Source organism: Nonomuraea sp. NPDC051298, from assembly GCF_055586305.1.
Window position 1 is genome coordinate 1 of sequence record NZ_JBVJIM010000009.1, and the last position, 362,268, is coordinate 362,268.

331 protein-coding genes, 4 tRNA genes and 1 pseudogene are annotated in these 362,268 nt (G+C 70.7%); 157 read left to right on the forward strand and 179 right to left on the reverse strand.

All coding sequences use genetic code 11. The annotated features are described in order from the left end of the window. Positions 1-393 precede the first annotated feature (393 nt). Both ACZ6S0_RS25070 and ACZ6S0_RS25075 read left to right on the forward strand, forming a co-directional pair. A complete protein-coding gene (locus tag ACZ6S0_RS25070; RefSeq protein ID WP_465921755.1) occupies positions 394-798 on the forward strand; it encodes a hypothetical protein in 405 nt (134 codons plus the stop codon). A gap of 217 nt (positions 799-1,015) precedes the next feature. Continuing rightward, positions 1,016-1,204: a hypothetical protein gene (locus ACZ6S0_RS25075; RefSeq protein ID WP_465921756.1), complete on the forward strand. Its 189-nt coding sequence runs from the start codon at positions 1,016-1,018 to the stop codon at positions 1,202-1,204. Here ACZ6S0_RS25075 and ACZ6S0_RS25080 read toward each other — a convergent pair. From ACZ6S0_RS25080 to ACZ6S0_RS25120, 9 genes are all read right to left on the reverse strand, one after another. Next, positions 1,171-1,854, reverse strand: coding sequence for a response regulator (locus tag ACZ6S0_RS25080; RefSeq protein ID WP_465921757.1), 684 nt, complete (start codon positions 1,852-1,854; stop codon positions 1,171-1,173). The genes ACZ6S0_RS25075 and ACZ6S0_RS25080 overlap by 34 nt on opposite strands. Continuing rightward, entirely contained in the window at positions 1,851-4,346 is a 2,496-nt protein-coding gene (locus ACZ6S0_RS25085) for a DUF4118 domain-containing protein (RefSeq protein WP_465921758.1), read from the reverse strand. The genes ACZ6S0_RS25080 and ACZ6S0_RS25085 overlap by 4 nt, the downstream gene beginning before the upstream one ends. A gap of 9 nt (positions 4,347-4,355) precedes the next feature. After that, on the reverse strand, positions 4,356-4,823 hold the full coding sequence (locus ACZ6S0_RS25090; protein ID WP_465921759.1) for a group II truncated hemoglobin: 468 nt from the start codon (positions 4,821-4,823) through the stop codon (positions 4,356-4,358). Positions 4,824-4,934: 111 nt separating this feature from the next. Beyond that, positions 4,935-5,011, reverse strand: a tRNA-Met gene (locus ACZ6S0_RS25095). Positions 5,012-5,122: 111 nt separating this feature from the next. After that, a tRNA-Met gene (locus ACZ6S0_RS25100) sits at positions 5,123-5,199 on the reverse strand. 53 nt (positions 5,200-5,252) lie between these two features. After that, a complete protein-coding gene (locus ACZ6S0_RS25105) occupies positions 5,253-8,237 on the reverse strand; it encodes a UPF0182 family membrane protein (RefSeq protein WP_465921760.1) in 2,985 nt (994 codons plus the stop codon). Between the two features lie 129 nt (positions 8,238-8,366). Next, positions 8,367-9,413 carry a YlbL family protein gene (locus tag ACZ6S0_RS25110; protein ID WP_465921761.1) on the reverse strand — a complete coding sequence of 349 codons (1,047 nt, stop codon included), beginning with the start codon at positions 9,411-9,413 and terminating at the stop codon, positions 8,367-8,369. Between the two features lie 10 nt (positions 9,414-9,423). Next, positions 9,424-9,849, reverse strand: a complete 426-nt coding sequence (locus ACZ6S0_RS25115) for a molybdenum cofactor biosynthesis protein MoaE (RefSeq protein WP_465921762.1) — start codon at positions 9,847-9,849, stop codon at positions 9,424-9,426. Between the two features lie 16 nt (positions 9,850-9,865). Then, positions 9,866-10,939 carry an NAD-dependent epimerase/dehydratase family protein gene (locus tag ACZ6S0_RS25120; protein WP_465922049.1) on the reverse strand — a complete coding sequence of 358 codons (1,074 nt, stop codon included), beginning with the start codon at positions 10,937-10,939 and terminating at the stop codon, positions 9,866-9,868. Between the two features lie 130 nt (positions 10,940-11,069). Here ACZ6S0_RS25120 and ACZ6S0_RS25125 point away from each other — a divergent pair, with 130 nt between their 5' ends. The 3 genes from ACZ6S0_RS25125 to ACZ6S0_RS25135 are packed head-to-tail and all read left to right on the forward strand — an operon-like array spanning position 11,070 to position 13,869. Next, entirely contained in the window at positions 11,070-12,290 is a 1,221-nt protein-coding gene (locus ACZ6S0_RS25125; RefSeq protein ID WP_465922050.1) for a zinc-dependent metalloprotease, read from the forward strand. Next, positions 12,287-12,847, forward strand: a complete 561-nt coding sequence (locus tag ACZ6S0_RS25130; protein WP_465921763.1) for an NUDIX hydrolase — start codon at positions 12,287-12,289, stop codon at positions 12,845-12,847. Before ACZ6S0_RS25125 ends, ACZ6S0_RS25130 begins: the two co-directional genes overlap by 4 nt. A 35-nt stretch (positions 12,848-12,882) precedes the next feature. Further along, complete coding sequence (locus ACZ6S0_RS25135; RefSeq protein ID WP_465921764.1) at positions 12,883-13,869, forward strand: endonuclease/exonuclease/phosphatase family protein; 987 nt, start codon at positions 12,883-12,885, stop codon at positions 13,867-13,869. On the opposite strand, the gene ACZ6S0_RS25140 is transcribed toward ACZ6S0_RS25135, so the two are convergent. The 3 genes from ACZ6S0_RS25140 to ACZ6S0_RS25150 all read right to left on the reverse strand — a co-directional run bounded on the left by ACZ6S0_RS25140 (position 13,856) and on the right by ACZ6S0_RS25150 (position 15,802). Continuing rightward, positions 13,856-14,440 carry a DUF2064 domain-containing protein gene (locus ACZ6S0_RS25140; protein ID WP_465921765.1) on the reverse strand — a complete coding sequence of 195 codons (585 nt, stop codon included), beginning with the start codon at positions 14,438-14,440 and terminating at the stop codon, positions 13,856-13,858. The two genes, ACZ6S0_RS25135 and ACZ6S0_RS25140, sit on opposite strands and share 14 nt — an antisense overlap. Further along, positions 14,437-14,952 (reverse strand): M48 metallopeptidase family protein, encoded by a 516-nt coding sequence (locus ACZ6S0_RS25145; protein ID WP_344883689.1) that lies wholly within the window; start codon positions 14,950-14,952, stop codon positions 14,437-14,439. The genes ACZ6S0_RS25140 and ACZ6S0_RS25145 overlap by 4 nt, the downstream gene beginning before the upstream one ends. A 67-nt stretch (positions 14,953-15,019) precedes the next feature. Continuing rightward, positions 15,020-15,802, reverse strand: a complete 783-nt coding sequence (locus ACZ6S0_RS25150) for an enoyl-CoA hydratase/isomerase family protein (protein ID WP_465921766.1) — start codon at positions 15,800-15,802, stop codon at positions 15,020-15,022. A gap of 657 nt (positions 15,803-16,459) precedes the next feature. Here ACZ6S0_RS25150 and ACZ6S0_RS25155 point away from each other — a divergent pair. Further along, complete coding sequence (locus tag ACZ6S0_RS25155; protein ID WP_465921767.1) at positions 16,460-18,397, forward strand: ThiF family adenylyltransferase; 1,938 nt, start codon at positions 16,460-16,462, stop codon at positions 18,395-18,397. Between the two features lie 62 nt (positions 18,398-18,459). Next, positions 18,460-19,806 carry an ABC1 kinase family protein gene (locus ACZ6S0_RS25160; RefSeq protein ID WP_465921768.1) on the forward strand — a complete coding sequence of 449 codons (1,347 nt, stop codon included), beginning with the start codon at positions 18,460-18,462 and terminating at the stop codon, positions 19,804-19,806. A gap of 2,017 nt (positions 19,807-21,823) precedes the next feature. Here ACZ6S0_RS25160 and ACZ6S0_RS25165 read toward each other — a convergent pair. Continuing rightward, a complete protein-coding gene (locus tag ACZ6S0_RS25165) occupies positions 21,824-22,453 on the reverse strand; it encodes a TetR/AcrR family transcriptional regulator (RefSeq protein WP_465921769.1) in 630 nt (209 codons plus the stop codon). Positions 22,454-22,529: 76 nt separating this feature from the next. Between ACZ6S0_RS25165 and ACZ6S0_RS25170 the strand changes: the two genes are divergently transcribed. Next, positions 22,530-23,150, forward strand: a complete 621-nt coding sequence (locus tag ACZ6S0_RS25170) for a hypothetical protein (protein ID WP_465921770.1) — start codon at positions 22,530-22,532, stop codon at positions 23,148-23,150. Positions 23,151-23,648: 498 nt separating this feature from the next. Here ACZ6S0_RS25170 and ACZ6S0_RS25175 read toward each other — a convergent pair whose 3' ends face one another. From ACZ6S0_RS25175 to ACZ6S0_RS25195, 5 genes are all read right to left on the reverse strand, one after another. Further along, positions 23,649-23,813: a hypothetical protein gene (locus ACZ6S0_RS25175; RefSeq protein ID WP_465921771.1), complete on the reverse strand. Its 165-nt coding sequence runs from the start codon at positions 23,811-23,813 to the stop codon at positions 23,649-23,651. 64 nt (positions 23,814-23,877) lie between these two features. Further along, positions 23,878-24,147, reverse strand: coding sequence for a WhiB family transcriptional regulator (locus ACZ6S0_RS25180; RefSeq protein WP_344883713.1), 270 nt, complete (start codon positions 24,145-24,147; stop codon positions 23,878-23,880). Positions 24,148-24,275: 128 nt separating this feature from the next. Beyond that, positions 24,276-24,542 carry a hypothetical protein gene (locus ACZ6S0_RS25185; RefSeq protein WP_465921772.1) on the reverse strand — a complete coding sequence of 89 codons (267 nt, stop codon included), beginning with the start codon at positions 24,540-24,542 and terminating at the stop codon, positions 24,276-24,278. Between the two features lie 114 nt (positions 24,543-24,656). Next, complete coding sequence (gene tesB, locus ACZ6S0_RS25190) at positions 24,657-25,526, reverse strand: acyl-CoA thioesterase II (RefSeq protein WP_465921773.1); 870 nt, start codon at positions 25,524-25,526, stop codon at positions 24,657-24,659. Between the two features lie 150 nt (positions 25,527-25,676). After that, positions 25,677-27,725, reverse strand: a complete 2,049-nt coding sequence (locus ACZ6S0_RS25195) for an ATP-dependent DNA helicase UvrD2 (protein ID WP_465921774.1) — start codon at positions 27,723-27,725, stop codon at positions 25,677-25,679. Positions 27,726-27,888: 163 nt separating this feature from the next. Here ACZ6S0_RS25195 and ACZ6S0_RS25200 point away from each other — a divergent pair, with 163 nt between their 5' ends. Together ACZ6S0_RS25200 and ACZ6S0_RS25205 are read left to right on the forward strand one after the other, a co-directional pair. Beyond that, on the forward strand, positions 27,889-28,773 hold the full coding sequence (locus ACZ6S0_RS25200) for an alpha/beta hydrolase (RefSeq protein ID WP_465921775.1): 885 nt from the start codon (positions 27,889-27,891) through the stop codon (positions 28,771-28,773). Between the two features lie 84 nt (positions 28,774-28,857). Further along, the gene (locus ACZ6S0_RS25205) at positions 28,858-29,106 is read left to right on the forward strand and encodes a mycoredoxin (RefSeq protein ID WP_344883729.1); all 249 of its coding nucleotides are present in this window, start codon (positions 28,858-28,860) and stop codon (positions 29,104-29,106) included. 2 nt (positions 29,107-29,108) lie between these two features. On the opposite strand, the gene nudC is transcribed toward ACZ6S0_RS25205, so the two are convergent. Continuing rightward, positions 29,109-30,083: an NAD(+) diphosphatase gene (nudC, locus tag ACZ6S0_RS25210; RefSeq protein ID WP_465921776.1), complete on the reverse strand. Its 975-nt coding sequence runs from the start codon at positions 30,081-30,083 to the stop codon at positions 29,109-29,111. Positions 30,084-30,227: 144 nt separating this feature from the next. Here nudC and ACZ6S0_RS25215 point away from each other — a divergent pair, with 144 nt between their 5' ends. Genes ACZ6S0_RS25215 through ACZ6S0_RS25230 form a run of 4 tightly spaced genes read left to right on the forward strand, consistent with a single transcriptional unit; the run spans position 30,228 to position 35,487 of the window. Then, complete coding sequence (locus tag ACZ6S0_RS25215) at positions 30,228-31,364, forward strand: siderophore biosynthesis protein (RefSeq protein WP_465921777.1); 1,137 nt, start codon at positions 30,228-30,230, stop codon at positions 31,362-31,364. Continuing rightward, complete coding sequence (locus ACZ6S0_RS25220; RefSeq protein ID WP_465921778.1) at positions 31,361-32,842, forward strand: IucA/IucC family protein; 1,482 nt, start codon at positions 31,361-31,363, stop codon at positions 32,840-32,842. Before ACZ6S0_RS25215 ends, ACZ6S0_RS25220 begins: the two co-directional genes overlap by 4 nt. Beyond that, on the forward strand, positions 32,843-34,375 hold the full coding sequence (locus ACZ6S0_RS25225) for an IucA/IucC family protein (RefSeq protein ID WP_465921779.1): 1,533 nt from the start codon (positions 32,843-32,845) through the stop codon (positions 34,373-34,375). Beyond that, a complete protein-coding gene (locus ACZ6S0_RS25230) occupies positions 34,372-35,487 on the forward strand; it encodes a type III PLP-dependent enzyme domain-containing protein (RefSeq protein ID WP_465921780.1) in 1,116 nt (371 codons plus the stop codon). Before ACZ6S0_RS25225 ends, ACZ6S0_RS25230 begins: the two co-directional genes overlap by 4 nt. Here the strand turns inward: ACZ6S0_RS25230 and ACZ6S0_RS25235 are convergent. After that, the gene (locus ACZ6S0_RS25235) at positions 35,447-38,728 is read right to left on the reverse strand and encodes an ATP-dependent helicase (protein ID WP_465921781.1); all 3,282 of its coding nucleotides are present in this window, start codon (positions 38,726-38,728) and stop codon (positions 35,447-35,449) included. The two genes, ACZ6S0_RS25230 and ACZ6S0_RS25235, sit on opposite strands and share 41 nt — an antisense overlap. Then, a complete protein-coding gene (locus tag ACZ6S0_RS25240; protein ID WP_465921782.1) occupies positions 38,722-41,964 on the reverse strand; it encodes an ATP-dependent helicase in 3,243 nt (1,080 codons plus the stop codon). The genes ACZ6S0_RS25235 and ACZ6S0_RS25240 overlap by 7 nt, the downstream gene beginning before the upstream one ends. A gap of 331 nt (positions 41,965-42,295) precedes the next feature. On the opposite strand from ACZ6S0_RS25240, the gene ACZ6S0_RS25245 reads away from it, so the two are divergent. Next, positions 42,296-42,907 (forward strand): NUDIX hydrolase, encoded by a 612-nt coding sequence (locus ACZ6S0_RS25245; RefSeq protein ID WP_465921783.1) that lies wholly within the window; start codon positions 42,296-42,298, stop codon positions 42,905-42,907. A gap of 25 nt (positions 42,908-42,932) precedes the next feature. Here the strand turns inward: ACZ6S0_RS25245 and ACZ6S0_RS25250 are convergent, their stop codons facing one another. The 9 genes from ACZ6S0_RS25250 to ACZ6S0_RS25290 all read right to left on the reverse strand — a co-directional run bounded on the left by ACZ6S0_RS25250 (position 42,933) and on the right by ACZ6S0_RS25290 (position 52,835). Then, positions 42,933-45,680, reverse strand: a complete 2,748-nt coding sequence (locus tag ACZ6S0_RS25250) for a CDP-glycerol glycerophosphotransferase family protein (RefSeq protein ID WP_465921784.1) — start codon at positions 45,678-45,680, stop codon at positions 42,933-42,935. A 207-nt stretch (positions 45,681-45,887) separates the two neighbouring features. Continuing rightward, entirely contained in the window at positions 45,888-46,202 is a 315-nt protein-coding gene (locus ACZ6S0_RS25255) for an MGMT family protein (protein ID WP_465921785.1), read from the reverse strand. Then, complete coding sequence (locus tag ACZ6S0_RS25260) at positions 46,190-46,549, reverse strand: hypothetical protein (RefSeq protein ID WP_465921786.1); 360 nt, start codon at positions 46,547-46,549, stop codon at positions 46,190-46,192. Before ACZ6S0_RS25260 ends, ACZ6S0_RS25255 begins: the two co-directional genes overlap by 13 nt. A gap of 57 nt (positions 46,550-46,606) precedes the next feature. Beyond that, positions 46,607-47,761, reverse strand: a complete 1,155-nt coding sequence (locus ACZ6S0_RS25265; protein WP_465921787.1) for a S8 family serine peptidase — start codon at positions 47,759-47,761, stop codon at positions 46,607-46,609. Further along, positions 47,755-48,657 carry a hypothetical protein gene (locus ACZ6S0_RS25270; RefSeq protein WP_465921788.1) on the reverse strand — a complete coding sequence of 301 codons (903 nt, stop codon included), beginning with the start codon at positions 48,655-48,657 and terminating at the stop codon, positions 47,755-47,757. Before ACZ6S0_RS25270 ends, ACZ6S0_RS25265 begins: the two co-directional genes overlap by 7 nt. A 54-nt stretch (positions 48,658-48,711) precedes the next feature. Then, a complete protein-coding gene (locus tag ACZ6S0_RS25275; protein ID WP_465921789.1) occupies positions 48,712-49,920 on the reverse strand; it encodes a S8 family serine peptidase in 1,209 nt (402 codons plus the stop codon). Positions 49,921-49,940: 20 nt separating this feature from the next. After that, positions 49,941-50,660 (reverse strand): hypothetical protein, encoded by a 720-nt coding sequence (locus ACZ6S0_RS25280; protein WP_465921790.1) that lies wholly within the window; start codon positions 50,658-50,660, stop codon positions 49,941-49,943. A gap of 46 nt (positions 50,661-50,706) precedes the next feature. After that, complete coding sequence (gene moeZ, locus ACZ6S0_RS25285; protein WP_465921791.1) at positions 50,707-51,888, reverse strand: adenylyltransferase/sulfurtransferase MoeZ; 1,182 nt, start codon at positions 51,886-51,888, stop codon at positions 50,707-50,709. A 44-nt stretch (positions 51,889-51,932) separates the two neighbouring features. Then, positions 51,933-52,835 carry an alpha/beta fold hydrolase gene (locus ACZ6S0_RS25290; RefSeq protein WP_465921792.1) on the reverse strand — a complete coding sequence of 301 codons (903 nt, stop codon included), beginning with the start codon at positions 52,833-52,835 and terminating at the stop codon, positions 51,933-51,935. A gap of 1,125 nt (positions 52,836-53,960) precedes the next feature. On the opposite strand from ACZ6S0_RS25290, the gene ACZ6S0_RS25295 reads away from it, so the two are divergent. Together ACZ6S0_RS25295 and ACZ6S0_RS25300 are read left to right on the forward strand one after the other, a co-directional pair. After that, complete coding sequence (locus tag ACZ6S0_RS25295; RefSeq protein ID WP_465921793.1) at positions 53,961-54,401, forward strand: hypothetical protein; 441 nt, start codon at positions 53,961-53,963, stop codon at positions 54,399-54,401. Positions 54,402-54,769: 368 nt separating this feature from the next. Then, complete coding sequence (locus ACZ6S0_RS25300) at positions 54,770-55,108, forward strand: hypothetical protein (RefSeq protein WP_465921794.1); 339 nt, start codon at positions 54,770-54,772, stop codon at positions 55,106-55,108. Between the two features lie 822 nt (positions 55,109-55,930). Here ACZ6S0_RS25300 and ACZ6S0_RS25305 read toward each other — a convergent pair. The 3 genes from ACZ6S0_RS25305 to ku form a co-directional block, all read right to left on the reverse strand. After that, positions 55,931-56,257, reverse strand: a complete 327-nt coding sequence (locus ACZ6S0_RS25305; RefSeq protein ID WP_465921795.1) for a hypothetical protein — start codon at positions 56,255-56,257, stop codon at positions 55,931-55,933. 277 nt (positions 56,258-56,534) lie between these two features. Further along, a complete protein-coding gene (locus ACZ6S0_RS25310) occupies positions 56,535-56,894 on the reverse strand; it encodes a hypothetical protein (protein WP_465921796.1) in 360 nt (119 codons plus the stop codon). Between the two features lie 584 nt (positions 56,895-57,478). Further along, a complete protein-coding gene (gene ku, locus ACZ6S0_RS25315; RefSeq protein ID WP_465921797.1) occupies positions 57,479-58,402 on the reverse strand; it encodes a non-homologous end joining protein Ku in 924 nt (307 codons plus the stop codon). 59 nt (positions 58,403-58,461) lie between these two features. Here ku and ligD (ACZ6S0_RS25320) point away from each other — a divergent pair, with 59 nt between their 5' ends. From ligD (ACZ6S0_RS25320) to ACZ6S0_RS25340, 5 genes are all read left to right on the forward strand, one after another. Next, positions 58,462-59,364 carry a non-homologous end-joining DNA ligase gene (gene ligD / locus ACZ6S0_RS25320; RefSeq protein ID WP_465921798.1) on the forward strand — a complete coding sequence of 301 codons (903 nt, stop codon included), beginning with the start codon at positions 58,462-58,464 and terminating at the stop codon, positions 59,362-59,364. Next, positions 59,361-60,233: a non-homologous end-joining DNA ligase gene (gene ligD / locus ACZ6S0_RS25325; RefSeq protein WP_465921799.1), complete on the forward strand. Its 873-nt coding sequence runs from the start codon at positions 59,361-59,363 to the stop codon at positions 60,231-60,233. The genes ligD (ACZ6S0_RS25320) and ligD (ACZ6S0_RS25325) overlap by 4 nt, the downstream gene beginning before the upstream one ends. A 42-nt stretch (positions 60,234-60,275) precedes the next feature. Further along, positions 60,276-60,482: a hypothetical protein gene (locus ACZ6S0_RS25330; protein WP_465921800.1), complete on the forward strand. Its 207-nt coding sequence runs from the start codon at positions 60,276-60,278 to the stop codon at positions 60,480-60,482. 132 nt (positions 60,483-60,614) lie between these two features. Beyond that, positions 60,615-61,235 carry a TetR/AcrR family transcriptional regulator gene (locus ACZ6S0_RS25335; protein ID WP_465921801.1) on the forward strand — a complete coding sequence of 207 codons (621 nt, stop codon included), beginning with the start codon at positions 60,615-60,617 and terminating at the stop codon, positions 61,233-61,235. An 89-nt stretch (positions 61,236-61,324) separates the two neighbouring features. After that, the gene (locus tag ACZ6S0_RS25340; RefSeq protein WP_465921802.1) at positions 61,325-61,558 is read left to right on the forward strand and encodes a DUF3107 domain-containing protein; all 234 of its coding nucleotides are present in this window, start codon (positions 61,325-61,327) and stop codon (positions 61,556-61,558) included. A gap of 582 nt (positions 61,559-62,140) precedes the next feature. Here the strand turns inward: ACZ6S0_RS25340 and ACZ6S0_RS25345 are convergent. Next, complete coding sequence (locus ACZ6S0_RS25345) at positions 62,141-62,785, reverse strand: ferritin-like fold-containing protein (RefSeq protein ID WP_344883814.1); 645 nt, start codon at positions 62,783-62,785, stop codon at positions 62,141-62,143. A 351-nt stretch (positions 62,786-63,136) separates the two neighbouring features. On the opposite strand from ACZ6S0_RS25345, the gene ACZ6S0_RS25350 reads away from it, so the two are divergent. From ACZ6S0_RS25350 to ACZ6S0_RS25360, 3 genes are all read left to right on the forward strand, one after another. Further along, on the forward strand, positions 63,137-65,014 hold the full coding sequence (locus ACZ6S0_RS25350) for a DEAD/DEAH box helicase (RefSeq protein ID WP_465921803.1): 1,878 nt from the start codon (positions 63,137-63,139) through the stop codon (positions 65,012-65,014). A 477-nt stretch (positions 65,015-65,491) separates the two neighbouring features. Further along, the gene (locus ACZ6S0_RS25355) at positions 65,492-66,382 is read left to right on the forward strand and encodes an alpha/beta fold hydrolase (RefSeq protein ID WP_465921804.1); all 891 of its coding nucleotides are present in this window, start codon (positions 65,492-65,494) and stop codon (positions 66,380-66,382) included. A 13-nt stretch (positions 66,383-66,395) separates the two neighbouring features. Next, positions 66,396-67,304, forward strand: coding sequence for an oxygenase MpaB family protein (locus tag ACZ6S0_RS25360; RefSeq protein WP_465921805.1), 909 nt, complete (start codon positions 66,396-66,398; stop codon positions 67,302-67,304). Here ACZ6S0_RS25360 and ACZ6S0_RS25365 read toward each other — a convergent pair. The 4 genes from ACZ6S0_RS25365 to ACZ6S0_RS25380 form a co-directional block, all read right to left on the reverse strand. Beyond that, positions 67,258-68,475, reverse strand: coding sequence for an MFS transporter (locus tag ACZ6S0_RS25365; RefSeq protein WP_465921806.1), 1,218 nt, complete (start codon positions 68,473-68,475; stop codon positions 67,258-67,260). The two genes, ACZ6S0_RS25360 and ACZ6S0_RS25365, sit on opposite strands and share 47 nt — an antisense overlap. 11 nt (positions 68,476-68,486) lie before the next feature. After that, positions 68,487-69,434 (reverse strand): RecB family exonuclease, encoded by a 948-nt coding sequence (locus ACZ6S0_RS25370; protein ID WP_465921807.1) that lies wholly within the window; start codon positions 69,432-69,434, stop codon positions 68,487-68,489. 94 nt (positions 69,435-69,528) lie between these two features. After that, on the reverse strand, positions 69,529-70,248 hold the full coding sequence (locus ACZ6S0_RS25375) for an MBL fold metallo-hydrolase (RefSeq protein ID WP_465921808.1): 720 nt from the start codon (positions 70,246-70,248) through the stop codon (positions 69,529-69,531). A 52-nt stretch (positions 70,249-70,300) separates the two neighbouring features. Continuing rightward, positions 70,301-70,927 carry a DUF6758 family protein gene (locus ACZ6S0_RS25380; protein ID WP_344883835.1) on the reverse strand — a complete coding sequence of 209 codons (627 nt, stop codon included), beginning with the start codon at positions 70,925-70,927 and terminating at the stop codon, positions 70,301-70,303. A gap of 89 nt (positions 70,928-71,016) precedes the next feature. Here ACZ6S0_RS25380 and ACZ6S0_RS25385 point away from each other — a divergent pair, with 89 nt between their 5' ends. Then, entirely contained in the window at positions 71,017-71,400 is a 384-nt protein-coding gene (locus ACZ6S0_RS25385; protein ID WP_465921809.1) for an NUDIX hydrolase, read from the forward strand. Between the two features lie 50 nt (positions 71,401-71,450). Here the strand turns inward: ACZ6S0_RS25385 and ACZ6S0_RS25390 are convergent, their stop codons facing one another. Together ACZ6S0_RS25390 and ACZ6S0_RS25395 are read right to left on the reverse strand one after the other, a co-directional pair. Next, positions 71,451-74,483, reverse strand: a complete 3,033-nt coding sequence (locus ACZ6S0_RS25390) for a WD40/YVTN/BNR-like repeat-containing protein (protein ID WP_465921810.1) — start codon at positions 74,481-74,483, stop codon at positions 71,451-71,453. 186 nt (positions 74,484-74,669) lie between these two features. Next, entirely contained in the window at positions 74,670-75,656 is a 987-nt protein-coding gene (locus ACZ6S0_RS25395; RefSeq protein ID WP_465921811.1) for a lysostaphin resistance A-like protein, read from the reverse strand. Between the two features lie 109 nt (positions 75,657-75,765). On the opposite strand from ACZ6S0_RS25395, the gene ACZ6S0_RS25400 reads away from it, so the two are divergent. Beyond that, positions 75,766-76,458 (forward strand): hypothetical protein, encoded by a 693-nt coding sequence (locus tag ACZ6S0_RS25400; protein ID WP_465921812.1) that lies wholly within the window; start codon positions 75,766-75,768, stop codon positions 76,456-76,458. Beyond that, positions 76,455-77,000, forward strand: coding sequence for a DUF6529 family protein (locus ACZ6S0_RS25405; RefSeq protein WP_465921813.1), 546 nt, complete (start codon positions 76,455-76,457; stop codon positions 76,998-77,000). Before ACZ6S0_RS25400 ends, ACZ6S0_RS25405 begins: the two co-directional genes overlap by 4 nt. A 13-nt stretch (positions 77,001-77,013) precedes the next feature. On the opposite strand, the gene ACZ6S0_RS25410 is transcribed toward ACZ6S0_RS25405, so the two are convergent. Next, positions 77,014-77,946 (reverse strand): HpcH/HpaI aldolase/citrate lyase family protein, encoded by a 933-nt coding sequence (locus ACZ6S0_RS25410; RefSeq protein ID WP_465921814.1) that lies wholly within the window; start codon positions 77,944-77,946, stop codon positions 77,014-77,016. Between the two features lie 92 nt (positions 77,947-78,038). Between ACZ6S0_RS25410 and ACZ6S0_RS25415 the strand changes: the two genes are divergently transcribed. Beyond that, positions 78,039-78,431: a hypothetical protein gene (locus tag ACZ6S0_RS25415; RefSeq protein WP_465921815.1), complete on the forward strand. Its 393-nt coding sequence runs from the start codon at positions 78,039-78,041 to the stop codon at positions 78,429-78,431. Here ACZ6S0_RS25415 and ACZ6S0_RS25420 read toward each other — a convergent pair. Further along, positions 78,415-79,452, reverse strand: coding sequence for an EamA family transporter (locus ACZ6S0_RS25420; protein WP_465921816.1), 1,038 nt, complete (start codon positions 79,450-79,452; stop codon positions 78,415-78,417). The two genes, ACZ6S0_RS25415 and ACZ6S0_RS25420, sit on opposite strands and share 17 nt — an antisense overlap. Before the next feature lie 97 nt (positions 79,453-79,549). Here ACZ6S0_RS25420 and ACZ6S0_RS25425 point away from each other — a divergent pair, with 97 nt between their 5' ends. Next, positions 79,550-80,761 carry a magnesium transporter MgtE N-terminal domain-containing protein gene (locus ACZ6S0_RS25425; RefSeq protein ID WP_465921817.1) on the forward strand — a complete coding sequence of 404 codons (1,212 nt, stop codon included), beginning with the start codon at positions 79,550-79,552 and terminating at the stop codon, positions 80,759-80,761. Then, positions 80,751-81,230 (forward strand): DUF1003 domain-containing protein, encoded by a 480-nt coding sequence (locus ACZ6S0_RS25430; RefSeq protein ID WP_465921818.1) that lies wholly within the window; start codon positions 80,751-80,753, stop codon positions 81,228-81,230. Before ACZ6S0_RS25425 ends, ACZ6S0_RS25430 begins: the two co-directional genes overlap by 11 nt. A 28-nt stretch (positions 81,231-81,258) precedes the next feature. Here ACZ6S0_RS25430 and ACZ6S0_RS25435 read toward each other — a convergent pair whose 3' ends face one another. Beyond that, positions 81,259-81,729, reverse strand: coding sequence for a MarR family winged helix-turn-helix transcriptional regulator (locus ACZ6S0_RS25435; protein WP_465921819.1), 471 nt, complete (start codon positions 81,727-81,729; stop codon positions 81,259-81,261). Between the two features lie 161 nt (positions 81,730-81,890). On the opposite strand from ACZ6S0_RS25435, the gene ACZ6S0_RS25440 reads away from it, so the two are divergent. Beyond that, positions 81,891-83,027 carry an Mrp/NBP35 family ATP-binding protein gene (locus ACZ6S0_RS25440; protein WP_465921820.1) on the forward strand — a complete coding sequence of 379 codons (1,137 nt, stop codon included), beginning with the start codon at positions 81,891-81,893 and terminating at the stop codon, positions 83,025-83,027. A gap of 72 nt (positions 83,028-83,099) precedes the next feature. Here the strand turns inward: ACZ6S0_RS25440 and ACZ6S0_RS25445 are convergent, their stop codons facing one another. The 4 genes from ACZ6S0_RS25445 to sigE form a co-directional block, all read right to left on the reverse strand. Next, positions 83,100-83,465 (reverse strand): sec-independent translocase, encoded by a 366-nt coding sequence (locus tag ACZ6S0_RS25445; protein WP_465921821.1) that lies wholly within the window; start codon positions 83,463-83,465, stop codon positions 83,100-83,102. Between the two features lie 629 nt (positions 83,466-84,094). After that, positions 84,095-86,017 (reverse strand): S1C family serine protease, encoded by a 1,923-nt coding sequence (locus ACZ6S0_RS25450; protein ID WP_465921822.1) that lies wholly within the window; start codon positions 86,015-86,017, stop codon positions 84,095-84,097. 163 nt (positions 86,018-86,180) lie between these two features. Further along, on the reverse strand, positions 86,181-86,699 hold the full coding sequence (locus ACZ6S0_RS25455; RefSeq protein ID WP_465921823.1) for an anti-sigma factor family protein: 519 nt from the start codon (positions 86,697-86,699) through the stop codon (positions 86,181-86,183). 1 nt (position 86,700) lies between these two features. Further along, a complete protein-coding gene (gene sigE / locus ACZ6S0_RS25460; protein ID WP_148440425.1) occupies positions 86,701-87,333 on the reverse strand; it encodes an RNA polymerase sigma factor SigE in 633 nt (210 codons plus the stop codon). 173 nt (positions 87,334-87,506) lie between these two features. On the opposite strand from sigE, the gene ACZ6S0_RS25465 reads away from it, so the two are divergent. After that, complete coding sequence (locus tag ACZ6S0_RS25465) at positions 87,507-88,145, forward strand: O-methyltransferase (RefSeq protein WP_465921824.1); 639 nt, start codon at positions 87,507-87,509, stop codon at positions 88,143-88,145. On the opposite strand, the gene ACZ6S0_RS25470 is transcribed toward ACZ6S0_RS25465, so the two are convergent. Next, a complete protein-coding gene (locus ACZ6S0_RS25470; RefSeq protein WP_465921825.1) occupies positions 88,135-89,538 on the reverse strand; it encodes a leucyl aminopeptidase in 1,404 nt (467 codons plus the stop codon). The two genes, ACZ6S0_RS25465 and ACZ6S0_RS25470, sit on opposite strands and share 11 nt — an antisense overlap. Positions 89,539-89,617: 79 nt before the next feature. Further along, positions 89,618-89,785 carry a DUF3117 domain-containing protein gene (locus ACZ6S0_RS25475; RefSeq protein WP_020545024.1) on the reverse strand — a complete coding sequence of 56 codons (168 nt, stop codon included), beginning with the start codon at positions 89,783-89,785 and terminating at the stop codon, positions 89,618-89,620. 159 nt (positions 89,786-89,944) lie between these two features. On the opposite strand from ACZ6S0_RS25475, the gene ACZ6S0_RS25480 reads away from it, so the two are divergent. Genes ACZ6S0_RS25480 through ACZ6S0_RS25490 form a run of 3 tightly spaced genes read left to right on the forward strand, consistent with a single transcriptional unit; the run spans position 89,945 to position 93,810 of the window. Continuing rightward, positions 89,945-90,742 (forward strand): PaaX family transcriptional regulator, encoded by a 798-nt coding sequence (locus tag ACZ6S0_RS25480; protein ID WP_465921826.1) that lies wholly within the window; start codon positions 89,945-89,947, stop codon positions 90,740-90,742. Next, positions 90,739-91,515, forward strand: a complete 777-nt coding sequence (locus ACZ6S0_RS25485; RefSeq protein ID WP_465921827.1) for an enoyl-CoA hydratase-related protein — start codon at positions 90,739-90,741, stop codon at positions 91,513-91,515. Before ACZ6S0_RS25480 ends, ACZ6S0_RS25485 begins: the two co-directional genes overlap by 4 nt. A 36-nt stretch (positions 91,516-91,551) precedes the next feature. Continuing rightward, positions 91,552-93,810, forward strand: a complete 2,259-nt coding sequence (locus tag ACZ6S0_RS25490; protein WP_465921828.1) for a polysaccharide lyase 8 family protein — start codon at positions 91,552-91,554, stop codon at positions 93,808-93,810. Here the strand turns inward: ACZ6S0_RS25490 and ACZ6S0_RS25495 are convergent. The 5 genes from ACZ6S0_RS25495 to dapE all read right to left on the reverse strand — a co-directional run bounded on the left by ACZ6S0_RS25495 (position 93,770) and on the right by dapE (position 97,887). Further along, positions 93,770-94,276 (reverse strand): DNA-3-methyladenine glycosylase I, encoded by a 507-nt coding sequence (locus tag ACZ6S0_RS25495; protein WP_465922051.1) that lies wholly within the window; start codon positions 94,274-94,276, stop codon positions 93,770-93,772. The genes ACZ6S0_RS25490 and ACZ6S0_RS25495 overlap by 41 nt on opposite strands. Positions 94,277-94,347: 71 nt before the next feature. Beyond that, entirely contained in the window at positions 94,348-95,091 is a 744-nt protein-coding gene (locus ACZ6S0_RS25500; protein WP_465921829.1) for a hypothetical protein, read from the reverse strand. Between the two features lie 93 nt (positions 95,092-95,184). Continuing rightward, positions 95,185-95,769, reverse strand: coding sequence for an LOG family protein (locus ACZ6S0_RS25505; protein ID WP_465921830.1), 585 nt, complete (start codon positions 95,767-95,769; stop codon positions 95,185-95,187). An 11-nt stretch (positions 95,770-95,780) separates the two neighbouring features. Next, the gene (locus tag ACZ6S0_RS25510; RefSeq protein WP_465921831.1) at positions 95,781-96,581 is read right to left on the reverse strand and encodes an LOG family protein; all 801 of its coding nucleotides are present in this window, start codon (positions 96,579-96,581) and stop codon (positions 95,781-95,783) included. A 250-nt stretch (positions 96,582-96,831) separates the two neighbouring features. Further along, positions 96,832-97,887: a succinyl-diaminopimelate desuccinylase gene (gene dapE, locus ACZ6S0_RS25515; RefSeq protein WP_465921832.1), complete on the reverse strand. Its 1,056-nt coding sequence runs from the start codon at positions 97,885-97,887 to the stop codon at positions 96,832-96,834. A 110-nt stretch (positions 97,888-97,997) separates the two neighbouring features. On the opposite strand from dapE, the gene ACZ6S0_RS25520 reads away from it, so the two are divergent. Further along, the gene (locus ACZ6S0_RS25520) at positions 97,998-98,816 is read left to right on the forward strand and encodes a hypothetical protein (RefSeq protein WP_465921833.1); all 819 of its coding nucleotides are present in this window, start codon (positions 97,998-98,000) and stop codon (positions 98,814-98,816) included. 73 nt (positions 98,817-98,889) lie between these two features. On the opposite strand, the gene ACZ6S0_RS25525 is transcribed toward ACZ6S0_RS25520, so the two are convergent. From ACZ6S0_RS25525 to fdxA, 3 genes are all read right to left on the reverse strand, one after another. After that, complete coding sequence (locus tag ACZ6S0_RS25525) at positions 98,890-99,546, reverse strand: DUF4178 domain-containing protein (RefSeq protein ID WP_465921834.1); 657 nt, start codon at positions 99,544-99,546, stop codon at positions 98,890-98,892. Positions 99,547-99,639: 93 nt separating this feature from the next. Beyond that, positions 99,640-100,710: a succinyldiaminopimelate transaminase gene (dapC, locus tag ACZ6S0_RS25530; protein WP_465921835.1), complete on the reverse strand. Its 1,071-nt coding sequence runs from the start codon at positions 100,708-100,710 to the stop codon at positions 99,640-99,642. A gap of 108 nt (positions 100,711-100,818) precedes the next feature. Further along, a complete protein-coding gene (fdxA, locus tag ACZ6S0_RS25535) occupies positions 100,819-101,145 on the reverse strand; it encodes a ferredoxin (RefSeq protein WP_106240826.1) in 327 nt (108 codons plus the stop codon). Between the two features lie 105 nt (positions 101,146-101,250). Here fdxA and ACZ6S0_RS25540 point away from each other — a divergent pair, with 105 nt between their 5' ends. From ACZ6S0_RS25540 to ACZ6S0_RS25575, 8 genes are all read left to right on the forward strand, one after another. Further along, positions 101,251-101,481 (forward strand): putative acetyltransferase, encoded by a 231-nt coding sequence (locus tag ACZ6S0_RS25540; RefSeq protein WP_344883922.1) that lies wholly within the window; start codon positions 101,251-101,253, stop codon positions 101,479-101,481. Positions 101,482-101,498: 17 nt separating this feature from the next. After that, a complete protein-coding gene (locus ACZ6S0_RS25545) occupies positions 101,499-102,569 on the forward strand; it encodes an ABC transporter substrate-binding protein (RefSeq protein ID WP_465921836.1) in 1,071 nt (356 codons plus the stop codon). A gap of 102 nt (positions 102,570-102,671) precedes the next feature. Continuing rightward, positions 102,672-103,448, forward strand: coding sequence for a class I SAM-dependent methyltransferase (locus tag ACZ6S0_RS25550; protein WP_465921837.1), 777 nt, complete (start codon positions 102,672-102,674; stop codon positions 103,446-103,448). Between the two features lie 112 nt (positions 103,449-103,560). Continuing rightward, the gene (locus ACZ6S0_RS25555; RefSeq protein WP_465921838.1) at positions 103,561-105,759 is read left to right on the forward strand and encodes a hypothetical protein; all 2,199 of its coding nucleotides are present in this window, start codon (positions 103,561-103,563) and stop codon (positions 105,757-105,759) included. A gap of 6 nt (positions 105,760-105,765) precedes the next feature. Next, positions 105,766-107,622 (forward strand): UvrD-helicase domain-containing protein, encoded by a 1,857-nt coding sequence (locus tag ACZ6S0_RS25560; protein ID WP_465921839.1) that lies wholly within the window; start codon positions 105,766-105,768, stop codon positions 107,620-107,622. A gap of 48 nt (positions 107,623-107,670) precedes the next feature. Beyond that, a complete protein-coding gene (locus ACZ6S0_RS25565; RefSeq protein ID WP_465921840.1) occupies positions 107,671-109,515 on the forward strand; it encodes a sigma factor-like helix-turn-helix DNA-binding protein in 1,845 nt (614 codons plus the stop codon). 20 nt (positions 109,516-109,535) lie between these two features. Then, positions 109,536-110,828, forward strand: a complete 1,293-nt coding sequence (locus ACZ6S0_RS25570; protein WP_465921841.1) for a CysS/YqeB C-terminal domain-containing protein — start codon at positions 109,536-109,538, stop codon at positions 110,826-110,828. 95 nt (positions 110,829-110,923) lie between these two features. Beyond that, positions 110,924-113,410 carry a penicillin acylase family protein gene (locus ACZ6S0_RS25575; RefSeq protein ID WP_465922052.1) on the forward strand — a complete coding sequence of 829 codons (2,487 nt, stop codon included), beginning with the start codon at positions 110,924-110,926 and terminating at the stop codon, positions 113,408-113,410. Positions 113,411-113,488: 78 nt separating this feature from the next. Here the strand turns inward: ACZ6S0_RS25575 and ACZ6S0_RS25580 are convergent, their stop codons facing one another. Beyond that, entirely contained in the window at positions 113,489-113,914 is a 426-nt protein-coding gene (locus ACZ6S0_RS25580) for a hypothetical protein (protein ID WP_465921842.1), read from the reverse strand. 74 nt (positions 113,915-113,988) lie between these two features. Here ACZ6S0_RS25580 and ACZ6S0_RS25585 point away from each other — a divergent pair, with 74 nt between their 5' ends. After that, on the forward strand, positions 113,989-114,996 hold the full coding sequence (locus ACZ6S0_RS25585) for a hypothetical protein (RefSeq protein ID WP_465921843.1): 1,008 nt from the start codon (positions 113,989-113,991) through the stop codon (positions 114,994-114,996). 201 nt (positions 114,997-115,197) lie between these two features. Here ACZ6S0_RS25585 and ACZ6S0_RS25590 read toward each other — a convergent pair whose 3' ends face one another. From ACZ6S0_RS25590 to mshB, 3 genes are read right to left on the reverse strand one after another with little or no spacing between them, the layout of a single operon-like run. Continuing rightward, complete coding sequence (locus tag ACZ6S0_RS25590; protein ID WP_465921844.1) at positions 115,198-115,692, reverse strand: flavin reductase family protein; 495 nt, start codon at positions 115,690-115,692, stop codon at positions 115,198-115,200. 17 nt (positions 115,693-115,709) lie between these two features. After that, a complete protein-coding gene (locus ACZ6S0_RS25595) occupies positions 115,710-116,126 on the reverse strand; it encodes a DUF6113 family protein (RefSeq protein ID WP_465921845.1) in 417 nt (138 codons plus the stop codon). Between the two features lie 11 nt (positions 116,127-116,137). Next, positions 116,138-117,043 carry an N-acetyl-1-D-myo-inositol-2-amino-2-deoxy-alpha-D-glucopyranoside deacetylase gene (mshB, locus tag ACZ6S0_RS25600; RefSeq protein WP_465921846.1) on the reverse strand — a complete coding sequence of 302 codons (906 nt, stop codon included), beginning with the start codon at positions 117,041-117,043 and terminating at the stop codon, positions 116,138-116,140. Positions 117,044-117,075: 32 nt separating this feature from the next. Here mshB and ACZ6S0_RS25605 point away from each other — a divergent pair, with 32 nt between their 5' ends. Together ACZ6S0_RS25605 and ACZ6S0_RS25610 are read left to right on the forward strand one after the other, a co-directional pair. Then, positions 117,076-119,139, forward strand: coding sequence for a S9 family peptidase (locus tag ACZ6S0_RS25605; protein WP_465921847.1), 2,064 nt, complete (start codon positions 117,076-117,078; stop codon positions 119,137-119,139). A gap of 490 nt (positions 119,140-119,629) precedes the next feature. Then, positions 119,630-121,093, forward strand: coding sequence for an alpha/beta fold hydrolase (locus tag ACZ6S0_RS25610; protein ID WP_465921848.1), 1,464 nt, complete (start codon positions 119,630-119,632; stop codon positions 121,091-121,093). Positions 121,094-121,398: 305 nt separating this feature from the next. Here the strand turns inward: ACZ6S0_RS25610 and ACZ6S0_RS25615 are convergent, their stop codons facing one another. Both ACZ6S0_RS25615 and ACZ6S0_RS25620 read right to left on the reverse strand, forming a co-directional pair. After that, entirely contained in the window at positions 121,399-123,168 is a 1,770-nt protein-coding gene (locus ACZ6S0_RS25615; RefSeq protein WP_465921849.1) for an ABC transporter ATP-binding protein, read from the reverse strand. A 238-nt stretch (positions 123,169-123,406) separates the two neighbouring features. Further along, complete coding sequence (locus ACZ6S0_RS25620; protein WP_465921850.1) at positions 123,407-125,095, reverse strand: ABC transporter ATP-binding protein; 1,689 nt, start codon at positions 125,093-125,095, stop codon at positions 123,407-123,409. A gap of 1,221 nt (positions 125,096-126,316) precedes the next feature. Here ACZ6S0_RS25620 and ACZ6S0_RS25625 point away from each other — a divergent pair. The 6 genes from ACZ6S0_RS25625 to ACZ6S0_RS25650 all read left to right on the forward strand — a co-directional run bounded on the left by ACZ6S0_RS25625 (position 126,317) and on the right by ACZ6S0_RS25650 (position 134,209). Continuing rightward, entirely contained in the window at positions 126,317-129,820 is a 3,504-nt protein-coding gene (locus ACZ6S0_RS25625; RefSeq protein ID WP_465921851.1) for a nitrate reductase subunit alpha, read from the forward strand. Beyond that, entirely contained in the window at positions 129,820-131,421 is a 1,602-nt protein-coding gene (gene narH / locus ACZ6S0_RS25630; RefSeq protein WP_465921852.1) for a nitrate reductase subunit beta, read from the forward strand. Before ACZ6S0_RS25625 ends, narH begins: the two co-directional genes overlap by 1 nt. Continuing rightward, complete coding sequence (gene narJ / locus ACZ6S0_RS25635; protein ID WP_465921853.1) at positions 131,418-131,972, forward strand: nitrate reductase molybdenum cofactor assembly chaperone; 555 nt, start codon at positions 131,418-131,420, stop codon at positions 131,970-131,972. Before narH ends, narJ begins: the two co-directional genes overlap by 4 nt. Continuing rightward, positions 131,969-132,700 carry a respiratory nitrate reductase subunit gamma gene (gene narI, locus ACZ6S0_RS25640; RefSeq protein WP_465921854.1) on the forward strand — a complete coding sequence of 244 codons (732 nt, stop codon included), beginning with the start codon at positions 131,969-131,971 and terminating at the stop codon, positions 132,698-132,700. Before narJ ends, narI begins: the two co-directional genes overlap by 4 nt. Next, positions 132,697-133,317, forward strand: coding sequence for a phosphotransferase (locus ACZ6S0_RS25645; RefSeq protein WP_465921855.1), 621 nt, complete (start codon positions 132,697-132,699; stop codon positions 133,315-133,317). The genes narI and ACZ6S0_RS25645 overlap by 4 nt, the downstream gene beginning before the upstream one ends. Positions 133,318-133,378: 61 nt before the next feature. Further along, complete coding sequence (locus ACZ6S0_RS25650; protein WP_465921856.1) at positions 133,379-134,209, forward strand: SDR family oxidoreductase; 831 nt, start codon at positions 133,379-133,381, stop codon at positions 134,207-134,209. Between the two features lie 75 nt (positions 134,210-134,284). Here ACZ6S0_RS25650 and ACZ6S0_RS25655 read toward each other — a convergent pair whose 3' ends face one another. Genes ACZ6S0_RS25655 through ACZ6S0_RS25665 form a run of 3 tightly spaced genes read right to left on the reverse strand, consistent with a single transcriptional unit; the run spans position 134,285 to position 137,492 of the window. Further along, complete coding sequence (locus tag ACZ6S0_RS25655) at positions 134,285-134,839, reverse strand: DUF305 domain-containing protein (protein WP_465921857.1); 555 nt, start codon at positions 134,837-134,839, stop codon at positions 134,285-134,287. Between the two features lie 58 nt (positions 134,840-134,897). Then, complete coding sequence (locus ACZ6S0_RS25660; RefSeq protein ID WP_465921858.1) at positions 134,898-135,740, reverse strand: DUF1996 domain-containing protein; 843 nt, start codon at positions 135,738-135,740, stop codon at positions 134,898-134,900. Between the two features lie 24 nt (positions 135,741-135,764). Beyond that, on the reverse strand, positions 135,765-137,492 hold the full coding sequence (locus ACZ6S0_RS25665) for a discoidin domain-containing protein (protein WP_465921859.1): 1,728 nt from the start codon (positions 137,490-137,492) through the stop codon (positions 135,765-135,767). 310 nt (positions 137,493-137,802) lie between these two features. Between ACZ6S0_RS25665 and ACZ6S0_RS25670 the strand changes: the two genes are divergently transcribed. Further along, positions 137,803-138,810 carry a LacI family DNA-binding transcriptional regulator gene (locus ACZ6S0_RS25670; RefSeq protein ID WP_465921860.1) on the forward strand — a complete coding sequence of 336 codons (1,008 nt, stop codon included), beginning with the start codon at positions 137,803-137,805 and terminating at the stop codon, positions 138,808-138,810. Positions 138,811-138,833: 23 nt separating this feature from the next. Here ACZ6S0_RS25670 and ACZ6S0_RS25675 read toward each other — a convergent pair whose 3' ends face one another. Next, a complete protein-coding gene (locus ACZ6S0_RS25675; RefSeq protein WP_465922053.1) occupies positions 138,834-139,358 on the reverse strand; it encodes an NUDIX domain-containing protein in 525 nt (174 codons plus the stop codon). A gap of 40 nt (positions 139,359-139,398) precedes the next feature. Beyond that, positions 139,399-140,745, reverse strand: coding sequence for a transcriptional regulator (locus ACZ6S0_RS25680; RefSeq protein ID WP_465921861.1), 1,347 nt, complete (start codon positions 140,743-140,745; stop codon positions 139,399-139,401). Between the two features lie 331 nt (positions 140,746-141,076). Here ACZ6S0_RS25680 and ACZ6S0_RS25685 point away from each other — a divergent pair, with 331 nt between their 5' ends. Continuing rightward, on the forward strand, positions 141,077-141,280 hold the full coding sequence (locus ACZ6S0_RS25685; protein ID WP_465921862.1) for a hypothetical protein: 204 nt from the start codon (positions 141,077-141,079) through the stop codon (positions 141,278-141,280). A gap of 188 nt (positions 141,281-141,468) precedes the next feature. Further along, complete coding sequence (locus tag ACZ6S0_RS25690) at positions 141,469-142,623, forward strand: RtcB family protein (protein WP_465921863.1); 1,155 nt, start codon at positions 141,469-141,471, stop codon at positions 142,621-142,623. A gap of 60 nt (positions 142,624-142,683) precedes the next feature. Here ACZ6S0_RS25690 and ACZ6S0_RS25695 read toward each other — a convergent pair whose 3' ends face one another. Together ACZ6S0_RS25695 and ACZ6S0_RS25700 are read right to left on the reverse strand one after the other, a co-directional pair. Next, a complete protein-coding gene (locus ACZ6S0_RS25695; RefSeq protein ID WP_465921864.1) occupies positions 142,684-143,469 on the reverse strand; it encodes an SDR family NAD(P)-dependent oxidoreductase in 786 nt (261 codons plus the stop codon). 31 nt (positions 143,470-143,500) lie between these two features. Then, positions 143,501-144,907, reverse strand: a complete 1,407-nt coding sequence (locus tag ACZ6S0_RS25700) for a DHA2 family efflux MFS transporter permease subunit (RefSeq protein WP_465921865.1) — start codon at positions 144,905-144,907, stop codon at positions 143,501-143,503. A 79-nt stretch (positions 144,908-144,986) separates the two neighbouring features. Here ACZ6S0_RS25700 and ACZ6S0_RS25705 point away from each other — a divergent pair, with 79 nt between their 5' ends. From ACZ6S0_RS25705 to ACZ6S0_RS25715, 3 genes are all read left to right on the forward strand, one after another. After that, positions 144,987-145,616, forward strand: coding sequence for a TetR/AcrR family transcriptional regulator (locus tag ACZ6S0_RS25705; RefSeq protein ID WP_465921866.1), 630 nt, complete (start codon positions 144,987-144,989; stop codon positions 145,614-145,616). A 71-nt stretch (positions 145,617-145,687) separates the two neighbouring features. Beyond that, the gene (locus ACZ6S0_RS25710; protein ID WP_465921867.1) at positions 145,688-145,975 is read left to right on the forward strand and encodes a hypothetical protein; all 288 of its coding nucleotides are present in this window, start codon (positions 145,688-145,690) and stop codon (positions 145,973-145,975) included. A gap of 13 nt (positions 145,976-145,988) precedes the next feature. Next, positions 145,989-146,396, forward strand: a complete 408-nt coding sequence (locus tag ACZ6S0_RS25715; protein ID WP_465921868.1) for a hypothetical protein — start codon at positions 145,989-145,991, stop codon at positions 146,394-146,396. A gap of 28 nt (positions 146,397-146,424) precedes the next feature. Here the strand turns inward: ACZ6S0_RS25715 and ACZ6S0_RS25720 are convergent, their stop codons facing one another. The 4 genes from ACZ6S0_RS25720 to ACZ6S0_RS25735 form a co-directional block, all read right to left on the reverse strand. Further along, the gene (locus ACZ6S0_RS25720) at positions 146,425-147,894 is read right to left on the reverse strand and encodes an AAA family ATPase (protein WP_465921869.1); all 1,470 of its coding nucleotides are present in this window, start codon (positions 147,892-147,894) and stop codon (positions 146,425-146,427) included. A 128-nt stretch (positions 147,895-148,022) separates the two neighbouring features. Beyond that, entirely contained in the window at positions 148,023-148,763 is a 741-nt protein-coding gene (locus ACZ6S0_RS25725) for a succinate dehydrogenase/fumarate reductase iron-sulfur subunit (RefSeq protein ID WP_344884021.1), read from the reverse strand. Then, positions 148,760-150,682, reverse strand: coding sequence for a fumarate reductase/succinate dehydrogenase flavoprotein subunit (locus ACZ6S0_RS25730; RefSeq protein WP_465921870.1), 1,923 nt, complete (start codon positions 150,680-150,682; stop codon positions 148,760-148,762). The genes ACZ6S0_RS25725 and ACZ6S0_RS25730 overlap by 4 nt, the downstream gene beginning before the upstream one ends. Continuing rightward, a complete protein-coding gene (locus tag ACZ6S0_RS25735) occupies positions 150,679-151,434 on the reverse strand; it encodes a succinate dehydrogenase cytochrome b subunit (RefSeq protein ID WP_465921871.1) in 756 nt (251 codons plus the stop codon). The genes ACZ6S0_RS25730 and ACZ6S0_RS25735 overlap by 4 nt, the downstream gene beginning before the upstream one ends. Before the next feature lie 133 nt (positions 151,435-151,567). Between ACZ6S0_RS25735 and ACZ6S0_RS25740 the strand changes: the two genes are divergently transcribed. The 7 genes from ACZ6S0_RS25740 to ACZ6S0_RS25770 all read left to right on the forward strand — a co-directional run bounded on the left by ACZ6S0_RS25740 (position 151,568) and on the right by ACZ6S0_RS25770 (position 158,904). Then, positions 151,568-152,497, forward strand: coding sequence for a LysR family transcriptional regulator (locus ACZ6S0_RS25740; protein WP_344884028.1), 930 nt, complete (start codon positions 151,568-151,570; stop codon positions 152,495-152,497). 30 nt (positions 152,498-152,527) lie between these two features. Then, on the forward strand, positions 152,528-153,661 hold the full coding sequence (locus ACZ6S0_RS25745) for a PP2C family protein-serine/threonine phosphatase (protein ID WP_465921872.1): 1,134 nt from the start codon (positions 152,528-152,530) through the stop codon (positions 153,659-153,661). Further along, entirely contained in the window at positions 153,658-154,800 is a 1,143-nt protein-coding gene (locus tag ACZ6S0_RS25750) for a sensor histidine kinase (RefSeq protein ID WP_465921873.1), read from the forward strand. The genes ACZ6S0_RS25745 and ACZ6S0_RS25750 overlap by 4 nt, the downstream gene beginning before the upstream one ends. After that, positions 154,797-155,237: a response regulator gene (locus tag ACZ6S0_RS25755; protein ID WP_465921874.1), complete on the forward strand. Its 441-nt coding sequence runs from the start codon at positions 154,797-154,799 to the stop codon at positions 155,235-155,237. Before ACZ6S0_RS25750 ends, ACZ6S0_RS25755 begins: the two co-directional genes overlap by 4 nt. Before the next feature lie 257 nt (positions 155,238-155,494). Then, positions 155,495-156,229, forward strand: a complete 735-nt coding sequence (locus ACZ6S0_RS25760) for a hypothetical protein (RefSeq protein ID WP_465922054.1) — start codon at positions 155,495-155,497, stop codon at positions 156,227-156,229. A gap of 12 nt (positions 156,230-156,241) precedes the next feature. After that, the gene (locus tag ACZ6S0_RS25765; RefSeq protein WP_465921875.1) at positions 156,242-158,146 is read left to right on the forward strand and encodes a fumarate reductase/succinate dehydrogenase flavoprotein subunit; all 1,905 of its coding nucleotides are present in this window, start codon (positions 156,242-156,244) and stop codon (positions 158,144-158,146) included. After that, positions 158,143-158,904: a succinate dehydrogenase/fumarate reductase iron-sulfur subunit gene (locus tag ACZ6S0_RS25770; protein ID WP_465921876.1), complete on the forward strand. Its 762-nt coding sequence runs from the start codon at positions 158,143-158,145 to the stop codon at positions 158,902-158,904. Before ACZ6S0_RS25765 ends, ACZ6S0_RS25770 begins: the two co-directional genes overlap by 4 nt. Positions 158,905-158,960: 56 nt before the next feature. Here ACZ6S0_RS25770 and ACZ6S0_RS25775 read toward each other — a convergent pair whose 3' ends face one another. The 11 genes from ACZ6S0_RS25775 to ACZ6S0_RS25825 form a co-directional block, all read right to left on the reverse strand. Continuing rightward, positions 158,961-160,283, reverse strand: coding sequence for a hypothetical protein (locus ACZ6S0_RS25775; RefSeq protein WP_465921877.1), 1,323 nt, complete (start codon positions 160,281-160,283; stop codon positions 158,961-158,963). Positions 160,284-160,438: 155 nt separating this feature from the next. Continuing rightward, positions 160,439-161,932: a hypothetical protein gene (locus ACZ6S0_RS25780; RefSeq protein WP_465921878.1), complete on the reverse strand. Its 1,494-nt coding sequence runs from the start codon at positions 161,930-161,932 to the stop codon at positions 160,439-160,441. Between the two features lie 186 nt (positions 161,933-162,118). Beyond that, positions 162,119-162,514 (reverse strand): (deoxy)nucleoside triphosphate pyrophosphohydrolase, encoded by a 396-nt coding sequence (locus ACZ6S0_RS25785; RefSeq protein WP_465921879.1) that lies wholly within the window; start codon positions 162,512-162,514, stop codon positions 162,119-162,121. 22 nt (positions 162,515-162,536) lie between these two features. Beyond that, positions 162,537-163,628 (reverse strand): C40 family peptidase, encoded by a 1,092-nt coding sequence (locus tag ACZ6S0_RS25790; protein ID WP_465921880.1) that lies wholly within the window; start codon positions 163,626-163,628, stop codon positions 162,537-162,539. Beyond that, positions 163,625-164,251: a hypothetical protein gene (locus ACZ6S0_RS25795; RefSeq protein WP_465921881.1), complete on the reverse strand. Its 627-nt coding sequence runs from the start codon at positions 164,249-164,251 to the stop codon at positions 163,625-163,627. Before ACZ6S0_RS25795 ends, ACZ6S0_RS25790 begins: the two co-directional genes overlap by 4 nt. Positions 164,252-164,254: 3 nt before the next feature. Next, the gene (locus ACZ6S0_RS25800; RefSeq protein ID WP_465921882.1) at positions 164,255-166,618 is read right to left on the reverse strand and encodes a type IV secretion system protein; all 2,364 of its coding nucleotides are present in this window, start codon (positions 166,616-166,618) and stop codon (positions 164,255-164,257) included. Next, positions 166,615-169,089: an ATP-binding protein gene (locus tag ACZ6S0_RS25805; protein ID WP_465921883.1), complete on the reverse strand. Its 2,475-nt coding sequence runs from the start codon at positions 169,087-169,089 to the stop codon at positions 166,615-166,617. Before ACZ6S0_RS25805 ends, ACZ6S0_RS25800 begins: the two co-directional genes overlap by 4 nt. 47 nt (positions 169,090-169,136) lie before the next feature. Then, complete coding sequence (locus ACZ6S0_RS25810; protein ID WP_465921884.1) at positions 169,137-172,310, reverse strand: TcpE family conjugal transfer membrane protein; 3,174 nt, start codon at positions 172,308-172,310, stop codon at positions 169,137-169,139. A 55-nt stretch (positions 172,311-172,365) separates the two neighbouring features. After that, the gene (locus ACZ6S0_RS25815; RefSeq protein ID WP_344877274.1) at positions 172,366-172,611 is read right to left on the reverse strand and encodes a hypothetical protein; all 246 of its coding nucleotides are present in this window, start codon (positions 172,609-172,611) and stop codon (positions 172,366-172,368) included. 81 nt (positions 172,612-172,692) lie between these two features. Continuing rightward, positions 172,693-173,442: a conjugal transfer protein gene (locus tag ACZ6S0_RS25820; protein WP_465921885.1), complete on the reverse strand. Its 750-nt coding sequence runs from the start codon at positions 173,440-173,442 to the stop codon at positions 172,693-172,695. Positions 173,443-174,035: 593 nt separating this feature from the next. Further along, the gene (locus ACZ6S0_RS25825; RefSeq protein WP_465921886.1) at positions 174,036-174,335 is read right to left on the reverse strand and encodes a hypothetical protein; all 300 of its coding nucleotides are present in this window, start codon (positions 174,333-174,335) and stop codon (positions 174,036-174,038) included. Positions 174,336-174,530: 195 nt separating this feature from the next. On the opposite strand from ACZ6S0_RS25825, the gene ACZ6S0_RS25830 reads away from it, so the two are divergent. After that, positions 174,531-174,740: a hypothetical protein gene (locus ACZ6S0_RS25830; RefSeq protein ID WP_465921887.1), complete on the forward strand. Its 210-nt coding sequence runs from the start codon at positions 174,531-174,533 to the stop codon at positions 174,738-174,740. Positions 174,741-175,179: 439 nt separating this feature from the next. Here the strand turns inward: ACZ6S0_RS25830 and ACZ6S0_RS25835 are convergent, their stop codons facing one another. Next, complete coding sequence (locus ACZ6S0_RS25835) at positions 175,180-175,521, reverse strand: hypothetical protein (RefSeq protein ID WP_465921888.1); 342 nt, start codon at positions 175,519-175,521, stop codon at positions 175,180-175,182. 99 nt (positions 175,522-175,620) lie between these two features. On the opposite strand from ACZ6S0_RS25835, the gene ACZ6S0_RS25840 reads away from it, so the two are divergent. Further along, positions 175,621-176,727, forward strand: a complete 1,107-nt coding sequence (locus tag ACZ6S0_RS25840) for a hypothetical protein (protein WP_465921889.1) — start codon at positions 175,621-175,623, stop codon at positions 176,725-176,727. Between the two features lie 18 nt (positions 176,728-176,745). Here the strand turns inward: ACZ6S0_RS25840 and ychF are convergent, their stop codons facing one another. Together ychF and ACZ6S0_RS25850 are read right to left on the reverse strand one after the other, a co-directional pair. Further along, complete coding sequence (ychF, locus tag ACZ6S0_RS25845; RefSeq protein WP_465921890.1) at positions 176,746-177,822, reverse strand: redox-regulated ATPase YchF; 1,077 nt, start codon at positions 177,820-177,822, stop codon at positions 176,746-176,748. Positions 177,823-177,904: 82 nt separating this feature from the next. Next, entirely contained in the window at positions 177,905-178,633 is a 729-nt protein-coding gene (locus ACZ6S0_RS25850) for a hypothetical protein (protein WP_465921891.1), read from the reverse strand. A gap of 95 nt (positions 178,634-178,728) precedes the next feature. On the opposite strand from ACZ6S0_RS25850, the gene ACZ6S0_RS25855 reads away from it, so the two are divergent. Beyond that, positions 178,729-179,985 (forward strand): DNA recombination protein RmuC, encoded by a 1,257-nt coding sequence (locus ACZ6S0_RS25855; RefSeq protein WP_465921892.1) that lies wholly within the window; start codon positions 178,729-178,731, stop codon positions 179,983-179,985. Between the two features lie 14 nt (positions 179,986-179,999). Next, positions 180,000-180,509, forward strand: coding sequence for a DUF6542 domain-containing protein (locus ACZ6S0_RS25860; RefSeq protein ID WP_465921893.1), 510 nt, complete (start codon positions 180,000-180,002; stop codon positions 180,507-180,509). A gap of 1 nt (position 180,510) precedes the next feature. On the opposite strand, the gene ACZ6S0_RS25865 is transcribed toward ACZ6S0_RS25860, so the two are convergent. Next, on the reverse strand, positions 180,511-181,476 hold the full coding sequence (locus ACZ6S0_RS25865; protein WP_465921894.1) for a 4-hydroxy-3-methylbut-2-enyl diphosphate reductase: 966 nt from the start codon (positions 181,474-181,476) through the stop codon (positions 180,511-180,513). A 101-nt stretch (positions 181,477-181,577) separates the two neighbouring features. Between ACZ6S0_RS25865 and ACZ6S0_RS25870 the strand changes: the two genes are divergently transcribed. Further along, the gene (locus ACZ6S0_RS25870) at positions 181,578-182,432 is read left to right on the forward strand and encodes a DUF8129 domain-containing protein (protein WP_465921895.1); all 855 of its coding nucleotides are present in this window, start codon (positions 181,578-181,580) and stop codon (positions 182,430-182,432) included. A 27-nt stretch (positions 182,433-182,459) separates the two neighbouring features. Continuing rightward, positions 182,460-183,683 (forward strand): exodeoxyribonuclease VII large subunit, encoded by a 1,224-nt coding sequence (gene xseA, locus ACZ6S0_RS25875; RefSeq protein ID WP_465921896.1) that lies wholly within the window; start codon positions 182,460-182,462, stop codon positions 183,681-183,683. Positions 183,684-183,720: 37 nt separating this feature from the next. On the opposite strand, the gene ACZ6S0_RS25880 is transcribed toward xseA, so the two are convergent. Next, positions 183,721-184,320 (reverse strand): TetR/AcrR family transcriptional regulator, encoded by a 600-nt coding sequence (locus ACZ6S0_RS25880; protein WP_465921897.1) that lies wholly within the window; start codon positions 184,318-184,320, stop codon positions 183,721-183,723. Positions 184,321-184,401: 81 nt separating this feature from the next. On the opposite strand from ACZ6S0_RS25880, the gene ACZ6S0_RS25885 reads away from it, so the two are divergent. Beyond that, a complete protein-coding gene (locus tag ACZ6S0_RS25885) occupies positions 184,402-184,815 on the forward strand; it encodes a nitroreductase family deazaflavin-dependent oxidoreductase (protein WP_465921898.1) in 414 nt (137 codons plus the stop codon). 48 nt (positions 184,816-184,863) lie between these two features. On the opposite strand, the gene ACZ6S0_RS25890 is transcribed toward ACZ6S0_RS25885, so the two are convergent. The 3 genes from ACZ6S0_RS25890 to ACZ6S0_RS25900 are packed head-to-tail and all read right to left on the reverse strand — an operon-like array spanning position 184,864 to position 186,290. Further along, on the reverse strand, positions 184,864-185,100 hold the full coding sequence (locus tag ACZ6S0_RS25890; protein WP_344877242.1) for an exodeoxyribonuclease VII small subunit: 237 nt from the start codon (positions 185,098-185,100) through the stop codon (positions 184,864-184,866). Between the two features lie 42 nt (positions 185,101-185,142). Then, positions 185,143-185,670, reverse strand: coding sequence for a DUF4245 domain-containing protein (locus tag ACZ6S0_RS25895; RefSeq protein WP_465921899.1), 528 nt, complete (start codon positions 185,668-185,670; stop codon positions 185,143-185,145). An 11-nt stretch (positions 185,671-185,681) separates the two neighbouring features. After that, a complete protein-coding gene (locus ACZ6S0_RS25900) occupies positions 185,682-186,290 on the reverse strand; it encodes a TetR/AcrR family transcriptional regulator (protein WP_465921900.1) in 609 nt (202 codons plus the stop codon). A 170-nt stretch (positions 186,291-186,460) separates the two neighbouring features. Between ACZ6S0_RS25900 and glpX the strand changes: the two genes are divergently transcribed. Beyond that, complete coding sequence (gene glpX / locus ACZ6S0_RS25905) at positions 186,461-187,495, forward strand: class II fructose-bisphosphatase (protein ID WP_465921901.1); 1,035 nt, start codon at positions 186,461-186,463, stop codon at positions 187,493-187,495. A gap of 53 nt (positions 187,496-187,548) precedes the next feature. On the opposite strand, the gene ACZ6S0_RS25910 is transcribed toward glpX, so the two are convergent. Beyond that, positions 187,549-188,202 carry a DUF1707 SHOCT-like domain-containing protein gene (locus ACZ6S0_RS25910; protein WP_465921902.1) on the reverse strand — a complete coding sequence of 218 codons (654 nt, stop codon included), beginning with the start codon at positions 188,200-188,202 and terminating at the stop codon, positions 187,549-187,551. A gap of 236 nt (positions 188,203-188,438) precedes the next feature. Between ACZ6S0_RS25910 and ACZ6S0_RS25915 the strand changes: the two genes are divergently transcribed. Together ACZ6S0_RS25915 and ACZ6S0_RS25920 are read left to right on the forward strand one after the other, a co-directional pair. After that, positions 188,439-189,092 (forward strand): DUF998 domain-containing protein, encoded by a 654-nt coding sequence (locus ACZ6S0_RS25915; protein WP_465921903.1) that lies wholly within the window; start codon positions 188,439-188,441, stop codon positions 189,090-189,092. 42 nt (positions 189,093-189,134) lie between these two features. Beyond that, a complete protein-coding gene (locus tag ACZ6S0_RS25920; RefSeq protein ID WP_465921904.1) occupies positions 189,135-190,295 on the forward strand; it encodes an MFS transporter in 1,161 nt (386 codons plus the stop codon). A 46-nt stretch (positions 190,296-190,341) separates the two neighbouring features. Here ACZ6S0_RS25920 and ACZ6S0_RS25925 read toward each other — a convergent pair whose 3' ends face one another. Both ACZ6S0_RS25925 and pdxR read right to left on the reverse strand, forming a co-directional pair. Beyond that, entirely contained in the window at positions 190,342-191,298 is a 957-nt protein-coding gene (locus tag ACZ6S0_RS25925; RefSeq protein ID WP_465921905.1) for a Gfo/Idh/MocA family protein, read from the reverse strand. Between the two features lie 51 nt (positions 191,299-191,349). Next, entirely contained in the window at positions 191,350-192,774 is a 1,425-nt protein-coding gene (gene pdxR / locus ACZ6S0_RS25930) for a MocR-like pyridoxine biosynthesis transcription factor PdxR (protein WP_465921906.1), read from the reverse strand. 68 nt (positions 192,775-192,842) lie between these two features. Here pdxR and ACZ6S0_RS25935 point away from each other — a divergent pair, with 68 nt between their 5' ends. Further along, positions 192,843-193,718 (forward strand): DMT family transporter, encoded by an 876-nt coding sequence (locus ACZ6S0_RS25935; protein WP_465921907.1) that lies wholly within the window; start codon positions 192,843-192,845, stop codon positions 193,716-193,718. 93 nt (positions 193,719-193,811) lie between these two features. Continuing rightward, complete coding sequence (locus tag ACZ6S0_RS25940) at positions 193,812-195,464, forward strand: fumarate hydratase (protein ID WP_465921908.1); 1,653 nt, start codon at positions 193,812-193,814, stop codon at positions 195,462-195,464. Between the two features lie 175 nt (positions 195,465-195,639). Here the strand turns inward: ACZ6S0_RS25940 and ACZ6S0_RS25945 are convergent, their stop codons facing one another. After that, a complete protein-coding gene (locus ACZ6S0_RS25945; protein WP_344877264.1) occupies positions 195,640-195,828 on the reverse strand; it encodes a DUF5999 family protein in 189 nt (62 codons plus the stop codon). Positions 195,829-196,430: 602 nt separating this feature from the next. Here ACZ6S0_RS25945 and ACZ6S0_RS25950 point away from each other — a divergent pair. From ACZ6S0_RS25950 to ACZ6S0_RS25965, 4 genes are all read left to right on the forward strand, one after another. Then, positions 196,431-197,039: a superoxide dismutase gene (locus ACZ6S0_RS25950; RefSeq protein ID WP_465921909.1), complete on the forward strand. Its 609-nt coding sequence runs from the start codon at positions 196,431-196,433 to the stop codon at positions 197,037-197,039. A gap of 70 nt (positions 197,040-197,109) precedes the next feature. Continuing rightward, on the forward strand, positions 197,110-198,219 hold the full coding sequence (locus ACZ6S0_RS25955) for a serine/threonine-protein kinase (RefSeq protein ID WP_465921910.1): 1,110 nt from the start codon (positions 197,110-197,112) through the stop codon (positions 198,217-198,219). 35 nt (positions 198,220-198,254) lie between these two features. Further along, on the forward strand, positions 198,255-200,036 hold the full coding sequence (locus ACZ6S0_RS25960; protein WP_465921911.1) for a serine/threonine-protein kinase: 1,782 nt from the start codon (positions 198,255-198,257) through the stop codon (positions 200,034-200,036). Positions 200,037-200,129: 93 nt separating this feature from the next. Then, a complete protein-coding gene (locus ACZ6S0_RS25965) occupies positions 200,130-201,515 on the forward strand; it encodes a class II fumarate hydratase (RefSeq protein WP_465921912.1) in 1,386 nt (461 codons plus the stop codon). A 36-nt stretch (positions 201,516-201,551) separates the two neighbouring features. On the opposite strand, the gene trpD is transcribed toward ACZ6S0_RS25965, so the two are convergent. Then, the gene (trpD, locus tag ACZ6S0_RS25970) at positions 201,552-202,616 is read right to left on the reverse strand and encodes an anthranilate phosphoribosyltransferase (RefSeq protein ID WP_465921913.1); all 1,065 of its coding nucleotides are present in this window, start codon (positions 202,614-202,616) and stop codon (positions 201,552-201,554) included. A gap of 241 nt (positions 202,617-202,857) precedes the next feature. Here trpD and ACZ6S0_RS25975 point away from each other — a divergent pair, with 241 nt between their 5' ends. Genes ACZ6S0_RS25975 through ACZ6S0_RS25995 form a run of 5 tightly spaced genes read left to right on the forward strand, consistent with a single transcriptional unit; the run spans position 202,858 to position 208,949 of the window. Continuing rightward, on the forward strand, positions 202,858-203,610 hold the full coding sequence (locus ACZ6S0_RS25975; protein ID WP_465921914.1) for a 3-hydroxybutyrate dehydrogenase: 753 nt from the start codon (positions 202,858-202,860) through the stop codon (positions 203,608-203,610). Beyond that, a complete protein-coding gene (locus ACZ6S0_RS25980; RefSeq protein ID WP_465921915.1) occupies positions 203,610-205,487 on the forward strand; it encodes a helix-turn-helix domain-containing protein in 1,878 nt (625 codons plus the stop codon). Before ACZ6S0_RS25975 ends, ACZ6S0_RS25980 begins: the two co-directional genes overlap by 1 nt. 31 nt (positions 205,488-205,518) lie before the next feature. After that, positions 205,519-206,793, forward strand: coding sequence for an MFS transporter (locus ACZ6S0_RS25985; protein WP_465921916.1), 1,275 nt, complete (start codon positions 205,519-205,521; stop codon positions 206,791-206,793). Beyond that, positions 206,790-207,788 (forward strand): alpha/beta fold hydrolase, encoded by a 999-nt coding sequence (locus tag ACZ6S0_RS25990; RefSeq protein ID WP_465921917.1) that lies wholly within the window; start codon positions 206,790-206,792, stop codon positions 207,786-207,788. The genes ACZ6S0_RS25985 and ACZ6S0_RS25990 overlap by 4 nt, the downstream gene beginning before the upstream one ends. Beyond that, positions 207,789-208,949, forward strand: a complete 1,161-nt coding sequence (locus ACZ6S0_RS25995; RefSeq protein ID WP_465921918.1) for an alpha/beta hydrolase family protein — start codon at positions 207,789-207,791, stop codon at positions 208,947-208,949. Here ACZ6S0_RS25995 and ACZ6S0_RS26000 read toward each other — a convergent pair. After that, complete coding sequence (locus ACZ6S0_RS26000) at positions 208,939-210,936, reverse strand: glycosyltransferase family 2 protein (protein ID WP_465921919.1); 1,998 nt, start codon at positions 210,934-210,936, stop codon at positions 208,939-208,941. The genes ACZ6S0_RS25995 and ACZ6S0_RS26000 overlap by 11 nt on opposite strands. Positions 210,937-211,029: 93 nt before the next feature. Continuing rightward, positions 211,030-211,749: an aggregation-promoting factor C-terminal-like domain-containing protein gene (locus tag ACZ6S0_RS26005; protein ID WP_465921920.1), complete on the reverse strand. Its 720-nt coding sequence runs from the start codon at positions 211,747-211,749 to the stop codon at positions 211,030-211,032. A gap of 267 nt (positions 211,750-212,016) precedes the next feature. Here ACZ6S0_RS26005 and ACZ6S0_RS26010 point away from each other — a divergent pair, with 267 nt between their 5' ends. From ACZ6S0_RS26010 to ACZ6S0_RS26020, 3 genes are read left to right on the forward strand one after another with little or no spacing between them, the layout of a single operon-like run. Further along, the gene (locus ACZ6S0_RS26010; RefSeq protein WP_465921921.1) at positions 212,017-212,691 is read left to right on the forward strand and encodes a response regulator; all 675 of its coding nucleotides are present in this window, start codon (positions 212,017-212,019) and stop codon (positions 212,689-212,691) included. Beyond that, on the forward strand, positions 212,688-214,100 hold the full coding sequence (locus tag ACZ6S0_RS26015; protein ID WP_465921922.1) for a sensor histidine kinase: 1,413 nt from the start codon (positions 212,688-212,690) through the stop codon (positions 214,098-214,100). The genes ACZ6S0_RS26010 and ACZ6S0_RS26015 overlap by 4 nt, the downstream gene beginning before the upstream one ends. Further along, complete coding sequence (locus ACZ6S0_RS26020; RefSeq protein ID WP_465921923.1) at positions 214,097-214,615, forward strand: hypothetical protein; 519 nt, start codon at positions 214,097-214,099, stop codon at positions 214,613-214,615. The genes ACZ6S0_RS26015 and ACZ6S0_RS26020 overlap by 4 nt, the downstream gene beginning before the upstream one ends. On the opposite strand, the gene ACZ6S0_RS26025 is transcribed toward ACZ6S0_RS26020, so the two are convergent. The 11 genes from ACZ6S0_RS26025 to ACZ6S0_RS26075 all read right to left on the reverse strand — a co-directional run bounded on the left by ACZ6S0_RS26025 (position 214,605) and on the right by ACZ6S0_RS26075 (position 224,862). After that, on the reverse strand, positions 214,605-215,924 hold the full coding sequence (locus tag ACZ6S0_RS26025) for a PhoH family protein (protein WP_465921924.1): 1,320 nt from the start codon (positions 215,922-215,924) through the stop codon (positions 214,605-214,607). The genes ACZ6S0_RS26020 and ACZ6S0_RS26025 overlap by 11 nt on opposite strands. A gap of 204 nt (positions 215,925-216,128) precedes the next feature. After that, positions 216,129-216,890 carry an isoprenyl transferase gene (locus ACZ6S0_RS26030; RefSeq protein ID WP_465921925.1) on the reverse strand — a complete coding sequence of 254 codons (762 nt, stop codon included), beginning with the start codon at positions 216,888-216,890 and terminating at the stop codon, positions 216,129-216,131. A 56-nt stretch (positions 216,891-216,946) separates the two neighbouring features. Then, positions 216,947-217,423, reverse strand: a complete 477-nt coding sequence (locus tag ACZ6S0_RS26035; RefSeq protein WP_465921926.1) for a hypothetical protein — start codon at positions 217,421-217,423, stop codon at positions 216,947-216,949. A gap of 117 nt (positions 217,424-217,540) precedes the next feature. Further along, positions 217,541-217,960 carry an SCO6045 C-terminal-like domain-containing protein gene (locus ACZ6S0_RS26040; RefSeq protein ID WP_465921927.1) on the reverse strand — a complete coding sequence of 140 codons (420 nt, stop codon included), beginning with the start codon at positions 217,958-217,960 and terminating at the stop codon, positions 217,541-217,543. Then, positions 217,957-218,772, reverse strand: coding sequence for an MbnB/TglH/ChrH family RiPP precursor modification enzyme (locus tag ACZ6S0_RS26045; RefSeq protein WP_465921928.1), 816 nt, complete (start codon positions 218,770-218,772; stop codon positions 217,957-217,959). The genes ACZ6S0_RS26040 and ACZ6S0_RS26045 overlap by 4 nt, the downstream gene beginning before the upstream one ends. Before the next feature lies 1 nt (position 218,773). Beyond that, entirely contained in the window at positions 218,774-219,676 is a 903-nt protein-coding gene (locus ACZ6S0_RS26050; protein WP_465921929.1) for a TIGR04222 domain-containing membrane protein, read from the reverse strand. A 190-nt stretch (positions 219,677-219,866) separates the two neighbouring features. Beyond that, complete coding sequence (locus tag ACZ6S0_RS26055) at positions 219,867-221,660, reverse strand: phosphoenolpyruvate carboxykinase (GTP) (RefSeq protein ID WP_465921930.1); 1,794 nt, start codon at positions 221,658-221,660, stop codon at positions 219,867-219,869. Positions 221,661-221,921: 261 nt separating this feature from the next. Next, positions 221,922-222,446: a hypothetical protein gene (locus ACZ6S0_RS26060; protein WP_344880745.1), complete on the reverse strand. Its 525-nt coding sequence runs from the start codon at positions 222,444-222,446 to the stop codon at positions 221,922-221,924. A gap of 98 nt (positions 222,447-222,544) precedes the next feature. Beyond that, entirely contained in the window at positions 222,545-223,690 is a 1,146-nt protein-coding gene (locus ACZ6S0_RS26065) for a C40 family peptidase (RefSeq protein WP_465921931.1), read from the reverse strand. Positions 223,691-223,833: 143 nt separating this feature from the next. Then, positions 223,834-224,334, reverse strand: coding sequence for a transcription elongation factor GreA (gene greA, locus ACZ6S0_RS26070; RefSeq protein ID WP_043628806.1), 501 nt, complete (start codon positions 224,332-224,334; stop codon positions 223,834-223,836). Between the two features lie 108 nt (positions 224,335-224,442). Beyond that, positions 224,443-224,862 (reverse strand): DUF4307 domain-containing protein, encoded by a 420-nt coding sequence (locus tag ACZ6S0_RS26075; RefSeq protein ID WP_465921932.1) that lies wholly within the window; start codon positions 224,860-224,862, stop codon positions 224,443-224,445. Between the two features lie 133 nt (positions 224,863-224,995). Between ACZ6S0_RS26075 and mca the strand changes: the two genes are divergently transcribed. The 3 genes from mca (at position 224,996) to ACZ6S0_RS26090 (ending at position 226,444) form a co-directional block, all read left to right on the forward strand. After that, positions 224,996-225,883 carry a mycothiol conjugate amidase Mca gene (gene mca / locus ACZ6S0_RS26080; protein WP_465921933.1) on the forward strand — a complete coding sequence of 296 codons (888 nt, stop codon included), beginning with the start codon at positions 224,996-224,998 and terminating at the stop codon, positions 225,881-225,883. An 84-nt stretch (positions 225,884-225,967) separates the two neighbouring features. Then, complete coding sequence (locus ACZ6S0_RS26085) at positions 225,968-226,153, forward strand: hypothetical protein (RefSeq protein WP_465921934.1); 186 nt, start codon at positions 225,968-225,970, stop codon at positions 226,151-226,153. After that, positions 226,154-226,444: a GNAT family N-acetyltransferase gene (locus ACZ6S0_RS26090; RefSeq protein ID WP_465921935.1), complete on the forward strand. Its 291-nt coding sequence runs from the start codon at positions 226,154-226,156 to the stop codon at positions 226,442-226,444. 67 nt (positions 226,445-226,511) lie between these two features. On the opposite strand, the gene ACZ6S0_RS26095 is transcribed toward ACZ6S0_RS26090, so the two are convergent. After that, positions 226,512-227,657, reverse strand: coding sequence for a hypothetical protein (locus ACZ6S0_RS26095; RefSeq protein WP_465922055.1), 1,146 nt, complete (start codon positions 227,655-227,657; stop codon positions 226,512-226,514). Positions 227,658-227,855: 198 nt separating this feature from the next. Here ACZ6S0_RS26095 and ACZ6S0_RS26100 point away from each other — a divergent pair. Further along, positions 227,856-229,893: pseudogene (locus tag ACZ6S0_RS26100) on the forward strand (thioredoxin domain-containing protein). 146 nt (positions 229,894-230,039) lie between these two features. Here ACZ6S0_RS26100 and ACZ6S0_RS26105 read toward each other — a convergent pair. Next, positions 230,040-232,100: a transglycosylase domain-containing protein gene (locus ACZ6S0_RS26105; RefSeq protein ID WP_465921936.1), complete on the reverse strand. Its 2,061-nt coding sequence runs from the start codon at positions 232,098-232,100 to the stop codon at positions 230,040-230,042. 217 nt (positions 232,101-232,317) lie between these two features. After that, positions 232,318-232,797 (reverse strand): Lrp/AsnC family transcriptional regulator, encoded by a 480-nt coding sequence (locus ACZ6S0_RS26110; RefSeq protein ID WP_465921937.1) that lies wholly within the window; start codon positions 232,795-232,797, stop codon positions 232,318-232,320. 103 nt (positions 232,798-232,900) lie between these two features. On the opposite strand from ACZ6S0_RS26110, the gene hppD reads away from it, so the two are divergent. From hppD to ACZ6S0_RS26135, 5 genes are all read left to right on the forward strand, one after another. Further along, a complete protein-coding gene (hppD, locus tag ACZ6S0_RS26115; RefSeq protein ID WP_465921938.1) occupies positions 232,901-234,010 on the forward strand; it encodes a 4-hydroxyphenylpyruvate dioxygenase in 1,110 nt (369 codons plus the stop codon). A gap of 34 nt (positions 234,011-234,044) precedes the next feature. Further along, positions 234,045-234,488 (forward strand): RDD family protein, encoded by a 444-nt coding sequence (locus ACZ6S0_RS26120; RefSeq protein WP_465921939.1) that lies wholly within the window; start codon positions 234,045-234,047, stop codon positions 234,486-234,488. Positions 234,489-234,555: 67 nt separating this feature from the next. Then, positions 234,556-235,944 (forward strand): M1 family metallopeptidase, encoded by a 1,389-nt coding sequence (locus ACZ6S0_RS26125; RefSeq protein ID WP_465921940.1) that lies wholly within the window; start codon positions 234,556-234,558, stop codon positions 235,942-235,944. Positions 235,945-236,037: 93 nt separating this feature from the next. Further along, entirely contained in the window at positions 236,038-236,562 is a 525-nt protein-coding gene (locus ACZ6S0_RS26130; RefSeq protein WP_465922056.1) for an RNA polymerase sigma factor, read from the forward strand. Beyond that, on the forward strand, positions 236,559-237,236 hold the full coding sequence (locus ACZ6S0_RS26135; protein WP_465921941.1) for a hypothetical protein: 678 nt from the start codon (positions 236,559-236,561) through the stop codon (positions 237,234-237,236). The genes ACZ6S0_RS26130 and ACZ6S0_RS26135 overlap by 4 nt, the downstream gene beginning before the upstream one ends. Before the next feature lie 50 nt (positions 237,237-237,286). Here ACZ6S0_RS26135 and ACZ6S0_RS26140 read toward each other — a convergent pair whose 3' ends face one another. Next, entirely contained in the window at positions 237,287-238,462 is a 1,176-nt protein-coding gene (locus tag ACZ6S0_RS26140) for an FIST signal transduction protein (RefSeq protein WP_344880769.1), read from the reverse strand. Between the two features lie 171 nt (positions 238,463-238,633). Between ACZ6S0_RS26140 and ACZ6S0_RS26145 the strand changes: the two genes are divergently transcribed. The 6 genes from ACZ6S0_RS26145 to ACZ6S0_RS26170 all read left to right on the forward strand — a co-directional run bounded on the left by ACZ6S0_RS26145 (position 238,634) and on the right by ACZ6S0_RS26170 (position 244,917). Further along, positions 238,634-240,025 (forward strand): sigma 54-interacting transcriptional regulator, encoded by a 1,392-nt coding sequence (locus ACZ6S0_RS26145; RefSeq protein ID WP_465921942.1) that lies wholly within the window; start codon positions 238,634-238,636, stop codon positions 240,023-240,025. Positions 240,026-240,087: 62 nt separating this feature from the next. Beyond that, positions 240,088-240,852, forward strand: coding sequence for a hypothetical protein (locus ACZ6S0_RS26150; protein ID WP_465921943.1), 765 nt, complete (start codon positions 240,088-240,090; stop codon positions 240,850-240,852). A 101-nt stretch (positions 240,853-240,953) separates the two neighbouring features. Beyond that, positions 240,954-242,912: a vWA domain-containing protein gene (locus ACZ6S0_RS26155; RefSeq protein ID WP_465922057.1), complete on the forward strand. Its 1,959-nt coding sequence runs from the start codon at positions 240,954-240,956 to the stop codon at positions 242,910-242,912. Positions 242,913-242,969: 57 nt separating this feature from the next. Beyond that, positions 242,970-243,476, forward strand: coding sequence for a SigE family RNA polymerase sigma factor (locus ACZ6S0_RS26160; protein WP_465921944.1), 507 nt, complete (start codon positions 242,970-242,972; stop codon positions 243,474-243,476). Continuing rightward, a complete protein-coding gene (locus ACZ6S0_RS26165) occupies positions 243,473-244,336 on the forward strand; it encodes a hypothetical protein (protein WP_465921945.1) in 864 nt (287 codons plus the stop codon). Before ACZ6S0_RS26160 ends, ACZ6S0_RS26165 begins: the two co-directional genes overlap by 4 nt. A gap of 83 nt (positions 244,337-244,419) precedes the next feature. Continuing rightward, positions 244,420-244,917: a GNAT family N-acetyltransferase gene (locus ACZ6S0_RS26170; protein ID WP_465921946.1), complete on the forward strand. Its 498-nt coding sequence runs from the start codon at positions 244,420-244,422 to the stop codon at positions 244,915-244,917. 15 nt (positions 244,918-244,932) lie between these two features. On the opposite strand, the gene ACZ6S0_RS26175 is transcribed toward ACZ6S0_RS26170, so the two are convergent. Continuing rightward, positions 244,933-245,355, reverse strand: coding sequence for a DUF6292 family protein (locus tag ACZ6S0_RS26175; protein ID WP_465921947.1), 423 nt, complete (start codon positions 245,353-245,355; stop codon positions 244,933-244,935). 139 nt (positions 245,356-245,494) lie between these two features. Between ACZ6S0_RS26175 and ACZ6S0_RS26180 the strand changes: the two genes are divergently transcribed. Then, positions 245,495-245,620, forward strand: coding sequence for a hypothetical protein (locus ACZ6S0_RS26180; protein ID WP_344880678.1), 126 nt, complete (start codon positions 245,495-245,497; stop codon positions 245,618-245,620). Between the two features lie 10 nt (positions 245,621-245,630). Further along, positions 245,631-246,062 carry a DUF2269 family protein gene (locus ACZ6S0_RS26185; RefSeq protein WP_344880675.1) on the forward strand — a complete coding sequence of 144 codons (432 nt, stop codon included), beginning with the start codon at positions 245,631-245,633 and terminating at the stop codon, positions 246,060-246,062. 52 nt (positions 246,063-246,114) lie between these two features. On the opposite strand, the gene ACZ6S0_RS26190 is transcribed toward ACZ6S0_RS26185, so the two are convergent. Beyond that, positions 246,115-247,254 carry a cystathionine gamma-synthase gene (locus tag ACZ6S0_RS26190; RefSeq protein WP_465921948.1) on the reverse strand — a complete coding sequence of 380 codons (1,140 nt, stop codon included), beginning with the start codon at positions 247,252-247,254 and terminating at the stop codon, positions 246,115-246,117. A gap of 139 nt (positions 247,255-247,393) precedes the next feature. After that, positions 247,394-247,588 (reverse strand): hypothetical protein, encoded by a 195-nt coding sequence (locus ACZ6S0_RS26195; RefSeq protein ID WP_465921949.1) that lies wholly within the window; start codon positions 247,586-247,588, stop codon positions 247,394-247,396. Positions 247,589-247,726: 138 nt separating this feature from the next. Between ACZ6S0_RS26195 and ACZ6S0_RS26200 the strand changes: the two genes are divergently transcribed. Next, complete coding sequence (locus ACZ6S0_RS26200) at positions 247,727-248,869, forward strand: sensor histidine kinase (RefSeq protein ID WP_465921950.1); 1,143 nt, start codon at positions 247,727-247,729, stop codon at positions 248,867-248,869. A 94-nt stretch (positions 248,870-248,963) separates the two neighbouring features. Here the strand turns inward: ACZ6S0_RS26200 and ACZ6S0_RS26205 are convergent, their stop codons facing one another. After that, positions 248,964-250,334, reverse strand: a complete 1,371-nt coding sequence (locus ACZ6S0_RS26205) for a cystathionine beta-synthase (protein WP_465921951.1) — start codon at positions 250,332-250,334, stop codon at positions 248,964-248,966. Positions 250,335-250,461: 127 nt separating this feature from the next. On the opposite strand from ACZ6S0_RS26205, the gene ACZ6S0_RS26210 reads away from it, so the two are divergent. From ACZ6S0_RS26210 to ACZ6S0_RS26220, 3 genes are all read left to right on the forward strand, one after another. Continuing rightward, the gene (locus ACZ6S0_RS26210) at positions 250,462-251,445 is read left to right on the forward strand and encodes an SGNH/GDSL hydrolase family protein (protein WP_465921952.1); all 984 of its coding nucleotides are present in this window, start codon (positions 250,462-250,464) and stop codon (positions 251,443-251,445) included. Positions 251,446-251,520: 75 nt separating this feature from the next. Beyond that, positions 251,521-252,867, forward strand: a complete 1,347-nt coding sequence (locus ACZ6S0_RS26215) for an outer membrane protein assembly factor BamB family protein (protein ID WP_465921953.1) — start codon at positions 251,521-251,523, stop codon at positions 252,865-252,867. A gap of 72 nt (positions 252,868-252,939) precedes the next feature. After that, positions 252,940-254,157, forward strand: a complete 1,218-nt coding sequence (locus ACZ6S0_RS26220; RefSeq protein ID WP_465921954.1) for an acetyl-CoA C-acetyltransferase — start codon at positions 252,940-252,942, stop codon at positions 254,155-254,157. A 48-nt stretch (positions 254,158-254,205) separates the two neighbouring features. Here ACZ6S0_RS26220 and ACZ6S0_RS26225 read toward each other — a convergent pair whose 3' ends face one another. The 17 genes from ACZ6S0_RS26225 to ACZ6S0_RS26305 all read right to left on the reverse strand — a co-directional run bounded on the left by ACZ6S0_RS26225 (position 254,206) and on the right by ACZ6S0_RS26305 (position 270,631). Next, entirely contained in the window at positions 254,206-254,613 is a 408-nt protein-coding gene (locus tag ACZ6S0_RS26225; RefSeq protein WP_465921955.1) for a PPOX class F420-dependent oxidoreductase, read from the reverse strand. 56 nt (positions 254,614-254,669) lie between these two features. Next, positions 254,670-254,903 carry a DUF4287 domain-containing protein gene (locus tag ACZ6S0_RS26230; RefSeq protein WP_020545182.1) on the reverse strand — a complete coding sequence of 78 codons (234 nt, stop codon included), beginning with the start codon at positions 254,901-254,903 and terminating at the stop codon, positions 254,670-254,672. Positions 254,904-255,071: 168 nt separating this feature from the next. Then, positions 255,072-255,866 carry a Bax inhibitor-1/YccA family protein gene (locus ACZ6S0_RS26235; RefSeq protein ID WP_465921956.1) on the reverse strand — a complete coding sequence of 265 codons (795 nt, stop codon included), beginning with the start codon at positions 255,864-255,866 and terminating at the stop codon, positions 255,072-255,074. A 585-nt stretch (positions 255,867-256,451) separates the two neighbouring features. After that, a tRNA-Leu gene (locus ACZ6S0_RS26240) sits at positions 256,452-256,524 on the reverse strand. Positions 256,525-256,573: 49 nt separating this feature from the next. Next, positions 256,574-257,125: a peptide deformylase gene (locus ACZ6S0_RS26245; protein ID WP_465921957.1), complete on the reverse strand. Its 552-nt coding sequence runs from the start codon at positions 257,123-257,125 to the stop codon at positions 256,574-256,576. Continuing rightward, the gene (locus tag ACZ6S0_RS26250) at positions 257,122-257,634 is read right to left on the reverse strand and encodes a glycine cleavage system transcriptional repressor (RefSeq protein ID WP_344880641.1); all 513 of its coding nucleotides are present in this window, start codon (positions 257,632-257,634) and stop codon (positions 257,122-257,124) included. Before ACZ6S0_RS26250 ends, ACZ6S0_RS26245 begins: the two co-directional genes overlap by 4 nt. Positions 257,635-257,714: 80 nt before the next feature. Beyond that, positions 257,715-259,031: an NAD(P)/FAD-dependent oxidoreductase gene (locus tag ACZ6S0_RS26255; RefSeq protein WP_465921958.1), complete on the reverse strand. Its 1,317-nt coding sequence runs from the start codon at positions 259,029-259,031 to the stop codon at positions 257,715-257,717. A 93-nt stretch (positions 259,032-259,124) separates the two neighbouring features. Then, positions 259,125-259,919: a uracil-DNA glycosylase gene (locus tag ACZ6S0_RS26260; RefSeq protein ID WP_465921959.1), complete on the reverse strand. Its 795-nt coding sequence runs from the start codon at positions 259,917-259,919 to the stop codon at positions 259,125-259,127. 374 nt (positions 259,920-260,293) lie between these two features. Beyond that, complete coding sequence (locus ACZ6S0_RS26265) at positions 260,294-261,475, reverse strand: hypothetical protein (protein ID WP_465921960.1); 1,182 nt, start codon at positions 261,473-261,475, stop codon at positions 260,294-260,296. Between the two features lie 168 nt (positions 261,476-261,643). After that, complete coding sequence (locus ACZ6S0_RS26270; protein WP_465921961.1) at positions 261,644-262,621, reverse strand: Ppx/GppA phosphatase family protein; 978 nt, start codon at positions 262,619-262,621, stop codon at positions 261,644-261,646. Continuing rightward, positions 262,612-263,100: a DUF501 domain-containing protein gene (locus ACZ6S0_RS26275; protein WP_465921962.1), complete on the reverse strand. Its 489-nt coding sequence runs from the start codon at positions 263,098-263,100 to the stop codon at positions 262,612-262,614. Before ACZ6S0_RS26275 ends, ACZ6S0_RS26270 begins: the two co-directional genes overlap by 10 nt. Further along, a complete protein-coding gene (locus ACZ6S0_RS26280) occupies positions 263,090-263,506 on the reverse strand; it encodes an FtsB family cell division protein (protein WP_465921963.1) in 417 nt (138 codons plus the stop codon). The genes ACZ6S0_RS26275 and ACZ6S0_RS26280 overlap by 11 nt, the downstream gene beginning before the upstream one ends. 65 nt (positions 263,507-263,571) lie before the next feature. After that, positions 263,572-264,849 carry a phosphopyruvate hydratase gene (gene eno, locus ACZ6S0_RS26285; protein WP_465921964.1) on the reverse strand — a complete coding sequence of 426 codons (1,278 nt, stop codon included), beginning with the start codon at positions 264,847-264,849 and terminating at the stop codon, positions 263,572-263,574. Positions 264,850-264,972: 123 nt separating this feature from the next. Continuing rightward, positions 264,973-265,923: a nucleoside triphosphate pyrophosphohydrolase gene (locus ACZ6S0_RS26290; protein ID WP_465921965.1), complete on the reverse strand. Its 951-nt coding sequence runs from the start codon at positions 265,921-265,923 to the stop codon at positions 264,973-264,975. 3 nt (positions 265,924-265,926) lie between these two features. Then, the gene (locus ACZ6S0_RS26295; RefSeq protein WP_465921966.1) at positions 265,927-266,529 is read right to left on the reverse strand and encodes a SurA N-terminal domain-containing protein; all 603 of its coding nucleotides are present in this window, start codon (positions 266,527-266,529) and stop codon (positions 265,927-265,929) included. A gap of 30 nt (positions 266,530-266,559) precedes the next feature. Then, positions 266,560-270,048, reverse strand: coding sequence for a transcription-repair coupling factor (mfd, locus tag ACZ6S0_RS26300; protein WP_465921967.1), 3,489 nt, complete (start codon positions 270,046-270,048; stop codon positions 266,560-266,562). Positions 270,049-270,202: 154 nt separating this feature from the next. After that, complete coding sequence (locus ACZ6S0_RS26305) at positions 270,203-270,631, reverse strand: cupin domain-containing protein (protein ID WP_465921968.1); 429 nt, start codon at positions 270,629-270,631, stop codon at positions 270,203-270,205. A gap of 62 nt (positions 270,632-270,693) precedes the next feature. On the opposite strand from ACZ6S0_RS26305, the gene ACZ6S0_RS26310 reads away from it, so the two are divergent. From ACZ6S0_RS26310 to ACZ6S0_RS26320, 3 genes are all read left to right on the forward strand, one after another. After that, the gene (locus ACZ6S0_RS26310; protein WP_465921969.1) at positions 270,694-271,413 is read left to right on the forward strand and encodes a class I SAM-dependent methyltransferase; all 720 of its coding nucleotides are present in this window, start codon (positions 270,694-270,696) and stop codon (positions 271,411-271,413) included. Between the two features lie 147 nt (positions 271,414-271,560). Next, positions 271,561-272,775, forward strand: a complete 1,215-nt coding sequence (gene cysC, locus ACZ6S0_RS26315) for an adenylyl-sulfate kinase (protein WP_465921970.1) — start codon at positions 271,561-271,563, stop codon at positions 272,773-272,775. Beyond that, on the forward strand, positions 272,772-273,653 hold the full coding sequence (locus tag ACZ6S0_RS26320) for a sulfite exporter TauE/SafE family protein (RefSeq protein ID WP_465921971.1): 882 nt from the start codon (positions 272,772-272,774) through the stop codon (positions 273,651-273,653). Before cysC ends, ACZ6S0_RS26320 begins: the two co-directional genes overlap by 4 nt. On the opposite strand, the gene ACZ6S0_RS26325 is transcribed toward ACZ6S0_RS26320, so the two are convergent. Beyond that, on the reverse strand, positions 273,598-274,623 hold the full coding sequence (locus tag ACZ6S0_RS26325; RefSeq protein WP_465921972.1) for a glycoside hydrolase family 26 protein: 1,026 nt from the start codon (positions 274,621-274,623) through the stop codon (positions 273,598-273,600). The genes ACZ6S0_RS26320 and ACZ6S0_RS26325 overlap by 56 nt on opposite strands. Before the next feature lie 368 nt (positions 274,624-274,991). Here ACZ6S0_RS26325 and ACZ6S0_RS26330 point away from each other — a divergent pair, with 368 nt between their 5' ends. From ACZ6S0_RS26330 to ACZ6S0_RS26355, 6 genes are read left to right on the forward strand one after another with little or no spacing between them, the layout of a single operon-like run. Beyond that, positions 274,992-276,284 (forward strand): Wzz/FepE/Etk N-terminal domain-containing protein, encoded by a 1,293-nt coding sequence (locus tag ACZ6S0_RS26330; RefSeq protein ID WP_465921973.1) that lies wholly within the window; start codon positions 274,992-274,994, stop codon positions 276,282-276,284. Then, complete coding sequence (locus ACZ6S0_RS26335; RefSeq protein WP_465921974.1) at positions 276,281-277,567, forward strand: hypothetical protein; 1,287 nt, start codon at positions 276,281-276,283, stop codon at positions 277,565-277,567. The genes ACZ6S0_RS26330 and ACZ6S0_RS26335 overlap by 4 nt, the downstream gene beginning before the upstream one ends. Then, positions 277,564-278,463 carry a hypothetical protein gene (locus tag ACZ6S0_RS26340; protein ID WP_465921975.1) on the forward strand — a complete coding sequence of 300 codons (900 nt, stop codon included), beginning with the start codon at positions 277,564-277,566 and terminating at the stop codon, positions 278,461-278,463. The genes ACZ6S0_RS26335 and ACZ6S0_RS26340 overlap by 4 nt, the downstream gene beginning before the upstream one ends. Further along, positions 278,460-279,314 carry a sulfotransferase gene (locus ACZ6S0_RS26345; protein WP_465921976.1) on the forward strand — a complete coding sequence of 285 codons (855 nt, stop codon included), beginning with the start codon at positions 278,460-278,462 and terminating at the stop codon, positions 279,312-279,314. The genes ACZ6S0_RS26340 and ACZ6S0_RS26345 overlap by 4 nt, the downstream gene beginning before the upstream one ends. Next, a complete protein-coding gene (locus tag ACZ6S0_RS26350; protein WP_465921977.1) occupies positions 279,302-280,558 on the forward strand; it encodes a lipopolysaccharide biosynthesis protein in 1,257 nt (418 codons plus the stop codon). The genes ACZ6S0_RS26345 and ACZ6S0_RS26350 overlap by 13 nt, the downstream gene beginning before the upstream one ends. A 4-nt stretch (positions 280,559-280,562) precedes the next feature. Next, positions 280,563-281,450: a sulfotransferase gene (locus tag ACZ6S0_RS26355; RefSeq protein WP_465921978.1), complete on the forward strand. Its 888-nt coding sequence runs from the start codon at positions 280,563-280,565 to the stop codon at positions 281,448-281,450. Here the strand turns inward: ACZ6S0_RS26355 and ACZ6S0_RS26360 are convergent. The 12 genes from ACZ6S0_RS26360 to ACZ6S0_RS26415 form a co-directional block, all read right to left on the reverse strand. Further along, a complete protein-coding gene (locus ACZ6S0_RS26360) occupies positions 281,404-282,375 on the reverse strand; it encodes a WecB/TagA/CpsF family glycosyltransferase (RefSeq protein ID WP_465921979.1) in 972 nt (323 codons plus the stop codon). The genes ACZ6S0_RS26355 and ACZ6S0_RS26360 overlap by 47 nt on opposite strands. Continuing rightward, positions 282,372-283,256 (reverse strand): glycosyltransferase family 2 protein, encoded by an 885-nt coding sequence (locus ACZ6S0_RS26365; protein ID WP_465921980.1) that lies wholly within the window; start codon positions 283,254-283,256, stop codon positions 282,372-282,374. Before ACZ6S0_RS26365 ends, ACZ6S0_RS26360 begins: the two co-directional genes overlap by 4 nt. Further along, positions 283,253-284,149 (reverse strand): sulfotransferase family protein, encoded by an 897-nt coding sequence (locus ACZ6S0_RS26370; protein WP_465921981.1) that lies wholly within the window; start codon positions 284,147-284,149, stop codon positions 283,253-283,255. The genes ACZ6S0_RS26365 and ACZ6S0_RS26370 overlap by 4 nt, the downstream gene beginning before the upstream one ends. 97 nt (positions 284,150-284,246) lie before the next feature. Beyond that, positions 284,247-285,509 carry a sulfate adenylyltransferase subunit CysN gene (cysN, locus tag ACZ6S0_RS26375; RefSeq protein WP_465921982.1) on the reverse strand — a complete coding sequence of 421 codons (1,263 nt, stop codon included), beginning with the start codon at positions 285,507-285,509 and terminating at the stop codon, positions 284,247-284,249. Between the two features lie 71 nt (positions 285,510-285,580). After that, entirely contained in the window at positions 285,581-286,495 is a 915-nt protein-coding gene (gene cysD, locus ACZ6S0_RS26380; RefSeq protein WP_344880564.1) for a sulfate adenylyltransferase subunit CysD, read from the reverse strand. 20 nt (positions 286,496-286,515) lie between these two features. Next, the gene (locus tag ACZ6S0_RS26385; RefSeq protein ID WP_465921983.1) at positions 286,516-287,313 is read right to left on the reverse strand and encodes a 3'(2'),5'-bisphosphate nucleotidase CysQ; all 798 of its coding nucleotides are present in this window, start codon (positions 287,311-287,313) and stop codon (positions 286,516-286,518) included. Beyond that, on the reverse strand, positions 287,313-288,752 hold the full coding sequence (locus ACZ6S0_RS26390) for a sugar transferase (protein ID WP_465921984.1): 1,440 nt from the start codon (positions 288,750-288,752) through the stop codon (positions 287,313-287,315). The genes ACZ6S0_RS26385 and ACZ6S0_RS26390 overlap by 1 nt, the downstream gene beginning before the upstream one ends. A gap of 110 nt (positions 288,753-288,862) precedes the next feature. Next, positions 288,863-289,447 (reverse strand): aminoacyl-tRNA hydrolase, encoded by a 585-nt coding sequence (gene pth / locus ACZ6S0_RS26395; protein ID WP_465921985.1) that lies wholly within the window; start codon positions 289,445-289,447, stop codon positions 288,863-288,865. Positions 289,448-289,513: 66 nt separating this feature from the next. Further along, positions 289,514-290,134, reverse strand: coding sequence for a 50S ribosomal protein L25/general stress protein Ctc (locus ACZ6S0_RS26400; RefSeq protein WP_465921986.1), 621 nt, complete (start codon positions 290,132-290,134; stop codon positions 289,514-289,516). A gap of 98 nt (positions 290,135-290,232) precedes the next feature. After that, the gene (locus ACZ6S0_RS26405) at positions 290,233-291,210 is read right to left on the reverse strand and encodes a ribose-phosphate diphosphokinase (protein WP_465921987.1); all 978 of its coding nucleotides are present in this window, start codon (positions 291,208-291,210) and stop codon (positions 290,233-290,235) included. Continuing rightward, complete coding sequence (gene glmU, locus ACZ6S0_RS26410) at positions 291,207-292,658, reverse strand: bifunctional UDP-N-acetylglucosamine diphosphorylase/glucosamine-1-phosphate N-acetyltransferase GlmU (RefSeq protein WP_465921988.1); 1,452 nt, start codon at positions 292,656-292,658, stop codon at positions 291,207-291,209. The genes ACZ6S0_RS26405 and glmU overlap by 4 nt, the downstream gene beginning before the upstream one ends. 223 nt (positions 292,659-292,881) lie before the next feature. Then, positions 292,882-292,953: transfer RNA gene (locus ACZ6S0_RS26415), tRNA-Gln, on the reverse strand. 275 nt (positions 292,954-293,228) lie between these two features. Here ACZ6S0_RS26415 and ACZ6S0_RS26420 point away from each other — a divergent pair. The 4 genes from ACZ6S0_RS26420 (at position 293,229) to ACZ6S0_RS26435 (ending at position 298,128) form a co-directional block, all read left to right on the forward strand. Continuing rightward, positions 293,229-294,167, forward strand: coding sequence for an acyl-CoA desaturase (locus tag ACZ6S0_RS26420; protein WP_465921989.1), 939 nt, complete (start codon positions 293,229-293,231; stop codon positions 294,165-294,167). A 43-nt stretch (positions 294,168-294,210) separates the two neighbouring features. After that, complete coding sequence (locus ACZ6S0_RS26425) at positions 294,211-295,113, forward strand: TetR/AcrR family transcriptional regulator (protein WP_465922058.1); 903 nt, start codon at positions 294,211-294,213, stop codon at positions 295,111-295,113. Between the two features lie 119 nt (positions 295,114-295,232). After that, positions 295,233-297,293 carry an RNA degradosome polyphosphate kinase gene (locus ACZ6S0_RS26430; protein ID WP_465921990.1) on the forward strand — a complete coding sequence of 687 codons (2,061 nt, stop codon included), beginning with the start codon at positions 295,233-295,235 and terminating at the stop codon, positions 297,291-297,293. Continuing rightward, positions 297,286-298,128: an NUDIX hydrolase gene (locus ACZ6S0_RS26435; RefSeq protein WP_465921991.1), complete on the forward strand. Its 843-nt coding sequence runs from the start codon at positions 297,286-297,288 to the stop codon at positions 298,126-298,128. The genes ACZ6S0_RS26430 and ACZ6S0_RS26435 overlap by 8 nt, the downstream gene beginning before the upstream one ends. 24 nt (positions 298,129-298,152) lie before the next feature. On the opposite strand, the gene ACZ6S0_RS26440 is transcribed toward ACZ6S0_RS26435, so the two are convergent. The 3 genes from ACZ6S0_RS26440 to ACZ6S0_RS26450 are packed head-to-tail and all read right to left on the reverse strand — an operon-like array spanning position 298,153 to position 300,809. Continuing rightward, positions 298,153-299,631, reverse strand: coding sequence for a CYTH and CHAD domain-containing protein (locus tag ACZ6S0_RS26440; RefSeq protein ID WP_465921992.1), 1,479 nt, complete (start codon positions 299,629-299,631; stop codon positions 298,153-298,155). A 39-nt stretch (positions 299,632-299,670) separates the two neighbouring features. Further along, the gene (locus ACZ6S0_RS26445) at positions 299,671-300,042 is read right to left on the reverse strand and encodes a VOC family protein (RefSeq protein WP_465921993.1); all 372 of its coding nucleotides are present in this window, start codon (positions 300,040-300,042) and stop codon (positions 299,671-299,673) included. Beyond that, positions 300,039-300,809, reverse strand: a complete 771-nt coding sequence (locus ACZ6S0_RS26450; protein WP_465921994.1) for a trans-aconitate 2-methyltransferase — start codon at positions 300,807-300,809, stop codon at positions 300,039-300,041. Before ACZ6S0_RS26450 ends, ACZ6S0_RS26445 begins: the two co-directional genes overlap by 4 nt. Before the next feature lie 57 nt (positions 300,810-300,866). On the opposite strand from ACZ6S0_RS26450, the gene ACZ6S0_RS26455 reads away from it, so the two are divergent. Further along, the gene (locus ACZ6S0_RS26455; protein WP_344880522.1) at positions 300,867-301,373 is read left to right on the forward strand and encodes a MarR family winged helix-turn-helix transcriptional regulator; all 507 of its coding nucleotides are present in this window, start codon (positions 300,867-300,869) and stop codon (positions 301,371-301,373) included. A gap of 465 nt (positions 301,374-301,838) precedes the next feature. Here ACZ6S0_RS26455 and ACZ6S0_RS26460 read toward each other — a convergent pair whose 3' ends face one another. The 4 genes from ACZ6S0_RS26460 to rsmA all read right to left on the reverse strand — a co-directional run bounded on the left by ACZ6S0_RS26460 (position 301,839) and on the right by rsmA (position 307,871). After that, positions 301,839-303,749: an ABC-F family ATP-binding cassette domain-containing protein gene (locus tag ACZ6S0_RS26460; protein ID WP_465921995.1), complete on the reverse strand. Its 1,911-nt coding sequence runs from the start codon at positions 303,747-303,749 to the stop codon at positions 301,839-301,841. Positions 303,750-304,382: 633 nt separating this feature from the next. After that, a complete protein-coding gene (locus tag ACZ6S0_RS26465) occupies positions 304,383-305,285 on the reverse strand; it encodes a 4-(cytidine 5'-diphospho)-2-C-methyl-D-erythritol kinase (protein ID WP_465921996.1) in 903 nt (300 codons plus the stop codon). 702 nt (positions 305,286-305,987) lie between these two features. Next, positions 305,988-306,536 carry an NlpC/P60 family protein gene (locus ACZ6S0_RS26470; protein WP_465921997.1) on the reverse strand — a complete coding sequence of 183 codons (549 nt, stop codon included), beginning with the start codon at positions 306,534-306,536 and terminating at the stop codon, positions 305,988-305,990. Between the two features lie 474 nt (positions 306,537-307,010). After that, positions 307,011-307,871, reverse strand: coding sequence for a 16S rRNA (adenine(1518)-N(6)/adenine(1519)-N(6))-dimethyltransferase RsmA (gene rsmA, locus ACZ6S0_RS26475; protein WP_465921998.1), 861 nt, complete (start codon positions 307,869-307,871; stop codon positions 307,011-307,013). A 70-nt stretch (positions 307,872-307,941) separates the two neighbouring features. Between rsmA and ACZ6S0_RS26480 the strand changes: the two genes are divergently transcribed. Beyond that, a complete protein-coding gene (locus tag ACZ6S0_RS26480; protein WP_465921999.1) occupies positions 307,942-310,116 on the forward strand; it encodes a serine/threonine-protein kinase in 2,175 nt (724 codons plus the stop codon). Beyond that, complete coding sequence (locus ACZ6S0_RS26485; protein WP_465922000.1) at positions 310,113-311,318, forward strand: hypothetical protein; 1,206 nt, start codon at positions 310,113-310,115, stop codon at positions 311,316-311,318. The genes ACZ6S0_RS26480 and ACZ6S0_RS26485 overlap by 4 nt, the downstream gene beginning before the upstream one ends. 30 nt (positions 311,319-311,348) lie before the next feature. Here ACZ6S0_RS26485 and ACZ6S0_RS26490 read toward each other — a convergent pair whose 3' ends face one another. The 4 genes from ACZ6S0_RS26490 to ACZ6S0_RS26505 all read right to left on the reverse strand — a co-directional run bounded on the left by ACZ6S0_RS26490 (position 311,349) and on the right by ACZ6S0_RS26505 (position 316,368). Then, positions 311,349-312,263, reverse strand: a complete 915-nt coding sequence (locus ACZ6S0_RS26490) for a resuscitation-promoting factor (protein WP_465922001.1) — start codon at positions 312,261-312,263, stop codon at positions 311,349-311,351. 82 nt (positions 312,264-312,345) lie between these two features. Then, complete coding sequence (locus ACZ6S0_RS26495; protein WP_465922002.1) at positions 312,346-313,200, reverse strand: TatD family hydrolase; 855 nt, start codon at positions 313,198-313,200, stop codon at positions 312,346-312,348. Positions 313,201-313,282: 82 nt separating this feature from the next. Further along, the gene (gene metG / locus ACZ6S0_RS26500; protein ID WP_465922003.1) at positions 313,283-315,064 is read right to left on the reverse strand and encodes a methionine--tRNA ligase; all 1,782 of its coding nucleotides are present in this window, start codon (positions 315,062-315,064) and stop codon (positions 313,283-313,285) included. An 83-nt stretch (positions 315,065-315,147) separates the two neighbouring features. Then, positions 315,148-316,368, reverse strand: a complete 1,221-nt coding sequence (locus ACZ6S0_RS26505; RefSeq protein WP_465922004.1) for a glycosyltransferase family 2 protein — start codon at positions 316,366-316,368, stop codon at positions 315,148-315,150. 125 nt (positions 316,369-316,493) lie between these two features. Between ACZ6S0_RS26505 and ACZ6S0_RS26510 the strand changes: the two genes are divergently transcribed. After that, the gene (locus ACZ6S0_RS26510) at positions 316,494-318,014 is read left to right on the forward strand and encodes a hypothetical protein (RefSeq protein WP_465922005.1); all 1,521 of its coding nucleotides are present in this window, start codon (positions 316,494-316,496) and stop codon (positions 318,012-318,014) included. On the opposite strand, the gene ACZ6S0_RS26515 is transcribed toward ACZ6S0_RS26510, so the two are convergent. Further along, complete coding sequence (locus ACZ6S0_RS26515) at positions 317,950-319,530, reverse strand: dolichyl-phosphate-mannose--protein mannosyltransferase (protein ID WP_465922006.1); 1,581 nt, start codon at positions 319,528-319,530, stop codon at positions 317,950-317,952. The two genes, ACZ6S0_RS26510 and ACZ6S0_RS26515, sit on opposite strands and share 65 nt — an antisense overlap. A 10-nt stretch (positions 319,531-319,540) precedes the next feature. Next, positions 319,541-320,389, reverse strand: a complete 849-nt coding sequence (gene rsmI / locus ACZ6S0_RS26520) for a 16S rRNA (cytidine(1402)-2'-O)-methyltransferase (protein ID WP_465922007.1) — start codon at positions 320,387-320,389, stop codon at positions 319,541-319,543. Between the two features lie 78 nt (positions 320,390-320,467). Between rsmI and ACZ6S0_RS26525 the strand changes: the two genes are divergently transcribed. Together ACZ6S0_RS26525 and ACZ6S0_RS26530 are read left to right on the forward strand one after the other, a co-directional pair. Then, a complete protein-coding gene (locus ACZ6S0_RS26525) occupies positions 320,468-322,102 on the forward strand; it encodes a dolichyl-phosphate-mannose--protein mannosyltransferase (protein ID WP_465922008.1) in 1,635 nt (544 codons plus the stop codon). 113 nt (positions 322,103-322,215) lie between these two features. Further along, positions 322,216-323,415, forward strand: coding sequence for a hypothetical protein (locus ACZ6S0_RS26530; RefSeq protein WP_465922009.1), 1,200 nt, complete (start codon positions 322,216-322,218; stop codon positions 323,413-323,415). Between the two features lie 18 nt (positions 323,416-323,433). Here the strand turns inward: ACZ6S0_RS26530 and ACZ6S0_RS26535 are convergent, their stop codons facing one another. Then, positions 323,434-323,832, reverse strand: a complete 399-nt coding sequence (locus ACZ6S0_RS26535) for a MerR family transcriptional regulator (RefSeq protein WP_344880476.1) — start codon at positions 323,830-323,832, stop codon at positions 323,434-323,436. Positions 323,833-323,880: 48 nt separating this feature from the next. Here ACZ6S0_RS26535 and ACZ6S0_RS26540 point away from each other — a divergent pair, with 48 nt between their 5' ends. From ACZ6S0_RS26540 to ACZ6S0_RS26550, 3 genes are all read left to right on the forward strand, one after another. After that, positions 323,881-324,675: an MBL fold metallo-hydrolase gene (locus ACZ6S0_RS26540; protein WP_465922010.1), complete on the forward strand. Its 795-nt coding sequence runs from the start codon at positions 323,881-323,883 to the stop codon at positions 324,673-324,675. Positions 324,676-324,718: 43 nt separating this feature from the next. After that, on the forward strand, positions 324,719-325,651 hold the full coding sequence (locus tag ACZ6S0_RS26545) for a DUF5996 family protein (protein WP_465922011.1): 933 nt from the start codon (positions 324,719-324,721) through the stop codon (positions 325,649-325,651). A gap of 290 nt (positions 325,652-325,941) precedes the next feature. Then, positions 325,942-326,736, forward strand: a complete 795-nt coding sequence (locus ACZ6S0_RS26550; protein WP_465922012.1) for an alpha/beta fold hydrolase — start codon at positions 325,942-325,944, stop codon at positions 326,734-326,736. Positions 326,737-326,748: 12 nt separating this feature from the next. Here the strand turns inward: ACZ6S0_RS26550 and ACZ6S0_RS26555 are convergent, their stop codons facing one another. Beyond that, entirely contained in the window at positions 326,749-327,399 is a 651-nt protein-coding gene (locus ACZ6S0_RS26555) for a haloacid dehalogenase type II (RefSeq protein WP_465922013.1), read from the reverse strand. 600 nt (positions 327,400-327,999) lie between these two features. Here ACZ6S0_RS26555 and ACZ6S0_RS26560 point away from each other — a divergent pair. The 4 genes from ACZ6S0_RS26560 (at position 328,000) to ACZ6S0_RS26575 (ending at position 331,459) form a co-directional block, all read left to right on the forward strand. Further along, entirely contained in the window at positions 328,000-329,232 is a 1,233-nt protein-coding gene (locus tag ACZ6S0_RS26560; protein WP_465922014.1) for a Cmx/CmrA family chloramphenicol efflux MFS transporter, read from the forward strand. Positions 329,233-329,237: 5 nt separating this feature from the next. Beyond that, the gene (locus ACZ6S0_RS26565) at positions 329,238-330,032 is read left to right on the forward strand and encodes a maleylpyruvate isomerase family mycothiol-dependent enzyme (RefSeq protein ID WP_465922015.1); all 795 of its coding nucleotides are present in this window, start codon (positions 329,238-329,240) and stop codon (positions 330,030-330,032) included. Between the two features lie 23 nt (positions 330,033-330,055). After that, on the forward strand, positions 330,056-330,322 hold the full coding sequence (locus ACZ6S0_RS26570; protein ID WP_465922016.1) for a hypothetical protein: 267 nt from the start codon (positions 330,056-330,058) through the stop codon (positions 330,320-330,322). Positions 330,323-330,505: 183 nt separating this feature from the next. Then, the gene (locus ACZ6S0_RS26575; RefSeq protein WP_465922017.1) at positions 330,506-331,459 is read left to right on the forward strand and encodes an endo alpha-1,4 polygalactosaminidase; all 954 of its coding nucleotides are present in this window, start codon (positions 330,506-330,508) and stop codon (positions 331,457-331,459) included. A 301-nt stretch (positions 331,460-331,760) separates the two neighbouring features. Here the strand turns inward: ACZ6S0_RS26575 and pip are convergent, their stop codons facing one another. Both pip and ACZ6S0_RS26585 read right to left on the reverse strand, forming a co-directional pair. Beyond that, the gene (pip, locus tag ACZ6S0_RS26580; RefSeq protein ID WP_465922018.1) at positions 331,761-332,723 is read right to left on the reverse strand and encodes a prolyl aminopeptidase; all 963 of its coding nucleotides are present in this window, start codon (positions 332,721-332,723) and stop codon (positions 331,761-331,763) included. Positions 332,724-332,811: 88 nt separating this feature from the next. Beyond that, positions 332,812-333,369 (reverse strand): DUF6624 domain-containing protein, encoded by a 558-nt coding sequence (locus ACZ6S0_RS26585; protein WP_465922019.1) that lies wholly within the window; start codon positions 333,367-333,369, stop codon positions 332,812-332,814. Between the two features lie 122 nt (positions 333,370-333,491). Here ACZ6S0_RS26585 and ACZ6S0_RS26590 point away from each other — a divergent pair, with 122 nt between their 5' ends. The 3 genes from ACZ6S0_RS26590 to ACZ6S0_RS26600 all read left to right on the forward strand — a co-directional run bounded on the left by ACZ6S0_RS26590 (position 333,492) and on the right by ACZ6S0_RS26600 (position 335,420). Further along, entirely contained in the window at positions 333,492-334,265 is a 774-nt protein-coding gene (locus ACZ6S0_RS26590) for a hypothetical protein (protein WP_465922020.1), read from the forward strand. Between the two features lie 56 nt (positions 334,266-334,321). Then, entirely contained in the window at positions 334,322-334,795 is a 474-nt protein-coding gene (locus tag ACZ6S0_RS26595; RefSeq protein ID WP_465922021.1) for a GNAT family N-acetyltransferase, read from the forward strand. A 307-nt stretch (positions 334,796-335,102) separates the two neighbouring features. Next, positions 335,103-335,420 carry a hypothetical protein gene (locus ACZ6S0_RS26600; protein ID WP_465922022.1) on the forward strand — a complete coding sequence of 106 codons (318 nt, stop codon included), beginning with the start codon at positions 335,103-335,105 and terminating at the stop codon, positions 335,418-335,420. Between the two features lie 154 nt (positions 335,421-335,574). On the opposite strand, the gene ACZ6S0_RS26605 is transcribed toward ACZ6S0_RS26600, so the two are convergent. From ACZ6S0_RS26605 to ACZ6S0_RS26615, 3 genes are all read right to left on the reverse strand, one after another. Beyond that, the gene (locus ACZ6S0_RS26605) at positions 335,575-335,988 is read right to left on the reverse strand and encodes a hypothetical protein (RefSeq protein ID WP_465922023.1); all 414 of its coding nucleotides are present in this window, start codon (positions 335,986-335,988) and stop codon (positions 335,575-335,577) included. A 132-nt stretch (positions 335,989-336,120) separates the two neighbouring features. Further along, positions 336,121-336,660, reverse strand: coding sequence for an AAA family ATPase (locus ACZ6S0_RS26610; RefSeq protein WP_465922024.1), 540 nt, complete (start codon positions 336,658-336,660; stop codon positions 336,121-336,123). 124 nt (positions 336,661-336,784) lie between these two features. Further along, positions 336,785-336,946 (reverse strand): hypothetical protein, encoded by a 162-nt coding sequence (locus tag ACZ6S0_RS26615; protein WP_465922025.1) that lies wholly within the window; start codon positions 336,944-336,946, stop codon positions 336,785-336,787. Between ACZ6S0_RS26615 and ACZ6S0_RS26620 the strand changes: the two genes are divergently transcribed. Beyond that, a complete protein-coding gene (locus ACZ6S0_RS26620) occupies positions 336,945-337,301 on the forward strand; it encodes a hypothetical protein (protein WP_465922026.1) in 357 nt (118 codons plus the stop codon). The two genes, ACZ6S0_RS26615 and ACZ6S0_RS26620, sit on opposite strands and share 2 nt — an antisense overlap. Before the next feature lie 120 nt (positions 337,302-337,421). On the opposite strand, the gene ACZ6S0_RS26625 is transcribed toward ACZ6S0_RS26620, so the two are convergent. Continuing rightward, positions 337,422-338,327 (reverse strand): NADP-dependent oxidoreductase, encoded by a 906-nt coding sequence (locus ACZ6S0_RS26625; RefSeq protein ID WP_465922027.1) that lies wholly within the window; start codon positions 338,325-338,327, stop codon positions 337,422-337,424. Between the two features lie 102 nt (positions 338,328-338,429). After that, on the reverse strand, positions 338,430-338,792 hold the full coding sequence (locus ACZ6S0_RS26630; RefSeq protein ID WP_465922028.1) for a hypothetical protein: 363 nt from the start codon (positions 338,790-338,792) through the stop codon (positions 338,430-338,432). Positions 338,793-338,899: 107 nt separating this feature from the next. On the opposite strand from ACZ6S0_RS26630, the gene sigJ reads away from it, so the two are divergent. Continuing rightward, complete coding sequence (sigJ, locus tag ACZ6S0_RS26635) at positions 338,900-339,793, forward strand: RNA polymerase sigma factor SigJ (protein WP_465922029.1); 894 nt, start codon at positions 338,900-338,902, stop codon at positions 339,791-339,793. 234 nt (positions 339,794-340,027) lie between these two features. On the opposite strand, the gene ACZ6S0_RS26640 is transcribed toward sigJ, so the two are convergent. Beyond that, positions 340,028-340,249, reverse strand: a complete 222-nt coding sequence (locus ACZ6S0_RS26640; RefSeq protein ID WP_465922030.1) for a hypothetical protein — start codon at positions 340,247-340,249, stop codon at positions 340,028-340,030. A gap of 144 nt (positions 340,250-340,393) precedes the next feature. Here ACZ6S0_RS26640 and ACZ6S0_RS26645 point away from each other — a divergent pair, with 144 nt between their 5' ends. From ACZ6S0_RS26645 to ACZ6S0_RS26670, 6 genes are all read left to right on the forward strand, one after another. After that, positions 340,394-340,927, forward strand: coding sequence for an RNA polymerase sigma factor (locus ACZ6S0_RS26645; protein WP_465922031.1), 534 nt, complete (start codon positions 340,394-340,396; stop codon positions 340,925-340,927). After that, positions 340,927-341,889, forward strand: a complete 963-nt coding sequence (locus ACZ6S0_RS26650; protein ID WP_465922059.1) for a CU044_5270 family protein — start codon at positions 340,927-340,929, stop codon at positions 341,887-341,889. Before ACZ6S0_RS26645 ends, ACZ6S0_RS26650 begins: the two co-directional genes overlap by 1 nt. Before the next feature lie 338 nt (positions 341,890-342,227). After that, positions 342,228-342,407 (forward strand): hypothetical protein, encoded by a 180-nt coding sequence (locus ACZ6S0_RS26655; protein WP_465922032.1) that lies wholly within the window; start codon positions 342,228-342,230, stop codon positions 342,405-342,407. Further along, on the forward strand, positions 342,400-343,809 hold the full coding sequence (locus tag ACZ6S0_RS26660; protein WP_465922033.1) for an ROK family transcriptional regulator: 1,410 nt from the start codon (positions 342,400-342,402) through the stop codon (positions 343,807-343,809). The genes ACZ6S0_RS26655 and ACZ6S0_RS26660 overlap by 8 nt, the downstream gene beginning before the upstream one ends. 151 nt (positions 343,810-343,960) lie before the next feature. Then, positions 343,961-344,413 carry a hypothetical protein gene (locus tag ACZ6S0_RS26665; protein WP_465922034.1) on the forward strand — a complete coding sequence of 151 codons (453 nt, stop codon included), beginning with the start codon at positions 343,961-343,963 and terminating at the stop codon, positions 344,411-344,413. A 221-nt stretch (positions 344,414-344,634) separates the two neighbouring features. After that, positions 344,635-345,201: a DUF6461 domain-containing protein gene (locus ACZ6S0_RS26670; RefSeq protein WP_465922035.1), complete on the forward strand. Its 567-nt coding sequence runs from the start codon at positions 344,635-344,637 to the stop codon at positions 345,199-345,201. Positions 345,202-345,419: 218 nt separating this feature from the next. Here ACZ6S0_RS26670 and ACZ6S0_RS26675 read toward each other — a convergent pair whose 3' ends face one another. The 5 genes from ACZ6S0_RS26675 to ACZ6S0_RS26695 form a co-directional block, all read right to left on the reverse strand. Continuing rightward, positions 345,420-346,205, reverse strand: a complete 786-nt coding sequence (locus tag ACZ6S0_RS26675; protein ID WP_465922036.1) for a hypothetical protein — start codon at positions 346,203-346,205, stop codon at positions 345,420-345,422. Next, positions 346,202-346,753, reverse strand: a complete 552-nt coding sequence (locus tag ACZ6S0_RS26680) for an RNA polymerase sigma factor (protein WP_465922037.1) — start codon at positions 346,751-346,753, stop codon at positions 346,202-346,204. Before ACZ6S0_RS26680 ends, ACZ6S0_RS26675 begins: the two co-directional genes overlap by 4 nt. 259 nt (positions 346,754-347,012) lie before the next feature. Continuing rightward, positions 347,013-347,510 (reverse strand): 2'-5' RNA ligase family protein, encoded by a 498-nt coding sequence (locus ACZ6S0_RS26685; RefSeq protein ID WP_465922038.1) that lies wholly within the window; start codon positions 347,508-347,510, stop codon positions 347,013-347,015. A 434-nt stretch (positions 347,511-347,944) separates the two neighbouring features. Continuing rightward, positions 347,945-348,463 (reverse strand): hypothetical protein, encoded by a 519-nt coding sequence (locus ACZ6S0_RS26690; protein WP_465922039.1) that lies wholly within the window; start codon positions 348,461-348,463, stop codon positions 347,945-347,947. A gap of 188 nt (positions 348,464-348,651) precedes the next feature. Beyond that, on the reverse strand, positions 348,652-349,281 hold the full coding sequence (locus ACZ6S0_RS26695; RefSeq protein WP_465922040.1) for a hypothetical protein: 630 nt from the start codon (positions 349,279-349,281) through the stop codon (positions 348,652-348,654). A gap of 198 nt (positions 349,282-349,479) precedes the next feature. Here ACZ6S0_RS26695 and ACZ6S0_RS26700 point away from each other — a divergent pair, with 198 nt between their 5' ends. Both ACZ6S0_RS26700 and ACZ6S0_RS26705 read left to right on the forward strand, forming a co-directional pair. Next, complete coding sequence (locus ACZ6S0_RS26700) at positions 349,480-349,680, forward strand: DUF3885 domain-containing protein (RefSeq protein ID WP_465922060.1); 201 nt, start codon at positions 349,480-349,482, stop codon at positions 349,678-349,680. Between the two features lie 527 nt (positions 349,681-350,207). Then, on the forward strand, positions 350,208-351,389 hold the full coding sequence (locus tag ACZ6S0_RS26705) for a hypothetical protein (protein ID WP_465922041.1): 1,182 nt from the start codon (positions 350,208-350,210) through the stop codon (positions 351,387-351,389). A 105-nt stretch (positions 351,390-351,494) separates the two neighbouring features. Here ACZ6S0_RS26705 and ACZ6S0_RS26710 read toward each other — a convergent pair whose 3' ends face one another. Beyond that, entirely contained in the window at positions 351,495-353,855 is a 2,361-nt protein-coding gene (locus tag ACZ6S0_RS26710; RefSeq protein ID WP_465922042.1) for a hypothetical protein, read from the reverse strand. Between the two features lie 163 nt (positions 353,856-354,018). Here ACZ6S0_RS26710 and ACZ6S0_RS26715 point away from each other — a divergent pair, with 163 nt between their 5' ends. From ACZ6S0_RS26715 to ACZ6S0_RS26740, 6 genes are read left to right on the forward strand one after another with little or no spacing between them, the layout of a single operon-like run. Continuing rightward, the gene (locus ACZ6S0_RS26715; protein ID WP_344893853.1) at positions 354,019-355,068 is read left to right on the forward strand and encodes a LacI family DNA-binding transcriptional regulator; all 1,050 of its coding nucleotides are present in this window, start codon (positions 354,019-354,021) and stop codon (positions 355,066-355,068) included. After that, complete coding sequence (locus ACZ6S0_RS26720) at positions 355,065-356,663, forward strand: FAD-dependent oxidoreductase (RefSeq protein ID WP_465922043.1); 1,599 nt, start codon at positions 355,065-355,067, stop codon at positions 356,661-356,663. Before ACZ6S0_RS26715 ends, ACZ6S0_RS26720 begins: the two co-directional genes overlap by 4 nt. Before the next feature lie 47 nt (positions 356,664-356,710). Continuing rightward, on the forward strand, positions 356,711-357,979 hold the full coding sequence (locus ACZ6S0_RS26725; protein WP_465922044.1) for an ABC transporter substrate-binding protein: 1,269 nt from the start codon (positions 356,711-356,713) through the stop codon (positions 357,977-357,979). Continuing rightward, a complete protein-coding gene (locus tag ACZ6S0_RS26730) occupies positions 357,979-358,929 on the forward strand; it encodes a carbohydrate ABC transporter permease (RefSeq protein ID WP_465922045.1) in 951 nt (316 codons plus the stop codon). Before ACZ6S0_RS26725 ends, ACZ6S0_RS26730 begins: the two co-directional genes overlap by 1 nt. Then, positions 358,919-359,779: a carbohydrate ABC transporter permease gene (locus ACZ6S0_RS26735; RefSeq protein ID WP_465922046.1), complete on the forward strand. Its 861-nt coding sequence runs from the start codon at positions 358,919-358,921 to the stop codon at positions 359,777-359,779. Before ACZ6S0_RS26730 ends, ACZ6S0_RS26735 begins: the two co-directional genes overlap by 11 nt. A gap of 7 nt (positions 359,780-359,786) precedes the next feature. Then, positions 359,787-360,779, forward strand: coding sequence for a LacI family DNA-binding transcriptional regulator (locus ACZ6S0_RS26740; RefSeq protein WP_465922047.1), 993 nt, complete (start codon positions 359,787-359,789; stop codon positions 360,777-360,779). Between the two features lie 405 nt (positions 360,780-361,184). Here the strand turns inward: ACZ6S0_RS26740 and ACZ6S0_RS26745 are convergent, their stop codons facing one another. Continuing rightward, positions 361,185-361,838 carry a hypothetical protein gene (locus tag ACZ6S0_RS26745; RefSeq protein WP_465922048.1) on the reverse strand — a complete coding sequence of 218 codons (654 nt, stop codon included), beginning with the start codon at positions 361,836-361,838 and terminating at the stop codon, positions 361,185-361,187. Positions 361,839-362,268: the final 430 nt, after the last annotated feature.

Here is a 362,268-nt window from a genome sequence, read left to right on the forward strand (position 1 = left end):
AGCCGTTCAAGTCTCTGTCAAATTGACCCGACTCGCACAACCTGCAGAAATTAAGCCCGCCCCCTTTCGGAGACAACCCCTCTAACTTACCAGCCCATCCGAATCGATGCGAATCCACCGAAAGGACAACCTTGAAGGTAGTGGGATTTGCCGGGCATCTCGGAGGCTCTGAGAACCCCTTGACCGCCCTGCGCGAAGCAACTCTAGCAGCCCGACGCGCCTACTCAGGCCCACTCAGGTAATCACTGGGTTCTTCCCTCACCACCTGACGCTCAAACCTCTCCCATGAACCCCCATGGCGACACCTCCAGGCAAGCCGACGGCAAGTCAACCGCAATCGCCCCCCGGTACGAAGTAGGTCACGAGCATTCTGCGCTCTCGGAGGTGTCCGCTATGACCCGGTCGGAGTTCGACGACATCCGCGCGTTTCTCGCCGACGAGGCGACCCGTGCTGGTGACCTGCTGCGGATCGCCAGGACTCTGATCGACGACCTCGAGTACGCCCGAATGCGCGAGGCCATGCTGCGTACCCACTATCTGCGCCTGCTGACGGCGGCGCGGGCGACGGTGGCGGCCGAGTCGCTGGGCGCGCCCGACGCGCTGACCTTCGTCAGGCACGAGCTGGCCGAGCGGGGCCAGTTGCCGACGGACGGGGAGGCGGCGCAGCGCATCCTCTCCGACGCGCGTACGGCGGCCACGTTGCTCGCCTGCCTGGAGGACCAGGCCACGGCGCAGACCCGTCGGCGACGCATGCGCCTGCGGCGCTGCGTCGGCACCGGCCGCGCCCTCCCCCGGTAACCCGGCCCGGCAACGCCGGCGACGCCTTGCCAGGGGCCGAACGCGCGGCAGCGCCGCCAGCCCTCCGGAAAACCGAACCAACGACTGACAGGACGACAACTTCGGGCATACCCGCCCTTGGTCAGCCGCCTGTAAGACTCCGCATATGTGGCAGCGGGGGATGAATTGGGCGGCAGTCGTCATGGTTGGGCTATTTGGCCTGATGTGGGTCGGCGTCGTGATTTATGCGGACCAGGGGTCGTCGCTCTGGATGCGCGTCGCGCAAGTGCTCTTCGGGCTCTTGCTGCTGGTCTGGGCCGGGCACAAGACGGTCCTCATGCTGGGACGGCAGGGCACGGCCGGACCGTACGACGCCACACCCGGCCCCCACCCCTACGACGACGGCGGCTCCGGCTGGAAGCGGTAGCCCATCCCCGGCTCGGTCAGCAGGTGCACGGGCTGCGCCGGATCCCGTTCGAGCTTGCGCCGTAGCTGGGCCATGTACTGGCGCAGATAGTGCGTCTCCTTGAGGTACGCGCTCCCCCACACCTCGGTCAGAAGCTGCCGCTGGCTGATGAGCTTGCCGGGGTTGCGCAGCAGGATCTCCAGAAAGTGCCATTCGGTCGGCGTCAGGCGCACCCCGCCCGAGATCGTCTTGTCGGCCAGGTCGATGACGTGGTCGCCCACCCGTACCGTCGCGCTCTCCTCGTCGTGCTGGCCCGTGCGCCGGGTCACCGCGCGCACCCGCGCGAGCAGCTCGTCGATGCTGAACGGTTTGGTGACGTAGTCGTCGGCCCCGGCGTCGAGCGCGTCCACCTTGTCGGTGCTGTCGGCGCGTCCCGAGAGCACGATGATCGGGATCGAGGTCCAGCCGCGCAGGCCCTGGATGACCTCCACCCCGTCGAGGTCGGGCAGCCCGAGGTCGAGGATGACCAGGTCGGGGTGCCACTCGGCGGCCTGGCGCAGCGCCGTGCCGCCGTCGGGGGCGATCGCGACCTCGTACTGTCTGGCCGCCAGGTTGACGCGCAGGGCCCGCAGGATCTGCGGCTCGTCGTCCACCACGAGTACGCGCGTCATGCGGCCCGCCGCAGCGAGATGGTCATGGTCAGTCCTCCTCCGGGTGTGTCCTCAGGCACCAGCGTGCCGCCCATCGCCTCGGTGAGGCCGCGTGAGAGCGCCAGGCCGAGCCCCACGCCCGTGTGGTTGTCACGGTCGCCGAGCCGCTGGAAGGGCAGGAATACCCTTTCATGGGCTTCTGTCGGGATTCCGGGGCCCCGGTCGATGACCCGGATCTCGACGTGGTCGCCGTGCGAACTGGCGCTGACCAGTACGGGTTCGCCGTCGGGGCTGTGGCGCAGGGCGTTGGCCATCAGGTTGACGAGCACCCGTTCCAGCAGCGCAGGATCGGCGGTCAGCTCGGGGAGTTCGGACGGGATGTCGCTCGCGATACGGTCGCCCAGCGGCTCGAGGTCGTCGACCGCGTGCGGCAGGACGTCCTCGATCGCCACCGGTTCGAGCTTCAGGCCGAGCGCGCCGGCCTGCAGGCGGCTCATGTCGAGGAGGTTGGACACGAGCCGGTTCAGCTTGATGAGCGACTCGTCGGCGGTGGCGAGGAGTTCGGCACGGTCGGCGTCCGACCAGGTGACGTCGGTGCTGCTCAGGCTCTCGACCGCCGCCTTGGCCGAGGCGAGCGGCGTACGCAGGTCGTGGCCCACGGCGGCGAGCAGCGCGGTACGCATCCGGTCGGCCTCGGCCAGCGGCTCGGCCCGTTCGGCGGCCTCCCGCAACCGCTGCTGCCGCAGCGCCACCGCCGCCTCCGCCGCGAACGCCTGGAGCACCCGCCGGTCGCTGGCCGCCAGCAGCCGCCCGCGTGCGGCGAGCACGAGCCGGTCGTCGATCACGACGTCGGTGTCGGCCGTCCCCGGGCTGGTGGCCGGAATCCCCCCAGATGTGGACACGACCCGCCAGCGTCCTGGTTCGTCGTCGTCCTTCTCGAGCAGGGTCACGGCCGTCAGCCCGAACGTCTCCCGCATCCTGGCCAGCAACGACGGCAGCGCCGCCGCGCCCCGCAGCACGTGACCGGCCAGCGTGGACAGCACCTCGGCGTCGGCCCGCGAGCGCGCCGCCTCCCTGCTGCGCCTGGCCGCCAGGTCCACGACCGCGCTGACCATGGCCGCCACCAGCACGAAGATGGCCAGCGCGAGCACGTTCTCCGGCTCGGCGATGGTCAGGGTGCGCAGCGGCGGCGTGAAGAACCAGTTGAGCAGCCCGAACCCGAGCACCGCCGCCGTCAGCGCCGGCCACATCCCGCCGGTGAGCGCCACGGCCACCACGAACAGCAGGAAGAGCAGGATCTCGCTGGGCAGCGTCAGGTTCAGCGGCTGGAGCGCGGCCGTGAGCAGCGGCAGGCCGAGCAGCGCGAGCGCCCAGCCGGCCAGCCGCCGCCGCTGGGTCAGCGCGGCCTGCGACCTGACCCGGTGGCCCTGGCCGGTCGCCTCGTGCGGGACCGTGTGCACGTCGATCGCCCCGGACAGCGCCGTCGTGGTCGCGCCCACCCCGCGTGTGAGCAGCCGCTTGCGCCTGGACGCCCCGAGCACGAGCTGGGTCGCGTTCACGCCGCGGGCGAACTCGAGCAGCGCGCGCGGCACGTCGTCGCCGACCACCTGGTGGTACGTGCCGCCCAGGTCCTCGACGAGGGCGCGCTGGCGTACCAGGTTGGCGGGGTCGCCGCCCGAGGTCAGCCCGTCGGCGCTGGTGATGTGCACGGCGAGCAGGTCGGCCCCCCTGCCGCGGGCCGCGATGCGTGCGGCCCTGCGGACGAGCGTCTCGCCCTCGGGGCCTCCGGTGAGCGCGACGACCACACGTTCGCGGGCCTCCCAGGTGCCGGCGATCCCATGGTCCGTACGGTATCGGCCGAGTTGCTCGTCCACCTTGTCCGCGAGCCAGAGCAGGGCCAGCTCCCGCAGGGCGGTCAGGTTGCCGACCCGGAAGTAGTTCGCCATCGCGGCGTCCACGCTCTCGGGCCGGTAGACGTTGCCGTGGGCCAGCCTGCGGCGCAGCGCCTCCGGCGCCATGTCGACCAGCTCGATCTGGTGGGCCCGCCGTACCAGCTCGTCGGGGACGGTCTCGCGCTGCGGCACGCCCGTGATCTCGTGGACGACGTCGTTCAGCGATTCGAGGTGCTGGATGTTGAGGGTGGTGACGACGTCGATCCCGGCGTCGAGGATCTCCTCGACGTCCTGCCAGCGCTTGGGGTTGCGGGAGCCGGGGACGTTGGTGTGGGCGAGTTCGTCGATCAGGGCCAGGACGGGGGCGCGTTCGATGACGGCCGCGGCATCAAGCTCGGTGAAGCTGGTGTCGCGGTACGTCAGGGTCCGGCGGGGCAGGACTTCGAGCCCGTCGAGGAGGTCGGCGGTGCGGGCGCGGCCATGGGTCTCGACGAAGCCCACGACCACGTCCTTGCCGCGTTCGCCGGCCCGCCGCGCCTCGCTGAGCATGGCGTACGTCTTGCCCACCCCGGGCGCCGCGCCCAGGTAGACGCGCAGCCGTCCTCTGGCCCTGCCTCCCATTCCTCCAGGTTAAGGCTGATACGGCGGCGCGACCCCCCAGCCCCAGTGCGGCACCGGAGCCTGCGGCGGTGGCGTCGCACCGGGCTGGGAATTGGCCTTGGCCAGCCTGGTGCCCCACTCGACGTAGCCGGCGAACGCGGCCCTGAACTCGGGGTCGTCGGGCAGCCCCACCTCGTCGGCCGCGTCCATGAGCAGGTTGACCCATCTGCGGCGCTGCGGCTCGGTGATGGCCTTGCCCAGGTGGTGGCGGAGCATGACCGGGTAGCCGCCGCGCTCTTTGGTGTAGCGGTCGGGGCCGCCGAACACCTCGCTCAGCCACATGGCCACGTGTTCGGGGTGGCCGGGGTCCATGTTCGCGAACAGCGGCCCGATCAGGTCGTCCTCGATGACGTGGCGGTAGAACACCTCGGTGAGTCGCTCGAACGCCTCGGTGCCGCCCGCCCATTCGTACAGTGTCGGTGGTTCCTCGTCAGTCACGTAATCATGTAATCAGGTCGCTTGGGTCGCGGACAAGCCCGGTGCTTGTCGGTGCGGGAAAACGAAAAAGTCCCTGACCTCCGGAAAAACCGGAGGTCAGGGACTCTGTTTTGGTAGCGGGGACAGGATTTGAACCTGCGACCTCTGGGTTATGAGCCCAGCGAGCTACCGAACTGCTCCACCCCGCGTCGGTGTGTTGGTACTTACTATACAGGCTGCCGAGGGGTGCTTGGACCAATAATCCCCGGCGTTTACACGCAAAAGCCCGGTCTCCGTTTCCGGATCCCGGGCTGTCGGCGTGGTAGCGGGGGCAGGATTTGAACCTGCGACCTCTGGGTTATGAGCCCAGCGAGCTACCGAACTGCTCCACCCCGCGTCGTCGTGCTTTTAAAGGCTACCGGTGGCGCGGGGTGGGCGCAAACTGAATGGCTAAGACGTGCCCGCCGCCTGTGATCCCGCCGGTGACGCCGTTGGCGGCGCCGACGGGGTTGCCGACGGTGAGCCGCTGGGCGAGGCCGGTGGCGGCGCGGTCGGCGAGGCCGACGGGGACGCCGACGGACCCGCCGTCACCGTCGGAGCGGGCGCCGGCACGTTCGCCCCCTCCAGCGCCTTCAGCGCCTCCTCCAGTCGCTTCTGGGCGTCGCCGTAGGCGTCCCAGTCGGGCGGGCTGGCCTGAAGGGCCTTCTGCGCGTCGGAGTAGGCCTGCTTGGCGTTGCCGATCGCCGTGCTCAGCGCGGAGCTGGTCTGCTCGGTCTCGGACTGGCTCTGCTCCTGCTGGTTCTCCTGCGTCTGTTGCTGTTGCTCGGCGCCGAAGACCTCCTGGAGTGCCTCCTCCAAGGTGCGCGCCACCCCGATCTTGCTCCCGAACGACACGAGGATCCGTTGCAGGATCGGGTACGGCTCCTGCCCGCCGCCCGCGGCCACCTGGATGTACACCGGTTCGATGTAAACCAGGCCGCCCGCGTACGGGAGGGTCAGGAGGTTTCCGTAGCGCACCGACGAGGCGCCCACGCCGAGCAGGTTGAGCTCACCGGCAAAGCGGCTCTGGAAGGCGTTCTGTGCCTGGCCTGGACCCGGGATGGGCGTGCTCGACGGCATGCGCAGGATGCGCATGCGGCCGTAGTTGTCGCCGCCCGAGGAGTCGACCGCCATGAACGCCGCCAGGTTGGGCCCCTGTCGTGGCACGAACGTCGTGGTCAGCGAGAATGTCGACTGCTCGCCCGGCATCGTGGTGGTCAGGTAGTAGGGCGGCTGCTTGATGTTCCTGTTGCCCTGGGTCGGGTCGTTGGGGACGTTCCAGAAGTCCTGGCCGCTGTAGAAGGCGGCGGGGTTGGTGATGTGGTAGCGCGACAGGGTGTAGCGCTGCACCTTGAACAGGTCTTCCGGGTAACGCACGTGCTGGCGCAGCTCGGGGCTCATCTCGGAGGCCGGGCGGATGGTGCCGGGGAAGGCGTTGCTCCAGGTCTTGAGCACCGGGTCGTTGTTGTCCCAGGCGTAGAGGGTGACCGTGCCGTCGTAGGCGTCGACCGTGGCCTTGACCGAGTTGCGGATGTAGTTGATCTTGTCGATCGGCTGCTGGGCGATCACGCGGCGGTCACTGGAGGTGTCGCGCGTCATGTCGCCGAGGCTCTCGCTCTGCGAGTACGGGTAGCTGTTGGACGTCGTGTACCCGTCGACGATCCACTGGATGCGCCCGTTGATGATCGCCGGGTAGGGGTTGCCGTCGAGCGTCAGGTACGGCGCGACCTTCTGGACCCTGTCCCGCGGGTTGCGGACGTAGAGGATCTTGGAGTTGTCGTTGATGTCGCCGGACAGGACGATGTTCGCCTCGCCGTACTTGGCGGCGTAGAGGAGCCTGTTGAAGAACGAGCCGACGGGCACGCCGCCCCGGCCGGTGTAGGTGGTGTTCTTCTGGCCCGTGCCGCCGGTCTCCGGGTAGTCGAGCTCCTGCGGGTTGCTGGGATTGCCGCCCGCGATCACGTATTCGGCGGAGGACGCGTTCTCGCCGTAGTAGACGCGCGATTCCTGGAGCTTGGCGCTGTCGACCAGCGGGCCCGTGACCGGCATGTCCTTCGCGTCGTACGCGGGCAGTCCGCTGGCGTCGACCTGGTTGCCGGGCGCGGCGACGAAGCCGTAGCCGTGGGTGTAGATCAGGGCCCGGTTGATCCAGTTGTTCTGGCCCTCGGGCGGCGCCGTCATCTCGCGCACGCCGACGATGTGGTCGACCAGCTTGCCCGTGCTGTCGGGGTAGCGGTCGACGTCGAGCGGGTCAGCGAAGCTGTAGAAGCCCCTGATGCGCTGCGTCTGCTCGTACGTCGAGGAGACCAGCGCCGGGTCGAGCAGGCGCACGCCGGAGACCGAGGTGTCGCCGTTGGCCTGGACCTTGGCCGGGTCGGCCTGCGCGTTGTAGGTCTCGACCTCGGTCTTGTCGACGTTGTACGCCTCTCGGGTGGCCTCGATGTTGCGCTGGATGTAGGCCGCCTCCTTGCCCTGCTGGTTGGGCTTGACCTGGAACTGCTCGACCAGCGCCGGGTAGACGCCGCCGATCAGGATGGCCGAGAGCACGAGCAGGCCGAACGAGACCCCTGGCAGCATGCCACCGGGGCGCACCACGCCGGCGAAGAAGAGCGCGGCGCAGATCAGCGCGATGATCGCGAGGATGGTCTTGGCCGGCAGCACGGCGTTGACGTCGGTGTAGGAGGCGCCGTGCACGAAGCCCCGGTCGGAGAAGACGAGTCCGTACCGGTCGATCCAGTAGGCCACGGCCTTGAGCAGCACGAAGATCCCCAGCAGCACCGACAGGTGGACGCGGGCCGCCTTGGAGGCGTGCACGCCGGGGGACTGCAGCCGGAACCCTCCGTAGAGGTAGTGCGTGATGGCCGCCAGCACGATCGAGATGATCACGGCGGTGAACAGGAAGTTCAGCACCATCCGGATGAACGGGTAGTCGAACATGAAGAACGAGATGTCCATCGAGAACAACTTGTCCTGCTTGCCGAACGACGCACCGTTGACGAACTGCAGCCACGTCTCCCACTGCCCCGAGAACGAGGAGCCGGAGAAGAGCGCGAGCAACCCCATGCCGACGATGAAGATCAGCTTTCGGTGGGGATCGAGCGCCATCCGGTAGCGGTCGGCGCCGCTGCCCCCGCCGAACATGGCGGGCCCGAACATCGGCCGGGTGCGGAAGGCCAGCAGCATGTTGCCGCCCGCGATGGCGACCATGAGCAGCGCTCCGACCACGAACAGCACGATCTGGGTCAGCACCACACCGGTGAAGACCGACGTGAAGCCCGTCGAGTCGTACCACAAGTAATCGGTAAATATGCCCGAAAACAGGAAGAATAGGGCAACGATCGCCACGAGTGCGATCGCCACAGGCAGAAGCAGTCGCGGACGGCGGGGCAACCGCATCGCCCTGCCGGCTCCTGGGGTCCGGAAGCTCAAGGCCAACCCCTCGTCGTGATGAAGAAACGGTCCGTGTCTGGCAACCTACACCGCGGTGCCAGCCGTACGGCTAACGCGTGACGAGCGCCAGAAGTTTCATCCGGCCTCGCATGCAGGCACCTTTCCCTTCCCGGCGCGCAGCGCGTCGAGCGCCTGCACCGCATCGTGCAACGTGTCGGCCTTGACCAGCCGTAGCCCGTCGGGCACGGCCTTCATGGCCTCTGCGCAGTTGTCGGCGGGCGTCAGGAAGACCGTGGCGCCGGAGTCTTTCGCGCCCACCAGCTTCTGGGCGATGCCACCGATCGGCCCCACCTCGCCGGTCGGGGTGATCGTGCCCGTGCCGGCGATCTTCTTGCCGCCGGTCAGCTCTCCCGGCGTGAGCTTGTCGAGTATGCCGAGCGAGAACATCAGCCCGGCGCTGGGCCCGCCGACGTCGCCCACGTTGATGTCGACGTCGAACGGGAACTTGTACGTGGACTGCATGTTGACGCCCACGAGGGTCTGCTTCTCCGGCCCCGCCACGGTCTGCACGGTCACGTCGAGCTTCTCCTTGCCCCGCGTGACGGTGAAGACGACGTCGTCGCCCGGCTTGTGCGCCTTGACCGTGTCGGCGACCACGGTGACGTCTTCGGCCGGCTTGCCGTCGACGGCGTTGATCTCGTCGCCCTGCCGCAGCTTGCCGTCGGCGGGCTTGCCCTTCTGCGTGGACGCCACGCTCACGCCCATGGTGTAGGGGATCTTCAGCTCGTTGAGTGCGGCGGCGGTGGCGGAGTCTTGGGAGTTGGTCATCTCGACCGTGTTCTCCTCCTCGACCTCCTTGGGCGTGCGGTCGGGAGCGAAGATGCTCTCCTGCGGCACCACCGCCACGGTCGGGTCGAGCCAGCCGCGCAGCGCCGTCAGCAGGTCGATCTTCGCGGCCGGGCCGCCCTGGTAGGCCACCGTGACCAGGCTCAGCGCGCCCGTGGTGGGATAGGTCTCCCTGCCCTTGATCGAGATCACGGGCTTCTTGTCGACCTCGCCGATGGTGTTCTCGGTCGGGCCGGGGCTCAGCACGACGTACGGGACCGGCCGGAACGCGCCCACGACCCCGAGTGCGAGCACGAGGAATCCCGCGAGCAGCAAGGTCAGGGCGCGTCGTGACATGTCCTCGAGCCTATGCGCCCGCGCCGACCCATTCGGTCTCGCCGTCGGCGAACACCTGGTGTTTCCAGATCGGCACCTGCGCCTTGAGGTCGTCGATCAGGCGGCGCGCCGCCGTGAACGCCTCGTCGCGGTGCGGCGCGGCGACCGCGACGATCACCGCGGCGTCGCCCAGCTCCAGGTCACCCACCCGGTGCACGGCGGCCACGGCCGTCACGGGGAAGTCGGCGGCCACCTTCTCGGCCACCTGCCGCAGCTCGGCCTCCGCCGACGGGTGCGCCGAGTAGGACAGTCGGGTCACCGGCTTGCCGTGATCCTGCTCACGCACGGTGCCCACGAAGAACACGGTGCCCCCGGCGGCGTGGTCGCCCACGGCCGCCAGCACCTCGTCGACGGAGAGCGGGGTGTCGCGTATGCCGAGCAAGCGGATGACGTCCACGGAAAAAGCCTAACCTTTACTGGCGCCGCTTCTTACGCACCTGGCGCACGATCGCGGCGGTGCCGATGACGGCCACGGTCGCGCCCGCGGCGGTGAGCGTGGCCTCCTTGACGGGCAGGCGGCGGCCCACCACGGTCGTCCTGTTCTCGCGCAGTTCGAGTAGCTGCTCGAACGCGGCCTCGTTCGTCCACGACGGCTTCCAGCCGGCCTCGCGCAGCGCCGCGCAGTCGACGACCCAGGGGTAGACGACGTAGTGCAGGTCCGTTGCCGGGGCCGGGGTGACGCCGAGCCGGTGCAGGCGCTGGGCCGTGCCGAACGTCAGCCCCGCGGGCAGCTCCAGGCTCCGGATGCCGGACAGCTCTTCGACCTGCTCCTGCTCCAGCCAGCCGTCACTGCCGACCGCCACCACGCCGGTGACGGCGCCGCGCGCCGCCAGCTCCAGCGCCGAGACCAGGTCGTCGATGTGGCAGAACTGCCAGTGCGGGCTGCAGCCCTTGACGGTCAGCAGCCTGGGCGACTCGAAGTGGCGGGTGATCACCGTGTCGACGCCGGGGCCGACGACCGCGGCCGGGCGCAGCACGGTCAGCTCCAGGCCGGGATGGCTGCGCAGGGACCTGCGCAGCAGCGACTCGATCTCCAGGTAGTCGCCCACGACGCCTGTGTCGGGCTCGGCGGCCACGGGAGCGTCCTCGGGCAGCGGGACCTCGTTGTCGGGCGCGGCGCCGTACACCATCGCGCTGGTGACGAGCACCACACGGCGTACGCGGGCCGCGGCACAGGCCGTCAGCACCGTCTGGGCGGCGCGCAGGTTGTACGCCCGCCGCTCCGCCGGGTCGGAGTCGACCGCGTAGTCACCGGCCAGATGGACCAGGACGTCGATGTCGGAGATCCGGTTCGCCAAGAGCGGATCCCGCACGTCGATCTCTCTCCACGTGGCTTCCTGGATGTCGCCGCGCTGCTCGTCGATGGCCACCACTCTGCGGAAATCCGCGGCGGACACGAGCCTCGCGAGCAGTTCGCGGCCGAGGCCGGAGGCCGCGCCCGTGACGGCTACGACGGGTTGGCGCGGGTGTTTCGAGGTAGGCACCAGGTCCTCACTTTGCACTGATCCGCCGTGGGACGACTAACGTGGCGGATGTGGACTCCTCCATCCTGCACGAGGTAGAGCGGTGACTGACCTGCCAGGTCGCGAAAACGACCCTAACGAGAACCCGTTCGCCATGTTCGGCAACCCTGAGCAGATGGCTCAGGCGATGCGCCAGTTCGCCGACATGCTGTCGGCGCCCCAGGGTTCCGGCCCTGTCAACTGGGACATGGCCAAGAACATCGCCCGGCACGCCGTGGTCGCCCAGGGCGACCCGAGTGTCATGGAAGGCGAGCGACGCCAGATCGTCGACGCGCTCAGCCTGGCCGACCTGTGGCTGAACGAGGCGACCACGCTGCCCAGCGGCGTGTCGAACCCGCAGGCGTGGAGCCGGTCCGAGTGGATCGAGAACACGATCCCGATCTGGCGCAAGCTCTGCGAGCCGATCGCCGAACGCATGGTCGAGACCATGGGCGGCGCGCTCGGCGGCTCCGGGTTGCCCCCGGAGGCCCAGCAGATGGCCGGGCCGCTGATGGGCATGCTGAAGCAGATGGGCGGCATGATGGTCGGCCAGCAGATCGGGCAGGCGCTCGGCTCGCTGGCGCGCGAGGTCATCGGCACCACCGACATCGGGCTGCCGTTGTCCGACACGGCCGCGCTGCTGCCCGGCGGCATCGCGTCGTTCAGCGAGGGCCTGGAGATCCCGTCCGACGAGATCAGGCTCTACCTGGCGCTGCGCGAGGCCGCGCACCACCGGTTGTTCCAGCACGTCCCGTGGCTGCGCTCGCACCTGCTCGGCGCGGTCGAGGAATACGCCAGGGGCATAACTCTCGACACCTCGGCGCTCGAAGAGCAGATCCGCGAGCTCGACATCAACAACCCGCAGTCCATCCAGGAGGCGCTGAGCGGCGGAAACCTGCTCAAGCCCGCGGAGACCGAGCGGCAGAAGGCCGCCCTGGCGCGGCTGGAGACGATGCTCGCGCTGGTCGAGGGCTGGGTGGCCACCGTGGTCGACCGGGCCGCGCAGGGCAAGCTGCCCTCGGCCGTGGCGCTGGCGGAGACCGTACGCAGGCGCCGCGCCACCGGGGGGCCCGCCGAGCTGACGTTCGGGACGCTGGTGGGGCTGGAGCTGCGGCCCAGGCGGCTGCGCGAGGCCGCCGCGCTGTGGAGCGCGCTGGAGGGCGAGCGCGGCGTCGAGGGGCGCGACGCGCTGTGGGGGCACCCCGACCTCATGCCGACGGCCGACGACCTCGACCACCCCGACGCGTTCGTCCGCGGTGAGACGGCGTGGGACCTCTCCGCGCTCGAGGACAAGCCCGACGAACAGGGCGAGGACGGCGAGGGCGGCAAAGGTTGAGCCTGCACGGTGACGCGGTGGCGGTGCTGTCCGCCTGGACCGCGCCGACGCGAGCTGAAGAGGCGCTGCGCGTGGAGTTCCTCGAGCACCTGCGCGAGCACGCCGACGCGATGTGGCGTGCCTGCGTGCCAGGGCACCTGACGGCGACGACCGCGGTGTTGTCGCACGACGGTGCCATGGTGCTGCTCACGCTGCATCCGAAGGCCAAGATGTGGCTGCCGATGGGCGGTCACTGCGAGATCTCCGACACGTCACTCGCGACGGCGGCGCTCCGGGAGGCGTGGGAGGAGTCCGGGATCTCCGATCTCGAACTGCTGCCGGGCCCGCTCGCGCTCGACCGGCACGAGGTCTGGTGCCATCCGCCGCGCAGTTGGCACCTCGACGTCGAATACGCGGCCGTGGCGCCTCCCGGGGCCGAGGCCGTGATGAGCGACGAATCGCTCGATCTGCGCTGGTTCCCCGTCGACGACATCCCCGAGCTGTCCGACGAGGCGACACGGCGATTGGCCGCACGTGGACGCGCGGTGCTCAGCTCAGGTTCGCGCGCGCTTGGTTAGAGTCCTCTTGGGTCGTTCCAGGAGGAGGGCTTCGCGTGGAGACTTCTGCCGTCGGCGGCACGATCGTGACACCCGTACGCAAGCGCGCGAAATTCCCGGGCACGGCGCTGACCTGGCTGGCCGTGTCCCCGTTCGCCGCCTGGGCGGTGGCCAGGGTGGCGGGGCTGGAGCGCGGGTCGCTGCCCACGCAGCTCATGACCGGGACCCCGTACGCGGCGGCGGGCTCGCTGGTCTCCCTCCTGATCGCCGCGGTCGCGCGCAAGCGCGCCGCGACGGCCGTCGCGCTCGTCGCCACCACGGCGCTCGGCCTCAGCGTGCTGCCCAGGGCGCTGGGCGCGGGCGACGCAGGGGCCGGCAGGCCGTTCAAGGTCATGACGATCAACATGCTGTTCGGCCGGGCCGACGTCGCGACGATCATGAAGCTGGTCCGCGAGTTCGACCCTGACGTGCTGAGCACCCAGGAGCTGACGCCCGGCGCGGTCGCCGACCTGGACGCGGCCGGGCTCAAGGAACTGATGCCGCACCGCGTGCTCCTGGACCAGTGGAACGCCGGGGGCAGCGGCCTCTACTCCAAGCATCCGGCGCGCCCGCTGCCGGGCCTGATGCCGGACATCGGCCACCAGATGCCCGCGGCGACGATCTCGCCGCCCGGCGGCGCGCCCATCGATGTCATCGACGCGCACCCGTTCCCGCCGCTGGGCGCGTACGTCGACGACTGGAACGCGGCGCTGGCGGCCTTCCCCTCCGCCTCCCCCGACCGCGTCCGCGTCATCGCGGGCGACTTCAACGCCTCGCTCGACCACGCCGCCATGCGCGATCTGCTGGCGCGGGGCTACAAGGACGCGGCCGACCAGGTGGGGGCGGGGCTGATCCCGACGTGGCCGGCGAACAAGCGGGTGCCGCCGCTCATCACGATCGATCACGTCCTGGTGGATCGGCGGATCGGGGTGCGCGAGGTCAGCGTGCACGACGTGCCCGGCACCGACCATCGGGCCGTGCTGGCCCAGCTCAGCGTGCCCTGACCAGCGCTCTGGTGTTGTCCCAGCCTTCGAGGCCGGGGTCGAGGCGGTCGAGGTCTTCCGGGGCGCGCAGGCGGTGCCAGCCGGGGGTGGTGGCCACCCTGCGGGGGCCTGGGGCCTGGGCGCGGAGGTCTTTTACCACGTCGTACGCGTCGAGGTCGGGGGCGGCCCACTCCGGTGCGGGCAGGGCGCAGGCCATGGCCACCGCGCCGCCGTTCTCCGCGGGGCAGACGGCGACCTCGGCCCTGCCCAGCTCCCTGAACAGCTTGCCGACCAGCAGGGGCGGCAGGTCGGGCGCGTCGGCGTTGACCACGGCGGCCTGGTCGGCGTGGAGGCGTTCGAGCGTGGCCTTCAGTGGTTCGCCCTCGGCGATCGTGATCACCTCGGTGCCCGGCCAGACGATGTCGTCCAGGCCGGGAACGCTCGTGATCAGGACCGGGGTGACGAGTTGGAGGCCCGCGACCATCTCGTACGTGTCCTCGGCCATCGCCACGAGGAACTCCCCCGGATCGACGCCGGGCGGGGCGGCCTGGGCCATGCGCCGGCGTACCAGGACAGCGGCGAGGCGCGTCAACACTCCTCCGGCGCGGTGTGGGCGGCGGCGGAGAACCCCTCCAGGAACCCGCGGGCCCGCTCGGCCTTCGGATACTGTTCGACCAGGGCCCAGAACTTGGGTCCGTGACTCGGCACCAGCAGGTGCACGAGCTCGTGGATGATCACGTAGTTGATGACCCACTCGGGCAGGCCCTTGAGCCTGGTGGAGATCCGGATCGTACCGGTCTCGGGGGTGCACGAGCCCCAGCGGTGCTGCTGGTTGTCGACCCAGCGGACGCTGACGGGGTCGGGCTCGCCGTCCAGATATCTCGCCGACAGCTCCTTGGCCCGCTCCAGCAGAGCCTCGTCGGTCGGCCTTCGCCTGCGTTCTTTGGCGGCCAGCCGATCGAGCATCCGGCTCACCCATTCATCCGCGTCTTCGCCGCTCAGCCAGGCGGGCAGGAGCACGATCGTCTTGTCGCCGTCGCGGTAGGCGGACACCGTACGCCGGCGACGAGAACTGCGACGAACCTCGACTGTCTCGGGGGGCACATATGCACGTTAGCCGAGACAGGCGAATTTCCACAGAGGGCAGACGTTGTTTCTGCTGGTCAGATGATTAAGAGCCGGTGAATTTGGGCATACGCCTTTCCCGATGCGCGGCCAAGCCCTCGATCATGTCCGCGGAGACCATGGTCACGGGCTGGGCCAGCGACTCCCACCTCAGTGCGGCCTCCAGGTCTTGATGGTCTTGGTTGAGGGCGACTTTGGTGAGCCTTGTGGCAATGGGAGCGTTCTGGGCGATCTTCCTGGCGACGGCTCCTACTTCCGACATAAGGTCGTTTTTCGGGAAAGATTGATTTACTAGACCTTTATCCGCCGCTTCTGCCCCCGAGACGCTGCGGCCGGTCAGGAGCATCTCCCGTGCCAGCCGCTCCCCCGCCCTGCGCGGGAGCAGGTACGTGGCCGCCATGCCCGGGTGCAGCCCCAGCGACGTGAACGGGGCCAGCAGCTTGGCGTCGTCGGCGGCGTACACGAGGTCGCAGGCCAGCGCCACGCACAGGCCCGCACCCACCGCCGGGCCGTTGACGGCGGCGACCGTGGGGATCTCCAGCTCGGCGATCATGAGCCAGGTGCGGTAGAAGGCGAGCATGCGGTCGCGCAGCCGGGACACAGTCTCGGAGTTGCGCTCGCCCAGCCACGACAGGTCCCCACCGGAGGAGAACGCCGTGCCGGCGCCGGTGACGACGAGGCAGCGGGCCTGACGATCGGCGGCGAGCCCGGACATGACGTCGCGCCACTGGGTGGTCATGGTGTCGGTCATGGCGTTGCGGAGGTCGGGGCGGTTGAGGGTGATGAGGATGACTCCGTCGTCTTTGCGATCAACCAGGAGCTCGTTCATGCGGGGAAGCGTAACGCGGGGGCGCCTCCCCGGCCCTGACACGGACGGCCCCTCTCACACGCGGGCGATCCCTCCCTCGCACGGACGGCCCCTCCCTCGCACGGACGCCCTCGCACGGACGCCCTCGCACGGACGCCCTCGCTGGCATGAGCGGCCCTCTCACGCATGGGCGGCCTAGCTCACGGACGGCCCCTCTCTCGCGGACGGCCCCTCTCGGACATAGACGGCCCTCTCACGAGTGGGCGGCCTCTCTTGGACGGCCTGTCTCGCTTGCGGTCTGTCTCCCCCTTGAGGCGGCTGCTCTCTCGCGCGGGCGGACTGCCGATTCTTCGACCGGAGCCCGGTTCGGGCATCGGGCTTCGACCCTGAGCCCCGATCGGGCATCGGGCTTCCACCGGAGCCCGGGCATTGGACATTGAGCGGAGCCCGGGCGTTGGGCATTGGGCTTTGGCCGGAGCCCGGGCGTCGGGTATTGGTCGGCGCCCGGGCGTCGAGCTGCGGCCGGAACTCGGCTCAGGCATCGGACGGACGCGGGCACCACGACACCACCCTCCGCACCGAGCCGCTGTCCACAGCGGCGGACCCCGCCTCCGGAGTTATCCACAGCCAGCTCCGAATCCGCTCGGGATCTTGCTCCGGCGTGGAACCCTTCCGGCCATGAGGCCACGCGTGAAGCCCGCCCTCCGGCGCACCCTCCGTGACGAGTGCACGCTCCAACTCGGCGTACACCCGCTCAGATCGGTCATGCTGAGTGACCTGACCAAGCCCGTCCTGCGGTGGATCGAGGGCCTCGACGGCACCCGCGACCTGCGGGCCGTGCTGCACGACGCGGCCCGCGCGGGCCTCGACGAGCCCCAGGCCCGCTCCCTGCTCGAACAACTGGCCGCCCGAGGGGCCCTCCACGACGCGTCCGTCGGCCCCGGCCCTCTCCGCGACCTCCCGCTGGCCGAGCGAGACCGGCTCAAGCCAGACCTCGACGCCCTCGACCTCGGCTCCACCGCCCCTGACGGCATGACCGCCCTCTTCTCACACCGGAGGGAGGCCCGTGTGCGGGTGTACGGGGCGGGCCGGGTCGGGGCTCAGATCGTCGCCCTGCTCGCCGCCGCCGGAGTGGGCCATCTCCGGGTCATCGATCCGGACACGGCGCGACCTTCGGACATCACCCCAGGAGGGCTGACGTGGGCGGAGGTGGGCATGCCTCGGGAGACCGGAGCCGTGGCGGCCGCCAGAAGGGCCACCTCCGGCGGCCCGATAGCCGCGCTGGAGGCCGACGAACAGCACGAAGCTCGCGTTGGGAAGGCGACGAGGGGGAAGCGGCAAACCTCGCCCCCGAGCCCTGCGAGCGACGTCACCGACGCGCGAACGGGTGCCCCGGGCGGCCTCCCCACCGGTCCCGCCACCGACCGAGCCCTCGGCGTACCGGCCGCCGAGCGTGCGACTGCCGGGCGTGAGGCCGCCAGGCGCGAGACCGCCAGGCTCGACGCTGCTGGGCGCGACGCTGTCGGGCGTGCGGCTGTCGGACGTGCGGCCGCCGGACGTGAGGCCGCCAGGCGCGAGGCTGCCGGACGCGAGGCTGCCGGACGCGAGGCTGCCGGACGTGCGACTGCCGGACGTGCGACTGCCGGACGTGAGGCCGCCGGGCGTGCGACTGCCGCGCCCCGCTCTGGAAACACCTCTCAGCCACCCAGCTCCCCGATACAACCCACCGCCCAATCACCCACCGCCCCGCCCCGCCCCACCGCCCAACCATCGACCGCCCCGCCACGATCTCCCTCTCTGCGGCAACCTCGGCCACGTCACCCCACACCATCGAAGCCCTCGACACCACAGGAGACCGCCACACCGGACGAGACCGCCACGCCGGCGAAGGCCGCCGGCCAGCAGACGGCCCCTGCGTCGTGGAAGACCTCGCCTCAAAAGATTCCCACGCCGCAGAAGACCGCCACACCACGGAAAACCACCGCACTGCGGAACTCCCCGGCACGCGATTCCCGCGGGGAGCCCGCGACCCCATCGCCCACCCCGACCCGGGCCGTGCCGGGCCCCGGGGCGGGGGCCGCTTCCGGTGGCGGGGCGTACGAGCCCATCGTGAACGCACTCGCGGGCGGCCCTTACCTGGGGGACAAGTCGGATCGGCCGGATCTCGTCATCTTGTCCCCGGTCAACCCGTTGGACAGAGTGCTGGTCAACGAGTTGCTCGCCCTGCGCATCCCCCACCTCCTCGCGTCCGCCTTCGAGGGCCACGGCACGGTCGGCCCGTTGGTCCTGCCCGGCGACACCGCTTGCCTGCACTGCCTCGACCTGACGCGGCGTGACCACGACCCCACCTGGCCGATCGTCACCGCCCGCCTGGGCGGCTACCCGCCCGGCGAGATCGCCTGCGACGTCGCGCTGGCCACGGTCGTCGCGGCGGAGGCCGTCGGTCATACGCTTGCTTTTCTCGACGGCAGAGAGCCCGTTGTGACCAACGGCACATTGGACGTAACGCCTGATTGGCGGTGGAGTAGGAGGGCGTGGGAGGCTCATCCCCAATGTCGTTGTATGCGAAACAATCCTTATTCGCTAAGAATGGGCATGGCACCTGACCGCGACTGACGTGCTCAGTGGACGACCACGAAGGGGGGAAGCGGTATCTCGCCGAGGTTCCGCGCATCAGTGTGAGCGATCTCCCACGCCGTGCTGTCACGCGTTCGGCCAAGCTGGCCACCCTCCCACTCGGTTTCGCCGGTCGCGCCGCGTTGGGGCTCGGCAAGCGGATCGGCGGCAAATCGGCGGAAGTCGTGGCCCAGGAGGTTCAGCAGCGTACCGCGGAGCAGATCTTCAAGGTGCTCGGCGAGCTCAAGGGCGGAGCGATGAAGCTGGGCCAGGCGCTGTCGATCTTCGAGGCGGCCCTGCCGCAGGAGATCGCCGGGCCGTACCGCGCCACGCTGACCAAGCTGCAGGAGGCCGCTCCGCCGCTGCCGGTGTCCACGGTCCACAAGGTCCTGACCGAGCAGCTCGGAGACGACTGGCGGCGGCACTTCCGGTCGTTCGACGACCAACCGGCGGCGGCCGCCTCGATCGGCCAGGTGCACCGAGCCGTGTGGCAGGACGGCCGCGAGGTCGCCGTCAAGATCCAGTACCCGGGGGCGGGCAAGGCACTGCTCGGCGACTTCTCCCAGCTCGCGCGCCTGGGCAAACTGTTCGGTGTCCTGCTGCCCGGTCTCGACATGAAGGCCATGCTGAACGAGTTGCGCGAGCGGATCGAGGAGGAGCTCGACTACCTGCGAGAGGCCGAGGCCCAGCACGCCTTCGCGATCGAGTTCAACGGCGACCCCGACTTCCACGTGCCCGACGTCGTGGCGGCCAACGAGATGGTGCTGGTCACGGAGTGGATGGAGGGCACGCCGCTGTCCCGCATCATCGCGGACGGCACCAAGGAGCAACGCGACCTGGCGGGGCTGCTCTTCGTACGTTTCCTGTTCTGCTCCCCCGCGCGGGTCGGGATGTTGCACGCCGACCCGCACCCAGGCAACTTCCGCATGATGGCCGACGGCAAGCTCGGCATCCTCGACTTCGGCGCGGTCAACCGCCTGCCCGACGGCTACCCCAGCGCCTTCGGCCAGCTCACCCGCATCTTCAACCAGGGCGACATGGACACCGTCATGGCGGGCTTGCGGCAGGAAGGGTTCATCCGCGACGACATCGAGATCGCCCCTGACGCGCTGCGTGCCTTCCTCGCGCCTTACGTGGAGCCGACGGCCGTGGAGGAGTTCACGTTCAGCCGGGAGTGGTTGCAGGCGCAGGCGGCCCGCGTCACGGACCTCCGGCCGACGAACGTGGTCCGGCAACTCAACCTGCCGCCGACGTACGTCCTCATCCATCGGGTTCACGCGGCGGGGATCGGCGTACTCTGCCAGCTCGGCACCACGGCCCGTTTTCGCGACGAGGTGATCCGCTGGGTCCCCGGCTTCGCTGACGACCCCGATCCCGACCCGAACGACGAACCCCTCGCGATCGGCTGACAGCACCGGAGAAACAGCAACCGCCCAGCCCCACGTACCTGTCTCAGCGCCACGCCATCCGGCCGAATCCGGATGAACCTCTGAGCCGCGCTGCCCCACCGGCACAAGCAAATCCTCGGGCCGGGGTCGGCCTACCGGCACAAGAGAATCTTCGGGGCAGGGCCGACCCCGGACAGGGCCGACCAACTGGAAACGGACACCGCACCGGGCATGGCGAACCTACCCGAAACGGACAGCCCACCGGACAGCCCACCGGGCATGGCCAACCCACCCGAAACGGACAACCCGCCGGACAGCCCACCGGACAAAGCTGGCCCACCCGAAACGGACAACCCACTGAACTGGACTGGCCTGCTCGAATTGGATGAGCGCGGGCATGGTGTGTCGCGGGCGCGAGTGAGTTGCTCGGCTTCGGCCAGTTCCCGAGCCGCCGTCCCGCGTACAGCATGCGGAGCGGCCTCTGCCGCCACCGTCGGTACCTCCGCATCGGCCAGCGGGGTGACAAGCCGCCCAGGTTCCGCCTCCGGTATCAAGTACGGGAGAGGACCGCTCGGCATCAGCCGCGCCGCGATCGGCGGGCACGTGGGCGGGCACGTGGGCGGGCACGCGGGCGGGCCTGAACCGGGCGGTGGTCTGCCGATTCGCTGCGAACCGGCCGGGGGCCTTGTGATGGTCGACCGGTAACGCCTTGCCCGATGGCTCGGGTCCCCGCGCGGCCCGACCAGGCCGTCGCCGTTTCCTGACGCCACGCTGTGACCAGCCCAAACTCGTACATCCCCCCGTGGACGCAACCGCCTTCGTCTCGTTGCCCGGCACCCGCCCGTGACGCTCGACAGCGTGGCCGGCCTGTCAGGTGGTCCGCGGTGCTTGGAGCGGGAGCGCATCCTCGGGAGCGACAGGCTCGCGGCCCGTTACACAGAGTGATGACCTCGAGGGCGGGAGGACTGCCCCGGTGATGGCCGGTGGGTGAGTATTGCGTGGTGGGAATGGGGAATGGCGCTTGCACGACAACTACATTGTGTAATCATACGAGTGCAAGTCGTTACTCTCTCGTGGGGGGATGCCGATGCACCGATCCGCGCGCCTACTGGGTGGCGCCGTTGTGGTGTCCGTGGGGCTGGGCCTCGTGGCACCCGCCGCGAACGCGGTCGTCGATCCGGCGCACGTCAGCACTTGCCTCACCAGCCGCGCAGGGGAGCTGACCACCGTGATCGATCCGTCGGCTCCGAGGTTGCCTGTTGAGATTTCGGCCCTTCACTGCGTCACCGGTCCTTGAGCACACCACGCCGTCACGGGCGCGCCAAGCCTCCGCGACGGCGTCGTGATCGTACGCCTTGACGCGTACGTGTCCGGTGATCAGGCCGAGCTGCCCGCCCCGAACCGACCCCGTCAGGTCTCGATCTTCCGCACGAGCCTCATGGGTGTCCGTGATGGGCAGCTCATTGGTCGGCTGGCAGGGTACTCGCTCGCACTTGCCCTGCCAGCCGACCCCCATGGTCTTCCTGGCCTTGTCGGCGTCCTGCCGGGGGAACGGGAGGCGGGTCGATGGGTGTATTTCGTGGTGCTGCTCTGGGATGTCGGGCCAGCACCAGCTCGACGGGCCAGCCCAGCTTGTCGGGCCAGTCCCGGATGGTCAGGCCAGTCCCGGATGGTCAGGCCGGGATGGGGCGGCGGATGGCACGCCGAAGTGATGGTCGTGGGCGGTTCCGGATCAGGGTGGGGACCCATGCGGGTGGGGGGCTGTTGTGCGGGGACATGGGTAGCCTCGCGACGTGATGGCGCTGCGTGGCGATTGGCGGGCCGAGGTGTGCTGCGGTGCGGTGGTGGCCTGGCTGCTGAGGGCAGTGGTGTGTGGATGGTGGGCCTGGCTGCTGAGGGCAGTGGTGTGTGGATGGTGGGCCTGGCTGCTGAGGGCAGTGGTGTGTGGATGGTGGCCTGGCTGCTGAGGGCGTTGGTGTGTGGGTGGGTCCCCCGTTGGTGTGTGGGTGGTCCCCCGCTCTCGGCCCGTTCGCGCGCGCTAGGAGAGTCCTGCCAGGAGGGCTTGGACGCCTTCCGCGAGGACGCGTTCGCCTTCCTCCCGCGAGTTCAGGAACCAGCCCGGCAGCGGGCTACGAAGGGAACAGGTGAGCTCGATGCTGACGAGCCCGTGGATCGTGGTCCACACCAGGTACGCCGCGCGTTTCGGATCCGATGCCCGGATGAGCCCGGCCTGGGCCGCCGCGGATGTGGCCTCGGCCAGGAGGTCGAAGCACAGACGCAAGGCGGCGTCCCGCTCCTCGGGTGAAGGGTCGAAATCCGGGAGCGGACGCTCGAACATCAGCGCATACAGCGCCGGGTCGGTGAGAGCGAACTGCCGGTAGCCGTACGCCACGCCCATGATGCGGGCGTTCGGATCCGTCTGGCCGTCCAGGGATCTGCTCATCGCCTCATGGAGGAGGCGGAAGCCGCGCTCGTAGATCGCCTCCAGCAGTCCGGCGCGGCCACCGAAGCAGGTGTAGATGCCCATCGTGGACGTCGCGGCGGCGTCAGCCACACGGCGGAGGGTCAGATGGAGAGCGCCCTGTCCGCGTAGCACGCGCAAAGCCGCGTCGAGGAGGTCGTGGCGCAGCGCGCCGAGTTCTTTCGTGGTGCTTACGGCTCTCGGCACCTCCTCACCTTATCGGTCGATAACGAGCATCATAACGAGCGTTATGGCCCACTGGATCGAACGAAAGGACTTCCAGATGAGGATGCATCGGGTCGCCGCGGCGGCGGGGTTCGTCTGCGCCCTGTTACTCGTGGTCAACTCCGCCCGCCGTGCCGGGTTCGTGCCGGAGACGGCTCTCACGCATGCCATCGCCCCGTTCGGCGCTTTGACCGGACTACTCGCGATCACCGGCATCTACCTGCTCATCCGCGGCACGACGGGTGCCCTCGGCCTCGTGGGGTACGTGCTGAACTCGGCCGGGCTGGCCGGGGCCTTCGCGATCGAGTACACGCTGCACTTCGTCTTCCCTTACCTCGGCGGCGGCACCGTCAGCGGGTTGCTGGCCGGGGGCACCGGGCGGGCGTTCCTGGTCACGTCGGTCGTGCTGCTGGCGGGGGTGCTGACGTTCAGCGCGGCGGCGATCAGGAGTGGGGTCATGCCTGTGGTGGGTGTGCTGCTCTACGCGGCCGGGATGGTGCCCGGGTCGCTGCGGAACGCGGTGCCGCTGCCGGTCTATCTGGCGGGGCTGGTGGTTGCCGGGATCGGGGTCGCGTGGATGGCGGCGCGACTTTGGTCGGCGGGAGAGGGCGAGGACGCGGGGCAAGGGAACGCCGTCGTGGTGCCGCCTCGGCGGAGCGGTGTCCGGCCCGCGGGTTAGACCAACAGCTTGGATCGACGGCTTAGGTCAACGACTCAAGGTCAACGACTCAAGGTCAACAGCTCAAGGACGACAGCTCAAGGACGACAGCTCAAGGACGACGGCTCAAGGACGACGACTCGACTCGGCCCATCAGCTCGGCCCATCAGCTCGATGAGTTCGTCGGGGGTGGCTCGGCAGGGTGACGGTGGTGGTTGCGTGGGCTGCCGCCAAGACTCTGATGGTTGAGAGGCGACGGTGACGGTGGCCCAAGGAGTGTGCGTTCACGCTCAAAGGCGGGGTGTGGGCGTTCGCCGAGCTGGGGTCGGGGTCAGGCCACGCAAGTAGACCGACGGGACGGGCCGACCGCGTGAGGCTGCGCAGGCCGCGTGAGGCCAACCGCGTGAGAGGCGAGCGTCTGAAGGCGGGGTGGAAAAGGGAGAGCCGGGCGCTGGGTTGCGCCCGGCTCTTTCACGGATCTGGAGGGGAGATCCTGCGCCGGCGGCAGGATCTCCTCGGTCAGATCTGGCGGCTCAAGGCCGTGCGGAGGCGGTCGTTCGCCCGCTTGACCTCGCGCCGCGCCCGCTGCACGCGTTGCATGCGCAGGATGAGGCGCTGCTCGGCCGCCTCCCGGTGGAGGGTTTGTATTCGGTCATTGACCAGGTCATGGATGAGATCCGGCACGGCGCGGCTCCTCGGCGCTAGCGTCTTCATTTGGCGTTTCACTTTCTGTGCGTAGGTGCGGTGTTCAGGCAGCGACCGGGTGCTTGCGGGGACGCCCGCGCGGACGCTTGCGGGGAACGATCGTCCCCCTGAGGACCAGTTCGCCGCCCCAGACGCCCCATGGCTCCTCGCGCTCGAGCGCGCGGGCCAGGCAGGCCTTCTGGATGGGGCAGCCGCCGCAGAGCGCCTTGGCGAACTCGACGTCCTCCGGCGACTCGGCGAACCACAGGTCAGGGTCGGTACGGCAGGGGATTTTGGCTTCGTCGATCAGGTCCATGATCGTCTTCGCCCCCATCTGCTACTCCTTTTGATCGATCTTTGATCTTGGTCGGACACCTCGTAGGTGGTCGGGGATCACGGACAAACAAGAAGGCCGCGGATCCTGTCTGCGGATCCGCGGCCTGGTGAGCTGCTATGTGCCGGTCAGGTTATGACCGGAGCATCTCTCCAGGGCTGCGGACCCCACAGTCCACCCTTGGTGAGCTGGTTGGCCGGCAGTTCGATACGTGCGACATAGGCCGCACCGCCTTGTGGCATGGCAGCGCCGAAGCGGGCGCGCGCGTGGGAGGCGGCGGCCTGGCTACGGGCAGCCCTCTCCTGCCGCAGCTTGGCGGGACCATCAACGAGTCTCACCGAGTCACGGCATGCGGAGGCGAGCCACGGCGTGGCCGACATCTTGATGCTGATCACTGGGACTCACCTCCACTCTCGGGATCGTCGGAACGGATGTGTCCGACTCGCTTGACCATGACCCTAGACCGCGGGGCGGGGAAGGGGCAACTTATTTTCTACCTGCGATTTCACCTATTTCATGAGGCGAATCATGGCCTCTTGAACGACCGAGACGACGAGGTCACCCGACGCGGTGAACATCTCACCCCGAGCGAGCCCTCGGGCCCCCGCCGACCACGGCGATTCCTGAGCATAGAGCAGCCAGTCGTCGGCCCTGAAGGGGCGGTGGAACCACATCGCGTGGTCGAGGGAGGCGCCCATGATGTTCGAGGCGCCCCAGGCCATGCCGTGCGCGAGCAGGATCGTGTCGACCAGCGTGAAGTCCGACGCGTACGCCGCCAGCACCACGTGCAGCAGCGGGTCGTCGGGCAGGTCGGCGTGGTAGCGGAACCACACGTTGGTCTGCGGGCTGCGCAGCTCGGGATTCTGGAACGCCTCCCACGTCAGCGGCGTGGCGTACCTGGCGTCGACGGGCCGGGGGCGCGAGAGCCAGTCGCGCAGTCCGGGATTGTCGCCGACCAGCTCGAACATGCGGTCCTGGAACGTCGGCAACGTCTCGGGGTCGGGCACCACGGGCATCACCGACGCCTGGTGGGCCACGCCCTCCTCGAAGACGTGGAAGGAGGCCGACATGGTGAAGATCGCCTTGCCGTGCTGGACGGCCACGACGCGCCGGGTGGTGAACGAGCGCCCGTCGCGCAGGCGTTCGACGTTGTAGACGATCGGGATGGACGGGTCGCCCGGCCGGATGAAGTAGGCGTGCAGGGAGTGCACGTCGCGGTCCTTCGGGACCGTACGGCCGGCCGCCACCAGGGCCTGCGCCGCGACCTGACCGCCGAAGACGCGCTGGATGCGCTCTTCCGGACTCCTGCCCCGGAAGATGTCGAGCTCGATCTGCTCGAGGTCGAGCAGATCGAGCAGCTCCTTCAGCGCCTCGTTCACGTGTCCGTCCCCCTCGTACTGTCCGGTCCTTGGACAAGTGTGGCGTGCCGCCCGGACACTCCCAAATAGGGGCCCGGTTTGTCGGAAATGATGTCTTGCTCCGGTTTCGCCGGTGTAACGAGCCGGGAGGCGGCAGGGTCAGGACGCGGGTCAGGTGGTGCGGCAGAGGGTGAGGACGGCTTCGCCGTACCGGTCGACCTTGACCTTGCCGACCCCCGCGATCGACAGCAGGTCCTGCTCCGTGACCGGCGCCCGTTCAGCGATCGCCTGGAGCGTCACGTCCGTGAAGATGACGTACGGCGGCACCTTGCCCTCCTTGGCCGTCGCCGTGCGCCAGGACTTCAGCCGTTCGAGCAGCGCCTCGTCGTAGTCGGCGGGGCACGCCGAGCAGCGGCCCAGCTTCTGCTCGGTCGCCGCCACCAGCGTCTTGGCGCACACCCGGCAGCTCATCGGCGCGGCCACCTGCCGACGTTCGCGAGGGGCGGACGCGACCACGCGCGCCGAGGCGGCGGCGCGCCCGGTGAGGCCGTCGAGGAAGCGGGACGGGCGGCGGCCCTTGCGGCCACCGGGCGCGCGGGCCAGGGCCCACGAGATCGACAGATGTTCCCTGGCCCGGGTGAGGCCCACGTAGAGGAGGCGGCGTTCTTCCTCGATCTGCTCGGGGGTCTCGGCGTAGATGATGGGCAGCATGCCGTCGGTGACCCCGACGAGGAACACCGCGTCCCACTCCAGGCCCTTGGCGGCGTGCAGCGAGGCCAGGGTGACGCCCTCCACGGGCGGCGCGTGCTGCTCGGTGGCCCGGCGTTCCAGCTCGGCGACGAACGCGGGCAGGTCGGCTCCCTCCGCCGCCATGTCCTCGGCCAGGTCGGCCAGGGCCTTGAGCGACTCCCACTTCTCCCTGGCCTTGCCCCCGCCGGGCGGCGCGGGGGTCAGGCCGATGCCGCTCAGGATGTGGTGGACCTCGGAGGCCAGCGGCTCCCCCGCCGCGGACCTGGCGGCCCCGCGCAGCAGGACGACGGCCTGGCGTACTTCGGGGCGTTCGAAGAAGCGCTCCGCGCCGCGCAGGATGTAGGGGATCTCGGCCTTGGCCAGCGCCTCCTCGTAGGACTCCGACTGGGAGTTGACGCGGAAGAGCACGGCGATCTCGCGGGCGTGGACGCCCTGGTCGAGCAGCTTCCTGATGGCACGGGCCACGCCGGCGGCCTCCGCGGGCTCGTCGTCGTAGTCGGCGAACACCGGCTTGGGGCCGTCGGGGCGCTGGGAGACCAGCTCCAGGCGGTGCGGGGACCGGCCCTTGGCGATCACGAGGTTGGCCAGGTCGACCACCTGCGGGGTGGAGCGGTAGTCGCGGACGAGCTTGATGACGGCCGCGCCGGGATGCTCGACCGCGAACCCGGTCAGATAGCGCGGGCTGGCGCCGGTGAAGGAGTAGATGGTCTGGTTGGGGTCGCCGACCACGCACAGGTCGTCGCGGCCTCCGAGCCAGGTGTCGAGCAGGAGCTTCTGCAGCGGGTTGACGTCTTGGTACTCGTCGACCACGAAGTAGCGGTACTGCTGGCGGATCTGCCCGGCCACCTCCTGGTGCTCGGTCATCACGGCCGCGGTCAGCTCGAGGATGGTCTCGAAGTCGACCAGGTGGCGCTCGCGCCTGAGCTGCTCGTACGCGTCGTAGAGCCGGGCCACCTCCTCGGCCCCGATCGGCGGGGTGCGGTGGTGCTTGGCCGCGGCGGCCACGTAGTCTTCCGGGCCGATCTGGGTGACCTTGGCCCACTCGACCTCGGCGGCGATGTCGCGCAGCTCGGCGCGGTCGGGGGTCCTGCGGAGCCTGCGGCACGCCTCGGCCAGGACCGGGAGCTTGGACTCGATGACCGACGGGGCCGCACCGCCGATCACGCGCGGCCAGAAGTAGGTGAGCTGGCGCAGCGCGGCGGCGTGGAACGTACGGGCCTGGACGGCGGGGGCGCTGAGCGCGCGCAGCCGCTGGCGCAGCTCGCCCGCCGCGCGGGTGGTGAACGTCACAGCCAGCACGCTCTGCGCGTCGACGGCGCCGCTGCGGACCGCGTACGCGATGCGGTGGGTGATCGCCCTCGTCTTGCCGGTGCCCGCGCCGGCCAGCACGCACACCGGACCGCGCACGGCCTCGGCGACCGCGCGTTGCTCGGGGTCGAGCCCGATCAGTACGTCGTCCGCGTTGCTCACCACTGAATCCTCCCAGGCGCCGGCGGTGAAAGACTTCATTCTGGCAACATGCGCCCCGGCGTATGCTCGTCGTCGGCAAGATGCAAAGAACTGGTCTCTTCCCCCACAATGGGGCCCGACCACGTCCATGGGGGAAAGGAAGGCCGTGCGAACTGCGGTTTCCGTGAGCGTTCTCGCGCTCACCGCGGTGGTGCTCACACCCGTCACGGCGAGCGCGGCCAAGGACCCGGCCCCCGGCCCCACGGTGACCAGCGGGATCGACGTCGACGGGCTCGGCGGGTTGTCGGTGGAGACCGTCAAGTACGGCTCGCACCAGCGCCAGAGCATGGACGTCTGGTGGACGCCCGACGGGCAGCAGCGGCCCGGCGTGTTCGTCATCCACGGCGGCTGGTGGTCCAGCGGCGACAAGAAGTACATGAAGGAGATCACCCGCGGCTACGCCGAGCTGGGTTACACGGTCTTCAACCTCAACTACCGCCTCTCGGGTGACGCGGCCTGGCCCGCGCAGCGCGCCGACGCGCTCGCCGCGATCGCCCGGGCGCGCAAGCACGCCGACCGGTGGGGGTTCGACCCGGGCAACTACGTGCTGGTCGGCTTCTCGGCCGGGGGGCACATCGCGGCGGCCGTGGGCACGTACGGCGACGGCATCAACGGGCTCAAGGGCGTGGTGGGGCTGTCGCCGATCATCTCGCCGCTGCGCGCGTACGCCGACGGCGAGAAGTCGGCCGACCCCGACAAGCGCAAGCTCCGTACGGCCGCCATCAAGCTGGCCGGCGGCTGCGCGCCCAAGGGCAAGTGCTCGAAGGTATGGGCCAGCATGGAGGTGGCCTGGCACGCCAGCCGCAAGGACGCCCCGATGCTGGCCGTCCACTCGGAGAAGGAGTTCGTGCCGCCGGCGCAGAGCCAGCTCCTGCGGCAGATGCTCGGCCAGGTCGGCGTGCCGGTGACGGTGGTCACGAAGCCGGGCAGCAACCACAGCTCCCCGCTCTACCGGGAGCCGGGCGTGACCGAGCGGGTGCAGGCATGGATCGCGGAGCGCACCGGGTGAGAACCTGGAACCCCGGGATTAACCGACCCCTGGGCGTTGTTGCACGGATCGCCTGATTTCCTGACCTTGGAGGGATTTCCCAACATGGCGCTCACGGTCTACAGCACCACGTGGTGCGGCCCCTGCAAGCGGCTCAAGTCACAGCTCGCGCGCGAGGGCATCGTTTTCGACGAGATCGACATCGAGCGTGACCCTTCGGCCGCCGAGTTCGTGATGAGCGTCAACAACGGCAACCAGACGGTGCCGACCGTGGTGATCGACACTCCCCGGGGCCGCGTCGTCCGGACGAACCCCTCCGCCCGTGAGGTCAAGGCCCTGCTCGAAGCGGCCTGACGTCACCAGTCGCCGACCAGCTCGCCGCCGTACCAGGTCTCGATGAGGCGGCGGGCGATCGAGACGGGCGGGGGCAGCCGCAGCTCGCCCGTCTCCAGCGCCTCCGCGAGCCGCTCTCTGGAGTACCAGTGCGCCTCGGCGATCTCGTCGGCGTCGGGGGTGAGCGTGGTGGTCGTGGCCTCGGCGAAGAAGCCGAGCATGAGGCTGCGCGGGAACGGCCAGGGCTGGCTGCCGAGGTAACGCGGGTTGGCGACGGCGATGCCGACCTCTTCCGCCACCTCGCGTACGACGGCCGCCTCCAGCGACTCGCCCGGCTCCACGAACCCCGCCAGGATCGACAGCCGCCCCTCCGGCCACTGCGGCCCGCGGGCCAGCAGGCAGCGGTCGTCGGCGTCGCGGACGAGCATGATGACGGCCGGGTCGACGCGCGGGAAGTGCTGGCTGGCGTCCTGCGGGCAGACGCGGACGTGACCGCCGGCCTGCACCGTGGTGCGGGCCCCGCAGCGCGGGCAGAACTCGTGCGTCGCGTGCCACGCCTCCAGCGCCACGGCGTAGACCAGCAGCCCCGCGTCGCGGTCGCCGAGCAGCCCTCCCACCTGGCGCAGCCCGGCCGGCACCGGGCGGCCCTCCGGGGTGTCGCGCAGCGCCATGGGAACCGTCACGCGGCCGTTGACGTCGCCGCCCCTGGGCACGCCGGGCAGCGGCGCGGCCACCGCGAAGTAGGCGACCCCGTCTTCGACGCCCAGGAGGTAGCGCTGCCCCGGCGGCGCGTCGGCGGGGCCGTAGAGCACCGCCTCCGCCCCGTCGCTCGACCGCCGCACCAGCGTGTGACCGTCGTCGATCAGCAGCACCCTGGTCGCCGGGTCGGCCCACGCCTGCTCCAGCCACCGATCGTCGGCGCGCAGCGCCGAGGATCGGTCGATGGTCCCCCGTGCGAGCAGCAGTGGCCCGATGAGTTGCTCTTCCGCGGTCTGCACTGGCCGTCCCCTCCCGAGTCCCCTGTCATCCTATGACCTCGCAGTTAGCCGCTGATTACGGTAACCAGGCCCCGCGATGATCTCTCTCGGGCTAGGATCAATGAGTTAGGTTAGCCTTACCTGATCCTCGGGGGTGCCTTCGCGTTGCGGCTCTACCTGACCGCGCTCAAACCAACCGACTCCGTGACGGACGGCTTCCTGCCCGCCGCACGGGCGCTCGGTTGCGAGGTGACGATTCTGACCGACCGCCCGGAGCGGCACCCGGACGCGGTCGCGTGCGACGTACGCGACGCGCGCGCCGTGATCGACGCCGTCGAGCAGCTCGGCAGACCGGCGGCGATCTTCACCAACTCCGACCACCTTCAGGCGGAGACCGCGCTGGCCGCGGCGTACTTCGGGCTGCCGGGCAAGGACTGGCGGGCGTGCGCGTCGGCCAAGAACAAGTTCCTGATGCGGCGCAGGCTCCGCGAGGCCGGGATCGAGCGGGTGTTCTCCGTCAGGCTCGCTCCCGGTGACCCGGTGCCGCGGGAGGTGCCGTACCCGGTCGTGCTGAAACCCCGCGAGGGCGTGGCCAGCGAGGACGTCGTGCTGGTCGAGCGCGACCTGGCCGGGGCGGTGGCCGAGGCCAGGACGCGGCGGCCGGGCGCGGCGCTGGTCGTGGAGGAGTACCTGGAAGGGCCACTGCGTACGCTCGAGACGCTCGGGGACGACGCCGGGCTGCGGGTGCTCGGCGGGTTCGAGACGACGCTGGGGGCGTTGCCGCACTTCGTCGAGGAGCGGCTCGACTGGGCGCCGGAGGGGCCGCACGAGCACGTGCTGGCGGCGCTGGGGGCGCTCGGGGTGGGCTTCGGCGCCTGCCACACCGAGTACGTGCTCACCCCGGCAGGTCCGCGGATCGTCGAGGTGAACTACCGGGTGATCGGCGACCACTGCGACTTCCTGCTGGCCGACGTGCTCGGGGTGCCGCTGTTCGAGTGGATCCTGCGGGCGCACCTCGGCCATCGGGTGCCCGCGCCGCCCGAGACCTCCGCGTACGGGAGCGCCGTCAGCCTCGTCGCGGACCGGCCGGGGACGGTCAAGGAGGCGCCGGGGCACGAGTCCGTCCACGACGGCGACGTACGGCTGTGGCACCGTCCCCTGCGAGCCGTGGGGGACGCCATCTCCCTCACCCGTACGAACCGCGACTACCTGGGCGTGGTACGAGCCGTCGGCCCCTCGCGGGAGCGGGTGGACGCGGCCGTCGAGCGGTACCGGGCGACGCGGCCGTGGGTGGTCGAATGAGCGCTCGGGAGGCTTACCTGGCCGCCCGGGTGCTGGACACCCTGCTGCGCGAGAACTACGGAGGGCTGGCCGCCCGCGTCACCAGGACCAGCCGGGGTCCGGGGCTGCTGCTGGCCGACGGGCGCTGGGTGCGGTTGTCGACCGGCGCGCCGTTCCAGGACCTCGCGGTCGCGGCGGACGAGCTGCTGGGCCTGGAGCAGGTGCTGGAGACGCTGGTGGAGGTCTCCCACCCGGCGGACTCCGAGGGGGTGGCGGCCTTCTTCGAGGAGTGCGTGGCCGCGCTGGCGGCGCTGGAGCTGCACGACGGGGTCGCCGGCGAGGTGCTGCGCGGGCGGCCCTCGTACGAGACGCTGGCCGCGTTCGTGGACCATCCGCTCTATCCGACCTCCCGCGCGCGCGTGGGGCTGAGCGAGGGCGAGCTGTTCGCGTACGCGCCGGAGTTCGCGCCCGCCTTCGAGCTGCGGTGGGCGGCCGTGCCGCGCGGGGCGCTCGCCCCGGGCTCCGCCCTCCGCCTCCCCGCCGACGTGACGCCCCTGCCCGGGACCGGTGAGGTGCTGTTCCCCGTGCATCCGCTGACCGTGGACGAGGTGCGGAAGATCGGCGGGGTGCGGATGCTGGACGAGTCCGCGCTCACCGTACGGCCCACGCTGTCGATGCGGACCGTCGAGGTCACCCCCCGCCTGCACCTCAAGCTGCCCCTGCCCATCAGCACCCTGGGCGCCAGGAACCGGCGCTCGATCAAGCCAGGGACGCTGGCCGACGGCGCCAGGGCCGAGCTGCTGCTGCGCGAGCTGGCCGGCCCCGGCGTGGTGCTCGCCGACGAGCAGACGTACGCGCAGACCGGGCACGAGTACCTCGCCTGGATGGCCAGGCGGCTGCCGGAGGGGAAGATCGTGCCGGTCGCCGCGCTGGCCGCGCCCGGCGTGCTCGACGAGCTGGGCAACGTGCTGCCGGACTACCTGCGGCTGCTGCTGCGCTGGAACGTACGCCTGTTCGTCCGCTACGGCGTCGCGCTCGAAGCCCACCAGCAGAACCTCGCCCTGCTGTTCCGCGACGGCCGGATGCGCCTGCTGGTCAAGGACAACGACGGCCTGCTGGCCTCCCCCGCACGGTTACGGGCGGCCGGGATCGCGGTGCCGGACTTCGCCGACGAGCGCCTGCTCAACGACGACCCGCACGCCCTGGCCGACGTCTTCGTCACCATCACGCTGCACCTGGCCGCCGCCGCCGTGACCTTCGGCGCCCTGCCGCCCGCCAGTGCCGCCACGCTGCTGCGCGACACGCTGGCCGCCGCGCTCGACGAGTACGGCGACGACCCCATGGCCAGGCTCCTGCGCGCCAGGACCCTCGACGCGGCCAGGCTCACCGGCAAGTCCATGATCACCGCAGGGACGCTGGTCTCGAAGGAACGCTCCGGCGCACGCGACGTCAACAAGTTCTACGGCACCAGCGGCCCCAACTACCTGAGGAGAGCCTGAATGCACGGACTCGCCATCGACGCGCCCTCCGGCCTGGCCGAGGAGGCGACGTCGGCGGCCCTGCTGCGCTGCTGCGTGCGGGAGGTGGCCGGGCCGCGCGGCCTGGTGTGGCCGGCCCCGCCGTACCTGCTGTTGCGGGTGGCGGGGACGCTGCTGCGGGTCCGTACGCACGGCGGCGCGGCGCTGCGCTTCGACGGCCAGGCCGAACGCCTGACGGCCGGCGCCTGGCAGCCGTTACCGGCCGACGAGCTGGTCGGGCTGGTGGAGGCCGAGCTGCGGGGGCACAACGAGGAGTTCGCGGGGCAGGTGGCCGCCAGCAGGGCGGCCATGGCCGCGATCCTGCGGGCCAGGGCCGAGGCCGTGCCGCCCGCCGATCCCTGGCTGGCCTCCGAACAGGCCCTGGTGTACGGGCACCCGTTCCACCCCAGCCCCAAGGCGCGCGGCGGCGAGGGCTGGCTGCGGTACGCGCCCGAGGCGCACGCCGAGTTCCCCCTCAGGCTGCTCGGCGTGCGGGAGGACGTGCTGGCCGAGGGCGGCGACACGGCGGTGCTCGACGCGCTGGGCCGGGCGCCCGCCGGGTACCGGGTGCTTCCCGCTCATCCGTGGCAGCTCGAACTGCTGCGGCCGGTCCTCGGGGACGAGTTGGTGGATCTGGGGCCAGGGCCGGTCGTCGTGCCGACCTCGTCCGTACGGACCGTGTACGTCCCTGAGGCGGAGGTCTGCCTGAAGTTCTCCCTGGACGTACGGATCACGAACTGCGTACGCAAGAACGCCTGGTACGAGCTGGCCGGCGCCGTGGAGCTGACCCGGCGGCTCGGGCCCGCGTTCGACGCGACCGCGGCCGGCCATCCCGGCACCCGGTGGCTACCCGAGCCCGGCTACCGTTCGGCCGCCCTCGGCACCAGGCTGCACGAAGGGCTCGGGGTGATCGTCAGGCGGAGCCCCTGGACGGTCTGCTCCCCCGGCGTGACCCCGGTCATGTCGGCCGCCCTCGCCCTGGACGCCCCCGCGCTCGACCCCCTCGCGTGGTGGCGGGCGTACGTGACCGTGGTCGCGCTGCCCGTCCTGGAGCTGTACTTCGCGCACGGCGTGGTGCTGGAACCCCACCTGCAGAACGTCCTGGTGGGCCTCGACCCCGCAGGGCACCCCGTGGAGGGCGTCTTCCGCGACCTGGAGGGCGCCAAACTGGTCGAGGGCCGCCACGACCTGGGCGGGCTGCGGCCCGAGGTGGCCCGCGCGCTCACCTACGACGCCGAGCGCGGCTGGGCCCGCGTGGTCTACTGCCTGCTGGTCAACCACCTCACCGAGATCGCCGCCACCGTCGCGGGCCGGGACGACGCGCTGCTGCGCGAGCTGTGGCAGGCGGCGCGCGGCCTGTTCGCCCGGCAGGCCGCCGCCCTGGGCCGGCCGCTGCCCCTGTCGGACCTGCTCGCCGGGGCCCCGCTGCCCGCCAAGGCGAACCTGGGCGTGCGCTGGGCCAGAGCGGCCGACCGCGCCGCCGGTTACGTCCCGATCGCGAACCCGCTCGCATGACCGCCGACCACGCCCCGTCCGGGGAACTCGCTCGTCTGATCGGCCCGCGCGTCCAGGAGGCCGCTGTGCGTCTCGGCGAGGCCCCGGCCTATCTCTATGACCTGCCCGCCCTGGACGAGCACGTGGCGTCCGTACGGCGGGCGCTGGGAGGCACCGAGCTGTACTACGCGGTCAAGGCCAACCCCGACGCCGAGCTGCTGCGGGTGCTGGCGGGCCACGTGGACGGGTTCGAGGTGTCGTCGGCGGGCGAGCACGCGCACGTTACACGCCTGTTCCCGGGCCTGCCGGTGGCCCTGGGCGGGCCCGGCAAGACCGACGCGGAGCTGCGCCTGCCGCACCACCGCCTCCACGTCGAGTCACCGAACGAGCTGCGCCGCCTGCTCGCCACGGGGCTGGAGGCGGACGTGCTGCTCCGGCTCAACCCCGGCCTGCCGGTCGAGGGCGCGGCGCTGACCATGAGCGGGCCGTTCGGCATGGACGAGGACGGGATCGCCGAGTGCCTGCCGCTCTTCCGCGACCGCGTACGGCTGCGCGGCCTGCACGCCCACCTGGCCAGCGGGCTGGCGGCCTGGCCCCTGCTGGAGCTGGCCCGCGGGCTGCTGGAGCACGCGTACGAGGAGGTCAACCTGGGGGGCGGGATGGCGGTGTCGTACACCTCGCCGGGGACCCGGTTCGACTGGGCCGCGTACGGGGCCGGGCTGGCGGCGCTGGCGCGGGGCAGGCGGCTGCGGATCGAGCCGGGGCGGGCGCTGACCGCGTACTGCGGGTACTACGTGACCCGGGTGGTGGACGTGAAGCGGGTGCGCGGCCAGGCGTACGCGGTGGTGCTGGGCGGCACCCACCACCTGCGCACGCCGGTGACCAAGGGGCACGACCAGCCGTTCGCGATCGTGCCCACCGGCGGCGGCGCGGGCCCGCGCGTGGCCGGCGAGCCGATCACGTTCGTCGGGCAGCTCTGCACCCCGAAGGACGTCTTCGCCCGCGACGTCGTGACCTCGGCCGCCGTGGGCGACACCGTGATCTTCGCGCTGGCCGGGGCCTACGCCTGGAACATCTCGCACCACGACTTCCTCATGCACCCGAAGCCGGCGTTCCACTATCTAAGAGCCTGACCCCTTCGACGAGCGCCACCAGGCCGTCGGCGTCGAGCAGGTCGACCGGGCGCACGGTGCGGTTGGCGCGTACGTAGTGGAAGGCCGCCCCCACCCGCTCCAGCGGCACCCCCGCCAGGTGCGACCAGGCCAGCCGGTACGCGGCGAGCTGCACCGACGCCACCCGCGCGGCCTTCCTGCCCCTGGGCGGCTGCCCGGTCTTCCAGTCGACGACCTCGTAGCCGCCGTCGGGCCGCTGGAAGACGGCGTCCATGCGCCCGCGCACCAGCCGGTCGGCGATCATGGTCTCGAACGGCACCTCGAGGTCGACCGGCCGCCGGTCGGCCCACTCGCTCTCCTCGAAACGCTCCTGCAGCTCGGCCAGCCGCACGTCGGCCTCCTCGAGCTCCTCGTCGTAGAGCTCGAGGTCGTCGATGAGCCGCTGCTGGTCCCACCGGGTCTCCAGCCACCTGTGGAACGAGGTGCCCCTGCGGGCCAGCGGCGCGGGCTGGACCGGCACGGGACGGCGGATCCTGCGGGCCAGCTCGCGCGCGTCGGCGGCCAGCGTGACCAGCGACGACACGGTCAGCTTCAGCGGCAGCTCGACCGTGGTGGACGGGCGGCGGCGGTGCAGCTCGCGCTCGCGCAGCAGCAGGTCGGTGTCGCGGTCCCAGGCGCGCAGCCGCTCCTCCTCGTACGCCTTGAGCGGCTCGTCGTCGTCCTCCCCCAGCGTGCCCGCCAGGGCGTCCTCGACCAGCCGGGCGCCGTCGAGCACCGACTCGTAGCGCAGCCCCTCGGGCGTGACCGGCCAGGTGGCCTCGGCGGGCTCGGCGAGCAGCGGGTTGGTGGCGCCCTCGGCCAGGTCGTCGGCCCAGAACGAGACGCGGTCGGCGGTGTCGCGGATCTCCAGCAGGAAGTCGGACGGCTCAAGGGGCTTGGTGGCGCTGCCCCAGCGGTAGCCGGAGGCGATCAGGTGGTAGTGGGCGCGGGTCACGGCCACGTAGGCGAGCCTGCGCTCCTCCAGCAGGTCGCGCTCGCGGCAGTGCTCGTCGAACGCCGCCAGCTCCTCCTTGCTCAGCCCGCCGAGCCGCGGCAGGTCGGCCGCGTCGCCGCGCAACCCGTAGGGGAGCTTGCGCGGGTTTTCCGTCCAGCGGCTGTTCATGACCGGCGTGGCGGGAAAGATGCTGCCGGTCGCGATCGTCCCCTTCGAGCTGACGAGCTGCGACAGGCCGGGCACCACCACGATCGGCCACTCCAGGCCCTTGGAGGCGTGCACGGTCATCAGCTTGACGCTGTTGCTCTCGCCGACCCGGCCCGCCTCCAGCCCGAACTCCTCGCTCTCCGCCGCCTGCAGATAGGCCAGGAACGCCCCCAGCGTCGGGTCCTCCGCGTCGCCGGCGAACCTGGACGCCGCGTCGAGGAACGCGTCGAGGTCGGCCCGCGCCGCGAACGCGCCCGCCGTGGTGCTGCGCGCGGCCACCTCGATGTCGAGCCCGAGCCTGCGCTCGACCTCGGTGATCAGGTCGGGCAGCGGCTGCGCGGTGTGGGCGCGCAGGTGGCGCAGCTCGTGGGCGAGCGCGACCAGCCTGGTGCGGGCCAGCGGCGAGAACGGCTCCAGCCACCCCTCCCTGTCGGGCAGCTCGTCGAGCGCGTCGACCAGGCTGCCGCGCTCTTCGGCCAGGTCGGCCACCACCTGGTCGAGCGGGTCGGACTCGCGGCCGCTGTCGCTCAGCTCGCGGGCCAGCGTGCGGGCGTGCTCGCCCAGCACCCGCAGGTCGGCCGGGCCGATCCGCCAGCGGGGGCCGGCCAGCAGCCGGGCCAGCGCGTCGCCGGCCGTGGGGTCGTACAGGACGCGCAGGGTGGCGACGATGTCGCTCACCTCTGGCACGGTCAGCAGGCCGCCCAGACCCACCACCTCGACCGGGATGTCACGCTCTTCCAGCGCCCTGCGCAACGCGGGGAACTGCGAGCGCTTGCGGGCCAGGATGGCGACGTCCTGGGGCTGGACGGCGAGGGTCTTCTTGCGCTCCTTCTCGCCCCAGGGCAGGCCGTCGGGGGCGACCTCCTGGCCGAGGATCTTCGCGATGCCCTCGGCGATCCACGTGGCCTCGTCGTCGGCGGTCTCGTGGAAGGCGCAGGTGACGCGGCCCCGATCGACGCGGTTGGGGCCGGGCACCAGGACGGGCACCTCGCGGGCCTCCATCCGCAGCGGGATCTGGACGCGGGCGGCGACGTCGAGCACGCGGTCGCCGTTGCGGAAGCTGACGCCGAGCTGCCGCACCGGGGCCTCGTCACCGGTGGCCGTACGGAAGTCCCGGGGGAAGCGGCGCAGGTTTCCTGCCGAGGCGCCGCGCCAGCCGTAGATCGACTGGCAGGGGTCGCCCACGGCGGTGACCGGGTGGCCGCCGCCGTAGAGCGAGCGCAGCAGGACGAGCTGGGCGTGGCTGGTGTCCTGGTATTCGTCGAGCAGGACCACGGAGTAGCGGGACCGCTCGATCTCGCCGACCTCCTTGTGGCCGGCGGCGATCCGGGCGGCCAGCGACATCTGGTCGCCGTAGTCGATGACCTCGCGGGCGCGCTTGAGCCGTTCGTACGCCTCCACCAGCGGCAGGAGCTGCTCCCTGGCCGCCTGCACGGTGAGCGGCCTGCGCTGCGCCAGCGTGGTGCGGCCCGGCAGCAGGTCGTGCCTCCCCCGCAGCCACTCCCCCACCCGGCGCACGTCGGAGGGCCCGCGCAGGTGCTCGGACAGCTCGCCCGCCAGCTCCAGCAGCGCGGCCGTGACCGAGGGCGGGCCCAGCTCGATCTTGTCCATCGGGCCGTCGTACTTCGCCACCACGCGCGAGGCGAGCTGCCACGACACGGCCGGGGTGACCAGGCGCATGGTCGGTTCGAGCCCGTCGCGCAGCGCGTGGTCGGTGACCAGGCGGGCGGCGTAGGCGTGGTAGGTGGACACGGTCGGCTCGTCGTCGAGCGCGCCCGGCTCGACCAGGCCCGCCTCGGCCAGGCCGGTGAGCCGCTCTCGCACCCGGGTGGCCAGCTCGGCGGCGGCCTTGCGGGTGAACGTCAGGCCCAGCACGTTTTCCGGTCTGACCAGGCCGTTGGCGACCAGCCAGACCACCCGTCCCGCCATGGTCTCGCTCTTGCCCGAGCCCGCGCCGGCCATGACGACCGTCGGCTCCAGCGGCGACTCGATGACCACCGCCTGCTCGGGTGTGGGGGGCAGGATGCCGAGCTTGCCGGCGAGTTCGGCCGGGGTCAGCACACCTGGCCCCCGTTGTCGTTGACCGGGCAGCTCACCCTGGCCGCGCAGGTGCGGCAGCCGTCGTTGACCTTGGCCTGGAAGAACGGGCCCGACATGCCGGTGGCCACGGTGTCGACCAGGTCTGCCGCCCAGCCCGGGTCGTGGTCGTCGGCCAGCGGCCGCTGCCCCTGCTCCAGCGCGTCGTTCTTGCCCGCCGCCTTGCCGAGCTGTACCAGCGCCGCGCCGCCCGGCTCGGTCATGCCGTGGCGGGCGAAGGCGCCGAGCAGCGCGGCCAACTGGTAGACGCCGAGCTGCGGGTGGCGGTCGAGGTCGCCCGCCTTGGGCTTGGAGCCGCCCGTCTTGAGGTCGATGATCACCGCGCGGTCGTCGGAGTCGCGCTCGACGCGGTCGACGCGGCCCTTGATCTGCACGCCCTCCGACACCATCGCCGTGAACGCCTCCTCCAGGGCCACCAGCTCGCGTGGATTGTCCTCGTGCCAGCGCAGGAACTTGCCGATCATCTGCTCGGCGACCTGGCGCTGCTTGCGGTTGTACCAGACGCCGCCGAAGTCGAGGGTGTTCCAGATCTGGTCGAGGCGGTCGCCCAGCAGGTCTTCGCTGGGCAGGTCGGTGGCCGCCAGCACGGCCAGCGCGTGGATGATGTTGCCCAGGCCCTGGGCGGTGCTCGTGCCCGCCGCGCCGACCGCCGTCTCCAGCAGCCAGCGCAGGCCGCACTTGGTGAAGCTCTCGACCGCCGACGGCGAGATGCTGACGACGCCGTCGGGCCAGCTCAGGGGGCGGTCGTCGGAGATGGGGGTGAGGGCGTACCAGTCGTTGGGGTGGGCGCCCTGCACGCCGGCGGCGGCCAGGCGGGCGAGCTGCCGCGCCGCACGGTGGCGGAGCCTGCGCGGCTTGGTGGGGTCGGTCACCGCGCTGCGCAGGTCGGCCACCAGCGCGGGCATGTTCAGCCAGCGGGCCCGGTCGTCGACCGTGGCCGGCTCGACCGCGCCCGGCATCAGCTCCGACAGGAACCTGGACGGGCGCTCGTCGGTGTCCTCTCCGCCCACGGCGGTGACCACCAGCCTGCGCCTGGCCCTGGTCGCGGCCACGTAGAACAGCCTGCGCTCCTCGGCCAGCAGCTTGGAGGCCAGCGAGGCGGCGCTGGGCTCGGCGCCCTCGGCCACCTCCACGAGGTCGTCGGCGCCCAGCATGGACCCGCGCAGGCGCAGGTCGGGCCAGACGCCCTCCTGCACACCCGCGACGACCACGACGTCCCACTCGAGGCCCTTGGAGCGGTGGGCGGTCAGCACGCGTACGGCGTCGCCGTCGGGGGCCCGGTCGGCGAGCGTGTCGCCGGGGATCTCCTGGGCGGCCAGGTCGTCGAGGAACACCTCGGGGCCCGCCATCGGCATCCGGTCGACGAACCTGGCCGCGTGGTCGAACAGCGCCACCACGGCGTCGAGGTCGCGGTCGGCCTGGGCGCCCCTGGGGCCGCTCTGCAGGCTCAGCTCGCTCCAGCGCTCGGCCAGGCCGCTGCCCTGCCAGACGGCCCACAGGAGGTCTTCCGCGGTGCCGCCCTGGCGCGCGGCCTCGCGGGCGGTGGCCAGCAGCCTGGCCACCCGCTCGGCGGGCAGCGCGACGTGGGGCTCGACGCGGGTCAGCTCACGGAGGTCTTCGACGGCGGCCACGAGCAGCTCACCGGACGAACGCGCCTTGGCCCGCGCCGCCGTCTCGTGCGCCGTCTCGTGCGCCGTCTCGTCCCCCGGCGACGCCCCCTTGTCGCTTCGCGCCTCCGCCCTCGACGGCGGCTCGTCGGAACTCGGCGCCCCGGCGCGGGACGACGTCTCCTCGGCGTTCAGCGCCTCGTTCTCGGCGATCTTGAGGGCGCGGCGCAGGCGGCGTACGCCGATCATGTCGGTGCCGCCGAGCGGCCCGGTCAGCAGCTCCTCCGCCACCCCCTCGTCGAGCTGCGACCGGTCGAGCGCCACGCGCAACATCGTGAGCAGCGGACGCACGCCGGGCTCCTGCGCGATCGGCACCTCGTCGCCCGCGATCATCGTCGGCACGCCGGCGTTGACCAGCGCCCGCCGCAGCAGCGGCACCTGCCGCCTGGCCGAGCGGACCAGCACCGCCATCCGGTGCCACGGCACCCCGTCGATCAGGTGGGCACGGCGCAGGGTGTCGGCCACGATGGCGGCCTCCTGGCTGGTGCTGTCGGCCAGCAGCACGCGTACGTCGCCGGGGTCGGCGTCGGGCAGCGGCAGCAGGTCTCGGTGGCCGTGGCGCTGGTCGTGCCCGGGGGCGGGGGCGACCGGCAGCTTGGCCGCCACCCGCCTGGACGCCTCCAGCAGGTCGGCCCCGCTCCTGCGGCACACCCGCAGCGCCAGCACCGGCGCCTCACGGCCGTCGAGGGTCGTGAAGCGCTCGGGGAACTTCATGATGGCCTGCACGTCAGCGCCCCTGAACCCGTAGATCGACTGGTCGGGGTCGCCCACCGCGACCAGGTCGCGGCCGTCGCCGGCGAGCTGGGTCAGCAGCAGCTCCTGGGCCGGGTCGGTGTCCTGGTATTCGTCCACGAAGACCGCGTCGTGCGCGGCCCGCTCGCGCTCGCGCACCTCCGGGCTCGCCAGCACCGCGGTGGCGGCCCCGACCAGCTCGGCGTAGTCGTAGGTCTCCTCGGGGGCCAGGTCGAAGCGGTCCTGGTAGCGCTCGGCGAAGCGGCCCGCCGCCGCCCAGTCGGCGCGACCGTGCAACCGGCCCAGGGCGACCAGGCGCTCGCCGTCGAGCCCGCGCTCGTTGGCCCGGGACAGGAAGTCGCGCAGCTCCTCGGCGAAGCCGCGGGTCTTGAGCGGCTCGCGCAGCGAGGCGGGCCAGTCGAGTGCGCCGCTCTCCAGCTCGCCGTGGAGCAGCCGCCGGATCTCCAGGAGCTGCTCGGGGCCGGTGAGCAGGCGCGGCGGGGCCTTGCCCGCCAGCACGCGCTCGCGGCGCAGCAGCGCGTAGGCGTAGGAGTGGAAGGTCAGGGCCAGCGGGGTGCGGGTGGTGCGGCGCAGCCGGGCGGTGACGCGCCGGCGCAGCTCTTCCGCGGCCTTGCGGCTGAAGGTGAGGATGAGCACGCGCTCGGGGTCGACGCCGCGCCGCTCGATCCGGTCGACCACGCTCTCGACGATCGTGGTGGTCTTGCCGGTGCCGGGGCCCGCGAGGACGAGCAGCGGACCGCCCTCGTGCCCGACCACGGCACGCTGGTGCTCATCGAGCACAGGAGGCACAACGGGCCCACCGCTGCCTCGCCGCACCAACCGCCAGGTCTGACCACTCACAGCACTAGATTCCACCAGACCACAGGGGTAGATCGTGCCGACTTGCCCGGTCCCCCATGGCAATCCGCCCACGCTATCGGGGCAAATATCGGATTTCATCGCGACACGCCGGGCGCTCTGTTCGCCCGCAGCGTCATGGAAGCCCGCCACCCGAAGACCCCGTCCGGGACGGAGCCGACCCGCCGCACCGGCGTCGGCGGTTCGTCGGCCTACGGGGAGTGCGACCTTGTAACGTTGGGTCATCAGCTCGCCCTGCGCGGAGGTCGAACGCATGCGCTGGCAGGTCCATTCCGAGAGATCCCTCTACCGTGACCCATGGCTGGACGTACGGGTGGCCGACGTCGAGCTGCCCGACGGGAGGCATCTCGATCACCGGCTCCTCCGTACCGCGCCGGGCGCGGGAGCCGTCGTCACCGACGGTCACGACCGGGTGCTGCTGATCTGGCGGCACCGCTTCATCACCGACAGTTGGGGCTGGGAGATCCCGCTCGGGCAGGTGGAGGAGGGCGAGCAGCCACGGGACGCGGCGGCGCGCGAGGTCGAGGAGGAGACCGGCTGGCGGCCGGGCCCGCTGCGCCCGCTGATGTCGATCCAGCCGAGCAGCGGCATCTCCGACAGCCTGCACCACGTCTACCGGGCCGGCTCGGCCACGCACATCGGGCCGCCGTCGGACCCCTGGGAGGCCGAGCGGGTGGAGTGGGTGCACCTCTCCCGGGTCCGCAAGCTCGTCGACAACGGCGAGATCGTCTGCGCGACGAGCATCTCGGCGCTGCTCTACGTCCTCGTCGAGGACCTTCCCGACGGGGCCGTGCCCAAGGACCAGGACGGCTACGACCCCGCCAGGACGTACGCGCTGCCCGACGACCTCCCCGAGCTGTTCTGAGCCGGACCGCTCACGCGGTCGCGGGTCAGGAGAAGAGGCGGTCCACCACGCGGGCCGTCGCCTTGCCGTCGTCGCGCGGCGCGAACGTGGCCCGGAAGGCGTCGTAACGGTCGGCGTGCCGCGCCGCGACCTCGTCGATCGACCGCAGCGCCTCGATCACCTGCGCCGAGGTCGACAGCAGCGGGCCGGGCGCCTGCTCGGGCAGGTCGAGGTAGAGGCCCCGCTTGCTGGAGTATTTCGCCAGGTCGTAGCCGTAGAGCACGATCGGCTTGCCGGTGCAGGCGAAGTCGAACATGACCGAGGAGTAGTCGGTCACGAGCACGTCGGCCACGAGCAGCAGGTCCGCGATGTCGGGATAGGTGGTGACGTCGCGGGCGATGTCGGGGACGGCGGGCATGGCCTGCATCGGGTGAGCGCGTACGAGGATCTCGTGGTCGGCGCCCAGCGCCTGGCGGGCCTTGGCGAGGTCGAGCTTGACCATGGCGTTCTTGCGGTCGTAGTCGCGCCACGTGGGCGCGTACAGCACCACGCGCTTGCCCTGGGCCAGCCCCAGGCGCTCGCGCACGGCCTGCGCCAGGGAGTCGCGGTCGGGCGAGTTGAGCACGTCGTTGCGCGGCAGCCCGCTCTCCAGGATCTCGCCCTTGTAGCCGAACGCCTTGCGCAGCACCGGCGTGGCCCACGGCGACTGCGACAGGAGCAGGTCCCAGCCGCGCACCTCGGCCGCCTGGCGGTGCCAGATCGGCGGGCGGGGGTCGCGGTTCATGTGGGGCTGGTCGTTGCCGATGAGCTTGGCCGGCGTGCCGTGCCACGTCTGCAGCACGACCTGCTCCTCCCTGGCGCGGAACCAGACGGGCAGGAACGAGTTGGTGACGATGTGGCGGGACCTGGCCAGGACCTCGTGGTGCTCGCGGCTGCCCGCGCGGACGACGGTCGCGCCGCCGGGCGGCACGAAGGCGCCGTCCTTGACGACCCAGATGTGCTCGCTGTCGTCGCCCCTGCGCAGCCGCTCCTCGTAGATGGCGCGCACGCTGTCGGCGTAGAGGCGGCCGTCGTTGACGACGTAGACGGTGGCCTCGCGCAGCGCCTCGGTGCGCTGGGCCGGGTAGAAGACGCGGCGCAGCACGTGGGTGCCGGCCACCCCGCGCTCGTCGTTGGGCCTGGCCTCCTCCACCGTGATCACCGGCACGTCGAAGCGGGTCGAGATCATCCGGTAGATGTGGCCGCCGAGCGTGCGCGGCTCCTCGTCGAGCCCCGCCAGGGCCGAGTGGTGCATCCGCAGCGGGACGATCTCGCCCGACGGGTGGCGCAGCGACAGGTTCCAGGTGCCGGAGGCCAGCGGCACGGCCTCGCCGAAGCGTTCCATGGACGCGGGCTCGACGCGTACGGAGAACTCCTCGCCGGAGCGCTCCATCGGCAGCCCGTAGGACAGCCCCGACCGGTGCCGCAAGGTGAGCGTGCGCGACCCGGGGGCGTCGGGGTAGTGGCCACGCAGCACGAGCGCCTGCCCCTCCCAGACCGCCGAGGTGATCGCCGGGCGGATGCGGTGGGCGGAGACGACGACCCGGTCGCGGCGGTCGCCGAGCACGGTGATCTCGCGGTCGCCCACGGGCGCGCGGGTCTCCACCAGGTCGGCCAGCATGACGGAGGCCGCCGGGTCGCCCTTGGGCTCGACCCAGAGCCGGCGGCCGTCCTTCTCCTGCAGCAGGGCGGGCACGGCGAGCCCGACCAGCACCTGCGTGCCGCCGTCCGACGGCGTGAAGTCGGCGGCGATGCGGTGGCCGCCCAGGCGGGCGTGGCCCTTGGTGACCTGCCGGCCGGGCAGGAAGATCTTCAGTTCGAGGCGCTCGCCGTCGACGGACACCCCGGTCAGCTCGGCCCTGTTGGGCTGGAGCACGACCTGCAGCGCCCGATCGGAGGTCCAGACCGGGCGGACCCACCAGCCCGGCTTCAGCTTGAGCCCGGCGGGGCGCTCGGGACGGCCGATCGAGGAGCCGCGCAGCAGGCCCGTGGCCCGCGCGCCCCGGCTCCAGAACACGATCTCGGCCCGCCAGGTGGTGGCGTCGGGCACGGAGGGACGGTGGCGCATGCGACGGCGTACGGCGGAGACCACCCCGCGGACCCCGGCGCGCCAGCGCAGCGGCCACGGGCTCAGCTCGGCCGTGAATCCCGACCAGTCGTAGTTGCAGCCCGGCTCGCGCGCCCCGTGGGTGGCCTCGGGGGCCAGGACCCGGCGGGTGCGCATGCGGATGGGCGGCAGCCAGCGCGGCCCGCGCAGCACCATGGTCGCCCAGTTGAACCGGCGGCTGCGCACCGAGAGCCCCGCCAGGTAGGCGAACCCGCTCACGCGCAGCCTGCCGTCGACCCAGACGATGTCGTCGATGTGCGTCACCGGCACCAGGTCGGCACGCCGCAGGCGGTAGAGGCCGGGCGGCAGCTCGTCGCGGAAGGGCAGGTCGGCGTACCAGCGCAGGCCCTTGCGGATGCGCTTGGACGGCTCGGCCGCCGCGGCGACCACCGTGGCGAGCGTCTCGCCCTCGACCAGCTCGCCGTCGGGACGGTGTTCGATCAGGTGGCAGACGACCCGCCGCGCGACCGGCAGGTCGCGCTTGACCCGCGCGTCGACCGCCGCGAGGTAGGGGCGAACGAGGTCGAGCAGCTCGCGCCGCCGCTCCGCGCCGCGCTTGACCGCGAGCTCGATGCGCGCGCCCAGAGGGCCGCTGAGCACCTCGGTGTCGAACGCCGCGTCGCGACCGCCGGGGCCGACCGCTCGCATGACCGCGTCGAGAGGCTCGCCACGGTCACAGAGATCCTGGACAGCCTTCAGGCGGTCGGCGAGCGAATCGCCGCCCTGGCTTCGGGCTGTGACGCCGGTGGCCATAGGGGAGGACCGCCTTTCGGGCCGCCATCAGTGTTCTGCCCATGGTAATGGGAGTCACATGTCACAGAATCGCCCGTTCGGCGAAAGCGCAGGTCGGACCGGTTACTGAAAATCGCCTGAACGCCCGTCCCAGCGGGCCCGGCGCATGTCCGCGCGCTCGCCGCGCAACGGGGTGCCCTCCTCGCGCCAGTGGGCCAGGCAGCGTTGCAGGTGGTCAGGGGCCGCGCAGGTGCCGTCGGCGTGTACGACGCGCCACCACGGCACGCCCCCGCCCCAGATGGACATGACCTTGCCCACTTGCCGGGGGCCGCCCTCGCCGAGGTATTCGGCGATGTCGCCGTAGGCCATGACCTGGCCGGGCGGGATGCGTTCGACGACGTCGAGCACCCGCTCGGCGAAGGGGTTCACGGGCTCCATGCCGCCGGGCCCGCGTCGATGATCTCGTCGAACTTGCCGATCTCGACCACGCCGCCCCCCGAGGTGACCTCTATCACACCGTCGCGCAGCGAGTAGACCTCACCGTCCTCGCCCACGAGCCGGGCGCCCAGCGCGGCGGACAGGCGCAGGAGCTGGGCCACCTGCCAGTCGGAGCCCGGCTCGCCGATGAGCTGGCCCCGCCAGCGCGCCACGGGGTGCGTGCCGCCCGCGTGACCGGCCACGATCTCCTCCGACTCGCGCAGCTCGAAACCGGCCGGCGCGATGGCTTTCGCCAACTCCGCGAAGGCGAGCGGTGACTCGCGCACCACCCGCAGCTCGTATCCCATGACGGGGGACCATAGCGGATCTTCTCCCCAAGGGGGAACCTCTTCGCCGTCTTGCCGTTATGCCTGGTCCCTGCGCTGGTTGAGGACGATGATGGCGCCGCAGAACATGGTCAGCGCCACGAGCACGCCGCCTCCGTACAGCCACAGCCGCAGCGGGTCCGCCCCTGGCCGGGTCGGCACGGGCGAGTTCTCGCCCTGGCCGAAGTGCTCGACTCCGGGCGTGACGCTGCGCTTGGCGCCGGTGAGCCGCTCGGCGGCGTTCAGCGCGGCGGCGGCGTCCACCACCCCGAACCCGGTCTGGTCGTCGTAGCCGGTGGCGGGCCGTCCCCTGGCGCTGGCGGACAGTGCCTGGGCGACCTGCTCGGGCGGCAGGGCCGGGTAGCGCGCTTTGATGAGCGCGGCCACCCCGGCCACGAGCGCGGCGGCCGAGCTGGTGCCCTGCGACAGCTCGTAGCCGCTGCCGCGCTTGACCACGGGCACGTCCACGCCGGGCGCGGAGACCTGTACGGACAGGTTGTCGCTGCTGAACGTGGCCCGTTTGCCCTGCTGGTCGGTCGCCGCCACGCCGATCACCCCGGGGTAGCCGGCCGGGAAGCTCCAGTAGGAGGTGCCCTTGTCCTTGGCGTACGGGGTCTGGCCGTCGTTGCCCACGGCGGCGACCAGGACGACGCCCTTGCCGAGGGCGTAGGAGACGGCCTCGCGCTCCGACCTGAGCGGGCCGTAGGAGCCGATCGACATGCTGACGACCTGGGCGCCGTGGTTGGCGGCGTAGCGCAGGGCGCGGGCGAGCGGGCTCTCGGCGGCGTCGTCGCCCACCGTTGGCGGGACGCCCACGCCGGGTTCCTCGTCGATGACCATGGGCAGCGACAGGATGCGCGCGCCGGGCGCGACGCCGGTGAAGCCGTCGCCCGCGCCGGAGCCCGCGATGAGGCCCGCCATGGCGGTGCCGTGCCTGCCCGGCGGCAGCGCGCGGGTGACGGTGCCCGAGGTCATGTCGGGGCCGGCGGTGACGCGGTCCTTCAGCTCCTTGACCGTGCCGTCCACCGCGCTGTCGACGACGGCGACCGTGACGCCCTCGCCCTTGGTGACCGACCACGCCTGCTCGACGTTGAGCGCGTCGAGCACCCACTGCTGCTGGTCCCTGACGGGGTCGGCGGCGGTGCCCGTGAAGGCGAGCAGCGCTGCCGTGATCGCGCGTACGGCGGTCAGCACACGTTCCCCTGGGTACAGGGCGGCACCTTCGGCGGGTCCGCCAGGAAGTAGGCGATCTGGTTGCCGACGGACTTGGCGGCCGGCCACAGCTCGCTGTGCAGGATCTCCTCCGGCGGGACCGAGGCCCTGGTCCGCCCGTCGGCGTAGCCCGCCGTCGAGAACACCAGGTAAGGCCCCGCGCCCACCCAGCCGGTGCGCTGGCGCTGGTCGGGCCCGAACCGCTCGCTGACCGTGCCGGGGAAGGCGACCGGCAGCACGCCCACGCGGTCGTCCTGGGTCAGCTCCTCGCCGGCCGACACCCTGGACTCCTCGTCCTTCAGCACGGCCACGCCGACCGTGATGACGAAGGCGGCGGTCTGGTCGACGTACGTGGCCCGCAGCATCGTCACGCAGCCGTGGCTGTCCAGCACCCCGGCCACGGAGGCGTCCACGCCCTTGCCGCAGTCGGTCTCGGGGGCGATGCCGACGCGCCTGGCGTACTGCTGGGCGCGGTCGAGCCCGAGGTATTTCACCTCTTCGGGAAAGACCCCGGTGACGGGCCATGCCTGCCAGCGACGGGCGATCTCCTCGTCCTTGTACCGGTTCTGCTCGGCGGGGGTGAGCGGGCGCGAACGGGTCTCGGTGAAGAGGCCGACCGTGCCGAAGAGGACGACGACCGCCGACACGGCGATGATGACGCCGAGCAGCGCCACGAACGTCCGCCGGTAACGTACGCCCTGCTGGAGGGCGGCCTGCTCGGCCCGTTCCTTGGCGGCCGTGCGACCGCGGGAGTTCGCCCCCGGCCAGGAGGGCACCCGTGAGCGGCGGCCGGTGCCGGCGCCGAGCGGGTTCCGCCGGCCCTCCGGGGGCTCTCCCCCGGCGCGCGGTAGCCCTGTGGTCGACCTACGTCCCCTCACCACCGCCTCGTTCCCGTATTCGCTGTGTCTATTTCGTCCCCCTTGGGGGGCGGATCATGCGTCTTGCGAGATGTGTGCCCTCCGTACGCGCCTGACCAGGATGAAGATGACGGCCAGGGACGCGAGCGCTCCGACCGTGGCCGCGGCGGCGACGGTCGTGTAGACCATGACGTGCCGCTCGTCCCTGACGACCACGTCGACCGGGCCCGCCTGCCCGCCCGCCAGCGGCAGCGCCGGGTCCTGCGCCTCGTCGCCGCCCGCGGCCTCGGTGTGACCGGCCAGCCGGGACGCCTGGGTCAGCGCCCTGGCGGCGTTGACGACGCCGAAGCCGGTGGCGGTGTCGTAGCCGCCCGGGGGCCGATCGACGGCGCTGTCGGCCATGGCCCGCGCCACCAGCGGCGGCGACATGTCCGGATATCTAGCCTTAATGAGGGCGGCGATGCCCGACACCAGCGCGGTCGCCTGGGACGTGCCCCTGCCGACCCAGTACTCGTCGCCCGGCCCCGCGCCCATGATGTCCACGCCGGGCGCGGCCACCAGCACCGAGGAGTTCCAGTTGGAGAACGTGGCCCGCCGCAACCGCCGGTCGGTCGCCCCGACCGAGACGACACCGGGGAAGGCGGCCGGGTAGGAGTAGGGCGCGGAGTCGCCGACGATCTTCCTGTCGCCCTCGTTGCCCGCGGCGGCGACCAGCACGACGCCCTTGGAGATGGCGTAGCGGATGGCCGCCCGCTCCTCCCTGGTCGCCAGCTCCTTGGAGATCGACATGTTGATCACGTCCGCCCCCTCGTCCACCGCGTAGCGGATGCCTCGGGCCACCACGTTCTCGAAGCGCTCGGCCGAGTTGAACTCCCGGAAACCCGGCTCCTCATCCTCGAGGATGACCCTTACCGACAGTACGTCCGCTTCGGGCGCGACGCCGATGATCCCCCGTTTTCCCTGGGGCCCGTGCCCGTGCCCGGCGATCAGCGAGGCCATGTACGTGCCGTGCAGCCTGCTCGGGGCCACCCCCGGCGGGTTCGCGCCCTCGGTGAAGTCGCGGCCCACGCGTACCGAGCCGACGAGGTCGCGGTGACGCGGATCGACGCCCGAGTCGAGCACGGCCACCGTCACCCCGGCGCCCTTGCTGACGCGCCACGCCTGGGTCAGGGCCAGCGTCTTGATCACCGCCTCCTGCCCGCCCCGTACGTCGTCGGCGTCCGCGGGAGACGCGGTGAACAGCAGCGCGACGGCCGCCGCGCCCACCACACCGCGTCTCAGCACGATCCTGCTCCTGCCCCCGCTCAGCACCGCCACTCCTGGGAGGCGCAGTCGGGCATGGCGGGCGCGCTCAGATCGGTCAGCACGCGCTCGGAGATCTCGGTGGCGAAGGCGAAGATGGTCGGGCGCGGCTCGCCCGTCCCCGCGGGCCGTCCTTCCACCTGTCCGGCCGTGGTGAGCACCAGGTACGGCCCCGCCTGCCGCACCGACCCGGCCTGCCGCACCGCGGGCGTGAACCGGTCGGACACCGTGCCGCTGAAGGCCAGCGGGCGCAGGCCGGGCGACGGTTTGCCGGTGTCGTCGAAGGCGGACCTGGCGCGTACGGCGCCCGGCTCGTCACGCAGCGCCACCACGCCGATCGTGACCAGCACCCCGCGCAGCGCGTCGATGTACGTGGCCCGCAGCACACCCCGGCAACCCGCCCTGCGCAGGGCCGCGACCGCCTTGGTGTCGACCGAGTCGCCGCCGCAGCCGGTGTCGGGGGAGATGCCGATCCGCTTGGCACGTTCCTGACCGCCCTGCTCGGCGGAGTACGTCAGCGTGGCGGGGAAGATGCGGCCGGTGGGCCAGGTGCGCCAGCGCTCGGCCACCTCGCGCCGGGCGGCGGCGTGCAGCTCGGCCGTCGTGGGCCCGCGGGTCAGCTCGGTGCCCGCCGTGCTGCCCGCCACTCCGGCGGCCACCGCGCAGATCAGCGTCAGCGCGGAGGCCACCACGAGCGTGGGCCATGGGCGGGCGGAGTTCACGCCACCGACTTTAATAGGGGCGTCCGGGGAACATCCCCAGAAACCGCTAGTAGCTGGGCAGGCTGGGGTCCACGGTCTTGACCCAGCTCAGCACTCCGCCGCCGACGTGGACGGCGTCGGAGAAACCGGCGTTCTTGACGATCGCGAGCGCCTCGGCCGAACGCGCGCCCGACTTGCAGTGGAGCACGATCTTCTTGTCCTGCGGCAGCCGCTCCAGGGCCGAGCCGTTGAGGAACTCGCCCTTCGGGATCAGCGTGGCGCCGGGGATGGAGACGATCTCGTACTCGTTGGGTTCGCGGACGTCGACGACGTAGATGCTGTCGCCGCGGTCCATCATGCCCTTCAGCTCCTTGGCGGTGATGGTGGAGCCGCTGGCGGCCTCGGCGGCCTCGTCCGAGATCGCGCCGCAGAACGCCTCGTAGTCCTCGAGGAGCTGCGTGACGGTCGGGTTCTTGCCGCACAGCACGCACTCGGGGTCTTTGCGGACCTTGACGTCGCGGTACTTCATCTCCAGGGCGTCGTAGATCATCAGCCGGCCCACCAGCGGGTCGCCGATGCCGGTCAGCAGCTTGATCGCCTCGTTGACCTGGATCGAGCCGATCGACGCGCACAGCACGCCCAGCACGCCGCCCTCGGCGCACGACGGCACCATGCCGGGGGGCGGGGGCTCGGGGTAGAGGCAGCGGTAGCACGGCCCGTGCTCGGCCCAGAACACGCTGGCCTGGCCGTCGAACCGGTAGATCGACCCCCAGACGTACGGCTTGCCGAGCAGCACCGCCGCGTCGTTGACCATGTAACGCGTGGCGAAGTTGTCGGTGCCGTCGACGATGAGGTCGTAGCCGGAGAAGATCTCCATGACGTTGTCGGTCGTCAGCGCCGTGTTGTGGATCACGACGTCGACCAACGGGTTGATCTCGCGTACCGAGGCGGCGGCGCTCTCGGCCTTCGGCCTGCCCACGTCGGACTGGCCGTGGATGATCTGGCGCTGCAGGTTGGACTCATCGACCACGTCGAAGTCGATGATGCCGAGGGTGCCGACGCCCGCCGCCGCGAGGTACATCAGCGCGGGCGAGCCCAGGCCCCCGGCGCCCACACACAGCACCTTGGCGTTCTTCAGCCGCTTCTGCCCCGCCATGCCCACATCGGGAATGATCAGGTGGCGCGAGTAGCGGCGCACTTCGTCGACGGTCAGCTCATCGGCCGGCTCGACCAGCGGTGGCAACGACACTTTCTACGCTCCCGTTTCCAGGGGGTCTCATCCTTCAGTGAAACCTAGCCGGGCAGTGGGGCATTCCCCAATCGCGTCTCACCGATCAGACGGCGTGCCTCGGCCGCCACGACCTGCGGCATCTCCATCATCGCGACGTGCCCCGCCGTCGGCAGCAGCACGAGCCTGACCTGCCGGAACGTACGGTACGCCTTTCTGGCCATGGCCGGGCGGACCAGGCGGTCGTGGCGCCCGTGGATGATGAGGGTGCTCGCCTCGACCTTGGCCGCCTGGTGCCAGAGGGTGTCCTCACCGCGGCGGAAATACTCCGACACGATGCCGCGGGTCGAGCCGACCATGGCCTCGCCCTCGTAGGGCAGGTCGTCGCGCCTGCGCTGCTCCTCGATGGCGTCGCGCAGGCGCTGGGGGTGCACGGTATGCGCGTCGGCCCAGACCATGGCCATGGACGCGGTGATGCGCTGTTCGGCGGGCACCAGGCGGATCCGGGCCGCCACCCATTCGCCCAGCCTCGGCAGCGCGGCGGCGGCCACCCGGACGGGGCCCATCCTGGGCAGCAGGTCGGGCAGGGCCGGAGAGATGAGCGTGAGCGAGCGCACCAGGTCGGGGCGGGTGGCGGCGACCCTGACGGCGATCGCGCCGCCGAGCGAGTTGCCGAACAGGTGCGCCGGCCCCGTGTGCTCCATCAGGCCGATCACGGCCTTGGAGTGCGCGGCGACGGAGTAGTCGCCGTCGGCGGGGACGGGCGAGAAGCCGGCTCCCGGCAGGTCGATGGCGTGGCCGGTGACCGTGTCCCGCAGCTCGCCCATGAGGTCGGTCCAGTTGGTGGCCGCCCCGGTCAGCCCGTGGACGAAGACCGCCTGCTCGGCGGGGCCCCGCTTGGGCGTGGATCGGACGTGGACCGAGCCGACCATGCGTCCCGGCCAGTGAGGGATCGGTTCAGCGATCATGGTGCTCCCCCTCGCTCCTCGAACGCCCACTTCCCCGTTCTCCAACATAGCCAGCGCCGTAGGGGTGGCTCTGAATTCCGTACAGGGGTGGTTATTTGCCTGTTTTCCCTGACAGAAGGATAGATACCGCTCCGAATTCGGCTCGACGCGCACCCCCTCATCCGCCGCGCCACCGCCTCCAGGGGCGAGCGGCCTTCGGGAGTCGCGAGCGGACCGGCGGGACGGAGATCGAACGCAAAGGCCGCCCCTCCCGCGGCCGCCACCACCCCTCACACCCCGCCCCGGTGGGCCCCCCGCCCGGCGAGCCTCCGGGAGGCCGGAATGTGGCTCGCCATGGAGGGCCGGACGGTGGCTCGCCGTGGGAGACCAGGGGCTTGCCGCCAGAGGTCTTGCGGGGCCACCACAAGCGGACATATCCGGATTTATCAACCCAGATAAACCTCATCGATCCGATGACATGTCAACGGTGCGGCAAAAGCTCCCGCGCGCTGTTTACAGCCTGCACCCTCGGAAAGCATCACGGTACCCAACGTGACGTCATGGGCACTTACCGTTACCGACAGGGGAACGTCCGACGCACGTCACCGACGGGGACAGCGCAACACGGCAGGCAGTCTTCAGGGGGCGACCCACGCCGCCCTCCCACGCCGACGGCCGCCGCCACACCCGGAACGACGCATCGCACCGCGAGCGCCGGCACGCGTCACCGTCACGGCGAACACGACCGGCCTCGGCGGCACGAGCAGCTTTTCCTGGCCGGCGGCCGGGCATTTTTATCCGCTCGCGGATTTTCAGTCCCGGGTCGATGCCGCATGCGCACTGACGTCGCCACCGGCGTACCTTTCCGGCGGCGAAGCGCGCGAAACCCCGCCACCGCATCCCCGAGCACAGCTCCATTTGCCGCACAATCGGACATATCCTCTCATTTCATTTGATAAATGTTTAATGGGAGCAATAAGATTGTTAATGTAGAGCAAAATGGAGTCGCATCTGTTTGCCCGCGCATCCGCCCGGAAATGACGTTCAGCGGATGGACCTTCAGTAGCCGTCCAAGATCCGTTTCCTCGTAATTCGGAAACGCCGAGAACGGGGCAATCGATCCTTTAGGGGGAAAAGACAATGCCCATGCTCAAGAGTGTTATCGCAGGCTTCGCCATCAGCACGGCGATGACCGGCGGCGTGGTGGCCGCGGCCCCGGCCAGCGCCACCACCCCGGTCAAGACCGCCACGTCCGTCATCACGAGCGACGACTTCGGCGACGACGGCGACTTCGACGGCGGCTTCGGCGGCTGGGGCGGCTTCAACGACGGCGGCTTCGGCGGCTTCAACGACGGCGGCTTCAACGACGGCGTCGGCTTTGGCCGGGGTGACGGCTGGGGCTGGGGCGGCAACCGGCAGTGCCGGCGCGGCGGCGGCGGCTGGGGTCGTCGTCACGGCGAGATCTGCGTCGTGGTTCGCAACCGCAACCACAACAACAACACGCCCCGCGAGCACCACCGCCACATCCGTCTTCACCGCGACCACCACCGCCACATCGATCACCACCGCCACCACGATCACCGCTAAAAGTGATCGCGCATTGATGGTGCAGGGAGTTCTCGAGGACGGTCCGCTTTTCGCTCGCGGCTCGACCTGAGGTTCATTTCTCCTCGTCTCCAGGGCAATTCTGGTGAGGGCTCTTCCGGCAACCGCCGGGGAGCCCTCACTTCGTCGTATCCCCGGTCATTCGCGTGCCGGGCTTTTCGCATGTGGACGATCTGACATCCAGGCCCTTATCCGGTGGCCCCCATGCGCCATGCCACAAGAATGTCTTGTGCCGGGCAAAACTGGACAATACTCGTTAGTTAGGCTTTGGGTGGGAATATTCCTTGTGTGGATGAATTGCTAGTCGTCATCCACAAACGGGGCAATCGATCCTTTAGGGGGAAACCGCAATGCCCAAGATCAAGAGTGTTATCGCAGGTCTCGCCTTCAGCACCGCACTGACCGGTGGTGCGGTCGCCGCAGGCGCCGCCACCACCACCGCCAGCGCAAGCGCCGCCACCCAGGTCGGCGCCGGGACGTCCTTCGTCGCCGGACACGGCTGCTGGGGTACGCGTCGCTGCGGCGGCGGCTGGGGCCGCGGCCGTCATCACGGCATCGGCCGGATCCGCATCATCATCATCAACGAGAACCACAACAACAACCGCCACGACAACCGGCACGACTTCCGTGATCGGCGCGACTTCCGCCACCACGATCGTGACTTCCACCACGATGGTGACCAGTGGTAAAACCTCCAGGCTGACGAGTCCGCCAACGCGATGAACTCCAGCCGTACTCACTGAGTGCCCGTGTTCACGGGGAAAGCGACGTCCGTCCTCCACGTCGAGGACGGACGTCCGCCCACCGGACACGGGCACTCAGCCTGTTCCGCCCGCCTCCATGACACCCCTGCTCGAAGCTCCCGCAGAACCTCTCCCCCCGCTCGAAACCCCACAGAACCTCGCTCCCCACCTCCACCTCGAGCGCCGCGCTCCCCTGACCGCTCCCCGCGACACCGCAGTCGCCACCAGCAGCGCTCCACCCGGTACACCTGCTCGAACTCGGCCTCCCGCGAGGCGGCGGCCCTGCCGCGCAGTCGGACTGGCCCTTCACCGGCCCGCCCTCACCGCCCGTCGCCCACAACCGGCCCGCACGCCCGCACCACCACCGCCGATCGGCCGACGCCGCCCTGGCCCTGTGCCCCCCGCCCCACCGCTCCCCGGCTCCCCCGCCGGGACCCGAGTTGAGGGACAGAGCCGCTGACCGGTCCCACCCCTCCCCGCACCCCGCACCCCGCACCCCGCGTCCTGCTGCGCCCGACCGGCTGAACCTGCCGCCTCATGCGGCGACGTGTCACCAAGCCGTCCATCCCCGGGTACGCAAAAACATCGAGTGCCCGTATTCATTCGGTGGCGTAACGCCCGTCCTCTATGAGGGTGACGGACGCCGGCCCCGTGAATACGGGCACTCGACGCGTGTGCCTGGGGTCATCGCCGGATGGGCTCGTCAGCCCTGGCGGACTCCTCGCGGGCGCGGCGCATGCACCGCGCGCTCAGACAGCAGCGAACGACTTACCACTCGTCGTGGTCGTGGTCGTGGTGGTGGTGACGGAAGTCACGGTCGTGGTGACGGAAGCGGTGATCGTTCCGGTTGTTGTTGATGTTGTTGTTGTGGACGATGACCCGGACCTTGTTGTGGTGCCGGTGCCCGCGGTTCCACCCCCAGCCACGGCCGCAGCGACGCCAGCCCCAGCAGTTCCCCGCGAGGACGGACGTACCGGCGCCGATCTGGGTGGCGGCGCTGGCGGCGGTGGTGGTGGTGGCACCGACCGCGACCACGCCACCCGTCAGGGCGGTGCTGATGGTGAGGCCGGCCACAACAGTCTTGAGCTTGGGCATTGCGGTTTCCCCCTAAAGGATCGATTGCCCCGTTCGCGGATGATAACTAGCAATTCATCCGTACTAGGGATATATCCCACTCAAAGACCAACTAACGAGCATTGTCCGATTTTGCCCTCTATTGGACAGTCATTCCTCACACAAGACTCTGACCGTCGCCGAATGCCACAACACAACGAAGCGAGGGCCCCCGGCCTGCACCGGAAGAGCCCTCGCTGAATAACTGCCATGAAGACGCGGAGAGGAAGAATCCCCCACCTCGCCGATAACGGCGATGTCATCGAACGGTGTCCGCAGCCTCCGCCGGCTGGTAGTGGTGGTGGTCACGGTGGTCGTGGTCACGGCGGTGGCGGTGGTCGCGGCGCTCGAGGTTACGGAAGTCGTGGAAACGGTGGTCGCGGTTGTTGTTGATGTTGTCGTTGAAGACGTGCACCCTCACCCGCTGGTTGTGGTGCCGACCCCAGCCGCCGCCGCAACGGCGCGAACCCCAGCAGCCGGGCCCGGCGACGAAGGACGTGCCGGCGCCGACCTGGGTGGCAGCGCTGGCGGCAGTGGTGGTGGCGCCAACCGCGACCGCTCCACCGGTCAGCGCGGTGCCGACGGCGAGACCTGCGAGAACACTCTTGAGCTTGGGCATTGCGTTTTCCCCCTAAAGGATCGATTGCCCCGTAATCGACGTTTCCGGATTACTCAGGAAACAGCCCTGGACGCCCCCCGAAGGGTCATCCACGAAGTGTCATTTCCGGCGGATCGGCGGGCAAACGGCTACGACTCCATTTTGCTCTGCATTAACAATCTTATTGCTTGCATTAAACATTTATCCAATGAAATAGCACGAATTATCCTGATATGTCCTTTTTGGCCGCTCGGCACAGACACCCCACCCTCGCAGCGACGACAGGGTCGGCCCTCGTTTCCACGAACGGACGGGAGAGCGGGCCGAGAATGGCTTACCGGGGCCGCATTGACCCCGACGGCGACGGCCCGCAGCGCACCACCGCGAAACCTCGTAGATCGTCCCGGCCCCGGGCACGGCGAACCCGCCGCCGCCCGCAGCGGCCCACGCGCACACACCCGGCCGGGCCATCGACATGCAAAGGGGACGAAGGGCACGACAGGGTCTGTCAGCGGTGCCCGGGAAACGACTCGACGGCCGCCCGCGCATCGCAGACGGCCGCCGAAACGACCACAAGAGCCCTACAGGGCCATCAGGAGGAAGCCCTACGCGGACTTACGCGTCTTGCGCTTGGCCGGGGCCTTCTCCTCGGCCTTGGCCGGCTCCTTCTCGGGTTCCTCCGCCGCTTCCTTGGAGGTGTCCTTGGCGGACTTCCCTGCCGCCCGCTTCGGCCTGGCCGCTTCGCCGCCGCCCGCGCGCTCGCGCTTGGCCGCCTCGACGCTGGCCCTCAGCGCGGCCATCAGGTCCACGGCGGGCTTGGCCACTTCCTCCTCGCGGGCCGCGACGACCTCCTTGCCCGCCACCTTCGCCTCGATCACCTGCTGCAACGCCTCGCGGTAGGCGTCGCGGTGCTCGCTCGGGTCGAAGTCCGACTCCATGGTGGTGATCAAGGACTCGGCCATCTTCAGCTCCTGGGCGCGTACTTCGATGTCCTCGTCGAGGAAGGCGAAGTCGGGCCTGCGGATCTCGTCCGGCCAGAGCATGGTCTCCAGGACGAAGACGCCGTCCCTGACCCGCAGCGTCGCCAGCGACTCGCGCTGGCGCAGCGCGACCTTGACGACCGCCACCTGGCCCGAGCTCTCCAGGGCGTTGCGCAGCAGCACGTACGGCTTCGCCCCCTGCGCGTCGGGCTCCAGGTAGTAGGACTTGGCGAAGTAGATGGGGTCGATCTGCTCGGCGGGAGTGAACTGCAACACGTCGATCCGCCGCGACGTGCTCAGCGGCAGGTCCTCGAAGTCCTCGTCGGTGAGCACAACCATCTCGCCGGAGGCCAGCTCGTAGCCCTTGGCGATGTCGGAGTACGGCACCTCTTCGCCGTCCTGCGTGCACACCCGCTTGTAGCGGATCCTGCCGCCGTCCGCGCGGTGGACCTGGTGGAACGTGACGTCCTTCTGCTCGGTCGCGGAGTAGAGCTTGACGGGGATGGTGACCAGCCCAAAAGAGATCGCACCTTTCCAGATGCTGCGCATGGTCACTCCTCAGCTCTCAACTGCACACCAATGGGCACATACCCGTCATGGGGCAACCAATGCCATACCCCATCGAACCGATGCTGGCCGTAGCGGGGGAACTACCCTCCGACCGCGACCGGTACGGTCTCGAGGTCAAGTGGGACGGCATCCGCGCCCTCCTCCATCTTGACGGGGGGATGAGAGTGACGGGGAGACACGGAGTGGAGTACACCCGTCGTTATCCGGAAATTTCGGGTTTCGGGGTTAAGAGCGCGATCATCGACGGCGAGGTCGTGGTCCTCGACCCCCAGGGCCGTCCCAGCTTCGAACGGCTCCAGCACCGCATGCACCTGACCGACCCAGAACCGGCCGTGCTGAAGCTGTACCCGATCACGTACCTGCCGTTCGACCTGCTCTACCTCGACGGCCTGCCGCTGTTCGACCTGTCCTACCGCGACCGCCGGGCGCTGCTCGACGAGCTGGACATCGGCGCGCCCCCGTACTTCCCCGGCGACTCCGACCTGCTCGCCGCCACGTACGAGCAGGGCCTCGAAGGCGTGGTCGCCAAGCGGCTCGACTCCCCCTACCGGGCGGGAACGCGCTCCCCCTGGTGGATCAAGGTCAAGAACCTGTCCACGAGGGAGGTCGTGATCGGCGGCTGGAAGCCCGGCAAGGGACGGCGCGCGGATGGGATCGGCTCGCTGGTCATGGGGGTGTTCACGGACGAGGGCCTGACGTACGTCGGGCACGTCGGCACCGGGTTCACCGACACCGTGCTGGAGACGCTCCACGAGACCCTGCTGCCGCTGGAGATCCCGCGCAGCCCGTTCGCGAACGACGTCCCGTGGCGCAACCGCTGGGTCAGGCCGGAGCTGGTCGGGGAGGTGGCCTACACGATGTGGACCGGCGAGCAGCGCCTGCGCCACCCTGTGTGGCGTGGCCTGCGCCCCGATAAACTCCCCTCGGAGGTGACGCGATGAAGGTGCCGGTCAGGGTGGACGGGCGAGACCTGACCCTGAGCAACCTGGACAAGGTCCTCTATCCCGACTTCGGCTTCACCAAGGCCGAGGTCATCGACTACTACAGCCGCGTCGCGCCCGTGCTGCTGCCGCACCTGCGCGGCCGGCCCCTGACCGTCAAGCGTTACCCCAACGGCGTCGCCGGCCAGTTCTTCTTCGAGAAGAACGCCCCCGACCACACGCCCGGCTGGGTCCGGCGCGTCAGCCTGCCCGTGCCCGGCAGCACCAAGAACCGCGAGACCATCGACTTCGCCGTCGTGGACGACCTGCCCACACTCGTCTACTACGCCAACCTCGCCGCACTCGAACTGCACGTCCCCCAGTGGCGGGTGGACGACGACGGGCGGGCGCTGCCGCCCGACACGCTCGTCTTCGACCTCGACCCCGGGCCGCCCGCGACGATCGTCGAGTGCACGCGGGTGGCGCTCATGCTGCGCCAGGCGCTGGAGAGTGAGGGTCTCGTGGCCAGGCCGAAGACCAGCGGCAGCAAGGGCATGCAGCTCTACGCGGACTGGGACGGCCGCGAAGAGCCCTCCGCGTACGCCAGGAGGCTGGCCCAGCGCCTGGAGAAGGAGCACCCCCGGCAGGTCGTCAGCGTGATGGCGAAGAAGGCGCGGTCCGGCAAGGTGTTCATCGACTGGAGTCAGAACAACCCGGCCAAGACCACCGTGGCGCCCTACTCCCTGCGGGCCGGGGAGCGGCCCACGGTCTCCACCCCGCTGACGTGGGCGGAGGTCGAGGGCTGCGAACACGCTGAAGACCTGGTGTTCACCGCGCCCGACGTACTCGCCAGAGTGGAGAAGCGCGGCGACCTTTTCGGCCGGGCGTAGGCTGGTTCCGTCCGCACTGAGAGGGGGCCGAAGATGTCGGAGATGGACATTCGCGGGGACGAGAGCCCTTACCTCGAAGACGAGGAGGAGCTGTCGATCGAGACGCCCGAGGCCGACGCCGCCGAGCAGCACAGGGAGCTGCTCCAGAGCGTGGGGCGGCTGCGCCGCGAACTTCCGCTTGACGTCGACCCGGCCGACGGGGCCGACCAGGACCGCGTGGTCGACCTCGACGAAGAGGACTACCGCTGAGCCGGCCCGGCGGCTCCGACCTGCGCGAAGGAGGCCCGTCGCAGACCGCCGCCGCCACGGCGCGGCCCGCCCGTCCGCCTGCCCGCACGTAGGATGTCCGCACCGTTCGCCGAGAAACCAATGGAGACCCGCGTGACCGCAACCCCGGATGCCAAGCCCCGGGGCACCCGGCTGCCCCGCCTGGCCCGACGCCGGCAGCTCCTGAGCGCCGCGCAGGAGGTGTTCGTGGAGAACGGCTATCACGCGGCCGCCATGGACGAGATCGCCGACCGGGCCGGGGTGAGCAAGCCGGTGCTCTACCAGCACTTCCCCGGCAAGCTCGAGCTCTACCTGGCGCTGCTCGACCTGCACGTCGACGACATGGTCAACCGCTGCAGGGAGGCGCTGGCCTCCACGCACGAGAACAAGCTGCGCGTGCAGGCCACGTTCAGCGCGTTCTTCGACTTCGTCTCCAGCCAGGGCGAGGCGTTCCGGCTGGTCTTCGAGTCCGATCTGCGTAACGTCGCGCCGGTGCGGCAGCGGGTGGAGCGTTCGCTGCGCGAGTGCGCGGAGATGGTCAGCGAGCTGATCCAGGAGGACACCGGGTGCACCAGCGATGAGGCGCACCTGCTCGGCGTCGGCCTGGTGGGCATGGCGGAGGTGAGCGCCCGCTACTGGGTCACCACGAACGGCTCGATCCCCAAGGACGCGGCCGAGCAACTCATGGCCCGGCTCGCCTGGCGGGGCATCAGCGGTTTTCCGCGTACGGCTTAACCCGTTCGCTGGGCGCGATCAGCCGCGCCCTCCGGGGGTGCGAGCGGCCACGATGGGATTGAGCCAGCCCCGTCGACTAGGGAGCCACGATGGAAATCAAGATCGGCGTACGCTCCGTACACCGCGAACTCGTTGTCGAGACCGACCTCTCCGCCGAGCAGGTCGAAGAGGAGATCAGAAACGCCCTGTCGGCCGACCGCGGCGGTGTGTTCGCGCTGACCGATGTCAAGGGCAGGCGGGTCGTGGTGCCGGTGGCCGCGCTCGGGTTCATCGAGATCGGCGAAGACGAGGCCCGGCCGGTCGGCTTCGGCGGCACGCTCTAGCCGCTCACCTGCCCGTTCACCAGCCACTTCACCAGCCACTTCGTCGGCCGGTCCATCGACGGGGGCACGGCTCGCGGGCCGTACCCCTTCGCCAGCCCCCGCCCGGCCTCAGCCCCGGGCGGGCGCTCTGCCGAGCTGACAACCACGTGGCCGCCGGGGCCGCGGGGCGCATTCCCGCCCCGGCTCGGCGGCCGGACAACCCGCGCCCTCCCGTCGCAACACGGCACGCGGGGTCCAGCGATTCGGCCTGCATCTGGTCAAGGAACTGCCGTAGCGGCGCGAGGCCCTCATGTCCGCACGTTACCGCCCGCGCCGCCCACGCGCCCCCGATACGCCAGACCGACCTCACCACCCGCCCGACCAGACCACCCACCACCCGCCCCGCCAGACCGACCCACTACCCGGAGCGGCCTCACCACCCAAACGCGCCAGAGCGACCCCACCGCCCAGACCGGCCGACCGCCCGACCCGGCAGAGCGGCCTCACCGCCAAGGGCGGCCTCCACCACCCGACCCGCCAGGGCGATCTGCCGGACATACCTGGCCGACCGGTCTGTCGCGTATGCCACGACGGCTGGGGGCGTCAGAGGCCCATCGCGGCCATGCGTTTGTTGTGGGCCTCGGTCAGTTTCGCGAACAGCCGGGAAATGTCGGTCTGCCCCTCCCCCAGCGACTCCATCAGCAACAACGCCAGGTCGGGCCGTACCGAGGCGACCTGCTGCCCCTGGCTGAGCGCCTCGCCGACCAGCCGCCGCGCCCACAGCGCCAGCTTCCCCGCGGCCGTCGGCTGGGCCTCGATGCCCGCCCTGACCTGCTCGACCGCGAACTTCGAACGCTCCTCGTCCACCAGCACCTCATCGACGAGCTTGACGATCGAGGGATCGAGGTGCCGGGCCGCCTCGCGGTAGAAGTCGAGCGCGATGCCATCACCCACGTACGTCTTGACCAGCGCCTGCAGCCAGTCGGCCGGCCGGGTCTGGCCGTGCCAGGCGTCCAGCGCGGACACGAACGGCGCCATCGCCCCGTCGGGATCGGCCCCCAACTCGGTCAGCCGGTCGCGCAGGAGGCGGAAGTGGGCGTACTCGGTGATGGCCAGTTCGCTCAGCGCCGCGCGGTCGGCGAGCGAGGGCGCCAGCGTGGCCGCGTCCTCCGTCATGCGCGCGTACGCGCTGAGCTCCGCGTAGGCCAGCACACCGAGCAGGTCGACGACTCCAGGAGACTCCTTCATGGAAGGCAGCGTACTTCGGCGAATCTTCGGGAACATACGCAAGCTCGGCCAGCGTTGTGGTATCGAGTACACTGCTCTGTGAAAGTGCGACCGCACTGTGTAAATTCGGGGGAATCCCCCGATTACCCCCCGATTCCCCGGGTTCGCGGTCGCTAATGACGCGAGAGGGCTGGCTCTACCGCGAGGACCCACGACACGGGGCTGCATTCCGCCCGTCGGTCCCGACAGGCCCGCCTTCATTTGAGACTGAGGCAGGCCACGCTGACGACTTTCCGAGACCTCGGAGTCACACCAGAGATCGCCGATGCCCTTGAGACCGAGGGCATCATCACACCGTTCCCCATCCAGGAGATGGCTCTTCCGCTCGCCCTGACCGGCCAAGACCTGATCGGCCAGGCGCGCACCGGCACGGGCAAGACCTACGCGTTCGGCATCGCGATGCTGCAGAGCATCGGCAAGCCGCGCAAGAACCGCAAGAAGCCCCGCGGGCTGGTCGTCGTGCCGACCCGCGAACTGGCCGTACAGGTCAGCGAAGACCTGGTCACCGCCGCCGGCAAGCTCGGTTCCCGGGTCCTCACCGTGTACGGCGGTCGCGCGTACGAGCCGCAGATCGAGGCCGTCAAGGCCGGGGTCGACGTGATCGTCGGCACCCCTGGCCGTCTGCTCGACCTCGTCAAGCAGAAGCACCTCGACCTGAGCCAGGTCACCAGCCTCGTGCTCGACGAGGCCGACCGCATGCTCGACCTGGGCTTCCTTCCCGACATCGAGCGCATCTTCAAGCTGATCCCCGCGCAGCGGCAGACGATGTTGTTCTCGGCGACCATGCCGGGCGAGATCGTCGCGCTGTCGCGCAAATACCTCAACCGTCCGACCCACGTACGCGCGGAGCTGGAGAGCGGCGAGGGCGAGGCCACGCCGCAGGTGCGCCAGATCGTGTGGCGCACCCACCGGATGGACAAGATCGAGATCCTCGCGCGGATGCTGCAGGCCGACGGCCGCGGGCTCACCATGGTCTTCTGCGAGACCAAGCGGGCCTGCGACATGGTCGCCGAGCAGCTCGACACGCGCGGTTTCGCGGTCGCGGCCGTCCACGGCGACCTCGGCCAGGGCCAGCGCGAGCAGGCGCTGCGCGCGTTCCGCAACGGCAAGATCGACGTGCTGGTGGCCACCGACGTGGCCGCCCGCGGCATCGACATCGACGACGTCACCCACGTGGTCAACTACGACTGCCCCACCGACGACAAGACCTACGTGCACCGAATCGGCCGCACCGGCCGGGCCGGGCGCACGGGCATCGCGGTCACGTTCGTGGAGTGGGAGGAGCTGACCCGCTGGAAGATGATCAACCAGATGCTCGGGCTCGAGTTCACCGAGCCCGAGGAGACCTACTCCACCTCGCCGCACGTCTACTCCGAACTCGCCATCCCCGAGGGCACCAAGGGCGTTCTGCCGCACGCGAACCGTTCGCGCGCGGGGCTGTCCGCGGAGCGCATCGAGGATCTCGGCGAGACCGGACGCGTCCGCACCCGCGGCCGCCGCCGTGACGAGCGCGAGGAACGCCCCGCCCGCACGCCGCGCCAGCGCCGCCGCACCCGCGGTGGCAGGGAGCTGGCGGAGTCCGCACCCGTCGAGAGACCGGAGGTCGAGCTCGTGGATGCCCAGGCGGAGGAGACTCCGGCGATCTTCACCACTGACGAGATCCAGGCGGCCGCCGAGCCGAGGCGCGCCCGTACGCGGAGGGGGGCCGCCTCCTCCGCCATCGAGCAGGCGCTCGCCGAGGCTCCGGAGACGCCGGTCAAGCGGGCCCGCACCCGCCGGCCCGTGGCCGAGGTCTCCGAGGCGGAGGCCGTGGAGGCTCCGGTGAGGCGCGTACGCGCACGCCGGGTCACCGCCACGGAGACGGAGCCCATCGCGACGCCCGCCGTGGCACCCGTCGTGGCACCCGCCGCGACGCCCGTCGTGACACCCGTCGAGCGCGCGGAGGCTCCAGTGGTGGAGCGGCCGGTCGCGCAGCCGGAGCCCCAGCCGAGTTTCCTGAACACGCCGCCACCGCCGCCGGCGCGCAGGGAGCCGGAGCGGATCATCCCGGCCAGCCCGTTCTCGGTGATCTTCCAGTCGCCGGACCTGGCCTCCGACGACGACGACATCGCGCCGTCGGCCGCGACCGAACGCAAGCAGCAGCGCCGTCAGTCCCGTGGCGGCGGCGGCAACCGCCGCCGCGTGGGCTGAGCCCGGCCCAGGCGCTGAGGCACGTCAGGAGGCGCGCACCCCGAGTGAACGGGGGTGCGCGCCTGTCGCATGCGGTGAGCCCGCACGCCACCCCGCCCGCACGCCACCCCGCCCGTACGCCAGCCCGCCCACGTGCCGATCCGCTCGCGTGCCAGCCCGCGCACATGCCCTGAGCAACCCGCGTTGACCCTGCGCTGACCCTGCGTTTGAGCCTGCGTTGAGCCTGCGGGCCGTCAGCGTCTCTCTCGCGGCCCCACAGCCCGCCACCCCACCTTCGACCGCTCCGAGGCCCGGCGGACGGCTCAGGGGGCCGCTCAGAGCCCTCCAGGAGCGTGTGGAGACCGCAAGGAGCCCCGCGCCACCGGCGAGGACGGGCGCGATCGGAGAGCCCGCATACCTCGCAACTCCCCCGAACTCGCACCGGTGTCCTGGTCATGCCGGTGTCGAGGCGCTGACCTCTGGGTATTGTTGCCCCACGTGAGTACGCCGCGATTCCTCGACCTGCCTCCTGGCGTTGCACCACAGAAGATCGAGACGCCGCAGGGCACGTTCGCGGCCCTGGCGGCGATTCCGGTCAGTGGTGTGGTTGAGCGCTGGCCCGCGCTCCTGGTCCCCGGGCTGACGGGCAGCAAGGAGGACTTCATCGCGGTCCTGATGACCTTGGCCCAGTCGGGCCGCCGGGTCGTGGCCATCGACCTGCGCGGCCAGTACGAGACCCCCGGCCCCGACGACCCGGCCGCCTACACCTGTGCCGCCCTCGGCTCCGACGTCGACCAGCTCGCCCAGGTCATCGGCGGCGGCGACCCCGTCCATCTCGTGGGCCACTCGTTCGGCGGGCTCGTGGCCAGGGAGGCGGCCATCGACGGGCGTACGAGGTTCGCGTCGTTCACGCTGATGAGCTCGGGCCCTGGCGCGATCGAGGGCCGCCGGGCACGCAACGGCAAGAAGATCATGGAAGAGGTGCCCGCGCGGGGTCTGGAGCACGTGTGGCACACCCGGTTCGAGCCCGAGGCGCTGGCCAACGACGTGTCCGACGACATCATGGAGTTCCTGCACAAGCGCCTGCTGGCCAACTCCCCGACGGGGCTGGCGCGGATGGCCGAGCAGGTGCTGTCCATGCACGACCGTACCGACGAGCTGCGCCAGGTCGAGGTGCCCACGCTCGTGCTGTACGGCGAGCACGACGACGGCTGGCCGCCCGAGGCGCAGTCGGAGATGGCCGCCAGACTCGGGGCGGACTGCGTGGTCGTGCCCGGCGCCGTCCACTCCCCCGCCGTGGAGGCCCCTGAGACGACCGCGGCGGCCCTGGTGCGCTTCTGGAACACCGCAGAGCAGCACTATTTGGACACCCGATCCAATATCCTGTAATTCTGTACTTACCATGACGGCCAGCGAAGAACTCGTCGTCCAGCCGCCGCAGAGCGTGACCTGGCTGGTTCACATCGACCGGTCGATGTGGGTCGGCGGCGTGCGCGGCCTCATGCTGCAGGCGCTGCACCCGCTGGCCATGCTCGGCGTCTGGCAGAACTCGGGCTTCCAGGAGGACCCGTTCGGACGGCTGCGCCGCACGGCCGACTTCGTGGGGCGGGTGACGTTCGGCAGCCCTCGGGAGGCCGACGAGATCGGCCGGCGCGTCCGGGGCATCCACCGGGCGCTGCGCGTGCGCGATCACGCCACCGGCCGTACGCACCGGGTGGACGACCCCGAGCTGCTGCTTTGGGTGCACTGCGCGGAGGTGTCGTCGTACCTGGAGGTGGCCAGGCGCGGCGGGCTCGGGCTCACCGGGCGCCAGGCCGACCGCTACCTGCACGAGCAGCGCAGGAGCGCCACGTACGTGGGCCTGCACCTCGACGACGTGCCCGGCTCGCGCGCCGAGCTGGACGCCTACTTCAAGCGGATGCGCCCGAGCCTGCGGGTGACACCGGAGGCGGCCTCGGCCGTGCGCTTCCTGCTGTGGCCCCGGCTGCCGCGCGAGCTGCGGATGCTGTCGCCGGGCAAGCCCGTCTACCTCCCCTTCGGGGCGCTGTGCTACTACACGCTGCCCGGCTGGGCCCGGCGGATGTACCGCGCTCTGCCCGAGATCCCTCAGGCGGGGGTCACGGCGGCGCTGAAGGCGTTCAGGTTCGGCATGAACGCGTTGCCCGAGCCCGTGCACGACCGTGCCTTCATGCCCGCCACCAGGGAGATGCTCCAGTCTTCCAGAGAACGGCTGAGCGCGGCGGGCTACGACGTGAGCAGCGGGCTCAAGGGCCTGACCGATCCCCGTCGCTGGCCGAAGGCCCCCGCCTGACCGGCAGCAGCGCCGCCCCGGCCAGCACGACCACCGACACGCCCGTCATCATCCAGCCGCCGCCGGTCAGCCCGGTACGGTCGAACAGCGCGCCCAGCAGGGCGGAGGCGGTGGCGGCGCCCACATACCTGGACGCCTGGAACACGCCCACCGCGGCACCCGTGTCGCGCCGGTCGGCGTGCACGAAGACCAGCGAGTTCAGCGTGAACTGGCCGAGCGCCGCCGCCACCCCGAGCAGCGCCGACGCCGCCAGCACGAGCGCGACAGACCCGGCCGCGACAGACCCCGCCGCCACGGACCCGGCCGCCACGGACCCGGCCGCGAGCATCGTGAGGGAGCCGCCGAGCAGCAGCGCCGCCCCCGCGACCAGCACCGTACGCGACCCGAACCGCGCGACCAGCGCCACCGCGACGGGCGTCATGACGATCCCCAGCCCGGCCAGCGGCAGCACGAGCAGCCCGGCGACGTGCGCGGGCGCTCCAGCCGTGCGCTGCGCCCACAGCGGCACCGCGAAGAAGGCGACGTAGAAGGCCACGTTGGTGAGCGCGAACTGCCCGCAGGTGGCCAGCAGCCCGGCCCGCGGCCGGGGCAGCGCCGCCGCGCGGGCGGCGTCCACGCGCACCCGGGGCAGCCAGCGCAGCGCCACGACCAGGGCGACGGCCGCGAGCGGCACGTTGACCAGGAAGATCGCCCGCCATCCCCACAGCGAGACCAGGAACCCGCTGAGCACCGGGCCGAGCGCGGCGCTGCCGGTGAGCACCATCGAGATCGTCGCGATCACGCGGGGCGGCGGCCTGCCGTCGTCGCCCGGCATCGCGGCCTGGATGATCGCCATACCCGCGGGCATCGTCGCGCAGCTCCCGAACGCCTGCAGCAGCCGCACCCCCACCAGCGCCGGATACGACGGCGCGAGCGCCGCCAGCACCCCGGTGACCGCCATCGTCACCAGCCCGGAGCAGAACACCAGCCGCGGCCCGAACCGGTCCGCCAGCACGCCCATCAGGGGCGGCGCCAGGATGCCGGTCAGGTAGAAGCCCGCGGCCAGCCAGGTCACGGCCGCGACGCCGACGTGGAACTCGGCCTCGACGTGGGCCAGCGCGACGGCGATCATGGACGAGTTCAGGGGGTTGAACAGCGACCCCAGCGCCACCGCCGCCGGTAATCGCCCCACGCCCCTGCCCATTACTCGGCCAGGCCGTCCCACGGGTGGCGCTCGGGCCCCGCCGCCTGCCCCTCCGGACAGTGCCTGCGGAAGTCGCACCAGGAGCAGATGGGGCCCGGACTCGGCGCGAACAGCTCGTCGATCTCGGCGGGCACCTGCGCGGGCCCGGCGAGCTGCCGCTCTCCCCCGGCCCTGCGCGCGCCCTCCGCCTGCCGCTCCCTCGTACCGCGCCGCGCGCCCGGCGGCGCCGCCACGGCCTCGCGGTAGCGGTCGTCGGCCGCCGCGGCCTCCATGGCCAGGTCTTCCGCCCGGCTCAGGTGGCGGCCGAGCGACTCGTCGGTGTGCCGCCACTCGACGATCTCGCCGGTGGGCAGGTGGTGCAGCTCGACCGTACGGCAGGGGGTGCGCATCATGGTCGAGGCCGAGACGGCGTAGATCGCCAGGGCCAGCGAGGAGCGGGCGTCGTCCTGGGTGAGCGGGCGGCGGCCGGTCTTGTAGTCGACCACGACCAGCTCGTCGCCGCGCCGGTCGAGCCGGTCGATGCGGCCGGACACGGCGATGACCTTGGTACGCGTGGCGACCGTGCGCTCGACGCCGACCGGGTCGTCGGACGGATCGAGGGTCGAGACATAGCCCGACACGAGGTCACGGGCGCGGCCCAGCCACTGCCCCGACTGGTCGGCGTCCCTGAACCCCTCGGTGATCCACCCGTTCGTCAGCAGGATGGCCGCCGTCAGCGGGGTGCGGCGCTCGTACGGCTCCCGCCACCACCCGGCCAGCGCGTTGTGCACGCTCGCGCCCACGCTGTTGTGCGCCCAGGCGGGCCCCTTGGTGGGCTGCGGCCGGTCGAGGTAGGTGAACCGGTAGCGGCGGCGGCAGTCGAGCCAGGTGTTCAACCGCGACGGCGTGCACGGATAGAGCCGCCGCGGCATCCCTTCCAGCGGGAGCTGGCCCGGCACCGCGCTCATCCGGCCTCGCCCCGTGCACGGGTGGCCTGCCGGGCGTGCGGGACCGGCTGGATACGCGGGACCGGCCGGGCCGTCAGGTGCCGCCGGCGCCGCCTCACTCGTCGCCCGGGCCGAGCTTGATCCCGGAGATCCTGGTGCCGTCGGTCAGCGGGGTGTCGTCGCCGTCGCCGTCGGTGTCGACGCGGGTCAGCGAACCGGACACCCAGGCGTCGAAGTGCGGCTCCAGGTCGCCGACCGTGACCTCGTCACCGTGCGCGGCCAGCACCCGCGTGTCGCCGGGGAGCGTGAACAGCCGCCCGCCGATGGAGGTGAGCTGGTCGGCGAGGGCCGGGTATTCGCCGGCCAGCTTGCCGGGGCCGTCGGCCTGCAGGGCCTTGCCGGTGAACACGGCCGAGAGCGCCTCGCAGTAGAGCGAGACGCCGCCGGGCGTGACCCCGGGGGTCTCCATGACATCGAGCTGGACCTCGGCCACCTCGAAGATGCCGTCGTCCTCCATGTCGATGTCGGGCCAGGTCTCCCGCCAGGTCTCCCGCCACAGGGGCTTGTCCTTCGGGTGCAGGGCCACCACGGCCTCGTCGCGGCTGGCCACCTCGATGGCCGCGGCGACGTGGTCGGGCAGGCCCGCCGTGCAGATGACGGCCAGCACCTCCCGCTCGCCCACCTGCTCCAGGATCTTTTCGGCGTCACGCGCCGGGTCGACGACGATGACTTCCTCGTCGTCGCCCACGATCCACGTGTTGTTCTCGACCTTCTGCTCGGTGCCGTCGATGGTCACGACACCCTCGGTCACCACTCGCTCGATACGCGCTGTCACGTCTCCGAACTCTAGCCCGTCCGCAGGACAGAGCGAATCGCGTTCGCCCGTCCTAATCCTCGAGTCTGGGGGAGAACGCCCCGAACGGTACATCCAGGTCATGATCACGGACGTCCAGCAGCGACAACTCTGCCAGCGCGATCACGCAGCCCGCGTCGGCCGGCCAGGCGATCGCCCACAGCCAGTTGCCCATGGCCTCGCCCGCGTAGACCGCCCGGTCATCCTGGCCGTCCACGCACCACAGCGCGGTGGGATGGCCGAGCACCGCGATCTTGGCGTTCGGCGGGCCCGCGTCGAAACCCTCGCCGGGGTCGGGGCCGTCGAGCCCCGCGAAGGCCGCGCCCAGCCCGATGCCCGGCTCCTCGGCGATGATGACCAGATCGGCCGGCCCCTCCATCAGCGACGGCCCCGTCAGCGCCACCAGGCTGGCGCGGGCGCCCGTACGCTGGTCGCCCACCTCGCCGAAACCGGTCACCAGCCAGCCGGCGGGCAGCGGCCACGGCAGCCACACGGGCACGACGGAGTTCTTGCGTATCGCCTCCAGCGCGGTGCCGGTCGGCGGCCACGGAGGCTGGTACGGCAGGACGTCACCGTGCGCAGCACATCGAAACGCGCTTGACCAGGCGCTCGGCCCGTGAAGCGGGCCAAAACACCGCGGGCAGGTTGGAGCCGCTCTCACAACTACCCACGGTGCTTTCTCCGGGACTGCCCCGTCAAGGCCGGTACTCGTTATCTCGTCGTAATCTTGGTCATGTGCGCGTAAATTGTGTGGGCGCGATCATTTTCGACGCCTCTGACCGGCTCCTGCTCGTCAAACGCGGACGTCCACCGGGGATGGGGCTGTGGTCCGTCCCCGGCGGACGCCTGGAGCCCGGCGAGACGGACGAGGCCGGGGTGCGCCGCGAGGTGCTGGAGGAGACCGGGCTGCGCGTGGCGGTGGGACGCCTGGCCGGCACGGTGGACCGGCCGGGGCCGGGCGGGGTCACGTACGTGATCCGCGACTACCTCGCCACCGTGACGGACGGGGTGCCCAGGCCCGGCGACGACGCCGCCGACGTGCGCTGGTGCGACCTGGCCGAGCTGGCCCGGCTGCCGCTGTCCGACGGCCTGCTGGAGGCGCTGGCCGCATGGGAGCTGCTCCCACCGGACTGACCCCACGGACTGACCCCGCCGGACTGATCCCGCCGGGCTGATCCCGTCGGTCACCTGCTGGACGTCAGGCTGGAGGTCCACAGGATCAGATGATCGGCGTTGTACGTCGTGGACCGGCCGAGCGCCACCACCTCCGCCCCCGCCGCGGCCACGGCCGACAACCACTGCGTCCCCTGGCCCGCCAGGCGGTCCTTGGTCAGCTCCATGCGGTTCCACGACAGCCCGTCCTGCGAGGTCCAGGCCGCGCTGTCGCCTTCGCCCGGCTCGCCGTGCCAGCCGACCGCGACCAGCCCCTCGCCGGCCGCCGCCAGGTCGTACACCGCCGCCGCCCGGTCCGCCGGCAGCCAGGCCGTCTCCCAGGACTCGCCCTCGTCGTCGGAGACGGCCGCGAACGCGCGCCGCGCCCCGTCCGCCAGCGCCGTGCCGATGGCCACCAGCTTGCCCTGGTAGGAGGTGATCCGGCGGAGCCCGGCCGCGGTGGCGCCCGGAGGTGTCACGGGGTCGCGGGCGCTCCAGTTCACGCCGTCCGTGGAGTGCCACACCACGGTCTTCTCCCTGTCGGCGTCGCCCGCGCCGCCCACGGCCACGTAGCCGTCACCGGCGGCGACCGCGTCGTGGACGCGTACGCCGGAGCCGCCCTGGGGCAGCCGCTCCGACCTGGTGTACTTGCGCGTGTCGGGGGTGAACCACAGGGCGGCGCCGGTCGTGCCCGCCTGGTCACGCCACTCGCCGGCCACCACGTAACCCTCCTTGCCCGCCGTCACCACGTGGGCCCGCAGGTACGGACGATCCGCGGGGCGGGTCAGGTCGCCCGTGGCGTTCACGCGTTTCCAGGTCTCGCCGTCCTGGGAGGTGACGAGGAGGGGATCGGTGACGGAGACGTTCGTCTCGGTGCCGCCGACGGCCAGCCAGCCGCGGGCGCCGTGGGCCACGTCCTCCAGGGACTGCTTGCCTGGGCCGCCCAGGCTCATGGACTTCCAGCTCTGCCAGTTCTTGATCGTCCACAGGCCGGCGTCGCCGGAGGCCGAGCCGACGGCCACGTACCGGCCGCCGGAGACCGCCAGCGCGTTCGTCTCGCGGGCCATCCTGGTCAGGCCCTCGATCTCGCCGAGCGGCACGCGCGAGGCGTCGCCGCGCGGGGGCGCGGCCATGAGCACGGGCTGGTTGTCGACGTCGGAGACCGCCTGGTCGCCACCGGCGAACAGGGTGCCGCCCGCGGAGATCGTGAACCCGCGCAGCGTCGCGCCGGTCAGGTCGCCGAGGTCGGCCCGCTTGTCCCAGCCGCGCCCGTCGGTGCTGGTCAGCACGGAGTATTTGCCGAAGCCGGCCTGTGTAATCGCGGCGATGCCCGAGGAGTAGGAGATCAGCGACTCGACGCCGCGGCTCCCGGCGTCGAGTCCGCGGATCGAGCCGCACTGCGACCACTGCGCGCCCGTCGGCGAGCAGTAGACGCGTACGTCCCCTTCCGGCGTGCGCTGCCGCGCCGGCACCAGCACGAACTGCTTGGGCAGCACGGCCACCGTCCCGGCCCGCGGGTCGATCGCCTCGGGGAGCTGGAAGCCGGTCGCCCGCCATGCACGGCCGCCGTTGGCCGAGCGCAGCACCCGCGATCCCTCGCCGATCGCGGGTACTCCGATGGCCACGACCGTGTCGCCCTTCGCGACCACGGCCCTCAGCTCCCGTACTTCCAGCCCCCTGGTCTCCACACGCGCCCAGGTCCGGCCGTCGGCCGAGTGCCAGGCCGCCGGGCCGGTGCCGCCGTCGGCCCCCGTCGTACGGCCGACCGCGACGAACCCCGAGCCCGTCCGCGCGATGTCCTCGATGTGGTCACCGGCACGGAACGCGGCCAGCCCCGACTCCGGCACGACCGTCCAGGTGAACCCGTCGGTGCTGGTCCACAGGCCGCGCTCGCCGGACGTCTCGTCGCCGCCGCTGGCCAGCCACCGGCCGTCGCCGCCGACCACGCGCCGGACGGTGGGCGTGGACGCGCCGTCGACCTGGCCGAGCCGCCAGTTCTCGCCCCCGTCGGGCGAGAACAGGAAGAGCGGGCGCGGGGTCGGACTCGTCGTGTCGCTCCCGACCGCCACCACCGCCTTGCCCACCGACGTCATGTCGTTGAGCTTCTGGTCGACGCCCTCGCCCGCGGCGGGGACCGTGAACAACTCGTCCCCGGAACGGCCGGTGCCCGCCGCCAGGCTCAGGCCGGGCGTCTCCGCGGCGTTCCACTGCCAGACGAGCACGCCGGTGGCCACCAGGAGGGCCGCCGCCACGGTCAGCACCATCGGGGCGGGCCTGCTGCCTCCGCGCACGGGGCCGGCCCTGCGTACGGCGGCGGGGGCAGGGCCCCTGTGGTGGCGTCCGCCCGAACCCTGCTGGCCCGGCTGACCGGTGGCGACCAGCAGGTCGGGCCTGGTGGGGCGGCCCGCCGGGGGCCGTCCGACGCGGCGCACCTCTGGCTCGCCGTCCAGGTCGTCCTCGTCGCCGGGCTCGGGCTCGCCGTCCGGGAGGGGATAGACCAGCCGGTACGGCGGCAGCCGCCGCTCCTCGTCGCCATCGGAGTCACCGTCGGACGGCTCGGGAGCGCGGGGCTCGGGGACCTGGGGCTCCGCCTCCTCGGGGTCCTGGGGTTCGGGCGCCTGAGGCTCGGGGGGCCGGGGCTCGGGGACCTGCTCGCCGAACTGTTCCTGCGCCCATGTGACGGCCGCCTGTTCACCGGCCTGAGGTGCGGTGCCGAGCGGGCCTCCGGCGACGAGCTTGTCGGGCCGGTTGACCACGCGGCGGGGCCGCCGTCGCGGTTCGGCCTCGGGCTCGGCCGTCGGCGAGCTGTACGGCCTGCGTCCCTTGGGCGGTTCCTGCGGCGTGTCGTCCGGGATGGGGGCGGCGAACGGCGGCATGCCCCACGGAGAGCTCAGCGGTAACCCCCTGGCCCGGTCGTCGGTGGGGCCCGGTGGCGAATGGCTGATCCTGGGCTCTTCGACGGGGGCCCTGGGGTCGGTGGGGGGATGGTGTCCTGACGTGCCCTCGGCACGCGGGTCGTCGTCTTCCGGCGGTCGCCGTGGCGGTTCGCTGGGGCCGGAGGCCACGCGCCGTACCTCCTAGTCGAGCTCGTCGTACAGGTAGATCTCGGGGGGAGATCTCGGCCGCGTTCGCGGAGCGTTCCAGGAAGGTCCGGGCAGAGCCCTCGCCGTCCCTGACAGCATCCAGACCAGCATGATTGAGCCGGAATAGCGAGACCTCTCTAGCGAGATTCCCCGCACCTCCTGCCTGATTTATTGCGAAGTGGTGCTAATTGACTGCTTTTTGGCTAGATACATCACACCAAACGCATACACCCCGAGCTGCACCACGGTTCCCGTCAACGCCTGCCACGGCACCGGCACCTTCCCCTGATCCAGCGCGTCCTGCAGGTTGCCCGCGGCGGCGCTGATCCCGAAGGCCACCACGTTGTTGACGACGTGCAGCGAGATCGCCGCCTCCAGCCCTCCGGTACGCACCGACAGCCACGCCATCACCGCCCCGAACGCGAACACGTCGAGCAGCCCCGCCCACGAGTAGCCGTGCAACGACGCGAACAGCGCCGACCCGATGACGATGCCCCAAATCGGACTGCGTAGGTGCGCCCCGAGTGCCTGCATGAACCAGCCGCGGAAGACGTACTCCTCGGCCGCCGCCTGGAACGGCACCAGCAGCAGGATCACCACGATCAGGGGCAGGAACGCCTGCCACCCGGCCCAGCCGAACGTCTGCGCGTCCAGCCCGGCGGACGTCAGCGCCAGCCATTGGGCGCCCTGCCCGAGTGCCAGCGCCAGCACGGCCAGCAGGGCGCAGGGCACCAGCCACGACCAGCGCAGCCGCCCGGCCACCGACGAGAGCGTCCCCGGCCTGCGCCGCTGGAGCAGCGCCGCCGTGCCGAGCACGAGCAGGAGCACGGGCGCGATGGACAACAACGTCATGGCCAGGCCGAAAGGCGTGCCCAACGGCAGCCCGGTGAAGCGGTCGACCGGCCACGGGAGGCCGAAGATCTCCGCCAGGGTGACGGACCCGAACACGACCACGATGCCGATCGCCACGAACCCGACGGCGATGACGAGCGTGCCGACGACCGACCGCCACACCCGGGCGGCGGCGTTCCTGGCCAGGTGGTCGAAACGGGCCCCATGCGGAGCGGGCAGGAACCAGGACGGCGGCTGCGGCGGATACGGGTACCCGGGGGGCGGAGCACCGTACGGAAATTGAGGTCCTGGATTCTCCTGCATCTCTCCATTCTGTCCATCCGATGCGCAATAGTTCACAGACGGCCCGCCGTTTGGGGCGGATGCTCGGTGTCGAAGGCATTTCACCGGCATTCGACCCTGGGAGCAGTCCATGTCAAGGCTGGGACCTTTCCTCACCCTCGCGGCGGGCGCGGTGCTCGCCGTGGGGCTGGGTGCGGCCAGCATCACCGCGACACCTGCGGCCGAGAACACGGCCGCCGACACCCCCACAGAGGCGCCCGCCGCCGGGCAGACCGCCGCCGAGCCGAGTTCCCCCGCCCCCTCCCCCACAGAACCGGAGAAGATCGTCAAGGCCGACTACGGCGGCCGGGTGAAGGGCAGCGGCGCCCTGATCGCCATCTCCGTCAGGAACGGCAAGGCCGTCGGCTACTTCTGCGACGGCCGCAGCGAGGTCTGGTTCAAGGGCTCGGGAACGGCCGGCGAGCTGCGGCTCACCGGCGCGGCCGACGCGGGCTCGAAGGTCACGGCCGAGCTGGACGACGGCCGGGCCGAGGGCTCGGTCTCCATCGGCGGCAGGAAGTGGAGCTTCGTCGCGCCCCCGGTGGTCAAGCCGTCGGGCCTGTACCGGGCCACCGCCGTCGTCAGAGGCGCCAGGCTCCGCGCCGGGTGGATCGTGATCAGGAACCAGGACGGCGGCTACGACCAGGTCGGCGCCGCCTCCGCCGGGGAGGAGCAGTACGGCGTCCCGCGGCTCGACAGCGGACGGCCCACCGCCCCCGTCACCGTCGCCGGCACCACCGTCCAGCCCGAGGACGTGGACGGCTTCATCGAGGAGATGCGATGACCGCCGTGCCCCGGCAGCCCGCCCGCGGCCTGTCCCCGTTGCTCGTGCCGCTGCTGGTCGGCGGCCTCGTGATGCTCGCGCTCGGCGTGTACGGACGGGCGCACACCCCGACCGGGTTCGCCGTCGGCGTGGCCGGGTTCTCGGCGGCGCTGCCCATGAAGGCGTGGCTGACGACGGGCGCGTTCGTTCTCGCGATCGTGCAGGTGCTCTCGGCCCTGTCGATGTGGGGCCGGCTCGGGATCGCCGTCCCGCCCGCCGTGCACCGCTGGTCGGGACGGCTGGCGTTCCTGCTCACGATCCCGGTCGCCTTCCACTGCCTGTACGCCCTGGGCCTGCAGTACGACGTGCCCCGCGTGCTCGTCCACTCCCTGCTCGGCTGCTTCTTCTACGGGGTGTTCACCGCCAAGCTGCTGGCCCTGCCCAGGCGCGACGCGCCCGGCTGGACGCTGCCCGTGCTCGGCGGGCTGGCGTTCACGGTGCTCGTCGGGCTCTGGCTGACCTCGTCGTTCTGGTTCTTCACCGCCGTCGGCCTCAAGGTGTGAAGCCCTCGGGGACTCAGGGTGTGAAGCTCTTCGTACGGCTCAGCCCGGCCGCCCGGCCCTTGGCCGCCACGACGAGCGCCATCTTGCGGGACGCCTCGTCGATCATCTCGTCGCCCAGCATGACCGCGCCGCGCCTCTCGACGGTGGTGTAGTGGTCGTACGCCTCCAGGATCAGCTCGGCGTGGTCGTAGTCCTCCTGCGACGGGGAGAACACCTCGTTGGCCGCGTCCACCTGCGCCGGGTGCAGCACCCATTTGCCGTCGAACCCCAGCGCCGCGGCCCGCCGGGCGACCCTGCGGAAGCCCTCGACGTCCTTGATCTGCAGGTAGGGCCCGTCGATGACCTGCAGGTCGTGCATCCTGGCGGCCATCAGCAGGCGCATGAGGATGTAGTGGTAGGCGTCGCCCTCGACGTAGCCGGGCGGCTGCTCGCCGACGACGAGCGTCCGCATGTTGATGGAGGCCATGAAGTCGGCGGGGCCGAACACCAGGGTCTCCAGCCGCCCGGACGACCCGGCGATGGCGTCGGCGTTGACCAGGCCGCGGGCGTTCTCGATCTGCGCCTCGATGCCGATGCGGCCCACCTCGTAGCCCATGGTCTTCTCGATCTGGGTGAGCAGCGTGTCGAGCCAGACGACCTCGGTCGGGTCCTGCACCTTGGGCAGCATGAGGCAGTCGAGGAACTCCCCGGCCCCCTCCACGATCTCGATCACGTCCCGGTACGTCCACTGCGTGGTCAGGTCGTTCACCCTGACCACGCGGGTCTTGCCCGACCAGTCGCCCTCGCGCAGGGCGGCCACGATGTTCGCCCGCGCCTCCTCCTTGGCCAGCGGCGCGACGGAGTCCTCGAGGTCGAGGAAGACCTCGTCCACGGGCAGGGTCTGGGCCTTGACCAGGAAGCGGGGGTTGCTGCCTGGCACGGCGAGCACCGAACGTCGTGAGCGCATGCGCACACGCTACTCGGACGCAGGCCGGCGAGATCGCGCACCTCCTTCCCTGCGCTCCCGACCGCCGTACGACGCCGCGTACAGTCGGATCTGTGAGCGACGACACCGCGACCAGCGCTGCCACCAACGTCATGGCCATCGAGGAGGGCGCCAAGAAGTCCGGCGTCCTCTGGCTCACCCTCGACCGTCCCCGCCTGGCCTGGCACGCCTGGCACGACGGCGCGATCTACCTGGTGACGGGCGGCGAGGAGCAGCGGCTGCCGGGGCTCGACGCCCTCGACCGGGTCCACGTCACGCTGCGCAGCAAGGACAACGGCGCCAGGCTGGTGGAGTTCGAGGCGGCGGTCTCGGCAGTCGACCAGGCGGCGGCGGCCGACGTGGTGGCGGTGCTGGCCAAAGAGCGGCTCAACGCCCGCGACAGCGAGCACCTGCCCGAGCGCTGGGCCCGCGAGTCGGCCGTCTGGCGGCTCACCCCCGAGCGCTGACGGTCCCCGCCCCCGGCTCCGGCGCGACTTCCGGACCTGACTCCGGACCAGGCTCCAGACCAGGCTCCTGATCCGGCCCCAGGTCCGAGGCCGCCTCGGGCCGCGTGCTCGCGGTGGCGGTCTTGCTAGCGGTGGCGGTCTGGGCGAGCAGCGCGCCCGAGAGCACGATCAGGCCGCCCACGACCTGGAAGGCCCCGAGCTGCTCGCCGAGCAGCGCCCAGGCCACGATCGCGCCGCCGATGACCTCCAGGGACGCCACGGTGGCGCCCACCGCGGCCGACAGCCGCCGCACGGCGTTGACCCCCAGGATGTACGCCACCACGGTCGCGACCAGCACCATCCACAGGTAGGCGGCCAGCACCGGCAGCCCCGGCCCGCCCCCCGGCGTCGCGGACACCGTGAACGCCTCCCACGGGATGTCCCACGGCCGGGCCAGCGGCACCAGCGCCACGGCCGCCCCCGTCATGCCCCAGGCGATCAGGCCCAGCGGGTCGATCTCGTCGCCGAAACTATCGTTCATCAGGAAGTATCCGGCGCAGCACGCCCCGGCCAGCAGACCGAGCAGCAGGCCGAGCGCGTCCAGGCGCAGCCCTTGCCACGCCTCCACCACGATCCCCAGGCCCACGACGGCCACGACCGCTCCGACGTACGCGGCCCGCGCGAGCCGTACGCGGCGGACGACCCGTACCCAGGCCACCACCATCACCGGCGCCATGAACTCCAGCAGCAGCGCGATCCCCACCGGCAGCCGGGTGATGGCCGCGAAGTACAGTGCCTGCACGCCCGCCACCGCCATGATCGCGTACAGTCCGACGAACGGCAGCCGTGACCTCGGGATGCGCAGCGCCCGCGGCCTGACCACGGCCAGCACCGCCACCAGCAGCAGCCCCGCGCCGGCCATCCGCGTCCACACCGCCTCGATCGGCGCCAGCCCGGCGGCGATGAGATATTTCGCCATGGGCCCGGAGAACGCGAAACAACACGACGACACGAAGGCCAGCGCGAGCCCCGCATACCTCATTCGCACACCACCTGACGGGTAATGACTGTTAAGCGGGTTTGATACTGACATGTACGGCGTCCCAGGCGCAATGGGACGGCGCTGTTAGCCTGACCAGGTGAAGATCTTCGTGGCCCGGCTGCAGGGGACCCCGGTCTTCGACCCCGCGGGCGACCAGATCGGCCGCATCCGGGACGTGGTGGTCGGGCTGCGCCTCGGGCACCGGCCCAACGTGCACGGCTTCGTGGTGGAGGTGCAGCCGCGCCGCCGCGTGTTCCTGCCCATCACCCGCGTACGCCGCATCGAGGCGGGCTCCGTGGTCTTCACCGGACGGATCAACATGCGCAGGTTCGAGCAGCGCACCACCGAGACCCTGGCCATCGGCGAGATCCTCGACCTGACCGTGCGCTTCGACGACCAGCCCATGACCGTCTACGACGTGGCCATGGAGGAGACCAGGCCGTCCACCTGGGAGATCACCAGCGTCGCCCTCTACAAGGGCAGGCGGCGCGAGCCCCGGATCGTCGACTGGGGCGAGGTGTCGGGGTTCGACACGCTGCAGAAGGACCAGGGCGCGGCCGGGCTGATCGCCGCGTTCGAGTCGTTGCGGGCCGCCGACATGGCCAGCGCGCTGCACGACCTGCCGAGCAAGCGGCGCATCGAGATCGCCCGCGCGCTGAACGACACCCGGCTGGCCGACGTGCTGGAGGAGCTGCCGCCCGACGACCAGATCGGCATCCTGGGCACCCTCGAACCCGAGCGGGCCGCCGACGTCCTGGAGGAGATGGGTCCCGACGACGCCGCCGACCTGCTGCACGACCTGCCGGAGGAGCAGGCGTCCGAGCTGCTGGCGCTGATGGAGCCGGGTGAGGCGGCGCCGGTGCGGCGGCTGCTGACGTACCCGGAGGACAGCGCGGGCGGCGTCATGACCAGCGAGCCGGTGATCCTGCCGCCCAGCGCCACGGTGGCCGAGGCGCTGGCGCACATCAGGCAGCAGGACCTCACGCCGTCCGTGGCCGCGCAGGTCTACGTGAGCAGGCCGCCGACCGAGACGCCGACGGGCACGTACCTGGGGGTCTCGCACTTCCAGCGGCTGCTGCGCGAGCCGCCGTCCACGCAGCTCGGCACCGTGCTCGACCCCTCGATCGATCCCATCAGGCCGCAGTTCACGCTGCTCCAGGTGGCCTACTACCTGGCCAACTACAATCTCGTCGCGGCCCCGGTGGTCGACGAGCTGGGCCGACTGGTCGGAGCGGTGACCGTGGACGACGTACTGGATCACATGCTGCCCGAGGACTGGCGGGAAAGGGCCGACTACCGTGACGAGTGAACGACTCGACCAGCCCCGCGAGCTGCGCCGCTCGCTGCGCCCGCACTACGACCCGGAGGCGTTCGGCCGCCTCTCCGAGCAGATCGCCCGGTTCCTGGGCACGGCGCGCTTCCTCGTGTACATGACCGTTTTCGTGGCGGTCTGGGTGATCTGGAACGCGGTGGCGCCGGGGAGCCTGCGGTTCGACCCCTACCCGCACATCTTCCTCACGCTGATGCTGTCGTTGCAGGCCAGCTATGCCGCGCCACTGATCCTGCTGGCCCAGAACCGCCAGGGCGACCGCGACCGCATCCAGTACGAGCAGGACCGCGAGACCGCCGAGCGCAACCAGGCGGAGATCGAGTATCTGACCCGCGAGATCGCCGGCCTGCGGCTGGCGCTGAACGAGGTGACCACCCGCGACTACCTGCGCACCGAACTGACCCGGCTGGTGGAGGAACTCAAGGGCGACGCAGAGGCGCCGCGCTGAGGGCTCGCGCTGAGAGGTCGCGCCGAGGCTATGCGTGCTGCGGGGCCGCTTCTGGGTCGAGCCTGGCCAGCATCGTCCGCACCTGCGCGATCTCCGCCGCGCCCAGCAGGTCGAGGAACTGGGTCCTGATGCCGCGCAGGTAGGTCGGCGTCGCCTCGGCCAGCCTGGCCGCGCCGCTGTCGCTCAGCACCGCGTACAGGCCGCGGGCGTCGTCGGCACACGCCTCCCTGGTCACCAGGCCGTCGCGCTGGAGCCGGTCGATGAGCCTGGTCAGCCCGCTGCGGGAGAGCAGCACGCGGTCGGCGAGATCGTTCATGCGCAGCCGCCGCCCGGACGCCTCCGCCAGTCGCGCGAGCACCTCGTACGAGGCCAGCGGCAGATGGTGGGCGTCGAGCAGTTCCCCTTCGAGATGGCGGGTGATGCGCACCTGGGCACGCTGCAACGTCCGCCACAGCGCCAGTTCGCCAGCGGTCAGCCCCTCGTCGCGCAGAAGCGTCACGGAGTAACCTTAAGACGTTGTTGCACAGACATCTAACAGCGCGGATTAACCCGGCGGAGGCTCTCGTTCATACCATGGAGGGGCATCCTCACCCGGCGTCCAGCGCCTGCCACGCATACACCGACGAAGGAGGGACGGCACTCCCTCGTGCCGAGACTTCGATGGCACCAACCCAGGAACTCGTGACGGCGGCACTCTCCACCGTCATCGACCCCGAGATCCGTCGCCCGATCACGGACCTCGACATGGTCAAGAGCATCGAGATCGCCCCCGACGGCGCGGTGCGCGTCGGCGTCTACCTGACCGTGGCCGGCTGCCCGATGAAGGACACCATCACCCGCGACGTCACCAACGCCGTCGCCAAGGTCGACGGGGTCACAGGCGTCCAGATCGAGCTCGACGTCATGAGCACCGAGCAGCGCAAGACCCTCCAGACCAAGCTGAGGGGCGACCGCGGGCCGGAGAAGGAGATCCCCTTCAACCAGCCGGGCTCGCTCACCCGCGTGTTCGCGGTGGCCAGCGGCAAGGGCGGCGTCGGCAAGTCGTCCGTCACGGTCAACCTGGCCGCCGCCATGACCGCGAACGGGCTCAAGGTCGGCATCGTCGACGCCGACATCTACGGCCACAGCATCCCGCGCATGCTGGGCGCGTCCGAGCGGCCCACCAAGGTCGAAGACATGATCATGCCGCCGGTGGCCCACGACATCAAGGTCATCTCGGTCGGCATGTTCAAGCCGCCGGGCAACACCCCGGTGGTCTGGCGCGGGCCCATGCTCGACCGGGCGCTGCACCAGTTCCTGGCCGACGTCTACTGGGGCGACCTCGACGTGCTCCTGCTCGACCTGCCCCCGGGCACCGGCGACATCGCCATCTCGGTGGCCCAGCGGCTGCCGACGGCGGAGATCCTCGTCGTGACGACCCCGCAGATGGCCGCCGCCGAGGTGGCCGAGCGGGCCGGGTCGATCGCGGCGCAGACCCACCAGCAGATCGCCGGCGTCATCGAGAACATGGCATGGCTGCCCTGCCCCCACTGCGACGAGCGCATCGCGGTCTTCGGCGAGGGCGGCGGCCAGACCGTGGCCGACGCGCTGAGCCGGACGCTGGGGGCGCGGGTGCCGCTGCTCGGCCAGGTGCCGATCGACCTGCGGCTGCGTGAGGGCGGCGACGAAGGCAAGCCGCTGGTGCTGACCGACCCCGACTCGCCGGCCGCCGAGGAGCTGCGCAAGATCGCGGGCGGGCTGAGCAAGCGCTCCTCCAGCCTGAAGGGCCTCCATCTCGGCCTGTCGCCGCGCGGCTGACCCGCCGCCGCTCCCGCTTCGCCGGGCCCGCTCAGACCCCTGGGCGGGCCCGTCTCGCGTCGTGGGGGCTCGTCAGGTGGCTTCGGAGTCGTACGGGGGGATCTCGCCGAAGCCCAGCTCGTCGACGGGCTCGGACGTGTAGGGGGCCATGTTGGCCGGCTCCAGCTCGCGCGACTTGTTGTTGTTCCAGTCGTCCTCGAGGTCGTCGAGGAGATGCTTGCGGACGAAGTTGCGCGGATTGAGGTCTGCCGGGTCGAAGTCGCGGAACTCCGGGCCCAGACCGGAGCGCAGGTCGTCGCGCGCGTTGTTCGCCATCCGGCGCAGGTTGCGCAGCGTCTTGCCCGCCTGCGCGGCGGCCTGCGGCAGTTTTTCCGGACCGAAGACGAGCAGCGCGATCACGATCAGCGCTCCGACCTCCATCCATCCGAGTCCGAACACCCTGAGCTCCTACCGCAGTCCAATCTCTCCGAGGACAACCCCGGCCTATCCACAGACTAAGGGCTCCCATAGGTAGGTCGGTCGTCCCCCCTCACCCAGTTTTCCGCCAGGACGCCGCGGAGCGCGGCGAACGGCCCCTCAGCACCATGAACGGCACCCCACCGGCGCTGGAGGGCTCCCTCGAACGCCGCAGACGCACCCGGACGGTCGCCCACACTCCCGCGGAGCCGCGCGTACCCAGAGCCGCGCATGCCCAGAGCCGGGCGTGCCCAGACGGGTCGCGCGCATGGACAGCGCCGCAGGCACCCACAGCGCCGCACGCGCCCTGCAGGGCGCGCATGCGTCCTCAGGGCGCGCATGCGTTGCCAGGCGGGCGTGTGTGACCACGGAGGGCCGTGCGGTCCCTGAGAAGGGCCCGGGAGTCGTGAAGGTGCCGCAGGAGGCCGGTGGGGACTCCTGCGGCACCGCGATGAGACACAAGGACCGGGTGGCCACTCAGGGCCGGGCCGGGCACTCAGGGCGAGTCGGAAACTCGGGGTCGGGTCGGGCACTCGGGCCAGGCATTCGGGCCGGGTCGGGCACTCGGGGCCGGTCGGGAGGGGTGGGGTCGGTCCGGGGGTGGGGGCGGGTCAGGAGGGTGACGGGGTGGGCTCGTCTTCGGCGACGACCGTGAGGGTCGCCGTGCGCTCCTCACCGGCGCGTTGGAACTTGATGTTGATCTTGGAGCCGGGCGCCTTGCTGCGGATGAGGGCGATCAGCTCGTTCCCGTCCTGCAGGGCCAGCCCGTCGATCTCGAGGATCACGTCGCCCGCCCGCAGCCCCGCCTTGTCGGCGGGCCCGTCCTTGGTGACCGCGGGCTGGCCGCCGACCGACTCCGAGGCGATGCGTACGCCCTCACCCCGGTAGTCCTTGTCCAGCACGATGCCGATCTTGGGCCGCTTGGCCCGGCCAGTCGTGATCAGTTCCTCGGCCACCCGCCGCGTCTGGTTGACCGGGATCGCGAAGCCCAGGCCGATGCTGCCGCCCTGGCTGCTCATCGAACGCCCCAGCGTGGCGATCGCCGAGTTCACCCCGACGACCTCGCCCCTGCCGTTCACCAGCGGCCCGCCCGAGTTGCCCGGGTTGATGGCGGCGTCGGTCTGGATGGCGCTGATGTACGCGGGTTCCTCGCTGCTGGTGCCGGTGTCGTCACCGGCGATGACCGGACGGTTGAGCGAGCTGACGATGCCGGTCGTCACCGTGCCGGTCAGGCCCAGCGGGGAGCCGATGGCGATGACCGGGTCGCCGACGACCACCTGGTCGGAGTTGCCGAGCGTGATCTCCGGCGTCCCGAACGTCTCCTCCGGCTTGACCACGGCCAGGTCGGAGCCCGGGTCGCGGCCGACGATGCGGCCCGTGGTGGTCTTGCGGTTGTTGAACACGATCTGGATCTCGCCGCCCTGCGCGGCCAGCGCGACGACGTGGTTGTTGGTGACCACGTAGCCGTTCTTGATCAGGAAGCCGGAGCCTGAGGCGCCCTCGGTGTTGGTGCCGTTGCCGACCTCCAGGGAGACCACGCTGGGCAGCACCCGGGCCGCCACGCCCGCCACCGAGTCGGGCGCGCGGTTGGTGGCGCCGGTCGGCAGCGGGCCGAGGCTGAAGGAGGGGTCGTTGCCCTCGGCCGGCCTGGTCAGCAGGTACGTGCCGACGCTCCCGAGCACCGAGGCCACCAGCGCGATCACCACGGCCGCGGCGATCAGGACACCGGCGCCGGGCCCGCGGCGGGCGGCATGGGCTCCCTGCCCGCCCGGCGGTGGCGGCGCCCAGCCCGGCCCCATGCCGAGGGGCTGGCGCGGCGGCGGCGGGGCCGCCCCGGTGCCGCCGTACCCGTCGGTGCCGGGGCCGTACCCGTGGGCGCCGACGCCGTACGACTGGCCCTCGCCGGACGATCCGAACGGCGGGCCCTCGTAGGAGCGGGCGCCCCCGTCAGGAGAGCCGAAGAAGGGGCTGTCGTAGGAGCGGGTGGTGTTGTCGGGGGGCCCGAAGGAAGGGGCCGGGGCGGCGTCGGGCGAGCCGTAGGAGGGGGCGGAGGCGCTGTCCGGGGGCCCGAAGGAGGGGGCCGAGGTGCCGTAGGTGGGGGTGACGGGCTGCGGGCCGGTCTGCGCGGCGTACGGCGAACTGGTCTGGGGGCCGGTCTGGGGGCCGGTCTGGGGGCCGGTCTGGGCGGTGTCCGGGCCCGAGGCACCGTACGGCGGCCCGTGCGGCGGCGAGGCGTCGTACGGGCGCGGCTCGTACGGCGGCGAGCCCGAGACTCCGGAGCGGCCCGACGGGTCGCCCCACGGTGTGCCGAACGAGACGGGCGGCTCGGGCCACCCGCCGTGTTGATCCGTTCTGTGCTGATCAGGTCTGGGCTGATCAAGTCTGGGCTGATCCGTATGGGGCTGACCTGGTCTGGGCTGGTCCGGCCGGTGCTGGTCCGGCCTGTTGTCCGCGGGCAGGAACTCCGGCCGCCCATGTGGCTCGGGGGAGTCCGACGGCGTGCGTCCTTCGGTGGGGCGCGTCTCGTCGGTCATCTAAGTCTCACCACTCCTTGGCTCGGCCGCCGCAATCCTCGCTCTTGCGGCATACGAGGGTTATAAAGCTTCAATCAGGACTTGCCCATGACAATTCCCGAACCCAGATCGTATGCCCCGCGCACCTCCGACTACGCCAACCGAGTCTTCCCCGGCATATCGGTCAAGGTGTGGCGGTTGACGGCGTGTTCGTACGAGCCTGCTGCTGGAAGAGTTCGACCGGCGGGGCCGGACTCTCCTGACCGATCCCCGTGGCGGCGAAGAAGGTGCCGAGCGCCACGGCCGCGGAGACCACCCCGACCGCCACGTACGCCGAGCGCCTCCTACCACCGCGACCAGGGCCAGTGGCCCCACCGATGGCGTCCCTGCGCGGGCGGTTGTCCAGCGGAGCGATGCTGTGCGGCCCAGGTATGGGCACCCCGCCGAACGTGCGGGACGGGAAAGGGCGCTCCCTCGGCGGCAACGGCCCGCCCGGCTCCGCCATCCGGAGCAGGGACATCGTCAGGTCGGCCGGCAGCGCCGGCGACTCGAGCGAGCGCAGGCGCGACTTCAGCGCCCGCACCGACTCGACCTCGCGCCTGCAGTCAGCGCAGAAAGTCAGATGAGCGAGCGCACGCTCGCGCTCGGTGTGGTTCAGCTCTCCGTCGACGAGCGCGGAGACGCGTTCTCCCAGATGAGCCATGTCAGACTTCCTCCCCACGGATCACGGTCGGGGGGAGTTGAGAATTACGGGGGGCCCGGTGATCGAGCGCCTCCCGCAACTGCGCCCGGCCACGGTGAATACGGCTTCGGACCGTACCCAGCTTGACGCCGAGCGTGGCCGCGATCTCCTCGTAAGACAGGCCCTCGATGTCACACAGCACGATCGCGGCCCGGAACTCGGGTGCGAGCGCGTCGAGGGCGGCCTGGATGTCGGGCTCCAGATGGGCGTCGTCGAACGCCTGCGCCGGGGACGGCTCGCGACCGCGCAGCCGCTCGGCGGCGTCGTCTGCCAGCCCCTCGAACCTGATGCGCTGCTTGCGCCGCGCCATGTCGAGGAACAGGTTGGTCGTGATCCGGTGCAGCCAGCCCTCGAAGGTGCCAGGGGTGTAGCTCGACAGCGACCTGAAAACCCGGACGAAGACCTCTTGGGTCAGGTCTTCCGCATCGTGGACGTTGCCGGTCAGCCGGTATGCCAGCCGATACACGCGTGCGGAGTGGGTCCGCACCACTTCCTCCCAGGTGGGAGGTGTCCAGTCAGACGACACGGGAGTATCGGTCTGGTGGTCGCTTTCGTCCACCAGAACTCCTCTCTCTGGGACCACCGCTACCGCCATAGTGCCTGGTTTCGTCCCTTCGTGCGCACTGCCTGCCCTCCGGACCGGCAAAGCCCGTTTAAACCTGCAACGCCGTGGGGCCCTCCTGAGTTCCCGTCCTGGCGTGTCTCCCCTAGGCTGCGATCGGTGCCAATCTCGCGGACCAATCGCACGAAAGTGGGGGGAGGAGGCCGATGACCACTCCGGTAGAGGCCACTCTGGCCTATGCGGAGCAGTTCCATCACGAGGATGAGATCCTGCACGCGGCGCGGCAGCGCGGGCTGGAGATGGGTGCCGTACCCCTCCTTCCCGGCGGCGGTGCGGCTCTGTGTTTCCTGGCCACCGTCGTCAACGCCAAGGCCGTGGTCGAGATCGGCACGGGCTGCGGCGTCTCGGGGCTGTGGCTGCTGCGCGGCATGCGTTCCGACGGCACGCTGACGAGCGTCGACGTCGAGCCCGAGCACCAGCGACTGGCCAGACAGGCGTTCGCGGAGGCCGGGTTCTCCGGCGGGCGGGTGCGGCTCATCTCGGGCCGGGCGCTCGATGTGCTGCCGCGGCTGTCCGACGGCGGCTACGACATGGTGTTCGCCGACGGCGCCAAGCAGGAATACGCCGACTATCTGGCCGAGGCCGTCCGCCTGCTGCGCGTGGGCGGCGTCGTGGCCTTCGACAACATGCTCTGGCACAACCGCGTGGCCGACCCCGCGCAGCGCGACACCGACACGGTGGCGCTGCGCGAGGTGGGCAAGCTGGTGCAGTCGGACGAACGGCTGCGCTCGGTGCTCATGCCGCTGGGCGACGGCCTGCTCGCCGCCGTCAAGATCAGCTCTTAGTGAGCCACTCCAGCAGCACGCGTACGCCGAAGCCCGTGGCGCCCTTGCTCAGGGTGCCCTCGTCGACGGTGCTGCGCCCGACCCCGGCGATGTCGAGGTGCGCCCACGGCCGCTTGCCCGCGAACTCCCGCAGGAACAACGCCGCCGTGATCGACCCCGCCCCGAACCTGGACCCGGCCTCGACGTTGGCCAGGTCGGCGATCGGCGACTCAAGCGCGGGGGCGTAGTCGTCGATCAGCGGCATCCGCCACAGCCGGTCGCCGGCGGACTCCCCCGCCTCGACGAGCTGCCCGGCCAGCGCGTCGTCGGAGGAGTAGACGGCACCGACGCTGCGGCCGAGCGCGACCGTGATCGCCCCGGTGAGCGTGGCGACGTCGACGACCGCGTCGGGGTCGAGGACGGCGTCGGCGTAGGCCAGCGCGTCGGCCAGCACGAGCCGCCCCTCGGCGTCGGTGTTGAGCACCTCGACCGTGCGCCCGCCGTAGTGCCTGATGACGTCGCTGGGCCGCTGGGCCGTGCCCGAGGGCATGTTCTCGGCGGAGGCCACCAGCCCGGTCACGCGTACGGGGGCCTTCAGCGCGGCCAGCGCGCCCAGCACGGCGATCACGACCGCGCCGCCCGCCATGTCGGTCTTCTGGAACTTCATGTTGTCGGTCGGCTTGAGCGACAACCCGCCCGAGTCGAACGTGATGCCCTTGCCCACCAGCACCACGTGCCGCTCGACCGGCTCGGCGGGCGTGTAGGAGAGCTTGATGAGCCTGGGCGGGCTGGCCGAGCCCTGCCCGACGGCGAGGATGCCGCCGAAGCCGTCGGCCTGCAGCCGCTCCTCGTCCCAGACCTCGACCGGCACGCCGACCTCGGCGGCCCGCTCGGCCAGCCAGGCCGGGTCCTTGACCGAGGAGGGCGTGTTGGACAGGTCGCGGGCGAGGGCCACCGCCTGCGCCACGGTCTGCGCCCGCCGCACCCGCTCCGCGTCGCCCCCGGCGAAGGCCAGGGACCGCACCGGCTTCCGCCCCGCATCGCCGATCTTGAACGTGTACGCCGCCAGCAGCGCCGCCTCGGCGAACGCCTCCAGGTCGCCCTCGGGCGGCACCACGGTCAGCGTCTCCTGGCCCTTGGCCCGCCGGGTGAGCGCGGCCGCGGCCGTGCGCAGCGCGCGGGGCGAGCCGTCGCCCACCCCGTACAGCAGGACCCGGCCCACCCCGCCGGCCCGTGCCACCGGGACCTCGACGATCTCCCCGGCCACGCCCTTGGCCTCGTAGTGTGCCAGCAGGTCGGACGCCGGCAGGTGCAGCTCGACCGCGGGGTTGAGGTCGGAGGCGTAGGGGACGGCCAGCAGCGTGGCATCGCCGGGAACCTCGGCGACCACCGACGCAGTGGTCTCAATGGGCACGGGACATCTCCTCGAACATCAGCGACCCTGGCGCCGGACTTACGCCAGGGTCGTGGAACCAAGCTCGTCTCGGGAGCGCTCAGCCGACGACGTTCTTCAACGCCTCGCCGAGCGCCTTTGCCTCGTCGGCGGAGATCTCCACGACGAGCCGGCCGCCACCCTCGAGGGGGACCCGCATGACAATGCCGCGCCCTTCCTTGGTGACCTCCAGCGGACCATCGCCGGTCCGCGGCTTCATCGCCGCCATGCGTGCATCCCTTCCTGCCTTGGGCTCCCGCGGCCCGCGATTTCCGACCTCCCTTGGGGGTGGTCGGCGCATTCACGTCTTCTGTGATGTCCTATTCTCCCGCATCGAGAGCCCTCATGGGTAACGATCTCCTCCCAGAATGCGTTGTAGCGGCGTGCGATGACGTCCAAACTGGACTCCGTGCACGCTCGCGCCGCTCTGTTCGATCTCTACGGAGACCACCTGCGTTCGCGGGGTGGCCAGGCGTCCGTCGCCGCGCTCGTCCGGCTGATGAAACCCCTGGAAATCGCCGCTCCGGCAGTCCGTACGGCGGTGTCCCGCATGGTGCGGCAGGGATGGCTGCATCCGCTGAGGCTGCCCCAGGGAGCCGGCTACGGACTGACCGCGAAATGCGTCAGGCGGCTGGACGCGGCGGCCTTGAGAATTTACCGAGCCGGGACGCTGACCTGGCACGGCCGCTGGCACCTGATCGTCTTCGAGCCCGTCAAAGATCGGCCGCGCCGCGAGCGGCTGCGGGCCGACCTGACGTTCCTCGGCTACGCGTCGCTGTCGGAGAGCACCTGGATCGGCCCCCGCTCGTCCATCGAGCTGGACAACCTGCTCGAGAGCGAGGAGGTGCGGGCCGACCGGTTCGACGCGGCGCTGGAGGGCGACCCGCGCGAGCTGGTCGCCAGGGCCTGGGATCTGGCCGCCATCGGCGAGGCGTACGCGCACTGGCACGCCGAGGCTGTCACGCTGATCAGCACGCTGCCCGAAGGGGCCCCGCCCGACCGGGTGTTCGCCACGCGGAGCCGGCTCGTGCACGGCTGGCGCAACTTCCTGTTCCGCGACCCCGGCCTGCCGCCCGAGCTGCTGCCGGCGGGCTGGCCGGGCGAGCAGGCCAGAGCCTACTTCGAGCAGGAGGCCGCCCGGCTGCTCCCCGCAGCTGCGGCATTTGTCGACAGGGAGTTGATTTGATTCGCTATGACGTGGCCGACGCCGTCGCCACCATCACGCTCGACCGTCCCGACGCGATGAACTCGCTGACCGCCGAGGTCAAGGAGGCCCTGCTCGGCGCGCTGCGCCGGGCGGCGAGCGACCGCGCGGTCAGGGCGGTGCTGCTCACCGGCTCGGGCCGGGCCTTCAGCGCGGGCCAGGACCTGCGTGAGCACGCCGACAACCTGGAGGCGGGCCGCGGGCTGGCCAACACCGTGCGCGAGCACTACAACCCCATCGTGGAGCTGATCTTCACCATGGCCAAGCCGGTGGTGGCCGCGGTCAACGGCGTGGCCGCGGGCGCGGGAGCGTCGCTGGCCTTCGCCTGCGACCTGCGGGTGGCGTCGGAGCGGGCCAAGTTCGCGCTGGCGTTCGCGGGCATCGGCCTGGCTCCCGACTCCGGCGCGTCGTGGACGCTGCAGCGGCTGGTGGGCCGGGGCCGCGCCGCCGAGCTGATGCTGCTGGGCGAGCCGCTCGACGCGGCCCGCGCGCTGGAGCTGGGCCTGGTCACCCGCGTGGTGCCCGCCGACGACCTGCTGAAGACCGCCCACGAGCTGGCCGTACGCCTGGCGCAGGGCCCCACCCTGGCCTACGCCGCCACGAAGCGGGCGCTGGCCTACGCCGCGACCCACTCGCTGCCCGACGCGCTGGCCCTGGAGGCCGACCTTCAGGACGAATGCGCCGCAACCCACGACCACCAGAACGCGACCCGAGCCTTCCTCGCGAAAGAACCTCCGACATTCAACGCGGAGTAACCGATCCACCACGCGCGGATGCGCAAAGCTAACGCCATGCGCTCACCCGACGCGACGCGTCCCCCCGCCCCGCACGACTTCGAGTCCCTGCGTGCGACGGCCCTCACCCTCCTGACCGGCGGCGAACTCGACGCCTCCGACCCGGTCCGCGCCCGGCCGCTGGCCACGCTGAGCGAGCGGGCCGGCGGTCGGCTGGCCCAGATGGTCCCCGGGCTGATCTGGCCGGACCTCCCGCTCGAAGGGCGCCCCGGCCACGTCACGAGCAGCTACGGCCGCCTGCGGATGATCGCCACCGCCTGGGCCACGCCGGGCACGGCCCAGCACGGTGACGACGCCGTGGCGGCGAAGGTGATCGACGCGCTCGACCTGCTCCACGAGCGCCACTACAACGAGCGGCTGAACGAGAGCGGCAACTGGTGGTTCTGGGAGATCGGCACGCCCGCCGAGCTGTCCCGCGCGTGCGTGCTGCTCGGCGACCGGCTCGACGTGGGCAGGCTGAAGGCGTACCTGGCGGCGATCGACCGGTTCTGCCCCGACGCCGACCGTCGCGCGTGGCGGCCCGAGGCCAGCGAGAGCGGGGCCAACCGGGCCGACAAGGCCGCCATCCTGGCCTTCCGCGGTGTGGCCGGGCGTAATGCCGACAAGCTCGTCCTCGCGCGTGACGGGCTGTCCGACGTACGCGACGGCGGGCGCAACAGCGTGTTTGGCTACGCCGAGTCGGGCGACGGCTTCTACCGCGACGGCTCGTTCATCCAGCACGGCACCGTCGCCTACACAGGCTCCTACGGCCTGTCCCTGCTCATCGCGGTGGCCGAGACCCTGGCGCTGCTGCACGGCTCGCCGTGGGAGATCACCGACCCGGGTCGGCGGGTGGTGCTGGACGCGGTCGAGCGCTCGTTCGCGCCGTTCGTCCACGACGGGCTGCTGATGGACACCGTCAGGGGGCGGGCGGTCAGCCGGCAGGAGTTCTCCGACGGCGTGGCCGGGCACGGCCTGACCGGGGCGGTGCTGCTGCTGGCGCGGAGCGCGCCCGAGCCGTACCGGAGCAGGTTCAGGGAGCTGGCCAAGGGGTGGATCGAGCGCGGCGGGGCCCGGCCCTACCTGGAGCACGCGGACGTGCCGGAGACCCTGCGGGCGGTCGAGGTGCTGGAGGACAAGACCGTCGAGGCCGCCCCCGTGCCCGTCGGGCACTTCGTGTTCCCCTCGATGGACCGGGTGGTGCACCGGCGGCCCGGCTGGTCGGTGGCGATCAGCATGTCGTCGCAGCGGGTCTCGGCGTACGAGGCGATCAACGGGGAGAACCGGCACGGCTGGTACACCGGTGACGGCATGACCTACGTCTACTCCGGCGACCCCGACCACTACGGGCACGACTTCTGGCCGACGGTCGACCCGTACCGGCTGCCCGGCACCACCGTGGACACCCGCAGACGCGAGGACCTCGACTTCACCGCCTACCGCCCGGCCAACACGTGGGCGGGCGGCGTCGCGCTCGAAGGCCGCTACGGCGTGGCGGCCATGGAGCTGCGGGGCGACGGGGTGAGCCTGCGGGCCCGCAAGTCGTGGATGTGCCTCGACAACGCCGTGGTGGCGCTGGGCAGCGGCATCACGAGCTACGACGGCCGGACGGTCGAGACCGTGGTGGAGAATCGGGCCACGGAGGCGCAGCCGTACGTCGGAGACGGGTGGGCGCACCTGCCCGGGGTGGGCGGCTACGTGTTCGAGGGGCTCAGGATGCTCACGGACACGCGTACGGGCCGCTGGCGGGACATCAACACCGGGGACGACACCCAGGCCGCCTTCGAGCCCGTCTCGCGGCGTTACGTGACGTTCTGGCTCGACCACGGCACCAATCCCGCCGAGGACGCCTACACCTACGTGCTGCTGCCCGGCGCCTCGCGGGCGGGGACCCGGTCGTTCCGGGGGCGGCGTCCCGTACGGGTGCTGTCCAACACCGACCGGCTGCAGGCCGTGGAGGTGCGCCGGCTGTTCGGGGCCACGTTCTGGGCGGCGGGCAGCGCCGGGATCGTCAGCGCGGACGCGCCGTGCGTGGTCATGCTGCGCCGGGCCAGCGAGCGGGTCGTCCTGGCCGTGGCCGACCCGAGCAGGACCGTGGACGTCGTACGGCTCACCCTCGACCGGGCCGCGCGCGGGGTGCGCAACGCCGACGACACGGTCTCGGTGCAGCTCGGCAAGCGGCCCGTCGTCACCGTCGCGCTCGGCGGGTCGCTGGGCCGCAGTCACAGCGTCGAACTCACCGCGTACGAGCCGGACAACCCTCGATATGATCGTTGACCAGGCCGATCGCCTGCATCAGCGCGTAGGCCGTGGTCGGGCCGACGAATCGGAAGCCGTGCTTCTTCAGCTCCTTGGCCAGCGCCTTCGAGCCGGGGGTCGTGGCGGGCACGTCGGCCATGGTCCTCGGCGCGGGCGCGTCGGGGTCGGCGTACCGCCACACCAGCTCTGACAGACCGCCGGGCAGGTCGAGCGCGGCCCTGGCGTTGGCCACGGCCGCCTCGATCTTGGCCCGGTTGCGGACGATGCCCGCGTCGCCGAGCAGGCGCTCGACGTCCTGCTCGGTGTACGCGGCCACCTTGGGGATGGAGAAGCCGTCGAAGGCGGCGCGGAAGTTCTCCCGCTTGCGCAGGATCGTCAGCCACGACAGGCCCGACTGGAACGCCTCCAGCGACACGCGCTCGAAGACCTCGTCGTCGCCCTTGAGCGGGCGGCCCCACTCCTCGTCGTGGTAGGCGAGGTACATCGGGTCGGCCAGTCCCGCCCAGGCACACCGGGTCGGCTCTGTCAGTGGCGGCTCTGCCAGGGTCGGCTCGGTCACCGGCGCTCGTCACCGGTCTCGTGCGGCTTGCCGCTCTCGTGCGGCCGGTCGGTCTCGGGCGGCTCGTCGGACGTGAACTCGTCCTCGGGCTTCACCTCGGCGTCCTCGGGCTTCACCTCGGCGTCCTCCGGCTTCGCCTCGGTGGGCGGCTCGCCGTCGCCCGGCTTCTCCGGGTCCTGCTCCGCCTGCTCCGCCTTCTCCGCTGCCTCCGCTGCTTCCGCTTCCTCCGCGGCGGGTGCGTCGTCGGCCGGGGAGACGCGCCACTCCGGCTCCTCCGGCACGCGCTGGAGCCCGGCGCCGTCACCCCAGGTCACCGAGGCCCCGCTCGCCGCCACCGGATCGCCGGACTCGGGCAGCTCACGCGGCGCGGTCGGGGCCTGCGGCTCGTGCTCGGTGCGCGGCCCGGCCCCGGGCGCGGCGTAGACCTCCTGGCGCGCGTGCAGGCGGCTCGACAGCAGCTCGGAGACCCGCTGCTCCAGCACCGCGATGCGGGTGTCGCGGGCACTGATCGCACCGGCCGCGCGCCGCAGCGTCTCGTCGACGCTCTGCGTGTGGTAGCCCACCAGGCTGACCGGCAGTTGCAGCGCCATGAAGTCGACCGCCGTGAGCTGGGCCGCCTCGGGCAGGTCGAGCGGGGGCACGTCGGGCGGGAACTCGGTCAGCTCTCCGCCCCTGCCCAGGGAGACCAGGACCACGCAGGCCAGGATGGCGATGGCGGCGATGGCGAGTATGACCAGCACATTGGCATCGTACTCACACGGTGGACCTCATTTAGCGGTCCACCGCAAGTCGTGCATTTCACGCTTACCGCCACGCGACGCCCCTCGCGCAGGTCAGCCGGCGGCCTCGCCCAGCTCGGCGACGCTGGGGCGGACCGGCTGCGCCCGAGCTTCGAGGTGGGCGAACGCCTCGTCCACGGTGGTGGTCCAGGAGATCGCGTCGAAGACGTCGGGACGGGTGAAGCCCTCGTCGTACATGCCCTCGACCAGCTTCTTGAGCGGCTCGTACAGGCCGAAGGGGTCGAGCAGCACCAGCGGGCGATCGTGGATGCCGAGCACCCGGGCCGTCCAGATCTCGAACAGCTCCTCCAGCGTGCCGATGCCGCCGGGCAGCACGAGGAACGCGTCGGAGCGGGCGTCCATGACGGCCTTGCGCTCGCGCATGCCGGGCGTGACGATCAGCTCGTCGGACTCCTCGTCGGCCACCTCCATGTCCACGAGCACCTGCGGGATCACGCCCACCGTACGACCTCCCGCGGCCCGCGCGGCCGAGGTGACGGCGCCCATGCACGAGACGGAGCCGCCGCCGCTCACCAGCGTGTGCCCCCGCTTGGCCAGCTCGGCGCCCACCTGCTCGGCCAGCTCGATGTACTTGTGGTCGATGGTGAGGCTGGAGGCGCAGAAGACGCAGATGTTCACGTCGGACAAGCTTATTGGGGCTCGGCGGTCTGGACGGCGGCGGCCTCCAGCTCCTGCTGCTCGCGCTCCTTGGAGCGGGCCCGGTCGGCGTCGACGATGATGCGCACGGCCTCGTCGGCGTCGTCGGTGATGGTGATCAGGTCGAGGTCCTGCGACGCGATCTTCCCGGTGCCCAGCAGCGTGCCCTTGATCCACTCCGTCAGCCCGCCCCAGAACTCCGAGCCCATCAGCACCACGGGGAAGGAGGTGACCTTGTGGGTCTGCACCAGCGTGAGCGCCTCGAACAGCTCGTCGAGCGTGCCGAAGCCGCCGGGCAGGGCGATGAAGCCGCAGGAGTACTTGACGAACATCGTCTTGCGCACGAAGAAGTAGCGGAACTCGATGCCGAGGTCCACGTACTCGTTCATGCTCTGCTCGAACGGCAGCTCGATGCCGAGCCCGACCGACACCGCGCCGTCGACCTCGCTCGCGCCCTTGTTGGCCGACTCCATGACGCCGGGCCCGCCGCCCGTGATCACGGCGTAGCCGGACTCGGCCAGCTTCCTGCCGAGCACCTCGCCCATCGTGTAGTCGGAGGAGCCGGGCTTGGTGCGGGCCGAGCCGAAGACGGTGACCGCCGGCGGCAGCTCGGCGAGCTGGCCGAAGCCCTCCACGAACTCCGCCTGGATGCGCAGCACCCGCCACGGGTCCATGTGCACCCAGTCGGAGGGCCCCTGACGGGCCAGGAGGCGCTGGTCGTGGGTGGAGCTGGGGACGAGGTTGCCGCGGACGAACGCCTGGCCCTGGCGGCGTTCCCGACGATTTTGTGCCATGGGGATCACGCTAGTCCTTCTCATGTGCGACCGAGCCCGCGTCCGCGGCCCGGCTCGAAAGGGGCCCCGTAGGGGATCCAGACTGCCCGCTGGGAGCGAAACCGCAGGTAGCGAGGACGGGACACCGGTCTTAAAAATCTTGAAAGAAGCAGGGAACCGAATTTCCACCCCCTCACGTCTAACCGACGAGGGTGCTGCTCGGGACTGAAAGTGGTCTTCCCCGCCAAATGGCCGGCGAGGAAGGCCACTTTCATATTGTGAGCCACTCCAGCATGGCCCGCTCACTCTCGACGATCTTCGAGCGCGACACGTACTCGCCCTGCTGGTGCGCGAGGTTCGGATCTCCCGGGCCGTAGTTGACGGCGGGGACGCCCAGTTCGGCGAAGCGGGCGACGTCGGTCCAGCCCAGTTTGGCGCGCGGGGTGCCGCCGACGGCCGCGGTGAAGGCCGCCGCCACCGGATGCGTCAGCCCCGGCCTGGCCGCCGGCGCGAGGTCCACGAAGCCGACCGCGAATCCGTCGAACACCTCGCGTACGTGCTCCTGCGCCGCCTCGACGGACAGATCGGGCGCGAAACGGTAGTTGACGGTCACCACGCACTCGTCGGGGATCACGTTGCCCGCCACGCCGCCCCGGACGCCGACCGCGTTCAGCCCTTCGTGGTATTCGAGGCCGTCGACCACCGGCCGGCGCGCCTCGTAGGCGTTCAGCCGGGCCAGCACCGGCTCGATCCCGTGAACGGCGTTGACCCCGAACCACGACCTGGCGCTGTGCGCCCGCTTGCCGGTCACCGTGACCTCGGCGCGCAGCGTGCCCTGGCAGCCGCCCTCGATCACGCCGTCGGTGGGCTCCATGAGCACCGCGAAGTCGGCCGCCAGCCAGCCGGGGTGGTCGCGGGCGACCCTGGTGAGGCCGTTGCGCTCGGCCTCGACCTCCTCGCAGTCGTAGAAGACGTACGTGACGTCTCTGCCGGGGGCGGGCACGGTGGCCGCCAGTTTGAGCGCGACCGCGACGCCGGCCTTCATGTCGGAAGTGCCGCAGCCGTAGAGCAGGTCGCCCTCGACGCGGCTGGGCAGGTTGGCGGCCACGGGGACGGTGTCGAGGTGCCCGGCGATCAGCACGCGCTCGGAGCGCCCCTGCTCGGTACGGGCCACGACCGTCTCGCCCGACCGGGCCACCCGCAGGTGCGGCAGCGCCGTCAGCGCCCGCTCGACCTCGTCGGCCAGCGCCTTCTCCGCGCCGCTCACCGACTCGATGTCCACGATCGCGGCGGTCAGGTCGCGTACGTCCTGGGTCAGGTCGAGCATCAGGTGTTCACTCCGTGTTCGCGCAGCACGTCGTTGAGCGCCGCCTTGTCGTGTCGGTGCTCACGTGACTCATGGCCACGGAGCCTATCCGGCCGGGTAGGTTCTTCAGGGTGCGCCTGCGCTTCTCACGTGGAGTCATCGCCATCGCGATCATCGTCGTCGTGCTCGCGGTGGGCGTCTCCGTCGGCCTCTACCAACTGCTGAAGAGGACGCCGCGGCTGGCCGGCCAGCCCGAGCCCTACTGCGTCGTCAACACGCCGGAGGGCGTGATCAACCTCATCCCCGAGCAGGCCCAGATCTCGGCCACCATCGCCGCCGTCGCGGCCCGCCGCAAGCTGCCCGAGCGGGCCGTGGTCATCGCGTACGCGACCGCGCTGCAGGAGTCGAAGATCCAGAACCTCGACTACGGCGACCGCGACTCCGTGGGCGTCTTCCAGCAGCGCGAGTCGCAGGGCTGGGGCACCAAGAAGCAGCTCATGGACCCCGTCTACGCCACCAACAAGTTCTTCGCCGCGCTGGTCAAGGTCAAGAACTACCGGAAGATCCCGCTGGCCGAGGCGGCGCAGGAGGTGCAGCGGTCGGCGGGCGGGTACGCGTACGCGCCGCACGAGACGCAGGCCAAGATCCTCGCGGCCGCCTTCACCGGGCGGGTGCCGCAGGCCCTGCAGTGCTGGTACCCCTCGGACAAGACCCCGGCGCCCCAGCCCCGCACCGCCGAGGCCCGCAAGCAGCTCGCGCGGGCGCTGGGCAGCGTGGCCATCACGACGAAGCGGCGGGGGTGGCTGGTGGCCGCCTGGTCGGTGGCCCACGCCGAGAAGTACGCCCTCACGCGGGTGGGCTACAACGGGGCCACCTGGAGCAACGATCCGGAGGCCGACGGCTGGCAGGCGGGCGGCCAGGCCGGCGACCGCCAGGTCGAGCTGTCCTGACACGACGCCACGGCTGCCGGGCCGCGCCTTCACGAGCCGGGCGCTCCAGGAGACGGGCTTCAGAAGGCGGGCTTCAGGAGGCGCGGCGGACGATGGTGATGGAGCCGGGCGGCAGGGGCTGGGCGTAGGCGGCGGTCCATGAGCGGCCCTGGATGCGTTCGAAGGAGAGCAGGCGGCCGTCGGAGGCGCTGTAGTCGGCGAAGTCCAGCAGCCCCCGCTCGGGCAGGCCCGTGTCGCCCTCACTGCGGAAGGCGGCGGTGCCCCGTTCGACGGGGAAGAACTCCATGCCCTCCATGATCAGCATGCTCTTGGCCGGAACCATGCCCTGGGTGGGCACGTCCGTCCAGAGCCGGACCTCCAGGTGCGGCGGATCACCGGCCAGCACCTCGATCGAGAGCCACTGGTGCCGCCGCGAGCCGTCGCGCAGCAGGAACTCCGTCCACTGCTGCCCCTGCCACGAGACGCGCGTGGCGCCGAGCACGCGCGCGGGTGACCCGTGCACCTCGATCCGGTCGCCGACCTGGATCGTGCGAGGGTCGGCGTAGTCGGTGCCGGCCTCGCCGGGGACGCTCACCGGCGCCGCCAGCGGGGGCTCGGCGGGAGCGACCTCGGCGGGCGGCGCGCTCGCGCGGCCCTTCCTGTCTTGCCGCATGGTGGCCCAGAAGGCCCCCAGCAGCAGCAGGACGGTGGCGATGCTCAGCCCGAGTACGACCATGGAGGTCATGCTCATCGATCAGCTCGCTCCACTCGCGGTCTGCCTCGGCAAAAGCTCTTGTCAATTTGTCCGCGCCAAGCCGGTACGCCCGGCCACGTCGGGGGGATCCTACTGGAGCCGGAGCACCGCCGCACCGATCCGCTCGTCCGTGGCCGTGACGGCGACGCGGATGTGCCGTCCACCTGCCGATCCGTAGAATTCGCCGGGCGCGACCAAAATGCCGATTTCGGAGAGCTTGCTTACCTGATCCCAGGCGCTCTGCCCGTTGGAGGCCCAGAAGTACAGACCGGCCGTCGAGTGGTCGATGCTCCACCCGGCCTTCTCCAGGGCGGGGCGCAGCGCGGCGCGGCGGGCGGCGTACCGCTCGCGCTGCCGGTCGGCGTGCTCGTCGTCGGAGAACGCGGCGGTCATCGCCGCCTGTACGGGCTGGGGCATGAGCATGCCCGCGTGCTTGCGGGTCTCCAGCAGCCGCTTGACCAGGACGGGGTCTCCCGTCACGAACCCGGCGCGGTATCCGGCCAGGTTGGAGCGCTTGGAGAGCGAGTGGACGGCGAGCAGCCCCTCGTGGGAGCCGCCGCAGACGTCGGGGTGCAGGATCGAGACCGGCCGCTCCTCCCAGCCCAGCTCGATGTAGCACTCGTCGGAGGCCACCACCGCGCCGCGCTCGCGCGCCCAGGCCACGACCTTGCGCAGGTGTTCGGCGGGCAGCACCCGGCCCGTGGGGTTGCCCGGGGAGTTGACCCAGATGAGGTCGACGGGCTCGGGGCCGAGCGCGAGCGTGCTGTCGGAGGCCGTGCCCGCCGCGCCGGCCAGCCGGGTGCCCACGTCGTACGTGGGGTAGGCCAGCTCGGGGAAGACCACGTGCCGAGCGCCCAGATAGGTGGGCAGCCAGGCGACGAACTCCTTGGAGCCGAGCAGCGGGAGCACGTGCTCCTGGTCGACCGTGACGCCGTGCCGCCGCCGCAGCCACCCGGCCGCGGCCTCGCGCAGCGCCCTGGTGCCGTGGGTGAAGGGATAGCCGGGGCTGTCGGCCGCGCCTACGAGGGCGTCCTGGATGATCCGCGGCACGGGGTCGACGGGTGTGCCGATCGAGAGGTCGACGATCCCGTCGGGGTGTGCGAGCGCACGCTCCTTGTACGGCTCCAGCCGATCCCAGGGGAAGTCAGGTAGCTTGTTCACGATTCTCCAGGGTGTTCGGCAGGGTGCGGGCGCACCGGGGCACGGGAGCGCGACGCGAACGGGGCGCATCCACCCGGATGCCCCCGCGCACGACGTGAATGGGACCCGTCAGTGGTCCTCGCCCTGCGGCGGCAGGGCGGCCACCACCGGGTGGTCCTTCTCTATCTTGCCGACCTTCGAGGCGCCCCCTGGCGAGCCGAGGTCTTCGAAGAAGTCCACGTTCGCCTTGTAGAAGTCCTTCCACTGCTCGGGAAGGTCGTCCTCGTAGAAGATCGCCTCAACGGGGCACACAGGCTCGCACGCGCCGCAGTCCACACACTCGTCGGGGTGGATGTAAAGCATGCGCTCGCCCTCGTAGATGCAATCGACGGGGCATTCCTCGATGCACGCCTTGTCCAGGACGTCCACGCAAGGCTGCGCGATGACGTAGGTCACCTCGAGCTCCTTCTTCTCCGCACCATGGCATGACTCTGACCGCGGTTTGCTACGCCCTAGTATTGCCGTGCTTGCCGACTGGCCGAAACGGAGGGTGGCAAACTCGTGGCCGCACGCCTCGTCATCGCCATCACAAGTCAGGACATAGGCGCACGGATCACCACCCGTAGGCGTGTCCCTGGCGGATTTCGCGATGTGGTGGGTGTGCTCGTGTCGTGGGCGGACGGCGTACTCGAAGTCCGCAAAAAGGATGGCACGGTGGTGGAAATTCCCGAAGAGACGCTGGTGGCCGCCAAGGTCGTTCCGGCCGCGCCTCCTCGACCTGGGCGAATGTAACGGTAAGTATTCACTGTGTGACTGTACGTACCTGCGCCGCCGCAGCAGCCATCCTCGCCAGCGCCGGATGCGGCGCGTCGTCCACCGACTCCAGCAACCCGCAGGCCAAGAACCTGCCGCCGGTGAACGTCCAGGGCGCCTCGATGAAGGCCGGTTTCGGCACCATGGAGCGCCTCGTCGACGCCGCCCAGCGCGAGGGCCAGCTCAACGTGATCGCCCTGCCCCGCGACTGGGTCAACTACGGCGAGATCATCGACACCTTCGCCGACAAGTACGACCTCAAGATCAACGAGCTGGAGCCCGGAGCGAGCAGCCGCCGGGAACTCGACGTCGCCGCGCAACTCAAGCCCGACGTCTTCGACCTGACCATGGACCAGGCCGTCTACGGGGCAGACCGGTTCGCCCCGTACAAGGTGCAGGGCTGGCAGGACCTGCCCGACCACGTCAAGGACCCGGCGGGCGCCTGGTACGCCGCGTACGGCGGCTACATGTCCATCGGGTACGACCCGCGCGAGGTCAAACCGCCCGCCTCCTTCGCCGACCTGCTCAATCCCGGCTACCGCGTCGCCCTCGACGGCGACCCGCTGCGCTCGGACTCGGCGTTCGGCGGCGTCATGGCGGCCTCCATGCACGCGGGAGTGCCGAAGCCGGAGCAGGGCGTGGCCCTGTTCGCCAAGCTCAAGCAGGCCGGGCGGCTCACCGTGCCGGCCAAGGCCAACGTGGTCGTCGCCTGGGACCACCTCAACGCCACCCGCAGCGCGAACCACTCCGACGCCTGGAAGGTGACGATCCCCCGCGACTCGGCGCTCGGCGGCTACCACGTGCAGGCGATCAACAAGGCCGCCCCGCACCCGGCCGCGGCCCGGCTGTGGCAGGAGTTCCTGTTCTCCGACGAGGGCCAGAACCTGCTCCAGAAGGGGTTCGCCCGGCCGGCCCGCGGCGAGGCGATGCTCATGAAGGGCACGCTCGACACCGAGCAGGCGGCGAAACTTCCTAAGGCGCCCGGTCCGCCGGTTCTGATGACGATTCCGCAGGCAGATGCGGCAAAGGCGTACTTGAAGACCGAATGGATGAAGAGTGTGGGCTGAGCTAGATGTGACTTGATATGTCGTAGGGACGTTCAGGCTCTAAAGTGAACAGACAGCACGGCCACGGGGGCCCGATGTCTGATCGAATGTGAGCTGATCGTCTTGCGATATGACACGCCGAGTTTGGAGCGGTGGGACAGTCGCGCCTACGACAGCAGCTTCGGCTACGTCTCCACCCAGGGCGCGCCACTGGTCGACCTGCTCGACCCGCGGCCGGGCGAGCGCGTCCTCGACCTCGGGTGCGGCACCGGGGTGCTGACCGCCCAGATCGCCTTCCGCGGCGCGGACGTCCTCGGCATCGACGGCTCCGCCGCGATGATCGAGAAGGCGCTCGCGCAGTACCCGGGCGTCAACTTCATCATCGGCGACGGACACGACTTCACGGTGGTGGACCCGTACGACGCGGTCTTCTCCAACGCCGCGCTGCACTGGATGAGCCGTGACCCCGGCGCCGTGATCGCCAGCGTCCGCGAGGCCCTCACGCCTGGCGGACGCTTCGTCGCGGAGATGGGCGGCGCGGGCAACTGCGCCGAGCTGACCGCCGCGATGCTGACCGCCTGGCGCGAGTACGGCCTGCGCGAGCCCGACCTGCCCTGGTACTTCCCGACGCCCGCCGAGTACGCCCGCCGCCTCGAGCAGGAGGGGTTCGTGGTCAGGCTGCTCGAATACTTCGACCGGCCGACGCCCCTCGACGAGTGCCCCGGCGGGGCCGCCGACTGGGTGCGCATGTTCGCCGCGCCGGTGCTCGAAGGGCTCCCGCCAGACATCGTCGAACCCCTGCTCAGGCGCGTCAACGAGCTGGCCGCGCCGGCGCTTCGCAGGGAGACTGTCTGGATGGCGGACTACGTGCGTCTACGCTTTGCCGCTGTTCGGCGTTGATGCGTCGTGCATGATGCGTAGGGCTATTTTGCCGGACTATGGTCTGTTCCGTGGGCGGCGAGATTATGGCTGCACCGCTGCGGCGGCGTGAGGGGCTGGTGAACGGAACGGGATGAACTTCTGCCTGAGCGACCTCGTACCACCGTTGAGGTGGAGCGACACGTCGACGATCACGCTACTCACCGGGCAGCCGGACCTGCCGGATGCGTGGTGGCGCAGTTTGCCCATGCCGCGGGTGCTGGCAGCGATCGGTCCCGAGCCACTGGGCGAGCTGCTGACGGAGATCGCCTTAGAGCACTGGCCCGCGGCGGCGGTGGGCGACGTCCTGCCGGCGCTGCACGTCCTGGACCCGGACGACGCCGACGAGCCCGCGGTCGCGATCGCGCTCGACCGGGCCGGATCGTGGGCCGGGCTGCTGGCGCTGACCAGCCGTGAGCTGATGGACCAGCCGTTCATCCAGGCTCGGCCGGTGCTCGGCACGCTGTTCTCGGCCGTCCTCGTCCGTCTCGCCCGCCAGGGCGCGCAGAAGCCCGTCGTACCGGAGCCCGCCGCCGACGTCCAGGAAGAGCGCGCCGCCGCCGAGGCCGCCGAGGTCGCTGAGGCCGCTGCCGAGGTCCGCGAGGGTGCGCCGGAGGCCGCCGAGCGGGTCGCGGACGCCGACGCCGGGCAGGTGCCCGAGGAGGGCGGCGAGACGCCCGAGCCGGAGCCCCAGCCCGTTCCTGCACCTCAGTCTGTGCCTGCACCTCAGCCCGTGCCTGAACCTCAGGCTGTGCTGGAACCCCAGCTCGTGCCTGAAGCCCGGTCCGCGCTGGGGCACGAGTCCGCGACCTCCGGCCCGGAGCAGGCGCGGGAGCCCGAGCACCCCCAGGAACCCGAGCACGCCCAGGAGCCGGGGCAGGCCCAGGAACCCGGCCAGGTTGTCGAGCCCGAGCGCGTTCCTGAGCCGGAGGGCGTTCCCGAGGTCGAAGGGGTCGTGGAGGCCGCGGGCGTCGCGGACGGCGGCGAGGGTGAGCCTGCCCCCGAGCACGACCGCCGGCCCACCGACGAGCCCACCGGCGAACCCGCCGACGAACCCGCCGACGAAGCCACCGGCGAACCCGCCCTCGATCCCGCGCCTGAGCCCGTCGCGGCGTCGGGCGACGAGCCCGCCTCGGAGGAGGACTCCGAGCCCGCTCCCCAGCCGTCGGCTCAGGAGCAGCCGCTCCCCGCGCTCATCGAGGCCGCGTTCGCCGGGCTCGACGACAAGAGCTGGGCCGTGGCGCAGAACCGGGTGTTCACCGACGAGCCCTCGGCGGTCGACCAGCTCGCCAAGCTGTTCGCCGTCCCCCCGGCCGAGATCGCGGCGACCGAGCACGCGCTGCGCTCCCGCCTGGACCAGTGGCTGGCCGGCGACGAGGCGGCCCCGTACCGGGCGCATCTGGACGAGCTGGTCAGGACGCTGGGCCCGGCCGCTTCCAAGGAGCAGGTCGTCGGCGCGGCCGACTGGCACCAGATGGAGATCCGCGCGCTGGAGGTCCCGGCCTGGCAGTTCGTGCTGACGACGCTGGCCTCGCCGTCGTCGTCGCCGTCGTCTGGGCCCGCGATCTCGCCGCAGCCGGAGGCGCCGCCGCCCCTGCCGAAGCGCAAGCCGCACCAGGAGCAGCCTCCCGCGGAGGCGGCGCAGCAGTCGGCGTTCGGCCCCGTCCAACTGCCGCCGCCCCCGGCGCCGGTGCCGCAGTTCCAGGCGTTCACACCGGCCGTCTCGCCCGAGGTGAACGGCGAGGAGCCCGAGGAGGCGGAGCAGGACAAGCCGTACCAGCCGCTGAAGGACGTCTCCCAGACCAAGCGCTGCTTCAGGCAGCCCGACGGCCGGTGGTGGCTGCGCATCGACGTGACGGCCGAGCAGCTCGCCGGGTCCGAGTGCGCGCTGCCGACGGGGTTCGCGACGTACCTGGGCCTGTCGCCGGGCGAGACCAGGACGGTCAGGAGCGCCGCGGGCGAGCTGAGCATGACCTGGCACGGCCGTCCTGTGCTCGAGTCGATCGAGCGCCTCCTCGTGGACGTGGGGGCCAGGGAGGGCGGCCACCTGTTCCTGACGCTGTCGGACGAGGGGGTGCTGCGGGCCAGGCACCTCCCGGTGGCCGCGCAGGGAGCGGAGCAGATCACCAAGGCGCTGCGCCTGGTCGGGTACACGGCTCCGGGAGGCACCCGCGACCAGGCGGCCAGGGTGATCGCCACCAGGATCGGGATGCCGAGCCCCGTGGCCCTGCCGGACCTGCTCAACAGGCTCCGCGAACGCGGTGACCGCGACCTGCTCGAACTATTGGACTGAGCGCCGGTGCCGCGGCTCGCGATCGGCCCCGAGTTCCCGGGGGAGCTCAACGCACTGGCCCAGCCGGTGCGCAGGGACGCCGTGGTCGCGCTGCGCCGGTTCCTGCTGAACGTGGCCGGCGCCCCGCATCCCGAACGGGTCAGGGGCGCCAGGGACCCGCGGGTGGCGACCCTGCGCCTGGCCGACGGGCACCGCGGGGTGGTGGTGCGGCAGCGGGACGTGTACTGGCTGCGAAGGGTGCTGCCCGATCCCGAGGCGTGGTCGTACGCCGGCCGCCACCGCTACGGCGTCAACTCCGTGATCGGCGTGGTCGAGGAGTGGGACGCCGAGGCCCTGGAGCGGGTGGAGCCCGCGTTGCGCAGGTCGGCCAGGGCGACGCGGCTGTTCGACGCGATCTGCGACGGCGACCTGCTCGGCCTGGGCCTGGACGTCCAGGCGCTGCCGCTGTTCCGGCTGGTCACGACCGAGGCGGACGTGGCCGCGCTGGAACCGCTGCTGCCGCCCACCCAGTACGTCCCGCTGGCGGTGCTGGCCCGCGGCGGCTCGCTCTCGGAGGCGTGGCGGGAGCTGGACGCCTGGCGGGCCTCCGACGGGGAGAGCGGCCCGATCGACCCCGAGAACCTGTACGCGGCGCTGCGGCGCAGCCCCGACCGTGCCGTGTTCGTGCCGGACAAGGTGACGCTGGACCGGGTGCTGAACGCGCCGGTCTGGTGCACGTTCCCGCACCCGCCGCAGCACCGGCTGGCCAGGGCCGCGAGGTACGAGCACCCGGTGCTGGTCGTGGGCGGCGCGGGCACCGGCAAGACCGTGCTGGCCCTGCACCGGGCCGCCCACCTGGCGACCAGGGGCGCCGGGCCCGTGCTGCTGGTGACGTTCTCGCAGAGCCTGGTCGAGGAGCTGTCGGCGAAGCTGGACCTGCTGATCCAGGACGAGGTGGCGCGCAAGCGGGTCGAGGTGGACAACGTCGAGCGTCTGGCCGTCCGGATCGTGGCCGGCGCGGAGGGCCGCCGTCCGACGTTGGTGGGCCCGGGGGCGCGCTCGCTGGCCAAGCTGACGGACGACGCGCTCAGGCTGTTGTCGCTGGCGACCGGCGGCCTGCTCGACGACGTGGATCCCGGGCACAAGCCGTACCGTCACATGGTCGTGGACGAGGCGCAGGACATCAGCTCGGCGCAGTGGCGGCTGCTGCGCGCGACGGTGCCGCGGGCGCGGGACGACCTGTTCATCGTCGGCGACCCGCACCAGCGCGTCACCGACACGCGGGTGACGCTCAGGGCGGTCGGCATTCCCGCCACGCAGTACACGCTGAACCTGTCCCATCGGCTGCCACAGGAGATACTGTCGTTCGCCGTGCGGCTGCGCGGCGGCGGCCCCTCCCCCGGCCTGGTCAAGGGCGTGACCGAGATGTACGACTTCACCGCGACGCACAACGGCCGGCGCCCGATCGTCAAGGCGTACGACTCGCCGGAGGCGGAGCTGGCCGGGCTGCGCGGCACCGTGGACGCCTGGCTGGCCGACGGCGTCCCGCCGGGCGAGATCGCGGTCGGGGCCCGCAACCAGCGGCTGGTCCGCGACGCCAAGCGGGTGCTCGACGGCCTGGACGTGCGGGCGTCGACCTTCCAGCACCTCAAGGGGCACGAGTTCGAGCGGGTGGCGCTGATCGGCGTGGCCGAGGGCGTGGTGCCCGCGCCGCCGCCGGAGGATCAGCCCGGGGATCCCCCCGAAGATCCGTCCGAAGATCCGTACGCCAGGGCTCGTGCGCTGCAGCGCGAACGGAGCATACTGTTCGTCGCCTGCACCCGTGCCCGATCGATGCTCTATATCTCCCATTCCGGAAGAGGGAGCCCGTTTCTTCCCCTCTGATCACATAGTCTGAACTGCGGATATCTTCCCATTGCCGGTTGGACCTCAATGAACCTCAGCCTGAGTGACCTCGCGCCACCCCTGCGCTGGACCTCCCCTGGTCAGATCGCGCCGATCGTGGAGGAGCCCCAGTTGCCCGAGGCCTGGTGGCAGGCGATCCCCCTCGACCGCGCGTGTGCCGTCGTCGGCACGCAGGCCGTGGCGGGCCGCCTGGCCGACCTGGCCGTGGCCTGCTGGGGGCACCTGATGCTCGGCGACATCCTGCCGCTGCTGCGCTTCTCCGACCCCGCCGAGGCCGAGCGCTCGCCGGAGACGCTGGGCAAGGACGTGGTGCAGAAGCTGTTCACCGGCGTGTTCGAACGGCTCCTGGAGCCCTCGCCCGAGGCCGTGCCCACGCCGTCCAGGCCGGACAAGCCGCTGCCCGACCTGATCGACGAGCTGTTCGGGGCACAGGACGACCGGCAGCGCGCCATCGCCCGCGACCGCCTCTACGCCACGCAGCGGGCCACGCTGGACGAGCTGGCACAGCGCTTCTCCGTGACGCGGGAGCGCATCCGGCAGATCGAGCGCGACCTGCGCGAACACGTGGAGGCGTGGCTCGGCAAGCCCGACGCCGCCGGGCTGGTGGCGCACGTGTCGTGGCTGCGCGGGCGGCTGGGCTCCGCCGTACCGGCCGACGACCTGCAGACCGCCGCGCCGTGGCACCAGGCCGAGCTGCGGTCGCTGGGGATCCCCGCGTGGCGGTTCGTGCGTACGCTGCTGACCGGGTACGAGCAGTCCGACGGCTGGCTCGTGGCGGGCGGGCCCGACGACCTGAGGGAGAAGACCCGCCAGCTCTTCGCCGACGGCCCGCACCCGCTCGGCGAGGCCGTGACCATGGTGGCGCAGCTCGGCGTGCGCGAGGACGTGGCCGAGCAGTGGATCCTGGCCGTGCCCCAACTCCGCGTGCTGGGCCAGCACGTGGTGCCCTGGCCGCGCAGCGTCAACGAGAAGGCCGAGGCGGTGCTGGCCGTGGCCGGCTCCCCGCTGTCGCCGGAGGAGATCCAGGAGCGCATCGGCGAGGACTACAGCCTGGTCGGCATCCGCAACCAGCTCACCGCCGACGACCGCTTCCGCCGGGTCGACCGCAACAAGTACGGCCTGACCAGGTGGGGCGGCGACGAGTACCTCGGGATCAGGGAGATGATCGCCAGGGAGATCGAGCGGGCCGGCGGCGAGGCGTCGGTGAGCACCATCGTGGCGAACCTGACCTCCCGCTACGAGGTGAGCGAGAGCTCGGTGCGCGCCTACTCGGGCGGGCCCGGGTTCGAGCGGACGCAGCGGGGCTGGATCAGGGTGGCGGGCACGTCGCCGAGCGGGGAGGTGGAGCCGTACCAGCCGCGCAAGGACGTCTCGGAGACCCGGCGCAGCTTCCGCTCCCGCGACGGCCGCTGGTGGCACCGCGTGGACGTCAACGCCGAGCACCTGCGCGGCTCCGGCTCGCCGCTGCCGACGGGGTTCGCGGCGTACCTGGGGATGGCGCCGGGCGGGCAGCTCACCGCCTCCGCGCCGTCCGGCGACGTGGTGATCAGTTGGCACAACCAGCCCACCATGGGGTCGATCCGCAACGTGCTGGCCGAGTACAAGGCGAACGAGGGCGACCACATCTTCCTGACCGTGTCCGACGGCGGCGAGTTGCTGACCCGCCACCTGCCGGCCGCGCCGGTCGCGATGCCGCCGGTGAACCGGGCGCTCTACCTGCTCGGCTACACCGCCCCCGTCGGCTCGGAGATAGAGGGCTTGCGACTGATCGGGGCCAGGATCGGCGTGTCGGACCTGGCCACCCGCGAGGAGATCCTCGGCAGGCTGCGCGAGCGCGGCGACCGCGACATCCTCGGTTTCCTGGGCGGATGACGCCGGGCTAAGCTCGGCAGATGGTGCGGATCCACGACACGCGGGCCCGGCAGGTCGAGGAGCTCGCCGCCGGACGGGCACTGCGGATGTCCGCGTGCGGCCCCGCGGTCCATCGCCGCGCGCACGTGGGCGACCTGCGCGACCACCTGTTGACCGACCTGATCAGGCGGGTGCTGGAGAGCCGGCGGACGCGGGTCGTGGTCTGCAGGAACATCACCGACCTCGGCCGCCCTCCCGGCACGGGCGGGATCCCGCCGGCGCTCGCGCGCCTGCACGAAGACGCGTTCATGAGCGACGCCGCCGCGCTCAACCTGCGCCCGCCGGAGCACGCGCCCCGGGCCAGCGAGACCGTCGACCTGACGATCGAGCTGATCGCCGAGCTGGTCGAGCGGGGGCACGCGTACGCGGTGCCCGACGGGCCGGTGTACTTCGACGCGCGCACGTTCCCCTCGTACGGCGAGATCTCCGGCGACCCCCACCCTGGCGAGGCGGCGGAGCCCGGCAGGCGCGGCCAGGCCGACTGGGCCCTGTGGCGGCCCGGCGCGGGCGAGCTGACCTGGGAGTCCCCTTGGGGGCGCGGCTCCCCCGGGTGGCACGCGCAGTGCTCGGCCATGTCGCTGCGCTTCCTCGGCCCGCGCTTCGAGCTGCACACCGGCGGGGTCGGCCTGCGCTTCCCGCACCACGAGGCCGTGCGGGCCCAGTCCGACGCGGTGGCCGGGCACGAGGTGGCGCGTCACTGGGTGCACGGTGAGCGGGTGCTGTTCGACGGGCGTGACTCGGGCGGCGGGGCGCCGCCGCCGCTGTCCGACGTGGTGTCGGCCGGGCTCGACCCGCTGGCCGTGCGCCTGGCGTTCCTGGAGCACCGCTACCGGCAGCGGATGGACCTGACCTGGGACACCCTGCGGGCCGCCGACCGCACGCTGTGGCGGTGGCGTTCCCGGGTGGCCGAATGGGCCGAGTCGGTCAGCGCGCCGCTGTCGAAGGCCCACGTCGACCGGGTGGAGTCCGCCTTCGACGACGACCTCGACACCCCGGCGGCGCTGGCGGTCCTGCGGGAGCTGGAGGACGACGGGTCGGTGGCGCCGGGGGCCAAGTTCGAGACGTTCCTGCACGTGGACCAGGTGCTGGCGCTCGACCTGTCCACCGGGATCGGGAAGGCGCGGGTGCTGCCTCCCGGGGCGTCGGAGCTGCTGGAGGCGCGGGCCCGGGCGCGATCGGCCGAAGACTGGGCGGAGTCCGAGCGGTTGCGGGGCGAGCTGGCCGAGTTGGGGGTGCGGGTGTCCGACACCCCCGGCGGTCAGAGCTGGGCCTGACCCGAGCGGGCGGGCGTCCGGAGGAGTGATCGTGAACTGCCAGACTTGATGTCTTGTTCGGCATGAAGGAGGTGGCGGTGAGGCCCTATGCGTGGATGCCGTGGCCGTTGCGGTGGTTCGCTCGGGTGTTGACCGTTCTTCTCGCACTGGTGCTGGTGCTGGCAGGGGTCCTCGTCTACACGGTGCGGCAGTCGTTCCCGCAGATGGACGGTTCGGTGCGGCTCCCCGGTTTGACCGGAAGTGTGGAGATTTATCGCGATAAATCAGGAATTCCACACATCTACGCTGACAGCTCCGCGGACCTGTTCATGGCGCAGGGCTTCGTCCACGCCCAGGACCGCTTCTACGAGATGGACTTCCGCCGCCACATGACCGCCGGGCGCCTCTCGGAACTCTTCGGCGCCGCCACGCTCGACACCGACAAGGCCCTGCGGACCATGGGCTGGCGCAGGGTGGCCGAACAGGAGCTGCCCGAGCTGTCCCAGCAGACACAGGGCTACCTGACCGCGTACGCCAAGGGCGTCAACGCCTGGCTCGACGCCAACCCGAACGCCTCCGACCGCAGCCTCGAATACTCCGTGCTGAAGCTCCAGGGCGGCGGCGGCAGCCCCGAGAAGTGGACCGCCATCGACTCCCTGGCCTGGCTGAAGGCCATGGCGTGGGACCTGCGCTCCAACGTCGAGGACGAGATCGACCGCGCACTCGCGCTGACCAAGCTGCCCAAGGAACGGGTCGACCAGCTCTACCCCGGCTACCCGTACGACCGGCACCTGCCGATCGTCAACGAGGGCACCGTCGGCCAGGGCGGTTTCGACCAGCGGGCCGAACCACGCACGCGCACCGGCCAGGCGCTCACCCAGGCCGCCAAGACGCTGGAGGCGGTGCCGAGCACGATGAGCACCGCCGACCGCGACGGCGTCGGGTCGAACTCGTGGGTGGTGTCCGGCGAGTACACCGCCGGCGGCAAACCGCTCCTGGCCAACGACCCGCACCTGTCGGCGCAGATGCCGTCGGTCTGGTACCAGGCGGGGCTGCACTGCCGCCAGCTCACCGAGGAGTGCCCGTACGACGTGACCGGGTACACCTTCTCCGGCGTGCCCGGCGTCATCATCGGGCACACGGACCGGATCTCGTGGGGCTTCACGAACCTGGCGCCCGACGTGGCCGACCTCTTCCTGGAGCAGGTGGACGACGACACGTACCTGTACAAGGGCGAGCGGATGCCGCTGGTGACCCGCAGGGAGCAGATCGAGGTCGCCGGGCGCGACCCGGTCACCATCACCGTCAAGAGCACCATCCACGGCCCGCTGATCAACGACGTGATCACGGACGCGCGGGCGAGCGGCGAGGCCAACGCCGTGGCGCTGCAGTGGACGGCGCTGACCCCCGGGCACACGGCCGACGCGATCTTCGCGCTGAACCGGGCGCGCGACTGGGGGGAGTTCAAGGCGGCCGCCGCGCTGTTCGAGGTGCCGGCCCAGAACCTCGTCTACGCCGACACGACCGGCAAGATCGCCTATCAGGCGCCGGGGCGCGTACCCGTGCGGAAGAAGGGCGACGGCACCTGGCCCGTCCCCGGCTGGACCGGCGAGTACGACTGGAACCCCGCCCCCATCCCGTACGACCGCCTCCCCTCGGTCGAGGACCCGGCCGACGGCTTCATCGTCACGGCCAACAACTCCGTCATCGACCCCAACCGCTACCAGCCCCTGCTGACCAAGGACTGGTCGTACGGCTACCGCTCAGAACGCATCAGGACCCTCATCCAGGAGGCGATCAAGAAGGGGCCCATCGACACGCAGACCATGGCGCGGATCCAGCAGGACTCCGTCGACGGCTTCGCCGGCACGCTGGTACCGGCCCTGATGCGGGTCGGCCTGGCGGGCCCCGCCGTGCAGGCCAGGGAACTGCTCAAGTCGTGGGACCGTTCCCAGAGCCTCGACTCGGCCGCCGCGGCGTACTACAACGCGGTCTGGCGTCAGGTGCTCGTGCTGACGTTCAACGACGACCTCCCCGCGTCGGCCAGGCCCACCGGGGGCGACCGCTGGTACGAGGTGGTCAGGCGCCTGCTGGAGGCCCCCGATGACCCCTTCTGGGACGACACGACGACCGGCGACCGCAAGGAGACCCGCGACGACGTGCTCCGCCAGGCGATGGCGTCGGCGTACCAGGAGCTCGCCGACCGGCTCGGCGACGACGTCAAGGCGTGGCGCTGGGGCGATCTGCACCAGTTGGAGCTGGTCAACGAGTCGCTCGGCACCTCGGGCATCGCGCCGGTGGAGGCGCTGTTCAACCGGGGCCCGTTCGGCGTGGCCGGGGGCAAGGACGCGGTGAACGCGACGAGTTGGAACGTTCAGAAGGGCTACGAGGTCACGGCCGTGCCGTCGATGCGGATGATCGTGGACCTTTCGGACCTGGACAAGTCCCGGTGGATCAACCTGACGGGAGCTTCTGGGCACGCGTTCCACGACAACTACTGGGACCAGGCGGAGGCGTGGGCGAGGGGCGACCTGTTGCCGATGTACTCCTCCCCCGCGGCGGTGCGCAAGGCCGCGACCCACACGCTCAAACTGTCCCCCTGACGCGCGGGGCGCTTGCAGCGGGCGGGTCGCCCGACAGGACACACCGTGCCCGGCAGGCCGGGGTTTGACAGATCGCCGTCAACCCCTCCTGCGGGCCCTCCGCCGCCACCACACCGCGTTGCGCGGGTACCCACCGTCGTCCAGCCCCGCCAGCCGCTCGAACACGTTGCACGAAGCCTGATCGCCACAGACGATCACCGAGGCCAGCATGGCCACGAGATAGAGCGGCACCATGGGCAGACCGGCGCACCAGGCCCACTGCGTGGCATGTCTGGCCTCGTGCCGCACAAGTTGCTCGCTGAGCGCGTTCCTCCTGGTCAGGACCACATTTCCGACCGTGAACGCGGCGGCGGCCGGGAAGCGGTGACGGTAGCCGAAGGCCAGGACGAGCCCATCGGGGCCGGGCCCCCTGGACGCGCCGCCGGCGACCGCGATCAGCAGACCGAGCGGCGTGGAAAGATTCAAATAGTTCGCCGCACGCCGGAACCGAAAGCGTGTGTCCATGCGTCTCAGTCTTGACCAATCTTGACAAGTCGGAATAATGATCCCCGTCCTGAAATCTCCCACAGAGCAGGATTATGAGATTCTCCATCCTGGGCGCGCTGCTCGGCACCGTCGCACTGGCAGGAGCCGGCGGAGTCGCGATCACCCAGACGTCAGCGACCGGTCCCCTACAACTCACCGACACCTCTCTCAATGCCCGAATGGCGTTAGCCGGCGACCCCTCGACGTCGCCGCCCACCCCGACCGCCACCGTGTCACCGACCCCGACCTCGACTCCTACCCCGACCTCGACTCCCACCTCGACGGAGAGTCCCACGGACGGGGAGTACACCGCGGAGACGAAGGTGGTCAAGCGAAGAGGCGTCTCCTACCTGAACGTCTCGGTCGACTACGAGGGTGCGGCCCTCTTCAACGTCGAGCAGACGGTGTGCAAGAAGGCATCGTGCAAGACGGCGAGCATCGACCTCACCGTCATCGGCGGTGACGGGAGCACCACGGCCCGGCTGGGCTCGGGCACGTACAAGAAGCGCGGGCAGGCCGCCGTCAAGATGGCGCCGCTGCCGACCGTCACCGTACGCGAGACGGTCACGGTGACCGAGCCTGGCCCCACGGTCACCGTCACCGAGCCGGGGCCGACGGTCACGGAGACGTTCACCTGTCAGCCGTACGTCGAGCCGACGGACGCCGTACCGCCGATCGAGGAGCCCACGGACACCGTCTCGCCGACGGAGACGACGTCACCGACCGAGAGCGCGACCCCGACCGTCACGGACACACCGACGCCGACACCGACGGACACCGCGACCGAGACCCCGACTCCCACCGTGACCCCGACGGAAACCCCGACCGCCAGCGTGTCACCCACTGGGTCACCCACTGGGTCGCCCACGGTGAGCCCGACGGAGACGTCGACCGAGCCCCCGGCCGAGATCCCGACCTGTCCGCCGCCGTCCGCGTCTCCGACGGAGGTTCCCACGGAGAGCCCGGCGCCCACCGACACGAGCGTCCCGACCGAATCCGGCGTCCCGACTGAGACCGCGACGGCCACGCCGACGGAATCAACCTCCGCCACCGCCCAGTAAGGCCGCCCACCAAGTCCGCCAGGAATGGCCGCGACGCAAGGCCGCGACCACCCACATGATCGGGCCAGGCGCCACGCGCCTGGCCCGTCTCATACCACCCACCGCCCGCCGCCTTCTTCGCGGCCAGACGCCGCGCCGGGGCTCGGCAAGCAGCCTGGACTCGACATCGCCGGGACTTGACAAGCGGGTGTCAAGCCGACTTCAGAGGGACTTGTAGGCGCCCTCGTGGTAGATGAGCGGCGCCGCCTCCGACGGCATGTCCAGCGCGCTCACCCCGCCCACCACGATCGAATGGTCGCCGCCGTCGTGCACCGCCGTCGTCTCGCACTCCACGGTCGCGATCGCCCCCTCGAACAACGCCACCCCCGTCTCCCCCCGGTAGTGCGCCCAGCGGGTGAACTGCCCGTTCATGGGCCGTCCACGGTGGGCGAAGAAGCGCGAGGCGTCCTCCATCGAGGCCGGTAACACCGACACCCCCCACGTCCCGGCCTCCAGGACGGCGTCGTGGAAGCGGGACACCTTCTCGGCGCAGAACAGCACGAGCAGCGGTTCGAGGGAGACGGAGGTGAAGGAGTTGATCGTCATCGCGTAGTCGACGTCGCCCACCCTGGTCGTCACGATCGCGACTCCGGTGGCGAAGCGGCCGACGACCTTACGGTAGGTTCCAGGGTCCACGTGCCGCTCGATGGAATGCACCTAGCTACTTTATGCCGCTAAGTCGGATTTTTCGGAGGGTACCCCCGCAAGAGCCATGAACCACCTGATGACGAGGGCGAAAGCAGATAGGCCACGACCAGGCCCAGCAGTCCCCCGTACAGGTAGACGTAGCCAGGGATGCCGGAGGCGATCACCAGGTCCCCCGAGCCCAGCTCCAGGGTGAACGGCATCGTCACCAGCAGCCACCCCAGGGCCGTCGCCATGACCCCGAGCCGCGCGCGCATCAGCTTGCCCGCCCCCAGGCACACCCCGAACAGCGCCAGCACCCACGCGACCGCCGCGCCCGGTATCGGGCCGACGGGCCACTCGGGGTGCGTGAAGCCGCCCACGACCGCCATGACGACCCCCAGCACGAACAACATGCCGTACGCGGCCCCGCCCAGCGCCGATTCGGCCTGGTTGCGATGTTCCATGTCGAACGAGGTTAATGGATGCCGGAGAAGAGATCGTTCTCGCGGTTGTGCGGCTCGCCCAGTCCCCCCGCCTCGATGGGCGGACCGGGCACCGCGGGGCCGCGCACCCCTACGGCCAGGATGTAGTGCTCGACGCCGAGCACCTCTTGGCCGATGTTGTTCGACAGCGCGAACCAGGGGGGCGCCACGGTGATCTGGGTGGCGTGCGCGCGCATGGCCTCCACCTTGTTGCCGATCCAGGGGCGCGCGTCGATCTCTGTGGTGATGTCCGCGTCGGCGCTGCCGAACGGCATGTCCTCGACGTCCTCGACGTAGAACCCGCTGCCGGCCTCGCGCAGCACCTCGACCCCGCGGCGCATGACGGACCTGGCGACGGCCGTGTGGTAGAGCTTGGCGATCTGCCAGGGCTCGCCCTCGCCGAAGCCCGGTTTCGCGGCCAGCTCGAACGCCCTGCGCGAAACGCGGTGGGCCTGGATGTGGTCGGGGTGGCCGTAGAAGCCGTTGTCGTCGTACGTGACGAGCACCTGCGGGCGTACCTCGCGGATGACCTTGACCAGCTCGCCCGCGGCCTCGTCGAGGTCGGCGCCCCAGAACGCCCTCGGGTGGTCGTTGGCGGCCACGCCCATCATGCCCGAGTCGCGCCAGCGGCCGGGCTCGCCGAGGAAGCGGTGGTCCTCGACGCCGAGCGCCTGGCAGGCCGCGGCCAGCTCGCCCACCCGGTACGGGCCGAGCGCGTCGTCCTGATCGGCGGCCAGATGCGCGAGGTCGTTGGGGACAACCTCCCCCTCCTCGCCGAGCGTGCAGGTCACCAGCGTGACGTGGGCGCCCTCGGCGACGTATTTCGCCATGGTGGCGCCGGTGCCGATCGACTCGTCGTCCGGGTGGGCGTGCACGAGCAGGAGCCGTCGATCAGTCATGCCACGAGCGTAGCAATGGCAGGATTGGGACCATGAGCGAGAGTTTCCCGCGTCTGTCCGCCAGGACCCGCCGTTTCACGCTGGGCGTGCCCCGAGGCTTCACGATCTCCCCCGATGGCGGCCGGGTGGTGTTCCTGCGGACGAAGACGGGCACCGACCCGGTGACCTGTCTGTGGGAGCTCGACACCGACACCCACGTCGAGCGCCTGGTCATCGACCCGCGCGCGCTCCACGGAGACGACGAGGACCTGCCTCAGGAAGAGCGGGCCAGGCGCGAGCGCAGCCGGGAGGCGGCGGGCGGCGTGGTGGCGTACGCGACCGACGCCGACCTGACCAAGGCGTGTTTCGCGCTGTCCGGCGGGCTCTACGTGGCCGAGCTGGCGAGCGGGCAGTGGCGCAGGCTCGACACCCCGGGGGCGGTCATCGACCCCCGCCTGTCCCCCGACGGGCGGCATGTCGCCTATGTCACCGGGGGTGCCCTGCGCGTGCAAGACCTGGGCACCGGCCGCGACCGCGCGCTGGCCGAGCCCGAGTCGGAGACGGTGACGTACGGGCTGGCCGAGTTCATCGCCGCCGAGGAGATGGACCGGATGCGCGGCCACTGGTGGTCGCCGTCGAGCGACGCGCTCCTGGTCGAGCGCGCCGACGAGGCCCCCGTACAGGTCTGGCACATCGCCGACCCGGCCAACCCCGAGCGTCCGGCGACGGCCCAGCGCTATCCGGCCGCGGGCACGGCCAACGCGGTGACCGAGCTGTTCGTGCTGGGGCTCGACGGGTCGCGGGTGGCGGTGCCGTACGAGGAGGAATACCTCGCCACGGCGGCCTGGGACTCCCACGCGCTGTCGATCGTGACGCTGACCCGCGACCAGCGGACGATGCGGCTGTCCGAGATCGACCCGGCGACCGGCGCCGCCACCCTGGTGCGCGAGGACACCGACCCCGCCTGGGTCGACATCGTCGGCGGCGTGCCCGCGCACCTCGACGACGGCTCGCTGGTGTGGGTGGCCAACTCCGAGGGCGGGCACCGGCTGTTCATCGGCGACCGCGCGGTCACCCCGCCGACGTTGCAGGTGCGGGCCGTGCTCGACGTCGATCACGACAGCGTGCTGTTCAGCGCGAGCGGCGATCCGACGGAGATCCAACTGTGGACGTGGGACGGGCATTCGCTGCTGCCGGTCTCGACCCGTTCCGGGGTGTTCTCGGGGCGGATGTCGGGCGGGGTCGGCGTACTGACCGAGCAGAGCATCGACGCCGAAGGCGTCTCCACCACGGTCGTACGCCGTGACGGCATGGCGGTCCCGATCCCGTCCTTCGCCGAGCGTCCCGGCCTCGAGCTGCGCGTGTCGCTAGGCCGCTCCGGCCGCCGCGAACTGGCCACCGCCGTGGTGCTGCCCACGTGGCACGAGCCGGGGTCGCGCAAGCTGCCGGTGCTGATGGACCCGTACGGTGGGCCGCACGCGCAGCGGGTGCTCAACCGGCGGGGGGCGTTCCTGGAGAGCCAGTGGTTCGCCGAGCAGGGCTTCGCCGTCATCGTGGCCGACGGGCGCGGCACCCCGGGGCGGGGCACCGAGTTCGAACGCGCCGTGCTCAACGACCTGGCGACCCCGGCGCTCGAAGACCAGATCGACGCCCTGCACGGGGTGGCCGAGCAGTACGCCGACGACCTCGACCTGACGCGAGTGGCCATCCGCGGCTGGTCGTTCGGCGGTTACCTGGCCGCGCTCGCGGTGCTGCGGCGTCCCGACGTGTTCCACGCCGCGGTGGCGGGCGCGCCGGTGACCGACTGGCGGCTGTACGACACCTGCTACACCGAGCGCTACCTGGGCGACCCCGAGAAGCAGCCCGAGGTCTACGAGAATTCCTCGCTGTTCGCGGACGCGGCCAAGCTGGAGCGTCCGCTGCTGCTGATCCACGGCCTGGCGGACGACAACGTGGTGGCCGCCCACACGCTGCGCCTCTCCTCCGCCCTGCTCGCCGCCGGACGCCCGCACAACGTGCTGCCGCTGTCGGGGGTGACGCACATGACGCCGCAGGAGGTGGTGGCGGAGAACCTGCTCCTGCTGCAGGTGGACTTCCTGAAGAAGTCCCTGGGCTGACCCGCCGTACGGCGCCTGGCAAGGGTACGGCGGACGGCCTCGCGCGAGCACTCCGAACCACGCTCAGGGCACCATGCACAGGGCCCTGAACACGGGCCTGAACGCAGGCCTGAACGCGGGCCTGAACGCGGGGCCCAGAGCATGGGGCCCCGAGTATGGGCCCTCCAGCCAAAGATCCGACACTCTGGGCCCGGTTCCTCACACCGAAGCACCACCATCCGAGCCATGTGCACGGACCCTCCAACCTAGGGTCTGACAACCCTGGGTTGGACTCCCCACCCCCAAAAACCAAACCCTGGTCCGACGCGATCCGACCACCCGCTCCGGCATCGTCAACGCCATGCGGAAGCCCTTGCCCCTCACCCCAAACCAACCCCCCATCCCAAACCGACCCCTCACCCCGAACCAACCACTAACCCCGAACCAACCAGTCACCCCGAGCCAGCCCGTGACTGTGCGCCAGCCCTTCGCGCTCAGGCTGCCCCTCACTTTGGGCCGATCCCTCGCACTCAGGCTGCCCCTCACGCTGGGCCGATCCCTCGCGCTCAGGCTGCCCCTCACCCTGGGCCTGCTCCTCACCACGGCCCTTCAGCCCTCGGCACCGGCGGCCGCCCAAAGCGCCGCCGCCCCACAGCCGTCCAGCCTCACCTGGCAGCCCTGCCCCGGCGACAAGATCGGCATGGCCTGCGCCGACCTCCAGGTCCCAGCCGACTGGCGCAGACCCGACGGCCGCAAGATCACCCTCAAGGTGGGCCGGCTCAAAGCCACCGGCACCTCGGAAGGCGCGGTCCTGGTCGCCTACGGCGGCCCGGGCGGCCCCGGCATCGCCATGACCCAGTCCCTGTCCGGCTGGTGGTCGAACCTGCGCCAACGCATGGACATCGTCACGTGGGACACCCGCGGCTACGGCAGCGACCAGTTCCAGGGTCTCAGCACGGGTCTGCCCTGCACCTGGACCCGCGTCCCCATCGCCGACTTCCCACGCGACGTGGCCGACTTCGGCCGCCTGTCCGACACCAACCGCGGCTACGCCGAAGCCTGCCGCCTCAAAGATCCCGAGCTGTTCGCCAACATGAGCTCGGCCGACCACGCCCGAGACATGGAAGCGATCAGAACGGCCCTGGGCCACACAGCGCTCAACTACTACGGCGCCTCCTACGCGGGCTTCTACGGCCAGGCGTACGCGCGGCTCTATCCCGGCCGCGTCCGCACGATGGTGCTCGACGGCACGGCCAATCACAGCGCCGCCGACTGGTCAGCCGAGTCGGAGGCGATGGCGCGTGCCAACGAAAAGTCCATTCGCCGCTTCTTCACCTGGTGCGCCTCCAACGGCTGCGCGGACGTACCCGGTCTCTGGCGCAAACTGATCGCCCGCGCAGACCGCACGCCCATCCCCACCAAGACGGAAAACGTCGCCTACCAGGCCCATGATCTCCAGTCCTTCGCCCTGGGCATGGCCCGCCAGGGCGCTCCGGTCTGGCCCAAGCTGGCCGAGGCCATCCGCAAGGCGAGCAAGGGCGACGCCTCCGCCTTCGTACCGGCCCGTGGTGTCCGCTACCCCGACCAGGCCACCCCCGTCACGGAGTGCACCGACTGGCCCCGCTTCGCCAACCTCAAGGAGATGACCGCCGCGCTCACCAGGCTCCGCAAGATCGCCCCCAACGTCGGTGCCGCCAACACCCTCGCCACGGCGACGCTCAACTGCATCGGCTGGCCCGTACCGGTAACCAATCCTCCGTCCGCCCTGCCCAAGGGCCTGCCGCCGCTGCTCGGAGCGGGCGCGTGGGGCGAGTCGGACGCGGTCGAGCGCGTGCTGGCCCAGGTCCCGGGCAGCGCCGTCATCCGCCACGACGGCCCGGGCCACACCCTCTACGGCAGCAACCCGTGCGCCCGCGACCACATCAACGCCTACTTCACCGCCACCACTCTCCCACCCGGTAAAACCCAGTGCTGACCCCGCCCTCACCCTCACCCCGGGCGGCGCCACCACCGTCGCCTCAGCCCTGGGCAACACCCCCACCCTCACCCCAGCCCTCACCCCGACCCTCACACTTGCTCTCACCCCAGGCGGCGCCACCACCTTCGCCTCAGCCCTGGGCAACACCCCCACCCTCACCCCAGCCCTCACCCCGACCCTCGCTCTCGCTCTCGCTCTCGCTCTCGCTCTCGACGACAACCAAGTCGAGATCAGCGTCGAGCCCACACCAGGGCCAAGCTCCAGCATCAGAGCCAGTCCCCAACATCACAGCCAAGCCGACGTCAGGAGTGAGTCGTGGTCGTGGTCGTGATCGGGGTGCCGTGCCAGCTTCGCCAGAGCGCCGCGTACGAGCCCCCCTCCGCGACCAGTTCCTCATGCGCCCCCAACTCGCTGATCCGCCCGTCCTCCACCACGGCCACCCGGTCCGCGTCGTGGGCCGTGTAGAGCCTGTGCGCGATCGCGATCACCGTTCGTCCCTCCAGGACGGCGGCCAGCGACCGTTCCAGGTGCCGGGCGGCGCGTGGGTCGATGAGGGAGGTGGCCTCGTCCAGCACCAGGGTGTGGGGGTCAGCGAGGACCAGCCGGGCGAGCGCGAGTTGCTGCGCCTGCGCGGGCGAGATCGCCTGCCCACCCGAGCCGACCTCGGTCTCCAGCCCCGAGGGCAGCGCCTGCACCCAACCCAGCGCGTCCACCGCCTCCAGGGCTCTGCGAACGGCCGAGTCGGAGGCGTCGGGGCGGGCGATCAGCAGGTTGTCGCGGAGCGTGCCCTTGAACACGTGATGCTCCTGGGTGACGAGCGCGACGTGCCCGCGCAGGTCGTTCAGGGGCAGGTCGACCAGCGGCACCCCGCCCACGGTGACCGACCCCGTACGCGGCCCGTGGATGCCTGCCAGCAGCCGCCCCAGCGTCGACTTCCCCGCCCCGGAGGGCCCGACCATGGCCAGCCGTTCGCCGGGCCGGAGGGTCAGCGACACACCGTGCAGCACGTCGCGTCCCTCCCGGTAGGCGTAGCGGACGTCGGACGCCTCCAGCAGCTCGCCCGACGGCTGCGCGGATCCGCTCACCCGATCGTCCGGTACGTTGGCCACACCCAGCAGCCGGGCCATCGAAGCGCCGCCGACCTGCAGCTCGTCGATCCACATGAGGAAGCGGTCAAGCGGGTCGATGAGCTGTTGCGCGTACAGGGTGGCGGTGGACACCTGGGCCAGCGTCACCCACTCGTTGGTGTAGAACAGCCCGCCGACCAGCAGCGCCGCCACCACCGGAATCACGTAGCCCAGCTCGACGGCCGGATACCAGGTGGTACGAAGCCCCAGCGTGTAGCGCTCGGCCCCGAACGACCGTGCGATGTCCCGATCGGTACGGTCCCGCCGCCGGTCCTGCAACCTCAGCGCCTCCACGGCTCGGGCGCCCTCGACGGTCTCGGCCAGCCCTTCTGTCATGTCGGCGTAGGCGGCGTTCTCGCGCAGGTAGCCGTCGCGCGCCCGTCGCAGGTACCAGCGGGTGGAGATGTAGATCACCGGCCCGGCGGCCAGCATCGGCACCATGAGCAGCGGGCTGATCAGCAGCAGCGCGCCGATGGTGATCACGAAGGTGACCATGGCGATCAACGTCTCGGGCACGGCGTGCCGTACGGTGCGAGACAGCGCGTCCACGTCGCGGGACGTACGCGTGATGAGGTCACCCGACCCGGCCCGCTCGACGGTGGACAGCGGCAGGCCGAGCACCCGGTCCACGAAGTCCTCGCGCAGCTCGGCGAGCACCTTCTCGCCCAGTTTGGCCGAGGCCAGCACGGCAAACCGCATCAAGATGCCCTGCAGCAGCAGGAACGCCCCGATCGCGGCGGCCACGACGACGACGTTGACCTCAACGCCATACTGGATGTTCTGCACCAGTTCGCCGAGCTGCCATGGCACGACCAGCCCGGCGACGGCGGCCAGGCCGTGCAGGAGCAGGGCGAACGCGAGCCGGCGCGGATACTTCAGCGTCAGACGGCGGGCATAGGCACGCACTTGTTTGCGGTCTGCGACCGGCAGGATCTCACGGGCCATCGGTTTCAGACTCCTCCGCCAGAGTGTCGGGGCCTGAGAACGAGCCCTCCATCAACCAAACTGCCGCCGCCCCCCGAACGGACGCCAACCGCCCCACAATGTCGACAAAAGCCCCACCCGCCCCGTCCACCTGGACATTGCCAAGCTCTAAAGGCCCGGCCACCGAACTCCGCAGGGGTGTCGGCACGAGTCGGAGAGGATGCCGATGCCCCGGCTGCTGGGTGTCGCGGGTCATGGGTCAGCCCTCCCCGCGCGTCACGGTTGCCGCGTATTCGGGGGATTCATCAAGGAGTTGCCGGTGTGTCCCCTCGGCGAGCACACGCCCGTTCTCGACGTAGATCACATGCTCGGCGCGATCCAGCACCAGAGGGCTGGTCGTACAGATCAGGGTGGTACGCCCCGCGCGGGCCGTGGCCAGCCGGGCCGCGATGCGCGCCTCGCTGTGGGCGTCGACGGCGCTGGTCGGCTCGACCAGAATGAGCACCTCCGGGTCGGTCAGCAACGCTCTGGCCAGCCGCAGCCGCTGCTGCTGCCCGCCGGAGAACTCCCGCCCCGCCTCCGCCACCGTCGCGTCGAGCCCGTCGGGCAGTGCCTCGACGATGTCGGTGGCGCAGGCTGCCTGCAGCGCCTCGCCGATCTGCTCGTCGGTGGCCGTGCCCCGGACGTCGAGTTCGTCGCGGAGTCGGCCGTTGAACAGCCGGGCGCCGTTGTCGGCGACCAGAATGCGCGAGCGCGCCTCCTCCAGCGGCAGCGTACGCAGCTCCACCGCCCCGAACGTGACGTCGCCGTCGGCGTAGCGGCCGAGGCGGTCGGCGATGGCGATGGCGTCCTCGGGCGTGTCGGCGGCGACAGCGGTGAGCGCGCCGGGTTGGAGCGTGACACCGCTGTACGAGTCGCGCAGGACCCCGCCCTCGCTGCTCGCGTTGCCTCCGGTGATCTCGGGGTCGATGGACAGGATCCGGATCACCCGCCCGGCCGCCACGTGTCCCTTGGTGAGCTTGTCGGCGGCCTCGGTGAGCGTGCGCATGGGCCCGATGAGGAACACCGCGTACAGGTAGAACGCGACGAGTTGCCCTGTGGGGATCTCCCCCGCGACGGCGAACGAGGCGCCGATCCCGGTGACGATCGCGATGAGCAGGCCCGGCAGCACGATCTGCGCGCCTTCGAGCACCGACTCGACACCCGCGACGCGCACCCCGGCCTGGCGAACGCGCTGCGACTCCGTACGGTAGCGCCCGGCGAAGACCTGCTCCCCGCCGATGCCGCGCAGCACCCGCAGCCCGGCCACGATGTCGGCGGATCGGGTGGACAGGTCACCGGTCAGCTCGCGATGCGCGTGCTGGCGCTTGTGCAACGGCTTCAGCAGCGGCCCGACGGCGACCGCCATGAGCGGCACCCCGAACAACACCAGCAGCCCGAGCGGCAGCGAGGTCGAGATGAGGATCACGGTCACGGTGACGATGGCCACGATGGCACCGGTGCCGCGCAGCAGGATGTCCATGGAACTGCCGATGTGGGCGATGTCGGAGTTGCCCACGCTGACGACCTCACCGGTCGAGAGCCGCTTGGGCAGCGTGGCCCCGAGCCTGGCGGCCTGCCTGGAAGTGAGCTGTACGGTGCGATAGGCGGCGGCCAGCCAGTTGTAGACGGCCATCCGGTGCCGCATGATCCCGGTGAACGCCTGAATCAGCCCGAGCCCGAGCAGGATCGCCGACCACAGCAGCAGCGCCTTGGTGTCCTTGGCGGTGACGGCCTCGATGCCCTGCCCGAGCACCGCCGGCATCAACGCCTGCACCAGCCACCACGCGATCGCGAAGCCGATGCCCACGAGCAGGGATGGCGCCTGCCGCCGCGCGTTCCACCACAGAAAACGCAACGGGCTGCGGATGTCGGGCACGCCGGGATCGGCCTCAGGAAGGGAGCGCATAACCTGACAACCTTGACAAGGCACCCCCGCGCCCGGCAAACCATTTTCGCCACCGCGCGCCCCTCATCCCCACGAACGCGAACACCATCCACAAGCACCGCACACCCCCACCCCAAACCCACACGAACGCCCCCGCCCACACCCACACGAACGACCCCAACCACACCCACACGAACGCCCCCGCCCACACCCACACAACCGCCCTCAACCACACGAACGACCCGCCCAACACCCACGCAACCGTGCCCAGCCACATCCACACGAACGCCCCGCCCATACCCAAACCCACATGAACGGCCCTGCTCACACCCGCGCAACCACACCCACCCAAACCCACACGAACGGTCCTGCCCATGCCCGCGTAACCACCCCGAGCCACACCCACACGAACGACCCTGCCCACGCCAACGCAACCACCCCCAGCCACACCGCACGGACGCCCTCCGCCCACCCCACGCGACCACCTCACACCCACACCCAGTGACCACCCGACACCCACACCACGTGAGCGCCCACCCCACACCACGCGACCGCTCCGGACCTTGACGACGTTCATGGCCCCCCCCGCCATGACCTCCCCCGTCGCCCTCGGGTCCCCGACGTCCACCGAAGCCGCCCGCGCGCTCCAAGCCGTGGCACCCTCCGAAACCTCGCCACCCTCAGAACCCTGACGCCTTCCGGGATCGGGACGCACCCCAGCACCCTGGCGCACCTCGATACCTGAGTGCCCTCAGTACCCGGCTCCCTCAGTACCCGGCTCCCTCAGTACCCGGCTCCCTCAGTACCCGGCCCTCTCAGTACCGTGGCCCCTCAGCGCTTCTGCGCGCGACAGCACCTGAACGTCCCTCAGCATGCGAACGTCCATCAGCCACGTGGACGCACCGCAGCACGCGAACGCCCCTCAGCACGCGACCGTCCCTCAGCACGCGAATGCCCCTCAGCACGTGACGCACCTGAACACGCGAACGTCCCCAGCACACGAACATCCCTCAGCACCTGAACGTCCGCAGCATGTGGACGCACCGCAGCACCTGGACGTCCCCAGCGTGCGCACGCCTTTCGGGACCCACAGGCCCTCCAAGCCGTGGCACCCCCGAACTCCGAAACGTCCCTGTGCACCTTCGCGCCCCCGGCGCGCCTTTGCGAAGGCCAGAAGCATTACGCAGCACAGACATGCACCCTGTGTAACCAAAGAGGCACCATATGTGATGAAGTGAGGGTATGACCGCCGAGGACCTCCTGCTCAAAACCGGCCGCTTCCTGCGCCGGTCGGCCGACAGATCCACGAGCGGCGACCTCCACACCCTCTACCTGAAGGGCGGCACGGAAGGCGACGTCTACTACCGCGACCGCTGGAGCCACGACAAGGTGGTCAGGTCCACGCATGGCGTGAACTGCACGGGTTCGTGCTCGTGGAAGGTGTACGTCAAGGACGGCATCATCACGTGGGAGAGCCAGGCGACCGACTACCCGAGCGTGGGCCCCGACCGCCCCGAGTACGAGCCGCGCGGCTGCCCGCGCGGCGCCGCCTTCTCCTGGTACACCTACTCACCGACCCGGATCCGCTATCCGTACGCCAGGGCCGTGCTGGTCGAGATGTACGTCGAGGCGAAGCGCCGCCTGGACGACGACCCGGTGGCCGCCTGGGCAGACATCACGACAAATCCGGAAAAGCGGGAAGTCTACCAACGCGCCCGCGGCCACGGCGGCCTCGTCCGCGTCCCGTGGGACCTGGCCACCGAGATGATCGCCGCAGCCCACGTCCACACCATCAGGACCTACGGCCCCGACCGGATCGCCGGGTTCTCCCCGATCCCGGCCATGTCCATGGTCTCCCACGCCGTCGGGGCCAGGTTCGTCTCCCTCATCGGCGGCACCATGCTCTCCTTCTACGACTGGTACGCCGACCTCCCCGTCGCCGCCCCCCAGGTGTTCGGCGACCAGACCGACGTGCCGGAGTCGGCGGACTGGTGGGACGCGGCGTACCTGATGCTGTGGGGCTCCAACGTGCCCGTCACGCGCACCCCCGACGCCCACTGGATGGCCGAGGCCCGCTACCGCGGCCAGAAGGTGGTGGTGGTCTCCCCCGACTACAACGACGCGGCGAAGTTCGCCGACGAGTTCCTCGCGGTCCGGCCGGGCACCGACGGCGCCCTCGCCATGGCCATGGGGCACGTGCTGCTGAAGGAGTTCTTCGTCGAGCGGGAGACGCCGTACTTCGCCGACTACGTCAAGCGCTTCACCGACCTGCCGTTCCTGGTCACGCTGGAGGAGCGCGATGACGCGTACGTGCCCGGCCGCTTCCTGACGGCCGCCGACCTGGGCTCGCGGGAGGAGGCGGCCGGGTGGAAGACCGTGTTCATGGCGGAGTCGGGCGAGCCGGTGGTGCCGAACGGCTCGGTCGGCTTCCGCTGGACCGACTCCGGCGCCGGCCGCTGGAACCTGCGCCTCGACGCACCCCCGAAACTGACCCTGTACGGAGGCGAGACGGCGCAGGTGCTGCTCCCCCGCTTCGACGGCGGCCACTCGGCCCGGCGCGGCGTCCCCGTCCAGCGGGTCGCCGGTCACACGGTCACGACGGTCTACGACCTCCTCCTCGCCCAGTACGGCGTCCACCGCCCAGACCTCCCCGGCACCTGGCCGAGCGGCTACGACGACGCCGCGGAGCCGTACACACCGGCCTGGCAGGAGCCCATCACCGGCGTCCAGGCCGATCGGACGGTGAAGATCGTCAGAGAGTTCGCCAGAACGGCGGAGGCCACCCGCGGGCGCTGCATGATCATCCTGGGTGCGGGCACGGCGCAGTGGTTCCACGGCGACACGATCTACCGCGCTTTCCTGTCGCTGCTGATCCTGACCGGCTGCCAGGGCCGCAACGGCGGCGGCTGGGCCCATTACGTGGGCCAGGAGAAGTGCCGCCCGCTGGCCGGGTGGGCCCTGCTGGCGGGCGCGCTCGACTGGTCGCGCCCGCCGCGCCAGGTGCCCGGCACCACGTTCTGGTACCTGCACACCGACCAGTGGCGCTACGACGACTTCGACGCCGGCGAGCTGACCAGCCCGCTCGCCCCCGGCACGTTCCGCGGCAGGCACACCGCCGACCTGGTGACGGAGTCCGTACGCAACGGCTGGTCGCCCATGTCACCGGCCTTCGACCGCAATCCCCTCGACCTGGGCGACGCCGACGACCCCATCGCCCACACGCGCTCCGAGCTGGAGGCGGGCCGGCTCAGGCACGCCGCGGAGAACCCCGACGACCCCCGCAACTGGCCTCGCGTGCTCACCCTCTGGCGCTCGAACCTGTTCGGCTCCTCCGCCAAGGGCAACGAGTACTTCCTGCACCATCTGCTGGGCACCGACTCCAATCTGCCGAACCCCGACCCGCGCGCCCCGAAGGGCAAGCTGGACCTCCTGGTGACCCTCGACTTCCGGATGACCAGCTCCACGGTCTTCTCCGACGTCGTCCTGCCCGCCGCCACCTGGTACGAGAAGCACGACCTGTCCAGCACGGACATGCACCCGTTCGTGCACGCGTTCAACCCGGCCATCAACCCGCCGTGGGAGACGATGACCGACTTCGCCGCCTTCCACGCGATCGCCCGCGCCTTCAGCGCCCTGGCGAAGGAGCACCTGGGCGTGCGCAGGGACGTGGTGGCGCTCGCGCACCAGCACGACACGCCGGGCGAGCTGGCCGGCACCGGCCATCCGGAGCTGACGGTGGTGGAGCGCGACTACGGCGCGGTCGCGGAGAAGCTCGCCGCCCTCGGCCCGCTCACGGAGCGACTGGGCATCCCCGTCAAGGGCGTGACGTTCCGGCCCGACCAGGAGGTGAGCTGGCTGGGCGAGCGCTGCGGCCTGGTGCCGCGCGGCGCCGCCAAGGGCCGTCCTGAGCTGGGCACCGAGGCCAAGGCGTGCGAGGCGATCCTGGCGCTGTCGGGCGTGAGCAACGGCCGCCTGGCCGCGCAGGGCTTCCGTCAGCTCGCCCAGCGCACGGGCGAGAGCTTCGACGGCCTGGCCGACCCGCACCACCGCATCGTGTTCAGCGACACCCAGGCCAGGCCGACCCAGGTGGCCACCAGCCCGGAGTGGTCGGGCAAGGAGGCGCCCGACCGCCGCTACTCGCCGTTCACGATCAACGTGGAGCAGGGCAAGCCGTGGCACACGCTGACCGGGCGCATGCACTTCTTCCTCGACCACGAGTGGATGCACGAGTACGGCGAGGCCCTGCCCATCTACCGGCCCCCGCTGGACCTGGCCGCCCTGTACGGCGAGCGCGGCACCCTGCGTTACCTGACCCCGCACAGCAAGTGGTCGATCCACTCCGAGTACCAGGACAACCTCCTCATGCTCTCGCTCTCCCGGGGCGGCCCCACGGTCTGGATGTCCACCGAGGACGCCCGCGAGCTGGGCATCTCCGACAACGACTGGGTCGAGGCGGTCAACCGCAACGGCGTGGTCGTGGCCAGGGCGGTCGTCAGCCTCCGCATGCCGAAGGGCACGGTGTACGTGCACCACGCGCAGGACCGCCTCATCGACGTGCCCAAGTCGGAGGCGACCGGCCGCCGGGGCGGCATCCACAACGCGCTGACCCGGGTGCTGATCAAGCCCACGCACCTGATCGGCGGCCACGCCCAGCTCTCGTACGGCTTCAACTACCTGGGCCCGACCGGCAACCAGCGCGACGAGATCACCACCATCCGGAGAAGGTCGCAGGAGGTGCGGTACTGATGAAGGTCATGGCCCAGATCGCCATGGTGATGAACCTCGACAAGTGCATCGGATGCCACACCTGCTCGGTCACCTGCAAACAGACCTGGACCAACCGTCCCGGCGTCGAGTACGTCTGGTTCAACAACGTCGAGACCCGCCCCGGCCAGGGCTATCCCCGGCGCTACGAGGACCAGGAGCGCTGGCGGGGCGGCTGGGAGCTGACGGACGGGGGCAGGCTCAGGCCGCGGGCGGGGGGACGCCTGCGCAGGCTGCTGAGCATCTTCGCCAACCCGCTCATGCCCTCCATCGACGACTACTACCAGCCCTGGACCTACGACTACGAGAATCTCACCACCGCCCCGCTCTCCGGCGACGTCCCGGTCGCGCCGCCCAGATCCTTGATCAGCAACGAGCCGATGAAGATCGACTGGAGCGCCAACTGGGACGACAACCTGGGCGGCGACCCCAGCCCCGACCCGGTGCTGGCGAAGGTGTCGGACGACGTCAAGCTGGCCTTCGAGCGGGCGTACATGTTCTACCTGCCGCGCATCTGCGAGCACTGCCTCAACCCGTCGTGCGTGGCCGCCTGCCCGTCCGGCGCCCTGTACAAGCGGGCCGAGGACGGCATCGTGCTGGTCGACCAGGACCGGTGCCGCGGGTGGCGGATGTGCGTGACGGGGTGCCCGTACAAGAAGGTGTACTTCAACCACAAAACCGGCAAGGCCGAGAAGTGCACGTTCTGCTATCCACGGGTCGAGGTGGGGCTGCCGACGGTCTGCTCGGAGACGTGCGTGGGCCGCCTGCGCTACCTCGGCGTCCTGCTGTACGACGCCGACCGCGTCGCCGAGGCCGCCTCCGTGCCGGACGAGCGCGACCTGTACGAGGCCCAGCTCGACCTCTTCGTCGACCCGCACAGCCTGGCCGCCGAGACCGCCGGGCTGCCCGCCGAGTGGCTGGAGGCCGCCCGCAGGTCCCCCGTCTACGACCTGATCAAGAGGTACCGGCTGGCGCTGCCCCTGCACCCGGAGTACCGCACGCTGCCCATGGTCTGGTACGTCCCGCCGCTGTCCCCCGTCGTGGACGCCCTGTCCACGACCGGCCACGACGGCGAGGACGCGGGCAACCTGTTCGCCGCCATCGACTCGCTGCGCATCCCCGTCGACTACCTGGCCGAGCTGTTCACGGCCGGCGACCCGGCGCCCGTGACCGCCGCGTTGCGCCGCCTGGCCGCGATGCGGTCGTTCATGCGGGCGGTCAACCTCGGCGAGCGGCCCGTCCCGCCGGACACCGGCCCGTCGGAGGACGAGCTGCGCGCCATGTACCGGCTGCTGGCCCTGGCCAGGTACGACGAGCGCTACGTGATCCCGACCGCGTACGGCAACGTGCCCGGCGTCGTGGAGGAGGGCGGGTGCAGCCTCGACTACGACGGCGGGCCGGGCATGCAGGGCCCGTTCGGCGAGGGGTCGGGCCGGTCGGTGCCGGTCTCGATCGAGAGCTTCCACGGCCTGAAGGAACGCCAGACCGGCGACGAGGTCACCCACGACCGGGTGAACCTCCTCAACTGGGACGGCCGCGGCACCCCCATCGGCCTGTTCCCCACGAAGAAGGGCAGATCATGAACAAGCCCGTCGTCTGGCAGGCCGCCGCCCACCTGCTCGCCTACCCCGACGAACGGTTCTGGCGCCGCCTGCCCCTCATCCGCGAGGCCGCCGAGCCGCACTTCGGCACGTTCCTGGAGCTGGCGAGCGCCCTGGGGCCCGCCGAGCTGGCACCGCACTACGTGGAGACGTTCGACCTGCAGCGGCGCTGCTGCCTGTACCTGACCTACTACGCCGACGGTGACACCCGCCGCCGCGGCGAGTCGCTGGCCAGGCTGAAGCTCCGCTACCGGGCGGCCGGCTGGGACCTGCTCGACGACGAACTGCCCGACTTCCTCCCGGTGATGCTGGAGTTCGCCGCGCTCGACCCGTCGGGCGCCGGGCTGATCGAGGAGCACCGGGTGGGCCTGGAGCTGCTGCTGACGGCCCTGGCCGAGCGCGACTCGCCGTACCGGCACGTGATCGGGACGGTGTGCGCGACGCTGCGGCCGATCACCGCCGCCGAGCGCGACAGGGCCGCCCGGCTGGCCGCCGGCGGGCCTCCTGCCGAGAGCGTGGGAGGCTACCGGTGATCTGGATCGAGAGCACGCTCTGGACGGTGACGCCGTACCTCACTCTGCTGATCTTCGTCGGCGGGCTGATCTGGCGCTACCGGTACGACAAGTTCGGCTGGACCACCCGCTCCTCCCAGCTCTACGAGAGCCCGCTGCTGCGCCTGGCCAGCCCGATGTTCCACTACGGCCTGCTGTTCGTGATCATCGGGCACGTGACCGGGCTGCTCGTCCCCATCGGCTGGACCCACGCCATCGGCCTGTCGAACGCCGCCTACCACGCCAACGCGCTCGTCTGGGGCGGGCTGGCGGGGCTGGTCACGCTCGTGGCGCTGGGGCTGCTGATCTACCGCCGCCGCGTCAACGGGCCGGTGTTCCTGGCGACCACGCGCAACGACAAGGTGATGTACGCGGTGCTGGCCGCGGCGATCATCGCGGGCGTGGTGACGACGGTGGCGGGGTTCCTGCCCAGCGAGGTCAGCTACCGGACGACGGTCGCGCCCTGGTTCCGCGGCATCTTCGTGCTCCGGCCGGACACCGACGCGATGGCGCATGCGAGCGTGCTTTACAAGGTGCACACGATCATCGGGATGCTGCTGATCGTACTTTTCCCGTTCAGCCGCTTGGTGCATGCGCTTTCCGCGCCGTTGGGCTATTTGTTCCGCCCTTACATCGTGTATCGGAGCCGGGCGGATGGCGCCCCAGGGGGCCCGGCGGGGGCCCGCGTACGCCAGAATCGACCCTTGTGAAGCACGGGTACACCAACAGCACGTTCGGCGACGGCGCCCTGGTCGTGAAGTGCTACCAGGGTCCCGAGGCGGCGTTCAGGCTGAGCACGGAGAGCAGATACCTGCGGCGGTTGCGTGGCCGCCTGCCGGTCCCCCGCGTCCACCAGATCACCGCCACGAGCCTGACCACCCGCTTCGTCGACGGCTCCCACGGCCAGGACCTCCTCGACGACGGGCGGGCGGTGGAGGTGCTGGCCGAGTGCGGGCGCATGCTGGCCCGCATCCACCGGCTCGGCATCGTGCACGGCGACTACGGCCCGCAGAACATGCTCTTCCACCCGGCCACGTTCGAGACGACCGCGATCCTCGACTGGGAGTGGGCCCACCCGGGGCGGCCGGTCGAGGACCTCGCCTGGCTGGAGTGGACCGTACGCGGCCACCACCCCGAGCACGTGTCGCTGCTGCCGCACTTCTTCGCCGCGTACGGCGAGCCCGTGCCCGGCTGGGCCGAGCGGCAGGCCGCCATGGTGGCCCGCTGCCGCGCCCTGCTCGACTTCTGCGCCCGCTGGGAGCCGGGCGGCGCGGGCGAGAAACTCTGGCGCGAACGCCTCGACACCACCGCTGCCTGGACGGAGTGACCCGGACGCGGGCCGGACGCCCTTGACGAGTTCTGCCGGTGGCCTTTGCCTGACCTGGGGCATGACTGGCCAGGTGATCCTCGTCCTCGGTGCCACCGGTTCCACCGGCCGTCGGGTGGCCGACCTGCTGCGGGCCGACGGCCGTCCCGTGCGCGCGGCCTCCAGGAGCGGCCGGACCAGGTTCGACTGGTCCGACCCCGCCACCTGGGAGGGGGCCGTGTCCGGCGCGAAGGCCCTCTATCTCATGGCGCCCGACGGGACGCCGGTCGATCCCACGTTCGTGTCCCTGGCCGTGCGCGGCGGCGTCGAGCGCATCGTGCTGCTGTCGAGCGGGGCCATCGAGGCCATGGGCGACGAGCGCCTGCAGGCGGCCGAGTGCACGGTCCGCGGGAGCGGGGCCGCGTGGACGATCCTGCGGCCGAGCTGGTTCGACCAGAACTTCGACGAGGGCTTCTTCCAACCGGCCATCATGGCGGGCAAGCTGCTGGTGCCGGTCGGCGACGTGGGCCAGGGGTTCGTGGACGCCGGTGACATCGCGGCCGTCGCCGCCGCGGCCCTGACCTCGGACGGTCACGAAGGGCGCTCGTACGAGCTGACGGGGCCGCGTTCGCTGCCGTTCGGCGAGGCCGTGGAGATCATCGGCCGGAGGATCGGGCGCGAGGTGCGTTACCTGGGCGGCGACGAGGACTACATCGCGGCCAACGGCTTCTCCGACGAGTCGATCCGGGCGGCCAAGGCGTTCGCCGCCCTGCGCGCGCTGGGCGACCAGCCGGTCTCGGAGGCGGTGCGCCGGGTGACGGGCCGCCCGCCGAAGTCGTTCGAGACGTACGTCGAGGAGGCCGCGGCCGGGGGCGCCTGGCGCTCGGAGAACCGCCGCGCCAGAAGATCATGACAGGGCCGCGTGCAGCCACCGCAGCAGCCGCGCGAGGCTGCGCCCGGCCCCCAAGCATCGCTCATGGCCCCCAGCCTAGGGCGCGGTGATCTGCTGGAGCTGGGCCAGTTCGGCCGCATGGGTACGGGCCATCGCGCCCGCCAGCTCCCGCACCTCGGCCGCCCCGCCCGCGCCGCGCTCCCCGTTGGCGATCAGCACGAGCTGTTCCAGGTAGGACCGTGTCAGCTCCGTGAACCGCCGGTCGAAGGCGTCGTCCCGCAGCCCGGTCACCTGCTCGAGGTCCTGCGCCGTGGGCATGCCGGGCATGTCGTGCCCGGCGTGCGGGTTCTCTGCGCCGCCCCCGGCCCGTACGAGCAGGGTGCGCAGCCGTTCGCGCCCCGCCTCGTGCGCCTCGCCCAGCCGGCCCGCCAGCTCGGCCAGCGACCGGCTGCCCGCCCGCTCGGACGCCAGCTCCAGCAGCGGCAGCGTACGCGTGTGCAGCGCCTCGGCGAGCTGCAGCCAGGCCACATCGGTCGTGTTGAAAGGCGTGCCGGACACCGTTGGCGAGGGCACGGGCTCCCGCGCGCCCGAGCACCCGATCGGGGCCAGGACCAGCACCAACACCAGCACCAGACGCCGCAGCACGGTCACGACCTCCCAGGCGGGAGTCCGGGCGGGCGAACCCGCCCGGACACGGAACGGAACACGGCTACGACGGGCGACCGTCGGCGCCGCACTTGATGATCGGACGGATGCAGTCACGCACCCGGCGCTCCATCTCCGCCGCCGGCCAGGCGTTGAAGAAGTCGCCGTGCATCGTGAACCCGCCGCCCGACGCCAGCCGGAAGCGCGCGGGGTCACCGCTCACCGGATAGCGGATCACCTGCCGCAGCTTCGGCACCGGTACGGGATGCGTGCTGGGGCACTCGCCCGCCACCGGATAGGCCATGTGGCTCTTGTGGTCGGCCGAGTCCAGGTCGCGCCCGTTCCAGCACTGCGGGAAGTCCAGGTACGACTCCAGCATCGTCCCCGGCGGGCAGTTGACGAAGTCCTTGGACGCTCCCACGTGCCCCGCGTGCAGGCACGACCATCGGGAGATCGTGGTGCTGTCCGGCCCGGTCGCCTTGGCGTTGCCCGCCACGATCCGCAGCCCCAGCGGCAGCGGCTGGGTCCTGGCGATGACGTCGTCACGTACGCCCTCGCCGAGGTAGTAGAACGTGACGATGGCCGGTTCCACGGGAGCGTCGTCCCGGTAGAGGGTCGGCACCCAGTACGACGACTTGTCCACGGCGGGGTTGCAGTTGGTGGCGCCGTTCAGCAGGTCGGAGAGCTGGGTGTAGGCGTTGGTGACGCGGCTGCCGAAGAAGCTGTGCATGTGCGAGGCCCCCGCCAGACCCGGGAAGACGATCGGGTCGTCGGGCAGCCGATGGCTGAACGGGCAGTCGGCGAGGAACTCGGCGACCCGTACGGGCTCGGCCGTCGCCGGGCGCGGGGCCACGACGAACGTCGCGAGCAGCACGGACAACAGGGCGAGCAGTCGTGAGATGAGCATGGCGGCTCCCTTCGCTCCAGGTGATCACTGGTAGACGCGTACGTAGTCGACGAGCATCCGGGACGGGAACGGCGTGGCGGCGTTCGGCGGCCCCGGCCAGTCACCGCCGACGGCGAGGTTGAGGATGATGTAGAACGGGTGGTCGAAGATCCACGGGCCGCGGGTCTGCTCCACCTGGTCCTTGCTGATGGTGAACACCGTCCGCCCGTCGAGCGTGTAGACGATGCCCTTGCTGTCCCAGTTGGCGGCCCAGACGTGGAAGTCGTCGGAGAAGTCGGCCCCGCTCGGCAGCGTGTAGGGCGACCCGACGCCCCCGCCGCCGTTGTAGGCGGGCGCGTGGACGGTCGAGTAGGACGTCTTCACGTCCTTGCCGAGGACCTCCATGATGTCGATCTCGCCGTTGTACGGCCACGGCCGCCCGGTCAGGAAGTCCGCGCCCATCATCCAGAACGCCGGCCACAGCCCGTCGCCCTTGGGCACCTTGATCCGGGCCTCGACCCGGCCGTAGGTGAAGTGGAACTTCGTGCCGGTGTTCATCCTGGCCGAGGTGTACTGGCAGGTGGTGCTGCCGGTCAGCGGGTCGGTCGGGCAGGCGGAGCCCGGCGTGGCCTGCTTGCGGGCCTCCATGACCAGGTGTCCCTGACCGTCCATGGAGGCGTTGTCGTGGTTGGTGTAGTACTCCAGCTCGTTGTTCGGCCCCGTGCCCGGGTCCGCGCGCCACTTGGCGGCGTCGGGCTTGCCGCCTGACGGGCCGTTGAACTCGTCGCTCCACACCAGGGCCGGCGGGTTGGCGGGGTCCTGGGGCGGGGCCGGGGGGTCGGTGGGGTTGCCGCCGGTGCCGTACACCTGGAACTCCCACAGGCTGTAGCCGTAGGCGCCGGCGCGCTGGGTGCCGTACATGCGGACGTATCGGCCCGTGCCGGTCACGTTCAGCGTCTGCTTGAACCCGGTGCCGGTGGTCGTGGTGTAGACGGTCGTCCAGGCGCTCGCGTCGTTCGACACCTGGATCTGGAACGACCTGGCGTAGGCCGGGTCCCACTGCAGGACGACCTTGCTGATCTGCGCGGTCGCGCCCAGATCCACGTAGATCCAGCCGGGGTCCACCCAGCCGGAGGTGGAGCTGGTGGCCCATCGGCTGGCCGGGTCGAGGTCGAACGCCCTGGCCGGGGTGCACTCCCAGCAGTTCACGTCGTGCTGGGAGGTGGAGGCCACGCCGGGCTTGTTGTACGACAGCAGCCGCTCGCCGGGGCCGGGGCCGGTGGAGCCCGTGGTCCCGTAGACCTTGAACTCCCAGAGGCTGTAGCCCCACTGGGTGGCCCGCGCGGTGCCGTGGACGCGTACGTAGCGGCCGTTGCCGGAGACGGTCAGCGTCTGGGCGCCGCCGGTGGCGGTGGTCGTCGAGTGGAGGGTGGTCCAGGCGCCGCCGTCGGCCGACACCTGCACCTGGAAGGCGGTGGCGTACGCGGCCTCCCAGCTCAGCTCGACCTGGCTGATGGACGCGGTGGCGCCCAGGTCGATCTGGATCCACTGGGGGTCGGCGAAGGCGCTGGACCAGCGGGTGCCCGCGTCGCCGTCCACGACGGCGGAGGCGGGGAAGGCGATGCTCTCGGTGGAGGAGGCGGTGGCCGGCTTGCCCTGGGAGAGGAGGGGGTCGGCGGCGCCGGCGGGCAGCGCCGACATCAGCGACAGGGTGATCATGAGGGCGATGAGCGTCGCCAGGCGGCGCACGCCTGGGCTGTGGGGTGGACTCACGACGTCTCCGTCAAACTGGGGGGATGGTTCGAGGGAGCGCTCCCTGAATGGGAGGGTGCTCGCGTCTCTAATCCCTGTCAAGGTCCGCGTTAACCCCGTAGAAACCTCTCCGACGCATGAGAGAGCGCTCTCTCGTTCGGCTCCGCGAATCCGGCGACACCCCGCGACCAGCCACGATCCACACCCCACTCGCGAACCGCCCGAGGACCCATCCCCGCCCTGAGAAACACGCGAAAAAGGCACGTCTTGACTCGCCCCGCCCCGCACCCGCACCCTTGCGAGGGAGCGCTCTCTCACCGGAAGGAGTGAGGTGGCACCCAAGAGCGAGGCGAACCGCCCGACCCTCGAAGCCGTGGCCGCCCGTGCCGGCGTCTCCAAGTCCAGCGTCTCCCGGGTGATCAACGGCGCCTCGACCGTGGCCCCGTCGATCCGCGAGGTGGTGCTGCGGGCCGTCAGGGAGCTGGGCTACGTTCCCCACGCCGCCGCCCGCCACCTGGCCACCCGCCGTACCGACGCCGTCGCCCTCGTCGTCTCCGACCCGCCCAAGGGCCTCGTCTCCGACGACCCGATGTTCTCGGCCGTGGTCCGCCAGGCCAGCAGGAAACTGGAGGCGGCCGGGAAGCAGGTGGTGCTCATGCTGGCGGGCTCGGAGGAGAGCCGGGCCCGCGTGGCCCAGTACGTCGCGGCGGGCCACGTCGACGGCGTCATGCTCGTCTCCATGCACGGCGCCGACTCCCTGCCCGCCACGCTGGCCCGCAAGGGCCTCCCCGTCGTCTCGCTGGGCCGTACGAACCCGGCCGTCCCCCACGCCGAGAACGACAACCCCGGCGGCGCCGCCCTGGCCGTCCACCACCTGCTCAGGCAGGGCAGGCGCCGGATCGCCACGATCACGGGCCCGCTGGACATGATCGCCTCACAGGAACGCCTCACCGCCTACACCGACGTCATGCGCGACACCGGCCACCGCTCGATCGTCGCCCTCGGCGACTTCACCCGCGTCTCCGGCGCCGACGCCATGCGCCAGCTCCTCCAGGACGACCCCGGCCTCGACGCCGTCTTCGCCGCCAACGACCTCATGGCCATCGGCGCCCTGCGCACCCTGCGCGAATCGGGCCGCCGGGTGCCGGACGACGTCGCGGTGATCGGCTTCGACGACATCGAGGCCGCCCGCTACACCACCCCGCCCCTGACCACGATCCACAGCCCGATGACCGACTGGGCCACCGCCACCGTGGACCTCCTGCTGGGCCTGTTCGACGGCGGCCCGGACACCCCCGTCCTCCTCCCGGCCGACCTGGTCGTCCGCGAGTCGGCCTGACAACCGCCTCCTGCCGGTGGTCGTCAGATCTCCGTGAGGACGTACAGCAGGGCGTTCATGCTGGTGCCGCTGACGAGGTCGCGCTTGTCGATCAGGCGGCGGATGCCTGTCAGGGGGACCCACTCGACGCGCTCCGCCTCCCACGCTTCGGTGGGCGACCCGATGTGCCGGGCGCTGTCGGCGCGGAAGACATGGTGCTCGGAGTCGGAGATGCCACTGGTCGGCTGGGTGTAGAGCAGCGGACGCAAGGGGCCGGGGCGCCAACCGGTCTCTTCTTCGACCTCACGGGCGGCGGCCGCGATCGGCTCCTCACCCTCGTCGATCTTGCCGATGGGAATCTCCCAACCCCAGGTGTCGGTGATGAAGCGATGCCGCCAGATGAGCAGTACGCGATTCTGTTCGTCAGTGACGACGGCACCCGCACCGGGCGCGGTACGGATGAGCCGGTGATCGAGATGCCTTCCGTCCGGCAGCTCCACGTCGGCCACCCGAACGTCGAGCCAGCGGTCGGTGTACAGCGGCTCTTCCGAGTGAACCTGCCAGCGCATGCGGCTGCTCCCCTGCGTGGACGCCTGGACCGGCACCACGCTACAAGGGAATGCCCGCCTGCTGTCTCGCACGAGCGACAAACGCTTTGACCGGTTGTGTGTCGTAGGCACTCAGGGCTGTCGCCACCGATTCGATGCGCTCGGCAAGGCGCTCGGACTCCATTCCCTCGGTGCAGTCGAGCATGCTTTCCGCGGTAGAGGCAGCCCGTTCCAGCTCTCCGCGTTCGGCCAAAATCAAGGCGAGAGTCGCCTGCCTGTGAGCCTGCCCCCGCAGATGGCACGTGCCAGCCAAACGCAGAGCTTCCTCTGCGTACTCCCGAGCAGATGTCAGGTCGCCGAGACGGCGCAGCGCCTCGGCGTGTTGGCACTCAAGCAGACCCGGTTGTACGTAGCCGGTCTCCGGAGGCTCTTCTCCTTGCCGGATCTGCCCCGCCGTGATCTCCGATCGGCGCATGTGCGCATGGCAGCTTCCCCGGTCGCCGACACGTGCGTATGCCTTCGCCTGGAGAATGTGCAAATCCGTCGCGAGGGCGGGACTCAGGTGACCCCGCGCTCCCCGTAGAGCCGTCTCGCAGTACTGGATGACGCGCCGGTACTTCGCCTGCGCCATCGCCTGGTTCGCCAGCAAAGCGATCACGTAACCGCCGAAGGCCAGGTTGCTCGACGCCTTGGCCATCCTGAGCGCGTGAAACAGGTAGCGCTGAGACAGCGCCTGCCTGTCAGAGTCGTACGCGCATATGCCCGCGAGCGCGACCAACCCGCCTGCCGCCCGGAACAGCCGCCGGCCGATCTCGTCGTCATGGCCACCTCTGAGCAGCGGCGTCACGCTGGTGTTGAGGAAGGCCACGAGCCGCGGCCGCACCGGGACGCCGCCCACCCTGCGGTACATCTGCTCATATCGACCACGCGCGTCCTTGAGCACCTGGACGTCGTTCATCGACACCGGGCGCGGACCTCGCCGCGAGACGTCGATCTCGTGTGGCGGGTTCTCCCATCCGAAGATCGGTGCGACGGCTGCTGAACCTTCGATCAACAACGCGCCCGCAGGGAAGACCTTGTTCCCCAGGTCTCCTCGCCACAGAGCGACAGCCTGGTCAACCGCCTGGGGCAGCTCCGTCTCGCAGTCGCCACCCGCTGTTCTCGCCATCCCGAGATCTGACAGCGCGAGGACCCGCCCGACCCTGGGACCGATGATCTCGCAGATGATCTCCGGAACGTCGCCCCTCGGGACGGCGTTGTCTCTGACCCATCGCGCTACGGCCGTGTGGTCGTAGCGCGATGGGCGACGAGCGGTCGCGGTGGCCCTGTTGATCCGCGCGGCCAGCCCCGCGTGCGAGATGCCCGCTTCCGCAAGCAGGGCCTCCAGCAGGATGTTCCGCTCACTCACTTCAGCCCCCCTCGTCGAGCGACGCCATATCCGAAGTGTAAGCAGAGCATTACGGAGCGAGCGGACGGTTGGCAGACGAGCACATCACAGCTTTGTCGCATTCACACAGGGTGTGAACCTGCTCCCATCACCCGTCTCGATCACGCGCTTATGAGGGCGATCCCGCGCCGAGTCCACTGACTCCATGACCAGGAACCGACCAAAGATCACACCCCCACCTCACCCCCTGCATGCCGCCCGTGACATAGGTCAAGCCCTTGCCGCACTCGGCGTTCCCGCCGACATCCACGATGGATACGGGCTGGCCCTGGTGTCGGTCTGGGTGGGCCTTGTGGTCTGGTGCGATGGCGACCGCTACTGGTGGCGTACCGGCTGGGACCCGCACCGCAAGCGAGTCATCTACGCCTACCATCCCGTGCTCGACCCTGAGCGGGCTGCCCGCCGCGTCGCCTCCCGCTACGCCGACCTTCGCAGAAGCCATCCCGTACCCCAGCCGATGATCGTGCAGGCGGCACCTTCGAGGCCGGCCAGTTGAGCATTGATGCGCGACGGGCGGGAAGCCGCACCACGATCACGAACTCCTGCCATTCGCTCCCACCACTCGCCATACCCGCGCATGAACGTGGCCCGCACAGCCGGCAGAAGCCGCATTCGATAAAATGAGTGGGAATTCCTCGCCTGGTGTCGCCACACTGATCACGAACCAGTGAGGAGACTTCTTTCATGCCGAACCAGCCCGCACCGAACCTGCTGTCGTGGGCCAGCGAGATCGACGAAGGCGCGATCCTGCAGGCCGCACGCACCGCCCGCCTGCCGTTCGTCTCCGGCCACGTCGCTCTCATGCCCGACGCGCACGTCGGCATCGGTGCGACGGTCGGCTCGGTCATCCCCACCGAGAACGCGATCATCCCCGCCGCCGTCGGCGTGGACATCGGTTGCGGCATGGTGGCCACGGAGACGACGCTCACGGCGGCGGACCTGCCCGACACGCTCGCCGCCCTGATGCCGCTGGTGGAGCGCCGCATCCCCGCCGGTGTCGGCAAGGGCCACGACGACCCGTCGATCGACCGCACGCTCAGCGACCTCGGTCTTCCCCACACCGACCTCGACCCGAAGCAGAGCAGGAAGGTGGCCGAGCAGTTCGGCACCCTCGGCTCCGGCAACCACTTCGTCGAGGTCTGCCTCGACGAGCGTGACCACGTCTGGACGGTCCTGCACTCGGGTTCGCGCGGCATCGGCAACCAGCTCGCCCAGATGCACATCACGGGCGCGAAGAAGCTGATGAGGAAGCAGGCCGTCGGCCTGGAGGACCCCGACCTGGCGTACCTGGTCCAGAGCACGCCGGAGTTCACCGCGTACATCGAGGACATGCTGTGGGCCCAGCACTACGCCATGGCTTCGCGGGCACGGATGGACAAGGTCCTGATCAACGCGCTGTTCAGGGTTGTCGGCCAGGGGCAGCGGGTCCGCACCATCAACTGCCACCACAACTTCACCCAGCAGGAGACCCACTACGGCAAGTCCCTCTGGATCACCCGCAAGGGGGCCATCAAGGCCGACACCGGCGACGAAGGCGTGATCCCGGGCTCGATGGGCACCCGCTCGTACATCGTGCGGGGTCGCGGGAACCCGGAGTCGTACCATTCCTGCTCGCACGGTGCGGGCCGCCGTATGTCGCGTACCAAGGCGAAGCGGGAGCTGTCCGTGGCGTCCCTGTCCGCGGCGATGAGCGGTCGCACCTGGAACGCGGACCGGGCCGCGGCCCTGGTGGACGAGCATCCTGACGCGTACAAGCCGATCGACCAGGTGATGGCGGACCAGAAGGATCTCGTCGAGGTCCAGCACACGCTCCGCCAGATCTTCAACTACAAGGGTTGAGGCACAGGTGTGCCCCGCCTCGGGAGGGCGGGACACACCTCGGTCCGGCCGGATCGGTCGCTAGATCGGTCCGGCCGTGGAGCCGATCAGCGCGAGTGTCCGCTCGTGCAGCCTCTCCGCCGCCCTCGGGTCGAAGGACGGCAGGTCCAGGCCGATGCGCTGGTGCCGCATGAACGCGGTGAGCGGCTCGGCCGACGGGTCGTCGATGCGGGCGACGATGGGCTTGATGCCCTCCTCCACCGGCATCCCGTACCGTTTCAGCGCCTCGACGTGCATCGCCGTCGACGCGTCGAACTCACCGGCCACACTCGTCGACACCCCGCCCGGATGGAGCAGCACATACCGGGTACGGTCGCCGTGCCGCGCCGCGAAGGCCACGCCCAGCAGGTCGTTCGCCTTCCCGGCCTGGAACTGCGCCTTCATGCCGTCGTAGCGGCGCTCCAGCATGAGGTCGTCCCAGTGGATCCGCCCGTCCGGCTGGCCGGGCCCCGACACGTTCACGATCATCCGTGGCCCGTTCAGCCCGTGGCTGAGCAGGAAGCGGCTCAGGTAGTCGAGCGCGAACGTGCCCTCCAGCCCCTCCTTCGTCACGAACCGATGCGTACGGAAGTAGCGCGCGCACAGCACCAGCGCGTCCACCACCGGGAAGCGGGTGTTGACCTCGTCGATCACCCGCCGGTTCTCGCTGATCAGGGTCAGGTCGGCCTGGATGAACGTCGCTCCCGGCAACGCCTTGGCCGCGTCGCGTCCCACGACGGCGACCGTGTCGCCGCGCTCCAGGTAGGTGCGGGCGAGCGCCCGTCCCATCCCGTCGGTCCCGCCGCTGATCACCAGTGTCTTCGTCATACGAGCTTCCTCTCTTCACAGATTCCGATGGTCACGCGAACTCCTGCTCTCGTACGGGCTGCGGCGTGCTCGCCCGGCCGGGCAGGAGCGGGACGAGGGCCAGGACGAGCAGGTTGGAGGCGACGCCCAGCCAGAACACCCCGCGCAGCCCGCTCATCGCGTCGGCCGAGGTCTGGACGACGAGCGCCACGATGGCCACCCCGAGCGCCGCGCCGAGCTGGTTCAGCATGTAGAGCACCGAACTGCCCTGGGCCACCATGGGCCCGGGGAGCGTGCGGTAGAGCGAGCCCATGGTCGGGGCGCTGAAGCAGCCGCTGCCCAGCCCGAACGTGAGCGCCGCCAGGGCCGGCCACACCTCGGGCGTGCCGGGCCCGATCCGGGTCAGGGCGAACACGCCGGCGACCGACACGACCGCGCCCGCGGCGGCCAGGCCGCGCGCGCCGAGCCGGTCGGAGAGGCGTCCGGCCAGCGGCATGGCGATGGCGCCGCCGAGGCCGAGCGGGGCCATGAGCAGCCCGGCCGCCAGCACGCCGTGACCGTGCGCCTGCTGGTAGTACAGGGGCAGCGCGAACAGCCCGGCGAACAGCCCCATCCCGCCGAGCCCCATGATCGTGACGCTCGCGCTGAACCCCCGGTTGCGGAACAGCCGCAGATCGATCAGCGGCGACGGCGTACGGGCGTGGACGGCGTACCCGGCGAGCAGCGCGACCCCCAGGGCCAGCGGCAGCACCACCTGCCACGCGCCGAACGTCCCCTGCTCGCCGGTCTGCGACAGCGCCAGCACCACGGCCGCGAAGCCCGGCCCGAGCAGCGCCAGCCCGACCACGTCCAGCCGCGAGGTACGCTCCTCGATCGGCTCGTCGGCGGGGATCACCCGTAGCGCGAGCACCAGCGCCACGGCGCCGACGACCACGCTGATCAGGAACATCGCCCGCCAGCTCATGGCGCCGAGGATCGCGCCGCCCGCGATCGGCCCGAGCACCGGTCCCAGCGACAGCACCACGCCCATCAGCCCCATCACCCGCCCAGCCCGGCGCGGCCCGGCGGCGCGGGCGAGCAGGATCAGCACGAGCGGGTCGAGCAGCCCCGCCCCGACCCCCTGCACCACCCGGAACGCGATCAGGCTGCCCACGTCCCAGGCCAGCCCGGCGGCCAGCGACCCGGCCAGGAACAGCACCAGACCGGCCACCCACAGGCGCTTGCCGCCGTACCGGTCGACGGCCCAGGTGGTGAACGGGATGGTGGCGGTCACGGCCAGCAGGAAGCCGGTGGCGGTCCAGCCGATCGTGCTCAGCGACGTGTCGAAAACCTCGGCCAGCGTGTCGGTGGCGACGGCCGCCATGGTGCTGTTGAGGATGCCCAGCAGCCCGCCGAGCAGGACCACGACGATCGTGCCCACCAACCGCCGGTCCAAGCGGTCGTCCGAATCTGAACTCATGGGTTCAAGTTAATTATCTGACGCGTCCGACGCAACCTAGAGCGTCCACATGATTGAACCCGTGGGTACAATCGCAGGTATGACCACCACCAGGGGACGGATCGACAAGCGGCAGGCCATCCTGGAAGGCGCGTTCACCGTGTTCGCTCGGGAGGGCTACGCACAGTCGTGCGTGCAGGAGATCGCCCGCGAGGCGGGCGTGGCCAAGCCGACGGTCTACAACCACATGACCGACAAGGCCACCCTCTTCCGGCACGCCATCGAGGCCGCCGCGCAGGCCGTGCTCGACGAGCGCGTCGCCGCCCTGGAGCCGCTCGCCGCCCCCGGCGACGACCTGTCCGTGACGCTGGAGGAGGTCGCCGGGGCCCTGCTCCGCCTGCACACCGACGGGCGTTCGTGCGCGCTGCGCCGGCTGCTCTACTCGGAGGTCACCCACTTCCCCGACATCCTCGACGTCGTCAGGGAGAGCGGCCCCGACCGGCTCACCAAGGCCCTGGCCGACCGGCTGGCCCGGCTCGCGCTCGCCGGCCGCGTCCACACCACCGATCCCGACCTGGCGGCCGAGCAGTTCCTCGGCCTGCTGCTCGGCCCGCTGGAGGCGCGCACGCAGATGGGTACCCGCTCGCTGGACGACTCCGACCTGCGGGAGCTGGCCCGCGCCGCCACGCGGACGTTCGTACGGGCCTGGGTCGAGCAGCCCGCACGGTAACCGACACGCCTGGCCAATTCTGGCGACAATACCTCTTGTCGATGGTAGGCAAGGGATATAGTCTGCCGCGTGTGGTGGAACGAGACGACTACGCGACCATCCGCGATCGGATCATCAGGCTCTCCCACCTCCACGGCCTGCGCTGCGACTGGGCGGAGACGACCAAGCGGCAACGCTTCCTCCTGCTGTGGGACACAGAGGGCCGGGTCGTGGCCCGCGCGATCGTCCCGCTCTACCCCAAGGAGACCCCCCACCTGGTCGACTCTCTCGAACGAGGGCTGGCACACGTGTTCGGCGACGACTGGCTTTCGGCGACGACCGGCCGACCGGCCCCGCCGTACGACCGGCAGGAAGACTGACTGGAGCACCCCGATGACCGCAGACCGCGTCGACGTCCACGTCACCATGGCCGGCAACCTCTGGCTGGCGCAGGTGGACGGCGTGGCCGGCGGCATGTCCGCCCGTACGCTGAAGGAGCTGCACGGGGACGTCGCCGAGGGGCTCCCGTTCCTGTTCGCCGATCGCGGCCGGCCGCCGTCGCCGGTCTACCACTACACGCTGCCCGGCCTGTCCGAGCAGGACCTCGACGACTTCGCCGCCCTCCAGCGCCAGGCCGCCGCCATCGCCGAGGACTACACGCGCACGCTGAAGAAGCGGGTCAAGCACATGCACGAGCTGGGGCTGTCCGACGGCGACATCGGCGAGCTGCTGGGGCTGACCAAGCAGCGCATCCAGCAGATCCGCACGAACGCCGGCGACGAGGCCCGCCAGAGCGGGTGACGGCCCTCCCGGCGGACCATCGTTCGAATCAGTCGCCGGAGTAGAGGCGGCGCAGGTCCACCAGCTCCACATCGCGACGCCCGCGCGCCACCTCCACCAGCTCGCCGGTGAACCCCGCGCGTGCGAAGAGCAGCAGTTTGGGCGGCTGGTCCACCTGCGCATCGGGAAGCAGGGCGCGCAGGTGCTCCAGCCGCTGAAGCTGTGGCGCGCCCACCGGGGTGAGGGTGCCCTTGGCCTCCCCGATCGCCGTGATCCGATCGGGCGCCGCCGAGCGCGTCTCCGTCACGACGACGTCGAGTTCGTGCCCCTGCCGGTGAGCACGGCACGCCACGTCACTGGGACGCACGGCACTCGCGGTCCCGCCCAGCGTGTCGCTGGAGGCGTGCAGGAAGCACCACTCACGGACGACGTCCTCGAAGTGGGGGCCGTAGATCTTGGAGGCGACCGTGTCGGCGTTCGCGTGCCAGACCCGCGCCGCCTGACCGGCGACCAGCTCGGGCTCGCGCCGCTGCGTGACGAGCTGGTGGAGCCGCACGATCGGCTCGGCGACCTTGAACACGCTCCGCTTCTGCCGCAGAGCGTCGTCCACCTGCTGGATCAGGCCGATGCCGTGCAACCCCGTGAGCAGATGGCCCACCGCGCTCGCCGGCCGCCCGAGCACGGCGGCGATCTCCGAACGGCGATGGTTACCCGCGCTGATGGCCGTCAACACGGCGGCGTACGAGGTGGGGTCGGCGATGGACGGCTCCTCACGCAGCAGCAGGCCGCCCTCGCGGAACATCGCCGAGGCGGGATTGAGCAGCCGCCGCTGCACCCATCGATCGAAGGAATCGACGTCGTCCGGCCCCGACCCGCCGCACATCTCCAGGTACGCGGGCGTCCCTCCGACGAGCGCGTTGACGCGGAAGGCCAGCTCGGGGTCGTGCGCCAGCCCCCAGAACCTGCTCGCGTCCCGAAATCCGAAGGGCCGCACGATCAACTCCAGCACCGCCCGTCCCCGCAGCGGCGCACCCCCGCCCAGTAGCTGGGACATCGTGGTGAGGGCGCTGCCGCAGAGGATCATGCGCGTGCGGGTGTGCTCCTTGGCATGCCCGGTGGGACTGAGTGCCTGCTGGAGGTACGAGGGGAGCGCGGGTGTGGCCGACATCAGGTAGGGGAACTCGTCGATGATCACCGGCGTCGCCCGTTCCTCGCCCAGGCGAAGGAGTTCGTCGAGCCCCTCCCGCCAGGTGCCGAAGGCGACCGGCCGGCGAAGACCTCGGTGGTGGGCGTACGCCGCGCCCAGGTCGGCGAGGCTCTGCGCCTCGGTCTGCTGTGTGGCGGCGAAGAGCAGGCCGCCCGTCTCCTGGGCGAGGAGTTCGAGCATCAGGGTCTTGCCCTGGCGACGCCGCCCGTAGACGAGGCCAAGAGAGGCGCCCATCAAGGGGGACGAGACGAAGCCCGCCAGTTCCTCCCACTCGGTGTCCCTGCCGAACAGGCGGGACGGCTTGCTGAGCATCAGACCTCCCCGGAAAGAATGATAGGTGCAACTATGATAGTTGTACCTATCATTCTGCGCGGGTGCCCGCGCACGTAGTTACAGCGGCGTGGTCACCCGGGTGTGGTCACCGGGGCACCAGGGGCTGGCTACTTGGCGCTGGCCTTGAGGTAGTCGCCGTTCATCTGCGCGATCGAGTCCAGCGGGATCCCCTTCGGGCAGACCGCCGTGCACTCGCCCGTGTTCGTGCAGCCCCCGAAGCCCTCCGCGTCCATCTGGTCCACCATCGCCTTGGCGCGCGACAGCCGCTCGGGCTGGCCCTGCGGCAGGAGGCTCAGGTGGGTGATCTTGGCGGCGGTGAAGAGGGAGGCCGAGCCGTTCGGGCAGGCGGCCACGCAGGCGCCGCAGCCGATGCAGGTGGCCGCGTCGAAGGCCGCGTCGGCGTCCTCCTTGCGTACCGGGACGCTGTGGGCGTCCGGGGCGGAGCCGGCCGGGACCGAGACGAAGCCGCCCGCCTGGATGATGCGGTCGAACGCGCTACGGTCCACGACCAGGTCCTTGACGACCGGGAACGGGGCCGCGCGCCACGGCTCGATGGTGATCTCGGCGCCGTCCTCGAAGTGGCGCATGTGGAGCTGGCAGGTGGTCGTGGCGCGCTGCTCGCCGTGGGCGACGCCGTTGATGACCATGCCGCACATGCCGCAGATGCCCTCGCGGCAGTCGTGGTCGAAGGCGATCGGGTCGTCGCCCTCCAGGATGAGCCGCTCGTTGAGCACGTCCAGCATCTCCAGGAATGACATGTCCGGAGATACGTCCTCCACCCGGTACGTCACCATGCGGCCCGCGTCCGAGGGGCCGCTCTGCCGCCAAACGCGCAGGGTCAGGTTCACTTGTAGCTCCGCTGGGTCATCTTCACGTACTCGTACTCGAGCGCTTCCTTGTGCAGGACGGGACCGTCCTCGGCGTGCTCCCAGGCCGACACGTGCGCGAAGTGCTCGTCGTCGCGCAGGGCCTCGCCGTCGGCGTCCTGCGACTCGGCGCGGAAGTGGCCGCCGCAGGACTCCGTACGGACCAGGGCGTCCAGGCACATCAGCTCGGCCAGGTCGAAGAAGTCGGCGACGCGGCCGGCCTTCTCCAGCACCTGGTTCAGCTCCTCCGCGGCGCCGCTCACCTTGACGTTCTGCCAGAACTCCGCGCGCAGCTCGGGGATGCGCTCCAGCGCCTTGCGCAGCGACTCCTCGGTGCGCTCCATGCCGCAGTAGTCCCACATGAGCTTGCCCAACTCGCGGTGGAAGGAGTCGGGCGTGCGGGTGCCGTTCACGGCCAGCAGCCGGTCGATCCTGGTGCGGACCTTGATCTCGGCCTCGGCCACGGCCTCCTCGTCCACCTCTCCGAACGGGCCGGCGGCCAGGTAGTCGCCGAGGGTGGTCGGAAGCACGAAGTACCCGTCGGCCAGGCCCTGCATGAGCGCCGACGCGCCGAGGCGGTTGGCGCCGTGGTCGGAGAAGTTGGCCTCCCCGATGACGAACAGGCCGGGGATCGTGGACTGCAGGTCGTAGTCGACCCACAGCCCGCCCATCGTGTAGTGGACGGCCGGGTAGATGCGCATCGGCACGTCGTACGGGTTCTCGCCGGTGATGCGCTCGTACATCTCGAAGAGGTTGCCGTACTTCTTCTCGACGGCGTCGCGGCCGAGGCGGTTGATGGCGTCCCGGAAGTCGAGGTACACGCCGAGCCCGCCGGGGCCGACGCCGCGGCCCTCGTCGCAGACGTTCTTGGCGGCGCGCGAGGCGATGTCGCGCGGCACCAGGTTGCCGAAGGCCGGGTAGATGCGCTCCAGGTAGTAGTCGCGCTCCTCCTCCGGGATGTCCCCGGGGGCGCGCTCGTCGTCCTTGCGCAGCGGCACCCACACGCGGCCGTCGTTGCGCAGCGACTCGGACATGAGCGTGAGCTTCGACTGGTACTCGCCCGACACGGGGATGCAGGTCGGGTGGATCTGCGTGTAGCAGGGGTTGGCGAAGTACGCCCCCCGCTCGTGCGCCCGCCAGATGGCGGTGGTGTTGCAGCCCTTGGCGTTCGTGGACAGGAAGAACACGTTCCCGTAGCCGCCGGTGGCCAGCACCACGGCGTCGGCCAGGTGGCGCTCGATCTCGCCGGTCACCATGTCGCGCACGATGACGCCGCGCGCCCGCCCGTCGGCGACGATCAGGTCGAGCATCTCGTGCCGGGTGTGCATCGTGACCGTCCCGGCCGCGATCTGCCGCTCCAGCGCCTGGTACGCCCCCAGCAGGAGCTGCTGCCCCGTCTGACCGCGGGCGTAGAACGTACGGGAGACCTGCGCCCCGCCGAAGGAGCGGGTGTCGAGCAGGCCGCCGTACTCGCGGGCGAACGGCACGCCCTGCGCCACGGCCTGGTCGATGATGTTCACCGAGACCTGGGCCAGGCGGTAGACGTTCGACTCGCGGGCGCGGAAGTCGCCGCCCTTCACGGTGTCGTAGAACAGGCGGTAGATGCTGTCGCCGTCGCCGCGGTAGTTCTTGGCGGCGTTGATGCCGCCCTGCGCGGCGATGGAGTGGGCGCGGCGCGGCGAGTCCTGGTAGCAGAACGACGTGACGTTGTAGCCCAGCTCGCCCAGCGTGGCCGCGGCCGATCCGCCCGCCAGGCCGGTGCCGACCACGATCACGTGGAGCTTGCGCTTGTTGGCCGGGTTGACCAGCTTGGCGCCGAACTTGCGCTTCTCCCACCGCTCCTGGATGGGCCCCTCGGGAGCCTTGGTGTCGCGCAGCTCAGGGCCTTCGGTGTACTTCACTTGACAACTCCGAACGTGATCGCGAGGGGCGGAGCCAGGAAGCCGATCACCAGGACCGCGGAGAGCAGCCCGGCCGTCGCGCGAAGGACCCGGTAGCGGTTGCGGTTGGCCCAGCCCAGCGTCTGGAAGGCGCTCCAGACGCCGTGGCGCAGGTGCAGCCCGACCATGACGACGGCCACGACGTAGATCAGCGTCACCCACCACCGGGACGGGTCGAAGCCCTCGACCATCCGGTCGGCGGGGGCGGAGTCGAAGCCCTTGGGGTTCACGACGCCGAAGGTCAGGTCGAGGAGGTGCCAGATCACGAAGAGCACGATCGTGACGCCGCCCCACCGCATGATGTGCGTGGTGTAGCCGCTCGCCTGCGACTTCTTGGCGACGTACTTGACCGGCCTGGCCTTGCCCGCGCGGCGGGACAGCGAGATCGCGGCCCACATGTGCAGGACGACGGCCGCGACGAGGCCGATCTCCAGGATCGTCAGGACCGAGCGGTAGGGCGCGATCGGCTCGAGGAGCGTACGCAGCGCGTGGGCGTACTCGTTGAAGGACTCGCGGCCGAAGAAGATCTTCAGGTTGCCCAGCATGTGCAGGACGAGGAAGAGCACCATCACGGCGCCCGTGACGGCCATGACGACCTTCTTGCCGCTCGACGAGGTCAGGAAGCCGCCTGGCCTCTTGCGGGCTGGGGACTTCTTGGGGGTGCTATCGGTGACGGGCGCTGTGGCGGCGCCCCGCTCTATCGTGGCAGTCACGTCTTCACACGCTAGGTACCCAGCGATGATCCGTCCAAGTCATGACAGGAGTGGTTTCGATAGCTTGCGGCTATGATGTGGGTCGGTAGGGGTTTATCGGGACCTTACGCGGTGGCGGTGCGAGGAATATCACATGCAGTTCCAGCAGCTCGCGTACTTCGTCGCGGTGGCGGAGTCCCGCCACTTCACGCAGGCGGCCGAGCGGATGCGGGTCGCGCAGCCGTCGCTCAGCAAGCAGATCAAGGCGCTGGAGGAGGACCTCGGCGCGCGGCTGTTCTCGCGGGCGCGCGGCAACGTCACGCTCACGGCCGCCGGTGAGGCGCTGCTCCCGCTGGCCCGCCGCATCCTGGCCGACGCCGACACCGCCAGGCAGGAGGTGGCCCAGCTCGCCGGGCTGCGCCGCGGGCGGGTGCGCCTCGGGGCCACGCCGTCGCTCTGCTCGGGCCTGCTGGCCGACGTGCTGGCCCGCTTCCACCGCTCGTACCCGGGGATCGAGCTGCTGGTGGAGGAGGGCGGGTCGCGCGACCTGATCAGGGCGCTGGCCCGGGGGCAGCTCGACCTGTCGCTGATCATCATGCCGCTGCAGAGCGACGACCCCTCGCTGGTGACCGAGGAGGTCCTGCGCGAGAACCTCGTCGTCGTCTCCCCCTCCCACACCCAGGTCAAGGGCCCCTACCTGCGCATCGAAGACCTGCGGGGCCGGCCGATGGTGATGTTCAGGCGCGGCTACGACCTGCGGGAGGCGACGCTGGCGGCCTGCCGGCAGGCCGGCTTCGAGCCGCGCTTCGCGGTGCAGGGCGGTGAGATGGACGCGGTGCTGCGGTTCGTGGAGGCGGGGCTGGGGGTGGCCGTGGTACCGTCGATGGTGCTCGACGGCCGGCCGGGGCTGCTGGGCACGCCGCTCGCGCCGCCCGGCCTCAGCCGTACGATCGCGCTGGCCCACCGCAAGGACGTCGACCCACCCAGGGCCGCGCAGGCGTTCAGGGAGACGCTGTTGTCCTTCGTCGTCGAGGCCGGGCACGAGGGCACGCTTCCACAAGGGGTGGAACTCATCGCAGAATGAGCGAAAGCTCCGACTCCCCGATGAGGTGTCTTGACGGCAAATCTCTCGGAAACGCTGACGCTGCTGCTCGTGGAGGACGACGACGGCGACGCCTTCCTCGTCGAAGAGCTGCTCAAGCAGGCCATGGCGCCGCCCAGGATCTTCCGGGCACGGAGCCTGCACGAGGCCAGGTCGAAGCTGACCCCCGAGATCCAGTGCGTGCTCGTGGACCTGTCCCTGCCCGACGCCGCCCGGCTGGAGGCGCTGGACGAGGTGCTGGCGCTGGCGCCGCACACGGCCGTGCTGGTGCTCACCGGGCTCAGGGACATGCACATGGGCGTCTCCGCCGTGCAGTCGGGGGCGCAGGACTACCTGGTCAAGGGCGATGTGGACGCGCGGCTGCTGGCCAGGTCCATCAGGTACGCGATGGAGCGCAAACGCGCCGACGTGGCCCAGCTCAAGCTCGTCCAGGCCGAGCTGACGGCCAAGGAGAACGCCCGGCTGGAGCGCGCCCTGTTACCCGGCCCGCTGCTGCGTACGGCCTCGATCGAGCACGTGACCCGCTACCTGCCGGGCAGCGGCGGCACGCTGGCCGGCGACTTCTTCGACACCGTGCAGACCCCCGACGGCTCGGTGCACCTCGTGATCGGCGACGTGTGCGGCCACGGCCCCGACGAGGCCGCGCTCGGCGTGGCGCTGCGCATCGGCTGGCGCACGCTGGTGCTGGCCGGCCAGACCGGCGACACGCTGCTGCGTACGCTCGACAGCCTGCTGCGGGCCGAGCGCAAGGATCCGGAGATCTTCACCACGCTGTGCCTGGCCACGATCACGCCCGACCTGACCCACGCCACGATGCGCCTGGTCGGCCACCCGCCGCCCGTACTGGTGCGCGGGAGCGTCGTCGACGTGGTGCCGGGCTCGCCGTCGGGCCCGCCGCTCGGGATCTTCCCCGACGTGGAGTGGTCGGTGCTGGACGTGCCGCTGGGCGAGGAGTGGTCGATGATGCTCTACACCGACGGTCTCATCGAGGCGACCGTGGGAGGTCCCCACGAGTTCCTCGGCGTGGACGGCCTGGTCGCGCTGGTGCGCGCGCACGGCGCCATCGACCTCGACCGGCTCATCGGGCACGTCGGCTCGCTCAGCGACGACCTGGCCGTGGTCATGGTACGCAGGAGGAGAGCATGAGCATCCATCCGCTTCCCCCGCCGAAGGAGCCGACCGGGCTGGGCCGGCTGCCCGTCGCCCGCTGGTTCCTGCTGATCGGGGTGGTGGCCGGCGTCACCTTCGCCGCCGGGGTCGTGGTCGTCATGGCGATGATCGGCCAGGCCGCCGCGCTGGCCCCGACCTCCGAGGAGGCCGCGCAGATCAGCCGGCTGACCAAGGCGCTGGTCGTGCTGTTCACGCTGCTGATGGCCTGCGGCGCCGGGCTGGCCGTCATCGTGCGCTACGCCGTGCTCAAGCCCGTCGAGCAGCTCGCCGGGCAGGTGCGCGCGGTCGCCGCCGGAGACTTCGACCGCGAGCTGCACGTGGACCGCCCGGCCGAGCTGGCCGAGCTGTCCAGCCACATCGACTCCATGCGCGCCCGGATCCTGTCGGCCTGGCGCACGGCCACCGACCAGGCCGAGGAGCTGCGCAGGTCGAACGGGGAGCTGGAGCAGTTCGCGTACGTGGCCAGCCACGACCTCCAGGAGCCGCTGCGCAAGGTCGCCAGCTTCACCCAGATGCTGGAGCAGCGCTACGGCTCCGAACTCGACGGGCGGGCCAGGCAGTACATCCACTACGCGGTCGACGGCGCCAAGCGCATGCAGTTGCTCATCAACGACCTGCTCGACTTCTCCAGGGTCGGCCGGATCACCGGCGAGCGGGCCGTCACCGACTCGGGCGCGGCGCTGGACCGGGCGCTGGAGAACCTCTCGGCCACGATCGAGGACACCGGGGCCACCGTCACCCGCGACGAGCTGCCCCGGGTCGACGGCAACGCCCTGCAGCTCACCCAGCTCTTCCAGAACCTGGTCGAGAACGCGCTGAAGTTCCGCTCGGAGGAGCCCCCGCGCGTCCACGTCGAGGCCAGGCGGGAGGGCGGCATGTGGGAGTTCAGTTGCTCCGACAACGGCATCGGGGTGGAGCCCAAGTACGCCGACCGCATCTTCCTGATCTTCCAGCGGCTCCACCCCCGCGACGTCTACCCCGGGACCGGCATCGGACTGGCCCTGTGCCGGAAGATCGTGGAGTATCACGGCGGGCAGCTCTGGCTCGACGGGCGACCCGGGGACCAGGGCGCCACATTCCGGTGGACCCTACCGGCGGCGGGAGAAGCACGATGAACGGATGGCGCCCGATCGAGGTGCTCCTGGTGGAGGACGACCAGGGGGATATCCTGCTCACGAAGGAGGCGTTCGACTTCAACAAGGTCCGCAACCGGCTCAGCGTGGTCAACGACGGCGAGCAGGCGATGGCGTTCCTGCGTCGCGGGGAGGGCTACGCCGACGCGCCGCGCCCCGACCTGATCCTGCTCGACCTCAACCTGCCCAGGATGAGCGGCATGGAGGTGTTGCAGGAGGTGAAGGCCGACGCGGTCCTGCGAACGATTCCCGTGGTGATCCTGACGACCTCCGAGGCGGAGGAGGACATTCTGCACAGCTACCGGCTCCACGCCAACGCCTATGTTGCGAAGCCGGTGGATTTTGAGCAATTTATCCGTGTTGTCCGTCAAATAGATGATTTTTTTGTGACCGTGGTGAAGTTACCCGCCCAGGGGTAGAGCCTCTGACGCACGTACGTGACAGGAATCACAGCCGGTCATCGAAAAAGTGAGTGACCCCGCTCACAAATGTCGATCCTGTCGTCGTAACGTATCCCCCACCAATGCGCGCCCGAGCGGGATCCCCGCAGTGTGAGCGCGCCCAGCGAAACGAACCACGGACCCCCTGCGCGACGGGTCCGCGGGAGGTGGAGAGGTCCGCGATGACCCAAATGACGCCCGACGCTCCGGTCCGACGGCAGCGTGCGCAGGTCAAGGTGCGCACGTTGCGCACGGACAGATGGTGGCTGGTCCCGTTCTTCACGTTCCTGGGGCTCAGCTCCTTCCTTGTCTACGGTGTATGGGCGATCATCGACACGAGCATCTTCGTTGATCCCTACATCGCCCCGTTCGCCTCGCCCTGTCTGGCCGAGGCGACGTGTCCCGAAGGGGCTCGGCTGTTCGGCTGGGCGCCGATCGGCGACTGGTACACCTTGTCGCCCGGGCTGCTGATCCTGGCCCTGCCCGGCGGTTTCCGGCTGACCTGCTATTACTACCGCAAGTCGTACTACCGCTCGTTCTGGCTGTCACCGCCGGCGTGCGCCGTGCAGGAGCCGCACGGCAAGTACACCGGTGAGCGGCGTTTCCCGCTGATCATCCAGAACGTCCACCGGTACTTCTTCTACGCGGCCATCGTCATCGGCGTCATCCTGGCCTACGACGCCATCCTGGCGCTCGTGCACAAGCCGCTGGGGCTGGGAAGCTGGATCCTGATCGCCAACGCCGTCCTCATCAACGCCTACACGCTGTCGTGCCACTCCTGCAGGCACATCACCGCGGGCAGGCTCAACCACTTCTCCCGTCACCCGCTGCGCTACCGGGCCTGGACGTTCGTCTCCAAGCTCAACGCCAAGCACCAACCCCTCGCGTGGGCCTCGATGTTCTCCGTCATGGGCGCCGACCTGTACGTCCGCCTGGTGGCCAAGGGCATCATCGCCTTCCCGTACGCGTAAGGACAGCCTTCAGTGGAAAACACGCACAACACAGAGCGCCACGAGTACGACGTCGTGGTCATCGGCGCGGGCGGCGCCGGCCTGCGCGCCGCGATCGAGGCCCGCCAGCAGGGCAAGAGGACGGCCATCGTCTGCAAGTCGCTGTTCGGCAAGGCGCACACGGTCATGGCCGAGGGCGGCGCGGCCGCCGCCATGGGCAACGTCAACCCCGACGACAACTGGATGGTGCACTTCCGCGACACCATGCGGGGCGGCAAGTTCCTCAACAACTGGCGCATGGCCGAACTGCACGCCAAGGAGGCCCCCGACCGGGTCTGGGAGCTCGAGGCGTGGGGCGCCCTGTTCGACCGCACCAAGGACGGCAAGATCAGCCAGCGGAACTTCGGCGGGCACGAGTACCCACGGCTCGCACACGTGGGCGACCGTACCGGGCTGGAGCTCATCCGCACGCTGCAGCAGCGGGTTGTCGCGCTCCAGCAGGAGGACTACGAGACCTACGGCGACTACGAGGCCTACATCAAGGTCTTCGCCGAGTGCACGATCACGCGCCTGCTCAAGGACGGCGACGCGATCTCCGGGGCGTTCGGCTACTGGCGCGAGTCGGGGAGCTTCGTGCTCTTCGACGCCCCCGCCGTGGTCCTCGCCACCGGCGGCATCGGCAAGTCGTACGTCGTCACGTCCAACTCCTGGGAGTACACCGGCGACGGCCACGCCCTGGCCCTGCTCGCCGGCGCGAACCTGATCAACATGGAGTTCATCCAGTTCCACCCCACCGGGATGGTCTGGCCGCCGTCCGTGCGCGGCATCCTCGTCACCGAGTCCGTCCGCGGCGACGGCGGCGTGCTGCGCAACTCCGAGGGCCGGCGCTTCATGTTCGACTACATCCCCGACGTCTTCAAGGACAAGTACGCCACCACCGAGGAAGAGGGCGACCGCTGGTACACCGACCAGGCCAACAACCGGCGCCCGCCGGAGCTGCTGCCGCGTGACGAGGTGGCCCGCGCGATCAACGCCGAGGTGAAGGCCGGTCGCGGATCGCCCCAGGGCGGCGTCTTCCTCGACGTCTCCACCCGGCTGCCGGCCGAGGAGATCAAGAAGCGGCTGCCGTCGATGCACCACCAGTTCAAGGAACTGGCCGACGTCGACATCACCGCCGAACCCATGCAGGTGGGCCCGACCTGCCACTACATCATGGGCGGCGTCGAGGTCGAAGCCGACAGCGGCGCGGCGGCCGTGCCGGGGCTGTTCGCGGCCGGCGAGGTGTCGGGCGGCATGCACGGCTCCAACCGGCTGGGCGGCAACTCGCTGTCCGACCTGCTGGTGTTCGGCCGCCGGGCGGGCGCGGGCGCGGCGTCGTACGTGGACGGCCTGGCCGAGCGGCCCAAGGTCGCGCCTGAGCAGGTGGACGCGGCCAGGGAGGAGGCGCTGGCGCCCCTGGGCCGCGGCGGCGACAACCCGTACGAGGTCCACCACGAGCTCCAGCGCACGATGAACGACCTGGTCGGCATCATCCGCAAGGCCGAGGAGGTCTCCGAGGCCCTGGGTGTCGTGGAGAAGCTCAGGGAGCGCGCGCGCATGGTCGGGGCGGCCGGCTCACGCATCTACAACCCGGGCTGGCACCTCGCGATCGACCTGCGCAACATGGTGCTGGTGTCGGAGTGCGTGGCACGGGCCGCGCTCATGCGCGAGGAGAGCCGGGGCGGGCACACCCGCGACGACTTCCCGGGGATGAACCCGGAGTGGCGCCGCGAGCTGCTCGTCTGCTCCACCGAGGACGGTTCCACGGTCAAGGTCGAGGTCCAGCGGCAGTCCCCCATGCGCGACGACCTCATCACCCTGTTCAACCGGGACGAGCTGAAGAAGTACCTCACCGACGAAGAGATGACCGAGTTCGACGGGATAGCGAAGCAGTCATGAGCTACAAGGCAAAATTCAAGGTCTGGCGCGGTGAGGGCGGCGAGGGCAGTCTCGAGGACTTCACCGTCGAGGTGAACGAGGGCGAGGTCGTCCTCGACATCATCCACCGCCTCCAGGCCACGCAGGCGCCCGACCTGGCCGTCCGGTGGAACTGCAAGGCGGGCAAGTGCGGCTCGTGCAGCATGGAGATCAACGGCAAGCCGCGGCTCGGCTGCATGACCCGGATGTCCACCTTCGAGGAGGACGAGACCATCACGGTCACGCCGATGCGCACCTTCCCGGTCATCAAGGACCTCGTGACCGACGTCTCGTACAACTACCAGAAGGCCAGGGAGGTGCCCTCCTTCACGCCGCCGAGCGGCGTACGGCCCGGCGAGTACCGGATGAAGCAGGTCGACGTCGAGCGCTCGCAGGAGTTCCGCAAGTGCATCGAGTGCTTCATGTGCAACAACGTCTGCCACGTGATCCGCGACCACGAGGAGAACAAGACCAACTTCTCCGGTCCGCGCTTCCTCATGCGGATCGCCGAGCTGGACATGCACCCGTACGACGTGGCCGACCGGCAGGAGGCGGCCCAGCAGCAGCACGGCCTCGGCTACTGCAACATCACCAAGTGCTGCACCGAGGTCTGCCCCGAACACATCAAGATCACCGACAACGCGCTGATCCCGATGAAGGAGCGCGTGGTGGACCGCAAGTACGACCCGCTGGTGTGGCTGGGCAACAAGATCTTCAGGCGCGGCGCTGACAACAAGTAGGCGGCGCGGCGAAAGGGGCTGGAATCTCCGGGATTCCAGCCCCTTCGCCGTTCAGCTCACTTCTTCTTCCTGCCGAAGAGCCCGCGCTTGGGGTCGGGCAGCTCCCTGGTGTGCCCTGCCTCGTCCGCCGACTCCGTCTGTCCTGGCGGCTCCGTGGGCCCTTGGACGCCGCCTGCCGGACCCTGCGGCTGCCCGTCCTGCCCGTCCTGCTCGTCCTGCTCGGACAACGGCGGCAGCGGCTGGACGGCCGTCACGTCCCCGTCCGCCGGCAGGTACGGCGGCGGGTCGTACCCCTTCACTGGGCCCTTCGCCGGGTCGAACAACGAGCCGGGCCGCTGGCCCTGCCACGGCTCCGAGTCGCCCTGCTCGACGGCCGAGACCGGGCCCAGTGGCTGGTCGCGGTCGGGGTCGTACGGGCCCGCCCCGCCCGGCGGGATGTCCGAGGGCGGCGGCGCGGGCGGGACCAGCGGCTCGAACGGGTCACGCTCGCGGGACCTCGGCGGCTCGCTGTAGGAGTCGAACTCGTCCGGGTGCAGCACCACGGGCTCCGGCGGGACGTTCGCCGGGCCGGGCGGCTCCATGTAGCCCTGCGACGGGTACGGGTGGTTCGGGTCGGGGTAGCCGTACTGGGGCGGGCCCGGCGGGTAGGTCTGCACCGGCACGAAGCTGATGATGGGCGCGTACGCCGTGCCGCCCGGGTATCCGGGGGCCGCGAAGCCCGCCGTCGCGTAGCCGGGACCCGCCGGGTAGCCGCCGGGCGGGGGCATGTCGGGCCGGGGCACCTGCGGGCCTGCCCTGCGTACGGCCGCCGCGTGGGCCATCCGGCGCAGCCGTCCCTCGAAGATGAGCACGGCGAAGAGCACGAGCAGCACCAGCACCAGCGCCGGGATGCTGAGGTTCTGTGTCAGCGCGCGCTGGTCGAACTCCGGCGCGGCGTTGCGCAGCTCGAGCGGCACCTCCTCGGTGGAGGCGGCCTGCGTCTGGCTCGGGAGCGGGCTGGAGCCCGCGCCGGTCGTCGGGGCGATCGCCGGCATCTCGACGGACGCCTCGGGCGTGGGCGTGGTGGAGATGACCGGGGGGACCTCGGCGCTCGGGATCGGCGCCGGGTTCTGCGGGGTGGTCTCCGGGATGGGGGCAGGAGGTGAGGAGGTGGTCTTCTTCGGCGTCGGGGTCTTGCTCGCCTTGGTGGGAGTCGCGGTGACCGTCTTGGTGACCGTCGTCTCCGGCGCCTCGTCGCCGGCGCCGTCCGTGGGGGGTGGCGAGCCTAAGGTGGTGGTGACCGTGATGGTCGTCTCGGGCGTGAGTTCGCACTGCTCGCCGACGTCACAGGGCTCGACCGGCGAGCGGAACGCCGCCGCTGAAGCACTGGCACTCTGCACGACGAATGGTGTAGCCCCGGCGCCGGCCAAGCCGACCGCCAGGACGATCGCGGACACGGCTGTCGCTCGTGTGCGTGCCACCGGTACCCTCCGCGCAGTCCCGGAACCATGGTCAAAGGAATACTAGCCGGGTAAAAGTAACAGTAAAGACGGAACTACAACACCTTTCGCCGGTTTCGGCCCCGTTGTACCGTGACAACCGCCCAGAGGGCCGCCATCAACAGTCCGATACCCCCGGCGGCCATGGGCAACCCCAGCGGGCCGTCGATCGGGCTGGCCCATCCGGCGGGGCGGACGGGCTTGGCCGCCGCGGCGATGTCCCACGGCAACGGCGCCTCGCCTTCGGCGGCACCGGCCTGGAACGAGATGGCGGGCGCGGGCTGCCCGGACGCGCCGGGCACCGCCGGCGGCGCGGCCCCGGAGAACTGCGACATCCCACCGACCCCACCGGTACCAGCGGTACCACCGGCACCATCGACACCACCGACCCCGGCCGACGGCGCTGCACCCGCACCGGCCGGTGGCGCCCCGGCGGCACCGGTCTGTGGTGCCGCGCCTGCTATGGGGGGCAGAGGCATGACCTCCGGCAACTCCAGCGCGGCCGCGGAACCGTCGGACAGCGCCCCTGTATCGGCGGCCGACGCCCCCCTGCCGGTGGACCGTGCCTCCGAACCCGTGGACCGGGCCTCCGAAGTGGACCAACCCTCCGCGCCCGTGGGCCGGGCCTCCGAAGTGGACCGCCCCTCCGCGCCCCTGGACCGCGTGTCTGCCCCGGCGTCGGCGGTCTCCGTTCTCGCGGCGGCTCCGTCCTTCGTGCCGGTGGCCCCGGCGGGCTGCCCGCCGGTGGCGTGCTCCGCTGGGCGCAGACGCCGGGCGTGGCCGGTGAACGTGGTCGTCTCGGGGATGCCCGGCTCCCGCACCTGCAGGGCGGCCGTCCGGCTCATGGTCGTCAGCCCGCCGCCCTCGGCGCCCCGCAGCCGGGCCACCGCCGCGACCACCACTTCCTTGGCCCCCTCAGGAGCCCTGAGCGTGACGTCCACGGCCCGCGAGCCGGTGACCTTCCCCAGGGCGCACACCCGCGCTCCTGGTATGCCGGTGCCCGTCAGGGCCGAGTCTCCGCGCATCGCCAGCGCCCGTGAGGCGAGCGTCCCCGCCGCGACCACCCCTGACGCTGCGGTCACCGGAATCCCCGTACCGGCGAGCGCGGAGGCCGCCTGGGCGGCTCCCCCCTCAGCCGCCGCCACGCCCGGAACGGCCGCCGCACGGTCCGCCCCGCCGATCGCCCCACCAGCCACGCCGGCCGCACCGGCCGTGGCATCGGGCACCGCACCCGCCACAGTGCCCCCCGCTGGGCCCCCCGCTGGGCGGGCGGGAGGAGACCCGGCCTGGACGGACGACGGCGCGCAGGTCACCTCCGTCAACGCCTCCACCGGGCTGGCCGCCACCGCGACCTTGGCTCTCCGGGCCATCCCGTTGAGCCGCACCCGGAACTTCTGCACGTCACCGGTCCTGACCCACTTGCCGACACCTTCGGCGATGTCGGCGCCGTTCACGCGCTCGAGCACCAGCGACACCCCGGTCGCTGCCACCGGCACGGACGGCACCGCCGCCAGGATCAGCGCTCCGGTGACGATCCAGCCACGCCGCATCGCTCCCCATCTCCCCCGCCGCGAACCCCCCGCCGCGACAAATCACTCCTAGTAGTCATTGTGTCACAGAGAGGTAGCAGCTAATCCCCCGCATCCTGCTCCAGCGGGTAATCCCCCGGTGGGCCGAGGGTCGACCGGCCGGGATCGGCGCGGATCGGCGGCTCGATCCGGCGGTGTCCAGGCGTCCTAATCCGGCGGGAGCAAGCCCTCCACGGTCTTCATGACCGGCAGGTCGGCCCCGAGCCACTCGACGTCGTAGTACTCGCCCGGCCCCAGCCACCGCACCGCCAGGTGCTCCCTGGCCTGCGGCGTGCCGGAGACGAGAGTGCAGAGCCAGACGCGCATGACGTAGCCCGCCGACAGCGGCCAGTCGTCACCGACCCGCGCCCCCACGGCGATCTCGACGCCCAGCTCCTCACGGCACTCCCGGACGAGCGCCGCCGTCTCGTCCTCCCCCGGCTCCACCTTGCCGCCGGGGAACTCCCAGCCGCCCGCCAGCGCGGGAGGCTCGGCCCGCTGGGCGGCCAGCACCCGGCCGCCCGGGGCGACGATCACCGCGGCCACCACCACGACCGCGTTCATGCGGCGGACGTCCTCATAGCGTTCATAGGGAAGGATTCTGCAGCTTCTTGAGCTGTTCGAGCACGTCGGGGTTCTGCAGGGGACGGGTGAAGCCCACCTGGTTGCCGCGCGCCTGGTAGCTGGTGACCTTGATGGGACCGCACAGCCGGCACCGGGCCTCCAGCATCTTGCCCTTCGACACGACGAGCCCCACGTGGCCGGGGTTGTTGGCGGAGGTGCCCGGACCGGCGTTGAAGAACACCAGGTCCCCCGGCTGCTCCTGCCCCGCTAACACCTTGACCCCGAACGGCCACTGCTGGAACGTCGTACGCGGGATCGACAGCCCCGCCGCCTGGTAGGCCGCGTAGATGACCCCCGAGCAGTCGAACGAGTCGGGCCCCGTCCCGCCCCACACGTACGGCTTGCCGCGCTGCGCCAGCGCGTACTGCAGGATCTTGGCCACGATGTCGTTCGGCGCGGCCTCGACCAGCGGCTCGTCGCAGTCCTCCGACGCCTGCGGGGGCACCTTGACCTCGCCGGACCTGGCGTACTTCCTGGCGATCTCCTCGACCTGGTCGACGTACCACCAGGCCCGGTTGTAGACGAACAGCGCCTGCCGGACGTTCTCGGGGGCGCCGTTGCGCTTGAGCATCCTGGCCGCGCCCAGGATGGCGTCGGCCGGGTTGTAGACGTCGCCCACGCCGTCGCCGTCGCCGTCGGAGGCGTACCCGTTGAACTTGGACGGCACCGGGATCCTGGCCTTGCCGCCCCACGTCGAGATCAGGAACTGCATCGGCCCGGCCGCGCCCGCGTAATTGGTGCCGCTCTTGACGCCGGGCAGGTCGGAACGGCCGTGGTCGGTCTCACGCTTGCCCACCGCCGCCAGGATGTTCCACTGGACGCCGATCTTCTTGCCGTGCTCCTTGTACAGCTCCAGGTATTCGGCGGGGATGTCGGACGCGCCCGAGTCGGAGACCTCCTCCACCTGCACCGAGTCGTCGCAGTCGACGGTGGTGCCGTTGCTCAGGAACGACGGCATCGACATCAGCAGCAGCGGCGAGACGATGACGGCGACCAGGATCAACATCCCGGCGAGGCCGATCAGCAGGGCAGTGCGCGCTCGTGGGAGTTTCACTGGGGAGGGTCTCCCTCCTGGCCCTCGGTGGACGGCCTGATGTCGAAGATCCGCCAGTCGGTTCCCGACTCGCTCACCGTCACGGCGTACTCCTCGGTGGCCTGCTTGTTGCCGCTGACGGCGGTGATCTGCCTGATGCCCGTGACGACGAAGACGATGGAGGTCTTCTCGACCTGCCTGATCTCCTTCAGCCGGGCCGTGGCGGTGGAGACGATCTGGTCGTTGCGGTTCTGCTCGATGGTGCCCGCCGAGGTCATCGTCCTGGCCAGTGTGTTGCCGAGTTCGGGGGTGGTGTACGCCCTCAGCCGCTGGGCGTAGGCGGCCGGGTCCTCGTCGTGGCGGAAGGTGCCGTACTCGGCGGTGAACCGTTCGGCCAGGTCCGCCGCCGCGGCGAGCTGCTCCTTCTTCATCGGCAGGTACGAGTAGACGTCGAACGGCTCGGCGCTCGCGGTCGCCAGCGGCGTGCTCGACGCCACGGCCGGACCGGTGGCGACCACCTGTCGCGGCTCGGGCGCGTCCTCGTCGGACGAGTCCGGCCACATCGTCAGATAGATGCCGACCGCTGCGATGACCACGACGATGGCGGCGAAGGCCACCCCTCGCCTGTCACCTGGCTGCGCCATGTCTCAGTCCTTGTCGGAGTTGTTCGGCTTGAGCCAGAAGGGCACCGAAGGGTTGTCACCCCCGGAGCCGCCGCCGTTGCCGCTGCTGCGCAGCCAGAGCGGGGGCGCCTCTGATGAGCGGGAGGACGGCTCGTCGGAGCCGAAGATCCGAGGGCCTGACGAGGTGCCGCCGCCCGACCTGGAGCCGCCGCCCGAGCCGGAGGACCCGCCGAACAGCCCGCCGCCGCCCGACCGCGAACCGCCCCCTGACCGGGACCCGCCGCCCGGCCCGCCACCGGAACCGCCGCCGGAGCCACCCCTCGATCCGCCGAACAGCCCGCCCGAACCGCGCGAACCGCCGCCGCGCGAACCGCCGCCGCCCGACCGGGACCCGCCGCCGGACCCGCCGGAGCCGCCGAACCGCGAACCGCGGGAGCCCCCGGAGCCGCCGGAGCCACGGGCGCCGTTGGACGAGCCGCCGCGCCGGGCCCAGCCGCCGCCGGACGCCCCACCGAACCAGCCGCCCCCCGAACCGGAGCCGGAACCGGCCCCGGCACCCGAGCCGGCACCCGCGCCGGAGCCCGACGCGGCGGCCGTGCCACCGGCCCGGGGCCCACCGGCCGCGGGCCCGCGCGTGCGCGCGGGAGTGCCCAGGTTGAGCGGCGGCGCGGTGCCCCTGCGGGGTTCGAGCGTGGCCCGCCCGGCCGCCTTGCCGTTCTGCTGCTCGGTGTCGAGCGGGGCCGCCGTGGCCGGGATGCGGGTGCCGGAAGCGGCGCCCTCGCCCTCCTCCCCGCGCGCGCGGACCTGCCCGGCCGCCGCCGTGGCCGCCGCGCCCGCCGGGTTGGCCGCACCTGCCGCCCTGATGAGCGGCTCGGCCTTGCGCAGGCCCCAGCGGCCGATCCTGGCCGAGGCGACCGGCGGCAGCACACCCGCCGCGCGCTCCAGCACGGACGAACTCGCCGCCTCGCCCAGCACCCGGGTGGCGACCGTGTGTCCGCTCATGGAGGCGAACAGGTGCTGGAACGGACGCCGGTAGAAGAACACCGCGATCGTCAGCAGGGCCATGAACAGCACCTGCATGCCCCAGGGCATGGCCGTGGAGATGATGAGCGCGTACCCGTAGACCAGGACGCTGAGCACGATCGTCAGCACGGCCTGCCGCAGCAGCGTGCCGATCAGCATCTCCACCCAGCGCATCGCGACGATGCGGCCGCTCCCCGGATGTACGCCGATCAACAGGAAGATCGGCCCGAGGATGAGCAACAGCAGGAAGCTCACCTTCAGCACCAGCAGCGAGACCGCCACCAGGAAGATCAGTGTCCCGGCCACCAGCGCGGCGATGAGCGCGCCGACGGCCACGCCGAGCCGGTTCGACCAGTCGCGGCCGGAGAAGGTGGCGTAGCGGGGATCGTTCCTGAGCTTGTCGCCCAGCGCGGCGTACTCCGTCTGGCGGGCCCCCATGTCAGGGGCCGGCTGACCTGCCTGGGTCTGCGGCGCCGACTGCATCTCCAGCACCTTGCGGCCCCAGTCGCGCACGATGGGCTGCTGCGGGTCGGCGGTGCCGAACAGGCCCACCAGCCACGGCTTGCAGACCAGCGTGGACCACAGCGCGTCGGCGTTCTGGTCGACGCCCGGCGTGCCGGTCTGCGCGTAGCCGCCCGCCTTGACCTGCGGGTTGGCCTCGCCCGGAGGCGGCAGGCAGGACGCGCCGCCCGCGCCCGGCAGGCCGGAGAAGGCCGAGTTGACGACCTCGCCGGTCTTGTCGGTGACGACCGTGCCCAGGCCGGTGAAGTCGCCGGGGCGGCTGAAGAACCAGACCGCCACGGTGACGGCCAGGACCATCCAGATGACGCCCTCGGCGGTCGTGGTGGCCCGCTTGCGGATCAGGCCGTACCAGGCCAGCCAGATGGCGCCCAGGATGACGATCGGGCGCAGGTAGGGCCAGTACATGGCGTTGGACAGGTTCGTGATGATGTCGTCGACGACGTCCTTGATCGACTGGAGCGGTCCCTCGGTCGCCGCCGCCTGGTACGTCGTGATCGTCAGCCGGTCGACGGCCTTGGCCGCGGTGAAGATGCCGTTGGCCCACATGTTGCCCAGCACGGCCACGTAGTCGGAGCAGGTCAGCTCGTGGGTGTGCCAGAACTGGCCGCTCATGCCGAACTGGGCGTAGTTGGTGGCCGCCGCCGGTGCCGCCGCGTCGGGGGCGGGCGGCTGGATGAGGCCGTCGACGCCGCTGCCCACCATCTCGGGCGAGAGCGGGGCCGACAGGTCGCACGGGGCCGCGGCAACCGGTGTCGACGTCGCGCCCAGCACGAGCGGCACCACCAGGACTCCGGTGACGAGTGCGAGAGTCAACGCCAGTCGTCGGGATAGCCGGATCTTCATGACCGTACCTCCTGAGCCCTGCCCACGCCCCCCTGAAGATCATCATGCCCGGCGGCGCCGGGTTTGTCGTGTGTCGGATTCGTGTCGAGCCAACGGAGAAGATCCTGGGAGATCAGGTCCACTCCGATGCGGCCCGCCCTGCCATCCAGATCGCGGAACACGCATTCGCCGTTGCCCAGCGAGCGCAGCACGGCCTTGTGCTCCTCCGACGACTCCACCCCCAGCAGGGACATCACGTGGTCCACCTCCACCCGTTCGGTGGACCTGAACGCGAAGACGGAGGACAGGCAGTTGGTCACCTGCTCGTTCAGCAGGTCTCCCGCGTTCTGCGAGACCAGCACGAGAGCGGTGTTGCGGGAGCGGCCCATCCGGCTGACCTCGGGCACCAGCTTGGCGCCCTCGGGCGTGGAGGTGATCGCCCACGCCTCGTCCAGGAAGATCGCCTTGGGGGCGCGCCGGTCGAGGCCGTTCATCAGCCTGCGCGCGAACTGCGAGACCAGGTAGAGCAGGGCCACCGACAGCCGCTGCTCGTAGGAGTAGTCTTCCCTGCTCGTGGCCACGTCGGGGAGCGTCAGCCCGCCCAACGTGAAGACCGTCGTCCAGCCCTCGGTGTCGATCTGATCGCCGCCGGACGGGTCGAAGCAGAGCCTGGCCAGGTGCATCTCCGACATCGAGCGCAGCACCGCGCCCAGGTTCTTCGAGGCGGCGTCCTCGGCCTGCTCCAGGAAGTCGACCACCTTGCCGAGCGAGGGGTCGTCGGCGTTGGACACCGCGGCCACGGCCTGGATCATCGCCGACTCGCGCTCCTCCGACATGCGCGGCAGCAGCAGTCGCAGCGTCTCGGTGGCCATGGTCTTCTTCGCGGCGATGTCGTCGCCGAACGAGAACGGGTCGAGCAGCCCCGGCGCCGCCGAGCCGAGCGGGATGACGCGGGCCTTGCGCCCCCGCTTCTCCAGCAGTTGCACCAGGGACTCCGCGTCGCCCTTGGGGTCGATCACCGCGACCGTCACGCCGCGCAGCGCCATCTGGTAGATCATCAGCAGCGCCAGCGTGGTCTTGCCGCCGCCCGGCTCGCCGGTGATCGCGATGGCGGTCGGCCGGTTGCGGGTGGCCGCCACCAGCGGGTCGAAGTGCACGATGCTGCGGGCCCTGCCGACCGTCTCGCCGATGTACGGGCCGAGCCAGCCCTCGCTGCCCTCCAGCCGGTCACCCAGGTCCACCGTGGCCGTGGCCATGCCGCCGGCGATCGTCCGCAGCGGCTGGCGCTGGGCGTAGGCGTTGACGCGTACCTTCTCGCCCGGCAGCGCCTCGCAGAACAGCGAGAACTGGTCGCCGGTCGAGTTGACCACGTCGATGCCCATGTCGCGGTAGTGCTCGATCACCGCCTCGACCCGCTGCACGCAGATGTCCTCCGTGGGGGCGGCGATGATCAGCCGGTGCCAGCCGTACACGAAGGGCAGGCGCTCCTTGGTGATGCCGTGCTCCAGCATGCGGGCCGCGTCGATCTGCTCGGCCAGCGCCAGCGGCGCCTCCGCCCCCGCCTCGCGGATGTGGTGGTCCATGTCACGGGCGTGCGCCAGCTTGCGCGCCACGTCCTTGGACGCCTTGACCGGCGGGATCAGCCTCATGCGCGAGGAGATCTCCACCGGGAACGGGAGCTGGTCGGCGAAGTGCATCCACGGCTCGCCGTCGGGGAACGGCATCAGGTCGGGATAGCGGGCGAACGACAGGTGGGCCACGTACGAGTCGCCCTGCGGCTGCACGATCCGCAGCAGCGACCTGCCGTTGTGGATCTCCCCCTCGACCAGGGCCTCGATCTCGCCCCTGCCCCAGCGCCGCCTCGGGCTGGCCGACGGGGGCGGGTCGCCGAGCGCGCCCGCCGCCGCGTGCCGGAACAACCACGCCACCTCGACGGAGTTGGCGTGACGGGCGTAGAGGGCGCTCGACGCGAGTGCCCGGCCGAGGCGTTCCGCCTGCTCGGTCCAGCGCCCGATCTCGCTGTCGGGCACGTGGTCGTCCTCCATGCCCAGCGCCTTCTCCGTCTTCTGGTAGAAGCCGAAGACCTGCGACAGCACGCCGCTGCCGAGTTGCTTGCCGCGCGGGCCGAGCCGTACGCCGAGGTAGACCTCCTTGGTCCAGAAGTCCTTGGCCCAGACGTGGCGGTACATCTCCTCCAGGTAGTCGCGCCAGCCCGGCCCCTCGTCGGACGTGGCGTTCAGCGCCATGGCCCACTCCGCCGCGGGGTACGTGCGGTGCGCGACCCTCAGGTGGACCTCGGCGTCGGGCATCCTGATCGCGGCCAGCGCGATCGTGATGTTGGTGGCCAGCGCCTCGCGCTCTTCCGGCGTGACGAACTCGTAGCTGACCGTCGGAAGCCGGAAGTACGCCCAAGCGCAGGTGTCCGTGAGCAGGATGCGATCGTCGAAGTAGCGGACCGCGAGGCGCTGATGCGCTCTAGACGCCCTGCTCATGCCGCCCCCTCGGCGCATGAACGGGCCAGACCTGCTCGCTTGTTCACTTATCGCTCACCGATTCTCGTGCCCGGGGGGTCACTCGCCAACTCCTCTTCGCTCGGTCGTACGGTCTGCGCCGCGAAGCCCGCGACCACCACACCGGCGAGGGCGAGATACGCCCGCCGCCCGGCCGCGCGCAACTGCCCGGGATCGACGACCTCGCCCCCGTCGGGTGCCAGGCCGTCCTCCCAGGGGACCCTGACGATGGCCCGGCACCTGCCTCTGGCCATCGACTCCGCCTGCTCGACGTCGGTCATCGAACGCCTGCTCACGCCGTTGACGACCATCACCGCCCGCCTGCGCAGCTCCGCGCAGCCGTGCCCGTCGAGCCACTCGTACGTCATGGCCACCGCCTCGGACGCCTCCTCGCTGGCCGGGACCACCAGGACGAGCTGGTCGGCGTACGGCAGCAACCTGGCCGCCAGGGCGGCGGCCGGGTCGATGACGGCCAGCTTGTAGTGGCGGTCGAGCAGCCGCATGGACTCACCGAGACGATGGTCGGAGAAGAACGACCGGTCCGCGAGACGCTGCTCCGCACCCGCGTCGGTGTCCGCGCTGATCACCTCCAGGCCGGAGGCGGTCCGCGTGGTGTACCCCCGCATCGTGAGATAGCCGCTGACCCGGTCGAGGCCCGACATCAACGAGGTCAGGGTCTCCGGGGTCTCCGGCTGGATCTTGCTGGTCAGGGTGCCGCCGCCGGTGTTCGCGTCGACGGCCACGACCCTGTCGTCGCGGTAGTGGGCGAACGTGTGGCCGAGCATGAGCGCCGTGGTGCTCTGCCCCGCTCCGCCGGTGCAGCCCAGGACCACGATCCTGCGACTGCCCCCGAACACGCTCCTGGCCCTCGCCTCGTCGATCTCGGACCCGTCGGTACGCACGCCGCCCCCGCCCACGACGACCTGCGCGATGCGCCGCCAGCCGCCGGAGTCGCGCCCCACGACCGACTCGATCCTCCGCACCCGAGCCTCCCCGGGCCGCGGCACGGGCACAGGCGCCACCAACTCCCCAACGCCCTCCCGCTCCCGCACCACCTCACGACCGGCCGCAGTCGCCGCCTCACCGGAGGCGGTCGCCCGCTCCCGCGCCACCTCACGTTCGGCCGGGGGCCACTCCCGCGCACCTTCACGACCGGCCGCGACCGTCCGCTCCGGCGCGCTTTCACGACCCGCCGGGACCGTCCGCTCCCCCACGCCTTCACGACCCGCCGAGGCCGTCCACTCCCGCGCGTCCTCGCGCTCGTCCGAACGCCCGTGCGCCAGCTCTCGCTGGACGTCCCGCGCGCCGGACACCTCCCTGGATCGGCCTGCCGAGAGCCCACCGAACTCCAGCACCTTGCCGGACTCGACCGCGGCGATCTCGCTGCCCGAGGTCTCGTCCGCCGGGATCGCACCGATCCTGCCGACCGGCACCTCACCGGACCTGCCGCCCGACGCCGCACCGGCCGGGGCCTCGTCGGCCCTGCCCACCGGCAGCTCACCGAGCGTGCCGACCGGCACCTCACCGGTCGAGACCTCCCCGGCCTCGCCGACCGCGCTCTCTCCGGAGTCGGCCGCAGGGATCTCGCCCGCCACGACCTCACCGGGCCCGCCCGGCAGCACCTCACCCCACACTGCGCCATCCCGGGCGGCGTCGTCCCGGGCGGCGTCGTCCCGGGCGGCGTCGTCCAAGACGGCGTCGCCCCGGACGGCGTTTTCGGGCCCGATGTCGCCGCCGCCGGGTACTAGCTCGTCGTCCTTGCGGACGCCCGGCCAGGGCACCGGCTTGGCGTTGGGGTGGAGCGGCGGCCACGCCCGCTGCGCGCCCGGCAGCAACGGCCCCGGGGCGAGCCGCGGCGGCTGCCCCTTCCTGTGCTGGTCGCGGGCGAGTTCGTCGTCGTGTCGCTCGTCGTGCCGGTCGTCGTGCCGGTCGCCGTTCTGGACCGCTCCGGCCTCTCCCGGATGCGTTCCAGCCTCCTCCGGATGCGCTCCGGCCTCTCCCGGATGCGCCCCTGCCTGGCCGGAAGCGTCGGCGGGGGCGTCGGCGCTGGCCGCCAGCCGCCGCAGTCGTCGCAGCGCCTCGGTGTCGATGGGCTTGCCCACCGTCGGCCTGCGCGCCCCGTCCGCACCCACCGCCCCGACCGGCGCGTCCTCCGCGTGCGACGCGCCCGGAGCCTCGGCCTCCGCCCACACGTCTGCGTCCCGCGCCTCGTCCACCGTGGCGCGGGCTCCGCGGACCTCGTCCACCGTGGCGCGGATGCCCCGAGCCTCGTGCGTTGGGGCACGGACCTCGTCCCCCGCGCCGTCAAGCGCCTCGGGAGGCAACTCGAAATTCGCCGCGCGAGCCGACTCACGGACAGGCTCCCGGACCGCCTCGCGGACGGGCTCACGCGCGGGCTCACGAACCGGCTCCCTGGCCCTCTCGCGTGTCGCCTCGCCGGCCGCCGCGCGCGTACGTTCGACCGGCTCGGGCCGGGACCGCTCGACCGGCGCGCGGCCACCGGACACGCGGGCGGTGCCCACGGCCTCCTCCACGAGCGGCACCTGTTCCAGACCCCGTCCAGAACCGCCTGAGAGCCCCTTCTCGCGCCGGACGGTCTCCGCCGGGGCCCCCGGGACCCCCTGGCGCGCCCGGGCCTTCAGAGCGGGCGCTGTCCCCCTCCTGGTGCCCCAGCCGGAGCGCGTGGGCGTCGGCTCGGCGACGGGCGCCTGTGCCGCGGCCGCCGCGGCCGCCGCGACGGCGGGACGCACCTGCCGGGGGGCGCTGATCCGCTGCCCCTCGCGCCGCCGCTGCGCGTGGCGGGCCTTGCGCGGCCCCTTCGCCTTGACCCGCGCGGGAGTCGTACGCCAGACCCGCCCCGAGAACGTGACGGTCTCGGGCTCGGAGGTGGCCGCCAGGCGGTACCACGCCTTCGGCTGACCCAGGTAGCGAAGCTGGGACTCCATCAACTCGGTGAGCCGCTTGCCCTCGATGACAGGACGGGTGGACAACCACGTCACGATGCCCGGCGGCACCAGGAACAACACGTGCCAGGGCATCTCCACCGGCACGCCCACCAGGACCAGCAGGAGCGACCACGGGACGAACACCCCGACGAACACGCCGATCCAGACGATGGGCAGCGGCATCGGCAGCCGTAGGTCGTACAGCTTGTAGAGCCGCTTCTCGATACGCCAGATGTTCGTGTACGTGGGCAGGTCCAACGCGGTCCTCCTCTCCACCCGCTCGTACATGACCGCCGAGGGGCGGTCTCAACCCTTACCTGATGCCCAGTGCGCCCGCGATCGCCTTCGCCGTCACCTCGATGATGTTGGGCACGTAGAAGATCACACCGATGGCCACAGCCAATATCAAGAACTGTACGAACCGCGTGATCTCGCGGGTGAAGAGGAAGAACAGCGCGACCACGGAGACGACAACAAGGAACAAAGGGGCGAAGAACGCACGCAGGAAGTCGGCGAGCCCTCCGGTGTCTATGCCGGTCGGCGTGGGCGTCGGCGTCATCGCGATCAAGGTGAGCACTTCGGTCTTCAAGGTCACTTCTCGTCCTTCCGGGGGGTACCGTGCAGCAGCGCGGCCGTACGTCTATCCAACGACCCGGCCGCCGCCGCGTATGTCGGCGACGAACCACTTGTCGCCCTGCTTTTCGACGGTCAGGCGGTAGACCTGCTCCAGCGTGCCGCCGACCGCCGCAGGGTCGGTGGCGTCGGGAGCGGGCGAGGCGTCGGCGCTGGGCACGGCCCACACCACCACTGCCTGAATCTCTCGGGTGGCACCCCCCACAGGCACCACGACTTCCTTGAGCTGCGAGAAGGTGAACGCGCCCCCGAAGCTGGGCAGGCTCTTGCCCGCCGCGACGTAGCGCTGCAGCCCGGCGGCGTCACCGGAGGCGTATTCCTTGAAGAATCCCTCCAACTGGGGTTTGAGCTCGGCGGCGGCCGCGTCGTCGGCCTCGGGCGCCGCGATCTGGGGGAGGTCGGCCGGGGACGGGGCGGGCAGGATCGCCGGGCGGCCCGCCACGACGAAGCGGCCGCCGCCGTCGTCGCCGGAGTAGTAGATCGGCACCGACAGCATCATCCGGCGCGGGCCTGACTGGAACGCCACGCTGACCACGGCGTTCTTGTCGTCGGCGGCCTCCACGTCGTAGGGCTGGACGGCGACCGCGGCCAGTTTGCCGTAGCCGTCCCAGCCCATCTGCGGGTCCATGCCCTCGGCCAGGAACGCGGCCAGTTTGTTGGACCTGCTGGCGGCGTCTTCCGGGCTGAAATTCAGATAGACCCCCGCGAACTGGGCGGCGAACGCCATGCCCCGCTCGGTGGGAAATCCCTTGTTCACGTCGACGACGGTGTTCGTCGTCGGAGGCGCTTGCTGGGTAAACCGCTCAAATGGGGCACGGACCCCATTCACCACGATAACCAGAATAAGCGCCCAGAGAATGATGCGACCGGTCCACACCAGCCACCGTCCGCCGCCACCCGACCAGCCACCACGCCGCGGCCTGCGGGGCGGCGGCGCGTCGAAGTCAGCCGTGTCAAGGGTTGCGGAAAGCCCGGGGCCGTCAGCGATCCGAGGATCGTGGACGGTAGACCTACGAGCCATCACGCCTCCGCTCGCGCCGATCCCCCCGGCTGGCGCGGTGTCGTCCGTTGCCGATCCCCATCATCCGCGGTGAAGTAGTCACCCTATCCGGTCTCCGCCATTGTTCCAGGAAAGCCACGCCCATGCTGCGGCATGACCGTCCTGACGGCAAACCGGGCCCGTATGACCGGTCACCGTGCCGATTCCTGTCACTTCCCGGCGGAAAGGGCTTTTGACCAGGCCAGATACCTAAAATCGCATAGCGTGTCAGCCACGGATTCCTGTCCAAAATAGGCATGGACTGTCGCGACCTGCGGATTCGGCATGGATCGCGGACTGAGCGCGGCGCGTCAGGCCGGCTCGGGGTCCTGGCTGGTGCGAGCCTGACGCCTGCTGTGCAGGTCGACCACCGTGGGCCGGACCGCCCGCTCCAGGGAACCGCGCAGGTCGGCCAGCATCTCGGCGGGCTCGCGGTCCCGCATCCTGGTCGCCATCTCGTTGCGCTCGTCGACCTTCCTGCGGAGGTACGCCTCGCGGTTGACGCGCAGGCCGTACATCAGCTCGACTCTGATCAGGGCGAGCTCCTCCTCGAGACTGATGCCCGTGAGCGTGGGCGCCGGGCGTCGTTTCCGGATGATGCGACGGATCATGAGGGCCTCCCGAGTCAGCGTGAACGCCGTGACGATTCGACGCGCAGGGGCCCAAAGTGGTTGACGTATCAGTTGTCCCCGGAGCAAACGTCGCGTCCGTTCCCGGGGAGCAGCCGTCCATGGGGGCTTCGCCGCCGTCCCGTCGTCGGTAACCTACCGTAACGAAGGTTCGCACTCCGTGATTGGACTCATGACATGCGCCGAATCGTCGCGGCACTCGCGCCCGCCGCCACACTCACCGCGTACACCCTCCTCGTCACCCCCGCCGCCGCCGTGCCCGCCCGGTTGCCCGCGTGGGTGACAGCCGATGAATGCACCGACGACGGGGGCACCATCACGCCGGTCGGCGAGGGCAAGGCCATCTGCACCGGCGGCACCTGGGACAACCAGCTCATCCGCTACTGACGGCTCCCCGCCCGGCCTCCCCCGAAGCCACCCGGCGTTCCCGGACAGCGCGGGTTCCCAGGCGGCGCGACATTCCCCGGCGGAATGACCGATTGGGGTCGTAGCGGACGCGCCGCTAAGATCGCCGCATCGCCACTCGAATGTGGGCCGCCGCAGGCCGATACCGCTTCGGACGCCCGGCCGCCGCCGTCGTCGCGCTCTATCTGGTCGCCGTCGCCACAGCCGCGGCACTCGCCGTGCGCTCCGACGAGCTGTGGGCGCTGGCGGTGGCCGCGACCGGCGGCACGGACGTCCTGTTCGAACGGGACGACTGGCTGGGCCCCGCGCTCGCCGGGATCTGCCTGCTCAACGCCTGGATGCTGTGGCAGGTGCTGCGTGGTCCCGCGCTGCCGCGCGCGGTGGGGCTGCCGCGCGGTGTGGTCTGGCTGCGGCGGCTGCTCTACGCGGGCGTCACCGGCGACCTGGTGCTCTGGCAGCTCGTCGACGAGGTGTCCGAGACCGGAGCGGACGCCGCGAGCCAGACCCTGTGGATCGCCACCGTGATCCTCCTGCTACGGGTCATGTCCGGGGTCTCCACCCCGTTCAAGGCGATCGCCCTCATGCTCGGCCTGATCGGCGTGGTGGTCCCATTACCGCTGCTCCACCTCGGCGGCGGCACTCCCCAGGTGATCGGCCCGCTGGTGCTGGCGGGCCTCGGCTCCATGGTGATGATCCTCGTCGGGCAGCGGCGCGACGGACGGTGGAGCGACGCCACGATCGACATCGGGCGGATCTCGCTCATCACACCACTCGTCTTTCCGCTGCTAGGTCTCGTTCTCTCGGGCGGGTGGCCCGATGGCCTGATGCTCTTGGTGGACGCGCTCGGCGTGTTCTCCCTGGTGTGGCTGGCGCGCACCGCGCACGAGGTCGCCGCCCAGCCCGCCACAGGAACAGGGCCCACCAACAGGCCCACCACCGGTCCGGCCCCGAGCCCACCACCGGGCACGCACCCCGGTCCGCCTCCGGGCGCGGGGCGCGGCTGCCGGTCGCCGTCGCGCTCGTCCTGCCGTTCCTCGTGGTCGGCTCCGAGGAAGGTGCGCGGGTCGTCTTCACCGACCCGGACGAGCACTGCCTCGGACAAACCCTGCCGTACGCCGACACCCGGCCGCAGGACAGGCCGCGCAGCTTCCTCTGCCTCGCCAGGGACGACACCTTCACGGGGACGCCGATGTTCCCCGAGGACCTGCCGGACCAGCGCCTCCTGGCGTACGGCGAGGAGCTGTGCGCGGTGCCCGATGCCGAAGAACGGCAGGCGCGGCTGCGGCGGGCGGGCGGGTCCGCGGACGCCACCCGGCTCGGCGACGCCCTGGAGTTCCTGTGCCCCGGCGTCGTCGCCCGGCAGCGGGCCGACGAGGCACGCCGGCAGGCCGAGCGGGAGAAGGAACGGGAGAAGGAGGCGGCCGCGTGGGCGGCCGAGCTGAGCGCCCGCTGCGCCGACCCCTGGCCGAAGCTGCGGGCCAGGCGGCAGGGCACCACCGCCTACCTCCTCTTCGAAGGGGGCGGCTACCACGTCTACGACGACAGGGACGACGCCGAGGGCCCGGCCGCGGACATGTACAGGGCCATCGACGACGGGTTCATCGACGCCGCGGGCAGCAGCGCCGCCATCACGACCTACGGCGAGAACGAGCCGATGTGCCTCACGGTCAAGGCGTTCGCCGACGCGCCGCCGCTCCGGCTCAAGGGCTGGGAACAGGTGGTCGAGGTGGGCCTCGTCAGCCGCAGCGGCCGGCTGGTCGTGCCGCCGTATCCCGAGGGCGGCGACAGCGGGGCGGTCGGGCCGCTGCCCAACCTGGCCGTCGACGGCCCCGGCCGCTACCGGATGCGCGTCTACACCCGCTCGTACGAGTGGGACGAGGCCGACCCGGAGGCGCCCGTGGAGGAACACCTGATCGTCGTCTACCCGGGCCGCGCCACGAAGAAGATCGTCCACCGCCCGGCGCGGTGATCCGGCGCGGGACCGGGCTCAGACGTTGAAGCGGAACTCCACGACGTCGCCGTCGCGCATGACGTAGTCCTTGCCCTCGATCCTGGCCTTGCCCCCCGAGCGCGCGCCGGCGATGGAGCCGATCTCGACCAGGTCGTCGAACGAGACCACCTCGGCCTTGATGAAGCCGCGCTGGAAGTCGGTGTGGATCACGCCGGCCGCCTCAGGCGCCGTGGCGCCCTTGCGGATCGTCCAGGCCCTGGTCTCCTTCGGCCCGGCCGTCAGGTAGGTCTGCAGCCCCAGTGTCTCGAAGCCGACCCTGGCGAGCTGGCGCAGCCCCGACTCCTCCTGGCCGACCGACTGCAGCAGCTCGAGCGCCTCCTCCTCGTCGAGCTCGACCAGCTCCGACTCGATCTTGGCGTCGAGGAAGACGGCCTCGGCCGGGGCGACCAGCGCGGAGAGCTGCTCCCTGAGCGCGGCGTCGGTCAGCTCGTCGGCGTCGAGGTTGAACACGTAGAGGAACGGCTTGGCCGTCAGCAGGTGCAGCTCGCGCAGCTCGTCGCGGTCGAGGCCGCTCTCGAAGACCGTCTTGCCGGTCTCCAGGACGGCCAGCGCCGCCTCGGCGGCCTCCAGCGCGGCCTTCTTGTCCTTGTTGTTGCGCGCCTCCTTCTGCAGGCGCGGTACGGCCTTCTCGACCGTCTGCAGATCGGCCATGATCAACTCGGTGTTGATCGTCTCGATGTCGCGCTTGGGGGAGATCTCCCCGTCGACGTGCGTGACGTCGGGGTCGCCGAAGACGCGGATGACCTGGCAGATCGCGTCGGTGTCGCGGATGTTGGCGAGGAACTGGTTGCCCCTGCCCTGCCCCTCCGAGGCCCCCTTGACCAGGCCCGCGATGTCGACGAACTCGACCTTGGCGGGCAGGACGCGGGCCGAGCCGAAGATCTCGGCCAGCACGGGCAGCCGGTCGTCGGGCACGCCGACGATGCCCACGTTGGGCTCGATGGTGGCGAAGGGATAGTTCGCCGCGAGCGCGTTGCCGGTCTTGGTCAGGGCGTTGAAAAGCGTGGACTTCCCGACGTTGGGCAGGCCGACGATGCCGATGGACAGACTCATGCGACCGGCCCCGCCACTCGCGCCTGTCGCCGACCACTGCCTCTGCTGGGTGCCTCGCTACGCTCGCTCACAGACGCAGAGTTTACTTGCTGAGCAGCGACAGACAGGTCACCGGACGATAGCTCCCGTCGGCGCGCAGGTAGCGGCCCGAACCGGGCGGGCAGCCGGCGGGCTCGGCCGCGAACGCCAGCACCCTGGCCCAGGCGTGCGGCGAGTCGCAGGGCACCCTGGTGACGGCGGAGCGGGCGATCACGTCGGTGGCGGGCTCGGCCACGCACGCGCCCCGGTCGAGCACCTGACCGCCACCGCCGAAGCAGATGACCTGGGCGTCGCCTTCGAGGGTGTCGAGGGTGCCGCTGGGGCAGGCGGCGGCGTCGCGGGCGAGGGCGACGGCCCTGCCGTACCAGCCGGGCTGGGCGCAGGCCCGCTCGCGGCCGTCGGCGGTGACGCAGTCGCCGGGTCTGAGCAGGCCGCCGCCTCCCCCGGGGGCGCCGGGGTGCGGCTCCAGGAAGTTACGTACGCACGCCGTACGCCCCGAGCCCACCCGCAGGACGTCGTCGGTGTCCACCGGGCAGTCGCCGGGCCCCGGCGGGTCGGAGGCCATGGCCACCACCTCGGAACGGCCGCCGTTGCACGGGGTCAGCGCGTAGTCGCCCGTCACGCACGCGCCGGGAGACCAGCGCAGCACCGGCTGCGGCCGCCGGTCCTCCCGCGAGCCGCCCTGCGAGCCCGCGATGACGACGCCGGCCAGCACGACCAGGATGGCCGCCACGACGCCCGCGGCGGCCGCCCGGCTCGGGAGCGTGTTCATTCATGTACTGTGCGTGACATTCGGTCACGGGCACAACCGGAACGCCCAGGCGTGTCGGGGAGAAGCGGCCCTGGAGTCCTGCAATCATCGACCGGGTGGACGTCGTCTCGCTCGTCATCGGTCTCGCCGTCGGGTTGCTCGTCGGGTTCCTCCTGGCCAGGACACGCGCGGCGGTGCGGGTGGCCGAGGCCGACGCGCGGGCCAGGTCGGCCGCCGAGAAGCTGGTCTACGTCGAGGAGCAGCTCACCGAGCGCTTCCAGGCGCTGTCCACCCGCGCGCTCGACGTCAACAACGTACGTTTCCTGGAGCTGGCCGAGACCAGGCTCGCGGCCAGCCGCGCCGAGGCCACCGGCGACCTGGAGCAGCGCAGGCAGGCCGTCGAGCACCTGGTCGAGCCGCTGAAGGACGCCCTGGCCCGGGTCGAGTCGCAGCTCCGCGACACCGAGTCCGGCCAGCGGGCCGCGCGGGCCGAGCTGGCCAAGCAGATGGACTTCGTCCGCCAGAGCAATGAGCAGCTCCGCTCCCAGACCACCGCCCTGGTCAGGGCCCTGCAGCGGCCCGAGGCCCGGGGCAGGTGGGGCGAGCTGCAGCTCCGCAGGGTCGCCGAGATCTCCGGGATGCAGCACCACTGCGACTTCGACGAACAGGTCACAGAAGGGCCCATGCGGCCCGACATGGTCGTCAGGCTGGCCGGTGGCAAGAACATCGTGGTCGACTCCAAGGTCTCGCTGGCGGCCTATCTGGAGGCCGCGGAGGCGTCCGACGAGTCGCTCGCCACCGTACGCCTCGACGCGCACGCCCGGCACGTACGCGAGCACATCGACCGGCTGGCGGCCAAGTCGTACTGGCAGGGGTTCAACCCGTCGCCGGAGTTCGTGGTGCTGTTCATCCCCGGGGAGGCGTTCCTGGCGCCGGCCCTCGAACGCGATCCCACGCTGCTGGAATACGCCATGACGCGCCGCGTGCACATCGCCACCCCGACGACGCTGATCACGATGCTGCGCACCGCCCACTACGCCTGGCAGCAGGCCGCGCTCAGCGAGAACGCGCGGGCGGTGTTCGAGCTGGGCAAGGAGCTGTACGAGCGGCTGTCGTCCCTGGGCAGGAACGTCGAGTCGCTGGGCAGGGCGCTGACGCGGGCCGTGGAGGCGTACAACAAGTCGGTCGGATCGCTCGAAAGCCGCGTCCTGGTCACCGCGCGCAAGCTACACGATCTGGGTGTGGTCGAGGGCGATCTCGACACCCCGGAGATGCTCGAAGGGCTGCCCAGACCCCTCGCATCCCCCGAACTGCTCGAAACCTCACCTCTGATTTCCCACGCGAACGGTAAGTTGGCCAACGGGTCGCAATAAACGGGGGGTGGCCGGTGGGTGAGAAAGGCAGGCGTTCTGCCGTCAGGCTGACGGCTCGCGGCGCCATCGCGCTCGCCCTGATGGCCACGCTGGCGGGCTACGTGCTGACCGCCGTGCTCGACGTCGAGTACATCGTGGGCGCGGCGTTCGTGCTGGCCAGCACGCTCGGCGCGCTGCTGGTCAACCGGCGCGAGCTGCTGTCGCTGGTGGTGACGCCGCCGCTGGTGTTCTTCTGCGCCACGCTGTTCGTCGAGCTGGGGCGGGCCTTCGGGTCGGTGTCGATCGTGCAGTCGCTGGCGCTGGGGCTCTACACGTCGCTGACGCGGGGGGCGCCCTGGCTGTTCGCGGGCTCGGCCGTGGTGCTGGGCGTCGCGTGGCGGCGTGGCCTGCGCGACAACGTACGCGAGCTGCGGGAAGAGCTGAAGGCGGGCGCGGAGGTGCCGCGCCCGCGCCAGCCGTTCGTGCCCGAGCCTGAGGGATATTTCGAGCCCAAGGTCTACGGGACCCCGCGCGGCGAGGACTGACCTACGACGTGCGGAGATCCTTGCGCAGCTCATGGGGCAGGGCGAAGCGCATGCGCTCGTCCACCGGCTCGATCTCGGCGACGTCGCCGAAGCCGCGCGCGGAAAGGTATGCCAGCACCTCCTCGACCAGCTCTTCCGGCACCGACGCGCCGCTGGTCACGCCGACCGTGGTGACGCCGTCGAGCCACTCCTCGCGGATGAAGTCGGCGTTGTCGACCAGGTACGACGCCCGCGCGCCATAGTCTTTGGCCACCTCGACCAGGCGCTTGGAGTTGGAGGAGTTGTCGGAGCCGACCACGATGACGAGCTGCGACTCTGCCGCGATCTCCTTGACCGCCACCTGGCGGTTTTGGGTCGCGTAGCAGATGTCGTCGCTCGGCGGGTCGATCAGCAGGGGGAAGCGCTGCTTGAGCCTGGCCACGGTCTCGTTGGTCTCGTCGACCGACAGCGTGGTCTGCGACAGCCACACCAACTTGCTCGGGTCCTTGACCTGCACCTGGTCGACCGCGTCGAGGCCGTCGACGAGCCGGATGTGCTCAGGCGCCTCGCCCGAGGTGCCCTCGACCTCCTCGTGGCCCTCGTGACCGATCAGCAGGATGTCGTAGTCGTTCGCGGCGAACCTCTTCGCCTCGTTGTGCACCTTGGTGACCAGCGGGCAGGTGGCGTCGATCGTACGCAGACCGCGCTGCCTGGCCTCCTCGTGGACCGCGGGCGACACGCCGTGGGCGGAGAACACCACGATCTCCCCCTCCGGCACCTCCTCGGTCTCGTCGACGAAGATGGCGCCCCTGGCCTCGAGCGTCTTGACGACGTGGGTGTTGTGGACGATCTGCTTGCGTACGTAGATCGGCGCGCCGTACTGCTCCAGAGCCTTCTCTACCGCTACCACGGCTCGATCGACTCCGGCACAGTAGCCACGCGGCTTGGCGACGAGGACTCTGCGGGAAGTGGGGGTCTGGGGCTCCATACTTTCTATGCTACGTGGAGCGGCCGTAAGGCCCGCGCGTGCGTGGCCGCCCGCGGCTTGCCAGACTGGCCGTCCAATACTGACCTCCCAGGGAGACGTACATGTCCCTCAGCGACGTGATACGCAACATCGCCAAAACCGTTACCAGCAAGGACGAGCTGAAGGAGAAGGCCAAAGACCTGCCGCTCCTCGTCGTCCAGACCACGCTGAGCGTCGCCGGGCAGGCGCTGCTGCTCGTCGACCGGATGAAGAACTCCATCAAGGGGCTCGCGACCAAGGAGGAGCGCGAGGAGGAGACCGACTCGCGCCCGCCAGTCGCCGAACAGGCGGCCAAGGCCCCGGCCGAGGCGGAGTCGTCCCGTGAGTCGTCCGGCGAGTCGTCCGGTGACACGCAGGCGCGCAAGGAGCCGGTCATCTTCGCGCCGCGCCCCGGCACCGCCGAGCCCAACGGGGTCGCCAAGACCAAGCCGGACCCGGTCATCTTCGCTCCGGCCGGCAAGCAGGACAAGGCGGACAAGCCCGAGACACCCGAGACGGCCGAAAAGTCCGTCCAGGCCGACCGGACGGAGCCCGTGGCCGTCGCGGAGCCGGAGACCGCACCCAAGCCGGACGTCACGCCCAAGCCGGTCGCTGAGACCAAGCCGGTCGCTGAGACCAAGCCGGTCGTGGAGTCCAAGCCGGTGGCCGAGACCGAGCCCGAGCCGGTGGCCGAGACCGCTCCCGCCGCGCAGGTCGAGGCCGCCGAGCCCGCCAAGGCGCCGAAGCCCGCCGCCAAGCCGGCCGAGCCGCTGCCCGGCTACTCCGACCTCACCGTCGCCTCCCTGCGCGCCAGGATGCGCGGCAAGACCGCCGAGCAGATCGGCGACTACCTCGCGTACGAGAAGGCGACGACCGGCCGGCCCGAGGTCATCCGGATGTTCGAGAACCGTCTCGCCAAGCTCCAGGCCGGGGAATAGATCGCGCCGAACCCGTAGTCTTCCGCCATGACCTCGAAGACCACGCCAGAGTCTCCCCTGCCGATCCGCACGGTCCTGCAGATGGTGGGTGGCTGGATCGGGAGACTCGGCACGGTCTGGGTCGAGGGTGAGATCACCGACCTGAGCGCGCGTGGCGGCACGGTGTTCCTGACCCTGCGCGACCCGGTCGCCAACGTGTCCGCCAGGGTCACCGCCCCCCGTGGCGTCTACGAGGCGACGGTGCCGCGGCCGTCCAACGGCTCCAGGGTGGTGCTGCACGTCAAGCCCGACTTCTGGGTCAACAAGGGCTCCTTCGCGTTCACCGCGCTGGAGATGCGCCCCGTCGGCGTGGGCGAGATGATGGTCAGGCTCGAACGGCTCAGGCAGTTGCTGGCCGCCGAAGGGCTGTTCAACGCCGACAGGAAGCGGCGGCTGCCGTTCCTGCCCGGCACGATCGGGCTCATCTGCGGCCGAGAGTCGGCGGCCGAGCGCGACGTGCTGGAAAACTCCCGGCGGCGCTGGCCCGCCGTGCGGTTCAAGGTCGAGGAAGTGGCCGTCCAGGGGCCGTACGCGGTGGCCGAGGTGACCGAGGCGCTGCGCAGGCTCGACGCCGACGCCTCGGTCGACGTGATCGTCGTCGCCCGTGGTGGCGGCTCGCTGGAAGACCTGCTGCCGTTCTCCGACGAGACCCTCGTGCGCGCGGTGGCCGCCTGCCGCACGCCCGTGGTGAGCGCGATCGGCCACGAGCAGGACAGCCCGCTGCTCGACCTGGTGGCCGACGTACGCGCGTCCACCCCGACCGACGCGGCCAAGAAGGTCGTGCCCGACGTCGGCGAGCAGCTCGCACTGGTCCGCCAGCTCCGCGACCGGGGCCGCAGGGTGCTCAGCGGCTGGCTCGACCGGGAGATGTCCTGGCTGACGTCCGCACGGTCGCGGCCCTCGCTGGCCGACCCCGTACGCGAGCTGGAACGCCGCGCGGAGCAGGCCGAGGCGCTGCGCGACCGGGCCAGGCGTTCGTTGTCCGGCTCGCTCGATCGTGCCGCCGACGATCTCACCCACCTGCGGGCCCGCCTCGTCGCCCTGTCGCCCGCGGCCACGCTGGAGCGTGGTTACGCGATCGTCCAGCATCCGTCAGGGGAAGTGGTTCGCCTGGCCAAAGACGTCGCCCCCGGGTCGGTGCTGACGATCCGGCTGACCGACGACCGGCTCACCGTACGCACGGAGGAGCAGGACGAGACCGGCGACGCCTGACCGGCCGGAGACACGGCGGCCCGCCGCGTCGACGGGCCTAACGGGTGACGCCCTCGGCCAGCCCGGCCAGTCCGGCCTTGATCTCCTCGACCGTCATGCCGCGTTCCTCCCGCTGGAAGGCGATCAGGCGGGCGTTGATCGGCGCGAGAAGGGCGTCGGCCAGGTAGGAGGCGTCGGCCCGCGGGCACGCCTGCCCGAGCAGCGTGGCCAGGTGCAGGTGATGCACCCGGTACGGCCCTCCGAGCAGAGGCGCCTTGCCCCCCGTCTCCAGCAGCAGGAACAACCCCTGCTGCGCCACGATCCGGTCGACCAGCGCGTGCAGGAACGCCACGATCCGCTCGCCGGCGGGGGCACCCGGGCCCAGGGGCGGCGGCCCGGTGAGGAAGGCCGCCTGGAACTGCCGCTCCCAGTCGTCGAGCAGCGCGAAGATCAGGCTCGACCGGTCGCCGAAGCGCCGGTAGACGGTGCCCACGCCGACGCCCGCGACCCGGGCGACCTCGTCGAGTGACAGCTCCTCGGCCCCGCGTTCGGCGATCATGCGCGCCGCGACCTCGATGATCTTCTGCCGGTTCCGCGCGGCATCGGCGCGCTCTGGCTGGGGTTGCCCGACGATGGGCAGCGATCGACGTCCAGGCACGCAGTCGAGCATAGCGCTTGTAAACGGAGAGCCCTCCGGTTAATCTTCAACCGGAAATTTCTCCGATTCCGAGGAGCGAAGATGCCCAACGACTTCAACCAGCAGGTCATCGCCGAGTTCCGGGCCAACGAGGGCCGGGTCGGCGGCATGTTCCAGGGCTCGCCGATCGTGCTGCTCACCACGACCGGGGCCAGGAGCGGCAGGTCGATCACCACGCCGCTGATGTACGTGGCGGACGGCGACCGGAACGTCATCATCGCCTCCAACGGCGGCGCCGACACCCACCCCGCCTGGTACCACAACCTGCGCGCCACCCCTGAGGCCACGGTGGAGATCGGGGCGGAGACGTTCGAGGTCAGGGCGGAGTTCGTGGACGGCGACGAACGCGACCGTCTCTACGCCCGGATGGTGGCCCAGGCCCCGACGTTCGCCGACTACGAGGCCAAGACCACCCGCCGCATCCCGGTGGTCGCCCTCCTCCGCACCGCCGACTGACCTCCGGCGGAAGAGGGCTGGGCTGGAAGGGGGCTGGGCTGGAAGGGGCTAGAAGGGGGCGTCGTCCGAGTGGCCGGCGTTGGGCTCCGAGCGGCGGGCCATGGCGGCGGCCAGCTTGACCCTGGCCCCCTGGAGCCACTCCTCGCAGACGGCCGCCAACTTCTCCCCCCGCTCCCACAGCTCGATCGACTGCTCCAGGGTCAGCCCGCCCGTCTCCAACCGGCGCACCACCTCGGTCAGCTCCTCGCGTGCCTGCTCGTACGAAGGTGCCTTCTCCTCTGCCACACAGCCCAGCCTAGACGTGCGGACCGGTCGCGTCCGACAGCATCAGCCCTGGGGCCGCTGCTGGAGTCGCGCCGCCAGCTCACCCAGCTCCGCCCAGTCGGCCGTGCCGGTGATGACCAGCGTCACGTCGGGCAGCACCCGTACGAGCGAGCGCTGGTTCTTGTCCTGGCGGAACCGCTGCTCCCACGCCACCCCGCCGACCTGCTGCGTCCCCGTGGCCTTGTCGGTGTTGGCCATGCGACTGGCGAAACCGGCCGCGGGCTGCTCGTTGCTCTGCGCGAACATCACGTGCTGCCGCTCGGCCGTGGCGTAGCCGAGGTAGAGGACCGCCGCGCCGTTCTCGCCCTTGGCGATCCTGTTGCTGTTGGGCACCCAGCCGGCCGGGTCCTGCTGGGGGGACCACACGCCGAACGGCACCGTGTGGCCGAAGTTGGCGACGGTGATCGAGTAGTCGAGCCGCGGGATGTGCTCTTCCCGGCTCTGCGGGGTGACCAGCAGGAACACTCCCGCCCCCGCGAGGCAGACGAACAGGGCTACCGCGTAGCCGTACAGACCTTGGGTGAAGCGCACAATTGGCGAGGTTACCCGCTGGAGAGGGCGGTCGCCGAAGCGGCCGGGCGGATCTGGCCGATGATGGCGAGCACCTGCTCGGCCAGGACGCGATCGTCGGAGAGCACGACCTCGGAGACCGCCGCGGCCAGGGCGCCGGTGATCACCACCACGAGGGCCTGCTCGTTCTCGAACAGCGCCGCGTTCCGCTGGGCCCACTTGCGCAGCCGGTCACGCATGACCACGTCGAAGCCGGGCGGCCCGTCGCCGCGCAGGAACAGCGCGGCCAGCTCGCGCTCCTCCAGGCAGCCGTCCAGGTAGGCGCGGGCGGCGCCGATGAACACGCACATCGGGTCGGTCTCGCCGTCGGCGCGGGCGGTGCGGGCGGCCCGCTTGGTGCGCTGCGTCTGCCTGGCCTGGAACTCCTCCCACAACGTGAGGTAGAGGTCGGCCTTGCCGGAGAAGTGGTGGTAGAGGCTGCCCACGCTGGCCTCGGCCCTGGCCACCACGTCGGTGACGCCCGCCTCGGCGAACCCTTTGGAGACGAAGACCTCTCTGGCCGCCGCGAGCAGCGAGCTGCGCGTGGCCGCGCCACGCTCGGACGTGCGCGGCTGGGTGACGACGTCGTCCACATCGCTCATTCGGATCTCCTCCACAGCCGGGCGCCCACGCACCATGTTGGAGGCAAGATCCTGGTCGCGCACGGCGTATGGCGCAAAATCCGTTCTCCGCTAGCAGATTATCCCCCTCCGACCGGGCAGAGACCGGCAACTACGATCGGGGTAGACGTCCCATGAGGAGGCCAGCCAACATGTCCGACCAGACTTCCGTGCCACCGGCGCTCGCCACCAGCGAGCGCGCCCCCGACCGAAACCTGGCGCTGGAGCTCGTCCGTGTCACGGAGGCGGCCGCGATGGCGGCGGCCCGGTGGGTCGGCCGGGGTGACAAGAACGGCGCCGACGGCGCGGCGGTGAACGCCATGCGCCAGCTCATCAGCACGGTGTCGATGAACGGAGTGGTCGTCATCGGCGAGGGCGAGAAGGACCACGCCCCCATGTTGTACAACGGCGAGCGGGTCGGCGACGGCTCCGGCCCCGACTGCGACGTGGCGGTCGACCCCATTGACGGCACCCGGCTGACGGCGCTCGGCATGCCCGACGCGGTGTCGGTGATCGCGGTCAGCGAGCGCGGCTCGATGTACGACCCCTCGGCCGTGTTCTACATGGAGAAGCTGGTCACCGGCCCGGAGGCCGCCGACGTGGTGGACATCGAGGCCCCGGTGGCCACGAACATCGAGGCCGTGGCCAGGGCCAAGCGCTGCTCGCCGTCCGACGTGACCGTGGTGGTGCTCGACCGGCCCCGGCACGAGCGCCTGGTCAAGGAGATCAGGGAGGCGGGCGCGCGCATCAAGTTCATCACGGACGGCGACGTGGCCGGCGCGATCATGGCGGCCCGCCTGGGCACCGGCATCGACCTCATGCTCGGCATCGGCGGCACCCCCGAGGGCATCGTGGCCGCGTGCGCGCTCAAGTGCCTGGGCGGCGTGATCCAGGGCAGGCTGTGGCCGCGCGACGACGCCGAGCGGCGCAGGGCCCTCGACGCCGGGCACGACCTCGACCAGGTGCTCACCACCAACGACCTGGTCAGCTCCGACGACGTGTTCTTCGCGGCGACCGGCATCACCCAGGGCGAGCTGATGCACGGCGTACGCTTCCGCGCCGGCTCGGCGGTGACGCAGTCGCTGGTGATGCGCGGGCGGTCGGGCACGATCAGGAGGATCGAGAGCGAGCACCAGCTCTCGAAGCTGCGCGCGTACAGCGCGATCAACTTCGACACGGCGGGCTGAGCCGGGGCGGCGGGTGCCGGGCTGGCGGCGGCGGGCTGAGCCGGGGCGGCGAGTCAGCGGCGGCGCTTGCGGCGGGGTGGCTCTTTGACCTTGACCTCGCCGGCGAAGTTCGTCGTGCGCACCTCCACCACGGGCGCGCCCGGCTCGGTCGGCTGCTTGGTCAGGCGGACCGTCTTGTCCTTGGCCACCCTGATCACCTCCAGCCCCTCCGGCACGTGGATCTCCAGGCCGCCGAAGACGAGGGTGGCGTTGATGATGATGCGCCGGTTCTGCAGGATCGCGTCGCGGAAGTCCAGCTTGGTCGTGCCGAACATGGCCGTCACACCCAGCTCGGCGGGCACCACCCAGCGCCCGCCGCGCTGCTCCTTCTTGAAGATGGCCGCGACCGGCCGGTCGTCGAGGTTGAGCGGCTGCTGGTCGGCGGGCAGCAGGTCGGTGGTGAGCGAGGCCAGCTCGCCGAGCGTACGCGCGGCGTAGAGCGTGCCGAGCCGCTCTTCCAGCTCCTCCAGCGTGAGGCGCCCGTCGGCGTGCGCGTCCTGGAGCACCTGGGCGATGCGTTCGCGGTCGGCGTCGGAGGCGCGCAGCTCGTGCGGCGGCGGCACGTCGCTCTGGGCGGCGGGGGCGCGGCGGGCGGACACGAACTCCTCGGCCAGCCGCTCCCCGACTTCTTGCAGCTTCGGCAACCACGATCCCGCGCGTTCGTTCACACTTCTGACGATATCCGGCGCTCGCCCCGTTCGCTCGTCCCGATTGAACGGGTGTCAGCGGATTCCGGCCAGTAGTCCGGCGATCTCCTGCGCGAGTTCCCGATTCACCTCGGCGTGGCGGTCCGGCCCGTACTCCATCGCATCGGCAACGGGTTTGACGCTCCGGTCTCTCAGAAATTTCTTAGGAATCCCCGCGCCAGGACGGCCGTTATCTCCGGCAAAAGAGGGAGGTGCGCGTGCATCAACCGGCACGGTGGGGTTTGGGCGCGGCAGGCGCGGGCGTGGTGGTCATCCTGGGGCTGGACCTGACCAGCCTCGACGAGATGAACCCGTTCATGCGGACCATCAGCGAGCACGGGCTCGGTCCCGACGGGTGGATCTTCGGGCTCGGAGTGGGCCTGCTGGCGGCGGGGTCGGCGGCCATCGGTGTGTCACTGGCGCGTAAGAGGCTGGCCGGGGTGTTCGGCACGATCGCGCTCATGAGCTGGAGTGTCGGGCTGTTCATGACGGCCTGGTTCGAGAAGCACGACTGGTCGGTGGGGCCGAGCACGAGCGGCAGCATCCACCGGGTGGGCAGCTTGATCGCCTTCCTCAGCCTGCCGCTGGCGGCGGTGGTGATCGCGAGACCGTGGCGGCACCGCGAACGGTCGAAGGCCACGCTGGTGGCCTTCGGGCTCGGGATCTGCTCGGTGCTCTGGGTGGTGGGCATCGGCGCGGTGACGTTCATCGGGGCGGGGAACGGGCTGCCGTGGTACCGCGTCATGCCGCTGGGGCTGGTGGAACGCGGGCTGGCGGTGACCGAGGTGGCGGCGCTGCTGGCGCTCGGGGTGTGGGCGGCGGCCAGACGGCGTCCGGTGCTGGCGGAGGGGCTCCGGCAGCCGCTAACCTGACCCAGCCTCACGTTCTGATCTCCCCCCAATCAGGAGGCCGCCGTGCCGTCCTCACGTGATCGCCGGGCCCGCATGGCCACGTACGTCGTCTACGGCGTCCAGGGCCTGTCCTTCGCCTCGCTCCTCATCCAGGTCGCCAACCTCCAAGCCAAGCACGGGCTCGACGAGGGCACCCTGACATTGCTGCTGCTGATCGTGCCCGTGTTCGCGGGCGTCGGCAGCGTGGCGGCGGGCGCGTTCGCGGCACGCATGGGCAGCAAGGTGCTCCTGCGCGTCGCGCAGCCCGTGGTGGCCGCCGCCGTGGTGCTGGCCGGGCTCGCGCCGAGCGTGCCGCTGCTGGTGCCGGTGCTGCTGCTGTTCGGGCTGGCCGTGGGCGCGGTCGACGCGGGCATGAACATGCAGGGCGTGGCGGTCGAACGTAGGTACGGCGTCCAGGTGCTGAACGGCTTCCACTGCGTGTGGAGCGTGCTCAGCATGACCGGCGCGCTGTGGGCGTCGGCGGCGGCCGACCTGCCGCTGCCGCTCATCATGGCGCTCCCCATGGTCGTCGCGGTCGCCGGCTCCCTGTACGCCGGGCGGCTCCTCTGCACGCCCGAGGAGGAGAAGGCCGACACCGGCGCCCCGGTCACCGGCGGCGGGTTCCCGTGGCGGCCGATCATCCCGCTCTGCCTGGCCATGGGCTTCCTGTACGTCGGCGACGCCGCCGTGTCGAACTTCAACACCGTCTTCATGAAGGACGTGCTCGAAGCGGGGCCGCGGGTGATCCCGCTGGCCTACGTGGCGTACCAGGCGACCACGCTGGCCGTCAGGCTCGGCGGCGACCTCGCCGTGCGCCGGTACGGCCCGGCCGCCATCGTCAGGATCGGCGGCGTGATCGCCACGATCGGGTTCCTGGGCATCGTGCTGGCCCCGAACCAGCCGCTCGGCATCGTGGCGTTCGGGCTGACCGGGGTGGGCCTGTCGGTGGTGGCGCCGCAGTCGTTCTCGGCGGCGGGCAGGCTGGACCCGGCGGGCACCGGCGTGGCCATCGCCCGGGTCAACCTCTTCAACTACGTCGGCTTCATCGTGGGCGCGGCCCTGGTGGGCGGCCTCGCGGACGCCGCGGACATGCGGGTGGCGTTCGCGGCGCCGCTGGTGCTGGCCGCCGCCATCATCGTCCTGGCCAGGGGCTTCGAGCCGAGGAGCGCCGAGGCCGCCGCCTGACCGGCTGCGGCTCGCCGCCGCACCTCCGCGACCCCACTCGCTCACTTCACCGCCGCACCTCCGCGACCTCCACAGGACGTCCCTCGCGCAGTGACAGGTCGGCGGCCTCGGCCACGTAGAGGGCTTCGAGCGCGTCCTCGATCGGGCACAGGCTCCGGTCCGCGCGCAGGAAGGCGTCGATCTCGGCGCGGTAGGCGGACTCGAAGCGGGCGACGAAGTCGGGCCAGGGGTCGTCCGGCCTCGGCAACAGGTCCTCGGGCGAGTGGTGCTCCGCCGAGTGCAGCGGGGCGCGCGAGCTGAGGCCGACGACCTGGGTGCGCCTGGTGCCGGCCAGTTCCATGCGCACGTCGTACCCGCCGCCGTTGTAGCGCGAGCCCTGGAGGGTGGCCAGCGTGCCGTCGTGGAGGGTGAGCAGCGCGGCGCTGGTGTCCACGTCGCCGGCCTCGGCGAAGAACGCGGCGCCGCGGTTGACGCCCTTGGCGTAGACCGACCCGACCTCGCGCCCGGTCACCCAGCGCAGGATGTCGAAGTCGTGGATGTGGCAGTCGCGGAAGATGCCCCCTGAGCGGGCGATGTATTCGGCGGGCGGCGGCGCGGGATCGGCCGTGACCAGGTGCACGCGGTGCAACTCGCCCAGCTCCCCCGCACGCAGCGCCGTCGCCGCCGCCACGTAGCCGGGGTCGAACCTGCGCTGGAACCCGATCTGCACCCGGTTGCCGGCGCTCGCCTCCAGCACCTTGACGGTCTCTGCCACCGTCGCGGCGACCGGTTTCTCGCAGAAGACGGGAAGGCCCCGCTCGCACGCCCTGACGATGAGTTCGGCGTGGGTGCCGGTCGGGCTGGCGATGACGACGGCGTCGGCCTCGAAGGGGTCGCCCGGCCTGCCGTACGGCGACGTACGCACGGGATCGGCCACGATCAGCTCGTCCACCAGCGGATGAGCGGCCAGGGTCGCGGCGTGCACGGCCCCGATCCGGCCCAGGCCCAGCAGTCCAACGCGCATGGCGGCCTCCAATTCGCGATCAGATCTTCTTTCTAGATGAGCATTTCTCCGTCAGTCAACACTTTGTCCTGACATGCGGACTTTCAGCCCTCGTACGGCCTCGGCCGCCTTGTGCGCGGGCAACCGCGCGAACCCCACCACCACGGCCGCCGGGCCCCGCGTCGTCCGCATCGGCGCCACCGGCTCGGCCGACATGCCCAGCTCCAGGGCGACCCGCACCGTACGCGGCTCGTCCCACCCACCCGGCAGCTCCAGGTAAACGTGCAGCCCCGCCTCGATCCCCTTGACCCGGACCTCGGGCAGCTCCTCGGCCAGCGCCGTGACCAGGGCGTCCCGGCGGCGGCGGTACTCCCTGCGCATCCGCCGCAGGTGCTTGTCGTAGCCGCCGGTCCGCAGGAAGTGGGCCAGCGCGTACTGCTCGATGACCGGCGAGCCCAGGTCCAGCTCGCCCCGCGCGCGGCGGACCGCCTCGGCCAGGTCGGGCGGGGCCGCCAGCCAGCCCAGCCGCAGTCCGGGCGCGAGCGCCTTGCTCACGCTGCCCGAGAGGATCACCCGGTCGGGCGCCAGGCCCTGCAGGCAGCCGACGGGCTCGCGGTCGAAGCGGAACTCGGCGTCGTAGTCGTCCTCCAGGATCACCCGGTCGCCCGCGAAGGCCCACTCCATCAGCGCCGCCCGGCGCGGCGGCGAGAGCACCACCCCGGTCGGGAACTGGTGGGCGGGCGTCACGAGCACGGCGTCGCCGCTGAGCCTGCGCACGTCGAGCCCCTGCCCGTCCACCGGCACCGGCACCAGGTGGGCCCCCGCCCGCCGCAGCAGCGGCACCTGGCGGTGGCTGGTCGGGTCCTCCACGGCCAGCCGCAGCGTACGCCGCTGGGCCAGCACGTGCAGGACCAGGCTGAGCCCCTGCGCCACGCCGCCCACGATGACGAGGTGCTCGGGGCGCACGTCGGCCGCCCTGACCCTCCTCAGGTAGCCGGCCAGCTCTTCTCGCAGCTCAGGCACGCCGCCGGGGTCCCCGTAATCGAGGGCGTCCGAGGGTACGGTGGTCAGGACGTGCCTGACGGCCGCGAGCCAGCGTTCACGGGGGAAGTGGCCGAGGTCGGGGGAGGTGGGGCGATGACCGTAGTACGGGGCGCGCACGGAGGTGTCGCGCCACGCCGTCCTGGACCGGGACTGCGCGGACTCCAGGAAACGGGGTGGCAGGGAGGCGCGGACGCCGCCCCGCCCGGCGTTCGTCGGGGTGACCAGGGTGCCGACGCCCACCCTGGAGACCAGGAAACCCTCGGCCACCAGTTGCTCGTACGCCTCCACCACGACGCCCCTGGACACCTGGAGGTCGGTGGCCAGGTCGCGGGTGGCGGGCAGGCGGGTGCCCGGCGCGAGCCGCCCGCCCCTGATCGAGTCGCGCAACTCCGACGCGATCTGCCCGGCGATCCCTCCCTTGCCGCGGTCTATCCGGATGTGGAGGTCGGCCATATTGGTCCTGTCTCCCAGCGGCACATTGGACTGTTTACGCGAACCATTGTCTCCCTAGCATCCCTCGCATGAGAAACGGAATCGTGGGGGCGGCCGCGGCCATGTTCCTGGTCGGAACGCTGGCCGGGGTGTCAGGTCTCATCGGCGACTACCCCTTGTACGGCGGACAGGCCGTCCGGTATCTCGTGGCCGCGGTCATCCTGCTCGTCATCACCCGGCTGCTCGGCCTGCGGTTCGTCAGGATGACCCGTCGAGAGGCGCTCTGCCTGGGCGGCCTGACCCTGCTCGGCCTGGCGTTCTTCAACATCTGCGTGATCGAGTCCACCCGCGCCTCCGGCCCCGCGCTGGTCGGCACCGTGCTCGGCACCGTGCCGCTGGCGCTCGCGCTGGTCGGCGGCAGGCCCGCGCCCCGGCTGCTGCTCGGCGCGGGCATCGTGGTCACCGGGGCGACGCTGGCCACGGGCCTCGGCAGCGGCAACACCACCGGCCTGCTGTGGGCGCTCGGCGCGCTCGTGGGCGAGGTGAGCTTCTCCATGCTGGCCATCCCGCTGCTGCCCAGGCTGGGGCCGATCCGGGTGTCGGCGTACTCGACGGCGCTGGCCGTGCCCATGCTGGCCGTGGTCGGGCTGGTCCACGAGGGGACGGGCATGCTGCGGGTGCCGACGGTGCCCGAGGCGCTCGGGTTCGCCTACCTGGCGGTCGTGGTCACCGTGGTCGCGTTCTTCCTCTGGTACCACTCCCTGCCCAAGCTGGGGCCCGGTCGGGCCGGGCTGTTCGCGGGGCTCATCCCGGTGGCGGCCATCGTCACGGGGGTGGTGCTGGGGGTGGCCGTGCCGTCGGCGTACGACCTGCTCGGCGCGGGGCTCGTCGTCGTCGGCATCCTGGTGGGGCTCACGGCCGAGCGTTCCGGCACGAAGGCGGCGGTACGCCCGTCCGAGGCGTGAGGCCGGCCCGGGACCCCGAGCCGTCCATGGCCTGAGCCGGTCCTCCGGCCGCTCCGAGGGCGCGTAATCTCTTGGAGGACCGAAAGGATGGACATGGGCGAGTTCGACTACACCGACCTGCTTCCGCTTGGAGCCGACGAGACCGAGTATCGGCTGATCACCTCGGAGGGGGTGCGGAAGGTCGAAGCGGCCGGGCGTACGTTCCTCGAGGTCGATCCGGAGGCGCTGCGGCTGCTGACCGAGACGGCCGTCCACGACATCTCCCACTTCCTGCGCGCCTCGCACCTCGCCCAGCTCAGGAAGATCGTCGACGACCCCGAGTCCAGCGGCAACGACCGCTTCGTCGCGCTCGACCTGCTGAAGAACGCCTCCATCTCGGCCGGCGGCGTGCTGCCGATGTGCCAGGACACCGGCACGGCCATCGTCATGGGCAAGCGCGGCCGCCACGTGCTGACCGACGGGCGCGACGCCGAGCACGTCTCCCGCGGCGTGTACGACGCCTACACCAAGCTCAACCTGCGCTACTCCCAGATGGCCCCGCTGACCATGTGGGAGGAGAAGAACACCGGCGACAACCTCCCCGCCCAGGTCGAGCTGTACGCCGAGGACCCCCACGGGCACCCCGACGAGTACAAGCTGCTGTTCATGGCCAAGGGCGGCGGCTCGGCCAACAAGTCGTTCCTGTACCAGGAGACCAAGGCCGTGCTCAACGAGAAGCGCATGATGGCCTTCCTGGAGGAGAAGATCCGCTCGCTGGGCACCGCGGCGTGCCCGCCGTACCATCTGGCCGTCGTCGTGGGCGGCACCTCCGCCGAGTACGCGCTCAAGACCGCCAAATACGCCAGCGCCCGCTACCTCGACTCGATCCCCACCGAGGGGTCGCCCGCCGGCCACGGCTTCCGCGACCTGGAGATGGAGGCCAAGGTCTTCGAGCTGACCCAGAAGCTGGGCATCGGGGCGCAGTTCGGCGGCAAATACTTCTGCCACGACGTCCGCGTCATCCGCCTGCCCCGCCACGGCGCGTCCTGCCCGGTGGCCATCGCCGTCTCGTGCTCGGCCGACCGCCAGGCGCTGGCCAAGATCACGCCGGAGGGCGTGTTCCTGGAGAAGCTGGAGACCGACCCGGCCCGCTTCCTGCCGGAGACCACCGACGACCACCTCTCCGACGACGTCGTCCAGATCGACCTCAACCGGCCGATGCCCGAGATCCTGGCCGAGCTGACCAGATATCCCGTCAAGACGCGGCTCTCCCTCACCGGCCCGCTGGTGGTGGCCCGCGACATCGCGCACGCCAAGATCGCCGAGCTGCTGGACAACGGGGGTGAGATGCCCCAATACCTCAAGGACCACGCCGTCTACTACGCCGGACCGGCCAAGACGCCGCAGGGGTACGCCTCGGGGTCGTTCGGGCCGACGACGGCGGGGCGGATGGACTCGTACGTGGAGAGGTTCCAGGCGGCGGGCGGCTCGATGGTGATGCTGGCCAAGGGCAACCGGTCGAAGCAGGTGACGGAGGCTTGCCGGCAGTACGGCGGCTTCTACCTGGGCTCCATCGGCGGCCCGGCGGCGCGGCTGGCTCAGGACTGCATCAGGAAGGTGGAGGTGCTGGAGTATCCGGAGCTGGGGATGGAGGCGGTGTGGAAGATCGAGGTCGAGGACTTCCCCGCGTTCATCGTGGTCGACGACAAGGGTGACGACTTCTTCACCGACAGGACCGGCCCGGTGCTGAGCATCGGCCGCCGCTGACGGGCCGTGGTCCGCTGACCCGCCGTGGGCCCCTGACGGGCCGTGGTTCGCTGACGGCTGGGTCGGCGTGCGGCGAGGCGGGTGCCGCCGCGAGCGTCTCGCGGCTCACCCGCCCCCTCGCTCCCACGCCGACCTGGTGACACGCGACAGTCACCCTGGTGACGGGCGAAGGCGGTCACGCGGCGACCGACGGCCGGTGCGGCGCCACGACGGAGCCGTCGGGCAGCAGCAGGCCGGTGTCCTCGAACAGCACGACGCCGTTGCAGAGCAGGCTCCACCCCTGGTCGGGGTGGGACGCGATCACGTGAGACCGCTCACGGTCGGGGGAGTCGGCACTCGGGCAAGCGGGGTAGTGACTGCACATCGCGCACCTCTCAGATTGCGCTCCGGATTGCTGGGTCTCAAAAGGGCAGTGGGCGCCCCGACGGCGTGCGAAGGTCCAGCTCGGCTCGGGTCGACTTCTTCGGCCGGCGGCGAACCTGGGTCTGGCGCATCTTCATCACGTCCTTCAACGGTGTGTCTCAGCGGTGAACCGGTGATGGAACCTCGGCGATGCCCTCAGTCTGACGTCGAGGGCCGACAGTTTTCCTGCCGTCCGGCGGGGGGATCTCGCCTTCTCTCATGGCCATGACCATGCCCCCGTCCCCTTACGGCGTCCTTACAACTCACTGACGGGGGCCTCGTGGTTCCTGTCAGTCAGCCTGCCGCAGACCTGGTAGCCCCCTACCAGGCATCATGCACAAATTTCCGGCAGGTCGTTGTGCCGACCGACACACCCGCAGGGCGAGCTGGGAAAACGGCCAGGAAAAGGCGGGCGAGAACGCGTGCGCGGACGGCGGTAAGCCGCCCGCGCGGCGGGACCAATCCGACCTCGGCAGACCGCCAAGGGAAGACCTAGGTCGCAAGTCCGATGTAGGTGCAATGCACTTGCAATAGTGTCGGCCCAGAGATCGCCAAGGAGGTCACATGGGTGACTACACCCTTCCCGACATGCCGTACGACTACGCCGCGCTCGAGCCCGCCATCACCGGCGAGATCCTGGAGCTGCACCACGCCAAGCACCACGCGGCCTACGTCAAGGGCGCCAACGACACGCTCGAACGCCTGGCGGAGGCCCGCGACAAGGCCGAGTTCGCCAACCTGGTGGGGCTGGAGAAGACCTTCGCCTTCAACCTGTCAGGCCACGTGCTGCACTCGATCTTCTGGGAGAACCTCTCGCCGGACGGCGGCGACCGCCCCGACAGAGCCCTCGGGGACGCCATCGACGAGCACTTCGGCACGTTCGAGGCGTTCCAGAAGCAGCTCACCACCGCCACCGCCGGCGTGCAGGGCTCCGGCTGGGGCGTGCTGGCCTGGGAGCCGCTGGGCCGCAGGCTCGTCGTCGAGCAGATCTACGACCATCACGGTAACGTCGGGATGAACACCACACCGTTGCTCGTCTTCGACGCTTGGGAGCATGCGTACTATCTTCAGTACCGTAACGTGCGTCCCGACTACGTCGAGAAACTGTGGGGCCTCATCAACTGGGATGATGTGGCTCGGAGGTTTGCTGACGTGACGAGTCACGCGGGTTGACTTAAGTTCGCAACAAATTATCGGCCCCGCCTCTACTGGTCGGTTTACACAAATAGGTAAGCTGCCTGGCATGCGTGCGCCCTCCGGTTACCTACTCGCCGCGCGCTATCGGCTTCTGGAGCCGGTTGGTCGCGGCGGCATGGGCACCGTTTGGCGGGCACATGACGAACTGCTCGACCGTGACGTGGCGGTCAAGGAAGTGCGGCTGCCGACGGTCCTCGACGAGGAGCTACGCGCCGAGCTGTGCGCGCGCACGGAGCGTGAGGGCCGGGCGACCGCGATGGTCGCGCATCCCTCGGTGATCACCGTCTTCGACGTGGTCACCGAGGACGACCGGCCGTGGATCGTGATGGAGCTGCTCCATTCCAGGTCACTGGAGCAGCTCATCCAGGAGGAGGGCCCGCTCCACCCCCGCAGGGCCGCCGAGATCGGCCGCCAGATCCTGGGCGCGCTGCGTGCCGTGCACGCCAAGGGCATCCTCCACCGCGACGTCAAGCCCAGCAACGTGCTGGTGACCGAGGACCGCGCGGTGCTCACCGACTTCGGCCTGGCCGCGCTCGAAGGTGACGTTTCCATCACCCAGGCGGGCATCGTCCTGGGCTCCGCGGGCTACATCGCCCCGGAGCGGGTGCTCGGCTCGAAGGCCAGCCCGGCGGGCGATCTGTGGTCGCTCGGCGCGACCCTCTACACCGCCGTCGAGGGCCGCGGCCTGCACGGCAGGCGCACTGCCGCCGCCGCGCTCGCCGCCCTGACCAGCGGCGAGCCGATCCCGATGACCAAGGCGGGGCCGCTGGCGCCCGTGCTCGACGCGCTGCTCAGGATCGACCCGGCCACCAGGCTCGACTCCGTACGCGCCTCGCTCATGCTGGCCAGGGTGGCCGCGGGCGGCTCGGCCGAGGAACCCCTGCCGCCGCGCAAGGCCACGCGCCTCCAGGCATCGATTCCCCAGCCCCCTTTCGTACGCAGGCCCGCGCACCGCGGGCTGCACCGGGCCGATCCCCCGGCCGGATCCGTCAACGTGCCCTCGCCGCGGCAGGAGCGCAAATCCGGTGAAGGCGTGCACAGGAAGCGGGTCGAACCACGGCCGGCGCCGTCGGCCTACGCCCGTTTCAAAGCGACGGTGATAAAGTTGTGCCTTCCTCGGCGGTTCTGGCCAAGAGAACTTCGCAAGCGAGGGTAAAGCACTTCCCAAGCGAGAATCGATATCTTCTTCTCATGCCGGAACAGCAGACCCGCCTTCTCGCAGAGCGCTACGAGCTCGTCGCCCCCCTGGGCCGGGGCACGATGGGCACCGTATGGCGCGCTCGCGACCGCGCGCTGGGGCGCGAGGTGGCGGTCAAGGAAATCCGTCAGGACCCGGGGCTCACCGAGGAACAACGCGCCGAGCTACGCGAGCGCATGGTGCGTGAGGGCCGCATCGCCTCGCGGATCAACCACCCGTCCGTCGCCGCCATCCACGACGTGCTCATCCAGGACGACAGTCCATGGATCATCATGGAGCTGGTCGAGGCCCGATCGCTGGAGCAGGTGATCGAGGAGGAGGGGCCGCTGCCGCCGCGCCTCGTGGCGGAGATCGGCGTCGACCTGCTCGGTGCGTTGCGCGCGGCGCACGCCCAGGGCATCACCCACCGCGACGTCAAGCCGGGCAACGTGCTCATCACCGAGAGCGGGCGCGTGGTGCTGACCGACTTCGGCATCGCCAAGGCGGAGGGCGACTCCCGGCTGACCAGGACGGGCATGGTGATCGGCTCGCCCGGCTACACCGCTCCAGAGCGGGCCAGGGGCGAATACACCGGCCCTGAGTCGGACGTCTGGTCGCTCGGGGCCACCCTCTACTTCGCCGTCGAGGGCCGTCCGGCCTACGAACGCTCCACGATCGCCGAGACGCTGGCGGCGCTGCTCACCGAGAACGCCGATCCGCCCACGCAGGCGGGTCAGTTGCGGCCGGTGCTGAACGGGCTGCTCAACAAGGACTACCGGCAGCGGCTCGGCGCTGCCAAGGCGGAGACCCTGCTGCGCATGGTCGCCGACACCCCGACGAGCGAGATGCCGGTGCTCACGGCCGAGGCTCTTATGGCGCAGGAGGCCCCTTTGCCCGACCCGTTCGCCGGCCAGCGGCCCCCCGCCCAGGGAGGGCGTCCGCCGGTCGGCCACGCACCGCAAGGCCCCGCCGGACAACCGCCCGCAGGCCACGGCCCGGTTCCCCAAGGGCACCCCGGAGTGGGCGGGCCGCAGGCGGCGAGCCCCATGGGGCCCGGCGGGCCCGCGGGCCCGGGAGCGCAACGGCCCCGTGGCCCAGTCGGCGGCCCAGTCGGACAGGGCCCCGCGTCGGGGCCGGGTGCCAGGCCAGGGCCACAGGGGCCCGGCGCGCCGACCATGCCGCAGCAGACCGCGCCACCCGCCTATCCCCCGCCGGGACAGCATCACTTCGCCCCGGACGCCCCGGCCCCGGGCCAGGCGCACGCCGGTACGCCCGGCGCTCCCGGCGCTCCCGAAGGCGGCTACGACCCCGAGCGGACGGTCAGCATCGCGCGTCCCAAGGGGCCGTTCCCCGCGCCGCCCGGCCAGGGCGCGGGCCTGCCGCCCGAGGACGAGGGCTCCGTCACCACCACCCGCATCCCCACGCCGAAGAGCGGCTCCCCCGGCCAGCAGGTCTACCCGCTGCCCACGCCCCCGGCCGGTCAGCCCCACCCGCACAACCAGCCGCACAACCAGCCGCAGAACCCGTTCCCCAACCAACCCCAGAACCAACCCCAGAATCAGCCACCGAATCAGCCACAGCCAGGGCCGCAGCAGCAGATGCCGCCGCAGGGGCCCCCGCACCGGCCGGGGCAGTTCCACCAGGGGCAGGGGCTGGGCACCGACCTGTTCGCGATCGCCGGGCCACCGGAGAAGCGCCCCACGGGCAACCGCAACGGCATGCTGGTGCTCATGGCGGTGGCCGCCGCGGCGGCCGTGGTGATCGCCGTGCTCATCGTGGCCCTGTTCTCGAGCTGACCTGGGTTCCCGAGCAGGCCCGCGTCCCGCCGCGGGCCTGTGGACCTGGGGGCCTTCCTGGGGATCACGCGTCCGTGGGACAGACTGGAAGTCATGAGCGAGTTCAGGATCGAACATGACTCGATGGGCGAGGTACGCGTCCCCGCAGGTGCCCGGTGGCGTGCCCAGACCCAGCGGGCAGTGGAGAACTTCCCGGTGTCGGGCCGCCCCTTGGAGCCCTCGCACATAGCGGCGCTGGGTCTGATCAAGGCCGTGGCGGCGGAGGTCAACGGCGAGCTGGGCGTGATCGACAAGGACCTGGCCGAGGCGATCGCGCAGGCCGCCGCGGACGTGGCCGAGAACGAGCACGACGCCCACTTCCCGATCGACGTCTTCCAGACCGGTTCGGGCACCTCGTCCAACATGAACGCCAACGAGGTGATCGCGACGCTGGCCGAAGAGCGGCTGGGCCGTCCCGTGCACCCCAACGACCACGTGAACGCCTCCCAGTCGTCCAACGACGTCTTCCCCACCTCGATCCACGTGGCGGCGGCCACCGAGGTGACCTACCACCTGCTGCCCTCGCTGCGGCACCTGGCCGAGGCGCTGCGGGAGAAGGCGGTGGAGTTCGACGGGGTGGTGAAGTCGGGGCGCACCCACCTCATGGACGCGACGCCCGTGACGCTGGGCCAGGAGTTCGGCGGGTACGCCACGCAGATCGAGCACGGCGTCGTCCGGGTCACGGCGGCGCTGGAGCACGTGCTCGAACTGCCCCTGGGCGGCACCGCCGTGGGCACCGGCATCAACACGCCGCAGGGCTTCGCCCAGGAGGCCGTCGGCAAGCTGCGCGAGGCCACCGGCATCCCGTTCCTGGAGGCCCGCGACCACTTCGAGGCCCAGAGCGCGCAGGACTCCATCGTGGAGCTGTCGGGGCAGCTCAAGGTGGTGGCGGTGTCGCTCACCAAGATCGCGAACGACCTGCGCTGGATGGGCTCGGGGCCGCGGGCCGGGCTGGGCGAGATCAACCTGCCCGACCTGCAGCCGGGCTCGTCCATCATGCCGGGCAAGGTCAACCCGGTGATTCCCGAGGCCACGGCCATGGTCGCGGCCCAGGTCATCGGCAACGACGCGGCGATCACGTTCGCCGGGGCGTCCGGGGCCTTCGAGCTGAACGTGCAGCTCCCCGTGATCGCGCGCAACATCCTGGAGTCGATCCGGCTGCTGGCCAACGTCTCGCGCCTGCTCGCCGACCGCTGCGTCTCCGGCATCACCGCGAACGTGGAGCGCCTGCGCGAGTACGCCGAGTCGTCCCCGTCGATCGTCACCCCGCTCAACCGGTACGTCGGCTACGAGGAGGCCGCGAAGATCGCCAAGCAGGCGCTGGCGGAGCGCAAGACGATCAGGGAGGTCGTCATCGAGCGCGGCCACGTGGCGAACGGCACGCTGACCGAGGAGCAACTCGACGCCGCGCTCGACGTCCTCTCCATGACCCGGCCCTGATCGGCACTGATCGGCCCCGACCGGACCGGCGCCGGATCAGCTCCTGACCGGCTCGGTGCGCTCCGCGGCGGCGCGGGTGGCCTGCGTCCAGCGGGCGAGCAGGGTCCGGGCGGCGCCCGAGTCCACCGCGTCCGCGGCCCGTTTGCGGGCGGCGGCGAGCGCGGGCGTCAGGTCGGCCGCCGGCGGCGTGCCGTCGGCGGCCACCACCGCGGCGGCCGCGTTCAGCAGCACGATGTCGCGCACCGGGCCCCGCTCGCCGCCGAGCACGGCGCGGGCCACGTCCGCGTTGTGCCGCGCGTCGCCGCCCCGCAGGTCGTCGGGCCTGGCCCGGGGGATCGACAGGTCGAGCGGGTCGAAGGAGGTGCGGGTCACCGCGCCCCGGCGTACGACCCAGACCGTGGAGGGCCCGCAGGTCGTCAGCTCGTCGAGCCCGTCGTCGCCACGGAAGACGAGCGCGGAGCAGCCGCGCTCGGCCAGCACCCCGGCGATGACCGGCGCCATCGTCGGATGGTAGACCCCCACCGCCTGCGCGGGCGGCAGCGCCGGGTTGGTCAGCGGCCCCAGGAAGTTGAACACCGTGGGCACGCCCAGCTCGCGGCGCGGCCCCGAGGTGCGTTTCAGCGCCGGGTTGAACACCGGCGCGAAGCAGAACGTGATGCCGACCTCGTCCACCACCTCGACCACGGAGGCGGGCGGCAGGTCGATGACCACGCCGAGCGCTTCGAGCACGTCCGCGGAGCCCGCGGCGGAGGAGGCGGCCCGGCCGCCGTGCTTGACCACCTTCGCCCCCGCGGCGGCGGCCACGACGGCGGCCATGGTGGAGATGTTCACGGTGTTGGCCCGGTCGCCGCCGGTGCCGACGAGGTCGACCGGGTCTCCCGCGACCCGGATCGCGGACGACCTGGCCAGCAGCCCGTCGGCCAGCCCCGACACCTCGGCCACGCTCTCGCCCTTGGCCCGCAGCGCGACCGCGAACGCGGCGATCTGGGCGTCGGTGGCCCACCCCGACATGATCTGCTCCATGGCCCAGGCGGCCTGGCGCGAGGTGAGTGACCCGCCGTCGAGCAGCGTGGTGAGGAGCCGCGGCCAGGTGGTGATCATGAGTGTCCCCTTCTCGTCAGTGCTCGACGGGGGACACCCACCGGAAACGGTGACGGCCGCCTCGCCGAGGCGGCCGTGTGCGCATGCGCCGGGTGGTCCGCCTAGGAGGCGGGCCACCACTGGGACGAATACGCGATCATGCCCTCAACATAGCAGATGCCCTAGATCCACATATCACGCCAGGCATCTATGTCGCCCGCACCCATGCGGCGCGGCGCGCCGACCGCCTAGGGTGCGGGGTATGGGGAACGAGCTGACGGGGCGGACCGCGTTGGTGACGGGGGCCGGGAGCGGCATCGGAGCGGCCTGTGCCCGGCGGCTGGCCGCGGCGGGCGCCAAAGTGCTGGTCGTCGACATGCGGGCCGAGTCCGCCGGGAAGGTGGCCGCCGAGGTCGGCGGCACGGCCGTGGTGGCCGATCTGAGCGATCCCGGCTTCACCGCGGCACTGCCCGACGAGCCCGTGGACATCGTGGTCAACAACGCGGGCTTCCAGCACGTGGCGCCCATCGAGGAGTTCCCGCCCGAGGTCTTCGCCACGATGATGCGGGTGATGGTCGAGGCGCCGTTCCTGATCGCGCGCCGGCTGCTGCCCGGCATGTACGCCAGGGGCTGGGGACGGTTCGTGCACATCTCGTCGGTGCACGGGCTGCGGGCCTCGCCGTACAAGTCGGCCTATGTCACGGCCAAGCACGCGCTGGAGGGCTTCTCCAAGGTGGTGGCGCTGGAGGGCGCGGCCCACGGGGTGACCTCGACCTGCGTCTGCCCCGCGTACGTACGGACCGGGCTGGTCGAGGCGCAGATCGCCGACCAGGCACGGGTGCACGGCATCGCCCTCGAGGAGGTCGTGGCGGACATCATGCTGGAGCCCGCCGCGATCAAGCGGCTGATCGAGCCCGAGGAGGTGGCCGAGCTGGTCGCCTACCTGTGCGGGCCCGCCGGATCGTTCGTCACCGGGGTGTCGCTGCCCGTGGACGGCGGCTGGACGGCCCGCTAGTGGTCAGGCGCTTTCTGGAGCTGCTGGCCAGGGAGGCTTCGGCGGTCGAGTTCGAGGGCCCGATCATCCAGGCCAGGGCCGCCGGCGCGGACCCGGCCGCCATCGAGGAGCTGGAGCAGGCCAAGGTCGAGGCGCTCAGGGTGCGCGCGCTGCTCAAGCGGCGCGCGCGGCGGGAGGCGGAGCTGTCGGCCCTGTACGACACGGCGGGCGACCTGGCCGCGCTGCGCGACCTCGACGCCGTGCTGGAGGCGATCGTGCACCGGGCCAGGCAGCTCCTGGCGACCGACGTGGCCTACATGACGCTGCACGACCCCGAGCGGGGCGACACGTACATGCGGGTCACGGACGGGTCGATCTCGGCGAAGTTCCGGGCGCTGCGGCTGGCCATGGGGGCCGGCCTCGGCGGGCTGGTGGCGCAGACGGCCACCCCCTACTCGACGGCCGACTACTTCGCCGACGCCAGGTTCCGGCACAAGGAGCACATCGACGAGGCCGTCAAGGAGGAGGGCCTGGTCGCCATCCTGGGCGTGCCGCTGCGGCTGGGCCAGCGGGTGATCGGCGTGCTGATGGCGGCCAACCGCAGCGCGCGGCCGTTCCACCAGGAGGAGGTGTCGCTGCTGGCCAGCCTGGCCGCGCACGCCGCCGTCGCGATCGACAACGCCCGGCTGCTGCAGGAGACCAGGAACGCGCTGGAGGAGCTGTCCCAGGCCCACAGGACGGCCAGGGAGCACGGCGAGGCCGTCGAGCGGGCCGCCATGGCGCACGACAGGATGACCTCGCTGGTGCTGCGGGGCGGCGGGATCGAGGACGTGGCGGCCGTGGTCACCGACGTGCTGGGCGGGTCGCTGGCCGTGCTCGACGACCTGGGCCGGGCGATCAGCGGCGACGTGGGCGAGCTGGACGCCGGGGTGTTCGAGGCGGCGCAGGCGTCGCGGGCGCTGGGGCGTACGGTGCGCAGGGGCGACCTGCTGATCGCGTCCGTGGACGTCGGCGGTGAGCCGCTGTGCACGCTGATCCTGCGCAGCGACGACGCCGACGAGCGCATCCTGGAGCGGGCGGCGCTGGTGTGCGCGTTGCTGCTGCTGTTCCGCAGGAGCGTGGCCGAGGCCGAGGGGCGGGTCAGGGGCGAACTGCTGGACGACCTGATCTCGCGGCCAGGCTCGCCCGGCCTGGCCGACCGGGCCAGGCGGCTGGGCATGGACCTGGGCGCGCCGCACGTCGTGGTGGTGGTCAAGCACTCCGGCCAGCGCGAGCGGGCGGCGTTCTGGGCCTCCTCGCAGGCCACCGTACGGCACGGGCTGGCGGCGGGGCGGGGCGAGGAGGAGGTGGTGCTCCTGCTGCCCGGCCAGGACGCCGGCGGCCTGGCGCAGCGGGCGGCGGCCGAGCTGACGACGTCGCTGCACAGCCCGGCGACGGCGGGCGCCTCACCCGTGGGCGCTGCCCAGGTGCGCGACGTCGCCGCCGCCTACCAGGAGGCGCGCAGGTGCGCCGAGGCGCTGATCGCGCTCGGCCGGGCCGGTGACGGGGCGAGCGCGGCCGAGCTGGGGTTCGTCGGGCTGCTCGTCGGTGACGGCCGCGACGTGCGCGGCTTCGTCGACCGCGTGCTCGGCGCCGTGATCGACTACGACGCCCGCCGGGGCACCGCGCTGGCCGACACGCTGAGCGCCTACTTCGGCACGGGCGGCTCCCCCTCGCGTACGGCCGAGGTCATGCACATCCACGTCAACACGGTCACCCAGCGGCTGGACCGCGTCGGCAGGCTGCTGGGCGAGGGCTGGCTGGAGCCCGAGCGGGCCCTGGAGATCCAGCTCGCGCTCCGCCTGCACCGGCTGGGCCACACATCGGCCGGGAAGACTGTAGGTCCGCACACCATATGAGTGACCCCGGTCACAACCTACGGTGACCGGCATGGCCACTTCCATCAAGAAGATCGTCGCCGCGAGCCTGATCGGCACCACCATCGAGTGGTACGACTTCTTCCTGTACGGCTCGGCAGCCGCCCTCGTGTTCAACCAGCTCTTCTTCCCCGACTCCGACCCGCTGACCGGCACGCTGCTGTCGTTCCTGACCTACGCCGTCGGATTCGTCGCCCGTCCGCTGGGCGGCCTGGTCTTCGGCCACTTCGGCGACCGCGTCGGCCGCAAGACGCTGCTGGTCGTCAGCCTGCTCATGATGGGCACGGCCACGTTCCTGATCGGCTGCCTGCCGACGTACGAGACGCTGGGGCCGTCCGCGGCGCTGGTGCTGACGGCGCTGCGGCTGGTGCAGGGCTTCGCGCTCGGCGGCGAGTGGGGCGGCGCGGTGCTGATCGTCTCCGAGCACGGCGACACGGCGCGGCGCGGCTTCTGGGCCTCGTGGCCGCAGGCCGGCGCCCCCGGCGGGAACCTGCTGGCCACCGGCGTGCTGGCGGCGCTGGCGGCCTGGCAGCCGGAGGAGGCGTTCCTGTCGTGGGGGTGGCGGGTGCCGTTCCTGCTGTCGGGCGTGCTGGTGCTGATCGGGCTCTGGATCCGGTTGACGATCAGCGAGTCGCCGGTGTTCGAGCAGGCGCCGCCCGCCGTCCGGGCCCCGATCGTGGGGGTGCTGCGGTATCACTCGAAGGACGTGGTCGTCGCGATCGGCGCGCGCCTGGCCGAGAACATCTCCTTCTACCTGCTGACCGTCTTCGTCATCACGTACGCCAAGCAGCAGGGCATCGAGAACTCCACCGTGCTGAACGCCGTGCTGATCTCCTCGGCCGTCCACTTCGTGACGATCCCGATGTGGGGGGCGCTGTCGGACCGGCTCGGCCGCCGCCCGATCTACCTGGCGGGCGCCGCCGGGATCGGTCTGTGGATCTTCGCGTTCTTCCCGCTCGTGGACACGGGCAACTTCCTGGCGATCACTCTCGCCGTCACAGTCGGCCTGCTCTTCCACGGCATGATGTACGGCCCCCAGGCGGCCTTCTTCTCCGAGCTGTTCGCCACCAGGACCCGCTACACCGGCGTGTCCATCGGGGCGCAGCTCTCGGCCATCGTGGCCGGGGCGCTGGCCCCGATCATCGCGGTGGCGCTCCTGCGGGAGTATTCGAGCAGCGTGCCCATTTCCGCCTACCTTGGCGTGGCGGCGGTGCTCACCCTCATCGCCGTCTACGCCGCCCGCGAGACCCGGGGCAGCGACCTCACAGAAGGGATCCACACGCGATGAAGGTCACCACGCCGAGGCTCACCCAGCACGTCCTGACCGTCGAGGGCAGGACCGCCGGCGAGCCCGTGCTGTTCGTGCACGGGAACGTCTCCTCCGGCGCCTTCTGGCGCGACACCCTGGCGGCGCTGCCCGAGGGCTACCGGCCGCTCGCGGTGGACCTGCGCGGGTTCGGCGACAGCGACCCCGCGCCCGTGGACGCCACCCGGGGCCTGCGCGACTACTCCGACGACGTGATCGAGCTGGTCGAGGCGCTGGGCCTGGACGGGGTGCACCTGGTCGGCTGGAGCCTGGGCGGCGGCGTCGTGCTCCAGGCGCTGCGCGACCGCCCGGCCCTCGTCAGGAGCCTCACGCTGGTCAACCCCGTCTCCCCGTACGGCTGGGGCGGCACGGAGGGCCCCGACGGGCGGCTCACCCACCCGGACGGCACGGGCGCGGGTGCGGGCGCGGCCAACCCCGACTTCGTCAGCCGGCTCCAGGCGGGCGACCTGTCGGAGGAGGCCCCCGCGTCGCCGCGCAGCGTCTTCCGCTCCACGTACGTCAAGAACCCCGTGCCCGACGAGGACTTCTACGTCGCCGCGATGCTGACCACCCGCGTCGGCGAGACCCACTACCCGGGTGACACCGCCGCCTCCGACGCCTGGCCGGGCGTGGCGCCGGGCAAGACCGGCGTGCTCAACTCCATCGCCCCCACCCACTTCCGGCTCGACGACCTCCACGAGATCGACCCCAAGCCGCCCGTCCTGTGGGTCAGGGGCGCCGACGACGTGATCGTCTCCGACACGTCCCTCTTCGACCTGGCCCACCTGGGGGCCATCGGCGTGGTGCCCGGCTCTCCCGGCACCCCGGCCCAGCCCATGGTGGCCCAGACCCGGGCGGTGCTGGCGCGGTACGGCGCGTACCGGGAGGTCGTGCTGGACGACTGCGGCCACAGCCCGCACCTGGAGCACCCCGCCGAGTTCGGCCGGCTCCTGGCCGAGCACCTGAAGGGGGCGTAGATGCTGGTCGCGCTCACGCTGGTCGCGAGCTTACTCACGCCCGCGCCGCACCAGGCCCGGCCGAGCCTCACCGTGCCGGGCGCGGAGCGCGCCGAGGTCGCCGTCCTCGCCGACCTGACCACGGCCGGCACCGCTCGCACCGGCCACACCGACCCGGCAGACTGGGCCGGGCTGCACTCGGCCGCCACGGTCAACCCCACCGGCGTGCCCGGCACGCAGATCGACGGCTACTTCCCCGACACCTCCACCGGCAACGCCACGCACGGCTGGAACCACGACTCCCAGTTCGTGATCAGGCTGCCGGACGAGTGGAACGGCGGCCTGGTCGTCGGCGGCACCCCGGGCAACAGGGAGCAGTACGCCAACGACTTCACGATCTCCGACTGGGTGCTGTCGAAGGGCTACGCGTTCGCCGCCACGGACAAGGGCAACGTCGGCGTGGACTTCCACCTCGACGGCCGCGAGCCGGGCGACGCCATCGCCGAGTGGAACCGGCGCGTCACCCAGCTCACGGTGGCCGCCAAGGCCGTCGTACGCCAGCGGTACGGCAGGAAGCCCGAGCGCACGTTCGCCGCCGGCATCTCCAACGGCGGCTACCTGGTCAGGTGGCAGTTGGAGAACCGCGGGTGGCTCTACGACGGCGGCGTCGACTGGGAGGGCACGCTCTGGCGGGTCAAGGGCGACAACCTGCTGAACGTCCTGCCTCCCGCGCTCAAGGCGTACCCGGACGAGGCGGGGGTGCGGGCGGCCGGGTTCGCGGCGGGCTCGGAGTTCCTGTGGCCCTTCCACCGGCAGTACTACTGGGAGCTGACCCAGCAGCTCTACCAGAAGGAGCTGGACCCGTCGTACCAGGGTGCGGCGGCCGACTACGACTACGACCGGCGCAGGCCGTACGCGGCCGTGGCGAAGATCGCGCTGACCGGCCGCATCACCAAGCCGCTCATCACCCTCCACGGCACGCTGGACACGCTGCTGCCGATCTCGCGCGACTCCGACGTCTACGCCGAGATGGTCGGCCCGCACCGGCCCTTCCGCTATTACCGGGTCGAGGGCGGCAACCATCTCGACAGCCTCGTGGACGTCCACCCCGACCGCCTCAAGCCGATGCTGCCGGTCTTCAGGAGCGCCTTCGAGGAGTTGGAGGGCTGGGTCAGTCCTTGAGGTAGCGATGGCCGCCCGCGCGCGCCAGGCGCACGATGTGCCGCGCGCCGGGCAGCCTCCTGCCGAGCCGGTGCAGCGCGGTGTCGCGGCCCAGGGGCGAGCGCCGTCCAGGGTCGACCGCGGCGGCCGGGTGCACCACGATCTTGCCCCGGCGCATCTCCAGCGCGAACCGCAGCCCGATCTCCTCCTCCGAGGAGCGCAGCGAGCACGTCCAGTGCCCCGGGCCCAGGTGCTCCACGTCCGGCATCAGCCGCTTGACGGGCACCTTGGCCACGAGCTGCCCGGCGAGCCTGCCCGGCACGCCCGCCTCGACCAGGGCCGGCGCGCTCACCTCGCGGGCGCGCCGGCCGGTGCCGCGCATCACCAGCTCCAGGGGCGGGCCGCCGCTCGGCGGCACGTACGGCACCGGCAGCACGACGAACAGGTGCTTGCCGACGTGCCTGACCGTCACGCCCGGCGACACGAGCGAGATCGACTCGGAGAACGAGCGGGGCTCGACGGCCAGGCCCAGCTCGCCCCGGTCGCTCCAGCACGGCACCACCAGCCGCATCCTGGGCCGCTGGGCCAGCACGCCGAGGCAGTTCAGCGGGCCCTCGGGGCGGCTGACGCGGCTCCTGGCCTGGTTGGCGCCGCTGAACATGCGTACGTGCACCTCCCACTGGCCCGGCCGCAGCGGCTCGCCCACGGCGGCGGTGCTGATGTCGAGCCTGCTCTCCCCCCTGATCCGGATCCGGACCCGGCGGCGGCCGTCCTGGACGCGCTCGACGTGCTGGGTCAGCGGCAGGAAGTGCACGAGCCCGGTCTCGGTGTGTCGGACGTAGACCTCGATGCGGGCACGTTCGACGGCGTCGGTGACGTCGGTGACGTCCGGCGAGAGCTGCTTGGTGTCCAGCGGGCGCGGCGGTGACCAGTGCAGGCGGTCGCCGTCCACCGCGTACCTGTCCGGTGTGCCGTCGCCGGCCAGCACCTCCACGCTCAGCCCCAGCACCAGGACGTGGGCGTCCCAGCTCACCTCGGTGAGGTCGGCGCGCAGGCCGGCGCGCTTGGTGGAGTTGCCCAGCAGCACGATCTGGTCCAGGCGGCCCATCCGCACGTACGCGGCGACCAGGCGGAGCTGGACCGGCAGGTGGCGGTCGAGGGTCTCGGGGAAGCGCCGCTGCATCAGCTCCTGCACGACGCGGAAGTACACGCCCCGGTCCACGGAGGAGTCGGCGAACTTGGCGGTCACCAGCGGGCGCAGGACGGCGTAGCGGAACCAGTAGGCGTACAGGCGGTCGCGCTGGCGGCCCTCGCCCTCGTAGGTGTCGATGTCGTCGAGCAGCGCGTGCAGTTCCTTGACGATCGCGCGCGGGTCCTCCTCGGCGTCCGGGCGCGGCCCGAGGTGGCAGCAGACGTGCTCGGCCAGCACGACGAGGACCTTGGCGTGCAGGTAGGCCCGCAGCACGAACGCCTGCTCGCCCATGCGCCCGCCCGGCACGGCGAAGCCCAGCTCGTGCTCCTCCAGGAAGGCGCGGCGGTAGAGCTGCTGCGGGAAGAGCACGCTGAGCAGCCGGTCGCGCAGGATGTCGGCGTGGGCGGTGCTGCGCCCGAACGCGGTCAGCGGCGGGCCGTAGTCGCGGACCAGGCGGCCGACCAGCACGTCCGCGTCGGTCTCGACGGCGCGCTCGTGCATGCGCTCGACGGCGTCGCGTTCCAGGCGGTCGCGCTGGTCGAGGAAGAACACGTACTCGCCGGCCGCCGCGGCCAGGCCCACGTTGCGCGCGCGCATCGGCGTCCCGGTGTGCGGCAGGTGCAGCGTGCGGACGTTCGGGCGGACGGTGGCGATGGTGTCCAGCCGCTCGGCGATGCCGTCCGTGGACCCGTCGTCCACGAAGATCACTTCGTATTCGTCCGGGGGCATCGTCTGCTCCAGCGCGGAGCGGATGCACGCGTCGGCGGTGTCACCCGGATTGTGGACATTGACGATCACACTGACCTTCACACCCATGCGGCCAGCGTGCGCCCGTATACAGGATCGGGCGCGGCGGCTTGCCGATTGGAGGCGGAAAGTTGACCTGTTGGCACCAGTCCACGGACTGTGTCAGTACCAGCCCACGGACTGTGAGTGGCCCCAGGCGGCACAGGGCGTGCCGTAGCGGCCCTTGATGTAGCCGAGACCCCACTTGATCTGGGTGGCGGCATTGGTCTGCCAGTCGGAGCCCGCGCTGGCCATCTTGGTGCCGGGCAGCGACTGCGGGATGCCGTACGCGCCGGAGTAGCGGTTCATCGCCCGCTCGTTCCAGCCGCTCTCCTTGTGCCAGAGCCGCTCCAGGCAGCCCCACTGGTCGCCGCCGAACCCGAACGAGGACAGCATGGCCTTCGCGGTGGCCTTGTTGCTGCCCGGCGAGGGGTCGCTGCCGGGCGGGAAGTTGATGGCGGGGAAGCCGCTGCCGCCGGGGGCCTGCTTGGGCACGACCCAGTCGAGGTCGGCGTTCTTGCCGGCCGCCCCCGCGCGGTCCTTCTTGAGCTTGTCGGCCCTGGCCGCCTGCTCGGCCTCGGCCTTGAGCACGTCGGACTCGGGGTCGGGCGCGTAGAGGTCGCCGCTGGCCAGCTTGCCCAGGTCCTGGAGGCTGAAGGGGTCTTGGGGCGGCTGCTTGGCGTTCTCGATGGCGCGGTAGGTGACGAACCCTCCGCCGCCGAAGACGATCACCACCGTGAGGACGGTGATGACGACGCGCTTGGGAGTGACGCGCGAGGGCCTGCGCGCCGCACGACGTCGTTCCTTCGCGGGGCGCTCGCTCAACTGCGGACCGGGGCTCACGATGGATGAGCTTGCCCTGTCCTGGGGGGTGCTCCGCAACCGAAACGCGAGAATCGCTTGGCGTAAATTTCACCAACTGGCAGGTTAGCGTCTCGTTTCCGAAAAATTGTGACTTTGGTCACAGCGAGACCCGGCCTCCCTTCAGGCGCCCGTCACCGAAGGGAAGCCGCTTTCAGGGTGGCGTGCGCACTTCGGGATCTCATCCGCACCGTGTCACAGTTTGATGACACATACCGGATAATCGGGACATGGAATAATAATGTGCGCGTGGCTGGCATCCTTCTCGTTGAAGACGATCCCTCGGTCCGTACGGCTCTGGAGCTGGCGCTGACCCGGCAGGGACACTCCGTCACCTCGTACGCGACGGGCGAGGAGGCCCTCGACCACATCAGGGCCCGCCGCCCCGAGATCGCGATCCTCGACGTCATGCTCCCCGGCATCGACGGCGTCGAGGTGTGCCGCCGGGTGCGCAAGCTCGACCAGCTCCCCGTCATCCTGCTCACGGCGCGCGGCGACGACCTCGACGTGGTCGTCGGGCTGGAGGCCGGCGCCGACGACTACGTGGTCAAACCGGTCGAGCCCCGCGTCCTGGACGCCCGGATCCGCGCCGTGCTGCGCCGGGCAGAGTCCGCCGCCTCCGACCGCATCACCTTCGGCGACCTCGTGATCGACCGGGGCGCGCTGAAGGTCATGCTGGCCGGCAAGGAGATCCACCTGACCCCCACGGAGCTGCGACTGCTGCTGGAACTCGTACGGCACCCCGGCCAGGTGCTCAACCGCCGCTACCTGCTGCGCGTGGTGTGGGACCACACGCATATCGCCGACTCCCGCCTGGTGGACGCCTGCGTGCAGCGGATCCGGGCGAAGATCGAGCCCAAACCCGCCGAGCCCGTGTTCATCCACACCGTCCGCGGCTTCGGATACCGGTTCAACCCCCCGTGATCCCCCGCCCCACGGGACTGCGCGCCCGCCTGGTCATCACGTTCACGCTCGTCGCCGTCACCGCCTCGCTGCTGGTGGCCACCATCGGCTTCGAGCTGGCCAAGACCGCGCTCGTCACCCGCGCCGAGACCACCGCGCTCGACCTGGTGACCAGGGAGCTGGGCAGCATCGCCTTCCCGATCGGCAAGCTCAGGCCCGGCGAGGCCGCGCCCACCTCCAGGGAGCTCGACCGGGTGGCCCACGCGCTCAGCGGGCCCGGCCGCAGCGTGCTGGTCGAGTACGGCAACCAGGTCTCCTCCGAGGGCCCCCTGTCGATGAACGACGTGCCCAACGAGCTGCACGGCCGGGCCAAGCAGAGCGTCGTCACCCAGCGCAAGATCATCGACAACGAGCTGTACCTCATCGTCGGCGCCGAGGTCTACCGCGACAACGCGGGCGTGGCCGAGGCCACCGGGCTGCGCGCGTTCGTCTTCTTCCCCATGCGCGACGACGAGGCCCAGCTCGCCACGCTCAGGAACACGCTCACCCAGACGGGCGTGGTCATCGTGCTGATCGCCCTGGTCGTGGCGCTGCTGTCGGCCCGGCAGGTGCTGCTGCCGGTCCGGCGGCTGAGCGCGGCGGCCCAGGCGCTCGGCCGGGGCCACCTGGACACCCGCCTGCCCGTGCACGGCCAGGACGAGCTGGCCGTGCTGACCGCCAGGTTCAACGACGCCGCCGCCGCGCTGGAGCTGAGCGTGTCGGAGCTGCGCTCCCTGGAGGCCATGTCGCGCCGGTTCGTGGCCGACGTCTCGCACGAGCTGCGTACGCCGCTGACCGCCATGACGGCCGTGGCCGACATGCTCTCGGACGAGGCCGAGCACCTCCCGGAGGCGCCCGCGGAGGCCGTACGGCTGGTGCTGCGGGAGATCGAGCGCCTGCGCGAGCTGGTCGAGCACCTCATCGAGATCAGCCGCTTCGACGCCGGCACGGCCACGCTCAACCTCGAACCCGTGAACGTGGCCGACGCCATCGAGGACTGCCTGAAGGTCCGCGGCTGGAGCGACCAGGTGACGGTGAAGGCGTCCCAGGGCCTGACCGCCAACCTGGACACGGGCAGGTTCGACGTCATCGTGGCCAACCTCGTGGGCAACGCGCTCAAGCACGGCCTGCCCCCGGTGGTGGTCGCCGCCAGGGCCACGGAGAACGGCCTGGAGGTGAAGGTGCGCGACCACGGCCAGGGCATCCCGCCCGAGGCGCTGCCGCACGTCTTCGACCGCTTCTTCAAGGCCGGCGCGGGCCGCGCGCGCAGCCACGGCAGCGGGCTGGGCCTGGCCATCGCCAGGGCCAACGTCCAACTGCACGGGGGCACGATCTCCGTACGCCCCCAGAACCCCGGCACCCTCTTCACGGTCTGGCTCCCCCACGCATGAAGCCCATCCGCACCCTTCTGGCGCTCACCGTCCTGCTGGCCGTCGCGGCCTGCGGCATCTCCCCCACCGACGTGCAGGACCGGGGCAACGCGCCCACCATCGCGATCCCGCCGCCGTCCAAGACGATCTTCCTCATCAGGGGCGGGAAGCTCGCCCTGGAACCGGCCGACGTCGACGACGACACCGTCGCGAGCCTGCTCACGGCGCTCTTCGCCGCCTCCATGCAGCCCCTGGGGGACCGGGACACGGCGCTGCGCGGCTTCACCTACCTGCGGATCAAGGACTCGATCAACCCGCCGCAGCGCGACGAGATCCAGCTCCCGCGCACCTCGACGCTGACCGTCTACATCAGCGGCGAGGGCACGCTGACCAACCTGGGCAAGGCGCAGATCGTCTGCACGGCCCAGCAGGACGCGGCGTTCGAGCAGGTCAAGATCGTACGGGTGAACGAGAACCGCCCCGCCAAGACGGAGGGGCAGTTCACGTGCGGCGAACTCGAGGACATCACATCGTGATGTCCTCCAGCATCTCCGTCACCAGGGCGGCGATCGGAGAGCGCTCGGACCTGGTCAGCGTGACGTGGGCGAACAGCGGGTGGCCCTTGAGCTTCTCCACCACCGCCACGACGCCGTCGTGCCGCCCGACCCGCAGGTTGTCGCGCTGGGCCACGTCGTGGGTGAGCACCACCCGCGAGTTGGCGCCGATCCTGCTCAGGACGGTGAGCAGCACCCCGCGCTCCAGCGACTGGGCCTCGTCCACGATCACGAACGCGTCGTGCAGCGACCGGCCGCGGATGTGCGTCAGCGGGAGCACCTCCAGCATGCCCCTGTCGAGCACCTCCTCGATCACCTCGGGCGAGGTGATCGCGCCCAGCGTGTCGTAGACCGCCTGGGCCCAGGGGCCCATCTTCTCGCCCTCGCTGCCGGGCAGGTAGCCGAGCTCCTGGCCGCCGACGGCGTAGATGGGGCGGAAGACGATGACCTTGCGGTGCTGGCGGCGCTCCAGCACGGCCTCCAGGCCCGCGCAGAGCGCCAGCGCCGACTTGCCGGTGCCGGCCCGGCCGCCGAGCGAGACGATGCCGATCTCCGGGTCCATCAGCAGGTCGAGCGCGATGCGCTGCTCGGCGGAGCGGCCGTGCAGCCCGAAGATCTCGCGATCGCCCCGTACGAGGCGTACGGACTTGTCGGGCTGCACCCGGCCCAGCGCCGAGCCCTTGGCCGACAGCAGCCGCAGGCCGGTGTGCGCGGGCAGGTCTCTGGCCTCGTCCAGGTCGGCGGTGCCCACGTCGAAGAGCGTCTCGACGTCTTCGGCGGTCACCTGGATCTCGGTCATCCCCGTCCAGCCGGATTCGTCCACCAGCTCGGCGCGGTACTCCTCGGCCGACAGGCCGATCGAGGCCGCCTTGACCCGCATCGGCAGGTCTTTCGACACCAGGACGACGTCACGGCCCTCGGCGGCCAGCGAGCGGGCCACGGTGAGTATCCGCGTGTCGTTGTCGCCCAGGCGGAAGCCGACAGGCAAGATGGACGGGTCACTGTGGTTGAGCTCCACCCTGATCGTGCCATCCCCAGTCGGCATCGGCTCGTCCAGCCTGCCGTACTGGACCCGTAGCTCGTCGAGGTAGCGCAGGGCCTTCCTCGCGAAGTAGCCGAGCTCGGGATGATGCCGCTTGCCTTCCAGCTCCGTGATGACCACGATCGGAAGGACGACATCGTGCTCGGCGAACCGGGTCATTGCCGCCGGGTCGGCCAGCAGGACCGAAGTGTCCAGCACGTACGTGCGCTTGGCCGACTGGTGAGTAGGGTTGCTCGAGGACACTGCCACACGTTCTCCCCCGGGTACCCCTTGGTGCGGGCACCCTGCAGACGAGGTGGGAATCGGACCGAACCCGCGTCCCCGACCGTGTACTGCCGTCGGCGCCGGATCCGGCCCCCTCGGCAGATGTTGGTGCAAAGGCGGGCCTCTCCGAAATGTCCGGCCTGTGACCGGACACTTCCAACGTTACGTCCTGGATACCCGAATGTCGTGTCAGGAACCGTAACGTCGGTGTCTCGCAGCGTAATCACGCAGCGCTCGCAGGAAGTCGACCCTGCGGAAGTCCGGCCAGTACGCCTCGTGGAAGTAGAACTCAGAATGAGCGCTCTGCCAGAGCATGAAGCCGGACAGACGCTGCTCGCCCGAGGTCCGGATGAGGAGGTCCGGGTCGGGCTGGCCGCGAGTGTAGAGATGCTCCGCGATGTGCTCGACATCGAGAACCTCGACGAGGTCCTCGATGCTCGCTCCCTTGCTCGCTTGCTCTTGGAGCAGTGAGCGCACCGCATCGGCAATCTCACGCCTTCCTCCATACCCAACTGCAACGTTCACAATCAGGCCCGGACGGTGTGATGACGCTTCTTTTGCATTTTTCAGGACATTAGCCGTGCGGTCCGGGAGCAGATCGAGCGCGCCGACCGGGCTGATGCGCCAGCCCTCCGCCACCAGCTCCTGTGTCACGTCCTCGATGATGCGCAGAAGCGGCTCCAGCTCCTCCCTCGGACGGTTGAGGTTGTCGTTGGACAACATCCACACCGTGACGACCTCGACGCCGGTCTCCCGGCACCAGCCGAGCAGCTCGGAGATCTTGTCCGCGCCCTTGCGGTGGCCCGAGGCCACGTCGCGCATCCCCATCGCCCGCGCCCAGCGGCGGTTGCCGTCGATGATGACCCCGACGTGCCGGGGGACGCCGTCCTTCGACAGCTTGGCCTCCAGCCGGTGTTCGTACAGCCGGTAGACCAGATCGCGCACGCCCACGGAGTGCCTCCCCAGCGGTGCTCGTGCCTTCGGTCACATGCCTCAACAGGCAATTATCACCGCGAATCAACCGTGCCTGCTCCGAGTACCGCATTCTGCGCCATATCTCTACCTTCTAGACACCCCTCCGCCTCATTCACGAGCTGGCGCACGAACACCGACAGCTCCGAGGACGTCAGCACCGCACGGGCGCCCTCGCCCGTGGCGGCCCACGCCTCCACGTAGGCCCTCCTGGTCAGCCGCCACTCGCCCGGCCCCGGCTGCCACACCGGGATGGTCCTGAGCTGGCAGCGCAGCTCGCCGCCGCCCGCCAGGCCCTCGCGGGTGCGGTAGCGGAAGGAGAACAGCTCGCCGTCGGGCTCCTCGCCGGGGAAACGGTCGTCGGGGTCGGTCCACCGCACGGCCTCTCCCCGGCCCTGGCGGGCCTCGTCCACGCCGTGCGCCAGCCGGGCCAGCAGCCAGCCGCACCGCTCACCGACGCTCCCGTACGAGGTGCCGTCGCGATGCAGCTCCAGGGTGACCTCGTACGGCATGCCGACGCTGTCCGTGCACGCGACGGGCGTGACGGTAAGGTACGAGCCATCGACGCAGCGTAGTCCCCCCATTCCCTCCCCGTTTCCGCCCCCTTGCCGGTTAAACCGCCGCCGCGATCAGCGGAGGCCGGGCAGGCGCGCCCACCATCGGCGCCGGGCCTGCGGCTCGGCCTCCGTCATCCGGCCGCGCTCGCGCAGCCAGGCCGCGAAGTCGGCGGCGTCGGTACGGTAGTCGGGCGGCGGCGTGGCACGGGCCCGCGCGTACGCGGCGAACTCGGCGGCCAGGTCGGGCCCCGCCGCGACGGCCGTGTCGGGGCGGATCCTGGCCACGATGGCGCGGCGCTTGGCCACCAGGCCGGCGGCCTGGGCGGCCATCCGCTCCGGGTCGAACCCCTCAGGCGTCTCGGCCCCCGTGACCAGCGCCGCCACCACCCTGGCCTGCGCCTCGGCGAGCCGCGCCCGTTCCGCCTCGTCGTCCGCCACCCGCGCCTGCGACTGTGCCTCGGCGAGTCCGGCCCGTGCGGTCTCGCCCGTCACCGGGGGTCTCCGGTCAGGGCCATGGCGGCCCTGATCCGCGCCAGCTCGTCCGCCAGCACGGCGTCGCTCGGATACTCGTCGTCCCACTCCAGCAGCACGCCGGGCGGGCTGGTCCTGGCGCACAGCTCGGTCAGCAGGTCGAGCACGGCCTGCGGCGCGGCCGTGGTGTGGGTGTCGTACCAGAGGCCATGGTGCTCGTAGCCGCCCGCGACGTGGACGTAGGCCAGGCGCTCCAGCGGGAGCGCGTCCAACGCCGCCACGGCGGGCAGGCCCAGGTTGACCTGGTTGGTGTGCAGGTTGGCCACGTCGACGAGCAGCCCGACCCCGGTGCGCTCGACCAGCTCCGCCAGGAACTGGGCCTCGGTCAGCTCGTCGTCCGGCCAGCCGAAGAGGGCCGCGACGTTCTCCAGTGCCAGGGGGACGGGCAGCGCGTCCTGGGCGCGGCGGACGTTCTCGGCGACGACCCGCAGCGACGCCCGCGTACGCGGGACCGGCAGCAGGTGCCCGGCCTCCACACCCCCGCCCCTGACGAACGCCAGGTGCTCGCTGACCAGCGGCGCGTCCAGCGCCCGCGCGCAGGCGGCCAGGTGGGCCAGGCGGGCCGGGGAGGGCGGCTCGGCGCCGCCGATCCCGAGCGACACGCCGTGCGGGATCACCGGCAGGCCCCTGGCCCGTAACACCCGCAGGGACTCGGGCAGGCGGGCGGGCCTGAGGTTCTCGGCGACCACTTCGAGGAAGTCGACGCCGGCCATCCGCTCGATCGTCAGGTCCAGCTCCGGCCGCCAGCCGATGCCCACTCCGAGTGCGGCCATCTCAGCTTCCCCCGCCGCCGCAACCGCCGCCGCCGCAGCCGCTGCTCCCGCCGCAGCCGGACGACCCGCTCCCGCAGGACGACCCGCTGTGCGCGCTCCCACCGTTCCCGCACCCGCCCGAGCCGTTCCCCGCGTACGAGGACCCGCGCCGCCTGCGGGCGTCCCGGCGCAGCTCGGCACGCACTCTCGCGTCCCGCACCTCGCCGAGGCCGTACAGCGCCAGCGGGACGGGCCCGTGCGCGACGCCCCGGACGTTCGAGCGCCTGGCCGACTCCAGCGCCTCCCGGCCCGACGCGGTCAGTGCCGCCCCCGGCGAACGTCGCAGGCGGGCGAGCGCGACCTCCGAGCCGATCCACGTGCCGGCGAAGACGACCGAGGCGAACACGGCGACGAGACTCGGGCTCGTCAGGACGGTCAGCACCTCGATCACGGCACCGACGAACGCGACCATCGCCGCCGCCCGCAGCCGCAGGTTCTGCCTGCGCACCGTGGCGAACGGGTCGACCACCGCGAGCAGCCCCTCCGCCGTGAGGTGCTGCTTGAGCGACTCCATCGCCGGGCTCCTGACGACCTCGGCCCTGAGCGCGGTGACGGACAGGCTCACGTAGGCGGCCACCACACCCAGCGCGGTCTCCTCGACGGGCTCTCTCATGACGGTTCCCGACCTCACCTGGTGCACCCGGCCGCCGCGCGACACGCGGATGGCGCCGGTGTCGGCCAGCAGCGCGATGGCGGTGTCGGCCACCTGCCCCGGCCCGCCCATCAGGTACGCCAGGTCGTAGTGGCCGAGGTGGTGCGGGCGGGCCCCCGTCGCGGCGGCCCCGCCCGCCGCGTGCCCCCGTGTGGCGGTCAGGATGGCGTAGACCGCGACTGCCACAGCAACGGTCAGCAGGAACAGATCCATGGACGGCCTCCCCTCGTACGGCCGATCAGGGCTGGCGTACTGAAAGGACGCCTAAGGGCACGGTAAGGGTTCCGTCGCGAGGGATACAGTTTTGCGCGTTTAGCTCCCGTTCAACCGCTCCTCAACCGACGTGACAGACGAAAGCGCCGGACGTCGCGAGGACGTCCGGCGCCAGGCCCGGGAGCGCTGCTCAGCCGAGGCGGTCGAGCAGGTCGTTGTACTCGTTCCACAGCTCCTTGGGCAGGTGGCTGCCGAACTTGTCGAAGTGGGCCGGGATCAGCGCGGCCTCCTCGCGCCAGACCTCCCGGTCGACGGTCAGCAGCGTACGCAGGTCCTCCTCCGACAGGTCGAGGCCCTCGGTGTCCAGAGTGGCCGGGAGCAGGCCGATCGGCGTGGGCACGGCCTTCGCCTCGCCGTTGAGCCGCTCCACGATCCACTTGAGCACGCGGCTGTTCTCGCCGAAACCGGGCCAGATGAACCTGCCGTCGGCGTTCTTGCGGAACCAGTTGACGTAGTAGATCCGGGGCAGCTCGGCGCCCTTGCGGCGGCCGATCTCCAGCCAGTGGCCGAAGTAGTCGCCCATGTTGTAGCCGCAGAACGGCAGCATGGCGAACGGGTCGTGCCGCAGCTCGCCGACCTTGCCCTCGGCGGCGGCGGTCTTCTCGGAGGCGACGTTGGCTCCGAGAAAGACGCCGTGCTCCCAGCTCAGCGACTCTGTCACCAGAGGAACGGCGGTGGCACGCCGGCCGCCGAACAAGATCGCTGAAATGGGCACGCCCTTCGGGTCCTGCCATTCGGGTGCGATGGTCGGGCACTGGGCGGCAGGAGTGGTGAAGCGGGCATTGGGGTGGGCGGCCGGCTCGGCGCTGTCAGGCGTCCATGAGCGGCCCTTCCAGTCGGTCAGGTGCGCGGGCGGCTCCTCGGTGAGGCCCTCCCACCACACGTCGCCGTCGTCGGTGAGCGCGACGTTGGTGAAGATGCTGTTGCCCCAGAGGGTCCTGACCGCGTTGGCGTTGGTCACCTGGCCGGTGCCGGGGGCCACGCCGAAGAACCCGGCCTCCGGGTTGATCGCGTGGAGGCGGCCGTCGTCGCCGAAGCGCATCCAGGCGATGTCGTCGCCGATCGTCTCGACCTTCCAGCCCGGGATCGTGGGCTGGAGCATGGCGAGGTTCGTCTTCCCGCAGGCGCTCGGGAAGGCGGCGGCGATGTAGCGGGTCTCGCCGGTGGGCGGCGTGAGCTTCAGGATGAGCATGTGCTCGGCCAGCCAGCCCTCGTCGCGGGCCATGACGCTGGCGATGCGCAGCGCGTAGCACTTCTTGCCGAGCAGGGCGTTGCCGCCGTAGCCGGAGCCGTAGGACCAGATCTCGCGGGTCTCGGGGAAGTGGCTGATGTACTTGGTCGTGCTGCACGGCCAGGGCACGTCGGCCTGGCCGGGCCGCAGCGGCGCCCCGACGGAGTGCACGGCCCTGACGAACTCGCCCCGCTCCTCGATCAGGCGCAGCGCCCTGTCGCCCATGCGGGTCATGACGCGCATGGAGACGGCGACGTACGCGGAGTCGGTGATCTCGACGCCGAGCTGGGAGATCTCACCGCCCAGCGGGCCCATGCAGAACGGCACGACGTACATGGTCCTGCCGCGCATGCAGCCCTTGAAGAGCCCGCCGAACGTGCGGCGCATCTCGTCAGGCGCGATCCAGTTGTTCGTCGGGCCCGCGTCCTGCTCGCGCTCGGAGCAGATGAAGGTACGGTCCTCCACCCGCGCCACGTCGGTGGGGTCGGACTTGGCGTAGAAGCTGTTGGGCCTGGCGGCCAGGCGCGTGAGCGTGCCCTGCTCGACGAGGAGGTTGGTCAGGCGTGTCCACTCCTCCTCCGACCCGTCGCACCACTCGACGCGGTCCGGCTGGGTGAGGGCCGCGATCTCGTTCACCCACGCGGCCAATTCGCTATTGCTGGTGGGTGCTGCTGCTACCACGGAAACGGACACGGCGGTGACTCCTCCACTCTCTCAGGGCCCAGTCATCATTAACGACGAAGCGGCCGGAAAGCCAATTGGCATAGACCTGTCGGCCAGGCCGTCGCCGCAGGCAGAGGCCCTGACGATTTGGTGGAGCCTACCCAGGGGGAGCCGATTTAAAAGAGGAAATCGAGCCGAAACTCAGCGCAGTGGTACAGTCCAATCCGGCTGGTCTAAACCAATTTCCCCAGTGGTTTAGTCCATTGCCCGAGCCGTTTCCGCTGGGCAGTCTCATGAATTGACGTCGGGCCCCGCGGAGCGAACCCGGTCGACGTGCTGGAGCGCGTCGCGCAGCTCGGCGAGCCACGTGTCGGTGTTCTTGCCGACCAGGCGCACGCACCAGGCGAGCGCGTCGCTGCGGCTCCTGGCCACGCCGGCGGCCACGAGCGTGTCGAGGACCTGGCGTTCGGCCTGGCGCAGCCGGGTCATCACGGGCACGGAGAGTGTGGTGAACATCACAGTCTCGCCGCCGCAGACGACGCCCCAGGACACCTTCTGGCGGAACTTGTGCTCGGCCTCGCCGGCGATCTCGATGCGCCGCTCGCGCGTCTCCTCCCTGAACCTGCGGGCCAGACCCTCGATGAGCGCGGCCCGTTCTGCGCCGGACACGTCGCCGGGCGGGTCGGGAAGGGTGCCGAGCACCGCGATCTCCTCGCGGTCCCTGACGATCTCGGGGGCGCCGGTGAACCAGCCCTCGGGGAGGCGGCCCGTGAACCAACCGCGTACCTGTGCGGTCTCGTCGTCGTGTGTTGCCATGTAATTAAGATTACATAGTTGCTGGCGAATTGCACCTGTCCGGCCCACGCCGGATTTCGGGCGGGGTTCGAGTCTTCTGCGGGCGCGGGAGCCGGGGGCTAGCGGACCTTGGCGGCGACGGCGGGGCTGATGCGGACAACTCCGGCCAGGTTGCGGGTGCTCACCGGGGAGATCTTCACCACGTCCCCCGTTCTGGGCGCCTGCAGCATCTTTCCGTCGCCCAAATAGATCGCCACGTGCGAGATGTAGCCGGGGTTGGTGGGGTCGTGCCGCCAGAAGATCAGGTCGCCGGGCTGCGCCTGCGCCAACGGCACCTGCGGCCCCGTCACCCACTGCTGGTGCGTCACCCGGGGCATCCGCACCCCCGCCTGCGCGTACGCCCACTGGACCAGGCCGGAGCAGTCGAAGCTGTCGGGACCCTCGGCGCCCCACACGTACGGGCGGCCCAGCTTGGACGCGGCCGCCTTGAGCGCCACCGTGAGCTGTTCGCCGGTCATGAGCGAGCCCGCCGGCCAGGTGTTGTTCTGCGTCACCTTCTGCTGCGGCTGCGGCAGCGGCAGCACCGGGTTGACCAGGGCCATCTGCGTGCCCTTGGGCAGCACGCGCTGGAGCTTCTTGCGCAGTTCGCCGGAGTCGGCCTTGGGGGCGCTGACGATGAGCGCGTTGTCGCGGGGCATGCCCAGGGTGCGGCCGACCTCCTTGGACACGACGGCGTCCACCGCGCCGAACCCGGTGGTGGCGTACGCGCCGATCCGCAACTGCCCCACCGAGCCCACCGACACGCGACTGTGCAACGGGAGCCCGCCGTCGTTGCCCAGCACGAACGAGACCGCCACGTCACCGGCCGCCACGTTCTGCCACAGCGCGTCGGACGAAGCGGTCACCTTGGGCGTGTACGAGCGGAACGTGGACGGGTTGACCGCCAGCGTCTGCACCCGCTTGCCGTCGAGCGTGACGGAGGCCGCGTCGGCGAGTTCCAGCGCCTGCACGCCGGACACCTTCGCGACCTTCCGCAGCAGTTCGTCGGTGAAGGGCTTGCTGGTGAGCACGAAGAGGTGGGGCTTGTACAGCTTGTCCAGGGGCGCCACGGGCTGCGCGGTCTGGGCCGGCGGCTGCGGCTCGGGACGCTGCTCGGCCAGCAGCGACTGCTTGGGGGTGGCGCGTAAGGACTCGGCCTCGAAGGAGAGGTCGGGCTGCGTCAGCAGCAGCACGTCGGTGGTCAGCACCGCCACCAATGCCACCACGATGAACGGCACAAGTTTGTACGTGTTGTACCTGTTACGCGGCTCACGGCTTTTGACTAAGAAACTCAGGTCCTGCCGAATTCCCGACGAACGTGAAAACGCCGCCGGGCCGACGTTGGCCCGGCGGTCGTCGTCGAGGGGGGTCAGTTGCCGATGTACGGCACAGCCTCGAGGATCTCGACGGTGTTCTGCCGTCCGTTGGGCAGGGAATAGGTCGCCTTCTCGCCGATCTTCTTGCCGTTGATCGCCGCCCCGAGGGGGGACTTGGGCGAGTAGACGTCGATCGGGGCGCCGCTCTCCTCGCGGGAGGCGAGCAGGAAGGTGACCTCGTCGTCGTCGCCGACGAACCGGATCGTCACGGTCATACCGGGGCCCACCACGCCCTCGGCCTTGGGGGCCTCGCCCACCTGGGCGTTGTCGAGGATCTGCCGGAGGTGGAAGATGCGGGCCTCCATCTTGCCCTGCTCGTCCTTGGCGGCGTGGTAACCGCCGTTCTCGCGCAGGTCGCCCTCCTCGCGGGCGGCTTCGATCTTCTTGGCGATGTCGACGCGCCCGGGGCCAGAGAGATACTCGTACTCCGCCTTCAGGCGGTCGTACGCCTCCTGCGTCAGCCAGGTGACGTTCTCATCGCGAGAGTCGGCCACGGGTTCTCCTTGCTTGCCTAGGGGGCCCTGAGATCGCTTGAGGTTGCGAACGGTTGAATTTCGAAAGGCTAACAACTTAACCGCTCGAACGCTTCCCCAAATGTCTCACTATACGAGATTGCAGTACTGGACGTGGACGGTAGTCGCCTGACCGCTGGTGTCGAGGCTTTCCTTGAGCTGCTTACTACCCCCACCAGCCGGGATTCTTACTTCCTTGCTGCCCACTTCCGCGTGATCGACGTCGAGCGCCCTGATCCGGCAGACGGCCACCCTATCGTCTGGCTTGTACACCTGAAAGGTGATCTCCGCGCGGCTCGGGCCGTTGACCTTGAACATCACGACCTGCGCCGGCGCCTCCGACCCACCCGCCGTCATCGACCACATCACGTAGCCCCACCCACCTGCGATGATGGCCACCAGCACGCCGATCACCACGTGGACGACGAGCCGGCCCCCTCGTCTGGGCCGGTCGGGGAAGTCGTCTGGCGTGCCGAGAACGGGCCCGTTCTCGGCATCTCTGGTGACCATGGCGGAATCTCCCTGCACTCCCTCGGCGTTATCCGAGACAATTGTCGCCCGCGAGGGGTGTGCCCTCGCGACCGCCCAGCAGAAACTAACCTCTCTGGGCGACTGACCGGTCCTACTGAGGAGCATCGAGCCCGTGAGTGCACCGTTGAGGCTGATGGCCGTACACGCCCACCCCGACGACGAGTCGAGCAAGGGTGCCGCCACGATGGCGCGTTACGTGCGCGAAGGCGTGGAAGTGCTGGTCTGCACCCTCACGGGCGGTGAGCGCGGGTCCGTGCTCAACCCGAAGATGGACCGGCCCGAGATCGTGGCCAACATCGCGGAGGTGCGCAGGGCCGAGATGGCGCGGGCCCGCGAGATCCTCGGCGTCGAGCAGCGTTTCCTGGGCTTCGTGGACTCCGGGCTGCCGGAGAACGAGGACGAGGCGCTGCCCGAGGGCTGCTTCGCGGTGCAGAAGCTGGAGGACGCCTCGGCGCCGCTGGTGGCCGCCGTACGCGAGTTCAGGCCGCATGTGATCATCACCTACGACGACGACGGCGGCTACCCGCACCCCGACCACATCATGACCAACAGGGTCTCCGTCGAGGCGTTCGACGCGGCCGGCGACCCCGACCGCTACCCCGGCGCCGGCGACCCCTGGCAGCCGCTCAAGCTCTACTACCAGATGGGCTTCACCAAGGAGCGCTTCGAGGCGCTGCACGAGGCCATGACCGAGCGGGGCCTCGGCTCCCCCTACTCCGACTGGATCTCCCGCTGGGAAGACCGGCCCGCCAAGTGGCCCGTGACCACGCGGGTGCCGTGCGGCGACTACTTCGAGATCCGCGACGAGGCCCTCATGGCGCACGCCACCCAGGTCGATCCCGACGACGGCTGGTGGTTCGTCTGCCCGCGCGAGCTGCAGCAGGAGATCTGGCCGACCGAGGACTACCACCTGGCCCGCTCGCTGGTCGACACCGAGCTGCCGGAGGACGACCTGTTCGCGGGCATCCACGCCGACGAGGTCGAGCCCGCCTGCCACTGAGTGCGCCGAACCGCAGGGTGAGCATCGCGAACTGCCGGGCCGACCGCTGGCGGGACCACGGCCCTCCGGTGGCAGACTGGAAGTGTGACCGTTCTAGCAGCAGCAGGTGAAGTCAGCCCGGGCCTGCTCGGGTTCCTCGTCGTGGCGTTTCTCGGTCTTGCCCTGTATATCCTGATCAAGTCGATGAACAAGCAGATGTCGAAGATCCAGGTGCCGCGCGAGGGCGAAGAGGCGGACGAGGCGAAGACCGACGAGAAAGCCAAGAAGTAGATGCCGATCGAAATAGTCGACAACACGACGGAGAGCCGGTTCGAGATCCTCGTGGACGGCAAGGTCGCCGGGTTCGCCGACTACCGGCTGCTGCCCACCAAGATCGTGTTCACGCACACCGAGGTGCTGCCCGCCTACGAGGGGCAGGGGCTGGCCGGTCGGCTGGTCGGGCACGCCCTGCAGGCGAGCGCCGACACGGGCCTGCGCGTGCAGCCGCTCTGCCCCTACGTGGCGAAGTACATCGAGCGTCACCCCGAGTTCAAGGACCTGGTGGACCGGCCCGCCAAGTGAGCGGGCGCCGCCGTCCCGAGCCGTGGACGGCGGGTCGCGCTCCGGGGGCGGTCATTCAGCCGGGCGGTCATTCAGCGGGCGACCAGGCGCGCTCGAGGGCCTTGGGCAGCCCCCACCAGCCCAGCGGGGTGAGCACCTCGTCCCGGTCCACGATGCCGAGGTGGGTCCACAGGTCCACCACCGACGCGAACAACCCCTCCGTGGCGTCGAGGTCGTCGATCTCCTGCTCGTCGACGTCGATGTCCTCCGACTCGGCGATGAGCCGCGCCATCCGCTCGGGCGAGGCCAGCACCCCGGGCCCGAGCCTGACCAGCGCCGCCACCCCCGCCAGCCAGTCGGCGTGCTGGATCGCGCAGAGGTTGGCCAGCGTGGTGTCCTCCTCGCTCAGCTCCCCGTCGAGGTCGGCGAACTCCTCCAGCACGTCCTCCCCGTCCGACAGGTCGGAGACCGGCCCCGCCACACCCGCCGCCACCGACAACCACAGCTCCGCGTCACCGTCGGGCACCGGCCGGTCGTCGAACCCCGCGCAGGCCCGCAGCACGTTGGCGGGGTAGCCGGGCAGGGTCAGCAGCGCGCGCAGGCGGGCCCCGGCGGCCCGCAGCTCCTCGGCGGGCAGGTCCGGCTGCTTGGGCAGCTCCCCCATGATGCGCTGCAACTCCGACAGCGCGAACTCCTCCTCCTCGTCCCAGGCCGCGAACAGCTCCTCGTCCTGCTCGTCGCTGACCGCGTTGCCCGGCACCCGCCCGTCGGGCAGCGGCGTGCTCAGCCACCGCTCCTGGAGCTCCTCGTAGGCCGCGCGCGCCTCCGGATCACCCGTGGCCAGCGCGTCGGGGTCGGTCTCTCCCGACACGACCCGTTCCTCCAGGTACGCCACGAGCCGCGCGAACATCTCGGCCGCCACGGGCCCGCGTTCGTCCTCCTCCGGCCAGACGAAGTAGCTCGGCGTCATGAGGATCGGCTCGGTGCCGGTGGACTCCAGCCACCGTTGCACGTCACCCACCGTGGCCACGCCCGCCTCGATCGAGCCGAGCGTCGCCTTGGCGGAGTCCCAGAACGCCGGGGTGAGGGGCTTGCCCGCCGACATCATGGCCCGCCGCAGGTCGGGCAGCGCCACGAGGGCCACGCCCGACGGCACGGACAGCAGGGCGCGGGCCAGGTCCCTGCGCGTGATGGCGGACGCCGGACGACCGGCGTGGGCGCAGACGAAGTCCATATCCACGCCCCGTAACCTACGCCGTGACAGGCTCCTCAGTCAGCCACGGGGGCCCTAACATGCTCAGAACACCGCTCATCAGCCCCGACCACGACCGCAGGAAGGGCTCGGCGTCGCCGGTGCCGGATCGCCGGAAGGCGGCGGCACGTCGTTCTCACCCGCGTCGTGCCGATCTGATCCGTGTGAGAGCCTGATCTCATGAACAGGCTCGGTAGTGAGACTTCTCCCTACCTCCTCCAGCACGCCACCAACCCGGTCGACTGGTGGCCATGGGGAGAGGAGGCGATGCAAGAAGCGAGACGGCGGGACGTGCCCCTACTGATCAGTGTGGGGTACTCATCCTGCCATTGGTTACCCGCTTCTTGACATCCACTGGTGCCACGTCATGGCCCACGAGAGCTTCGAGGACGCCGACACCGCGCGCCTCATGAACGAGCACTTCGTCAACATCAAGGTCGACCGCGAGGAGCGGCCCGACGTCGATGCCGTCTACATGGGCGCCACCCAGGCCATGACCCGTCAGGGCGGCTGGCCGATGACGGTGTTCGCGACCCCCGAGGGGCACCCGTTCTACTGCGGCACCTACTTCCCGCGCGCCCACTTCCGGCGGCTGCTCACCGAGGTGCACAACGTGTGGACGGGCGACAGGCAGTCCGTGCTCACGCAGGGGGCGACGGTGGTGCGCGCGCTCAACGCGAACACCACGCTGCCCAGCGGGCCGCTGCCGGGCGAGGAGACGCTGCGGCAGGCCATGGACAGTCTGCGCGACTCGTACGACGCCGTGAACGGCGGGTTCGGCGGGGCGCCCAAGTTCCCGCCGTCGATGGTGCTGGAGTTCCTGCTGCGCTCCGGCGAGCGCGAGATGAGCGGGAAGACGCTGGCGGCGATGGCCAGGGGCGGCATGTACGACCAGCTCGGCGGCGGCTTCGCCCGCTACAGCGTGGACGCAGGGTGGGTCGTGCCCCACTTCGAGAAGATGCTCTACGACAACGCCCTGCTGCTGCGCGTCTACACGCACTGGTGGAAGGCGGGCGGCGGCGATCTCGCACGGCGGGTGGCGCTGGAGACGGCCGACTGGCTGCTGCGCGAGCTGCGTACGCCCGAGGGCGGCTTCGCCTCGGCGCTCGACGCCGACAGCGAGGGCGTGGAGGGCAAATTCTACGTCTGGACGCCCGGTGAGCTGGTCGAGGTGCTCGGCGAGGACGACGGCCGGTGGGCCGCCGAGCTGTTCGAGGTGACCGAGGCGGGCACGTTCGAGCACGGCGCCTCGGTCCTGCAGCTCCTGCGCGACCCCGACGACCCGGCGCGCCACGCGGACGTGCGGGCGCGGCTGCTGGCCGCCAGGGAGCGCAGGGTGCGCCCCGGCCGCGACGACAAGGTCGTGGCCTCCTGGACCGGCCTGGCCATCGCGGCGCTGGCCGAGACCGGGGTCGTCTTCGAACGGCCCGACCTGGTGGCGGCGGCCACGGCGGCGGCGGAGCTGCTGGCGGGCACCCACGTCCAGGACGGCAGGCTGCTGCGCACCTCCAAGGACGGCAGGGCGGGCACGAACGCCGGGGTGCTGGAAGACTACGCCGACCTGTCCGAGGGCCTGATCACGCTGTACGGCGTGACCGGCGAGGCCAGGTGGCTGCGGCTGGCGGAGTCGCTGCTGGACACCGTGCTCCAGCGGTTCCCCGACGGGGCGGGCGGCTTCTACGACACCGCCGACGACGCCGAGCGGCTCTTCCAGCGTCCGCAAGACCCCACCGACAACGCCACCCCCTCCGGCCAGTACGCCGCCGCGGGAGCCCTGCTCTCCTTCGCCGCGCTGACCGGCTCTACACGCCACCGTGAGGCCGCCCACGCCGCGCTCGGCACCGTGTCGGTGCTGGCCGGGGCGCACGCCCGGTTCGCGGGCTGGGGGCTGTCCGTGGCGCGGGCGGCGCTGTCGGGGCCCGTGGAGGTGGCCGTGGTGGGCCCGGCCGACGATCCGCGTACGGCGGCGCTGCACAGGGAGGCGCTGCTCGCGGACGCTCCAGGACTGGTGGTGGCGCTCGGCCGGGCCGACGCCGCCGACCTGGGCGCAGGCGACCCATCGGTCCCGCGCCCCTCCAGCGGCACGGCCGCCTTCCCCGCGCTGCTTGAGGGGCGCGGCCTGGTCGGCGGTGTCCCCGCGGCCTACGTGTGCAGGGGCTTCACCTGCCGGTTGCCCGTGACGACGGTTGAGGACCTGCGCGCGGAGCTGGCGACCTGACCTGACGGCTCACGGGCGGCCCGTGCGGTGTCGATGGGGCCGGTCGGGGGCGGTCAAGGGCCGGACGGGCGCGGGTCACGGGCCGGACGGGCGCGACGGGCGCGACGAGCGCGGGTCACGGGCCGGTCGGGGGCGACGGGCGCGGGTCAGCCGCTGGGCTGGCCGCTGCGGCTGTCGTCCTGGCGGCCGTTGCTCTGACGGCCGTTGCTCTGGCCGTTGTCCTGGCCGGACGGCTGGTCGGGCACCAACGTGGTCGGCGAGTCGCTCTGGCCGGTCTGCTCGTCCGGCTGACCGTCGTTCGGCGACGACTGGGTCGCCGGCGGCTCGGTGGCGAACGGCGGCGAGCTGGAGTCGGGCTCGGGCGAGCCCCACTCCGGGTTCGCCGGCGACGTCGGGTAGTCGCCCCTGGGCGCGTCGGTGGCGCGGTCGGGCACGGAGTAGTCGGACGACCAGCCGTACTCCGAGGGCTCGGGGAACTCCTCGACCGGCTTGCCCGCCATCGCCTCGGCCATGAACTCCCGCCAGATCTGCGCCGGTAGCTGGCCGCCGAACTGCGTGCCGTACCCGGGGATCGTGACCGTGTCGTTGTCGTCGCGGAACATGTCCACCGCCACCGCGAGCTGCGGGGTGAAGCCGTTGAACCAGACCGACTTCGACTCGTCGGTGGTGCCCGTCTTGCCGGCCACCGGCCGGTCGTAGAGCCGCGCGGCGGTGCCGGTGCCGTACTTGACGACCTGCTCCATCGCGTACGTGGTGTCGGCCGCGGCCTGCTCGCTGATCGCCTTGGTCGCGGCCGGCCGGACGACCTGCTTGCCCCCCTCGGCGTCGGTGACCGAGATCACCACGTGGGCCTCCATGTGCACGCCCTTGTTGGCGAAGGTGGAGAAGCCGGAGGCGTTCTGGACGGCGCTCACGGAGGCCACGCCGAGCGGGAAGGCCGCGGCGCTCTTGTGCTGGTCGAGCTGGGCCGCGGGGATCCCGGCCGCCTCCGCGGTCTCGGCGACCTTGTCCAGGCCGACCTTCTGGCCGAGGTCGACGAACGCGGTGTTGACGGAGTTCTGGGTGGCGCTGATCAGGTTGATCTGCCCGTAGGAGCGGTCGCCGTCGTTGGGGATCGACTGCGGGGCCGAGGCCACCTGCAGCGGCGAGTTGCCGTCGACCCTGGTGGACAGGTCGAAGCCGTTGTTCAGCGCGGCGGCCAGCGTGTACGGCTTGAACGTGGACCCGGCCATCACCTTGGCCGAGAACGCGCTGTCGTAGTACTTCGACTGCGAGGGCCGTCCCCCGTAGAAGGCCACGACCTCGCCGGTCGCGGGGTCGACGGCGGCCAGGCCGGTGCGCACCTTCTCCGGCGTGGAGTCGGGCAGCACCTCCTCGACCGCCCGCTGGGCCGCCTGCATGAGCTTCTTGTCGAACGTCGTGACGACCTTGAGGCCGCCGCCGTTGATGTCCTCGTCGGTGTAGCCGCGCCGGTTGAGCTCGGCGGTGACCTGCTCCAGCATGTACTGGGCCTGGCCCTTCAGCTCGAACGGCTTCTTCGGCGCCTTCAGCTCGGGGAACTTCTCGGCGGACGCCTGCTGGCGGGTCAGCGCCTTGGTCTGGACCATGGCGTCGATCACCGACTGCCAGCGCTGCCGCACCGCCGCCAGATCGGAGCCCTTGGGGTCGGCGAAGCGGCTGGGCTGCTGGATCACCGACGCCAGGTACGCGCCCTCGGCCACGCTCAGGTCCTGGACGTCCTTGCCGAAGTAGGCGCGGGCGGCCGACTGCACGCCGTTGGCGCCCCGGCCGAAGTAGATCGTGTTGAGGTACTGCTCCAGCACCCAGTCCTTCGACTTGGACTGGTCGACCTTCATCGCGATGAGGATCTCTTTGAACTTGCGGGCCACGGAACGTTCCTGGCTGAGCCCGCTGTAGTAGTTGCGCACGAGTTGCTGGGTGATGGTGGAGCCGCCCTGGAGCTGCTGCCCGGTGAGCGTGGACCACACGGCCCGCGCGGTGCCCTTGAGGGAGACGCCGCCGTCCTCGTAGAACGAGCGGTTCTCGGCGGCGATGACCGCGTCGCGCACGTGCTTGGGCACCTGGGCGAGATCGACGTTCTTGCGGTCGACCCCCTGCCGGGCGAGCACGCTCTTCCCGTCGCGGTAATAGATCACCGAGCCCTGCGCCGTGGCCTGCTTCTGCGTCGAATCGGGAATGGGAGTCAACGCCCAGGCAACGGCGAAAAGCCCGGCAAATGCCACGATTCCGGTGCCGACAGAAATCAATAGAACTCGGAGAATCCGTCGCTTCCGCATTCCTTCAACACCACCGCTCCGCACCCTCGGCTCCCCCCTCGTCAAGCGTCGCCCAACCCCCGCAAGCTGGGCGAATGCCAAGGGTAAACGATCGACAACGGTGCATCGTCCCCTAGCGATAGTACGACTAGCGGCCCGGACGGCGCGGAACATCGGCGACCAACGGCAACACTCGGTAGGGAACCGGAGTGTCAAGGGCAATGATCGAATTAGTCCGGAGTACGCCCTGAACCTCGACAATTCTGTCGATGACGCGCTGCAGATCGGCATTCGTACGGGCCACCACGCGGCACAGCAGATCGCTGCCGCCGGTGATCGTGTGCACCTCCAGCACCTCGGGGATCCCGGCGAGCCGGTCGGCCACCGGGTCGTGCCCCGCGACCTGCCTGATCTCCATGCTGACGAACGCCGTGACGTCGTAGCCGAGCGCCGCGGGAGACACGTCGGGGCCGAAGCCCGTGATCACTCCCCTGTCGGCGAGGCGGTCGAGTCTGGCCTGGACCGTGCCACGGGCCACGCCGAGCCGCCGCGAGCACTCCAGCACACCCAGCCGGGGCTCGGCGTGCAGCAGGGCGATCAGCCGGGCGTCGAGATCGTCGATTGTCATGCTGTACACATTTACCGGAGTCCGCGCCGAATCGCTAGGCAGATTGTGCACTCATACAAGTAGCTGTTGCGCAACTCGTCCAGGCGACTCGAAGGTTGGGGGTATGAGAGATGTCTTTCCAGTCAACGGCATGGACGCCGTGGTGTTCGCCGTGGGCAACGCCAAGCAGGCGGCCCACTACTACTCGACCGCGTTCGGCATGCGGCTGGTGGCCTACCGTGGCCCGGAGAACGGCAGCCCGGACGTCGCCGCGTACGTGCTGACCTCGGGCAGCGCCACGTTCGAGTTCCGCGCCCCGGTCCGGCCCGGCACGGACCTGGCGCGGCACGTGGCCGAGCACGGCGACGGGGTCGTCGATCTGGCCATCCAGGTGCCCGACGTGGAGGCGGGCTACGCCTACGCGGTCGCGCACGGGGCCAAGGGGCTGGAGGAGCCGCACACGGTGGAGGACGAGCACGGCAAGGTGGTGCTCGCGGCCATCGCCACGTACGGCGAGACCCGGCACACCCTGGTCGACAGGTCCAACTACGGCGGCCCCCACCTGCCCGGCTACGTCCCCGCCCAGCCGCTGGTCGCGCCGCCCGCCACCAAGAACGGCCGGCTGTTCCAGGCGATCGACCACTGCGTCGGCAACGTCGAGCTGGGCAAGATGGACGAGTGGGTGGAGTTCTACCGCAACGTCATGGGCTTCACCAACATGGCCGAGTTCATCGGCGACGACATCGCCACCGAGTACTCGGCGCTCATGTCGAAGGTCGTGGCCGACGGCAGCCGCAAGGTCAAGTTCCCGCTCAACGAGCCGGCCGTCAGCCGCAAGAAGTCGCAGATCGACGAGTACCTCGAGTTCTACGGCGGGCCCGGCGTGCAGCACATCGCGCTGGCCACCAACGACATCCTCACCACGGTGGATCACATGCGGGCCGCGGGGGTGCGCTTCCTGGACACGCCCGACTCGTACTACGACGATCCCGAGCTGCGCGAGCGCATCGGGCAGGTGCGCGTCCCGATCGAGGAGCTGAAGGAGCGCAAGATCCTCGTGGACCGCGACGAGGACGGCTACCTGCTGCAGATCTTCACCCAGCCCGTGCAGGACCGGCCCACGGTCTTCTTCGAGCTGATCGAGCGGCACGGCTCGCTGGGGTTCGGCAAGGGCAACTTCAAGGCCCTGTTCGAGGCGATCGAGCGCGAGCAGGAACGCAGGGGCAACCTTTAGTTTGTCCCGACTTAGTGGTGGTCATCCAGAATTCATGGGATTGTCGCCACCGGGGTTGGCGGGACGCTGGCGGCGACTGTTCGCCGGCGTCCTCGACCTGCTCATCGTCAACGTCATCGCCGCCCCGTTCACCTGGACGAGCTGGAACTACGCCTGGGACGGGAGCCGCGGCGTCTGGGACCGCTATCCAATAGAGCACACCTTCGTGGCCAGCCTCGTGGCCTTCCTCTACTTCTGGCTGCTGCACGCCTTCTGGAACGGGCAGACTTTGGGCAAAAAGTTGTTCGGCATGCGTGTCGTCCAGGAGAACGGCGCGAGGATAGGCGTGGGGCAGGCGGCAGTGAGGCAGGCCGTGGCGACCTTGTTCGAATGGCTCTGCTGCGTCGGCCCTCTGCTGGACCTCGGCTGGATCCTCTTCGATCCCCGTAAACAGGCCCTGCACGACAAGGCCGCCAGGACGGTCGTGGTCAATGCCTGACCCAGCGTAAGATTCTGGTCACGATTCGAAGGGGGCATGTTCGGCAATGCGTTTCGACAGGCGCGGGATGGCCTTGCTGACGGCGCTCGTCAGCGTGCTCGCCTGCTCACCCGCCGACGCGCCGCCCCCCGCGGGCGGCTCCATGCTCGCCGACCGGAACGCGGGCGCGCCCGGCATCGGCGACCCCGACTTCCCCCGCGACGGCAACGGCGGCTACGACGTCGCCCACTACGACCTGGCGGTCGACTACACGCCCAGCAGCAGGCGGCTCGACGGCGTGGCCACCATCCGCGCCGCCGCCACCCAGGAGCTGTCCAGCTTCAACCTCGACCTGAGCGGGCTCGACGTGCGCGAGGTCACCGTCGACGACTCCCCCGCGCGCTTCGCCCGGCAGGGCGACGAGCTGACCGTGCGGCCCGCCCGCACGATCGGCGACGACACCTCCTTCACCGTCAAGGTCACCTACTCCGGCCTGCCCCAGCCGGCCAAGCACAACGCCAACCTGGGCACCTACGGCTTCATCCCGACCTCCGACGGCGCGTTCGTGGCCTCGGAGCCCAACGGCTCCAAGACCTGGTTCCCCAGCAACGACCACCCCGCCGACAAGGCCACGTTCGACTTCACGATCACCGTGCCCGCCGGGGTGACGGTCCTGGCCAACGGCGAGCAGGCCGGGCAGCCCACCACCGCGGAGGGCAAGACCACCTACCGGTGGCGCGAACGCCATCCGATGGCGACCTACCTGGCCACCGCCACGCTTGGCGCGTTCCAGCTCCGCCAGGGCAGCACGGCGGGCGGCATCCCCAACCTCGCCGCCGCCGACCCCAAGTTCAAGGACTCGCTCGACGCCCTCTACACCAGCTCGGGCGAGATCACCGACTACTGGTCCACGGTCTTCGGCCCCTACCCGTTCTCCTCGACCGGCGGCGTCATCGACGACTACCCCGCCGGCTACGCGCTGGAAAACCAGACCAAGCCGCTCTACGGGGGGTTCAACCCCGACGAGTCGATCATCGCGCACGAGCTGGCGCACCAGTGGTTCGGCAACAGCCTGACCATCAAGCGGTGGAAGGACCTCTGGCTCAACGAGGGCTTCGCCACGTACGCCGAGTGGCTGTGGGCCGAGCACAAGGGTGGGAAGAGCGCCGACGCCACGTTCAACGACCTGCTCAAGCGCCCGGAGACCGACCCGATCTGGCAATACCCCCCGGGGCGGGCCAAGCCCGACGACCTGTTCAACCAGTCGGTCTACACGCGCGGCGGCATGACCCTGCACGCGCTGCGCAAGGCCGTCGGCGACGCCACGTTCTTCGGAGTGCTCAAGACGTGGACGGCCGAGCACCGCTACGGCTACGTCACCACCGAGCAGTTCGTCGACCTCGCCGAGCGGATGTCCGGCAAAGACCTCAACGCGCTCTTCGACGCCTGGCTGTTCCAGCCCAAGCGGCCCGCCTGACGCCAGGAAACGCTTGCCGTCGTTCGGTCCAAGAAGTGATGTAACGGGCGAACGACGAAGGGAGCGAGGCCGGTGCGCCTCAACGAAGACCCTGTGGCCTTTGAGGTCTTTTATCGCCGCCATGTCGATGCCGTCATGAGGTTCACGGTCCGGCGGGTGAGCGATCCGCACCTCGCCGCGGACCTGACGGCGGACGTCTTCCTGGCGGTGCTCGACTCCGCGGACACCTACCGCCCCGGCCGGGGCAGCGAGGTCGCCTGGCTGTACGGCATCGCGCGCAACGTCGTGTCGGCCCAGCACCGCAGGGCCGCGCGGGAGGCGCGGGCCACCGGCCGGGTCGCCGGACGCCGTCTGATGGACGACGACGACCTCGCCAGGATGGAGGAGCGGATCGACGCCGAGCGCCAGATGCGCGGCGCCCTGGAGGCCATGGAGGGCCTGCCGGAGGGCGAGCGCGCGGTGCTGGAGCTCGTCGCGATCGACCAGCTCACCGTCTCCGAGGCCGCCGGAGCCCTGGGGATCAGGCAGGTGACCGCGCGGGTCAGATTGCACAGGGCCAGGCGTGCCCTCGAGAACGTCGCTTCGCCCTCGGCCGTGACCCTGGAAGGACAGGCATGAGCAACTTCGAGGATCGCCTGCTCGGCGCACTCAAGGAAGAGATCACGACGAGGACGGCGGAGAACGGGATGACGACGGTGACACCGGTTCGGCGCGGCTCGCGGCGGCGCCTCGTGGGGCTGTCCGCGGCGGTGGCGGGGGTCGCGGCGGCCGCCACCGCGACGGCGGTGGTGGTGACCGGGCTCACGGGCGACCCGGCGTACGCGGTGACCAGGGGCGCCGACGGCGTGGTCACCGTACGGATCCACTCGTTCACCGACCCCGACGGGCTGGCGGCCGAGCTGGGCAGGGCCGGGGTCAGGGCGGTGGTCGACTATCTGCCCGAGGGCCAGACCTGCGCGCAGCCGCGCGGCGAGCACGGGGACGCCCAGGGGCGCTTCGGGGCCGCTGTCGGCCGCGACGCCGACGGGATCGCGTTCACGATCGAGAAGGGGCAGGTGCCGGAGGGGTCGACGCTGGTCCTGGCCGTCTCGAAGAGCGCGGCCGGCGACTCCGCGCCGCCGTTCGCGACCACGCTGGAGATCGTACGAGGCCAGGTCGCGCCGTGCGAGCCCACTTCGATGCCGGTTCCCGCGCCGTCCCAGGGCGGCGCCTCGGAGGGGCAGGACGACGGGCCCCGCCTCGACTCCGGCACCGGAGGCGAAGGGCCAAGCCTGAGCAACCGCCCAGGCTGACGCGTGACACCCGGCCCGGCGTCCTCTTCAGCGTGCGCCGGGCCATGGGCTCACGGCCCTCCCGAGGAGCCGGAGAAGACCAGCACGGAGGCCGTGAACCCGTGCACGTGGTTGTGCCCCGCGACGGGACCGACCTCGCCGGCGGCGAAGAAGCCCGCCACGCCGATGGGCCCCAGCGTGTCGCGCAGCGCGACCGGGTCGTGGTCGGCGGTGCCGAACATGGCCGAGCCCCGCCCGTTGCAGGAGAACAGCAGCGCCCCGTCCACCTTGCCGATCTCCTCGCGGTGGGCGTCGAGCAGGTCGTACAGGTCCTCGTCGGCGGTGGCCGCGTCGCGTACCTGGAAGCGGACCGTCCTGCCGATCTCCACGATGTCGCCGATGGCCACGGCCTCGCGCTCGGGGTCGATGCCGATGACCCCCCTGATGAGGAAGTCGCCGCGTTCGTGGCGCTCGGCGTACTCGTCCATGGCCAGGCCGATCTGCAGGCCCGAGGCGACCAGCTCGCGATCGTCCTCGTCGAGTTCGCTGACGATGTCCTCCAGCCGGGCCAGCGCCGGTTGCCCGGCCAGCTCCAGCAGCAGGTTGTCCTCGGCCGCCGTGACGACCATGCTCGGCCCGATCGGGCGGCAGCCCTGGCTGACCACGGTGCTGACCTTGACCGGGCCGCTGAGCAGCACGCCGATGGCGCCCTCGGTGTAGATCTCCCCGTCGGCGAAGAGCCGTACGGAACCCCGTCCCTGCAACCCGTTGGCCAGGCCGCCGATCAGCGGCAGGTCGCCCAGCACGTCGACCGAGCGCTCCACGAACGCGTCGGTCGGAAAGCTGTACGGATCGGCCAGCAGGATCGCCACGTGGTCGTCGCCGCCGCGCTCGGGCAGCCCGACCACCACGAACCTGTCCTCGGCCGTCAGCGTCTCCAAGGCGAACGTGGTCAGCCGCGCCCCCTCCAGGGTCGCCGCCCACGCGCTCACGGCGGGCGCCAGCTCCACGCCCTGACCGTCGCCGATCACCCCCGTGGCGCTGCATCCGATCACGTGCGCCTCGGGGGCGAGCTTCATCGCGGCCTCTCCGGCCCGTGCGACGTCGTCGGGATCGTCGCCGCAGATGAAGAAGCAGACCAGGTCGGCTTGGCCGCTGAGCCTCGACAGTGCCTGGCCGACGGCGTTCTCCGCGGCCTCCACCAGGTCGGAACTCACGGCGAGGCCGTCGGCGAAGCGGCTTGTCATCAAGGCCACGGATCTCGCCTCCCTCGACATGTCGAAGTTCCCTAGGCCCGATTCTCCCCACTAAAGGGACAAGCACGCGCACGAACCGTCACGCAATAGTCAAGATCCGAAATCTCCGCCAGGTGCGAAAGTCTCTGCCACATTCCGCGCGGGGGACGTAGTCTCGTTCCCGTGCATCAGCCACGTATTCTCCGCGAGTTGCGAGAGAGCGGCCACGTCCACCGCACCGTCAAAGCCGAGGTCAGGCAAAATCTGCTGACCAAGCTGCGGGCGGGCGAGCCCCGCTTCCCCGGCATCGTGGGCTTCGACGAAACCGTCCTGCCCCATCTGGAGCGGGCCCTGCTCGCCGGGCACGACCTGGTCCTGCTCGGGGAGCGCGGCCAGGGCAAGACCCGGCTCATCCGCACCGTCACCGGGCTGCTCGACGAGTGGACGCCGGTGGTCGAGGGCTGCGAGATCAACGACCACCCGTACGCGCCGGTCTGCACGCGCTGCCAGACCCTGGCTCGGGAGCTGGGTGACGAGCTGCCGGTGGCGTGGAGGCACCGCGACGAGCGCTACGGCGAGAAGCTCGCCACGCCCGACACCTCCGTGGGCGACCTGATCGGCGACGTCGACCCCATCAAGATCGCCGAAGGGCGGCGGCTCGGCGACCCCGAGACGGTCCACTACGGCCTGGTGCCGCGCACCAACCGGGGCGTGTTCTCCGTCAACGAGCTGCCCGACCTGGCCGAGCGGATCCAGGTGTCGCTGCTCAACGTGCTGGAGGAGCGCGACGTCCAGGTACGCGGCTACAACCTGCGGCTGCCCCTCGACCTCCTGCTCATCGCCAGCGCCAACCCCGAGGACTACACCAACCGGGGCCGGATCATCACGCCGCTGAAAGACCGCTTCGGCGCCGAGATCCGCACCCACTACCCGCTCACCGTCGAGGACGAGCTGACCCTCATCCGCCAGGAGTCCGTGCCGGACATCGGGGCCGACGTCCCCGAGCACCTGGTCGAGGTGATCGCCCGCTTCACCCGGCTCGTACGCGAATCGACCGCGGTCGACGCCCGTTCCGGCGTGTCGGCCCGCTTCTCGATCGCCGCGGCCGAGACCGCGGCCGCCTCGGCCGTGCGCCGGGCGGCGATCACGGGCGAGGAACAGCCGGTCACCCGCGTGGTCGACCTCGCCAGCGTGGTCCACAGCCTGCGCGGCAAGGTGGAGTTCGAGGTCAGCGAGGAGGGCCGGGAGACCGAGATCCTGGCCCACCTGCTGCGGCGGGCGACGGCCGAGACGTTCAGGAACCGGCTGGGCGGCATGGACCTGTCGCCGGTCACCGACAAGTTCGCCGAGGGCAACCAGGTGGAGTCGGGCGAGCTGGTGGCGGCCGGCGAGCTGCTGCACCGCATCGGCCCGGTGTCCGGCCTGGCCAAGGTCATGTCGCGGCTGGGCATGGGCGCGGGCGAGGAGTCGCCGGGCCACGCGGCCGCCGCCCTGGAGTTCGCGCTGGAGGGGCTTTACCTGATGCGGCGGCTGTCCAAGGAAGACATTGACGGGGTGGCCGTTTACCGGACGTGAACATCTGGGCGGTCTCCGGCGTCATAGTGGATAGCTGATCACGCCGTCGGGGGAGACCGCCCATGCGTACGCCTGCCTGTGCCACCGTCGCCGCTCTCGCGCTGAGCGCGCTCGCCGTGCCCTTGGCGGGGCCGTTCACCGGCCCTGCCGAAGCCGCCACCGCCGTCCTCGGGTACGCCTGGGCCAACGGCGAAGGACGCCTGCGGATCGTGCCGAGGTCGGCCGCCCGCGTCACGCGCCAGGGCCACGTGTTCCACCGGCTCACGACCACCTCGGGGGCCAAGGAGCTGCGCCTCGACTACACGAGGGCGGCGTACGGGCGCGTCACGGTCGCCTGCGACCTGAAAGAGACCGAGGGCCAGGTCGCCGTCGACAGCCAGGGGCTGGGCCGCACCCGCTGCGCGCCCAACGACCTGACCACCGGGCTGGGGCGCGGCCCCGTGCCGGTGCGCGTCGAGTACCAGGGCGGCAAGGCCGTACGCGTCAACGAGATCCTCGTCACCGACTGGCCGGAATCCCGCTCGGCACGGGGCACGATCACGCGGATCGACGACACGACCGTGGTGTTCGCGACGGGCGGAAAGAAGCTCACGCTCGGCTACACGTACATGACGGGCTTCTACCGCACCACCGCGCGCTGTGGCGACGGCTGGCTGGCGGGCAAGCCCGTCAACGCGGACAAGAACGGACTGGGCAAGAAGCCCTGCACGTGGAACTACCTGACCAAGGCGCTCAAGGCGAACCGCCACCCCGTCCTGGTGCAGGTCGACTACACACCCGGCGTGGACTCCCTCGACGGGGTGTGGGAGATCTACGGCGACGCCTGAGCACCCGGCGCTCACGAACCCGCCGTCAGCCTGAGCGCCCAGCACCCCCGCGAACCCGCCGTCACACATGGGGGCGTTTCTCGGGTTAGCGTGGTTTCGTGATGGCCTTCCGCTATGGCGAATACCACGACGGCCCCGACCCCCTGGCCCCTCCCTACGACGTACGCGCGGCCCTCGACGAGATGGGCGACGCCATCCTGTCGGGCTCGACGCCCGTCCACGCCCTGCGCGACCTGCTCAAGCGCGGCCTGCCCGGCGCGCAGGAGCGGCGTGGGCTCGACGACATGCTCAGGGAGGTCCGCAGGCGCCGCCGTGACCTGCGCGAGCGCGGGCGCCTCGACGGCACGCTGGAGCGGGCCAGGGCGCTGCTCGACAAGGCGATCGGCCAGGAGCGGGCGGAGCTGTTCCCCGACCCGTCCGACGACGCGCGACTGCGGGAGGCGGGCCTCGACGGGCTGCCGGAGGACACGGCCAGCGCCATCCAGGAGCTGAGCACGTACGACTGGCGCTCGGCGGCGGCCCGCCAGACCTTCGAGGAGCTGCGCGACCTGCTGCGCAGGGAGGTGCTCGACAGCCAGTTCAGGGGCCTGCGCGACGCGCTGGCCAACCCCGACCCCGAGGCGATGGAACGGGTCCGGCAGATGATGGCGGACCTGAACGGCATGCTCGACAAGGACTCCAGGGGCGAGCACACCCAAGCCGACTTCGAGTCTTTCATGTCGAAATATGGCGACCTGTTCCCCGAGAAGCCTCGTAACCTGGACGAGCTGGTCGACATCCTGGCCCGCCGCGCCGCCGCCACACAGCGCATGCTCGCCTCGATGACCCCACGCCAGCGCGAGGAGCTGGGCAACCTCATCAACCAGACCCTGGAGCAGGCGGGCCTGTCCGACCAGATGCGCCGCCTCGGCGAGGCCCTCTACGCCCGCCGCCCCGACCTGGCCTGGAACGCCCCCGAACGCCTCACCGGCGACGAGCCCCTGGCCATGGGCGACGCCGTGACGGCGCTGGAGGAGCTGGCCGACCTCACCCAGTTGGAGACCGCCCTGCGCCAGGACTACCCTGGCGCGCGCCTCGACGACGTCGACGAGGCCGCCGTACGCCGCGCGCTCGGCCGCTCCGCGGTGGACGACCTGGAGGCGCTCAAGCGGATCGAACGCGAGCTGGAGGAGCAGGGCTACCTCCTGCGCCGCCGCGGCAAGCTGGAGCTGACCCCCAAGGCCGTACGCCGCCTGGGCGAGACCGCGCTGCGCCGGGTCTTCTCCTCCCTCGACGCGGGCCGCCGGGGCGACCACGACCAGCGCGACGCGGGCTCGGCCGGCGAGCTGACGGGCTCCTCGCGGCCCTGGCGGTTCGGCGACGAGCAGCCGATCGACGTCGTACGCACGCTGGTCAACGGCGTCCGCAGCGGCGGCGTCACCCTGGGTGACCGGGTCGGGGTGCGGCTGTCGGTCGACGACTTCGAGGTGGCCGAGACCGAACGCCGCAGCGCCGCCGCCGTCTGCCTGCTGGTGGACCTGTCGTACTCGATGGCGCTGCGCGGCACCTGGGCCGCCGCCAAGCAGACGGCGCTGGCCCTGCAGGCGCTGGTGGCCTCGAAGTTCCCGCAGGACGCCGTACAGATCATCGGCTTCTCCAACTACGCCAGGGTGCTGCAGCCCGACGAGTTGGCCGGCCTCGACTGGGACATGGTCCAGGGCACCAACCTGCACCACTCCCTCCTCATCGCCGGTCGCCACCTCGACCGCCACCCCGACTTCGAGCCGGTGGTGCTGGTGGTCACCGACGGCGAGCCCACGGCCCACCTCATGCGCGACGGACGGTCGGCGTTCGAGTGGCCGCCGTCGCACGAGACGCTGGAGCTCACGCTGGCCGAGGTCGACAAGATGACCCGGCGGCGGGCCACGATCAACATCTTCATGCTGGCGGCCGACGACCGGCTGAAGGAGTTCGTGGACGAGGTGGCCCGCAGGAACGGCGGGCGCGTCTTCTCCCCCAGCGCCGAACGCCTCGGCGAATACGTCGTCAGCGACTTCCTGCGCCTGCGGCGCGCCCGCTGACGCCATAGATCCGGCGGGTCCGCCGCGTCTTAGGGTGCGAGACACGAGGAGAGCCCCTTGCACCCTGAGCATCAACGCGACTTCACCGAGTTCGTCGTCACCCGCTCCGACAGCTTGATCAGGCTCGCCTACGTCCTGACCGACGACCAGCACGCCGCCGAGGACCTCCTGCAGACGGCGCTGGCCAAGACCGCGGGGCATTGGCGGCGCATCAGGCACGACCCGGAGGCGTACGTACGGCGGGTCATGTACCACGAACAGGTCGGGCGGTGGCGAAGCCCGCGCTGGGGCCGCGAACGCGTGCTCGAAACGCCTCCCGATCACGGCGTGGCCGACCGTACGTCCGAGGTCGAGACCCGCGTCACGCTGGCCGAGGCGTTACGGGTCCTGCCCGCGCGCAAGCGGGCGGTGCTGGTGCTGCGTTACTACGAGGACCTCCCCGAGTCCGAGGTCGCCAAGATCATGGGCTGCTCGGTGGGCACCGTACGCAGCCAGACCCATCAAGCCGTCGCCCGGCTGCGCGAGCTGGTCGGCGAGACCGTCATCCTGGAGGGCCTGCAGTGACCATCGACGAACGACGGATCGCCGAAGAGCTTCGCCACCTGGCCGACGACGCCACCCCCGTGGATCCGCTCGCGCTCGCCGCGCGGACCCTCGCGCGGCGACGGCGCCGGGCCAGGTCCGTGACCGGGGTCGCGGTGCTGGCCGTGGCCGCCACGGCGGTCGCGGTGCTGGTCGTGCCCTCCTCGAACGGCCTCGGCCCCGACAGCGCGGCCCGGGTGGCGACCCTGCCGGACAACACGCCCGAGCAGGCGCGGCTGGTGCGCGAGTGCATGCCCCAGGGCGGTCCCGCGCACAGCATGGACGGCAACCTGCGGATCGCCGGGCAGGGGTCGGTCGACGACTTCCGGGTCCTGGTGGACTATCGGGACGAGGGCGGGAGCACTGCTCTGGTGGGCAGCGACGCCGGTTTCGTCCTGTGCACGCCGACCGCCCAGAAGGACATGGCGGATCGGCCGGTCCTCACCTACTGGGGGTTCAAGGCGCCGGGTGACCTGGACGGGTTCTCCGGTGATCTCCAGGTGGACGCGTACACCGCCGTGAGGCACCCGTACACCGTCGGTGAGCGGCAGACCCAGAAGGAGGACATCTACCAGGTCGTCGCCGGGCGGGTCAGCGACGCGGTGGAACGGGTGGAGATCGACTGGGCGGACGGGCGGCGCACGCCGGCGCGGATCGCCGATGGGTTCTTCATCGTGCGGATCGCCGCGGAGGTGCGGCGCGCGCCCGACGAGACGACGAGCGGGGAGGTCCTGCTCGTGTCCGTGCCCTCGGCCACGGTGACGGCCTACGGGGCCGACGGGCGGGTCCTGGAGGAGGAGAAGAACGTCGTGTTCGGTCCGGTGAACCGCGGCAACGGCTGATCCGTGCGCGGGCACCTCGGGACGCGGGCCCTGCCACCCCGGCCGGGCGGAACTGTCGGTGCCGGATGGCAGGCTCTCCGGTCATGGACGACGTCGTGCGGCTCAGAGACGTGGTGGAGGCCGACCTGGAGGCGTTCCTCGAGCAGGAGCACGATCCGGAGACCGTGCGACGCTCGAGGTTCGCGCCCCGCGAGCGGGCGAGGTTCATCCGCCACTGGGAGACCCAGATCCTCGACGACCCGACCGTGTTCGTCCAAGCCGTCCTGGTCGACGACGTGCTCGCCGGCCACCTGGTCGCCTGGTGGGAGGAGGAGCGGCGGTTCATCGGCTACGTGTTCGGCCGGGCGTTCTGGGGCCGGGGCATCGGGACCCGCGCGATGGGGCTCTTCCTCGACCAGGAGCAGACCCGCCCGCTCCACGCCGACCCCCACCACGCCAACACCGCGTCGGTGCGGCTGCTGGAGAGGCACGGGTTCGAACGCTCGGGCACGGTGAGACCCGGCGAGGACGAGCACCTCCTGCTGGTGCTCCACCAGCCGCCGGGGGCCGCCCGCTCGCGGGCCCTGGTCAGGCGTCGATGAGCGGGGGTGTTCAGCTCAGGCGTCGATGAGCCGGGAGTAGAAGTCGAGGGCGACGTCGAAGCCGTCGCGGCAGTTGCGGTGCGAGCGGTAGCAGGGCCGCCAGGCCGAGCTGGCGCCCACCCCGGCGCGGGCGTCCTGGAGTGCCGGCGGCACGCGTTCCGGCTTGGGCAACAGGCCGTGACCCAGATAGCGCACACCCGACAGCTCCGTGTGCCGGCCCTGGCCGCCCGAGACGAAGTGGCCCAGCCGCCAGCCGCTCTCCTCGTCCCACACCAGCGCCGTGCCGTCCGGCAGCATGAGCGTGGCGTCACGGGGGTCGCACGGCCCCTCCCACCAATCCGTGACCTCGGCTCCAAGCAGCCCGACGACCTGCTGCACGTAACTGGTCGGCTGTTGCAGCCACTCGTCGGTGTACGGCTCGACGTGCCTGATGGCCACGTACGGCACCCCCTTGTGCCCAAACGGTAAGGAAAAAGCGGCGATTAGCAACCTTACCCGTGCCGAACTTATTCCGTTGCACAGCCGTCTAGTCATTACGGACGATATTTACGTCCCACACGGGGAAGGAGGGGTATCCATGATCGCCGCGATTCTCCTCGTCGTGCTGATGATCGTCGCGGTGGCGGCCAACGAGCTGTGCATGCGCTGCTCCACGGAGAGCAAAGAGAGTGTCGAGTCCCCCAGCGAGATCACCGGGGACTAGTCTCTCCCGCATGTCGTCCCTGCTTCTTTGGCTGCACATCGGATTCGCGATCTTCACGATCGGCCCGGTCACCGCCGCGACGATGGCCGCGCCGCGCGCCATCCGCACCAAGAACGTGCCCACGCTGCAGTTCATCCAGCGCCTGACGAGGATCTACAGCCTCGGCAGCCTGGGTGTGTTCGTGTTCGGGGTGATCCTCGGCGTGGTGCTGGGCGGCGGGCTGCTCGGCAAGTGGTACATGACGGCGTCGATGACGCTGTTCATCGTGGCCGCCGTGCTGCTCGTCATCATCGACCGCGACCTGCGCACCGCCGTACAGGCGCTCTCGAGCGAGAGCGCGGAAGACGATGCGAAGGTGCAGCACGGCCGGATCGCCGCCATCAGCGGGCTGCTGTCGGTGATCTGGCTGGTGATCCTCTTCCTGATGGTCGTCCCCGGCTAGGCGACCGGCCGGGCGCCCGCACCCGGCCGGGCCGCGGGAAGCCCTGACACGCTCAGCCGAGCGCCTGGGTGAGGTCGGCGAGCAGGTCGTCGACGGTCTCGATGCCGACCGAGAGCCGTACGAGGTCCCCCGGCACCTCCAGCGCCGACCCCGCCACCGAGGCGTGCGTCATCCTGCCCGGGTGCTCGATCAGCGACTCGACGCCCCCGAGCGACTCCCCCAGCGTGAACAGCTTCGCCCGGTCGCACACCGCCACGGCCTCGCTCTCGCCCCCGGCGACCCGGAACGACACCATGCCCCCGAACCGGCGCATCTGCTTGGCCGCCACCTCGTGCCCGGGGTGCTCGGCCAGGCCCGGATAGAGCACCGAGGTCACGCGCGGGTGGGCCAGCAGCAGGTCGACGACGCGCTCGGCGTTGTCGCAGTGGCGGTCCATCCGGATGCCGAGGGTCTTGAGCCCGCGCAGCGTCAGCCACGCGTCGAACGGCCCCGCCACCGCCCCCATCGCGTTCTGGTGGTAGGCGAGTTCCTCGCCGAGCGCGGCGTCGCCGGACACCAGGGCGCCGCCGACCACGTCGGAGTGCCCGCCCACGTACTTGGTGGTCGAGTGCACGACCACGTCCGCCCCCAGGGCGAGCGGCTGCTGCAGGTACGGCGAGGCGAACGTGTTGTCCACCACCAGCAGCGCCCCGTTCTCGTGGGCCAGTTGGGCCAGCCCGGCGATGTCGGCGATGCCGAGGAGCGGGTTGGTGGGCGTCTCGACCCAGACCACCTTGGTCTTCTGCGTCATCGCCGCGGCCACGGCGTCGAGGTCGTGCAGCGAGACCGGGTCGTAGTGCAGGTCCCAGCGCTTGTGCACCTTGGCGAACAGCCGGTAGGTGCCGCCGTACGCGTCGTTCGGGATGATCACGTGATCCTGCGGCTTGCACACCGCACGCAGCAGGGTGTCCTCGGCGGCCAGCCCCGAGGCGAACGCCAGCCCCCTGGCCCCGCCCTCCACCGCGGCCAGCGCGGTCTCGAGCGCGGTCCTGGTGGGGTTGGCCGATCGGCTGTACTCGTATCCGGAACGCAGGCCCCCCACGCCGTCCTGCTTGTAGGTGGACGTGGCGTAGATCGGGGGCACGACCGCGCCTGTCACCGGATCGGGCTCCTGACCTGCGTGGATGGCCAGCGTCTCAAAACCGTTGCTCATACAGGCCACGTTAACGGAAGACGGCCGGACCGAAGACGGCCCGCGATCCGGTCCCCACCGGATCGCGGGCCGCTCACGGGAACCGTCCCCACGGCCCCGTGTGAGGGCTCGCGTACCATGCCCGCGCGAGCCCGGGTCGTCAGGCCGCCCTGGGCTGGTGGCGGTCCTCGCCCGGCCGGGGCGTGAGCCGTACGACGTCCGCCTCGATGAACCGGCCGCTGCCGCCCTCCGCCCGCTCCCCGTTGATCCGCGAGAGCAGCACGGGGTCGGCCAGCGCGAGCAGCGCGGCGACGACCAGTCCTGCGCCCAGCAGTGCGAACCCGATGGCAACCATTTCTCGTCCCCTTCCGACATCTCCCATGGTCCGTGACGGACCCCGTCGGGCGCCTCCGCTGAAGGGCTGGTCTCCGGCCGGCGCCCTCGGCCGAACGGTCGATACGGCATGTCCGACTTCCGGCTTAGGCTCGGGACCGTGGGGGAACGAAAACGCGTCGTTTACTGGATCCGCAGGCTCAGCGAGATCGCCATGCTCGGCTGGCTGGCCCTGCTGATGCCGCTCGACCTCGTTCTCGCCGCCACCGTCGGCGGTCTGCAGTGGCTCGTGCCGATCTGCGGCGCGTGCGGCTTCACGGCCGTGCTGCTGCGGCGCAGATACCGGCTGGAGGGGTTCAGCGTCATGCTGGCCCTGTCGTTCGGCGTGTCGGCGCTGTTCACGAGCACCGGGGTCGACGGCGCGCCCGGTCTGGTGGAGACGGGCGCGCTGCTCGTGCTGCTCATCGGGGTGCTGCGGCACGTCGAGCCGGTACGCCGGGCCGCGGTGCTGGCCTGCGTGACGCTGGCCGTCTTCATGTTCGAGGCCGGCGCGCGCGAGTTCCAGAACGCGGGCCTGGGCTACGCGTTCGTGCTGTTCGCGGGGTGGTCGATGGCCGCCGGCATCGGCGGCTACCTGCGCTTCCAGCAGGAGCGCCGCACCGAGGCGGTCCATTCCGTACGCCGGGCAGAACGCCTCGAACTCGCCAGAGAGCTCCACGACCTGGTCGCCCACTACATCACGGGCATCGTGGTCCAGGCCCAGGCGGCGCGTACGGTCGCCGAGACCAAACCGGAGGCGGTGGCTCCGGCCCTGGACGCGATCGCGACGGCGGGCTCGGAGGCCCTGACGTCGATGCGGCGCATGGTCACCGTGCTGCGCACCGAGGACGGCGCCGACCGCAGGCCCGGCGTCACGCTGGCCGACCTGCGGATGCTGGCCGACCGGTTCTCGGCCGAGGGGCCGAAGGTGGCGTTCGAGATCGGTCAGGGGCTCGACGACCGTACGCTGCCGCCGGAGGTCATGACCACCCTGCACCGGGTGCTCCAGGAGGCGCTGACGAACATTCGCAAGCACGCGGCCCGCTCGGCCTGGGTGGAGGCGGACCTGCGGCGCCACGAGCAGGTCGCGGCGTTGCGGGTCCGCAACTTCGGCTCCGGCTCCGACCCGCGGGTGTCCCGGCTGGGCGGCGGGTTCGGGCTGGTCGGGATGGCCGAGCGGGTGGAGGCGCTGGGCGGCAGGCTCTACGCGGGCCCGGCACCCGACGGGGCCTGGGAGGTGGTCGCCGAGTTCCCCCTCCGCTGAGGCGGCTCCTCCCGGCGAGGCGAGGAGGAGGACCCGGTCGTGGCCCTCCTCGGCGCTCCGGCGGAAGCCAGTCCGGACGGGCGGAGTGGGCCGCTCAGTGGTTGGCCAGGAAGGCGAGCAGGTCCTGCCGGGTGATCAGCCCCGAGGGCTTGCCGTCCTCCAGCACCACCGCCGCGTCCGCCTTCTCCAGCGCCTCCACCGCCCGCGCCACGGGCTCACCGCTGCCGATCATGGGCAGCGGCGCCGACATGTGCTCGGAGATCGGGTCGTCGGAGGAGAGTTTGCCGTGGTAGAGGGCTTCGAGGAGATCGCGCTCGACGATGGAGCCGACGACCTCGGCCGCCATGACCGGCGGCTCCTCCTTCATCACGGGGAGCTGCGACACCGAGTATTCGCGCATGGTCGCGATGGCCGTGCCGACCGACTCGTGCGGGTGCGCGTGGACGAACTCCGGCAGCCCCGGCCCCTTGCGCGCCAGCACGTCGCCGACCAGCCCCTCGTCGGAGGACGTGGTCAGGAAGCCGTAGTCGGCCATCCAGTCGTCGTTGAAGATCTTCGACAGGTAGCCGCGGCCCCCGTCGGGCAGCAGGACGACCACCACGTCGTCGGGCCCCGCCGTGGCCGCCACGCGCAGCGACGCCACCACGGCCATGCCGCACGAACCGCCGACGAGCAGCCCCTCCTCACGGGCGAGCCTACGGGTCATGGTGAAGGAGTCCTTGTCGGACACCGCGATGATCTCGTCGCAGATCGACGTGTCGTACGTGGCCGGCCAGATGTCCTCGCCGACCCCCTCCACCAGGTACGGCCGCCCGGACCCGCCGGAGTAGACCGACCCCTCCGGGTCAGCCCCGATGATCTTCACCCGGCCGCCGGAGACCTCCTTCAGGTAGCGCCCGGTGCCGCTGATCGTGCCGCCGGTGCCGATGCCCGCCACGAAGTGCGTGACCCTGCCCTCGGTCTGCTCCCACACCTCGGGGCCGGTCGAGTGGTAGTGGGAGTCGGGGTTGTTGACGTTGGAGTACTGGTCGGGCTTCCAGGCGTTGGGCACCTCGCGGGCCAGCCGGTCGGAGACCGAGTAGTAGGAGTCGGGATGCTCGGGCGAGACGGCGGTCGGGCAGACCACGACCTCGGCCCCGTAGGCCCGCAGCACCGAGATCTTGTCCTGGGCCACCTTGTCCGGCACCACGAACAGGCACCGGTAGCCCCGCTGCTGGGCCACGATGGCCAGCCCGACGCCGGTGTTGCCGGAGGTCGGCTCGACGATCACGCCGCCCGGGCGCAGTTCGCCGGACTTCTCCGCCGCGTCGATCATGCGTACCGCGATGCGGTCCTTGACCGAGCCCCCCGGGTTGAAGTACTCGACTTTGGCGAGCACCTGCGCGGGCACGCCCGCGGTGACCTTGTGCAGCCGGACCAGCGGGGTGTTCCCCATCAGGTCGACCAGGGAATCGTAAACGCGCACCGAGGTGTTCACCTTCTTTGTCGAAGCTTGATGAGCTTGTCGATGGCCGAGGTCCGAAGGGGGTGGCCGGCCCCGGCTACTTTTCAAGCAAACGCTACCGCCGAGTTCGACTGGGGAGGGCACGTACGTGGTCTGGGCACCTGGCATGGCGCGTGCGGCACGCAGGATCGCCACGGCGGCGGCGCTGGGAGGGGGCGGGCTGACCGCGCTCGGAGCCACGGCCTACGGCCTGCTGATCGCCGAGGGCCTGCTCGCGCGCAGGGCCATCGGCACCCCGCACGGCCTGGACGGACCGCACGCCGACGGCCTGTACGGCGACTCCGGGGGCGAGCCGCTCAACCTGGCCATGCTCGGCGACTCGACCTCGGTCGGCCTGGGCATGGCCGACCCCGCGAAGACTCCCGCCGTGCTGCTCGCCAACGGCCTGGCCGCGGCCGCGGAGCGCCCGGTGCGCCTGCTGGTGGCGGGCAAGTCGGGCGCACCGTCGGCCGACCTGGCCGAGCAGGTGGACGCGGCCCTCGCCATCCGGCCCGACGTGGCGGTGATCTTCGTGGGGGCCAACGACATCATCACGCAGACGCCGCCCGCGACCGCCGTACGCCATCTGGCCAAGGCCGTGCGGCGGCTTCGGGACGCGGGGGCCGAGGTAGTCGTCGGAACCTGTCCCGACCTCGGCACGGTGCGTCCCATCGCGCAGCCGCTGCGCTGGGTGACGCAGCGCTGGAGCCGCCAGCTCGCCGCGGCGCAGACGGTGGCGGTGGTGGACGCGGGCGGGCGTACGGTGGCGTTCGCCGACGTCCTGGGCCCGATGTTCGCGACAAATCCGACAGAAATGTTCGGACCGGATCGTTTCCATCCATCTGACCGAGGTTACGCACAGGCCGCTTACGCGGTGCTACCGTCAGTGTGCGCTGCGTTGGGGTTGTGGCCTGAGCCGCGCCCCGCGCGTGGCGAAGCACTGCAACCGATCTACCTCGCGGCGGCTACGGCCGCGGAGGAGCCCGGCACCGAGGTCACCGCGACCCGGGTCAACGGGCGGGCGACGGGCCTGTACGGCAAGTGGGCCTCGTTGTTCCGCCGGCGGCTCGGCGAGCCGGTCGAAGACACCTGACCTCCTGCGCACCCTCGGCCGGTCACCCTCCGGGTTGGAGCCGTCACTCTACGTCCCCTTTGGAGTGGTTTGCCCGTGCTCCGGCCCCTCTGGAAACCGTCCCTCGCCCTCGCCGGAACCCTCGCCGCCACCGCCTGCTCCGGCAGCGACGCGGCGACCACCACAGACTTCCCGACCTGGCACAACACCCAGGTCAACGCCGTCAGCCGGATGGCCGTCGGCAGCGGGGTGGCCGCCCTGACCTCCATGAAGCCCGACGGGTCGCTGGAGACCGCGGCCCTCGGCCTGCGCGACGGCAAACGGCTGTGGGCCTACCCGGCCACGATGGCCGGCCGCCTGCCGGGAATGGGCGTCTCCACCCCCGCGGTCGTGGAGACGTCCGACGGGAAGGGCGTGGTCGTCGCGCTCGACCCGGGCAAGAAGGGCCGCTGGAACGCCACGCTCGTCGCCCGCGACGCCCGCTCCGGGGTGCGGAAGTGGACCAGGCCCGTGCACTCGACGTTCGGCCCGCAGCGCTGCGGCCCGTACGTGTGCCTGTCCGAGCACACCGCCCTGACCAAGGCGCGCATGGTGGTGCTCGACCCGGCGACCGGCAGGCAACTGTGGAAGCTGCCAGGCATCGCCGAGGTGGAGTGGTCCGACCGGAGCAGGGTGCTGCTGCTCAGGCTGGCCGCCAACCCCATGGTGGAGTCGTACGAGCTGAAGTCCGGCAAGCTCCAGTGGCAGCAGCCGATCGAGCAGGCCCTCGGCCCCGGGATCGACATGTCGGGCGGCTGGGCGTTCGGCGCCTCGGGCGACGACCTGGTCGGCTACGTCGCCCCCTACACGAATCCGCAGACCAAGAAGCTCTCGACGTTCGGGCTGTTCTCGGTCGGGATCGCCGACGGGACGATCAACTGGATGCGCCCCTCGGTCGTACGCGTCTATCCGAGCGGCAACCCCGGCTACGCCCCCGTCGTACGCCCTGTCGACCGCCAGGGCGCCTACGGCGGCTTCGCCCGGCTCGACTCCACCAGCGGCCGGGTGGTCGGCCAGATCGCCGCCGCCGACGTGCCGGGCTCCGGGTGGTGGCTGGCCTTCCCCGGCCGCATGGACAAACTGGGCTTCCTCCAGCACAACGGCAAGGGGTCGGCCTTCGACCTGGTCTCCGGCAAGGTCGCACCGGCGGAGGGAGAGCGCGGCTGGTCGTTCTGCGTGACCGACCCCAAGCCGCTGCCGCTGCGCGGGCAGGCGCCTGGCTTCTACTCCACGGCCGCCGTCTGCGAGTACGACCTCGGCACCGGCAAGCGCGTCTCCCCCGCCACACCCCCGCCGCCGTGGTTCACCGGCAGCCAGGAGGGCTGGCGGCTGTGGCGCGACGAGAAGGGCGCCGTCCACGCGGTGAACGACCACACGACGACCGTGCCGGGCATGTACGGATAAGGGAGGGGTCGGCGGGCCCCGTGCCGAAGACTGGAATATAGTTCTATTACCAGCGCTGACCAAGGAGGGGCCATGCCCGAGGCAGTCATCGTCGCAACCGCGCGTTCCCCGATCGGACGAGCCTTCAAGGGTTCGCTCAAGGAGATCCGGCCCGACGACCTGACCGTCCAGATGATCCGGGCGGCGCTGGCCAAGGTGCCCCAGCTCGACCCCACCTCCATCGAGGACATCATGCTCGGCTGCGGCCTGCCCGGGGGCGAGCAGGGCTTCAACATGGCCCGCGTGGTGGCGGTGATGCTGGGGCTCGACAACGTGCCCGGCACCACCGTGACCCGCTACTGCTCCTCCTCGCTGCAGACCACCCGGATGGCCTTCCACGCGATCAGGGCGGGAGAGGGCGACGTCTTCGTCTCGGCCGGCGTCGAGACCGTCTCCCGCTTCGCCAAGGGCAGCTCCGACTCGCTGCCCGACACGCACAACCCGCTCTTCCTCGGTGCCGGGGACCGGACGAAGGAGTTCGCCGAGGGCGGGCACGTCTGGCACGACCCGCGCGAAGACGGCGAGGTCCCCGACGTCTACATCGCCATGGGCCAGACGGCCGAGAACCTGGCCCAGCTCAAGGGCGTCTCCCGCCAGGAGCAGGACGAGTTCGGCGTGCGGTCGCAGAACCTGGCCGAGAAGGCGCTGGCCGACGGGTTCTGGCAGAAGGACATCACGCCGGCCACCCTTCCCGACGGGAGCGTGGTCTCCAAGGACGACGGGCCCAGGGCCGGCACGACGTACGAGAAGGTCGCCACGCTGGCCCCCGTCTTCCGCCCCGACGGCACCGTCACGGCGGGCAACTGCTGCCCGCTGAACGACGGGGCGGCGGCGGTCGTGGTGATGAGCGACGTCAAGGCCGCCGAGCTGGGCATCACGCCGCTGGCCAGGATCGTGTCCACCGGAGTCACCGGCCTGTCCCCCGAGATCATGGGCCTGGGGCCGGTGGAGGCGTCCAGGCAGGCGCTGGCCAGGGCCGGGATGGCGATCGACGACATCGACCTGGTGGAGATCAACGAGGCGTTCGCGGCCCAGGTGATCCCGTCGTACCGGGAGCTGGGCGTCGACCTCGACCGGCTCAACGTCAACGGCGGGGCCATCGCGGTCGGGCACCCGTTCGGGATGACGGGCGCCCGGATCACCTCGACCCTGATCAACAGCCTCCAGCACCACGACAAGAGCATCGGGCTGGAGACCATGTGCGTCGGCGGCGGCCAGGGCATGGCCATGGTCCTCGAGCGCCTGAGCTGACCCCTGAGGCCGGTTCCGCCCTTGCCCCCGCACTGGGGTGGGGGCGGCTCAGCCGTGGCGGTCAGGGCCCGCGTGGGCGGGCGTGATGCGCATGATGACGCGCCGGTCGCGGATCATGGCGGCGCGGTAGTCGTCCCAGTCGGGGTGCTCGCCTGAGATGTCCCGGTAGTAGGTGACCAGCGCCTCCATGGCGTCGGGCAGGGGGACCAGCTCCGCGGTGCCGTCCACCTGGATCCACTCGCCGAAGAACCGGTCGGTGAAGACGCACAGGGACACCTGCGGATCGCGGCGGACGTTGCGCACCTTGACCGCCGTCTCCCTGGTGCTGATCACCACGTGCCCGTCCTGCACCCCTGCCGTGACCGGTGACATCTGCGGACGCCCGTCGCCGTGGCGGGTCAGCAGGACGGCGTGGTGGTTTTCGCGGAGAAAGCCGAGAGCCTTGTCGAGATCCATGCCCTCATGATGACGCGCCCGTGCTGGGGGCACGGGCGCGGGGGACGGGTTTGGGCCTAGATGAAGCCCATGCGGTTACGGCGGTGCCGCTCGTGCTCGTGGACGATGGCGGCGGCGTAGCCGTGGGTCAGCCCGTGCTCGTCGGCGAGCCAGTTGGCCCGCTCGGCGCACCTCAGGAAGGCCGGGCCGTTGTCGATGGCTTGAAACCACTCTGGGAGTTCGCGTCCCGTGATCGTCGGGACTCTTGCGATGAGCTTCGTCTGCGTCTCCGGTGAGTGGTTCAAGGACATGGGCACCTCCGCGAATTGGGGTCCTTTGCTTGACACTGCAACACGGACGTGCGAATGGCAACCCCTGGGCCCGGCATCATTTCGTGACGGCGGGTAGATTTTCGGTCGCACAGCGAGAGGGCCCCGCCTGAACGGCGAGGCCCTCCGGGGTTACGCGACGCTGAACGGTCAGTCGCTACTGCTGAAATAGCTGACGAACCGCAGCACCTCGAGGTAGATCCACACCAGGCTCAGCGTCAGCCCGAAGGCGCACTGCCAGGCGAACTTCTCCGGCGCGCCCTGCTTGACGCCCTGCTCGATCGAGTCGAAGTCGAGCAGCAGGAAGAAGCAGCCGAGCAGGATCATGGCGATGCTGAAGATCCACCCGAGCGGGCTGTCGGTGCGCAGGCCGAGGCCGCCGTCGTTGAACAGGCCGACGAGCAGGTTGACCAGCATCAGGCCGAGCGCCGCGATCGCGGCGGCCACGGTGAACTTCACCAGCTTGGGTGTGACGCGGACGATGCGCAGGGAGTAGACGGTCAGCACCGCGCCGAACGCGAACGCCGTGCCCAGCACCGCCTGGAGCACGATGCCGCTGATCATCCCCTCGAAGACCGAGCTGATCTTGCCCAGGAAGACACCCTCGAACACCGCGTACGCCAGGATGAGCGCCGGGTTGGTGCTCATCGTGAACGAGGCGATCAGGCCCAGGATCAGCGCGACCACGGCCGCTCCGATGGCGACCATCGGCGGCACGTCGAGGATCCAGGCCGCGGCAGCAGCCACGACAAGCGCCCCGAGGGTCAGGAACCCTCGCACCACGACGTCGTCGAGCGTCATGGTCCGGAACGCCGGCCGGGACGGGGGTGCGTACGACGGGGCGTCGTACATGTTCTGCAACTGGTCCGGGGACGGGTTGGGACCGGCCCAGCCCGTCGCGGCCTGCTGCCGCGACCTGCTGAATACGGGGTTCTTGCTCTCCATCGCTGCCTCCTGTGACGCCGAGCCTACGGGGCGCGGCGTCACCATGGTCATCTGACGCTCAGACCGATGCTCATTCGGGACCTCGGCTCCGTTCCCAACGAACATGCCCACCGGCGAGTTCCCTTGGTCATCCGCGAAGGGAAGAATCTTGCTCCCCCGCCGCCCGGCCGGCCCCGCGCACCCGCCCGTCGCCCCGGCCCGCTCCCCGACGTGCACCTTCGGGCACGAAGGCGACTATCGCCATTACCCGCCGCGAAAAGACCGGTTGTAAAGCGTAGTCATCCATTCACAGAAAGAAACTCCCGCAAAGCGCGGAGAAGGCAGAGAACCATCGGCTTGTCAATATCGACAGGAGCACGAAATGTTTTCGAGCGGGCGAACACCAGGTTGTGTCCCGGAGCCGCCCGGTAGAGCTTACTCGGGTGCCCCGCGACGCCCTCAGCCGGTCCGCCACCGGCCCTCCACCAGGCGTGATCGCACGGTGACAGAACAAATCCGTAACAACTCGATATCGGCTGGACGGCCCTGTCGCGAGCTTGCGGTAAACCTCCAGGTCAGCGACCTAAAGACAATGAAGATGGCAAGTGCCCCCGGCGGGATTCGAACCCGCACGTCAACCCTTTTAAGGGGTTTGCCTCTGCCATTGGGCTACGGGGGCGCCGCAATCATACGAAACAGACCATGCTTCCGAGGAGCACAACTTCGCATCAGGCGCCACAAGTGTGAAGTCTGCGGTGAAGTGATAGCGCTCCGGGGACTCTGCCCAAGAAGAGTAGACCGTCCAGATGGTCCAGTTGGTGCTGAATGCAGCGTGCTTCGAAGGCATCCGCTTCGATCGTGACCGCCTCGCCGGTGCCTGGCAAATGCCCATGTACGGTGATACGGCCCGCACGGCGTACGTCGGCCGTGAGCCCCGGCACGGACGCGCACCCCTCGCGCCCGTCCTCCCAGTCGGCCGCGCCGGCGAGCCGTGGATTGGCCACCACGAGCTCTCCGGCCCACGACCGGCTCCTACGGTGGCTCCCGGCGTCAAAGGCGATCAGACGCCAGCTCAGGCCGATCTGGGGGGCCGCCAGGCCGCTTGTGGCGGGCGTGCGGCGCAACGTGGCCAGCAGGTCCGCCGCCGCGGCCACGACTTCGGGGGCGGTCGGCTCCACCGGCTCGGCCACCGCGGACAGGAGGGGGTGCGGGGCCCCGAGCACCGCCCGCGCCACCCCACCGGCAGGTGATCCGGCGGGCGCACCGGTGGGACGGGTCACAGCAGATCCGGTTCGACGGGCCGGAAGGTGATGTCCGAGGCCAGGCTCGCGCCGACGGCCGCCAGCCGGCGCATGAGCGCCGCCACGTCCACGTCCTTCGGCAGCTCGACGTCGGCGATCAGCACGTAGAGGCGTCCGCTGAGCCTGGTGCTCATGCCGGTGATGTTCCCGCCGTCCTCCGCCAGGACCGCGCTGATGCCCGAGATGATGCCCGGCCGGTCGGGGCCGTGCACGGTCAGGACGTAGCCCAGCCCACCGCCGTCGTCGCAGAAGTGGCGGCGGGCCTCGATGGCCGAGGCGCTGACCACCAGGTCGGGCGCGCCGAGGCGCTTCATCAGCTCGCCGGAGTCCAGCTCGCCGGAGACGAGCAACATCATCGCGACGTGGCCGCCGAGCAACGTCATGGTCGAGTCCTGGATGTTCGCCCCGCAGTCGGCGAGCGAACCGGTTACTGCGGCGATGACGCCAGGCCGGTCGACGCCGAGCACGGTCACCGCTGTGAGACCCACCCGTGGTACCCCTTCCGCTTGCGACCAGGGGCGCCGAAAGAGCCCCGGCGGAGGACCGCCGGGGCGCTGCCGTACCTGGGCTAGCGGCGAGTCGTCGCCACCGCGGCCCTGAAGCCCTCGCGCGGGTGCTCCATCTCACCCAGTGAGATCGTCTCCCTCTTGAAGAACAGGGCCAGCGTCCAATCGACGACGACACGGACCTTGCGGTTCAGCGTCGGCACCCGCGACAGATGGTAGGTCCGGTGCATGAACCACGCAGGGAATCCGCGAAGCTTGAGGCCATAGACATTGGCGACGCCTTGGTGCAGGCCGAGACCGGCCACCGATCCGACATACTTGTGGCGGTATTCAGCCAGTTCCTGTCCGCGCAGGTACCGGACGATGTTGTCGGCCAGCACCTTCGCCTGACGGACCGCGTGCTGGGCGTTGGGCGCGCAGTACTGTCCGGGGTTCGTCACGTCCGGCACTCCGGCGGCGTCGCCCGCCGCGAAGGCCCCCGGGGTGCCGACCACGGACAGCTTGGCGGTGGTCTTGATCCGGCCGCGCTCGTCGAGCGGCAGGTCGCCGTCGTTGACCACGGGGCTGGGCTTGACCCCCGCGGTCCACACGAGCGTCTCCGCGTCGAACTCCGAGCCGTCCGACAGCACCACGTGCCCGCCCTCGCAGGAGTTCAGGCGCGTCTCCAGCTTGACCTCGATGCCGCGCTCGCGCAGTTGCTCCAGCGTCCACCTGCCCATCTCGGGGCCGACCTCGGGCAGCACCCGGTTCGTGGCCTCCACGAGCACCCAGCGGATGTCCGACGGCGTGAGGTTGCGGTAGTAGCGGGTGGAGTGCTTGGCCATGTCCTCCAGCTCGGCGAGCGCCTCCACGCCCGCGAACCCGGCCCCCACCACCACGAACGTCAGCGCCCTGCGCCGCACCTCCGGGTCGTCGGTCGACTCGGCCACGTCGAGCAGGTGCAGTACGCGGTTGCGCAGCGCGATCGCCTCCCCGACGGTCTTGAAGCCGATGCCGATGTCGGTGAGCCCGGGAATGGGCAGCGTACGGGAGATCGACCCGGCGGCCATCACGATCACGTCGTAGGCCACCTGGCGGGCGTCGCCCTCGGCGGGCTGGAACGTGACGGTGCGCGCCGAGTGGTCGATCTTGGTGACCGTTCCGTTGAGTATGCGCACCTTGGAGAGGATCCGCCGGAGCGGAGCCACCACGTGGCGGGGCGAGAGGTTACCCGCCGCCGCCTCAGGCAAGAACGGCTGGTAGGTCATGTAGGACTGGGGGTCGATGATCGTGATGCGGACTTCGCCGGCGCGCAGCTCCCGGTGGAGCTTGCGCTGCAGCCGGAGCGCTGTGTACAGGCCGACGTATCCGCCGCCGACGATCAAGATGTGCTTGTTCATCCTGAGGCCCCATCCCTCGTGGTGCTTGTGAAAGCATTCACAAGCTTACGGCAAGCGCTCTTGATGAGGCCAATCCCGGGGTGGTGCAACGCGTCACACAGCCAGTGCTCCGGCCCTGGTGAAGATCTCGTCCAGCATCTGGGCGGTGACGCGGCCGGTGAAGGTGTTCTGCTGGCTGGGGTGGTAGCAGCCGATGAGCGTGACGGGCGACCCGCCGTGGCGGACCTCCACCTCGACCCCGTGGCCGAAGGCCGGGCGGCTGCGCGGCAGCGTGTAACCGGCGTCCTTGAGCGCGGGCCACATGGCCTGCCAGGCGTACCCGCCGAGCGCCACCACCACCCGTACGGTCGGCGCGACCAGGGCCATCTCCCGCGCCATCCACGGGAAGCAGGCGGCCTTCTCCTCCGGCGTGGGCTTGTTGGCGGGCGGGGCGCAGCGTACCGAGGCCAGCACGCGGGTGCCGAGCAGCTTCTGGCCGTCGCCCGCGTGGGTGCTGGTCTCCTGCGTGGCCAGGCCGCTGCGGTGGAGCGAGGCGAACAGCCAGTCGCCGCTGCGGTCGCCGGTGAAGATGCGCCCGGTCCTGTTGCCGCCGTGGGCGGCCGGGGCCAGGCCGACCAGCAGGATCGACGGCCGCTCGGCGCCCCAGCCGGGGACGGGGCGGCCCCAGTACGTCTCGTCCGCGAACGCCCGCCGCTTGACCTGGGCGACCTCCTCGCGCCACGTCACCAGGCGCGGGCACGCGCGGCAGACGGACTGCTCGGCCGTCAGCTCCGCGAGCGTCCCACAGGCGGCGGCGAGGCGGCGCACGTCGGCGGGGTCGAGCGCGACCGGGGTCTCGGCGGTCGCGGGGTCGCCGGGCCAGCCGGTGCCAGGAGGTACGAAGCTCATGACACCGATGGTGCCCGATCGGCCCCACCGCCTCGGCCCGATCCCGCACCTCCACGGCCCCGGCACCCCTGGCCCTCGCCCCCACGCCTCCTCGGCCTGACACCCCTGGGCCTTGCCCCCGCGCCTCTTCGGGCCCGCCTGGGCCCCCAACCCCGCACCGCCCTCGGCCCCGGCGCTCCTGGCGCCGAGGGGGGGCGGCGGCTGCCGTCCGCGTGGTTCGGGCGCCGGTGGAAGGTGGCGTCGTGGCACGAAAAACCGGGTGGCGCCCGAAGGTGCCACCCGGTTCATCCGATCTACGTCTTCGACCGATCACCCGCGTCCGGTCGATCGACGTCCAAGCCGACCGGTGTCTTCAACCGACCAGGTCGTGCCGCTCAGGGAGTCGGCGCGGCGGTCGGGGAAGCGGTCTTCGTCGGCGTGGGGGTCGGGGTCGGGGTCGGGTCCTGGCAAGCGGCGTAGGACCTGGTGGCCGTGTCGCCGTTGTCGGGGCCGGTGATCGCCAGCGAGACGGTACCGCCGCTGGTGTCCGCGCCGGACACCGGGACCGAGATCCCGGAGATGCCCTGCGTGCCCTTGCCGTCGAAGTAGACCTCACCGCTTCTGACCGACTTGCCGTTCACGGACCAGGTGTAACGCACCTTGCCCTTGCCGGTCGCGTGGATGAAACCGTCAGCGGCGACCCGGCAGTTGGTGCTGCTCGGCGTCGTGATGCTGGCGGTCACCTTGGTGGTGGGGTACTCCGGGCCGCTGTCCTTGCACCAGACCTTGTAGTAGGCCCGGTTGGAGGAGGTGCCGTCGGGGCTGATGATCTGGAGCTGCGCCCAGCCGCGCTGGCTGTACCGCGGCGAGATGCCGAAGTCCACCTTGCGCGTGTCGTAGACCTTGACCTTGCCGTAGTCGACGACGTCACCGTTGAGAACCCAGCGGTAACGCACCCACGTCGGGCGGTTGGCCTGGATCACGCCGACGAAGTCGATCTTGTCGCCGGGGGTGCAGGGGCCGACGTACGAGCTGGGGCTGGCCCACGCGCGGGCCTTCACCGAGACGTCGAGGTGCGTACGCGCCTCCTTGAGCGGCTCCTGGCAGGAGACGGAGAAGTAGCCCTTCTTCGAGGTGACCTTCTTCGGACCGAGGACCTGGAGGGCCTCCCAGCCCTTGACGTCCTCGTCGAAGGTGATCGACTGCCTGACCGTCACCGTCTTGGTGCCCTTGCCCGAGAGCTTGACCACCTTGACCTTGCTCTTGGACCCGTCACCGTGGAGCCAGCGGTAGGCCAGCTCCGTCTTGCCCTTGAGCGCCACCTTGACCTTGGCCGAGAAGTTGACCTTGACCGGGCAGCCGCCCTCGTAATTACGGGTGGAGGCCGTCGGCGTGGACACCGAGACCTTGGACGCCGACTTCGACGTCGACTTCGCCTTGGCGGCCGTCGCCGTCGAGGCCGTCGCCGAGGTGGCCGCCTGGGCGGGGCCCGCGACCAGAGCGGCGGCCATTGTCGCCAGCACCGCGGCCGAAGCGCCGAACGCGGCGGCCTTACGTGCTAACCCAACAGACATCATGTGAGAGTGCTCCATTCCGTGAGGGAAGAGGCGCGCTCGGGAACGGTCGCCACGCCAGCGCCTTCCGCGCACAGCGATATGGCAAAGCCCCCGTAATGCCCCTTTACCTAAGCACAATAGCGTTTGCACGCTCAAGACGATCAGTAGATCGGAAATGTCCGGATTTCTTCAGTTACCGGCGAGTGACCAGGCCATTCCATCGAGGATGTCATGTTCGCTCACGATGACCTGGGGAAACGCGAAACGGCGGACGATACGGTCAAGAATTAGCGCGCCGGCGCCAATCACGTCAACCCGCCCCGGATGCATCACGGGGACCTGGGCACGCTCACTGTGGGTCATCCCGAGCAGCCGCCGCGTCACGTCGTGGATCTCCGCTGCCGAGATGCGCGAGTGGTGGATGCGCGTCGAGTCGTACGCGGGCAGGCCGAGCGCGATGCCCGCGACCGTCGTCACCGAGCCCGCCAGGCCCACCAGCGTGCGCGCCCGCCGGACGGGGACCTCCGCCTCGACCCGGTCGAGCGCCGCCTCGACGTCGGCCACCACGGCCTCCAGGGCCGGCGCCGACGGCGGGTCTCCGGCGTCGCGCAGGTGGCGCTCGGTCAGGCGGACACAGCCGATGTCGACCGACAGCGCCGCCTGGGCGTGCTCGGTGCCGACCACGAACTCGGTGGAGCCGCCGCCGATGTCCACCACCAGGTAGGGCGGAACCGGGCCAGGCGCCTTCGCGGTCTCCGGCGACAGGCGCGCCAGCCCCCTGGTGGCGCCCACGAACGACAGCTCGGCCTCCTCGGCCCCCGACACCACCTCGGGCTCCACCCCGAAGATCTTCCGGACGCCGTCGACGAACTCCTGCCGGTTGGCCGCGTCTCTCGTCGCGCTCGTGGCCACCACGCGCGTGGCGGTGGCGCCGTGCCGCTCGATCAGCTCCTGGTAGCCGCGCATGGCCAGGAACGTGCGCTCCAGCGCCTCCGGCGCGAGCCTGCCGGTACGGTCGACGCCCTGACCGAGGCGGACGATCTCCATCCGCCGCTCGACGTCAGCCAGCTCGCCCCCACCAGGCTCGCCCCCGCCGGGCTCGTCGCCGAGATCGGCGACGAGCAGGCGTACGGAGTTGGTGCCGCAGTCGACGGCGGCTACACGCATGGTCCGTCACCCCACCAATCGGGGAGGGCGTCGAGCGCCTCCCGGCCGAACGGATTGGCCCCCGGCGCCGCCAGCTCGTGCGCCACGAGCGCGTGCAGGCACTTGACCCGCTGCGGCATGCCGCCCGTGCTCTGCATGTCGCGCGGCAGCGGGGCCAGGCCCTCTTCCTGGGCGACCCGGTCGCGCCTGGCCACGTAGTCGTCGTGGGCGGCCCGGTAGGCGGCCGCCAGGTCGGGCTCGGTGGCCAGCCTGGCCTGCATCTCGCGCATCAGGCCCGAGCCCTCCAGCGTGCCGATGGCCGAGGCCGCCTTGGGGCAGGTCAGGTAGTAGAGGGTCGGGAACGGCGAGCCGTCGGGCAGGCGCGGCGCGGTCTCCACCACGTCGGGGTTGCCGCACGGGCAGCGGTGCGCCACCCCGCGCAACCCTCGGGGCGGCCGGCCGAGCTGCTTCTCGACGACCTCGGCGTCCTTACTGTCCAACGCTTTCCTTCCCCGTCACGGCCCTGCGGCCGGTGCCCTTGTCGGCGGCCTCCACCGACTCCCAGAGCGTCTCGTACCACGGCGGCACCTGGGCCTGCTGCTTCACGGCCGCCTGTGCCTTGCCCTGCTGGGGCTCCATCACCACGTAGCACTTCTCGCCCGGCCCGCAGTAGTGCAGGCGTTCCTTGGCGGTCTTCTTGATCCAGTTGGGGTCGTTGCTCTGCCGGTCGCGGACCAGCAGGGACTGCTTCTCCGCCTCGACCCTGGCCTTCTCCGCGCGCAGCTCGGAGAGGCTGCGGCGCAGGCTGATGTACTCGCGCACAGGGTAGGCCAGGCTCATCGCGATCGCGCACACCACGATGGCCAGAATGGCGGCCCGCCCGGTGAGCTGCGGCCTTTTCGCCAATTGCTGCACACCCCCTCAAGTGCGGCTCGCGGCAGGATTCGGGGCGCCGCGAGCCGTACTCGAAACTAGCGCCGAAAACGCGGGAAAGCGCCGCGACCCGCGTAGCGGGCGGCGTCATCGAGGAGTTCCTCGATGCGCAGGAGCTGGTTGTACTTGGCCACCCGCTCGGAGCGGGCCGGGGCGCCGGTCTTGATCTGCCCGCAGTTGACCGCCACGGCCAGGTCGGCGATCGTCGTGTCCTCGGTCTCGCCCGAGCGGTGGCTCATCATGCAGCGGTAGCCGCTGCGGTGGGCCAGGTCGACGGCGTCGAGCGTCTCCGACAGCGTGCCGATCTGGTTGACCTTGACCAGCAGGGCGTTGGCCGCGCCCTCGTCGATGCCGCGCTGGAGCCGCTCGGGGTTGGTCACGAACAGGTCGTCGCCGACGAGCTGCACCTTGTCGCCGAGCGAGGCGGTGATGGCCTTCCAGCCCTCCCAGTCGTCCTCGTCGAGCGGGTCTTCGATGGAGACGAGCGGGTAGTTGGCGACCAGGTCCTCGTAGAACGCGATCAGCTCCGGCGCCTGCAGGCCCTTGCCGTCGATGGTGTAGACGCCGTCCTTGTGGAACTCGGAGGCGGCCACGTCGAGCGCCACCGCGATGTCGTCGCCCGGCACGTAGCCGGCCCGCTCGACGGCGACCAGGATCAGGTCGAGCGCGTCGCGGTTGGAGGGCAGGTTGGGCGCGAAGCCGCCCTCGTCGCCCAGGCCGGTGGCGTAGCCCTTCTCCTTCAGCACGCTCTTGAGCGCGTGGTAGACCTCGGTGCCGGTGCGTACGGCCTCACGGAACGTCTCCGCCCCGATCGGCGCGATCATGAACTCCTGGATGTCCACGTTGGTGTCGGCGTGGGCGCCGCCGTTGAGGATGTTCATCATCGGCACGGGCAGCAGGTGGGCGTTGGGGCCGCCGAGGTAGCGGAAGAGCGGCAGGTCGGCGCTGTCGGCGGCGGCCTTGGCCACGGCCAGCGAGACGCCCAGGATGGCGTTGGCGCCGAGCTTGGCCTTGTTGGGCGTGCGGTCCAGGTCGATCATGATCTGGTCAATGATGCGCTGGTCCTCGGCCTCGATCCCGTTGATCTCCTCGAAGATCTCGTCGGTCACGGCGAGGACGGCCTTCTCCACACCCTTGCCGCCGTAACGCTTGCCGCCGTCACGCAGCTCGACCGCCTCGAACTGACCGGTGGACGCCCCGCTCGGTACGGCCGCGCGGCCGGTGCTGCCGTCGTCGAGCACCACCTCGACCTCGACCGTCGGGTTGCCCCGGGAGTCGAGGATCTCACGAGCGAATACGACCTCGATGGTAGCCACGGGATGCGCTCCTCAATCGAAAGGCAATATGCCATCAGAGCCTATCGGTACGCCCGCCCCCGGATACTGCACCCACCACCTGGGCCGCCGTCCCGGTCGTCGGAGGGCCCGCCCGCGCCCGGCTCAGCCGCCGGACTGGGAGCCGTCCGACGACTCCCACGTGCGCACCCGGTCCCGGTACGCCCGCGCCGCCCCCCGCAGCTCCGCCTCGGCGTCGAGCCCGCCCTGCGCGGCCCTGCGCACCAGGTCGAACAGCTCCCTGGCCACGCCCTGCCCGACCGCGGCCGACAGCGACTCGGGGGCGCCCGCCCGCTCGGCCCTGCGCAGGAGCTGCGCGGCCAGCGACAGCGCCGGCTGCCCCATGGGGACCCCGTCGAGCGCCGACTCGGCGCCCTTGGCCGCCCGCTCCGCCGCCTTGATCGCGTCCCAGTTGTCGCTGACCTCGTCGGCGCTCTCGGCCCGTACGGAGCCGAACACATGGGGGTGGCGGCGTACGAGCTTGTCGACGATGCCGGCCGCCACGTCGTCCATGTCGAAGCCCTCGGCCACCCGCGCGTGGAAGACCACCTGCAGCAGCAGGTCGCCGAGCTCCTCCCGGAGCGCCGGGTAGTCGCCCTGCTCGATGGTCTCGAGCACCTCGTACGCCTCTTCCAGCAGGTACGGCACCAGCGACTCGTGCGTCTGCTTCCGGTCCCACGGGCACTCGGTGCGCAGCCGGTCCATCACCGCGACCAGGTCGAGCACCCGCGCCCCCGGCAGGTCGTACGAGCCGGGCACGACCTCGATCGGCGGCGGCTCGGCGAGCGCGACCGCCGCGTGCCCGACCGCGCGCATGAAGTCCTCGCCGTCCTGGTCGGACAGCCACACCACGGTCTCACCGGCCGCGCGGGCGACCAGCGCCCGCGGGTCGGGCTCGACGACCTCGACCTCGACACCGGCCTCGGCCAGGTAGGGGAGCTGCGGGTGAGCGGCGGAGCCGGTCAGCACGGGACCCGAGCGCAGCGCCTGCCAGGCCGGGTGGCTCAGCAGGCCCGGCGCGACCCTGGGCGAGGTGGTGACGACGATCAGCGGCACTGATCAGCCCTGCTGCGGCTGCGGCTGCGGCTGCTGGGTGAGCCGGCCGAACCTGCCGGTGTCGACGAACAGCGCCGGGTTCTCCTGCGAGCGCTGCGGGTTGAGCACGCCGTAACGCGGGTTGAAGATCGGCCTGATCGAGCTGAACTCCTGGGCCAGCCGCTCCTGCCCCGCCTGGCCGCCGAACTGCTGCTGCAGCTTCGTCAGGCCCACCATGGCCCGGCCGTAGTCGCGGGCGTCGCCTGGCGGCACGGCGTTGGCCAGCAGGTTGATCGTGGGCGACTCGAACTGGCCGGGGTCCTTGAGCACCACGTCGACCTCGGTCTCGGTCGCCTGCACCTTGTAGCGGGTCATGAGCTGCTTGGCGATGCTCACGTTGACCAGGCGCTGGAGCACGGCCTGGCTGGCCGGCACGCCGAGCGCCGACTCGTCCAGGTTGTTCTGCTTCAACGCGGCCAGGTACGCCTGCGTGTCAGTGTTGACCTTGTTCATGGAGATGCGCTCGTTCCCGACCACGGCCGCGGCCCCGGCCTGCACGGGAGAGGAGCAGGCGGACAGCGCCACGGCCGCCGCCGCGACGGCCACAGCCACTCGTATCGACTTCACGTACGTCCCTTTCCGACCAGAAAACCGCCGTCAGCTTACCCGGGCGGGCTCGAGGAACATCGCCTCGACCAGGTCGCCGCACCATTTGAGCAGGTCGAGGTCGCGCAACGGCTGCCCGCCGAGCGGCTTGGTCTTGGGCACCGGCACCAGCAGCGTCTCCGCCGCCTGCTTGTATATCGCCTTCTTGTACAGCCGGTCGAGCCGGACCTGCTGCGACTCCCTCAACCGGGCCGGGCCGAACTTGATGTTCTGCCCCTGCAGCGTGACGTCGGTGAGCCCGGCCGCGCGGGCCCTGATGCGGAACCTGGCCACCTCCAGCAGGTTCTCCACCTCGGCCGGCGGCCTGCCGTAGCGGTCTGTCAGCTCCGCGCGCACCTCGTCGATGTCGGCGGGGGCGGCGATGGCCGCGATCCGCCTGTACGCCTCCAGCCGCAGCCGCTCGGAGGTCACGTAGTCGTGCGGGATGTGGGCGTTGATCGGCAGCTCGACCTTGACGTCGGCCTGCTCCTGCTGCACCTCGCCGCCTGTCAGCTTGGCCTTCTGCTCCTGCACCGCCTCGGACATGAGCCGGACGTACAGGTCGAAGCCGACGCCCGCGATGAACCCGGACTGCTCGGCGCCCAGCACGTTGCCCGCGCCGCGGATCTCCAGGTCCTTCATCGCGACGTACATGCCCGCGCCCATCTCGGTGTGCTGCGAGATCGTGGCCAGCCGCTCGTGGGCGGTCTCGGTGAGCGGCTTCTCCGGCGGGTAGAGGAAGTAGGCGTAGCCGCGCTCCCTGCCCCGCCCGACGCGGCCACGGAGCTGGTGGAGCTGGGACAGGCCGTAGTTGTCCGCCCGGTCCACGATCAGCGTGTTGGCGTTGGGCACGTCGAGCCCCGACTCGACGATCGTGGTGGAGACGAGCAGGTCGTACTCGCGTTCCCAGAAGCCCACCATGATCTTCTCTAGCTGGTGCTCGTTCATCTGGCCGTGCGCGACCGCGATGCGTGCCTCGGGCACCAGCTCGCGCAGCCGCGCGGCGACCCGGTTGATCGAGGCCACCCGGTTGTGCACGAAGAAGATCTGGCCGTCGCGCATCAGCTCGCGCCGGATCGCCGCGCCGATCTGCTTCTCCTCGTAGGGGCCCACGAACGTGAGGATCGGGTGCCGCTCCTCCGGCGGCGTGAGGATCGTGGACATCTCGCGGATGCCCGTCAGCCCCATCTCCAGCGTGCGCGGGATCGGGGTGGCGGACATGGCCAGCACGTCGACCTGCGTGCGCAGGTGCTTCATGGCCTCCTTGTGCTCGACACCGAACCGCTGCTCCTCGTCGATGATGATCAGCCCCAGGTCCTTGAACCTGACCTCGGGGCTCAGCAGCCGGTGCGTGCCGATCACCACGTCGACCGCGCCCGACCTGATCCCTTCGAGCGTGCCCTTGACCTCGCCGTCGGTCTGGAAACGCGAGACCGGCTTCAGCGTGACGGGGAAGCTGGAGAAGCGCTCGGTGAAGGTGGACATGTGCTGCTGCACCAGCAGCGTCGTGGGCACCAGCACCGCGACCTGCTTGCCGTCCTGCACCGCCTTGAACGCCGCCCGCACCGCGATCTCGGTCTTGCCGTAGCCGACGTCGCCGCAGATCAGCCGGTCCATCGGGACGCCGCGCTCCATGTCGCGCTTGACCTCGTCGATGGCCTCGAGCTGGTCGCCGGTCTCCGCGTAGGGGAAGGCGTCCTCCATCTCCCGCTGCCACGGCGTGTCGTCCCCGAACGCGTGTCCCGGCGAGGCCATGCGCGCGGAGTAGAGCCTGATCAGCTCGCCGGCGATCTCCTTGACCGCCTTCTTCGCCCGCGACTTGGCCTTGGACCAGTCGGCGCCGCCCATGCGGTTGAGCGTGGGGGCCTCGCCGCCGACGTAGCGGGTGACCTCGTCGAGCTGGTCGGTGGGCACGTAGAGGCGGTCGCCCTTGGCGTACTCGATGACGAGGTATTCGCGGGTCGCGCCCTGCACCGTGCGCTGGACCATCTCGATGTAGCGGCCCACGCCGTGCTGCTCGTGCACCACGTGGTCGCCGACCTTGAGCTGGAGCGGGTCGACCATGTTGCGGCGGCGCGAGGGCAGGCGCCGCATGTCTTTCGTGGACGCCTTCTGGCCGACCAGGTCGAGGTGGGTGAGCACGGCCAGGGTGGGCGTGATGAAGCCGTGCTCGATCAGTCCGGTCGTGACGTGGACGACCTTGGGCTCGGGGGCCTTGTCCAGGTACTGCTGGAGCCTGGCGGGCACGTCGACGCCCTTGAGCAGCTCGACCATGCGCTCGGCCGGGCCATGGCCCTCGCTGAGCAGCACGACGGCCTTGTCGTCGGCCAGCCAGCCCTTGATGTCGGCCAGCGCCTTGGCGGTGTCGCCGCGGTACGCCTCGGAGTCCTGCGCGTCCAGCTCGGCCCCCGCGCCGAAGGGCGCCATCGTCCACCACGGCTGGCCCAGCGCGTCGGCGTGGTCGCGGATCTCCTCCAGCGTGCGGAACGCGGCCGCGCCCAGGTCGATCGGGGCCTCGCCGCCGGCCGCGGCGTTGATCCAGGAGGCTTCGAGGAACTCCTGCGAGGTGCGTACGAGCTCCTCGGCCCGCCCCCTGATCCGCTCGGGGTCGCACACGAACACCGCGGACCTGATGGGCAGGTGGTCGAGCAGCAGGTCCATCTCCCCGGCCAGCACGGGCGCGAACGCCTCCATGCCCTCGACCGGCGTGCCCTCGGCGAGCTGGTCGAGCACCTCGGCCAGCGCGGGATGCTGCTCGGCCAGCTCGCGCGCCTGGGCACGGACTTCGCCGGTCAGCAGCAGCTCCCGGCACGGCGGCGCGAACAGCCCGTCTTCCGCCGCCTCCAGCGAGCGCTGGTCGGCCACCTTGAACCAGCGGATCTCCTCGACCGTGTCGCCCCAGAACTCCAGCCGCAGCGGGTGCTCCTCGGTGGGCGGGAACACGTCGAGCAGCCCGCCCCGCACGGCCACCTCGCCGCGCTTCTCCACCATGTCGACTCGGTGGTAGCCGTTGTCGACCAGGTTGCGGACGACGTCGTCGAGGTCGGCGTCGTCACCGGCGCGCAGCCTGATGGGCTCGAGGTCGCCCAGGCCCTTCACGATGGGCTGCAGCAGGGCCCTGACCGGCGTCACGATCACGCTGAGCGGCCCGGCGGCGGTGTCGCCCTTGACCGGGTGGGCCAGCCGGCGCAGCACCGCCAGCCGCTGCCCGACGGTGTCGCTGCGCGGCGAGAGCCGCTCGTGCGGAAGCGTCTCCCAGGCCGGGAAGACCGCCACGGAACCGGGCTCGACCAGGCTCGTCAGCGCGGCGGCCAGGTCTTCGGCCTCGCGCCCCGTCGCCGTGACGGCCAGCACGGTGCGCTGGTCGTGCCCGGCCAGCGCGGCCACGCCGAACGGACGCAGCGCGGACGGCGCGATCAGCGAGACGTCGCCGCCCTCTTCGAGAGCGGCGGTCAGTTTCGGGTCGGCGCGAACAAGGTCAAGTAGTCCGGAAAGACTCATCAGATACGCCCACAGCCCCACGACGGCAACACGACCACCCCCGGGCCAGATGAGGTCACGGGGGTCCCCACAAGCCTACTCGCCACCGGACCTCAGCCGACGCGGCGGCCAGACCCTGAGCAACCGGGCCCGGAGCGTCCAGCCCCAGGGCAGATCAGGCGACAGGGTGACCAGGCGCACGGTGATCAGGCCCAAGGTGATCAGACACAGGGTGACCAGGATCGGGCACGGAGTAACCGGGCACCGAGGGCCAGCGCACGGTGAGCACGGTCGACGCCTCCTCCGCCCGCCACGAATGGTCGACGCCCCTGCCCCACACCACGTAGTCGCCCGGCTCCGACAGCAGCACGCTGCGCCCCGGCAGCTCCACCCGGAACCGGCCGCCGATCAGCACGAGCAGCGCGGTGCGGTGCTCGTGCCTCACCCACTCCGCCCGCTCGTCGCCCGGCGGGTGCACACCCCACTTGATCTCGACGTCGTCGCTGTGCCTCGGGTCGCCGGGGGGTTTGAAGTGACCGAGCAGCCAGCCGCGGTCACCCGCCGCGTCCGCACCGGCGTTGCCCACGTAGACCCGATCGCTCACAGGCCAGGACGCTAGCAGGGAAATGCATTACTGATCCCGATCGGTTGATTACTGTAGGTCACATGGCTGAGGTGCGATCAGTCGCCCAGAGTGGCGACCTCTTCGGTGAACGGCTCCGCGAGCACTGTGCCGGGCAGCCGATCAGGCGGCTCGACGTGCTGGTCGCCGGGTGCGCGCACGGCGAGGCGCTGGTGCTCGATCACATCGAGATCAGGGCCACCGGGGCCGACGAGGACCACCCCGAGATCAGGAGGGCGCTGAGCGAGCGGGCCGACCTGGTCGCCTGGTCGCTGGGCGACCTGCGCTCGGTGCCGCTGCCGCCGCGCGGCTTCGACGTCATCCAGCTCTCGTTCCTGCTGGAGCGCGTGCGGCACGCGGAGCTGGTCTTCGACCGGCTGCTGCAGTCGTTGCGTCCGGGCGGGCTGGTGCTGCTGCGCGTACGCGACCGGCGCTCGGCCTACGGGCTGCTCGACCGCGTCACGCCCTGGTGGCTGCGCCGCCCGCTGTGGCGGGTGCTGGTCAGGCCGGGCACCCCTGGCCCGCTGCCCGCCGTGTACGAGCCCCTGGCGTCGAGCGACGGCCTGCACGAGTTCTGCCTGAGCCGGGGCCTCATGATCACCGACGACGAGCGCAACACCAGCGGCCCGGCCCGCGGCCGGGCGATCGGCGCGGCCGCCGTCGCGGTGGCGTCCAAGCTGACCAGCGGCCGCTTCCCCGCCTCCCACGACGAGATCACCATGGTCATCAGAAAGCCCCAGCACCACTTCGCCCGCCTGATCTGACGCCCTGCCACGGGCGCATGAGGCACGGAAGGGGGCAGGGGAGGCAGGGGGGACGGTCGTGGGGGTCGCGCTCTGGCGGCACACTGGTTCTCAGTCGGTAGGGTCGTTTCGTACCAATTCAATCGGAATAGTTGGGATGCAAAAGACGTGGAGTGGACCCCCGACCCGCGCGAGCTGGCCGACCTCGAACTGCTGCTCTCCGGGGCGTTCGAGCCGCTGACCGGGTTCCTCGGCCACGACGACCTGCACGCCGTGCACGAGCGCGGCGCGCTCGCCGACGGCACCCCATGGCCCGCGCCCGTCACCCTCCGCGTCCCCGCCGACCTCTCCCCCGGCGACGAGGTCACCCTGCTCGACCCCGAGGGTCTGCCGCTGGCCGTGCTCACCGTGACCGCCCACGAGCCCGACGGCCTGACCGCCGGGACGGTCAAGGGCCTGGGCGCGCCCGAGCACGGGCCGTTCGCGCGGCTGCGGCGCACCCCGGCCCAGGTCGCCGGTGAGCTGGGCGGCCGTCCCGCGCTCGCAGTGACCATGCGCGGCCCGCTCGACGACCTCTCCGAGATCGTCGCCACCGCCAAAGAGCTGGACGCGGTGATCCTGCTGCTCCCCCTCTCCTACGGCGAGGGCGGTCCGGCCGTCGTACGCGCCGCGCTGCGCGCCAAGGAGCAGCTCCCCGCGGGGACGATCGTGGTCTCGGTCCCCCTGGCGCCCCGCGAGGAGCCGGAGCTGGACCTGGAGCTGCGCGAGCACGTCGCCACCGCCTACGGCGCGACCGAGCACCTGGCCGGCCCCGAGCCGGTGCGCATCCCCGGCCCGCCGCACCGCCGCGGCCTGGTGGTCTTCTTCACCGGCCTGTCCGGCTCCGGCAAGTCCACGATCGCCCGCGGCCTGCGCGACGCGCTGCTGGAGCTGGGCACCCGCTCGGTGACCTACCTCGACGGCGACGTGGTGCGCCACCTGCTCTCCAAGGGCCTGACCTTCTCCAAGGCCGACCGCGACCTGAACATCCGGCGCATCGGCTTCGTGGCCGCCGAGGCCGCGCGGCACGGCGGGCTGGCCGTCTGCGCCCCGATCGCGCCCTACGCGGCCACCCGCGAGGAGGTGCGCGAGATGGTCGAGTCGGTGGGGGCCGACTTCCTGCTCGTGCACGTCGCCACGCCGCTGGAGGAGTGCGAGCGCCGCGACCGCAAGGGCCTGTACGCCAAGGCCCGCGCCGGGCTCATCCCCGAGTTCACCGGCGTCTCCGACCCGTACGAGGAGCCGGAAGACGCCGACCTGGTCATCGACACCACGCACCTCTCGATCGAGGCGGCCGTGTCGCGGGTGCTGGACACGTTGCGGGGCGGAGGCTGGATTCGTTGATCGACTGGGCGCTGATCGGCGGCTCCTTCCTGGTCGCCGTCGTGGTCGGGCTGACCGGCATGGGCGGCGGGGCGCTGATGACCCCGATGATGATGTTGTTCTTCAACGTCCCGCCGCTGGCCGCGGTCTCCAGCGACCTGGTCGCCTCGGCCGTGATGAAGCCGGTCGGCAGCGTCGTCCACCTGCGCCGCGGCACCGTCAACCTGCGCCTGGTCGGCTGGCTGTGCGTGGGGTCGGTGCCGGCGGCGTTCTGCGGGGTGTTCCTGGCCAGGGCGTTCGCGGTCACCGACGCGGTCAAGTACGCCCTGGGCGTCGCCCTGCTGCTGGCCGTGGCGGGCATGGCGCTGAAGGGCCTGCTCGGCGCGAGGGGCGGCGCGTCGAGCGCGCGCGACATCGTCGTACGCCCAATTCCGACCCTACTGGTCGGTACGGTGGGCGGCCTGGTGGTGGGGGTCTCGTCCGTGGGCTCGGGATCGCTGATCATCGTGGCCCTGCTCGTGCTCTATCCGGCGCTCAAGGCCAACCAGCTCGTCGGCACCGACCTGGTGCAGGCCGTGCCGCTGGTCGCCGCCGCCGCGCTCGGCCACCTGCTGTTCGGCGACTTCCGGATGGATCTGACGCTCTCGCTGCTCGTCGGCTCGATCCCGGGCGTCTACCTCGGCGCGCGGATCTCCTCGCGCGCCCCCGGTGGCCTGATCAGGGCGATGCTGGCGATCGTGCTGCTCGCCTCCGCGCTCAAGCTGCTCGACGTGAGCACCACGCTCACCGTCTGGGCGCTGGCCGCCGCCACGGCGGTCACGGTCGTGGGCTGGCGCCTTCGGGTCAGGGCCGCGGCACGGGCGTCGAGCGGAAGTACGGATCTCGAGCCAGTTCGCTGAACGCCCGGTCGGCCCCCGGGTCGGAGTCGAAGCTGGTGTCGCCGCGCGGCGCCTGCGGCGAGTCGAAGTACAGGACCGCCTTGATCTGCGGATAGCGCTTGATCTGCCGCAGCACCGACTCGAAGAACCGGCGCTTGAACGAGCGGTCGCGCTCCCTCTCGAAGACGCCCCACTCGGCCACCATGACCGGCTTGCCGGGAAAGCGGGCCTGCATCCACCGGTAGAAGCCCGGCCACTCCGGGTATTCCTTGCGCGTCTTGTTCACGAGCCCGTCGAAGTCCTGCACCCGGTCGTCGGCGTACGGGTCCATCGCCACCCAGTCGACCACGTCGTCACCCGGGTAGAGGTCTTCGAACCAGGGCTCGGCCGCCCAGTTGGGCGCCCCCATGTACGTCATCACCACCACGGCGTTCCGCACGCCCCCGGCCCGCAGCCGCAGCACGACGTGCCGGAACATGGCCGCGTAGTCGGTGGCCCGCATGCCGGAGCCGGAGGAGTCGTCGACGTCGTTCTCCGGCTCGTGGTGCAGGGTGAGGAAGAACCGCTCGGGGAAGGTGCGCCTGAGGTAGGCGGCCAGCCGGTCGATCCGGGCGTCGAGGGCGCCGTCGGCGATCTCCGCCCAGGTGTGGTCGAACGACGGCTTCCAGTTGATCATGAGCAGCCGCGGCCTGGCCGGGTCGCGGGCCAGCCTGACCTCGGCCTCGGTGGGGAACAGCTCGCTGCCCCGGTGGTAGACGTGCAGCACGTCGGCCGCGGCGCCCATGCGTGACTCCGCGCCGTGCAGCGCCTGCTCCACCGGGGCGCCGGTGAAGACCTCAGGGGCCAGGCCCCACCAGGCGCCGCAGGACGGGATGAGCCTGGAGGTGGCCGTACAGGCGGGCGAGCCGGCGGCGGCCTGGCCGGCCGCGGGAGCCTGGGCCAGGGGGCGCAGGTGGGAGCCCTCGGCGGTGGAGCAGGCGGCCGGCGTCATGGCGAGCAACGTCGCCAGGGCGGAGCCGACGAATGCGGCTTTCGTTGTGGAATGAGAAATGCCCCGTAGCTGCAAAGCCTTCCAACCCCCTCGTCGAACGACCCCCGCCTCACACCTGAACCTTGCCATGTCATTCCTGGAACTTCAGCCAGTGTGCGAGTCTCCCCAGTTCGTGATGGGTAAGCGCCGCTCCCAATTTCCGGACATTTCCATTTATCAAGGGGCTTCTTTCCGGCCTTACCGGAAGAAAATCATGAGTATTGAACCCTGGGCCATATCCGTCCGCCCTATAGTGGGCGAACACTCGGCAGGTGACGCAGCGAAGCCACACAGCGACAATCCGTACACAATCAGGAGAGCCTCCCCTCATGAGCTCCGGCACCGACCTGGACGAGCACCTCTCGCTGCTACGCAGGCGTTGGCTGCTCCTCGTGGGCTGCGTCGTCGTCGGCGGCACCGCCGGGCTGGCGCTGATGCGGCTCACCCCGGCCGCCTACACCGCCACCACGCAGGTGCTGGTCGTACCGGTGGGCCCGCAGGAGCCGGCCAACCAGGTGACCGGTCGCCAGCGCGAGGCGCTCAACCTCGACACCGAGGCCCAGATCGCGCAGTCGTCCGTGGTCGCGGCGCGGGCGGCCGGGGAGCTGGGCGGCGCCGCGCCCGAGCCGGTCGAGGTGTCCGTGCCGCCCAACTCGGCGGTGTTGTGGATCTCCGTGACCGCCGGCGACCCGGCCGCCGCCGCCACGCAGTCGCGCGCCTACGCCGAGGCGTACCTGGCCAACCGCCGCGAGAGCGCGCTGGTGTCGCTGACCGAGCAGCAGCAGGCCGTGCTGAGCAAGATCAAGCAGGTCAACGCCGGCCTCGACCAGGTGGTCAAACATCTCGGCGGGCTGCCCAAGGGCAGTCCTGAGCACACGATCGCCGCCCAGCGCCAGAGCGTGCTCAACCGGCAGGCAGCCAACCTGGCGCTCAGGTACGACGCCCTGCGCACGGTCGCGGTGACCCCCGGCTCCGTCATCGGCCCTGCCGCCCCGCCCACCGCCCCCAGCTCCCCCAGCCTGTCGCTCTACCTCGGCACCGGGCTCATGGCCGGGCTGCTGGCCGGGTCGGCCGCCGCCTACGCCCGCGACCGGCTCGACACCCGGCTGCGCACGCCCGCCGACGTCGAGCGGCTCACCGGCCTGCCCGTGCTCAGCGACCTGTCCAGCCCGCGCGAGCACGGCGTCCTGCACGAACTGGCCTGCGCCGTGGTCTCCGCCTGCCCCGGCAAGCGGCTGCTGGTCAAGGCGCTGCCCGCCGACCTGTACGCGTCGTCGCTGGCCGAGCCGCTCGCCGTCAGCGCGCCGCTGGTCGTGCTCGACGGCTCCGACGTACGCGACCTGGCCAGGGCCGACGCCGCCGTGCTGCTCGTGGGGCTGGGCCGGGTGAGCGCCGAGGAGGTCACCGCCGTCGTACGCGGGCTCGCCCGGCACGACGTGCCGACCGTCGGCGTGGTGACGGCCACCGACGCGGTGCCGTCGTTCATCCCCCTGCTGGAGCCGCGCACGCACCCCACGCTCGGCAAGCTCGTGGCGACCGGCGAGTTCGACGCCAACGTGTCGGCCGAGACCACGCCCATGCAGGCGTTCCCCCACCCGCGGCGGCCGGGCAAGCCGACGTGACCCGGCCCGCGTGGCCCATCGCCGCGCTGCTGGTGGGCTATCCGGTCTGGTGGGCGCTCGGGTTCGGCGGGCTGTCGGTGATCGTGCTGGCGGTGCCCATGGCGGTGGTGCTGTGGCGGCGGCGGCCGATCCGGGTGCCGCGCGGGTTCGGGCTGTGGGTGCTGCTGCTGGCCGGCTATCTGGTGAGCGCGCTGATGCTGGCGGAGACGCCGCCCGGCACGTACGGCGAGTTCGGGCCCGGCCGGCTGCTCGGCTACGCCATGCGGCTGGCGCTCTACTGCTCGGTGCTGGTCATGGTGCTCTACCTGGGCAACCTCACCGAGCACGAGCTGCCGCAGCTCCGGCTGGTACGCATGCTCGGAGTGCTGTTCGTGACCACGGTCGCGGGCGGGCTGCTCGGCGTGTTCGCGCCCGGGTTCGAGTACACCTCGCCGGTGGAGTTGCTGCTGCCCGAGTGGCTCGGGGAGAACTCGTTCGTCCGCAACCTCATCCACCCGACCGCCGCCCAGACGCAGAAGGTGCTGGGCTTCTCCTCGCCCCGGCCGGAGGCGCCGTACGAGTGGGCCAACGCCTGGGGCAGCAACGCCTCGGTGCTGCTGGTGTGGTTCGTGGTCGGCTGGTGGGCGTACGGCCGGGTGCGCCACCGGGTCTTCGTGGCCGTGGTCGTCGCCCTGGCCGCCATCCCCGTCGTGTACTCGCTCAACCGCGGCCTGTGGATCGGGCTCGGGCTGGCCGTGGTCTACCTGGTCGTGCGGGTGGGCGGGCGTACGCGGGCGGCGCTGTGCGGCGCGGCCGTGGCGGCGGCGCTGGCCTTCACGCTCAGCCCGCTGGCCGCCCTGTTCGCGCAGCGCCTGGACAGGCCGCACTCCAACGACATCCGCGCCTTCACCGTGAGCGCCACCCTCGCCGCCGCCGGCCACTCGCCGGTGATCGGCTACGGCAACACCCGCAACGCCAGGGGCAACCACCGCTCGATCACCACGGGCCGGACCGAGTGGTGCCAGTCGTGCGGGCATCCGCCGCTGGGCAGCGACGGCCAGCTCTGGCTGCTGATCATCACACAGGGGTTCACGGGCGCGGCGCTCTACGTGGCGTTCTTCCTGGGCGCGATCCGCCGCCACTGGGGCGACCGCAGCCCCATCGGGCTGGCCGGGGTGCTGGTGATGGGGTTCGTGCTGCTCTACATGTTCGTCTACGACGGCCTGGTCACGCCGCTCAGCCTCTATCTCGTCTCGTTCGCCCTCCTGTGGCGCAACGCGTCCCTCCAGGAGAGTCAGCCATGAACGACGCCGCCGTCCGCCTCGGCTACCTCGCCGACACCGTGCGGCTGCTGTATCCCGGCACCGGCTCGCAGCGCGCGTACACGCTGCTGCCGCACGCCGCCGTGCCCCGCAGGCTGGCGCCGCGCCGCTGGTGGCACGTGGGGTCCCAGATGCTGGTGCCGGTCGAGGGGTCGATCACGGCGTACCTGAGCGAGGTCTTCGAGCGGCAGGTCGAGACCGTCCTGCACGTGCGGCCGGCGCTGCGGGCCAACCGCAAGCCGGTCCTGGAGGTCCGGGCGGGCGGGCGGCGGCTGGCGTTCGTGAAGATCGGAGACAGCGAGCGGGCGCGCGAGCTGATCAACCGCGAGGCGGCGGCCCTGTGCCGGCTGGCCGGGCTCTCCCTGGAGACGGTCGTGGCCCCGTCCGTGCTGCACCACGGCGACTGGCGCGGGCTGCCGGTGCTCGCGCTGTCGCCCCTGCCCGTACGGCGACGGAGCGGCCCGCCCGGGACGCTGCTGCTGGACGCGGTCACCGAGATCGCGGGCACCGGCGGCGACCGCCCGGCCTGGCACGGCGACCTGGCCCCGTGGAACGTGTGCCGCGCCCGCGACGGACGCCTGCTCGTCTGGGACTGGGAACGCTACGAGATCGGCGTTCCCTACGGCTTCGACCTCGTGCACCACTTCTTCCACCGGGCGCTGCGCCGGATGAGCCCTCCGCTCGCGGCGCGGGCGTGCGTGGCCCGCTCCGTACGGCTCCTCGCGCCCCTGGGGTTGTCGCCCGCGACGGCCAAGCGGACGGCGCTGCGCTACCTCATCGCCCTGGCCGACCGGCACGCCGCCGACGGCCACGCGCCGCTGGGCCCGCCGGAGTCCTGGCTCAACCCGGCCGTCGACCACGAGGAGCTGCTCACATGAGGGCCATGAAGCGATCGGTGCTGTCGCTGTCGCGGGCCACCGGACGGTTCACGTCGGCGGCACGCGTGCTGCCGACGTTCCTGATCGCCGGCGCGCAGCGGTGCGGCACCACGTCGCTCTACCGCGCGCTGGCCCAGCACCCGCTGCTGCTCAAACCCGTCCTGCACAAGGGCGTGCACTACTTCGACATCGACTACCGGCGCGGCCTGTCCTGGTACCAGGCGCACTTCCCGCTGCGGGTGAGCGTGGCGCTGCTGGCCCACCGGTACGGCACGCGCGCCCAGGCGTACGAATCCTCCCCCTACTACCTGTTCCACCCGCTGGCCGGTGAGCGCATCGCCGCCGACCTGCCGGGCGTCAAGCTGATCGTGCTGGTTCGCGACCCGGTCGAGCGGGCCTCCTCCGCGCACGCCCACGAGCTGGCCAGGGGCTTCGAGACCGAGTCGCACTTCGAGTACGCCCTGGAGCTGGAGTCCCGGCGGCTGGCCGGGGCCGAGGAGCAGATCAGGCAGTCGCCCCACGCGCTGCACCACTCGCACCGCCACCACGGCTACCTGGCCAGGGGCCGCTACGCCGACCAGCTCGACCGGCTGGAGCCGCTGATCGGCCGCGACCGCCTCCTCGTGCTCGACAGCCACCGCTTCTTCGCCGAGCCCGAGACGACCTACGACCGGGTGCTGGACTTCCTGGGGGTGCCGCACCTGGGCTATCCCCTCTTCGAGCGGCACAACCGCCGCCCGCTGCCGCGCCCGGTGCCCCAGGTGCTGGCGCAGGCGTTGCGTGACCACTTCGAGCCGTACGACGCGCGGCTGACGCGCTGGCTGGACGGTGAGCCCTCGTGGCGGCGGTGATCGTCAGGAGGGGGCTGGCGGGGCTGTCGGGGGCGGTCTTCGGGGCGCTGGCGCAGTTTTCCCTGGTGGTGGTGGTGACCAGGGCGTACCCGGCCGCCGAGGCGGGCGCGTTCTTCACCGCGACCGCGCTGGCGCTGATGGCGGCGGGCATCGCCAAACTGGACGCGGGCAACGGGCTGATCTACTTCATCGCCCGCGCCAAGACCTACCACTACCGGGGCATCTCCGGATATGTCAGGGCGGCCCTCGTGCCGTGCGTGGCGGTGGCCGGGGGCGCGGCGGCCGTGCTGTACCCGCGGCTCGGGCCCCTGGCGGGGCTGCTGCCGGTCATGGTGGCCGCCGACGTGCTGCTGGCCGCCACCCGGGGGTTCGGCGCCCTGCGGCCCACGGTGCTGCTGGACGGGGTGCTGCTGCCGGCCGGGCAGCTCCTGCTGGTGGGCGGGGTGGCGCTGGCGGGGTGCGCGGCCTGGTGGCTGCCGCCCGCGTGGGGGGCGGCGTACGTGCCCGTGCTGCTCCTGGCCGCCGCCGGGCTCAGGGGACGGGTGCCGCGCACGCCCTACCTGCCGGGGACCGGGCGCGACCTGTGGCGCCACACCGGGCCGCGCTCGCTCGCGGGGGCGATCCAGGCGGTGTTCCAGCGGGTGGACATCGTGATCGTGGCCGCGCTGGCCGGGCCCGCGCAGGCCGCCGTCTACACCGCCGCCACCCGGTTCAGGGTCGTCGGCCAGCTCGCCAACCAGGGGCTGGCGCAGGCCGTGCAGGCGGGGCTGGTCAGGGCGCTGGCCGACGGGCAGCGGGAGCGGGCCGGGGAGCTGTACCAGGCGGCCACGGTCTGGCTGGTGCTGCTGACCTGGCCGGTGTGGCTGGCGTACGCGTGCCTCGCGCCGTGGGTGCTGCGGGTGTTCGGGCCCTCGTACGGCTCGGCCGCGCCCGTCGCCCTCGTGCTGGCGGGCACGATGATGGTGGCGACCGCCTGCGGCATGGTGGACGTGGTGCTGACGGCCGCCGGGCACACCGGCGCCAGTCTGGCCAACCTGCTGGCCGCCATCGGCTGCACGGTGCTGCTGGACCTGGCGCTCATCCCGTCCCACGGGGCGCTGGGGGCGGTGGCGGGGTGGTCGGGCGGCGTGATCGTCAAGAACCTGCTCCCCCTGTGGCAGCTCCACCGCCGCTACGGCCTGCACCCCTTCGGCCGCCACACGCTCGCCGCGCTGCGCGTACGCGGCCGGGTGGCGGGGTGGTGAGCGAATGACGGTGCTGGTCACGGGGTTGCCCCGGAGCGGGACGAGCTGGACGGGCAAGATGCTGGCCGCCGGGCGCGAGCTGGTCTACGTCAACGAGCCGCTCAACCCGCAGCACCCGCCCGGCCGCTGCCCTGGGGTGCTCGCCGCCCGGGTGACGCACCGGTTCCAGTACATCTGCGAGGACAACTCCCCCACCTGGCTGCCCGCCTTCCGCGACACGGTCGCGCTGCGCTACCGGTGGCTGGCCGAGCTGCGGGCGAACCGCGCCCCGTACGACCTGGCCCGGCTGCTCCGCTATGGCACCGCCTTCACGCTCGGGCGGCTGGCGGGGCGGCGGGCGCTGCTGGACGACCCGTTCGCGGTGCTGAGCGCGGGCTGGTTCGCCGGGCGGCTGGGCTGCCGGGTGATCGCGCTGGTGCGTGACCCGGTGTCGTTCGTGGCGAGCTGGCAGCGGCTGGGGTGGACGGTGTACTTCCACGAGCTGCTGGAGCAGCCGCTGCTGGTCCGCGACCATCCGGAGGTGCTGGAGCTGCGGGCGCTCGTCGGGTCGCAGGACCGGGTGGCCAAGGCGGCGGCGCTGTGGCGGGTGACGCGCTCGATCCTGGGCCGCATGCCGGGCGTCCTGCTCACGCCGTACGAGTCGCTGGCCGCCGACCCCGTCGCCGGGTTCCGTCACCTGTACGCCTACGCGGGCCTGCGCTGGTCGCCGGCCGCCGAGCGCCGCATCGTACGGGCCTGCGGCGGCGGGGCCACCACCGGGGCGGGGTTCGCGTGGTCGGGCCTGTCGCGCACGGCGTACCGGCGGATGGACTCGCGCCGGGCACTGGCGCAGGGCCCCCGCGGGCTCAGCGAGGAGGACGCGGCCCGCGTCCGCGCCCTGACCGGCGCCTGAGCCGCGTCACGAGGCACCCGCCGAGCAGCCGCACGGCGAACGGCAGGTCGTCCACCAGGTAGCGGCGGGCGAGCCGGCCCGGCTCGCAGGCCAGCCTGAACGCCCATTCGAGCCCGGCCCGCCGCATCCAGCCCGGGGCCCTGGCCGTGGTGCCGGCGGCGAAGGCGATGGCCGCCCCGCAGCCCACGAACCACGCCTGCGGCAGCTCCTCGCGCAGGGCCAGGATGAGACGGTCCTGCCGGGGGAAGCCGAGCCCGACGAAGACCAGGCGGGGCCGGGCGGCGACCACCTTCCCGCGTACGCGCGCGGCGCCCTCGGGGGTGTCGTCGAAGCGGTAGGGAGGCGCGTGGACGCCGCAGACGTCCAGGCCCGGGTGGCGGGCGGTCAGCTCGCGGGCGGCCCCCCGCACCACGTCAGGGGGGCCGCCGCCGAGCAGGTAGACGGGCCAGCCCCGCTCGGCGGCCAGCGCGCAGAGCGACCAGATGAGGTCGGCGCCGGTGACCCGCGCGGGCACGGGGGTGCCGAGCAGCCTGGCCGCCCACACCAGCGGCATGCCGTCGGCGACCACGAGGTCGGCCGAGCGGACGAGCGTCCGGAGCGCGGGGTCGGCGTCGGCGGCGCGGCAGATGTCCACGTTCGGCGTGACGACGCGCCCGCCCCTGCCCAGCTCCAGCGCCACCGCCACCCGCCGCACGACGTCGGCCTCGGTGACGGCGTCGACCTCGATCCCGCCCACCGCGACCCGCCCGGCACCGGCCCCCACCGCGAGGCGCTGCCCGGGGAGGCCCTGGCCCTGGCGCTGCTCGGGGAGGCCCCGGCCCTGGTCGGGAAGGCGCTCGCCCTGGTCGGCGGGGTGCTGCTCGGGGAGGCGCTGTGCCGGGATCGGCGCGATCCGGGACGGCGGCGGGACGGCTCCGGGGGTCAAATGCCGTGTCCTCGGCTGTGCAGGGCCGCCTGCACGGTGGGCGCGGAGACGAGCCCCGCCGCCACCGCGAGCGCGATCGCCGCCCTGGGCTCCCCCAGCCGGGCCGACAGCGTCCGCAGGGCCCATCTCGCGGCGGCCCAGCGCTGCCCCAGCGCCGCGTGGCCGAACGCAAGCTGGCCGTAGACCCGCGCCGCGCCGCACGGGTCCACGGCCAGTTCAGGATGCCGGGCGAGCATCCACTCGAGCCCGGCAATGCGGTCGGCCCATCGGGCCGCGTAGTGGGACCCCGCCCAGCGCACCAGCACGAGCGGCCGGTCCACGTGGACGATGGGCCGCCGCTTGGCGGCGCGCAGGGCCAGGTCCCAGTCTTCGTTCTGGCCGCCTGGCGCGCTCTCGTCGGGCCGGAGCACGCCGCGCAGGAACAGGAAGGTCGACGAGTGCACCATCACCATCCGCGAACGCACCAGGTCGGCGGCGGTGACGACGGAAGCCCCCGCCAGACGGGCGACCCTGCTCCGCCCGTGCTCCACCTCGATGGCGCAACTGGCGAACTCCCCGCCGTCGTCCAGCAGGGCGCGTACCTGGGCGGTGAGCTTGCCGGGCAGCCACACGTCGTCGTCGTCGCAGAAGGCGATCAGGTCGGTGTCGAGGGCGGCGATGCCGGTGTTGCGCGCCCCCGGGAGCCCGGGGGTGAGGGTGTTGGGCAGCACGCGTACGCGCCGGTCGGGCACCTCGGGAGCGGCCCCGCCGTCGGAGACCACGACTGCCGCGAGCCTGCCCGCGTAGTCCTGCCCGAGCACGGCCGCCATGGCCTCGCGCAACGGCCCAGGCCGGTCTCCGCGCGTCGGGACGACGACCCCGACCGAAGGCCACCGGCTCACGCCGCGGCCCCTGCGTAGCCGTAGCGCGCCCGGAGAGGCCACGTGAGCGCGTCGACCACCCGCCGGTCGCCGTCGGCCAGGCCCGACCGCCACGAGTCGTCCCGGCGCAGCTCCACCTTTCCCACGTGGAAGCGCATCGGGTTGCCCGAGGCCGTGTGCGAGGGCCCCAGCCGGGCGGTGCGCCCCTCCAGGAAGCCCAGCTCAGGCTCCGGCAGCCCCAGGCGGACCGCCAACGCCTTCAGCGTGGCCCCGGGGTCGGCGAGCAGGTCTTCGTAGCGGACCCGGGTCACGCGCGCTCCCCTGCCCTGCAGGAGCTCCAGGGCGGCGTTCTGCGCCGACCAGTGGACGGCGGTGCGGGCCGGGCTCCAGCGGGTCATCGGCCGCCCGTCCTCGGGCCGGTGCACGGTCCTGGCCCAGGAGTGGGCGACCGCGCGCGGGTCGCGTACGACGTGCACGACGTGCGCGTCGAGCCCGCTCGCCACCAGGCAGCAGGCCAGCGAGGCGTGCTTGCTGGAGTCGATCACCACGGGCGCGTCGGCGGCGTGGTAGAGCCGCCGGTAGGCCCGGGTGTATTCGGCCAGGTCGGGATGGTCGATGCGGGCGATCCTGCGGGTGCGGTCGACCCGGTGCCGCAGGGTCAGCATCCGCTCGGCGAGCCGGCGCGTCCAGCCGCCGAACGCCGTCTTCCCGACCCGCCCCCAGAACGGACAGGCCGGGAAGACGACTCCGCAACCGCAAAGTTCCGCTGCGAGCACCCCTCGCTCCCACAGATGCACCACCTCTCCCAGCGCCACCACACCGGGCAGCTCGCCAAGGAGCCTTTCCAGCAACGTGGTGCCGCTGCGGCCGAGGCCGCCCAGGTAGATCACCTGGGGGACGGTGGTTTCAGTCAAGGGAACAAAGGGCTTTCGCGGGTGTGACGAACACGGAACGCGATGACCCTAGCGCGGAGAGTAATGCCTTGGTAAGGCAAACACTAAAAGATCTACCTCAGCTCGCGTCGATGATCATTCCCGCGCCCACCGTGCCGTTGGTGGCCTCGTCCACCAGGATGAAGCCGCCGGTCAGCCGGTTGCGCGCGTAGTCGTCGACGAACAGCGGCTGGGTGACCCGCAGCGACACCCGGCCGATCTCGTTGAGGCCGAGCCCGGTCGCCTCCTCGTCGCGGTGCAGGGTGTTGACGTCGAGCCGGTAGTGCAGCTCGCGCACCATCGCGCGGGCGGTGCGGGTGGTGTGCTTGATCGTCAGCTTGGTGCGCGGCGTCAGCTTGAGTCCGTCGCCCATCCAGCAGACCATCGCCTCCAGCTCCTGCGCCGCGTTCGGCTGGTTGTTGGGCCGGGCGATCATGTCGCCGCGCGAGATGTCGAGGTCGTCCTCGAAGCGCAGCGTCACCGACATGGGCGGGAACGCCTCCTCCACCGGCCCGTCGAAGGTGTCGATCGAGGCGATCCGCGTGGTCAGGCCCGAGGGCAGGTGCACGACCTCGTCGCCGGGCTTGAGCACGCCGCCCGCCACCTGGCCGGCGTAGCCGCGGTAGTCGTGGAAGGCGGGGTCGGTGGCCCGCTGGGGGCGGATGACGTACTGGACGGGGAAGCGCACGTCGGTCAGGTTGCGGTCGGAGGCGATGTGCACGTTCTCCAGGTGGTGCAGGAGGGACGTGCCGAGGTACCAGGGCATGTTCTCGGAGCGCGAGACCACGTTGTCGCCGTTGAGCGCGGAGATCGGGATGAAGGTGAGGTCGGAGACGTTCAGCTTGGACGCGAACGCCGTGAACTCGTCTCTGATCTCCTCGAAGCGCGCCTGGGAGTAGTCGACCAGGTCCATCTTGTTGACGGCCAACACCAGGTGCGGCACGCGCAGCAGCGACGTCAGGAACGCGTGCCGCCGCGACTGCTCCAGCACGCCCTTGCGGGCGTCGATGAGGATGATCGCCAGATCGGCCGTGGAGGCGCCGGTCACCATGTTTCTGGTGTATTGGATGTGCCCGGGCGTGTCGGCGATGATGAACTTCCGGCGCGGCGTCGCGAAATAGCGGTACGCCACGTCGATCGTGATGCCCTGCTCGCGCTCGGCCCGCAGCCCGTCGGTCAGCAGCGACAGGTCGGTGTATTCGGTGCCGCGGTCGCGCGAGGTGCGCTCGACGGCCTCCAACTGGTCCTCGAAGATCGCTTTGGAGTCGTAGAGCAACCGTCCGATGAGGGTGGACTTGCCGTCGTCGACGCTTCCCGCGGTGGCAAAGCGAAGAATGTCCATCAGATGTGGCCCTTGTCGTCAAACACAGCCGGTCCTCCAGGACGAACCGCGACTGCTACGGACGGGTGCATTTAGAAGTAGCCCTCTCTCTTCCGGTCTTCCATGGCCGCCTCGGACGAGCGGTCGTCGGCCCTGGTGGCCCCGCGCTCGGTGATCCGGGTGGCGGCGATCTCCTCGATGATCTCCTCGACCGTGGCGGCCGTGGACTGGACGGCGCCCGTACAGGTCATGTCGCCCACGGTGCGGTAGCGCACCACCGCCTCGAACAGCGGCTCCTCCTCGCCGCGCGACACCACCTCGGAGTCGGGCAGCAGCATGCCGTCGCGCTCGAACACCTTGCGGGTGTGGGCGAAGTAGATGGAGGGGATCTCGATGCCCTCGCGCCTGATGTAGTCCCAGACGTCGAGCTCGGTCCAGTTGGACAGCGGGAAGACGCGGATGTGCTCGCCCTTGCGGATGCGGGAGTTGTAGAGGTTCCACAGCTCGGGGCGCTGGTTCTTCGGGTCCCACTGCCCGAAGTCGTCGCGGAAGGAGAACACCCGCTCCTTGGCGCGGGCCTTCTCCTCGTCGCGCCTGGCGCCGCCGAACACGGCGTCGAACTGGTGCTCCTCGATCCCGTCGAGCAGGGTGGTGGTCTGCAGGCGGTTGCGCGAGGCGCGCCGCCCGGTCTCCTCGACGACCCGGCCCTGGTCGATGGAGTCCTGCACGCTGGCCACGATCAGCCGGGCGCCCAGCTCGGCCGAGCGCCGGTCGCGGAACTCGATGACCTCGTCGAAGTTGTGCCCCGTGTCGACGTGCATGAGCGGGAACGGGATCGGCGCCGGCCAGAACGCCTTCTCCGCGATGCGGAGCATGACGATCGAGTCTTTGCCCCCGGAGAAGAGCAGACAGGGACGCTCGAACTCGGCCGCCACTTCGCGCATGATGTGGACGGCCTCTGCCTCGAGCACGTCGAGCTGCGACGTCGTATAGTCGCGCTGGAGCATGTGAACTTCCTCCGGCGGGTTCAGCGATGAAGGTCCCGGATGCCGGCGAGCAGTGATGTCGCCAGCTCTGGTAGGGAAACCAGGATATCCGGTAGTGACGGGTCGGCTTGGTTGTAGGTCAGCTCGGAGCCGTCGATCCGGCTCGCGTGCGCCCCGGCGGCCAGCGCCACGGCGACCGGCGCGGCGGAGTCCCATTCGTACTGCCCACCGGCGTGTACGTACGCCTCCACCTCGCCGGTGAGCACCGCCGAGATCTTGGCCCCCGCCGAGCCGATCGGCACGAGGTCGGCCCCCAGCAGGTAGGCCAGCTTCCTGACGAACTCGGGCGGCCTGGTGCGGCTGACGGCGATGCGGAAGCGCCCCTTGTCGTACGCGGGCGGCTTCGGCGGGTCGGCGGTCGTCAGCGTACGGCCCTGGGCGGGCAGCGCCACGGCGCCCGCGCTGAGCCTCCCGCGCTCCCACAGGGCCACGTGCACGGCCCAGTCGGCCCTGCCCTCGTCCGCCGCGCCCGCCTCGGCGCCCTCACGCCGCTCAGAGAACTCCCTGGTGCCGTCGAGCGGGTCGACGATCCACACCCGCTCGGCGCCCAGCCTGCGCGGGTCGAGCCGCTCCTCGCGGGTGGCCTCCTCCGACAGCACGCTGTCGCTCGGCCGCAGCCGCGCCAGCGACTCCATGAGGTAGAGGTGAGAGGACCGGTCTCCCTCGGCCCGCAGCGCCCCCGGGTCGTCGAACCCCAGGCGCTCGCGAACCCGCAGCAGCCTCTCACCGGCCTCGGTCGCCAGATCGGCGGCCAGGGCGTGGTCGTCGCGAATCGTCATCAATATGCTCCTTGCCCGCGGGCGACGGCCGACCAAGTCTTCCACAGGATCTGGAGATCCAGGGTGAGGGACCAATTCTCCACGTAACGCAGGTCGAGGCGCACGGATTCCTCCCACGATAGGTCAGATCTCCCGCTGACCTGCCACAGCCCGGTCAGCCCTGGGCGTACGAGGAGCCTCCGGCGCACGTCGTCGCCGTAGCGGGCGACCTCCTCCGGCAGCGGCGGCCGGGGGCCCACGAGCGACATGTGGCCCAGGATGACGTTGATGAGCTGCGGCAGCTCGTCGAGCGAGTGGCGGCGCATCAGCGTGCCGAGCGGCGTGACCCGTGGATCGTTCCGAATCTTGAACAGCACGCCGTCGCGGTCGCTGACGAGGGTGATCTTCTGCTGCTCGGAACCGCGCCGCATCGTGCGGAACTTCACGATCGTGAACACCTCGCCGTCCCTGCCCACCCGGGTCTGACGGAACAGCGCCGGCCCCGGGCTCGTCGCGCGTACGGCCACCGCCAGCCCTGCCAGCAGGGGCGCCAGCAGCACCAGCAGCGTGGCGGCCACCAGGCGGTCGAAGACGTTCTTCACGAACTGCCGGATCCCGGCCAGCTCGGGATGCTCGACGTGCAGCAGCGGCATCCCGGCGACCGGCCTGATCGTGGTGCGCGGCCCGGCCACGTCCATCAGCGCGGGTGCGACGACCAGCTCGGTGTGGCTGCGCTCCAGCCGCCAGGCCAGCCGGCGCAGCGCCTGCCCGTCCATCTCGGGGCAGGCCAGCACGGCCACCGTGTCGGCGTCGTGCTGCTCCACCGCGATGGGCACGTCGCTGAGGTCGCCCGCGACCGGGACGTCGGCCACCCGCTGCCCGGGGTGCCCGCCGGGCAGGCAGGCGGCCACGACGTCCATGCCGTGGTGGCGTTCGCGGTGGAAGAGGCGGACCAGCTCGGAGATCGAGGCCGCGTGCCCGACCGCCACGACCCTGCGCATGCAGGCGCCCGCGGCCCTGCGGCGGTGCAGGGAGCGGCGCAGGGCGTATCTGAGGACGAGGGAGAAGAACGTGACGAGCGGCAGCGCCAGCACGACGTAGCCCCTGGCGACGTCGGTCTTGGTCACGTAGGAGCCGATGGCGGTGCCCGCGGTCAGCGCCACACCGGCCTGCACGACCCGGCGGAACTCCTCGGAGCCGACGCCGAGCATGCGCGGCTCGTACGCGCGGGCGACCGCCACCGCGCAGCACCACACCACCGGCAGCACCAGGCTGACCAGCAGGTACGGCAGCACGTAGGGGGTGAGCCCGCCGAACCTGACCGAGAACGCGGTGGCCGCCCCGATGCCCGCCCCGCACAGATCGCCCAGCACCGCGCATATCCGATAGGAGCGCACCCAGGAGGGCGTGCGCGGTTTGGCCCCCCAGCCGACCCCATGACCGGTCCTCGCGAAAGCCATGAGGCCTTCACCGCGCACGCATGCCTCCAGGTGTGACCACTCCTGAACGGACAGTCACAGATGCTAGCGGCGCGTACGCCCGGCAACCGGCGAACGACCCAATGTGGTGATCAGCGTGGAGGGCCGGAAATGTGCAGATCAGCCCGGTGGAAGTCGTTCTGGGTGGCCTCCAGGCCGCGGGCCATCAGCGACTCGACGACGTCGGCGGCCCGGTCGACGAGGAAGGGCAGGTCTTTGCGCTCGACGGTGGCGAAGTCGCGCAGCACGAAGGAGGCCGGGTCCATGCGGCCGGGCGGTCGCCCGATGCCGAACCGTACGCGCAGGTAGTCGCGGGTGCCGAGGACCTTGGTGATCGACTTGAGCCCGTTGTGGCCGTTGTCGCCGCCCCCGAGCTTGGCGCGCAGCGCGCCGTAGGGCACGTCGAGCTCGTCGTGGACGACGATCAGCCGCTCCGGCCCGATCTTGTAGAAGTCGGCGAGCGCCTTCACGGGCCCGCCGGAGAGGTTCATGAACGTCAGGGGCTTGGCCAGGACGGCGGCACGCGTCTCGCACACCTCGGCCCTGCTCTTGTGGGCCTTGAACCGCCCGCCCGCCCTGGCGGCCAGCTCGTCGAGCACCATGAAGCCCGCGTTGTGCCGGTTGCCCGCGTAGTCGGGCCCCGGGTTGCCCAGTCCGGCGATCAGCCAGCGATCCATGCGACCCCCTTACGCGGAACGGGACGGCTCGATGCCGGCCGCCCCGTTCACGAGTGAACCCGTCGCCTACTCGGCGGCCGGAGCCTCCGCGCCCTCGGCCGCGGGCGCCTCGGCGGCCTCGGCGGCCTCAGGAGCCTCCTCGACGACCTCGACCGGCTTGCCGATGACCTGCAGGATCACGGCCTCGGGGTCGGCGGCCAGCGTGGCGCCCTTCGGCAGCAGGAGCTGCGCGGCGGTGACCGAGGTGCCGACCTCCAGGCCGTCGACGTCGACCTCGACGCCGCTCGGGATGTGGGTGGCCTCGGCCTCCACGGCGACCGTGACGAGCTGCAGGTCGAGCAGGCCGTCGGAGTGGACGTCGCCGACCGTGGTGACCGGGATCTCGACCGTGACCTTCTCGCCGCGCTTGACCAGGAGCAGGTCGACGTGCTCGACGAAGCCCTTGATCGGGTCACGCTGAACGCCCTTGGGCAGCGCCAGCTCGTCGACGCCCTCGCCCTTGAGGCGGATCAGCACGTTGGGGGTGCGCAGCGCGAGCAGCACCTCGTGGCCGGGCAGCGTCAGGTGCTTGGGGTCGATGCCGTGCCCGTAGAGGACGGCGGGCACCTTGTCGTCGCGGCGGATCTTGCGAGCGGCGCCCTTGCCGAACGTGGTGCGCGGCTCGGCGGCGATACGTACTTCGGACACGACATCTCCTAGGGATGCTCGGGACGGATTGTCGAACGCTCACCCTCACCCGCCCTAGCGGAAGGCGTTACGAGCGCAACCCCACTATCCTACTGGGCTCAGGTGTCACCCTCGAACAGGCTCGTGACCGAGCCGTCCTGGAAGATCTCGGTGATCGCGCGGGCGATGAGCGGCGCGATGGACAGCACGGTGAGCTTGTCGAACCTGTTGGCCGTCGACAGCGGCAGCGTGTTGGTGACGATGACCTCGGAGATCCGGGAGTTCTTCAGCCGGTCGACCGCGGGGTCGGAGAAGACCGCGTGGGTGGCGGCGGTGATCACGTTGGTGGCGCCCTGCTCGTAGAGCGCGTCGGCGGCCTTGCAGATCGTGCCCGCGGTGTCGATCATGTCGTCGATCACCACGCAGGTGCGCCCGCGTACGCGTCCGACGACCTCGTTGACCTTCACCTGGTTGGCCACGTCGAGGTCGCGGCGCTTGTGGATGAACGCCATCGGCGTGCCCAGCGTGTCGGCCCAGCGCTCCGACAGGCGCACCCGGCCGGTGTCGGGCGAGACGACCGTGGTGTGCTCCAGGTCGAGCTTGTTCTTGAGGTAGCTCTCCAGCACCGGCATGGCGAACAGGTGGTCGACCGGGCCGTCGAAGAAGCCCTGGATCTGGGAGGTGTGCAGGTCGATCGACATGAGCCGGTCGGCGCCCGCGGTCTTGAACATGTCGGCCATCAGCCGGGCCGTGATGGGCTCGCGCCCGCGGCCCTTCTTGTCCTGGCGCGCGTAGCCGAAGAACGGCATGACCACGGTGATGCGCTTGGCGGAGGCCCGCTTGAGCGCGTCGACCATGATGAGCTGTTCCATGATCCACTTGTTGATGGGCCCGGTGTGGCTCTGGATGACGAAGGCGTCACAGCCGCGTACGGACTCCAGGTAGCGGGCGTAGATCTCGCCGTTGGCGAAGTCGATGAGCCTGGTGGGGGTGAGGGAGACGCCGACGTGCTGGGCGACCTCCTCGGCCAGCTCCGGATAGGCCCGCCCGGAGAAGAGCATGAGGTTCTTCTCGCCGGGCTGCTTGATGCTGGTCACTGCTTCTTCTCCTGCTGCTCTTGCCCGGCCAGCGCCCGCTCGGCGGCCGCGGCCGACTTCGTGCCCGCGCGCCTGCGCAAGACCCATTTCTCGATGTTGCGCTGCCGCGCGCGCGCCACACCCATGGCGCCGGGGGGTACGTCGTCGACGATCACCGAACCGGCCGCCGTGTAGGCGCCGTCGTTGACGGTCACCGGGGCGACGAGCATGGTGTCGCAACCGACGAACACGCCGTCGCCCAGGGTGGTGCGGTGCTTGTCGACCCCGTCGTAGTTCACGAAGACGGTGGAGGCGCCGATGTTGACGTCGGCGCCGATGGTGGCGTCGCCCGCGTAGGACAGGTGCGGCACCTTGGAGCGCTCGCCGACCGTGGTGTTCTTCATCTCGACGAACGTGCCCGCCTTCGACCTGCGGCCCAGCACGGTGCCCGGGCGCAGGTAGGCGTAGGGGCCCACGTTGGCCTCCGGGCCGACCTCGGCCTGGTCGCACACGGCGTTGCGCACCACGGCGCCCTCGCCGACGAAGGTGTCGGTCAGGGTGGTGGCGGGGCCGACCTCGGCCCCCGCCTCGATCACGGTGGCGCCGCGGAGCTGGGTGCCCGGGTGGACGACCGCGTCGGGCCCGATGCGGACGCCGGCGTCGATCCAGGTGCTGGCCGGGTCGATGATCGTGACGCCGGCGCGCATGTGCTCCTCCAGCAGGCGCTGGTTGAGCACCTTGCGGACGTAGGCGAGCTGCACGCGGTCGTTGACGCCCTCGACCTCGGCGTAGTCGGCGGCCACGAAGGCGCCGACCCGGTGGCCGTCGCGGCGCAGGATGGCCAGGACGTCGGTGAGGTATTCCTCGCCCTGGGCGTTGTCGGTGGACACGCGCTTGACGGCGTCGGCCAGCAGCAGGCCGTCGAAGGCGTAGATGCCGGAGTTCATCTCCTTGATGGCGCGCTGACCGGGGTCGGCGTCCTTGTGCTCGACGATCTCCAGCACGGCGCCGGCCTCGTCGCGGACGATCCGGCCGTAGCCGGTCGGGTCGGGCACCTCGGCGGTCAGCACGGTGACCGCGTTGCCCTCCGCGGCGTGCCGGTCGAGCAGCTCGGCCATGGTCTTGGCGCGCAGCAGCGGCACGTCGCCGTAGGTGACCAGGACCGTGCCGGAGATCGTGCCGACCTCTTCGAGCACCGTACGCACGGCGTGGCCGGTGCCGCGCTGCTCGCGCTGGACGACGGCGCGCGCGTCGGGGCTGGTGGCGGCGAGGTGGCCGCCGACCCGTTCGAGCGCGTGACCGATGACGACGATGAGCTGCTCGGGACCGAGGTCGCGGGCGGCGGCGAGCATGTGGTCGACCAGCGCGCGGCCGCACACCTCATGGAGGACTTTCGGGGTCTGGCTCTTCATCCTGGTGCCCTCGCCCGCGGCGAGGACGATGACGGCTGCCGGGCGCGGCACACTCACGGACTGAGGCTCCCTGTGTCTGGACGGATCAGGGCTATCGGCACGTCAACCGCGCCGCTCTGCGGTGGGTCGCGTTCAGCGAACCGCCACAGCCTGCATATCGCAGCCATGGTGGTCCGCGTTCAGCGGGCCGCCACAGCTTGCACGAAGTGCAGCTACCCTCCCGACACCGTGAGGATACCTGGCCCCGCCCCGGACGTTCTCCAGGGGAGGCACATCAAAGCTCCCGGAAGAGGACTCGAACCCCTACAAAGTGGACCAAAACCACTTGTCCTGCCGATTAGACGATCCGGGACAGATCGGACACGTGCGTCCGACGCCCCTCTACGATACCGACCCCGCACCCGGACGCGCGCCCGTATTAGCCGTCACCGTGTCCCGCCGCGCCCCCTCGCGTCGCCCACGTAACAGACCCGCCGAAAGGGCGCAAGACACAAATCCCACCCACCTCGCGCCGCGCACCCTCACGTTTTGCACATTCACGGCTTAGGTCTTCCTTACTTACGCTAGCGTAGGTTACGGTTGCGTAGACCGGACATTCATCCTCATACATGTCGTTGGAGGTCGCCAATGACCGTTGTCGCCGAGCGTTCCGCATCCGCCCCGAAGCCCGAGTTCGAGCCTGAGCCGAAGACCAAGTCCGAGCTGATCACCTTCGGCCTGGTGGTCGGGCTGCCGCTCGTCGCGATCGCGGCGGCCGTGCCGCTCGCGTGGGGATGGGGGCTCGGCTGGACGGACATCGCCATCGCCCTCGTCTTCTACGTGGTCTCCGGGCTGGGCGTCACCGTCGGCCTGCACCGCTACTTCACGCACGGCTCCTTCAAGGCCAAGCGGCCACTCAAGATCGCCATGGGCATCGCGGGCACCCTGTCGCTGGAGATGTCCGTACTGGACTGGGTGGCCACGCACCGCAAGCACCACAAGTTCTCCGACAAGGAGGGCGACCCGCACTCGCCGTGGCGCTTCGGCCCCGGCTTCAAGAACATGGCCAAGGGCCTGCTCTACGCCCACATGGGCTGGCTGTTCGAGAGCGAGCGCACCAACAGGGAGAAGTACGCCCCCGACCTGTGCAAGGACCCCGACGTGCTGAAGCTGCACAAGTGGTTCGGCCCCATCGCGCTCACCTCGATCCTGCTGCCCGGCGTGCTGGGCCTGCTGCTCACCTGGTCCTGGCAGGGCGGGCTGACCGCGCTGTTCTGGGGCTCACTCGTCCGCATCGGGCTGCTGCACCACGTGACCTGGTCGATCAACTCGATCTGCCACGTCTTCGGCGAGGAGGACTTCCAGGTCCGCGACAAGTCGCGCAACGTGTGGTGGCTGGCCATCCCCTCCTTCGGCGAGTCGTGGCACAACCTGCACCACTCCGACCCGACCTGCGCCAGGCACGGCGCGCTGAAGGGCCAGATCGACCTCAGCGCCGGCCTCATCCGGATCTTCGAGAAGCTGGGCTGGGTGTACGACGTCCGATGGCCGACACCCGAGCGCCTGGCGGCGAAGCGCATTGCCTGATGCCGATCAGCCGGTGAGCGGCGGCGCAGCCGTGGCCGTCATTATGGAGACCGTGACCGAACCCCAATCCCGCAGACGCATGTCCGGTGCAGAGCGAAGAGAGCAGTTGGTCCGCATCAGCCGCGCTCTCTTCGCGGAGAAGGGCTTCGACGGCACCTCCATCGAGGAGATCGCAGCTACCGCACAGGTGTCGAAACCCGTGGTGTACGAGCACTTCGGCGGCAAGGAAGGCGTCTACGCGGTCGTCGTCGACCGGGAGATGCAGAAGCTGCTCGGCATGATCACCGACGGCCTCGCCGCCGCCCACTCCCTGGTCAAGCTGGAGCGGGCCGCGCTGGGCCTGCTGCGCTACATCGAGGAGAGCAGCGAGGGCTTCCGCATCCTGATCCGCGACTCGCACGCCGCCTCGGGCACCGGCACCTTCGCGAGCCTGATCAGCGAGATCGCCAGCCAGGTCGAGGACGTCCTGGCCGACGAGTTCGCGGCCCGCGGCTACGACCCCAAGTTCGCGCCGATGTACGCCCAGATGCTGGTCGGTATGGTCGCGCTGACCGGCCAGTGGTGGCTCGACGTCCGCAAGCCGGGCCGCGAGGAGGTCGCGGCCCACCTGGTCAACCTGGCCTGGAACGGGTTGACCGGGCTCGATCCGAACCCGGCGCTCACCACCAGGACCCGCGGCGCCGCCGCGGCCAAGCCGCGCGCCACCAGCGAGAAAGAACTGCGCGAGTTCGAGAAGGCCCGCGAGAGGGAGCTGAAGGAGGCCGAGAAGTTCCGCCAGCGGGAGCTGAAAGAGGCCGAGAAGGCCCGGGTACGCGAGCTGAAGGAGCGCGAGCGCCTGCTGAAGGAGGCGGAGAAGGCCCACGAGCGCGAGGAGAAGATCCGCCAGCGGGAGGCCAAGCTGGCCGAGCGGGCCGCCCGTCTCGAACAGGTAGATCACCCTGAGTGAACCCTTGAACCCGCCGGGTCTCCGGGGCGACGATTGTGTTGCGCAGGACTGACCTTTAGGGGTGAGTCATTGCTGCGACGTTAACGTTCTGTTCAACCAAACGGGGCAATATACGCCATATGTCCGCGGAACCGTTCGAGCCTGCCAACGACCTGCCCCTCCCACAGGAGCGGTTTCTCAATCGCGAAGAAAGCTGGCTCCAGTTCAACGAACGCGTGCTCGAACTGGCCGAGGATCCCTCGCTCCCGCTGCTCGAACGGGTGCGCTTCCTGGCCATCTTCGCCAGCAACCTGGACGAGTTCTTCCGGGTCCGGGTGGCCGGGCTCAAGCGGCGGATGGCGACGGGCCTGCTGCTGCGTACCAAGAGCGGGCTGAAGCCGCGCGAAGAGCTGATCAGGATCACCACGATCGCCGAGGAGCTGGCCAGGCGGCACGCGGCGGCCTTCCACCAGCAGATCTCCCCGCAGCTCGCCGCCGAGGGCATCGAGATCGTCCGGTGGGACGACCTGGGCCGCGAGGAGCGTACGGAGCTGCGCAAGCTGTTCAGGGAGCGGATCAGGCCGGTGCTCACGCCGCTGGCCGTGGACCCCGCCCACCCGTTTCCGTACATCTCCGGGCTCAGCCTGAACCTGGCCGTCCTGGTGCGTAATCCGGCGACCGATCACACGGTGTTCGCCCGGGTCAAGGTTCCCTCGCAGTTGCCCAGGTTCGTCCAGGCGTCCAAGGACCGGTTCGTACCGCTCGAGGACGTCATCGCCGCTCATCTCGGGCAGCTCTTCAAGGGCATGGAGATCCTCCAGCACCACGCCTTCCGCGTCACCAGGAACGAGGACCTCGACGTCGACGAGGACGTCACAGAGAACCTCATGCAGGCCCTGGAGAAAGAACTGCTCAAGCGGCGGTTCGGCCCTCCCGTGCGGCTGGAGGTCGAGGACACGATCACGCCCGAGGTGCTGGCCCCGCTCGTGGAGGAGCTGGAGCTGGACCCGCACGAGATCTACCGCCTGACGGGGCCGCTCGACCTGACCGGCCTGCACGCCATCGCCGACCTCGACAGGGGCGAGCTGAGCTACCGGCCGTTCGTGCCCGCCGAGGTGATCAACGCCGACGACGACCTCTTCTCGACCCTGCGCGAGCGCGACGTGCTGCTGCACCACCCGTACGACTCGTTCGCCACGAGCGTGCAGCACTTCATCGAGGTGGCCGCGGCCGACCCCCGGGTGCTGGCGATCAAACAGACCCTCTACCGCACCAGCGGCGAGTCCCCCATCGTGAACGCGCTGATCGACGCGGCCGAGGCGGGCAAGCAGGTCGTCGTGGTCGTGGAGATCAAGGCCCGCTTCGACGAGCACGCGAACATCTCCTGGGCCCGCAAGCTGGAGCGCGCCGGCTGCCACGTCGTCTACGGCGTGGTGGGCCTGAAGACCCACTGCAAGCTGGCCCTCGTCGTACGCCAGGAGCCCTCGGGCGAGCTGCGCCGCTACTGCCACATCGGCACCGGCAACTACAACCCGAAGACCGCCCGCCAGTACGAGGACTTCGGCCTGCTCACGGCCGACCCCCTGGTCGGCGAGGACGTGACCGACCTGTTCATCCACCTGACCGGCTACTCGCACCACTCGGCCTACCGGCGGCTGCTGGTCGCGCCCCACTCCATGCGCAGCGGCCTGGTCGCCAGGATCGAACGGGAGATCGCCCACCAGCAGGCCGGCCGCCCGGCGCGGATCAGGATCAAGACGAACTCGCTGGTCGACGAGCCGATCATCGACGCGCTCTACCGGGCGTCCAGGGCGGGCGTCCCGGTGGACCTGTGGGTGCGCGGCATCTGCATACTGCGTCCGGGGATTCCCGACCTGTCGGAGAACATCCGCGTCCGTTCGATCCTGGGGCGGTTCCTCGAACACTCCCGCGTGTACGAGTTCGGCCTCGGCAGGCGTCCCGAGGTGTGGATCGGCAGCGCCGACCTCATGCGCCGCAACCTCGACCGCCGGGTCGAAGCCCTGGTCAAGGTGACTTCGCAGCAGCACAAGGCGTACCTCATCGAGCTGATGGACCTGGCCATGGCCGAGACCACCAACGCGTGGTGGCTCAACTCCGACGGCACCTGGGCCCGTCACCCCGGCGAGGACCTGCAGAGCCGTCTCATCGGGATGCGCCGCTGGAGGACCGTTGATGACTGACCTGCTCCGGGCCGCCGGAGCCGTGCTCTGGAGGGGCGAGGAGAGCAGCCCCGAGGTTGCCGTCATCCACCGCCCCGACTACGACGACTGGACGTTCCCCAAGGGCAAGCTGAAGTCCGGTGAGCACGTGATCGCCGCCGGACTGCGCGAGGTGCGCGAGGAGACCGGCCTGACCGTGGTGCTCGGCCGCGCGCTGCCGCCCGTCCACTACATGAGCGCCGGGCGGCTCAAGCGGGTGGACTACTGGACGGGGCGGGCGCTCTCCGACGACGGGTTCGAGCCGGGCGAGGAGGTCGACGAGCTGCGCTGGGTGCCGGTGGAGCAGGCCAGGCGGCTGCTGACGTACGAGTGGGACGCGGGGCTGCTGCGGGCCCTGCACGCCGCGCCGCTCGTGACCGTGCCGCTCGTCCTCGTCAGGCACGGCTCGGCCGGCTCCAGGAACGCGTGGTCGGACGACGACGCGGCCCGCCCGCTCGACACCGACGGGGCCTCCCAGGCGGCGAACCTGGCCACCGCGCTGCCCGCCTACCGGCCCGAGTCGCTGGTCAGCTCGCCCAGCGCCCGGTGCGTGCAGACGCTGGAGCCGTACGCGGAGCGGGTCGGGGCCGACATCAGGATCGAGCCGCTGCTCAGCGAGGAGAGCCAGGACCCGCAGAAGACTCCGGCGCTGGTCAGGGGCATCACGCAGCCGGCGGTCGTGTGCAGCCACGGCAAGGTGCTGCCGGCCCTGATCCAGACGCTCAGCGGCACGAACGTGCACCTGCGCAAAGGGGCCTTCTCCGTGCTGCACCGGGTCGGGGACCAGGTCGTCAGCGTCGAGCGCTACCCGGCCTGACGCCGCGGTGCCGGGCGGGGACGTTCACAGCACCTTCGTCACCGCTTTGAGGGTCTTCGTCCAGAGCTTGGGGAACTCGGCGTGGGCGCGGTCGGCGGCGTTGCGTTCGATGCCGATGAGCAGCCCGTAGGTGAAGGTGTCCTCACCGGCCTCGCGGGCGCTCTCCGCCTCCTTGGCCAGCAACTCCTGGGCGACCACGCCGTCCTGGTAGGTGCCCAGCACCTCCTGGATGCCCTCGGCCAGCTTGGCGAGCTTGCCCATGTCGTCTCCGAGGGTGGGCTGGAGCGCCTCCGCGGTGTATCGAGCGCGTTTGGCCGCCTTGCGAACGTCGTGCATGGCCAGCTCGCGGCGGTCGAGGTCGTCGATGGCCTGGGCGAGGTCGTACCTCTTGGTCACCCGGTCCCAGTTGGCCGCGGCGATGGCGCGCAGCCGCTCCTGCGCCGGCTTGGCCGCCGCCCTGCCCAGCGCCGGCGCGGAGGCCAGCCCGTCGAGCGCGTCGAGCAGCGCGTAGTAGCGGTCGCCGCTGAGCGCCTCCTTGATGCGCCCGTACGCCTCTTGTTCGCGTTCGAGCAGGTCTGAGCCGAGCCGGGTCTGAATGGGGCCCGTGACCAGCTCCGGCGCCAAGGTGGCCAGCTCCTTGCCGAACCTGGCCCTGATCACCTCCAGGTCTCGGGCCTCGCCGAGCACGTTGCCGAGCCAGCGCAGCTCGTCCTGGATCTGGTCGGTGTCGAGCACGACGCTCTTGAACGCCTTGAGCGCGCTGCGCAGCCGGCGGGCGGCCACGCGCATCTGGTGCACGGCGTCCTCTTCTGCCCGGCGGACGCGGGGGTCCTGCGACAGGAGGGCCTTGACCTGGCCCGCGACGTAGTCGACGACGATCTCGCCGGTCGTGCCGGGTTGCGTGGGGGCGGTGGGGAGCGGGGCTGGTTCGAGCAGCTTCGCGAGCTTGCTGGCGGCCTCGGAAGGGGTGGCCCCGGCCTTCCTGAGCCGCTTGCCGACCTTGGCCAGCAGCGCCTCGGAGCCGCCTTCGAGCAGCTCGGCCTCGACCTCGCGCCACCGTACGACCTTGGGCTCCTCGCCGTACACGGTGCCCTTGACGCGGTCGTCGGCGATCTCGACCAGCCTGGTCTCACCGTCCTGGAGCAGCGTGACGGTCCTGCGCGTGTCGAGTTCGGCGACCGGGTGCAGCTCGGCGCCGCGGGTGTAGGCACGGACGAGTTCCGCCAGCTCGGCAGGCACGACCTTGGTGCTGTGGGTGAGCGGGTGGGTGATCTCCTGGCGTACGCCCTTGGCCTTGGGGAGCTTCAGGTGCCAGCCGGGATCGGCGCCGCCCCGTCTTCGCCTGAGGGTGACACCTCGGGCGGCCAGCCTCAGGTCGGGCGTGTCGTAGTAGAGGGCCACGAGCTGGTAGCCCTTCGGGCCCACGACATCGGCCAGGCCGCTGAGGTCTGGAATCGCGTATTCCGGAGAGACGTCGAACTTGTCCTCGATCTCGATGCCCACTGCACCTCGCAAGAGTTCGATTTCGGACAATCATGCCACTTAACGATGAATATCACATGGGTTGGCGGGTTGCAGAACCTCGATTCTGTTGCCCACCGGATCCGCGACGTGGATGCGCCGGTATCCAGGGAAAAGATCGTCTTCCGTTGCGTCTGGAAATTTCGCTATATAGGAGTCTAGATCATCGACGAGAAAGGCGAGATGGGCCTTGCGCGCGGGCCGGAAATCGTCCTCGATGCCGAGATGAACCTCCAGGTCATCGCCCCTGAACCAGACCCCGCCGCGCACGGCAAGCGCCGGCGGCTTGGGCACCTCACGCAAGCCGAGCACTCCCGTGTAGAACTCCCGCAACAGCGGCTCACTGCCACGCGGCGCGGCCAGTTGAACGTGATGCAGCGCTTCTATCCTCATTTCTGAGCCACCACGAAGATCCTCCGGAATGGGAACGGCGTGCCGTAACTCCTGGCCGGATACGCCTCGGCCAGCGACCCGGAGAGATCGCGCAGGAAACGCCGCTGCCCGGCCGGATCGAGCCGATCCAGGATCGGGCGCAGGGCGGTGCCGGAGACCCAGTCGAGCACCGGGTTCTCGCCCTGCAGAACGTGCACGTACGTCGTCTCCCAGGCATCCACCCGGACACCGCCCTGGTGGAGCAGATCGAGGTAGTCCAGCGGCTCGGCGACCGGGGCGTCCCTGCTGAAGTCGCCGAGCCTGTCGGACCAGGCGGGCGAGGAGCACAGCTCGCGGATGGCGACATGGCTGGGCGCGTCGAAGTTGCCCGGCACCTGGAAGGCCAGCCAGCCGCCCGGGGCCAGCGCCTCCACCCAGTGCTCCAACACGGCGCGGTGCTCGGGCACCCACTGCAGGACGGCGTTGGAGACGATCACGTCCACGGGCCGGTCGGGACGCCACGTGGCGACGTCGGCCACCGCGAACCTGACCTTCGACTCCAGCTCCCTGGCCTTGCCGATCATGGCCGGGGACGAGTCGAAGCCCTCCACGGTCGCGTTCGGCCAGCGAGTGCTCAGCTTCGTGGTGAGTTCGCCGCTGCCGCAGCCCGCGTCCACGACATAATCGGGCTCGACCGCGCCCACCCTGGAGACCAGCTCGACGAACGGCCGCGACCGCTCGTCGGCGTAGGCGGCGTAGGTCGCGGGATCCCAAATATCTCTCGACATGAAGATAATTGATATCGAGAGAGATATCTCGATGTCAAGACAGTACACTCTTGTGTCATGACGGAGGATGCTAGGGACGAGGTGGACCGCCTCGTCGCGGCTTGGCGAACGGAGCGCCCCGACCTCGACGTCGAGCCGCTCCAGGTGCTCTCCAGGGTGTCACGACTGGCCAAGCACCTCGACCGTGCGCGGCGGGCGGCGTTCGCCGAGCACGATCTGGAGCCGTGGGAGTTCGACGTGCTCACGGCGTTGCGGCGCGCGGGGAAGCCGTACGAGCTGAGCCCCGGGGCGCTGCTCCGGGCCACCCTGGTGACCTCTGGCACGATGACCAACCGCATCGACCGGCTCGCGCAGGCGCGGCTGGTCCGCCGCCGTCCCGATCCCGAGGACCGGCGGGGGGTGCTGGTGTCGTTGACGGACACGGGGCTGGCGCGGGTCGACGCGGCGTTCGACGACCTGCTGCGGAGGGAGCGGGAGCTGTTGTCGGGGTTGGAGGGTACGGACCGGCGAGCGCTGGCCTCCCTCCTCCGCACCCTCCTCGCCCCCTTCGACTCCCCCCACTGACCACCCTCTTCTCCCTCGGAAACCGCCCGCCTCCAGGCCACCGACCGCACAGGCTCCGACTGCCCGCCCCATGAACGACGACCTCCCGGGGGCGGGCTCTCTCAGGCAGCCAACCACCTGAACGCGGCCACCCTTCGGGCCGCCGATCATCCCCGAACGGCAGGCTCCGGGCAGCCAGCGCTCCCGTGGGCCGTCAGCTTCCCAGACGGCCGATCTTTGGCAGCGGCCGACTCCGGGCAGGTGACTCCGGGACGGCGTTTCGTGGAATGTCCGGCAGATCCCCGAAACCCGGTAGCGCTCCCCGGCCTTCCAAGGCGGTTTGGGCCCTGCCGGGCAGCATGAAGACCGCCAGGGACGCACGCTCGGGCGCAGGGACACCGCACGCTCGGGCGCAGGGACACCGCACGCTCGGGCGCAGGGACACCGCCGCTTACCGAGGTGCCGTGGGCGATGGCGAGGGGTTCGTCAGTCGCCCAGGCGGTCGGCCACCTCCAGCCACTCGGCTTCGATCGTGTCTTTCTGAACCGTGATCTCGCGGAGTTGGGCGTCGAGGGAGCCGAGCTTGGCGTAGTCGCTGGCCGCCTCAGCCATGGCGGCATGGAGGCGGGACTCCTGCTCGCCAAGCTTGTCGAGTTGGCGTTCGAGGCGGTTGAGCTCCTTACGTAGCTCGCGTTCCTCCTTGGCGGACAGCCCGGCCTGCTTGCCGGACAGCCCGGCCTGCGACGCCTGCCCGGCCGCCGTCGCTCCCCCTGCGGTGACTCCCCCCACGGTCGCGCCGGTCGCCGTGCCACCGACGGCCGTCGCAGTGCCCGCAGCCGTACCAGCGGCCGTGCTGGAGGCCGTCGGGGTGCCGAGGCCGAATCGGGCGGTGACAGCCGTGCCCGCGGCACGCCGTTCGAGGTACTCGTCCACCCCACCCGGCAGCAGCGACAACCTGCCGTCACCCAGCAGCGCCACGCACCGGTCGGTCACCCGCTCCAGGAAGTAGCGGTCGTGGCTGACCAGGACGAGCGTGCCGGGCCAGCCGTCCAGCAGGTCTTCGAGCTCGTTGAGGGTCTCGATGTCGAGGTCGTTGGTGGGCTCGTCGAGCAGCAGGACGTTGGGGTCGTCCATGAGCAGCCGCAGCAACTGCAGCCGCCGCCGCTCGCCGCCCGACAGGTCGCCGATCACCTTCCACTGCGCGTCGCCGCGGAAGCCCAGGCGTTCGAGAAGCTGGGAGGCGGTCCACTCGCGCTTACCGAGCTGGAGGTACTTGCGGATCTCCTCGACCGACTCCAGCACGCGCCGCGTCGGGTCCAGTTCGGCCAGCTCCTGGGACAGGTGCGCGAGGCGTACCGTCCTGCCCCTGACCACCCGGCCGGAGTCGGGGCTGACCGTGTCGGCGAGCAACCGCAGCACGGAGGACTTGCCCGACCCGTTGACGCCGATCAGCCCGATCCGGTCGCCCGGCCCGAACTGCCACGTCAGACGATCGAGCACCAGCGGCCCCGCGCCGGGGCCGCCCGCGTGCAGGGTGACGTCTTCGAGGTCGTAGACGGTCTTGCCGAGCCGGGCGGCGGCGAAGCGCATCAGCTCGACGGCCTCGCGCGCCGGCGGCTCGTTCGCGATCAGCGCCTGGGCGGCCTCGATGCGGAACTTCGGCTTGGACGTACGGGCGGGCGGGCCGCGCCGCAGCCAGGCGATCTCCTTGCGCATGAGGTTCTGGCGTCGTTCCTCGGCGGCCTGGGCGATGCGCGCGCGTTCGGCCTTGGCCAGCACGTACGCGGCGTATCCGCCCTCGTAACGCTCCACTCGCCCGTCGACGACCTCCCACGTGCGGGTGGACACGGCATCGAGGAACCACCGGTCGTGCGTCACCGCCACCAGCGCGCTCTTTCTGCCCGCCAGATGCCCGGCCAGCCACGCGATGGCCTCGATGTCGAGGTGGTTGGTGGGCTCGTCCAGCATGATCAGGTCGTGGTCGTCGATGAGCAGCTTGGCCAGCGCCGTACGCCTGCGTTCGCCGCCGGACAGTTCGCCCGCCTTGGCGTCGAGGTCGAGGTCGCCGATCAGGTTGGCGAGGATCTCGCGTACGCGCTGGTCGCCCGCCCACTCGTGCTCGGCCAGATCGCCCAGGACGATCTCGCGTACGGGGGTGGAGGGGTCGAGCGTGTCCTGCTGTGACAGGAAGCCGACGCGCAGGCTGCGGTTGTGGGTCACCCGACCGCTGTCGGGGCGTACGGTGCCGGCGAGAACGGACAGCAAGGTCGTCTTGCCGCCCCCGTTACGCCCGACCACGCCGATACGCTCACCGGCCTCCACGCCGAGCGAGACGTCGGCGAGGAGCGGCTTGGGCCCGTATGCATGGGAAACCGACTCAAGATTGACCAGATTCATGGCCTTCCCAGGGTATCGGCTCGTAACGGGCGCCACTCCAACCTGCGTCGAGTGGAGGAGCGGGAAAGTGCGGGCATGGGCGAAAGGGACCTGAAGTCAAGCGGGCGGACGCGTTCAAGGAGTCGAATCTCCGGGCTGCGCTGTCAACACTTTCACGATCTCCGACGCACCGCCAAACCCGATGATGCCCGTCTGTCGGCCCCATGCGGCCCCTCGGCAGGCCAGTCAGGCCGCGAGCCTGGCCGACGATCTCAAGATGCGCAGGGACGGGCGGCGGCCGCAGGTGAGAGCGGCACCAGGGACACGCGGAACGTACGGTCCCTGGCAGGGCCGGCTGCGAGACCGAACACATGGCCGCTGGCAGGCGCAGTTGCAAGACCAAGCGCACGGCCCTGGCACGAACGGTTGCCGGACCAAACGCACGGCTCTGGAACGGACAGTTGCGAGACCGCGCGTACGGCTCTGGCACGAACGGCGGTGAGGCCAAGGCGCACAGCCCCGGCACAAACGGTTGTGAGACCAAGGCGCACAGCCCCGGCACGAATGGCTGTGAGACCGAGCGTGTGACCGTTGGCAGGGGCGGTTGCGAGGCCGAGGGTGAGGCCCCGGGCAGGGGACGGGTGCGGGCTGGTGTTAGACGAGGGTGGCGCCGTGGACGGGGCCGTGGGCGGCCACTGCGGTGTGGGCGGCGCCGGTGGTGGTCAGGCTCTGGGCCAGGTCGCGGGCGTGGGTGGCGTCGATGGCCAGGAAGGCGCAGGTGGGTCCGGAGCCGGAGACGATCGCGCCCAGCGCGCCATGCTGGCGGCCCGAGTCGAGGGTGGGCGCGAGTTCGGGGCGGAGGTTGAGGGCGGCGGCCTGGAGGTCGTTGGTCAGGTGAGAGCCGAGGGCGTAGGCGTCGCCGGTGCCCAGAGCCTCCATCAGCGAATCGTCGAGCATGGGCCAGGGCACCTCGGCTCCCGAGGCCGCCCTGAGACGGTCGCACTCGGCGTACACGCTGGCCGTGGAGAGGCCGCCGTCCGCCAGCGCGAACACCCAGTGGAACATGCCTCCCGTGGGCAGCTCGCTCAACTGCTCGCCGCGGCCGGTGCCGACGGCGGTGCCGCCGATCAAGGAGAACGGTACGTCGCTGCCGAGGTCACCGGCGATCTCCATGAGATCTTCCATGGGCAGCCCAAGCCCCCACAGCTCGTTGCAGGCCACCAGGGCACCGGCGGCATCGGCACTGCCGCCCGCCATCCCCCCGGCCACGGGAATCTCCTTTTGGATGATCAGGTCGGCGCCGTAGGTGCGACCCGCGTGCTTGGCGAGCGCGCGGGCAGCGCGGATCGCCAGGTTGCAGTCATCGGTCGGCACCTGATCTGACCACTTCCCGTTCACCTGAACGGTGATCGACTCGGACTCCTTCGCCACGACCTCATCGAAGATCGACACTGCATGGAAGACGTTGACCAGGTCGTGGTAGCCATCTTCCCGGAGCGGGCCGACAGAAAGCTGCACGTTGACCTTCGCGGGCACACGTACGGTCACCGAACTCATCGATCTTCTGCCACTCTCATCACTTGCCGGGGTCAAGGACACTCGATGTTATCGGGGCCCGCTGCCCTGACATGCGGTTCTCGAAAATATGACCCGGAGGACTACCAGATATTCAACACGGAGAGTCAAGTTGGTGGGCATTTGCCCGATGCCGAGGACTAACGAAGAGTGGCCGGTCATCCGGTGAGCCAGCGTCGGCGAAGGCTGCTGTGTCCCGGCGACACCGGCGGCGAAGGCTACCGTGTCCCGGCGACGCACCCGCGGCGAAGGCTGCTGTGTCCTGGCGACGCACCGGCGGCGAAGGCTGCCGAGTCCTGGCGACACCGGCGGCCGGACTGCCTGCGCGGCAGGTGGGCCATGACACCGCCCGGGGTCGTGAGTCCTGCCGTTCGACTCGGGCATGTGAGGGCGGGACGGGACACGGGCTCGGGTCATGTCGGACGTCGGCGCGTGGAGCGATGACGGAACTTGGGTGATGACGGGATTTGGGCAGTGACGGGATTTGGCCGGTGGCCGAGCCAGGGCGGTGACCGAGCCCGGAGGTGGCCGAGCCTGGGCGGTGGCCGAGCCTGGGCGGTGGCCAAAACTAAGGCAGTGGCCGAGCTTGGGGCGTGGCCGCGTCGGAACTCGGTCGTGGGGTTGCCTGCGTGTGTCGGGCCTGCGAAACGCGTCTCGGACTGAGGGCAAGCGGCGTGATGGTGCTCACCCGGGACGTACGACGCCTCTGAAGGTGGTGCGGTAGTAGGACGAGGTGAGGAAGTTGGACTTTCTGACTATGTCGCCCGTCCTCGTGGCGTGGACCATGAGGCCACCCGTCAGGAACAGGGCCACGTGGGTCGGGTCGCCCGCGCCACCCCCGAAAAAGAGAAGATCCCCGGTACGGCGTGCGGCGAGAGGGATCCGGCGGCCCTGCCGGAACTGGGCCCCGGTGTAGTGACTCAGCCGTACGCCTGCTCTGGACCAGGCGTAGAGGGTCAGCCCGCTGCAGTCGAAGCCTCTGGTGCCGGATCCCCTGCCTATTCCCAAGGTGGGCCCCTTCGGGGAGCCTCCGCCCCAGGAGAAGGAGACGCCTATCTGGGTGATGGCGGCTGCGGCGGCGATCTGCCCCTTGGTCAGGACCTTGTTGGCAAGGAGCGGGCCGTTCGCTCGCGGTGGTGCGGTGGGGGCGGCATGAGCGGGGGCGGGCGTGAGAAGGGCGGCGAAGACTGCCGAGATGAGGACCAGGCACAGGGTGATGGCGTGGTGGAGCATTGCTGACCTCCCGGATGGATCGAGGTGGGAGGCCCAGCATCGGATGGGGGAAGGGTGGGCGGATCGGCCGAACGAGATTCTGTGGAGAGCGGTCGCTTATCCACAGCCGAAGGGGGACCTGCGGCTGTGCAGCCACGACGGCCCATCCTGGTCCGACAAGCCCGTGTGGTGGCAGCGGGGCGTGTCGAAGCGCGCCGACTCGGCCCATCGACCGTACGAGCGGACACCGGCACAGGGGCTCGACCCGCCGCGTCCCAGGCAGCTCGCCGCGTTCCAGGCAGCTCGACCCGCCGCGTTCCAGGTAGGAAGAAGCCCGGGCTGTTCTTGTGGTGATCCCGTCTCGTTCTCAACCGAGGCGGCCGGAGAGACCCAAGCGACCGAAGCGACCGAAGCGACCGAAGCGACGAGGAGCGTGCGGCGTTCGGTGTGGGTTCTGGCCGTGGTGAGGTGGGGGCAGGCCGTGGTGAGGGTGGGTCAGGGGCGTTGTTCGGCTATGCGGGCGAAGGCGTGGACGTCGAGTTGTTCGCCTCTCGTCGATGGGTCGACGCCCGCCGCGCGGAGGGCGCGTTCGGCGTCGGCGGCGGTGCCGGCCCAGGTGGAGAGGGCTGCGCGGAGGGTCTTGCGGCGCTGGGCGAAGGCCGCGTCCACGACCTCGAACACCTCCTCCCGCGTGGCTGAGGTCGGCGGGGGGTCGTGGCGGGTCAGGGAGACGAGGCCGGAGTCGACGTTGGGGACGGGCCAGAAGACAGTACGGCCGACGGGACCGGCACGGCGTACGTCCGCGTACCAGGCGGCCTTGACCGACGGCACTCCGTACACCTTCGAGCCCGGACCGGCGGCGAGCCGGTCGGCGACCTCCAACTGAACCATGACCAGGCCCTTGCGCAGCGACGGAAGGGCCTCCAGGAGGTGCAGCACCACCGGTACGGCCACGTTGTACGGCAGATTGGCCACCAGAGCGGTGGGCACGTGGCCGGACAGGTCGTCGAGCGTGACCTTCATGGCGTCGGCGTTGACGACCGTCAGGTCGCCGCCGGCGTCACGGTCGGCGGCCGTGATGGGGAGCTGGGCCGCGAGAACCGGGTCGATCTCGACGGCGACCACGTGAGCCGCCGACGGCAGGAGCGCGAGCGTGAGCGAGCCGAGCCCCGGCCCCACCTCGATGACGACGTCATCAGAGGACAGCTCGGCGACGCGGACGATGCGCCGGACCGTCCCCGCGTCGATCACGAAGTTCTGGCCAAGTCTTTTTGTCGGACGAAGATCTAGCTTGTTCGCCAAATTACGTATTTCCGCCGGGCCCAACAGGCTCATCATCCAACCAGTCTCTCGCATCGAAGAACGTGCGATGGCGGACGGGGAGACCAAGGGAGAGGATGGCGTGGAACAGGAAGGGACGTCCCTCATGGAGCCAACGGGCGCCGCGCCCCTCCGGCCTGCCGACCGGCGGGAGATCGGGCCGTACCGGCTGCTCGGGCGGCTCGGCGAGGGCGGGATGGGGACCGTGTTCCTCGCCCGCGCCCCGACGGGGCGTTTCGTCGCGCTCAAGGTGGTCAAGGCGGAGTTCGCCAATCAGCAGGGCTTCGCGGCCAGGTTCCACGCGGAGGTCGAGAACGCTCGGCGGGTGGCGTCGTTCTGCACAGCCCAGGTGCTGGACAACGGCGACACCGGGGACGGGCGGCCGTACATGGTCACCGAGTACATCGCCGGGACCCCTCTGTCCGACCAGATCACGACCTACGGAGCCCTGGACCCGGGGGCGTTGCACGGCGTCGCGCTGGGGGTCGCGGCGGCGCTCGCGGCCATCCACGTGGCAGGGCTGGTGCACAGGGACCTGAAGCCGGCGAACGTCATCCTCTCGCTCTCCGGCCCACGCGTGATCGACTTCGGCATCGCCAGAGCGCTCGACCGGGACACGGGGTTCACGCTGTCCGGTGAGCTGCTGGGGAGTCCTGGATGGTGGGCGCCCGAGCAGGTACGCGGTGAGGTCGTCAGCCCGGCGGCCGACATCTTCGCCTGGGGCTGCCTGGTGTCCTACGCCGGGAACGGGCGGCATCCGTTCGGGCGGGGCGACGCCGTCACGATGGCCACGCGGGTGCTCAACTCGCCGCCCGACCTGGGTGCGCTCCCGGTGCCGCTGAACGAGTTGGCGCGGCGGGCCACGTCGATGGACCCCGCCCTGCGCCCGACCGCGCAGGATCTGCTGATCGCCCTGGTGGGCGGCAGCGCCCCGGCACCGGCCGCCACCATCGCCGCCACGCCCGCGGGTGATCCGCCGACGCTCGTCGCGACCGAGTTGCTCGGCGGCTGGCAGCCGCCGCGGAACGTGGTGGACGGGCCGGACATCACGGCCGAGTTCACGACACCGCCGCCAGGCGATGCGACGGGCAGGGCGGTTCCGGGCCCAGCGGCTTCGGGGACAGGGCTGAGGTCTGGGTCTGGGTCTGGGCCGGGGTCTGGGCCGGGGTCGGAGCCGGGGTCGGGGTCGGGTCCCGGTGCTGGTCCCGGTGCTGGTCCCAGTGCTGGTCCCGGTGCTGGTGAACGTTCGGGGCAAAGTGCTGGTGAAAGTGCGGGTCCCGGCGCTGGTGAAGGTGTCGGTGCTGGTGAAGGTGCAGGCCCCGGCGCTGGTGAAGGTGCTGGTGAAGGTTCGGGGCGAGGAGTGGGTGCCGCGCCGGGTCAGGGATCACGGCCTGGCAGGGGTGGGCCGCCGTCGGCGTTCGGCGCCGCGGCCACGGCCGCGGCCGGGGCCGGGCCGGGTCTCGCCACGCCCGGCGGCCACGACCGGGGCGCGGCGGGCGTCCCGCCTCAGGCTCCGGTGTCCGTCGAGGAGCGGGCTCGCCGAGAGGAGCAGGCTGCCAGGGAGGAACTGGCCCGCTGGCAGGTCCCCGGCCGGGAAGAGGAACGACGACCGTCGCGGGTACGCGGGTTGTTACGCTCGACCGGACAACCCCGGCAACCACCGGCCCCTGCGCGACAGGAAACCGGAGCAGGCGCTGAGACCCGGCCCGGTGACGCCGTACCGACCGACCCGGGCGAGGACGACGGGGCCCGCGGCTCGCGTACGGCCGGGACCCGCTGGCTGATCGCCGCCGCCGCGGCCGTGCTGGCCATCGTCGTGACGGCGGGCGTGCTGATCGCCACCTCCGCTCGCGACACGACCACCACCACCGCCGCCCAGGGCACTCCACAGGCCGCCGGCAGCGCACGCCCGAACGACGTGGGACGCAGGTTCGCGCTGGGCGCCGACTTCGACGACCCCGTCGCCATCGTCGCGGCGGCACCGGAGTGCGGGCTGAAGGAGTACGAGGGCCAGATCGCCGCCCGAGGCCAGCTCTGCGTGGTGCGCTGGACGATGATCAACCCGGGCGGCGAGCGCCAGGTGCTGATCCAACCGGTGGTCACCATGGTCGACGACCGGGGCGGGGAGCACGACGCCGCCCCTGTGACCCTGCCGCCCGCCATCCTGCCCGGCGGGAGGGTGGACAGCGCGTTCGTGTTCGACCTGGCCGCCTACCGCAGGCCCGTACGGATGACCGCGACCATGCTCGAGAACGGCCGGCAGATCGAGGTGGCACTGTGACGATCTGGTCCGCGCTCGTCGCGCTCGTCGTCGCGGCGACGGGAGTTCCGGCCGTCGACACCCCCGCTGTGGCCTGCGCCGGAGCCGGGGCCGGGGCCGCCGACTTCGACGGTGACGGCATGGACGACGTCGCCGTGGGCGATCCGTTCGGCGGCGATCGGAAGGGGGCGGTGCACGTACTGTCCGGGGGCAAGGTGGTGCCCGTCGCCGTTCCCGGGCTGGTCGAGGGCGACGGTTTCGGCTGGTCCGTACGCCTCGCGCAGGTCAACGGCGACGCCTGCGCCGACCTGGTGATCGGCGCCCCGTACGCGGACGTGGACGGCGCCGAGGACGCCGGAGCCGCGTACGTGGTCTTCGGCGCGGGCGCCGCTCCCCCGCAGCGTCTGGTCGCGCCCCGGCCCCAGCGGTTCGCGCATTTCGGCTGGTCGCTGGCCGCCCGCGGCGACCTGGTCGCGATCGGCGCGCCGTACGAGGACGAGGCCCCGCTCGTCGACGTGGGCGCCGTCTACGTGCGCAAGGGCGCGGGCGAGCTGCGCCGGATCGGCCAGGAGACCGTGGACGTGCGGGGCAACAGCGAGGTGGGCGACCAGTTCGGCTGGTCGCTGGCGTTCGGGCCGAGGAACGGGCTGGTCGTGGGCGTCCCGTACGAGAACGCCGACGGCGCGGGCCGCCAGGTCGAGGCCGGGCGGATCGACTCGGGCTCGGTCGTCTTCATCGACGACGTGCTGGCCCAGCAGCTCACCTCGGACAAGCTCGACTCGCCGACCGACGCCTCAGGCGACCGGTACGGCTACGCGGTCGCCTACTCCGAGGGCTTCGGCTATGCCGTCGGCGCGCCGGGCCCCGGTTATGTGCAGCTCCTGGATCCGGCCAGGAAACCCGTGCGGACGGTGACGCGGGCGGGCGGGCAGGCGTTCGGGTTCTCGATGGCCACCTCGGCGGACGGGCGGCTGGCGATCGGCGCCCCCTACGGCGGCGGGGTGCGGGTGGTCTCGTGGCTGAACGCCTCGGAGGAGCGCGGGCTGGCCGGCAGTGACGGGCTGTTCGGCTGGTCGGTGGCCTTCAGCGGGAACAAGGTGTACGTGGGGCAGCCGGACGCGGGGCCGTACGGGAGGGTCGCGGTGGCCGGGCGCAACGCCGACACGGTCGAGCCGGTCCAACCCCAGAAAGGGGCCGACTTCGGCGTGTCGGTGTCAGGCTGAACGTCCCGGGACCCTCGGCCAGCCCCAATGTCAGGCGGTGCCGAAGAGGTGGGCGCCGCAGCTCGGCCACTGGCCGTGCCACCTGCCGCCCACCTGCTGGTACAGAAGCTGCGCCCGGTACGTCTGCTCCTCCTCCGGCCAGGCGCTCGGCAGCCCCATCCCGCCCACGGACTGCCACATGGGCAGGCTGAACTGGTACATGCCGTAGTAGGGCCCCTCCGGGTTGAACGCCGTCGGGTCGCCGTGCGACTCGCACTCGGCCAGGGCCTGCCAGTCGAGCCGGGCGGTCGCGGGCGCGATCTGCGCGGTGCGGGCGGGGGTGACGGTGATGACCGTCCCGTCCTTGGGGAAGCTGCCCAGCGGCGGGGTCACCCGGTAGCCTCGGCGCAGCTCGATGCGCTTCTGCCTCAGCACTTCGCGCACGGTCCTGGCGGTCGTACGCGAGGTCAGCCGCATGGTGCCCGCCACCACGTAGACCACGCGCCGGGTGTAGACGGTCAGCTCCATGCCCTCCAGCGGCACCGCGTCGCCGGGCGGGGCCGACAGCTTGCTCGCGGCGGGGGTGATGTCCAGCTCGGCCAGGGCGTCGCCGACGTTCGTGGCGGTGACGAGGTGCCTGCTGGTGTGGCCGTCGAGGGTCAGGGTGATGGGGCGGGCGCGGCGTACCTCGATGGTGGCGCCGTCGGCGACCTCCTCGTGGCCGGAGGGGTTCACGATGTCGCCGTACCCCATCGACACGCCGGCGTCGGCGAGCAGTTCGTGGACGGTCGCGGCGAAGGCGCGGACCGGCCTGCGCTCGCCGTCGACGACCACGATCACCTCTTTGACCAGGACCGACACCGCCACGAGCACGCCGACGGCCACCGCGCCGGCCAGGCACACGACGGGTGTCCACGGCGAACGCCACGGGATCGGCGGACGGGGCGCACGCCTCTTGCCTCGCACGAACCACCTCCGGTAGGGGGTAGGACCGCCCGAACGTTAGCGTCGCGCCCGTGCCCGCCTCCACCGGTTCACCAAAAGATGGTCACCACTCGCCGAAGACCGTGACTCCGTTGGCGCTGATCGCCTCGCACAACTCATCCGGATGGACCTTTTTGACCTCGGCCAGGCAGCGCAGGGTGAGCGGGATGAGGTAGGGGGCGTTGGGCTTGCCCCGGTGCGGGACGGGCGGCAGGTAGGGGGCGTCGGTCTCGACCAGCAGCAGCTCGGTGGGTGCGACCTCGGCCGCCGCACGGAGGTAGGCGGCGTTCTTGTACGTCACGGGCCCGGAAAACGACATGAAATATCCGGCGTCAACGCACTTTTTCGCCATTTCGGCGTCACCCGAATAGCTGTGGAAGACCACCTTGTCCGGCGCGCCCTCCTCCGCCAGCACCCTCAGCACGTCGTCGTGCGCCTCGCGGTCGTGGATGACCAGCGCCTTGCCGGTGCGCTTGGCGATCTCGACGTGGGCGCGAAAGCTCGCGTGCTGGTCGGCCTTGCTCGCCCAGTCGCGGTAGTAGTCGAGGCCGGTCTCACCGACCGCGCGCACCTGGGGCTGCCCGGCCAGTGCCTCGATCTCCGCCAGGACCTCGGGAGTGGCCCCGTGGGCCTCGTTGGGGTGGATGGCGACTCCGGCGTAGACCCCCTCCTGGTCGGCCGCCACCTGCGCGTTCCAGCGCGAGGAGGGCAGGTCGTAGCCGATCGTGACCAGCCTCGTCACCCCGACGGCGCGGGCGTCGTCGAGGATGCCGCGCACGCTCGCCCGTGCCGCCTGCGCGGCCAGCGCCACCGGGTCACCCGACGACGCCTGCCGGTCGCCCACCATGATGTCGAGGTGGCAGTGGCTGTCGAAGACGGGGGCGGAGAGCGGCTCGGGAGCGGCGGGAAGCTTGGTCACGGCATCCAACGTAGCCTCCCCGCGACCCGGCCGCGGCCACGCCACCTGTGCGGGGAACGTGGCCGGGCCGATCGCCCGCGGGTCACTCGCCCAGCCGGGCCAGCTCCTCGTCGACGACCTTGGGGTCCAGCTTCTTGAACAGCGGCACGGGCGGCGCGAGCGGCGTGCCCGGCTTGATCGGCCGGTGCTCCCAGCGGGCGGCCCCGTTGTATTCGCCGGTGATCACCGGGTAGGGGGTGCCGCCGTCTTCGTCGACCTCCTGGATCTCCGGCATGCCCGACCACACGCCCTCGCCGCCGAGCATGGCGAAGACCTTGTTGGACGAGCCGGGCAGGAACGGCGTGAGCATCGTCTTGGCGTCGTCGACCACCTGGAGCGCGACGTGCAGGATGGACCTCTGTCGCGCCGGGTCGTCCTTCAGCTTCCACGGCTCCTGCTCGGCCAGGTATTTGTTGGCCTCGCGGACCACGTCGAACGCCTCGGTGATCGCGTTCTTGAACCGCGACCGGCCCAGCTCCGCACCCACAGGACCGAACGCCTTGCGCGAACGCTCCAGCAGCGCCCGGTCGGCGTCGGTGAGGTCGCCGGGCTCGGGCACGGCCCCGAAGTTCTTGGCCGCCATCGAGATCGACCGGTTGACCAGGTTTCCCCAGGCCGCGACCAGCTCGCCGTTGTTGCGGTTGACGAACTCCTGCCAGGTGAAGTCGGTGTCCTGGTTTTCCGGGCCGGCCACGGCGATGTAGTAGCGCAGCGCGTCGGCGTCGTAGCGCGCCAGGAAGTCGCGTACGTAGATGACGACCTGCCGCGAGGAGGAGAACTTCTTGCCCTCCATCGTCAGGAACTCGCTGGAGACCACCTCGGACGGCACGTCGAGCGCCCCCAGCGAGCCGGGCGAGCCGTCGCGCCCGCCGATGCCGCTGTAGCCGTACAGCATCGCCGGCCAGATCTCGGCGTGGAAGACGATGTTGTCCTTGCCCATGAAGTAGTAGCCCCGGGCGTCGGGGTTCTGCCACCACTGGCGCCAGGCGTCGGGGTCGCCCGAGCGCCTGGCCCACTCGATGGAGGCCGACAGGTAGCCGATGACCGCGTCGAACCACACGTAGAGGCGCTTGTTGGGCTGGTCGCGCCAGCCGTCGAGCGGGATCGGCACGCCCCAGTCGAGGTCGCGGCTGATCGCGCGCGGCTGCAGGTCGCCCAGCAGGTTGAGGGCGAACTTGAGCACGTTGGGCCGCCACTCGCCCTGCTTGGCGCGCAGGTAGGTGCCGAGCACCTCGGCGAAGGCGGGCAGGTCGAGCATGAAGTGCTCGGTCTCGACGAACGTCGGCTTCTCGCCGTTGATGCGGCTGCGGGGATTGATGAGCTGGATCGGGTCGAGCTGGTTGCCGCAGTTGTCGCACTGGTCGCCGCGCGCCCCGTCGTAGCCGCAGATGGGGCAGGTGCCCTCGATGTAGCGGTCGGGCAGGGTGCGGCCGGTGGAGGGGGAGATCGCCCCCATTGTGGTCTTGGGGAAGATGTAGCCGTTGGCGTGGAGGCCCTTGAAGATCTCTTGCGTGACGGCGTAGTGGTTTCGCGTGGTGGTCCTGGTGAACAGGTCGTAGGACAGGCCGAGCCCGGTCAGGTCTTCGGCGATGACGCGGTTGTAGCGGTCGGCCAGCTCTCTGGCGCTCACGCCCTCCTTGTCGGCCTGCACCTGGATGGGCGTGCCGTGCTCGTCGGTGCCGGAGACCATCAGCACCTTGTTGCCCGCCATCCGCTGGTAGCGGCTGAAGACGTCGGACGGCACGCCGAACCCTGAGACGTGCCCGATGTGGCGGGGGCCGTTAGCGTACGGCCACGCGACGGCGGTCAAGATGTGCTGGGACATGTTCCTAAGCCTACGGGGATCGCGAAGAAGCCTCGAACCGATTACCCGCGAGCCCCCTCAGCGCGCCGCGGGCCCGCCCCTGCCTACCGCTTCGACTTCTCCAGCGAGACCGCCTCCGCCGCCTCCTCGGCCGCCTTGGCAGCCACGTCGACCGAACTCTCGCGGGTGCGGCGGATGCCCAGGATGCTGATGAACAGCGCCGCGAAGATCGTCTGGAAGCTCATGATGAGCGCCGTGGCGGACGGCACGACGATACGCAGCGACTCGCGCGGATTCAGCTCGCCGAAGCTGCGGATCTGCCAGTGCACCAGCGACATCACCAGGCCGACCAGACCGGCCAGCGCCAGCATCCCGCCGACCACGAGCCCCTTCTCCAGGCTCACGATGCCGATCAGTCTGCGGATGCGCGGCGACTCCGGCAGGAACCCCTCCTCGGCCGCGTAGACCTTGGTGAACACGGCGAACAGGGCCGCCTGGAAGCCGATCACCACCAGCGCGGACGACCCGACCAGGGTGTCGACGTCGAAGGCCAGCTCACCGATCTCGACCGGGCCGAAGGTCAGCGCCGTGCCGGCGACCAGGCCGATGATCATCATCAGCACGCCGGGGTAGAAGAACAGCCACTTCGGGCTGTAGAGGAGCAGGAAGCGCAGGTGGCGCCAGCCGTCGCGCCAGGAGCGCAGGTGCGGCGGGCGGGAGCGGCCATCGGGCGAGAGCGTGGTCGGCACCTCGCGTACGTCGAGCCCGGACAGCGTGGAGCGGACCACCATCTCCGAGGCGAACTCCATGCCGCCGGTCTGGAGCTGCAGCCGCAGGATCGAGTCGCGCCTGAACCCGCGCAGCCCGCAGTGGAAGTCACCGATCGCCGACGGGAAGAACAGCCGCCCGACGAACGACAGCACCGGGTTTCCCAGGTAGCGGTGGAGCGGCGGCATGGCACCGGGGGCGATGCCGCCCTTGAATCGGTTGCCCATCACGAGATCGGCGCCGTCGCGCAACTGCTCGACGAACGGCATCAACGCGGTGAAGTCGTAGGAGTCGTCGGCGTCGCCCATGATCACGAACTTGCCGCGCGCCGCCCTGATGCCGCCGATGAGGGCGTTTCCGTAGCCCTTCTCGTCGACATGGACCACGCGGGCGCCGGCATCGCGGGCGAGCTGCTGCGAGCCGTCCGTGCTGCCGTTGTCGGCGATCAGCACTTCGCCCTCGATGCCGTGCTCCTCCATGCACGCCAACGCCTTGCGTACACAGACTTCCACGGTCTCCGCCTCATTGAGGCAGGGCATGACCACCGTCAGTTCCACGTGTCTACCCTTCGGTTAAGGCTCTTCAGTGGACCATCATGCCCTGAACGCGACGGTGGTCGGGCACAGACGTGAAAACGACTGGCATTCTTTACAGCATGGTGAGCGTCGCGGAGATTACCCCTGTGAACCACTCCGCTCCAGGCCGGGCAGCTCGTGCGCTGTCCATGCTGCGCAGGCATCGGGTGTTCGCCGCGGCCTTCGGCGGCGGCGCCGTGCTGCGGCTCATCACCATGCTCGGCTACGGCCCGGCCATGTGGTTCAACGACTCCTACGAGTACGTCTCGGTGGCGTTGCACCCGCGGCCGCACCCGATCAGGCCCGACGGCTACAGCTTCTGGCTGATGCTGCTCAAGCCGTTCCACAGCTTCGCCCTGGTCACCTTCACCCAGCACCTGATGGGCCTGGCCACGGCGTGCCTGATCTACGCGCTGCTGCGGATCAAGTTCCGGCTGCCGAAGTGGGGGGCCACGCTGGCGGCGGTGCCCGTGCTGTTCGACGCCTACCAGATCCAGCTCGAGCAGTTGGTGATGTCCGACACGCAGTTCATGCTGCTCGTCGTCGGCGTGATCACGATGGTGCTGTGGAAGCGGCGGCTGACCTGGCAGGCCGGGGCGGTCGTCGGCCTGCTGCTCGCGATGACTTGGCTGACCCGCTCGATCGGCCTGCCGATCCTGGCGCTCGTGGTGCTCTATCTGCTGGTCAAGCGCACCGGGTGGCGGCCGATCGCGGCGGTGGTCACGGCCTGCGCGATCCCGGTGATGGCGTACATGGGGTGGTTCGCCTCCGCGTACGGCAAGTTCGCGATGACCAACAGCGACGGGCTCATCCTGTACATGCGCACGGCCATCTTCGCCGACTGCAACAAGATGGACATCGACAAGTACAAAGAGGTCCAGCTCCTGTTGCTGTGCATCAACGACCCGGTGAGCCAGCGCAAGGACTACGCGCAGTGGTACCTGTGGGGTCAGGGCAACGGCGACGGCACCGGCACCGGCGAGGTGCTGCACCGGTGGGGCATCAACAAGAAGTGGAGCGAGATCACCAACGACGCCGCCAGCAAGTTCGCGACGCGGGCGATCCTGTCGCAGCCGGGCGACTATCTCAAGGTGGTCGCGCGTGACTTCTTCCGCTCGTTCCACTGGTCGCGCCCGCGCTTCCCCGACGAGTCGACGTACAACATGTACCGGTTCAAGCCGTACGTCGAGGTCGACGACACCGGGCAGCCCAAACGGCTGCCGAAGTGGGCGTCCTACGCGGGGGGCCGCACCGACACCGACGCGTTCAGCTACGAGCAGGGCCCGCCGGAGACGCGGGTCGTGCACCCGTGGGCCGACGTCATGAGCGCCTACCAGAAGGTGTTCTACCTGCCCGGCATCGCGCTCGGCGGCATCCTGCTGATCGGCCTGTACGGCGTCGCGGTGCGCTGGCGCAGGTTCGGCGGGCCGGTGGTGCTGCCGTGGCTGGGCGCGATGGGGCTGCTGCTCGCCCCGGCGGCGTCGGCGGAGTTCGACTACCGCTACGTGCTCCCCGCGGTGCCGCTGGCCTGCGTGGCCGCGGCGATCACGCTGCGCCACGGGGTCACTTGGGGGCGACGCCGACCCAGGAGTTCAGCAGCATCCGGGCCCACCACTGGGCGTGCGTGACGGTCTCGCCGGTGAGCACCGGTGACAGCCACCAGAAGTTGACCAGCACGACGAGCGCGAGCGCGCCCGCGCCCGCCGCGCCGACGGCCCGCCTGGTGGGGCCGGCGTCCCGCCTGCCCAGCACCAGCCCGGCGCACAGCGTGAGTGCCAGCACCATGAACGGCACGACGGGGATCATGTAGAACAGGTACATCGTGCGGTTGTCGGCGATGGCGTAGTAGAACCACGGCAGCCAGCCGACGGCGAAGGCCAGCAGGGTCGCGCCCGCCCGCCAGTCGCGGGAGGAGACGTACCACACGATGAGCGCGATCAGCGCGAGCGCGGCGGCGTACCAGAGGGCGGGGGTGCCGACGCCGTACACGGCCTGTGCGCAGTCCTGGCCGCCGCAGGCGTTCTTGGTGCCCTGGTAGTGGAAGGGGACGGGGCGCACCAGCAGCGGCCACTGCCAGGGCTCCGACATGTACTCGTGGTAGTCCTCCAGGTCGCTGTGGAAGCCGAGCACCTGGACCTGGTACTGCAGCCACGACCGCACCGAGTCGAACACGAAGAAGAAGGGCCCCTGGGAGGTGGCCTGGTCCCAGTTGCGGCCCCAGCCGCCGGCGGTGGCGAACCAGCCGGTCCACGACGCGACGAAGGCCGCGGCGGGCACGAGCGCCATGGCCCCGAACGCGCCCGGCCCGTCGTGGGCCAGCGCCCCCCGGTACGGCTCCCGCAGCCCCAGCGCCCGCCGCGCCCCCGCGTCCCACATGAGCGACAGGACCGCGAAGGCCAGCAGGAAGAAGATCCCCGACCATTTGACCGCGCACGCGGCCCCCAGGCAGAACCCGGCCGCCAGCCGCCACGGCCGTAACCCGAGCCGCGGGCCCAGCGCGGTCACCGGCGAGGCGTCGCGCAGGTCGGCCAGCCGCCGCCGCGCCCAGTCGCGGTCGGTCACCAGGCAGGCGAACCCGGCCAGCACCCAGAACATCAGGAAGATGTCGAGCAGCGCCGTACGCGACAGCACCAGGTGCAGGCCGTCGAGCGCCAGCAGCAGCCCGGCCAGGCAGCCGAGCAGCGTCGAACGGGTCATCCTGCGCGCCACCCTGGCCATGACCAGGATCGACAGCGTGCCGACGAGTGCCGCCGCGAAGCGCCAGCCGAACGGGGTCACGCCGAACAGCCACTCGCCCGCCGCGATCATCCACTTGCCCAGCGGCGGGTGGGCCACGAAGGAGGCGCAGTCGGCGGGCTGCGCGCACTGCTTGAAGACGTCGAGGTTCCCGGCGAGCAGGCGCCGGTCGGCGATGGGGTTCTTGGCGTCGCCCAGCATGGTGCGCTCGACGCCGTGGACGATCAGGGAGTAGGCGTCCTTGGCGTAGTACGTCTCGTCGAAGACCAGGGCCCTGGGCTCGCCGAGCCGGAGAAACCGGAGCAGACCGCCAAAGATCGCCACGGCGAGGGGCCCGGCCCAGCCCAGGAGGGCCGTGCCCTGGATCGGCGGGACGAGCCGCTGCGCCGAAGGCCCCCGATTGTTCACGATGCGCACCCTATGGCGTGGCGGATCTCCTGTGAACCAGGTCATACAGCTCCCGTTTGGGGATGCCCGCGCCCTTGGCCACGCCGGTGACGGCCGTGTTGCGCCGCTCTCCCTCGGCGACCCTGCGCTCGACCTCCGCGACCAGCGCGTCGAGGTCGTGCTCGGTCTCGCCAGGCACGTGCCCGGCGACGACCACCGTGATCTCGCCCTTGACGCCGGGGGCCGCCCACTCGGCCAGCTCGCCGAGGCCGCCCCTGCGCACCTCCTCGTAGGTCTTGGTCAGCTCCCTGCACACCGCGGCCTGCCGGTCGGGGCCGAACGCCTGCGCCATCGCCTCCAGGGAGCCGGCCAGCCGGTGCGGCGACTCGAAGAAGACCATCGTGCGCTGCTCGGTCGCCAGCTCGGCCAGGCGGCGGGCCCGCTCGCCCGGCTTGCGCGGCGGGAACCCCTCGAAGCAGAACCGGTCGCTGGCCAGCCCGGACACGGCCAGCGCGGTGGTGACCGCGCTCGGCCCCGGCAGCGCGGTGACGGTGACGCCCGCCTCGACGGCCAGGCGGGTCAGGCGGTAGCCGGGATCGGAGACGCCCGGCATGCCCGCGTCGGTGATGACCACGACCGTGCGGCCCTGCCTGAGCGTCTCGACCAGCTCCTGGGCCCGGACCACCTCGTTCTGGTCGTAGTAGGACACCACCCGGCCGGTCAGCTCGACGCCGAGGTCGGACGCGAGCCTGCGCAGCCGCCTGGTGTCCTCGGCGGCCACGACGTCGGCGCTCGCCAACGCCTCGCGCAGCCGGGGCGAGACGTCTCCGACCTGGCCTATGGGGGCTCCTGCCAGCACCAACCTGCCGTTCCCTGTCACCCGACCATTGTGGCAGGGCATCCCAATTGGACCGTGTTTCTTGGGTAACCACCGCTCTGGGGCCCGTACGATGTCCGAATGGCGGTGACCGATTCCCCGTACCAGACCTACGAGAGCCCGGAGGTCGGCATGAGCCAGCCCCGGGCGCAGTCCGTACGCGATCGGGTGGTCCCTCCCCTGCGCGGAAGCGTGCTGTGGGGGTGGATCGGACCGCTGCTGGTGACGTTGTTCGGCGGCGTGCTGCGGTTCATCCAGCTCGGCCATCCCAACTCCGTGGTGTTCGACGAGACGTACTACATGAAGGACGGCTTCTCGCTCATCACCCACGGTGTCGAACGCGTCACGATCAAAGACGCCGACAAGGCGATCATGGCCGGCAACACCGACATCTGGCAGGCGTGCTCGCCCGCGGAGCTGGAGAAGTGCGCCTCCTACGTGGTGCACCCGCCGCTGGGCAAGTGGATGATCGGCGTGGGCGAGTGGCTGTTCGGGCTCAACCCGTTCGGATGGCGCTTCGCGGCGGCCGTGGTCGGCACGCTGTCGATCCTCATCCTGGCCAGGGTGGCGCGCAGGATGACCCGCTCGACGCTGCTCGGCTGCTTCGCGGGCCTGCTGCTGGCGCTCGACGGCCTGCACTTCGTGCTCTCGCGCACGGCGCTGCTGGACATCTTCCTGATGTTCTGGGTGCTGGCCGCGTTCGCGTGCCTGGTGGTCGACCGCGATCAGGCCAGGGCGAAGCTGGTCACCTGGTACGAGGACTCGCCGATCTCGCCGCAGGGCCCGTCGCTGGGCATCAGGTGGTGGCGGATCGGGGCCGGGGTGTGCCTGGCCTTCGCGATGTCGGTCAAGTGGTCGGGGCTGGCGTTCCTGGTCGCGTTCGCCGCCATGTCGCTGTTGTGGGACTTCGGCGCCCGCCGCGCCGTGGGGCTGCGCCAGCCCTACCGGGGGGCGTTCGGCAAGGACGTGCCGCAGGGGCTCGTGGCGTTCGGCGCGGTGCCGTTCGTGGCGTACATGGCGACCTGGGCGGGCTGGTTCGCCACTTCCAGCGGCTACGGGCGCAACTGGGACCAGGCCACCTCCGCCGGCAACCCGCTCTTCTTCCTCTTCGACTCGATGCGGTCGTGGGTGCACTACCAGTGGCAGGTCTTCACCTTCCACAGCGGGCTGGACACCACGCACTCCTACATGTCCGAGCCCTGGTCGTGGCCGCTGCTGCTGCGCCCGGTCGCCTTCTACTACGAGGGCAAGCAGAACGTGTGCGGCGCCAAGGACTGCTCGGAGGCCGTGCTCGGCGTGGGCACGCCGGTCATCTGGTTCGGCGCGGTGGCCGCGCTGGTGGCCCTGATCGCCTGGTACTTCTCCGCGCGCGACTGGCGGGCCGGGGCCGTGCTGCTGAGCTACGCCATGGGCTGGCTGCCGTGGTTCTACTTCGCCATCGCCGACAACCGTACGATGTTCCTGTTCTACGCCATTCCGATGGTGCCGTTCATGGTGCTGGCCATCACGTTGTGCGCGGGGCTGCTGATCGGGCCGTCCACCCCGACGGCCACGGGCGCGATGCCGCTGCGGCGTACCCTCGGGGCCGCCGTGGTCGGCGCGTTCGCCCTGCTCGCGCTGATCAACTTCTGGTGGCTGCACCCGATCCTGTCCGGCGAGTTGATCCCGTACGCAGAGTGGAAGGCCCGCATGCTCTTCGAGAAACGGTGGATATGATCGCTTTACCGTTGGCTCAATAGGGGTTTCTTAGGGTAGTCGCAGTGCAAGACCCAATACGCACCGGATTCGGTCATCGTCAGGTCCGGGGTCGATACGGCAAACTTCGAGGCATGAGCGCACCGGATGTCACCGCCCTTCTCGCCGAGTTGGAGCGATCTCAGCCGGATCTGGCCGAGGAGGCCAGGACCGCCGTCGAATGGTTGACGGGTGGGGAGCCGCTGGAAACGGTGACCCAGCTCGACGTCTGCGAGTTCCTCTGGTACACGCTGCCGCTGAAGGTCGGGCCACAGAAGGCCGGCGGCGACCACGAGCGCCTGGCGCGTTCGCTGGGACGACTGCTCCAGCTCGGTGGCATGGACCGCTACGCCGCGTTGTGCGTGTCGCCGACGACCGTCCAGATCCTGCGCACCTACGCCCGCGAGGGCGAGGACGCGGGCACCAACGCCTATCAGCAGGCACTGGAGGCCACGGGCGTGCTCCCGCCCGACGTGCCCGAACTCCAGTGGAGCATGATCATGGGGCCGGAGGAGCTGGGCGCGCACATCGCCTGCTCCGCCGCACTCGAGCTGGCCATCGTGGCCGGCGAGAACGTCGACCGTGCCGAGCTGACCCGCCGCTGGCTCACCCAGCCGCGGGCCGACCTGGGCGGCGACACCTGGCTCAACCGGGTGCACGGCGAACGGCTCAACCGCTGGGTGCTGGGCCGCGGCCCGGCCCGGCGGGAGCTGGCCCAGCCGTTCGAGGTGCGCCTGCACGCTCCCGTGTCCCCGCAGCCGCTGCCCGCCCTGCACCGGCTGCTGTCCGTGGCCGCCTCGGGCGAGTCCCTGCCGCTGCGGCTGGCGCCCTCCCCCGAGGCGGCGCGGCTGCGCGACCTGGCCGAGCGTGAGCTGGGCGCGATCCGCCGCGACGGGGCCAGACTGACCATCACCGACTACGGGCTGCGGCTGCTGAAGTCGAAGTCGGCCATGTGGTCGGCGGTCACCAGGCTGCTGCTGGCCAGGGGCGAGCACGAGTTCGAGGTGTCGGCCAGGGAGGCCGCGCTGATGCTGCTCGCCGACGGCACCCTCATGTCACCCGCCAAGCTGCTCGAACGGGTGACCGAGGTGGTGGGCGGCGAGGGCTGGCACCCGGCCACGAGCCTCGAGGACGTCACCGGGCCGGTGACCGACCTGGTGGCCCAGCTCACGGCGCTGGGGCTGGCGTTCAGCGACGAGCTGGCGGTGCGAATGGACCGCTCCGGGCAGTTCGCGGCCCTGGCGGCGCTGCGGGCCCACGCGCTGCGGCCCAGGAAATACGTCAGCTCCGGCTGACACCCGTGGCGGGGCGCCTCAGCCCTGGGGCACCCGCCGTACGGCCTGTTTGAACTCCGGACATTCGACCAGCGGGTCGTGCTCGCACACCGCCGCGTGGCGCAGGCTGTCACGCAACCGGGTGAGCTGCGCGACCCGCTCCGACACCTCGCGCTCCTTGGCGGCGAGGTGCTCGCGCAGCCGGGTGTCGGACGGGCCGGCGAGCAGGAAGTCGGCGATCTCGGAGAGCCTGAACCCGGCGTCGCGGGCGCAGGAGATCAGCGCCAGGCGCTCCAGCGTCTCCGGCCGGTACGCCCGGCGCAGCCCGTTGCGCCCCTCGGCCTGGATGAGCCCCTTGCGCTCGTAGAATCGCAGGGCCGACGCGGCCAGCCCGCTCCGCCTGGCCACCTCTCCGATGTCGAGCAACGTGCCGTCCACGACCAGACTCCTTGACTTGAACCGCGCTTCAAGTCGCAGTGTAGTCGCATGCGAATTCACCACCTCAACCTCGCCGGGATGCGCGAGATCGACTCACTTGACGGCCGCCCCTCCAAGCGGGCGGTGTGCCACGCGCTGCTCGTCGAGACCCCCGGCTCCGGGCTCGTCCTGGTGGAGTCCGGGCTGGGCCTGGCCGACGTGACCGAGCCGGGCGAACACCTCGACCGCGAGTGGACCGAGTTCGTGGAGCCGGTCCTCTCCCCCGCCGAGACGGCCGTGCGGCAGGTGGCGGCGCTCGGGCACGACCCCGCCGACGTACGCCACGTCGTGCTCACCCACCTCGACGTCGACCACAGCGGCGGCCTGCCCGACTTCCCGCAGGCCCGGGTGCACGTGATGGCCGCGGAGCTGGAGGCCGCGCTGGCGCAGGCGCCGAGCCGCCGCTACCGGCCCACCCACTGGGCGCACTCGCCCGACTGGGTGACGTACCCGGGCACGGGCACCCGCTGGCTCGGCGTGGACGGCGTGCGACCGCTGACCGGACTGCCGGAGGACGACTTCCTGCTCGTGCCGCTCGCCGGGCACAGCGCGGGGCACACAGGGGTGGCGGTCAGGGACGGCGACCGCCGGCTGCTGCACGCCGGGGACGCGTACTTCTACCACGGCGAGCTGGCGCGCGAGCCGGTCTCCCACCCGCTGATGGACGTCGTGCAGCTCGACGCCCAGCTCGATCCCGCGCGCCGAGTGTCGAGCCAGGAGACCCTGCGCTCGCTCGCGCACGACCACGGAGTGGCGGTCTTCTCGGCCCATGACCCCTGGGAGCTGGTCGAATACTCAGAGTAGTTACGATTGTCGGGAAAACGCGCTACGTCGGAGGGGGACCGTCATGGAGCTGTTCCCGGCCATGCCGCTGGCCGAGTGGACGGAGGCGAAGGAGACCTTTCACAGATTCGCGCAGATCGTCGGCAAGATCCGGCTGGCTGCGAGCAACCGGCGCAACCACTGGTGGCAGGTGCCGTTCCACCCGACCGGGCGCGGGCTCACCACCCGGCCGATGGGCGGGCTGGGCGAGCAGCCGCTGTTCAGCATCGACTTCGACCTCGTACGCCACCGCCTGGTCGTGGACGTCTTCGACGGCCGCAGCGCGGAGTTCAGCCTGATCGGCAGGTCGGTGGCCGCGTTCTACGACCGGCTCTTCGAGACCCTGGCCGGGCTGGGGATCCGGCCGGAGATCTGGGCCGTGCCGTTCGACCTGAGCGACGACACGCCGTTCGCCGAGGACACGCTGCACGCGCGCTACGACCCGATACTGATCAACCGCTACTGGCGGATCCTGTCGCAGGTGGTGCAGCTCCTGGACCGCTTCGCGGCCGACTTCGCCGGCAAGACCAGCCCGGTGCACCACTTCTGGCACACCTTCGACATCGCGGTCACCCGGTTCACCGGACGGGTGGTCAAGGTCTCGCCCGACGCCGACCCGGTCACCAGGGAGGCGTATAGCTGGGAGGTCATCAGCTCGGGCTTCTGGTTCGGGGACAAGGAGCGGCCCTGGCCGGCGTTCTACTCCTACACCGCGCCGGAGCCGCACGGGATGGAACGCGAGCCGCTGCGCCCCGCGCAGGCCGAGTGGATCGCGGCCAGGGGCAGCCACCTGGCCATCCTGCGCTACGACGACGTACGCGTCATGGACGACCCGGTGGGGGCCGTGCTGGAGTTCCTGGACAGCGCTTACCAGGCGGGGGCCCGGCTGACCGAGGTCGACGCGGCGACGCTGGCCTCGCCAGGGGGCGTCACGGACCCCTACTGGGCCAAGACCTGAACACACGTGAGCGCCCGCCCTCCGGGGAGGGCGGGCGCCCGACGAGTGCGTACCGGTGTGCAGGTCGCCTCTCGGCGAAAGGCACAACGCGGCTCCAGCCGAACGGTAGTCCGCGAAGGCAATAGGTGAGGCCCGGGGACACTGGACACACCGGCCACGGTCTATGTAACCACACCGGCCCGGCGTGCATTCCCCTCCCGCACCGGTTATTTTCCCGAACCCTCAGGCGGGCGCCGGACGCCAGGCCGGAGGATTTTCGCCGCCTTCCGCCATACGGCACCATCGGAGGCGTGCCATACGCAACCAGCCCCGACGGCGTGAAGCTGTCCTACCAGGTCCGCGGCGAAGGGCTCCCCCTCGTGCTGCTCCAGGGCCAGGCCAACGACCACCACTGGTGGGACACCGTACGCGGCGACTTCGACGGCTCCCACCTGACCATCACCTTCGACTGGCGCGGCACGGGCGACAGCGACAAGCCCGACGTGCCGTACACGACCCGCGGGTTCGCCGCCGACGTGCTGGCCGTGCTCGACGACGCCGGCGTGGCGCGGGCGCACGTGTACGGCACCTCGATGGGCGGGCGGGTGGCCCAGTGGCTGGCGGCCGACCATCCGTCGCGGGTGGGGGCGCTGGTGCTCGGCTGCACCTCGCCGGGCGGGGCCCACGGGGTCGAGCGGGACAACGACGTACGCAGATCGCTGGTCCAGCCCGACCGGGCCGCCGCGCGGCGGGCGCTGCTGGAGCTGATGTACACGCCCGCCTGGCTGGCCGAGCATCCGGGGCCGTACCACACGATCGGGTCCAGGGGCATGCCGGCCCACGCCCGCCGCCGCCATCTGGCCGCCAGCGCGGGGCACGACGCCTGGGACGCGCTGCCCGCCATCGAGGCGCCCACGCTGGTCGTGCACGGCACCGACGACGTGTTCAACCCGGCGGCCAACGCGCCGCTGCTGGCCGGGCGCGTCCCCGGGGCCTCGCTGCGGTGGATCGAGGGGGCGCGGCACGCGTACTTCAAGGAGTTCAGGCAGGTCGCGAGCCCGCTGGTGCTGGACTTCCTGGACGGGGCCGCGTCGCTGCTCCCGTGACCCCGTGGCAGGTCACGCCCACAGGGCCGCCAGGGCCCGCAGGTCGGGGGCCGAGACGTGCGGCGCGCTCATCACGCTCGGGTACGCCCCGCCGTCCCGGTCCAGGTACGCCCCCGTCAGCCCGGCCCGCTGGGCGCCGTCGACGTCCCACGGGTGCACGGCGACCAGGGCCGCCGCGCCGGGGCTCACTCCCGCCTGGCCGACGGCGTACTCGTAGGCCGCCCTGGCGGGCTTCCACGCGCGGGGGCCGCTGACGTCGAGGGTGGCCTCCACCAGGTCGAGCAGGCCCTCGCGGTCCAGGATGCCCCGGGTCATGGCGGCGGCGCCGTTCGTCATGGTGAACAGCCTGATCCCGGCGGCGCGCAACGCCCGCATCCCCTCCGGCACGTCGGAATGCACCCCGAGCCCCGCGAACCCGCTCAGCACGTACGCGACCGCCGCGTCGTCCAGCCGCAGCCCTCTGAGGACGTCGGCGGCGATCAGCGCGAACTCCGCGAAACCGCCGGACACCGTGAGCGCGAAGCCGTCGCGCAGCACGCTCGCGAACCAGGTCGTCATCTGCTCGCCGGACAGCCCCACCTCCTCGAACCTGGCCCGCAGCGGCTCCATGTCGGTCAGCGTCTCGTTCACGTCGAAGATCACGACTTGCGGGCGGGCGTCCATCTGCCTCTCCTCACCTTCCCGGCCCCTCAGCGCGTAGAGGGCCGCTGCCAGGCCCCTGCCCAGGCCGGCCGCCGCCGCACCGGCGCGCCCGGCGCCGGTCGCGGAAATCGATTGGACGCGACGCGGGCGGGGTTGCTACGTTGCCGGGTATGTCCAGCCCCGAGGCGTCAAGACTCTAGCCACCGGTCGTCCGGTGGCTGTCCCGTGCCGCCCGCTCCGCCCCACGAGGTGAGAGCGCGCCGCCGCGACCCCGGGGCGTGGCTCATCACCGCCACGAGCTGCCCGGAAGCCATGACTTCCGCGCCCGCGCGAACGCCTCCCGCGCCTTGAGCGCCTCGGCTTCGCGCGCCTTCGCGCCCTCCGGACCACCGCGCACGCCAGCCGGTGACACCGGCCGTCGTCTCGGCCGCGTCACAGACCGTGTCACCAGCCGTGTCACCAGCCGTGTCCGTGCCTGGACCGGGCCGTCCTCCGTCGTCCGCCGTCGTCCGGCGTGCGCCGACGTCGCCGCGCCCGCCAGGCCGTCCGCCGTGGCAGGACCGCGTCCCGGTCCTGCCACGCCTTACTGAGCCGATCCACCACGTGGTCGCGGAGCTTCTCATGCCTTTCGCTGTTTACCTGCTCGGACTGGCGGTCTTCGCCCAAGGGACGTCCGAGTTCATGCTGGCCGGGCTCGTGTCCGGCATCGCCGGGGACCTCGGCGTGTCCATTCCCGCCGCAGGGCTGCTGACCTCGGCGTTCGCCGTCGGGATGGTGGTGGGGGCACCGCTGATGGCGGTGCTGAGCCTGCGCCTGTCCAGACGGTTCGCCCTGCTGGCGTTCCTGTGCGTCTTCCTGGTCGTCCACGTGGTCGGCGCGGTCACGACCAGCTACGAGGTGCTGCTCGTGACGCGGGTCGTGGCGGCGCTGGCCAACGCCGGGTTCCTGGCCGTGGCCCTGACCACGGCGATCGCCCTGGCCCCGCGCGACGCCAAGGCGCGCGCCACCTCCGTCCTGCTCGGCGGGGTCACCGTCGCGTGCGTCGCGGGCGTGCCCGGAGGGGCGCTGCTCGGTGAGCTGTGGGGGTGGCGCTCGGCGTTCTGGGCGGTGGCCCTGGCGCTGGTGCCGGCCATCGTCGCGGTGCTGAAGTCCGTGCCAGGCCCGTCCCATGCCGAGAACGCGGCACCTGCCGGGGACACTTCTGGGGGCACAGCGCCTGCCGGGGGAACGGCGCGCGGCGAGCTGCGGGCGTTGCGCCGTCTGCGGCTGCTGGTGCTCCTGCTGCTGGGGGCGCTGGTGAACGGGGCCACGTTCTGCACCTTCACCTACCTCGCGCCGCTGCTCACCGAGGTCACCGGCATCGGGTCCGGGTGGATGCCCGCCCTGCTGGCGCTGTTCGGGCTGGGCTCGTTCGCCGGGGTGACGATCAGCGGGCGGATCGCGGACGCGCGTCCCGTACCGCTCCTGGTGATCGGCGGGCTGGCGCTGGCGGGCGGCTGGGCGGTGCTCGCCACGGCGGCCGGGGCTCCGGCGGCGGCCGTCGTCCTGGTCTTCGTCCAGGGGACGCTGTCGTTCGCCGTCGGGTCCACGCTGATCTCACAGGTCCTGTACGCGGCCACCGGCGCCCCCACGCTGGCCGGCGGCTTCGCCACGGCGGCGTTCAACGTGGGCGCGGCCCTCGGGCCCTGGCTGGGCGGGGTGGCCATCGGGGCCGGGCTCGGGTTCCGCTCGCCGGTGTGGGTGAGCGCGGCGCTGGTGGGGGTGGCACTGGCCGTGGCGGGTGTCGCGTACCTGGTCGTCGTGCGCCGCGCGGGAAATCGGGTGGAGGCCGGCCTGCGGGCCGGGGCACAGTGAGGACCATGGAACCTGCCGCACGTTTCCAGCGGGAAGCACACGCCTTCCACGCCGCCGCCCGGCGGGCGGCCGAGGCGGGCGACGCGCCCGCCGTGCCGTCCTGTCCGGGCTGGTCGATGTCCGACCTCGTGCTCCACCTGGGCGGGGTGCACCGGGGCGTGAACTCCATCATCAGAGACCGCCTCGACGGGCCGCCCGAGATCGGCGGTCTCGCCCGTGCCGAGTTGCCCGCCGACACCTCGGGCTGGCCCGCACCGGACTCGGCGCCGACCATGGGGCCGATCCCGTCCACGCTGCTCGACTGGTTCGCCGCAGGGGCAGAGCAGCTCGCGGCCCGGTTCCGTGCGCACGCGCCCGACGAACCCGCGTGGACCTGGTCGGGCGAGCAGACGGTCGGGTTCTGGCTGCGGGTGCAGACGATCGAGGCGGCCGTGCACCGCTGGGACGCCGAGAACGCCCTCGGCGCTCCCCGGCCGATCTCCGAGGAGGTGGCGGCGGACGCGATCACGCACACCTTCGAGGTCATGGCGCCCGCGCGGCGCACCTGGACGGACGCGCCGGAGGGGGCGGGCGAGCGGTTCCGCTTCGTCCGTACCGACGGGCCGGGCGACTGGGTGGTGTGCTTCGAGGGCGGGCGGGTGCGGCTCGGCGACTCCGGCGGGGGTCCGGAGGTGGAGGCGGCCGGGACGGCGTCGGACCTGGCGTTGTTCCTCTGGCACCGGATCCCGGCCGACGCCCTCGGCGTACGCGGCGACCCGGCCCTGCTCGACCGCTACTTCGCCCTCGTTCCGCCGGTCTGAACGGCGGCCCGTAGGGTGGTGCGGTGAGCACGGCGTGGCAGAACACCACCCATGACTGGGCGGCCGGCGTCGACCTCGGTCACCTCTCCCTCATCCGGGAGAGCCCGGCCGTGTTCGCGCCCGGCGGCGTCCGGCACCTGGTCCTCGAAGTCCTCGCCTATCCTGCCGACGAGGCGGCGAGCACCGGCGCCGGACGCTGCACCCTCACCCTCCACCCCGACGGCTCGCTGTCCGTGGCCGACGCAGGGCGCGGCACCGACACCCGTTTCGACGATCGGCGTCGCCCTTGATCGTCGGAGGCGGTCCGCGGGACGGGGAGGTGCGGGGGCGGAAGATGAATGTTCGGTGGACCGGGTGGTGGGGCTCTGGCCGCCTGTGCGATTCTCGACCCCAAGATCGGAAGCCTCCTTCTGAGAGGCGTCCGCCTTCTTTTTCGCGAAATCGCATTCCGCCACACAGAACAGAAGGTGAGCATGTCGGTACAGCTCCGAACGCTCTCGACCCGGATCGCCCTGGTCGCGGCCCTGTTACCGGTCGCGACGGCCGCCATGGCAGCCCCGTCGCAGGCCGCGGCATCGGCCCAGCTCTGGCGCCCGCCGGTGGAGAGCCGCTGGCAGTACCAGCTCGAGGGCAACAAGGCGTACGCCTCGACCGGCGGCGTGAACGTCAACATCTGTGAGGTCCCGCAGAGCGGCGGCGCCTGCGTGCGACCGAGCGTCTTCGACATAGACCTGTACGCCGCCGAAGAGGTCTCCGGCAACAACAGGACGCTCAACACGGCCGCCGTCAAGGCCATCCATGCCCGGGGCGCCAAGGCGATCTGCTACATCGACGCCGGCTCGATCGAGGAGTTCCGCCCCGACTACCAGCAGTTCGTCGACTGGCACAAGAAGAACGGCAACTCGCTGCTGGGCAAGCCCTTCAGCGCGGAGTTCCCCAACGAGCGCTGGGCCAACCTGAACAACGACAAGGGCCAGCGCGACTTCCTGCTGAAGATGATGGCGGCCCGCGTCGACAAGTGCGTCCAGGCCGGGTTCGACGGCGTCGAGTTCGACGTGGTGAACGCCCACGAGGAGGGCAGGTCCGTCACCGGCTGGAACATCGCCCCCGCCACCCAGCTCGTCTACAACCGGGCGCTGGCCGACCTGGCCCACGCCAAGGGCCTGTCGGTGGCGCTGAAGAACGACCTCAGCCAGGCCAGGCAACTGGTGTCGAGCTTCGACTACGCGGTGAACGAGGAGTGCTTCCAGTACGAGGAGTGCGAGTCCTTGTCGGTCTTCGTCAAGGCGGGCAAGCCCGTCTTCCACGTGGAGTACGAGACCTCCCCGGCGAGCTACTGCGCCAGGTCGAAGACGCTGAAGTTCAACTCCATCAAGAAGCCGGCGGACTACTCGCTGCACGACAAGCCGTACAAGGCGTGTAGGTAAGAAGGGCGGGCCACGGCCCGGCGTCGGCCGGACCCCTGCCGCCGCGCACCGCGCCCGACGCGAACGCTGGATGGCGCGAGGATTAAATAGGTGGTGTCCGAACAACCCGAGAAGTACTGTTACGGCAGGTCAGCGAGCTGACAAGGCGTGGCGATGCCGTCGGCGGCGCCTCGCCGCGCCCTGTCTGCCTGCCGGCCTTTCGAACCCGCGGCTCACCCGTACGGAATCGACCGACGGCGAGGCGATGGTCGCCAGGGGCACCGTCCAAATCCCCAGATGATCGCGAGCCGCGGGTTCACCCTCACCTGGGGGTGAAGCGGTCGATGGCGGAGAAGAGCGCCTGGCTGAACGCCCCGCTGCCGGTGTGTCCAGAGTCCTCCACGACGACGAGTTCGGCGTCCGGCCAGACCTGGGCCAGTTCCCAGGCCGTCTGGAGCGGGCCGCCCATGTCGAGGCGGCCGTGGACGAGCACCCCGGGGATGCCGGCCAGCCGGTGCGCGTCGCGCAGCAGCGCGCCCTCCTCCAGCCAGGCGGCGTTGGAGAAGTAGTGGGAGCAGATCCGCGTCAGCGCCATCACGGCCTCGGAGGGGCGGTCGCTGTAGGCGTTGGGCTTGCCGTTCGGCTCCAGGGAGATCACCGCGTCCTCCCAGGTGACCCACTCCTGGGCGGCCCGCTCGCGGACCTTCTCGTCGGGGTCGGCCAGCAGTCGCGCGTACGCCGCCAGCAGCGCGAACAGGTCGCCGTCGCGGTCCGTCTCGGGCACGCCCCGCCGGAACCGTTCCTGCTCCTCGGGGAAGAAGCGGCCGGCGCCGCGGTAGAGCCACTCGATCTCGCTGCGGCGCGTCATCGTGACGGCCGGCATGACGATCTCCGAGACCCGCTCGGGATGGGTCTCGGCGTAGGCCAGGATCAGCGTCGCGCCCCACGACCCGCCGTACAGCAGCCACTTGTCGATGCCGAGGTGCTCGCGCAGCAGTTCCATGTCGGCGATCAGGTGGGGGGTGGTGTTGTTGGTCAGGTCGGTGGCGGGGTCGGCGGCGTGCGGACGGCTGCGCCCGCAGTTGCGCTGGTCGAACAGGACAATGCGGAACCGCTCCGGGTCGAACATGCGGCGCGAGTTGACCGAACACCCCGACCCGGGCCCGCCGTGGACGACGAGCGCCGGCTTGCCCTCCGGGTTGCCGCAGACCTCCCAGTAGACGAGGTTGCCGTCACCGGTGTCGAGCAGGCCGTGGTCGTACGGTTCGATCGGGGGATGCAGCATAGGACTTCTCCAAGGATTGTCGAAGCAATACAACAGTGCTTATATAGGCACTGTAACAGTGCTTGAACATATCCCGGGCGACCGGGTCTCACTGGGCCGAGCGGAGCTCCTCGATGTACTCCCGCAGCGGCTTGAGCCCGGAGTCGGCGCGGCGTTCGTCCACCCTGGCCTCGTCCTCGATGGGCGTACGGGGCCGCCAGGCGCCCTGCGGATCGGTCTCCCACTGCGTGCCGTACACCTGCGGCCTGCCCTCCGCCACGCGTACCCGGTCCACGAGGTAGGCCAGGTCGGAGGGGTCGGCGTCGCCCTCCTCAACAGCCCGCCGCATCAGGTCCAGGCCGCGCCGCTGCAGGTCGAGGTCGCGGTCGGCGTGCTGGACGAGCAGCCAGGCGGCGTGCGCGCCGTCCTCGCCGACCAGGGCGTACCCGGGCCAGCCGTGCCGGTCGAGTATCTGGCGCATGCGCTCGGTGTTGGCCCGTTCCACCCGGCTCCAGTCCTCCTCGGCCGCGCCGAGCGTCCTGACCTCCTGGTCCTCCTTGAACATCCGGAGCAGTTCGGCACGCAGCGCCGGGTTCGCCGGCTGATCGTCGCCGCAGGCCGTGACCAGTGCCAGGGCGGCGAGCAGGAGGGTCAGGAGTAAGCGCATGCCTCGACCCTTCCTCGCTCCCGGCGGGCGGTAAAGAGGGCTAGATCCAACTATTACGTACTCGAACCACCACTAAGGGTAATGATCGCAACGAGAGTAGATCTTCACTCAACGGGAGCATCATGTACAGGCAGGCCATTGCCGCATTCACCGCGACCTCCGCCGTCCTGCTGGCCGCCGCCGCGCCGGCGAGCGCGGAGGACGCGACCGTCGCGGCGCAATGCAGCAACCGCGACGACATCAGCATCAACGTCGCGCCATACCCACCGCTGACCGGCACCATCACGGCCGACGAGATCCGCAGCCTCATGGAGTCGGTCGTCGACGACACCCCGCTGCACGGCTTCTTCTCCCCGCCCCTGCCCTTGTACGACGACTCCGACTCGGCGCACTACCCGGGCCCGGCCCTCTCCCCGTCCCTGCCGATCCCGTACCTGCCGCCGCCGGCCGGCATGGGCCCGTACGGACCACCCAGGATGCCCGTCCCGACCTCCGCGTACGAACCCTGGGACACGCCGACCCCCGCCCATGACCTGCTCGAAACCCTGGTCAACCAGGCGGTCGACTGCGCCCGCCGCTCGGCCGCCCCGGACACGGAGCTGCCCCCGCTGCTGTCCGTCGACCCCTCGCCCGTCACGCGTTACCTCGAAGCGCTCATCGCCACCCGGCCCCTCGTCTGCGACCCGGAGACCGGGCTGCCCAGGCCGGCCCAGAGCCCCACCACGCTGCTGGAGTCGCTCGGCGTACAGAGTCTGCTCGAGGCGGTCGTCGGCGACAGCACGCTCTGCGCGAACTTCGCCACGAGCCGGCCCGCCTCCGCGGTCGCCACCGGCACCACCTCGCTCCTGGACAGGGTCGGCGTCAGGGGCCTGCTCGACGCACTGATCGACGACTGACCGCGGAGGGGAGGCCCGTCCGCGCCGTACCGGTCGGGCCCGCCTATCGTGTCGAGGTGGACACCATCGAGACACCCCTCCTCGTCCTGCTCCCCCTGCGTCCCGAGCACGCGGGCGAGATGGCCGAGGTGCTCGCCGACCCGGCGCTGCACGAGTTCATCGGCGGCGCCCCGCTCACCGTGGCGGAGCTGCGTACCCGCTACGAACGGCTGACCTCGGGCCCGCCCGGCTGGCGCAACTGGGTGATCTGGGCCCGCGAGGACGAGCGGCTGGCCGGCTACGTCCAGGCCACGATCGACGGCCGCCGCGCCGAGGTCGCGTGGGTGGTCGGCACGCCGTGGCAGGGCCGGGGCCTGGCCACCTCGGCCGCCACGGCCCTGGTCGAACACCTCATGGGACAGGAGGTCGACACGGTCGTCGCCCACATCCACCCGTCCCACACCGCCTCGGCGGCCGTCGCCACCGCGGCCGGCCTGCACCCGACCGACCACTGGGAGGACGGCGAGCGACGCTGGGAACGCGCCCACTGAGCCCGGACCAAAGCTGCCCAAGCCGGTCTCGAAGGTTTCGTGCAGGGTTTCCGGGTGGTCGTCCAGCTCGACGTGGACCCGGTCGAGCGCGCCGATGAACGGGAAGCCGCGCGGATTGAAGACCACCGACAGCGTACGGTCGCCGGGCGGCAGAACCCCGTTGACCGCGCGCACCGCCGTCCGGCCCCAGCGGTGCCGGTCCCGGCCACAGCCGGGGGCAGGCCCCTATGGCCTCTTTGTAGCGGTCCTATAGCGGCTGCTTGCTACGTTCGGCGGCGACGCGACCGATCTACCACCAAGAGGTTTCATGAACATGAGAGCCGGGCTCAGGGCGTGGACCGTGGCCGCCGGCGCCGCGATCCTGCTCGTCGCCGCATCGGGTGCCGCGAGCGCGACTCCTGTGGAGACGGCAGCAGCGGCACGCTGCGTCAAGAAGATCGACAGCGGCAAGGAGCGCCTCATCTACCCCTGGGTCAAGGTCAAGAGCAGTTGCGCCCGGACCTACGACGTCAAGGTCATCTGGAACAACGGGACCGACGGCAACTGCGTCGAGCTGGCGCCGGGCAAGACGACGAAGAGCATCTCCACCCCCGGCGCTTCGTACCAGCGGGTCGACCACTGCTGAACCACCGCACCGGGCGTCTCCCCGGCGGGAGGCCCAGGGGTTCGGGACGTCCCCGGCCGCCAGAGGCCCCACGGCCTCGGCCGGGCGGGCGCACACCAGGCCGGACGGCCGGTGCGCGCCCGCGGGGAGCCCGGCGTCGTAGCCGGTCGAACGCCTACAGGTTGAACTGGCCGGTCTCGACCACGACCCGCCCCTGCGGCACTTCCAGCTTGCAATTGATCTTGTAACGGTCACCGTTCGTGCCGCGCTTCGTGGCCGGCCCCACGCTCAGACTGGTCGCGGACCGCGGACCGTTCTGGATGATGTCGCCGGTATGAGAGTGCCAACTGAAACTGTGACGGTGCACCGGGAAGCACCACAGCTTCATGCTGCGCCGGGAGCTGCACCCGGCCTTGCCGGAATAGGTGTAGCGGTTGGTGCTGGTGTTCCAGCTCACGCTGGCGGTCACTTTGCAGCCGTGGCCGCTCTTGGTCACCCTGCTGGTGCCCGCCCAGGCGGGCGTGGCGAGCAGGGCCAGCGTCACTGCCGCGCTGCCGGTGAGGGCTAGGGTCGCACGTAAGGGCTTCACGGAAGGTCCTCCCTGGGTCGATGTTGGCGTACAGGTGGAACCGCTTCTCCTTTACTGACGAAATCGGCCGCCGGCGCGTGACATCGCCTCATGACGAAACGTCAGGAGACGGGCCCGTGCCCCGCCCGCCGCTCAGAGGTGGCTCGCCTCACCGACCTGCAGGCGGGCGTCACGGAGGATCCGCCGGGCGGTCTCCTCCGCCGCGCTGTCCTCACCGATGATCGTCTCCGTGCCGTCGGGCAGGATGTCCCGGTCCAGCCACCACTCCCGCATCTCGTCAGGACCGAACTGATCGCACTGGGGCCGCGTCCGGTGTCTGCGAAGGGTCTCTTCCCAGGGCACGTCCAGGTAGTAGCCGCGACTGGTGCCGCGATGGTCGCGCGACAGCGCCCGCAGCATGTCGCCGTAGCGGCTGCGGGTGAGGATGCCCTCCAGGATCACGTGGTATCCCTGGTCCAGGGCGTGGCGGCACATCAGGTCGAGCAGCCCGATGTTCACGCCGCCCGGCCGGTCCGGTTCTCGCAGGATGTCTCGGCGTACGACGTCCTGACCGATCACGGCCATGCCCCGGTTCCGGTAGATGTCGCGTACGGTCCGCGCGACGGTGGATTTGCCCGACCCCGAGTTGCCGCGAATGACGATGAGCACCGTGTCCCGCGAGCCAGTGAGCACCGCACGACATTACCGGACCCGTCGTCGAGCACACCGCTCCGGCGAACACGAACGCCCGATCAATCACGGAAACAATGCGCCGAGCGGATATCCGAACCGGCGTCACCTGCCTGACGCCACAGCTTCAGCAGTTGTACATAATCACGTTTAAACCGTTTGAGATATTCTCATCCCTTACATTACGATTGGGATGAATTAAAATGCCGAGACTGAAGCAAAAAACGGTACTGTCACTCGCCACTGCGGCGACGCTGGCCGGATCGGTGGTCACGAGCAGCCCCGCCATGGCGGCCTCCACGCCGAGCGCGGCCTGCGGCAGCGGTTACCACCAGATCGACTCGCACAAGCTCAGCAGGGACGGCAAGACGTACGCCACCATCTACCTGCTCTACAACGGCAGCAAGAACTGCGTGGTCACCTGGAAGAACACCGGTTATGCGGGCAACACCACCTGGGTCAACGCCAACATCAGGAAGTGGTCCGCCGGCGGCACCGTGCAGAGCGACAGCGGCAACTTCAAGTTCTACGCCGGGCCGCGTTACGTGACGGCCCCGGACGAGTGCGTCGACTGGGGCGGCTCGTACGGCACCCCCGGCCGTACGGCCATCTCCTGGCAGAGCGGCTGGTCGCACTGCGACTGATCGCCGAGCACCATCCACCACCCGGAACGCCCGGCAACCGGCAACCGGCCACGCCGGGCGTTCCGAAGTGAAGGCCCGGCAACCGGTGATCCGGTTCCGAAGCAGCGCGTACCCGCGGTGTCAGAACACGAGGGCGACCTTCCCCGTCAACTGGCCGCGGCGGAAGCGCTCATGTGCCGCTCGCACCTCGCGCAAGCTGTACTCGGAGTCGACGCGTGCCTTCACGTGGTCCGCGTCCACGATCCCGGCCAGCTCGGCGAGACCCGCGCCGTGCTCGCGTACCTGGTTGACCGTGGTCCGAACCGCGCGGTGTGACAGGTCCGGCACCGGTCCGGCCTGGGTCGCGATGGAGGCGTAACGGCCCTTGTCGACGACGGCGTCGGTGACGAAGGCGCCGAAGGTGTCGAAGACGGCGTCGTAGGCGGCTGCGGGCAGCGCCGCGCTGTCGGTCGTGGCCCACTCCGCCCCGAGGTCGCGAACCACCTCGACCTGAGCCGGCCTGGACACCAGCGCGTCGACCCGCGCCCCACGCGCGCGGGCAAGCTGCACCGCCAGCCCGCCCACCGCACCGGCCGCCCCCGCCACCAGCAGCCGTTCTCCTGGGCGGAGGTCCAGCCAGTCCAGCGTCTGGGCGGCGGTGAGGCCGGGCAGTGGCAGCGTCGCCGCCTCCACCAGGCTGACCGTCGAGGGGGCGACGGCGAGGGTGTCGGCCGGCATGGTCACGAGGTCGGCCCAGGTTCCTCGACCGGTGTCAAGCTGGTGGGACATCCCGAAGACCCGTTCACCGACCGGCAGTCCGCTGGTGCCGCCGTCCACGACGATCCCGGCCAACTCCCAGCCCAAGGTCATCGGCAGAGGTGGGGCGCCCTCTCCGATGGCCCCTTCGCGGGTCTTGTCGTCCACGGGGTTGATGGCGGAGGCAATGACGCGCACCAGCACCTCACCGTCTCGGGGGCGAGGTGCGGGCGCCTCCGCCAGTGTCAAGACCTCGGGGCCGCCGAAGCGGTCAATCCGAACGATACGCATGCCCAACTCCCTTAGTGTTCGACCGGAATCCAACAATAGGGGCCTGCGGATCTCCACGCTCCTCATGGGCCGGCGACCGGTGCGGTAGCGGCGTACCGGGCTTCAGCGCCGCGCCAGGGCGAGAACGCTCAGCCCGAACATCAGGACGCCCAGGGGGAGGTGGACCGACGGTACGTGCGCGATGCCGAGCGCGACCTGGACCGAGGCGAGGACGAGGAAGCCGACCGCCTGCCAGACGGGCCGGGGCGAGCCGCCGCCCGGCTTCCATGCCAGCACCGCCGCGAGCACGTACAGCACCGACGCCCCGAACATCACACGGGCGCCAGCACTGTGTAGCGTCTCTCCGTAGGACGAGGTCAGCAGCAGTCCGGCGGAGACCGCTTGAAGGAAGATGGTCAGGGTCTGCAGGGCGATCGCGATCCGCAGAAACGAGAAGCGGCGCTGTGCCGTCGCCTGGGTGGCCATGCCACGGTCCCCTTTTCCGCCCGGGGGCAGTAGATCGACAGGGTCTTACCAGTCCGACGACACGGCCCTGCGGAAGGTAAGGCGAGGAGGCGGTCGGGAGCATGGGGATGGCCGGAACACGCACCGATGAGATAGCCGGCGAGCGGCGCCAATTGCTCAATGTCGCCTACCGGCTGCTCGGTTCGCTGGCCGAGGCCGAGGACGCTGTACAGGAGGCGTACGCGCGCTGGTACGCGCTGCCCCGAGGCCGCCAGGAGGAGATCGTGTCCCCTGGCGCCTGGCTGACGACGGTGACCGGCCGCATCTGCCTGGACGTGCTCGGCTCGGCGCGGGCCCGGCGTGAACGCTACGTCGGCGCATGGCTGCCCGAGCCGCTGCCCGACCGCGCCGAGTGGGCCCACGGCCATGGCGCCGACCCCGCCGACCAACTGGTCCTGGACGAATCGGTGACCATGGCCTTCCTCGTCGTCCTGGAGTCGATGACGCCCGCCGAGCGGGTGGCGTTCGTCCTGCACGACGTCTTCCGCTATCCCTTCGCCGAGATCGCCGGCGTTCTCGGCCGGACCCCTGCGGCCTGCAAGCAACTGGCGGCCTCCGCCCGGCGGAGGGCAGGCGTCGCGCGCGCTCCTATGACGGCAGTCGAGCGGGCCGACGCGGTTCGGCAGGTCAAAGAGGCATGGGAGACGAAGGACATCGCGGCCCTCGTCGACCTCCTCGACCCGGCCGCCGTGATGACCGCCGACGGCGGCGGCATCGTCGGCGCCGCCCTGCGCCCGATCGAAGGCGCCGCGCGCATCGCCCAGTACATGGTCGCCATCGCCGACAAGGCTCCGGGGCTCGAACTCCTGGTGCGGTCGGTCAACGGTGTGCCGGGCTTGGTGGCCCAGTATGCGGGCGTCGTCATAGCCGTCGCCTCGTTCGAGGTCGCAGACGGCCGCGTCACCCGGATCTGGGTGGTGCGCAATCCGGAGAAGCTACGACCGTGGGCGCGGGACGGCTGACGCTTCGGCCGGAAGTCCGTGCGCCGGTGAGCGACGGTGGCGACCGATGCCCGCGAGCAGCCCGGGCACGCCTCCATGGGAACCTCCATCACCGCGGGCCGCAGTCGCCCCGCCAGCACCGCACGCAGCCCACCCACCGTGAGAATCCGAGTAGACGAGCTGCCCGACCATGCTGGGTGAGCCAGGGGTGAAGGAAAGGTCGATGTCCAGTCCGCGTGCCTGGAACTCGGCGCGCTAGCGCTCGGGGTCGGCGTACAAGTCGACGACCGTGACGATCAACTCGTCACCCCGACCGCTGGAACGCCGGCGCGCCGCTGGGGGCGAGCGGCGCCGCCTCCTGCGGATCCTGACGGGCGTCGCCACGATCTCCGCCATCAGCTCCTGAGCGCCACGCCCCTGTGGTGGCGCGCTGGGAGCGGGGTCGATGGCCGCCAACATGCGATCGACCTTGCTCACAGGCTCTCTCCCCTCAGTTCGGCGGCGGGTGTTTCACGCCGGCATCGGCCCGTTCCGACGGCCCCGGGCCGCCAATGCTGGTGGAAGGGTCGGCTCGGAGCGGGCAATCACTGTTGTCCATGTTTCCCGGCAAGAGAGACTTGCATGACCATGTCCCTGGACGGAGCGATCGCCGATCCTGAGCGGTTCGCCACCGTCTTCGATGCTCACTACGAGGAGATACGCCGCTACGTCGGCCGCCGCCTCGACATCGACATCGCCGAGGACCTCGCCGCTGAGACCTTCCTCATCGCATTCCGCCGGCGCGGCAGTTTCGACGCCGCCAAGGGCACCATCAGAGCCTGGCTGTACGGCATCGCCACCCACCTCATCGGCAGGCACCGGCGGGCCGAGCTCCGGCGCTATCGGGCACTGGCCAGATCCGCCTCGCCCGCCGCCGACGACGGCCATGACCAGCGCGTGGTGGATCGGGTCGCCGCCGGGGTGACCGTTCAGAGGCTCTCGGCCGCGCTGGCCGGGTTGTCGCGCGGTGAACGCGATGTGGTGCTGCTCGTCGCGTACGGCGAGCTGACCTACGAGGAGGTGGCCGCGGCGCTCGGCGTCGCCTGCGGCACCGTCGCCTCCCGGCTGAGCCGGGCCAGGGCCAAACTGCGTGACGCGTTGGGAGTTGAGGTGTGATGAAGGAGTTCCAGCTCATCGACGAGGTGATGCCGGACGCGCCACCCGCCGACCAGGCCAGGGCGATGGCGGTCCGCGCGCGGATGCTGGGTGACGGCCGGCGACACCGCCTGCCTGCCTGGTCCAGGGTGGCGCTCACGGCCGCGGCCGTCAGTGTGGTCCTGGTCGGCGGCTTCATAGCCGCGCCCCTGCTGGGCGGGCCCGGGACCCGAACGGCGACGACGCTGGGCCCGTCCGCGGTGCTGGAGGCGGCGGCGGACCGGCTGGCCGCACGACCGGCAGGCACCGGCGCCTGGTGGCGGCGGGAAATGGTGCAGGTATTTCGGAGCGAGGCCGTGTACGGCTTCACGGTCGAGCAGCGGGTCGAGGAAGTGCTGTGGGTGAACCGAGAAGGGGAACAGCGGACGGAGCGGGGAGACGTCACCGCCGAACCGCTCACCCCCGCTGACAAGCAAGTGTGGAAGGACTCCGGCTCGCCGAAGCTCTGCGAGCCCAGCGACGACTGCCGGCTCGGCCGGGTCTTCTTCTCCCCTGTGGACCAGGTCAAGCCCGTGGCGGGCCTGCCCACCGAACCCGAGGCGCTCACGACCGAGCTGCTGAAGCACTTCCCCGTGAGTGGCGTGGAGAGTCAGGAGACGTGGCTCTGGGCCGTCGCCAAGTGGCTGCTCCTGGATGCCGAGATCACCCCGGGCACGAGGGCGGCGCTCTACCGGATGCTCGCCGATCTGCCGGGCACCCGGGTGGCCGACGGTGTCACCGACCCCGACGGCCGCACCGGAGTCGCGCTGACGTACGGCGACCCGAACACGCTCGGGCAGATCGTCATCGACCGCGACAGCGGCGACCTACTCGCCCTCCAGGACGAACAGTTCCCAGCGGATGGCGACGCGAACGTCGGCCCGGTCAGCTCGTACATGGTCAAGCGACTGGGCTGGACCGACGAGGCACCTGGGAGTGACTGAGGCCGCCCCGGCGGGCACAGGCTCAGCTACATGCTCGAGGACGCGCCGGGGGCGACGCCTGCAACGGGTCGCCCCCGGAGCACCCTGAGGTCAGAGGTCTGCTCGTTTCCCGGAAGCAAGTTCGTTCAGGAGGTCGCGGTCGCTCTCGTTCTGCGCCGCTGGACTCGGCCTCCGTCAGCAGCGGGGCATCGCGCTGTCCGACCGCAACCGACACCCCCCGGCCGCGGCCACCTGGCAGCCCAATTCGCGAAACCGTTCGACCTCCCGTCGCAACGAATGTTCCAGATCCCCTGGATTGCGGCCGACCGCTGACCGCGATTCTCCATAGCGTCGGCAGCATGATTCCCAAGTACGCGAAAGAAGTGAGGCTGACCTCGCGGCCTCAGGGCGACGTGTGCGAGGAGCAGTTCGAGATCGTCGAGAAGACGGTCGAGGCAGGGCAGGATCGCAGCCTGGTGTTCTGCGCGACCATCGGAACCCGCTGGACCGCGTCACCCGTTCGTCTCCATCATGACTGACCAGGACGTCGTCCCCATCGAGACCATCGCCGATCTCGTCGGGCGCGAGCGTCGCAGAGGGGGTCTACCGGTTCCAGCTCAGGCCGGTGATTACCAAGCGAGATCGCCTTCCGCACCGAGAGTGACGTCGCCCGCGCTGGACGTCATGGCGGCTTTCACGCTGGAGACGATCACGTTGCCTGTCTCCGGCTTCACCGGTGGCGCTTTCCGGGCCAGGATTGGTCGCATGAGCGCAAATCCCGGGCGTCCGCGCCTGTTACGTGAGCTGAACGATCGCGCTGCGGTGGAGTTGCTGGCGTCGTCCGGGGTGCTGACTCGGGCGCAGGTGAGCGAGATGACCGGGCTGTCGAAGGTGACGGCCAACCATGTCCTGTCCCGATTGGAGGACCGTGGCCTGGTTGTCAAGGTCGGCGTGCAAGAGGGGGGACGTGGCCCTTCCGCGGCTCTCTACGGGCTCAACCCGGGATGCGGCTATGTGATCGCGATCGAGGTCTACCTGGACACGACCTCCGCCGTTCTTACCGACATCACAGGGCGCGTACTGGCGGAGACGACGGTTTCGACCGACGTCGCCGCGGATCCGGCCGAAGCGGTGTACGCGATCGCGGAAGACCTCACCCAGGCCGCACAGATCGACATGTCGCGAGTGCAGGCGTGCGTGATCGCCCTGCCCGCCGTCATCGATCCCGTGACCAGCAACATCCGCTTCTGCTACGACATGCCCGCGTGGTGCGGGAATGTGATCGAGGTTCTGCGCCAGAGGCTGCGACTGCCCGTCACTATCGACAACGATGTCAACCTCGCCGCGATCGCCGAGCGCGCGGCGGGAGTCGCGAGCGACGTACGCGATTTCGTACTGGTCTGGATCGGACGTGGGCCTGGATCGGCCGTCATGGTGGGCGACCAACTGTTGCGGGGGACGGCGGGCGCGGCTGGTGAGCTCGGCTGGATGCCCGTCCCCGGCGCGGCCGTGAGCGACGGCGGCTTTGATCGCAGCCGTCATGAGGTGGGCGCCGCCTTCCAGTCCCTGGTGGGCTGGCAGGCGGTGCAAGAACTGGCCAAGAGGCACCGGATCGCTGCCGAGGATGCCGCACGGAGCGTGGCGGCCGCCACGGGGAGTGTTGCCGGGGCGGCGTTTCTTGATGAGTTGGCGCGGCGGATCGCTTTGGGGGTCGCTTCTATCTGCACCGTTCTGGATCCTGAGCTTGTTGTGCTGGCAAGTGATGTCGGTGCCGCGGGAGGTGGCGAACTGGCCGGTCGTGTTCAGCGGGCTGTCGCCGCCATGTGTCTGGCCCGGCCTCGGGTGGGGGCGAGCACGGTTCTGGACTGGCCAGTGCTGCGCGGGGCCGTACTGGTCGGGATCGGCCAGGCGCGTGAGCGGGTGTTCTTCGGCGATCTGTGATCAGGATGCGCGTGATCGTTTCCCGGTCGGGCTTTCCGGGGGCTCAGCGTGCTGCGTCGGGCATGCGGACCGTTAGGCAGGGATGGTCCTCCGGAGCAGCGGGGCCGAAATGCAGGTGCCCAAGGGTGGGGCACACAGGCAAGATCTCAGCATGTCCACCGACATCAGTGGGATGATCGAGTGCCGACCGGGTGCCCGCCTTTGGGGTCCGGAAGATGAGGACTCTGTGTGGCAGGCCGCCATCGACCTCTTCTTGCTCTACCGGGGCAACGCGTACGACGGACTCGCCTGTCTCTTCGGGATTCGCAACACCTTCGGCTTTCGCCCTGTGGCTGAAGGCCGCGGCTTTCCGTGTGACGCCTCGGAGGGGCTGACCAGTGAGTTCGCCGTCTATGGCGGACCTGCCGACGTATTCGGGACGACGTGGCTCACTTGGGCCGAGGTCGCCTCTGTGGACTGGACGGAGACGGACAGCTCCGGCAGGCGAAGCCGCGGCATGGTCGCAGGCGACGAGAGCGACTGGGGCCGGGTGTGGAGCGTGATGCGCACGCTCAGCGAAGTGCACGGCGCGCAGGACGTACGGCTCGTCGTCTGGTTCCACTGATCACACGGGCTGGTCAGCCACGCGCCGTGCGTCCGCCCCGGTCCGCTCTACAGATAGTCCGTCTCATGTGGCTCCCGACTCGGCTTTTCTCAAGCCTATCCGCCTATCGCGTCTTTCGGCTCCGAGCGCATTCCTCGGGGGCCGATGAGTTCGTCGGCGACCGCTCCAATAATGCGCAGGCGGCAACGTTATTTGTCGGAGTCTGCTGGCATCATGACGACATGACCATGCAGCCCCTCGATATCTCGTGGCTCCGCGGCGAATACGCCGAAGAATGCTACAGCTTCATCTATGTCCGTGCCACGCCTGAACAGGTGGTTGCACGTCTCGGTGGCCGATGGGAGGACTTCACGTCAGGCCCCTTCCTCGATGACGCCGATTACTACTCAAATGGACCTCTCGGCGTCACCTCCTTCGGCGATTGGACGTTCGTTTTCGATCCCGACTGGCTCGGCACTGACGAGGACGTGATCACCAGGCTCTCCGAGGGCACCCGTCTCGTCTCCCAAGCCGCACTCGGCATCAAGTACATGGACTACTTCTATTGGTGCGAAGACGGTGAGATCAGATTCGCCTGGGGAGGCGATGACGGATATCTGACGGAGATTCCGGACGAACTCGTGGACGCGATGGCAGAGATCGACAGGCTGTTCCCATCGTCTATCCGGCTCTTCGAGGGGCCGGCCTTCCTGCTCGCAGAGCACCTGACCGGGATCAGAGCGACGGAGACCCTCTTGAAGGGCTCCACGTTCATGTGGGGCACCGTCCCCAAACCAACCAAGCCGTAGCCCCCTTGGCCTGCCCATCTGCCGTCGTCCCACCCACGAGGTAGCGGGGCAGCCACGGGGCTGCCCCGGCCGCGCCTGGCGCCAGGGCCGTGATGGACCGTAACTCTGGCGAGAGCCTTCATGGCGCAGCACTGCGTGCTGTCTGAGGAAGCCCGGCTTGACGGGTGTAATGCCGATTGGAGTACGTCGGGCGCGCACATACCCCAACCGGCTCGTGATCAGCTTCCGTCCGGCTCCGTCATCATTGGCTCATCGGACTCTGCGTTCACGGGTGTGCAAGGTGCTATCGGGCTGCCGGCCTTGGCCAGATAAGTACCGAGCCACCAGGCCATTCCCGGGTGGTTGCCCAGCCGGAACTCCAACACCAGCGTCTCCCCCTTCCTGATGTAGCTCGGGGAGATCACGAAGGTGTCCCGGTCGATCGGTCTGGCGGCGTCCGCAGAGCGCCAGTTCTCCGGCGCGTCGAACTCCTTGAGTTCCTGTTCGGTCATGTTCTTGGTGCTCGGCGGGTCGTAGGCCAGGTCCGCGCCGGCGAAGCGGCCACGGGCGCACTGCTGGTCCGCTTCGGTGAACGTCACGTCGGCCAAGATTCCCTCGGCCTTGAGCTTGGCCTCCAGCCCCTCAGAGTCCCGGAACTCTCGGACCGTCACCTGAACGGTGCCGTCGAGCTTCTTCACCACGGCGTACGCCGCGCTCTGTGACCCGGATCCCATCGGTACCGCCACCAGCGCGACCGCGGCGATGCCCGCGACTGCCGCCCCCGCCAGCAGGCAACGACGCAGCGGGGAAGGGCCGTGCCGCGGTGCCGCCGCAGTGGTCGCCGGGGACGGGTGGACGTGTTCCGGCTCAGCGGCACGCCTGCCGGGCAGCCAGGACGCGCGGCGGCGCGCGGGCGGCGTCGCGACGATCTCCTCCAGAAGTTCCTCCACACCCTGGCTCAAGGCGGGCTCGTCGTGATCGGCAGCCGGGTCAATGGTGGCAAGCATGCGGTCGATCTTGTTCATCGAGTTTCTCCTCTCAGCGGGGTCATCACAGGGGCCTCATCCGTCGTGCCGAGTAGCCGGGCCAGTCGTTTACGCGCTTTGTGCAGCCGAAGCCGGACGGCGGTGCTGCTGCGGCCCAGCACTGTGGCGATCTGAGGGCCGGTCAGCCCTTCCCAAGAGGCCAGGGCGAGCACCTCCCGGTCGGACGGGTCCAGGGCGGCGAAGGCGGCGTGAATCGCCTCAGTTCGTGGATCGGCGAGCGTGGTCTCCCGGCGGACGGCCAGTTCGCCGCGGAGCCGCGCGGCCAGCGCGCTGCGCCGCGACTCCCCGCGCCGGTGATTGGCCAGGACGCGGCGGGCGGCGCCGTACAACCACAGCAGAGCGGCATCCCCCTCCGGGACGTCATCCAGCCGCCGCCAAGCAGCGAGAAAGGTCTCCGCGATCACATCAGCGACGTCGTCAACCGAATCGGTACGGCGGAGCGCATAGCGCCGCACTGCTGGGTAGCAGGCGCGGTAGAGCGCCTCGAAACGATCTCGCGCGCCGAAGAGCCCGCGTGGATCTTGCACAGGTGTCTCCTCGTCGAAGAGTGGCGGAACACCTCACTAGGTGTCCGGCACCTCCGCCAGTGTTTCCTGCCCTGCTCACACGCATAGCCAGGTCGCCGGCGTACGGGTCGCCGAGCAGCCGGGCCACGGCGGCCAAGACCCCGCCGTCACACTGGTCGATGTCGACCAGGCGCGGCACCGGCCGGGACTACGTCTCACTGCTGGAGGCGGCCGGGCGCGACCGGCCCGGAGAGGCCGCCGCACGAACGCCTGGCCTGTCCTAACGGCAGCCGATGGGCACTGTGGCACGGACGTTCCAGCGGTAGGCCCACTCGGGGTCCAGGACCCGGTTCTGTACGATCAACGCCACCTCATCTACGTCGACGCTCGTCGAGTCGGCCTCGACCGTGTTCAAAGCGTCGACGTAGGGTTTTGCCGGTCCGGGGGTGTTGAAGTAGGTCAGGCTCACGTGCGGACGGAATCCCTTGGCCTGCTCGGCTGCCGTTGACGCGTTTCCAGTGACTTCGACGATGCCGTTCCTGATCTGGTCCCAGATCTGGTGCAACAGTTCTGCAGGACTTGGAGCCAGGACCACGGCTTCGCCGACAACGGCGGGTCGATGGAAGGTCAGCTCGATGGGAGCGAGTTGACCTAGGCGTACGCCTACCGCCCCGATGACCTGGTCGAGCTGTTCGTCAGACACCTCGTCGGCCCACCCCACGGACTGCATGGTGAGGTGCAACCATCGAGCCGGGATGGGGTTGTGACCATCGATCATGGCAAGGGCGGCTTGACAGCGCTTCGCGAGCTGCTGCAGTTCTGGGACCCGCTCAAAGGTCAGATGTCACGTGTAGACCAGGCGGCCAGGCCGCCATCCTGGCCGTGGCCACCAGGGCGACCGAACCTCGTCCACGTTCTCGATGAGATCACAACCTGGTGTTCCGCACGAGCGCCGGCACCCACGGCCCGGTGATCATCGAGGGTGCCCACATGATGAACACCATCTTCGGCGACAGCCGACACGGGTAGAGAATCCGACCGACTCACCTGTTGGTGGGGTGTTCACGAGCGTGGTTTCGCAGCGACGATGATGTACGGGCAAAGATCGCTTCCCAAGATCGGCGTGATCGTTCCCAGCTCTCAGGTGCTGACAGCGCTCCGCAATGCGGCACGCGTCGGCGTGGGACCGGGAGGTCATGCATCACATGAGGTTCAGGGGCCGTCGGACCAGATGTACCAGGGGCCCGTGAAGTGCTCGTAGCTTCCCTCTTCTGGCGCTGGTGCCCGGCCCGGGAGATAGGCGAAGCCGTACCTTCTCCAATTCATCGTGAGCTCGGTGACCGTGAACCTCGCTCCACCAGGGATCTTCTCCACATCGTCCACGAAGTACAGGCCCCACCATCGATCGCCGACGTACTCACTGCGCGCCGACAGGGCGTGGCGCTCCAGGCTCGGCTCCGACAGGGCGAAGCGCGCGCGAAGGGGCGCGTCGACTTTGACGAGCAGCACAGTACCCAGCACCAGTGCGAGCGGGACGAACATCCACCGCGCCCACCCCCGCCCCGGACCCAACATCCACGACCAGGCAACGGCGAGCGCCACCCAGTACGGCACCAATGCCAATGCCCAGACGGACAGGCCGGGAGCGCTCACCTCGAAAGACGTCAGGAGCGAGCCGAGCCCGATCGCCCCGGTAAAGAGCAGAGCACGGCGGTTGCGAGTCGGGCTCATAGAGCGATCTTGCCCGACACCAGGACCAGGCGCAGCAGATCATCTCCCTGTACTCGCCCGACCTCGCCCACCAGGACAAGTCCGGCCGGGACTGAGGGGTTACGAAGGTCCCGGACAAATGATCACCATGGCCATGGCCGCGAGCACGAGCGCGGCGGCGATGGCCGACAGCGTGACTAATCGTCGGCTCATGCCCCCAGCGTGGTCTGGGCTGCCGGTTGGTGGCGCGGGGCGGCAAGGTCGTGCCCTTGGGCCCACAGGACCAGCACCGTCCAGGCCAGGCCGGCCAGGCCGCAGATCGACTCCGCCCCATCCAGGTCGGGCCCGCCGACGAGGTCGAGTACGCCGATGACGGTGAACCCGCCGTACCCCAGCACCCCCGCGCCCCGCGTGTACTGCCGGTCGCGGCCCAGCACCCGCATGAACGCCAGCACGACCACCCACATCACCGCGGAGTCGATCATCACCGCTTCTGCCCAGATCGACGACGCGGTGACGTGGAGCAGCCACGTCGTTGCCGTCGCGACGTAGAGCGCCACGCGCAACCGCCGCGTCTCCCGGTCCTGCTGGGGCGGCGGCCCCGCCAGCGGCCCGCGCAGGATCTGCCAGATCCCCCACGCCCAGCACAGCCCGGCCAGGACCAGGAGGAGCAGGTTCTGTCCTGTCGCAGCGGCGCCTTCGGTCACGGTCGTGAACAGCGTCAGCCACCACAACGGGCCGAGGTCGCCAAAGATCAGGGCGACGGCGACCGTCAGCGCGGCGCCGTACAGACCGGTGACGAGCAGGGCGGGCAGGGCTGAGCGGTGACGACGTAACACGGGAGGCGTCCTGGGGGTTCGAAGGGAATGCGAAGCGAACACCCTATAATTGATCATGAGGGGTGACGCCAGGCAGAAGGCATCCGTGGGCGCGTTTGAACGCCACGCCGGGGTGTCCACGAACAAGGTCCCCCCGGGACGGAAGCGCAGCACAGAAGAGCGTTCCCCAGATAGGCCCTCGCAAGGGGCCGCCTGGCCCTGCGGGGAGCCCTCGACTCGCTGCTGAGAGCGGTGGCTGATGATGTCGTGGCCGGCGTCCTGATCGCCGACTTGCGCATGAGTCGGATCTATCACGCTTACGACGGCGGAGCGGACTGCGCTCTCCAGGACTCTGCGGCGAGGGACCGTCTCAAGACGGCGCACACCGAGTGGTTGTCGAGCCATCTGGCGGGTCCGTAGTCGCAAAGGGAGAGCTGTGCTCGGTTGCGAGGGGCCGCTGCCGATGTGTGTCTTCACGCGAGCCGCAAAGCCATCCGCGGTTACGACTCGCAGGCGTCATGTGACTCTTTGCAGTCGCAAGTCTCCGCTGGTCACGTACGGCACCAGTTTGCCGAGGTCGGGCCAAGATCCCGCCCGATCGCGACGATCAGACGGGATCCCGTCAACCTCAGTCCAGCCGTCTCAAGAACGGCCCCTGGTGGGGTGTTCACAAGTGCGTCTGGCTTGGGATGCAGAGGGGAGCTTGAAGATCGCTTCTCGAGGACGGCGTGATCGTTTCCCAGGTTGGAGGGACCGCCGGTGTCTGGCGATGGTCATGTGACTTGATTGCGGCACTGGCCTCGCTTGTTCCTCCCGGTTTGCTAGGGTCCGTGCGTGATCTTTCGTGGCTGGTGAGGCATGGGCTGGCGATGGCAGGTATGTCGATGGTGCACTGGTCGCACGGGTGGCTGGCCGCCGCAGCGCATCTTCTCCAGCGGTGGGGACCTGTGGACACCGAGACCGGGCTGGCTGCCTTCCGGTTCGCCGCGATCAGCGGGACGGCGGTACCTGCAAAAGAGCGTCCCTGGACGACTACACCGGAGCCGACCGAAATCGCCCAATGTGGAGGTTTCCCGCAGACGTTCACTGATGCAGGGCACGCCGGGCACCGGCATCCGGTGGCCGTCCAGCCGCTGAATCACGCGCTGGACCTTGGCCGGCGGGAAGGGGGCTGGACGGCGGCCCGGCCGCCGGAACAGGTCGCCCATGAGGTCGGCCTGCTGCTGACGAGCCAACTGAACGCCGGTTCCGGAAAGTTGGGTGAACCCGCCAGAGAACTCCTCGCCGAGCTGGTCAGGAAGATGTTCGTGCAGTCGTTCATGGACGACTGGGTGCGTGTGACGGTGGCTGCCCGCCCGGACGGTCCTGCGCTCAGCGACGAGGTGCATCTGCTTGGTCGCGACCTGGGCGGCGGAACCTTCCGGTTGTCGGTGACTTCCGCCACGTCCTTGTCCCCGCTTCACGAGGCTGGACGCTGGCCAGATCCCGCCCGTCTGCTGACCCGAACGACCGACCCGCGCCGCACCCTGACCGAACAGCAGTACCGGCATGCGGACCTAGGCGTTCGTGCCGCGTGCGCTGCGGAGGTGCTCGGCGAGTACGTCTGGCTGACCAACAACGACCGGATGAAGGTCACCGTGAAGGTCGAATCCCACGGCCTGAATCTCGACTGCCAGTCTCCGGACGCTGATGCCGCGTTCCGCGCCTGGTGGTGTGAATCTGCGCCCTGCGCTGACCTGCTGCGCGAGGAGTGGTGGGAGGACGAGGAGATCACTGGTCCCCTCCAGTTGGACGAGGAGGCTCTGGCCAGGTTCCTGGCGGACTTCGAGCAGCACAATCTGGAGCTGGCCAGAAGCGGTGCCTGGGCGATGCGGCAGATCGACGATTACGGTCCCGAAGACGATCCCCAATCCCGCTTTCCCGGCGACCGCCTGGTGGCCCTGCTGGGTCGCGACCTGTTCGGCATAGTGACGCGGCAGGTCTCCAGCGGCCTCAGCAACGTCCGTCCTCTCGCATATGGAATCGGCGTGCCGTTCGGCATCGGCCCTGACGACTATGGGTTCTACGGATGCCTGCTGCTGGTCGGTCCTGCCTTCCTCGGACTGATCGCCATCGAAGCGATGGCCTGATCCTGGTGGCGTCGCGCAGGGCTGGCATCACTCGGCCGGAAACGGCCCACCCGAGTACGGCTTCAGCGCCACCTCCACCGTCGGCTCCCATGACACGGCTCGGTGCTACCGCCGGTGTGACTTTGCTGGGCGGCAGCCCGCCAGGGTGTGGCGGCCGTTGCCGTCCGGTCGTGGGACGAGTCCGTAGAAGATTCGTGGCGCGCCGTCGAGGGTCAGCGTCGCCTTGCCGTCGGCGACTGGCACCTGCCGGACCTGCCCGATCGCATTCACCTGTTGCACGACGGCGTTGGCGGCCGCCACGAGCGGGGTCTTCGTCGGCCAGGGGTCCACCCAGACCTCGGGTGCCGGGAAGTGCCAGTCGGCGCGCCGGCCGGCGGTGTTCAGCAGATAACCGTCAGCCCGGTTCCACAGCACGACCGCCGGGCCTCGGGGCGTGTCGAACCACAGGCCGAAGGTCAGCGGATCGGCGAAGGTCAGCCGGCCTCGGAAGGTGGCCTGGTCGAAGGTGCGGGCCGCTGTCGCGTACGCCAGCAGGGACGGTTTCGGGCTGAGATCGCGGTTCATGAGGCCGAAGTGGTACTCGACGTTGTCCGGATCGGCGACCTGCGGCATGCCGAGCACGCTGTCGTGGAATTGGTACCAGCAGACGCACCGGATTCCCTCGGCCTTCGCCAGGGCCAAGGTGAGCAGCACGTTTTCGGCGGCGTGGCGGTATGTGTCGTGCCACCAACTGTTGGGCTTGGTCGCCGCGTACGCCTCGGTGAGCCAGATCTCCTTCTCGCCGTGCTCGGCCATCAGCGCTTTGAGCTGCCGCAGGCCACCGTAGAAGTTCCAGTACGTGCCGTTGCCGCCGGCGCTCCAGTCATCACCGGGCGGAACGTAGTCCGGGGTGAAGTTGCCGCGTCCCGGGTGGTAGGCGAAGGCGTCGATCAGGTCCCAGCCGCCGGCCGCGATGAAGTTCTCCACCCACGGTTTGTCCATCCCGGCCAGCCCGTTGTTCATCAGCTTGACGGCGGCACCGGTGGCCACCCGCCGATCGAAGACCGGGCGCAGCGCCTTGTCGAGGTAGTCCTGCGCGGCGGCACCGGTGTTGAACGGCCGGTTCAGCTCGTTGCCGACCTCGAAGTAGCCGGCGCCGGCGCCGACGGCCACCGCCAGTTTGTCCGCGGCCCAGGCGGCCGCTTCGCTGTCGGTCACGGTCAACGATGGCTGCAGTTCGATGTTGTGCCGGATGTCGCGCGCGTCGAAGGCGGCGGGCGGCAGGCCGGGTCCTCCGTCGTACGCGATCCGGACCAAGCTGATGCCGACCCGCTGCCACAGGTCGAGGACGGCATCGGCGCTCGGCCGCTGTAGCCAGGGGTAGTTGGCGATGCCGAACATGCTGTTCGCGCCGGCCTGATAGTCGTACGGCGGTAACACGGCGAGGTTGCTCCGGGCGAACGCCTCGTCGTCGCCTGCGCGGGCCACCACCTCGGCCAGGGCTATCCCATCGGCCGGCGCGGGCAGGGTGAAGGTGTGCTGCCAGGTGCCAGCTGCCGCGACGCTGCCGGTGACGGTTGTGGTTGCCAGCATTTCGCCGTCGAAGTCGCGTACCCACAGGTCCAACTCGACCGACCGGGCGTCGCCGCCGTTGGCCACCAGGACGGTGAGTTCCATCTGTTCACCGGACGATGCGAACAGGTTGAAGTCGCGGTTGGTGGTGAGTTCGATGCCGAGTTCGCGGCCCTGGCCGATGGTGGCAGTGGCTGACGGGCGGGTTTCGGAGAAGAAGAAGTCGGCGCGGCTGGTCCAACCGCCGGCCGGGTCGGCGACGCCCGGAGCGTGGACCCAGGTCGCGTTCGTCCACGCTTGGCGGGACCGGTCGAGCAGGAACAGGCCGTGCAGGCTGTCCCAGGTGGAGGTGTGCGCGACGCCGAGGGTGTCTTCGTACGGGATGCCTCCGCCGGCGTCACGGACCCAGGCGGTGATCGGGATGTAGTCGTCGGGCGCCGTCGGTGCCTGGATCGCCCGGCTGAACAGAAAACCGTCGGGGACAAGGGTGCCGGCCCCGGTGACCCGCCATTCCAGCCGGGCGTGGGAGGTGGACAGGCTGAACCAGCCGGTGACGGTGGTCGGGCCGGCGGCGGCGTCGAAGGTGTAGTCCATCCTGATCGCGGGCGTTCCGCCGGTCAGCGCGCTCAGCGTCGGGGTGCCGCCGGTGGACAGATGGATGCCGGTGACGCTGTCCTTGACCTGGAACTTGGATCCGGCCGACCGGGTCACGCCGGCAGCGTCGCGGATCGCGAGCCTGCCGCCGGGGCTGGCCAGCAGGCTGATGCCACCGGCGGTCAGGGTGACGTCACCGGCTGCGGCGTGCGCGGTGATCGGGGTCGGTTCTGCGACGAGTACGACACCGGCCGCAAGGGCCGCGCCGAGGAAGCCGCGGCGGGTGAGGGCGGGCCGGGGGGAGGCATCGGGCGTCATCATCTGCTCCCGTTCTAGGCGCCTTGATAATACGCATCTTCAGCTAGGTAAACGGCACGTTTCCAGATGCTGCTCCCAGTGTCAACAGGTCATTGCGCTCTTGTGTCGTCATGCGTTATGGTCGCCGCCAGTTGGTGAAGATACGCATTATCAGGATGGAGTGGCAATGCCCTCGAAACGCCGCCGGGTCACGCAGCGCGAGATCGCCGAGTTGGCGGGCGTCAGCCAGACGACGGTGTCGGTGGTGCTGAACGACCGCGACGGTTCGAACGTGCGGGTTCCGGAGGCGACCCGGGCGCGGGTCAAGCAGGCCATCGAGCAACTCACGTACGTCGCCGACCCGGCGGCCCGGCGGCTCGCCGGTCTGGACAACCAGATCATCGGCATCTTCACGTACGAGGCCGCCCTGTCCCCTGAGAGCATGGACTTCTACGGTCCGCTGCTGAACGGGATCGAGCGGGCAGCCGAGCGGATCGGCTGGGACCTGCTCTTCTTCACCTCCTCACCCGTCGAGAACGGCACCCGGAGTCTGTTCCACCGCAAGACCCGGCTGCGGCTGACCGACGGGTGCGTCCTGCTCGGTCAGCAGATGGTCGCTTCCGAGCTGGAGCGGCTGGTCGCCGAGCAGTTCCCGTTCGTCGCGATCGGCCGCCGGGACGAGACCGCCGCCGCAGTGCCCTACGTGGCCATCGACTACGTCACCCCGACCACCGCGCTGATCGATCAGGCTGCGGCGGGCGGACACCGGCAGGCGCTCTACGTTCACCGCGGCCGGAACACGCCGACCGCGCGGGACCGGCAGGGCGTCGTCGAGGCCGCTTCGGCGGAAGGACGGCTGGCTTTCCTGCTGGTCGGCGAGGAGAGGATCGCCGAGCTGCCCCGCCTGGCCAGGGCGACCGAGGCCACCTTGATCATCACGGAGGACGCGTTTCTGGCCGAGGACGTCGTGCACGCCCTGCTCGGCGCCGGGGTCGCCGTGCCGGACGAGATGTCGGTCGCCGCTCTCGGCGAGGTGTCCGGCCACCGCATCGACGGCCGGGCGATGGCCGGCTTCCACGTCCCCCGGCAACAGCTTGCGGCCGAGGCGCTCGATCTTCTGCAGCTCCTGATCACCACGGACCCGCAAGAGTGGGCCGGTCTGGAGACCCGGCGGCTGCTGGTCGCCGAGGTCGAGCCAGGGGACACCATCGTCACGCGGACGGACGTGCCGTCATGAACACCAGGATCACGCCCCAGGTGGCGATCATCGGCGGAGGTCTCGGCTCCGTCGCCGCCGCGCTGGCCCTGCTGCAGCGTGGCCACCGCGTGGTGATCACCGAGGAGTACGCCTGGCTCGGTGGACAGCTCACCTCCCAGGCGGTGCCGCCCGACGAGCACATCTGGGTGGAGCAGTTCGGCGTCACCGCCCGCTACCGCGCATTGCGCGACGGCATCCGCCGCTACTACCGGGATCACTATCCGCTGTCGGAGGCCGCCCGTGCCGATCGGGAGCTCAATCCCGGCCGCGGCCGGGTCAGCAGACTGTGCCACGAACCGAGGGTGGCCCATGCGGTGATCACCGCGTTGCTGGCGCCGTACCTGTCGTCCGGGCGGCTGACCGTTCTGCAGCCCGCGGTGCCCGTCGCGGCCGACGTGAGCGACGCGGTGATCCGCACGGTCACGGTCGCGAACCCGCGGACCGGAGCAGAGACCGTGATCGCCGCCGAGTACTTCCTGGACGGGACCGAGACCGGCGACGTGCTGCCGCTGACCGGGACCGACTACGTCGTCGGGGCCGAGGCGCGATCCGACACCGGCGAGCCGAGCGCCCCCGAGGTCGCCGATCCGAGCAACGTGCAATCGATCGCGTGGTGTTTCGTCTTCGATCACGTCGCCGGCGATCACACCATCGCCAGGCCGGACGACTACGAGTACTGGCGCTCGTTCGAGCTGCCGTTCTGGGGTGCGCCGATGCTGTCGTTCGTCGCCCCGAATCCCCGGACGCTCGTGCCCGAGGAACGGACCATGCACGTCAACCCGATCGGAGACGTCACCGGGGACCCCCGGTTCGACGCCGGCGACCAGGATCTTTGGCAGTTCCGGCGGATCGCCGCCCGGCAGACCTTCGCCGACGACTTCTACGACAGCGACATCGTGCTGGCCAATTGGCCGCAACTGGACTACGTCGGCGGCTCGATCATCGACACCGACGACCGGCCGGCACACCTGGCCGCGGCGAAGGCACAGTCCCGCGCCTACGCGTACTGGCTGCAGACCGAGGCGCCCCGCCCGGACGGCGGCCGCGGCTGGCCAGGGCTCCGGCTGCGCGGCGATCTCGTCGGCACCACCGACGGCTTCGCGCAGGCGCCGTACATTCGTGAATCGCGACGGATCAAGGCGCTCACCACGGTGCGTGAGCAGGACATCTCGATCAAGGCCCGTGGCTACGACGGACCCGCCCGGTTCGACGGCTCGGTGGGCGTTGGGATGTACCGGATCGATCTGCATCCCTCCACCGGTGGTGACAACTACATCGACGTCGAGTGCGCGCCGTTCGAGATCCCGCTCGGCGCGCTGGTCCCGGTGGCCACCCAGAACCTGGTGCCGGCCGCCAAGAACATCGGCACCACCCACATCACCAACGGCGCCTACCGGCTGCATCCGGTCGAGTGGAACATCGGCGAATCGGCCGGCGAGCTCGTCGCGTTCTGCCTCGCCCGCGGCCTGAGCCCGCAACAGGTCGCCCTCGACGCGGAACTCGTCGATCGCCTTCAGAGCAGGCTGACCGAGGCCGGGGTCGAACTCCACTGGCCGCAGATCGCCGGCTACTAGCAGGTATCCAGGCGCGCTGGCGCCGAGAGCACGTAAGGACCCACACGATGAACACAGCAAGGAAGTTGTTCGGCGCGGTCGCGCTGACGACGGCTCTGGCGCTGACGTCCGCCTGCGGCGCGTCGAGCACCGACACGGAGGCGAACGCGACCGGCGTCCAGTTGCGGATGACGGTCTGGACCTCGAACGAAGATCAGCTCAAGCTGTTCGACACGATCGCCGCCGCGTACCGTGCCCAGCGTCCGGAGGTCTCCTCGATCACGTTCGAGAGCCTGCCCTTCGCCGACTACAACACCACCCTGACCACCCAGATCGCCGGCGGCAACGCCCCCGACCTGGCCTGGATGGGTGACCTGTCGAGGGACCTGATCGCCTCCGACGCACTGGTCGGCCTGACCGACAAGCTGAAGGCGACCGACGGCTGGAACTACGACGACCTGCTGGACAGCGCGACCAAGGAGTTCAGCCGGGACGACACGCTGTACGCCTACCCGTTCTCGAACTCACCGTTCGCGCTGTACGTGAACACCGACCTCCTCGAGGCGGCCGGGCAGAAGATCGACCCGGAAACCCTGACCTGGGACCAGGTCGCCGCCGCCGGCGCCGCCGTCCACGCGAAGACCGGCAAGGCCGGCTTCGTCATCCGGGACTTCGACTACAAGTCGTGGAATACGCTGGCCACGGTGTGGACCGGCTTCGGCGCGGCGGCATGGAGCCCGGACGGCAAGACCTGCACCTTCGCCGGCCCCGAGATGCAGCGGGCCTTCACCTTCCTGCACAACGCCGCGTTCAAGACCCAGGCCATGCCCGGCCCCGGCACGAAGGCCGACTTCTTCGCCGGCGACGCCGCATTCACCGTCGCTCAGGTCTCCCGCGCCTCGCTGCTCGACGGCAAGTTCACCTTCGCGCTGCACCCGCTCCCGGCGGGCCCGATCGGCCGGTACGCCGTCCTCGGCCAGGCCGGCGTGGGTGTCCTCGCCGCCGGCAAGCACAAAGAGCAGGCCGCGGACTTCCTCGCCTACCTGACGAACCCGGTCAACGCAGAGAAGCTGGCGCAGTTCTTCCCACCGCCGCGCAAGTCGCTGCTGACCGGCGCGAAGCTTGCCGCCAACAACGAGGTGCTGTCCGCCGCGCAACTGCAGGAGGTCGTCGTCGACCAACTGCCCAAGGCCGTCACGCTGCCCAACCACACCAGCCCGGCCGAGATCGCCCAGAAGGCCACGACCGCGCTGGACGCGATGTGGAAGGCCGACGCCGACATTCCCGCCGTCCTGAACTCGGTCTGCGCCGCCATCGATCCGATCCTGACCAAGTAATGGCTACGCTCACGAAGGAGCTTGGCAGGTCCCGGGCGGGCGGCGCCCGGGGCACGCCCCGGCCGTCCTTTTGGACCACCCGTCGCAGAGATGCTCTGACCGGCTACCTCTTCATCGCACCGCAACTGGCCGGGGTCGTGCTGTTCGTGCTGATTCCGGTCGGGCTGGCGATCTGGTACAGCCTGAACGACTGGAACGTCTTCACCGGCGAGCAGACCTTCGTCGGAGCCGACAACTACGCCGCCCTGGCCGCCGACCCGCAGTTGCCGTCAGTGCTACTGGCAACCGCCGTCTTCTCCGGCGGAGTCGTGATCCTCAACATCGGCCTCGGCCTGCTGATCGCCGTACTGCTCAATCGCCGGTTCCGCGGAGCGACACTGTTCCGCACGCTGTTCTTCTCCCCTGTCGTCGTCTCCGTCGTGGCCTGGACCCTGGTCTGGGGGTTCCTGCTGCAGGACAACGGCGGCATCAACGGTCTGCTCGCCGCGATCGGCATCACCGGGCCGAACTGGCTGCAGCACGGCGACACCGCGATGCTGTCGGTGATCATCACCCAGGTGATCCGCAGCGTCGGCGTCAACATGGTGCTGTTCCTGTCGGCCTTGCAGGGGGTCCCATCACAGTTGTACGAAGCGGCTCGGATAGACGGGGCAGGAAGCAGGGTGATCTTCGCGAAGATCACCCTGCCGCTGATCTCCCCGACAGTGCTGCTGACCGCGATCATCACCATCGTCGGCGCGTTGCAGTCGTTCGCGCAGATCGCCGTCCTGACCGGCGGCGGCCCGGAACTGAGCACCACGGTGCTGGTCTACTACGTCTTCCAGCAGGCCTTTGAATTCAACGACATCGGCTACGGCTCGACGCTGGCGCTGATGCTGCTGTCGTTCGTCATGCTGCTGACCCTGCTGCAATGGCAGCTTCGCCGGAAGTGGGTCTTCCATGAGCAGTAAGTCCGTGCGGCCCTCAGCGCTGCCTGCACTGGCGCGAAGAGCGCTGCTGGTGGCGGCGCTCGCCGTCCTGGCCATACCGTTCGTGGTGCCGACGGTCTGGATGGTGAGCGCTTCGGTCAAGCCGTTGCCCGAGATCTTCAAATCCCCGCCGTCGCTGTGGACCGACGAGCCCACGCTGTCGGCATACACCGAGGTGTTCACCTTCCAGCCGTTCGCCCAGCAGTATCTGAACAGCGTCTACATCGCCCTGCTGGTCACACTGATCACCCTCCTGGTCTCCAGCCTCGCCGGCTACGCCTTCGCCCGGATCCGCTTCCCGGGCGCGAACGCCCTGTTCGTGGTGGTGCTCATCGGTCTTCTGGTGCCCAGCGAGGTGACGATCGTGCCGCTGTTCCAGATGTTCAAACGGGCCGGGATGATCAACACACATTGGCCGTTGATCCTGGTCACCGCGTTGGCCGCACCGTGTGTCCTGGCCACCTTCATCATGCGGCAGTTCTTCATCGCTCTCCCGGCCGAGTTGGAGGAGGCGGGCCGGGTGGAAGGTCTGGGCCGCCCCGGCATCTGGTGGCGGATCTGTCTACCGCTGGCCAAGCCCGCGTTGTCCGCCGTGGCGATCCTCACCTTCCTCTCCTCGTGGAACCTCTACCTGGAACCCACCGTCTACCTCACCTCGCCGGAGTTGTTCACGCTGCCACAGGCGCTCACCCGATTCACCGACGCCTACGGCGGCGAGATGTGGAACACCCAACTGGCGGCCGCCACCATGACGGTGCTGCCCGTCCTCATCGTCTTCCTCATCGCGCAACGCCAGTTCGTCGAGGGCCTGGCCCACTCGGGGCTCAAATGAGCGAGCCGTGACGCGACGGCTGGCCGATGTCGCCAAGTACGCCGGCGTCAGTGAGGCGACCGTGAGCCGGGTGCTCAACAGCCGCTCAGGGATCTCCGACTCGACCCGGGACGCCGTGCTCGCGACGCTTGACGACTTCGGGTACGAGCAGCCGGTGAAATTGCGCGGCCAACGCCCGCGCCTGGTCGGGCTGGTGCTACCGGATCTGCTCAACCCGATCTTCCCGGTGTTCGCCGACGTTGTCGGGGGCGCCCTGGTCAGGAAAGGGTTCACGCCGGTGCTGTGCACGCGTACGGACGGGGGTGTTTCCGAGGCGGACTACATCAGTATGCTGCTCGGCCAGCAGGTGTCCGGCGTGATCTTCGCCGGCGGCAACTATGCGCAGGCCGATGCTGATCACGATCACTACCGGGTGCTGCTGCACCGCGGATTGCCGGTGATCCTCATGAACGCCGCGACGGACGGCCTCGGCTTTTCGCGGGTGTCCGCGGATGACAAGGTGGCGGTCGCGCAAGCGTACGGCCACCTGCGCAGCCTCGGTCACGAGCGTATCGGCATCATCGTCGGCCCGGCGGCCCACGTACCGTCGCGGCGCAAACTTCAGGCGTTCCCCGGCGACCCGAAGCTGGCCGAGCACGCGATCCTTTCGATGGAAGGCGGGCGCTTCGCGGCGTGCCGGCTGATCGAGCGGGGTGCGACCGGGTTGATCTGCGCCAGCGACGTGCTCGCCCTCGGTGCGATCCGGGGCGTCCGCAGGAACGGGCTGAACGTTCCGGATGACGTCAGCGTGGTCGGGTACGACGACTCGGCCCTCATGACCTGCGCCGATCCACCACTGACCACGATCCGCCAGCCGATCGGGGCGATGGGCCGGGCGGCTGTCTCGCTTCTCACGGCCGAAGCCGCCGGCAGCCCCACGGTCCCCCATGAACTGCTCTTCGACCCAGAACTAGTCGTTCGTCGCAGTACGGCACCGAGGCGGAGATCGCGACCGAGCTGATCAAGCCGGACCGGCCTGACGGCAGACCGAGACTGCGCTTGTCGGCGTGGACGCGGACGAGAAAGCCGGACCGGCTCGCGCCCCGTTGGCCAGGTGTACCGCCCGGGTGAGTTCCTGAGGCGCAGCAGCCCGTCGTCCACCCCCCGCACCACGACCTGGGTGCCGTACAGGCTGGTCGTCACCACGGCCGGGCCCGCTTGATCCGACGGCCGATCTCCTCCGCTTCCTCCAGCATGAGCACACTCCCCGGTCAGGATCGGGTTCGACACGCCTTCTCCGACAAGACGGTCGAAGAGCTGCTGCACCAGGCCCGCAGGCTTGTCGCCCCGCTCCGACACCGAACTGCTGCCCCTGCCGCTGGAACTACTGGGCGGGCTCATCCCGGTCGACCTCAGCCTCGCGCGCCTATTCGTCCACGTCCGGATAGTTCGACTTGCGCGCCAGCCACCACCAGCCGTCACCCAGCCGGCTGCACCACCAGTAATCGTCGAACGTGGTCGCGGTGAGATCACAGGGACTCACCCGCGCGGCGTCAGGCCGGTCATGGATGTAGAGGAACATGTTCTCCGACACTTCCTCGTTCGACAGTCCCATCATGAGAACACGTCCGGGATAAAGCTCGATCGGCACATCCTGCGTACTGAGATGATCAAAATGCAGGACATCGAATTCATCAGGCAGACGCACCCAGCCACCCGAAGGCGTGTCCGCCGACAGCTTCCTGTCCTTGGCCAGCTGGGCCAGCGCGGTGAACTTGCCGTGATGGACCGCGAACCACGTACGCCCGAAGATCCCGTTCCAAGGCAGCAGCACAACGGCGGCACTCAGAACGACTGCCGCGCCGGCCGCGACGTAACCGCGGATGTCACCACGTCGGCGTATGAGTCTCTGCGCCCACCACGACGTGGAAAGCACGGCCACGACGAACATGATCCCAAGGATCAACTGCTCGATGATCCGATCGTAGTACTCCAGCCACAGCAGATACCGTCCAGTCACGACCACGAGCCAGCTCACCACCATGGTCGCGGTCAACGCATGCGATCGCTTCTCGATCACGCCTCCAGCCCCGCTCGGCGAGCACCGCTCCACGTGCGGACGGCCTTCCGCCAACCTGTGAACCCAACCCGCGCACTGCGACCCGTCTCATCTAACGGGACACCGCACAACCCGCGGCCCTCCGCGACGTACCAGACCTTGAACGCCCTGTCGGTGAGGCGCAACGGACATCAAGCCCCAGCAGTCACTCAACCTTCGGTGAGCCACCGTAGCCGTCATCAAACTTCGATGACAATGCTCACTTTTCGCTGCGACAGGACATGAAACGACAAGATCCCGCCTGATCACGATGATCAGACGGGATCCCGTCAACCTCAGTCCAGCCGTCTCAAGAAGGGTCTGTCCAGTGATCGGCTCTGGCCCACTTTCGGTGGTGACGGACCGCGGTTAGCCGAGCAGGATGCGATGGCGGAGGAGTGCGAAGCCGGCT

Excerpts from the sequence above, each read along its gene's own strand:
- ACZ6S0_RS25070 (WP_465921755.1), top strand. The coding sequence starts at position 394 with ATGACCCGGTCGGAGTTCGACGACATCCGCGCGTTTCTCGCCGACGAG.
- ACZ6S0_RS25080 (WP_465921757.1), bottom strand. The coding sequence starts at position 1,854 with ATGACGCGCGTACTCGTGGTGGACGACGAGCCGCAGATCCTGCGGGCC.
- ACZ6S0_RS25085 (WP_465921758.1), bottom strand. The coding sequence starts at position 4,346 with ATGGGAGGCAGGGCCAGAGGACGGCTGCGCGTCTACCTGGGCGCGGCG.
- ACZ6S0_RS25105 (WP_465921760.1), bottom strand. The coding sequence starts at position 8,237 with ATGCGGTTGCCCCGCCGTCCGCGACTGCTTCTGCCTGTGGCGATCGCA.
- ACZ6S0_RS25110 (WP_465921761.1), bottom strand. The coding sequence starts at position 9,413 with ATGTCACGACGCGCCCTGACCTTGCTGCTCGCGGGATTCCTCGTGCTC.
- ACZ6S0_RS25125 (WP_465922050.1), top strand. The coding sequence starts at position 11,070 with ATGTTCGGCAACCCTGAGCAGATGGCTCAGGCGATGCGCCAGTTCGCC.
- ACZ6S0_RS25150 (WP_465921766.1), bottom strand. The coding sequence starts at position 15,802 with ATGAACGAGCTCCTGGTTGATCGCAAAGACGACGGAGTCATCCTCATC.
- ACZ6S0_RS25155 (WP_465921767.1), top strand. The coding sequence starts at position 16,460 with ATGAGGCCACGCGTGAAGCCCGCCCTCCGGCGCACCCTCCGTGACGAG.
- ACZ6S0_RS25170 (WP_465921770.1), top strand. The coding sequence starts at position 22,530 with ATGAGGATGCATCGGGTCGCCGCGGCGGCGGGGTTCGTCTGCGCCCTG.
- ACZ6S0_RS25180 (WP_344883713.1), bottom strand. The coding sequence starts at position 24,147 with ATGGGGGCGAAGACGATCATGGACCTGATCGACGAAGCCAAAATCCCC.
- ACZ6S0_RS25205 (WP_344883729.1), top strand. The coding sequence starts at position 28,858 with ATGGCGCTCACGGTCTACAGCACCACGTGGTGCGGCCCCTGCAAGCGG.
- ACZ6S0_RS25220 (WP_465921778.1), top strand. The coding sequence starts at position 31,361 with ATGAGCGCTCGGGAGGCTTACCTGGCCGCCCGGGTGCTGGACACCCTG.
- ACZ6S0_RS25225 (WP_465921779.1), top strand. The coding sequence starts at position 32,843 with ATGCACGGACTCGCCATCGACGCGCCCTCCGGCCTGGCCGAGGAGGCG.
- ACZ6S0_RS25230 (WP_465921780.1), top strand. The coding sequence starts at position 34,372 with ATGACCGCCGACCACGCCCCGTCCGGGGAACTCGCTCGTCTGATCGGC.
- ACZ6S0_RS25245 (WP_465921783.1), top strand. The coding sequence starts at position 42,296 with ATGCGCTGGCAGGTCCATTCCGAGAGATCCCTCTACCGTGACCCATGG.
- ACZ6S0_RS25250 (WP_465921784.1), bottom strand. The coding sequence starts at position 45,680 with ATGCGAGCGGTCGGCCCCGGCGGTCGCGACGCGGCGTTCGACACCGAG.
- ACZ6S0_RS25255 (WP_465921785.1), bottom strand. The coding sequence starts at position 46,202 with ATGGAGCCCGTGAACCCCTTCGCCGAGCGGGTGCTCGACGTCGTCGAA.
- ACZ6S0_RS25260 (WP_465921786.1), bottom strand. The coding sequence starts at position 46,549 with ATGGGATACGAGCTGCGGGTGGTGCGCGAGTCACCGCTCGCCTTCGCG.
- ACZ6S0_RS25290 (WP_465921792.1), bottom strand. The coding sequence starts at position 52,835 with ATGATCGCTGAACCGATCCCTCACTGGCCGGGACGCATGGTCGGCTCG.
- ACZ6S0_RS25295 (WP_465921793.1), top strand. The coding sequence starts at position 53,961 with ATGCTCAAGAGTGTTATCGCAGGCTTCGCCATCAGCACGGCGATGACC.
- ACZ6S0_RS25300 (WP_465921794.1), top strand. The coding sequence starts at position 54,770 with ATGCCCAAGATCAAGAGTGTTATCGCAGGTCTCGCCTTCAGCACCGCA.
- ACZ6S0_RS25305 (WP_465921795.1), bottom strand. The coding sequence starts at position 56,257 with ATGCCCAAGCTCAAGACTGTTGTGGCCGGCCTCACCATCAGCACCGCC.
- ACZ6S0_RS25310 (WP_465921796.1), bottom strand. The coding sequence starts at position 56,894 with ATGCCCAAGCTCAAGAGTGTTCTCGCAGGTCTCGCCGTCGGCACCGCG.
- ku (WP_465921797.1), bottom strand. The coding sequence starts at position 58,402 with ATGCGCAGCATCTGGAAAGGTGCGATCTCTTTTGGGCTGGTCACCATC.
- ligD (WP_465921798.1), top strand. The coding sequence starts at position 58,462 with ATGCCATACCCCATCGAACCGATGCTGGCCGTAGCGGGGGAACTACCC.
- ligD (WP_465921799.1), top strand. The coding sequence starts at position 59,361 with ATGAAGGTGCCGGTCAGGGTGGACGGGCGAGACCTGACCCTGAGCAAC.
- ACZ6S0_RS25330 (WP_465921800.1), top strand. The coding sequence starts at position 60,276 with ATGGACATTCGCGGGGACGAGAGCCCTTACCTCGAAGACGAGGAGGAG.
- ACZ6S0_RS25340 (WP_465921802.1), top strand. The coding sequence starts at position 61,325 with ATGGAAATCAAGATCGGCGTACGCTCCGTACACCGCGAACTCGTTGTC.
- ACZ6S0_RS25345 (WP_344883814.1), bottom strand. The coding sequence starts at position 62,785 with ATGAAGGAGTCTCCTGGAGTCGTCGACCTGCTCGGTGTGCTGGCCTAC.
- ACZ6S0_RS25350 (WP_465921803.1), top strand. The coding sequence starts at position 63,137 with ATGGCTCTTCCGCTCGCCCTGACCGGCCAAGACCTGATCGGCCAGGCG.
- ACZ6S0_RS25360 (WP_465921805.1), top strand. The coding sequence starts at position 66,396 with ATGACGGCCAGCGAAGAACTCGTCGTCCAGCCGCCGCAGAGCGTGACC.
- ACZ6S0_RS25370 (WP_465921807.1), bottom strand. The coding sequence starts at position 69,434 with ATGAGCGCGGTGCCGGGCCAGCTCCCGCTGGAAGGGATGCCGCGGCGG.
- ACZ6S0_RS25395 (WP_465921811.1), bottom strand. The coding sequence starts at position 75,656 with ATGCAGGAGAATCCAGGACCTCAATTTCCGTACGGTGCTCCGCCCCCC.
- ACZ6S0_RS25400 (WP_465921812.1), top strand. The coding sequence starts at position 75,766 with ATGTCAAGGCTGGGACCTTTCCTCACCCTCGCGGCGGGCGCGGTGCTC.
- ACZ6S0_RS25405 (WP_465921813.1), top strand. The coding sequence starts at position 76,455 with ATGACCGCCGTGCCCCGGCAGCCCGCCCGCGGCCTGTCCCCGTTGCTC.
- ACZ6S0_RS25410 (WP_465921814.1), bottom strand. The coding sequence starts at position 77,946 with ATGCGCTCACGACGTTCGGTGCTCGCCGTGCCAGGCAGCAACCCCCGC.
- ACZ6S0_RS25420 (WP_465921816.1), bottom strand. The coding sequence starts at position 79,452 with ATGAGGTATGCGGGGCTCGCGCTGGCCTTCGTGTCGTCGTGTTGTTTC.
- ACZ6S0_RS25440 (WP_465921820.1), top strand. The coding sequence starts at position 81,891 with ATGGCACCAACCCAGGAACTCGTGACGGCGGCACTCTCCACCGTCATC.
- ACZ6S0_RS25450 (WP_465921822.1), bottom strand. The coding sequence starts at position 86,017 with ATGACCGACGAGACGCGCCCCACCGAAGGACGCACGCCGTCGGACTCC.
- ACZ6S0_RS25455 (WP_465921823.1), bottom strand. The coding sequence starts at position 86,699 with ATGGCTCATCTGGGAGAACGCGTCTCCGCGCTCGTCGACGGAGAGCTG.
- sigE (WP_148440425.1), bottom strand. The coding sequence starts at position 87,333 with ATGGCGGTAGCGGTGGTCCCAGAGAGAGGAGTTCTGGTGGACGAAAGC.
- ACZ6S0_RS25465 (WP_465921824.1), top strand. The coding sequence starts at position 87,507 with ATGACCACTCCGGTAGAGGCCACTCTGGCCTATGCGGAGCAGTTCCAT.
- ACZ6S0_RS25475 (WP_020545024.1), bottom strand. The coding sequence starts at position 89,785 with ATGGCGGCGATGAAGCCGCGGACCGGCGATGGTCCGCTGGAGGTCACC.
- ACZ6S0_RS25480 (WP_465921826.1), top strand. The coding sequence starts at position 89,945 with ATGACGTCCAAACTGGACTCCGTGCACGCTCGCGCCGCTCTGTTCGAT.
- ACZ6S0_RS25490 (WP_465921828.1), top strand. The coding sequence starts at position 91,552 with ATGCGCTCACCCGACGCGACGCGTCCCCCCGCCCCGCACGACTTCGAG.
- ACZ6S0_RS25495 (WP_465922051.1), bottom strand. The coding sequence starts at position 94,276 with ATGTACCTCGCCTACCACGACGAGGAGTGGGGCCGCCCGCTCAAGGGC.
- ACZ6S0_RS25510 (WP_465921831.1), bottom strand. The coding sequence starts at position 96,581 with ATGGCACAAAATCGTCGGGAACGCCGCCAGGGCCAGGCGTTCGTCCGC.
- dapE (WP_465921832.1), bottom strand. The coding sequence starts at position 97,887 with ATGCTCGACCTGACCCAGGACGTACGCGACCTGACCGCCGCGATCGTG.
- ACZ6S0_RS25525 (WP_465921834.1), bottom strand. The coding sequence starts at position 99,546 with ATGAGCATGACCTCCATGGTCGTACTCGGGCTGAGCATCGCCACCGTC.
- ACZ6S0_RS25555 (WP_465921838.1), top strand. The coding sequence starts at position 103,561 with ATGAACTTCTGCCTGAGCGACCTCGTACCACCGTTGAGGTGGAGCGAC.
- ACZ6S0_RS25565 (WP_465921840.1), top strand. The coding sequence starts at position 107,671 with ATGAACCTCAGCCTGAGTGACCTCGCGCCACCCCTGCGCTGGACCTCC.
- ACZ6S0_RS25570 (WP_465921841.1), top strand. The coding sequence starts at position 109,536 with ATGGTGCGGATCCACGACACGCGGGCCCGGCAGGTCGAGGAGCTCGCC.
- ACZ6S0_RS25575 (WP_465922052.1), top strand. The coding sequence starts at position 110,924 with ATGCCGTGGCCGTTGCGGTGGTTCGCTCGGGTGTTGACCGTTCTTCTC.
- ACZ6S0_RS25580 (WP_465921842.1), bottom strand. The coding sequence starts at position 113,914 with ATGGACACACGCTTTCGGTTCCGGCGTGCGGCGAACTATTTGAATCTT.
- ACZ6S0_RS25585 (WP_465921843.1), top strand. The coding sequence starts at position 113,989 with ATGAGATTCTCCATCCTGGGCGCGCTGCTCGGCACCGTCGCACTGGCA.
- ACZ6S0_RS25595 (WP_465921845.1), bottom strand. The coding sequence starts at position 116,126 with ATGGAACATCGCAACCAGGCCGAATCGGCGCTGGGCGGGGCCGCGTAC.
- mshB (WP_465921846.1), bottom strand. The coding sequence starts at position 117,043 with ATGACTGATCGACGGCTCCTGCTCGTGCACGCCCACCCGGACGACGAG.
- ACZ6S0_RS25605 (WP_465921847.1), top strand. The coding sequence starts at position 117,076 with ATGAGCGAGAGTTTCCCGCGTCTGTCCGCCAGGACCCGCCGTTTCACG.
- ACZ6S0_RS25615 (WP_465921849.1), bottom strand. The coding sequence starts at position 123,168 with ATGGCCCGTGAGATCCTGCCGGTCGCAGACCGCAAACAAGTGCGTGCC.
- ACZ6S0_RS25620 (WP_465921850.1), bottom strand. The coding sequence starts at position 125,095 with ATGCGCTCCCTTCCTGAGGCCGATCCCGGCGTGCCCGACATCCGCAGC.
- ACZ6S0_RS25625 (WP_465921851.1), top strand. The coding sequence starts at position 126,317 with ATGACCGCCGAGGACCTCCTGCTCAAAACCGGCCGCTTCCTGCGCCGG.
- narH (WP_465921852.1), top strand. The coding sequence starts at position 129,820 with ATGAAGGTCATGGCCCAGATCGCCATGGTGATGAACCTCGACAAGTGC.
- narJ (WP_465921853.1), top strand. The coding sequence starts at position 131,418 with ATGAACAAGCCCGTCGTCTGGCAGGCCGCCGCCCACCTGCTCGCCTAC.
- ACZ6S0_RS25650 (WP_465921856.1), top strand. The coding sequence starts at position 133,379 with ATGACTGGCCAGGTGATCCTCGTCCTCGGTGCCACCGGTTCCACCGGC.
- ACZ6S0_RS25660 (WP_465921858.1), bottom strand. The coding sequence starts at position 135,740 with ATGCTCATCTCACGACTGCTCGCCCTGTTGTCCGTGCTGCTCGCGACG.
- ACZ6S0_RS25675 (WP_465922053.1), bottom strand. The coding sequence starts at position 139,358 with ATGCGCTGGCAGGTTCACTCGGAAGAGCCGCTGTACACCGACCGCTGG.
- ACZ6S0_RS25690 (WP_465921863.1), top strand. The coding sequence starts at position 141,469 with ATGCCGAACCAGCCCGCACCGAACCTGCTGTCGTGGGCCAGCGAGATC.
- ACZ6S0_RS25695 (WP_465921864.1), bottom strand. The coding sequence starts at position 143,469 with ATGACGAAGACACTGGTGATCAGCGGCGGGACCGACGGGATGGGACGG.
- ACZ6S0_RS25700 (WP_465921865.1), bottom strand. The coding sequence starts at position 144,907 with ATGAGTTCAGATTCGGACGACCGCTTGGACCGGCGGTTGGTGGGCACG.
- ACZ6S0_RS25705 (WP_465921866.1), top strand. The coding sequence starts at position 144,987 with ATGACCACCACCAGGGGACGGATCGACAAGCGGCAGGCCATCCTGGAA.
- ACZ6S0_RS25715 (WP_465921868.1), top strand. The coding sequence starts at position 145,989 with ATGACCGCAGACCGCGTCGACGTCCACGTCACCATGGCCGGCAACCTC.
- ACZ6S0_RS25720 (WP_465921869.1), bottom strand. The coding sequence starts at position 147,894 with ATGCTCAGCAAGCCGTCCCGCCTGTTCGGCAGGGACACCGAGTGGGAG.
- ACZ6S0_RS25740 (WP_344884028.1), top strand. The coding sequence starts at position 151,568 with ATGCAGTTCCAGCAGCTCGCGTACTTCGTCGCGGTGGCGGAGTCCCGC.
- ACZ6S0_RS25750 (WP_465921873.1), top strand. The coding sequence starts at position 153,658 with ATGAGCATCCATCCGCTTCCCCCGCCGAAGGAGCCGACCGGGCTGGGC.
- ACZ6S0_RS25755 (WP_465921874.1), top strand. The coding sequence starts at position 154,797 with ATGAACGGATGGCGCCCGATCGAGGTGCTCCTGGTGGAGGACGACCAG.
- ACZ6S0_RS25770 (WP_465921876.1), top strand. The coding sequence starts at position 158,143 with ATGAGCTACAAGGCAAAATTCAAGGTCTGGCGCGGTGAGGGCGGCGAG.
- ACZ6S0_RS25780 (WP_465921878.1), bottom strand. The coding sequence starts at position 161,932 with ATGCGGCGTGGCTGGATCGTCACCGGAGCGCTGATCCTGGCGGCGGTG.
- ACZ6S0_RS25785 (WP_465921879.1), bottom strand. The coding sequence starts at position 162,514 with ATGAACGCGGTCGTGGTGGTGGCCGCGGTGATCGTCGCCCCGGGCGGC.
- ACZ6S0_RS25795 (WP_465921881.1), bottom strand. The coding sequence starts at position 164,251 with ATGGCGCAGCCAGGTGACAGGCGAGGGGTGGCCTTCGCCGCCATCGTC.
- ACZ6S0_RS25800 (WP_465921882.1), bottom strand. The coding sequence starts at position 166,618 with ATGAAGATCCGGCTATCCCGACGACTGGCGTTGACTCTCGCACTCGTC.
- ACZ6S0_RS25805 (WP_465921883.1), bottom strand. The coding sequence starts at position 169,089 with ATGAGCAGGGCGTCTAGAGCGCATCAGCGCCTCGCGGTCCGCTACTTC.
- ACZ6S0_RS25815 (WP_344877274.1), bottom strand. The coding sequence starts at position 172,611 with ATGACGCCGACGCCCACGCCGACCGGCATAGACACCGGAGGGCTCGCC.
- ACZ6S0_RS25825 (WP_465921886.1), bottom strand. The coding sequence starts at position 174,335 with ATGATCCGTCGCATCATCCGGAAACGACGCCCGGCGCCCACGCTCACG.
- ACZ6S0_RS25830 (WP_465921887.1), top strand. The coding sequence starts at position 174,531 with ATGCGCCGAATCGTCGCGGCACTCGCGCCCGCCGCCACACTCACCGCG.
- ACZ6S0_RS25835 (WP_465921888.1), bottom strand. The coding sequence starts at position 175,521 with ATGAGCGAGATCCGCCCGATGTCGATCGTGGCGTCGCTCCACCGTCCG.
- ychF (WP_465921890.1), bottom strand. The coding sequence starts at position 177,822 with ATGAGTCTGTCCATCGGCATCGTCGGCCTGCCCAACGTCGGGAAGTCC.
- ACZ6S0_RS25850 (WP_465921891.1), bottom strand. The coding sequence starts at position 178,633 with ATGAACACGCTCCCGAGCCGGGCGGCCGCCGCGGGCGTCGTGGCGGCC.
- ACZ6S0_RS25865 (WP_465921894.1), bottom strand. The coding sequence starts at position 181,476 with ATGGAGCCCCAGACCCCCACTTCCCGCAGAGTCCTCGTCGCCAAGCCG.
- ACZ6S0_RS25870 (WP_465921895.1), top strand. The coding sequence starts at position 181,578 with ATGTCCCTCAGCGACGTGATACGCAACATCGCCAAAACCGTTACCAGC.
- xseA (WP_465921896.1), top strand. The coding sequence starts at position 182,460 with ATGACCTCGAAGACCACGCCAGAGTCTCCCCTGCCGATCCGCACGGTC.
- ACZ6S0_RS25885 (WP_465921898.1), top strand. The coding sequence starts at position 184,402 with ATGCCCAACGACTTCAACCAGCAGGTCATCGCCGAGTTCCGGGCCAAC.
- ACZ6S0_RS25900 (WP_465921900.1), bottom strand. The coding sequence starts at position 186,290 with ATGAGCGATGTGGACGACGTCGTCACCCAGCCGCGCACGTCCGAGCGT.
- glpX (WP_465921901.1), top strand. The coding sequence starts at position 186,461 with ATGTCCGACCAGACTTCCGTGCCACCGGCGCTCGCCACCAGCGAGCGC.
- ACZ6S0_RS25925 (WP_465921905.1), bottom strand. The coding sequence starts at position 191,298 with ATGCGCGTTGGACTGCTGGGCCTGGGCCGGATCGGGGCCGTGCACGCC.
- pdxR (WP_465921906.1), bottom strand. The coding sequence starts at position 192,774 with ATGGCCGACCTCCACATCCGGATAGACCGCGGCAAGGGAGGGATCGCC.
- ACZ6S0_RS25935 (WP_465921907.1), top strand. The coding sequence starts at position 192,843 with ATGAGAAACGGAATCGTGGGGGCGGCCGCGGCCATGTTCCTGGTCGGA.
- ACZ6S0_RS25940 (WP_465921908.1), top strand. The coding sequence starts at position 193,812 with ATGGGCGAGTTCGACTACACCGACCTGCTTCCGCTTGGAGCCGACGAG.
- ACZ6S0_RS25945 (WP_344877264.1), bottom strand. The coding sequence starts at position 195,828 with ATGTGCAGTCACTACCCCGCTTGCCCGAGTGCCGACTCCCCCGACCGT.
- ACZ6S0_RS25950 (WP_465921909.1), top strand. The coding sequence starts at position 196,431 with ATGGGTGACTACACCCTTCCCGACATGCCGTACGACTACGCCGCGCTC.
- ACZ6S0_RS25955 (WP_465921910.1), top strand. The coding sequence starts at position 197,110 with ATGCGTGCGCCCTCCGGTTACCTACTCGCCGCGCGCTATCGGCTTCTG.
- ACZ6S0_RS25960 (WP_465921911.1), top strand. The coding sequence starts at position 198,255 with ATGCCGGAACAGCAGACCCGCCTTCTCGCAGAGCGCTACGAGCTCGTC.
- ACZ6S0_RS25965 (WP_465921912.1), top strand. The coding sequence starts at position 200,130 with ATGAGCGAGTTCAGGATCGAACATGACTCGATGGGCGAGGTACGCGTC.
- trpD (WP_465921913.1), bottom strand. The coding sequence starts at position 202,616 with ATGATCACCACCTGGCCGCGGCTCCTCACCACGCTGCTCGACGGCGGG.
- ACZ6S0_RS25975 (WP_465921914.1), top strand. The coding sequence starts at position 202,858 with ATGGGGAACGAGCTGACGGGGCGGACCGCGTTGGTGACGGGGGCCGGG.
- ACZ6S0_RS25985 (WP_465921916.1), top strand. The coding sequence starts at position 205,519 with ATGGCCACTTCCATCAAGAAGATCGTCGCCGCGAGCCTGATCGGCACC.
- ACZ6S0_RS25990 (WP_465921917.1), top strand. The coding sequence starts at position 206,790 with ATGAAGGTCACCACGCCGAGGCTCACCCAGCACGTCCTGACCGTCGAG.
- ACZ6S0_RS25995 (WP_465921918.1), top strand. The coding sequence starts at position 207,789 with ATGCTGGTCGCGCTCACGCTGGTCGCGAGCTTACTCACGCCCGCGCCG.
- ACZ6S0_RS26000 (WP_465921919.1), bottom strand. The coding sequence starts at position 210,936 with ATGGGTGTGAAGGTCAGTGTGATCGTCAATGTCCACAATCCGGGTGAC.
- ACZ6S0_RS26020 (WP_465921923.1), top strand. The coding sequence starts at position 214,097 with ATGAAGCCCATCCGCACCCTTCTGGCGCTCACCGTCCTGCTGGCCGTC.
- ACZ6S0_RS26035 (WP_465921926.1), bottom strand. The coding sequence starts at position 217,423 with ATGCCGTACGAGGTCACCCTGGAGCTGCATCGCGACGGCACCTCGTAC.
- ACZ6S0_RS26045 (WP_465921928.1), bottom strand. The coding sequence starts at position 218,772 with ATGGCCGCACTCGGAGTGGGCATCGGCTGGCGGCCGGAGCTGGACCTG.
- ACZ6S0_RS26050 (WP_465921929.1), bottom strand. The coding sequence starts at position 219,676 with ATGGATCTGTTCCTGCTGACCGTTGCTGTGGCAGTCGCGGTCTACGCC.
- ACZ6S0_RS26060 (WP_344880745.1), bottom strand. The coding sequence starts at position 222,446 with ATGGCAACACACGACGACGAGACCGCACAGGTACGCGGTTGGTTCACG.
- ACZ6S0_RS26075 (WP_465921932.1), bottom strand. The coding sequence starts at position 224,862 with ATGGTCACCAGAGATGCCGAGAACGGGCCCGTTCTCGGCACGCCAGAC.
- ACZ6S0_RS26090 (WP_465921935.1), top strand. The coding sequence starts at position 226,154 with ATGCCGATCGAAATAGTCGACAACACGACGGAGAGCCGGTTCGAGATC.
- ACZ6S0_RS26095 (WP_465922055.1), bottom strand. The coding sequence starts at position 227,657 with ATGGACTTCGTCTGCGCCCACGCCGGTCGTCCGGCGTCCGCCATCACG.
- ACZ6S0_RS26110 (WP_465921937.1), bottom strand. The coding sequence starts at position 232,797 with ATGACAATCGACGATCTCGACGCCCGGCTGATCGCCCTGCTGCACGCC.
- hppD (WP_465921938.1), top strand. The coding sequence starts at position 232,901 with ATGAGAGATGTCTTTCCAGTCAACGGCATGGACGCCGTGGTGTTCGCC.
- ACZ6S0_RS26120 (WP_465921939.1), top strand. The coding sequence starts at position 234,045 with ATGGGATTGTCGCCACCGGGGTTGGCGGGACGCTGGCGGCGACTGTTC.
- ACZ6S0_RS26125 (WP_465921940.1), top strand. The coding sequence starts at position 234,556 with ATGGCCTTGCTGACGGCGCTCGTCAGCGTGCTCGCCTGCTCACCCGCC.
- ACZ6S0_RS26135 (WP_465921941.1), top strand. The coding sequence starts at position 236,559 with ATGAGCAACTTCGAGGATCGCCTGCTCGGCGCACTCAAGGAAGAGATC.
- ACZ6S0_RS26140 (WP_344880769.1), bottom strand. The coding sequence starts at position 238,462 with ATGACAAGCCGCTTCGCCGACGGCCTCGCCGTGAGTTCCGACCTGGTG.
- ACZ6S0_RS26150 (WP_465921943.1), top strand. The coding sequence starts at position 240,088 with ATGCGTACGCCTGCCTGTGCCACCGTCGCCGCTCTCGCGCTGAGCGCG.
- ACZ6S0_RS26155 (WP_465922057.1), top strand. The coding sequence starts at position 240,954 with ATGGCCTTCCGCTATGGCGAATACCACGACGGCCCCGACCCCCTGGCC.
- ACZ6S0_RS26170 (WP_465921946.1), top strand. The coding sequence starts at position 244,420 with ATGGACGACGTCGTGCGGCTCAGAGACGTGGTGGAGGCCGACCTGGAG.
- ACZ6S0_RS26180 (WP_344880678.1), top strand. The coding sequence starts at position 245,495 with ATGATCGCCGCGATTCTCCTCGTCGTGCTGATGATCGTCGCGGTGGCG.
- ACZ6S0_RS26185 (WP_344880675.1), top strand. The coding sequence starts at position 245,631 with ATGTCGTCCCTGCTTCTTTGGCTGCACATCGGATTCGCGATCTTCACG.
- ACZ6S0_RS26190 (WP_465921948.1), bottom strand. The coding sequence starts at position 247,254 with ATGAGCAACGGTTTTGAGACGCTGGCCATCCACGCAGGTCAGGAGCCC.
- ACZ6S0_RS26195 (WP_465921949.1), bottom strand. The coding sequence starts at position 247,588 with ATGGTTGCCATCGGGTTCGCACTGCTGGGCGCAGGACTGGTCGTCGCC.
- ACZ6S0_RS26220 (WP_465921954.1), top strand. The coding sequence starts at position 252,940 with ATGCCCGAGGCAGTCATCGTCGCAACCGCGCGTTCCCCGATCGGACGA.
- ACZ6S0_RS26225 (WP_465921955.1), bottom strand. The coding sequence starts at position 254,613 with ATGGATCTCGACAAGGCTCTCGGCTTTCTCCGCGAAAACCACCACGCC.
- ACZ6S0_RS26230 (WP_020545182.1), bottom strand. The coding sequence starts at position 254,903 with ATGTCCTTGAACCACTCACCGGAGACGCAGACGAAGCTCATCGCAAGA.
- ACZ6S0_RS26235 (WP_465921956.1), bottom strand. The coding sequence starts at position 255,866 with ATGGAGAGCAAGAACCCCGTATTCAGCAGGTCGCGGCAGCAGGCCGCG.
- ACZ6S0_RS26255 (WP_465921958.1), bottom strand. The coding sequence starts at position 259,031 with ATGAACAAGCACATCTTGATCGTCGGCGGCGGATACGTCGGCCTGTAC.
- ACZ6S0_RS26260 (WP_465921959.1), bottom strand. The coding sequence starts at position 259,919 with ATGAGCTTCGTACCTCCTGGCACCGGCTGGCCCGGCGACCCCGCGACC.
- ACZ6S0_RS26265 (WP_465921960.1), bottom strand. The coding sequence starts at position 261,475 with ATGATGTCTGTTGGGTTAGCACGTAAGGCCGCCGCGTTCGGCGCTTCG.
- ACZ6S0_RS26270 (WP_465921961.1), bottom strand. The coding sequence starts at position 262,621 with ATGCGTGTAGCCGCCGTCGACTGCGGCACCAACTCCGTACGCCTGCTC.
- mfd (WP_465921967.1), bottom strand. The coding sequence starts at position 270,048 with ATGAGTCTTTCCGGACTACTTGACCTTGTTCGCGCCGACCCGAAACTG.
- ACZ6S0_RS26310 (WP_465921969.1), top strand. The coding sequence starts at position 270,694 with ATGGCTGAGGTGCGATCAGTCGCCCAGAGTGGCGACCTCTTCGGTGAA.
- ACZ6S0_RS26325 (WP_465921972.1), bottom strand. The coding sequence starts at position 274,623 with ATGACGCCGGCCGCCTGCTCCACCGCCGAGGGCTCCCACCTGCGCCCC.
- ACZ6S0_RS26330 (WP_465921973.1), top strand. The coding sequence starts at position 274,992 with ATGAGCTCCGGCACCGACCTGGACGAGCACCTCTCGCTGCTACGCAGG.
- ACZ6S0_RS26340 (WP_465921975.1), top strand. The coding sequence starts at position 277,564 with ATGAACGACGCCGCCGTCCGCCTCGGCTACCTCGCCGACACCGTGCGG.
- ACZ6S0_RS26345 (WP_465921976.1), top strand. The coding sequence starts at position 278,460 with ATGAGGGCCATGAAGCGATCGGTGCTGTCGCTGTCGCGGGCCACCGGA.
- ACZ6S0_RS26355 (WP_465921978.1), top strand. The coding sequence starts at position 280,563 with ATGACGGTGCTGGTCACGGGGTTGCCCCGGAGCGGGACGAGCTGGACG.
- cysN (WP_465921982.1), bottom strand. The coding sequence starts at position 285,509 with ATGGACATTCTTCGCTTTGCCACCGCGGGAAGCGTCGACGACGGCAAG.
- cysD (WP_344880564.1), bottom strand. The coding sequence starts at position 286,495 with ATGCTCCAGCGCGACTATACGACGTCGCAGCTCGACGTGCTCGAGGCA.
- ACZ6S0_RS26385 (WP_465921983.1), bottom strand. The coding sequence starts at position 287,313 with ATGACGATTCGCGACGACCACGCCCTGGCCGCCGATCTGGCGACCGAG.
- ACZ6S0_RS26390 (WP_465921984.1), bottom strand. The coding sequence starts at position 288,752 with ATGGCTTTCGCGAGGACCGGTCATGGGGTCGGCTGGGGGGCCAAACCG.
- pth (WP_465921985.1), bottom strand. The coding sequence starts at position 289,447 with ATGGATCGCTGGCTGATCGCCGGACTGGGCAACCCGGGGCCCGACTAC.
- ACZ6S0_RS26420 (WP_465921989.1), top strand. The coding sequence starts at position 293,229 with ATGACCGTTGTCGCCGAGCGTTCCGCATCCGCCCCGAAGCCCGAGTTC.
- ACZ6S0_RS26425 (WP_465922058.1), top strand. The coding sequence starts at position 294,211 with ATGGAGACCGTGACCGAACCCCAATCCCGCAGACGCATGTCCGGTGCA.
- ACZ6S0_RS26430 (WP_465921990.1), top strand. The coding sequence starts at position 295,233 with ATGTCCGCGGAACCGTTCGAGCCTGCCAACGACCTGCCCCTCCCACAG.
- ACZ6S0_RS26435 (WP_465921991.1), top strand. The coding sequence starts at position 297,286 with ATGACTGACCTGCTCCGGGCCGCCGGAGCCGTGCTCTGGAGGGGCGAG.
- ACZ6S0_RS26445 (WP_465921993.1), bottom strand. The coding sequence starts at position 300,042 with ATGAGGATAGAAGCGCTGCATCACGTTCAACTGGCCGCGCCGCGTGGC.
- ACZ6S0_RS26450 (WP_465921994.1), bottom strand. The coding sequence starts at position 300,809 with ATGTCGAGAGATATTTGGGATCCCGCGACCTACGCCGCCTACGCCGAC.
- ACZ6S0_RS26455 (WP_344880522.1), top strand. The coding sequence starts at position 300,867 with ATGACGGAGGATGCTAGGGACGAGGTGGACCGCCTCGTCGCGGCTTGG.
- ACZ6S0_RS26460 (WP_465921995.1), bottom strand. The coding sequence starts at position 303,749 with ATGAATCTGGTCAATCTTGAGTCGGTTTCCCATGCATACGGGCCCAAG.
- ACZ6S0_RS26465 (WP_465921996.1), bottom strand. The coding sequence starts at position 305,285 with ATGAGTTCGGTGACCGTACGTGTGCCCGCGAAGGTCAACGTGCAGCTT.
- ACZ6S0_RS26470 (WP_465921997.1), bottom strand. The coding sequence starts at position 306,536 with ATGCTCCACCACGCCATCACCCTGTGCCTGGTCCTCATCTCGGCAGTC.
- rsmA (WP_465921998.1), bottom strand. The coding sequence starts at position 307,871 with ATGCGAGAGACTGGTTGGATGATGAGCCTGTTGGGCCCGGCGGAAATA.
- ACZ6S0_RS26480 (WP_465921999.1), top strand. The coding sequence starts at position 307,942 with ATGGAGCCAACGGGCGCCGCGCCCCTCCGGCCTGCCGACCGGCGGGAG.
- metG (WP_465922003.1), bottom strand. The coding sequence starts at position 315,064 with ATGTCCCAGCACATCTTGACCGCCGTCGCGTGGCCGTACGCTAACGGC.
- ACZ6S0_RS26525 (WP_465922008.1), top strand. The coding sequence starts at position 320,468 with ATGGCGGTGACCGATTCCCCGTACCAGACCTACGAGAGCCCGGAGGTC.
- ACZ6S0_RS26530 (WP_465922009.1), top strand. The coding sequence starts at position 322,216 with ATGAGCGCACCGGATGTCACCGCCCTTCTCGCCGAGTTGGAGCGATCT.
- ACZ6S0_RS26540 (WP_465922010.1), top strand. The coding sequence starts at position 323,881 with ATGCGAATTCACCACCTCAACCTCGCCGGGATGCGCGAGATCGACTCA.
- ACZ6S0_RS26545 (WP_465922011.1), top strand. The coding sequence starts at position 324,719 with ATGGAGCTGTTCCCGGCCATGCCGCTGGCCGAGTGGACGGAGGCGAAG.
- ACZ6S0_RS26555 (WP_465922013.1), bottom strand. The coding sequence starts at position 327,399 with ATGGACGCCCGCCCGCAAGTCGTGATCTTCGACGTGAACGAGACGCTG.
- ACZ6S0_RS26560 (WP_465922014.1), top strand. The coding sequence starts at position 328,000 with ATGCCTTTCGCTGTTTACCTGCTCGGACTGGCGGTCTTCGCCCAAGGG.
- ACZ6S0_RS26565 (WP_465922015.1), top strand. The coding sequence starts at position 329,238 with ATGGAACCTGCCGCACGTTTCCAGCGGGAAGCACACGCCTTCCACGCC.
- ACZ6S0_RS26575 (WP_465922017.1), top strand. The coding sequence starts at position 330,506 with ATGTCGGTACAGCTCCGAACGCTCTCGACCCGGATCGCCCTGGTCGCG.
- pip (WP_465922018.1), bottom strand. The coding sequence starts at position 332,723 with ATGCTGCATCCCCCGATCGAACCGTACGACCACGGCCTGCTCGACACC.
- ACZ6S0_RS26585 (WP_465922019.1), bottom strand. The coding sequence starts at position 333,369 with ATGCGCTTACTCCTGACCCTCCTGCTCGCCGCCCTGGCACTGGTCACG.
- ACZ6S0_RS26590 (WP_465922020.1), top strand. The coding sequence starts at position 333,492 with ATGTACAGGCAGGCCATTGCCGCATTCACCGCGACCTCCGCCGTCCTG.
- ACZ6S0_RS26600 (WP_465922022.1), top strand. The coding sequence starts at position 335,103 with ATGAACATGAGAGCCGGGCTCAGGGCGTGGACCGTGGCCGCCGGCGCC.
- ACZ6S0_RS26620 (WP_465922026.1), top strand. The coding sequence starts at position 336,945 with ATGGCGGCCTCCACGCCGAGCGCGGCCTGCGGCAGCGGTTACCACCAG.
- ACZ6S0_RS26615 (WP_465922025.1), bottom strand. The coding sequence starts at position 336,946 with ATGGCGGGGCTGCTCGTGACCACCGATCCGGCCAGCGTCGCCGCAGTG.
- ACZ6S0_RS26625 (WP_465922027.1), bottom strand. The coding sequence starts at position 338,327 with ATGCGTATCGTTCGGATTGACCGCTTCGGCGGCCCCGAGGTCTTGACA.
- ACZ6S0_RS26630 (WP_465922028.1), bottom strand. The coding sequence starts at position 338,792 with ATGGCCACCCAGGCGACGGCACAGCGCCGCTTCTCGTTTCTGCGGATC.
- sigJ (WP_465922029.1), top strand. The coding sequence starts at position 338,900 with ATGGCCGGAACACGCACCGATGAGATAGCCGGCGAGCGGCGCCAATTG.
- ACZ6S0_RS26645 (WP_465922031.1), top strand. The coding sequence starts at position 340,394 with ATGACCATGTCCCTGGACGGAGCGATCGCCGATCCTGAGCGGTTCGCC.
- ACZ6S0_RS26650 (WP_465922059.1), top strand. The coding sequence starts at position 340,927 with ATGAAGGAGTTCCAGCTCATCGACGAGGTGATGCCGGACGCGCCACCC.
- ACZ6S0_RS26655 (WP_465922032.1), top strand. The coding sequence starts at position 342,228 with ATGATTCCCAAGTACGCGAAAGAAGTGAGGCTGACCTCGCGGCCTCAG.
- ACZ6S0_RS26660 (WP_465922033.1), top strand. The coding sequence starts at position 342,400 with ATGACTGACCAGGACGTCGTCCCCATCGAGACCATCGCCGATCTCGTC.
- ACZ6S0_RS26665 (WP_465922034.1), top strand. The coding sequence starts at position 343,961 with ATGTCCACCGACATCAGTGGGATGATCGAGTGCCGACCGGGTGCCCGC.
- ACZ6S0_RS26670 (WP_465922035.1), top strand. The coding sequence starts at position 344,635 with ATGACCATGCAGCCCCTCGATATCTCGTGGCTCCGCGGCGAATACGCC.
- ACZ6S0_RS26675 (WP_465922036.1), bottom strand. The coding sequence starts at position 346,205 with ATGAACAAGATCGACCGCATGCTTGCCACCATTGACCCGGCTGCCGAT.
- ACZ6S0_RS26685 (WP_465922038.1), bottom strand. The coding sequence starts at position 347,510 with ATGATCGATGGTCACAACCCCATCCCGGCTCGATGGTTGCACCTCACC.
- ACZ6S0_RS26690 (WP_465922039.1), bottom strand. The coding sequence starts at position 348,463 with ATGAGCCCGACTCGCAACCGCCGTGCTCTGCTCTTTACCGGGGCGATC.
- ACZ6S0_RS26710 (WP_465922042.1), bottom strand. The coding sequence starts at position 353,855 with ATGATGACGCCCGATGCCTCCCCCCGGCCCGCCCTCACCCGCCGCGGC.
- ACZ6S0_RS26715 (WP_344893853.1), top strand. The coding sequence starts at position 354,019 with ATGCCCTCGAAACGCCGCCGGGTCACGCAGCGCGAGATCGCCGAGTTG.
- ACZ6S0_RS26720 (WP_465922043.1), top strand. The coding sequence starts at position 355,065 with ATGAACACCAGGATCACGCCCCAGGTGGCGATCATCGGCGGAGGTCTC.
- ACZ6S0_RS26725 (WP_465922044.1), top strand. The coding sequence starts at position 356,711 with ATGAACACAGCAAGGAAGTTGTTCGGCGCGGTCGCGCTGACGACGGCT.
- ACZ6S0_RS26730 (WP_465922045.1), top strand. The coding sequence starts at position 357,979 with ATGGCTACGCTCACGAAGGAGCTTGGCAGGTCCCGGGCGGGCGGCGCC.
- ACZ6S0_RS26735 (WP_465922046.1), top strand. The coding sequence starts at position 358,919 with ATGAGCAGTAAGTCCGTGCGGCCCTCAGCGCTGCCTGCACTGGCGCGA.